The organism is Lysobacter sp. Soil_C_59 (assembly GCF_057656415.1).
Genome location: NZ_JBDGKK010000001.1, coordinates 170,657 through 632,029 on the forward strand (window position 1 = coordinate 170,657; position 461,373 = coordinate 632,029).

Below are 461,373 nucleotides of genomic sequence, written 5' to 3' on the forward strand. Positions count from 1 at the left end.
GATGGCCGCGGTGCGCGCTTGCCGGTGATGATCTCCGGCACGATCACCGATGCCTCCGGCCGCACCCTGTCGGGGCAGACCGCCGAGGCGTTCTGGTACTCGCTGCGGCATTCGCAGCCGATGGCGATCGGACTCAACTGTGCGCTCGGGGCAAAGGACCTTCGGGTGCACGTGGACGTGCTTTCCCAGGTCGCCGACGCCAACGTCAGCACCCACCCGAACGCGGGCCTTCCCAACGCCTTCGGCGGTTACGACGAAACGCCGGAAGACATGGCCGCCGTGCTCGGCGAGTTCGCCCAGGCCGGCCTGCTGAACCTGGTCGGCGGCTGCTGCGGCACCACGCCGGAGCACATCGCCGCGATCGCCGAAGCCGTTTCGGCGTATCCGCCGCGGGTCCTGCCCGCGCTGGTGCGTGCCGACGCCGTTGACACCGACAAGGAACTGGCTGCATGAGCGCACTGCCGCGCCAGACCCGGCTCAGCGGCCTTGAGCCGTTGCAGATCACCCCCGAAAGCAACTTCATCAACGTCGGCGAACGCACCAACGTCACCGGCTCCGCGCAGTTCAAGAAGCTGATCCTGGAAGGCCGCCTGGACGAAGCGGTCGTGGTCGCCCGCCAGCAGGTCGAGAACGGCGCCCAGGTCATCGACGTCAACATGGACGAAGGCATGCTCGACTCCGAGCGGGCCATGGTCGACTTCCTCAACCTGATGGCCGCCGAGCCCGACATCGCGCGCGTGCCGGTGATGGTCGACAGCTCCAAGTTCAGCGTCATCGAGGCCGGACTGAAGTGCCTGCAGGGCAAGGGCATCGTCAACTCGATCTCCATGAAGGAAGGCGAAGCAGAGTTCCTGCGCCAGGCGCGACTGGTGCGTCGCTATGGCGCCGCCGTGGTGGTGATGGCCTTCGACGAGACCGGCCAGGCCGACACGATCGCGCGCAAGGTCGACATCTGCTCGCGCGCCTACCGGCTGCTGACCGAGGAGATCGGCTTCCCGCCGGAAGACATCATCTTCGACCCCAACGTGTTCGCCATCGCCACCGGCATCGACGAGCACAACGATTACGCCGTGGCCTTCATTGAAGCCACGCGCGAACTGAAGCGGCGTTTCCCGTTCAGCCACATCTCCGGCGGCGTCTCCAACGTCAGCTTCTCCTTCCGCGGCAACGAGCCGGTGCGCCAGGCCATCCACGTGGTGTTCCTGTACCACGCGATCCGCGCCGGCATGGACATGGGCATCGTCAACGCCGGCGCCCTGCCCCTCTACGACGACCTCGATGCCGACCTGCGCGAACGCGTCGAGGACGTGGTGCTCAATCGCCGTAGCGACGGCACCGAGCGCCTGCTCGAGATCGCCGACCGCTACAAGGGCAAGAAGGGCGAGAAGCGGGTCGAGGACCTGGCGTGGCGAGAGAAACCCGTGCGCGCGCGCCTGAGCCACTCGCTGGTGCACGGCATCGACCAGTACATCGAGACCGACACCGAGGAAGCACGCGCCCTGTCCACGCGCCCGCTCGACGTGATCGAGGGACCGTTGATGGACGGCATGAACGTGGTCGGCGACCTGTTCGGCGCCGGCAAGATGTTCCTGCCGCAGGTGGTGAAGTCCGCGCGCGTGATGAAGAAGGCCGTGGCCTACCTGCTGCCCTACATCGAAGCCGAGAAGCTGCGCACCGGTGACGTCGGCAAGTCCAATGGCAAGATCGTCATGGCCACGGTCAAGGGCGACGTCCACGACATCGGCAAGAACATCGTCGGCGTGGTCCTGGCCTGCAACAACTTCGAAGTGGTCGACCTGGGCGTGATGGTGCCGGCACAGACCATCCTCGACCGCGCACGCGCCGAGAACGCCGACCTGATCGGCCTGTCCGGACTGATCACGCCATCGCTGGAGGAGATGAGCCACGTCGCCCGCGAGATGCAGCGCCAGGGCTTCCACATGCCGCTGCTGATCGGTGGCGCGACCACCTCACGCGCGCACACGGCGCTCAAGATCGACCCGCACTACAAGTCGCCCACGGTCTGGGTGAAGGACGCATCGCGCGCCGTCGGCGTGGCGCAGTCGCTGATCAGTCCCGACCTGCGCGTGGGCTTCGTAGCCGCCAACGACGCCGACTATGCCGAGATCCGAGAACGCCACAAGCACCGCGGCGACGGCAAGCGCCTGGTGCCGCTGGCGAAGGCACGCGGGCAGCGCTTCGATGGCCGCTGGCAGGACTACGTTCCGCCGACACCGAAGCAGCCCGGACTGCACGTGTTCGACGACTACCCGCTGGCGGAACTGGTCGACTACATCGACTGGACGCCGTTCTTCAATACCTGGGAACTGGCCGGCAAGTATCCGGCGATCCTCGATGACGAGATCGTCGGTGCGCAGGCGCGCGAATTGTTCGGCGATGCCAAGGCGATGCTCAAGCGCATCGTCGACGAGAAGTGGCTCAAGGCCAAGGCCGTGTTCGCGCTGTGGCCGGCCAACAGTGTCGGTGACGACGTCGTCGTCGACACCGGTTCCACGCCGACCACGCTGCACTTCCTGCGCCAGCAGGTCGACAAGCCGGTCGAGCGCCCGGACTTCTGCCTCGCCGATTTCATCGCGCCGCAGGATTCGGGCCGGCAGGACTGGATCGGCGGCTTCGCCGTCACCGCCGGGCTGGGGATCGAGGAGCACGTCGCCCGCTTCGAGGCCGACCACGACGACTACAACGCGATCCTGCTCAAGGCGCTGGCCGACCGCTTCGCCGAAGCGCTCGCCGAACGCCTGCACGAGCGGGTGCGCAAGGAGTTCTGGGGCTTCGCCACCGAAGAAGTGCTGGACAACGATGCGCTGATCCACGAGGCCTATCGCGGCATCCGACCCGCCCCCGGCTACCCCGCGTGCCCGGAGCACAGCGAGAAGGCGACGCTGTTCGCGATGCTCGACGCCCCCGGCAATGCCGGGTTGCAGCTGACCGAGAGCTTCGCCATGTATCCCGCCGCGGCCGTGTCGGGCTACTACTTCAGCCACCCCGACAGCCAGTACTTCGTGGTCGGACGGGTGTCGAAGGAACAGGTCGAGGATTACGCCCGTCGCAAGGGCGTCAGCCTGGCGCAGGCCGAGCGTTGGCTGGCCTCGAACCTGGATTACGACCCGGAGTAGTCATCCCCTCCAGAGAAGGTCATCCCGGCGAAAGCCGGGATCCATTGGCCTTTGGCATTTGCCCGGGCCAGCGAAGAGCAGGATGGGTCCCGGCATTCGCCGGGACGACGGTGATGCGGCGGATGCGTTGTCGGCCTGGGTCCCGGCGTTCGCCGGGACGACGGTGATCACTACCAGACCAGGTCGTCGGGCACCTGGTACTGCGGGTCGGCGTACGGGTCGTCGCCGGCCGGCGCATTCGGATCAACCTTCAGCGCGATCGCGGCGGCGAAAATCACTTCGGCCTGGGCCAGCACTTCAGCGCTGACCAGCACGTAGCGACCGTCCATCTGCAGCACGCCCAGCTCGCCTGCGTTGAGCGCCTTGAGCTGGGCCTCGTTGACGTAGACACGCTTGATCTTGCCGCCATACGGGAAGTGGCGTGCGATCTCCGCTGCCGGATCGTTGAGCGCCTTGTCCTTGACCAGCTCGGTCAATCGGGCGCGCGCTTCGCGCCGCAGGCGTGCTTCTTCCTGCTTGGCCGCTTCGGCCGCAATGCGCTCGTCCTTCTCGCGCTGGGCGCGGATGGCATAGGCCTTGGCCAGGTCGATGTCCTCGCGTGATTGCGGCTTGCCACCCGGACGCGGGCCGCCCTGCTTGCGTGCATCGCCGCGGGGGGCATCGCCCCTGCGCGCATCGCCCCTGCGCTGATCACCCTTGCGCTGTTCGCCACCCTTGTTGGCGCCGGCCGCATGCCCGCCTGGCTTGCCGCCGTGCGGCTTGCCCGGGCCGCGCGAGCCCGGCCTGCCATCGGCCTTGCCGTGCGCCGGACGCTCGGGACGCTCGGGTTTCGGCGCCGGCGTGAAGCCAAGCCCCATCAATTGGTCGCGAAGACTATTGCTCATTGCGTCGTATCAGTAGTGCGGCGGGGGCGGTTCTTGCGAAGCGTCGCCGGTGATCGGGTTGGTCGACATCGCCATGCGCATCTGCTTGAGCTCCTCAAGCACGCGATGCAGCAACAGGGCATTGCGACCCTCTTCCTCGCGCGCGCCTGCCAGCGCATCGCTCAGTTCGGTCAACGCCTGCTCCTGGAATGCAACGCGCATCTCCAGGTCGACCAGGCGCTGTTCGAGTTCGCTTTGATTGGGCATGTCAGTCGATCAGGATCGAGCGACCACGCCCGATGCCGTAGTAAGCCAATCCTGCCGCCTCGACTTCGTCGGGGTGGTAGAGGTTGCGCCCATCGAAGATCACGCGGTCTGCAAGCGACTGGCCCAGCCGCTGGAAATCCGGGCTGCGGAACTGCTTCCACTCGGTCACCACCACCAGTGCGTCGGCATCGGCCAGCGTGGCGCGCGCCGAGTCGCACAACACCAGGTCGTCGCGCTCACCAAAGATCCGCTGCGCCTCTTCGGTCGCTTCCGGATCGTAGGCACGCACCTTGGCGCCGGCATCCCACAGCAACTGCAACAGCCGGCGGCTCGAAGCCTCGCGCATGTCGTCGGTGTTGGGCTTGAACGCCAGGCCCCACACCGCGAACGTCTTGCCTGCAAGCGCGCCGTCATCGGCCGCGCTGTCGTAGTGACGACCGATCAGTTCGAACAGATGTTCCTTCTGGCGGTCGTTGACCGACTCGACCGCGCCCAGCAGCTGTGCGTCATAGCCGTGCTGCTGTGCCGTCTTCGCCAATGCCTGCACGTCCTTGGGGAAGCACGAGCCGCCGTAACCGGCGCCGGGGTAGATGAAGTGCCAGCCGATGCGCGGGTCCGAACCGATGCCCTGGCGCACCATCTCCACGTCGGCGCCGACCTTCTCGGCGATGTTGGCGATCTCGTTCATGAAGCTGATCTTGGTCGCCAGCATCGCGTTGGCGGCGTACTTGGTCAGCTCCGCCGAACGCACGTCCATCACCACGATGCGCTCGTGGTTGCGGTTGAACGGCGCGTACAGGCGCTTGAGCTTGTCCACGGCCGCCGCACTGCTTGCACCGATCACGATCCGGTCCGGACGCATGCAGTCGTTGACCGCATCGCCTTCCTTGAGGAATTCGGGATTGGAGGCCACTTCGAAACCGAACTCGGCGCCGCGGGAAGCCAGCTCGGCCGCGATCGTCGCTCGCACCTTGTCGGCGGTGCCGACCGGCACGGTCGACTTGTTGACCACCACCACCTGCCGCTCGAGATGACGGCCGATCGTGCGCGCCACCGCCAGCACGTACTTGAGGTCGGCGCTGCCGTCCTCGTCCGGCGGCGTGCCCACGGCGATGAAAACCACGTCGCCATGGGCGACCGCGGCTTCGGCGTCGGTGGTGAAACGCAGGCGTCCGGCGGCGTGGTTGGCCTTGACCATCGGCTCCAGCCCCGGCTCGTAGATCGGGATCACGCCGCGGTTGAGCCCGTCGACCTTGGCCTGGTCGATGTCGACGCAGATCACGTCGTGGCCGACGTCGGCCAGGCAGGTGCCGGTGACGAGGCCAACGTATCCGGTTCCGAAGATGGTGACGCGCATAGTTACTCCAACGAGGAACGAATCTGCAGCAGCAGGGAGCGTTCCTCGCTCCCTGTGCCCGGATGGTTACCCGTCAACTCACTTGCCGCCCGGCTTGACGATGTCGAGCAGCTCGACTTCGAACACCAGGGTCTGGTTCGGGCCGATCGGGCCTGCGCCCTGCTCGCCGTAGGCCAGCTTGCTCGGGATCCAGAAACGGTACTTGCTGCCCACCGGCATCAGCGCGATGCCTTCCTGCCAGCCCGGCACCAGCTGGCCGAGCACGAAGGTCGCCGGCTCGCCGCGGTCGTAGGAGCTGTCGAAGGTCTTGCCGTCGAGCAGTGCGCCCTTGTAGTGCGCGCTGACGGCGTCGGTGGCGCTGGGCTTGGGACCCTTGCCTTCGGTCAGGACCTGGTACTGCAGGCCCGAGGCAGTGGTGATCACGCCCGGCTTCTTGCCGTTCTCGGCAAGGAACTTCTCGCCGTCCTCGAGGTTCTTCTTGGCATCGGCCATCATCTTGGCGATGCGCTTGGCCTGCACCTTCTGCGCGAACGTCTCGCGGATCTGCGCCGACTGCTTCTCGTCGAGCAGCAGCTTCCCGCCGGCGAGCGAACTCTTGAGCGCCTTGTTCAGCGTATCCAGGTCGATTTCATCCTTGACCGGCTCCAGCGAACGCGCCATGTCCATGCCGATCATGTAGCTGACCTGTTCCTTCTCGGTCGGCAGGCCCGGGATCGCCTTGTCACCAGCCTTGCCGGCGTCAGCTGCGGCGTCGGGCTTGGCGTCCGCGGCCTTGTCGGCCGGCTTGTTGCAGGCAGCGGTCAGCGCCGCAAGCGAAGCGATGGCCAGGGCGAGAGCGGTGTGGCGCGGGGAAAACTTCATCGGATGGAGGCTCCAGGAATGGGGTTTCGACATCAGGGTCGGATCGGTGTCGATTTCGGGTTTTGGCTTCGGCAGCGTGGCATCGCCACGCCGCCTTCAAGGCCTCACAAACTGCCAGCAGCGAACTGAACGGTAGACGTACCGTTCAATTTCAGAGGATGGCCATCAATTCAACGTCGAACACCAGCGTCGCGTTCGGACCGATCGGGCCGCCCGGCGTGCCCTTGGGGCCATAGGCCAGCTCGCCCGGGATCCAGAAGCGGAACTTGCTGCCGACCGGCATCATCGCCACGCCTTCGGTCCAGCCGGCGATGACCTGGTTCAACGCGAACTCGGCCGGCTGGCCGCGATCGTAGGAGCTGTCGAACACGGTGCCGTCGAGCAGCGTGCCGTGGTAGTTCACGCGGACCTGGTCGGTCGACTTCGGACGCGCGCCCGAGCCCTGGCGCAGGATCATGTACTGCAGGCCCGAGCCGGTCGTGAACACGCCCTTGACCGACTTGTTCTTGGCCAGGAACGCAGCGCCGTCGGCCTTGTTCTTGTCGCCCAGCGCCGAGGCCTGTGCCTGCATCTTGGCCTGGACCTTCTGCTGGAAGGACTGGCGCACTGCGCTCTGCTCGGCTTCGCTCAACAGCGGCGTGCCCTTGGTGAAGCTGGTGCGGATGGCCTGCACGACCACCGGCAACTCGAGCTCGTCCTTGATCGGCGCCAGCGAGCGGCCGACGTCGGCGCCGACCAGATAGGCGACCTTGTCCTTCGCGACGTCAGGCACCTTGGCGCCGGCCGGAGCCTGGCCCTGGCGCGAGGCGATGCGCTGCATCAGCGCCGGACCGACGACCTGCGCCTCATCCTCGGTGATCAGCGGCTTGCCGCCGTCGAATGCGTTCTTGATGGCGCGCTCGAAAGCGGCCAGGTCGATGTCCGGCGCCACCGGGGCGATGGACTGGGCGATATCGCTGCCGACCATGTAGCTGGCCTTGTCGCGTTCGGTAGTAAGCACGGTCTTGTCCTGGGCAGAGGCTGCCGCGCCGATCAGCGTGGCCGCAGTGGTGATCAACACGGCGGCGCCGCGCACAAAAGCCTTCATCGGGTACCTGCTCCGTATGGGTATGGTCGTTGGCCTGAATGGCCAGATTGCGTCTGGACGGCGTCAGCTGCCGCCACCGCCACGCAAGCGGTGCATTGTCGCGGCACAGGATCGCATGGGCAATGACCGTGCGCGCAGTACGGTGAGACCGCTGCCCGGCCCGATTGTTCCGGCGTCTACTTCGTGGCCGCGCGCGGTGCCTTGAGCGCCTGTTCGATGGCGGCCACCACCGCCGGATCGTCCGGCGTGGTCTTGCTGCCATAGCTGGCGATCAGGCGGCCATCGCGGCCGATCAGGTACTTGTGGAAGTTCCACCTCGGCGCCTCGCCCGAGACGCGGCTCAGGTCCTGGTACAGCGGCGTGGCGTCCGCCCCGACCACGTGCACCTTCTGGAACATCGGGAACTTCACGCCATAGGTCAGCGTGCAGAACTCCTGGATCTGCTTCTCGTCCTCGAATTCCTGTGCCTTGAAGTCGCCGGAGGGGAAGCCCAGCACCGCAAATCCCCTGCCCTTGTAGCGTGCGTGCAGCGCTTCGAGCGCTTCGAACTGCGGCGTGTAGCCGCATTTGCTGGCGGTATTGACCACCAGCACCACATCGCCGCCATACGTGGAGGCCAGGTTGACCGGCGCCTTGCCGGCCAATGGCCTGTAGCTGCGATCGAGCAGGCCGCCAGCGGCCGAAGCGAAAGCCGACACCAGCAGCAAGGACAGCCCCAGGGGCACGAACAGATGCTTGCAGCGAGGGGAAACAGGCATGGGCATGGCGTGTTGGGGCCGGTTTGGAGGGATCTGCCCGGGATTATGACCAGTGTTCCCGCGGCCGGGGCCCGGTGGACCGCCTCCCACCCCGTTCATCGGCCTATGCCATCAGTTGGGTAGGCCGGACTTGACCGGAAGTATTTAGGTGTTATAGTTGCCTACAACACCGGTTGACCAAAGAGCAGGACGCCCACCATGAACCGCAGGCTCCACAACTCCTTCCTCGCCCTGCTCGCCTCGGCTTCGACGCTGGCGCTGTGCCTGGCGATGGCGCTCCCCGCGCCGCAGCAACCGCAGGCCCGCCCGATCGCGATGCACATGGGTCCGGTCGACTTCACCTTCACGCCTTCCGATCCGACCGCCAGCCATGGCGAGCAGGTCGAGGCCCTCGCACGCAGCATCGAGCGTCGCGCCGACCAGGTCGACAGCCTGGCCGATGCCGCCGCCCTGACCGCTGAAATCGCAACCGCCGCGGCCCTGGCCGAAGCGGTGACAAGTTCCAGGTCCTTCGAGAGCGCCACCATCGACACCGAAAAGAAGCAGGCAAGGACTGCCGCCCGGCATCGCCGGCAAACCCTAGTCATGCCTTATTTCTCATTCGCACCGCGGGGCTGAACCCATGACCGCAATTCAATGGAGCGACGGCGCTCCGATCTATCGCCAGCTGAAGGAGCGCGTCATTGCGATGATGCTCGACGGGGTGCTCAAGCCCGGAGACGCTCTTCCCTCTGTCCGCCAGGTCGCCGCCGAATATCAGCTCAATCCAATCACTGTCTCGCGCGCCTATCAGGAACTGGCGGACGAGGCTCTCGTCGAAAAACGCAGGGGTCTGGGCATGTACGTGACCGAAGAGGCCGCAAAGAAACTGCTGTTCAATGAACGCGAACGCTTCCTGCGCGAGGAATGGCCGCTGGTGCTGGAACGCATCATGCGCCTGGGCCTCACCGCACAGGAACTGCTGGCCACCGACGTCAAGGCAGGCACGCAATGAACGCCCCCGTCACCACTTCCGCATCCGTGGTCAGCGCCCACGGCCTGCGCAAGGCCTACAAGAACAAGCTGGCGCTGGATGACACCGCGTTCGAGATCCCGGCCGGCCGCATCGTCGGCCTGATCGGTCCCAACGGCGCCGGCAAGACCACGGCGCTCAAGGCCATCCTCGGCCTGATCCCGTTCGAAGGCACGCTGAAAGTGCTGGGCCGCGACCCGCGCACCGAGCGTGACGAGCTCATGCGCGATGTCTGCTTCATCGCCGACGTGGCAGTGCTGCCGCGCTGGATCCGGGTCAAGGAGGCGATCGAGTTCGTCGCCGGAGTGCATCCGCGCTTCGACCGCGCCAAGTGCGAGCGTTTCCTCGCCCACACCAAGCTCACCCCGAAAATGCGGGTACGCGAACTGTCCAAGGGCATGATCGTGCAGTTGCACCTGGCGCTGGTGATGGCGATCGACGCCAAGCTGCTGGTCCTGGACGAGCCGACCCTGGGCCTGGACATCCTTTATCGCAAGCAGTTCTACCAGCGCCTGCTGGAAGACTACTTCGACGAGGAGAAGACCATCCTGGTCACGACCCACCAGGTCGAGGAGATCGAGCACATCCTTACCGACGTGATGTTCATCCGCGACGGCAAGATCGTCCTCGACAACGACATGGAATCGCTCGGCGAGCGCTTCATCGAAGTGCTGGTCAACGGCGAGAAGACCGACCAGGCGCGTGCACTCAAGCCGATCGACGAACGCGCCCTGCCCTTCGGCAAGACCGTGATGCTGTTCGATTCCGTGCCGCACGAACACCTGTCCGGCCTCGGTGAAACCCGCACGCCTGGCCTGGCCGACCTGTTCGTCGCCACCATGAAGGGAACCTACGCATGAACGCAATCCAGGAATCCCACGGTGGAGCCCGTGCGGCCGTAGTGGCCGCGCCGCACCCCACCCACACCTACAAGATGCTGCTCAAGCGCGAGTTCTGGGAGCACAAGGGCGGCTTCTTCTGGGCACCGCTGGTGGCCGGCGGCATCCTCCTGCTGCTGACCCTGATGGGTGTCGGCGCCGGTGAAGTGCTGCTGCGCAAGGTTCCCGACCACGCCACGATCAATGTCGAAGGCGGCAGCTTCCAGGTCAATGGCCTCGACCTGGCGCGACTGACCGAGAAGATCAGCCCGGACGAACTTCGCGAGTTCGGCGGCGCGATCGACGCCAGCCTGTACATGGCGGCTACCTGGCCCTTCGTCGTCCTCGCCTTCGTCGTCTTCTTCTACTGCCTGGGCAGCCTGTACGACGACCGCAAGGACCGCAGCGTGCTGTTCTGGAAGTCGTTGCCGATCTCCGACCGCGACACCGTGCTGTCGAAGGTGCTCAGTGCCACGCTCATGGCGCCGGTGATCGCCGCGACCGCGGCCATCCTGACCGTCTTTGGCTCGATGCTGATCTACAGCCTGGTCGTGCTGCTGCACGGCGGCAACCCGTACACCCTGCTTTGGGTGCCGGCGAGCCCGCTGAAGGTCTGCGCACACCTGCTCGCTTCGATCCCGGTGTATGCCCTCTGGGCGCTGCCGACGGTGGGCTGGCTGATGCTGTGCTCGTCCTGGGCCAAGAGCAAGCCGTTCCTGTGGGCACTGATCATCCCGATCTTCGCCGGCATCTTCGTCGGCTGGTTCGACCTGATGCACGCCTTCGACCTGGATACGGCCTGGTTCTGGAAGAACATCGTCGCCCGCAGCCTGACCAGCATCGTGCCCGGCGCCTGGTTCGACGCAGCCAACATCGGCGACATCAGTGTCGATGGTCCGCAGGCGATCCACTCGGTGATCAACCTGCGCACGATGTACTCGGTCCTGCTCACGCCGCAGCTGTGGATTGGCGCGGTGGCCGGTGCGGCGATGCTGTACGGCGCGATCCGCATGCGCCGCTGGCGCGACGACGGCTGACCCCCGATGGGCTCGCGGGACGGTGGCACGCAACCTTCGGCCACTGTCCCGCATCCCAGCCGTACTGACCACGGAGCCTGACCCAATGATTCACAAGTCCGCAATTGCCGTCGCCCTGTCCTTTAGCGCTGCCCTGGTACCGGCCGCCCATGCCGCCACCCCGCAGTGCCAGCACTCCGAAGCGCGCAACCTGCAGCTCGACCTGGCCGGGGTGAAGGCCGTGGTGTTCGACATCGGCCCGCATGACCTGATCGTCACCGCATCGCCCGGCGCCCGCCCGACCATCGACGGCAAGGCCTGCGCCTCCGACGCCGGCCGCCTGAAGGACCTGCGGCTGACCCAGCAGCGTGTCGGCGACAAGCTGGTGGTGACGGCCGAGCGCAATGACGGCATCACCTTCAACTTCGGCGGTAACCATTACGCCTACCTCGATATCAAGGCCTCGATCCCGGACAGCGTGCCGGTGCAACTCAAGGTCGGTTCCGGCGATGCCCGCGTCACCGGTGCCACCTCGCTGAGCATCGACCTGGGTTCGGGTGACGTCGAAGCGCGCGACATCCGCGGCCTTGTCACCGCGGACCTCAACTCGGGCGATATCGAACTCGACACGATCGGCTCGTTGCAGGTGCTGAGCGTCGGCTCCGGTGACTTCAGTGCCCGTCGGGTCGGACGAGGCGCCACGGTCGGCAGCATCGGCTCGGGCGACGTCGAACTGATCGATGTCGGCGGCGACGTCAACGTCGACCGCATCGGTTCGGGCGACCTCGACGTGCGCGGCGTGCGCGGCAACCTGAGCGTGCGCCATGTCGGCAGCGGTTCGGTCGACCATAGCGGCGTGTCCGGTCGCACCGACGTGCCGCAAGACAACTGATCCAACGACAAGCGGGGGGCGCACTCGCGCTCCCTCCACCAGCCAGGAGCTCCACATGATCGCCGCAAGCCGCACCGTACTGTTCGCCGCCGTGCTCGGCGGCATCTCGCTCCTGGCTGCCTGTGGCGCCAACCCCGCTCCGGGCAGCGCGTCGGGCAACACATCATCTGGCAAGAAGCAGGAAACCACGGTCATCTCGTCCGCCATCCAGGAAGCCATCGGCGAGGCGCAGAAGGAGATCGCGGAAGGCAACATCACCGTCTCGAAAGACGAGCACAACGGTGGCAAGAAGGCGGAGATCACGCCCAAGGGCGACCTCCTGATCGACGGCCGGGCCGTCGCGATCACGCCGGCGCAGCGCACGTTGCTGCTTGAATACCGCAGCCATGTCGTCGCCGTCGCCACTGCCGGCATGCACATCGGCATGGAAAGCGCCGACCTGGCCACCAAGGCGGTGGCCGAATCGCTCAAGGGCGTGTTCACCGGCAACACCGACGATGTCGAAAAGCGCGTCCAGGCCGAAGCCGACAAGGTCCGTACCGCCGCCAAGCAGCTGTGCACGCACCTGCCGGCCATGCTGGATTCGCAGCAGAAGCTGGCCGCCGCATTGCCGGAGTTCAAGCCGTACGCGACGATGGATGCTTCCGACGTGGACGACTGCTGGCGCGAGACCAGCGAGCATGCGGAGACTGCCGCGGCAGAAGACAAGGCGTCGAAGCAGTAGCCCTCGCCTCTCCTGTCACGCGCGACCGCCCTGCAAGGGAGGTCGCGGACCTGGCGATCCAGGCTTACCTGTAGTCCATGGTGAATACCATGGACGTATTGGCCGTACCGCCCTTCACCGACGCTCCAGTCTGGTAATAGCGAACGCGCAGCGGCACGGAGTAAAGGCCGGCATCGCCCTTGAAGTCGGCGAATGTCTGCAACGCGCTCAACGGAATCGGGGCGGTGCCCGCATCGTTGAGCACCTGCACTCCGATCCCGCTGGCACTGGAATCCGCGTCAAGCGCAACCACCGACTGCGCCGAATTCAAGACCTTCGTTGCCGGATCGATCCGGTAGCTGATGGCATTGATATAGGCCTCGCAATTTAGCGGGATCTTCAGAGCGGCTGAAGTGCCAGCGCTGCCGGGGCCCTTGAAATCCGTCGCCTGCTGCGTACCCAGCGACACGGCGACATCGGTCGTCGTGCAGGTCGGCGTGACGATGGTCAGCGAGTTGGCCAGGTAGAGGTTGAACAGATCGATCTGGCCGTACCTCAGCTTTGCCACCAGACCTGCCGGAACGACGGTGCCAGAGGGAATCGGACCAATCTTGACCAGGGAAAGCCCGCGCCTGGCGAACGGGAACGGAGCCGAACCGGTGAGGCTCTGTGTGCCGAAGGACGGCACGGACACGTTTCGGTAAAACAGGCGCCACTGGATCGCCACCCCGGTGTTGCCGACCGGGAAATCGACGCTTCCGATTGGCGGCTGGGAACCGGCCTGATTGATGATGCCGTAACCGTCCCCGGTGCAGCTGACCTCGGAGAAGGCCGGGCGAACGATGGTGTCGGAGTATTTCACTTCCCAGCTCTGCGGCACATTGCGCGGGAACGATATGACCGACGGCGTGAGCGTGAAGCTGACGTCCAGTGGCGCGCTACCGTTGGCGGTGCAGACGGCTTTGGCGGTCCCGGGCAGCACGCCAAGCGTGGCGATGAGCGCGACCGCGGCGTAGTTGCGAAGTCCGTCGTTTGCTGTGGTCATTGTCTTTCCTGATGCGGGTGTCTTGATCATCGGCACGTAACATCGTCCGTCGCATACAGCGTGGCGGCGTCAGTTGGCTGCAAGTGATACGACAGCGTGCACGCCGCCATCGAATCGTCGCCCCAGCGCACCGTGAGCTCGCCGGTATCGCTCGACAGACGGCGGGCAATGATGCGTCCGGCCTGCGCCACCGTGCCGATGCTCTGGCCGGCGCCGTCGAAGACCTCCGCGCCGAACGGCACCGGCGCGCCGTTCTCCCTGCGGGCACGCAGGATGGCCGCGCGACCGGCACTGGCGGTCTCGAACTTGACCAGCGAGATGGCACCGGCGGTGGGTGTGGCCTGCTGCAGCGTCGATTTCATCTCGACGTTGAGCGGCAGCCCCTTGGGATCGATCTCGATTGGATTGTTGGCGAACGGCTGCAGGCTCGACGCCACTGCATGCCCCCATCGGTCCACGCGCACACCGGTACCGGTGACCACCCGCGCGCCGCGCGCGCCCGGGGCTTCGACAATGGCCGTTGTGTCGCCCAGGCTCGGCGAGAACACCAGTCCATGGCGGTAGGCCACCATGCCGCCGGAAATGCCGGCGCTGGCCTGGCGGTACTCGCCGCTGCGGCTGGCGCTGGCGCTGGCGCTCACGGTGGCCACTGGCGAGGCATAGGCGGCATTGGCGCCGACCGTGCTGATGCTGTTCTGGCCGCCACCGTGGGTGTGACCGGCGTTGACGCCATAGCTGAAGGCGTGGTCTTCGCCCAAAGAGCCGGTCAGAGACTGCTGAAGGGCGGTCGCGCCGGAGGCCAGGCGCTGCGCGCTGGTGGTCGAGTACGGCGCATGCTCACTCCTGCCAAGCGGGACGCCGACGGTCAGCATGACCTGGTTGTCCCACTTGCCCAGGTTCAACTCGAACTGACGGCTGGCGGAGATGCCCAGATTGACCCGTCGGAAGGTGTTGTTGTAACCGGCCTGGTACTGCGTATCGGTGTCGCGGCGATTCCAGTAGTCCTGGCGGAAACCCGACAGGTAGAACGATCCACCATTGCCCGGCAACTGCTGGCTGAGGTTCAACTGCAGCTTGCCGCGCTGGATCGCCGGATCGCCTACGTTGGAGAATCGGTCGTCCAGTTCGCGCAGGGCAATCGCATCGGGCAGCCCAAGGAAGCCGCGGCTGTTGTAGCGATACGCCGCGACGGTGATGTTGGTATTGGTCGGCGTCAGCAGCTTGCTGAAGCTCACGCGCACGCTCTGGCCTTCGCGGTCTGGCCGGTTGCGCAGGCCGGTGCGGGCATGGGTGATGTCTGCGCCGAACGCACCAAGGGGCGTGTTGAGTGCCGCGCCGAGCGCGGCGGCCGAGTAGTTGTCGGACGCGACCACGCCACCGTAGCCGGTGAGCAGATTGTTGAAGCCGTGCTGCAAGGTGCCCTGGAACACGTAGGGAGTGACCGCCAGTACGGCGTTGCGGTACTGGCCGGCGGTGAAGGCATGGCGGGTTACGCCCGGGCGAAGTGCGTTGACGGCCGAGGCGAAGGGCACCCGCGATACATGCACGCTGCCGTCGGCCTCGGTGACGATCACCTCCAGGTCGCCGCCGTAACCGGTGGGATACAGATCGTCGATGGCGAAGGCACCGGCGGCCACGGTGGTCTCGTAGATGACGTTGCCGTCCTGGCGGATCTGCACGCGCGCATTGCTGTTGGCGATACCGTGCACGGTCGGCGCGTAGCCGCGCTGCGACTCCGGGAACATCCGGTCGTCGCTCGCCAGTTGCATGCCGCGAGAACCGTAACTGTCGAACACGGCGCCGTCCGTGTAAGCGTCGCCGATGGTCAACTGGCTCTTGAGCACGGGGATGCCGCGCTGGGCGTAGGTCCGCACCGACTGGTACCTGGAGCCTGCACCACTGTCGTGGGTCAGGTTGCCGGTGTGGCGCAGTCGCCACGGCCCGGCATTGAAACCGGCGTCCATACCCAGGTAACTCTGCGTCGCGCCGATGCCGTCCATCTCGGAGCGATAGGCATTGGCGTCGTACTGCAGGCGCGCGCCGGTCACCCCATCGTCCCAGAACTGCGGATCGACATAGCCGCGCGGCTGGCGGCTCAGGTTGGCCTGCGGCACGCTCACGTACAGGCGCTGCTCGCCGTTGTCGAAGGACGCGGTCGCGCCTTCGACCAGCTCCGGCAGCGTGGTGCAGCGTCCACCATCGGCCATCAGTATTGCCGCCTGCGGCGTCAGCTTGCCCAGGTCGACGCCGATGCGCGACAGCAGCGCGCGGTCGAAGCACGGCTGCACGTCCCGCAGCCCGGCGTCGACGGCTCGCAGCGTCACATCGACGATGCCGACGAGGTCCTGGTTGATGACCAGGTCGGCACGATAGGTACCCGGCGACGCCTGGTTGCCCCTGCTGAAACGGCTGATATCGGCGTGCGTGCCGCCGCCGGTGGCGTGCAGGAAGGTTTCATTGAACTCGACCGGCCCGCCGGCGTCCATGTCACCGGCCGCCGTGGGATCGGCGCAAGCGGCGCCACTGAGCAACAGAGTCGTGATGGCCAGACTGATCGGACTGATCCGAAGGCCTGAAAATTGATCTTGCGTCATTTGCATTGCGGTTCGACTCCGGACATTGGGCAAGCCTTGCCCCTGCCGCACCGCGCGGCGTCCTGAAAAATTCGTTGAATGGAGAGCGAGGTCGGGCCCGCGCAGGGCGGACCATCCGTCAACCGGATGCCGCTGCGTCCCGACCGCCGTTACAACGGCGCCTTGCCGTCGATCGACCCGCCGAAATCATTGATCGCGTGGTATTGCACCTGTGCAGCACCGCTGGCGATGGGCTCGCCCTTCAAGGGGAAGGCCAAGGTTTCGCCTGGCCCGATCATGCCGCCGTCGACCGTGCTGACACTGCGGCCACCGGCCACCAGTTCCAGCGCACTGAAGGACACGTGATACGGCGTGGGATTGCTTGCCACCAGCGCGGCGTGATCGCCGTCGCGACCGATCCGCCAGGTGATCTGCGCAGGCGCCTGATCGGCACTGCCCTTGAGGCCCTGCGGCCGATAGAACAGCTTGATGCGCGAACGGAATGCCAGCTGCACCTTGTTGGCGGCGGCCATGCCGGCGCCGGGCTTGGGCGGCACTTCCAGCATGTTGAGCCAGAACACCGACTCCTTGTCCTGGGGCAACGGATCGCGGGTATGGATGATGCGCAGGGTCTGGCCCTTGCCTGCATCGATGCGCGACATCGGCGGCGTCACCGTGAAGGGTACGTCGATCGTCGCCGGGTCGGCCGCAGCATCGCCGTCGTCCAGCCAGACCTGCGCGAGCGCCGGCGACTGTCCGACATTGGTGAGCTTGACGGTCACTTCCGGTTCCTGCGCGGGATAGACGACGCGCGTGCCGGCGATGACCACGGAAGCCTGTGCGTGGCCAAGGCCGATCGCCAGCAGCACCGCGGCTGCGATGGCCTTGATTGCATGCTTCATGCGGAGTTTGTCCTGTCGGTGCATTTCGGCGCAGGCAGAAGCGGGTTGCCCCGCTCCTGCCTGGTGCGATTACTGGTAAGCGATGGTGTAGGTGACGCTGGAGTTGGCCTCGCCCGAGGTCGCGGCGCCAGTGGCGTAGTACTCCATGATGTAGTTCAGCTGCGCGACGCCAGCGGCCAGGGCCACCGGCTTGGAGTTCTGCAGCGTGGAATCGGCGCCGGCCTTGATCACCGAACCGTCGACATTCTTGATCTGGATCTGGACGTTGCTCGCACCGCCGGCGTTGAGCGTGAGTCGGCCCGTGTTCGGATCGACCGTTGCACCGGCATCGAAGTGCGTGCGCACGTTGCCGCTGTCAGGCGTGCAGCCGCTGAGCTTGATGCCGAAGCCGGTGGCACCGGCGGTGTTGCCAGCCGCGGCCAGCGTCGTCTTCGAGACGGTCGGCAGGGCGACGGTGAAATCCTTGCCGCCGGCGGTGCTGGCGATCGTGCAGGTCGAATCGGTGACTCGGCCGGTGACGGTAATGGTGCCGTCGGAAGCGAAGGCGGCCTGCGAGGCCAATGCGATACCGGTCAATGCCAAAACGTTGATCAGGTTCTTGCTCATGTTGCTGGATTCCCAAGTCGATGGTTTGAAGGTCGGCCACATCCGGCGGCGTCGAGTGTTTGCTCATCGACAGGCTTGAAGCCTCACGTCGCCCTGCTGTAGACCGGCGGCAACTCTAGGCCGCGAAACCATCTGTTCATATAAGAACGGACTCAGAGAGAAAAATACTTAGCCACGCCTGATGAGTGCGCACGGCGCGCATTGATGCCGTCGACACGAATGCAGTCGTGAACAAGGACGCACGGCCACAGGCGACGTGCGCTACTGCAGTCAGCCTCCCCCGCCCGCTCCCTCGTGGATACCGCCGCGCGTCAACGCCGCCGGGTCCAGCAGTTGGCGCAGGTCTTTTTCGGACAACCCACTCGACTCGAGCGCGACTTCAAGCACCGGCCGTCCTTCCTTGTAGGCCTGCTTGGCAATCGCCGCGGCCTTTTCGTAGCCGATGATCGGATTCAGCGCGGTCACCAGGATCGGATTGCGGTCCAGTGCTTCGCGCACGCGTTCCGGGCGCGCCTTCAAGCCGGCAATCGCGTCGTCGGCCAGCAGCCGCATCACGTTGCCCAGGAGCCGGATCGAATCGAGCAGGTCGTAAGCGATCAGCGGCAGCATCACGTTGAGCTGGAAATTGCCGCTCTGCCCGGCGACCGTAATCGCTGCGTGATGGCCGATCACCTGCGCGCAGACCATGCAGGTCGCTTCCGGGATCACCGGGTTGACCTTGCCCGGCATGATCGAGCTGCCCGGCTGCAGCGCCGGCAGTTCAATTTCGCCCAGCCCTGCCAGCGGGCCGGAGTTCATCCAGCGCAGGTCGTTGGCGATCTTCATCAGTGCTACCGACAACGTGCTCAACTGCCCCGACAGTTCGACCGCATCGTCCTGCGAGGCGATGCCCTCGAACTTGTCCTGCGCCGATTCGAAACGCGTGCCGGCCAACGTCGACAACGCCTTGGCCATTCCCCGGCCGAAACGGGGATCGGCGTTGATGCCGGTGCCAATCGCCGTGCCGCCGATCGGCAGGCGTCGAAGGCGCTTGAGCGCGTCATCGATGCGTTCCTGCGCCGACGCAAGCTGCGACGCCCAGGCACCGAACTCCTGGGCAAACGTCAGCGGCATCGCGTCCATCAGGTGGGTGCGGCCGGTCTTGGTCACGTTGCCCAGTGCCTTGCCGCGGCGCTCGATCGTCCGGCGCAAGTGCTTGAGCGCCGGCAGCAGGTGCTCGACGGTGGCCAGTTGCGCCGACACGCGGATCGCCGTGGGAATCACATCGTTGGAGCTCTGGCCCAGGTTGACGTGATCATTGGGGTGGATCTTCTGCCGGCCGCCGGCAGTAGCCAGGCTGGCGATGACCTCGTTGGCATTCATGTTGCTGGAGGTGCCCGAACCGGTCTGGTAGACGTCGATCGGGAACTGCGCGTCGTGCTCGCCCGCGGCGACTGCCATGGCCGCGGCCTGGATGGCCTGCGTCGCCCCCTTGCCGAGCAGGCCGTAGCCGCCATTGACCTGGGCCGCGGCGGCCTTGATCAGGCCCAGTGCGCGGATGAACTCGCGCGGCATCGGCTGGCCGGAAATGGGGAAGTTCTGCACTGCGCGCTGGGTTTGCGCGCCCCAAAGCGCGGCTGCCGGTACCTGCAGCTCGCCCATGCTGTCGCGTTCGGTGCGGAATTTCGCGCCACTGCCTTGCTGCCTGGCCATTGCCGACTCTCCGGGGGATCGATGTCGTGAGCTTACGCCGCTCGCTGCGACGGCGACGACGCCGGCGCGGCCTGCGCATGGGGGCTGCGGGCCTGGATCCCGGCGTCCGCCGGGATGACGGGTCGGGCTCGGGGCTGGGCAGGAGTAGTAGAATCGCGGTTTTCTCGCCCCCCGGCCCGCCATGTCCGTCGAATCCCAGCTGCTCGCCCTGTCCCCGCTCGATGGCCGCTACGCCGGCAAGGTCGATGCATTGCGCCCGATCTTTTCCGAGTACGGCCTGATCAAGGCGCGGGTCAAGGTCGAAGTGGAATGGCTGCTGGCGCTGGCCGACGAGCCGGGCATCGTCGAGCTGTCGCCGTTCTCCGAAGCTGCCGCGGCGCGCCTGCGCGCGCTCGCCGACAACCTGTCGCCGGCCGATGCGGCCCGGGTGAAGGAGATCGAGCGCACCACCAACCATGACGTCAAGGCGGTCGAGTACTTCATCAAGGAGCGCCTGAAGGACGACGCCGGCCAAGCCTTCGAAGAGCTCGGCCCCGCGCTGGAGTTCGTGCATTTCGCCTGCACCTCCGAGGACATCAACAACCTCAGCTACGCGTTGATGCTCAACCAGGCGCGCCAGTTCGTGCTGCTGCCCAAGCTCGATGAACTGATCCAGACGCTGCGCACGATGGCGCACGAGCACGCTGCACTGCCGATGCTTTCGCGCACGCACGGCCAGACCGCCTCCCCGACCACGGTCGGCAAGGAACTGGCCAACGTGGTCGCGCGCCTGCAGCGCCAGGGCGAGACCCTCGCCGCCGCACGCATGCCCGGCAAGATCAATGGCGCCGTCGGCAACTACAACGCCCACGTCGCGTCCTATCCGGACGTCGATTGGCCGAAGTTCTCCGAGCACTTCGTCCATTCGCTCGGCCTGAACTGGCAGCCCTACACCACCCAGATCGAGCCGCACGACGGCATCGCCGAGGTCTGCGACGCGCAGCGCCGCATCGACACCATCGCCATTGACCTGTGCCGCGACGTGTGGGGCTACATCTCGCTGGGCTACTTCAAGCAGGCCGTCAAGGCCGGCGAAGTCGGCAGCTCGACGATGCCGCACAAGGTCAACCCGATCGACTTCGAGAATGCAGAAGGCAACTTCGGCATCGCCAACGCGCTGTTCGAGCATTTCGCCGCCAAGCTGCCGATCAGCCGCTGGCAGCGCGACCTCACCGACTCCACGGTGCTGCGTGCGCTGGGCACCGCATTTGGCCATGCGCTGATCGGTTTCGATGCGCTGCAGCGCGGCCTGGGCAAGCTCAGCGTCAATCCCGAGCGCCTGGCCGCCGACCTCGATGCCTCGTGGGAAGTGCTGGCCGAAGCCGTGCAGACGGTGATGCGTCGCCATGGCCTGCCCAATCCGTACGAGCAGCTCAAGGCGCTGACCCGCGGCCAGGGCATCAACGAATCCTCGATGCGCGAATTCATCTCCACGCTGGAACTTCCGGCCGCCGACAAGCAGCGTCTGCTCGATATGACGCCCGGCAGCTACACCGGCCTGGCCGAGAAGCTGGCGCGCGAGATCTGACGATCCCGTCGTCCCTGCGAAAGCCGCGGACCCAATTTGATCTTGCCGTTCACGGCAGCTACCAGCAAGCAAAGGCAAGATGGATCCCGGCTTTCGCCGGGATGACGGACATCCGGGTCTGACCATGGAACAGGGCGATGAAGCTGCTGCTCAACATCGACGTCGATGACCTGCCCAAGGCCGAGGCTTTCTACATCGCCGCCTTCGGCCTGAGGCCGGCGCGCCGCTTCGGTGATGCCATGGTCGAGATGCTCGGCGCGGAAGTTTCCTTCTATCTGTTGCACAAGGCCGACGGCAGCACCGGTGCCGGCGGCCATCCACGCACTTACGACCGACACTGGACGCCGCTCCATTGCGACGTGGTGGTCGACGATCTGGATGCCGCACTGGCCCAGGCCGTCGCCGCCGGCGGGCGACAGGAAGGTGCCATCCGCGAAGCCGACTGGGGCCGCATCGTCACCCTCGCCGACCCGTTCGGGCATGGCTGGTGCTTGTTGCAGTTCCGCGGCCGCGGCTACGACGAGATCTCGACATCGAGCAGCACGACTTTGAGCAGCATGACATGACCAGGAAAACCGTGGCAGCGAAGCAGCCGGCCCCGCAGGGACCCCTCATCGAAATCGACGCGTCGGCGATGCCGCCGCTGGGCATGACGCCCGAACGCTTCCTGCGCGACTACTGGCAGAAAAAGCCGCTGCTGATCCGCAACGCCTTCCCCGGTTACCAGTCGCCCCTGCAGCCGGAAGACCTTGCCGGCCTGGCCTGCGAGGAAGCCGCGCTGTCGCGGATCGTCATGCACGATCGCGGCAACGACCGCTGGACCGTGCGTCATGGCCCCTTCGAGGAAGCCGAGTTCCCCGGCATGCCGCACCAGGACTGGACCTTGCTGGTGCAGGACATGGACAAGTGGGACAGCGACATCGCCGCGCTGTTGCCGGCGTTCTCGTTCCTGCCGCGCTGGCGCATCGACGACATCATGGTCTCGTTCGCCGCACCCGGCGGTTCGGTCGGCGCGCACGTCGACCAGTACGACGTGTTCCTGCTGCAGGCGCAGGGCCATCGGCGCTGGCAGATCGATGCGAGCGAGAATCCGCCGCTGGGATTCCGCAACGACGTCGAGCTCAAGCTGCTGAGCGAGTTCAATGCCAGCCACGAGTGGGTGCTCGGCCCGGGCGACATGCTGTACCTGCCGCCGGGCGTGCCGCACAACGGCGTCGCCGAGGATGCCTGCCTGACCTTCTCAGTCGGCATGCGTGCACCGTCGGCGGCGGAACTGCTGGGCGACTTCGTCGACACGCTGGCGGCCGATGCCGACGAGGCGCTGCGCTACGCCGATCCGGACCTGGCGCCAGCCGCCGATCCGGCCGAAATAGATACTGCCGCGATGAACCGCGCCGTCGAAGCGCTGAACATGCTGCGCATGAACGACCCGGATCGCCTCGGCGAGTGGTTCGGTCGCTTCATGACCGTGTATCGCGCAGCCGGTGAGGTCCAGCCCGGCGCCGATCCACGTTCGCGCATCGAGATCGAATGGGACCTGCAGCACGAGGCCGCCCTGCACCGCCACCCGTGGTCGCGCATGGCCTGGCGCCGTGCCCACGGCAAGGGCCAACCCTCGCAGTTGTTCGTCGCCGGGCAGTCGTACGCATTGCCGGCCGACGATGCCTCGGCGATCGCCAATGCCGTCGTACTCGATGGCGCGACCTATGCAGGACTGAGCGAGGCCGGGCGGGACTGCGTGTATGGCCTGCTCCAGGCCGGCCATTACCAGCTGGTCCTGGCGGACGAAGAAGAATGAATGACATGAGTCAGGCCAGCCGCGCGTTCCGGGTCGAGGCCGTCGCATTCCAGCAGGCCATGGCCGAGCTTCGCGTGGTGCGCGACGCGGTATTCGTCCAGGAACAGGGCGTCCCGGTCGAGATCGAGCGCGACGCGCTGGACCCGCTCTGCGTCCATGTCCTGGCCCGCGACGGCCACGGCGAGCCGATCGGCACCGGCCGCCTCACCCCCGACCACCGCATCGGCCGCATGGCGGTGCTGCCCTCCTGGCGCGGACAGGGCGTCGGCGAGGCACTCCTGCGCGCCCTGCTCTCGCAGGCCCGGCAACTGCGCTGGCCGATCGTGAGCCTGCATGCGCAGGTTCCAGCGATCGTTTTCTACGCGCGCCAGGGGTTCCTGCCCTATGGCGATCGTTTCGTCGAGGCCGGCCTGGACCACCAGTCGATGCAGCTGGCACTGGACACGGTCAGTGCCGTGGAGCGCCGCGATGCCGGTATCGCCGCCACGGTCGGGGTGATCGCCAATGCCCGCCGGCGCCTGTGCATCTACAGCCGCGAACTCGACCCCGGCCTGTTCGACCAGCCCGAGGTCCTGGCCGAACTGCGCCGCTTCGCCGTGGCCGGCGGTGAGGTGCGGATCCTGCTGCAGGACCCGGCCGCGCCGCAGCGCGCCATCGCGCCACTGCTCGGGCTGGCGCAGCGCCTGACCAGCGCGTTCGGCCTGCGTGCGATCGAGGAACCGGTGGACCGCGACTATCCCGCTGCCTACGTCGCCAACGACGACGGCGGCTGGTACTACCGGCCGCTCGGTCATCGCTTCGATGGCGAGACCCGCCTCGACGACCCGGCCCGCGGCCGCCAGCTGCGTGCCCACTTCGATCCCGTCTGGGAACGGGCCCGGCCTTGCAGCGAGTACCGTGCGCTGGGCCTGTGATGGCAAGGCGCGAATGGCCCGCTCGCCCTTGAAGCAGCCCGCAGCGACCCAACGCTATGTGACCAGGGCTTGGCTGCTGTGGCTGATTCGACATAAGTGTTAGCCGTTTAGCACCAGCCAAGGGCTATAATTCCGAATCTTGGCGCCTGAATAGCCGCACAAGCGTGCAATCCAGGCCTCTCCGACTTCTCCCACTCGAGTTTCCCGATCACCATCGTGGACAGTCTCCTGAAGCAGTTCTCCCAGTCCTCCCAGCTCGGCGCCAATGCCGCTTTCGTCGAGGACCTGTACGAGCAGTACCTGGTTTCCCCCGACAGTGTCGACCCGAAATGGAAGGCGTACTTCGACGGCTTCAAGGGCCGCGAAGCCGGTGACGTGCCGCATTCGGCCGTCATCGACAACATCGCCCTGGCCGGTCGCATGGCTGCCCGCGGGGTGGTCTCCGTGGCCGCCGGCGCGGGCGACGAGCGCGAGCGCGAAGTCGGCCGCCTGATCACGGCGTACCGGTCGCGTGGCCACCTCGGTGCCGACATCGATCCGCTCGGCCTGCTGGCCAAGCCGGAAGCGCCGGACCTGGAGCTGGGTTTCCACCACCTGACCGCCAACGACCTCAAGGCCGAGTTCAGCACCGGCGGCGTCGGTGGCAACGAGCGCATGAAGCTGGGCGACCTGCTTGCGCTGCTCAAGGCCACCTATACCGGCCCGATCGGCGCCGAGTTCATGCACATCTCCGACTCCGAACAGCGGCGTTGGTTGTATGAGCGTCTGGAAAAGGCCGGCGGCAAGTTCGGCCGCACCGCCGAAGAGAAGAAGCGCATCCTCGAGCGGCTCACCGCCGCCGATGGCCTGGAGCGCTACCTGGGCACCAAGTACGTCGGCCAGAAGCGCTTCTCGCTGGAAGGCGGCGATGCGCTGATTCCGTTGATGGACTCCACCGTTCGCCGCGCCGGCGAACAGGGCGCCAAGGACGTGGTCATCGGCATGGCCCACCGCGGCCGCCTCAACGTGCTGATCAATACGCTGGGCAAGCCGCCGCGCCATCTGTTCGACGAGTTCGAAGGCAAGTTCGAGCACGTCCACAGCGACCTGGCCCACCAGGGCGACGTGAAGTACCACATGGGTTTCTCGGCCGACGTCGCCACCCCGGGCGGCCCGGTCCACCTGGCGCTGGCGTTCAACCCGTCGCACCTGGAAATCGTCGACCCGGTCGTGGTCGGCAGCGTGCGTTCGCGCCAGACCCGCCGCGGCGACAAGGGCCACCACCAGGTGCTGCCGATCCTGATCCACGGCGACGCCGCGTTTGCCGGCCAGGGCGTGGTGATGGAGCTGTTCCAGATGTCGCAGGCACGCGGTTTCCGCGTCGGCGGCACGGTCCACATCGTCATCAACAACCAGGTCGGCTTCACCACCAGCGCCGTCCAGGACGCGCGCTCGACCCTGTACTGCACCGACGTGGCCAAGATGGTCGACGCGCCGGTGCTGCACGTGAACGGTGACGATCCCGAAGCGGTGGTGTTCTGCGCCGAGCTGGCGCTGGACTTCCGCAACCGTTTCGGCAAGGACGTGGTCATCGACCTCGTCTGCTACCGCCGCCACGGCCACAACGAGGCCGATGAGCCGGCAGCAACGCAGCCGGTGATGTACCAGGTCATCCGCAAGCACAAGACCCCGCGCGAGCTTTACGCGACCAAGCTGGTTGCCGAAGGCACGCTCAGCGCCGACGAGGCGCAGGCGCTGGTCGACGGCTATCGCCAGAAGCTCGACGACGGCGCGGTCACCACCGAGGTGGTCGAGGTCAAGCCGGACGAGTTCACCATCGACTGGTCGAAGTACCTGTCGGGCAAGCTGACCGACAAGGTCGACACCACGTTCGATCGCAAGAAGCTCGACAAGCTGGCCGTCACCATCAACGACGTCCCGGCCGACCTCAAGCTGCATCCGCGCGTGGCCAAGATCTACGAAGACCGCCGCAAGATGTCCGCCGGCGAGCTCGGCGGCGACTGGGGCTTCGCCGAGAACCTGGCCTACGCCACCCTCGTCGACGAAGGCTACAAGCTGCGCCTGGTCGGCCAGGACTGCGGTCGCGGCACGTTCTTCCATCGCCACGCGATCCTGCACGAGCAGACCAACGACGAGTACGTCCTGCCGCTGCGCCGCCTGGTCAAGAACCCGTCGGACGTCACCATCATCGACTCGCTGCTCAGCGAGGAAGCGGTGATGGCGTTCGAATACGGCTACGCCACCGCCGATCCCATGACGCTGGACATCTGGGAAGCGCAGTTCGGCGATTTCGCCAACGGCGCGCAGGTCGTGATCGACCAGTTCCTGTCCTCGGGCGAGGCCAAGTGGGGTCGCCTGTGCGGCCTGGCGCTGTTCCTGCCGCACGGCTACGAAGGCCAGGGCCCGGAGCACAGCTCCGCGCGCCTGGAGCGCTTCCTGCAGCTGTGCGCGCTGGAAAACATGATCGTCTGCACGCCGACCACGCCGGCACAGGCCTACCACATGATCCGCCGGCAGATGCGCATGACCACGCGCAAGCCGCTGGTGGTGATGACGCCCAAGTCGCTGCTGCGCCACAAGCTGGCGGTGTCGACGATGGACGAGCTGGCCAAGGGCGAGTTCCAGCAGCTGATCCCCGATGCCGCGGCCGACGCCAAGAAGGTCAAGCGCGTCGTGGTCTGCGGCGGCAAGGTCTACTACGACCTGATCGAGGAACAGGCCAAGCAGGGCCAGACCGACGTCGCCATCGTCCGCATCGAACAGCTGTATCCGTTCCCGCGTCCGCAGCTGGTGGCCGAGCTCAAGCGCTTCGCCAAGGCCACCGACGTGGTCTGGTGCCAGGAAGAGCCGCAGAACCAGGGCGCGTGGTACCAGATCCGCCACCACCTGGCGGCCTGCCTGCAGTCCGGGCAGACGCTGCACTACGCGGGTCGTGCACGTTCGCCGTCGCCGGCAGCCGGCCACCTCGCCGACCACGTCGCCGAGCAGGCCGCGCTGGTCGCCGACGCGCTGCGCAACCCGCTGCGCGGCGAAGTCACCGCCGAGTAACCACCGTGTCGCCCCGGGCCGCACTCGCGGCCCGGGAAAACAGATTCCTCTTACGTTCGGAATGACATTAGGACGCACCCCATGAGCACCGAGATCAAAGTTCCCGTTCTGCCCGAATCCGTCTCCGACGCCACCATCGCGACCTGGCACAAGAAAGTCGGCGACGCGGTCAAGCGCGACGAGAACCTGGTTGACCTGGAAACCGACAAGGTCGTCCTGGAAGTCCCCTCGCCCGTCGACGGCGTGCTGAAGGAAATCAAGTTTCCGGAAGGCACCACGGTCAACAGCGAGCAGCTGATCGCCATCGTCGAAGCCGGCGCCGTCGCCGCTGCGACCGCACCGGCCGCCGCCGAGAAGATCGACGCCAAGAACGTCGCCGCCACCACCGCTGAAGCCCAGCCGGTGCAGCCCAAGGCCGAGGCTGCCAAGCCTGCCGCCGCCGGCACCGAGCAGCTGCCGCCGGGCGCGCGCTTCACCGCCGTCACCCAGGGCATCGATCCGGCGCAGGTCGAAGGCACCGGCCGTCGCGGCGCGGTGACCAAGGAAGACCTGGTCAACTACGCCTCGGGCAAGGGCGTCGGCGCCGCTGGCGGCGCGCGTCCGGAAGAGCGCGTGCCGATGACCCGCATCCGCGCCCGCATCGCCGAGCGGCTGATGCAGTCGAAGAACTCGATCGCCATGCTGACCTCGTTCAACGAGGTCAACCTGGGCAAGGTCATGGCCATGCGCAAGGAACTGGGCGAGCAGTTCGAGAAGGCCAACGGCATCAAGCTGGGCTTCATGAGCTTCTTCGCCAAGGCTGCTGCCAATGCGCTGCAGAAGTACCCGGTGGTCAACGCCTCGGTCGACGGCAACGACGTGATCTATCACGGCTACGCCGACATCTCGATCGCCGTGTCGACCGACAAGGGCCTGGTCACGCCGGTGCTGCGCAATGTCGAGCGCATGGGCTTCGCCGACATCGAGAAGGGCATCGCCGACTACGCCAAGAAGGCGCGCGACGGCAAGCTCGGCCTCGACGACCTGCAGGGCGGCACCTTCACCATCACCAACGGTGGCACCTTCGGTTCGCTGATGTCGACGCCGATCGTCAACCCGCCGCAGTCGGCGATCCTGGGCATGCATGCCATCAAGGAGCGCGCGATCGTCGAGAACGGCCAGGTCATCGCCGCGCCGATGATGTACATCGCGCTGTCGTACGACCACCGCATCATCGACGGCAAGGAAGCGGTGCTGTTCCTGGTCGACATCAAGAACCAGCTCGAGAATCCGCACCGGATGCTGCTGGGCATGTAATGCATTGCTCCTTCCCCTTCAAGGGGAAGGTCGGGATGGGGATGGGTTGCAAGCGCCGTACTGCACGTGCGGCCGCGACCTGGAACCCATCCCCTCCCTAGCCCTCCCCTTGAAGGGGAGGGAACGAAAAGCTAAGGATCAAAGACGTGAGCGAACAGCAGACCTTCGACGTAGTCGTCATCGGCGCCGGCCCGGCCGGCTACCACGCCGCCATCCGCGCCGCCCAGCTCGGCCTGAAGACCGCGTGCATCGACGCCGCGCTCGGCAAGGACGGCAAGCCCGCCCTCGGCGGCACCTGCCTGCGCGTGGGCTGCATTCCGTCCAAGGCGCTGCTCGACAGCTCGCGCCAGTTCTACAACCTGCAGCACCTGTTCGGCGAGCACGGCATCACCACCAAGGACGCCAAGATCGACGTCGGCACCATGATCGCCCGCAAGGACAAGATCGTGAAGCAGTTCACCGGCGGCATCGCGATGCTGTTCAAGGCCAACAAGGTCACGCCGTTCTACGGCTTCGGCCAGCTGCAGCCGGGCAACGTGGTCAAGGTCAAGCAGCACGACGGTTCCGAAGTCGAGCTCAAGGGCACCAACGTGATCCTTGCCGCCGGCTCGGATTCGATCGAGCTGCCGTTCGCCAAGTTCGACAACGACGCCATCGTCGACAACGTCGGCGCGCTCGACTTCACCGCCGTGCCCAAGCGCCTTGGCGTGATCGGCGCCGGCGTGATCGGCCTGGAGCTGGGCAGCGTGTGGAAGCGCCTGGGCGCCGAGGTCACCATCCTCGAAGCCCTGCCCGACTTCCTCGCCGCCGCCGATGCCGAAGTGGCCAAGACCGCTGCCCGCGAGTTCAAGAAGCAGGGCCTGGACATCAAGCTCGGCGCGAAGGTGAGCAAGGCCGAGATCAAGACCAAGGGCAAGGCCAAGGAAGTCGAGGTCACCTACTCCGACGCCGAAGGCGAGAAGACGATCGTCGTCGACAAGCTTCTTGTCTCGGTCGGCCGTCGCGCCGCCAGCAAGGGCCTGCTCGCCGAGGGCACGGGCGTCAAGCTCGATGCGCGCGGCATGATCGAAGTCGACGAGCATTGCCACACCGGCGTCAATGGCGTCTGGGCGGTCGGCGACTGCGTGCGCGGCCCGATGCTGGCGCACAAGGGCTTCGAGGAAGGCATCGCCGTTGCCGAGCTGATCGCCGGCCTGCCGGGCCACGTCAACCTCGACACGGTTCCGTGGGTCATCTACACCGAGCCGGAGATTGCCTGGGTCGGCAAGACCGAGCAGCAGCTCAAGGCCGAAGGCACGCCGTTCAAGACCGGCAACTTCCCGTTCGCCGCCATCGGCCGTGCCGTGGCGATGGGCGAGCCGGCCGGCTTCGTCAAGGTCATCGCGCATGCCGAGACGGACCTGATCCTCGGCCTGCACCTGGTCGGCGTCGGTGTCTCCGAACTGGTGCACGAAGGCGTGCTGGCGATGGAGTTCAAGGGTTCGGCCGACGACCTGGCACGCATCTGCCACGCCCACCCGACCCTGTCGGAGGCGATCCACGACGCCGCCATGGCGGTCGACAAGCGCTCGATCCACAAGGCGAACTGATCGGCCTGCCGATCTCGTCGCAATGAACGAGCCGAAAGGCCGCCATCACGCAGGTGCTGGCGGCCTTTTGCTTTTCCGCACAGGACACGACCATGGCCGACGCAAATCCGATCCGTAACGTCTCCGACACCGCCGCCTGGGTGGCGGTCTACCGGGCGATGGAAAGCGAACGGCCGGACGCGATCTTCCGCGACCCGTATGCACGCCGCCTCGCCGGCGAGCGCGGCCAGGCCATCGTCGATGCGATGCCACAGGGCACCTCGATGAGCTGGCCGATGGTCGTGCGCACGGCCGTGATGGACGAGATCATCCTGCGCTGCGTTCAGGAGGGCGCGACCACTGTCCTCAACCTCGCCGCGGGCCTGGACGCGCGCGCCTATCGACTGCCGCTGCCGGCGTCATTGCGCTGGCTGCATGTCGACCTGCCGGAAATGGTCGACTACTTCCGCCGGCACATGGCGAGCGAAACGCCGCACTGCGAAGTGGAGTTCATCGCCGCGGACCTGCGCGAGCGCGCGGTGCGCCAGCAGGTCCTGGCGCACGCGGCGGGGCAAGGACCGCTGCTGGTGATCACCGAGGGACTGCTGATCTACCTCGAAGCCGAGAATGTCGCCGAGCTGGCCGCCGACCTCCATGACCTCGCGCAGGCACGGTGGTGGCTGACCGACCTGGCTTCGCCACGCCTGCTGAAGTTCCTCGAGAAGCGCTGGTCGCCGAAGCTGCGCGAGGGCAACGCCCCGTTCCGGTTTGGCCCGGCCGAAGGCACTGCATTCTTCGCGCCGTTCGGCTGGGACGAAGCCGAGTTCCGCTCCAGCTGGACCGAATCAATACGCCTCAACCGCACCGCGCCGCATGCATGGCTGTGGAAGCTCCTGCGGCTGCTGCAACCCAAACGGCTGCGCGAGGAGATGGTGCGCATGTCCGGCATCGTCCTGCTGCGCGCGCGATGAGCGCCATTGGGTCAATCATTCACTGCAACCTGGATCGATTTGAATGAAGAACGTCTGCGTCTACTGTGGCTCCAACGCCGGAGCCAAGCCGATCTACACCGAGCGCGCGATCGCACTGGGTACGCAGCTTGCCAAGCGCGGGCTGGGACTCGTCTACGGTGGCGGCAATGTCGGCCTGATGGGCGTGGTCGCCGACGCCGTGCTTGCCGCCGGCGGTGAAGTCATCGGCGTGATTCCCGAGCAGCTGGTCAACTGGGAAGTCGCGCACAAGGGCGTGACCAAACTGGAAGTAGTCGGCTCTATGCACGAGCGCAAGGCGCGCATGTTCGACCTGTCAGACGGGTTCATCGCGATGCCCGGCGGTTTCGGCACGCTCGACGAGATGTTCGAGATGCTCACCTGGCGCCAGCTGGGCATCGGCGACAAGCCCTGCACCTTCCTCGACGTGGACGGCTTCTACGAGCCGCTGATCGCAATGCTGGACCGGATGGTCACCGAACGCTTCCTGCATCCTGACCAGCGCGAGGACCTGTGGCACGGCGACGACATCGACGCGATGCTGACGTGGATGGAGGCATACCAGCCCGCGGCTGCGTCGAAGTGGATGGATGAGAAGCGGCGCAAGGCGCTGAGGTGACGCCCGTCGTCCCGGCCCTCTCCGCATTCCCGCCCTCACCGCATTCCCGCCCTCTCCGCATTCCCGCCCTCACCGTCATCCCGGCGAACGCCGGGATCCAGTGCCGGAGCATCAAGCGGGACGACATCACGAACTGACAGTTTGCGGGCCTGGATCCCGGCGTGCGCCGGGATGACGGGCTGTTTGTTGCTGCTTTAGGATCCAATCTGGACTCATGGAGGAGTCGCAGGTGAAGCAGCCATGCGTTTACATTCTGGCCAGCGCACGAAACGGTACGCTTTACATTGGCGTCACGTCAGATCTGATCAAGCGCATCTTTGAACACCGCACCGACGCGGTTGACGGATTCACCAGGCGCTACAACGTCCATACCCTGGTCTGGTACGAACTCCACGAATCGATGGAATCCGCGATATCCCGCGAGAAGGCCCTGAAAGAATGGCGTCGGGCATGGAAGCTCGACCTGATAGAGAATGCGAACCCGCGATGGCGAGACCTGTTCGCGGATATCATGGGCTGACGCGCCCCACTGGATCCCGGCGCTCGCCGGGATGACGGAATCAAGACGATGACGATGCCCACTTCCTTCAACGCCTTCCGCATCCACAACGACGACGCCGGTTATCGCAGCGGCATCGAGCAGGTTTCGATCGACGACCTGGCAGCTGGCGAAGTCGTCATCAGGACCGCCTACTCCTCGGTCAACTTCAAGGATGCGCTCGCCGGCACCGGGCAGGGCAAGATCCTGCGTCGCTTCCCGCTTGTCGGGGGCATCGACGTCGCTGGTCATGTCGTGGCGTCGACCGATCCGGCATTTCGTGAAGGCGATGAAGTGCTGGTCACCGGCTGCGGGCTCAGCGAGACGCGCGATGGCGGTTATGGCCAGTACGCGCGACTGGAATCGAAGTGGGTGATCCCGCTGCCCAAGGGCCTGAACCTGCGCGAGAGCATGATCCTGGGCACGGCCGGATTCACCGCCGCGCTGGCTCTGTTGCGCATGACCGAGAACCGGCAGACGCCCGAGCTCGGTCCGCTTGCAGTCACCGGTGCCAGTGGCGGCGTCGGTTCGCTGGCGCTGGACATCTTCAGCCGTGCCGGGTTCGAAGTGCATGCGGTCAGCGGCAAGGCCGAGCACGCCGATTACCTCAAGGCCATCGGCGCCAGCCAGGTGCTCGGGCGCGATGCCCTCGCCACCACGCGCCCCATGGAGACGGCGCGATTCGGCGGCGGCCTCGACAACGTCGGCGGACCGATGCTGACCAGCCTGCTGGCGCAGACCATGCCTTACGGCAACGTCGCCAGCGCCGGGCTCGCTGCCTCTGCCGAACTCGACGCAACCGTGATGCCGTTCATCATTCGCGGTGTTTCGCTGCTCGGCGTCGCCTCCGCCGGCACCGCCCGCGACATCCGCGAAGCGGTGTGGCAGCACCTGGCAAGCGACTGGAAGCCGCGCCACCTCGACCGCATCTGCATGCGCGAAGTGCGCCTGGAACAGCTGCCCGAGGTGTTCGCCTCGATGCTGGCGGGCGGCTCGCTCGGCCGGACCTTGGTGGCGGTGGCCTGATCGGGATTTCACTACCGGCACCGGGTTCCCGGTTCCGGATCCTGAAGCCCTCGCGCATTCACCCCGCTATTGCGGCCCCACCGCCGACCGCTACAATCGCGTCAAGTTCAGGGGGAAACATATGGCGCGCATTCTGATCGTCGACGACTCGCCGTCGCAGTTGATGGGCATCCGTCGCATCGTCGAGAAGCTTGGCCACGAAGCATTGACGGCCGAGGACGGCGCCGCAGGGGTGGAAGCGGCCAAGCGCGAGCTTCCGGACATGGTGTTGATGGACGTGGTCATGCCCAACCTCAACGGGTTCCAGGCGACGCGTTCGATCTGCCGCGACCCGAGCACCAAGCACATTCCGGTCGTCCTGGTCACCACCAAGGACCAGGACACCGACCGCGTCTGGGGCATGCGCCAGGGTGCCAAGGCCTACATCACCAAGCCTTTCAGCGAGAGCGACCTGGCCGACATCATCGCCCAGATGATTCCGGCCTGACGGCTGCGGTCTGACTGGCGACCCCGCGCCGCAGGGTCGCCAGCATGCTCAGGCGCGACGCCAGTCGTCGCCGAACGCCTCACGCATCGTTTCATACGCTTGCCGCTGCGCGTCGTCCTGGGCGCGCGGCGCGAGCACTTCCAGCTCGACCAGCTGATCGCCTGCCGCCACCTTGCCCGATGCATCGCCGGGCAATCCGCGTCCGCGCAGGCGCAACTTGCGGCCGGCCTCGGAATTGGCGGGAATCTTCAACTCCACCGCGCCGCCGAGGGTCGGCACGCTGACCGCGGCTCCCAGCGCCGCTTCCCACGGCGCCACCGGCAGCACGTAGATCACGTTGCGGCCGTCGACTTCGAACTGCGGGTGGGCGGCGTACTCGATCTCCAGCAACAGGTCCCCTTGCGCACCCTGCCCGCCCAGGCGGATCACCTGGCCCGGGCGTATGCCCTTGGGGATGCGCACATCAAGCGTGCGATCGTTGACCGAGATGCGCACGCTGCCGCCGTCATGCACGGTTTCCAGCGACACGGCCAGCTTGGCTCGCGTGTCACCGCGCGGCTGTGCACCGCGCTGGCCGAAACCGCCGGCGCGGCCGCGTCCGAACATGCTCTCGAAGAAATCGCTGAAGCCGCCGCCGGCACCGCCGCCGGCGAAGATCTCGTCGAAGTCGACACCGCCACCGTAGCCGCCGCCACCGAAGCCGCCAGGCGGCGGCTGCACTTCGTCGCCGGGGCGATAGCCGCGCGCGCGCAGCTGGTCGTAGGCCGCGCGCTTCTGCGGGTCGCGCAGTGCTTCGTAGGCTTCGTTGATCGCCTTGAACTTCTCCTCGGCGCCGGTTTCCTTGCTGACGTCCGGGTGGAACTTGCGGGCGAGCCGGCGATAGGCCGTCTTGATCTCGGCTTCACCGGCGCTGGGCTCAACGCCCAGGGTCTCGTAATAATCCTTGAACTGCATGCTCTGGCTCCATCATTGCAATGGCCATGGCCTGGGGCCCGACGTGGCGGGTCGAGGCAGACAATGGCAGCCGCGCAGTCGATTTCAAGTGACTTTGACGCGGCATTCCTGGCGCTGCCAGTATGGTGCCCATTCTCACCGGAGTCCCCCATGCCCATCCAGATCGGCGATCACATCCCCGAGGTTACCCTGCAGCGCATTCGCGAAGGCGTCGAGACGCTCGACACCAATGCCCTGTTCGACGGTCGCAACATCGTCCTGTTCGCGGTGCCCGGTGCCTTCACGCCGACGTGCTCTGAGAAGCACCTGCCCGGCTTCGTGCAGCACTTCGACGAGTTCCGCAGCCAGGGCGTCGATGTGGCCTGCATGTCGGTCAACGACCCGTTCGTGATGCAGGCCTGGGGCCAGAGCCAGCACGTGCCCGAGGGGCTGATGATGCTCGCCGACGGCAACGGCGACTTCGCCCGCGCACTCGGCCTGGAGCTGGACGCCAGTGCCTACGGCATGGGCCGCCGCGCCCGTCGCTTCTCGCTGTACGCCGAGGACGGCGTGGTGAAGCTGCTCAACGTCGAAGCACCGGGCGAGTTCCGCGTGTCATCGGCCGAGCACATGCTGTCCCAGCTCAAGCAGGACCTGTGAAAGCTCGCTGCGCACCTAGCGCAGCACACTGAACTGTATTCGCGACCACGCACCGCTGTCGGCCAGGGCCGTCAGCGTGTGCGTGCCAGGCTCGCCGAAGTCGTGCACGAACGCACCCGCGCCGCTGGACTCGCCGATCAGCCGACCGTCGAGCAACCAGCGGATGCGCATGTCGCTGCCGAGTGCACGCAACGACAATCGCACCCGATGCTCGCTTCCTGGCGCACGCGCCAGCGTCGCGCGATCGGCCAGTCCGTCGATTCGCAGTTCTTCGACCGCATTACGCCCATCGGCCACGCAATCGGCCGCCAGCGGCGGCAGCGTCGCTGCCTGGCGGGTCTGCAAAGGCAGCCACGGCGAGGCCAGCACCGGCCAGCGCGCCAGCTGGCGCGTCGCCCGCACATGCGGCGCGGCGCATTCCCCGGACAGGCGAAGGCCACTGCGCGCATCCACTTCGAAGCGCTCGACACCGGTGTTCCACAGCCGTGCATCGCGCTCGGCCATGGTCGGTGGCAATGAACCCTCCAGCGTCCATGCCTGCATGCGGCGCTGGCACAGCTGTGGTGCCTGCGGGTCCGGTGGCAGGCCCAGCGGCCAGCACACTTCCACGTCTTCGACCGTGGGCGGCGGTGTCCGCGGCGATGCATCGCCGCGTTGGCGCGGCAGCGTGTCGATCACTTCGAACAGCAGTGGCAACGCCGTCACCGCACCGTACTGCCCGGGCAACGGCGTTCCGTCCGGTCGACCGACCCAGACGCCCACCGTGTAGCGGCGCGTACTGCCGAGCGCCCAGGCGTCGCGGAAGCCGTAGCTGGTGCCGGTCTTCCAGGCGACCCGCGGCCGGCCGCCGGCGTCGAACGTATCGGCGGCGCTGCCCGGTCGCGGATTGGCCTGGAGAATCTCGCGCACGATCCACGCCGCTCCGGGCGACATGAGGCGCCGCTCCAAGCGCGGGGCATCGGATGTGTAACGCACCTTGCCAGCGACACCGTCGCGGTTGAGCGCGGCGTAGGCGCCGACCAGGTCTTCGAGCTTCGCCCCCGTGCCGCCGAGGATCATCGCCAGGTTGGGCGAGGCGCCACGCGGCCACTGCAGGCGGATGCCCGCGTGCGCCAGGCGCGCGGAAAAGCGCGCCGGCCCGATCCGGTCGAGCAGGTCCACGGCGGGCACGTTCAACGACAGGCGCAGGGCCTGCGCGGCGCTGACCGGGCCATTGAACGCGGCGTCGAAGTTGCCGGGCCGGTAGCCGCCGAACGACTGCGGTGCGTCGACCAGAAGGCTTTCGGAGTGGATCAGGCCATCGTCGAGCGCCAGTCCATACAGGAACGGTTTGAGTGTCGAGCCGGGCGAACGCCAGGCCTTGACCATGTCGACGTGGCCCAACCGGCTTGCGTCGGCGAACTCGGCCGAACCGACGTAGGCACGCGCCTCCAGCGTGGCGTTGTCGACCACGAGCAGCGCTGCGGAGGTACGCGCGGGCAAGTCGGAGAAATAGCGGGTGACACGCTCTTCCAGCGTACGTTGCAGCTCCGGATCGATCGTCGATACCAGCCGCGATGCCTGCGGATGTTCGAAGCGGAGGCGCTGTGCGAGCAACGGTGCGAGCAGCGGCGGTTGCAGCGACCGTGCCACCACCGGTTCGATGCGGGCGTCGGCCACTTGCTCGCGCGACCACACGCCCAGTGCCTGCATGCGCGACAGCACCTTGTCCCGGGCGATGCGGGCGCGTTCGGGCTCGCGGTCCGGTCGCAGGCGGCTGGGTGCTTGCGGCAGCACGGTCAGTAGCGCTGCCTCCGCGTGCGACAGGCGCGACGCCGGCTTGCCGAGGTACGCCCAGCTGGCCGCCTCGACACCTTCGACGGTGCCACCGAATGGCGCGCGCTGCAGGTACAGCGCGAGGATCTCCTGCTTGGACAGGTGCACTTCCAGCTGCATCGCCCGCAACACCTGGCGCAGCTTCGCCCATGGCGTGCGCGTGCCGGTGCGCATCGCCGGATCGAGGATGCGTGCGACCTGCATGGTCAGTGTCGATCCGCCCGAGACCACCCGCCCGCTGCGCAGCCACTGCCCGCCTGCGCGCAGCATCGCGACGGGATTGATTCCGGGATGTTTCCAGAACCAGCGGTCTTCGTAATTCAGCAGTGCTTGCAGGTATAGCGGCGAAACCTGTTCGGCGGTGATGGGATACCGCCAGATTCCTTTGCGATCGGCGAAAGCGCGCAGCGGGGTTCCGTCGGCGGCGACCACGACGGCGCCGTCGTCGTTCTTGTCAGGCAAGGGCAAGGGGAATGCGAGGTCGAGAAGCATGGCGCTGACGAGCACCAGCAGCGCAGCCAGGCACACCACGAGGGCGCGCCGGCGTCGTCGCTGTGGCTTGCTGCTCGATATTGCCCTGCTCACTTCACTGACCACTCAACTAGTCACCGTCGTCCCGGCGAACGCCGGGACCCAGGCCGTCACGGCGTCCTCATCGGCACGCCCCGGTTCCTGACCGGTTGCGGGCCTGGATCCCGGCGTACGCCGGGATGACGTGCTCCGTCGGGATGACGGGAGGCTTTTCATCCGCCTCCCGGCTGCGTCACCGTCACCGTTGCCGGCACCGATTTGCCGACGCCACGCAACTGCGGCCGGTACATGTCCTCCACCAGCGGCGGCGGCACGGTGTAGGTGCCCGGCGTCACCGCCCGCAGCAGGTAGAACACGCGCGCGGTGTTACCGGTTTCGAGCTTGAGCGCGGCGACGTAGCGATCGTCGCGGAACTCCTCGTGTCGTACTTCCGCCGCCTCGTCACGGTCGGCGATCTCGATGCCGTCGATCACCACGCCGGCCCACTGCTTGCCGTCGCCAAGGTTGAAGTTCTCGATCTCCAGGCCGGCCGGCAGCAGGTCGGTCAGCAGTGCGTCGGGCATGTCCCGGCTGGGCGTGATGGCGACCTGCACGATCAGCGCCTCGCCCTCCTCCAGCACGCCACCCTTCCACTGCGTGCCATCGGTGGCGAAGTACTTTCGCGACACCTTGATCAGCGACTCGTCCGGTTCCGGTGCGCGGCGCGGGACGCCGGCCACTTCGAAGCTGGCAAACAGCGGTGGCTCGCCTTTGGCGATGAACGACACGCCGCGCAGCAATGCGGCATGGTCAAAGGTGCGGCCGATGATCCGAGCAGAAGCCGCATCGGTCACGACCTCGCCCACCTTCCACTGGCCCGACACCTGCTTGCCCTTCTCGGCCATCAGCGCCTTGCCCAGCCGCGCCAGCGCCACCTGTTCCTGCGTGCTCAGCCACATCCAGCCGCTGTTGCGGCGTGCGTCGAGTTCGCGACCCAGGTCCACCGCCCGCGCGTCGTACGCCGGCGTCGCCAGGTCGTGCTCGTGGACGAGTGCGATCATCAGTGCATCGTCACGCACGCGGCTGCCGTAGTCGCCAAGGTATTCCGGCCGGTCCACCGGATCGCGCGCGAAACCTTCCGCGATCGCCTTGCCGCCGCGCGCCTTGTCGCCCTGCAGCGTCAACGCCAGGCCCAGGTGCACCAGCGGCAGCCCGGTCAGGCTCTGCTTGCGATCGTTGTCGTAGAGCGCGCGCAGCGTGCCCAGCGGCGCACGATTCACCCGCGCCAGGACGTAACCTGCATGTGCCTGGTAGGCAAACTTCAGGTGCTCGCGCCGGTCGTAGCCGAAGAACGCCTGACCGCCTGACAGCAGGTCTTCATTGAGGACCTTCAGCGCCTTCTGCAACACGGTGTCGGGGACTGCGAAACCGGCCTCGCGCGCGTCCAGCAGGAACTCGACCACGTAAGGCGTGATCAGCGGATTGACGTAGTCGCCACTGCCCCACATCGAGAAGTGACCCGAACCGATCTGCATCGCCGCCAGGCGTCCAAACGCGCCTTCCATCCGCGTGCGGCGCAGCTTCGCATCCAGTCCGGTGACGCCGAGCATGCGCGCGGTCGCATCGTCCAGCTCGAGCGCGGCGAAGCCCTTGCTGGTGGTCTGCTCGGCGCAGCCGTAGGGGTACTCCAGCGCGCCTTTCAGCGCACTCGCGAACGGGATCGGCGGCAATGCGCTGACCGACAGTTGCGCGTTGACGGAGTCGGGCATCAGGCCCTCGGCCAGGTCCGCCGGCAGTGGCACCGCGCCTGCGGCATCGAGGACACGCGTACGGGCGCGCAGCACCGACGGCCACGCCGGCCGCACGGGCACCTCGTAGCGGCGGTCGACCTTGTAGCCGTTGCCCTGCACGCGCACGCGTACCTGGGCGGTGCTGTACCCCTCCCTGGCCTGCAACGGGAAGGTGTAGGTGGTCTTCGCCTCCGTACCAAGGCTGGCAGTGCGCCCGCCATCGGCCAGCGACACCGGACCTTCGCCGTTGACCTCGACCTTGAACTCGCCGGCACGGCCGGTGAAATTCTGCACGTCCAGGGTGACGTTGCTGCGGTCGCCAGGTGCGAGCACGCGCGGCAGGCTGGCTTCGGCAAGGATCGGCGCACGTACGATGGTCTCGCGATCGCGGCTGCCGTATCGGTTGCCCGAGTACACCAGTGCCGACACACGAAGCGTGCCATTGAAGTCGGGAACCGCGAGGTTGATGCGCGCATTGCCGCGCGCATCGAGCTTCACGGGACCGGCGAACAGGTCGACCGTCTGCACGCGCGCAGTCGGACGCCTTGCCTGCGGCAACGCCGCCAATGCCATGTCGCCGCCGAAGCGCAGCTTGGCGATTCCGCCCTCGAAGCTTTCGATCACGCGACCGTAGACGTCATACGCATCGACACCCAGTCGGCGCTGGGCGAAGAATTGCGCGGCCGCATCGGGCACCGGGAAGCGGGTGATGTTGAGGATGCCGACATCGACCGCCGACACCGTCACGAACGCGTCCTGGCCCGCCAGCTGCGGCACGCTCACCGTTACCGGCAGATCGCGCTCGGGCTGCATCAGCGCCGGCGCCGACAGGCCAACGGCGACCTTGCGATCGCGCCGGTCCATGGTCACGTGGGCGACGCCGACAGCGCGTGCGGGTGTGACCTTGCTCGGCGCGCTGCCACCGCGGAACACCAGCGCAGTGACATACACGTCATGTCGTTCCCAGTCCTTCGTCACCGGGATCTCGAACGTGCTGCCGGCCTTCACTTCGATGTCCTGCACGTAGAGCATGCGATCGCTCTCGACCATCAGCAGTCCCTTGCCCTCGTGCGGTGGCGTCAACGTCACCTTGAGCGTGTCGCCGGCGCGGTAGGCCGTCTTGTCGAGGGCGAGCTTGACCTTGTCGGGGCGCGCGTCGAGGCCGCGGTTGTCGTCGTCCCAGCTCCAGCCGGCGGTGAACGGGTAGCGCGTGGTCAGTTTCGTCGCCGGATCGAAAACGTCGACGCGGTAGTCGCCCCACTCGACCGGGAAGTCGATCCGCTGTGGCACGTCGCCGACATCTAGCGTGCGTGTCTGGATGTCCTCATGGCGGCGGGTGAAGTCGTAGTCCCAGCCGCCATCGTCCTGGTAGTTCCAGTGGTAATCGCGATGCTCGCGGACCAGCGTCACGCGCAGGCCCTTGCCCGCCCGCGGCTTGCCGTCGCTGCCGACGCGGGCCAGTTCGAAGCCCGCAGTTGCGTTGGCGTCGCTGCCTTCCTTGTCGTCGAACAGCGGACGCACGCCGACGATCGCTTCGGCCGGCCACAGCACGCGCTTGACGCTGCGGTTGACGCTGCGACCGCCGCTCTCGAACACACTGCCGGTCACGATCGCGGCAATCGTGCTGACCGGTTTTGCCTCGGCCGGCAAGGCGATGTCCTGCTGCAGCCGGCCGTTGGCATCGAGTTTCGCATCGACGACGTCCTTGGCCTCCTTCGGCAGCGACAGTGTCGGATCACCGAAGAAGTACCCCGGCATCTGCTCCAGCGGGTGCTGTTCCACCGCCACCGCCAGCTTCGCGGTGAAGCGGTTGCCCGCGGCCGGCGCGCCATAGAGATAAGCGCCTTCCACGGCCAGGTGCACCGGTTCGCCCGGCTTGAGCACCGGCTGCGCCTGCAGATCGAGCTTGAGCCGTTCCGGCAGGAACTCCTCCACACGAAGGGTCATGCCCTGCACCGCCTCCTTGCTGCCCGGATCGGTGCGGAACTCGATGCGCCAGCGACCGGTGGCCGCGTCCACCGGGATTACCTGCGCGTGCCGCACATAACCCTGCGGATCGGGTTGCAGGCGGGTCTCCAGAAAGGTCTTGCCGTCTGGCTGCACGTAGCGCAGGAACAGCGGCTGCAACGGCTTGCCCTTGGTCGCGACCGGCTGTCCATCCTGGTCGCGCAGCAGCGCCGAAACGCGCACGGTTTCGCCAGGACGGTAGAGGTCGCGTCCCGACCAGGCGAACACGTCGAACCAGGCCTGCTCGCGACCACTGACCGCGAACTCCGACAGGTCCAGTGCCGGCTGGTTGAACGGCAGCATCGACACGTCCTTGCCGTGCGACGCCACAAGCACGTGTCCGGAATCGAGCGTGTAGCCCAGCATCACGTTGCCGTTGCCGTCGGTCTCGCCCTTCATCACCGTCTCGCCCTTGCCGTCGAGCACCTTCAGCTCAACGCCGCCGACGGCCGACCCCTTGTGCAGCGAAGCGGCGTGGACGAACAGCTTGTCCTTGTAGGCGCGTGCGTGCAGGCCCAGGTCACTGACGGTGAAGAACGCGGTCTCGTAGCGATCCTGGAACTCGCCCGCGCGCTTCATCACCGCGAAGTACAGGCCGGGCTGCTGCAGCTCCTTGATGTCCTGCAATGGCAGGTAGGTCAGCACGCGTTCGTTGGTCTTCCCGCCGAGCACGAAGCGATTGACGTAAACCGGCTCGGCAAGACGCTCCATCGGCGTCTTGTCGCTGTATTCGCTGCCCAGCTCCCAGCTGCCACGACGGCCGCCGCGCTGGTACTGGGCGAAGAACCGCGGCAACTCCTTGTCGCGCACGCGCAGGAACTCGACATCGACCTCGGAGACATTCACCGATACCACCGGCAGGCCGCGGCTTTCGCGCGCCGGCAGGACGCTGCCCTGCGAGGCGAATCCGACCACCGGATCCAGCGGCCCGGTATGCACCTGCTTGCGCATCGGCTGACCCAGACGATCACCGGCGGCCGCGGTCAGCCCGCCCTTGATCGCGACCACATAATCACGACTGGCATCGACATGCGGGAAACGCAGCACCTTGGCATCGTCCGAAAGTACCCAGCTGCCCTTGATCACCGCGCCGTTGGCATCGGTAACGGAAATCAGCTGGTCGAAGTCCTGGCTGCCCACCAGCGGCCGGCTGAATTCGAGCGCGATCGCCATCTGCTCGTCAGCCTTCTGGTCGGGATAGGCCGCGACCAGCGCGAACCCCTGCACGGCTTCGCGCTTGCCCTGAACCGCTTCGCCGCTGACCGCGGGCAGCTGGCCATCGGCATCGCGCTTGCAGCCTGCACACAGCAATGTCGCCGCCATGACGACGGCGACCAGGCTGCGCAACAAGCGGCCTCGCAACCGTCGGCTCGACGACGACGCTACGCGCCGTGGGGGGGCATGCGGCGAGACATGGACGGTTCCTTCCGTTACGGATACGCGCTTCATGCGACCTCCCCTGATTTTCGCGAAGTATAGGAGGATCGCGACTGGAACCGTTCACGCCTTCTGCGCGTCAGCTACCGTTGGTGTCGCCGCTGCCCTGCATGGGCAGACACACGGAATTGCGATCGTCTATGCGATCATCCACGCGCCGGGCCGTGGCCCGCCCGCCTTTCCCCGGACCGCGATGCTGCACGAACACATGCCCTCCTTGGCCAGTGAACCAGGCGCCGGCATGCCGGTTCCGGGTAACGGGCCGCGCCGTTCCCTCCTCGTGATCCGCCAGGGTGCGTTCGGCGACCTGGTCCAGGCCGACGGCGCCCTGCGCGATATCCGCGCGCACCACCCGGATGCGCACATCACCCTGCTGGTCGCGCCACAGTTCCGCCAGTTGATGGCCCGGTGCCCGCACGTGGACGCGCTGATCGTCGACCCGCGCGCGCCGTGGCTCCGCATCGACCACAACCTGGAGTTGGTGCGGGAGTTGCGCGGGCGTCGATTCGACCGCGTCTACGACCTCCAGGGTAGCCAGCGCACGCGCCTGTACCGGCGCCTGCTGAGCCCTGGCCTGCCCTGGCACGGAAGGGATAACCCCGGTTCCAGCGCGGTGCCGGACCGGATCGCGTATGCCCGCCTCCTCGCAGAGGCCGGCGTGCCCGCGACGCAAACGGGCGCGCCTGACGTGGGCTGGATGGCCGACGATGTGTCCGCCCTGCTCACCGCGGCCGGCGTCGAAGCAGGCTACGTCGCGCTGATTCCCGGAAGTGCAGCCCGTCATCCGCAAAAGCGCTGGCCCCACTACGCGGAGCTTGCCCGGCGCCTGGTCGCCGCTGGCCGGCAGGTCGTGGTCGCGCCCGGTCCGGACGAGCTCGACCTTGCCCGGACCCTGCCCTGCCAGGTGTTGCTGGGGCCCTCGGGTTTCCTGGACTGGTTCGCCCTCGCCGGCGTGCTGGCCAACGCCGCCTTCGTCGTCGGCAACGACACCGGGCCCACCCACCTCGCCGCCTGCCTGGGGACACCGGGCCTGGCGCTGTTCGGGCAGCACACCAGCGTGCAACGAACCGGAATCCGCGTGCGCTCGTTCGATGCGATCGAGGTGGCGGAGCTGCAGAAGCTGTCGGTGGATGAAGTGATGGCGCGCGTCCCTCCGCTTCCGTAGCCGCGGATGCCGGAAACGAAAACGCCGCCTTTCGGCGGCGTTTTCGTTACTGCGTCCGATCAACCCGCAATCGGGGTGGTCTCGACGGCGCCGTCGCCGGCACCCGGGTCGATCACCGCTTCGCCGCCTTCCTCGTCCTCGTCCAGCGAGGCATCGACGCGCTCGATGGTCTGCAGGCTTTCATCGGCGGCCAGGCGCATCAGGGTCACGCCCTGCGTGTTGCGGCCGACCTGCGAGATCTCCGCCGCGCGCGTACGCACCAGCGTGCCGCCGTCGGAGATCAACAGCACGTCGTGGTGATCCGACAGCTGCACCGCACCGACCAGCATGCCGTTGCGCTCGGTGGTCTTGAGCGCGATCACGCCCTGGGTGCCACGACCCTTGCGCGGGTATTCCTCCAGCGAGGTGCGCTTGCCGAAGCCGCGTTCGCTGGCGGTGAGGATGTCGCCGTCGCCTTCGACCACGATCAGGCTGACCACGTGCGCGCCGCTGGTGTCCGCGGCGCCGTCCTCGCCTTCCTCGCCCTCGGCCAGGCGGATGCCGCGCACGCCGGTGGCGGTACGGCCCATCGAGCGCACCGCGTCCTCGGCGAAGCGCACGGCCTTGCCGTTGCTCGCGAACAGCATGATGTCGCGGGTGCCGTCGGTCAGCGAGACATCGACCAGGGCGTCACCGTCGTCGAGGTTGATCGCGATCTTGCCGCGCTGCAGGCGGAAGGCGAACTCGGTGAGCGGGGTCTTCTTGACCGTACCATTGCGCGTGGCGAAGAAGACGAACTGGTCTTCGACGTACTCGCGCACCGGCAGCACCGCCTGCACCTGCTCGCCGGCTTCCAGCGGGATCCAGTTGATGATCGGGCGACCGCGCGCGTTCGGACCGGCATCGGGCAACTGGTGCACCGGCAGCCAGAACACGCGGCCGGCGCTGGTGAAGGTCAGCAGCGTGTCATGCGTGTTGACCAGCCACAGGTGGTCGATGAAATCCTCGTCCTTGGTCGCTGCCGCATTGCGGCCCTTGCCGCCGCGCTTCTGCGCGCGGTAGGTGCTGACCGGCTGGCGCTTGGCGTAACCCGAGTGCGACAGGGTGACGACCACGTCTTCCGGCGCGATCAGGTCGAGGATGTCGAGGTCTTCCTCGCTGGCACGGATCTCGCTGCGGCGTGCATCGCCGAACTCTTCCTTGACGTTGCGCAGCTCGGTGCGGATCACTTCCAGCAGCACGTTCGGATCCTCGAGGATCTCGATCAGGCCGCGGATGGTTTCCAGCAGCAGCTTGTACTCTTCGGTCAGCTTGTCCTGCTCCAGCCCGGTCAGGCGGTGCAGGCGCATCTCGAGGATCTGCTGGGCCTGGGTTTCGGTGAGCTGGTAGAAGCCATCGACCAGGCCGACGCCGGCCGGCAGGTCTTCCGGACGCGAGGCATCGGAACCGGCCGCCGACAGCAGCGCGCCGACCAGGCCGGCTTCCCACTTGCGGGCGAGCATGCGGTCGCGCGCTTCGTTGGGATTCGCCGACGTCTTGATCAGCTCGATCATCTCGTCGATGTTGGCCAGCGCAACCGTCAGGCCTTCGAGGATGTGGGCGCGCTGGCGGGCCTTGCGCAGCTCGAAGATCGTGCGACGGGTCACCACCTCGCGGCGGTGGCGCACGAACACTTCCAGCAGGTCCTTCAGGTTCAGCAGCTTCGGTCGGCCGTCGACGATGGCGACCATGTTGATGCCGAACACCGACTCCATCTGCGTCTGCTGATAGAGGTTGTTGAGCACGACTTCCGCCGACTCGCCGCGCTTGACCTCGATGAAGATGCGCATGCCGTCCTTGTCGGACTCGTCGCGCAGCTCGCTGATGCCCTCGAGCTTCTTTTCCTTGACCAGCTCGGCGATCTTCTCGATCAGCCGCGCCTTGTTGACCTGGTACGGGATCTCGGTGACGACGATCGCTTCGCGGCCGTTGTCGGCCACTTCGACCTCGGCGCGCGCGCGCATGCGCACGCGGCCACGGCCGGTGCGGTAGGCGTTCACGATGCCGGCGGTGCCGTTGATGATGCCCGCGGTCGGGAAGTCCGGACCCGGTATGTACTGGATCAGGCCGTCGACATCGATGGTCGGGTCGTCGATCAGGGCGATCGTGGCGTCGATCACTTCCGACAGGTTGTGCGGCGGGATGTTGGTCGCCATGCCGACGGCGATGCCGGCGGAACCGTTGACCAGCAGGTTCGGCACACGGGTCGGCATGACCGTGGGCTCGAGTTCCTTCTCGTCGTAGTTGGGCTGGAAGTCGACGGTTTCCTTGTCGATGTCGGCCATCAGCTCATGGGCGATGCGCGACATGCGTGCTTCGGTGTATCGCATCGCCGCGGCGTTGTCGCCGTCGATCGAGCCGAAGTTACCCTGGCCGTCGACGAGCATGTAGCGCAGCGAGAACGGCTGGGCCATGCGCACCAGGGTGTCGTACACCGCGGTGTCGCCGTGCGGGTGGTACTTACCGATGACGTCACCGACGATACGCGCCGACTTGTAGTACGGCTTGTTGCTGTGGGCACCGAGCTCGTTCATCGCGTAGAGCACGCGGCGGTGGACTGGCTTGAGTCCGTCGCGCGCGTCCGGGAGCGCGCGCCCGACGATGACGCTCATGGCGTAATCGAGGTAGCTGCGGCGCATCTCGTCTTCGAGATTGACCGGGATGATTTCCTTGGCGAGTTCGGCCATCAGGTTTCCGTTCGTTGGTTGTCCGCAGCGACGACTGCGGTCGGGCATCACGTCTTGAAGAACCGTCGCGGCAACTGCCCGCCAGGCCTGCGTCGCGGACCCCGTCAGGGGCCCTTTGACAGCCCGTCGTCGACGGCTTCAAAAGGACACGAAATCATAGCACGGAACGGGGTCCCGCTGCTGCCTGATTCCCACGCAGAAACAAGCAGTTGCGGGGGTTTTTAAAGAGGGTTTATGGGCATGGCGCTCATCCCGGCGAACGCCGGGATCCAGGCCCTCGGCGGATGTGTGGCCAGCCTGGGTCCCGGCGTTCGCCGGGATGACGGCGCGCTCAGCCGAAGGCGACCTTCATGGCCGCCGCATCCGGCCGCTCGATCACCCCGCGCTCGGTCACGATCGCGTCGATCAGTTCGTGCGGGGTCACGTCGAACACCGGGTTCCAGGCGCCCACGTCCTCGGCCGCGGTACGCACGCCGCCGACGCCGAACAACTCGCCCGGGTCGCGTTCCTCGATGTGGATGGCGTCGCCGGACGGGGTCTCCATGTCGACCGTCGAGGACGGGGCCACGACCATGAACTTCAGGCCGTGGTGGCGTGCCGCGATCGCCAGCTGGTAGGTGCCGATCTTGTTGGCCGTGTCGCCGTTGGCGCAGATGCGGTCGGCACCGACCACGACCCACTGCACGTCGCCGGTCTTCATCAGGTGCGATGCGGCGGAGTCGGCGATCAGGGTCGGGGCGATGCCGTCCTGCTGCAGCTCCCACACCGTCAGGCGCGCGCCCTGCAGCCACGGCCGCGTCTCGCCGGCGAACACCTTTTCGATGCGGCCTTCGGCCACGCCGGCGCGGATCACGCCCAGGGCGGTGCCGAAGCCTGCGGTCGCCAGCGAACCGGTATTGCAGTGGGTCAGCACGCCGCTGCCCGGCGCGATCAGGGCGGCGCCCAGCGCGCCCATGCGGCGGTTCGCGGCGAGGTCTTCGTCGGCGATCGCGTGCGCTTCGCGCTCGAGCACTTCGCGCCAGTCGGCGCCGGCGGCGGCAAGGGTGCGGCGCATTCGCGCCAGTGCCCAGGCCAGGTTGACCGCGGTCGGCCGTGCGGCGTTGAGATGCTGCATGGCCGGCTCGAGCTTGCCTGCGGCCTGCGCGCCATCGGCGGCGTCGACTTCACGCGCGGCCAGCACCACACCCCAGGCGGCGGCGATGCCGATGGCCGGAGCGCCGCGCACGGTGAGGGCATGGATGGCTTCAGCCACGGCAGCGCTGTCGTTGCAGGTCACGTACTCGACCACGAACGGCAGCTTGCGCTGGTCGAGCAGTTCCAGGGCCTGCCCGGTCCAGCGGATCGGGCGGATGCGGTCGTAACGGTCGAAATCGATGGTGGTGTTCATGCGTGCAGTTTAGCGAACTGCACGCTTGCCCTCCCCTCCGCCGCCGGCGAAAGGGAGGGCGGACGGCGCGATTGCCTTACAGGACGCTGAAGTCGCCGCGGCAGCCGTTGCTCACCCAGACGCCGTTGCGGTCCCAGCCCCAGCTCTGGCCTTCGATGCACGGCGCCTTGGACGCCTGGCGGACCAGTCGGGCATCGCGACGGATCGTCACGTTGCAGCGGCGCTCGCGGCGATCGTCGGAGCCGCAGTACAGCTTCTGCGCCTGCGCACCGTTCCAGCCACCGCCGTTGCCGCCGCCGTTCCAGCCACCGCCATTGCCGCCTCCGTGGCCGCCGCCGTAACCACTGGCGAACTCGGCGCGACAGCCTTCGTCGACCCAGACGAAGCCGCGGCCGGTGCCCCAGGTACGGCCCTCGATGCATGGCGACTTCGAGTACTGGCGCACGATATAGGCGCTGCGGCCGTCGATCTGGCACTGCACGTAGCGGTTGTCGTTGGAATCGCAGCGCACGCTGCGGCCGCCGCCGTTGTTGCCTCCGTTGCCGCCGCCCCATCCCCCACCCTGGCCGCCACCCTGGCCACCGCCGTGGCCGCCACCCTGCCCGGCACGGACCAGCGCGAACTCGGCGCGGCAGCCGCCATTGACCCACACGCCGTTGCGGTCGTACCCCCAGGTACGTCCCTCCACGCATGCGTTCTTGGAGTACTGCCGCAGCAACAGCACGCCATTACGTGTGTCGGCGGCGCACTGGCGGTGTTTGTTGTCGTTGGAGTCGCAGCGGACGGTCGGCGTGGTGCCGCCGTTGTATTGCGCCGCGGCCGGCACGGCCACGGATGAAGCTGCAAGCACAATCAGAATCCCGAGGCCCCTCGGCAAGAAATTGGGCAAGTACGGGGTCATGAAACAGCTCCTCGTTGAGTTGGTTCTCACTCTAGCGAGGACAGCTTAACGAATGCTTCACCGATTGGCCGCCGCTGACGGCCATTCAGCCGCCGCTGAGGTCTTCCTTGTGACGGACCTCGAATTCCGCCCGGCAGCCGTCTTCGACCCAGATTCCGTTCTTGTCGACACCCCAGCTGCGCCCCTCGATGCAGGCCGCGCGTGACAGTTGCCGGAACAGGCGCACCACCCCGCCTTCCGTGACGGCCGGGCAATGCCGCGGCAGCTTGTCGGTCGAATCGCATCGCACGATCTTTCCAGGCGTCGTCTCGGGCGAGACCACCGCCATCATCCGGAATTCGGCGCGACAGCCACCGGACACCCAGACGCCACGATTGTCGATGCCCCAGTTGTCACCGCGGATGCAGGGATTCTTCGACAGTTGCCGTACCAGCTCCGCGCCGGCACTGATGTCGGCGTCGCAGTGCTGCCAGCGGTTGCCGCGCGATTCGCAGCGAATGGTGCGGCTGCCAAGGCCACTGCCGACGCTGCCGCCATAGCCCAGGACAAACTCCGCACGGCATCCGTCCCTTACCCAGATGCCGGCATCGATCAGGCCCCAGGTCCGGCCTTCGTCACAATTGGACTTCGACAGCGATCGCAACAGGCGCACGCCGCCACGGATGTCCACGGGACAAAGGTGCGCCTGTCCGCCTTTGGATTCGCAGCGCACGACGCGGTCGCCGAAGAAACGGCCGCCCGTGTCCTGTGCCTTCGTTTCAGGCCCGGCCAGCAGTACCAATAGTGCGAGTAAGCAAGTCGAAGGCGACCAGCCGCGCATCGTGCACCCCTGAGTTCACGCAGCCACTCTAAACCGTCCGGATGAAAACCGACATCCGGAACTTCCTTAATTTTTCGTAGCGTGCAAACAATCAGGCACGACCGAAGTCGAAGGCGACCACATCGGAAATGCGTGGACTGCCCAGCATGGCCATCAGCAGCCGGTCGATGCCCATCGCCACGCCCGCGCAATGCGGGAACCCCGCGTGCAGGGCCTCCAGCAGGCGCTCGTCACGCGGTGGCAACACATCGCCTCGCTCGCGGCGCAGGGCGAGGTCGCGATCGAAGCGCTGCCCCTGTTCGTGCGCGTCGGCCAGCTCGTGGTAGCCGTTGGCCAGTTCCAGCGGCCCCAGGTAGAGCTCGAAGCGCTCGGCCACGCAGATGCCGTCGCGTTGCCCCAACCGCGCCAATGCGCACTGCGAGGCCGGATAGTCGTGCACAGCCAGCAACTGGTCAGGGGCGAACGCAGGTTGCAGGCGATGGGTCATCAACAGGTCCAGCCAGTCGTCGCGGGTCAGCCCTTCCGGATCGATGACTACATCGCCCAGCGCGGCCTGCACGTGTTCCAGTGGTGCGCTGTGCGGATCGATGTCGAGCTGCTGGCGATACAGGTCGTGATAGGCGACACGCTTCAACGTGGCGCTGCGCCCCACCAGCTCCAGTGCCGCCAGCACCAGCTGCGCGGTTTCGTCGATCAGGCGCTGATGGTCCCAACCCAGGCGATACCACTCGAGCATGGTGAACTCGGGGTTGTGGCGACCGCCGGCCTCGCCGTCACGGAACACCCGACCGAGTTCGTAGCAGTCACCGAAGCCCGCCGCCAGCAGTCGCTTGAGCGGGTACTCCGGCGACGTGCGAAGCCAGCGCGTCCGCGGCGCGCCGTCGGTGCGGCCACTGAACTGGAGCTGGAACGAGGCGATGTTGGCGTCGGTGTTGCCCGCCATCGACATCACCGGGGTTTCCACTTCCGTCACGTCGCGCCCGGCGAAGAATGCGCGGATGAGCGCATTGAGCCGTGCGCGCAGACGCAGCGTTTCGAAGCTCGCCGAAGGACGCCAGTCGGTCACGGTTCGTGGCCGGCCAGGAACGACAACAGCTTTTCTTCGTCCCAGATCTCGACACCCAGTTCCTGCGCCTTGTCGAGCTTGGAGCCGGCAGCCTCGCCGGCAACGACGAAACTGGTCTTCTTTGAAACGCTGCCGGAAACCTTGGCGCCGAGCGCCTCGAGTTTCGCCTTGGCCTCATCGCGACTCAGCGAGGACAACGTTCCGGTCAGCACGGCCGTCTGGCCATCGAGCGGGCCCTGCGCGACTTCGGCCGCGGCGGGCGTGATTGCATCCAGGCGCGCCAGTGCATTGCCACCGGCAACCAGTTGGCCTGCCTGCGTTTCGTCCTCGAGCCAGTCCGCCAGCGCCTGCGCGGTGTCCGCCGGCAAGCCGGCACTGACGTAGTTGTGCTTCGGCGCGTCGAGCAGTGCCTGCACGCTCGGGAAGGCACTGGCCAACTGCTCTGCACGCACGCGGGTGACCTTGGGGATCTCGAGGTCCACCAGCAGCGTGGCGAGGTTGAGTCCGTCACGCAGTTTCGGCGTGGGCGGATGCGTATCGGTGATGGTGACGCCGCGCGCGAGCAGGTCGTCGATGACCTGCTGGTTGCCGGCCTGGTCGAGGAAATGACCGATCGAACGCGCGACTTCGCCGCCGACGTCCGGCACGCGCTTGAACAGCGGCCACGGCAGGTGGCGGATCAGTTCGAGATCGCCGAACCAGGTCGCCAGCGCCTTGGCGGTGCTCTCGCCGACGTGCTGGATGCCGAGCGCGTAGAGGAATCGTTCCAGCGTCGTGTTGCGGCTGTGGTCGATGGCCTCGAGCAGGTTCTCGGCCCAGCGCGTGGCAACCTTGCCGGACTTCACGGTCTCCGGCGTGGTGTCGTCACGTTCGTCGGCACGACGCTTCATTTCCAGAAGGTCGTCGAGCGTGAGCTTGTACAGGTCGGCGACCGACTGCACGTAGCCAAGGTCGGACAGGCTCTCGATGAAACGCTCGCCCAGACCCTCAATGTCCATTGCGCGGCGCGAGGCGAAGTGGCCGATGGCTTCCTTGCGTTGCGCCGCGCAGGTCAGCTCGCCCGAGCAGCGCCAGACCGCTTCGCCTTCCTCGCGCACCAGTTCCGAGCCGCACACCGGGCAATGACTGGGCATCGACCAGGGTTTGGTCCCCGCCGGCCGCTTCTCGACGACGACGCGCACCACTTCCGGGATGACGTCGCCGGCGCGACGGATGATCACCGTGTCGCCGTTGCGCACGTCCAGACGCGCGACCTGGTCGGCGTTGTGCAGCGTCGCACGGGTGACGGTGACGCCACCGACCTGCACCGGCTGCATCAGCACCCACGGCGTGACCGCGCCGGTGCGGCCGACGTTGACTTCGATCGACTCGACCACGGTCATCTGTTCCTGCGCGGGGAACTTGTGCGCAATGGCCCAGCGCGGCGCGCGCGAGACGAAACCCATCTCCGCCTGGCCTTCGTAGTCGTCGAGCTTGTAGACGACGCCGTCGATGTCGAACGGCAGGCGGTCGCGCTTGTCGCCGATCGCGCGGTAGTAGTCGAGCAGGCCTTGCAGGCCTTCGACGACGTCGCTTTCGCCACTGACCGGAAAGCCCCACTCGCGCAGGCGGGCCAGTGTCTGCGAATGGGTCTCGGGCAGTTCGATGCCTTCGACCAGGCCGATGCCGTAGGCGTAGAACGCCAGCGGCCGCTGCGCGGTCATGCGTGGATCGAGCTGGCGCAGCGATCCGGCCGCGCCGTTGCGCGGATTTGCCAGGACCTTGCCGCCCTCTGCCAGCGCGCGCTCGTTGTAGGCCTTGAAGGCGGCCAGCGGCATGTAGACCTCGCCGCGCACTTCCAGCACGCGCGGCCAGCCCTTGCCGCGCAGCTGCAGCGGAATCGCATTGATCGTGCGCAGGTTGGCGGTGACGTCCTCGCCGGTGGCGCCGTCGCCGCGCGTGGCGCCCTGGACGAAGCGGCCGTCCTCGTAGCGCAGGCTGATGGCCAGTCCGTCGAGCTTGGGTTCGACCGAGAACGCCAGCGAATCGCGGCCCAGGCGCTCTTCGATCTTGCGCACGAACACCGCCACTTCGTCGTCGCTGAAGGCATTGCCCAGCGACAGCATCGGGATGGCGTGGCGCACCGGGGCGAAACTTCCGCTGGGCACTGCGCCCACGCGTTGGGTCGGCGAGTCGGGCGTGATCAGTTCCGGGTGCGCGGCCTCGAGCTCGTCGAGCTCGCGCAGCATGCGGTCGTAGTCGACGTCCGGAATCGCGGGATCGTCGAGGACGTGGTAGCGGTAGTTGGCGTCATCGAGCTGGGCGCGCAGCTCGGCGATGCGGGAGGACGGATTGCTGGAGGATTTGGCCACTGAATCGATCCCACCTTCTCGTCATCCCCGCGCAGGCGGGGATCCAGGGACGTTGCGTTCTGCTCACACCGGCCGGAGAAAGCACTCGCGCTGCGCGCGTCCCTCTCCCGGCGCTTCGCGCCACCCTCTCCCATCGGGAGAGGGCTTCAAATTACCAGCGCGCCGGCTTGGTCAGCGGCGGCGCTTCGCGCTGGCGGTCGTAGGCGCGCAGCTCGTCGCGGATATGGGCGATGCGCTGGCGACCGAGCGCGTTTCGCTGCTCGTCCAGGACCACGCCGTCGAGCAGTTCGGCCATCCGCTGCGCGGTCGGCAGCATGGTTTCCCAGGCGTCGAGCGCGTTGACCGGCGCCGGCAGAGTCAGGAAGAAGGCGATGGCCGGTGTCTCCAGCGCCTGGATCTGCGCCATGTCGAAACTGCCGGGCTTCATGATGTTGGCGACGCTGAACACCGGGCCGCGCTCGGGATGGTTCTCGACCAGGCGATGGAACACGCCCATGTGGCCATAGACCAGGCCGGCCTTCTCGGCGGCGACGACGATGTCGGGACCGTGCAGCTTCTGCCCCGCGCGCGCGGCCAGGTAGAGCGTGACGATCTTGTCGAATTCTTCGGTGGCACGACGGCCCAGTTCACTGCTGGCCGCGCCCTCGAGCGTGCGGTCGAACAGTTCCAGTTCGGCCTGGGCCGTGGACTCGCCGGCCGCGGGGCCCTCGCCTCCAAGCTCACGTTCCAGTTGCTCGCCCAGGGACGGTTCGCGACGGCTGCCGTCGGCGGCGGCCGCTTCGCGCGGCACGCGCTTGCCCTGGCCCGGCTTGCGCGGACGACCAAAGAACACGATCGCGGCGATCAGGATCAGGCCGGCGATCAGGATGCCGATACGCAGCAGGGTCACGTCTGACATTGAGGGGCTTCCTTACGGCAGGCGGATTTACAGGGAATGACGTACGGGGGAATGACGTACGGGGGAATGTCGACGGGCGAAAACCGCTGTGGCCTGGACTCAGGCCACACCAGCCAGGCGCGAAGCCTCCGCCAGGTCGACCGAGACCAGTCGGCTGACGCCGGGTTCGCGCATGGTGACGCCGGACAGCTGTTGCGCCGCTTCCATCGTCGCCTTGTTGTGGGTCACGAACAGGAACTGTACCTGTTCACTCATCTCGCTGACCATCGCAGCCAGTCGGCCGACGTTGGCTTCGTCGAGCGGAGCGTCGACTTCGTCGAGCAGGCAGAACGGTGCCGGGTTGAGGCGGAAGATCGCGAACACCAGCGCCACCGCGGTCATCGCCTTCTCGCCACCGGACAGCAGCGAGATGTTCGACACGCGCTTGCCGGGCGGACGCGCCATGATCGACACGCCCGTATCGAGCAGGTCTTCACCGGTCAGTTCCAGATAGGCATGGCCGCCGCCGAACAGGCGCGGGTACAGCTCCTGCACGCCGCTGTTGACGCGGTCGAAGGTGTCCTTGAAGCGGCCGCGGGTTTCGCGGTCGATCTTCTTGATCGCATCCTCGAGCGTTTCCAGGGCGGTGGTGAGGTCGGCGTCCTGCGCGTCCAGGTATTCCTTGCGCTGCGCGGCCTCGGCGTGCTCGGCGATCGCAGCCAGGTTGACCGGTTCGAGCCGGCGCAGCTTGCCGTCGAGCTCGCTGACCGTGCGCTCCCACACCTGCGGCTGCATGTCGTCGGTCAGGGTGTTGACCACGTCCTCGAGCACGAAGCCGGCTTCGACGATCGCCGCCGACAGCTGCTCGGCCTTGAGCACCAGTGCCTGCTGTTCGAGGCGACGCTGGCCGATGGCCTCGCGCTGCTGGATGGCCTGTTCGTCGCGCTGGTGGCGGACCTGTTCGAAGCGGCGCAGGTCATGGTCGATGCCGTCGACCGTGGTGCGCGCGGCGGTCAGTGCCTGCTCGGTGATCACGCGCTGCTCGAGCGCGACCTGGCGCTGTTCTTCCAGCGTGTTGACCGGCTCGTCGCCGTCTGCCAGCTGCGCCGACAGTTCGCCCAGTCGCGAATCGAGCTGGCCACGCTGGCCGCCCATGCGATCGAGCGCCTGCGCCAGTGCGGTGATCTGCGTGCGCTGGGATTCCAGCGTCAGTGCCAGCGCATGCGCGGTGTCGCGCGATTCGCGGGCGATGTTGCGGGCCTGGTCGCGGGCATCGCCCAGGGCACGGCGCTCGGACTCCAGCGCCTGGCGCGTGTCCTCCAGCTCGCCCATGCGCATGACCGCTTCTTCCTGCAGCGTGCGCGAATCGCGCGACTGCTCGCGGGCGCTTTCCAGGGTTTCGGCCAGTTGCGCAAGTTCGGCATCGATCTTCTCGATGCGACCGCGCGCCGAATCCAGGCGACCCTGCTGGCTCTGCAGCTGGCCGGCCAGTTCGGAAACGCTGCGGTGCGCCATGTACAACGTGCGCTGCGCGTCCTCGCGATGCTGCTCGGCGGCGAGCAGGCGGTCGCGCAGTTGCACCAGCAATGACTCAAGCTCGCGCTCGCGTGCCTGCAGCGTGTCGATCTCCGCGCGCAGCGACTGGATCTCGCGCTCGCGCAGCAGTGCGCCCTGCTTGGCCGCGCCCGAGCGCAGGATCCGCACCCAGCCGGCGCCGAGGCGCTCGCCGTTGCGGGTGATGATCGATTCGCCCTCGCCCAGCATCGGCAGCATCGAGCGCGCCTGCGCGAGGTCTTCGGCGGCGTGCAGCTTGGCGAGGACGCGGCGGATCGCGATCGGCCCGCGCACCTTGGAGGCCAGCGAGGTCGGCGCGAAGTCGACGGAGTCGTTCTGCGGGTCGACCAGGACCAGGCGGCCCTCGCCGAGTTCGCCGAGCGCATCGACCAGCACTTCCGGCGATTCCACCAGCACGCCCTCGATCATCTGGCCGAGCGCGCCTTCGACGGCATTCTCCCAGCCGGCTTCAACCTGCAGCGCTTCGCCGACGCGCGTGGCCGAGTCGAGACCACGGGCTTTGAGCCAGCTCAGTGCGGCGCCCTGCTCCTGGCCCAGCGCGGCATGCTGCAGCGTTTCCAGCGACGACAGTCGGCCGCGTGCGGCCTGCACCTGCTTGCGCGCCTCGGCCAGTTCGGTCTGCGTGCCACGCTGCTGGTCCTGCAGTTCGCCCAGCGCGCCCTTGCGGGTCTCCAGCTCCTCGCTGAGGCTGTCGATCGAGAACTTCTGGGTTTCGTGCTGCTCCTGCAGGGCAGCGAACGATTCCGACAGCGCCGCCAGGTCGAGCCCGGCGCGTTCGTTGTTGAGTGCTTCGCGACGACGATCGGCGTCGAGCACCTGGCGATCGAGGTGCTCGATGCGCGTGCGCTCGACGTCGGCAGCGCGCGCGGCTTCGGACTGGGCGCGGCTGTGTTCGTCCCAGCGCTGCTGCCATTCGGTCAGGCGCGTTTCGGCATCGCGCAGTGCTTCCTGGCGCATGCCGTCTTCGTCGCGCAACTGCTCCAGGCGCGGCTCGGATTCGGCGACGGCTGCGCGCAGCACGTCCAGGCGGGCCTGGTCGCTGCCGATGTGCTGGCCCAGTTCGGCCAACGCCGACAGTGCTTCGTCGCGCGCCTTCTGCAGGCGCGTGGACATCTCGCGCTGGTGCTGGATCTGCTGTTCGATGCGGGCCAGCGTGCCGCCGACTTCGTAGCTGGCGGCCTGGGCCTTGTTCAAGGCCTCGGCGGATTCCTCGCGACGCACGCGGCCGACTTCGATCTCGCGCTCGGCTTCGCGCTGCTCGGCGATCAACTGCTGCAGGCGGGTTTCCTGCTGGCTCAGCTTCTCGCGCTGGCCCTGCAGTTTCTGGTCGAGGGCGCGGTGTTCCAGCGCCTTCCACTCGGCGTCCTTGACCCGGCGTTCGGCCTGGATCGTCTGGTACTGCTCGGCCTGCCGGGCCTGGCGCTTGAGGTGCTCGAGCTGCTTGCCGACTTCCTCGCGCAGATCGCTGAGGCGATCGAGGTTTTCGCGGGTGTGGCGGATGCGGGTCTCGGTTTCCTTGCGGCGCTCCTTGTACTTGGAGATGCCGGCGGCTTCTTCGAGGTAGACGCGCAACTCTTCGGGCTTGGCCTCGATGATGTTGCTGATCATGCCCTGCTCGATGATCGAGTAGCTGCGCGGGCCCAGGCCGGTGCCGAGGAACAGGTCGGTGATGTCGCGGCGGCGGCACTTGGCGCCGTTGAGGTAGTACTGGCTGCTGCCGTCGCGGTTGACGGTGCGCTTGACCGAGATCTCGTTGAACGCCGCGTACTCACCGGTGATGGTGTGGTCGGAGTTGTCGAAGATCAGCTCGACCATCGCCTGCGACACCGGCTTGCGCGCCGAGGAACCGGCGAAGATAACGTCGGTCAGCGAATCGCCGCGCAGGCGGCTGGCCGAGCTTTCGCCCATCACCCAGCGCACGGCGTCGATGATGTTGGACTTGCCGCAGCCGTTGGGACCGACGATGCCGGTCATGTTGTTCGGCAGGTGCAGCGTGGTCGGATCGACGAAGGATTTGAAACCGGACAGCTTGATCGTGGACAGACGCATGCGGCTGGGTTGCCTCTTGGCGGCGTGGCGGAACGCGGCCGTGATTACCGACTAGGGTTAAACATATGAATAAATTCCGCCTCCCAAGCCATTGATTCTCATGGGAGGCGCACGGCTCGTGAGCCATGTCTTCACAAGGAGTATAGCGGCCCTCAAGCCCGCAGGCTGGCCCCGCTGTCCGGGTCGAAGTAGTGCATTTGCTCGGCCACATACCCCAGGTGCACCGTATCGCCCACCTTGGGCAGGTCCCGGGGCGGGACGCGCAGGATCAGGTCGCTGCCGCCGCAGTCCAGGTCGAGGAAGGCCTCGTTGCCGACGGGCTCGACCGCCTCGACCAGCGCGGCCAGGTGCCCGGGACCGGCCTGCGCCAGGGACATGTCCTCCGGACGCAGCCCGACCGTCAGTTGCCTGCCCTGGTAGCCGCGCACGCGCTCGACCATGCCGGCCTCCGGCCGCAACGGCAGTTCCACGTTGCCCACGCGCAGCTTCAGGCCGTCGTCCTCGACGACCTCGCCCCGCAACAGGTTCATCTTCGGGCTGCCCAGGAACGTCGCCACGAACAGGTTCGCCGGCCGGCTGTACAGCCCCATCGGCGTATCGATCTGCTGGATGCGCCCCTTGTCGAGCACGACGATGCGCTGGCCCAGGGTCATCGCCTCGATCTGGTCGTGGGTGACATAGACCATGGTGGTGCCCAGCTGCCGGTGCAGTCGCGAGATCTCCACGCGCGTGGAAGCTCGCAGCTTGGCATCGAGGTTCGACAGCGGCTCATCGAGCAGGAACACCTGCGGTTGCCGCACCAGTGCGCGCCCCAGCGCGACACGCTGGCGCTGGCCGCCCGACAGTGCGGCGGGTTTACGATCCAGCAGGGATTCGAGCTCGAGCATGCCCGCGGCCTCGCGCACGCGACGTTCGATCTCGGCCTTGCCGGTGCCGCGCAGCTTCAGGCCGAAGCCCAGGTTCTCGGCCACGCTCATGTGCGGATACAGCGCGTAGCTCTGGAACACCATCGCGATATCGCGATCCTTCGGCGCCACTTCGTTGACCAGGCGCTCGCCGATGCGCAGTTCGCCACTGCTGATCTGCTCCAGGCCGGCGATCATCCGCAACAGCGTTGACTTGCCGCAGCCGGATGGACCGACCAGCACCAGCAACTCGCCGTCTGCAATCTCGAAGCTGGCATCGTCCACACCGACAAAGCCGTTCGGATAGACCTTGCGCAGACGATCCAGCGTGACCTTCGCCATGAATTCTCCAGAGCCGTCCCCGTGGCACGAGGCTCGTTTCACTTTGATCGTTTCACTATCGCCCGTCGCCTGGAAACACTTGTTCGAAGGCGACCGATGGTTCCCAATGGGCACCGCCGTCGGCTATCCTGCCATGTAACCGTTTTCACGCATATCCACCGTCACCATCTCCCCCGAGACCGAGCCGATGAGCCGAGCACCAGGCGCCGACCAGTTCGTATTCCCCGAAGGCTTCCTCTGGGGTGCCGCCACCGCCGCCCACCAGATCGAAGGCTCGCCGATGGCCGACGGTGCCGGCCCCAGCATCTGGACGCGCTTCGCCCATACCCCGGGGATGATGCTCAACGGTGACACCGGCGATGTGGCGTGCGACCACTACAACCGCTGGCGCGACGACGTGAAGCTGATGCGCAAACTCGGCCTGAAGGCTTACCGCTTCAGTGTGTCGTGGTCGCGGATCCTTCCCGAGGGCACCGGCCGGGTGAACCAGAAGGGCCTGGATTTCTATTCCAACCTGGTCGACGAACTGCTCGCCAACGATATCGAACCGCTGCTGACGCTGTTCCATTGGGACCTGCCGGCGGCGCTCGACGATCGCGGCGGCTGGCTCAACCGCGAGATCGCCGACTGGTTCGCCGAGTACGCATCGGTCATGTACCGCGCGCTCGACGGCCGGGTGAAGAAGTGGGTCACGCACAACGAGCCATGGGTGGTCACCGATGGCGGCTACCTGCACGGCGCGCTCGCACCGGGCCACCGCAGCAAGTTCGAAGCCCCGATCGCCTCGCACAACCTGATGCGCGCGCACGGCGCGGCGGTGAAGGCGTACCGCGAGATCGGCAAGCACGAGATCGGCCTGGTGGTGAACATCGAACCCAAGTACGCCGCCAGCGATTCGGCGGAAGACCAGGCCGCGGTGCGCCGCGCCCATGCCTACATGAACGAGCAGTACCTCCACCCTGCCCTGCTCGGCCACTACCCGCCCGAGCTCAAGGAGATCTTCGGCGAGGCGTGGCCGGACTGGCCGGCCGAGGACTTCGAACTGATTCAGCAGCCGCTCGATTTCGTCGGCATCAACTACTACACCCGCAGCGTCACCAAGGACGCGCCGAGCTACCCGCTCAACACCGGCGTGGTCAGGCAGCCGCTGGGCACCTACACCGAGACCGGCTGGGAAGTGTTCCCACAGGGACTGACCGACCTGCTGCTGTGGTTCAAGCAGACCTATGGCGACCTGCCGGTCTACATCACCGAGAACGGCGCGGCGTTCTTCGATCCGCCCACGGCCGATGTCGATCCGGTGTCGGGCGAGCGTCGCGTGCGCGACCCGCTGCGCATGGATTACCTGCGCAAGCACATCAGCGCCATCCACGATGCGATCCAGGCCGGCGTCGACATCCGCGGCTACATGCTGTGGTCGCTGATGGACAACCTGGAATGGTCGCTGGGCTACTCCAAGCGATTCGGCATGATCCATGTCAACTACGGCACCCAGGAGCGCACGCCGAAGGACAGTGCGCTGTGGTACTCGCAGGTGATCGCCTCGCACGGACGCAAGCTCGCCGAGCCGCTACCCTACTGACAGGTACTGTGCTGCACTGGTTGGCGCTGATTTCGTTTACATCCGGACAAATCATTCGCCGCCGGCCCCACGCGCAAGACATCGCCCCGGGACTGCATTACGCTGCCGGCAGCCCGGGCTCGGCGTTGCGCCGTTCGCCTGCAATCTCGTCTGCAATCCGATCGTGCGGTGGTGATCCTTGAGTGTTCCCCAGTCTGCGGCAGCAATTGACCCGGCGGCCGATGCCCTTCTTGCCGATATCGGCGGAACCAATGCCCGCTTCGCCCTGGCCCGCCAGGACAGCCGCACGCCGCTGCTCATCGACAGCGTGCGCGAGTTCTCCGTCACGCAGTTCCCGTCGCTGGCCGATGCCGCCCGCCACTACCTCGACACCACCGGCGCAAAGCCGCGCACCGGCGTGTTCGCCGTGGCCGGCCGGGTCGACGGCGACGAAGCCCGCATCACCAACCACCCGTGGGTGATCTCGGCGGCACGCACGCGCGATGCGCTGGGCCTGGAGTCGGTCGAACTGGTCAATGATTTCGCCGCGCAGGCGATGGGTGCATCCCTGCTCCAGCCCGAGGACGTGGTTGCCCTGGGCGCGGCGGGCTGGGACGGCCATGACAATTCCGACCGCACCTTCGCCGTGATCGGCGCCGGCACCGGCCTGGGCGTGGGTGGCCTGTTGCGCCGCGACGGCCGCTACTACCCGCTGCAGACCGAAGGCGGCCACGTCAGCTTCGCGCCGAACACGCCGGAAGAAATCGAGATCCTGCAGCACCTGTCGGGCGAATTCGGACGGGTCTCCAACGAGCGCCTGGTCAGTGGCATGGGCCTGGTCAACCTGCATCGGGCGCTGAGCGCGATCGCCGGCGAAGACCCCGGCCCGCTCAAGCCGGCCGACATCACCGCCCGTGCCCGTGAAGGCGACCCGCGCAGCCTGCGCACCATCGACATCTTCTGCGCCGTGTTCGGCGCCGCTGCCGGCGACCTGGTGCTGACGCTGGGGGCATGGGACGGCGTCTTCCTGACCGGCGGCCTGGTGCCGAAGTTGCTGTCGGCGATCGCGCATTCGGGCTTCCGCCAGCGCTTCGAGCACAAGGGCCGGTTCTCGGCCGTGATGGCGCGCATCCCGACCCTGGCGGTGATCCATCCGCAACCTGGCCTGCTTGGTGCCGCGGCCCTGGCGCAGCACACGCGACCTTGAAGCCGGCTGTGCCAGTATCGAGCGATGGCTGCCGAACGCTCGCACGAACCCGCCACGGCGACGCACCTGCTACCGCACCACGACCTGCACGTCCATGCCAACAAGGACGTCTGGACCTGGGCGGTCGCGGTGTCCATCGCGGCTGAACTGCGGCGTGAGCTGACCACGCATCCACGGGCGCGCCTGTTGCTGTCGGGCGGCACCACGCCTGCTCCGGTTTACCGCGCCTTGTCGAAAGCGCCGCTGGACTGGGACCGGGTCAACGTCGGACTGGTCGACGAACGCTGGCTGCAGCCGCAGGACCTCGACAGCAATGCCCACCTGGTGCGCACGAACCTGCTGCAGCAGCAGGCCGCGGCCACGCATTTCGAGCCGATGACCCGGCCTGGAAAGTCGATCGAGGAAGTGGTTGCCGGCGCCAACGCCTTTGCCAAGGTCCAGGCCTGCGTTGCGGTGCTGGGCATGGGCGAAGACGGCCACGTCGCATCGCTGTTCCCCGGCATGGGCGACCTCGACCGGGTATTCGCCAGTCGCAACGACTACATGGCCGTGGACGCCACCGGTTGCCCGGGTGCGCGGCGCTGGACGCGGCGGATCAGCCTGACCCCACGCGGCATGACACGGGTGCCCTCGCGCCTGCTGCTGATCCAGGGCGCCCGCAAGCGGGAGGTTTTCATGCAGGCACTGGCCGATGGCAATCACGCCCGCTGGCCGGTGCTGACCGCATTGGACAGCATCCACGGCACCCCGCTGCAGGTGCACTGGTGCGCATGATCGCGTGCCGGCAAACCATCGACCTCATGACGCGCGGGCGTAGCTGACCGTCAGCATCTCCCACTGGTGGCCATCGGGCTCGTTCCAGTAGACGATGCGGCCGCCGTGTGCGGTATCGATCTGATGATCAACCGGCCCGTGGACGGCGCTGCGATAGTCGATGCCCGCAGCGCGGATGCGCTGCAGGATCGCGTCGAACTCGCCCTCGCCGACGCGGAAGCAATAGTGGATCAGCGGGAACGGCTCGCTCCACTGGTCGAAGTCGAAGGTCAGCCCGTCGTTGACATACACCGGCGCGAACGGGCCGATGCCGGTCGGCGACCATGGCACGTCGAGCAGATGCGCCAGCAGCTTCGCCGACGCAACGCGATCACGAGACGGCACCAGGATGTGATCGAGTTCGATGGCCATTTCGCCTCCCTGGCAATGGCCGGGAAGCTACAACAAACGGCGTCGACTTCGCGTCATGCGCGACACCGGCGCCGCGCTCAGCGGCGCGGTTCGTCGATCAGTGCCAGCGGAATCGCCTGGGCCTGCATCTCGCGGTAGGCCGCGCGCTCGGAGCGGCAGTAGGCACTGCCCATGGCGAACTTGCGGCAGACCCCTGGACGCTGGTCGTAGATGCTGCAGCACATGCGGCTATGGTCGACTGCGACGCACCAGCCTTCCTCGTCGCGCGCCATCACCTCGGGGCCATCGGCAAGGCGCTCGACCATGTGCCGGGGCACGTCGTCTTCTGGCATCAGCACCACCGTCAGGCGACAGCACACTGCGTCGCAACGGCTGCACGAAACTTCCGAGCGCTTCTCGCCCATCAGGCACGACCCGTGGCGACGGCGGCCTGTTGCGAGCTGTCGGGCAACGAGCGCAGGCGGCCATTGCGCCAGTGCACTCCGGCCGCGAGCACGTCGGCCGTGAGATTGCGGGTAAAGAAGGACAATGAGGAACTCTCGGCGGGCGCCGGCCGTCGTGTCGGCGGGCGGTGTCGCATGGCGGGAGCGCAGCGGGCGACTGGAGAGCGGTCGAGCGGGACGCGTGAGGGGAACGGTGTGCAGCGACATGGTACGCCGCTTCAGCAGCTGGCGCTTGAATGGCGACGAACCCGCGATTGCCGCCGGGATTCGTTTCTCGGGACAAATCGACGAAGTTCACGCCCAAGCTTCGTCATACGGCGCATACTCAGCCAACCCCCATCGAGGCGGACACCATGAAGCATCAGGTTGCAATCTTCCGCTTCACCCTCGGTAACGGGCAGAGCATCAGCCCCACGGCCCTGCAGTCGATCTGGGTCAGGGCGTGCCAGTCGCCGGATGTAAGTGTGGGTCGCAAGGCCGGCGGTTATCCCGACAACAACCGCCCGATCTACTCGCTGTATGCACAACCGGGACTGGAGGATCTGTCCCAGGTAGAGCGTCGCCTGCGGCGCCTGTTCGACGAAACCGGATTGCGCGCCTCGCTGGTCTCGATGCACGTGTAAGCCGGTCGTATGAGTTCAACGCAGGTGATCAGACCTGCGGCACCGCCCTCGCCCGTCCGGCCTCGAAGCGCGGCGGCGCACCGAACAGTCGCTTGTACTCACGACTGAACTGCGACGGGCTTTCGTAGCCCACGTGCCTCGCAGCACTCATCGCCTCCATGCCTCCGGCCATCATCAGGCGGCGGGCCTCGTGCAGGCGCAGGTGCTTCTGGAACTGCAACGGCGACATCGTCGTCACCGCCTTGAACTGGTGGTGGAACGACGACGTGCTCATGTGCACGCTGCTGGCCAGCTCGTCGATGCTCAACGGCTGCAGGTAGCGTTGCCGCAGCGTCGCCACGGCGCGGGCGATGCGGCTCGAACGACCATCGGTGGCGGCGATCGCGCGCAGGCGATGGCCGAGGTCGCCGGTCAACACGCGGTAAAGAATCTCGCGTTGCGCCATCGGCGCCAGCACCGGCAGGTCCTGCGGCGTGTCGAGCAGGTTCATCAGTCGCAGCACCGCATCCATCAGCGGCGTGTTGACGCGAGCGGCGTACAGCCCCGGATCGACGCCCGCATGCGTCGACTCATGGTCGGCGGTGTCGGCGATCAGCGCGGCCACTTCGTCCGGGTCGATGTCCAGGCGCAGGCACAGGTACGGATGCTCGGGCGTGGCCTCCACCACCTGTCCGAACACCGGCAACGTCACTGACACCACCAGGTAATTGAGCGGGTTGTAGTGATAGGTCTGGCCGTCCAGCGTGGCCACCTTGCTGCCTTGGGCAACGATGCACAGGCGCGGCTCGTACACGACCGGCGTGCAAGCGGTGGGCGTGCTGATCCGGACCAGGCTCAGGGCGTCGATGGCGGTGGCGTGGATGCCGTCGTCCGGTGTCAATCGGGCAATCCGGTCCGCCAGCTCGGCCAGCTTCGGGCACCCTGCCCGGGGCGTGACTTCTGACATGGAAGCAATGAGATTCATGGGTTTCCCGCCTTCCAGCCTGACCGGGGAATTATCGGCGTAATCGGGGCCGGGAATGTGCCGATCTGGTCGATTTGCAGGATCAGGCAATTTTCAAGCAGCAATGTACTACCACTGGAAAGGCATGAACCCGTAACTTGATCACACGGATCTGGTGGGCGTCGGACGAGGCCTGCAGGCCCGTCGGCGTGGAAGCCGGAGCCAGCCCCCACCCCCAGCGGACCGCACGCGATGTGGATTGTCCAATACGCCCTGAGTCGCCGGTACACCATCGGCGTGCTCGCGATCCTGATCCTGCTGTTCGGCACGCTGGCGACCCGGCGCATGCCGACCGACATCCTGCCTGAAGTCGGGATCCCCTCGGTCAACCTGGTGTGGACGTACAACGGCCTGCCGGCGGCGGACATGGCGGCCAAGCTGACCTCGTTCTCCGAGGCGGCGATCATGAACACCGTCGACGACCTCAAGGAAGTGCGTTCGGAGTCCCTGACCGGCGCCAGCATCGTGCGCATCGACTTCCAGCCGACGGTGAGCCTTGACCGTGCACTGGGCCAGATCACCGCGGTCTCGCAGACGATCCTGCGGCGCATGCCGCCTGGCACGTCGCCGCCGCTGGTAATCCGCAACAACGTCTCCAGCACGCCGGTGCTGATGCTGGTGCTGTCGTCGGACTCGCTGACCGAAGCCCAGCTCTACGATTACGCGCGCCTGCAACTGCGCTCGCAGATCCAGACCATCCCCGGCATCCGCATGACGCTGCCCTACGGCGGCGCCGCGCGGCAGATCATGGTCGACCTCAACCCGGCGGCACTGCAGACCTACGGACTGACACCTGCTGACGTGACGACCGCGCTTGAGCGCGGCAGTCCCACCCTGCCCTCCGGCTCGATCCGCGAGAACGCGCGCGAGATGCAGATCTCGCTGGACACCAGCCCGGCCAGCGCGGCCGAGTTCCTGGAAATCCCGGTGGCCGCGCGCAACGGCACGGTCATCTATATCCGCGACATCGCCTCGGTCCGCGACGGCGGCGCGCTGCAGACCAACGTCGCGCGCATGGACGGTTCCAGTGCGGTCGCGGTGGCGCTGATCAAGCTGGGCGGCGCGTCGGCGGTGGAGATCGTGCGCGCGGTGCGCGAGCGCCTGCCGGAGATCGAGGCTTCGGCGCCGACCGGCACGCGCATCCAGCCGATCTTCGACCAGTCGGTGTTCGTCGACCACGCCATCGACTCGATCCGCCATGAGGTGCTGCTGGTCGGCCTGCTGGTGGCGCTGGTGGTGCTGGTGTTCATCGGTTCCTGGCGCTCGAGCCTGATCGTGCTGTCGGCGATCCCGCTGGCCCTGCTGGCGTCGGTGACGATGCTCAGCCTGCTCGGCTACACCTTCAACGTGATGACGCTCGGCGGCCTGGCGCTGGCGATCGGCATCCTGGTCGACAACGCGGTGGTCGACGTCGAGAACACCAACCGCAACATCGCCATGGGCAAGGACGTGCGCACGGCGATCCTCGACAGCGCCCGCGAGGTGGTGTTCCCGGAGATGGTCTCGACCATCTCGATCTGCATCGTGCTCACGCCCATCCTGCTGATGACGGGCTTGTCGGCGTGGGTGTTCACGCCGCTGGCGCTGGCGGTGATCTTCGCCATGCTCGCCTCGTTCCTGTTGTCGCGCACGCTCATTCCGGTGCTGTGCTACCTGCTGCTGCCGGCCGACATCCGCAGCCGCGAGAATCCGCGCTGGCAGGCGGAGCGCGCTCTGCTCAAGGTCAACCACAAGGTTGAGCACACGCTCGATTCACTGCGCGACCGCCACCACGCCCTGCTGGTGCGGCTGGGTCACCACGGTGGCGTGCTGGCGCTGACCGCGCTGGCGGTGATCGCGATCGGCGCGGTGTCGGCGCTCTCGCTCGGTCGCGAGTACTTCCCCCAGGTCGACGCCGGCCAGTTGCGCCTGCAGGTGCGGCTGCCCAGCGGCACGCGCCTGGAGGAAACCGCGGCGCGCCTGACCGAGATCCAGCGTGAGATCCGCAAGATCATCCCGGCTTCGGAACTGCAGACCGTCTACGAACAGATCGGCATGCCCGACGCGGTCAACCTGTCGCTGGTCGACAGCGCCGTGGTCGGCTCGTTCGAGGCCGAGGTGATGCTGCAGCTGCGCACGCCGCATCACTCCAGCCACGACTACCTGGTGCAGATCCGTCGCCGCATCGCCGAGCGCTTCCCCGACGTGAAGGTGTTCGAGCGACCGCCCGACGCCACCAGCCGCACGCTCGCCGGCTCTGCGGCCGCTGCATTTGAGGTTCGCGTGATCGGTCGTGACGCGGCCGGCAACCTCGCCCTCGCCCGCGAGATCGAGCAGCGCCTAAAGCAGGTGCCCGGCGCGGCCGACGTCGCCCTGCGCCAGGTGCTCGACCTGCCCGAATACCAGGTGCGCATCGATCGCACCCGCGCCGCCCAGCTCGGCCTGGACGCGCAACAGGCCAGCCGCGCGGTGCTGGCGGTGCTCGGCTCCTCAGGCACCGTCACTCCGGTTTACTGGACCGACACGGTCAACGCGATCGCGTACACGGTGCAGGTGCAGGCACCGCCGGTGAACATGACCAGCATCGATGCGCTCCTCAACGCGCCGCTGCGCATCGGCAGCGACGGCCAGGCCGTCCTGCTGCGCAACATCGCCACGGTCACGCCGCGCAGCGTGCCGGCGAGCCTGGCGCGCACGACGCTGGCGCCGACCATCAGCGTGCTGGCCAATGTCGAAGGCACCGACCTGGGCTCGGTGCAGGACCGCCTCACCGCGATCACCACCGAACTGCAGGGCAAGCTCAAGCCCGGCAACCGCATCGAGGTCGCCGGCCAGGCCGGCGAGATGAGCAGCGCCTATAGCGAACTCGCGGCCGGACTGTTGATGTCGGCGGCGCTGGTATTCCTGGTGCTCGTGGTCAACTTCCAGTCGTGGATCCAGCCGCTGGTGGCGATGTCGGGCCTGCCGTTGGCCATCGCCGGCGCCGCGTTCGGCCTGTTCGTCACCGGCACGCCGTTGAGCGTGCCGGCACTGATGGGCGTGATGATGGTCATCGGCGTATCCACCGCCAACAGCGTGCTCGTCACCAGCTTCGCGCGCGGTCTCGTCGCGGCGGGCCACGACCCAGAACTGGCTGCGTACGAATCGGCGGCGGTGCGACTGCGGCCGGTGCTGATGACCGCCAGCGCGATGATCCTGGGCATCATCCCGATGGCCATTGGCCTGGGCGAAGGCGGTGAACAGAACGCGCCGCTCGGGCGCGCGGTGATCGGCGGCCTGCTGTTCGGCACGCCGGCGACGCTGATCCTGGTTCCTTCCATTCTCGCAGTACTGGGACGGCGCATGCCGGCAGCGGCGCGACGCGCCGCGATGCCCGACATTGACGATTCCCCCAGCACTGCCAACCCTGACGGCGCCGAAGCAGGAGCCACTCCATGATCATTTCCCATCGCCTCGCGCACGGGGCTGTCGCTACTGCACTCATCACCGCGTTGGCCGCCTGCAGCAACGGCGCTGCGGAACCCACGCCCGCGACCGTGGTGCCGGAAGTGCTGACCGTCCGGGCCAAGGCCGCCGACAGCGCCTACGACCTGACCCTGCCCGCACGCGCGGTGGCCGGGGAATCGGCGCAGATCTATGCGCGCGCCACCGGCTTCATCAGCGAACGCCGCGCCGACCTTGGCGACAAGGTCGTGGCCGGCCAGATGCTGGCGGTGATCGCCGCGCCGGAAGCCGACCAGGCCGTGCGCGAGGCACAGGCCGAACTGGCACGCGCGCGCGCCGACGAGACGCTGGCCAAGGTCAACTTCGATCGCGCCAATGTGCTGGTCGGTTCCGGCGCGATCTCGAAAGAGTTGTACAGCGACCGCAAGGCCAACCATGACGTCGCCGTCGCCGCCGAAGCGGCTGCCGAAGCTCGCCTGACCTCGGCGCGCGAGCGACAGGGATTCCAGACGGTGCGCGCGCCGTTCTCCGGTGTGGTGGTCGCGCGCAACATCGAACGCGGTGACCGCGTCGTCGGCGATTCCACCACCGCCACGCCGCTGTTCGAAGTCAGCTCGCTCGATCCACTGCGCGTGGTGATCGACGTGCCGCAGAACGTGGCGCTGCAGATCCAGCCCGGCGTGGAAGCCGATGTCGGTTTCCCGGAACTGCCGGGGCAGACGTTCAAGGCCCAGGTCGTTCGCAGCGCGCAGTCGCTGTCGCGCGATTCGGGCGTGATGCGCACCGAGCTGCGCCTGCCCAACCCCGACAGCCGCATTCCCGCCGGCATGGTCGGCAGCGTGCGATTGCACCTGTCACGACCCGCACCGGCCACGATCCTGCCGCTGTCGGCGGTGATCCAGCGCGGCAGCGGCGCGCAGGTCGCGACACTGCGCGACTCGGCATTGGATTACCGTGACGTCACCCTCGGCCGAAATCTCGGCAACGAGATCGAAGTGCTATCCGGCGTCGCCGAGAACGATGTCGTGGTGGTGGCACCGAACGCGCTGCTGACGCCGGGCACGCGGGTCAAGGCACGCGAGATGGCGGCGGCGGAAAAGAAGTAACGCCGCAGCCACGTCCGCTGCAGTCCGCCCGCCGCGACGGCGGCGGGCGTCGGAGAATCAGAACGTCACCTTGACCGACGGAGCGCTGCGCGTGGCCTCGCCGTGGTAGACCGCCTCGATGTTGTTTCCGTCCGGATCCAGCACGAAAGCGCCGTAGTAACCCGGATGGTAGAAGCGTTCGCCGGGAGCGCCGTTGTCCTTGCCACCGTTGGCAATCGCGGCCTCGTGGAAGGCATCGACCATGGCCCGGTCCTGGGCCTGGAACGCGAGGTGATGTCGCCCGGTCAGCTCTCCCTGTGCCGCCTCGCTGTCGCGGGTGGAGACGAACAGCTCGTCAGCCCAGAAGTAGTCATCACCTGATCCCGCCATCGGGATCTTGAGGACATCGAATACGGCCGTGTAGAACTTCCGGCTGGCGTCGAGATTGCGCACGACCAGCTGGATGTGATCGATCAGGCGACCGCGATGAAGCTCCGTCGTTTCCATGGATTCTCCTTGAGTATGGTGATACCGCGCCCTGGGGCACCGCGCCTACATACCGCACCACGCAGCGTCACGCCGTCACGTGGCGTTGATGCCGCCCTCAGCGCTGGCTGCTGGCAATCTGGATTTCAACGCTGGCGCCGGCCCGGTCGATTCGCAGCTCGTTGCCTTGCCAGCTTGCCGGCCGGCCATCGATACGCGTGCGCCCGGGCGGCTGCGGATACGGCCAGGTCAGGACGACGCCACCAGGGGGTGGCGTGAACCCTGGCGCGAGCCTGAACACGACGCGATCACCGCTTCGCTTCATCGAGTAACCCAAAGGTCCCTGGGGCGTGCGCAGGTTCGCCACGCTGACGCCCTCGCCCGCCAGCCAGTCGGCCGGGATGCCGGCGGCGACTACCAGCGAATCGTCGTCACGGCTGTAGGCGAACATGTCGAGCGCGGAGCGCACGTAGTCCGAAGCCACCCAGGCGTGCGGCAGGTCGCCGAGGAAGAACGGCTTGCGCGGCGTGCGCGAGACGACTTCGGCCCATTGGTTCCACGCGCGCGGCTGCTGGTCGGCAAAGAAGAATGCCAATGCCTCATGCGCACGATCGCGCCAGCCCAGCCGGACGAAACTGCCGATCGTGCGCAGCTCGTAGGGCGTGTAGTCCTTCCATTCGCGTGTGCCGTCGCGACGGGCGACGAACTCGCGCCAGTAGCGTTCGAAGGTGTTGTGCAGCTGGTCCTGCGGCAGGTTGGCCTGCTCGCCGCCTGGCGCCAGCGCGATGGTGGTCGAGGTCGCATCGAAATCGCCCAGCTCGGCGGCACCGGGCAGGAAGTCGATGCCGTGCTCCGACTTGGCCGCGCGCAGCGAGGCGTACAGGTCGTCGCGGAACTGGTCGCGCGAGGCGGCGAAGCGCGCGGCATCCTCGTCGTGACCGAGCCATTGCGCGATCTCGACCGCATCCTTGTAGCCGCGCAGCGTCCAGAAGTTGTCCCAGTACGAGTGCATCGGCTTGGCCGAGTAGCCCTCGTGGCTGATCGAGGCCGGCATCATTCCGTAGAAGGCGGCATTGCGGTTGCGGTTGGCTTCGGTTCGTTCGCTCTGACGCAGCTGGTCCATGTAGCGCACCGCGCCCTGCACGTGCGGCCACATCGACGCCAGCAGTTCTCGATCGCGGGTGTAGCGGAAGACTTCGGCCACGGTGAAGACCAGCTCGCCATGGCTGTCGTTCTCCGGCACCGGATCGCTGCCGCGGTCGTCGACACAGCACGGCACCTTGCCGTTGTCGAACTGGTACGGCGCGTACCAGCGCAGGAACTCCTCGGCCACGTCCTCGCGCCCCATCCGCAGCAGGCCTTCGCCGATCATGGCGCCGTCGCGGATCCACGCCCGCGAGTACGAACGAGTGCCCGGCTGCAAGCGTGGCCCGATGCGGCTGATCAGCATGTGCGCCAGCCCGGTGCGCAACGTATCGACGACATGCTGGCCCTGGGGCGGCACGTGCAACTGGACGCGGTCGAGCTTGTCGCGCCATTGCGCCGCGGCCTGCTGCTGCATCGCTTCTGCTTCGGCACTTGCCAGCGACGCGGCAAGCTGCCCGGTCAACGGCGCGATCCAGTCGATCTGCCAGGATTCGCCTGGCGCCAGATGCACGGCATGCCCGAGCACGCCGCTGCCCAGTCCGGTGGGGTCATCGACCCGGGTCGGTGAGGCGAGTGCTGCGGGCGCGTCCTGTGCATCGAACGTCGTGGCGCGCACCTGTGTCGCCGGCAGCGACAGCCTGAGTCGGGGCCGGCCATCCACCATCACCAGGTCGTTATCGAGTGCCAGCGCATGGATCGCACTGACGCCGCCGACGGTATTGAGGAACTGCGTCGGCGGGTTGACCTGCAACGGCCGTACGCGCAGGCCCAGTACGTAGTCCTGCGCAACCTTCGAGGTGTTGGTCAGGCGATAACGACCAACCAGCTGCGACTGCGATTGCGTGCCCTGTGCGAAGCCGGTGATATCGAGGCGAAAATCGGCGTGCCGCCATTGCACGGTCGGGATGGGCAGGTAGCCGTCCTGCAACGACTGCGTGATCTCCGCGCCAGCCCAGTCGACGACGCCCCGTGCCGTCGTGACTTGCGGTTCGATGCTGAAGCCGCCCTTGCCGATCTCGATCGCACCGTCCTCGCCGATCAGTCCCTGCTCGAGGCCTCCGTCGATGCCGAGGATCGTCCAGTACGTCTGCTCACCGCTGAAACCGCGAGGCCACGTGCCTCGTGGTGCCTGCGCGGCCACCGATCGCACGAAGTCATTGGGCGTGGCGGCGAATGCCAGCGGCTGCAAATCGAATTCCGCCAGCGCGAACTCCGTGGTCGGCGCCTTGAGCGGTGTCAGCCGCAGGTAGCGCGCCTCGGACTCCGGCAATGCCAGGTAATCGCTGCCACCGTCGGCCCCGCTGACCGCACGCGCGAGACGCCAATGGCGGTCGTCGTCGGAGAGTTCGACACGGTAGTCCGATGCCTGCAGACCCGGCAGCCAGCGCAGGACCAGGCCACCGAATTCGCGGATGCGCTCAAGATCGACCGTGAACTGCGGTGGCCGTGCCGTATCGATCGCTGTCCGCCATGCGGTGTCGGGCTTGCCGTCGACAGCATCGCCGGCTCGTCCACCCCCGGTCGCACTGGCATGGCCACGCAACGGCGAATCGTCCTGCGGCGGCAGGTTCCGCATCGCCAGGTCGTCGAAACAGACCGAGCCCTTGCCGCCGACGCTGTTGTAGATGGTGAACTCGATCCGGCGGCTGTGGCGCAGGGTCGGATCCGGCGCCGGCCCCCAGGCACGGCTGATGTGCCGGCGCTTGTACTGCACCTGCGTCCACTGCGCCGGGAAGGCATAGCGCGGACGATTCACCCACCAGACGTTGTCACCGCTGTCGTCGACCAGCTTGAACTGCAGGTCGTTGGCCGGCGAGTCGCCGCGCAGCTGGAACGAGAAGGCGTAGTTGTCCGGATAGTCCAGCGGCAGCTCACGCGTGATGCCGGCGTAGCCAGAGACTCCATTGAAGTCGTAGTCCAGGCACAGCGCCTTGCCGTGCGTGCCGGCGACGCTGCGCAGCTTGCCGCTGACCTGGTCGGAGGTGACCACGGTCCACGGTTTCGCTGATTCGAAGCCATCGAGCTGCCTGGTGGCACCCTGCGCCACGGGCGCGATGCCGATGCTCGCGAACAGGCCTGCAATCGCGACTGCGACCAGCCGCCCCCTCATCCCTTCACGCTCCCCACCAGCAGCCCCTGCAGGTAGTAGCGCTGCAACGCCAGGAACAGCAACAGCACCGGCAGCACGGTCACCACCGAGCCGGCCATCATCATCTCGTTGTCCTGCACATGCTCACGCGAAAGCGTCGCCAGTGCGACCGGCAGCGTCTGCAGGCTCTTGTCGCTGAGCACGATCAGCGGCCACATGAAGTCATTCCACGACGCCAGGAACACGAAGATCGCCAGCGTCACCAGGATCGGCTTGAGTACCGGCAGCACGATCTGGAAGAAGATCCGCACCTCGCCTGCCCCGTCGATCCGCGCCGCCTCGAGCAGTTCGTCCGGAATCGAACGCGCGTACTGGCGCACCAGGAAGATGCCGAACACCGTCGCCAGCGACGGCACGATCGCGCCGGCATAGCTGTTGACCAGCCCCAGCTGCTTGAGCATCAGGAACAGCGGCATCATCGTCACCTGCGCCGGGATCACCAGGGCGGCCAGCAGCACCTGGAAGATGCGATCGCGCCCGGCGAAACGAAGCTTGGCGAAAGCGTAGCCGGCCATGGTGTTGAGCAGCACGCCGATCAGCGTGGCCATGATCGCGATGAGGAAGCTGTTGAGCAGGTAGCGGCCCATGCCGGCGCGCGCGAACAGCTCGTGGTAGTTGTGCAGCGTCGCGCTGGCAGGCAGCAGCGGCGGCGGGAACTGGCTGGCTTCGCCGGGCTGCATGAACGACACCGAGAGCATCCACAGCAGCGGCGCCAGGCTGATCACGCCGAGCGCGATCAGCAGGCCGTTGATGATGGCCTTGGCCAGGCGCGGGGTCATCACTCCGCCCCCTTGCGCCGCGCGAACCAGAACAGGCCGCTGGTCACCGCCGTCATCAGCGCGAACAGCATGAACGCCACCGCCGACGCGTTGCCCAGGTTCCACCACTTGAAGCCTTCGTCATACATCAGATACAGCACGCTTACCGTGCTCTGCAGTGGCCCGCCCTGGGTCATCACGTAGGGCTCGGCGAACAGCTGGAAATAACCCGACAGGGTCAGGATCGATACCAGCAGCAGCACCGGGCCGAGCAGCGGCAGGGTGACATGGCGGAACTGGCGCAGCGGCGAGGCACCGTCGATGCGCGCCGCCTCGTACAGGTCTTCCGGGATCGACTGCAGCCCTGCCAGGAAGATGATCATGTTGTAGCCGAAGTTCTTCCACACCGCGAACAGGATGATCGTCGGCATCGCCCACTTCGGATCGCCGAGCCAGTCGACGGCATCGATGCCGACCCACGACAGCGCCCAGTTCACCAGGCCGTAGCCGGTATGGAATAGATAGCGCCAGATCACCGCCATCGCCACCACGGTGGTCACCACTGGCGCGAAATACGCCGTGCGGAACAGCGGCTTGAACCGCGCCAGTTTCGAATGCAGCAGCAAGGCGGCAGCGAGCGACACCGCGATCGACAGCGGCACGCCGACGACGACGAAGTACAGCGTGTTGCCCAGCGCCTTCCAGAACAGCGGGTTCTGCAGCAGGCCCAGGTAGTTGCCCAGGCCGACGAAGCGCAGGTTGGCGATGTCGGACAGCGAGTAGATGTCGAAGTCGGTCAGGCTCAGCGCGAGCGCGGCCAGCACCGGCAGGCCGAAGAACACCGCGATCACCGCCAGTGCCGGCCCGGCGAAGATCCAGCCGGCGGTGGTCGCGCGCATCATGGCGCCGCTCCAATAGTGCGGTGGTCGAGCATCCAGCGGCGCTTCTCGAGGATGTTGTCGGCGCGGCGGTCGAGCTCGGCCGCGGCCTCGTCGACGCTGAGGCGGCCGTTGGCCAGCTGCTCGCCGACCAGCTTGATCTCGTTGGCGATGCGCTCCCACTCCGGCACCTTCGGCGTCGGCCGCGCGCGTTCGAGCTGGTCGCGGAATGCGCGGGCGTAGACATCGTCCCTCAAGGTCGGCGCTTCCCAGGCGCTGCGTCGCGGCGGCAGGTTGCCGGTCAGTGCATGGAAGCGCACCTGCATCTCCGGCTGCGACAGATAGGCGACCAGCTTCCACGCCGCATCCTGGTGCGTGGACTTGCGGAACACGACGAAGCTGGCGCCACCGGCGACCGAGGCGCCCGGACCGTTCTCACCCGGCAGCGGCATCGTCATCCAGGTCGACTGCAACCGTGGCGGCAGGCGGTTGCGGAACTCGGCGATATTCCACGGGCCGTTGACGTAGAAACTGAAATAGCCGCGACCGAACTCGTTCCAGACATTGGCGATCTGGGTGTTGCTGGCCACCGGCGCCCACTTGTTGACGAACACGTCGCGGTAGAAGCCCAGCGCCCGCTTGAAGCCGGGACTGCGGAAGTTGCCGTAGCGCCCGTCGTCGCGCAGCAGCGGTTCCGGCGACTGGATGCCCAGGTTCAGCAGCGGCTCGGCTTCGTTCAACGGGAACAACGCGGCGTAGCGGTTTGGGCCGACCTCGCGCTTGATCGCCGCCATCGCCACTTTCCATTCCGCCCACGTGCGCGGTGGCTGGGCGATGCCGGCCTTTTCGAGCAGGTCGCGCCGGTAGAACGGCAAGCGGGTCTCGACGTACCACGGCACGGCGTAAACCGTGGTTCCGATGACGCCGGTATCCCACGCGCCCTGGAAGTAGTCGCGGGCCTGCAGGCCCGGTGTGTCGGCCAGGCGCGCATCGAGCGGCGTCAGCGCGTTGAGCAGCGAGAACTCCGATACCCAGGTGTTGCCGATCGCACCGACATCGGGCAAGGCATCGCCCGCGAAGGCGGTCAGCAGCTTCTCGTGCGCGGAAATGATCGGAAGCTGCTGCAGCTCGACACGGATCCCGGGGTTGCGACGCTCGAACTCCGGTATCAGCTGGGCGACGACCTCACCCTCGTAGCCCATCGCCCAGAAGCGGACCACTTCGCGCCGGTCGTCATCGCCCGAGCAGGCCGATACGAGGGCGGCAACCGCCAGCACTGCGATCGCCGCGCCCCATCGCAGGTGGTTGCACACTTCCTGGCGCAGGCGCGCGATCACGTCGGGCTCACTGCTGCGGCTGCTTCGACGGCGCGGTGGGCTTGGATGGCTTCGGCGCCTCGGCAGCGGCCTTCGGCGCAGGCTGCGCATCATTGGCCTGGGCTGCACGCGATTCGGCCTCGCCCAGCGCACGCGCGTTCGCGGCGTCCTTCTCGCTCTTGGTCTGCGGCAACGGCGGGGTGCTGACAGTGTCGCCCTGCGGCTGCAGCCAGCCGCCCTTGAACCCGGCCTTTTCAAGTCCTGCGCGGATGTAGGCGTTGCGCTTCATCACGTTCCAGACGAACTCGTTGCGGTAGTTGGAGATCATCGCGAGGATCGGCCCCTGGTCGATGCCGATGTAGTCGCTGGCCACCCAGCCCTTGTCCGGCACCAGGCGGCCGGTCTTGAGCGGGATGTCGAAGTCGAAGCTCGGGTTGAACGAATCGAGGAAGCCATAGCTGGAATACAGGTAATCGCCGTAGCGCTCGTGCAGCGCGACCGTGGTCGGGATGACGATCTCCGGCGCGAACGGCAGTGAGCCTATCACCGCCGTCGGCGCCAGCGTGCCGTCGTCGAAGGTGTCGCGCAGGCCGGCGCCACGCGCGGAATAGTGGCGGAACTGGCGCTGCTCGCCGCGGTATTCCTGCAGGGTCTGCTGCGGGCCGTCACTTGCGGTCAGGCCCCAGGTCTCGTGCCCGTAGTCCTCCCACTTCATCGGATTGGCGATGGCGTAGGCGCGCTGGGCGTAGGCGGCGCGGCGACTGTTCTCGAAGTAGTCGATGCCGCGCTCGCGCATGTAATCGTCCTGGATGCCGCGGAAGTCGATCCAGACATGGCTGTACTGGTGGCCGAACATCGGGCCGAAGGCGAGGAACTCCTCACCCTGGTAGACGCCCCAGACATCGTTGTAGGTGCGCGTCCACACCGTCCAGGCGTCGGCGTCCACCGGATGCGTCGGCGAGGCCATCGCCAGCACGTACAGCATCATCGCCTCGTTGTAGCCGGTCCAGTCGTGCTTGATGAAGCCGCTCTCCGGGAACCAGCCCATCGAGATCAGCGGCTTGTTCTGCTGCAGCCAGGTCCAGTCAACCTTGCGATACAGCTGGTCGGCGATGTCGCGGATCTGCTTCTCGCGCTCGTCGTCGCGATCGTAGTAGCTCTGCGCGAACAGCACCCCCATCATAAGCAATGCCGTGTCGACGCTGGAGAGCTCGACCCAGCTCTGGTAGCGATGGCCGGTGTCCATGTCGAGGAAGTGGTAATAGAAACCCTGGTACGCGCCCTTGCCCGTGTCCTGCGGGCCGGACTGCATGTCGCGGAAGAACTTCAGCGTAACCAGGGTGCGATCGACCGCCTGGTTGCGGTTGATCCAGCCGTTCTCGACGCCGATCGGATACGCGGTCAGGGCGAAGCCGACCGAGGCGATGCTGGCGAACGGGCGCGACGGGTAGCGGTCGGGCGTCAGCCCGTTTTTCTCGTTGGTGGTGTCCCAGAAGAACTGGAACGTGCGCTTCTCGATGTCGGCGAACAGCGGCGGCAGTTCGAGCTTGGCCGCCTTCAGCGGCTCCACCTCCACCGGCGGCGCCGAGGCTACGGGATACGTCTGGGATGTCGGCGTGTCCTTTCCGCACCCTGAGACAAAAGCCAGCAGGGCCAGCGTCAATACCAGCTTCCAGTTTTGCTGCATCACGTTGCCACTTATCGAAAATATGTGAATCCGACCCCGCGCTGCCGGCCGCACGCATGCGGCGGGCACCAGGGGATTACCAGGAAATCCCGAACGACAGCTTGAACGAACGCGTCGGCAACGTGATCTCGTCGGTATGGTCGCCGTACACCGGGTTGATGATGCCGTCGGTGCCCTTGAAATTCTGGAACGCCGACCAGTTCCTGGCGTTGGTGATGTTGAAGATGTCACCGCGGACCATGTACTTCAACCCTGCACCGGTATCGAACTCCTTCTGCACGGCGACGTCCCACTGGAAGAAGTTGGCATCGGCGAAGTACACCGAATCGACGCGACCGAATGCGCAGTTGTCGAGGCCAGCGGGCGTGGGCGTCATGCAGTCCAGCGTGTCCTTGGCGATCGCGCTGCTCCAGGTGAGCTTGGTGGAGAACGTGAATCCATGGGCCTGGTAGATGCCGGTGCCGACGAAGCGATGCTCGGGCACGCCGACCGACGCGACCCACGGATGGTCATGCAGATTCTCGTAGTCGAAGACGTAATGCTCATCGCTGTTGGCGGCGTTGGCGCGATTCTCCTCGCCCTTGGAATAGGTGTAGGCGAGCGTCATGCCCCAGGGCGATTCGGCGGTCAGCGGCTTCTCTGCCCACAGCAGCAACTGGTTGAGCTTGGTCTCGACACCGTTGTCGGCCTTGATAAGCGTGCCGAAGCCCGGGATCGGCTCGCCGAACGGCGCGCCACCGAAGGTCCGGCCCGGCCCATAGAACGTGCCGTCGTCGTAGCGGTTGCCCAAGGTGAAGATGATGCCGTCGTGGCTCTCGATGTGGACAAGTGTTGCCGAAGTGTTCCAGTCCACGCCGACGAAGTTCAGCGTATTGCGCATGCCGAGGCTGAACTGGTCGGAGTACGGAACCTTCAGGTCGTTGTTCATCAGGTTCACTTCCGCACCCCGGTCAGGGTCGGCGGCGACCAGGGCGTACAGCTCCTGCTGGTTGAGGAAGCGCGGATCCCAGTTGAAGCAGTTGACGTTGTCGACCGTGCAGGGGTTTCCAGGCGTGTTGAACAGCAGTGTGTACGACGGGAACGTGCTCTTGGACTGTTCCAGCGCCAGGTAGTCGAACAGATTGCGATCGTAGGCCCGGCCGGCGCCGCCGAAGATCACGTGCCGCTGGTCGGCGAACAGGTCATAGGAGAAGCCCAGGCGCGGCTGCCATGCATCCTTGAAGGCATCGCGGTTGTTGCCGGTGCTGATGTAATTCTCGATGTCGTAGCCGGCGCCGGGCTGGTGGATGTTGCTCCAGCCACGCAGTGCGGTGACCAGTTCCGGCGGCGTCACGTAGTTCTCGTAGCTGGGCGTCTTCTCGTAGTCGTAGCGCAGGCCGAGGTTGATGATCAGCTTGTCGTTGACCTCCCAGTCGTCCTGGAAGTAGATGCCGTACTGCTTGTTGCTTGACGTGATGTTGCGGTCGCCCACGCCGGGCAGCGGCGCGCCGAACCGCACCTGGTAGGGCTGGAAGGTCGCCAGCGAGGAGTTACCCAGGAAGAAAACGTTGGCCGGGTAGTTGATCGAGTACTGCGCGTTGATCGGCTGCTGTTCGAAGGCATTGATGTCGACCGCCTTGTACTTGAAGCCGGCTTTGAACGTATGCCCTTCCAGACCGGTATAGGTCAGGTCATCCTGGAAGCCCCAGCCATCCTGGCCCTTGTCCTGGAAGTCCTGGCCGCCGCCGACGTTAAGCACGGTGCCGCGCTGCGAGTTCTGGATGATGTAGCCCGGGGCCAGCACGATCGCGCGCGGATTGAACTTCTCGTCCTCGTGCGTGAGGTGCATGTCGTTGAGCCACTCGGCATTGCTCCACTGGTAGCGCAGGTCGATGCGGGTGCTGTCGTTATTGTTGGACTTGCCGTAGGTGTTGGTATTGAGCCCGCCCAGGTCGGTGATCTCCGATTCCTTGCGGTCCTTGCCGCTGAGTTCGACGAGATTGTTGTCGTTGACCTGCCAGGTCAGCTTTCCGAACCACAGGTCCTCGTCGAACGGCTCCGACGTCGGCCCGGTCAGGGCCTGCAGTTCCGGGGTCAGCGTGAAGCCCGGATCGAGCGAACCGGCGGCAATGGTGTCGGGCGTTTCAAACTCCTTCGCCTCGTAGGTGATGAAGAAGAACAGCCGGTCGCGAATGATCGGCCCGCCGAAGGCGGCGCCGTACTCGGTTTCACCCGAGGGACTCTTGCCGTTGCCTGCACGCTCTTCAGCCGGCGTCTGCTCGCGCCATTCGGGGATGTTGGCCTTGTCCCAGAAGAAGTTGCCGTGGAAATCGTTGGTGCCCGACTTGGTTACCGCGGTGACCGCGGCACTGCTGATCTGGTCGTACTCGGCCTTGTAGTTGGAGGTGATGACCTTGTACTCGCCGATCGCCAGCTGCGGGAACGGGTTGCCCTTGCTCTGGTCCTGGCCGCCGATGCCGCCCTTGAGCACATAGTTCTTCTGGCCGACGCCGTCGATGAACACATTGATGCCGTTGGAACTCTGCGCGCCGCTGCGCAGCTGCGTGGTGCCGTTGCCACGGCGGTCGAAGATCATGCCCGGCACGATGTCGGCAAAGGCCAGGAAGTTGCGCGAGGCTTGCGGCAGCGATTCGATCTGCAGCTGCGACACGTAGGTCGCGACTTCCGGGGTCTTGGTCTCGACCATCGTCGACGCCGTCACTGTCACCGTGTCGACCGTGGTTGCAGGGCCGGCCGGGGCAGTCTCGGCGACACCTCCGGTGGACAGGTTCAGCGTGGCAACCTGCCCAACCTGGACGATGATCGTGCGCGATGTCGTCTGCCCGTTGGCGACCGCGTCGATGCGATACGTGCCCGGCGGCAAGCCGCCGATGCTGTAGCCGCCATTGCTCACCTGGACCTTCCGGGTCAGGCCGGTGGCGGTGTTGGTCGCAGTGACTTCGCCCTGGCTGGCAGGCGCCGCGTCGACAGTCAGCTGGCCGCGCACGGTTGCCGAGGTGCTCTGCGCCAGCACGGTCGGTGCTGACATCGCCAGGCAGCTGGCGAGAGCGCATGCGAGCAACCGGGGCATGGGCATGCGGCGGTGGTTGTGTTGAAGCTTCATATGCTTTCCCTCTCCAAAAAGCATGGAAACGGTTGCCGCGGAGATCACGCCCGGTTACCGGCGCGCATTGCTCTCAGGCATTGGTCTGGCTCGACTCACGAACGATCAGTTCTGTCGGCAGTGCGATGGCGTTCGAATCCGGGATGGCTTCCCCCGCAACGCGCGCCAACAGCTGCCGAGCGGCACGCGCGCCGAGTTCGGCGATGTTTACCCGCATCGTCGTCAGGCTCGGATGAACGTAACGGGCCAACGGGATGTCATCGAACCCCGACAATGCGATGTCCTGCGGAACGCGCACGCCGGACTGGGCGAACGCGAACAGGCAACCCAGCGCCATCATGTCGTTGGCGGCGAAGACGGCATCGGGTCGCGGCGACGCGGCCAGCAGTTCGCGACCGGCACGATGCCCGGATGCTTCGTCGAACCCGCCCTGCACCACCCACGGCCTGGCGTCGGGCAACAGCTCCGCAAGCGCGTCGCAATATCCACGCAGTCGCTCGTGCGCATCGAAGTTGTCTTCCGGCCCGGCAATGAAAGCGATGCGGCGATGGCCGCTGTCGAACAGATGCCGGACCATCGCGACCGCACCGCCGTGGTTGTCGACGCCGATCACCGCAGCACCATCCAGCCCGGACTGGCTGTTGATCAGTACCGCCGGCAGCGACGGCTCCAGGTGCTCGCTCAGCACGGTCGGGGTGGCGACATAGGGCGACATCACCAGCAGGCCATCGACGCGACCGCGCATCGCGCGCAGTGCCGCGCCCTGCTCTTCCGGATTGCCGTGGTAGCTCGAGACCAGGAGGTGCAGGCGCGATGCGCGGGCCACCTGGTCGATGCCGCGCATCAGTTCGGAGAAGAATTCGCCGTGCAGGTCCGGCAGGACCACGCCCAGGGTCTGGGTGCGGCGACTGCTCAGGCTGCGGGCGGCGGCGTGCGGCGTGTAGCGCAGCTCATTGGCCGCAGCCAGCACCCGGTTGCGGACCTCTTCGGCAACGTTGCCGTGGCCGTTGAGTGCCCGGGAGACGGTGGCCACCGATACCTGGGCCACGCGTGCGACATCTTTGATGGTTACGCTGGCCAAGGCTGGTCGGCTCCGCGGCTTGATGCGGGCCGACTGTAATCGTTTACAAGCGCAAGTGTAAAGCGATTGTTATGCGACTTGAGACGTGGCCTGAGAACACCACGCCACAGGACTCTCAGGACTCAGGAATATGCTGCGGCGCGACATGCGCCCATGCCAACCCGCCGCCTCAGCCGACCTCGCCGGGCGCCCTGGCGCGGATCGCCAGGGCATGGATGTCGGTGTCCATCAAAGGCCCGACGGCCGCGTACACCGCCCGATGCCGGGCAATGGGACTCAGCCCGGCGAAGGCCTGGCTGACGATGTCCACGCTGAAGTGGCCGCGGCCATCGGCGGCGCCGGCATGGCCGGCGTGGCGGTGGCTGTCGTCCTGGACCTCAAGCGACTGTGGGGCCAGCGCCAATTCCAACGCGGCGCGAATGGCCGCGACCCGCTGCTCGCGGGGCAGCGGGCCGGCGCTCACGGCAGGACCTTGCGGAAGGGTCGAACTTCGACCCGCTGGTAGACCCCGGCCGCGACATAGGGGTCTGCGTCGGCCCAGGCGCGGGCGGCGACCAGCGATTCGAACTCGGCGATGACGACGCTGCCACTGAAGCCGGCCGGACCCGGGTCCTCGGCGTCGATGGCCGGGCACGGCCCCGCCAGCAGGAGCCGGCCCTGGTCGCGCAGCGCGGTCAGGCGGGCCAGGTGCTCCGGGCGGGCCTGCAGGCGCTGGGCGAGTACTTCGTTGCCGTCATATCCTTCGATCACGTACCACATGCGTTCTGTGCATCCTGTCGGGTCTGGATGAATTGTAGCCATTGCCCGCGAAGCCGCCGCTGGACAGGGCCAGAACGAGGCCGTAACCTAGCTTCCACAGCCCAAGGCCGGATGCAGCGGCCGTCGCGACTGGCTCCCCACACCGTCGCCATGCACGCACCCAGGTGGTGCGCCGCTGCCCCCAACGGCCTGCGCCCGTAACCCGGATCGACTTTCGCCGCCACGCCCCCGCTTGGTGTACAGGTCGTAGCCGTTCGGGCTCAGCACCGACTTAAGCAGTCCGTTGCACCCATATGGTGGCCTCATCAGGCCTCCAGCACCGAAGCGATAGCAGTGCCCACGGCCCGGAGGGGCCGGTTCCGAATGACCGAAGAACGCGCAGCCGACGCGAGCGACCCGCAGATCGTGGTCGCCCAGTCCCAGGCTCCCACGCACCCGCAGCAGCAGGAAATGCCGCTGGCGGTAGTGCATGGCCAGCCGGTGCTGCAGATACCGCAGGACCTGTACATCCCGCCGGACGCCCTGGAGATCATCCTGGACGCGTTCGAAGGACCGCTGGACCTGCTGCTCTACCTGATCCGCCGGCAGAACCTGGACATCCTCGACATACCCGTGGCGGACATCACCCGCCAGTACGTCGCCTACATCCAGGCCATGCACGAGATGCGCTTCGAGCTGGCCGCCGACTACCTGGTCATGGCCGCGATGCTGGCCGAGATCAAGTCGCGCATGCTGCTGCCGCGCTCGGCCGCCGAGGAAGGCGAGGAAGACGACCCGCGCGCCGAGCTGGTGCGCAGGCTGCAGGAGTACGAACGCTTCAAGAAGGCCGCCGAAGACATCGACACCCTGCCCCGGCAGGATCGCGACACGGCACCGGTGCAGGCCTTCGTGCCCGACCGCGCCTCGGTCCGCCTGCCGCCGCCGGTGGAGCTCAAGGAGATGCTGCTGGCGCTGCACGACGTGTTCAAGCGCGCCGAGCTGTTCACCCAGCACGCGATCAAGCGCGATGCACTGAGCGTCCGCCAGCGCATGGGCGAGCTGCTGGAGCGACTCAAGGACGGCAGCTTCTACCGCTTCGAATCGCTGTTCACCGCCGAGGAAGGGAAGCTCGGCGTGGTGGTGACCTTCCTGGGCCTGCTGACGCTGGCCAAGGAGCAACTGGTCGAGATCGTGCAGGACGCGCCGTTCGCGCCGATCTACGTCAAGTCGCTGGCACTGCTGAAGGAAGGGGAAGAGATCGAGCTGAGCAGCGAGTTCGACGAACCGGCTGCGAATGACGACTGAGTCTTGTGACATCGCGTCGTCACCGCGTCATCCCGGCGGAAGCCGGGACCCATTTTGATATTCGCTGCAGCTCAAGGTGGATCCCGGCTTTCGCCGGGATGACGAACACATAACACTGCCAGGCACAAACGAACCCATCCATGGATCAACAGCTAGTCATCCGCATCGTCGAAGCCGCCCTGCTGGCCTCCAACCAGCCGTTGACGCTGGCCCAGTTGCAGGCGCTGTTTCCCGACGACCAGCCGGCGCCGGCCGACAGCGTCGAACAGGCGATCGAAGCACTGCGCGCGGGCGATGAGAACCGCGGCGTGGAACTGGTCGAGGTCGCCTCGGGTTTCCGCTTCCAGGTCAAGGCCGACGTCCACCCCTGGGTGGCCAGGCTTTGGACCGAACGGCAGACCCGCTACACCCGCGCCACCCTCGAGACCCTGGCGCTGATCGCCTACCGCCAGCCGATCACGCGCGGCGAGATCGAGCAGGTCCGCGGCGTAGCGGTCAACAGCAACATCATCAAGGCACTGGAAGAGCGCGAGTGGATCCGCGTGGTCGGCCATCGCGACGTACCCGGCAAGCCGGCCCTCTTCGGCACCACCCGCGGCTTCCTCGACTACTTCGGCCTCAAGCGCCTGGACGAGCTGCCGCCGCTGTCGGAACTCAAGGACATCGGCGAGTTGGAACCGCAGCTGCAGTTCGACGGCGCGCCGCCGATCGCAGCCGGCGGAATCGCCGAGGGCGTGGGTGCCGACGAGGCCTCGAACTCCGACCTCGACATCGAGGCCGAAAACGAAGCCACCGCCGAAGCCAGCATCGAAGTCGTGGACGACATGACGGCCTTCGGCGACACGGAAGACCTGGAAGCCGGCGACGAGCAGATCGACGCCGACTTCGACGGGTCCGACGAACAAGACACCGCCCCACAGGGCACACCCGATGCCGCGCCGGGAATGCGCGCGGCGGACGTGAACGATCCCGAGCAAGACATACACGCCGTCGAGACGACGACCGTTCCGGAAGACACAGACGAGGCCGAACTGGCCGAGTCGGAGCAATACAAAAATGACTGAAGAAAAGAGCCGCAAGCTCACCCTCAAGCGCATCACCGACACCACGGGCGAAGCGCCGCGGCTGGAAGAGCGCCTGCACAAGGTCCTGGCCCAGGCCGGCCTTGGCTCGCGCCGTGCGCTGGAACAGCGGATCGCCGACGGCCTGGTCAAGGTCAACGGTGAGGTCGCGCAGGTCGGCATGAGCGTCAAGAGTGGCGACAAGGTCGAGCTCGACGGACGCCAGTTCGTCGCCAGCGCGCTGACCGATCCCTCGCGCGTGCTGATGTACAACAAGCCCGAAGGCGAAGTGACCACGCGCGAAGACCCCGAAGGTCGCCCGACCGTGTTCGAGTCCCTGCCCGCCCTCAAGGGTGCGCGCTGGATCGCGATCGGCCGCCTCGACATCAACACCACCGGCCTGCTGCTGCTGAGCACCGACGGTGAACTGGCCAACGCGCTGATGCACCCGTCGTTCGAAGTCGAACGCGAGTACGTCTGCCGCGTGCGCGCACCGGAAGGCCAGGACGTGGTCCCCGAGAACATCGTCGACCGCCTCGCCCGCGGTGTCGCGCTCGAAGACGGCCCGGCCAAGTTCGACGAGATCGAACGCATCGGCGGCACCGATTCGCACGACTGGTTCCGCGTCGTGGTCAAGGAAGGCCGCAACCGCGAAGTGCGCCGCCTGTGGGAATCGCAGGGTTGCCAGGTCAGCCGCCTCAAGCGCGTGCGCTACGGCGACGTCGCGCTGCCGCGCGAGCTGCTGCGTGGCCAATCGCGTGAGCTGGCGTCCGATGCGGTCGAAGCACTGCGCAACAAGCTCGGCCTCGAGGACGGTGCACCGTCGTCGCTGACGCTGCAGCCGGTGATCGGCCAGCGCAAGGCGACCAAGGCCACCATCGACCTCACTGGTCGCGCCCGTTCCAATGGTTACGTCGGTGGCCACAACACTGCCGATGAAGGCCGTGAGCTGCGCCGCTTCGACCACGTGCGCGAAGACCGTGGCGGCCGTGGCCGTGGCGGTCCGCGCAAGCACGGCGGCCTGACGGTGAGCGGCGAAGCCGCCGCCAACCAGTCGCAGAAGCCGTTCAAGCAGCGCAAGGAAAAAGGTCCCAAGCCGTTGCCGGATGGCAATCCGGCGGCGTTCCGCACCTGGTACGTGCCCGACGGTGTCAGCACCGGTCCCAGCGGCCACCGCAATCCGGATGGTCGCGGCAAGGGTCCGGGCCAGGGTCGTCCGCAGGGCGGCAAGGGTCCGCGTCCGGGTGGCGGCGGTGGTCGTCCCGGTGGTGGCGGCTACGGCGGCGAGCGTTCCGGTGGCTTCGGCGGCGAAGGCCGCGGCGGCTTCGGCGAGCGCGGTCCGCGTCGTGAAGGCGGCGGTGGCGGCGGTCAGGGTCAGGGACAGCGCAGCTCGCGTCCTTACGGGCATCCGGGCAACGCGCCGAGCTTCCCGTCCGATCACGCCAATCCGGGTGCCTTCAATCCTTACGGCGACAAGCCGCGCGCCCCGCGTCCGGCGGGTGGTCGCCCCGGTGGCGGCGGTCGTCCGGGTGGCGGCGGCCCCGGTGGTCACGGTGGTCCCGGTGGTCGTCCCGGCGGCGGTGCACGTCCGGGCGGCGCTGGCCGTCCGGCCGGCGGCCCGCGTCCGGGCGGTCCGCGCGGTGGCGGTCGCCCCGGTGGCGGTCGCGGTCCGCGCGGCGGCGCTTGATCGCCATCTGAAATGACGGAATGACAAAGGGCGCTTCGGCGCCCTTTGTTTTTCTGCACGTCATTCCCGCGAAGGCGGGAACCCAGGGTCGTTGCTCCTGCCCCTGTCCACCCACAGCTGGATCAGCTCCATCGGCAGCGGGAACACGATCGTCGAACTCTTCTCGCCGGCGATCTCGGTCAGCGTCTGCAGGTAGCGCAACTGGATCGCGCGCGGATCGCCGCCCAGCAGGCGTCCCGCCTCGACCAGCATCGCCGCCGCCTGGCGTTCGCCTTCGGCGTGGATCACCTTGGCGCGACGCACGCGTTCGGCCTCGGCCTGGCGCGCAATGGCGCGGACCATCGTCTCGTTGAGGTCGACACGCTTGATCTCGACGTTGGCGACCTTGATGCCCCAGGCGTCGGTCTGGCTGTCGAGGATGTTGCGGATGTCGTCGTTGAGCTTCTCGCGTTCGGCCAGCATCTCGTCGAGTTCGTGCTGCCCCAGCACCGAACGCAGCGTGGTCTGCGCCAGCTGGCTGGTGGCTTCGTAGAAATGCTCGACGTTGATGATCGCCTTCTGCGGGTCGACCACGCGGAAGTACACCACCGCATTGACCTGCACCGAGACGTTGTCGCGCGAGATCACGTCCTGCGGCGGCACGTCCATCACCACGGTGCGCAGGTCCACCCGCACCATCTGCTGCACGACCGGTATCAGCAGGATCAGGCCCGGCCCCTTCACCTTCCAGAAGCGGCCAAGCTGGAACACGACACCGCGTTCGTACTCGCGCAGCACCTTGATCGCTGTGATCAGGATCACCGCCAGCAGCACGATCGCCGGGAAGTACATCGCCAGGTACATGGAAGCTCTCCTTCAGTGGAACGCGTTCAGTGAGGCTGCGTCGTTTCCTCGTCGGGCACCACGCGCAGCACCAGTCCGTCCAGGGCCAGCACGCGCACCGCCTGCCCACGTCGCACCCGCACAGTCGAACTGGCCTGCCAGTGCTCGCCGCGGATATGCACCTGGCCTGCGCCGTCGAAGTCGCGCGTGGCCACGGCCAGTTGCCCGATCAGTTCTTCCTGGCCGCTGACCACCGGTTGCCGCCGTGCGCGCGAGGCCAGCCAGATCATGCCCATGAACACCAGCGCGGTGGCCGCACCAATGCCGGCGATCAATCCACCCGGCACGCCGAACCCGGGCACCTGCGTGTCGAACAGGATCAGCGAACCGGCCACCAGCGCGACCACGCCGCCGACGCCGGCCGCACCCACGCTCGGCATCGCGAACTCGATCGCGATCAGCGCCACGCCCAGCACGATCAACGCGACACCGGCGTAGTTCACCGGCAGCACCTGCAGTCCGTAGGCCGCCAGCAGCAGGCAGATCGCGCCGACCATGCCGGGCAGGATCGCGCCGGGGCTGTAGCCTTCGAACACCAGTCCATACAAGCCGATCAGCAACAGCAGGTACGCCACCGTCGGCTCGGTGAGCACGGCCAGCAGGCGCGCGCGCCAGTCTGGCGTCAACACCGTCACCGGTTGGCCGACCAGATCGAGCGTCACTTCGCGCTGGGCGAGCCGCACCTTGCGGCCGTGCGCATGGCGAAGCAGCTGGTCGGTGTTGCCTGCGATGATCTCGATCACGCCCTGCGACAACGCCTGTGTCGCCGTCAGCGTCGCCGCGTCGCGCACGGCGGCTTCGGCGAATTCGCCGTTGCGTCCGCGCAGTTCGGCCAGGCTGCGCAGGTAGCCAACGGCATCGTTGACCGACTTGCGCGACATCGCATCGCGTGGTTCGTGGCTCGGCGGCGGCGTGGTGGCCGGCGCATTCCCTGCTGGAGGCTCGCGTTGCCCGCGTGGTTCATCCGGCGCCCGCTCCGGCCCCGCACCGGGCCCGCCCATCGACACGGGCGTGGCGGCACCGAGCGAGGTCGCCGGCGACATCGCCGCCAGGTGGCAGGCATACAGGATGTAGGTTCCGGCGCTGGCGGCACGCGCGCCTTCCGGCGCGACCCAGGCAATGACCGGAACGGGCGATGCGAGGATCGCCTGGTTGATGTCGCGCGTGGCCGCATCGAGGCCACCGGGGGTGTCGATACGCAGCACCACCGCGCGGGCACCTTCATCGCTGGCGCGCTTGAGCCCGCTGCGCAGGTAATCGCGCGTGGCCGGCCCGATCCCGCCCTTGATGTCGAGCAGCAGGACCGCACCCGACGGCGCCTGCGCGGTTGGTGTCTGCGCACTCATGGGCAACGCCGCCACCAGCAGCGCGCAGGCAACCACCCACGATCGGAAGTGCACGTTCATCGGTGCGCCGGCGAGCGCGCAGAGCGCCCGCCACGGTACGAGTTAACTCCACCCTCCGTTAAGGAAACGGAAGCGGGGAATTCAGCGCAGCAGGTTGGGCTGCGACTCGTACCACTGCTTGGCCTTGATCATGTGGAAGTCGCGCTGGCCGTTGTTGACCGCCACCGCGCAACTGAGCACGCCCCAGTTCGCATACAGGCTGCCGACGCGGCTCTTGCCCTTCAGGCGCAGGCGCGCCTTGAGGTCATAGCGCTGGTTGCTGGCCTGCACCCGGTCGAGCACCAGCACGTCGTCCCGCCACTGCACGTTGGCGCTGACCTGGGCCTGGCCGGAGTCGATCATCTTGTAGACCCACTTGGGGTAGTCGCGCTTGCGCGAGAACAGCGCGAGCAGGAAGCCGACATCCTTCATGGCGATGTTGGCGCGACCGTTGACCGTGGCCGGCTTGTCCCAGTCCATCCGCGCCCGCTGCAGCTCGATCCGCGCCCACCAGCCACTGCGTGACTCGCCGCCGGGCTCGGTGAAGCTCATGTTGGTCAGCGCCACCCGGGTGCCATCGATGTTGAAGTTGTGGCCGGTCAGGTCCGCACGCCGCAGCTGCGTGTTGACGTCGACGTTGCCGCGCAGGGAAATGCCGGCGAAGTGGATCTGCGTGCCGTTGCCCTTGACCCGCATCACGCCGGTACCGACCGTGCCTGCACCATCGAGCACCACGTCGCCACTGACCGTTCCGGCGCCACCTTCGAAGCGCATCTGCGCCACCGGCAGGTAGCGGTTGTAGGCGCGCAGGTCGGGGACGCGCGCGTCGGCGAAGACCAGGTGCGCCCGCAGCGCGTCGCGGACTTCCTTCACCGCGCCGGGTTGCCTGAGCTTCGCACGCTCCAGCCCGGAGACCGTCTGCAGGTCCAGACGCAGGTTCTGGCCTTCCACGTACGGCCGATTGGGCGCGTCCTCCGCGGCGATGTTGAAGCGGTCCATCACCAGCTCGAGATACGGCAGCAGTTCGTCGTTGGGGCCTGCATCAAGCCGGCCCGAGGCGCGCGCGCGGCCCTGGATGCGGCTGCCCATGACATGCGCCACGGCATCGACCTCGGGTATGCCGAAGCGGCTGCCGGCGGCGATCTTGCCGTTGACGACCTGCACGTCGGCATCGACTGCGCCGGAGCCATCCAGCGCCAGCCAGGGCGCATTGAACAGGTTGCCCAGCCAGCGCAGCGACGAGAACTCCCAACGGCCCACTACGTGGCCGGAGGTGCGTGGCACGACCGTCTTGAAGTCCTGCAACGGGATGTCGGTTCCGCGAAGTCGCAGGTCGGCATCGAGGAACAGCGGTTTGCCTTCCTGCGCAGGTGCCTTCGCCTTGAACACGATGTCGCGATCGACATCGAGCAGGAAGTCCAGCGCGCCCTCGCGAGGCTTGCCGGCGATGTCGGTGCCGGTCACGGGCATGTGCCAGCGCAGCTCGCTGCCGGGTTTGAGCGAGCCGCGTGCGAAGGCCAGCCTGGCGTGCGCCTTGCCCTGGCCGGGCACGGTCGAGATCGTGACCTTGCCCTGCTTGTCGGTGACGGTCTTCACTGCGGCCGACAGCCCATCCAGGCTGAGTTCGGCATCGGTCATCAGCAGCTTGCGGACGCCCGGCGCCTGCGCTCGGGTATGGCGGGCGATCGCGAAGCGCGCATCGATGCGCGCATCGTGCAGCATCGTGTCGCCCTTGTACGCCAGCCGAGCCTTGTCGAAATGCGCGGTCGAGGGCATCAGCTCGAGCGCGCCGCCACGCAGTTGCTTGTAGAAACCGACTTCCGCGCTACCCGGGCCCTGCAATTGCAGACCGGCGAAATGCCCGCTGCGGATCGAGTCGGTGTGGATACGGTCGAATCGCAGCACCCAGCCCCCGGGTCGTGGCTGCGGCGGCGGCTTGCGAACCTCGAGCAGGTCCGCGCCGCCGCTCACGTCGAAGGCCTCCACGTCCGGCACGCGGACTTCCTTGTGCAGCAGCGGCAGGATCGCCACGCTCCCTTTCGCCTTGCCGGCCTGCACCGACCAGCGGGTGCGGCCGACCTGCCCTTTCATGTCCACGTCCCAGACGGTCACGCGGCCGGGCCAAAGGGTGATGCCCGGCCCCCACTGGATCTGGAACTTCTCCGGCTTGCGGTTGGCGACCCAAGGTCCCAGCGGCGTGTTGAGGAACAGGTTGCCGAGCAGGAAGTAGGCCGCGTAGAGGATCAGCAACCCCAGCACGATGCGCCTGAGCCACGGGCGCACGTTCGGCGGAAGGCGATTCCAGTACGACCGGAGCTGGCTGTTCCACTGGGCGCTGTTCATGCGCGCAGCTTAGCCAACGGATTGTGAGAACCGGCATCACACCCGAACCCCGGCGGAAGGGGCCTGGAAGCCCCTTCCGTTACAAGGCTAGTGACGGGTGAGATGGACCACGCGCGGGTGTACCAGCCGCTCGAAATCGCCCCAGCCCATGCGCATCAGCTCGCGATGGTTGCCGGCGTTGAAGGCGATGCGATCGTCTTCGGAAAGGGTGTCAGCGGCATACACCTCCATTCCATAGAGGTTGCCAAAAGGTGGCATCGCACCGACCTCGCATTCGGGGAAGCGATCCTTGAAATCGGATTCGCTGGCAAGCGAGACCTCGCGCGCCCCGCTGACCTGGCGCAGGCTGGCAAGGTCCAGCCACTCGCTCGACGGGATCACGGCCATCGCCAGTTTTCCGTCGAGACGGACCATGACCGTCTTGGCCATCTCGTGCTCGTCGATGTGGGCGCTGGCCGCGGTGGCCTGTGCGGTGAACGCATGCGGATGCGTCATCGTGTCGTAGACGACGCGATTGGAATGAAGGAACTCTTCAAGGCGTGGGGATGACATGGCCTGGACTCCCTGATTGCGGAGCCGGCGCGGCAGGTCCGGTGACAGCGGGCGCGTCGCGCCGGCGTCCTTGTCGATCGAAATTCGCCGCGATCGCGCGGCCAGGCCAGTGTAGTACACCCACCGGCCTCGCCGATGGCCCGTTCATTTCAGCTCGAAGGCATCACCGTCGAGCATGGCCGGGAAGCGTTCCCGGTGTGCCGCAAGTTCGGCGGCCAGCAGGGTCGTGGTGACCACCACTTCCTCGTCGGCGCATTCACTGACGGCGTGACCCACGAAGTCGATTACGGCGCTGTCGCCGGCGTAGTGCAGGCCGTTGCCGTCGGTGCCGACGCGATTGACCGCGGCGACATAGCTCAGGTTCTCGATCGCGCGTGCACGCAGCAGCGTCTTCCACGGGTAGCTGCGCGCCGACGGCCAGTTGGCGACGAAGACCAGCAGGTCGTAGTCGAGCTGGCCGGGACGCTCGACATCGAAACGGTTGCGCGAGAACACCGGGAAGCGCAGGTCGTAGCAGACCAGCGGGCAGATCCGCCAGCCGCGCCATTCCAGAACCAGCCGGTCGCGGCCGGCGGCGTAACGCTCGTGCTCGCGGGCATAGCGGAAGAGATGGCGCTTGTCGTAGGTGTGGAGTACGCCGTCGGGCGTGGCGAACAGCAGGCGGTTGAAGACGCCCTCGTCGGTGCGCAGCTGCACGCTGCCCATCACCGCCGCGTCGAGCTTGCGCGCCTGTTCGCCGATCCATGCCACGGTCGGGCCATCCATGCCTTCGGCGTTGCCGATCGCATCGTTGGAGAAGCCGCTGGTGAAGGTCTCCGGCAGGATCACCAGGTCGGTCGTGCCGTGCAGCGGCGCGATCAGTCGACCGTAGTACTCGCGGTTGCCGGCCGGATCGTGCCAGCGGGTTTCGCCCTGGACCAGCGAGACGCGCAAGTTGGTCGTCGGTGCTGAAGGCGTGGAATCAGACGTCATAGCTTCTGCAGCCTCTCGATGGCGGCGTCCAGTGTGGCCTCGTTCTTGGCGAAGCACAGGCGCGCCAGGCGCTGTCCCTGCGGAGGCGTTTCGTAGAACGGCGAAAGCGGGATCGCGGCGACGCCCTTCTCGATCGTCAGCCAGCGGCAGAACGCGGCATCGTCGAGGTCGCTGACCGCCGAGTAGTCGACCAGCTGGAAATAACCGCCCGGCACCGGCAGCGGCTTGAGGCGCGTGGTCAGCAGCTGCTCGCGGAAACGGTCGCGCTTGGCCTGATAGAACGCGCCGAGCTGCTCGTAGTGCTCGGGTTCGGCTTCGATCATCTCGGCGAATGCCCATTGCGCCGGGGCGAACGTGCAGAAGGTGTTGTACTGGTGCACCTTGCGCAGTTCGGCCGACAGGGCCGGCGGCGCGATGCAGTAGCCGACCTTCCAACCGGTGCAGTGGTAGGTCTTGCCGAAGCTCGAAACGACGAAGGCGCGATCGCGCAGCTCTGGATGGCGCAACACCGACTCGTGGATGCGGCCATCGAACACGATGTGTTCGTAGACCTCGTCCGACAGCAGCAGGATGTCGGTGCCGCGCAACAACGCGGTCAGCTGCTCGATGTCGTCGGCGTCGAACATCGCGCCGGACGGGTTGTGCGGCGAGTTGACCATCAGCAGCCGCGTCTTGTCGGTGATCGCGGCGCGCACCAGGCTCCAGTCCGGGGCAAAGGTCGCCGGGTCGAGCGGGACATGCACCGCGCGGCCGCCGGCCAGGTCGATTGCCGGCTCGTAGCAGTCGTAGCAGGGGTCGAGCACGATCACTTCATCCCCCGGCCGGACCACGGCGGCGATCGCATCGAAGATCGCCTCGCTGGCGCCCGAGGCAACGGTGACCTTGGCGTCGGCATCGGGTCGATAGCCATAGCAGCGCTCGGTCTTGGCCGCGATCGCCTGGCGCAGCGCCGGGATGCCGGTCATCGGCGCGTACTGGTTGTGGCCATCGCGCATGGCGCGGTCCAGCGCCTCGATCAGGCGGTTGGGCACGGCGAAGTCGGGGAAGCCCTGGCCGAGGTTCACGGCCTTGTGCTCGACCGCGAGCTGCGACATCACGGTGAAGATGGTGGTGCCGACCTTCGGCAGTTTGGTTTGCAGGGTCATCTCAAGGGGTGCTTGGAGGCCGGAGCCGTCGAGGCGGACAAGTGTAAGGATGCGCGCGCCACGGTGTCATGACGGGGCGTCATGACGAGTGGTCATCACCTCATCGGCCGGGTGGACTTGACCGGCACGTTTGCACTACCCGACGCCCGCAATCACACTCCGCGCCATGCGCGAGCTGCAGATCGTCAATGCCCTCGAACTGGCCACCGCTTATGCCGCCGCGGAGTACGTGGTCGTGCTCGACGGCGACGCCCTGCCGCTTCGGGTCGGCCTGCCGGCGAGCGACCTGGAAGCCTATTGGCCGGCATCGCGCTATGCCTTCATCACCGCCTGGAACCCGGCCTCGCAGCCGCGTTCGGACTCGGCCAACCAGGCCGCCGATGCCTTGCTGGTGGCCCAGCTCGACGCCGTCGGCGCTACCCGCCATCCCGCCTGGGCGCAGGACCCGGGCGGCCAGTGGCGCGAACCGGGCTGGCTGTTGGCGGGCCTCGAGGAGACCGACCTGCTGCGGCTGGCGATCGAGTTCGGCCAGGCCGCCGTCCTGGCCTGGCACCCCGGCGAACCGGTCCGGCTGCGGATGCTGATGCCCCGCCCGTCTGCCATACCGACCGTTCCGACGGTGGAACACACCGACTGGGTCGCCGGCTGACGGTCGTCAGAGCCAGTTCTGGCGGGAATTTCCGGGCCGCCTCGGGCGGCGGCCGTCCGGGCGCGACACGCCTGGACAAGCCGGTTCCCCGGCTACTCGCATAAACTGGCGCCTACGCGGCCACCGGGCCGCAGCCCTCCAGCCGATGACGCCAGACGACCGACCTGCCCCGCCGCTGCTCGCAGCCCGCGGTTTACGCTTTGCGCGCAACGACGAGCCCGTGTTCGGCCCGCTCGACTTCAGTGTCGATGCTGGCGAGGCGCTGCTGGTCCAGGGCGACAATGGCGCCGGCAAGACCACCCTGCTGCGCGTATTGGCCGGACTGTTGCGGGCCGACGAGGGCGACATCGACCTCGACGGCCAGCCCGCCGGCACCGCCCGCCGCGCCCGCGCCATCGCCTACCTCAGCCACCTGCCCGGCCTGAAGGCGGACCTGACCGCGATCGAGAACCTCGACTTCCTCTGCGGCCTGCACGGCCGCCGGCGCGCGCAGCTGCCGCAGAACGCACTGGCCATCGTCGGCCTGGCCGGGTACGAGGACACCCTCGCCCGCCAGCTCTCGGCCGGACAGAAAAAGCGCCTGACCCTGGCCCGCCTGTGGATGTCGCCGGCGCCGCTGTGGCTGCTGGACGAGCCCTACGCCAACCTCGACCTGGAAGGTATCGAGCTGGTCAATCGCATGGTCCAGGCGCACCTGCGCGAGGGCGGTGCCGCCCTGGTCACCACCCACGGCGCCTATGCCGCACCGCCGGTGCGGACGCGGATGCTGGTGATGGCCAAGGGGGGCACGCAATGAGCGCCACTCAGACCGCCACCCTCGCCGGCGCCGCCCGCGCCCTGCTCACCCGCGACCTGCGCCTGCTCTGGCGCCGTCGCGGCGACGCGCTGCAGCCGGCGCTGTTCGCGCTGCTGGTCGTGGTGCTGTTCGCGCTCGGCCTGGGGGGCGAGAAGCAGGCCCTGTCCAAGGTCGCCGGCGCGGTGCTATGGCTGGCGGTGCTGCTGGCCGGATTGCTCGCACTCGACACCCTGTTCCGCGGGGACGCCGAGGACGGTTCGCTGGAGCAATGGATGCTCGCACCGGTGCCGCTGGCATGGCTGGTGGCGGTGCGCACGTTCATGCACTGGGCCACCAGCGCGCTGCCGCTGCTGATCGCGACCCCGTTCCTGGCCGAGCTGCTGTACCTGCCACGCGAACAGCTGCCGGTGCTGCTGGCATCGCTGGCGCTGGGCACGCCGCTGCTGAGCCTGCTGGGCGCGGTCGTGGCTGCGCTGACGGTCGGAATGCGGCGCTCCGGTATACTTGTCGCGTTGTTGGCACTGCCGCTTTACGTGCCCGTGCTGGTGTTCGGTGCGGGCAGCGTGGCCGCCGCCGCGCAGCATCTCGATCCCACTGGCGCGCTGTTGTTGCTGGGCGCCGGACTGGTGGTTTCGCTGGTGCTGGCACCCCTGGCCGCCGCCGCCGCGATCCGTATTGCGCTCAGCTAGCTTGCTGATGCCTGTCGCTTGAGCCCGATCAAATGCCGCCCTGGCCCCATCCACTAATGTCCGTCGCAACCGCCGAGTCACCCCACCCCGAACTCGGGCCCGGACGGCAGGACGGACGTAGTCAGAAGCACGCAGGCCCGAACAGGCCGAGAGAACGATGAATCCGATCATCCGCTGGTTCCACAAACTCGGTTCACCGCCCTACTTCGACCGCTTCGCCGCGCGCTGGGCCCCGTGGGGCTACGGCCTGGGCCTGCTGGTCATGGCCTGGGGCCTGTACGGCGCCCTGTTCCAGGTGCCGGCCGATTACCAGCAGGGCGACAGCTTCCGCATCCTCTACATCCACGTGCCCAGCGCCTGGATGAGCATGGCGGTGTTCGCGCTGATGGCCATCTATGCCGCGATCGCGCTGATCTGGCGCATCAAGCTGTGCGAGATCCTGGCGATGGCCTGCGCGCCGATCGGCGCCGCGTTCACCCTGATCACGCTGTTGACCGGCTCGATCTGGGGCAAGCCGATGTGGGGCACGTGGTGGGACTGGGACCCGCGCCTGACCACCGAACTGATCCTTCTGTTCCTGTACCTGGGCGTGATCGGCCTGTACAACGCGATCGACGACCGCCGTGCCGCCGCGCGCGCCGCCGGCCTGCTGGCCATCGTCGGCGTGGTGCTGCTGCCGGTGATCCGCTACTCGGTGGTGTGGTGGAACTCGCTGCACCAGGGCCAGACCATCCGCCTGCTCGGTGAGTCGAGCATGGACTCGAGCATGATCCCGCCGCTGGTCTGGATGATCGTCGGCACCAAGCTGTGGTTCATCGGTGCGCTGCTGACGCGTGCGCGCGCCGACAACCTGCGTCGCGAGAGCGGCAAGGGCTGGGTGGCCGCACTGGCGCGGGGGAACGCGCAATGAGCTACCTCAACTACGTGATTGCCGCCTACGCGGTGTTCGTGATCGTGCTGGGCTGGGACTTCGTCGCCACCCATCTGCAGATCCGCCGCGAACTGCGTGGCGCGCGCCTGCGCGCCGAACGCGAAGCCGCTCGCCCTGGCAAGGGCGCGGCCGCAAATGAATTGATCAGATGAGAGCGTGCCAATGAATCCTGTACGTCGCCGCCGCCTGCTGTGGGTCATCGCCCTGGTCGTGGCCGCCGGCATCGCCGCATCCCTGGTGGCCATGGCCCTGCAACGCAACATCGCCTACCTGTACACGCCCAGCGAAGTGCTTCGCGGCGAAGCAGGCGGGCATGCCCGCTTCCGCCTCGGCGGCATGGTCGCGGCCGATTCCTTCACCCGCGCACCGGGTTCGCTGGAAGCACACTTCAAGGTCAGCGACGGCGACGCACTGATGCCGGTGGTCTATACCGGCATCCTGCCCGACCTGTTCCGCGAGAAGCAGGCGGTGGTCGCCACCGGCCGCATGCGCGGCGACACCTTCGTCGCCGAGGAAATCCTCGCCAAGCACGACGAGACCTACATGCCCAAGGAAGTCGCCGACAAGATGGGCATGGCGCACAAGAAGCACGACGTTCCGGCTCCGGCGGCAGGCTCGGCGCAATGAAGCATCAACGCCCGCGTGCCCGCATCTTCCGGAAGGTGAACCATGCTCGGTGAAATCGGCCAGGTCACCCTGATCCTCGCCCTGCTGGTGTCGCTGCTGCAGGCGGCATTGCCGCTGGCCGGCGCACAGCGCGGCATCGGCGGCTGGATGGCGGTGGCGCGCCCTGCGGCATACGCGCAGCTGGCGCTGGTCGCCTTCGCGTTCGTGATCCTCAGCCACGGCTTCGTCACCCAGGACTTCTCGCTGCGTTACGTCGCCGAGAACAGCAACTCGTTGCTGCCGCTGATGTACCGCTATACCGCGGTATGGGGCGCGCACGAAGGTTCGCTGCTGCTGTGGGCGCTGATCCTGGCATTGTGGACCGGCGCGGTCGCGCGCTTCTCGCAGCGCCTGCCGGAGGAAGTCATCTCCCGCGTGCTCGGCGTGATGGGCCTGGTCAGCACCGGTTTCCTCGCGTTCCTGATCTTCACCAGCAATCCGTTCCAGCGCCTGTTGCCGGCCGCCGCCGAAGGCCGCGACCTCAATCCGCTGCTGCAGGATCCGGGCATGATCATCCACCCGCCGATGCTGTACGTCGGCTACGTGGGTTTCGCCGTGCCGTTCGCGTTCGCGATCGCGGCGCTGCTCGACGGCCGCATCGATGCGCGTTGGCTGCGCTGGACGCGTCCGTGGACCAATGTCGCCTGGGCGTTCCTGACCTTCGGCATCGCGCTGGGTTCGTGGTGGGCTTACTACGAGCTCGGCTGGGGCGGCTGGTGGTTCTGGGATCCGGTCGAGAACGCCAGCTTCATGCCGTGGCTGGCCGGCGCGGCGCTGCTGCACTCGCAGGCGGTGACGGAGAAGCGCGGAAGCTTCCGCGGCTGGACGCTGCTGCTGGCAATCGCGACGTTCTCGCTGTCGCTGCTGGGCACCTTCCTGGTCCGCTCGGGCGTGCTCACCAGCGTGCACGCATTCGCGGCCGATCCGGCGCGCGGCTTGTTCATCCTGATTTTCCTCGGCATCGTCATAGGCGGCTCGCTGCTGCTGTATGCATTGCGGGCACCGTCGTCCGAAGACGGTGGCAAGCCGTTCGACATCAGCTCGCGCGAAACGCTGCTGCTGGCCAACAACCTGCTGCTGTCCACCGCCTGCGCGATGGTCCTGCTCGGCACGCTGTACCCGCTGCTGGCCGACGCACTGGAGCTGGGCAAGATCTCGGTCGGCCCGCCCTACTTCGCCCTGATGTTCGTGCTGCTGATGTCGCCGCTGGTGGCACTGCTGCCGTTCGGCCCGATCACCCGCTGGCAGCGTGAGCAGGTATCCAAGCCGCTGGCGATGCTGCTGCCGTGGGCCGCACTGGCGCTGGTGCTGGCCGTGCTTGCCTACTTCTTCGCCCCGCAGGGACCGTGGAAGGTCGCCGCCGGTGTGCTGGGCGCGGCGTGGGTGCTGTTCGGAACGATCCGCTTCGTCGTCGCGCGCCTGCGCAGCCAGAGCAGCGGATCGCGGTTCACCGCCGAGATGCTCGGCATGATCCTCGCCCACACCGGCGTCGCCGTGTTCCTGGTCGGCGCCCTGCTGGTCGAAGGCCTGAGCCAGCAGCGCGAACTGGCGGTCGCGCCGGGCCAGACCGTCGAGCTGGGACGCTATGCCTTCCGCTTCGACGGCGTGGCCCATTCGCAGGGTCCCAACTACGAAGCCGATCGCGGCACCGTCACCGTGTTCGCCAACGAGCGACCGCTGACCGTGATGCATCCGGAGAAGCGCACCTACGCCAGCGGCGGCCAGGTCATGACCGAAGCCGCGATCGACGGCGGCGCCACGCGTGACCTTTACGTTGCCCTGGGCGAGCCGCTCGGTGGCGGCTCGTGGGCGTTGCGCGTGCACGTGAAGCCGTTCGTGCGCTGGATCTGGGCGGGCGCGCTGCTGATGATGTTCGGTGGCCTGGTCGCGGCGATGGACAGGCGTTTCCGCCGCACGGCCACTGTCGCCAGCGCCGTTGTCCCCGAGCCGGTTGCCGCAGGCGCGGTTGCCTCGAGCACGGTCTCCAGTCCGGTGGTCGCCGCTGTCAGCCAGGAGCCCGCACGATGAGCGATCCGTCGCCGCAGCCGCGCCAGTCGTCGATGCGCTGGGTGCCCCTGCTGATCGTCGCCGCGCTGGGTGTGCTGTTGTTTGCCGGCGTGATGCTCAGCCGCAATCCCAATCGCGAGGCACTGCCGTCGCCGCTCATCGGCAAGGCCGCGCCGGCGTTCCGCCTGCCGGTGCTGCATGAGCCAGGCCGCATGGTGACGTCCGACGACCTGCGCGGCGCACCGTACCTGCTCAACGTCTGGGGCAGCTGGTGCCCGGCCTGCCGCGACGAGCACCCGGTGCTGACGCGTTTCGCCGAGAGCAAGCGCCTGCGCGTGATCGGCTTCAACTGGAAGGACGAGCACGCCGACGCCATGCGCTGGCTCGAGCAGTTCGGCAACCCGTACTTCATGGTCATTGCCGACTACGACGGCAAGGTCGCGATCGACTGGGGCATCTATGGCGCGCCGGAAACGTTCCTCGTCGACGGCAAGGGCATCGTGCGCTGGAAGTACGTCGGGCCGCTGACGGATGAAGTGATCCGGGATGAGCTGCTGCCGAAGATTGATGCGATGCAGAGGGGCTCGTGATGAGCGGGGCAGTCCAACAACCACCCGTCATTCCCGCGAAGGCGGGAACCCAGCGTCTTCGCTTCTTCAACGGCCGCAAGTCGCTGGGTTCCCGCCTTCGCGGGAATGACGGTTTGGGGGCGTATTCGTTGTTGCTGTTCGTCGCGATGATGACCGCCTCCTTCCTCGCATTCGCCCAGCCCGCGAGCGACCCCACCCCGCTCCAGTTCCAGTCCCCGATCGAAGAGCAGCGCTTCCACGACCTCGTCGCCGAGCTGCGCTGCGTGATGTGCCAGAACCAGTCGCTGGCCGAATCCAACGCACAGATCGCCGTCGACCTGCGCCGCGAGGTGCTGGAGCTGATGCGCCAGGGCAAGGACAACCGCGAGATCAAGCAGTTCCTGGTCGAGCGCTACGGCGAGTTCGTGCTGTACCGCCCGCAGGTTGAATCCAAGACGTGGTTGCTGTGGTTCGGCCCGGCGCTGGTGCTGCTGGCCGGCGGGGTGGTAGTAGCCGGCGCGGTGCGCAAGCGCCGCCAGGCACCGGCCGCAACAAAGACCAGCGACAGCAACGAAGAGCAGGAGTGGTAATGGTTGGTTTCGTGATTGCCGGCCTCGTGCTGGCCGTGCTGGTGCTGGCCTACGTGCTGCGTCCGTTGTGGCGGACCCGTCCGATTGCAGGGATCGCCGTGATTGTCGGCCTGACCCTGGCCACCGGACTGACCTACTTCGCCATCGGCACGCCCGCCGCGCTGGATTCGGCGCAGCGGCGCGCACCGGAAACGCTCGACGACGCCATCACCCAGCTGGAGGCCGAGCTCAAGCGCGACCCCAACCAGGTCGAAGGCTGGCGCCTGCTCGCCCGTGCCCGCGTTGCCGAAGGCGAACCAGTCAAGGCGCGCGATGCGCTGATGCGCGCGCTCAAGCTGATGCCCGACGACCCGGACCTGCTGGCCGAGGCCGCGGAGATGCGCGCCATCGCAGCGCCGGGTCGCCAGTTCGATGCCGAAGGCATCTCGATGCTGCGCCACGCGCTCGACCAGGAATCGATGCACCAGCGTGCCCGCTGGTTCCTCGGCATCGCCCAGCGCCAGGCCAAGCAGCCGGCGGAAGCGGCGCGCACGTGGGAACCGTTGCTGGCCGTCGTCGACGGTCGCACCGCCGAAAGCCTGCGTGAGCAGATCAACGCCGCGCGCGGCGAGGCCGGCATGGCACCGCTGGCGGCGGCCGTCGCATCGGCAGCACCTGCCGCTGGCCCGGGCCTGAAGGTCAAGGTCGCCCTGTCGCCGACGCTTGCCGCGAGACTGCCGGCCAACGCCACCCTGTTCGTGATCGCACGCCAACCCGGCGGCCCGCCGATGCCGGTGGCGGTCGAGAAGCTGGCGGCCGCGAATTTCCCGGTCGAAGTCACGCTTGACGATGGCGACAGCCCGATGCCGACGATGAAGCTGTCGCAGCTGGAGCAGGTCGAAGTGCTGGCTCGCGTATCTGCCAGTGGCGACGCGACTCCGCAGGCCGGCGACTTCGAAGCCACGGCGAAACCGACGGGCAAGGACGCGGGCACGATCGAATTGCTGATCGACCAGGTCCGGCCATAAGGCCCGTTCCGCCCGTTAAGCTTGCCCCATGACCGAATTCATCCCGCCCGGTACCCGCTGGTTCGACCTGCCCTCGCCGTTCCCGATGAAGCGGGGCGGCGCGCTCAACAACGCCCGCGTCGCCTACGAAACCTGGGGCACGCTCAACGCCGCCCGCGATAACGCCGTGCTGATCGTCACCGGCCTGTCGCCCGATGCGCACGCGGCCAGCAACGAGGGCAATCCGGAACCGGGCTGGTGGGAACAGATGCTCGGTCCGGGTAAACCCATAGACAGCGATCGCTGGTTCGTCGTCTGCGTCAATTCGCTCGGCAGCTGCAAGGGCTCCACCGGGCCGGCCTCGATCAATCCCGACACCGGCGCGCCGTACCGGCTGAGCTTCCCCGACCTGTCGATCGAGGACGGCGCGCAGGCCGCCGCGCATGTCGTGCGCGAGCTGGGCATCGCCAGCCTGGCCTGCATCATCGGCAACTCGATGGGCGGCATGACCGCGCTGGCGTTCCTGCAACTGCATCCGGGCCTGGCGCGCAGCCACATCAACATTTCCGGCGCGGCCAAGGCGCTGCCGTTCTCGATCGCGATCCGCTCGCTGCAGCGCGAGGCAATCCGGCTGGACCCGAACTGGAACCACGGCCAGTACGACGACGAGCGCTACCCCGAGGCGGGCATGCGCATGGCGCGCAAGCTGGGCGTGATCACCTACCGCTCCGCGCTGGAATGGGACGGCCGCTTCGGTCGCGTGCGCCTCGATTCGGACCGCACCGACGACGAGCCGTTCGGCCTGGAGTTCGAGGTCGAAAGCTACCTGGAAGGCCACGCCCGTCGTTTCGTGCGCCGCTTCGACCCCAACTGCTACCTCTACCTGAGCCGTTCGATGGACTGGTTCGACCTGGGCGAGTACTGCAGCGACCGCCAGGGCAACGGCGAAGCCGACACACGTGCCGGCCTGGCCGGCCTGCGCGTCGACAAGGCGCTGGCCATAGGTGTCCACACCGACATCCTGTTCCCGCTGCAGCAGCAGGAAGAGATCGCCGAAGGCCTGCGTGCCGGCGGCGCCAACTCGCGGTTCCTGCCGCTGCCGTCGCCGCAGGGACACGACGCGTTCCTGGTCGATATCGCCCGCTTCGGCCCGGCCGTCGGCGACTTCCTGAACAGCCTTCGCTGAACCGCACGTCGAGGGTCCGTACCGCCGTAGATTGATGCGGCGCAAGATTCGCTGCGCCGGGCGCACGATAGAATTGCGCCATGACGATCAACGACGCACTGCCCGACCTCGATTTCCCCGGCCACGACAAGCTGGTCGCCGCCATCGACGCCGCGGTTGCGTCCGGCGACGAACACGCCGTCACCGCGGCACTGCGCACCACGCTGTGCGGCATGATCCGCGACCGCGAAGTGCAACTGCCCTCGTGCGTGCACGACCCGATCGAAGACCACTACGCCCGCCGCGAGATCTACCGCAGCCCGGGCCTGGGCTACAGCGTCGTCGCGATGACCTGGGGACCGGGCCAGGGCACGCCGGTGCACGACCACTGCGGCCTGTGGTGCGTGGAAGGCGTCTGGGACGGCGAGCTGGAGATCACGCAGTACGAACTGCTCGAGCGCGATGGCGAGCGTTTCCGCTTCCGCGCCGCCGGCGGCATGCATGCCGGTCCCGGCAGCGCCGGCAGCCTGATTCCGCCGCACGAGTACCACACCATCCGCAACGCCAGCCGCGAATCGGTCGCCGTCTCGCTGCACATCTACAAGGCACCGATGGAAGCGTGCTCGATGTTCGTCCCGAATGAAGGCGAATGGTTCGCCCGCGTCGCCAAGACGCTGCAGACCGACGAAGCGGCGTAAGGCAGCGGACAATTCCTGACCTCTGGCACTACAACGCCAGAGGCGATCGCCTAGGGTGAGCGTTTTCCGCCGGAGCCTCCCCCGATGCTGACCGACTTCACCCTCGCCTCCCTGCACCACCTGCTCGTTTACGCCCTGGTTGCGATGCTCGTCGCCGAAGCCGTGCTCCTGCGCGGCGGCGTCGATCGCTCGACACTGCAGCGCCTGGCCGGTATTGACCGCGGCTACGGCATCTGCGCGATGCTGCTGATCGTGGTCGGCATTTGCCGGATCATCTACGGGGTAAAGGGCCACGACTTCTACCTGCACAACCCGTGGTTCCACGCCAAGATGGGCGCGTTCGTGCTGGTCGGCCTGCTCTCGATCTTGCCGACCGTGCGCTTCCTGCGCTGGCGCAAGGCGCTGGCCGCCAATCCGTCCTACCTGCCCGATTCCGCCGAGGTGGGCCGCTTGCGCGGTGTCGTCCGCTTCGAGCTGATCCTGGTCGCGGCGATCTTCGTCTTCGCCGCCGCGATGGCCCGCTACGGCGGCCTCTGAAACAACCCCCTGCTTCCGGGCGGCCGCGTCGGCTATACTGCGCGACCGCGCCGGAATGGCGGAATCGGTAGACGCAGCGGACTCAAAATCCGCCGCCCTTAAAAGCGTGTGGGTTCGAGTCCCACTTCCGGCACCAATCTGCATTAAGCCTTTTAATTCAATGGCTTAAGTTATCCAACAAGGTGTCATCTAGTACACCCTACTAGTACACCAACTGAAAGCCCTAAGGGAGACCTTAGGGCTTTTTCGTTAGCATCGTTGCAAGCGCCTTGCACTCGGTAATCTCCTATGGGGGTTTACCGATCCGCTGTAGCAGATCACGCCGGCTGGTCCTTGAACTAGGGGAACGCATGAGATTCCTTGTCGCACTGATCCTTATTGCTATTAGTGAACCAGCAGCGGCGGCCGACGTACTGAAGTCGGTGCCCCATCAGTTCCGTGGTGAATGGAACCAGGTGATCGATGCGTGTGGCAAAGGCGAACACGAATCCGCGCTACGAATCGACGCGAACCGGATCATCTTCTACGAGAGCGACGGGCCGCTTGAAGCCGTCGTAATCCAAGGGCGGTATGAATTGGCGCTAATCGCCGAACTCTCGGGAGAAGGCCAAACATGGCTTTCCACGAACACTTTCCGATTGTCGCCTGGGGAAGACATGCTGATTGATACGACCGGCGGGACTGAGTATGTCCGCTACCGCTGCCCGAGTCGGACGGCGAAATGACGCGCGAGGAGGTCGAAGCATTGCTCGACCGGGCGTTGGAGCTTTTGGTCGAACGCGATTCTGACTTGATTCGTCTGAATGTGTGCGAACGGGCACTCATGTTCCGCTTAGCCCACTACATGGCGTGCTCCGAGAGCATCCCGGCGGGTGTAACCGTGGATTGTGAATACAACCGGCACCTCACCGGTGAAAAGACGCTCGGCATCCCACCGCGGAGAAACCCGGGCAACCGAACGCGCTCCGGCGTAATCCCGGACATTCTCATTCACGCACGGGGAAACGACGATCAAAATGTGCTGGTGGCGGAGATCAAGCGCCCCACACAACCCAGGGCAAGGGACCGACAGAAGCTCGCGCAGTTCAGAACTGAGTACGGTTACGGGCACGCCGCTCAGATCATCATTGGCCATGGGCGGAACGGCGAGCTAGTGCGAGAGATCGAGTGGATCGACCCTGCGAACCATAGGTAATTGCGAACTGTTAGCGCGCCGCCTCATCAGAAGCCTTTTCAGCCTTGGCTTGGCGCTTTCTGGCTTCCTGGTAGTTCCCTGCAAATATTCCGAAGGCCTGAACCACCACCAGTATTCCAACGCCTAAGACATAGGCCTTGAAGGTCGGAACGACCGCTGGCGCAAGCTGTGATCCACCAAGCACCACGGCCTGAACCAACAAAGATAAGGCCGAGCCAAAGCCAAGAGACCTAGCCCCAATCTTCTTCATTTGGCTGGTCGCCGCTTGCGGTTCTGATACCCCGAGAAAGATAGAGGCAATCGTCCCAGCAGTAGCCATAAGGCCTACGCTCGCTGCGATCAGTACGCCCGCAAGAAGATTCGACCCAATCAACTCAGGGCGGAGGAAAGCGACCGCCAAGAAAGAGGGTGCAAAGATCGAGGTTAAAAGCATCATATAACCGATGCCTCGATGACTCTCCATGCCACCTAAAGATTTAAGGTCGATATTGAGCATTGATCTCCCCTGGAAAGAAAAACAACAGCCTGCGGCAGCTGTCGCCCACGACTCGCTAGTCGCAATATACCCCTAACAATCTCAGAGCCTAAGACTGTACGACAATGCCGCCGCAGACAACGTTTGGCTTTCCGTCGGAGTCTATTGATGCCTTGGCCGACTGCAATACCCAACTGCCGGATCACGCGACCGAACCGCTTCCCGAGGTACCAGGACCGCTTCTTATCCGGACCTCCCCGAAGTAATCCCGGAATAAGGAAGCCATCTGTCGAACTCTTCGCAAGCTGCTTCACCAACGGCGCGATGGCCGGGTGGATGGGAACCTTTCGATTCGCAGCCTTGGTCTTGCCCCTTTCGATCTTCAAGATGGCTCCCTCTACCGAGCCCACCTCTAGCTCTCCGACCTCCTCCCGCCTCATGCCGGTGTAAGCGGCAATCGCAGTCAGGGACCAAAGAGGGTCATTCGGATCAACCCCATGGAGGACCTTGGAGAGCTCGGACGGCTTCCACGCCCGGCGCACATTGGGCTCGGCCCTGCTCGATTCCTTGATGGTTCGAACCATGCGGAAGAATGGGTTCTCCTCGACAAGCCCTCGCCCGACCATCCATTCGAAAAACGCCCGCAGGTCGCTTGTCTCTTTCACCCGGGTCTTGGCTGAAAGCGGCACCGAGTTTCCGTCGGCATCCTTCTGGGTGCGTCTCTGGATAACCTCGGTGACGTATGTGCCCGCAACCCTCCTGGTTACCTCCCCGCACTCGCGGTCAGCCCCGAACCATTCGAAAAACGCCTCCAGCCTGCGTCGTTTATCGCCAATGGTCTGGGCGGTAAGGCGCTTCTCCTGCTCCTTCAGGTACACACCAAACAGGTGGGACAACGTGAGCTCCTGACGCCCCGCCAAGGCGTTGTAGGAGCGCTTGAGCAGCGCCACCGAACTGGCTGGGATCTTCGGATGACCCTGCGCGTCCAGGCCGTTGACGCGCCCCTGAGCCTCAAGGAAATCATCCACCGCCACTTCATGGGCGAGTTCGGCATCGCGCCGGTTGCCCTGCCCAGCCTCAAGCGCTCGACGCGCAACAAGGGCTGACTGGAGGATTGCTTCAGCAGTGACCTCCGAGCTGACGGGCGCTCTCGCCGCCGCCTGCTCGAACTCAGACAAGATAGCTGCGACCACCTCGTGCTTTCGGCGGTTTGCCTCTTTCTCGTCGCGGGTCTTGAGGGACCGAAGGACAGGACTGACACCAAGCATCGACTGCAGCTCACGCGGCACAGCCACTTGAACGTACCAGCCCAGCTTTCGCTTCTTCAGGTATGAAGGTGAACGCATCGAGACGGCCTATATCGGGTTCGAGTCCCACTTCCGGCACCAGTTTGAAAGCCAAGGGCTTGCGATGATTCGCAGGCCCTTGGTTTTTTATATCGCTACGTTGTTCGCACTGGTTCGCTGCATCGCTCGGATGGCCGCCGGTTGAACCTGGCGCCGTTGCCCTAAGGAGACCACACCATCGGCCTGTTCCAGGTTTGGTTAGGTGTGCCTGCGATCCGGGTGAGGTTGGCCCGATCACGTCCTGGCCACAGGAGCGACGCCGCCCATGGACGCCCCCCTCGCTGACCGTAGTCGTCGAACGACACATCGCCGGATAACCAGGGCGATGGCGACAGTAACCGTTGCAGCCATCCTGGTTCTCACCGGCTACTCGCACATGTGGGCTCTGAGCCGCGGCATGCCCGATGTGGCCTCCATCGCGACAGCAATCGGTTGTCTCGCCCTGACCTGCCTGACACTGCTGGCAGCGTCGCTTCGGCTTTGGGCGTGGACATTCGCCCTCGCGTCACTGTGCATCTCGCTTCTGCTGCTCTTCTCGTTTACGGCCCTGCTCTACTAAGCAGCCTGAGCGCCACCGGCCCACCACGCGACTGGAGGTATATTCCGGCCAAGGTCACGGCAACAAGGGCCACCGCCATGTGCTACTCCGCCCAGATCTGGGCCGACTACCGGAAATTCGCCAAGGTCTTCGGCGCCACCATCAGCATCCAGGATTTCGTGCGCCTGTACTGGGAGCGCGGCAAGGGTGGCAAGGCCAGGATTCCCAAGGCAATGGACGCCGCCTTCGCCGAGCCGCTGACCGACCTGCAGCACGAGATCAAGGGCCTGATCGACGAGTTCAACCGCGCCCAGACCGGGCGATACGAGCAGGAGCTGTTCAAGCAACGCAAGCGTCTGTTCGACGCCGAGCGCATCCTGCTCGACAAGACCACCAAGAAAGCGCTCGAGGAAAAGCGCATCGCCACCGACAAGATCGAGTGGACGCGCGGCAAGCTGGCCGACCTGCATCGCAGCGCGCTGGTCGCCGACGATTCGCGGATCTTCCCCGGCCATTACGCGCCGGTGATGGTCTGGGAGAACGGCCAGCGCGTGATCAAGCCGATGCGCTACCAGTGCCGACCCGAAGGCAAGCCGGCCAACTTCGACCAGCGCTTCCCGGGCACCTACAACGCCCGTCGCGACAACCTCGAAGGGTTCTGGAAGGAGCAGTTCGGCCACACGCACGGGATAGTGGTAGTCAATGCGTTCTACGAGAACGTCAGCCGCCACGCCGTCGAGCATCGCGAGCTCGGGCCGGACGAGAAGGACGAGAACGTAGTGCTCGAGTTCCGCCCGGAACCGGAGCAGGACATGTTGATCGCCTGCGTCTGGTCGAAGTGGAAAGGCTCGCACGGTGCCGAGCTGCTTTCCTTCGCTGCCATCACCGACGAGCCACCGGCCGAGATCGCAGCAGTGGGCCATGATCGCTGCATCATCCCGATCAAGCGCCGCAACATCGACGCCTGGCTAAACCCGGACCCCAACAACCTGTCTGCCATGTACGCCATTCTCGATGACCGTGAACGGCCGTACTTCGAGCACAGACTGGCGGCTTGATTGCCGGCGGCGGCCATTCGGACTAACGCCGCCTTAACAACCACGTTGGCATCGTTGCGCGAATGGGCGCCCGCCCCGTCACAAACGACCACTCACGGGGAAATCGATGACGACCGCGGACACCTTGATGCCGCTGCAGGCCGAGCCTCCCTCGAACAAGCAGCGGCTGTTCGTGCGCTACTACAGCGCTATCCTCATCGACCTGGTGGTGCTGAACCTTTTCGACGAGTTCTCCGATAGGGTCCACATCGAGTCGTTCACCGTGTCGCTGATGGCAGCGCTGCTGCTGCAGATCCTGCTCAAGCTGACCATCGCCCTCGAGCATTACGTCGCGGCGTTCTTCAAGGCACGCCCGGGCGGTTTCATGACCTTCATGCGCTGGTTCTCGGCGTGGCTGATCCTGTTCGGCTCGAAGTTCGTGATCCTCGAAGCGATCTCGTTCGCGTTCGGTACCGACGTCCGCTTTGATGGGCGCTGGCATGGCCTGCTGGTGCTGATCACCGTGATCGTCGTGATGCTGATCGCCGAAGAGGTGGTCGTCAGGATCTACCGGCGCCTCAGCTGAGGTCCCGCCGGCGCAAGCGATCAACCGGGGACGGATGGATCCATCCCCCACATCACCACAGGCGTCCGAACCCATGCGAGGGGGCGGCCGACGTCAAGGAGGATTTCCACGTGAACGTAGATCAAGAAACGCTGCGCAAGCTCGTCACCTCCGATCTGGCCGAAACCCTCGTCAAGGTCGGCCTGATCGCGTTCCTGGCAATCGTCTGCGTGCGCATATTCGCGCCGTTCGCGAACCTGGTGATCCTCGGCGTGATCCTGGCCATCGCCATCTACCCGCTCTACCAGGGTCTGGTGCGCCGACTGGGCGGCCGTCGCGGTTTGTCCGCCACGGTCCTGGTTCTGGCACTGCTGCTCCTGCTGGGCGTGCCGATGGTGATCCTGGGCAGTTCGTTCGCCAGCCAGATCAGCGAAGTCCACCAGTCGTTCGAGAAAGGCACCTTCACGGTGCCGGCGCCGGACCCCAAGGTGGCGCAGTGGCCCCTGGTCGGTGAACGCGTGCACGCGGCGTGGGCCGAGGCGGCCGACAACCTGCCGGCCTACATCCACAAGAACTCCGAGATCATCCGCGGTTACCTGCGCAAGGCGCTGGTGATGGCGGCCAATGCCGCCGGCGCGATCCTGATGTTCCTGGCGGCGATAGTCGTCGCCGGCGTGTTGATGGTTTACGCCGACGCCAGCAAACGCGCCGCCGAACGCATCCTGGTGCGGCTGACCAATCCGGCCGAAGGTGCGGGCATCCTGAAGCTTGCGGTCGCCACGGTACGCTCGGTGGCTGCCGGCGTGGTCGGCGTCGCCTTCATCCAGGCGCTGCTGCTGGGCATGGGCTTCCTGTTTGCAGGCATACCGGCGGCCGGCGTGTGGGCGGCAATCACGATGCTGCTCGGCATCCTGCAGTTGCCCGCGCTGATCATCTCGTTGCCCGCGATCGGTTACCTGTGGTGGGCCGACGACGGCTCCTCCACTGTGATGAAGGTGATCTTCACCATCTACTTCCTCATTGCCGGCATGGCCGACAACGTGCTCAAGCCGCTGCTGCTAGGACGCGGCGTGGATGCACCGATGCTGGTCATCCTGATCGGCGCCATCGGCGGCATGGTGACCGGGGGCATCCTCGGCCTGTTCGTCGGCGCCGTGTTGCTGGCCGTGGCGTACAAGCTGTTCATGGAATGGGTCGATTCGCGAGTGCCGGCCCCGATCGTGCCGGTGGCACCGGCCGACTCCATCGATCTGGACAACGCCCATTAGTCGCAGGAGCGCACGGCCAATGATGCGGGCCATCATGTGGGCCACCGGGGGCAAACACGCGACCCGGCAGGTTGCCGGCGCCGCAGTCCTTGCCTCGGGATTGCTGCTCGGCGCCTGCACCACGCTGGGGCCCGACTACGAAGAGCCCGACATCGCCTGGCTCAACGAATGGCAGACCGACCTGTATGGCCAGGCGGTCGGCCCGGGGCAGCAGCGCGATCTCGACCTGCAGTTCTGGTGGCATGCCTTCAACGATCCGGTGCTGAACTCGCTGGTCGATACCGCGCGCAAGGAGAATCCATCCTTGCGTATCGCCGGCCTGCGGATCATGGAAAGCCGCGCCGTCCTGGGCATCGCCAGCGCCAACCTGTACCCGCAACTGCAGCAGCTCAAAGGCTCGGCGACCTACATCGACAGTCGCAGCAGCGGCGGCGCGGGCCCCGACGTCCACGACAACTACGGTGCCTTCAGCGCCGGCTTCGACCTGGCCTGGGAACTGGATTTCTGGGGACGCTTCCGCCGCGGCATCGAATCGGCCGAAGCGGGATTCTTCGCCTCGGTCACCAACCAGCAGGACGTGCAGGTGTTGCTGGCCGCGCAGGTCGCCGATCTCTACTTCGCCTACCGCACGACGCTGCTCAGGATCGACATCGCCCGCAAGAACACCGCGATCCAGAAGCGCAGCCTGGAGATCACCGAGCAGTTGTTCAGCAGCGGACAGGAATCGGAACTCGACCTGCAACAGGCCAAGGCGCAATACCTGGGCACGCTGGCAACCATCCCGGACCTCGAAGGCCAACTCGTGCGCGTACGAAATGCGCTCGCAGCCGTGCTCGGCCGCAAACCCGGCGACGTCCCCGAACTGGAGATGGTGGCGCGTCCCCTGCCGATCGTCGACGGCGCCGTGCTGCGCGAATTGCCTGCCAACCTGCTGCTGCGCCGGCGCGACCTGCGCACCGCGGCATGGCAGGTTGCAGCGCAATCGGCGCAGATCGGCATCGCCAAGGCCGATTACTTCCCTGCGATCACGCTGCTCGGCAGCGTCGGATGGTCGACCACGTCGCTGGGCGGCAGCCCGCAGGTCCGCAGCATCGCCGCAGGCCCTGCCATCACCTGGAACATCCTCGACTACGGCCGCATCGCCAGCAATGTGCGCCTGCAGGACGCGCGGTTGCAACAGACCATCGAACTGTTCCAGAGCACGGCGCTGCTGGCGGCACGCGAAATGGACGATGCCGCCATCACCGTGGTCAAGACCGCCGAACAGAAGGCGCCGCTGGGCGGCGCCGCGCGCGCCGCGGAACGCTCGCTCGAACTGGCCAACTCCCAGTACCAGGAAGGCTATGCCGATTTCGAGCGCGTGCTCGATGCGCAGCGCGTGATGTTCACCCAGACCGAGCGCGAACTGCTCAATGACAGCGCACACATCAGCGCGGTCATCACGCTGTACAAGGCCGCCGGCGGCGGCTGGACCGAGATGCCGGCGCACGATCTGTTACCGGAATCGACGCGCGACACCATGAAGACCAGGACCAACTGGGGCGGCCTGCTCGAGGCGCCCCTCCCTGCCCGCCCCGAGGGGCCGGCCAGCGACAGTGACAGCGGGAACCGGAAATGAGCGCAGGCAACGACGACAAGAAGACAGACGGCCCCGCGCCAGCACCCGCCGGCCAGGACCAGGCCGGCAAGACCGTGCGCAAAGGCGGGCGCTGGGTCGCGGCAGCCATCGTGCTGACCCTGCTGCTGTACCTGTTCGCCGACCGCTTCACGCCTTACACCTCACAGGCGCGGATCGAAGGCTACATCGTCGGTGTCGCGCCGAAGGTGGCCGGTGAAGTGACCAAGGTCGCGGTCGCCAACAACCAGACCGTGAAATACGGGCAGACGTTGTTCGAGATCGACCAGTCGCAGTACCGGATCGCCCTGGCCAAGGCGCGCTCGGATCTGGAGAACGCGCGCAAGCAGGTCGGCGCAGGCGGCGCCACCGTCGATGCGGCGCGTGCCAACCTGGAAGCCGCGCGCGCCAACGAAGTGAAGGCGCGGCAGGACGCATCACGCCTGCGGCGCCTGCGCGAAACCGATCCGGGCACCATCTCCGTGCGTCGCCAGGAAATCGCCGACGCCAGCCTGGAACAGGCCAAGGCCATGGTCGTGGCCGCCCAGGCCGACATCCGCCGGGCCATCGAATCGATGGGTGGCGACGACATCGAGCAGAACACGTTGCTGGCGACGGCCCTGACCGCCGTCGACAAGGCCGAGCTGGACATGTCCAACACGGTCGTCCAGGCCTCCACCGACGGCGTCATCACCGACCTGCGCACCGAGGTCGGCCAGTTCGCAGGCACCGGCAGCCCGGTGCTGACCCTGATCGGCGTGCGCGACATCTGGATCAGTGCCGAATACACCGAGAACAACCTCGGCCACATGAAGGTCGGCACGCCGGTCGACATCGTCTTCGATGTGCTGCCCGGCCATGTGTTCAAGGGCAAGGTGCGCAGCGTCGGCCTGGGCGTCAGCGCCGGCCGCACGCCGAGCGCGGGCAACCTGCCATCGGTCGACAACGATCGCGACTGGCTGCGGCAGTCGCAACGCTTCCCGGTAATCATCGGCATCGACCCCGGCCTGGATCCGGAAGACCGCGCCAGGCTGCGCATCGGCGGCCAGGCTTCGGTGATCGCCTACGGCGAAGGCGCCGGCGTGCTCAAGCTGCTCGGCAAGATCTACATCCGCATCGCCAGCTGGCTCACCTATGCGTACTGACCGGACCTGACGCGATGATCGCGCCTGCCGCCAGGCGTACCTTCCGGCTCGCCTCCGTGGTGGCGCTGTCGGTCGCGCTCGCTTACGGCCTGGCGATGCCGTTGCCGTTCATGGCGCCGCTGTTCGCGGTGCTTCTGACCGCCACGCCGGCGCCGCCGCCGGGGCCAAAAGCCCTCTTCATGTTGCTGCTGCTGGTCGCCGTCACCCTCGGCATCGGACTGGTGCTGAACCCCTTGCTGCGCAACTACCCGGTGTCGGCGGTGCTGATGATCGCGGCGGGTCTCTACGTCAGCACCTACCTCAGCGTCGGCAAGGGCAAGGGCCTGGTCGGCACGTTGCTCGCGGTCGGCCTGACGATGATCCCGGCCGCCGGACTGATGGACTTCGCGCTGGCGAGCGCGGTGGTCAACGCGTTGCTCGTCGGCATCGCCGTGACGGTGGTCTGCCAGTGGCTGGTGCAGCCACTGTTTCCCGAGTCTGCACCGGCCTCGCCCGCGGCCAAGCCGGTCCCGGATGGCAACGAGCGTGCGACATGGCTCGCACTGCGTACCGTCCTGATCGTGCTGCCGCCGGTGATGCTGGCCTTCACCAACCCGGGCATGTACATGCCGACGATCATGAAATCGGTGATGCTGGCCCAGCAGGGCTCGACCATCAGTGCTCGCGCGGCCGGGCGTGAGCTGATCGGGTCGACGTTCCTGGCCGGCATCTATGCGATGGCCTTCTGGTTCGCACTGAAGCTGCTGCCGAACCTGTGGATGTTCTTCCTGTGGATGCTGCTGTTCGGGATCCACATAGGCAGCCGCCTGTATGGCGTGGTCGCCAATCGCCACCCGCCGTCGTTCTGGGTCAACGTGTTCGTGACGATGCTGATCCTGGTCGGCCCGGCCGTGCAGGACAGCACCGGCGATGACGTCTACCGCGAGTTCCTGGCGCGCTTCACGCTGTTCGTGCTGGTCACGCTCTACGCCTGGGGCGCGATCGTCGCACTGGAGTGGCTGCGCGAGGGCCGCGGTCGTGGCCGGACCAGTCCGCCGATGGCCTCACCTGCCATCTGAGCGGCGCCGGTCACTGCGTCGGCGCTCGCCCACGACTTCCGTCGCGAATACACCGGTGCGCCGCGCCACCGCCACGGCCTCGCTGCGCGAGCGCACGTCGAGTTTGCGCAGGATCGCCGAGATGTGGTGGTCAACGGTCTTCTCCGAGCGCACCAGTCGCCGGGCGATATCGGCATTGCTCAGGCCGTCGGCAAGCAGGCCCAGGATCTGCAACTCGCGTGCGGTCAGTCCGGCCGGGTTGGCGCTGGTGGTGGCGCGCGGTCCACGGGCGAGGCCGCGAACGCCGGCTTCGCGCATGTGCTCGCGGCATCGATTGGCCGCAGCGGCAGCGCCGAGTCCTTCCAGCAGCGCCAGCGCCTCGCGCATCGCCGATTCGTCGCCCTCAAGCAACGCCAGTGCCTGTTCGTAGGGGCATCCCAACTGCGCCCAGGCCGCGGCAGCCTCCTTCCAGTGCCCGCCGATCTGCAGCGCGTAAGGCGCCTCGGCACCGTCGGGGCCGCCATCGGCGACACCCAGGCGCAGGCACCAGTAACGCAACTCGCCCAGCGAGCGCTCGTCGCCGCGCTGCTCGGCCATGGCATGGGCCAGGGCCACCAGTTCATCGACACCGGCACCGTCGTTGCGCAGCCACGCTTCTTCGGCATGCGCCGCCGCGACCGGCGCCAGCCGCTGCAGTTCGCCGGACTGCCGTGACAGCACCGTGGCTTCTTCCAGCAGTTCGCGCGCGCCCGGATCGCCGCGACGCTGTCGCAAGCGCGCCAGCACGGCCAGGGCGCAGATGCGCGTGATCGGCGCCACGCCCTGCGCACGGACCAGGCGCAAGGCCTCGCTCGCGGCGGCGTCCCAGTTGCCGCGCTCGAAATCGAGCCGTGCCTGCCACGAGCGGATGTAGTTCGTCCACGAATCCAGGTCGCGCGGGGCAAAGTAGGCGGAGGAATCCTCGATCTGGCGGATGGCCTCGGCGTAATCGCGCAACTTCACTGCCGTGCTGATCAGATTGACGTAACTGCGCGCGACGTGTTCCTCGTAATCGTTGGCCAGCGAGATCCGCAGGCTCTGCTCGACCATCGCCTTGCCGGGCTCCTCGCCCTCGGCATAGCGGGCCGTGCCGACGTTGTTGAGGGCGTGCGCGAGCACTTCGTTGCTGCCGATCCTGGTGGCCAGCTCGATCGCGCGCGTGCCCCACTCCACCGATTCGGCGGTGTGCCCGGACAGCATGTACAGCTGCGAGCGATTGCTCAGCGCCCAGGCGTACGCTTCGTCGTCGGGCAGGTCGCGCAGCAGGTTCACCGCCTGGTTGGCGTAATCCTCGGCCTCCTGGCGGCGGCCGCCGAACCAGTTCAGGCGCGACAACCAGCGCAGGGCTCGCCCCTCCTGGCTGACGTCGCCCAGCTCGCGCCAGATCGCCAGCGCTTCCAACCGCCTGGCAATGGCGTCGTCGTTCTGTTCGACGAGGTAGCACTGGTACGACAGATCCCCGAGCAACTGCGCACGGTCGACGGGCGCAAGCGTACCGGCATGCACGAGAGCGGTTCCGTAGAGTGCGGCAGCCTGGCAGTGCGCGCCATGCGCAGCGGCCTCGTTTCCGGCCTGCAACGCGTACTTGAGCACCGCTTGCGCATCGCCGGCGCCGGAGGCGTGGTGCACCAGGCGTGACATCGCCGCACCCTGCCCGCGCTGTTCGAGGAAGGCCAGCACCCTGGCATGCAGCGCCGCTGCCATCGGCGCCGGCAATGCCTGCTCGACTGCGATGCGCGCCAGCTCATGGCGGAATGCATAGGTGCGGCCGTCCGCGATCAGCAGGCCGGACGCGAGCGCCGCCGCTATGTCCTCGGGCGCGGGCGCCAGTACCGCCTCGACGATCTCGATCTCGATGCGCGCCGGAACGATCGCCGCCAGGTCGAGCAGCGCGCGCACCGCGGGCGGTTGCCGGGCCGCGCGCGCGAGCACGGCATCGCGAACCGACACGGGCAGCCCTTCGGCGCGCAGGGCTTCGGTGACGAAGAAGGGATTGCCACCGGTCGTGGCGTAGATGCCTTCGGCGGAATGGCTCGACTGTCGCGCCAGTTCCGCCACACCCGCCTCCGACAGCGGCAACAGCGGCACGCGCACTACCGCGTCCGCGGGCAGGTCGCCCAGCACCAGTTGCAGCGGATGGCGGTCGCCGAGTTCGTCGTCGCGATACGTCAGCACCAGCAGCGCGCGAACACGCTGTATGCGCCGCGCCAGGAACTTCACCAGGTCCAGTGTCGCCGCGTCGGCCCAGTGCAAATCCTCGAGCACGACGATGGTGGGATCGCTCGACTCCTGCAACTCCGAGAGGAAGCAGCTGAACAACTCCGTCCGATGCCCTTCCCTGCCCAGCAGCGCCTGCAACTTGCTGCCCATCGCACTGGCCATGTCGTACAGCGGCCCCAGTGGACGCGGCGAGAACAACGCTTCGCAGCCACCCCACAGCACACGTCCCACGCCATCGCCCCCGACCAGTTGCGTCAGCAGCGAGGTCTTGCCGATTCCGGCTTCGCCGCAAACCAGCGCCGTGCGGCCGGCGCCCTGGCCGGCAACATCAAGTGCACCCTGCAACAAATGCAGTGCGTGGCCTCGCTCGATCAGCTCCACCTTGCCGGCTCCGGGGTATCGCTACCCGATTATCCCCCCAGGAAACGAATGGGGGCAGCGCTCCCGGTCGAGTCAGTGCGCCTGCAAGGCACACGCGCATTCAGAAGTAGAAGAACGGTGAAAGGTCGGAAATCTCGATGATGCTGGCCACCGGCAGGCCGTTGCGGCGCGCCGCCTGCCGGATCGCCTCCGGCGACGGCGCGTCGTAGATGCAGAACGTCCTGCGCCGATCGGCAGTCACATAGGAGTGCAGCCAGCTCACGCCACTGTCGCCATTGATGCTGGCTATCCGCGCGCAATCCCTGGCCCCTTCCTCGCTGGCGGGGATGGCGAGGTCGGCGGCGAAGGCGCGTTCGATCAGGTATCTGGGCATGTCCGGTTCCTCGACGTGGCGATGCGGATTCAGACAAAGCCGAAGCGGTCGGGCATCCAGTCGCTGGTGTAGTGGCGGTCGCTGGCGTAGCCGGAGCTGTTGCCATAGCCGACGCCGAAGTCGCGCTCTCGGTGGACGTGCTGGACGGGTTCGGTGGTCTCGAATTCCACGTCTTGCCAGTCGCGCAGGCTGAAGGTGAGGGAGGGGGCCGTCGCACGCGCGTTCAGGGGCGCGAACAGGCCGCTGGAGGAGACGAGTTCCATCAGGAAGGTAGTCATGGCCGGTGCCTCGGTGATTGGCTCAGTCCGCGATCCGGACTGCGATGCCAGCGTAGGAAAAGCGCCGCCCGGCCACATCGGGAACGCTCCCCAGATTGCACGCGCGACCTCCCCATATTCCGCACTCACGCGGCATCGACGCCTCCCATGGCACAGATATTGCCGCCGCCGAACGTCGCAGCCTGCGAGACCGCTGCGCTTCACCCTTCCGGCCGGCCCAAGGGGAGCATTGCCATGACGACTGATACGTTCCACGCCTATGACGATGCAGGAAACCGCTACACCATCCACGTGCGGCGTACATACATCGACACGCGCGGCGCCGACGGGCTCGGACGCCGCGTTGAAAGCCTGCGCACCTACTACCTCAACGATGGCGGACCGGTCGACCGGCTCGACGACGACACCTTTGCGATCGTCGATACCGGCGTGGGCCTGCGGCTGACGCGAAGCGCTGCCTGAGAGCTGCGACGTGGGATCAGCGAAGGGCCTGCCGATTAAGGGCAGGCCCGTCACTCGGATGACGGTTACTTCGGCGCGGCCAGGATCTTGCCGGTGCCATACGGCGGCGCGACGAACCTGCCGCTGCCGATCCAGTCGTTGACGACCCGGAAGTAGCCATCGGCATACCGCGTCGGGGTGCGCTCGCCATCGCCTGCGGTTTCGAACTCGAGGATGCCGTGGTCGGTCGACGGGAACTCGATGACGCTGACCGCGCGCCCCTCGTGGGCAAGTTGCAGCAGGCGTTCGCGGGTCTGTTGCGGCGGCGCTTCGCGATCTTCCCCGGCCAGCACCCACAGCAGCGGAACCCGCAGGCTGCGCAGCGTCGGCATCGGCTCGAACTCCCAGCTGGTTTCCTGTTCCAGCACCGGCGCCAGTTCGGCGGCCCTGTCGCGCGTGAGCGACACCACCAGCCCGGTGAACTCGCCCTTCATCGCCGGCCACCACGGCTGGGCGCCGTACTTCTTGCGCACGACGTCCAGCTTCTCCCAGCCCTTGGTGCCGCGAGAGGCGACGATGTCGCCGGTGATGTCGGTCACTTCACGCGCCTGCTTCATGACATCGTCGCCGAAGCCGGCATTGCGCAGGTCGAGCACCACCTGTTCGCGGTCCTCGGCCAGCGGGCTGTCGGCCAGGCCGAAGCGCACGACGACGAAGTCCGGATTGCTCTGGCTCGCCGCCAGCGGGGCCACCCAGCCGCCCTGGCTGCCACCGTCGTAACCGATGCGCTGCACGCGCTTGCCGGCGAGACGTCGCGCTTCCGCGAGCGCAGCCTTGGCGTCGTCGGCGAGCAGGTGGAAGTTCTGCGTGTATGTACCGGTCGATTCGCCGGTGCCACGCTTGTCGTACACGAACACGCCAATGCCATGCGCGGGATACAGGTACTGGGTGTACAGGCCCTGCACCGCCGAGTTGTTCTCCGAGCCGTGCACCTCGATGGCGATCGGCACCGGCTGGTCGCCACGCGGCAGCACCAGGCGACCGCGCAGCTTCACGCCGTTGCCCTGGAATGTCGTCTCGGTGATGTCGAACTGCCGGCGCTGGCCAGCATGTCCGTCGAAGGTGATCCTGCCATCGCTGCAATCGCCGAAGCGGGCCTTGAGGCCATCGGCGCGACCGGTCCAGCCGACGCTGCTGTTCCATTGCCCGTCCGCGTCGCGCTTGAGCAATCCGCTGCGACCGTCGAGCGTGCGCCAGCGCAGGTCGGCCGGTTCGCTGACGGTCGCGATGACGACGATGCGGCCATCATCGAGCGCATAAGCGCCGGCGTGGCAGCCTGCGCCGTCGTCAGCGGCGACGGCGGCAGTGGTGAATCCGGAAGAGATCAGCAATAACGAGGCAGCTAGCTTCATATCGTGGTCCTGTCGAGGGGGAACGCCTCGGCAACTCGTCGCTGCCTGGCGCATGCGTCCTTGGATGCATGCCTGCGCGTGCAGGTTGAAATCATCCCGTCCGCTGCGCATCGCGCGCAAACCCGGCAAATCTGCATCGGCGTCGCCACGTCCCGACGCACGCCGGAGGCGCGCTGGCCGGACAACGGGGCTATCAGTCGGAAGCGGCGTTCAGTCGCGCGTTCAAGCGACATGCCGGGTCATCGCCCGGCGCGGTTCGCCGTCAGGCGAAGGATGAGGCGGACGTCGCCTGAAAGGCTCGTCGCCGGACGCCACAAGTCAGAGCAGGAGGGTGCCGAAGACGACCCGGGCGCGCTCGTCGTAGATGCGCAGCCACAGCGCCTGGCTCATGGTTTCGGCGCAGCGCTTGGCCTGCGGCAGCACGGCGGCCAGCGCGGCTTCGGCACTGGCATAGTCCACCGACGCTTCGGCGACCTGCTGAGGCAGGACGCTTCCATCCTGTCGAGAGAGTTCTACTCGGTACATGGGTCACCTCCGGCGCCGGGAGCGGGCGGTTGGAGCGGGCGGCCGTCCTGCGAGCAGGCGGTTCCTGTGTCATCGTCATAGCCTCCACAAACCAGGCGCTGTTCGCAGTCGGGCGGCATCGCTCTGGTATGTAGGACTTTCCCTACACCCCTGCCCGAGCCGAAGCCCTCCGCATGTGCCTGATTGCCGTCGCCTGGCGTGCCCACCCCCGTTACCGTCTTGCGCTCATCGCCAACCGCGACGAGGCCCATGACCGGCCGGCGTCGCCGGCGGGGTTCGATCCGGGCGAGCCCACGGTCTACGGCGGCCGCGACCTGCGCGCCGGTGGCAGCTGGCTGATGGCCTCGACGCGGGGACGCCTGGCGGCAGTGACCAACGTCCGCGCCGGACTCGCCGAAGGGGCGATGCCGCGCTCACGCGGCGCACTGGTGCACGGGTTCGTCGCGGGCGACCACGACAACCGGGCCTTTGTCGACGGCCTGTCCGGCCATGCAGCTGAATACGGCCGGTTCAACCTCCTGACCTGGGATGGCGCCGACCTCGCCTTCGCCAGCAACTACCCCGCTTTCGAGCAGCGCGCGGTGTCGCCCGGCCTCCACGCCATGTCCAACGGCGCCTTCGACGCACGCTGGCCCAAGAGCGGCCACGCCGTGGCTGCGCTCGAATCCTGGCTGCAATCGCCGGACTCGCAATCCAGCGACGACGCGGCGCTGGCCCCGCTGTTCGAGGCACTGGCAGACACCACCCCGGCGCCCGACGCCGCCCTGCCCGACACAGGCGTCGGCCTGGAGCTGGAGCGCCGGCTGTCGCCGCCGTTTGTGCGCGGCCCGAACTACGGCACCCGCTGCAGCACCGTGGTGCTGGTCGAGGACGACGGCATCACTTTCGTCGAGCAGAGCTTCGGGCCGGACGGCCTGCGCCTGGGCCGGACACGGGCACGCTTCGCCATCGACTGAGTCCGGCACCGGCACCATTGCGATCACGGCAACGCACCGGTGCACCGGCTGCGCTATCGCCAGCGCGATGTCGCGCCTACCATGTCGATACTGCCCCCCGGCCCTTCCCCCATGGAAACGCTGCTGCACCTGATTGCCGTCTACGGCCTGCTGGTCGTATTCGTCAGCGTGTTCCTGGACCAGGGCGGCATTCCGGTCCCGGCCTATCCGCCGATCATCTTGACCGCGGCACTGGCGGTGGATCGCGGCGACAGCGTGTGGCCGATCCTGATCGTGGCGACGCTCGCCGCCGTGATGGCGGACTGGTTGTGGTTCGTCGGTGGCAGGCGCCTGGGCGCGAAGCTGTTGCGGCTGATGTGCCGGTTGTCGCTGTCGCCCGACTCGTGCGTGCTGATGACGCGCGGTGTGTATTCGCGCTGGGGCGCGCCATCACTGATCGTGGCCAAGTTCATTCCCGGTTTCGCCGCGGTGGCGACGACGCTGGCCGGCGAGACTGGTACGCGCACGGGCCGTTTCCTGTTCTACGACGGCATCGGCGCGCTGCTCTGGTCCGGACTGGCCGTCGCGCTTGGCGCGATCTTCCATGAAGCGGTCAACAGTGTCCTGGCGCAGCTGGAGGACCTCGGTCGCTTCGCGTTGCCGGCCATCCTCATCCTGATCGCGGCGTTCGTGCTGTGGAAGCTGTGGCGGCGGCAGATGTTCCTGCGCCAGTTGCGCATGGCGCGGATCACGCCGATGGAGCTGCGCCAGCTGATCGACGAGGGCACTTCACCGCTGATCCTCGACGTGCGCCCGGAACCGCTTCGCAATGCCTCCGGCTGGATCCCTGGTGCGGTGTTCGTGCGCACGCTGGGCGAGGCGAATCTGCTGCCTCGCGACGAAGTCGTCGTGTACTGCGACTGCCCCAATGAAGCCTCCGCGGCGGTGCTCGCACGCGAGCTCAACAAACATGGCTTCAAGCGCGTGCGACCGCTGGCCGGTGGCTTCGAAGGCTGGCGCAGCGAAGGCAACCAGGTGGCGTTCGAATAAGCGTCAGCGCGCCCACGGCCACCAGCCGTGGCCGGTGCGCGCATAGCGATCGGCCGCGCGTTCGAAGCGGTTGCGCACGCTGATGCCGCCGAATACCAGGTACAACGGCAGGAACAACGGGCCCAGCGCCAGGTACTGGTAGACGTGCGCCCGCTCGTGATCTGCCAGGACGATCGCCGGTTCGTCGCCGTGGCCGGCACGGTGCGCATAGGTGACGCACGGCGAGTCCAGGCTGTCGCCGGTGTGCAGGATGACGTTGCCAAACGTGATCGCCCCGCCCGGCCCCCACGGCCAGCGATGGAATACCAGCGCCAGCTCGCGACGACGCCAGTGCACGTGCGCGCCGAAGGCCAGCCCGGCCGCACCAAGGGCGAGTCCGATCAGGGTGTTGGGCAAGGTCCACAGCGCGCCGAGCGCGACCAGTCCGCGGGTGAGGAACGTCGACATCGGTGAAGCCTAGCGCAGCTCGCCCCAATGCCGAGTCACCGCGGCTCAATCTCCGATCAGTCGCCTTCGGGAACCAGCAGCCACAGGATCAGGTAGACCAGGATGCCCGGGAACGCCGCCGAGGCAATGGAGATCAGCACGTAGGCGACGCGCAGCAGCGTCGAGCTCCAGCCGAACCTGCGTGCGATGCCGCCCAGCACGCCGGCGATCATCCGGTCGTGGCGAGAGCGGGACAGTGAGCGGGTGGCATTCATGGCGGCGCACTCCCTGGCGGCGACGGCGGCAGTCTAGCGCCGGCGCTCAGGGCCGGGCGTGACGAATCTCGCCCAATTGCTTCGTCAGCCAGGTCGAGGACGCCACCGCGGGCTGGCCCGGGCAGCGAACCTGGTAAGCCTTGCCGCTCATGCTGCTCTGGCTGCCGGCGCGCTCGATGAACTGCTCGGCGCTGGCGACCATGTCACGCTTGCGCAGGTAGTCGTACTTCCGGCGCAAATGCGACTGCGCCTCGCTGGCGGGGTACCAGCTGCCGTTGCGCTGGAACTGGCAGCCGGAACTTCCGAGGGCGGTGATCAGCTGGTCGATTTCCTGCTGCGCCTTCGCCGGCAAGGGCGCCTGCGCCTGCGCAGCGGCGCAGGCGAACAGGAATCCGATCAGCAGCGGGCCGATCAGCAACGAGCGAGGGCGGCGACTCATGGCGCCTTTACAGCGCATCCAGCCACTTGCCGACGACGCCGGTCCAGATGGCATAGCCGTTCGGGTTCATGTGCAGGCGATCGCCCAGGAACAGTTCCTCGCGCGGCTGGCCATCGGCGGCCAGCATCGGCGTGGCGACATCGAGGTAGGCGACGCCCTGCTGGCGGCGCGCATACTCGCGCACCAGCTCGTTGGCTTCACGCATCTGTCCCAGCAAGGCCTGACGCGCCGGGCTGGGCTTGATCGAGATGAAGGCGATGCGCGCCTGCGGCAGCTGGGCGCGCAGCTGCGTCACCAGCGCGGCGAAATCGTCGCGCACCTGCTGCGGCGTGCGGCCTTCGGCCAGGTCGTTGTCGCCGGCATACACCACCACCGCGCGCGGCTGGTACGGGACGACGATGCGCTGCGCGTAATAGGTCGTGTCGCGCAGGCGCGAGCCGCCGAAACCGCGGTTGATCGGGGCTGCACCGGGGAAATCGTCGCCAAGGGTGTCCCACAGGCGGATCGAGGAACTGCCGACGAACACCACGCCACCGGGCCGGCGACGGACGACGCTGTCGGCCTGTTCGAAGGCGACGATGTCCGGCTCGAACCGGGTGGAATCGGGCAGCTGCGCCGCGGGCGGCGCGCTGGCCGGCGGGGTCGGAGCGGAAGCGCAGGCAGTGAGCAGCGCGAGGCAGAGCAGCAGTACGGACTTGGGCATTGATGCAGTGTCAGGTGGGGTCGCTGACTGTGCCATGACGCCGCTGTCGCGATCTGTCGATTGGTCCGCCTTTCTACAAAAACCGAAGCCGTCGATGAGGCTCAGCGCGAACGCGCGCCGAGCCACTCGTGGATCGCCGCCGGCACTTCGCGCTGCGCGCGGCTGGAGACGTAGATGCCGATATGGCCGCCCTTGAACGACAGCTCGCTGTAGTCGTCGCTGCCGACCAGGTCGGCCAGCACCCTGGACGACGACGGCGGCACCAGGTGGTCCTGCTCGGCGTAGATGTTGAGCACCGGCATGTCGACGTTGCGCAGGTCGACCGGGCGTCCGCCGATGTCGATGCCACCCTTGACGAATCCATTGCCCTGGTAGAACTGCTTGACGAACTGGCGGAACGCTTCGCCGGCCTGGTCGGGCGAATCGAAGATCCACTTCTCCATGCGCAGGAAGTCTTCCAGCGCCTTGCGGTCGTCGAGCACGTCGACCAGGCCGACGTACTTCTGCACGAACAGGCGCCATGGCTTGAGCGTGAGGTAGCACCAGTTCATCACGTCGGCCGGGACGTTGCCGAGCGTATCGACGAACAGGTCGATGTCGAGCCCGCGCGTCCAGTTGCCCAGCATGTTGTCGCTGGTGTGGAAATCCACCGGCGTGACCATCGTGATCAGGTTGTGGACCTTGTGCGGATTGAGCGCGGCATGGCACAGCGAGAACGCGCCGCCCTGGCAGATGCCGAGCAGGTTGACGGCATCGAGGCGGTATTCGCCGCACAGGTGGTCGATGGCGCCGCCGATGTAGCGCTGGATATAGTCCTCCAGCTCGAGGTAGCGGTCTGAGCGGTCGGGGTAGCCCCAATCCAGCACGTAGACATCCTCGCCGCGCTCGAGCAGGCCGCGCACGAGCGATTTGTCTTCCTGCAGGTCGACCATGTAGGGGCGGTTGACCAGGGCGTAGACGATCAGCAAAGGCACCCGCGCAGTGGGCGCGCGCTCACCGCGGAAGCGGTACAGCACGACCTTGCCGTCGCGCCAGACTTCCTCGCGTGCGGTCGCACCGTAGTCGACGTCATGGACCTGATGCAGCGTCTCCAGGCCGGCGCGGAGCTTGGCCTGGAAGCGCAGCGATTCTTCTGCCAGGGACTGCGGCGTGAAGCCGAGCGGGCCGTTACCGAATCCATCCATCTTCAGCGCTTCCTCGTGCTCGGTTTCGCCGCGCCGCGCGCGGGCTTGGCTGCGCTGCTGGCCGGTGCCGCCTTGCGCGCTTTCGGCTCGGGCCTTGGCGCGTCCTCCGGTGCCGGTTCGGCCGCCTGCCTGGGCGCTTCGCTTCGTCCGCCGCGCGCGGCATTGGCCTGCACGGCATCACGCAGGCGCCGCAGTTCGCGCTCGAGCTGGACGATCTTGCGATGCGCCGAATCCAGTTCGGTCCGGGTCGGCATGCCCATCTGCGCGCTGGCCTGCTCGACGATCGTCTGCTGGCGACCGCGCAGGGTCATCTGTGCATTGACCAGCGCCGCATAGGCGTCGCGGAAGCGAGGCGACAGCGCGATGTCGGCGTAGGCCTCCTCGGCGGCATCGATCCACAGGTCGAACAACGCGCGCACCGACTCCAGCTGGCGACCCGGTGCGCTGCGCTCGCCGAGCTTGCGCTCGAAGCGGACGAAAGCGTCCTGGCCGGCTTCGGCCAGCAGGGTCTGGTAGGCCTGGCTTTGCTGCTGCAGGTCGACCTGCGCCTGCATCAGGTGCTGCCAGCGCTCCTGGTGCTCGCGGGCGAATCCGAACGCGGGCAGGCCCAGCAACGAACGGCCATCGCGCTGCATCTTCTGCAGCCACGGTGCAGCCTGGTCGAACCACTGCGAGGGATCGCTGCTGTAAGGATCGGTGCTGTCACTGCCCGGCATCGTGCCGAACATCTGCGCGAACGGATTGGCGCCATCGCCGCCGAGTGCCTTCTTCCAGGCGGCGGTGATGTCGGTGGGGCTGGCGCTGCGACCGGCAAACTGTGCCGCCAGTTGCTGCATCTGCCCGAACCAGCCCTGCGCCTGCGAACTGAAGCGCGACACGGCCTCGTCGCCCTGCGGCATGCCGCCCTTGGCCAGTTGCGACCACCAGTTCATCGCTTCGTTCCAGCCGGGCACACCCGGCGTTTCAGGCGTCGTCGCCGAACGCAGGCTGTCGCCCCAGGCCTTCCAGTACTGCCGCGTCCACGCTTCGAAATCGTCCTGCTTCATCGCTGCCTCCGCATCAACCCGGCCATGTTAGCAACCGTCATGTTGCGCGACTGCGACGGGGACGCTCGAAAGCCTCATGGCCACGCCTTTCACGGCTTGGGAATGTGCAAGGTCTTGCTGATCATCAGCGACCCCGACAGGGCGAACATCAGCACCAGCGGATGGAACTGCCATGGCCCCAGCTTGATCATGCCCAGCCACAGGTCGGGACCGATCGCGCCCTGCCAGGCGGCCACGGCCAGCACCACCACCAGCGCCAGGCTGGTCGGGATCGGCGTGCCTTCGAAGAACTTGACCTTGTCGCCGCCGCCGGACAACTGCTCGGCGGTGACGTTGTAGCGCGCCAGGCGGCTCACGCCACAGCCGACGAAGTAGCTCAGCACGACCCAGTCCCAACCGCCCTGCAGGCCGCAGGCATAGGCCAGTGCGGCCGGGGCGACGCCGAAGGAGATCACGTCGGCCAGCGAGTCGAGTTCACGGCCCAGGGTCGAGGCGGAATTGCGCCAGCGCGCCACGCGGCCGTCGAGCGCGTCGAAGATGAAAGCCAGCGGGATCAGCGCCATGCCGATCAGCAGGTCGCGTACCCCGCCCTCCTGCAGGAAGCGCATCGCGGCGAAGATCGCGCCGGTGCCGCAGAAGGCATTGGCGAGCGTGAACCAGTCGGCGAGATGGAACTCGCGCAGCATCGAAAAGTGGCGCGGCATGCGGCGCTCCCAACCCATCAAGGTCATCAAGGCCTGTCAGCGTGCCAAATACGACGTTAAGGGGGCAAGAGCTCCGTGTTCGGCCCCCTCTCGCGCTTGCCGGAGAAGGGCCTCAGCGCGGCATCGCCAGGTTCGCCGCCTCCAGCGGCTTGCCCGCGCGCGGCGTGGTCGCGATCACCGCATCGGCCGGCAGCGTGGCTTTGCCGTCCAGCGTCGCGCTGACCCGGTCGAGCGCTGCGTAGACGTACGGCAGCAACGGCAGGTAGCGCGCGCCGTAGTCGGGCAGCCCGAGGAAGGCATCGAAGTGCTGGGCGTTGCGCACCTGCCAGTAGCGCACGTCACGACCAGCCGCCTGCGCCTGCTTCACGTACGGCGCGCTGGTGAACGCTGCCGGGACCAGGCCGTCGTCGCTGCCGTGGATGACCACCACTGGCAGACCCTTTCGCGGCAATGCGGCGCGCGTTTCGGCGATGCCCTTGCGCACGCGCTGGGCATTGGCGTCGTCGCCGGTCCACAACGCACGCAGGCACTGCAGCGTCGTCAGCGGCGAGGTCGGATGCTCTTCGAGGATGTTGACGCCGGCACCGGGCGGGATGCCGCTGGCGTCGGACCACCAGGCGGCGCGCTCGGCTGCGGTGGCATCGCGCGGGCTGAAGTCCGGGCCCAGCGCGGTGAAGCGGTTGCCGCACGGCATGGCGCCAAAGGCATAGCGTCCATAGGACGATGCGTAGGTCACCGCCACTGCGCGCCACAGGTCGAAACCAACCGACAGCGCACCCGCGCGCAGGGCCTCGTCGCTCCAGCCGTGGGCCTTGAGCGAGTCGTACGCGGACTTCGCCTGGGCCTGGGTATCACTGCCCTCGATCAGGCCAGTCGCCTTCAGTGCGGCGCAGCGCTGCGTCCACAACGGCGCGGCCTGCGCCGTCAGCGGCGGCTGCGGCAGGTTCTGCATGTGCAGCAAGGCGCACGGCATCAGCAGCGCGGCCTCGGTCGTGAAGTCGTACAGCGGACGACTGCCCTCGCCTTCCGAGTAGATGTTGGGTTCGCCGGCGACGACCGCGTCGAGCCAGTCGCCGTCGAGTTCGGCAGCACGCAGCACCGCGCCACCGCCATTGGAGATGCCCACCGCGATCACGCGCGTGTTGTCGAAGGTGAAGGGCGCGGCCTGCGGGAAGGCACTGTCGAGCGACCGCAGTGCGAACTGCGCTGCCTGCTTCACGTGCCGGCCCCAGTCGGCCTCGGGGTTGTCGCCCGAGTGCGCGTGCTTGAACGCCACGCCGGACGATGCCGACGTCAATTTCTCGAACGCCAGGTCCTCGCCGCGAGAGCCCGGCGTGCCATCGGCGCGAACACCCAGGCCGGCATCGAGATCGAAATAGTCGGTGCCCGCGCCCTTGTCGGTGTAGGCCACCGCGCAGCCCTTGGGCAGGCCCCAGGCACCGGCGACCGCGATCGCACCGTAGATGCCGCGCGAACCGGAGGAGGCCGTCACCACCAGGCAGCGCTTGCCGATGTCGAAGCCATCGGGCACCTGCACCAGCACGCGGTGCGGCTGGCTGGCGCCGGGTACCGTGGCGAACGCGCTGTACTCGCGCCCTGGAACGCTGGCGGTGCTGCCGTAGAGCTCTCCGTAACCACCGCCCGGGGCGAGGTCGGCGATGCCGCGCCAGTTGCTCCACAGCGCACGGCGGCGCAGTTCGGAAGGCGTCGGATGCCCGGCGTCGGCGAATGCCGGCGGGGTCATCGCGCGCAGCCCGGTCAGGCCGAGGCCGGCGCTGAGCAGGTCGTCGCTGCCTCGATGCTCTGTCTGGCGCATTGCGGAGAACATCGGCGCGGCCTCCGTGGTGCTGCGCGGCGTGGAGGTGGAGCAGCTCGCCAGTGAAAGCGTGGCCAGGGCGAGCGCTGCGAGGACGAGTCGATCGGGACGGATGGTCATCGTCGCAGCCTAGCAAGGCCAGCGGCGGCGCCCATCGTACTTTCGTACCAAGCCCGTTCCGACACGCCGGTGCGCGCACTTGCTAGGCTAGCGACGATGCCGACCCTGCTGATCGCCGACGACCATCCGCTGTTCCGTGCTGCCCTGCGGCAGGCGGCGATGGAGGCCGTGGCCGGCGCGGAGATCCTCGAAGCCGGTCACCTCGATGGCGTGCTTGCCGCGCTCGATGCCGATTCCGGCGTCGACCTGGTCCTGCTCGACCTGCACATGCCCGGCAACCATGGCCTGGCCGGACTGGCCGCAATCCGCGCCCAGCACCCGGGCGTGGCGGTCGTGGTGGTCTCGGCGAACGACGACCCGCGCGTGGTGCGGCGGGCCCTGGATCATGGCGCCGCCGGGTACCTGCCCAAGAGCGCCGGCCTGGACGAACTGCGCGATGCCATCCGCGCCGTACTCGCCTGCGAACAATGGCTGCCCAGTGCATTGCGCGCGGCGGTGGCGCGCACGCAGAGCGACAGTGGCGACGCCGACCTGGCCGCGCGCCTGGCGAGCCTGTCGCCGCAACAGTTCCGCGTGTTGACACTGGTCGCGCAAGGCTTGCTCAACAAGCAGATCGCCGACCGCCTGGTCGTGCAGGAGCGGACCGTGAAGGCGCACCTGTCGGCGATCTTCGAGCGACTGGGCGTGCGCAATCGCACCCAGGCCAGCGTGGTATTGCGCGAACTGGAACTCTCCGACCCGGCGCGACAGATCGCCTGAACGTCGTTCCCGCGCAGGCGGGAATCCATGGACGTTGCGCCATGTACCGATGCAGTCGCTACGGCAACGCCACTTCCCGCGCCGCCAATGCGCGGTCGAGCACCGACTTCAACGCCAGCGGTTTCACCGGCTTGGCCAGCAGCGACAGACCCGCCTCCTCGACGGCACGACGCACTGCCTCACCGCGATCCGCGCTGAGGATCAGTGTCGGTCGTGCACCGAACTGCGCCTCGAGGCGTTCCGCCAGCGCGACGCCGGTGTCGCCGTCATCGAGGTGGTAGTCGAACAACCACAACGAGGCCGGCATCAGTTCCAGTGCCGCCTCGGCCTCGGCGGCGTTGCCCGCGGTGGCTACGTCGAAGCCCCAGCCGCGCAGCACGGCAGCCAGTGCCGACATCGCCTGCGGGTCGTTGTCCACGGCCAATACCCGCAGCGCGGAGTCCTCAATCGACGCCAACGGCGGCAAGGCGGGCCTCGGCGCATTACCAACGCGCACCGCGAAGACCGTGCCGCGACCGAGCTGGCTGCGCAGGCTCAGCGGCGCGTCCAGCAACTGGCCGATGCGTTCGGCGATCGACAATCCCAGCCCGAGCCCCTGCCCCGGCGCGTCCTCACCGCGACGGAATTCCTCGAAGATTGCCGACTGCTGGCTCGCCTCGATGCCCGGGCCGCTGTCGTGCACCTCGATGCGCAGGTGCTCACCATCGCGGCGCACACCGAGCACGACTCCACCGCTGTGCGTGTAACGCACGGCGTTGGCGAGGAAGTTCTGCAGGACCCGGCGCAGCAGCTGCGGATCGGTATGCACCCACGCGCGGCTTTGCACGAAGCCGAAGCCGAGCCCGCGCGCGGCTGAGATCGCGCGGAACTCCGAGGCCAGCGGTTCGAGCACTTCCGACAGCGGGAACGGACGCGGCTGCGGCACCAGTCCGCCCGCCTCCAGCCGCGACATGTCGAGCAGGCCGGTGAGCAGGTCGCTCGTGGAATCCAGCGCGCCACCGATCTGCGCCACGGTCTCGCGCTGGCGCGGCTCGTGCAACTGCTGCGAGAGCGCATCGGTGAACAACTGCGCCGCATGCAGCGGCTGCATCAGGTCATGGCCGATCGCGGCGAGGAATCGGCTCTTGGCCTCGTTGGCGCGCTCGGCTTCACGCTTGGCCACTTCCAGATCGGTGGTGCGCTCGGCGACGCGTTGTTCCAGCGTCTCGTTGGCCATGATCAGGCCGGCCTCGGCGCGACGGAACGCGGTGACGTCGGTGAAGGTCGCGACGAAGCCGCCGCCGGGCATCGGGTTGCCGCGGATCTCGATGATGCTGCCATCTGGCAGCACGCGCTCGGACAGATGCGCTGTACCGGCGCGCATGAAGCCCAGGCGCCGCTCGAGGGCGCGCTCGAGATCGCCCTGCGGCGGCATGCGCTGCAAGGCCCAGCGCGACAGCTCGGCGATCGGCCGGCCGACCTGCAGCAATTCGGGCGGAAAGCCGAACAGTTCGACATAGCGCCGGTTCCACGCCACCAGCCGCAACTGCGCGTCGACCACGCTGATGCCCTGGCTCATGTTCTGCAGCGCCGCCTCGAGCACGCGCTGGTTGAAACGCAGGTCGGCCGAGGCCTCGCCGACGATCGCCGCGACGGTATCGAGTTCGTGTCCGCTTGCTGACCGTCGTGCCGCATCCAGCAGCACCCGCGCAGACGCCGAGCCGAGCACGGCCGCCAGTTCACGCTCGATCCTCTCTTCGATAGGGGCAGCCACCGGCTCGCCGGCAGGCACGCCCTGCAGCAACTGCGTCACGCGTTCGCGCGGAAGGAAGCGCAGGCCGGCGTTGCGCAGCGTCCTGACATCGAGGCCACGATGAGCGCGGTGCGGCGTCTCGCGGCGCCACAGCGCCGCCAGCACCGTGGCCAGCGTGCCGACGAACAGACTGGCACCGACGGCGCGGCCCAGGCGGCTCCAACCGGTGAGGCCGAACAGCGCATCCGGGGCCAGCCAGTGCAGGCCGAACGGACCGCTGTCGAGCCAGGGCGCGGTGATTCCGCGCACTTGCATCGTCATCGGCAGCAGCAGCACCCAGGCCCAGGCGGCGAAACCCGCGGCTATTCCAATCACTGCCGCGCGCGCCGGCGTCTGCGGCCGCCACACGGCGAAGCACAGCGCGGGCGCCAGCGTCGCCAGCGCCGAGAATGACACCGCACCGACATCGGCCAGCGCGTCGTTGCCGGCGATCAGGCGGCTATAGGCCCAGGCCAGCAGCATGATCACCACGATGCCGGCACGGCGCAGCGCCAGCACGCTGCCACGCAGGTCGCTGCCGTCGTTGCGCGACCAGGAACCGCGCAGCAGGCCCGGCGCGAACCAGTGGTTGCCGATCATCAGGCTGAGCGTGAGCGTGCTGACCACGACCATGCCGGTCGCCGCGCTCAGCCCGCCGAGGAAGGCGAACAGCGCCAGCCCTTCGTGCCCCTGCGCCAGCGGCAGCGCCAGCACGTACAGGTCCGAGGGCACGCCACTGCCGCCGAGCAGCGACTGTCCGGCCTTCGCCAGCGGCAGAACCGGCAGCGCGATCAGCACCAGGTACAACGGGAACTGCCAGCGCGCCGTGCGCACGTCGCGCTCGTCGCGGCACTCGACCACGCCGACATGGAACTGGTGCGGCAGGATGAACATCGCCAGTGCGCCGAGCAGCACCAGTGGCGCGAAGCCATCGGCCGATCGCGGCGGCGGTGCCATCGCCGGCGCCGCCGGCAGATCGCCAAGGCCCCACCAGACGAACAGGCCCAGCGCCAGCATCGCCGCCAGCTTGAACACCGACTCGAACGCCATCGCCAGCACCAGGCCGCGGTTGTGCTCGGCGGCACTGGCGCGACGGGTGCCAAACAGCATCGCGAACAGGGCCATCGCCAGTGCGACGTACAGCGCGCTGTCCTGCCACGCCGGCGTCGGCGCGACTTCGCCGCTGTGCGTGGTAAGCATGGCGAAACTCATCGCCACGGCCTTGAGCTGCAGGGCGATGTAGGGAATCAGTCCAAGCGCGGCGACCAGCGTGACGGTGGCCGCAAGCCACGCGTCCTTGCCCAGGCGCGTGGCGATGAGGTCGGCCAGTGAAGTGGCGTTGGTCTCGCGCGCCAGCTGCACCAGCCGGATCATGAAGGCGATGGCAACGGCGTACAGCACGATCGCGCCAAGGAAAGTCGGCGGCAGCGGCCAGCCGTAGCGCGCGGCCTGGGTGACGGTGCCGTAGAAGGTCCACGAGGTGCAGTGCACCGCCAGCGACAGCGCGTAGACATGTCCCCAGTGCCGTGCCAGCACGGTCGGCCGGCGCTCGGCGTAGAGCGCCGTGCCGAACATCAGCGCCAGCCAGGCCAGGCTGGCCAGGGCGACCGCGGTGAAGCTCAGCATGGCGTCGTGGCGGGGTGCATCACTGGAGGATAGCCGAGGCCCGGAACGTCAGGGCGTCCTGGAGGCTGACGCTTCGACACTGGATCCCGGCCTTCGCCGGGATGACGGTGACAGTGTGGATGGCAGTGCCCGGGTTTGTCCGCCAACCGAAGACCGGGCAAGCAGGCGCCGGAGCGTCGTCCGCTGCGCCGGGGATTGCGGAGCAGCGGGCCATGGATGGCCCGCGCCCCGCGTAAAGCCAGGATGGCGTCCGCGGGGCGGAGCAATCCCCGGCGTAGCGGACGACGCCACGCCGGAGACCGCAACCTCAGCAACCCATCAGAAGTCGTACCGCGCCGACAGCGTGTACTGGCGGGGCGCGCCGTAGAAGCCGGTCAACACGCCCAACGCGGCGTTGAGGTTGTAACCGGTGGTGCGGTACTCCTTGTCGGCCAGGTTGGTGCCTTGCAGCGACAGCGACCAGGCATCGTCGATGCGCCAGATCACGCCGGCATTGACCAGTCCGTACCCGTCCTGCGTGATCGGCAGCGCGCCGGTGCGGACGATCTCGGTGGTGGCGACCACCTCGCTCTGGTAGCTGTAGCCCAGGCGAGCCGACAGGTTGCCACCGTTCGACAGATCGGTGCGGTACTCCAGGTTGATCGCACCGGAGAAGTCTGGAGCGTTGGTGAACTCCTGCTCGTCGGCAATGTTGACGCCGGCGTAGATGAACTCGTCGTACTTCGCGTCGAGCCAGGCCAGGTTGCCGCTGATCAGCCAGTTTGGCGTCGGCAACCACTGGTACTCGACCTCCACACCCTCCACCGTGCCCTTGCCGGCGTTGGTGAAGTCGCCGAAGAACGCATCGTTGGTGCCGTCGCCATTGCTGTCGTAGGAGGTGAACACCGACAGCTGGATGTCTTCGTACTTGTTGTGGAACGCGGCCAGGTTCAGGAACAGCGTCTGGTTGAGGAACGCCATCTTGCTGCCGATCTCGTAGCTGTCGACCGACTCGTCATCGAACGGCTCGGCCGAACGCGGCACCGCGGTGGCCTGCGCACGGATGTTGAAGCCACCGGACTTGAAGCCGCGCGACGCCAGGCCGTAGACCATGATGTCCGGCGTGACCTGGTAGTCGAGCGAGATCTTCGGCGAGGTGTTCTCGAAACCGATGCGCTTGTCGAAGTTGGCCGCGATCGGCGTCGGATTGTTGGCCGCGCAGCGCACCGCCAGCGTCGAGAACGTCGCGTCCGTGTAGCAGCGATTGAGCACCACCGCGTGCTTCTTCTCGTCGGTGTAGCGCGCGCCAAGGTCGAGCTTGAGCTTCTCGGTCAGGTCGAACGTCCAGTCGGCATACAGCGCCAGCGCGTCGGTGTAGACCGTGCCCTGGGTGTCGCCGAAGGACAGGTTGAAGAAGTTGTTGAGGACCTGGCCGCCGGCCTCGCCGTCGAAGGAGTACAGACCGACCACGCCGCGCGAACGGCCGCCGGCATCGTAGTTGACCTGCAGCTCGTTGGTGATCTGCTCGTCGGCGTAGAACGCCTTCACGTCGGCGACCTTGTTGGGCAAGGTGTCGAAGTCGATGTTGGTCTCGGTGTCGGACTCGCGCTTGGCCAGGATGTACTTGAAGCCCCAATCCTCGTTGATGCGCCAGTTGACCGTGGCCGAGGCGCCCTTCATCGAGGTGTCGTTGACGTTCGGCATGCCGCTACGGATATCGTAGCGGCTGTCGAGCGGCAGGAAGCCCGGGGCGAAGCGGTTGGGTGCCAGCATCTTGGCGCCGCGCACGCCGGACTGGTCGTCCATCCAGTCGTAGGCGAACTGCACGTTGAGGTCGTCGCTGATGTAGGCGCCGAGCTGGCCGCGCAGCGCGAGGATCTCCTTGTCGCTGACTTCCTGGCCACTGAACAGGTTGTCGCCGTAGCCGTCGCGGTTGAAGCTGCCCACCGCGATGCGGCCGCGCAACGCGCCGTCGCCGACCGAGGATCCCAGCGAGGCCTTCACGTCGAGCTGGTTGTAGTTGCCGACGGTGACCGAAACCTGGCCTTCCGGCGCGACCGGCAGGCCGCGCGAGATGTACTTGATCGCACCGCCAATCGTGTTCTTTCCGTACAGCGTGCCCTGCGGGCCGCGCAGCACTTCGATGCGCTCGACGTCGAACACGTCCAGCAGCGCGCCCTGCGGGCGTGCGATGTAGACGTCGTCCATGTACATGCCCACGCCCGGATCGACGCCCCACAGCGGATCGGACTGGCCGACGCCGCGGATGTAGGCGGTGATCGTGCTGCTGGAACCGCGTGCGGCGTAGATGGTCAGGTTCGGCACCTGGCCGTCGAGGTCGCTGAGGTCCTCGATGTTGAGCTTGTCGAGGGCGTCGGCGGTGAATGCGGTGACCGCGACCGGCACCTCCTGCAGCGTCTCCTCGCGCTTGCGCGCGGTGACGGTGACGCCGCTGAGCGTGGTCGCCTGCGCGTCGCCTGTCGGAGCGGCTGTAGTGGTTTCCTGGGCGAAGGCGGCCGGCGCCAGCAAGGCGAAGGCAATGGCGATGCTCAGGCTGCTTCTGTTGCTGCGATTCATGGTGACGCTCTCTCCCCAGTCCCAAATCGTTGGCCGCGGCCCGGCGGATGCCGGAAGCGAAATGACCGACGGGCCCTCCCCCGTCATGCTGGCAAGCCTAGGACCGCGCGCCTGCCGGCGCTGCTGTACCTTCGGACAATGCCGGCCAGGGCTGCCGATGCGGAGACTGCACGCCTACACGGGCTGCCGGCACTCCGTCATCCCCGCGTAGGCGGGGACCCAGCGACTTCACGTTGTTGCACCTAACGACACTGGGTTCCCGCCTGCGCGGGAATGACGACATACAGCCGCCCGACACGCTTCGACAAGGACCGGGGAATGGCATTTCTGATCGTGCTGGCCGCACTGTGCTTTCTGATGTTCGTGGCGTACCGCGGCTACAGCGTGATCCTGTTCGCGCCAGTGGCAGCGCTGGGCGCGGTGCTGCTGACCGATCCCTCGCTGGTCGCGCCGATGTTCACCGGCTTGTTCATGGACAAGATGGTCGGCTTCCTGAAGCTGTACTTCCCGGTGTTCCTGCTCGGCGCGGTCTTCGGCAAGCTGATCGAGCTGTCGGGGTTCTCCAAGGCGATAGTCGCCGCGACCATCCGCCTGTTCGGCGCCGGCCGGGCGATGCTGTCGATCGTGGTCGTGTGCGCGCTGCTGACCTACGGCGGCGTGTCGCTGTTCGTGGTGGTGTTCGCGGTGTACCCGTTCGCCGCGGAACTGTTCCGCCAGAGCGACATCCCCAAGCGCCTGATTCCCGGCACGATCGCGCTTGGCGCCTTCACCTTCACCATGGATGCGCTGCCCGGCACGCCGCAGATCCAGAACATCATCCCGACCACGTTCTTCGGCACCAACACCTGGGCGGCGCCGTGGCTGGGCACGATCGGTGGTGTGTTCATCCTGGCCGTCGGCCTGCTCTACCTGGACTGGCGTCGCCGCGCGGCACTGAGCGCCGGTGAAGGCTACGGCGACAAGTTGCTCAACGAGCCGGCACCGTTCGCCGGCGGCACGCTCGCGCACCCGCTGGTCGCGATCCTGCCGCTGGTGCTGGTCGGCGTGGTCAACAAGCTGCTGACGGTGGCCATCCCGCGCTACTACGGCGAGGCCCACAGCTTCGACCCGGCGGTGATCGGCAGCGCCGCGCCGGTGGTGCAGGAAGTCTCCAAAGTGGCGGCGATCTGGGCCGTGCAGGGTGCGCTGCTGGTCGGCATCCTCGCCGTCCTCGCCTTCGCCTGGAAGCCGGTGATGGCCAGCTTCGCCGAAGGCAGCAAGTCGGCGATCGGCGGCGCCTTGCTGGCGGCGATGAACACCGCATCGGAATATGGCTTCGGCGCGGTGATCGCCGCCCTGCCCGGCTTCCTGGTCGTGGCCAATGCGCTGGCCGCAATCCCCAACCCGCTGGTCAACGAAGCCATCACCGTGACGGCGCTGGCCGGCATCACCGGCTCGGCGTCGGGCGGCATGAGCATCGCCCTGGCGGCCATGGCAGAGACTTTCATCGCCAACGCCAATGCCGCCGGCATTCCGATGGAGGTCCTGCATCGGGTTGCCGCGATGGCATCCGGCGGCATGGACACGCTGCCGCACAACGGCGCGGTGATCACGCTGCTGGCGGTCACCGGCCTGAGCCATCGCCAGGCCTACAAGGACATCTTCGCGATCACGCTGATCAAGACCGCGGCGGTGTTCGTGGTGATCGGGACCTTCTACGCGACCGGACTGGTCTGATCGCGAGCAAGCTCGCTCCTACGAAGCCGGGTGTTCGATCGGCAGCGACACCGTCACCACCGTCGGGTCGTCGGGATTGGTGGTCAGGGTGAAGCCCAGTCGGCGGCACATCTCGAGCATGGTGCGGTTCTCCTGCAGCACCTCGCCCTCGATCGAGCGCAGGCCGAGCCAGCGTGCGTACTCGATGATGGTCTGCATCAGCCGCCAGCCCAGTCCGTGCCCCTTGAGATCGGAGCGCACCAGGATCCCGTACTCGCCGTGGTCGTAGTTGGCGTCGGCGTGCAGGCGCACCGCGCCGAGCATCTCGCCGTCGTCCGGATCGATCGCCACCAGCGCGATCGAGCGCGCGTAGTCCAGCTGGGTCAGCTGGGCGATGAACTCGTGGCTGAAGTGCCGGATGGTCTGGAAAAAGCGCAGACGCAGATCCTCGTCGGTGACCTTGGTGAAGAAGCGGCGGAACAGTTCTTCGTCCTCGGGCCGGACCGGCCGCAGGAAGGCGGTACTTCCGTCGGACAGCTCGAGCGTTCGCTCCCACTCTTTGGGATACGGTCGGATCGCAAAGCGCGGATGGCCCGGGCCCTTGTGCAGCGTGCGCGACGTTGACACGCCGATCCGCGCATCAACCGCGATGATGCCGTCGCGGTCGGCCAGCAGCGGGTTGATGTCGACTTCGCGGATCTCGGGAATGTCGGCCACCAGCTGCGCCAGCTTGACCAGCGCCATCGCAACCGCACGCTCGTCGGCGGCGGGCACGTCGCGGTAGGCATTGAGGATCCGCGACACGCGCGTGCGGCCGATCATCTCGTGGGCCAGGCGCAGGTCCAGCGGCGGCAGCGCCAGTGCCTTGTCGTCGATCACTTCGACCGCGGTGCCGCCGCGACCGAAGACGATCACCGGGCCGAACGTGTCGTCGTCGACCATGCCCATGATCAGCTCGCGTGCCTGCGGCCGCATGACCATCGGCTGGACCGTGACCCCGTCGATTCGCGCATCCGGCCGGCAATCCCGTGCACGCTGCACGATCGAATCGACAGCCTCGCGTACCGCCTGCGGGGTGAACAGGTTCAGGCGCACGCCGTCGACGTCGGACTTGTGGCTGATGTCGGGCGACAGGATCTTGACCGCAACCGGCGTGCCGTCCGCCAGCATCGGCGTTGCGATCCGCACGGCTTCGTCGGCGTCGCGCGCGGACAGGGTGGGTGTGATGTCGATCCCGTAGGCGCCCAGCACGCGCGCGACCTCGATCGGATCGAGCCAGCCCCGGCCCGATTGCAGCGCCGCATCGACGACCGCGCGCGCGGCTGCGGTATCGACCACCAGGTCGTCGGGCATGCTCGGTGGCGTCTCCATCAACGCCTGCTGCGCCTCGCGATGGCGTACCAGGTACATGAAGCCGCGCACGGCATCGGCCTCGGTCGCGTAGGTCGGGATCCGTGCGGCATTGAGGCGGGCGCTGGCGCTTTCGTCCTTGCCAAGCCAGACGGCGAACACCGGCTTGCGGCCGCCAGCCTTCATCGCCTGCGCCTTGGCATCGGCCAAGGCCTGCGCGCGGCTGTCGGCGCCGATCAGCGCGGTGGGGACGTTCAATGCCAGCACCGCATCGTTGCCCGGATCGGCAAGCACCGCGTTGACGGCCTGCGTGTAGGCGGCGTTGTCGGCATCGCCGTTGATGTCGACCGGGTTGGTGCGTGGCCATGCCGACGCGGCCACGGCGTCGAGTTGCTGCACAGTCTGGTCGGACAACTGCGCGAGCGTGCCGCCCATGTCGACCAGCCGGTCGGCGGCGAGCATGCCGGTGCCGCGGCCATTGGCGAAGATCGCCAGGCGCCGGCCGGGAAACGCATGCGTGCGGCCCAGCGTCTCGGCAGCGGCGAACAACTCGTCCAGCGCGCTCACGCGCAGCATGCCGGCGCGGTGGAAGGCCGCGGCATACACCGCGTCGGGCGTCGCCAGCGCCGCGCAATGCGTGCGTACATCCTCCGCTCGCCGTGCGTGCCGGTCCGACTTCACCACGACCACCGGCTTCAATCGCGCCGCCGCGCGCGCCGCCGACAGGAACTTGCGCGCGTCGCGGATCGATTCGACGTAGAGCAGGATCGCCCGCGTGTACCGGTCGCGGGCGAAGTAATCGAGCAGGTCGGCGAAGTCGACATCGAGCGCGTCGCCGAGCGAGGCAACCGCGGAGAATCCCAGCGACCGGCGCGCGCCCCATTCCACCAGCGCCGCGGCTATCGCCGCCGACTGCGAGATCACCGCAAGGTCGCCGGGCAGCGCGGCATGCGCGGCGAAGCTGGCGTTGAGGCGCGCATGCGGTGCCAGGATGCCCAGTGAGTTGGGGCCGACGATGCGCAGGCCGTGTGCGCGGGCGACGCTGGCCAGTTCCGCCGCCGGCGACTGCGCGCCCTGGCCCATGCCGGTATTGAGCACGACCGCCGCCGAAGCCCCCTTTTCGGCGGCGGCGCTGGCGAACCTGGGCACGAGCGAGTGCGGTGCGGCGATCACCACCAGTTCCGGCGTCCAGTCCAGGTCACCGATCCGCGATACCGCCGCGACGCCTTCGATCTCGTCGAAGTTCGGATTGACCAGCCCGATCCGGCCGGTGAACCCGCCATCGACCAGGCTGCGCAGCACCGCCCTCCCCGCCGACTGCTCGCGGGTACTGCCACCGACGACCACGACCGAGGCGGGGCTGAAAACCGATTGGAGTTTGTAGGTGCTCATCTGCAGCGCAATGCCTTCCTGGACCCGCTGTGGCCGCAGCGTGCTGGCGACCGTGCGCCTACGATAGCCGGGCGGCTGTTCAAGGACGCTGTGCGGCGTTAGTATTTTCACTAACAGGCCGACCAACCGCGGCCGCTCGCCCGCCGCATTGTCCGCCCCCGCCCGCAAAATCCTCCACGTCGACATGGACGCCTTCTACGCGTCGGTGGAGCAGCGCGACGACCCCTCGCTGCGCGGGCGGCCGGTGGTGGTGGCCTGGCGCGGCGCGCGCTCGGTGGTCTGTGCGGCCAGCTACGAGGCGCGCAAGTTCGGGGTGCGCTCGGCCATGCCGGCGGTGCGCGCCGAGCGCCTGTGCCCGCAGGCGGTGTTCGTGCCGCCGGACTTCGTGCGCTACAAGGCCGTCTCGCGGCAGGTGCGCGAGATCTTCGCCCGCCATACCGACCTGATCGAGCCGCTGTCGCTGGACGAGGCCTACCTCGATGTCACCAGCACCCGCAGCGGCTTGGCCACGGCCACCGAGACAGCCGAAGCGATCCGCACGGCCATCCGCGAGGAGACCCACCTCACCGCCTCGGCCGGTGTCGCGCCCAACAAGTTCGTGGCCAAGATCGCCTCCGACTGGCGCAAGCCCGACGGGCTGTTCGTGGTTCGCCCGCACCAGGTCGAGAGCTTCCTGGCGCCCTTGCCGGTCGGGCGCCTTCCGGGCGTGGGCAAGGTCAGCGAGCAGCGCCTGGCCGAACTCGGCATCGCCACCGTCGCCGACCTGCGCACGCTCGATGTCGCCGTGCTGGAGCAGCACTTCGGCCGCTGGGGCCGGCGCCTGCATGAGCTTTCATTCGGCATCGACGACAACCCGGTGCAACCCGAGCGGCCGACGCTGCAGATCTCGTCGGAGGACACGTTCGAACGCGACCTGCCGATCGAGGAACTGGAGCCGCACATCGAACGCCTGGCGAGCAAGACCTGGGAGGGCTACCAGCGCGAACTGGCGCGCGACGACTCGCGTATCGCGCGCACGGTGGTGCTCAAGCTCAAGACGTCGGACTTCCGCATCCTCACGCGCAGCCTGACGCCGGCAGAACCGCCGTCGTCGCTGCAGGAACTGGCGCGCATCGCCTGCGACCTGCGCGCGCGCGTCGCGCTGCCGGCTCGAACGAAGTACCGGCTGGTCGGCGTCGGTCTTTCCGGCTTCGCCGACCGCGACGAAGCCGACGCTCAGATCGACCTGTTCGAAGGACAGCAGGCCTAGATCCGGTCGTAAGGCCCGGCCTTGCGTGCGGCCTCCGCCGCCTGCCTCAACTTCTGAGCGGTGCCGGCGTCCGCACCCGCTCGGCGGACGAAGTCCTCGAGGTCGGCAAACACGCCGTCCTTGCGACGACTCGCAAGCGCACGTTCGGCAGCGGCGCGGTCGATACCGGGCAGGAGCATCAGCGATTCCAGTTCGGCGGTATTGAGATTGACCGCGACCACGTCGCTCTCCGCGCGCCATCCCAGATGCTGGCCCGCTACCAGCAGCCACAGGTCCGGGCCGAGCCCGGCCCGCAGCTTCGCCGGCTCCTTCGCCACCCGCTCCTGCAATTGCGCCATCTGCGTGCGCGCCTGCTTGAGCCCACCGACGTAGGACTCCATGTCGCCCAGCCGTCCCGTCGCGGCCAGAGACTCGGTCAGCGCCGGCAGCTCGCGACCGGTCGTCGCGCCGTACGTGGTATCGAGCACCACGGCCTGCACGCGCTTGCAGTCGTCGGCGGCGTCGCCGCAGTAACGGTCCACCAGGTCGAGCAGCACGGGCGAGTCGTGGCGCAACCGTCGGCCATCGCGATGCGCGAACGACGCGAACAGGCGCGAGTAGCGCTGCACGACCGCTTCGCGGTCCTCTGCACCGGGCACCATCCAGCGGTAGAAGATCGTGGCGATCACCCCTTCGGACGAGAGCATCTGCTGGCCCTCGCGCAGGCGTGCGTTATCAAACGCCGTGCTCAGGTCGCGACGCGCCAGCGCGGTGGCCTCGTCGCCCGGTGGCAGCAGCTGCGACTGCACGAACCAGTTGCGGCGCACGCCTTCGATGCGTCCGGCGCGGTCGAGATTGCTCATCCAGTAACCCAGGAACGGCTTGGACGACAGCCCCAGTTCCTGCTCGCGCAATTTCGGGTTGCTTGTCAGTCGTCGCGCCAGGCCCTGGAAGTGCGTGGCGAAGCCTTCGTCGAACGCGGTGGAGTAGTCGGTGATGCTCATGCTCGCGTGCGGCGTATGCGAGTAGCCCGGTGGCAGGTCCGGCAGCAGCCTGCGCAGGTACACGTGGCCCATTTCGTGGGCGAAGATCTCCTCGAAGTCGCCATTGCCGACGCTGCCTTCGTCGACTACCAGATCGACGTACGGCTCATCGACGAAGCGCTGCTTGCCGTTCTCCTGCAACCAGAAGCCCTGGCGCGCGAAGCCGCCGTCCTCGGCCGACATGTACAGCCACGTGGGCCGGACCTCGCGCGCTCCCGCAGCACGCTGGGCGTTCTCATCGAGTGCCAGCACGGTTGCCACGAAGCCGTCCCGAGCCTCGCGCTGCAACTGCGCGTACAGCTCGCCATCGACCACGCGGGTGACCACGGGCGCGGGCCTGCCCTGTCCGTGCGTCCTGAATTGGGGTTTGTCGCCGACCATCACCGGCGCCAGCACGCCGAGTTCGGCGGCATGGGTGGGCATCAGCACGGCCGCCAGAAGGCAGCCGGCGAGAATGTTCGTGTATCGCATCGCAGCACTCCTCAATCGCTGAAGAGGATGCCGTCCGCGCTGCCCACAGGCACCTGCCAAGGGGTCGCCCACTGGCGACACTTGCCACGCTCCGCCAATTGCGGTTGTCGCCGCGGCCGACTTTGCTTTGAACGCAGCGCGCAGGCGGCACCGGCAATCGCCGGCCGCGGCCCTGAAACGATGACGGCGTGTCAGCCGCTGCTGGTGCAGCTGCGGAACAGGTCGAGCGCCGGATCGTACTCGGGCGTGACCACCTGCATCAGTCCGAGCACCGAGTGAAACAGGTTGTCCTGGCTCACCGGCTCGGCACTCTCGCGCTTCATGCAAGCCTGATCGATACCGCGCGACGACGCCATGCCCGGCGACAGCCAAATCACCATCGGCACCCGGGTCTGCGTGTCGGGGGCGATCGCATAGGGGACACCGTGCAGGTACAGGCCGTTCTCGCCGAGCGACTCGCCATGGTCTGACAGGTAGATCATCGCGGTGTCGCGACCGCTCTGCTCGGCCAGCAGGCGGATCGTGCGCGCCAGGAAGTCGTCCGTGTGGAGCACGGCGTTGTCGTAGGCATTGACGATCTCGTCGCGACTGCACTTGCCCAGTTCCGCGGTCTCGCAGGTCGGGGTGAAGCGCCGCAGCGACGGCGGGTAGCGCTTGTAGTAGCTCGGACCATGGTTGCCCAGCTGGTGCAGCACCACGACCATGTCGCCGGTCTTGCTGGCAACCGCCTCGCTGAGGCCCTTGAGCATCACCTCGTCCATGCAGCCCTCGGCGGTGCAGCTCTGCGGGTCGGTGGCATGCTCGAACGATTCGAACGCCAGGCCCTCGCAGACGCCCTTGCAGCCTGTCTGGTTGTCGCGCCACAACGTGCCGATACCGGCGTGCTCGAGCACGTGCAGCAGGCTCTGCGAGTGCTCGATCTTGTACTTGTCGTAGTGCGCCCGCCCATACGGCGAGAACATGCACGGCACCGAAACTTCGGTGGCCGAACCGCAGGACGTCATGTTGCTGAAATTGATCGGGGCGATGTGGCGCAGCTGCGGCGTGGTGTCGCGGGCATAGCCATTGAGGCCCCAGTTCTGGGCGCGCACGGTTTCGCCCACTACCAGAACCAGCAGCCGCGGCCTGGCACCGACCGGGCGACCGATCACCTTCGCGTTCGTGCCAATGGGCGTGCGCGGCCGATCGCGACCGGCCTGGTCATCGCGCATCACCCGCACCAGCGAGACAATGTAGTTGCCCGGCGTGATCAGGTGGCGCACCTCGCGGTGGTTGCGCATCAGCGCCGACAGGTCCTGGAACGATGCCAGTGCGGCACCCGATGCGACCACGCCCGCCAGCACGATCACACCCACGCGCACCAGCACGGCGCGACCGAGCGGGCGCCGGCGCAGGCGCACGCGCCACAGCAACAGCGACGGCAACACCCCCAGCACCACCAGGCTCGGCACCATGCCCAGCGTGATCAGCTCGCCCGACTCCTTGCCATCGGTGTGCAGGATGTTGCGCAGCATGTCGGCATCGAGATACACCGTGTACTGGCTCATGAAGTGCGATGCGGCCGCCGTCACCAGCAACAGCACGGTCAGCACCGGCTTGGCGGTCCAGCGATTGAGCAGCACGCACAGCAGCAGCATGTTCAGCGCGCCGATCATCACCACCAGGCTGGCACCGGTGCCGATGCCGCGTGCGCCATGCAGCGCGCCCAGCGCGATCACTTCGCGGAAGAACGCGGTATTGCAGAACACGGTGAAGAACGACGCTGCGACCAGTGCCAGTGTCTCCACCGAGATCTCGGGACCTACGGCGAAGAACTGCCGGAACTGTTGCGCGACGACGGCGAGGAACTGCGGACGACTGCGGACTACCGAACTCATCGCGCAGCCTCCGCCGGGATGCGGGCAGGCACGGACGTGGATTCGGTGACGACCAGGCGCCGACGGAACCACAGGAACAGCCCGAGCGCCGTTGCCCAGCAGATCGCCAGCGTCCACAGGTCATGCGAGAGGAAGTGGGCGCCGCGAAGCTGCTGCGAGAACCCGAACACCAGCCCCGTCCCGCCGCCGACGGCCAGACCCAGCCAGCGCAAGCGCGGGCGCACCGACCACAGGAAGAAGTACAGCGCCAGCCAGGCGTAGCCACCGCTGGCGTGGCCCGCCGGGAAGCAGGCACCGCGCGACATGCCCAGAGGACGCATCGCGAACAGCCCGACGTACTCGCGCGCGCCGCCATAGCGCACCAGGTCCCACGGGCAGTCCATGTTCGACCAGGACTTCACCCAGGCGACCAGTGCGGTCGACACCGCGACCGACACCAGCAGATACGCCAGTGGCCGCCGCAGCGAGCCCCAACCCGGACGCGTGCGCGCAACGATCCACGCCGCCAGCACGGCCAGCCAGGCCATGGTGCTGATGTCGCGCCCCAGTCGGTGGATAAGCTGTTCGGTGACGAAGCCGTGGCGCAGCTGCCAGTGATTGCCTTGCCAGGCGTACAAGCGGTCGGCCAGCCACTGGTCGCCACCAAGCACCATCGTCCACAGCACCAGCGCCGCGAACGCGATCAACGGCAGCCAGGCGTGAAGCAGAAGAAAGCGCGGACCGGGCCCGCTGTAGAGAAGCGACGGGCGCAGCGACAGCCACCGGGGCGAGCCGCTGGCGGCGCTGGACTTCATCGAAGGTGCGTTGTTCATCAGGCTGGGATCGATCGACAGGACGCGTTCCGGGAAAGGAACGGCGGCGATGATCAGCAGCGGGTTGTCGGAAAGCGGTGGGAGTTGCCGCCACGAGCCGGAAATCTGTTTGCGTTCGTTCAGCGTCGGCCCAACTCGGTGCCGTGCCAGCCGACCAACACCGGCAACAAAGACGCCACGTCGACGTGCGCGCGGAGTATCGTCTTGCCGTTCCGACGTTATTCCGACGGGTGCAAGCCCAGACTGCACGGCTGGGTGCGGCATGCCGCCACCCGTTGGTGAACGAACCGCGAACCTTGTGTCCAGAAGAGCGATTGCCAATGCGCGTGCTGGTGGTGGAAGACAATCGCAACCTGGTCGCCAACCTCTTCGATTATTTCGAAGCGCGCGGCTACACGCTCGACGCAGCGCCTGACGGCCCCACCGGCCTGCACCTGGCCATCACCCAGGACTTCGACGCAATCGTCCTCGACTGGGGGTTGCCGCGCATGGACGGCCGCGAAGTGCTGAGCCGGCTGCGCGATGCCGGCCGCGACATGCCGGTGCTGATGCTGACCGCCCGCGATGAGCTGCCCGACAAGATCGCAGGATTCCGCGCCGGTGCGGATGACTACCTGACCAAACCCTTCGACCTGCCCGAACTCGAAGTGCGCCTCGAAGCACTTGTCGCGCGGGCCACCGGGCGCGGACGCGGCCGCGTGCTGAAGGTCGCCGACCTGCGCCTGGACCTCACCACGCTCGAGGTGACCCGCGCAGGCAAGACGCTTCACCTGTATCCGGCGTGTCGCAAGCTGCTGGAAGTGCTGATGCAGGCCAGCCCTGCCGCGGTCACGCGCGATCGCCTCGAGCACGCACTGTGGGGTGACGAACCGCCCGACGGCGACATGCTGCGTTCGCATATCTACGAACTGCGCCGCAGCGTCGATGGCCCGTTCGACGTGAAGCTGATCCAGACGCTTCCGCGCGTGGGCTATCGCATCGCCGACAAGGGCGCGGCCGCCGAATCCCATCCCGGCTCGGACGAGCACCAATGAGCACGCCACGTTCGGGTCTGCGCCGACGCATCCTGCTGGGATTGCTGGGCTACGTGGTCGTGCTGACCGTCGCGGTGATCCTGCATGGATTCCTGGTCAACGAGCATGCCGAGCAACTGGTGTGGCAGGGGCTGCTCGATGCCGAGCTCGATCACATCGTCGAACTCAGCCAGAAGGACCCCGACTACCACTGGGTCGACACATCGAACATCGCCCTGTTCGACGGCCGCAATCCGGCCGATATCCCGCCGGCACTGCGCTCGCTCGGCGCGGGCGTGTATGACGAGGTGATGCTCGACGGCGTCGAGCGCGTGGTGCTGGTGCGCGAAGTGGAAGGCCGGCCGATCATGCTGGCACTGGACATCACCGCCCTGGAGCGACGCGAGTTCGACATGGGCCTGACCGTCGTGGGTTCGGCTGTCACCATGGTCGTGCTGCTCGGCATCGCCATTGCCTGGAGCGTCAACCGCCTGGTCCGCCCGCTGAGCAACGTCGCCCAGGACATCGCCCGTCTGCAACCGGACCAGCCGGGTCAGCGCATCGTGGTGCCCGAGTCGGCCAGCGCCGAACTGGTGGTGATCGCCGATGCACTCAACGACTACCTGCAGCGAAACGACCGCTTCGTCGAGCGCGAGCGCACCTTCATCGACAGCGCCAGCCATGAGCTGCGCACGCCCATCGCAGTGATCGCCGGCGCCAGCGAGATCGCATTGCAACAGGCAGATGTACCGGCTGGCGCGCGCGGCCAGCTGAACCGCATCCAGCGCACGGCCCGCGACGTCGAACAGCTGATATCGCTGCTGCTGGTCCTGGCCAAGGATCCGGCACGCCTTGCCCGCATCAGCGACCACGTCGAGCTGGACCAGTTGTTGCCCGAGATCGTCGACGACCACCGCCACCTGACCCAGGACAAGGACCTCACCCTGACGGTGTCGGCGCTGCAGCCCAGCCAGATCCTGGCACCGTTGCCGATCGTGCAGGCGGCCATCGGCAACCTGCTGCGCAACGCGATCGAGCACAGCGATCGCGGCGAGATCTCCATCCGCCTCGAAGCACCGGCAACTGTCGTCATCGACGACCCGGGCCACGGCATGACGCCCGAGGAGATCAGCGAGATCTATGCCAAGGTCGCGCGCGGCGGCGGCGAGCGACACGGCGGCGGCATCGGCCTGGACCTGATATCGCGCCTGTGCGAGCACCTGGGCTGGAAGCTCGACATTGCTTCCGACGCCGGGCATGGGACGACGACTACGCTGCGGTTCGTGGCCTGAGCTCGTTAGCTTGGGTGGTGCAGTGGGGAGGGGGTGGGGTGTATTCCGCGAACCTCCGCTTCGCTCCGTTTATTGTTCGCGAAATGCACCCCACCCCCTCCTTCCGGAAGCCGTCACTGTTTTATTGACTTGGGCTGTTAGCGAGAGCGCAGTGCGCGCGTGATGCAGCTGCTCCGGTCGGACTCGCGCTGTGCCGGCCCTAGGCGGTGTCCGTGCCCTCGCTCATTCGCACGTCTGCTCGGTGAGCTAGGCCCCGGACGCCCGCGAGAGGATGAGGTGGTTTCAAAGGCGGAGAGCAACGTCCTTGGTTTCCCGCCTTCGCGGGAAAGACGGGCCAAGGGCAACGTCGCTGGGTCCCCGCCTTCGCGGGGATGACGGGTTGAAGGGCGTTATCGAAGACCTGGCAATGAAGTGCCGAGCGTCGTTCGACGGGCCGGGGATTGATCCGCAGCGGGACATGGATGTCCCGCGCCTCGCATCAGACAGGATGTCTGACTAAGGGGCGGAGCAATCCCCGGCCCGGCGGACGACGCACTCCGCAGACGCAGACCCAAAGCGCCCCGACTCCGTTCGGCACGACAAGTCACAAGTTGCCCCAAAGAAAAAGCGGGCCGAAGCCCGCTTTTCCAGATTCCAGCGATTACGGCAGCGGCTTACTCAGCCGGCACGCCCTCGCCTTCCTCGACGGCCTTGATCGACAGGCGGATACGGCCCTGCTTGTCGACTTCCAGCACCTTGACCTTCACGACATCGCCTTCCTTGAGCTTGTCGGAGACCTTCTCGACGCGCTCGCTGGAGATCTGCGAGACGTGGACCAGACCGTCCTTGCCCGGCAGGATCGTGACGAATGCACCGAAGTCCATGATCTTGGCGACCTTGCCCTCGTAGATGCGGCCCGGCTCGACGTCGGAGGTGATCTGCTCGATGCGTGCCTTCGCAGCCTGGGCGGCGGCGGCATTGACCGAAGCGATGACGATGGTGCCGTCGTCCTGGATGTCGATCTGCGTACCGGTTTCCTTGGTGATGGCCTGGATGGTCGAACCACCCTTGCCGATCACTTCGCGGATCTTGTCCGGGTGGATCTTCATCGTCAGCAGGCGCGGCGCGAACTCGCTCAGCTCACCGCGCGGCGTGGTGATGGCGTTGGCCATCTCGCCGAGGATGTGCAGGCGACCGGCCTTGGCCTGGGCCAGGGCGGCCTTCATGATCTCTTCGGTGATGCCCTGGATCTTGATGTCCATCTGCAGCGCCGAGATACCTTCCGAGGTACCGGCCACCTTGAAGTCCATGTCGCCCAGGTGATCTTCGTCACCCAGGATGTCGCTCAGGACGACGAAGTTGTCGCCTTCCTTCACCAGGCCCATCGCGATGCCGGCGACCGGTGCCTTGATCGGCACGCCCGCGTCCATCAGCGCCAGCGACGAACCGCAGACCGATGCCATCGACGAGGAACCGTTCGACTCGGTGATTTCCGAGACGACGCGGATCGTGTACGGGAACTCTTCCATCGTCGGCATGACAGCGAGCACGCCGCGCTTGGCGAGGCGGCCGTGGCCGATTTCGCGACGCTTCGGGCCCATCATGCGGCCGGCTTCACCCACCGAGAACGGGGGGAAGTTGTAATGGAACAGGAAGTGTTCCTTGTACTCGCCCGAGACGGCGTCGATGATCTGGCCATCGCGCGCGGTGCCCAGCGTGGCAACCACGATCGCCTGGGTCTCGCCGCGGGTGAACAGCGAGGAGCCGTGGGTACGCGGCAGCACGCTCACCTTCGAGGCGATCGGACGGACGGTGTCGAGGGCGCGACCGTCGATGCGGACCTTGGTGCTGAGCACCGAGTTGCGCATGGTCTGGTACTCCAGCTCGCCGAATTCCTTCGACAGCTCACCGGTGCTCCAGCCATCGGCTTCGGCGCGGCCGGCCAGCGACTGCAGCACGTCCTTCTTGATCGCGCTGATGGCGTCGCGGCGCTGCAGCTTGTCGCGGACCTGGAAGGCCTGCTCGAGCTGGCTGCCAACGGCTTCCTTGAGCGCGCCGATCAGGGCGTCGTTCTTGGCCGGAGCCTTCCAGTCCCACGACTTGGTGCCGGCTTCGACGACCAGTTCGTTGATGATGTTGATGACCTTCTGCATCTCGCGATGACCGAACATCACCGCGCCCAGCATCACGTCTTCCGACAGCACCTTGGCTTCGGACTCGACCATCAGCACCGCGTTCGAGGTACCGGCGACGACGAGCTCCAGCTCGGAGTCGGCCAGCTCGGACACGGTCGGGTTCAGCAGGTACTGGCCGTTCTTGTAGCCGACCTTGGCAGCGCCGATCGGGCCGTCGAACGGCGCACCGGTCAGGGCCATGGCAGCCGAAGCGCCGATCAGTGCCGGGATGTCACCGTCGATTTCCGGGTTCATCGACATCACGGTGGCGATGATCTGGACTTCGTTGCGGAAGTCTTCCGGGAACAGCGGACGGATCGGGCGGTCGATGAGGCGGGAGATCAGCGTCTCCTTCTCGGTCGCACGGCCCTCACGCTTGAAGAAGCCACCCGGGATGCGGCCACCAGCGTAGAACTTCTCCTGGTAGTCCACGGTCAGCGGGAAGAAGTCCTGGCCTTCGCGCGCGCTCTTGGCAGCCACGGCGGTGACCAGCAGTACGGTGTCGTCCATCTTGACGAGGACGGCGCCGCCAGCCTGGCGGGCGATCTCGCCGGTTTCCAGCGTTACCTGATGGTTGCCGTACTGAAAGGTCTTGGTGATTTTTGCCACGTTGGGTTCCTATCGTTTCGATGCGGTCCGGTCGGGGCCCCTGCCCCGCTCCGGTCGGCCGACATTTGCGGCCTTTAAAAACAAACCGCGGCGCATCGCTGCGCCGCGGTGGGTAGTGCGTTTAGCGACGCAGGCCGAGTTTCTCGATCAGTGCCTTGTAGCGCTCGTTGTCCTTGCGCTTGAGGTAGTCGAGCAGGCTGCGGCGGCGGTTGACCATCTGGAGCAGACCGCGGCGGCTGTGGTGGTCCTGCTTGTGGACCTTGAAGTGGCCGGTGAGCTGCTCGATGCGTGCGGTCAGCAGGGCGACCTGGACTTCCGGCGAACCGGTGTCGTTGGCGCCGCGCTTGTTGTCTTCAATAACCTTGCTGGTGTCGATGGACATCTTTGAATTGCCTCGTAGATGCGTGGCCTGCAGAAGCGAATCGGTCGCGGGGAATCCGCGCCAAAGCACCGCTTGGCCCGCCGTTTTCTGGAATGGTGCTGAAGGGAATGCTGAAGTGCTTGAAAAGCGGCGAAATTGTATCAGCCCGCCCCGGCGATTGCGACCTGAATTGTGACAACCGACAAGCGTTTGGCCGTTCAGGCCGACGGCGCCACCGGCTGTTCAGGCTCGCGGGTAGCCGCGGCCGCCCAGCGGAACAGGCGCTGCGGTGAAAGCTTGCCGCCTTCGCGCTGGGCCAGGCCCAGACAGCGACCGGTGAGCGAGTAGACCGCGACCAGCCCGTCCTCGCCCGCCTCGCAGTCGATGGTCTGGCCGTGGCCGAAACGCAGCTCGGCCTCGGGGTCGATCGCTACGTGCGGGAAGGCGCTCAGGCCGGCCTCGATCGGCAGCAGGCAGCCGTCGAGCACGGCCTCGCCCTGGACGGCGATCTCGCGCAAGGCATCCAGCGTGACCATGCGCGGCTGGCTGAACGGATCGACCCAGAGCCGGCGCAGGCTGGCGACGTGTGCACCGCAGCCCAGCGCCTCGCCGAGGTCGCGGACCAGGCTGCGGACATACGTGCCGGAGCCGCATTCGACATGTAGGCGCAGGCGCACGCCATCGGGTCCCTGCTCGCGCCCCAGGAGGTCGAAGCGGTGCACGACGACATCGCGCTCGGGGGCCTCGATGACTTCGCCGCGGCGTGCCTTGGCATACAACGGCTCACCGCCCTGCTTCAGCGCCGAGTAAATCGGTGCGCGCTGGCGGATGGCACCGCGCAGCGGGGCCAGTGCCGCTTCGATGTTGGCATCGTCGAGTTCGGGGACGGGGCGCTGCAGCAACGGCGCGCCATCCGCGTCGTCGCTGTCGGTGGTCAGGCCGAGCACGGCGGTGGTCTCGTAAGCCTTGCTCGACCCCAACAACAGGCCGGCGATCTTGGTCGCCTCGCCGAAACAGATCGGCAGCAGGCCGGTGGCCAGAGGATCGAGGCTGCCGGTGTGGCCGCCTTTCTCGGCGCGGAACAGGTGTCGCACCTGTTGCAGGGCCTGGTTCGAGCTGAGGCCCTGCGGCTTGTCCAGCAGGACGATGCCGTCGAGTGCACGAAACACGGTACGGGGCTTCTTTCTCATCAGGTCCGGGAATCGTGCGGCTGCGCCGCTGGGATGCGCATACGTTCCCGCGGATGCGGGACGGCTGCAACTGGGGGGCCATCGGCCCCCTCAACCCTCTCAGCTTTCGCTGTCGTCGTCTGTGCTGTCGACATCCGCGCCGTCATGAGCTGCCGGCGTCGGGCCGGCCTCGTCGCGCAGCAGGTTGTCGATGCGCTCACCACGATCGACCGAGTCGTCGTAGTGGAAATGCAGCTCGGGCACGTGCCGCATCTTCACCGCGCGGCCCAGCTGGAATCGCAACTGCGGGGCGAGCTCCTTGAGCGCCTTGACGGCCTCGCGCGAACGCTCCTGCTGCAACGCGGTGACGAAGACCTTGGCGTGGGCCAGGTCGCGGGTGATTTCGACATCGGACACGCTGACCGACGGCAGGCCGTGCTCGCGCACGGCCTGGTGCACGATCGTACCCAGCTCCCTGCGGAGCTGGGCGGAAACGCGATCGGTGCGGTGGAACGACTTGGTCGGCATGGTCTTCTACTTTCGGATCAGAGCGTGCGCTGGACTTCGATGCGCTCGAAGCACTCGATCTGGTCGCCCGGCTTGACGTCGTTGTACGCCTTCACGCCGATGCCGCACTCGGTGCCGTTGCGCACCTCGTCGACGTTCTCCTTGAAGCGGCGCAGCGATTCCAGCTCGCCCTCGAAGACCACGGCGTTGTCGCGCAGCACGCGGATCGGCTTGTGGCGCTTGACCACGCCCTCGACCACCATGCAGCCGGCAACCGCGCCGAACTTCGAGCTGCGGAACACGTCGCGGACTTCGGCGGTGCCGATGATCTCTTCGCGGATCTCGACACCGAGGATGCCCGAGGCCACCTGCTTCACCTGGTCGATCACGTCATAGATGATCGAGAAGTAACGCAGGTCGACGCCGTAGGAGTCGATCACCTTGCGTGCCGACGCATCGGCGCGCACGTTGAAGCCGATCACGGTGGCCTTGGCGGTGGCGGCGGCGTTGGCGTCGGACTCGGTGATGCCGCCCACGCCGGAACTGATCACGTTGATGCGGATCTGGTCGTTGGACAGCGCCGTCAGCGACTGGCGCAGTGCTTCGACCGAGCCCTGCACGTCGGCCTTGATGACCAGGTTGAGGCTCAGCTGGCCCTCGCCCTTGCCCATCTGCGCCATGATGTCTTCCATGCGATTGCCCGCGGCGGCGACCAGGCGCGACTCGCGACGCTTGGCATCACGCTGCTGGGCGACGTCCTTGGCCAGGCGCTCGTCCTCGACCACGACGAAGTCGTCGCCGGCATCGGGCACGCCCGACAGACCGAGCACCTGCACCGGGATCGACGGACCGGCCGACGGAACCTGCGAACCGGTTTCGTCGAACAGCGCACGCACGCGGCCGTACTGCACGCCGCAGACGAGGTAGTCGCCTTTCTTCAGTTCGCCCTGCTGGACCAGCACGGTCGCAACCGGGCCGCGGCCCTTGTCGAGCGACGATTCGATCACCACGCCGGTCGCGCGACCGGTGGCGACCGCACGCAGTTCGAGCACTTCGGCCTGGATCGAAATGGCATCGAGCAGGTTGTCGACGCCCAAGCCGGTCTTCGCGGACAGCTCGACCATCTGGGTCTCGCCACCGAAGTCTTCGGCGACGACGTCTTCGCTGAGCAGTTCGTTCTTGACGCGCAGCGGATCGGCGTCGGACTTGTCGATCTTGTTGATCGCCACGATCAGCGGCACGCCGGCAGCCTTGGCGTGCTGCACCGCTTCCTTGGTCTGCGGCATGACGCCGTCGTCGGCGGCAACCACCAGCACGACGATGTCGGTCAGCTTGGCGCCGCGTGCGCGCATCGAGGTGAACGCTGCGTGGCCCGGGGTGTCGAGGAAGCTGATGACGCCCTTGTCGGTTTCGACGTGGTAGGCACCGATGTGCTGGGTGATGCCACCGGCTTCGCCGGAGGCGACCTTGGTGCGGCGGATGTAATCCAGCAGCGAGGTCTTGCCGTGGTCGACGTGGCCCATGATGGTGACCACCGGCGGACGCGCGATCTTGTCGCCCTGCGTCTCTTCGACGTGGGCCAGCAGTGCGTCCTCGGCGGAACCGGCATCGGCCTTGACCACGTTGTGGCCGAGTTCCTCGGTCACCAGCGCGGCGGTGTCATGGTCGATCGACATGTTGATCGTCGCCATCACGCCCATCTTGAACAGCGCCTTGACCACGTCGCCGCCCTTGAGCGCCATCTTCTGCGCGAGGTCGGCAACGGTGATCGTCTCGCCGATGGCGACGTCGCGCACGATCGGGGCCGTCGGGCGGGTGAAACCGCTGCCGGACCGGCTCTGCTCGTTCTGGCGACGCTGCGGCTTGGACTTGCCGCGCACGTTGGTGGTGCGGCGCGCGCGGTCGGATGCACTCAGGTGCATCTGGCCGGCGAAGCGGTTGGTGCGGTCGTCGTCCTCGACGCCTGCGACCATCGCGTGCGAACCGCGGGTCTTGTGCGCCGGAGCGCCACGGGCCGGTTCGGCGGCGCGCGGTGCGGCCGGCTTGGCCGGCGGATGGCCGTGACCGTGCGTGCTCGGCGGCTTGCGCACGACCGGCGCATCCTCGTCGGCAACGAGGACGCTGGCGTCGGCGAGCTTCGCCTTTTCCTCTTCCTCGGCCTTCAGGCGCGCGATTTCCTCCGCCTCGCGACGGGTCGCGGCGATGGCGTCGGCACGACGCTTGTCGTCGGCAGCCAGCTTTTCCTGCTCGGCAAGGTTGCGCTGCTTGGATTCCTCCAGCTTGCGCAGGATCTCGGCGCGCTCGTCGCCTGGCGACTGGCCTTCGCTGGGCTTGACCAGCGTGACCTTCTTTCGCACGACGACGTCGACCGTGGTCTTGTTCTTGCCGCCGCCGACAGTGATTTCCTGCTTGCGGCTGCGATTGAGAGTGATCTTCTTCGCAGCGTCGTCGCTGGCTTCGACCTTTTCAGTCTTGCCATGGGCGCGCTTGAGGAAGCCGAGCAGCTTGACTTTTTCGATACTGGTCACGACCTGGTCGGGGCCGCTGAAAGTCATGCCGGCCTCGGCCAGCTGCTCCAGCAACTTCTCGACCGGCGTGTTCACCAGTTCGGCCAGCTTGCGGATGGTGGTTTGCTGCGACATTCGGATTCCGTGTCCTCGTTGCGCGGGACGAGTCCCGCGCGTGTGGGCGTCATTCTAGACCTGCGGCCATTGGCCGGTCAGAACTCGGCGGTATTCATTCAAACCAGTGCTTGCGCGCTTCCATGATCAGGGCGGCAGCACGGGCTTCGTCGATACCTTCGATATCGGTCAGCTCGTCCGTCGCCATATCGGCCAGATCGTCACGGGTCACCACGCCACGCGCGGCAAGCGCGTAGGCGGTGGCTTCGTCCATTCCTTCCAGCTCGAGCAGGTCGGCCGCCGGCTGGTGCTCGTCGAGCTCCTCTTCCGCGGCCAGGGCCTCGTTGAGCAGCGCGTCGCGGGCACGCGAACGCAGCTCCTCGACGATGTCCTCGTCGAAGCCCTCGACGGCGAGCAGCTCGCCGACCGGGACGTAAGCAATTTCCTCGACCGTGCTGAAGCCTTCCGAGACCAGGATGCCGGCGATTTCCTCGTCGACTTCGAGCTTTTCCTGGAACAGCGACTTGGCGGCGGTCTGCTCGGCCTCGGACTTGGCGGTGACCTGGTCCTGGGTCATCACGTTGAGCTGCCAGCCCGACAGGCGGCTGGCCAGGCGCACGTTCTGGCCGCCCTTGCCGATCGCCTGGGCCAGACGATCCTCGGCCACGGCCAGGTCCATCGAATGCTTTTCTTCATCGACGATGATCGACTGCACTTCGGCCGGCGCCATCGCGTTGATGACGAACTGGGCCGGGTTGTCCGACCACAGCACGATGTCGACGCGCTCGCCGTTGAGCTCGTTGCTCACGGCCTGCACGCGCGAACCGCGCATGCCGATGCAGGCGCCGATCGGATCGGTGCGGTTGTCGTGGGCAAGCACGGCGATCTTGGCGCGGTCGCCCGGATCGCGTGCGCAGGCCTTGATCGACACCAGGCCCTGACCGACTTCCGGCACTTCGAGCTTGAACAGTTCAATCATGAATTCCGGGGCGGCGCGGCTGATGAACAGCTGCGGGCCGCGCGGCTCGCTGCGCACGTCGAACAGGTAACCGCGGACGCGGTCGCCGGTACGCAGGACGTCGCGCGGGATGCCCTTGTCCTTGGGGATGATCGCTTCGGCGTTGCCGCCGAGGTCGACGTAGATGTTGCCGCGCTCGACGCGCTTGACCACGCCGGTGACCAGCTCGCCAACGCGATCCTTCCAGCCGTCGACGACCTGCTGGCGCTCGGCCTCGCGCACGCGCTGGACGATGACCTGCTTGGCGGCCTGGGCGGCGATGCGGCCGAACTCCGGGTTCTCGATCTGCTCTTCGATGTAGTCGCCGACTTCGACGCCTTCGACTTCGTCGATCGCGTCCATCATGCGGATCTGGCGGTCCGGCGACTCCATGACGACGTCGTCGGCAACGACTTCCATGCGGCGGAAGGTTTCGTAGCTGCCGTCCTTCTGGTCGATCGCGACGCGCACGAGCACGTCTTCGTCGTGATAGCGCTTCTTCGCGGCCGAAGCCAACGCGGCCTCGATGGCCTCGAAGATGACTTCACGCGGTACGCCCTTCTCGTTGGCGACTGCATCCACGACCAGCAACAGTTCCTTGCTCATCTCGTTACTCCGCACGTTGGCGCTGGTGCGCCGCCGGCAATTGGGTGGTTACCAAGGTTGATTTACTTCTTGCCTTTCGCAGGACGGCGCTTCTTTTCAGGCGCGCCCTGTGCAGGCTTGTCTTTTCCGGGCTTGACCGGAGCGAATCCCAGCGCGGCCCAATCCGGGACCAGGCGCGCCTTGTCGATGTTGCCGACGGCGACGGCGAACTCGTTCGCCTCGACGCCATCAATGTGGAACACGACCGTCTCGCCATCGACGCGGGCGATCTTCCCGGTCAGGCGACGACGCCCGTCCTGCGGCAACTTCAGGCCGACCTTCGCGGTCTCGCCGAGGAAGCGCTGGTAATGCTCGAGCGTGAACAGCGGCCGATCGATACCCGGCGACGACACTTCCAGCGTGTACATACCGCTGATCGGATCCTCGACGTCGAGCTGCGCGGACACCTCGCGGCTGACTGCCTCGCAATCCTCGATCGTGACCGAGCGCGGCTGCCCGTCGGCGTCCGTCTCCTGACCCGCGGGCACGTCGATGTACAGACGCAGCACCGCGCTGCCGGGAGCCGGCAGGTATTCGGCGCCAAGCAGCTCGACCCCCAGCGACTGGACGGTCGGGGTGAGCAGCCTGGCAATTTCGACAGCTTTATCAGACACGCCTACGACTCCCGCGATAAATGCTCCAGGGACCGGCCAAAACGACTGCCAGCCGATCCAGGGACTGAATTACATGCAACCTTTGACCCGGTCTTGCGACAAGCACGTGCGACCACGAACCAAGCCACGAACAACGAAAAAGGGCCCTTGCGGGCCCCTTGTCCGTACAGCTGGATGTCGGCGTGGTCGCGCTGGGCGCGGCCACAAAGCCCGGCCTTTGGCCTTGGGACCGCCCGGATTCCGGGTGATCCGAGGGCACGGGGCCCTGGCCGAAGCTGGTAGCGGGGTTGGGCCAGCGTCCCGAAGGACCGGTCACCAAACCGCTAGGCCGCACATGATACCGGGTTGCCCCGGGATGGTGCAAACCCTATGCGCACTGGCGGCAACTTCCGGGCGGCCTCCAGCCGTAAGCCGTGGCGGCTTTCTCTGGACGCCGGCATTATCCAGTTACTTGTATAGGCATCCAACTACTTATATCGTTCCCGTGAAGACCCTCTATTGGCTTGGAAGCTCACTGGATGACCTGAAGGAATTCCCGGAAGACGCCCGCCGCGAAGCGGGCTATGACCTTCGCCGCATCCAGGCCGGGCTCGATCCCCGCGACTGGAGGCCAATGAAAACGATTGGTACCGGTGTCAGGGAAATTCGCCTCGCTGAACCTGCGGGAGCCTTTCGGGTCTTCTACGTGATCGTTCAGGTCGACGCCGTCTACGTTCTTCACGCCTTCCAGAAGAAGTCGCAGAAGACCGAAAAGAAGGATATCGACAAGGGCAAAGCCCGATACCAACTTATCTGTTGAGCAAGACAGCCATGGCAACCAGGACACCAAAACGCAGCCCGGCAATCGTCGCTTCCAGCGGCAACGTCTTCGCTGATCTCGGATTCGGCAGTGCCGAAGCACAGGTACTGGCGATGCGTGCCGATCTGATGATCGAGCTGGAAAAGCAGCTGAAGGCCCAAGGACTCACCCAGACCGCCGCCGCGAAGATACTCGGCGTCAGTCAGTCGCGCGTTTCCGACCTGGTCAACGGGAAGGCCGAGAATTTCAGCCTGGACATGCTCGTCCTGTTCGCAGCACGCATGGGAAAGCCTGCGCGCATAGTGCTTTCGCCGTAACGACCACGTTCACCGAAACCGGAAAACAAAAAAGCCGATGGCTCATCGCTGAGGCATCGGCTTGATCGTTGTTCCCGGGATTGCTCGTCAATCTTCCCGGAAGAATGTGGTAGCGGGGGCAGGATTTGAACCTGCGACCTTCGGGTTATGAGCCCGACGAGCTGCCAGACTGCTCCACCCCGCACCAGAACGACAATGTTAACGTGTGACGCGAATCTTCGCAAGCCCGATTCAGAGTTTTCTGTTCAGGGCCTGCGAAATCATCTTTCGATCAACCTGCGAATGCGCGCTGGCACCACGCCATGATCGGGCTCCACGCCAGGCCCAGCGCGAGCAGCGCCAGTGCATTCACGCCGAACACGATGCGCAGCGGACGATCGCTGCTGGGTTCCATCGGCGGGCCTTCCGGCTCGTCGAAGTACATCACCTTGATCACGCGCAGGTAGTAGAACGCGCCGACGACCGCGAACACCACGCCGACCAGGGTCAGCCACAGCATGTCGCCCTGCAGCGCTGCGCGCAGCACGGCCAGCTTCGACCAGAAGCCCAGAAACGGCGGCACGCCGGCCAGCGAGGCCATCACGCACAGCACCAGGCCGGCCATCCACGGGCTGCGGGCGTTGAGGCCCTTGTAGTCGTCGATGCGATCGGCTTCGAAGCCGCGACGCGACAGCACCACGATCGCGCCGAAGGCTGCCGCCGACATGATCGCGTAGCTGATCGCGTAGAACAGCGCCGCGGCAAATCCTTCGCGACCGCCACCGGCCAGGCCGACAAACAGGAAGCCAACGTGCGACACGGTCGAATACGCCAGCAGTCGCTTGAGGTTGCTCTGCACCATCGCGCTGAGGTTGCCGATCGCCAGCGAAAGCACCGCGATGCCAGCCAGCAGCAGGCGCCACTGGTCCTCGAACGGGGCCGCGCCCACTTCGAGCAGGCGGTAGGTCATGCCGAACGCAGCCAGCTTGGGGGCCGAACCGATGAACAGCGTGATCGGCGTCGGCGCGCCGTGGTAGACGTCCGGCAGCCACATGTGGAACGGCGCCGCGCCGAACTTGAAGGCGATGCCGGCGACGACGAACACCACGCCGGTGATCAGCATCAGCGACGAACCGTCGGCGATCTTCGCCTGTGCCGCGATGGCGATCTGGTCGAGCTGCAGCGAACCGGTGGCGCCGTAGATCAACGACAGGCCGTACAGCAGCAGGCCCGAAGCCAGCGCACCGAGGACGAAGTACTTGATCGCCGCTTCCGACGCCAGCGGGCTGTCGCGATCGATCGCGACCAGTGCGTAGGAGCACAGCGCCAGCATTTCCAGGCCGAGGTAGACCATCACCAGGCTGCCCGACGACACAAGGAACATCATGCCGGCGGTGGCGAACAGCATCAGCACCGAGACCTCGCCCTTGTACAGCTCGCGGGCGCGCAGGTACGGCCAGGTGTAGATCATCGCCAGGATCGAGACGACGCCTATGGTGATCTTCATCACGTCGGCCGCCGTGTCGCGCACGAACATGCCGCCGAGGAAGGTGCCGTGCTCGCCGACACCACAGGCGATCAGCGTCGTCGCAACCGCCAGCACGGCGATGGCGAAGACGTGGCTGATGACGCGGCGGCGCTCGTCGATGAACAGGTCGAGCATCAGCAGCGCGAACGCGCCCAGGATCACCACCAGCTCCGGGAGCAGCGGCATCAGGTCGGCGGCGGTGCGTACAGGCATGATCATGCGCTACAACCTCAAAGCTTCGACGAGGCGATCTGCGTCGCCAGATTCGCAATCGCGGGTTCCATCAGGTCCGTCAGCGGCTTCGGCCACAGGCCCAGGATCAGCACGCCGGCAGCGAACACCCCCAGCACGAAGGCTTCGCGTGCATTGATGTCTTCGAGTTCTGCGACGTGGGCATTGCCGACCTCGCCCCAGATGGTGCGCTTGACCAGCCACAGCGTGTAAGCCGCACCAATGATGAGCGTGGTCGCCGCGACGAAACCAATCAGCGGGTGCTGCTGGAACGACGCCAGGATGACCATGAATTCACCGACGAAACCCGACGTGCCCGGCAGGCCCGAGTTGGCCATGGCGAACAGCACGATGAAAGCGGCGAACCACGGCATCACGTTGGCGACGCCGCCGTAGTCCTTGATCATTCGGGTGTGCATGCGGTCGTAAAGCACGCCGACGCAGCTGAACATCGCGCCAGAGACGAAGCCGTGGCTGATCATCTGCACCATGGCGCCCTGCAGGCCCAGGCGTGCGCCTTCGGTGTTGCCCGCTTCGCGGACCAGGGCGAAGGCGATGAAGATGCCCAGGGTGACGAAGCCCATGTGCGAGACCGACGAATAGGCGATCAGCTTCTTCATGTCGTCCTGCGCCAGCGCGACCAGGCCGACGTAGACCACCGCGATCAGGCTCAGTGCGATCACCAGCCAGGCCCACTCGGCACCGGCGTCCGGAACGATCGGCAGGACGAAACGGATGAAACCGTAGCCACCGATCTTCAGCATGATCGCCGCCAGGATCACCGAACCAGCGGTCGGCGCCTCGACGTGCGCATCCGGCAACCACGTGTGGACCGGGAACATCGGCACCTTGACCGCGAAGGCGATCAGGAAACCGAAGAACAGCCACATCTGCTCCGTCGCCGTCAGCGACAGCGAGTACATGTCCGACAGCTGCCAGCTACCGCCCTTGAGGTACAGGTAGATCAGGCCCAGCAGCATGAACAGCGAGCCGAGGAACGTGTACAGGAAGAACTTGATCGAGGCGTAGACGCGACGCGGGCCGCCCCAGACACCGATGATGATGAACATCGGGATCAGCATGCCTTCGAAGAAGACATAGAACAGCATCGAGTCCAGCGCCGAGAACACGCCGATCATCAGGCCTTCCAGGATGAGGAAGGCGGCGTAGTACTGGCTGACGCGCTTGTCGATCGAAGTCCAGGCACCGACCATCGCCAGCAGCGTGGTCAGCGTGGTCAGGCCGATCAGCGCGGCCGAGATGCCGTCCACGCCGAGGTGGTAGCGGATGTCGTAGGCCGGGATCCAGGCCTTGTTCTCGACGAACTGCATGGCCGCAGTGGTCATGTCGAACGCGGTGAACATGGGGATGTTCACGGCCATCGTCACCAGCGCCACGGCGGTGGCGAACCAGCGTGCGGCACTGGCGCGCTCGTTGCCGAACGCGAGGGTGGCGAAGCCGCCAAGGATCGGCAGCCAGATCAGAAGGCTGAGCAGGAAAGAGGTGCTCTGCAAGGGCTCGGAGCTCACGTCGGGTCCTTGTCGGGTTAGCGCCAGTAACGGATGAGGATGGCCAGGAGTGCAATCAGGCCGATGATCATCGCGAAGGCGTAGTGGTAGAGGTAACCGGACTGCATCCGGCGTGTCAGGCGTGCAACCAGGTCGACGACGCGGGCGCTGCCGTTCACGGCGGCACCGTCAATGACGTAGGTGTCGACCGCGCGCGAAGCCTTGCCCAGGCCGAGGCCGCCACCGGCGAAGCCGTCGATCCACAGGTTGTCCATGCCGTACTTGTTCTCGAGCACGCGCACCGGCCATGCAAACAGCTTGCGCGCCTTGGCCGGCAGTTCCGGCTTCCACCAGTACATCACCGTGGCCAGGGCGAAGCCTGCGAAGGCAAGCCAGAACGCCGGGGCGGTGAAGCCGTGCAGCGCGAACTTGACCGGACCGTGGAACTCTTCGGCCAGCTTGCCGATGACGTCGTGCGCTTCGGGCACGTCGATGGCGCCGAGGAAGAACGGCAACTGCTTGGCGTGGCCCATCACGTCGGTGCCGAACAGCATCGGGCCGACGCTGAAGAAACCGATCAGGATCGACGGGATCGCCAGCAGGATCAGCGGCACCGTCACCACCCACGGCGACTCGTGCGGGGTGTGGGCGTGGTCGTCGTGACCGTGGCCGTCATCATCGTGGGCGTCGTGCTTTGCGTGGCCGCCGTGACCATGCTCTTCGGCCAGCGCGGTCTCATGCTCGCTCGAGTCCGCTTCCGGGGCCACGTAATGGTCGGGAATCGGATCGTGGAAGCGTTCCTTGCCGTGGAAGGTCAGGTACAGCAGGCGGAAGCTGTAGAACGCGGTCACGAACGCACCCAGCAGCACCGCCCAGTAGGCGTAGGTGGCGATCCAGTTGTGCGCTTCGTGGGCGTTGTGCGCGGCGGCCTCGATGATGGTGTCCTTCGAGTAGAAGCCGCTGAAGAACGGCGTGCCGACCAGGGCCAGCGTGCCGATCAGCATCGTCCAGTAGGTGATCGGCATGTACTTCTTCAGGCCACCCATGCGACGCATGTCCTGCTCGTGGTGCATGCCGATGATCACCGAACCGGCACCGAGGAACAGCAGCGCCTTGAAGAAGGCGTGCGTCATCAGGTGGTAGACGCCGGCGCTGTAGGCAGACACGCCCAGGGCGACCGTCATGTAGCCCAGCTGCGACAGCGTCGAGTACGCGACCACGCGCTTGATGTCGTTCTGGACGATGCCGATCAGGCCGGTCCAGAAGGCGGTCGTGGCGCCGATGAACAGCACGAAGTTCAGTGCCGTCTGCGAATGCTCGAACAGCGGTGACATGCGCGCGACCATGAAGATGCCGGCGGTGACCATCGTCGCGGCATGGATCAGCGCGGAGATCGGGGTCGGGCCTTCCATCGAGTCCGGCAGCCACACGTGCAGCGGCACCTGTGCCGACTTGCCCATGGCACCGATGAACAGGCACACGCAGATCAGCGTGAACATCGACCAGCCGGCCATGCCGGCGGTCCAGCCGCTCTCGGTCAGCGCCGGCCAGAAGTGCTGCATCTGCGCGCCGACGAAGCGCGGCGCGTTGGCGAACACTTCCGAGTAGTCGAGCGTGCCGAACATCACCAGCACGCCGGCGATGCCGAGCAGGAAGCCGAAGTCGCCGACGCGGTTGACCAGGAACGCCTTGAGGTTGGCGAACACCGCGGTCGGGCGCTTGAACCAGAAGCCGATCAGCAGGTACGAGACCAGGCCCACCGCTTCCCAGCCGAAGAACAGCTGCAGGAAGTTGTTGCTCATTACGAGCATCAACATCGAGAAGGTGAACAGCGAGATGTAGCTGAAGAAGCGCTGATAGCCATCATCTTCGGCCATGTAGCCGATGGTGTAGATGTGCACCAGCAGCGAGACGAAGGTGACCACCACCATCATCATCGCGGTCAGCTTGTCGACCATGAAGCCGACGTGCGCCTCGAAGCCGCCGACCTGGAACCAGGTGTAGACGTTCTCGTTGAACGGAGCGGCGCCCTGCCCGACCAGCTGCCACAGCACCTGGATCGACAGCAGGCAGCTCACGGCCACGCCGATGATCGTCACCCAGTGGGCGCCGGCTCGGCCGACCTGGCGGCGGAACAGACCGGCGATGATCGCGCCGAGCAGCGGCGCGAGGACGATCGCCAGCAGGACCGTCCTGGAGAGTGCGTGCTGCTCTGCGAGTGCGTGACCCACGATTGCGTTGTCCACCGCGTCAGCCCTTCATCGAATCGATTTCGGCGACGTTGATCGTGCGCCGGTTGCGGAACAGCGTGACCAGGATGGCCAGGCCGATGGCGGCCTCGGCCGCGGCCACGGTCAGGATGAAGAACACGAACACCTGGCCGGCCGGATCGGAAAGCTCGCGCGAGAAGGCGACGAAGTTGATGTTCACCGCGAGCAGCAGCAGCTCCAGCGACATCAGCAACATGATCACGTTCTTGCGGTTGAGGAAGATGCCGGCGACGCTGATGCAGAACAGCACCGCGCCGAGGGCGAGATAGTGGCCGAGCGCAAGGCCGGCGCCGAAGAATTCGCTCACGGCTTGCTCTCCTCTGCGGATGCTTCGATCGAGGCTGGCGCCGGCCGAGTTGCATCCATCTTGACCATGCGCAGGCGGTCGCTGGCGCGGACGCGGGCCTGGGCCGACGGGCTCTGGTGCTTGGCACCCGGGCGGCGACGAAGGGTCAGCGTGACCGCCGCGATCACCGCCACGGTCAGGATCACCGCGGCCAGCTCGAACGGCAGCAGGAACTGGGTGAACAGTGCGCGCGCCAGCCAGGCGGTGTTGCCACCGGTCGCGGCGTCGGCGGTGAATGCCGTGGCGACCTTGGCCTTGACCCCGATCAGGGTCAGCATCTCGACCAGCATCACCACCGCGACCACCAGGCCGACGGGCAGATAGCGCACGTAGCCCTCGCGCAGCGGGGCGACGTCGATGTCGAGCATCATCACCACGAACAGCAGCAGCACCATCACCGCGCCGACGTAGACCAGGATCAGGGCCACGCCGAGGAACTCGGCGCCGGCGATGATCCAGGTGCAGGCGACCGAGAAGAAGGTCAGTACCAGCAGCAGCACCGCGTGCACGGGGTTGCGCACGCTGATGACTCCGACCGCGGCAGCGGTGGCTACGGCGGCGAATACGAAGAAGGAGAACTGGGCGAGATCCATGCTTCAGGCCTCAGCGGAAAGGTGCGTCGGCAGCGCGGCGCTCGGCGATCTCGGCTTCGAGACGGTCGCCAATGGCCAACAGCTGCGGCTTGGTGACGATGTTCTGTCCGCGCTTGTCGAAGTGGTATTCGTGGATGTGCGTCTCCACGATCGAGTCGACCGGACAGGACTCTTCGCAGAACCCGCAGAAGATGCACTTGAACAGGTCGATGTCGTAGCGCGTGGTGCGGCGGGTGCCGTCCTCGCGCTTCTCCGAGTCGATGGTGATCGCCAGCGCCGGGCACACCGCCTCGCACAGCTTGCAGGCGATGCAGCGCTCTTCGCCGTTGGGGTAACGACGCAGCGCGTGCACGCCGCGGAAGCGCGGCGACTGCGGCGTCTTTTCCATCGGGTACATCAGCGTGTACTTCGGCTTGAACAGGTACTTGCCGGTGAGGGCAAGTCCCTGCGCAAGCTCGATCAGCAGCAGGCTCTTGAAATAGGAAACGATGCGATTCATGCCTTTCCCTTACACGCCCGGCTCGAAGATTTTGAAGTACGCCATCAACGCGACCACGCAGATCCAGGCGATCGTGAGCGGGATGAAGACCTTCCAGCCCAGGCGCATGATCTGGTCGTAGCGGTAGCGCGGGAACGACGCACGGAACCAGATGAAGCAGCTGGCGAAGAAGAACACCTTGGCCAGCAACCACCACCAGCCGTTGACCGACAGGAACGGGATACCCAGGCCCTGCAGCGGGCTCAGCCAGCCGCCGACGAAGAAGATCGAGACCAGGAAGCTGATCAGGATCATGTTCGCGTACTCGGCCAGGAAGAACAGCGCGAACGCCGAGCCCGAGTATTCGACCATGTGGCCAGCCACGATCTCCGACTCGCCTTCCACCACGTCGAACGGCGCGCGGTTGGTTTCAGCAACGCCCGAGATGAAGTAGATGACGAACAGCGGCAGCATCGGCAGCCAGAACCATTCCAGCGCGCCGGCGTTGCCGGCCTGCGCCATCACGATGTCGGTGAGGTTGAGGCTGCCGGCGCCGACCATCACGCCGACCATGGCGAAGCCCATGGCGATTTCGTACGAGACCACCTGCGCCGCGGCGCGCATGGCACCAAGGAAGGCGTACTTCGAGTTCGACGCCCAGCCGGCGAGGATGATGCCGTACACGCCCAGCGAGGTCATCGCCAGCAGGTACAGCAGGCCGGCGTTGGCGTTCGACAGCACCACCTGGTAGTCGAACGGCACCACCGCCCACGCCGCGAAGGCCGGGGCCAGCGCGATCAGCGGTGCGAACTTGAACAGGAAGGGCTCGGCCTTGGTCGGCTGGATGACTTCCTTGAACAGCAGCTTGAAGACGTCGGCGAAGGCCTGGAGGATGCCGCGGCCGACGTACATCGGTCCGTGGCGGACGTGCATCCAGCCGATGAGCTTGCGCTCCCAGACCACGTAGAACGCGACCGTGATGATCACCGGCATGGCGATCAGCAGGATCTTCAGCACGATCCACAGCAGCGCGCCGATGTTGCCGAATGACAGCATCCAGTCGCGGAACGGATCGATCACATGAGTCGAAAGCATGCTTATGCCCTCCCCGCCTGCACGCGACCGGACATCGGCGCGGTCGCGCCGTGCCCGCTCTCGACCCACACGGTGCCGCGCGCGACCTTGTCGCTGACGGCGACCGGCAGCGTGGCCGTACCTGCGGCAGTGTTGAACTTCGCGACCACGCCGTCAGCCAGGCCGAGGGCGGACGCGTCATGCGGATTGAGCACGGCCTTGGGCTCGACGTTGAGCGGATGCGACTGCAGCGCCGGGGCGCGACGCACCACCGCATCGCTGCGGTAGATGCCGATGCTGGCGGCGACTTCGAGGCCTTCGCCCGCAGTGGACGGCGCCTTGCCGGCGACGACCTGGGTGTCGCGCATCTTCATGCTCGCGCGCAGGCCGACCAGATCGGTGAAGCCAAAGCCCTTGGCCTCGAGCTCGCCGCCGAGTGCGCGCAGCACGCGCCAGCCCGGACGGGCCTGGCCGGGCAGCTTGCCACCGGCAACGGCCACCTGCTGGCGACCGTCGAGGTTGGTCAGCGTGGCGTCGATTTCCGGCAGCAGACCGATCGGCAGGATCACGTCGGCGACGGCACGGGTCGAGCGGCACGCAAAGGTGCTGAACGCCACGACCTGAGCCGGGTTGAGTGCCTTCAGCGCGGTCGCGGTGTCGGCGAAATCCAGGCCCGGCTCGATGCCGTACAGGATGTAGGCGGTACGCGCGTCGGCCAGCATCGCCTGCGCATCGTGGGCGATCGGCAGCACGCCGTAGTCGGACAGGCCGACGGCATTGGCGCCCTGCGGGATGCGGTTGAGCGCGGCACCGGTGCTGGCGGCGAAGGCGACGGCGGCCTTGCGGATGGCGGCAGCGTGGGCACCGTTCTCTGCCAGCGCGCCGACGATCACCACGGCGCGAGTGGCGCTCTTGGCAACGTCGTTGAGCGCGGTGTCGGACAGTGCCGCGGCGATCTGCGACGGAGCCACGATCTGCTTGCCGGCGATGTCGAAGGTGAAGTCGAAATCGACCGGGTTGACCACGTGCACCTTGGCGCCGCGGTTCCAGGCTTTGCGCACGCGCTGGTGCACCAGCGGCAACTCGTGGCGCAGGTTGGAACCGACGATGACGATCAGGTCGGCATGGTCGAAGTCGTTGACCGGCGTGGCGAACGGCGTGGCGATGGCGGCATCGCTCAGGTCGTGCTGGCCGATGCGGTGGTCGATGTTGCCGGTGCCCAGCGCTTCGGCCAGGCGGGCCAGCAAAACGCCCTCTTCGTTCGAGGTCGACGGATGGGCCAGGATGCCGAGGTTGTCGGCACCGTTGTCACGCAGGATCTTCGCGGCCTTGGCCAGCGCTTCTTCCCAGGAAGCGTCGCGCCACTCGCCGTTCTCTTTCACCATCGGCGAGGTCGCGCGGTCCTGCGCGTACAGGCCCTGGTGCGAATAACGGTCGCGGTCCGACAGCCAGCACTCGTTGACCGCTTCGTTGTCGCGCGGCACGGTGCGCAGCACTTCGCCGCGGCGCACGTGCAGGAACAGGTTGCTGCCCAGCGCGTCGTGGTAGCCCAGCGACTCGCGCGCGGTCAGTTCCCACGGGCGTGCCTTGAACTGGAACACCTTGTTGGTCAGCGCGCCGACCGGGCAGACGTCGATGACGTTGCCCGACAGCTCGGTGGTCAGCGGCTTGCCGTCGTAGGTGCCGATCTGCAGGTTTTCGCCGCGGTACATGCCACCCAGCTCGTAGGTGCCGGCGATTTCCGCGGTGAAGCGCACGCAGCGCGTGCACTGGATGCAGCGCGTCATCTCGGTGGCGACCAGCGGACCGATGTCTTCGTCGGGCACCACGCGCTTGCGCTCGGAGAAGCGGCTGACCGAACGGCCGTAGCCCAGAGAGAGGTCCTGCAGCTCGCACTCGCCGCCCTGATCGCAGATCGGGCAGTCGAGCGGATGGTTGATCAGCAGGAACTCCATCACGTTGCGCTGCGACTTGAGTGCCTTCTCGCTGCGCGTGACGACCTTCATGCCTTCCATCACCGGCGTGGCGCAGGCCGGCGCCGGCTTGGGCATCTTCTCGACCTCGACCAGGCACATGCGGCAGTTTGCCGCGACGGCCAGCTTGTCGTGGTAGCAGAAGCGCGGGATCGGAATGCCGGCCTTGTCGGCGGCATGGATGATCATCGAGCCCTTGGGCGCGACCATCGCGATGCCGTCGATCTCGATCGAGACATGGTCCGGCGGTACGTTCGGATTCACGGGCTGCGCGCTCATGCGGCCACCTTCTCGACCACGGTGCCTGCGAGCTGGTCATCGACCAGGAAACGCTTGTTCACGATCGCGTACTCGAACTCGTTCCAGTAGTGGCGCAGGAAGCCCTGCACCGGCCACGCCGCGGCTTCGCCGAAGGCGCAGATGGTGTGGCCCTCGATCTGGCCGGCAGCGGCGCGCAGCATCTGCAGGTCTTCCAGCGTGGCCTGCTTCTCGACGATGCGGGTCAGCATGCGGTACATCCAGCCGGTGCCTTCGCGGCACGGCGTGCACTGGCCGCAACTTTCCTTGAAGTAGAAACGGGCGATGCGCTGGCAGGCGCGGACCATGCAGGCGGTCTCGTCCATCACGATCACCGCGCCCGAACCCAGGCCGGAACCGGCCTTCTGGATCGAGTCGTAGTCCATCGTCAGGCCCATCATGGTCTCGCCCGGCAGCACCGGCATCGAGGAACCACCCGGGATCACGGCCTTCAGCCGGCGGCCGGCACGCATGCCACCGGCCATCTGCAGCAGGTCGGCGAACGACGTGCCCAGGCGGATTTCATAGTTGCCCGGGCGGGCAACATGGCCCGACACCGAGAACACCTTCGGCCCGCCGTTGTTCGGCTTGCCCAGGTTGAGGAACCACTCGGCGCCGTTGCGGATGATCGCCGGCACCGAGGCGTAGGTCTCGGTGTTGTTGATCGTCGTCGGCTTGCCGAACAGACCGAAGTTGGCCGGGAACGGCGGCTTGTAGCGCGGCTGGCCCTTCTTGCCTTCCAGCGATTCCATCAGCGCGGTTTCTTCGCCGCAGATGTACGCACCGGCGCCGAGCGCGCCGTAGATGTCGATGTCGACGCCACTGCCGAGCACGTTCTTGCCCAGCCAGCCGTTCTCGTAGGCTTCCTTCAGTGCCTGCTCGAAATGCTCGAACGGCTCGTGATGGAACTCGCCACGCAGGTAGTTGTAGGCCACCGTCGAGCCGGTCGCGTAGCAGGCGATCGCCATGCCCTCGACCACCGAATGCGGGTTGTAGCGCAGGATGTCGCGATCCTTCGCCGTGCCTGGCTCGGACTCGTCCGAGTTGCACAGGATGTACTTCTGGGTGCCACTGCCCTTGGGCATGAAGCTCCACTTCAGGCCGGTCGGGAAGCCGGCGCCGCCACGGCCACGAAGGCCCGAGGCCTTGACCATGTCGATCACCGCGGCCGGATCCATCTTCTCGGTCAGGATCTTGCGCAGCGCGGCGTAGCCGCCGGTCTTGAGGTAGTTCTCATACGACCACGGGGTGTCGTAGTGCAGCGTCGTGTAAACGACGTTGTGCTCCTGCGGAACCGGGCCGACCGGACCGTAGCCCTGCGAGTAGTCGTGGTGCGAGTGCGCCATGGGTCGTCCTAAGCCTCACTTCAGACCGTCGAGCAGCTCGTCCACCTGAGCGGTGTCCAGCTTCTCGTGGTAATGCCCGTTGATGACCACCACCGGCGCGCCGCAGCACGCGGCCAGGCACTCTTCCTCGCGCTTGAGGAAGATGCGGCCGTCGGCGGTCGACTCGCCCAGCTTGCAGCCCAGCTTCTTCTCGGCGTGGCGCACGAGATCCTCGGCGCCGTTGAGCCAGCAGCTGATGTTGGTGCAGAAAGCGACGTTGTTGTGGCCGACCTTCTCGGTCTCGAACATCGAATAGAAGCTGGCGACCTCGTAAGCCCACACCGGCGGCAGGCCGAGGTACTTGGCCACGGCGGCAATGAGTTCATCGCTGAGCCAGCCGTTGTTCTGTTCCTGTGCCGCGTGCAGGCCCTGCAGCACCGCCGAACGCTTGCGGTCCGGCGGGAACTTGGTCAGCCAGTGGTCGATATGGGCGCGGGTCTTGTCCGACAACGCGACCATCGGGTCGACGTGCTGGGTGGCCTCGAAGTTTCCGGTTGCCTTCATCTGTTCAGATCCTCAACGGCCGCCGCGATCAGCGGTCGACCTCGCCGAACACGAGATCGTAGGTACCGATCATCGCCACGACGTCGGCCAGCATGTGGCCCTTCACGATTTCGTCCATCGAAGACAGGTGCGCGAAACCCGGCGCACGCAGCTTCACTCGGAACGGCTTGTTGGCACCGTCCGACACCAGGTAGCAGCCGAACTCGCCCTTGGGCGCTTCGACCGCGCAGTAGGTCTCGCCGGCCGGCACGCAATAGCCTTCGGAGAACAGCTTGAAGTGGTGGATCAGCGCTTCCATGTCGTCCTTCATCTCCTCGCGGGAGGGAGGCGCGACCTTGAAGTTGTCGACGATGACCGGGCCGGGGTTGGCCTTGAGCCACTTCACGCACTGCTGGATGATGCGGTTGGACTGGCGCATCTCGGCCACGCGCACCAGGTAGCGGTCGTAGCAGTCGCCGTTGGTGCCGACCGGGATGTCGAAATCCACCGCGTCGTACTTGGCGTACGGCTGCTTCTTGCGCAGGTCCCAGGCGACGCCCGAGCCGCGGATCATCGCGCCGGTCATGCCCCAGGCCAGGGCCTGCTCGGGCGAAACCACGCCGATGCCGACGGTGCGCTGCTTCCAGATGCGGTTCTCGGTCAGCAGCGTCTCGTACTCGTCGACGCGCGCCGGGAAATCCTTGGTGAACGCTTCCAGGTAATCCAGGAGCGAGCCTTCACGCCATTCGTTGAAACGCTTGAGCTTGCCGCCCTTGCGCCACGGCGATTCCTTGTACTTGGGCATGCGGTCCGGCAGGTCGCGGTAGACGCCGCCCGGACGGTAGTAGGTCGCATGCATGCGCGCGCCGGAGACCGCTTCGTAGCAGTCCATCAGCTCTTCGCGCTCGCGGAATGCGTACAGGAACACCGCCATCGCGCCCAGGTCGAGCGCGTTGGATCCGATCCACATCAGGTGGTTCAGGATGCGGGTGATCTCGTCGAACATCGTGCGGATGTACTGCGCACGCTCGGGCGCCTCGATCCCCATCAGGGTCTCGATCGCGCGCACGTAGGCGTGCTCGTTGCACATCATCGACACGTAGTCGAGGCGATCCATGTAGCCGATCGACTGGTTGAACGGCTTGGACTCGGCCAGCTTCTCGGTGCCGCGATGGAGCAGGCCGACGTGCGGGTCGGCGCGCTGGATCACTTCGCCGTCCATTTCCAGGATCAGGCGAAGCACGCCGTGCGCGGCCGGGTGCTGCGGGCCGAAGTTCAGCGTGTAGTTGCGGATCTCGGCGTTGTTGAGGCCGGAGGTATTCGTGCTGGACACAATGGCGCTCACTTCTTCACCTCCGCGCCCTGCGCGGCTTCGCCGGCAGCGGTCTGGTAGCGCGCGTCATCGCGGATCACGCGCGGCACGCCGACACGCGGCTCGATCGACACGGGCTCGTAGACCACGCGCTTCTTGTCGGCGTCGTAGCGCACTTCGACGTTGCCGATCAGCGGGAAGTCCTTGCGGAACGGATGACCGACGAAACCGTAGTCGGTGAGGATCCGGCGCAGGTCCGGATGGCCTTCGAAGATGATGCCGAACAGGTCGAACGCCTCGCGCTCGAACCAGTTGCTGCCCGGCCACACCGAGGTCAGCGAGTCAACGACCGGCAGGTCGTCGTTCTCGGCGAAGGTGCGCAGGCGCACGCGACGGTTGTGCTGGTACGACAGCAGGTGCGCGACCGCGGCGAAGCGGCGCTCCGGCGAAGCCGCGGCACCGTTGACCTGCTCGCCCCAGGCGAAGCGGCCGGCGCTCTTGCCTTCCACGCCACGCGAGAAACCCTCGGAGGACACGTCGGTGTCCCACTCGTCGCTGCCGTAGCTGAGGTAATCGACGCCACTGACGTCGACGAGCTGCTCGAAGCCGAACTCGTCGCGCAGCGCGAGCGCGGTGGACAGCCATTGCGCGGCGGCGACGTCGATGGTGACTTCGCCACGCGGTTCCGCAACGACCACCAGCGCACCGTCAAAACGGGCAGCCAGGCGATCTACAAACGCTTGCACGGTCTCGACCATCTCAGCGCACGCCCTGGATGTTTTCGCCGAAGTTGGTGCCACGGCGGATCTTCTTCTGCAGCTGCAGGATGCCGTAGATCAGCGCTTCGGCCGTCGGCGGGCAGCCCGGCACGTAGACGTCGACCGGCACGATGCGGTCACAGCCGCGCACGACCGAGTACGAGTAATGGTAGTAACCACCGCCGTTGGCGCAGCTGCCCATCGAGATCACCCACTTCGGGCCGGGCATCTGGTCGTAGACCTTGCGCAGCGCGGGAGCCATCTTGTTGACCAGGGTGCCGGCGACGATCATCACGTCGGACTGGCGCGGCGACGGGCGGAACACCACGCCGTAACGGTCCAGGTCCAGGCGCGCGGCGCCCGCGTGCATCATCTCGACGGCGCAGCAGGCCAGGCCGAACGTCATCGGCCACATCGAGCCGGTGCGTGCCCAGTTCCACAACGCATCGAACGAGGTGAGGGCGAAGCCCTGCTGCAGCAGCGGGTTGTCACCTTCCGGGCGCAGGATGTCGTCCAGCCGCCCTTCGGGCAGCGGGTTGTGCATCAGCTCGGAAACATTCTGGATCACTCCCATTCGAGTGCTCCCTTCTTCCAGACGTAGACGAAGCCGAGCAAGAGCATGCCGGCGAAGATGCCCATCTCGATCAGGCCGATCACACCGAGTTCGCGGAACACGGTGGCCCAGGGCACGATGAAGATGATTTCCAGGTCAAAGATGATGAACTGGATCGCGATCAGGTAGTAGCGCACGTCGAACTGCATGCGCGCACTTTCGAACGCCTCGAATCCGCACTCGTACGGCGAGAGTTTTTCAAGGGTCGGGCGCTGGGGGCCGAGCAGTTGGCCCACCACCAGCAGGGCGACGCCGATACCTCCGGCGACGATCAGGAACAGCAGGGTCGGCAGGTATTCGGCCAGCACTAGTTGTTCTCTCGCTTCGTTTAGCTCGGCCGCCATTGCGACCTTGGCTCGGCGTGTTGCCGCCTGGTCATCCCCGCGCGAGTTTCCGGCACGCCGTGCGCGCCGCACCCGCGTCGGTGGTGCTGTTTGCTGCAGTACGTTTTTGCGTGTTTGTTATTAGGTGTGGTGCCCAAGGGGGGACTCGAACCCCCACGACTTACGTCGCTACCACCTCAAGGTAGTGCGTCTACCAATTCCGCCACCTGGGCAATCAAACCTTGTGTCGTCCTGACGCGACCGGACCGATGCAGGCCTGGTCGTTGCCGGTCATCGCTGACCGTACCCGGCAATCCGTGCCGGGCCGATGAAAACCAATGGTACCCCTTCGCTCAGCCGCCAGCCGGGGGCTGCGGCTTTGCCGGCTCGGGCGACTGGGTCGCGGCCGGAGCCTGCGTTGCCGGGGCCGTAGCCGGAGCCGGCGCAGCGTCGGTCGCGGCCGGAGCCTGAGGAACGCTGCTGGCGGGCGCCGGCTGGGCCACGGGGGCCGCCGGCACTGCCGAATTGTTGCCGCCCGTAGCCGGAGCCGCCGGAGCTGCCGGAACCTGGTCGGCCATCACGCCGGCCGCCGGGGCCGTCGCGCTGGTGTCGCCGGTTGCACGGTGCATCGCCTGCCAGGCCATGAACAGGCTGATCGCGAAGAACGAGATCGCCAGCCACTTGGTGGCCTTGGTGAGGAAGTTGGCCGAGCCACGCGCGCCGAACACGGTCGCCGAGGCGCCGCCACCGAAACCGGAGCCGGCCTGCGCACCCGCGCCGCGCTGCATCAGGATCAGCGCAACCATCGCGATCGCGATCAGCACGTAGATGACGTTGAGTAACAACAGCATCGTTGGATTCTGCTAGTTCACTGAAGCTCGTGGAACGAACCGGGACTGGCCCAAGGGACCGGGTCCGCGACTCGTCAGGGTGCCGCCGCTACCGCGATGGCGTGGAAATCGGACGCGACCAGGGAGGCCCCGCCGACCAGGCCGCCATCGACGTCCGGCTGCGAAAACAGCGCGGCGGCATTGTCGGCCTTTACGCTTCCGCCGTACAGGATCGGTAGCGAGCCAGCGATTCTAGCATCGTGTGCGGAGATTTCGCTACGGATGAATGCGTGTACGGCCTGTGCCTGTTCGGGCGTGGCGGTCTTGCCGGTACCAATCGCCCAGACCGGCTCGTACGCGAGGATCGCGCCGTCCAGCGCCTGCGCGCCAGCAAGCTTGAAAACGGGCTCGAGCTGCTCCTGGATGCGCCATTCGGTCTGGCCGTCCTCGCGCTCACGCAGGCTCTCGCCCACGCACAGGATCGGGGTCAGCCCCGCGGCCTTGCAGGCCAGGAACTTGCGCGCGACCAGCTCGCTGTTTTCGCCGTGGTACTGGCGGCGCTCGGAGTGGCCGACCAGGCCGTAGCCGGCGCCGACGTCCTTGAGCATCTCGGCCGAGACTTCGCCGGTGTAGGCACCCTTCTGGTTGACGCTGACGTCCTGCGCGCCGAAGGTCAGGCCCTTCTCGCCATAACGGGCGATCAGGCCGGCCAGGTAAGGCAGCGGCGGCAGGATCAGCTGCTCGACCCCGGCCGGGGCCGGCATCGCGACCAGCGCATCGAGCAGTTCCAGGGCGAAATGGCGATCGCCATGCAGCTTCCAGTTTCCGGCGACGATTCTGCGGCGCATGGCCACTCCTTGATTCCTGGCTGGGTCCAGGTGCCGCGGCACGCTGAACGAAGGGCGCAAAGTTTACCTCACGTCGGCGAGAATCGATCCATGGCAACGACCTCTTCCGCCAGCTCGCGACTGTTGAAAGGCTTTCCGCCGGTCAGCGCAAAGGATGCGCGCGTGCTGATCCTCGGCAGCATGCCCGGGGCCGCGTCATTGCAGGCGCATCAGTACTACGCACATCCGCAAAACCGCTTCTGGCCGATCATGGGCGAGCTGGTGGGCGCCCTGCCCGCCCTGCCCTATGCGCAGCGATTGTTGCGCCTGAAGCAATCCGGCATTGCCCTGTGGGACGTGCTCGATCGATGCGAGCGCGATGGCAGCCTGGATTCGGCGATACGCGACGTCACAGCTCAGGCCAATGATTTCGCCAGGTTCTTTGCCGATCACCCCGGCATTGCCACCGTGCTGTTCAACGGCGCCAAAGCCGAAAGCGCATTCCGACGCATGGTGCCGGCGTTCGCCGATGGATCCCGCCTGCGCCTGCAGCGACTGCCTTCGACCAGTCCGGCGCACGCCGGCATGTCCGCCGACGCCAAACTCGCCGCCTGGCGTGCCGCCTTGTCGGCTGGCCTCGATCCGACTGCAGGCATCCGCTAGCGGCATTCAATCGCCGAGGCCGCGATACCACGCCTGGAACATCAGGATGCTCCACAGGTGGGTATGCCACTTGCGCTGCCCTGCATTGAACTCCCGCCAAAGCCTGGCCACCTTCTCGGCATCGAAGAACCCCTCTTGCCGCAGCCTGGATTCGTCGAGCAGGTCGTACGCCCACTCCCGCATCGGCCCGCGCAGCCAATCACCGACCGGCGCCCCGAATCCGCTCGTGGGCCGGTAAACCAGATGGGCGGGAAGGTAGCGCTCGAGAAGGCGCTTGAGCACCGGCTTGCCCTCGCCGTCGATCTGCTTGAGCGCTGGCGGCAGCGACCACGCGAACTGGACGATGGCCGGATCGAGGAATGGCGAGCAGGTCCGCAAACCTGCCGAGCGCCCGGCCTGGTCGATCTTGGCGAGGATGCCATTGGGCAGATCCATCTGGAAATCCAGCAACAGGATCTGATCGACAGCTTCGCCGGCACACAACTGCCTGCGCGGATCGGTAAAGACGGTGATCGGCTCGCAGGCACCGCGGACCACGGCGGCAGGATCGCGCCAACGCGAGACCCGTTGCAGGTAATGCCCGCTCACTCCCTCGGCACCGAGCTCGGACAGCAACGCCGGGACGCCGCCCAGTCGCGCCCGTTCGGGGCGACGCGATGCCAGTCGCCGCGCCAGGCTGCGGGCAAAGGTCGGCACGTGGCCGAGCACGCGCGCATTGCGGATCGCCCGCTGGTAGGCCTGGTGGCCGAAGAACAGCTCGTCGCCGCCGTCACCGGTGAACGCCAGCGCGTTGTGCCGTGCAACCAGGCGACTGGCGATCAGCGTCGGAATCTGCGACGAGTCGGCGAACGGCTCGCAATACGCCGACACCAGCGAGGGCAACAGGGCTGCCGCCTGGATGCCGTCGACGCGATGTTCGACGTGGTCGGCCCCCAGCCTGCAGGCCACTGCACGCGCCCAGGGGGTTTCATCGTGCTCGAAGTTGTCGAAGCCGAGCGAGCAGGTGCGCACAGGCCTTCCGGTAACGGCATGCAAGGTCGCCACGACCAGCGATGAATCGGTCCCGCCGGACAGGAATGCCGCGGCACTGCCCTCTTCGCCAAGACGGCACGTCACCGACTCGCGCAGCAGCCTGTCCAGGCGGTCGACGGCTTCGTCGATGGACGGGTTGTGACGCCTGGAAATAGCCGTTTCCATCGCCTCCTGGGCGCGCCAGTAGCACACGCTCCTGTCCTCGAGGGCATTGTCGTCGCGACGCCGGACGGTGGCGACGTCAATCGACAGCAGCGTCGCCGGCAGTAGCTTGCGGATCCCCATGAAGATCGAATGCGGCGCCGGGATGTAGTCGTAGCGCAGCAGCGCGCTGAGCGCGTTGCGGTCGATCCGCGCGGAAAAACCCGGCGCCCGTTGCAGGGCCTTGAGTTGCGAGGCGAATACCAGTGCCCCGCCGCACCAGCCGTAGTACAGGGGGCGCTTGCCTATGCGGTCGCGCGCAAGGGTCAACGTCCGCGTGCGGCGATCCCACAGGGCGAGCGCGAATGCGCCATTGCAACGCCGCAGCGCGCCCTCCAGCCCCCAGCACGCGATGGCCGCCAACAGCATCGGGGCATCACCGACAGCCGGATCCGGGGCGTCGTCGCGCAGTTGCGCAGCCAGCTCGCGACAGTTGTAGAGCGCGCCGTCGAGCATCAGCACATGGCGTTCGTCGGCGGCATATCCCTGTGCGCCGGACTTCGGACAGGCAGCCATCGTGATCATGGCCAGGCCGGTATCGGCATCTACCCAGACCCTTGGCGCGTCGGCGTGCGGAGCCAGGTCGAACGCCATGGCATGCATCGACTCGATCAGGCCGGTCGCGTTATGCGCGAGGCCATGCCAGATGCCCGCCAGGTTCTGCATCGATACTTCCGTTGGTTCGAGGGGCGAGCCGTCGTACCTGCGTACCGATGGATACTGCTGCTCTGCCTACGGATTATTCGTGGGCCGTCGGGTAGCGAATATGAGAATTGTCTGACATTGAGTCACACCTGCCGCCGTTGACGAACTGCCCGCGGGCGAGCGAGGTCAGAGGTCAAGGTGGATCCCGGCTTTCGCCGGGATGACGAGATGTTGCTGGCGGGGTGCGGGCCTGGATCCCGGCGTTCGCCGGGATGACGAGATGTTGCTGACGGGGTGCGGGCCTGGATCCCCTCGTTCGCCGGGATGACGTTTCGGCAAAGCCGCGCGCCAGGGCGCGCGGGCCGAAACGTCACTTCAACTTGATTTCGCGCAGGCGCTCTTCGAGGTAGCCGTGGGCTGTGATCGCTTCCGGGTAGCGGCTCGGGTTTTCCGCACTCACGCACGACGGCAGCACGTCGATCAGGAAATCGGGATTGGGGTGCAGGAAGAACGGCGTCGAGTAGCGCGGCTGGCGCGCCTTCTCACCCGGCGGGTTGACCACGCGGTGCGTCGTCGACGGGTACACGTGGTTGGTCAGGCGCTGCAGCATGTCACCGATGTTCACGACAATCGTGTCGGCGTCGGCCGTGAAAGGCACCCATTCGCCCTTGTGCGAACGCACTTCCAGGCCCTCGGCGCTGGCACCGACCAGCAGCGTGATCAGGTTGATGTCCTCGTGCGCGCCGGCGCGCTCGTTGGGAATGTCGTCGGACGTGATCGGCGGGTAATGGATCGGACGCAGGATCGAGTTGCCCGAATTGGTCTTGTCGGCGAAATACGACTCCGGCAGGCCGATGTGCAGGGCCAGCGCGCTGAGCACGCGCGAACCGAGCTGGTCGAGCGATTCGTACAGGCCATAGGCCTGCTCGCGGAACTCCGGGATCTCCGTCGGCCACAGGTTCGGCGGCATCACGTCGGCGTACTTCGAGTCGCGCGGGATCTCGCGGCCAACGTGCCAGAACTCCTTCAGGTCGAAATGCTTGGAGTCCTTCGCCGTCTCCACGCCGAATGGCGTGTAGCCGCGGGCACCACCGCTGCCGGCAACGTGATACTTCAGCTTCACCGCCTCGGGCAGGTCGAAGAAGCGCTTGAACACGTCGTAGGATGCGTCGATCTGCCCGCTCGGAATGCCGTGGCCGCGGATGCCGGCGAAGCCCCACTCGCGATACGCCGCGCCCAGTTCGGCCACGAAGGCGTCACGGTCGCCGGCGCTGGAAGGCTGGCTGAAGCGGCGGATGTCGAGGGTCGGAATGCGGTTCACGGGCGCGCCTGTGTGGGTCGATGTTCGAGTGGAAATGATAGGCCTGTCACGTGGCGGCCGAGGTGCGACTTTCTCCCAATCGGCGCATCGGCGCGCGATCGCGACAAGTTCGCTCCTACGGGTGGCGCAGCGGCGTTCAGGCCGCGGCGCGCACTGCCTCGGCGAGGCGGTCGAGCGTGTCCTGCATCAGCGTCGCGTCGTCGGCTTCCACCGTCACGCGCACGACCGGCTCGGTGCCGGAAGGACGCAGGAAGGCACGGCCACGACCGGCCACGGCCGCCTGCGCCTGTGCCAGCGCATCCTGCACCGCCGGCGCCTCGGCCGGCCTGGAGCCGCCCTGGAAGCGTACGTTCACCGTCTTCTGCGGCAGCTTGTTGAAGCCATCGAGCGCCTGGGCCAGGCTCATGCCGCGGCGCTTGAGCACCTCGAGCACCTGCAGCGCGCTGACGATGCCGTCACCGGTGCTGGCACGATCCAGGCACAGCAGGTGGCCCGACGCCTCGCCACCGAGCACGGCGTTGTTGGCGTGCAACTGCTGGTGGACGTAGCGGTCGCCGACCTTGGCGCGGACGAAGCCGATGCCTCGTTCGGCCAGCGCGCGCTCGAGCGCGTAGTTGGTCATCAGCGTGCCGACCACCGGCCCCTGCAGGCGACCGGTCTGCTGCCAGTCGCAGGCCAGCACGTAGATCAGGTCGTCGCCGTCGCGGACGACGCCGTCGCCGTCGACAAACAGCACGCGGTCACCGTCGCCGTCGAAGGCGATGCCGAGGTCGGCATCGGTGGCCTTGACGTGCGCGGCCAGCGTTTCCGGATGGGTCGAGCCGACGCCGTCGTTGATGTTGATGCCGTTGGGGTCGATGCCGATCGGATCGACACGGGCGCCCAGCTCGCGCAGCACGAGCGGTCCGAGCTGGTAGGTGGCACCGTTGGCGCAGTCCATGGCGATGCGCATGCCGCCCAGGTCGAAGCCCTTGGGCACCGAGCCCTTGCACGCTTCGATGTAGCGGCCGAGCGCGTCGCGGGTGCGCACGGCCTTGCCCAGCTGCTCGGACGGAACGGTGCGGAACGGCTGTTCCAGCGCGGCCTCGATCGCCAGCTCGGTGGCGTCGTCGAGCTTCTCGCCTTCGGCGGAGAAGAACTTGATGCCGTTGTCGTGGTGCGGGTTGTGCGAGGCCGAGATCACGATGCCGCCGTCGGCGCGCATCGAGTGGGTCAGGTGGGCCACGGCCGGGGTCGGCATCGGGCCCATCAGCTGCACGTCGACGCCGGCGGCGACCAGGCCGGCTTCGAGCGCGGCCTCGAACATGTAGTTCGAGATGCGCGTGTCCTTGCCGATGATGACTACCGGGTTGCGCCAGTCGCGGCGCGGCAGCGCGTGGCCGTAGGCGTTGCCCAGGCGCATCACGAAGTCGGCCGAGATCGGACCCTCACCGACGCGTCCGCGGATGCCGTCGGTGCCGAAGTACTTGCGGCTCAAACTCCCACCTCTTCGTCCACCGGTTGCGGTTGCTTCATCATCAACGCAAACAGCGTGGCGAGGCGGTCGCGCATCTCGCGGCGATCGCAGATCTGGTCGATGGCCCCGTGCTCGAGCAGGAACTCCGAGCGCTGGAAGCCTTCCGGCAGCGTTTCGCGCACGGTCTGCTCGATCACGCGCGGGCCGGCGAAGCCGATCAGGGCCTCGGGTTCGGCGAGGTTGAGGTCGCCCAGCATCGCGAACGAGGCCGACACGCCACCGGTGGTCGGATGGGTCATCACCGAGATGAAGGGCAGGCCCTTGGCGCGCATGCGTCCCAGCGCGGCCGAGGTCTTGGCCATCTGCATCAGCGAGAACAGGCTTTCCTGCATGCGCGCGCCGCCGGTGGCGGTGAAGCAGACCATCGGGCAGCCCAGCTCGACCGCGGTTTCGGCGGCGCGGGCAAAGCGCTCGCCGACCACCGAGCCCATCGAGCCGCCCATGAAGGCGAAGTCGAAGGCGCAGGCGACCAGCGGCCGCTGCTTGAGGGTGCCGCTCATGGCGACCAGGGCGTCACGCTCGCCGGTGGACTTCTGCGCGGCCTTGATGCGGTCGGAGTACTTCTTCTGGTCCTTGAACTTGAGCACGTCGACCGGGCCGAGCTCGGCGGCGATCTCGGTGGTGCTGCCGGCATCCAGCAATGCGGTCAGGCGCACGCGCGCCCGGATCGCCATGTGGAAGCCGCACTTCGGGCAGACCTCGAGGTTTTCCTCGAGTTCGGGGCGGTAAAGCACGGCGCCGCAGCGGTCGCACTTCTCCCACAGGCCTTCCGGCACGCTGCGGCGCTTGGAAGCGCCCGTCTCTGTGCGGATGCCCGAAGGCATGAGTTTCTTGAGCCAGGACATGCGTTGGGTGTTCCCCGTTCAGGCTTGGTGAGTGCCGGATCAGGGTCCGGCCGAGCGGGCCAGTTTAGCGCAGTGGCGTGCTCAGGCCGGCAGGGCGTCGAGGGCAGCCCGTAGCGGTTCGAGAAAGTCCCTGGCGCGGCCGGCCGGATCGACCGCCTCGGCCAGCGCCGACACCAGGGCGCTGCCTACGACGACGCCTTCGGCCTCGGCGGCCATTGCCGCCGCGCTGGACGCGTCCTTGATGCCGAACCCGGCCACGACCGGGACGCGGCTGCGGCTGCGGATTTCGTGCAGGCGGGCGTTGGCGGCGCCGGTGTCGAGCCGGTCGGCGCCGGTGACGCCGGCAAAGCTGACGTAGTAGAGATAGCCCTGCGCCTGCTCGCACAGCACCTGCATGCGGGCATCGGTGGTGGTTGGCGAGGCCAGCAGGATCAGCGCCAGGCCATGCGCCGAGAAGGCCACGCGGAACTCGGCGGACTCTTCCGGCGGCAGGTCGACCAGCAGCACACCGTCGACGCCGGCCGCGACCGCCTCGGCAGCGAAGCGCTCGGCGCCGGGAATCTCGACCGGATTGAGGTAACCCATCAGCACCACCGGCGTGTCGGCGTCGCGTTCGCGGAAGCGGCGCACGCAGTCGAACACGAACGAGCGCCCTGCCCCGCGCGCCAGTGCGCGTTCGGAGCTGCGCTGGATGGTCGGGCCATCGGCCATCGGGTCGGAGAACGGCACGCCCAGTTCGATCACGTCGGCGCCGGCTTCGACCAGCGCGTGCATCACCGGCACGGTGGCGTCGAGCGACGGATCACCGGCCGTGATGAAGGGGATCAGCGCCTTGCGGCCCTGTGCCTTGAGATCGGCGAAGCGGGTATCGATGCGGTTCATGGGCTCATCCTCAAGGCGTCAGCCAATCGAGAGGCCTTCGCGCGCGGCAATCGTGTGCACGTCCTTGTCGCCGCGCCCGGACAGGTTGCACAGCACGATCGCGTCCTTCGGCAGCTCCCGCGCCAGCTTCGTCGCCTGCGCGATCGCATGGCTGGATTCCAGCGCCGGCAGGATGCCTTCGCAGCGCGCGAGCTGGTGGAATGCGGCCAGCGCTTCGTCGTCGCTCACGCCGACGTATTGCGCGCGGCCGGCATCCTTGAGGAATGCGTGCTCGGGCCCGACGCCGGGATAGTCGAGGCCGGCCGAGACCGAATGCGTCTCGATGATCTGGCCGTCGTCGTCGCACAGCACGTAAGTGCGGTTGCCGTGCAGCACGCCGGGGCGGCCGGCGGCCAGCGATGCGGCGTGATGGCCGGTGGCGATGCCCTCGCCCGCCGCCTCGGCGCCGACCAGGCGCACGTCGCGGTCGTTGAGGAAGGCATGGAAGATGCCGATCGCATTGCTGCCGCCGCCGACGCAGGCGGTGACGGCATCAGGCAGGCGGCCGTACTCGGCCAGCATCTGCGCGCGCGCCTCGCGGCCGACGATCGCGTTGAAGTCGCGGACCATGCGCGGATACGGGTCCGGGCCGGCGACGGTGCCGATGATGTAGAACGTGTCGCGCACGTTGGTGACCCAGTCGCGCATGGCCTCGTTGAGCGCGTCCTTGAGCGTGGCCGAACCGCTGGTCACCGGCACCACGGTCGCACCGAGCAGGCGCATGCGGTAGACGTTGATCTTCTGCCGCTCGATGTCGGTGGCGCCCATGTAGACCACGCACTCCAGGCCCAGGCGCGCGGCGACGGTGGCGCTGGCGACGCCGTGCTGGCCGGCGCCGGTCTCGGCAATGATCCGGGTCTTGCCCATGCGGCTGGCGAGAAGCGCCTGGCCGATGGTGTTGTTGATCTTGTGCGCGCCGGTGTGGTTGAGGTCCTCGCGCTTGAGCACGATGCGCGCACCGCCGACTTCCTCGCTCAGCCGCTGGGCGTGGTAGATCGGGCTGGGGCGGCCGACGTAATGGGCCAGGTCGCGGTCGAACTCGGCGACGAAGGCCGGCTCGACCCGTGCGGCGTCATAGGCCGCAGCCAGTTCCTCGAGGGGACCGATCAGGGTCTCGGCGACGAAGCGGCCGCCATAGCGACCAAAGTGACCGGAGGCGTCCGGGTAGGCGTGGTAGTCCACTTGGGTGAAGTCCACGGCGCTCATGTCACTCCTTCGAAGGCGGCAGCAAGGCAGGAGTCCAGCTTGCTGGCGACTGGGGAGGGGGCGCCACCAGCAAGCTGGGCCTGCAACAACGGATCCCACCTTATCGCACGGCACCGACCACAAAAACCTATAAAATCGGCCAGACCTGTCAGGAAAACTCACACTTTATGAGCCGTGACCTGCCCCCGCTCAATGCCCTGCGCGCATTCGAGGCGGTCGCCCGGCTGGAAAGCGTCAGCCGCGCGGCCGACGAACTCCATGTCACCCATGGCGCGGTCAGCCGGCATTTGCGCGCACTGGAGGAGACCCTTGGGACGGCGCTGTTCGTGCGCCAGGGGCGCGGCCTGGCCCTGACGCCCGCAGGCCTGCGCTTGCACGAAGCGGCCGAAGCAGCGTTCGAACCGCTGCGTGGCGCCTGGGCGGAGCTGCGCCGACGGCCCCAGCAGGCACCGCTGGTGCTCGGCTGTCCGGGCAGCGTGCTGGCGCGCTGGATGATTCCGCGCCTGGAACGGCTGGCGCGCGAGCTGCCCGATCTCAAGCTGCACCTGTCGGCGAGCGAAACCGCGCCCGATGCGCAGCTGAGCGGACTCGACGCGGCGCTGCTGATCTCGCAGGCGCCATGGCCGGCCGACTGGCAGGTGCGCGAGCTGGCACCCGAACGCATCGGGCCGGTCCTTAGCCCGCGCCTGGAAGGTCACGAACGTCTGCTGTCGTCGCCTGCAACCGCGCTGCTGGGCGAACCGCTGCTGCACACGACCTCGCGGCCGCAAGCGTGGCAGGACTGGGCCATTCGCATGGGGCTGGATCCCGCCGCGCTTCGACTTGGCACCGGTTTCGAGCACCTGTACTACCTGCTCGAAGCCGCGCAGGCGGGACTGGGCGTGGCGATCAGCCCGGAGCCATTGGTGGCCGAAGACATCGCCGCCGGTCGCTTGCTTGCGCCATGGGGATTCGTGGCGACGGATGGATGCTGGGCCCTGTGCGCGCCGAAACGAAGCAGCGATCCGCGCGTGCCACGGCTGGCAAAGTGGCTGCGCGCCGAATTGGCCACCACGTCACCTGTGTAGGAGCGGGCTTGCTCGCGAACGGGCTACGAACACACCACCGGCGCACGATCGCGAGCAAGCCCGCTCCTACAGCAGGGCGTCAGCGCGGCGCACTTCCTCGACGAAGCGCCGCATGCGCGCGGCATCCTTGATACCCGGCGCGCTTTCGATCCCGCTCGATACGTCCACGCCCCACGGGCGCACGCCACTGACGGCCTCGAACACGTTGTCGGGGACGATGCCCCCGGCCAGCAGGAAGGGCTTGCCCAGTTTCGCCGGGATGCGCGACCAGTCGAACGTGCGTCCGCTGCCGCCGGCGCCGCCGACGGAATGGCTGTCGAGCAGCAGCGCCGTCGCATCGGGATAGCGGGCAGCCCAGTCGATGCCCTGCCCGCCTTCATCGCCCATGGCGATCGCCTTCATGTAGGGCAGCCCGAAGCTGCGACAGAAGGCCTCGTCCTCGACGCCATGGAACTGCAACAGCGTCGGGCGCATTTGCGCGATGACGTCATTCACTTCGTCGGCCGTGTTGTCCATGAACAACGCAACGGCTTCGATGCCGGCGGCAACTTCCGTTCTCAACTCCGCGGCCTGCGCGCTGTCGAGTCGACGCGGGCTGCGCTGCGCGAACACCATTCCGATCGCGTCCACGCCCAGATGGCAGGCCAGGCGGATGTCGTCGGCACGGGTCATGCCGCAGAACTTGATGCGGGTGTGGCTCAAAGGGTGACCTCGGACGGCAAGCCCCACTGCGCCGGATAGCGAGGACCGAGGAACACCAGCCCTGCCGACGGCGCGGTCGGACCGGCCACCGTGCGATCGCGACCGGCAAGCAACTGCGCGATCCACGCCTCGGGCTGCTCGCCGCTGCCGACCATCAACAGGCTGCCGACGATGTTGCGGACCATGTGGTGCAGGAACGCATTGGCCTGCACCTCGACCTCGACGACTTCGCCATCGCGGCGTACGCGGATCGCCTGCATCTCGCGCATCGCGTGCGGGGCCTGGCAATGCACGGTGCGGAAGGCGGAAAAGTCGTTCTCGCCGAGCAGCGCCTGTGCGGCGCGGTCCATGGCATCGGCATCGAGCGGACGCCGCTCCCAGCTCAGGTACTGGCGGCCCAGGGCCGGACGCACCGGACGATTGAGGATGCGGTAGCGATACCGGCGTGCGCGTGCCGAGAAACGGGCATGGAAGTCGTCCGGCACCGGCTGGCACCAGCGCACGCACAGCTGCGGCGGCAGGCGGCTGGTGACGCCGAGCATCCACCCGCGCGGATCACGTATCGCGGTGCTGTCGAAATGGACGACCTGGCAAGCGGCATGCACGCCGGCATCGGTGCGACCGGCGCAGACCACCTCGACCGGATGCCCGGCGACGAAGGTCAGCGCCTGCTCGAGCGCGGCCTGCAGGGTTTGTTCGCCCTCCCGCTCCGGTTCGCCATGCTTGCTCAGGCGTTGCCAGCCCGAGAACCCGCTGCCGTCGTATTCGACGCCGAGGGCATGGCGCCGCGACGGGGGGGCGTCGACGGCGGTTGCGGTTTCGAGCACGCTTCAGTCCAGTTGGGTCAGACCGGCAATATCAGTCCAGCCGGGTCAGTCCGGCAAGGGCAAGCCGGCTCGGTCAATCAAGTTCCTGCAGCATCCGCGAAGCGCGCTGGCGTGCCGACAGGTCGCCGTTGATCACCACTTCGGCGAGCAGCTGGCGAGCGCTTTCGCGGTCGCCCAGGTCGAGGTAGGCGCGGGCGAGCTCGAGACGCTCCTGGCCCGGCTGCGTCGCCATCGAAGGTTCGACGCGGCCCTTGGTGTCGGCCGATGCGACGTGCCACGCCGGCGCGACGGTGCTGGGAGCCGGTGCGGCGGCGGCGGCCGGAACAGTCGACTGCAGTTCGAATGCCGGCGCTGCGGGCGCTTCCTCGACAGGCAGTTCCGCTTCGGCCTGGACCGGAGCGCGCTGCTGTGCCGGGAAGGAAGATTCGGCGAACGAATCGGCGATCGATGTCGTGGCGACGGCATCGCCCGGCAGCGGCGCGCGGAACACCGGCTTGACCGGGCGGCGACGCATGAACCAGCCACCAACCACGGCCAGCAGCAACACGCCGGCGCCGATCAGCCAGGGCATCGCCGAAGCGGCCTGCATCGCCTGGTCCTTCTGGTTGCTCTGCGCCAGGCGCTGCTGGGCGGCAGCCAGCTCGCTGTCCTTCATGGCAATCAGCTGCTGCTGCTTGTTCTGCAGTTGCTCGAGTTCGGCGACGCGGCCCTTGAGCTCCTGCAGTTCGGCTTCGCGCGCGGCGAGGGTTTCGGTGTTCTGTTGCAGTTCCTGACGCAGCATGTCGCCCTCACCACCGGCGTTGATGCCGGATTGTGTACCCGCCTGGGTAGCGCTGCTGGCGCCAGGCGGAACGATTTCCAGACGTGCATCGGCGCTGCGCGGGTTGGCCGCCGCGGTCGATGCACCTGCCGACACCGGCGCCGTCGCCGCGGCTGCGGCGATGCCGGCTTCGAGCGCCGGCTGCGGTACCGCGCGACGTGCATCGCGCCACTGCCGCACCTGGCTGCTGACCAGCTGGCGCGCCTGCGCGGCATCGACGCTGGCGACCTGATCGCTGGCCGGTACCGCCAGCACCGCCCCGGCCTTGAGCCGGTTGACGTTGCCGCCGATGAACGCCTCGGGGTTGGCACGCAGCAGCGCGATCATCGCCTGGTCGAGGGTGAAGCCCTCGCCCTGCACGCGACCGGCAATCTCCGAAAGGGTGTCGCCACGACGCACCGAGTACTCGCCGGCAAGGTCGCCCGCGGGCGCTGCGACAGGTTCGGCACTGGCCACCTGCGCCGGCGCGCTCGCCGGTTCTGCCGCCGGCGTCGGAGTCGGCGCAATGGCGTTGGCGTCTTCGTTGCTGTCGCCATCCGGACCGGCAGCGACGGATTCTTCAGCCGAAGCGGCTTCAGCGGGCGCTTCCGCCGGAGCGGCGGCCACTTCCGGTTCGAGCGGACGCTCGACGATGTTGGGTGCGGAGACCACGGTCTCCTCGATCTGCGGCTGCAACGGTGCCGAGACCGTGCGCGGGGTGTCCAGCAGCGCCGAGTACTCACGCACCAGCCGCCCCTGGCCCCAGTCGACCGAGACCAGGAAGGTCAGCAGCGAGTCGTTCACCGGCTGGTCGCTGGTGACGCGGATCACTGGCCGGCCGGCCGAATCGAGCGCGGACGAGAAGCGCAGCTCGGCGACGACGCCGGTGGGCGGCTGCAGGCCGATGCGGGCGAAGACCAGCGGCGAGGCGAGCTCGGCCTGCAGGTTCTCCAGCTCCGACGGATCGTTGGACACGATCGGGATCTCAGCCAGGAATGGCTGCCCGATTCGCGACTTGACCTCGATCTGGCCCAGGCCCAACGCCGATGCGGCGCCGCTGGCAAGGGCCAGCGCCAATGCCAGCACCGTGCGCGAGCCGCGCCTGGCCGGCTGTTTCACTTGACGTTGTTTCACTTCGGATCCCGATGCCGTCCCCCGGCGGCGACTCTAGCCTTCGCCGAGGCAAGGGGCAATTGAAACCGTCGCCAATTGCCATCGCGGCGACGGATTGAGGGCCGCGGGCAGTCCGGGAGCGGCCTTTGCCGCCCCCGGCCACGCTCAGTCGCGCATGCTCAGCCGCGCTCTGCCCAGACCAGCTCGGCCAGCTGGACGGCGTTCAGCGCCGCACCCTTGCGGATGTTGTCCGAGACGATCCACAGGTTGACCGCGCGCGGGTGCGACAAGTCGTCACGGATGCGGCCGACGTACACCGGATCGTTGCCCGAGGCATGGGTCACCGGCGTCGGGTAGCCGCCGGCCCTGGGCTCGTCGACCACTTCCACGCCCGGCGCGGTCAGCAGCATTTCGCGCACCTGCGCGGCGGTGATCTTCTCGCGGGTCTCGACGTTGACCGCCTCGGAGTGGCCGTAGAACACCGGCACGCGCACCGCAGTCGGGTTCACCTGGATCGAGTCGTCGCCGAGGATCTTGCGCGTCTCCCAGACCAGCTTCATCTCTTCCTTGGTGTAGCCGTTGTCCTGGAAGTCGTCGATGTGCGGGATCAGGTTGAAGGCGATCTGCACCGGGAAACGTTCCGGCTGCGGATCCTGGAAGTTCAGCAGCGCGCCGGTCTGGCGGCCCAGTTCCTCCAGCGCCGAACGGCCACCGCCGGACACCGACTGGTAGGTCGCCACGTTGATGCGCTCGATGCCGACCTTGCGGTGGATCGGCGCCAGCGCGACCAGCATCTGCATGGTCGAGCAGTTCGGGTTGGCGATGATGCCGCGCGGGCGGTTGGCCACCTGCTCGGGATTGACCTCCGACACCACCAGCGGCACGTCGTCGTCGTAACGGAACGCCGAGGAGTTGTCGATCACCACCGCACCGGCAGCGGCGAACTTCGGCGCGTACTCCTTGGAAATGCTGCCACCGGCGGAGAACAGCGCGATGTCGACGCCACTCGGATCGAACTTGGCCAGGTCTTCCACCACCAGTTTCTTCGCGCCGAACTCGATCTTCTCGCCGGCCGAGCGTTCGCTGGCGAGTACGTGCAATTTGCCGATGGGGAACTGGCGCTCGGCGAGGATCTTGAGCATGGTCTCGCCGACCGCGCCGGTGGCACCGACGATGGCAACGTTGCAGGAGTTCTTGGCGTTCATTGGTTCCTTGTGGTCCTGGTTGGTGGGGCGGCCGGATCCGATCCGGCGGGTGGGGTGACGGCATTATCCGCCAACAACGGTCGATCTCCCGCCGGCGCAGCGGGATTCGATGCAGCGTGATTCAGCGTTTGAGCTGATCGGCGTTGACGGGTGTCGGCGGATGTCCGGCGTCGGGGCCGAAGCCCATCGCGGCGATCAGGTTGTCGACGGCCAGGCTGACCATCGCCCGGCGCGTGGCCAGGCTGGCGCTGGCGATATGCGGGGTCAGCACGACATTGCGCAGCGTCAGCAGGCGCGGATTCACCGCCGGCTCGCCTTCGAACACGTCGAGGCCTGCGGCGGCCAGGCGGCCGGCGGACAGCGCGTCGGCCAGCGCATCTTCGTCGACTAGGCCGCCGCGGGCGATGTTGGTCAGCGTCGCGGTTGGCTTCATCTTGGCCAGCGCCGCGGAGTTGATCAGATGGCGCACCTGCGGCGAGTACGGCACCACCAGCACCAGGTGATCGGCCTGTGCCAGCAGCGTGTCGAAATCCACGTACTGCGCGCGGCATTCGCGCTCGACCGCTTCCGGCAGGCGGCTGCGGTTGTGATACAGCACGCGCATGTCGAAGCCGGCGGCACGGCGCGCGATGCCCTGCCCGATCCGCCCCATGCCGAGGATGGCCAGTGTCGCGCCGTGCAGGTCGCCGCCGAGCAGGGTTTCGAAACTCCACTGGCGCCACTGGCCTTCGCGCAGCCAGCGCTCGCCTTCGGTGATGCGGCGCGCGGCGGCCATCATCAGGGCGAAGCCGAAGTCGGCGGTGGTTTCGGTGAGGACGTCGGGCGTGTTGGTGACGACGACGCCAGCACGGCTCAGCGCCGGCACGTCGAGGTTGTTGTAGCCGACGCCGACGTTGGCAATCGCGCGCAGACGGCCGGCGCCTGCGAGTTCGGCCGCGCCGATCGGATCGTTGAGCGTGACCAGCGCGCCATCGCTTGCGGATAGCGCTGCCGCGATTGCCGCCGGTCCGTGCTGTGTGACCTGCGCGGTCTCGACGACTTCGAAATGCTCTCGCAGGCGTCCGACGATATCGGCGAACAGGGGTTGCGACACCCACACCCGCGGCCGCGCTTCAGCCATCGAGCGAACCTGCGATGCGCGGCGTCGGCAGTTCGACATCACCGCACTGGGCGCGATGGCGCAGCGCCTGGTCCATCAGCACCAGCGCCACCATCGCTTCGCAGATCGGCGTGGCGCGGATGCCGACGCAGGGGTCATGGCGACCGGTCGTGACCACCTCGACGACGTTGCCGTGGACATCGAGGCTGTCGACCGGCAGGCGCAGGCTGGAGGTCGGCTTGAAGGCGACCGAGCAGCGCAGCGGCTGGCCACTGCTGATGCCGCCGAGGATGCCGCCGGCGTGGTTGGAGGCAAAACCGTCGGGCGTCATGTGGTCGCGGTGTTCGCTGCCCTTCTGCGCGACCACGCCGAAACCGTCGCCGATCTCCACGCCCTTGACCGCGTTGATGCTCATCAGCGCGCTGGCCAGTTCGCCGTCGAGCTTGCCGTAGATCGGCTCGCCCCAGCCCGGCGGCACGCCGGTGGCGATCACGTCGACGCGCGCGCCGACCGAATCGCCGGACTTGCGCAACGCGTCCATGTACAGCTCCAGCTCGGTGACCTGGCGGGTGTCGGGCCAGAAGAACGGGTTGTCCTCCACCGCCGCCAGGTCGAAACCGTCCGGCACGATCTCGCCGATCTGCGACAGGTAGCCGCGAACGACGACGCCGTGGCGGTCGGCCAGCCACTTCTTGGCGATGACCGCGGCGGCGACGCGCATCGTGGTCTCGCGCGCAGACGAACGGCCGCCGCCGCGCGGATCGCGGATGCCGTACTTCTGCCAGTAGGTGTAGTCGGCGTGACCGGGGCGGAACTGCTCGGAAATCTTCGCGTAGTCCTTGCTGCGCTGGTCGGTGTTGCGGATCAGCAGCGCGATGGGAGTACCTGTGGTGACGCCTTCGTAGACGCCGCTGAGGATCTCGACCTCATCGGCCTCGTGGCGTTGCGAGGTATGGCGCGTGCGGCCGGTGGCGCGACGTTCGAGATCGTGGCGGAAATCTTCCGGCGCGATCGCGATGCCGGGAGGACAGCCGTCGACGACGCAGCCGATCGCCGGACCGTGGCTTTCACCGAAGGTGGTTACCGAGAGCAGCTTGCCGAAGGTATTGCTGGACACGGGGGATCCTGTTGTCTGGACCGGTGCACTCTAGCAATCGGAAATGGTTGCTGCCGGAACGAGCCATAGTCCGTCGTTCCCGCGAAGGCGGGAGCCCATGGACGCGGCCTTTTGCCGTCATCCCCGCGAAGGCGGGGACCCAGTGTCCTACATGCAGCCCAACGGCAACGTCCCTGGATTCCCGCCTTCGCGGGAATGACGGGCTGAAGCAACGTCCCTGGGGTCCCGCCTTCGCGGGAATGACGGGACAGGTCAGCCGCGCGCGTCCGCCAGTTCCTTGATCCGGGCGTGGTGCTCGACCATGTCGCTGCGCTCCACCACGAAGATGCCCATCTGCCCGACCTTGAACTCCACCCACGCCATCGGCAGTTCCGGCAGCAGTGCCACCAGCGCCTGCTCGGCTTCGCCGACTTCGCAGATCAGCAGGCCGTTCTCGCTGAGGTGATCGGGGGCGTCGCGCAGGATCTTCAGGGCCAGGTCGAGGCCGTCGTCGCCAGCACGCAGGCCCAGGTCGGGCTCGTACGAGTACTCCTTCGGCAGCGCATCGGTCTCGTCGTTGGTCACGTACGGCGGGTTGGTCACGATCAGGTCGTAGACCTCGCCCTGCAGGCCCTTGAACAGGTCCGACTTGCGCAGCGTGACGTTGTCGGCATGCAGGCGCGCCTTGTTCTCGTGCGCCAGCGACAGTGCGTCGTCGTTGATGTCGGCGCCGTCGACCTGCCAGTACGGATGGTAATGGCCGGTGGCAATGGCGATGCAGCCCGAACCGGTGCACAGGTCGAGCACGCGCTCGACTTCGCGACCGCCCAGCCAGGGCTCGAAGCCGCTGGTGATCAGTTCGGCAATCGGCGAGCGCGGCACCAGGGCGCGGCGGTCGCTCTTGAAACTCAGCCCGGCGAACCAGGCTTCACCGGTCAGGTAGGCAGCCGGGACGCGTTCGCCGATGCGGCGCTCGAACAGCGCCAGCACCTTGGCCTTTTCGTCGGCGGTGACGCGCGAGGTCCCGTAGACCGGGCTCAGGTCGTGCGGCAGGTGCAGCGCATGCAGCACCAGCTGGGTGGCCTCATCCAGGGCGTTGTCATAGCTGTGGCCGAAGGTCAGGCCCGACTCGTTGAAGCGGCTGCCGCCGTAGCGGATCAGGTCGATGATCGAGACCTGTTCGAACTGAACGGCCGTGAGGTTGGCGGAGCCGGACATGGCGAGGCCTTGCATTGGGGGTCGGCGATTATACCGGGCGACCGGTATCATGCCCGCGCGCCCAGCCGGGGCGGCCGTTCAAGAGACATCATGTTCAATCGCACCACCGTGCTCATCCTGATCGCCGCCCTCGCCGCCGCCCTGGGGCTGTGGGCCGCGCAACGCCATTTCGGCCCGGTCACCGCCTCCAAGTGGCCGCAGACGCAGGTCGTGCGCCTGTTCGAGCCCGCCCGCGAGCTGCCCTCCTACTCGCTGCGCCAGTCCGACGGCACGGCGCTGGTGCCGGGAGAGCTCAAGGGCCACTGGACGCTGGTGTTCCTGGGCTTCACCCATTGCCCGGACGTGTGCCCGACCACCCTGGCGGAGATGGCACGCGCCCAGAAGCAGTGGGCCGCCCTGCCCGAAGCCACGCGTCCTCGCGTGCTGTTCGTGTCGGTCGATCCCGAGCGCGACACCCCGGACCTCGTCGGCGAGTACGCCCACGCCTTCCACCGCGACACCCTGGCCGCCACCGCCGACATCCCGGCGCTGGAAGGCTTCGCCAAGTCGCTGAGCATGGTCTTCGCCAAGGTGCCTGCACCCGACGGCGCACCGGCCGACCAGTACAGCGTCGATCACAGTGCCTCGATGGCAGTCCTCGACCCGCAGGGGCGCATGGCCGGCATCATCCAGCCGCCGCTGGACCCCAAGGCGATCGCCGCCGACATGACCGCGCTGACCCAGGCGGCTGCAGGAGCGCGCGCCGAATGAGCCTGGTCACCGCCCTCACCTATGTACTGCCGCATCGCCTGCTGTCGTCGATGGCGCGCTCGCTGGCCTACTCGGACTCGCCGTGGCTCAAGCAATGGCTGATCGACACGGTCACGCGCAAGTTCGGCGTCAACCTCGCCGAAGCGGCCCAACCCGATCCGACTGCGTACCCGACGTTCAATGCCTTCTTCACCCGCGCGCTCAAGCCCGGCGCCCGCGTCGCCGACGCCGATCCGCGCTCGCTGCTGATGCCCGCCGACGGTCGCATCAGCCAGTGCGGCCCGATCGAGAACGGCCGCATTTTCCAGGCCAAGGGCCAGTCGTTCACCGCCGCCGAGCTGCTCGGTGACGACGAGGCCGCAGAGCCGTTCAACAACGGTCTGTTCGCGACCGTGTACCTGTCGCCCAAGGATTACCACCGCGTGCACATGCCGTGGGGCGGCAAGTTGCGCGAAACCGTGCATGTCCCCGGTCGTCTCTTCAGCGTCGGCCCGGCCGCGGTGCAGAACGTGCCGCGCCTGTTCGCCCGCAACGAACGCCTGGTCTGCCATTTCGACACCGACTTCGGGCCGATGGCGATGGTGATGGTCGGCGCGTTGCTGGTCTCGGGCGTGGAGACGGTGTGGAGCGGCGTGGAGATTCCGCGCTACGGCGACACCGTGACCGTCAAGGACTACCGCGGTGCCGACATCACGCTGGAGCGCTTCGCCGAGATGGCGCGCTTCAACTACGGCTCGACCGTGATCGTGCTGCTGCCGCCGGGCGTGGCGGCGCTGGATCCTTCGCTGAAGGGTGAATCGCCGGTGCGGCTGGGCGAAGCGCTGGCGCGTCGAACCGACGTTGGCTGACACACAAGCTGCAAAGCTACCCGTCATTCCCGCGAAGGCGGGAACCCAGGGGCGTGGCTTCTGCACGCCCCTGGAAGACGCTGGGTCCCCGCCTTCGCGGGGATGACGGCACGGTTCGCGAGAACGACGACCGAAGCCGTCAGCCCTCGCAGCCGTCCAGCTTGATCTTCTGCCCCGGCTTGATCGCGTAACGCGGCGCCTTGAGCTTGTTGGCCTTGGCCAGGTCGCCGGTGTCGCACTGGAACTTCTGCGCGATCGCGGTCAGCGTTTCGCCGCGCTTGACGGTATAGGACGACGGCTTGGACGCCTTCTTCGGGGCCGCCCTGGTAACCGCCACCGCGCCGGCCGAACCGGTGCCCGCGCTCTCGGCTTCGTACACCACGTCACTCGAATTCACCGGCGTGACGGGTCCGGTCCGCACGATCGCGGAGTTGGCATTGCTCATCACCAGCGTATGCGCCAGGTCGGCGCGCTGGCCCTGCATGCAGTAGCGGTTGTACAGGCCGACGATCTTGGTGGTGGCGTTGAGCATGGTGCCGGTTGGCAGGTAGCGGTCGGCCTCGTAACGCGGGTTGAGGTTGCGCAGCGCGCGCATGTAACCGTCACGGGAGCCACTGCTGCCAAGGCAGATGGTCAGCTCGTAGATCGAGCTGGGCTTGCCCAGGCGCAGGCTGGCCGCGCGCGCGTCGACCTTGGGAAAGCTCAGGCCGTATTCCTTGGGGTGCAGGAACAGCCACGCCGCGGCGATCACCATCGGCACGTAGTCGCGGGTTTCCGCCGGGAACTGGTTGTAGACCGACTCGTCCCAGAAGTTGCGCCCGCCCGAGCTGTTGTAGACGCGCAGCGCGCGGCCCTCGCCGCCGTTGTAGGCGGCCAGCGACAGCTCGATGCTGCGGTTGAGCTGGCCCAGGCGCTCGTTGAAATAGGACGCCGCCGCCTGCGCCGATGCGCGGGCGTCGTAGCGGGTATCGAAACCGGTGCCGTCCTCGCCCAGGCCGAAGCGCAGGCCGGTGCCGTACATGAACTGCATCGGCCCGGCGGCACCGGCGCGGGAGGTCGAATGGACGCGGCCGTTGGATTCCTTGGCCATCACGCCGAACAGCAGCGCCTCCGGCAGGCCGGCGCGCTCGAACTGCGGCCACATCGACTGGCGCAGGTACTGGTAGTTCTCGTGGGTGTCGATCAACGCCGGGCGCATGTCGGTCAGCCAGCGGCGGATGCCGGCCTGCACGGCCGGGTTGTACTGCACCATCTTGACGAAGCGCTGGCCGTCGGCACTGAGCAGTGCCGCGGCACGGGCGGCCTCGGGCACGTCGCCGGTGATGCTGCCGGCGCCCTCGTCCTCGCTGTCTTCGGGCACGTCGTCGCCAGCTGCAACGTCGGCGTTCTGCTTCAGCAGGCGCTTGTAGGCGGTCAGCATGGTCGTGGGCGAGCAGCCCTTCTGCTTCACGCAGGCGGCCATCACGTCTTCCATGTCCTCCAGCGAGGCATCCACCTCGGTGCGCCCGGCCGGATCGGCGTTGCCGACCTTGACGATGCCCTGGCGATAGCGGGCCTCGGCGGCCTGCATGCGCTGGTCGAGTGCCTCCACGGCTGCCTGGTCGCGCTTGGAGAGGGCATGCGCGCTCGGCGCAAGTGTGGCGAAACCGAGCGCGAGCAGCGCGACGGAAGGACGAACCAGTGCGGGCATGGACGACAACTGAAAGCGGGGGACTGGGAGGGTAGCGTTGCCTTGCGAACGCGGGCAAGCACTGTTGCAGCCAAAGTGCGTGAATGGGGATATGCGTGGCAAATGCGGCCCGCATCGGCGCCGGCATGGTCCCGCCGGGAAACTTTCCCGGTGTCCCTGCGCGCCCGAGCAGCATCCGGCGACGCCGCATAGAATCGTCCGCACTCCCCCACTGACCCGAGCACGGACCCGGACATGGACCCAAGCGCAGGCACGACAGGCACTATTCTCATCGGCAAGGCTGTCACCACGCCGACTTCCCTGCCCGACAGCCACGGCCAGGTGTACCTGCTGTCCAAGTTCGGAAACCGCCATGGCCTGGTCGCCGGCGCCACCGGCACCGGCAAGACCGTGACCCTGATGACCCTGGCTGAAGGCTTCACGCGCCAGGGCGTGCCGGTGTTCCTGGCCGACGTGAAGGGCGACGTCGCCGGCCTGGCGATGGCCGGCACCAGCAACGACAAGCTGCAGGCCCGTGTCGCCGAGATCGGCATCGGCGACTACGCCAGCCAGGCCAGCCCGGTCGTGTTCTGGGACCTGTTCGGCAAGCTCGGCCACCCGGTGCGCACCACCGTCAGCGAGATGGGCCCGACCCTGCTGTCGCGGGTGCTCGAACTCAACGACACCCAGTCGGGCGTGCTCGACATCGTCTTCAAGCTCGCCGATGACCGCGGCCTGCTGCTGCTCGACCTGGAGGACCTGCGTGCCCTGCTCGGCCTGGTCGCGGCCGAGCGCAAGGACATCTCCACCAGCTACGGCCTGGTCAGCGCGCAGTCGATCGGCGCCATCCAGCGCTCGCTCCTGCGCCTGGAGCAGGAAGGCGGCGAGATGTTCTTCGGCGAGCCGGCGCTGGAACTGTCCGACCTGATGCGCACCCACACCGACGGGCGCGGCGTGGTCAACATCCTTGCTTCCGACCAGCTGGTGCTGAAGCCGCGGTTGTACTCGAGCTTCCTGCTGTGGCTGCTGTCGGAGCTGTTCGAGAACCTGCCCGAGGTCGGCGACCTCGACAAGCCCAAGCTGGTGTTCGTCTTCGACGAGGCCCACCTGCTGTTCGACGATGCGCCGCCGGCGCTGCAGCAGCGTGTCGAGCAGGTGGTGCGCCTGATCCGCTCCAAGGGCGTGGGCGTCTATTTCTGTTCGCAGTTCCCCGACGACGTGCCCGACAACATCCTCGGCCAGCTCGGCAACCGCGTGCAGCATGCGTTGCGCGCGTTCACGCCGCGCGACCAGAAGGCGGTGAAGACCGCGGCGCAGACCTTCGTCGCCAACCCGGCGCTGGATGTGGCGCAGACCATCTCGCAGCTCGGCACCGGTGAAGCACTGGTCTCGACGCTGCAGGAAAAAGGCGTGCCGATGCCCGTCGAAAAGACCCTGGTGGCGCCGCCGCGTTGCCGCATGGGCGCGATCACCGAAGCCGAACGCGCGCAGGTTCGCGCCGGCAGTCCGGTCGGGCACAAGTACGACACCGGCATCGACCGCGACTCGGCCGCCGAAGTGCTGGCGCAGAAGGCGACCGCCGCGGCCGAACAGGCCAAGGCACCGCCGGCACGCACGCGCGAACAGGACGATGCCGACGAAGGCGGTTTCAGCCAGTCGGTGAAGGACGCCGTGTTCGGCACGAAGCGCCGCCAGGGCATGGTCGAGACCATGGCCAAGCAGACCGCGCGAACCGTCGGCAACCAGATCGGCCAGCAGATCCTGCGCGGCCTGCTGGGCGGGATCTTCGGGGGCAAGGGTCGGCGCTGATGTCGCGCTGGCGTCCACCTGCCGAGAAGAGCACCGCCCTGATCACCCGCGGCGGTCACGATCGCCTCAAGTCCGAGCTCGACGAGCTGTGGCGCGTCAAGCGTCCGGAGGTGGTCAAGGCGCTGGCCGCGGCCGCCGCCGAGGGCGACCGCTCCGAGAACGCCGAGTACACGTATCGCAAGAAGCAGCTCGGCGAGATCGACCGGCGCGTGCGTTACCTCAGCAAGCGCCTGCCCTCGCTGCGCATCGTCGACACCGTGCCGACTGATCCGGAAGCGGTGTTCTTCGGTGCGCGCGTGGAAGTCGAGAACATCGCCAGTGGCGAAAGCCAGCGGTACCGGATTGTCGGCCCGGACGAGACCGACGCGCGCGCGGGCTGGATCAGCATCGATTCGCCGTTGGCGCGGGCGATGCTCAAGAAACGCCTCGACGATGAGTTCGAAGCGATGCTGCCCGGCGGCGCCGCGCGCTTCGTGATCGTCGACGTCAGTTACGCCGATGCCGGTGCCTGAGCACGCTGTCGGACCACGTGTCGACCTGCGCGAGGCCACGGTTGCCGACGCGCCCGCCATGAGCGCGCTCGTGTGCGAACTGACGCGGCGCTGGATAGCACCGGATTGCACGCCCGATGGCGCGGCGCGATTGCTCGAGATGCTCGCGCCCGGGGCCACGGCCAGGCGCCTGGATGACGGCTTCCGCTACCTGGTGGCGCAGCGCGGCGACGTCCTGGTCGGCATTGCGGCATTGCGTCCGCCCGCCCACCTGTTCCATTTGTTCGTTGCCGAAGCCGCGCAGCGGCAAGGGCTGGCACGTCGCATGTGGCAAACGGTGCAGGCGTGGGTGGAACCGCCCGCACCGATCACGGTCAACGCTTCGCGCCATGCGCTGGCGGTCTATCGCCAGCTGGGATTCGAAGCGACCGGCCCGGAACTGTGCGAGCACGGCATCGTGTTCACACCGATGCTGTGGCGCCCGCCGGCCTGAAGCCGCGCCTCAGTCGTCGAACGCGACTTCGCCGAACAGGTCGTGCTCGTCGCTGCCCATGATCTCGACGTCGACGAACTCGCCCGGCTTGAGGCCGGCCATGAAGCCGTTCTGGATCTGCACCAGGCCGTCGATCTCGGGCGCGTCGGCCATCGAGCGGGCGATCGCCAGCTCGCCGTCGAGCGCGTCGACCAGGCAGCGCTGCGTCGTGCCGACCTTGGCCTCGAGCTTGGCCGCGGAAATTTCCGCCTGCCGCTCCATGAAGCGCGCAAGGCGCTCGGCCTTGACCTCTTCCGGCACCGGATCGGGCAGCGCATTGGCGCTGGCGCCGTCGACCGGCGAATAGGCGAAGGCACCGACGCGGTCGAGCTGTGCTTCATCGAGGAAGTCGAGCAGCTCTTCGAACTCGGCCTCGGTCTCGCCGGGGAAACCGACGATGAAGGTCGAGCGGATGGTGATGTCCGGAGCGATCGAGCGCCAGCGCTGGATCCGCTCGAGCGTCTTGTCGACCGCGCCCGGGCGCTTCATCAGCTTGAGCACGCGCGGGCTGGCGTGCTGGAACGGGATGTCCAGGTACGGCAGCAGCTTGCGCATGCCGTTGGCGCCGGCTTCGGCCATCAGCGGAATGATGTCGTCGACGTGCGGATACGGGTAGACGTAGTGCAGGCGGGTCCAGATGCCCAGCTCGCTCAGTCCCTCGCACAGCGCCTTCATCCGCGTCTGGTAGGACTTGCCGCGCCATTCGTGCTGCGCGTACTTGACGTCGACGCCGTAGGCCGAGGTGTCCTGCGAGATCACCAGCAGTTCCTTGACGCCGCCCATGGCCAGCTTCTCGGCCTCGCGCAGCACCTGGTCGACCGGACGGCTGACCAGATCGCCGCGCATCGACGGGATGATGCAGAAGCTGCAGCGGTGATTGCAGCCTTCGGATATCTTCAGGTAGGCATAGTGCTTGGGCGTCAGCTTGATGCCCGTGTCGGGCACCAGGTTGAGGAACGGATCGTGCTTGGGCGGGAGCGCCGCATGCACCGCGCTCATCACGCTGCCGTAGTCCTGCGGGCCGCTGATCGACAGCACGCCCGGATGCGCCTCGCGGATCTGCTCGGGCTTCTTGCCGAGACAACCGGTGACGATGACCTTGCCGTTCTCGGCAATCGCCTCGCCGATCGCGTCCAGCGATTCGGTCACGGCCGAGTCGATGAAGCCGCAGGTGTTGACCACGACCACGTCGGCATCGTCGTAGGTCTGGACGATGTCGTAGCCCTCCACGCGCAACTGGGTGAGGATGCGTTCGGAATCGACCAGCGCCTTGGGGCAACCAAGGCTGACGAAACCGACTTTGGGATTGGCTAGGGACATTGAGGGAACCGGGCTGGGCACGTTGATGCAGGTGCGATGTTGCAGTCGCGCCAAGTGCAGCGAGCGACCTGCTGGCCACGCGCTTGGCGGCTACAGCAGGTCCCTCGCTGCGCTCGGGACGACAGGATGGCTGCGGATTATAGCGCCGGCGCTAGAATCAACCGGGCAGGAGGTGCCGCGAAGCTGAACACCGCGGTCACCAGCGCCCACAGACAACTGAATGGACCTCTCCCCCATGGCCCACTGGATCGATCTGGACACCCCGCATGGCCCGGTCAGGGCCTGGCGCGCCGAGCCGACCGGCCCCTCGAAGGGCGCCGTGATCGTGTTGCAGGAGATTTTCGGCGCCAACGCCCACATCCGCAGCGTCGCCGAGCGCTTCGCCGCGGCCGGTTTCGTCGCCCTGGCGCCGGCGCTGTACGACCCGGTGGCACCCGGCGTCGAGCTGGGCTATGACGAGGCAGGCACGCAACGCGGCGCTGCCCTGCGCAACGAACTGGGATTCGAGCGCGCGGTCGACATCATCAGCGAGGCGGCCGACGAGCTGCACCGCGAGGGGCTGCGCGTGGGCGTGGTCGGCTTCTGCTGGGGCGGCAGCCTGGCTTTCCTGGCCAATACGCGCCTGGGATTGCCGGCCGTGTCCTGGTACGGCGCGCGCACCGTGCCCTTCCTGGATGAACCGTTGCGCGCGCGGATGATGTTCCACTTCGGCGAAAACGACAGCAGCATCCCGGCCGAGGTGATCGAACAGCACCGCAGCAAGCATCCGGGTGCGGCCGTGTACGTGTATGCCGGCGCCGGCCATGCCTTCAATCGCGATGTCGACAACCATGCCTACCATCCGGCCAGCGCCGAACTGGCCTGGCACCGCACCATCGATTTCCTGGCGGAGAACCTGCGATGAATCGCTCCGGCAACACGGGCGCCTGGCAACTGCATGCACAGCTGGCCGAGGACACGCACCCGGTCGCACACCTCGCGCTGAGCGAGCTGCGACTCATGGACGATGCCAACCACCCCTGGCTGATCCTGATCCCGCGCGTGGCCGACGCGGTCGAACTGGTCGACCTCGACGAGGCGCAGCAGGCCACGCTGATGCGCGAGATCAGTGCAGCCAGCCGCGCACTGCAGGTCGAGTTCAAGCCGCAGAAGATCAACGTCGCCGCGCTCGGCAACGTCGTGCCGCAACTGCACATCCATGTCATCGCACGCTTCCACGACGACATCGCCTGGCCGCGACCGGTCTGGGGCACCGCCAGCGCGCAGGCCTATACGCCTGAAGCGCTGGTGACGCGGATCCAGCAACTGCAGGGCGCCCTTCCGCAGTGAACCGTTCGTTCGTCTGCGACATCGAAGCGCTCGCAGACGACGCCTGGCTGCTGCGCTTCGGCGACCAGATCGACCCGCAGCTCAACGCCCGCGTGCATGCGATGGCGCGCCGGCTGGGCGAACATAAACCGCACTGGCTGCGCGGCCTGGTGCCCGCCTTCGCCAGCCTGGGCGTGTTCTTCGATCCGGCCGCGGATCCGGCGCACGTCCACGAAGAGCTGCTGGCATTGCTCGCGATGGACGAGGCACCCATGGCCGACACGAGCGCGCAGGCGGCGCGGACGGTGGAGATTCCGGTGGTCTACGGCGGCGAATTCGGCCCGGACCTGGAGTCCGCGGCGGCGGAGCTGCAGTTGTCGCCGCAGCAACTGATCACGCGCCACACTGGCGGCGTCTACACGGTGGCGATGATCGGCTTCGCACCGGGCTTTCCTTACCTGGCCGGACTGGATCCGGCACTGGCACTGCCGCGCCTGGCGACTCCGCGTGCACGCGTGGCAGCCGGCAGCGTCGCCATTGGTGGCGCGCAGACCGGCATCTACCCGCGCGAAAGCCCCGGCGGCTGGCGCCTGCTCGGGCGCACGCCGAAAGTACTGTTCGACCCGGCGAGACCGACACCGTCGCTGCTGCTGCCGGGTGATCGCGTGCGCTTCGTCGCCATCGAGGCGGACCGCTTCGCGGACGCCGACCCATGAGCCGTGCCCGTTACGGCCTGCGCGTGCTGCGCCCCGGCTTGCTTACGACCGTGCAGGACCTGGGCCGCAGGAACTGGCGTCACCTTGGCGTCGCCCATGCCGGCGCGCTCGACAGCGATGCGGCGCGACTGGGCAATCGCCTGGTCGGCAACCGCGGCGATGCCGCAGTCCTGGAAGTAACCCTGCACGGCCCGACGCTGCAACTGGACGTGCCGATGCGCATAGCCCTGACCGGCGCGGCGGTCGTGGCGCGCTTCGACGGCGAACCGGTTCACGGCGGCCGCCCGGTGCTGCTGCCGGCCGGCACGCTCGAACTCGGCGCGGTCCGCGGCGGTGCCCGCGCCTGGCTTGCCATCACCGGCGGCATCGACGTGCCCGAAATCCTCGGTAGTCGCAGCACCGACCTGCGTGGCGGTTTCGGCGGGCTCGACGGACGCGCCCTGCGCACCGGCGACAGACTGGCGCTGGGCAACGCACCACCGACCGACACCGCGCGACTGCAAAGCGTGCGCTGGTGGATCGATCCCGGCCACGACGAAGACCCGCGCGCACCGATCCGCTATCTGCCGTCGACGCATGCCTGGTCGGCGCCGCTGGCGCGACGCGCCTGGAAAGTCAGCGCCAGCAGCAACCGACAGGGTTTGCGGCTGCAGGGCGATGCCCTGCCGACGCCCAAGGCCGACAGCATCTCCGAACCGGTCGCGCCGGGCACGATCCAGCTGCCGCCCGACGGCCAGCCGATCATCCTGTTGGCCGATGCCCAGACCGTCGGCGGCTACCCGCGCCTGGGCCACGTCATCGCCGCCGACCAGCCGCGTCTGGCGCAGTGCATTCCGGGACAGACCCTGCACTTCGCCGCAGTCGATGCCACCACGGCCTACCGGCTGGCTTGCGCGGCGCGGGCGCGGGTCGCCAGAATCGGCGTGATGATCGACGCGCGCGTGCCGGCGGTCTGACCCCATCCACTCCTTACCTTCCGGAATCCCATGAAATCCAATGTCATCGGCGCGCTGGTGCTGGTCGTGATCGGCACCCTTTTCCTGCTCAACAACCTTGGCTACACCGACATGAGCCTGGGTCGGATGCTGATGACCTGGTGGCCCGCGATCCTGATCGTGGTCGGCCTCGGAATGCTCTTCAAGCGCGGCTGAGGCCGCATCCGGCCATGACGTGAGCGGACGCATCGACTTCAACTGCGATCTCGGCGAAGGCTGCGGCGACGATGCGGCGATCCTGCCGCTGGTCAGTTCGGCCAGCATCGCCTGCGGCGGCCATGCCGGCGACGAGGCAACGATGCGCGCGACGCTGCGGCTGTGCCGCGCGCACGGCGTGGCGGCAGGCGCGCATCCCTCGTTCGACGATCGCGAGCATTTCGGCCGGCGCGCACTGACGCTGCCGCCGGCCGACATCGCGCGGACGGTACGCGCGCAGATCGAGCGCCTTGCGGCGATCGCCAGCGAGGAAGGCGTGCGGCTGACCCACGTCAAACCGCACGGTGCTCTCTACAACGTCGCCGCCGACGACCGCGTCGTTGCCGACGCGATCGCGGCAACGGTCAAGGCATTCGACCCGTCGCTGGTGCTGTTCGGCCTGTCCGGCTCGGCGCTGACCGATGCCGGCAGCGCGCACGGGCTGCAGGTCGCCCACGAAGTGTTCGCCGAGCGCTGCTACGACCGCCGCGGCCGCCTGCTGCCCCGCGGCAGCGAAGGCGCGGTGATCGAATCGCTCGACATCGCCATCGCGCAGGTGCGACGACTGGCCACGCGTGGCGAAGTGGTCGCCGATGACGGCAGCATCGTGGCGCTGCGCGCCGATACGCTTTGCCTGCACGGTGACCGCAGTGATGCGGCGGTGTTCGCGCGGGCGGTTCGCGAGGCGTTGTTGGCCGATGGGATAGTCATTTCGTCTGTCGGGAGTAGCGTGTGACCGATACCACCCGCAGCAACGCCTCGTCATTCCCGCGCAGGCGGGAATCCAGGGACGTTGCTCTTCCCGGCTTTACGTCCTTGGATTCCCGCCTTCGCGGGAATGACGGGATGGATGGGACCGCATGGCGATGAATTACTGGCCCCTGCTGGGCGTCGCCTGGGTCGTCATCGGTTTCGTCCTGCGTGCCAACCCGGTGATCGTGGTCGTCAGTGCCGGGCTGGTGAGCGGCCTGGCCGCGGGCAAGTCGATGCCGGAGCTGCTCGCCGTGATCGGCGACAGTTTCATTTCCAATCGCGCCCTGCTGATGTTCGCGATGACGCTGCCGACCATCGGCCTGCTCGAACGCGCCGGTCTGCGCGAGCACGCCCTGCAATGGATCGCGCGCTGGCGTGGACTGACCCTGGCACGACTGCTCATCGTCTACCTCGCCGCGCGCCAGGGGCTGAGCACGCTCGGCCTGATCGACATCGCCGGTCACGCCCAGACCGTGCGTCCGCTGCTGGCGCCGATGTCGGAATCGGCAGCCAACCGCACGCCGGGCCTGCAGGAGCATGGCCCGCTGCCACGCGAAGAAATCCAGCGCGTGCACGCCCTGGCCGCGGCGACCGACAACGTCGGCCGCTTCTTCGGCGAGGACGTGTTCCTCGCCTTCGGCGCGGTGCTGCTGATCCAGGGCTTCTACGCCGAACACGGCATCACCCTGGAACCGCTGCAGATCGCGCTGTGGGCGATCCCGACCGCGATCGCCGCGTTCGTGATCCACGCCGTGCGCATCGTCTTCTTCCAGCGCGGACTTGCCCGCCGGATGAGTTCGTCGACCGACGGCACGGAGCGCCACGATGCTGTCGATTGAACATTTCTACATCGTGCTTGCGCTGTTCCTGTTCTTCGCAGGCGGCAGCAACCTGCGCGAGGGTCGCCATGCCCATGCCGCGTTCTGGTCGTTGCTTGGCGTGCTGTTCGCCACCGGCAAGATCGTGCTGACGGCCAGCAAGGCCGGCAATCCGTTGCCGTCGCAGCTGGCTGGTGCGGCCGTCATCGCGCTGGCGCTGCTGGCCACGCGCATGCGCCGGGAACATATTGCCGAAGCACCTGAAGACCAGCGCCAGGCATCGGCCGCACGCCTGGGCCATCGCCTGTTCGTGCCGGCGCTGCTGATCCCGGCGATCACGGTGCTGATCGTGCTGTTCGGCAAGTACATCGTCATCTTCGGCACGCCGTTGTTCGGCGATGGCAGCATCACCCTGATCGGGCTGGCGCTGGCGTGCGTGCTGGCGGCGCTGGCCGCGGTCGTGGTGACGCGCGAGCGGCCGATCCGCGCCGCCAGCGAAGGCCGGCGCCTGCTCGACACGATGGGCTGGGCGGCGCTGCTGCCGCTGGTGCTGGCCACGCTCGGCGGCGTGTTCGCCGCCAGCGGCGTCGGCGATGCGGTGGCGTCCATAGTGTCCGCGGTGATTCCCGCCGACAGCCGCGTGGCCTGCGTGCTGGCCTATGGTCTGGGCATGGTGGTGTTCACGATGATCATGGGCAATGCCTTTGCCGCATTCCCGGTGATGACCGCCGGCATCGGCCTGCCGCTGCTGATCCAGCAGCATGGCGCGGAACCGGCGATCCTCGGCGCGCTTGGCATGCTGACCGGTTATTGCGGGACGCTGATGACGCCGATGGCGGCCAACTTCAACCTGGTGCCGGCAGCGCTGCTGGAACTCGATGACCCCAATGCGGTGATCCGCGTGCAGATCGCCACCGCGGTGCCGCTGCTGGCGGTGAACCTGCTGCTGATGTACTGGCTGGCGTTCCGGTGAGCCCGTCCGTCATTCCCGCGAAGGCGGGAACCCAGCGTCGTCGCTTGTTGCAGGCTTGGCGCAAACCGAAAGACACTGGGTTCCCGCTTTCGCGGGAATGACGGCTTCCCATGAATCAACCACTCCCCACCGTCCTGCTCACAGGCTTCGCCCCGTTCGGCGGGGAGGACAGCAATCCGAGCTGGGACGCCGTGTCCGCGCTCGATGGCGAGCAGATCCTCGGCCACCGCATCGCCACGCGCTGCCTGCCGGTCGAGTTCGGCGCTTCGCTGCAATCGCTGCGCCGCGCGCTCGACGAGACCGCGCCGGTGCTGGCGATCTGCGTCGGCCAGGCCGGCGGCCGCGCGCAGATCGCACTCGAACGGGTGGCCATCAACGTCGACGATGCGCGCATTGCCGACAACGCCGGCGCCCAGCCGATCGACGAGGCGGTCATCGCTGGCGGCCCGGCTGCGTACTTCAGCGACCTGCCGATCAAGGCGATGCTGTCGGCGCTGCGCGATGCCGGCATCCCGGCCGAGATCTCGCAGACGGCCGGCACCTACGTCTGCAACCACGTCTTCTACGGGCTGATGCACGCATTGCGAACTGTGCACGGCGTCCGTGGCGGCTTCATCCACATTCCGTATGCTCCCGCGCAGGCCGCGCGACACCCGGGCGCGCCCAGTCTGCCGCCGTCGGTGGTGAGCCAGGCCCTGCGCCTGGCGGTCGCCACCGCGTTGACTGTCGAACACGATGTCCGCCTGGCGGCGGGCACCACCCACTGAAGGACACCCTGATGCGCAAGACCGTAATCGCTGCCCTGCTGGCCGCGTGCCTGATCACCCCTGCCCTGGCGCTGGCCGCCACGCAGGCCCAGTACGACAAGAAGGCGGCCGAGTTTGCCCAGACCGGCCAACAGACCGTGAGCCTGTATGTCGACGTCGACCTGGGCGCGCGCAAGAACGGCTCGGCCAGCGAGCTCAACCAGGCCCATCGCGCGTTCAACAGCAATGGCTACCAGGTGCAGAGCGTGGTCGGCTACACCGAGAACGGCGACCTGCAGGGCTTCTTCGTCACCTACGTGCGTCGCTGAGGGATCGCCCTCTCACAGGCCGCCGCTGGCGGCCTGTGGATCGCTGACGGTCAGGTGCGCGGCAGCGTGACGCCGACCTGGCCCTGGTACTTGCCGCCGCGGTCCTTGTACGAGGTCTCGCAGACTTCGTCGGACTGGAAGAACAGCATCTGCGCAACGCCTTCGTTGGCGTAGATGCGCGCCGGCAGCGGCGTGGTGTTGCTGAACTCCAGGGTCACGTGGCCTTCCCATTCCGGCTCCAGCGGCGTGACGTTGACGATGATGCCGCAGCGCGCGTACGTGCTCTTGCCCAGGCACACCACCAGGGTGTCGCGCGGGATGCGGAAGTACTCGACCGTGCGCGCCAGCGCGAACGAATTGGGCGGGATGATGCACACGTCGCTTTCGATGTCGACGAAGCTGCCGCTGTCGAAATGCTTCGGGTCGACAATCGTCGAGTTGATGTTGGTGAAGACCTTGAACTCGCGCGAGCAGCGCACGTCGTAGCCGTAGCTGGACGTGCCGTAGCTGACGATGCGGTGGCCGTCGGCGGCGGTCTTGACCTGGCCCGGCTCGAACGGCTCGATCATGCCGTGCTGCTCGGCCATGCGACGGATCCAACGGTCGGACTTGATGCTCATGCTTGTACGGGGGCCTTGGGCAACGGAAAGGGGATTGTGTCAGCCGAAGCGGCTACGGGGAACTGGCGGCAGGCGCCTTTAGAGCAGCGACACCGACAGCGGCGTGGCCACCTGCGGGCGCTTTGCCAGTTCGACCGCGATGCGACGGGCGGTGATGCGGTAAGCGTGGGCCGCGGCGCTGGCAGGGGCGGCAACGACGACCGGCACGCCGGCGTCGCCCTGCTCGCGGATCGAGATCTCCAGCGGCAGGCTGCCCAGCAGCGGCACGCCGTACTGCGCCGCCATGCGCTGGCCGCCGCCTTCGCCGAACACGTGCTCGGCGTGGCCGCAGTTGGAGCACACGTGCACGGCCATGTTCTCGACCAGGCCCAGCACCGGCACCTGCACCTTCTCGAACATCTTCAGCGCCTTGCGCGCGTCCAGCGTGGCCACGTCCTGCGGCGTGGTGACGATGACCGCGCCGGCAACCGGAATCTTCTGCGCCAGGGTCAGCTGGATGTCGCCGGTGCCCGGCGGCAGGTCGACGATCAGGTAATCGAGCTCGCCCCAGCGGGTTTCGTTGAGCAGCTGCGTCAGCGCCGAGGTCGCCATCGGGCCGCGCCAGATCATCGGCGTGTCCTGCTCGACCAGCAGGCCGATCGACATCGCTTCCACGCCGTGCGCGCGCATCGGTTCGATGGACTTGCCGTCGGGGCTGTCCGGGCGCCCCGACAGGCCGAGCATGGTCGGGATGCTGGGGCCATAGATGTCGGCATCAAGCACGCCCACGCGGGCGCCCTCCGCGGCCAGGGCCAGCGCCAGGTTGACCGCGGTGGTCGACTTGCCGACCCCGCCCTTGCCCGAGCCGATCGCGATCAGGTTGCGCACGCTGGGCATCGGGGTGACGTTAGGCTGCACGGCATGCGAGACGATGCGCGAGTGCAGCTCCAGCCGTGCCAGCTGGCGGCCGGTCGCGGCTACGGCGGCGGCGGCCTCGGCTTCCAGCCACGGCCGCAGCGCAAGGCAGGGGAATCCGGCGACGATCTCGACCACGACCCGGCCTTCGGCCTCGACGGCGCGGATGCGGGCGCCGGTTTCGCCCAGCGTGACCTCGGTGTCGGGCAGGCGGAGGGCGGCGAGAACGGGAACAACGGCTTGCAGGGACTCACTCACGACAGCGACCTTGATCCTTCTTCGATGCGGCATTGCTCAGGGCCGCCATGTTACGTGCTATTGCGCGCCAGCCCCGGAATTGCAGCGCCCTGAACGCCGGAACCCGATCACGACCGCCGCGATGCCGCCACATCGGGTCATTGCCAAACCGCTCCGCATGCCCGATCCGTACGCCTGCGGATGCGGTATAAAGGTCCGCAACCGCACCCCGGTGCGGGCCTTGCCGAATACATCCCTGGGAGGGGACCCATGCGTACGAAGTTGCTTGCCCTGCTGTTCCTCACTGCACTGCCGTTGAGCCTGCTGTCGACTGCCGCGTCCGCGCAGACGCCGGCGCCGGTCGGTCACTGGACCACCATCGACGACAAGACCCAGAAGCCCAAGTCCGTGGTGGAGATCTACCAGGCCAAGGACGGCAGCCTTGCCGGCCGCGTCACCGAGATCCTGCAGTCCGACCGCGGCCCGAACCCGGTCTGCGACAAGTGCTCGGGCGACCGCAAGGACAAGCCGGTCAAGGGCATGGTGATCCTGTGGGGCATCAAGCAGGACGGCGCGACCTGGGAAGGCGGCCAGATCCTCGACCCGGCCAGCGGCAAGATCTACTCGGTGAAGGTCACGCCGATCGACGGCGGCAAGAAGCTGGAAGTCCGCGGTTTCATGGGCTTCTCGCTGCTGGGTCGCACGCAGACCTGGGTGCGCCAGTAAGAGCACCCCTCTTCCGCCCTTCGGGCACCTCGCTCCGCGCCCCGGCCCTCGCGCCAGCGCGAGGGCGCTGCAGCTCACGCGAGCCAATGGCTCGCAAGCGTGAGCTTCCGCCCCACAAGGGGAGAAGGAAGAGCTGACAAACCCTCTCCCCTTGTGGGAGAGGGACAGGTCGCGCAGCGACCAGGGAGAGGGGGAAGTCGCCATGCGATAATCTCCCGCTCTTTACGCGTCCCGGCCCCCCATGTCCCGCGAGTTCGTCGTTTCCTGCGCCCTGCCCTACGCCAACGGGCACCTGCACCTTGGTCATCTGGTCGGCTACACACAGGCCGACATCTGGTGCCGCGCGCAGCGAATGGCCGGCCACAAGGCCTGGTATGTCTGCGCCGACGACACCCACGGCACCCCGATCATGCTCGCCGCCGAAAAGGCCGGGCAGTCGCCGGAAGCGTTCATCGCCGGCATGCAGGCCAGCCACGAGCGCGATTTCGCCGAGTTCGGCGTGGCCTTTGATCACTACGACTCGACCAATTCGCCGCGCAACCGCGCGTTGACCGAGGCGATCTACGCCAAGCTCGACAACAACGGCCACATCAGCCGGCGCTCGGTCGAGCAGCTGTATGACCCGGTCAAGGGCATGTTCCTGCCCGACCGCTACGTGAAGGGCATCTGCCCCAACTGCGGCACGCCCGACCAGTACGGCGACAACTGCGAGAACTGCGGCGCCACCTACTCGCCGAGCGAGCTGAAGGAGCCGCGTTCGGTGGTCAGCGGCGCCACGCCGGAACTGCGCGAGTCCGAGCACTTCTTCTTCGAGGTCGGCCAGTTCGACGCCTTCCTGCGCGAGTGGCTGTCGGGCGATGTCGCCATGCCCGGCGTCAAGGCCAAGCTGCAGGAATGGCTGGACGCCGAGGGTGGCCTGCGCGCCTGGGACATTTCCCGTGACGCGCCCTACTTCGGCTTCCAGATTCCCGGCCACCCGGGCAAGTTCCTTTACGTCTGGCTCGACGCGCCGATCGGTTACCTGTCGAGTTTCCAGGCGCTGTGCGAGCGCGAGGGCCTGGATTTCTGGTCGTACCTCACTCGCGACAGCAAGGCCGAGCTGCACCACTTCATCGGCAAGGACATCGTCAACTTCCACGGCCTGTTCTGGCCGGCGGTGCTGCACGGTGCCGGTTTCCGCGCGCCGACGCGCCTGCACGTCAACGGCTACCTGATGGTCGACGGCGCCAAGATGTCGAAGTCGCGTGGCACGTTCGTGATGGCGCGCACCTACCTCGATGCCGGCCTGGATCCGGAGGCGCTGCGCTACTACTACGCGACCAAGACCAGCGGCGGCGTCGACGACCTCGACCTCAACCTGGCCGACTTCACTGCGCGCGTGAATGCCGATGTCGTCGGCAAGTTCGTCAACCTCGCCAGCCGTTGCGCAGGTTTCATCGAGAAGCGGTTCGAAGGCCGCCTTGCCGATGCCCTGCCCGATCCGGCGATGTACGCGCATTTCGTCGCGCAGCTGGCGCCGATCGCCGAGGCCTACGCGCGCAACGAGGCCGCGACCGCCGTGCGCCTGACCATGGCCCTGGCCGATGAAGCCAACAAGTACATCGACGAGCACAAGCCGTGGGTGCTGGCCAAGCAGGAAGGCGCAGAAGCGCAGCTGCAGTCGGTGTGCACGCAGGGCCTGAACCTGTTCCGCGTCCTCAACGCCGCGCTCAAGCCGGTGCTGCCGCGCGTGACCGCGCAGGCCGAGACCTTCCTCGCAGCGCCCGTCGCGCAGTGGAACGATCTCGAATCGCCGCTGCTCGCCCACCGCATCGGCAACTACACGCCGCTGTTCACCCGAATCGACCCCAAGCACATCGAACACATGATCGACGCCTCGAAAGAATCGCTGAACCCCGACAACGGCAATGCCACCGCGGACACTGCCACGAAGACCGTCGCAGCCCCGGCGAAGGCCGAGAAGGCCGCGGCAGCGGCGCCGGCCGCAACGGCAGCAGCGACGATCGGCATCGATGACTTCGCCAGGCTCGACCTGCGCATCGGCAAGGTGCTGGCGTGCGAGTTCGTCGACGGTTCCGACAAGCTGCTGCGCTTCGAACTCGATGCCGGCGAGCTGGGCAAGCGCCAGATCTTCTCCGGCATCCGCGGTTCCTACGGCGAACCGGAGAAGCTGGTCGGCCGCAGCGTGGTGTTCATCGCCAACCTGGCCCCGCGCAAGATGCGCTTCGGCATCAGCGAGGGCATGATCCTGTCGGCCGGCTTCGACGGCGGTAATTCGCTATTTCTGCTCGATGCCGACGGCGGTGCCGAACCCGGCATGCCGGTCCGGTAACCCCCATCGCGCAGGAGCGAGCTTGCTCGCGAACAGCGTGTCACCTCGCGAGCAAGCTCGCTCCTACACCACTTTATGAACGTCGTCGACCTGACCGAGCGTCTCGACCGCATCCTGCCGCAGACCCAATGCGGTCAGTGCGGGTTCGCCGGTTGCCGCCCGTACGCCGAAGCGATGGCCGCGGGCGAGGCCGATGTCGATCGCTGCCCACCTGGTGGTGACGCCGGTGCGCGCGCGCTGGCGCGGCTACTCGGCGTCGAAGCGCGGCCCTATGACCGCACACGCGGCGAACACAAGCCGGCGCTGGTCGCGGTGGTCGTCGAGGCCGACTGCATCGGCTGCACCAAGTGCATCCAGGCCTGCCCGGTGGACGCGATCATCGGCGCGTCCAAGCACATGCATACCGTCATCGAGCCGCTGTGCACCGGCTGCGAGCTGTGCGTGCCGGCCTGCCCGGTGGACTGCATCGAACTGGTGCCGGCAACGCGGTAGGCGCGAGCTTGCTCGCGATCGGCGTGTCAGAAGCTGCAAAGCGTCTTCGCGAGCAAGCTCGCTCCTACCAACAGGGTTACTGCGCCTGCAGTTGCTGCTGGTTGCACGCCGAGCACACGCGCTCGACCTTGTACCCCTTCTCGCGCAGCTTGCCGACGATGCCATCGTCGCCGAGCAGGTGCAGCGCGCCGACCACGACCAGGGTGTCGCCCTTCTTCGCGTTGTCGAGCATGGCCTGGATCTGTGGCAACCAGGCCTGGTTGCGTTCGACGTTGACCATCCGGTAGGTCTGCGGGGTCTTCTCGCGCATCTCGTCGCGGGTGAGCTTGTCGAGGCGGGCGACGTCGCCGTCGCGCCAGGCCGAATGCACGTCGCCGAGCATGCCCGGCATCTCCAGAGGCTTGTCGAGGAATTCCTTCAGCGACACGATCTGCTCGTCCATCGGCGAAGCGTCGAGGACCTGCAACTGCAGATCGATCGACTCCAGGCCCGAGGTCGGCTTGTTGGCCGCCGCCGCGCGCTGCATCAGGTACTGGTCCATGCCCTTCTCGGGACTGAAACCGAGCTGCTGCGACATCCCCAGCATCAGCGACAGGTTGATGAACCAAGGCTCGTAGGCATCGAACTGGGCGATCGAGGCGCCGCGCTGGGCGAGGATGCGGGCGAACTTCTCGCGCAGCGCCGCCGGCAGCACCTGGGTGAGCGTGCGGCCATCGCTGTAGCCGGCGGCGGTCAGGAACTTCTGCGCCATCGCCGGATCGAGCATCTGCTCGGGCGGGACTTCGAACACGACCTTGTCGGACGCGGCGAAGGCGCTGTCGATGTCGGGCGACAGCGGATAGTCATCGCCCCTGAGCAGATGGAACGAACCGAGCAGGTACACCGAATTGTCGGCGTCGGAGACCTTCCACAGCAGCGGCACCGGCGGCGCCTTCACTGCTCCTGCCGGCGGCTGTGGCGCGCGCTGAGGCACGGCCACGCGTTCCACGGCGAGCGCTACCGAAGCCAGTCCGGCAACAGCCAGCAGGGTCAGGCAGAACATCTTCAGGCGACGCATCGGAACGGTTTCCTTCGGCTTTCGGGCGCGAGGCAGAGGGTCTGAGGGGTTTGGTGAACGTCAGGGTGCAGCGTGAGCGTAGGTCTTCTCGCCGGCATCGACGCGCAGGTCGAGTCGATTTTCCGCCGGCGGCAGCGGACAGGTCGCGAACGCGGTGAACGCGCACGGGGGGTTGTAGGCCTGGTTGAAATCGAGGGTCACGTTCGCATCGGTGCCCGGCTTGGGGGCGTCGAGGAAGCGGCCGGCCGGATAACTGCCATGGCCGCTGGTGCGGTCGGCGAACACGAGGAACAGTGTTTCTTCGCCTTCGTCGAGCGCTTCCAGCCGGTATTGCTTGCCGTCGCGCTCGAACTCGAGCGCGCCGGGGTTGGGCACTTCTTCGGTGGTGCCGATGATGTTGGCGATCGGCAGCGTCTTGCCCGGCGGATGCGGCACGTAGCGCGCCTGGACCTTCCAGTTGGTGCTGGCCGGCCAGTACTCCAGGCCACGGAAGCCGGTGCGGCTGGCGGCATCGGCATGCTTGACGCGCAGTGCGTAGCGGTCACCGCGCTTGATCACCGTCACCAGGCCCTTGCCCTCGTCGAACGAGATCACGCTCGGTCCGGTCGGAGAATCATCGGCGCGCAATTCGGTGGCGCCCGTCAGCGGCTGGCCGTCGAGCGTCATCGCCAGGCCCTTCTCCGGGACGAAGCGCAGGCGACCGTTGCTGAAGTCGATCATGCCCAGGTGCGAGGGTCCGACCGTCAGCGTGATGCCGTTGCCCGCGGACGAGCCGATGTAATGCGCACCCGGATCGATCCAGTGCAGGCCGACCACGCTGGTCCAGCCGTCGGGCCGGGTCAGGTCGGCCACGCGCTGGCTGCGCCACAGTTCCAGGTCGCGGGCGAACGCCACCTGGGTGGCCTGGTCACTGGCTGCCTTGCCGGTGTCTTCGGACGGCTTGCTGCAGGCGGCGACGGCCACAAGCACGGCCACGACGAGCACGCTTCTCAACAGTGCGCTTCTCAACACCACGCCTTTCGCAAATGCCGACATTCAACGTCCTCGCAGGAACCAGCGATCGATTTCGGGAAGGGTGAAGCGCGCCCAGGTCGGGCGGCCATGATTGCACTGGCCCGAACGCTCGGTGGCTTCCATCTCGCGCAGCAGGGCATTCATTTCCGGCAGGCTCAGGCGCCGGTTGGCGCGCACCGCGCCGTGGCAGGCCATTGTCGCCAGCAGTTCGTCGCGGGCGGCGGCCACGCGCCTGGATTCGCCGTGCTCGCGCAGGTCGGCCAGGACGTCGCGCAACAGGGCTTCGACATCGCCATGGGCCAGCAATGCCGGAACACTGCGCAGCGTCAGCGACTGCGGCCCGCTGCGGGTCACTTCGAAACCCAGCGCGGCCAGCGTTTCTCCTTCGCGCTCGGCCACCTCGGCCTCGCGCTCGGACACCGCCAGCGTCGCCGGCACCAGCAGCGGCTGCGTGCGCAGGCCTTCGCCGTCGTGCGCGCTCTTGAGTTTTTCGTAGCCGATGCGCTCGTGGGCGGCATGCATGTCGACGACGATCAGGCCTTCGGCGGTTTCGGCCAGGACGTAGATGCCGTGCAACTGCGCGACGGCATAGCCCAGGGGCGGCAACGTGGCGTCGCCGCTCTGCGGCATCGGCATCGGTGCGGACGAGGTCATCGCCGGCTGCGCCGTGCCGTAGAGCGCGGCATAGCCCGAGCGCACCTCGGCGACCTGCATCGGCAGCGGCGACTGTTCCTGGCGCCAGAAGGCGGGCGACACGCCGGTGGGAGAGGCGCCCGTCCCGATCGGCATCGACGCACCCCAGTCCGGAGCCGGAGCCCCGGCCACCGGCGCCCCGGATCCGATCGCGGTCATGCCGGCCCGGGTCTCGGCCAGCGCGCTTTGCAGCGTGCGATAGACGAAATCGTGGATCAGGCGCGCATCGCGGAATCGCACTTCGTGCTTGGCCGGATGCACGTTGACGTCGACGCGGCGCGGGTCGAGTTCGAGGAACAGCACGTACGCCGGCTGGCGGCCATGGAACAGCACGTCGGCATACGCCTGCTTGATCGCATGGGCGATGCTGCGGTCGCGCACGGCGCGGCCGTTGACGTACAGGTACTGCTGGTCGGCGCTGGCGCGGTTGTACGCCGGCTGGGCGATCCAGCCGTGCAGGCGCAAGCCCTGGCCGGAGCCCTCGGTGTGCGCACCGCCGGCGTGGTCGACGCGCAGCACGTTGCGCGCGAACTCCTCGCCCAGCGCTTCGTGCAGGCGAACTTCCGAGAGCAGGTCGCCCTCGCCCTTCCAGCGCCGCGACGGCTTGCCGTTGTGCGAGACGCGCAGTTCGACATCCGGGCGCGCCAGCGCCAGCTGCCGCAGCCACTCTTCGATGTGGCCCAGCTCGGTACGCTCGGCCTTGAGGAACTTGCGGCGCGCCGGCACGTTGAAGAACAGGTCGCGGACCTCGACCGTGGTGCCCTGCGGATGCGGCTTGGGCACGATCGCGCCGATGCGCCCGCCTTCGACATCCAGTGTGGCCGCGTGGTCGTTGCCGATGCGGCGCGAGGTCAGGGCGAAGCGGCTCACCGACGCGATCGACGGCAACGCCTCGCCACGGAAGCCGAGCGTGGCCACGCCTTCGAGGTCGTCGAGCGAGGCGATCTTGCTGGTGGCATGGCGCTGGATCGCCAGCGGCAACTCGTCGGCGGCAATGCCGCCGCCGTCGTCGCGGATGCGGATCAGGCGTACGCCGCCCTCTTCCAGGTCGATGTCGATGCGGCGCGCGCCGGCATCGAGCGCGTTCTCCACCAGTTCCTTGACCACGGACGCCGGGCGCTCGATGACCTCGCCGGCCGCGATCTGGTTGATGAGGGTGTCGGGGAGTTGGCGGATCGTCACGGCCTGGGCGACGCAGTCCTGCGTCGTCGGAATAGTCGGGTGTGATGATAGCCGACGCAGCGACGTTTCCGGGGATGCCGCAGGAGCGAGCTTGCTCTCGATGAGCGCCGCCGGCAGCCAATCGCGAGCAAGCTCGCTCCTACGGGCTGCCGCCACCGGCGCCCGCGTCTGCAGTCACGTAGGTGGCATCGGCGCGCGCGGCGTACAGCGTTCCCGGCGGCGGCTGGCGGGTGAAGTAGGTATTGACGCCATCGAGCACCGCGCGGGCCAGGTTGCGCTGGTGGGCGGGGTCGGTCAGCCGGCGCTCTTCGTCGGGGTTGGAAATGAAGGCGGTCTCGACCAGCATCGCCGGCATGTCGGACGTGCGAAGCACGGCGAAGTTGGCGCGCTCGATATGCGGCTTGTGGTTGTTGCCGACGCGCTTGAGCCCGTCCAGGACGTGCGCCGCGGCATCTTCGGACGCCTTCATGTGGCCACTCTGGGTCAGGTCGAGCAGCACCGAAGCCAGGGTGTTGCTGGTCTGCTCCAGGCGCACGCCGCCGATCAGGTCGGAGGAGTTTTCCTTGTCGGCCAGCCAGCGCGCACGCTGCGAGGACGCACCCTTGAGCGAGAGCACGTACACCGACGAGCCCTTGGCCGAGCGGTTCTCGGCGGCGTCGGCGTGGATCGAGATGAACATGTCGGCCTTGGCCTGGCGCGCCAGCTGCGCGCGTCGCGGCAGCGGGATGAACACGTCGGTGTCGCGCACCAGGTGCGCCTTCAGGCCCGGCGTGGCGTTGATCTGGCGGGCAAGCTCACGGGCGATGGCCAGGGTGACGTCCTTCTCGCGCTTGCCCGACGGGCCGAGCGCGCCAGGATCCTGGCCGCCGTGCCCGGCGTCGATGGCAATGACCAGCGGCCGCATGCCGCGGCCACGCATCACGTCCTTCATGGTCTTGACCGGTGCCTGGCCAGGCGCCGGCGCGACCGTCGATGCCGGCGGCGCATTGACGGCAGCGGCCGACGCTCCGGGCATCAGGGTCGATTGGCCGGTGGCGATCCGGGTGGGCACGCCGGTGGCGACCGTGGTCGGCTGCGTCGACGGCGGCGCCGGAGTGACTGCTGCCGGCTCAGGGTTCTTTGCGACAGTGACCGCGGACGTCGGTGCGGTGGTCGTTGCGGCGGCCGGCGCATCGCCGGCACCGCTGCGGCCGGCAACGATGGCCGAGATCAGACGGGTGGTCGCCTCGGACGACGCGGCGCTGACTTCGCCAGGGGCCTGCGCGACCGCGGAGGCTGCGGCAGGCGCCGTGGTCACGACGCCGGACGGCGCGCTGACCGTGGCCGCCGGCAGCGACGGCGAGGTAGGTACTGAAGAGGTGGGTACCGAAGCAGTGGACGCAGGCGGCAGCACCGGTGCGACCGGCGCGGCGACCGTTGCGATGCCTTCGATCGGCTCGGCGCCATCGCCCGGCCACTCCAGCACCAGGCGCGGACCGTTGCTGCCCTGCTCGATGCGCGGCTTGAGCACCGTCACCGGCTGCGACAGGTCGAAGACGATGCGCGAGGTGCCCGGGGCCGGCTCGCCAGTACGAACAGACTTGACCACGCCCGCGCTGGCGGGGAGTCGGAAATTGCGGGACAGGCTCGATGCCGGCAGGTCCACGACCAGGCGGTCGGGTCCTTTCAGGCTGATCACCTTGAATTCGCCGGCGCCATCGAGGGCGATCTCGGCTCGGGTGCCGGTGGCTCCGGCGCTCAGCTCCAAACCTTTGATTTCGCTGGCATGGGCGAGATTCCAGGCGAGGGCAGCCAGCAGCGCTATGCCGAGCAGAAACTTCTGGACGGTGGCGGCCTTTACGCGCATGGACGGTAGTCAACCACCGAGCCAAGGAATTTGCAAGCACTTTTCCCTTACGAATCCGAGGCCTGCCGGACTTTCCTGTTAAACCGTTCAGGAGTCCGACGCAACCTCATGGCCCTTGGCCACCCGACCCAGCCAGGCCTCCCCGACCGTGGACCCCGGCCGCAGGCGGGCCCGGCGTCCGCTGCCGTGCATGGCCAGGTCGACGGTGAGGTCCGGCGCCGGCAACGCGCCGGCGCCACGCTCGGGCCATTCGACCAGCCACAGGCGCACTTCCGCGCCATCGAGACCGAGGAACTCCAGTTCGCCTGCATCGGCAATGCGATACAGATCCAGATGCCACGCCTCACCACCATCTGCGAGCGGATAGCGTTCGACGAGCGTGTACGTCGGACTGCGAATGGCACCGCGCACGCCCAACGCGCGCAGCAATGCGCGCGCAAGCGTCGACTTGCCCGCGCCAAGATCGCCGTGCAGGTGCACGACGGCATCGGCTGGCCGCGTGTGCGCAAGTTGCGCGCCGAGTGCATCGGTCGCATCGGCATCGGCCAGGAAAAACTCATTCATCGCAGCAACGCTCCCCTGCACCATGCATCAACGTTCCGGATTGACGAAGTGGCGAAGCCACGGCATCAGATCGCTTGGCAGCAATCCGCGTTCGCCACCTTCATGCGCGGCCGCATCGCCTGCCGCCGCATGCAACAACGCACCGGTGCTTGCCGCATCGAATGCGGAAAGTCCCTGCGCACGCAACGCAGCGATGACGCCACTGAGCACGTCGCCCATGCCGCCGACCGCCATGCCGGGATTGCCCGCGGCAATCACGCGAGGCGTTTCATGCGCGGCAGCGACGATGCTACCTGCACCCTTGAGCACGACCACGCATGAGTAGCGTTCGCACAACGACCTGGCCGCGGCAAAACGGTCGCGCTGCACTTCTGCGGTGCTGATGCCGAGCAGCCGCGCGGCTTCGCCCGGATGTGGCGTCATCACTGCATCGGCAGGCAGTGCGAACGGATGCGTCGCCAGCAGGTTCAATGCATCGGCATCGAGCAGCAATGGCTTGCCGCTGGCAACTGCGCGCTCGTACAAGCCGCGTCCCCACTCGTGCTGGCCAAGCCCTGGCCCCAGCGCGATGGAATCGGCACGATCGAGCGCGAACTGCAACGATTGTGCGTCGGTGACTTCATGCACCATCGCTTCTGGCAGGCGGGCCAGCAACGGCGCGACGTGCTGTGCGCGCGTCGCCACTTCGACCAGTCCGGCACCGGTTCGCAACGCGGCGTGTGCGCACAGCATGATCGCGCCGCCGCTGCCGACCTCGCCGCCCACGCACAGCACGCGGCCGTTGCTGCCCTTGTGGCTGTCGCGACGGCGTGGCGCAAGCGAGCGCGCGAGCGCGATCGGTGTCAGTCGTTGCGCATGCGCTGCGACGCCGTCGAACCAATCGGCCGGCATGTCGAGCGTCGCCAGCGACAGCGTGCCGACGTGGTCCAGCGCGGCACCGGTGCGAAGCCCCGCCTTGCCTGCCATGAACTCGACGGTGCGCGTCGCGATGACCGCGCTGCCGACCACGCAACCGCGGTCGGCATCGATGCCGCTGGGAACATCCAGCGCCAGCACCGGTGCGGTGTGCGCGTTGATCGCGGCGATCAGCGCCTGCGTTGCCTCATCGGGTTCACGCGACAGGCCGATGCCGAACAGCGCGTCGACCACGACGTCCGCCGGCGGCAACGCGCCTTCGAACCGCTCGACCGCGCCGCCGACAGCGAAGTAATCCTGCGCGGCACGGCGCGCCAGCTCGCCGCCCGGCGAGTGGCCGGGCAGATGCACCACCAGCACCTGGCGACCGGACTGGCGCGCGTGCCGTGCCAGGACGTAGCCATCGCCGCCGTTGTTCCCTGGTCCGCAGGCGATCAGCACCCGCTGCGCCTGTGGCCAGTGCGTGAGCAGTTCGCGCCAGGCGGCCCGGCCGGCCCGCTGCATCAGCTCGAAGGGATCGCCCAGCGCCCTGGCAGAACGCGCCTCGACCGCGCGTAGCGCAGCGGCGGCGTAAAGCGCGTCGGCGAAGGGCACGTTATCCAATGGCGCGTCATCGTGCGGCATCACGGGATTCTATACTTGTGCATCGTGAACCCCCTCGTTCCCCTGCCGACCACCCCGCCGCCCGCGACGCCTGACTACGTCGCGCTGGCGCAGCGCGTGCGTTCGCTGGCGCGCGAGTTCGGCTTCCAGCGTTGCGGCATCACCGATATCGAGCTTGGCCAGGACGAGGCGCACCTGCGCGACTGGCTGGCCAAGGGCCTGTACGGCTCGATGGACTGGATGGCCCGCCACGTAGAGCTGCGCGCGCGCCCGGGCGAGCTGCACCCCGGCACGGTCCGGGTGATCTCGGTCGGACTGGACTACGGCCGCGACAGCGATGAAGCATGGGCGACGCTGGATGACAGCGAGCGCGCCTACGTCGCCCGCTACGCGCTCGGCCGCGACTACCACAAGCTGATGCGGCAACGGCTGCAGCGCCTGGCCGACCGCATCGCCGAGGAGGTCGGTCCGTTCGGGCATCGCGTCTTCGTCGATTCGGCACCGGTGCTCGAACGCGCGCTCGCGCGCAATGCCGGACTGGGGTGGATCGGCAAGCACACCTGCCTGATCGACAAGGACGGCGGTTCGTTCTTCTTCATCGGCGAGATCTACGTCGACCTGCCGTTCCCGATCGACACGCCGGCCAGCGCGCACTGCGGCACCTGCCGCAAGTGCATCGACATCTGCCCGACCCAGGCGATCATTGCCCCCTACCGGCTCGATGCGCGCCGCTGCATCGCCTACCTCACCATCGAGCACGAAGGCGCGATTCCGGAAGATCTGCGCGCGCCGATCGGCAACCGCATCTTCGGCTGCGACGACTGCCAGCTGATCTGCCCCTGGAACAAGTTCGCCAAGCGCACCGATGAAGCGGACTTCCGCGCCCGCAACGACCTCGACAAGGCCACGCTGGTGCAGCTGTTTGCCTGGAGCGAGGAAGAGTTCCTGCAGCGCACCGAAGGCACGGCAATCCGGCGCAGCGGGCATGAGCGCTGGCTGCGCAACATTGCGATTGCGCTGGGGAATGCGCGTGGCAGTGCGGAGGTGATCTCGGCGCTGGAGTCCCGCCGGGAATCAGCCAGCCCGATGGTGCGTGAACACATCGAGTGGGCGCTGCGGCGGCATCAGGCGGGTTGAGCCGACTTACCCGTCATTCCCGCGAAGGCGGGAACCCATGGACGTGGCTTTTGTGTACGTGGAAGCAACAGCAAATGGATCCCGGCGTTCGCCGGGATGACGTGATGGAGCGGACGGGCGGCCGGCCTGGATCCCGGCGTTCACCGGGATGACGGTGACGGGGCGGATGCCGGGTTGCTTCAGCGCAGCTGCGCCAGCAGCTCCCGCGTCACCGGATCGTCAGCTTGCGCGTCGCCGGCCAGTGCCGGCAGCAACCGGCTCGCCACCTGCTTGCCCAGCTCCACGCCGAACTGATCGAAGGCGTTGATGCCCCAGATCACCGACTGCAGGTAGACGCTGTGCTCGTACAGGGCCAACAGCGCGCCGAACGCCTGCGGCGTCAGTGCGTCGAGCAGGATCATCGTGCTCGGCCGTCCGCCGGCGTAGGCACGCGCGGGATCGTCGCTGCCCTGGCCATTGGCGAAGGCTTCGGTCTGCGCCAGCAGGTTGGCCTGCAGCGCGCGGTGGTTGTCCGGGTACGGCGCATCGGAACGGACCACGCCGATGAAGTCGGCCGGTACGATCGACGTGCCCTGGTGCAGCGCCTGGAAGAAACTGTGCTGCGTGTCGGTGCCGGCACCGCCCCACCACACCGGCACGGTGTCGACGGTGACCGCCGAGCCATCGGTGCGCACCGACTTGCCCAGGCTTTCCATGACCAGCTGCTGCAGGTAGTTCGACAGCAGCTTCAGGCGCTCGTCGTAGGCGAGCACGGCCTGCGTGGCGTAGCCCAGGCCATTGCGGTTCCAGATCGAAGTCAACGCGTGCCACGCGGCAAGGTTCTGCGGCAGCGGCGTGTCGAGGACGTGCACGTCCATCTGCGAGGCGCCATCGAGCATCGCCTCGAACGCGTCCATGCCGATCGCCAGCGCGATCGGGAAACCCACTGCCGACCACAGCGAATAACGGCCACCGACCCAGTCCCACATCGGCAGGATGCGCTCGGGCGGAATGGCGAAGGCTTCGGCGGCGCGCTCGACGTTCGCCGACACGGCATACAGCCGTTCGGTTCCGCCGAGCCAGTCGCGCAGGATCGCGCCGTTGAGCAGCGTCTCCTGCGTGCCGAAGGTCTTGGAGATCAGTACCGCGGCGGTGCGACGCGGATCGAGGCCGGCCAGCACGCGCTGCGCGGCGTGGCCGTCGACGTTGGACAGGAAGTGGACGCGGAAGCGTCCCGGTGCGGCACCCGTGAGCGCATCCACCGCCAGGCGCGGACCGAGGTCTGAACCGCCGATGCCGACGCTGACGATGTCGGTGACATCGCTGGCTGCCAGCGCATCGACCAGCGCACGCATGCGTGCACGCGCTTCCAGCGCCTGCGCGTGCGCGGCGCGCGCCACCGGCGCGGTGGAGACGTCGCCGCGCAGCGCGGTGTGCAGCACGCTGCGATCTTCGGTGACGTTGATCTTCTCGCCGTCGAACTGCGCCTGCAGCTTCTGCCGCACGCCGGCCTGCTCGGCCAGTTCGAACAGCGACGCCAGCGCGTCAGCGTCGTAATGCTGGCGGGCGAAGTTGGCGTAGACCGGACCGACGCGCACGGCGAACTGCTTCGCGCGTGCCGGGTCTGCGGCTACCAGGTCCTTCAGCGGGGTCTGGATGACGCGCCCTGCCTGGGCGCGAAGACGGCTCAGACGGGCATCGGCATCCATGGGCAGGTCAGGCTGCCTGTGCCGGCATCGAACGGTTGGTATGCGTCAGCGCATTGTGGCGGTCGACGTAGACCAGGGTCGGCTTGTACTTGGCCGCCTCGGCTTCGTCGCACACGCCGTAGGCGCAGATGATCACCAGGTCGCCGGGCTGCGCGCAGTGGGCGGCGGCACCGTTGACCGAGATCACCCCGCTGCCCTCTTCGCCGCGGATGGCGTAGGTGACGAAGCGCTGGCCGTTGTTGACGTTGTAGATGTGGATCTGCTCGTACTCGCGGATACCCGAGATGTCGAGCAGGCGCCCGTCGATCGCGCACGAGCCTTCGTAGTGCAGCTCGGCGTGGGTCACGGTGGCGCGGTGGATCTTGGCCTTGAGTACGTTCAGTTGCATGTGTGTGGCTCCGGCCGCGGGCATGCGGACGCGTCAGAGCGCAAGTCTAGCAGCGCATGGCGCAGTGCAACATATGGTGGGAAACGGGAAGGGGGAGTAATGGGGCGGGAATGGGGAACGGAGCGTTCCGGCGACGGCTCGGCCCCATGGATCCCTAACGGTTCAGTAACACGCGACAAGCGAGCGGCACCGCTGGAGTACCGCCTCCCGCTTCACCACTCCCCATTCCCGCTCCATCATCCCCGCTTCACCACTCGACGTTGTCGATCAGCCTTGTCCGCCCCAGCCGGGCCGCGATCAGCGCCACCCGGGTGCCGCCCTCGCCGTCCGCGGGCTCGGTCAGGTCCGGGCGCCGCACCACGGCGTAGTCAGGAACGAAGCCGTCCGCTTCCAGGCGCTTGACCGCCTCGGCCTCGACCGCTGCACGCGGCGTGCCGGCCGCAATGGCATCGCGCATGGCCAGCAGGCAGCGGTGGATTGCCGCCGCGGTGCCGCGCTCGTCCGCCGACAGGTACTGGTTGCGCGAACTCATCGCCAGGCCGTTGTCCTCGCGAACGATGTCGGCACCGACCAGCTCGATCGCGAACGCCAGGTCGCGGACCATGTAGCGGATGACCGCGAGCTGCTGGTAATCCTTGCGCCCGAACACGGCCACGTCCGGCTGGACCTGGTTGAACAGGCGCGACACCACGGTGGCGACGCCGTCGAAATGCCCGGGGCGATGAGCGCCTTCGAGCGTCGTGCTGACGCCCGGCACCTGCACGCGAACGGTCGCTTCCACGCCGTAGGGATACATCGTCTCGACCGTCGGCAACCACATGACGTCGCAACCGGCCGCGCCCAGCCCGAGCGCATCGGCTTCGGGGGTGCGCGGGTAGCGGGAGAAGTCTTCGTTCGGGCCGAACTGGGTCGGGTTGACGAACACGCTGGTGATGACGCGATCGGCGTGCTGGCGCGCCAGTCGCACCAGCGAGTAATGACCATCGTGCAGGTTGCCCATGGTCGGCACCAGGGCGACGCGCAATCCTTCGCGTCGCCACTGCGCCACGCGCGCGCGCAGCGCGGCAAGGTCGGTGATGGTTTCGATCATGGCTTGCTTGCGAAGGTTTGCGGAGTGCGCGCCAGCGGTAACAGGAGTGCGGCGGTCAGGCATAGGAGTGTTCGGCATCCGGGAAGCTGCCGTCGCGAACGGCCTGGGCGAATGATTGGACAGCGCCCGCTACCGAGCCGCCCTCGGCGAGGAAATCCTTGACGAAGCGCGGCCGGCGATGGCCGGAGTTGAGGCCAAGCAGATCGTGCAGCACCAGCACCTGGCCATCGCATTGCGGGCCGGCGCCAATGCCGATGGTGGGAATAGCCAGGTCGGCGGTGATCGCCGCGGCCACCGGGGTCGGCACGCATTCGAGCACCAGCAAGGTGGCGCCGGCCTCGGCCACGGCGCGCGCGTCGGCGCGCAGGCGTGCTGCCGCGGCCTCGTCGCGACCCTGGACCTTGTAGCCGCCCAGACGCAGCACCGACTGCGGCGTCAGCCCCAGGTGCGCGCAGACCGGGATCTCGCGTTCGACCAGGAAACGGATGACATCGAGCTTGTGCCCGGCGCCCTCGAGCTTGACCATCGCCGCGCCGGCCTGCAGCAGCTGCACCGAGGCATCGAGCGCGCGCTCGGGCGTGGCGTCGGCCTGGAATGGCAGGTCGGAAACCAGCAGCGCCCTCGACAGGCCGCGGGCAACGCAGGCCGTGTGATAGGCGACGTCCGCGGTGGTCACCGGCAGCGTGCTGTCGTGGCCCTGCACGACCATGCCGAGGGAATCGCCGACCAGCACCAGGTCGACGCCGGCAGCGTCCATGGTGCGGGCGAATCCGGCGTCGTAGCAGGTCAGCATGACCAGTCGGCGGCCGTCGCGCTTGGCGTCGGCCAGGGCCGGCACGGTCCAGGGCTTGTCGTTCGGGGTTCCGCTGTACATGGCGTGGGGTACCAGTTGTCGGCGCGGGTCAGGCGGAGCCGGAGCCGGCCAAGGGGCGGCTACGGGCGATCGTCCGGAGAATCCGCATACGTTACCGCCTCGACCTCCCCCGGTTCCATCTTCGCCAGCGCCTGTTGCGCCGGGCCGATGCCGGGGATGACCGCGCCGGGCGCGATTTCGAGCAGCGGCACCAGCGCGAAGGCACGCTCGTGCAGGTGCGGGTGCGGGACATGCAGGCCCGTTTCGCTGATCACCGCATCGCCGTACAGCAGCAGGTCGAGGTCGAGCGTGCGCGGCCCCCAGCGATCGCTGCCGTCGGCCAGGCGGTCGCGGCCGGCGACGCGCTCGATCGCGAGCAGGTCGGCCAGCAGCTGCTGTGGCGAGCGCCGGGTTTCCAGCATCGCCACGGCATTGATGAAATCGGGTTGTTCGGTGACGCCCCACGCCGGGGTGCGGTACAGGCGAGAGGCCTGCACGAGGCGCGTGCCGTCGATCGCCGCCAGGGCGACGAAGGCCGAGCGCAGGGCGGCGGTGCTGTCACCCAGGTTGCTGCCCAGGCCGACGAACGCGGTGACTGTCATTGCCGGAGGATCCGCCCTGCCCGCCTCATTCCTGGCTGGTGGCGGGCTTGCGGCGGCGGCGGCGGCGCTTGCGCGGCTCTTCATCGTCGGCCTGCGCGGCGCGCTCGGTCTCGAGCTCGGCGATGGCAACGGCATCGCCGGGGTTCGCCTGCGCCTCGCGCCAGAATGCGACGTCCTCGGCGTGCTCGTCCGACGCCGTCAGGCGCAGGCCGAGGAAATCGAATGCGGCGCGGAAGCGCGGATGGGCAAGCGTGCGGAACACGCGCTTGCGCTGGCGCAGCGAGAATCGCGATTGCAGCAGCCAGATCTCCTGCATCGGCAGCGAGAACCGGCGCGGCAACGCGATGGTCTCGAGCTGGTGCACGGTGACGCGGTCGGCGGCGCGTCGCTGCGCCTCGGCCGTGTGCATGCCCTGCGCCTGCAGCGCCATCAGTGCGCGGCAATACGCCGGCCACAGCAGCAGCGCGAACAGGAACGCGGGCGAGACCGGCTCGTCGTTGGCGACGCGCGCGTCGGTGTTCTTCAGCCCTTCCAGCAGCATGTTGCGCAGCGCGCCGCTGCGGTTGGACTTCAGTGCGGCGGCGGTTTCCGGCAGCAGCGCCGGCAGCAGGCCATGACGCTCCAGGCCGAGGAAACTCTTCACCGCATTGCCCGACAGGAACATCTTCAGGCATTCCTCGAACAGGCGCGCCGGCGCGGATTCGCGCAGCAGCGGTGCCAGCACCGGAATGGGTGCCGCGGTTGCCGGTTCGATCTCGAAATCGAGCTTGGCCGCCAGGCGCACGGCGCGCAGCATCCGCACCGGATCCTCACGGTAGCGCGTCTCCGGGTCGCCGATCAGGCGCATCAGCCGGTTGCGCACGTCCTCGAAACCACCGACGTAGTCGCGCACCGAGAAGTCCTCGATCGCGTAGTACAGCGCGTTGGCGGTGAAGTCGCGGCGGACAGCATCGTCCTCGATGGTGCCGTAGACGTTGTCGCGCAGCAGGCGACCACCCTCGTGCAACTCGCGGTCGCCGCTGCCATCGTCGGTGTTGGCGCGGAACGTCGCCACCTCGATGATCTCGCGGCCATAGACCACGTGGGCAAGCCGGAAGCGACGGCCGATCAGCCGGCAGTTGCGGAACAGGCCCTTGACCTCCTCCGGCGTGGCGTTGGTGGCCACGTCGAAATCCTTGGGGTGGCCGCCGATCAGCAGGTCACGGACCGCGCCGCCGACCAGGAAGGCGTCGAAACCACCCTCGCGCAGTCGATACAGCACGCGCAGGGCATTGGGGCTGATATCCCGGCGCGACACGTTGTGCTGGTCGCGAGGAATGGTTTGCAGCCTGAGTTGGATTTGGTTGTCGGATTCCATCGAGCGGGCGTTGCCGCAGTCCATTTTTAGTGTGGGAGGCCATTGCCCGGGGCAGCGGCGCCGCATATACTAGCAAGCCGCGCTGGGTTGAGAGCCTTGCGCCGGGGGCTTCTCGCTACACAGCCCGTTCCATGCTCCATCTGCACCCTTCGTCTAGAGGCCTAGGACGGTGCCCTCTCAAGGCATCAACACGGGTTCGAATCCCGTAGGGTGTACCAATTCCGAAGCCCGCGCAGCGATGCGCGGGCTTTTTCTTTGCGGGCACGCCGTCCGTCATCCCGGCGAACGCCGGGACCCAGGCTGGCAGCCCATCAGAGCCGCCGGACCGCCGCCTGCCGATCCGCGCAGGCATCACTTCAGCAGTGAGCCTTCGATCTGGATCCCGGCGTACGCCGGGATGACGGACACTCCGTTGGAATCGCTACAATACGCAATGCCCGCCAGGGCCCTTCATTTCACGGAACCAACGCCATGCCCTTCGTCGTCACCGAGAACTGCATCAAGTGCAAGTACACCGACTGCGTCGAGGTGTGCCCGGTCGACTGCTTCCATGAAGGCCCGAACTTCCTGGTGATCGACCCGGACGAGTGCATCGACTGCACGCTGTGCGAACCGGAGTGCCCGATCAACGCCATCTACCCCGAGGACGACGTGCCGGCCGGACAGGAGGCGTTCGTCGCCCTCAATGCCGAGCTGTCCAAGGCCTGGCCGGTCATCACCACTCGCAAGGACGGCCTGGCCGATGCCAAGGAATGGGAAGGCAAGCCGGGCAAGCTGGATCTGCTGGAGCGCTGAGCCCGCTCCTGCAAGCAGGCAAAAAAACGGGCGCCAGTGGCGCCCGTTTTCATTTGCGGCGATGACCGCTCAGCGACCGACGAGCGCCGTACGCAGCGTTTCGATCAGCTTCTTCGGGGCGTCGCCGGTCGCCGGCACGCCACGCGGGTCGACCGCGGCGACGTAGGCACCGACATCGGCACCGGCCACGCGCACGAGGAAGTTGCTGCCCTCGTAGTTGACGTCGTACACGCCCATCGCCTGGGCGCTGCTGGTGACCTTCACGCCTTCGACCGCCTCCAGTGCGGCGCCGACCTTGGCAAACACCTCGTCACGCGTGCCGGTGACGGTGAAGCCAGTGCCGACCAGGGCCGGGTTGCCCAGCGCGGTGGCCGGGGTCGGCACGTTGACCGCCGTGTCGGTGCGCGGCGCGTCCAGATCGGGCGGGACTTCCAGCGGGCGCATTTCCGGGGCCTGCGAGTACAGGTCATTGCCCTTGCGGAACCAGCTGCAGCCAGAACCGGCGGCGACACCGGCCAGCACCAGGGCGGCGACGGCGACGCGGGACATCGAAACGTTGGAACTCATGTATCTCTCCTGCAGGGTCAGGCCGCGAGGGAATCGCGGCAGGCGTGTTCGAGTTCGCGGACGAGCGTTTCGATCGTCGCGACGGCATCAGTATGGGCCGACGACAGCGGCAGCAGCGGCAGGCGCAGACCGTGGCCGATGCCCTGGCGCTCCAGCAGCGCTTTCACGGGAATCGGGTTGGGCTCCACGCCGAGGAAGTCGTAGGCCGCCTGCATGCGCGCATCCAGTGCCTGCGCCTCGTCGCGGCGGCCGCCGCGTGCCAGGTCCGCCAGGCGCCGGAACGCGTGCGGCAATACGTTGGAGGCCACCGAGATCACGCCGTCGGCGCCGGCCAGCATCGCGCGGCATGCGGTCGGGTCGTCGCCGCTGAGCACGGCAAAGCCCTCGCCCTTCAACGCCAGCAGCGCCTGCATGCGCTCGGCTTCGGCGCGCGCTTCCTTGATGCCGATGATGTTCTCGTGCGGAGCCAGTTCGGCAACGGTTTCCGGCAGCAGGTCGCCACCCGTTCGGCCGGGCACGTTATAGAGCACGATCGGCAGTGCAACGTCGTCGGCGATTGCGCGGTAGTGGGCCAGCAGGCCGGCCTGCGTCGGGCGCACATAGGGCGGGGTCACGACCAGCGCGGCATCGGCGCCGAGGGCAGCGACGCGACGCGTCAGCTCGATGGTTTTTGCGGTGTTCGACAAGCCGGTCCCGGCAAGCACCGGGATCGCACCGGCGACGCGTTCGACCGCGCTGCGCAGCAATGCGTCGTACTCGCCGTCGAACAGCGCGGCCGCCTCGCCGGTCGAACCGGCGACAACGATGGCCTGGGTGCCGGCCGCAAGCTGCTGGTCGAGCAGTCGCTGCCAGGCGTCGAAGTCGATTTCGCCGGACGCGGTGAAAGGCGTCGCCAGCGCGGTGATGCTGCCGGAAAGTCGCAAGTTGGGGGTACTCGGTGCACTTGTTGCATTGAACCCCGCACATCACGTGCGGGCCCTGGATCCCTGGCCTGGCTGCCGGCCAGGAGGGCCAATCGGCAGGCCGATCAATGGGTCCAACAGTTGGTCTGTGGCCGGGATGATCGCACGGGATGTTACTTGCGGGCCGAAAGCGCGGGCAAGTATGCTGCCCGGCAACCACAGCCCGCTCACGGGCCGCCATTCAGTATCTGAGCACGTTGCTCCCCAAGCAGGCGCCGCCTTGACCGATTCCGCTGCCCGGCCGTCGCCGAACGAAAACCACCTCCTGATCAACGCCTACACGACGCATCCGGAGACGCCGCTATTGTCGGTGACTCGCCGGATTGCCGATTCCGGCTGCAACCTGGTCGATGCACGCCTGGCCACGGTCGGTCGCGACGTCTCCGTGACCGTGCTCGCCGTCGGCTCCTGGGACGCGGTGGCCAAGCTGGAAGCCATGCTGACGCGGCTGGAGCGCGAGGAAGGCCTCAAGCTCGTGTGGTACCGCACCGGTGCCAAGCAGGTGCAATCCAACCTTCTGCCTTACGTGGTCGAGGTCGTGGCCGCCGACAAGGCCGGGATCCTGTTCCAGCTGGCCGATTTCTTCGACCGCCAGGGCATCACCATCGAAAGCCTGCACAGCTCGCGCTACCGCGCCATGCAGACCGGGGCGGAGATGTTCTCGGCCCAGATCACCATTGGCGTGCCTTCGAGCATGCACATCGCCGCCCTGCGCGACGACTTCCTCGAGTTCTGCGACCACCTCAATCTCGACGCGATCATGGACCCGATGAAGTTCTAGGAATTCCGTGGTAGCGTCACGACAAAGCACGGCGACCCTCCTTGCGGAGGCGCCATCCGGACACAGTGAGGGGCTGTACTCCGGGTTGCAGTAAACGCAGAGCAGGTCCCTCACTGCGCTCGGAAGCACAAGGCGAAATGCCCGACACCGGCGAACGTATTTCGAAGGACGTCTCCGAATTGCCCCTGGCGCTGTCCAGCGGCCAGACCGCGCAGCTCAAGGACTTCGCCGGCCAATGGCTGGTGCTGTACTTCTATCCCAAGGACAGCACGCCCGGCTGCACCACCGAGGGCATCGACTTCAATGCCCTGCTGCCCAGTTTCAAGAAGCTTGGCGCCACGGTCCTGGGCGTTTCGCGCGATTCGATCCGCTCGCACCAGAACTTCTGCGCCAAGCAGGGTTTCAAGTTCGACCTGGTCAGCGATCCGGACGAGGCCCTGTGCAACGCCTTTGGCGTGATCCGGGAAAAGAACATGTACGGGCGCAAGGTGCTGGGCATCGTGCGCAGCACGTTCCTCATTGATCCCAAGGGCGTCATCGCCCAGTCATGGAGTCCGGTGAAAGTTCCCGGCCATGCCCAGGCCGTCTTCGACGCACTCAAGGCTGCCGCAACGCAGTGACCCCCTCCGCCCGCCACCCACGCTGCCGTCCCGCCCCGCGGGCCACGGCAGCGTCGCCGTGTCCGCACCTCGTTCCAGCGTTCAACCGCTCCACGCTGCATCAGTTCACCCGGCCGTTCACCATGTACAACCCGCATCGGAGCATTCGATGACCAGAAGCAAGCGGATCTACGTGCTCGACACCAATGTGCTCATGCACGACCCGACCGCGCTGTTCAAGTTCGAGGAACACGATGTCTTCCTGCCGATGCAGGTCATCGAGGAACTCGACAACGCCAAAAAAGGCACCTCCGAAGCCAGCCGCAATGCGCGCCAGGTCAGCCGCTTCCTCAACGAGCTGATCCAGGCCGAAGGCACCGACAAGATCTCGTCCGGCATCACCCTCAGCCGCCCGCAGGGTTTGCAGCTGCGCGGCGAGCAGAGCATCGGCAAGCTGCGTTTCCAGACCCGCGACTTCGACTCGGGCAAGCGCTTTGGCGCGGTGATCCCGGACAACCACATCCTCGGTTCGATCCTGTCGCTGAAAGAGAGCGACCCGGGCGTGCCGGTGGTGTTCGTGTCCAAGGACATCAACCTGCGCATCAAGGCGTCCATCGCCGGGATCGTGTCGGAGGATTACGAGAACGACCGCGCCCTCGACGATTTCAGCCTGCTCTACACCGGCGCCACCGCACTGCCGGAAGACTTCTGGCAGCGCTTCGGCAAGGACCTGCGCTCGTGGACCGAGAAGGGCCGCACCTTCTACGAGATCTCGCGCAACCGCGACAGCGCCGAGGATGACAACTGGCATCCGAACCAGTTTCTGTACCTGCCCGGCGACGACGAGTCGCAAATGAAGGTCGCGCGCCTGACCGACACCAAGGTCGTGCTGCAGATCGTCGACGACTTCCGCCACAGCCAACATGCAGTGTGGGGCATCACCGCGCGCAACCGCGAACAGAACTTCGCGTTGAATGCGCTGATGGACCCGGAGATCGACTTCGTCACCCTGCTCGGCACCGCCGGCACCGGCAAGACGCTGCTGGCGCTCGCGGCGGGCCTGGCGCAGACGATGGACCAGCAGCGCTACCGCGAGATCATCATGACCCGCGCCACGGTCAGCGTCGGCGAGGACATCGGCTTCCTCCCGGGCACCGAAGAGGAAAAGATGACGCCGTGGATGGGCGCGCTGACCGACAACCTGGAAGTGCTCACCCACAACCAGGACGGCGGCAGCTGGGGCCGCGCGGCGACCAACGACCTGCTCGCCAGCCGCATCAAGATACGTTCGCTGAATTTCATGCGCGGCCGCACGTTCCTCAACCGCTGGCTGATCCTCGACGAGGCGCAGAACCTCACGCCCAAGCAGATGAAGACGCTGATCACGCGTGCCGGCCCGGGCACGAAGATCGTCTGCCTGGGCAACGTCGAACAGATCGACACCCCCTACCTCACCGAGACCACCTCGGGCCTGACCTACGCAGTGGACCGCTTCAAGAACTGGGACCACAGCGCGCACATCACCCTGCGTCGCGGCGAGCGTTCGCGCCTGGCGGATTACGCTTCGGAAGTGCTCTAAGCAGCACACTGCGAACGAGGAACGCAAAAACCCTCCCCCCTTGTGGGGGAGGGACAGGCCGCACCGCGGCCAGGGAGAGGGGAAGCTATCGCCTCCTGCACGGTCGCGCAGGCAAACTGTCGCCATGACCGACCGTCCCCACTCCCGCCCCTCCAGCGCCCTCACCATCGCCGGCTCCGACTCCGGCGGCGGCGCCGGCATCCAGGCCGACCTGAAGACGTTCGCCGCCCATCGCGTCCACGGGCTGAGCGCGATCGCCGCACTGACGGCGCAGCACACGCGCGGAGTCACCGCCGTCAACGTGCCTGACACAGGTTTCCTGCGCGCACAGATCGATGCCTGCTTCGACGACTTCGATGTGGCAGCCGTCAAGCTCGGCATGCTCGCCAACGCAGCGGTGATCGAAGCAGTCGCCGACGCGCTGGAGCACTACCGGCCCGCGCATGTCGTGCTCGACCCGGTGATGGTGTCGACCTCCGGCGCACGCCTGCTGGAAGCAAGCGCGCTCGATGCACTGCGCACGCGGCTGATCCCGCTGGCGACGCTGATCACGCCCAATCTTCCCGAAGCCGAACTGCTGCTCGGCCAGCCGATCGCGGACCTGCGCGCGATGCACGAAGCGATCGCACGATTGCGCGACCTGGGCGCCCGCGCCGTGCTGCTCAAGGGCGGCCATTTGCCGGGCGATGGCGACGTCGTCGACCTGTTCGCCGATGCCGACGGCAACATCGATGCGATTGCCCATCGGCGCCTGCAACTGGAAGCCCATGGCACCGGCTGCACGCTGGCCTCGGCGGTTGCGGCCAACCTGTGCCTCGGTCGTGACCTCGGCGCGAGTTGCGCGGCGGCGGCCGATTACGTCCATGCAGCGCTGCAGCGTGGCTATCGCCCCGGCAACAGCGACATCCTCGTCCTCGACCACTTCGGCGCCGCCCCCCATGAATGAGTCCGTCGCGGTGCAACCGATCGAACTCGATACCCAGTCCGACGGCCATCGCTGGACGTTGCTGGCGCGCATTCCCGCCAACCCGCAGGCAAGCCTGTTGTGGCTGCCTGCGCTGGGCATCGCGGCCAAGCACTACCTGCCCTTCGCCGACGCGCTCGCGGCACGCGGGATTGCCGTGTTCGTGCACGAATGGCGCGGCGGTGGCTCGAGCAACCTGCGCGCCGATCGCGGCACCGACTGGGGTTACCGCGAGCTGCTGATGGAAGACATCGCCGCGAGCGAAGCGCTGGTGGTGCAGCACACACCGGAGGTTGCGCGCATCATCGGTGGCCACAGCCTCGGCGGGCAGCTCGCCTGTTGCCGGCTGGGCCTGTCGCCGGCTACTGCACAGCGACTGTGGCTGGTGGCCAGCGGTGCGCCTTACTGGCGTGCGTTTCCATTGCGAACGAAGTGGTTCCTGCCGTTCGTCTATCGCTTCCTGGCATGGCTGGCCGACCGCCATGGCGCCCTGCCCGGCCGGCGGATCGGCTTTGGCGGACAAGAGGCTCGCGGGCTGATACGCGACTGGAGTCGCAGCGGCTTGAGCGGGCGTTATGCAGCCCACGGGCTCGACATCGACCTGGATGCCGCGATGGCCGCCGTCGAAGTCGAAGCGCATGCAGTGGCATTCGATCGCGACTGGCTGGGGCCGGAGTCTTCCGCCCGGTTCCTGCTGTCGAAGCTGCGCCACTCGCCAAATCGTGTCGATGTGCTCGACGCTGCCGCGCTGGGGACGCGCGCGGACCACTATGCGTGGATGAAGCAGCCGCGGGCGGTGGTGGAGAAGCTGCTGGGCTGAGCGGCTGGCGACAAGGATTGTTTACGGGGAATTTACGCCCCGGGCATGACCGCGGAATAGAGGCTTTACGGGCCCGATACCAACAATGACGCCGTGGCCAAACGGGCCTCGAACGTCATTCCTGGATATCCGCAATGTCCCTCCATTTCGTCCGCGCGCGCGAAGCTTCCGTGCCGTTGCTGCTCGCCGCCTGCGCGGGTATCGGCCTGCTTGCCATCGGCAGCCAGGCCAGCGCCGCAACTCTTTCCGGCAACGCCGCACTGACCAGCGACTACGTCTGGCGCGGCACCACCCAGACCCAGGGCGATGCCGCCGTGCAGGCCGGCTTCAAGCTGGCCAGTGACTCCGGCTTCTACGGTTCGGTGTGGGGCTCCAACGTCGAGTTCGCCCCCGACACGCACGCCAGCAGCGAGCTCGACTTCACCGTCGGTTGGGGCGGCGCCCTGTCCGACAAGGTGGCGCTGGACGTGAACCTGCTTCGCTACCAGTACCCCTCGACCACCGTCGACCTCAACTGGACCGAGCTCAACGGCACGCTGACCTACGACAGCAACTACTGGCTGTCTGTGGGTTACTCGACCGAAGCGCTGGGTGGCGAAGAGGACGGCCTGTACACGCAGGTCGGTGCCCGTTTCCCCATCAACGACGTGTTCCGTCTCGAGGGCGCGGTCGGCTACTACTACCTCGACGGTTACAGCGCCGCCGCAGACAGCTACCTGCACGGTCAGCTCAGTGCCGTGTGGGCCGTGAAGGCCCCGCTGGAGCTGCGCGTGACCGCGCACGCGACCGATTCCAACGCCGAAGACATCTTCGGTGACGAGTTTGCAGGCAACCGCATCGAAGCGGCGCTGCAGGCTTCTTTCTGAAGGAGAGACGACATGCCTGGCTGGCTTGCCCTTGTATGCGGCGTCGCGGTGATCGTCGCCTCGGCGTACCTGCTGTACGTGGTCCTTCGACCTGAAGATTTCTAAGGCAGTACGACAATGACCGAGACACTACTTGTACTGGTGCTTGCGATCGGCCTCGGCTGGCCGCTCGGACACTACCTCGCCCGCGTCATGCGCGGCGATCGCTCCTGGGTGGACCGCGTCGCCGGACCGGTCGAGCGCCTGGTCTACAAGGCGCTGGGCACCGATCCGCAACGCGGCATGAGCTGGCGCGGCTATGCCAAGGCTCTCGCGATCAGCAACCTGGCCGTGGGCCTGGTGGTCTGGGTGCAGTTCATGACCCAGGCCTGGCTGCCGCTCAATCCCGACGACATCCCCAACATGCGCTGGGATACCGCGCTGCACACGATGGTGTCGTTCCTCACCAACACCAACCAGCAGCACTACTCCGGCCAGTCGCAGCTGAGCTACCTGTCGCAGATGATCGGCATCGTCGGCCTGCAGGTCGCAACCCCTGTCATGGGCCTGGCGATCGTGGTGGCAACGCTGCGCGGCCTGTTCGGTGGCCGTGCGGCCATGGCCCAACAGAGCGAGGCGCAGACGGCCGGCAAGACGGCCATCGAAGGCCACACCGCGCAGGAAGGCACCGAGCGTGACGTCGGCAACTACTGGGCCGACGTGACGCGCGCAACGCTGCGCTTCATGTTGCCGCTGTGCCTGCTGTGGTCGGTCCTGCTGACCTGGCAGGGCGTGCCTTCGACACTGCGGGCCGGCCCGAGCATCACGCCGGTCGACGCCAGCGTCGAGATGAAGGAGCAGAAGATCCCGCTCGGCCCGGTCTCGCCGATGGTCGCCATCAAGCAGCTCGGTTCCAACGGTGGCGGCTGGTACGGCCCCAACAGCACGGTGGCCCTGGAGAATCCCACGCCGCTGTCGAACCTGATCGAAGTGCTGGGAATCCTGCTGATCCCGATGGCGGTCACGTTCATGGTCGGGCCGTTCACGCGCCGCAAGCGACTGACCGCGATGGTGTTCGGCACGATGCTGCTGATGTCGCTGGCCTCCACCGGCCTGTCGATGTGGTCCGAGGTTTACTCGTCCACCGCGGCTGATCCGGCGCTGATGGAAGGCAAGGAAGTGCGCCTTGGCGTGGAGTCTTCGACGCTGTGGTCGGCCATGACCACGCAGGTCAACAACGGCTCGGTCAATGCGATGCACGACTCGCTGGCGCCGCTTACCGGCGGCATGGCGATGGTCAACATGCTGATCAATGCCATCTGGGGCGGCGTGGGCTGCGGCCTGCAGCAGTTCCTGGTGTACCTAATGCTCGCCGTGTTCCTGGCTGGCCTGATGACCGGGCGAACGCCGGAGCTGTTCGGACGCAAGATCGAAGCGCCTGAAGTGAAGCTGCTGGCGCTGCTGATCCTGCTGCAGCCGCTGGTTGTGCTTGGCTTCTCGGCGGTCACGCTGGTGTTCCCGTCGATCACCGGCAATTCCAATCCTGGCTTCCACGGCATCAGTCAGGTGTTCTACGAGTACACCTCGGCGTTCGCCAACAACGGCTCGGGTTTCGAGGGGCTGGGCGATGCGACCTGGTGGTGGAACCTGAGTTGTTCGGTGGTGCTCGCGCTGGGCCGCTATCCCGCACTGATCATCCCGCTCGCCGTGGCCGGCCTGATGGCGCGCAAGCGCGTGGCTCCGGAAAGCGGCGGCACGCTGCACGTGGAGACGCCGACCTTCGCACTGACGCTGGTCGCGGTCATCGTGATCCTGACCGTCCTGCAATTCATGCCCGCCCTGGTGATGGGTCCCATTGCGGATCACCTGACACTCGTCGTTCCCGCGCAGGCGGTAACCCAGTGACTACCTGCGCAACCGCCGACCAAAGACGCTGGGTCCCCGCCTTCGCGGGGATGACGAGCGGCAACATTGGACATTCACGATGACTCACACAACACAAACACATCTGGGCACGGCCCGCCGCCAATCGCTGGCGGGCCTCGACGGCGCCGCCTTGCGCACGTCGCTGCTCGATTCCTTTCGCAAGCTGTCGCCCCGCCAGGCGGTGAAGAGCCCGGTGATGGCCATCGTGCTGCTCGGCACGATCCTGTCGGCGCTCATCACAGCGGCCTCAATTGGCGATGCAGTGCCGGGCAATCCCGCCTTCGGCATCGCGGTGACGCTGATCCTGTTCGTGACGGTGCTGTTCGCCAACTTCGCCGAAGCGGTGGCCGAAGCGCGCGGCCGTGGCCAGGCGGCCTCGCTGCGTGCGGCGCGACGCGACCTGGTCGCACGCCGCCTCAATGGCAGGACCCGCGCAGGCGGCGAAGCCCGCGTCGCTGCGGCAACGCTGCGACCGGGCGATCGCGTCATCGTCTCGGCCGGTGAACTGGTGCCGGCCGATGGCGAGATCGTCGAAGGCGTGGCCACCATCAACGAGGCGGCCGTCACCGGCGAGTCCGCACCGGTGTTGCGTGAAGCAGGCACCGACCGCTCCGGCGTGATCGGCGGCACCAAGGTGCTGTCCGACGAAATAGTGATTGAGGTCAGCGCCGAGCCCGGCCACAGCTTCCTCGACCGCATGATCGCGCTGGTCGAAGGCGCCAACCGGCAGAAGACGCCGAACGAGATTGCACTGACCATGCTGCTGGCGGCGATGACGCTGACGTTCCTGATCGTCGTCACCACGCTGCCCGCATTGGCCGGTTTCGTCGGCGCCAGGCTCGATCCGCTGCTGTTGATCGCACTGCTGGTGTGCCTGATACCGACCACCATCGGCGGCCTGTTGCCGGCCATTGGCATCGCCGGCATGAACCGCGCACTGCAGGCCAACGTGCTGGCGAAGTCGGGCAAGGCAGTGGAAGTCGCCGGCGACGTCGACGTGCTGCTGCTCGACAAGACCGGCACGATCACCCATGGCGATCGCCAGGCCACGGCGTTCCATCCGCTTGCCGGCGTCGACATGAGCCAGCTGCGCGATGCGGCGCTGCTGTCGTCGCTGGCCGACCCCACGCCGGAAGGAAAGTCGATCGTGCGACTGGCGCGCGAGCTCAAGAGCACCGTGCCGGAGCCGGAGAAGGCCCACTACGTGCAGTTCACCGCGCAGACGCGCATGTCGGGGGTAGACCTTGACGGCCGCGTCATCCGCAAGGGCGCCGGCGATTCGATTGCCCAGCACGTGCAGGCACTGGGTGGCCAGGTCGTGCCGGAGCTGGCCGCGCGCATCGAGCAGGTCGCACGCGGCGGCGCCACGCCGCTGGTGGTCGCCGAAGACCGCCACATCCTGGGCGTGATCGAGCTGTCGGACGTGGTCAAGCATGGCGTCAAGGAACGCTTCGCCCGTTTGCGTGCGATGGGCGTGCGCACGGTGATGATCACCGGCGACAACCCGCTCACTGCAGCAGCGATTGCCGCAGAGGCCGGTGTCGACGACTACATCGCCGAGGCACGGCCCGAGGACAAGCTCGCCCGCATCCGCGCCGAGCAGGCCGGTGGCCGCATGGTGGCGATGGTCGGCGACGGCACCAACGACGCACCGGCGCTGGCCCAGGCCGACGTCGGCCTGGCGATGAACTCGGGTACGCAGGCGGCCAAGGAAGCCGGCAACATGGTTGACCTGGATTCCGATCCGGCCAAATTGCTGGCGGTGGTCGAGGTCGGCAAGCAACAGCTGATCACCCGCGGCGCGCTGACCACGTTCTCGCTGGCCAACGACGTGTCGAAGTACTTCGCGATCCTGCCGGCGCTGTTTGCAGCCGCCATTCCGCAGATGGCCGCGCTCAACGTGATGCACCTGTCGAGTCCGACCAACGCCGTGCTGGCGGCGCTGGTTTTCAACGCGATCATCATCCCTGCGCTGATTCCGCTCGCGCTTGCCGGCGTGCGTTTCAAGCCTGCCAGCGCGGTTTCGCTGCTGCGCCGGAACATGCTCGTGTACGGCGTCGGCGGCGTGCTGTTGCCGTTCGCCGCCATCAAGCTGATCGATCTTGCCCTCGTGGCAGTGGGGTTCTGAGATGACTACCGTTATTCCTGTTTCGTACGTTCCGCCGACCGCGCACGCGGCCGTGCTGGAGGACCGCACGTCGCTGCGTGCGTCGCTGGTGTTCACCGTGGTGATACTGCTCGGATTCGGCCTGCTCTACTCGCTGGCCGGCGCCGCACTGGGACGGGTGCTGTTCCCGCACCAGGCCACCGGCAGCATCGTGATGGTCGACGGTAAGGCACGCGGCTCGACCCTGGTGGCCCAGCCGTTCGCCGATGCCCGCTACTTCCAGCCGCGCCCGTCGGCCGCCAACTACGACCCGATGGCCGCCGCCGGCAGCAACATGGCCCGCAGCAATCCGGACCTGCGCAAGCGCATCGCGGAGTTGACCCAGGAGGTCGCCATGCGCGAAGGCATCGCCCCTGCGCACGTGCCGGGCGAACTGGTTACGCAATCGGGTGGCGGGCTGGATCCGCACCTGTCGCCGCCTGGCGCGCAGGTACAGATCGCGCGGGTTGCCAGGGCGCGGGGGCTGGCCAATGAGGAGGTTGCGACTCTGGTCGCCGCGCATACCGAGGCGAAGCAGTTCGGCGTGCTGGGCGAACCGCGGGTCAACGTGCTGGAACTCAACCTGGCGCTGGACGCACTCGGGCACGCACCCGCAACAACCGGCGCAGGCACAATAGCCCCATGACCGACACCCGGAGCGCCCAGGCAGACGCACTCATCGGCGAACTGCAACGCCAGGGCGCCGGTCGCCTGACGATCTTCCTCGGCGCCGCACCGGGCGTCGGCAAGACCTACACCATGCTCAGCCGCGGTCGTGAACTGCAGCGCCGTGGCCTCGATGTCGTCGTCGGCCTGGTCGAAACCCATGGCCGCGCCGAAACCGCCACCCTGATCGAAGGCCTGGAGGTAGTGCCACGCAAGCGCGTGGACTACGCGCCCGCGACGGGCACGGGACGGGCCATGGAGGAACTCGACCTCGATGCCCTCCTCGCCCGCAAGCCAAAGCTCGCCCTGGTCGACGAACTCGCCCACCGCAACGTCCCCGGCAGCCGCCACGAACGCCGCTGGCAGGACGTGATCGAACTGCTCGATGCCGGCATCGACGTCTTCACCACGATCAACATCCAGCACCTGGAAAGCCTCAACGACGTCGTCCACCGCATCACCGGCGTGCGCGTCAGCGAAACCGTGCCCGATGCCGTGTTCGACCGGCTGCGCGACATCGTCCTGGTCGACCTGCCGCCACGCGAACTGATCGAGCGCCTGCAACAGGGCAAGGTCTACGTGCCCGACCAGGCCGCGCACGCGCTGCAGGCGTTCTTCTCGCCGAGCAACCTGACCGCCCTGCGCGAACTTGCGATGCAGACTGCCGCCGACCGCGTCGACAGCGACCTGCGCGAAGCACAGACCGCGCGCGGCCTGCCCGGCGTCCCATTGCGTCGCGGCGTGATGGTGGCGATCGACGGCCGTGGCCAGTCCGAATACCTGGTGCGCGTGGCCCGCCGCATTGCCGAGCGTCGGGACTCGCCATGGACGGTGGTGACCGTGCAGGGCGCGCAAGCCGCCGGCGAGGCGCAACAGCTGGAACTCGATCGCGCCTTCGCCCTCGCCCGGCGCCTGGGCGGCGACGCGCTGGTGCTGCACGGCAACAGCATCGTCGACGCCCTGCTCGACCAGGCGGCGCGCTCCGGCGCCAGCACGATTGTCCTGGGCCGCACCCGTGAACGACCGGTCGCACGCATGTTCAACCGGACGTTGACGCAGCAGCTGATCCAGCGCGGCGCGCACTACGAGCTGACCATCGTCAGCACGCCGGAGGCACGCGCGCGGGCGCGGCGCTCCTGGCGCCAGCCCGGTGGTTACCTCAACCGCAGCGATACCGCGCTGGCAATCACCTCGGCCGCGCTGGCCACGGCGCTGGCCTGGATCGCCGAGCGCTGGATCGCGCTGGACGACCTGTCGCTGATCTTCATCGTCGCGGTGGTGCTGGTGGCCGCGCGCACGCGAATGACCGCGGCCGTGATCTCGGCCGTGCTGTGCTTTTTGGCCTACAACTTCTTCTTCATCGAACCGCGCTACACGCTGATGATCGGCGCGCGCCAGGGCGTGACGACGGTGGTGCTGTTCCTGATCGCGGCGCTGGTGGCCGGCCGCCTGGCCTCGAAGCTGCGCATGCAGGTGGTGGCGCTGCGCGCCGCCAACGCACAGGCGACCGCGCTGCAGACGCTGGGTCGGCAACTGGCCAGCGCCGCCGACCTCGGCCAGGTGCTGCAGGCCGGGCGCGATGCGCTGCGGCGCGCGCTCGATGCCGAGGTGGTACTGCAGGCGGGCGATCACCAGGTGCACGCCGAGCTGCTGAACGAAAAGGACCGCGCCGCCGCCGACTGGGCCGTGCGCCACCGGCAAGCATCTGGACGCTACACCGACACGCTGGCCGGCTCGGAATGGTGGTTCCAGCCGCTGCCGCTGGGCGAGCGCGAGACCGGTCTGCTCGGCCTGCGCTTTCCGCCGCAGTTGCATCGCCTCGGCATCGAACAGCGCCGCCTCGCCGAAGCGATGGCAGAGGACATCGCCCAGGCCGTGGTGCGCACGCGACTTGTCGCGGACCTGGAGAATGCGCGCGTCAGCAACGAGACCGAACGTTTGCGCTCGGCGCTGCTGTCGTCGGTCTCGCACGACCTGCGCTCGCCGCTGGCCTCGATCATCGGCTCGGCCAGCAGCCTGGACCACTACGCCGACGCCATGAACTCGCAGGACCGGCACAGCCTGCTGGAGACCATCCGCATCGAAGGCGAACGCCTCGACCGCTACATCCAGAACCTGCTCGACATGACCCGGCTCGGCCACGGCGGCCTCACCCTCAACCGCGACTGGATAGGAGTGGACGAGCTGATCGGCTCGGCCGTGACGCGATTGCAGCGTTACGAACCCGGGGCGAGTTTCGAGGTCTCGGTCGAAACCGGCCTGGGTCCGATCTGGGTGCACCCGGCCCTGGTCGAGCAGGCACTGTTCAACGTGCTCGAGAATGCCGCCAAGTTCTCGCCGCCCGGCGCGGCCATCACCATCCGCGCCCAGGACACGGCCGACGGGCAACTGCGCATCGACGTGCGCGACCGCGGCCCGGGCATCCCCGAAGAGGAGCGCAAGCGCATCTTCGACATGTTCTACAGCGTCGAGCGCGGCGACCGTGGCCGCCAGGGCACGGGCCTGGGCCTGGCGATCTGCCAGGGCATGATCGGCGCGCACGGCGGCAGCGTCGAAGCGCTGCCCGGTCCGGACGGGCGCGGCACGACGATCCGGATTACGCTGCCGCGATTGCAGCCGCAGTGAAGAAGGAGCCGTCATTCCCGCGAAGGCGGGAACCCAGCGACGTTGCACTGCGTTCACTTCACCGCCGCAGGAGCCAGCGACACTGGGTCCCCGCCTTCGCGGGGATGACGACTGAGAGGTCATGAGCGAAGCCAAACCCGACACCACCACCCCACCCGCGCGCATCCTCGTCATCGACGACGAGCCGCAGATCCGCAAGTTCCTCGACATCAGCCTGCGCGCGCAGGGCTATGCGGTGGAAAGCGCGGAGACCGGCCAGGGCGGGGTGGAGGCGCTGGCCACCCACGGTGCCGACCTGGTCATCCTCGACCTGGGACTGCCCGACCGCGACGGCCACGAGGTGCTGCGAGAACTGCGGCAGTGGTCGAACGTGCCGGTGATCGTGCTGACGGTGCGCGCCAGCGAGACCGAGAAGGTCGCCGCGCTCGACGCCGGCGGCAACGACTACGTGACCAAACCCTTCGGCGTGCAGGAGCTGATGGCGCGCGTGCGTGCACTGTTGCGTTCGCATGCCGCGCCCGCGGGCTCGCAGCCGCTGTACGACGACGGTCGCCTGCACGTCGACCTGGCGCGGCGCGAAGTGCTCCTGCAAGGCGATCCGGTGGCGCTGACGCGCAAGGAATACGCCCTGCTCGCCCTGCTGATCCAGCATGCCGGCCGCGTCGTCACCCAGCCGCAGCTGCTGCGCGAACTTTGGGGTCCCACCCACCAGCACGACACCCATTACCTGCGCATCCTGGTCGGCAAGTTGCGCCACAAGCTCGGCGACGATGCTGCAGCGCCGCAATGGATCGCGACCGAACCGGGCGTCGGATTGCGTTTCATCAGTCGGGACCCGACACACTCCGGTCATTGACCTGTGCTGGGGCCGGACCCGGTCGACTGACCGGGCGGGCGGGCCGAGCGAGGGGCGGTGCATGTCCAAGTGGGCGCAATCGAAGGCGGCAACGGTGACGTTGGTCATCGTCAAGCTGGTGCTGATCGGGATCTACCTGCTGGGCACCAATCGCCTGCTGGCCGAACGCGTGGCGCATATCGGGCTGAAACCGGGGCTGGTGGTGTTTGCCGCCGTCTGGCTGGTCTGCCTGGTATCGCTGCTGGCACTGGCGTTCCACTCGCGGCCGGCCACGCGCGCGGCCTGGAGCGTCGCCTTTTTCCTCAGCAGCACCTTCAGCCTCGGCCACGCGCTGATCACGTCCCGTCACCTCGGCCTGGCCGACTTCGAACAGCTGCTGGGCCTGATCGGGTTCGCCGGCAACCTGGCCGGCTTCCACGACGCGCAGCTGGCCCAGGCCGTGCTGTGGTCGTTGCTGGGCGTGGTGGCGCTGAACCTGCCGCCCTGGTTTCCGCCGCCGGCCTGGCTGCCGGCGCCGCTGGCATGGCCGCTGCGCCACGCCGGCTGGCTCCAGGCCGTCCCGATCGTGCTGATTGCCGCGATCCTGTACCTGCGCGGCGGCGAAGGATCCAACGGCTTCCCCGGGCAGTACAACCCGGCGGCGTTCGCTTTCGTGCTCGGTGCCGAGAAGGCGCTCGCGCCGGCCACGCCGCCTCGCCAGGACGTCGCGCTGGAACACCCCGGCCAGCGCCCCTTCCGCCATGTCGTGCTGGTGATGGACGAAAGCGTGCGCGGCGACTATGTCGACATCAACGTCGACGACGGTGTCGAGACCGGCTTGCGACCACTCGGACCGGCGCTGTTCAATTTCGGTATCGCCGCATCGGCTGCCAACTGCTCCTCCACGTCCAACGCCAGCGTGCGCTATGGCGTCACCCGCGACAGCTACCAGCGCGACCTCGACGTCAATCCGTCGTTCTGGCGCTACGCCGGCCGCGCCGGCTACCGCACGATCTACATCGACGCCCAGCGACACGGCGGCAAGCTGCACAATTTCATGGACGAGCGCGAGCGCGCGGAGATCGACGAGTTCGTGCAGATCGACGCCTCGGTGCCGCTGGAAAGCAAGGACGTCCAGGCCGGCCGGCTGCTGGGCGAGATGCTGAAGCGACCCCGTCCCAGCTTCATCTACGTCAACAAGGTCGGCTGCCACTTCCCGTACGAGGGCAAGTATCCGGCCAGCAAGACGTTGTATTCGCCGACGATGGAACGGACCTACTTCAGCAACGAGGCCGATCCCGACGTCGCCCCGCAGCCGCGCGCTTCGGGCATGGCGAGCTCCGAGGATCGCTGGCGCCAGGTGAACAGCTATCGCAACTGCGTGGCCTGGAATACCCGCGAGTTCTTCCGCGAGGCCCTGGCGGACGCATCGCTGGACGATACGCTGATCCTCTACACCGCCGACCATGGCCAGAACTTCCACGAGGACGGCTCGCCCGGCGCGCAGACCCACTGCACGACCGGCCAGGCCGCCGCCGGCGAAGGCCGCGTGCCACTGGTCGCCATCACCCGCAATGCCGTCATGGCGCCGATGTTGCGCGAGGCCGCCAACGACAACCGCGACAAGGCCAGCCACTTCAATCTCTATCCGACCGTGCTGCGCATGATGGGCTACGGCATGCCGACGACGGGCGACGGGCGTAAGTCGGACCTGTTCGAGCAGGACCTGTTCGCCAGCCTGTCCGGCGACAACCAGCACTTCCTGTCGACGTACTTCGTACGCTTCGGTCGCGAGCCGGTGTGGAATCCGATCGGCAAGCCGGCACACCTCCGCGACGGCCTGCAGCGGGCGCTGGCCGGGGAATCCAACGCCACGGAAGGCACCGCCAGCGGCTCACGCTGAGGTCTGGCAGGCACCCGGGGGAGCGGCCCCAGCCCGCTCCCGGCTCAGGCCCCGGCGAGCCGCGCGACAACCCGACGCGGACGCTCCACGCGAGGGGCAGCGGCGCGGCGCAGCGGCGAGCGATAGCCCTGCGGGTTCATCGCCTGCCAATGCCAGGCATCGCGGCACATCGCATCGACGTCGTACTGGGCGCGCCAGCCCAGCAGTTGCCGCGCGAGTGCGGGGTCGGCGAATACTTCGGCCGAATCGCCCGGTCGGCGTTCGACGATCTCGTAGGGAATCCGCCGGCCGCTGGCGCGTTCGAAGGCATGCACCAGTTCCAGCACGCTGATGCCGTGCCCCGTGCCGAGGTTGACGGTGAACCCGCAATCGGCGGCGACCATGTACTCGAGCGCGTCGGCATGCGCCTGGGCCAGGTCGACCACGTGGATGTAGTCGCGCACGCCGGTGCCATCGACGGTCGGATAGTCGCCGCCGAACACGCGCAGGTGGTCGCGTTGCCCGACCGCGACCTGGCAGATGTAGGGCATCAGGTTGTTGGGTTCGCCACACGGGTCTTCGCCGATCAGGCCCGAGGGATGCGCGCCGACCGGATTGAAGTAGCGCAGGTTGACCGCGCGGAAGCGATCGTCCGCCCGGCACAGGTCCTCGATCAGCTGCTCGGCGACGAGCTTGGTGCGACCGTATGGATTGAGCGCCTGCAGGCCGGCATCCTCGCGCACCGGCACCTGGCTGGGATCGCCGTAGACCGTCGCCGACGAGCTGAACACCAGCCGCCGCACGCCGGCTTCCTGCATGGTCTGCAGCAGTGCGATGGTGCCGCCGATGTTGTTGTCGAAGTAGTCCAGCGGCTTGCGGCAGGACTCCCCCACCGCCTTGAGCGCGGCGAAGTGCAGCACGGCGTCGAACTGGTAGGTGGCAAACAGCGCCGCCATCGCCCGCCGGTCACGGATGTCGACCCGATGCAGTGACACCGGTGCACCGACCAGCCGCTGCAACCGTTGCAGCACGCGCGGCGAGCTGTTCACGCCGCTGTCGGCGATGACGACGTGGTGGCCGCGGCCACACAGCGTCACGCAGGCATGGCTGCCGATATAGCCTGCACCGCCGCAAACAAGAATTCGCATTGGATGTCCTGGCCGGGCCTCGACGGTGATGTCCCGACGGTGTTGGTTTGCACCAGCACCCTGCTCCGCGATCCCGGCAGGCTGCTCCCCAGACGTCGGGCAATCCTCCGTCCTGATCTTTGCAACGCAAAACACCGGCATTTCCGGCACCGGCAACGACCGTGCGAATGCGGGCACGCATCGCTCGCACTGGATCCGGCAAAAGGGCTCCGGGTAAGGACAACCACCTCCTTGCCCGGGTCGGGCGATGGCCGGATTGGGCACTTCACGCCGTTGGAATGACACGAATGCAAGGGGGGCTTGATGCCATGCGCTTGATCCAGATCTTCCAGACCGTAGGCCTGTTGCTGTTGATTTCCGCGTGCGCCTCCTCCGGCAATACCGCCGGCGCGCCGCCTCCGAGCAGCGAACACTCGGTCGACTCCTACCAGATCGGCATCGACGACATCGTCCAGGTGTCGGTCTGGCGCAACCCGGAATTGGGCATCACCGTCCCGGTGCGCCCGGACGGCAAGATCTCGGTGCCGTTGATCGGCGATGTCGCCGCTGGCGGCCGCACCCCCGACGAAGTCGCCAAGGACATCCAGACCCGGCTGGCCACGTTCGTGCGTGATCCGCAGGTTGCGGTGATCCTCACCGACCTGCGCAGCCACGAGTACCTGTCACGCGTGCGCGTGACCGGGGCGGTGCGCCAGCCGATCTCGATTCCCTATCGCCAGGGCATGACCGTGCTCGATGCCGTCCTCGCTGCCGGCGGCGTCACCGAGTTCGCCGCCCCGGCGCGCTCGGACCTGTACCGCAAGACAGGTGACAGCACGCGCAGCTACGCGGTTCGCCTCGATCACATCCTCGAGGACGGCGACCTGTCCACCAACTTCAAGGTCGCCCCCGGCGACGTCATCACCGTCCCGGAACGCACGCTATGAACGGATCTTCCATGGACCTGGTGGTGGCCGAGGCACGGCCGTCGGCCGTGGCGGCGATGGTCCCGGTGGCGTTCGAGGAGAGCCGCCGCCATCCGGTGCTGCTGGCTTCGATCTTCGCCGTCATCGCGCTGGCCGCCCTGCTGTTCGGCCTGCTGCTGCCGAAGAAGTACAACTCGGCCACGACGATCCTCATCGAGGAAAGCAACATCATCAAACCGCTGATGGAGGGTCGTGCGGTGCCGACCGGTGTGGTCAGCCGCGCCGGCATCACGCGCGAGGTCGCCTTCAGCGCCAAGGTGATGAACGAGATCCTCAAGACCGGCGGCTGGCTGAAGGCCAATCCGAGCCCGCTGCAGCGGGAGCAGCTGATCGAGCAGATCACCAGCCGCACCATCATCTCCAATCCCCGCGAGAACCTGATCCGGATCTCCTACACCGACACCAGTGCCGAACGCGCGCACGACGTCACCAAGCGCTTCGCCGAGATGATCATCCAGGAAAGCCTGGCCACCAAGGAGCGCGAAAGCCGCGACGCCTACGAGTTCATCGACTCCCAGGTGCGCCAGTACCACACCAAGCTCACCGACGCCGAAGCCAAGCTCGAGGCCTACCGCAAGTCCAACCCCGATGCGCGTCCCGGCATCGACGGCGACGTCAACTCCCGCATCGGCGAGTTGCGGCGCATGGTCGACACCTCGCGCATGGAGCTCATGGACCTGGACTCGCAGGGCAACGCGCTGCAGTCGCAGTTGTCCGGCGAGAATGAAATCAACGTCGTGCAGACCCGTTCCGGCCAGGTGATGGCTCAGATGGCCGAGCTCGAGAACGAGCGCGCCAAGCTGCTGATGAACTACACCGACCAGCACCCCGACGTTGTTCGCGTGCAGCACCAGCTGCGCGACCTGGAAGAGCAACTTCGCCAGGACGAGCTGCGCCAGGACGCGCGCAAGATCGGCGCGCCGACCTCGCTCGATGGCGTCGCCTCGTTCAACCCGCTCTATGGCGAACTCAAGAGCAAACTGGCGGAGAACCGCCGGCAAAGCGCGGCAGTGTCCTCGCGCATCTCCACCAGTCAGCGACTGCTCGACCAGGAACTGAGCCGCAGCCGCCATATCGCCGCGTCCGAAAGCACGCTGGCCGAACTGTCGCGCGACTACGAAGTCAACCGCGACCTCTACCAGGACCTGCTCAAGCGCCGTGAGAATGCCCGCGTCTCGATGAGCCTGGATTCCGAACAGCGCGGCCTGAGCTTCCGCATCCAGGAGCCGGCCAGCTTCCCGCTGCGTGGCACCGGCCTGCGCCTGATCCACGTCGCCGGCGCCGGCCTTGGCGCCGCCGCCCTGGCGCCGCTGGTGCTGCTGATCGGTTTCGTCCGCCTCGATCCGCGCGTGCGCTCGCCGCACCAGATCGAGACGATCGCCGCCCTGCCCGTGATTGGTTCGGTGCCGCGCTACCAGACCGCCCCGGCACGCCGCCTGGGCAACCGGCGCTTCGTGATCGCCGCGATGATCGCCTTGTTGGTCCCGCTGGTCTTCGGACTGGCCCTCGCCCTGAAACTGGTGTACGCCCAATGAGCGCGAACCCGATCTTCGAACGCGAAAGCGCCGTGTCAGACGAACGCAGCAGCCAGCGCTCGATCGCGCCGGCCCCCGAGCCCGTGATGCTGACCTCGTCGCAGCTGGAGGAACGCGCGATCATCCATCGCACCGCGGTTTCGCGTCCGGAGGTCGACGCCTTCCGCGAGCTGCGCACACGCCTGCTCGCCGCTGTCGAAGGCAGCTTCGTGGCACTGGTCGCGCCCGTCAGCAGCGGCAGCGGCGGCAGCTTCGTCGCCAGGAACCTGGCAACCGCCCTCGCCTTCGATGACACCAAGAGTGCGTTGCTGGTCGATTGCGACCTGCGCCACCCCTCCCAGCACGTGACGATGAAGATCGACACGCCGACCGGACTGGTCGAGTACCTGGAGGATCCCGAAGGCGATCTGTCCGATGTGATCTACGAGACCGGCGTCCAGGGCCTGCGACTGATCCCGGCGGGCACCTCGCGCGAGATCGGCGCCGAGTACTTCTCGTCAGCGCGCATGCGCCTGCTGCTCGACTCTATCCGCAGCCGTCATCCCAACTGCTACGTGTTCCTCGACGGCCCGCCGGTACGCGGAACGCCAGACGCGCGGATCCTCGCCGACATCGCCGACGTGGTGATCCTGGTGGCCGGGTATGGGCGCGACACCGCCGCATCGATCGCCCAGGCGGCCGCCAACTTCGATCCGAACAAGTTCGCCGGCGTGGTCTTCAATGAAGGCGTATGAGGGAGCGCGAATGGCCAGGGAACGACGTCACCCGATGGGCACGGCCCGGCGGTCCGCATTGTGCCTTGCGCTGCTGGCGGCCATCCCCGTCGGCGCCGATGCGGCAAAGATCAACTACTCCGTCGGCGGCTACGTCGAGCACAGCGACAACATCGGCCTTACCGAATCCAATCCGGAGAAGGCCGAAACGCTTGGCGCGCTGTTCGATTTCGACCTGAACCAGACCGGCAAGAACACCAACGTCACCGCGCGCGGCGGCTTCGAGTATCTGTACTACACCGGCGACACCTTCGACGACGACATCCGCGCGACCCTGGTCGGCCACCTCGACTGGAACACGATGCAGGACCGCCTGCAGTTCCTCATCGAGGACTATCTCAACTACGAGCCGATCGACGTGCTCGCCGCCAACGCGCCCGACAACCAGCAGCAGGTCAATGTCTTCCTGGCCGGCGCCACGCTTAACCTGCGGCCGGGCGCCGCCACGCGCACGCGCCTGGACGTCCGCTACAACAACTACTACGCCGAGGAAACCGAAGAGTTCAACGGCGACCGCTACAACGCCGCCTTCACCCTGTGGCAGGACACCAGCGCGACCACGCGGATGGCCGGCACCATCGAGGCCAGCCAGGTCGAGTACGACCAGCCCAACCTGGGCGCCGACTATCGTCGTCTCGATACCTACGCGACGCTGAATCGCAACCTGGCCAACTTCGACCTGAACCTGCGCCTGGGCTATTCGTGGGTGGAACTGCTCAGCTTCGACGGCGAACAGTCCTCGCCGCTCGTCCGCGGCGTCCTGACCTGGCGCGCCAGCCCGCGCAGCACGATCAACGGCGCGCTCTACTACCAGTTCTCGGATGCCGCGCAGGAGCTGATCACCCGCTCCGACGACATCGGTTCGCCGACGGTCGTGGCACCGCCACCGAGCGACCAGGCCGCCAACGACCTGCTTATCGGCCCGGACATCTACAAGCAGCGGCGCGTGGAATTCGACTATCGCTTCAGCGGTGAGCGCTACGACTTCGCCATCGGCCCCTACTACGAGAACAACGAGTACCTCGACCCGACCGTCGAAAGCGAAGGCAGCTACGGGCTGGGCCTTGGTGCGACATGGCGCATCCAGCCCATGCTGCACCTGACCTGCCTGCTCTCGCGCAGCTACCGCGATTTCGACACCTTCGATCGCGACGACGACGATTTCGCCGCGTACCTGAGCCTGATCAAGATCTTCACCCGCAACTGGAGCGCGTCGATCGACCTGCGCCACCAGGAACGCAACAGCAACGTACCCGAAGCCAGCTATGACGAGAATGCCGCCATCTTCAGCGTTCGCTATACCCGCTGATGCGGCGGTTGCCGGCAGCGAGGACAGGCGCATCCGGCTGTTGCTGCTGACCGACACGGCGGTGTTGGCGCCGGGCGGCAGCGAGCGGTTCCTGCTGAACCTGGCTTCGCGGCTGCCTCGGGACCGCTACCGGATCACCCTGGTCCAGCTCCACGGCAGCAGCATGCCGGCGAACGGCCAACCGGCCCGCCAGCTGCCGCACGTGCAACTGCGCGCGCTGCCGGTGCATGCGGTCTACGACGCGAGCGGACTGCGCGCATGGAAGGCGTTGCGGTCGATGCTGCGCGAGGAACATTTCGACATCGTCCAGTCCCAGCACGAGAAGGCCGACCTGCTCAACGCGCTGCTTCCGCGGCGCGCTGGCGGCGTGCGCATCTCCAACCGCCGCGACATGGGCTTCAAGAAGAGCGCCCGGCTGGGCCGGGTGTTCCGGCTGCTCAATCCGCGCTTCGACCGCGTGGTGGCGCCTGCAAGGCAGATCCTGACGGGCCTGGCCGAATGCGAGCAACTCGACGCATTGCGCATGGTCTGGATACCCAACGGCGTCGATACCCGACGCTATTGCCCGTCCACCTACCAGTCCCGGCTCGACAGCCGCCGCGCACTGGGACTGGATGAGGACGCCATCGTGTTCGGCTGCGTTGCCCGGCTGACCGAGGTCAAGCGCCATGCCGACCTGATCGAGGCGTTCGCCCGGGTGCATCAATCGCTGCCGCAGGCACGGCTGGTCATCATCGGCGACGGCCCACTGCTGGGCGAGATCCGTTCGCACATTGCCGCCCTGAACATCACCGGAGCGGTGACCCTGCTCAACTTCCGCGATGATGTCGACACGCTGCTGCCGGCGCTCGATGCAGTGGTGCTCGCCTCGTCCAGCGAGGGCATGTCCAATGCCCTCCTCGAAGCCATGGCTTGCGCACTGCCGGTGATCGCCACCGCCGTCGGCGGCAACCTGCACCTGGTCCAGCATGAAACCACCGGGCTGCTGGTGCCTCCGCGTGATCCCCTGTCGCTGGCGGCGGCAATGCAGACCATCGGGCGTTCGCAGCACATGGCCAGGCGCATGGGCATGGCCGGGCGCGCGCGCGTCGAGCGCGAATTCTCGCTGGACGCGATGGTCCACGCCTTCGACCAGCTCTACCGTCACCTGCTGGCCCGGCCATGAACGCGCCGGCCACGCACGCACCGGTGCTGTCCGCGCTCCAGCTTCGCTCCAGCGCCGGGCTCTACGGCGCCGATCGGATGGTGCTCGCGCTGGATCGGCAACTGGCCCGCGCCGGCGTGCGCAGCCGCCTGCTCAGCATCAACAACTACCGCATGCACGGCCAGGCGCTGCATGAGACCGCCAGCGCCGCCGGTCACGACGCGCTGCTGCTGCCCTGCCGCGGTCGCATCGATGCAGGCACCGTCGCCGCGCTGGCCGGGCAGATCTCCGCCGGGGGAACGCGCGCGATCGTCCACAGCCATGACTACAAGAGTGCGTTCTATGCCTGGCTGGCCACGCGCGCGCAACCGGCGCGCCTGGTGGCCACGCTGCACGGCTGGGTCGAGGGCACGTCGTCGCTGCGCCTGTACGCTCGCCTGGAGCTGGCCCTGCTGCGTCGCTTCGATGCGCTGGTAGCGGTGTCGGCCGACCAGGTCGCTCGCCTCGTGGACGCCGGCGTGCCGCGCTCGCGAATCCATTGCATCGACAACGGTATCGACTTCCCGGTCGCCGATGCCGACGGCGCGGCCATGCTGCGCGACGAACTCGGTATCGCCGGCGACGCACGCGTGTTCGCCGCCGTGGCGCGGCTGTCGGCGGAGAAGAACCTGGCGATGCTCCTGCAGGCGTTCGCACCCGTGGCACGGCAGGCACCGGGTGCGGTCCTGCTGCTGGTCGGCGACGGCCCGGAGCGTGGAGCGCTGCAACGACTGTCAGACGAACTGGGCCTGGGCACGCAGGTGCGCTTTCTGGGCAGCCGCGACGACATGGGCGCGATCTACGCGCTGATCGATTGCCTGGTCCTGCCATCCCTGACCGAGGGCATGCCGCTGGTGGTGCTCGAAGCGATGGCCTGCGGCCTTCCGGTGCTGGCCAGCGCCGTCGGCGACATCCCGCGCCTGCTGGCCCACGCCGAGCATGGAAGGCTGGTGCCGGCCGGAGACCGCGACGCCCTGCAGGCGGCGCTGGCCGAGGCGACGGTGCTGCCACGCCGGCTCGACCTTCCGGCGCGCCGGTATGCGCGCGAACACCATGGCGCCCAGGTGATGGCCTCGCGTTACCTCGACCTCTACCTGCGCCTGCAGGAGAAGACGCATGACCGCCGTGCGTCCTAGCTCCGCGCGTCCAGGCCTGCCGCGTGGCGCGAGCGATGCCGCCGCGGGCGAGGCCGCGGCGCAGCCACGTTTCCCGTTGGCCGCGCGGGCACTGAACAGGTCCATGCCGGCAGCACGCGGCCAGGTCCGCGGCGCGGCAACCGCAGCGCCCGCCGCGACCGGGGTGCGCCTGCCTGCCGTGCAGCAGGCGCCCCGGAACTGGCCCCTGTTTGCATTCCTCGTCCTGTTGCCGCTGCAGAACATCACCGCCGGTTACCTGCCCAACGTCGGCGGCGGCTTCAACTTCCTCAACATCATGTTCCTGCTGTCGCTGGCAACCGCCATCGCCCAGCAGGGGCGCCTGGCCAGGGGCGAAGCGGTCAACAGCTGGGTGATGGCGTACAGCGTCTACGCGATCATCTCGATGTGCATCGGCTACCAGTACGTCAGCGCCGCCGAGAACCACCTGAACCAGCTGAAGGACCACCTGGTCGGCCTGTTCGTCCTCTACGTCGTGCAGATGAGCGTCCGCGACTGGAAGGGCGTGCGGCTGGTGGTGCTGGCCACGCTGGTGCCGCTGCCGTACATCGCCAAGGTGGTGTGGGTGCAGCATTTCAGCGTGGCGCGCACGCACTACACCGACGACCTGCGCATCAGCGGCACCTTCGCCCTGCTCGGCGCCAACGAGTTCGCCGCCTTCTGCGTCACCGTCACCATCGTGCTGTTCTCGCTGCTGCTGGCGTGCCGGCTGTCGCGGCGCTGGCGCATGGTGCTGGCCGGCGGAGTCGCCTGCATGGTGCTGGGCGTGCTCTACGCCTACTCGCGCACCGCCTACGTCAGCCTGATCGTCGGCCTGGTGGCGGTGATCCTGGTCTGGCGTGGACGCTGGAAACTGATCCTGCCACTGGTGCTGGCCGCGGCACTGCTGCCGGCGATCCTGCCGGCGTCGGTGGTGGAGCGGTTCGACAGCACCACGGTGGAGGAAGGCCAGCGCGACGAAAGCACCGAATTGCGCATCGAGTACTGGAAGGTGGCCTGGGCCAACTTCCTGCGCCATCCGGTCACCGGCACCGGATACCACACCTTCCATCATCGCGAGATCAACCCCTACGGCAAGGACACCCACAACCTCTACATCCGCACGCTCAGCGAAGGCGGCGTGATCGGCGCGGTGGTGCTGCTGGGGGTGTTGCTGTCGGTGCTGTCGCTGGCGTTGCGGGAGTTGCGACATTCGCGCTCGGGAACCTGGCACTACGCGCTGGCGCTGGGCCTGCTCGGGGCATGGCTGGCGATGGTGATCGCCAACCTGTTCGGCGACCGTTTCACGTATTACCCGGTAGTCGCCTATTTCTGGGCCTACGTGGCACTGGTGATGAAGGCGCGCCACCTGCCACCGGAGGACGTCCCGCGATGACCGCACAGTTGCGATCCTGGCTGCGCTACCTGCTTGCGCTGTGCAGCCACTACAGCGGACTGGATTGGCTGTACCGCCAGGTCAGCGGCGCTGGCCTGGTGATCCTGATGCTGCATCGCCTGCGCGACGAACCGGATCCGTATCCGCTGAGCATGTCGCGCGGCAACCTGCGCCAGATCATCCGCTGGCTGCGTGGCCAGCAGGCACTGGTCGGCCTGGGCGAGGGCCTGCGCGACCTGTCGCCGGCGGCGCCGCAGCGCGTGCGCTATGCGCTCACCTTCGACGACGGCTATCACGACAACCTCGGCCTGATCGATGCCAGCCTCGGCCACGTGCCGGCGGTGGTCTACATCGCCACCGGACACATCGGTGGCGAACCCATCTGGGCCTACCGGCTTGCCCATGCGATCGAGTCGCGCAGCCGCGACCAGATCGACTTGGGCGGCCTGGGCCTGGGCCATTTCGACCTGGCCGAAGCCGACGACCGTTATCGCCTCTACACACTGTTGCCGCCTCGACTGAAGGAACTGGAGCCGGCCGAGCTGGAGGCATGGGTCGACCTGGTGTGCGAGCAGGCGCGGCCGCGCCCGATCCCGCACGAGAGCCGCGAGATGCTGGACTGGGATGACGTGCGCAAGCTGTACGTCAATGGCATCGAGATCGGCGGCCACACCTGCAGCCACGCCATCCTCAGTCGCCTCGACGAAACCGCCGCGCGCGAGGAGATCGGCCTGGCGCACGCCTGCATCACCACCGAACTGGGCATGCCGCCGCGACATTTCGCCTATCCCAACGGCGGCAGTGAAGACTTCGGCGATCGCGACGCGCGGCTGGTGCGCGAAGCCGGATTCGAAACCGCGACCACTTCCATCGAAGGCATCAACCGCCCTGGCGCCGACCCGTACCGGCTGATGCGTTTCAACGTCCACGAAGAGCGTTTCCGGGCGCCCTCCGGACGTCTGTCCAGGGCCCTGTTCTTCAGCGAAACCAGCGGTCTGCTCGGTTGGCTGCGCGGTTGCCGCGCCGCAACCAGCCAGCTCGGCGACAACACCGTGCGGGCGGGGTGATGCCGTGACCACGGACGCCGCAGTGAAAGGACCGTCGAGACTTCCGATCCTGATGTACCACGGCCTGCACGCCGACGCCGATTCGCGCGGGCGATTCGATCCGGTGTACAGCGTGGCGCCGGATGCTTTCGCCCGCCAGCTCGACTGGATCCAGGCACAGGGCTACCGATGTCTCCTGCTCGACCAGGCGATGCAGCAACGCGGCGACCGCGCCGTGGTGATCAGCTTCGACGACGGCGACGTGTCCAACATCGAGGTCGCGCTGCCCCTGTTGCTCGAGCGCGGCATGAAGGCCGAGTTCTTCATCACCACCGGATTCATTGGCGCGAGGGGAATGCTGTCCGCCGACGAGGTGCGCCAGTTGGCAGCGGCCGGCATGGGCATCGGCTCGCACGGCTGCAGCCATGCTTTCCTCGAGGATCTGGACACGACCGCGCTGATGTCGGAACTGGACGACAGCCGCTGCCGGCTGCAGGCGCTCAGCCGCCGCCCGGTCGAGGCGATCGCGCTGCCGGGTGGCCGCGGCGGCGAGCGAGAGCTCCGCGCCGCACAGGCGCTGGGGTACCACCACCTGCTCGGCTCGGTGCCCGGCCCCAACCTGAACGCTCGTGGCGACCGCTTCCTGCAGCGACTGCCCGTCACCCGCAACCTGGGAATGGATGACTTTGCCGCGATGGTGCGCTGGCGCGGCCTGTCGCCGCGACTGCTCAAGGCGCGCCATGCCGCCCTCTCGCTGCCCAAGCGCGTGCTTGGCAACAAGGGTTACGAACGCCTGCGCGAGCGTCTGCTATGACGGCCATGACCATCAGCGCCGAGAGTGTGTTCTGGCTGTGCATCGGCCTGGTTGCCTATGCTTATGCCGGCTATCCGTTGCTGGTCGCGATGTTCTCGCACCGCTACGGACAGTTACCGTTCGAATCGCGGATATGCCCCGCCCTGACGGTCGTCGTTGCCGCCTACGACGAGGAACTGCGGATTGCCGCGCGCATCGACGACATCCTCGCCCAGGACTACCCGCCGCAACGCCTGCAGGTACTGGTGGTCAGCGACGGCAGCCGCGACGGCACCGCCGACGCAGCCGCCATCGGTGATCCACGCGTGCGCGTGCTCGCGCTGCCCCGCAACGTCGGCAAGGCGGCGGCGATCAACGCGGCGATGCGCCATGTCGAAACCGAACTGGTGGCGTTCACCGATGTTCGCCAGCGCTTCGCCCCGCGGGCGCTTCGTGCCCTGGTCGCGCCGTTTGCCGATCCCGCCATCGGCGCGGTCACTGGGGAACTGGTCATTGCTGCCGGCAGCAGCGGCGCGGCGACCGAAGGCGTGGGCCTGTACTGGCGCATGGAAAAACGCCTTCGCGCCGATGAGGCACGACTGGGCTGGCTGCACGGGGTCACCGGCGCGATCCACGCGATGCGCCGGCACCTGTTCCGGCCGATTCCGCCGGGAACCGTGCTCGACGACATGTGGATGCCACTGAAGGTGCTGTGGTCCGGGCACCAGGTGTGGATGGCGCGTGGCTCGATCGCGCACGACCATGCCAGCACCAGCGCCGATGAGGAGTTCCATCGCAAGTTGCGCACGCTCGCCGGCAACTGGCAGTTGCTTGCACGCATGCCGGCGCTGATGAACCCCTTCGCCAACCCGGTGTTCTTCGCCTGGTTCTCGCACAAGTTCCTGCGCCTGCTGGTGCCGTGGGCGCTGCTGCTGGCGCTGGCTGCATCGGCGCTGGCGAGCGGTCCGTTCTACCGGTGGGCGTTCTACGCGCAACTGCTCGGCTACGCCGGCGCCATGATCGGCCTGGGCCTGCCGAAATTCGCCTCGCGCCTGCCGCTGCTGCCGGCCGCCAGTGGCTTCGTGATGCTCAACCTGGCAGCGCTGCTGTCGCTCCCGGCATCGCTGGCCGGGCCATCGCGGTTGTGGCGGAAGCACTGATGGCGCGCATCCTCGCCCTGACCAGTCGCCTGCCCTTCCCGCCGCGCGAAGGACACCAGTTGCGCGCCTGGCACGTGCTCAAGGCGCTCGCCATGCGCCACGAGGTCACCCTGCTCAGTTTCCTTCGCCGCGATGACACGCTCGACGAGGCCGGCCCGCTGCGCGCAATTCTGGCCCGACTGGAGACGTTTCCGATTGCCGGCGAGCATTCCCGCCTTGCGCTTGCGACCGCGCTCCTGCGCGGGACACTGACAACAACACCCTTCCTTGCCGCCAAGTACGACTCGGGCGCCTTGCGCGCGCGCCTGGTCGAACTGGCGAGAGACGCCGACCTGGTCCACTTCGACATGCTGCCGCTGATGGCGCACGCCGATTGCGTTCCGGCGGGAGTTCCGGTCACGCTCAATGCCCACAACGTCGAGCATCACCTGCTCGCCAAGCGGGCGCAGATCGAACCGCGGCTGGCCGCGCGCACGTTCCTGGCCAGCCAGGTGGGGCGCCTGCACGCGTTCGAGCAACTTTCCTGCCGACGCGCCGACGCGATCCTGGCCTGCTCCGACCCCGATGCGGCTTCGCTGCGCGAGCTTGCGCCCGGCCGCGAGGTGGACGTGATTGCCAACGGCGTCGACCTCGACGGCAACCGGCCATCGCCGGCCGCACCGGATCAGTCTCGCCTGGTGTTCGTCGGCCAGATGGGCTGGTTCCCGAACCGCGACGGTGTCGACTGGTTCCTGCAGGCGGTGTTCCCGCGCATCCTCGCCGCCCGGCCGCAGGCGCGGTTCGTGCTGGTCGGAAAGGCCGATGGCTATGAGGTGCCCGCAGCAGTGGCCGGCAACGTACGCCTGGCCGGCTTCGTCGACGACCTCCGCCCGGACGTGCATGCAGCCGCAGTCTATGTGGTGCCGCTGCGCGCCGGCAGCGGAACACGACTGAAGGTGCTTGAGGCGATGGCGCTGGGCAAGGCCATCGTCACCACCACCATCGGCAGCGAAGGAATCGAACTGGAGCACGGCGAGAACGCTCTGTTCGCAGACGATGCGGAAGGTTTCGCCCGCGCCACGGTCGCCCTGATGGACTCACCGGAGCGCGTGGCCCGGATGGGTGCGGCAGCACGGCGGCTGGCGGAAGCGCGCTATGGCTGGGACGCGATCGGGGCGCAGTTGCTCCGTCGCTATGACCGTTTGCTCGACGCGAACACGCCCCGCCACACATCTGCAATCGACGCAAGCTTGGCGTTGGCATCGTCAAGCCGGTCATCTTGACGCCAGTCCGTCGTTGGCTTGCCCCCATGCGACGCACGCGTCTGCGTCATCAAGCCCAAAATTTTGGACACGCTCGGCGCACTGCCGAGAATCAGACAAATCTGATGTGACAGGTAGCACGTGGCTGATGGAATCACGCCGCCGCCTCGGGTGGCCGGATCCACGAAGATCCGTTGATTCCACCAACCTGGATGCCCCTGCTGATGAAGAAGACTTGGCTTTTCATTGCACTTTCTTGCGTTTCCATTGCCGCCAACGCTGCCGAAACCAATGGCATCGGCTATTCCCACGTGGAGCTTGAGTACCGCGACAGCAACCCGCGCCGGGCGGAATACAAGGGGCCCGGTGTCAACGCATCCATCGAACTCGGCAACGGCTTCTTCGCCACCGGCAGCTACGGCCACCAAAAGATCGGCGGCTTCGCCGGGAACAGCCACGTGTCCACATGGTCTCTGGGCGGCGGCTATGCCATGGAACTGGGTAAAAACCTCGACTGGGTCAACCAGGCAGACTATGTCGAACACGATGCCAGCCTGACCCTCGGCAAACTCCCGAACGGCCACAACGTGCGGACCAAGGAAGACCTCTCGGGCTTCCGCGTCAGCAGTGGCTTGCGCGGCCGCCTCACGGACAACCTGCTGGGCCATGCCTACCTTGGCTACCAGGAGCTGGGAAAGGTCCGCAACCAGCTCACCGAATACAGGACCAAGGGCGGCGCGTTTGCCGACCTCGGACTGGAGTACCACTTCAACGACAGCTGGGCCGCCACCACGGGCATCAATGTCTCCGGGGATTTCACCGAGTACACCGCAGGCGTGCGCCTGTCGTTCTGACGCGTGCAAGCGCTGCATTGGCAACGAGCCCGGCCATCGCCGGGCTCGTTCACTGGTCTAGCGCGTCGCCGTTGCCTGCACGGCCCCGCGTGCACGCATGCGGTACTGGATCGTGCCGGCAATTTCATACAGGGCGGTCTGCGTCTTCTCCACTGCCGAAACCTGCGGGAGGAAATAGCCGATGCTGCCCATGGGCACGTAGGCCGAATCGCTGGCGTGCGCGCAGGGCTGGAAGCCGGCGCTGCGGAACGACAGCAGCGCTCGCGGAAGGTGCGCAGCAGACGTGACCAGGCGCATCTGCGCAGGCAAGGTGCCGCGCAGGGCGAACGCGCTTTCCCAGGTGGTGGTCGAGGCGGCTTCGGTGCGCAGTGACGACGCCGGCACGCCCCAGTCTTGCGCCAGTCGGGCCAGCAGCGACGCTTCCTTGATCGCGAACGGTCCACCGCCGGCGATCACCAACGGCGAGCGCGGGTCGGTGCGCCACAGTTCGACCGCGCCATGCAGGCGCCGCCAGCTGGCCTGGGTCAGCGCGGCGTAGTCGTCATCGGCGCGCGGCTCCCCCTCCAGGCCGCCGGCCAGGACCACGATCGGCGTGCCCGGGGCCGTGCAGTGCGCACTGGCAGGAATCCTCGATTCCAGGTCGCCGATCAGCGCATTGGCCGCCAGTGGCGTGCACAGCACCAGCACCGCGAACATCAGCACGATGCCGAGCACGCGCACGGGCGCCCACAGCCGGGACCAGGTCAGCCACAGCAAGGCGGCCAGCAACAGGCCCCAGGTCATCGGCGAGAGCAGGAGGTGGTACATCGCGCCGAAGTCTTGCATGAACGCGGCGCGGGTGCGAGGTGGCTGCGACAGTGTCTAGGCCGAACCGCGACGGCCTCCGCGTTCTACAGGGTGTACCGGGTGAATGACCGCGGGTACACCCTGCCTCCTCTTCGGGATCCCTCATGCGCGCCCTCCCCCGTCGTCACACGCGTCGCCTCGAAACAGCGATGCCAGCCCTGCTGCTCCTGTTGGCGCTACTGACACTCGGTGCCTGGCGCGATGCGTCGGCGGCAGCCACCTATTACGTGCGCACCGACGGCGGCGACGAGAAGCAATGCAATGGCCGCGCCGACGCGCCCTACCCTGGCAGTGGCAACGACGTGGACTGCGCCTGGAAGCACCCGTACTACGCGTTGCCGACCAACGACCGTCCGCGCATCGACGGTGGCGATACCCTGATCATCGGCCCGGGTGACTACATGATCGGCTGGGGCGCGCCGGGGCTGTCGGAGAACAGCATCCGCTGCGACCGCAGCGCCACCTACGACTGTTACCCCGCCGCGCCGCCGAGCGGACCCGACCCCGCCCACAGGACCCGCATCCTTGGCCAAGGCTTCGACAGCGGCTGCAAGGCGCCGCCGAAACTGTGGGGTACCGAGCGGGTGGAGCTGGTGATGAACCTGCAGGACAGCGACAACGTCGAAGTCGGCTGCCTGGAGATCACCGACCGCAGCGACTGCGTCGAATTCCACACCGACAGCGACCTGCGCTGCGAGCGCGACAGTTTCCCGCACGGCAACTGGGCCTCCATCGGCATCGGCGCCAAGCGCTCGCGCAACGTCTGGTTGCACGACCTCAACATCCACGGACTTTCCGGTCGCGGCATCATGGCCGGTGGCCTGACCAACTGGACCATCGAACGGGTCAGGATCATCGCCAACGGCTGGGCCGGCTGGGACGGGGACGTCGGCGAAGGCGAGAGCTCCAATGAGGGCGACATCATTTTCCGCAACGTCGAGATCGCCTGGAACGGCTGCGCAGAGCGCTGGCAGACCGGCGAACCCGTCGGCTGCTGGGCGCAGGAAGAAGGCGGTTACGGCGACGGCCTGGGCACCGGCAAGACCAACGGCCATTGGCTCGTCGAAGACTCGCGCATCCACCACAACACCTCCGACGGCCTCGACCTGCTGTACATGGACGAGTCCAGGACCGGGACTACGGTGGTGCGCCGGGTCTACGCCGCCGCCAATGCCGGCAACCAGATCAAGACCGCGGGCAATGCCTTGATCGAGAACTCGGTGGTGATCGGCCAGTGCGCCTATTTCCACGGCAAGTTCAACATGACCGACGGCGACATGTGCCGCGCCTATGGCAATGCGATCTCGGTCGGGATCGACCGCAAGCACACCGCCACCATCCGCCACAACACCATCACCGGCGAAGGCGACTGCCTGATCCTGACCGCCGGCGGCGACGCGTCCTCGCGCGTCGACATCCAGAACAACGCCCTGGTCGGCCAGCGCGACCTCACCTCCGGCGACAAGGGCGAGATGAGCTGCGGCCACTACGCCGACCAGAGCAAGGCCGTCGTCAACTTCTCCGGCAACGCGTTCTGGAACGTCAAGGACGATCAATGCCCGTCCGGCAACCTGTGCGGCCGCGATCCCAAGCTCAAGGGAATGGACATGGCCGACTTCGACGCCGTCCCGCTGGAAGGCAGCCCGCTGATCGACCACGCCTCGCAACTGTCGGAAGTGACGTCGGACTATCTGAAGCACTCACGCCCGGTCGGCGCGGCGCCCGACATCGGCGCGATCGAAGTCCAGGGCGGACAGGCGGCCGCCCCGGCGGCAGGCGCGGTCGACAGTGGCAGCGAGCCGCAGAAATCGACGGGGGCCGGTGCCGGCGCGACGGGCAAGGACGCACCCGCCGCCAAACAGACGTCGACGATGACCATCGGCGCGATCGTGATCGCGTCGCTGCTCGCAGGCGGGGTTGCCGCGGTGGCGCGCAAGCAGCGACCGCGTCGCGCTGCGTGAGGCTTGTCCGGGCCAGCAACGGGGATGACGCTTTGCAGAGGCTATCGATGACCAGCGCCCCGCATCCGGACGCGAGGTTCGATTAAGGGGCGGAGCAATCCCGGGCCCGGCGGACGACGCCGCTCCACAGCCCGTGCCTATGCCAGGGTTTCGCCGACAGCCGCAGCAGCCTTGCGCTTGAGGGGCAGCATCGCGCGCAGGCGCGAGTCCAGTACCAGCACGGTCAGCAGGTACGGCACGCCGATCAGCAGCCCGCCGAAGATCAACCGCTCCCAACCCGGTCGCAGCTGCAGGTACGACGCCAGCCAGGCACCGGCCAGGCCCGCCGCGAGCGCCGTGGCCGTGGTGGCCAGCGTGCGCCGGTCCGGGAACTGCCGCAGCGACGGCGACACCACCAGGCAATGCGTGACGGCCGCCGCAAGCGAGCTGGCCAGGGTCGCATAGACCGCACCCATCACCCCGTAGGCGGGGATCATCACGAAGTTCAGCGCCGTGTTGAGCAGCACCGAACCGCACATCATCACCAGCACGACCTTGGTGCGCCGCTCCAGCACCAGCCCGTAGCCGCATACCAGCGCCACCGGCAGCAACGCGTTCATCGCGCCCATCCAGGCGAACACCGGCCCGGATGCGGCCTTGCCGTGACCGCTCAGCGCGATGATCGTGTCGGTGCCCAGGCACCACAGCAACAGCGCCACCGCGACCGCGGCGTAGGTCATCGGCATCAGCATCCGCAGCTTGAGCGCGCGGACCGCTGCGGCGTCCTGGGTCACGTAAAGGCGGTTGGCCACCGGCGCGAACGATTCGAACACCGTCAGGTTCATGAACATGTGCACCTGCATCGCCAGCGACGCGCCGACGCTGTAGATGCCGACCACGGCGAAATCGCCGGACAAGCCCTTCAACATCAACCGGTCGATCGAGACCAGAGCCACCGCCAGGATCTCGGTGGCCACCAGCGGCATGCCGTAGCCCATCGACTGCTTGACCGATGCGGTGTCCACGGCATCGCGCGAGAAGCCCAGGTTGCGGTACGCCCAGGCGATGTAGAACACGCTGCCGATGGCCACCGCCAGCAGCTTGCCGCCGTAGGCCGCGGTCGCGCTCTGCTGCACGGCGAGCACCGCCACCAGCATCAGCAGCAACTGCAGCCAGCGCCAGCCGACCCGGGTGAGCATGACGATGCGCGACCGCTCGGTCACCCGCAGCACCGTCTCCACCAGGCTGCCGTAGACCAGCATCGGCGTCATCACCAGCGCCATCCAGAACACCGGCGAGTGGCCGATGCCGTTGGCTTTTCCGTAGCCGATGACGCCCAACGCAACGATCACCCACAACAGCAACGAACCTGCCAGCGGCAGGTAGAACAGGTTGGTCGAGAAGGCGCGCTGGCTGGCGCCGTCGCCGTTGTGCGGATAGAAGCGCTGGATCGAATGCTGCGCGCCCAGCTTGGCGACGGCGACCGCCATCAGCACCCACGTGTCGTAGTAACCGAGGATGCCGAACTGGGTGTTGTCCAGCAGGCGCGTCAGCACCGGGAACGAGACCAGCCCGGCCATGATCACCAGGATGTTGGCGGTCGAATAGCGCAGGTAATGCGTGCCAATGCCAGCCGAACCAGGCGATCCATTGCTCATGTCGATGCAATCTCGTTTGGCGTGCAGGCCGGTTGCCCCGAGATCGACGCCATCCAGTGGCTGATCCGGGCAAACAGCATCTCCCGATGCTTGCGCAGGTAGAAGGTGTGGTCGTACTCGCGCCAGTATTCCAGGCTCACCTGCGGTGAGCGGGCGGCGCGGCCGAGGCAGGCCGCCAGCTGCGAACGATGGTTGAAGTAGGTGTAGGCGCCGCCGGTGAAGACGAACAGCAGTCGGGTATCGCGCGCGACCATGTCGGACAGCATCCTTGCTGCGTCGGCTTTGGCCGGGAAGTCGCGGAAGTCGGCGAGCGAGGGACCGGCATTTCGGCGTGAACGCAGGTAGGCGATGACCTTGGACGGATTGAGGAGCCGCGGCAGCGCGTGGCGCAACCAGAAGCCCTGGGTCGGGTACGCCAGACCGTCGAGCAGGATCGCGCCGGCAACCCGGTGATCGGCCGCCGCGACGTGGAATGCGTCGTCCGCGCCCGAGCACAGGCCGCACAGTACGAAACGTTCGGCGCCGGCATGCTCAGCCAGCAGCGACATGGCCGCGTCGATCTCGCGGCTGCGATGGTTTGCGGCAGCCTGGTCCGACAGCGCGCTGTCGCCCAGGCCCGACTGGTCGAAGCGCATTACCGGATAGCCCTCGCGCGCCAACCTTCGTGCCAGTTCGGCATAGGCGCGATAGGGGCCGATGTGTCGGGTCAGGCCGGCGTTGAGCAACACAACGCCGACACGGGACGGGTTGCGCCCTGCGGGAGTGTCCGCGTGGCCATGACTGATCACACCGACCAGGCCATCGCCGAAACGATGTGCGGTCTCGTCGACGCCGTCTTCTGCACCCGGCAAGGGCATCGCGGTGTCCGCCGCAACGGTCTGGGCGCTTTCCTGCTTGCGGAGGTAGTCGACCTGCAGATTCATCGCGCAGACTCCCATTGCTGCGAAATCCGGGCGACGCTGCGTCGCGGATAAGCCTGGCTGCCGAACTGGGTGGGTTCCTCCCAGCCGGGACGGTCCAGGTCCTCGAGGAGGACCGTCTCCACGGTCACCCCGTGCATGCGCTGGGAATGACTGAAACGCACGATGTCGTCGTCTGCCTGCCACAGCAGCAGGCGCACATGGCTGCCGCGCGGCAGTTGCAACCGGGTGGCATCCAGCGCGCGCAGCGCGCCGAGCAGGGAGGCATCGACGGCGAAGCCAAGCAGTTCATCGGGTTCCGGCTCGTGGCGCGCGTGCGGGTAACGGCCGTTGCCGTAGATCTGCGCGCGATGCTGCTCGTACCATGACTCGACCAGCGCCGTCCCCGACAGTTGCGGGTCCCACAGCACCACTTCGACCGGCTGCGATTTCGCCGCCAGGTGCACCAGCAACGGCAGGGCTGCACTGCGCAGCGCCAGCCACTCGATGCGGTCCGTGCCGGCGCGCAACGCCAGCGTCTGCCGTGCCTGGTCCAGGTCGGCGAGCATGCCGGCCAGGCTCAGTGCGGTGTCCTCGCCTGCCGAGTCGCCGGTCCCGTACCAGTCGAAGCACAGGCTGGCGACGCCGCTGTCGGCCGCCGACTCGGCCAGCACCCACAAGGCACGATGGCTGCGGATCCCTTCCTGCAGCAGCGGCGCGCACAGCACCATCGCGCGACGCTGCGGCCCGGGTTGCGAATGCAGCAGCCCGAACAGCCTCCGCTCGCGAGCGCCGAAGAACAACGGTTCGTGCAGCGGCGCCCGGTTCGTGCCTCCGCGGTTCATGACTCGACCGTCCCGGCGGCACGCAACAGCCGCTTCATCTTTCGCGCCATCTTCGCGCCGACGCCGTCGTTGCCCTCGCTGGCGAACGACGCCGGCAGTTCGGCGGCGATCTGCGCCAGGCTCTGCGTCGCCAGGCGCATCAGCTGGATGCGCACGCCGGTATCCTTGGCCACGCGACTGGACATCTGCACGGCGAGCATCGAATTGCCACCGAGGTCGAAGAAGTTGTCGCCGTCGCCCACCTCCACGCCGAGCAGCTCTTTCCACAGAGTGCGCAGGTAGGCGGCGCGCGCGTCGTCGCGGCCGACGCACACGACGTCGCCGGCAGCGGTCGCAACCGGCTGGACCGGCACGATCGCGGAGTCGATCTGCTCGTCCTGTCCGTGCTGGGCGCGGCGAATCACCTGGCTGAGTGTCTGCACCAGCACCGGCGCCTCGATCATCCCGCGATGGTCGCCCGGAATGGCAATCACCTCGACCGCGCCGACCAGGGCCTCCCAGCCCAGCGCGGGCTTGTCGTGCAGTTGCGGCGGCTGCTCACTGGCGCGGAACAGCACCATCGCAGCCGGGTACGGGCGAACGACATAATCGATGTACGCCCGCATGTGGGTGGCTTCGATCTCGGCATAGCGCACGTTGTGCGGAAGCTCGGCACCGCTCGCTCGCGCCTGCTGCGCCTGCTGCCGCAACTGCCGCGCCTGGATGCGGCCGTTGACCATGCCGCTGATGGTCGCCAGGCGCTGGCCGAACGTTTGCCCCTGCAGGCGCTGCTGCAGACGCTGTACGCGTGCACCAAGCCCGCTCCGGGCCTGCTCGCGATAACCCAGGCCGAACTCGGCGGAGGTATCGATCAGTCCCAGCAGGCCGACACGCTCACCGGCAGCAACCAGTTGCTGCGCGATCTCGTAGGCGATGATGCCGCCCATCGAACCACCGGCCAGGTGATACGGCCCCTGTGGCTGCACGCTGCGGATCTCGCGGACGTAGCGCTCGGCCATCTTCTCCACGCTGGTCAGCGGCGACGTCTTGCCATCCAGTCCCAGCGCCTGCAGGCCGTAGACCGGAATGCCCTGCGGCATCGCGTCGGCCAGCGAACGATAGTTGAGCACGTTGCCACCCACCGCATGGATCAGGAACAACGGCAGCTGGTCGCCCTGCGGACGGATCGGAACCAGCGGCGACCACGGGTCGTGGCCCGACGTCGACGCCGTCGCATCGGCCCGGTGCGCGCCGGCGCGCCGATACTCCTCGGCGAGCGCACGCACGGTGCGTGCCGTCAGCAGCGTCGCCAGCGGCAGGTTGATGTCGGTTTCGCGATTGAAGCGGTGGAACATCTGCACGGCCTGCAGCGAATGGCCGCCGAGCGCGAAGAAATCATCGTCGGGCGTGATCCTCGGATTCCTCAGCAGGTCGCGCCAGATGGCAAGCAGCTGCTGGCCGAGCGGATCGAGCTCGACCGCGACTGCGGCTTCGGGCACTTCGCCGCCCGTCCCGGCGGCGTCGACCGCGGGCGTGGTCTCCACCGGCGCCTTGCCGAACAGCAGCGGCTGGCCGTCGTCGAAGGCGGTCAGCTCCGCCAACGTCCTGGTCGGATCGTTGCCAAGCGCTTCGAGCACCGCGACGTAGCGGTCGCGCAGCAACGCCGTGGTGTCGTCGAGGAATATGTCGGCGTTGTAGATGAAGCCACCCGACAAGCCGGTGTCCTGTTCGACGAACCACAGGCCCAGGTCCTGGGTCGATGCGGTCTGGAACACGGGATAGCGCTCATGCCGCAGGGGACCCCAATCGCACATGCGCTGGCGGATGTCCTGGAACGAGAACAGCGCGTGATAGAGCACCGCCCCGCCCTCGCGACTGCGCACGCTCAACTCGCGGACCAGGTCCTCCAGGCGGATGTCGGGATGAGCAAAGCTGTCGAGCACCACATCCTTGACCTGCTTCACCGCCTGGGCAAACGTCAGGTCGTGGTCCATCTCCATGCGCAGCGGCAGCAGGCTGGTGAAGTAGCCCATGAGGTTCTCCACCTCGGCCGTGTTGCGGCCCCGCACGGGCGTGCCGACGATCAGCTCGCGCAGGCCCGAGGTGCGGCTGATGAGCGTGAAGTACGCCGTCAGCAGCACCATGTAGAGCGTCGCATCGACCTTGAGAGCGGTGTCATGCAGCTTCTGCGTGGTCGCTTCCGACACGACGATGCGATGGGTGACGCCACGCCCGGACATGCCCGGGCGACGCGGCAGGTCGGTGGGCAGCGCGGCCATGCCCGGTCCGGCGGCGCCTTGCCCGGCATTCCCCAGGCGCTCGCGCCAGAATGCCAGTTGCCGGGCGTATTCCGGTCCCTGCAGCCACTGCCGGTGCCAGACGGAGAAGTCCAGGTACGACACCGGCAGTTCCGGCAGCGACGGCTCGCGCTGCTCCAGCTGGGCGGCATAGAGCTCGGCCATGTCGGTGTACATCAGGTCGAACGACCAGCCGTCCCAGATCAGGTGGTGGGTCATGAAGAACCACACATGTTCGTCCGGACCGAGGCGGAACAGGCGCGAACGGATCAGCGGCGAGCGGTCGAGCTCGAACGGTGTCTGGATCAGCACGTCCATGCGCCGCGACACTTCCTTGTCACGCTGCTCGGCGGCGACGCTGCCGACGTCCTCGACGTCGGTGATGTCCAGCTCGACGCGGTCGTGGATGACCTGCACCGGCTCACCGTCGACGATGCCGATGGTCGTGCGCAGCGCGCTCTGGCGCCGGATCATCGCGTTGACGGCGCGCTGGAAGGCAGCCACGTCCAGCGGTCCGCGCAGGCGGTGGGCGGACGGCGTGTTGTAGGTGATCTGGCCGGGATTGAACTGCTCCAGCAGGTACAGACGCTCCTGCATCACCGACATCGGCCCGTGCGACTGGTCGGCCAGGGCGACGATCGGTTCGCGCGGAGGCGCCGCTTCACCGTCGTGCTCGCTGACCAGGCGCGCCAGGCGCGCCACGGTCGGACCGTCGAACAGAGCGCGCAGCGACAGCGAGATGCCCAGCTCCTTGTTGATGCGCGACGTCAGCTGCGCCGCCAGCAGCGAGTGTCCGCCGAGCGAGAAGAAGTCGTCGTCCACACCCACTTCGGCGACGCCAAGGACCTGCGCCATGGCCTGGGCGATGGACCGCTCCAGCGCGTTGCGTGGAGCCACGCGCTCGCCGGCCAGCTTGACGGCCATGTCCGGCACCGGCAGCGAACTGCGGTCGATCTTGCCGTTGGGCAGCAGCGGGATCGATTCGAGGAACATGATGTGCTGCGGGATCATGTAGTCCGGCAGCGAGGACTTCAGGTACGACGCCAGTTCCGCGTCCGCCAGCGCCGCGCCTGGCTGCACCACCGCGTACGCCACCAGGCGGACGTCGCCCGGCCGGTCCTCGCGCGCGACCACGACCGTGCGCGCGACCTGTGGATGCGCGGCGAGCAGCGCTTCGATCTCGCCCAGTTCGATCCGGTAACCGCGCACCTTGACCTGGAAGTCGAGTCGACCCATGTGCTCAAGCACACCGTCGGCGCGCCAGCGGCCACGGTCGCCCGTGCGATAGAGCAGCGGCGACGGCACAGTCGCCGTCGCAGGGGCGAAGGGATCGGCAACGAATCGTTCGCCGGTCAGCTCGGGGCGATTGAGATAGCCCTGGGTGACGCCATCGCCACCGATCCAGATTTCGCCTGGCACGCCCAGCGGGCACAGCTCGCCGCGAGGATCGAGGATCCAGACCTGGGTGTTGGCAATCGGCCGACCGATGTGGATGTCGATCGACTGACCAGCGAGCGACTGCCCCGGCGCGGGCGCGACGATGCGCGCGCAGGTCGACCACACGGTGGTCTCGGTCGGTCCATAGACATTCCAGAGCGATCCGCAGCGCTGCAGCAGCTGCGCCGCCAGATCGACCGGCAGGGCTTCACCACCGCACAGGATCTTGAACGAGGCATCGCCCTTCCATTCGGCGTCGAGCAGCAGTCGCCACGATGCAGGCGTGGCCTGCATCACCGTGGCCCCGCTCTGCTTCAGCAGCGCAGCAAGGGCAACGCCGTCGGCAGCGGTGACGCGATCGGCGAGGATCACCTCGGCACCGACGCTCAGCGGCAGCAGCAACTCCAGCACGGCGATGTCGAACGACAGCGTGGTCACGGCGACCAGTCGGTCATCGATGCCCAGGCCGGGTTCCTCGCGCATGCTGGTGAGGAAGTTGCTGACCGCGCGATGCGGCACCTGCACGCCCTTGGGACGCCCGGTCGAGCCGGAGGTGTAGATCACGTACGCGATCGATTCGGCCTGTGCCGCGGCGTCGTCACGGCCAATGGGCGTGGCCGGCATCGCGTCCAGCTCGGCGTGCAGGCGGTCGAGCGCCAGCACCGGACGGCCGCGAAGGTCGAAGTTGCCCGCGTGCGACTGGGTGGTCAGCAACGCGGCGAGGCCGGCATCGCCGGCCATGTAGGCCAGTCGCTCGGCCGGGAAGTTCGGGTCCAGCGGCACGTAGCCAGCGCCGCACTTGAGCACGCCGAGCAGCCCGGCAAGCATGTCGACGCCGCGGTCGAGCACCAGGCCGACCAGGGCACCACGATGCACACCGCGCGCGCGCAGCAGATGGGCGATGCGGTTGGCGCGCGCCTCCAGTCCGGCGTAGCTGACCGCCTCGCCGTTGAAGCGCACGGCGACGCGATCAGGCGTGCGCGCGCACTGCCGTTCGAAGAACTCGTGCATGCGGCATTCGCGGTCGAATGGCGTGGCCGCAGGCTGCAAGGCCAGCAGTTCCTCGCGCGCGCTCTCCGACACCAGCGGAAGCTTGCCGTAGGCCACGTCCGGTCGCGCCACCGCCGACCGCAGCAGGGTCTCATAGGCGCGCAGCCAACGCCGCACCGTCTCGTTGTCGAACAGGTCGGTGTTGTACTGGCACTCCAGGCGCATGCCGCCGCGCACCTGCACCGCATTGACGAACAACTCGAAGTTATCGTAACTGCGCCGGTTGGTGATCAGCTGCATCGACAGGCCATGGAAGCCCGTGTGCTCCTGGTCGAGCGCCTGGTCGATGTTGAACATCACGCTGACCAGCGGCAGGCGCGCCGGATCGCGCTGCAACGGCAGCTTGCGCAGCAGTGTGCCGAAGGTATAGCGCTGGTGCTCGATGGAATCGAGCAACGTCTCCTGCGCCTGCGCCAGGGCCTGCTCGAAGGGCTGGGACAGGTCCAGTTCGAAGCGCAGTGGCAGCAGGTTGACGCAATGGCCGACCAGGTGATCGTGGCCATCGAGCGACTGCGCCGCCGCGGGGATACCGACGACCACATCCGACTGCGCCGTCAGTCGCGTCAGCAGCCCGGCGAATCCAGCCAGCAGGGTCGCGAACAGGCTGGCACCGTGACGGGCACCGAGGCGGCGGATGGCAACGACGAGTTCGTCGTCGAGGACATGATCCTCGCGGATCGAGGCGAACGTCCGGCGCGGCGGACGCGGCCGATCGGTCGGCAGGTCCAGTATCGGGCCGCCATCGGCGAAGCGCTGGCACCAGTAGGCCTCATCGTCGCGGTAAAGGCTGCACGAGGGATGCTCGGCCTCAGCCAGCGCATAGTCGGCGAACGACTCCGCCGCTGGCAGCGGCTCCGTGGCATGCCCCAAGGCCTGGGTGTACAGCGTGCCAAGCTCGCGCACGATCACCCACCACGACCAGCCGTCGCAGACCAGGTGATGGGCGGTCAGCACCAGCAGGTGCTCTTCGTCCGACAGCTTGAGCAGTTCGGCGCGCAGCAGCAGCCCGTGGTCGAGCACGAACGGCGTTTCGACGACTTCACGCGCGTGCCCGGCAACGCGCGCTTCGCGCTGGTCGGGCGTCAGCCCGGACAGATCGATCGACACAAGGTCGAAGTCCACGCTCTCGGCCACGCACAGCGTCTTGCCATCCGGGCCGAAGTTCGAGCGCAGCACGTCATGGCGGGCGACCAGTTGGCGCAAAGCGGTCCGAATCGCGTCCGCATCCAGGCGGCCGTGGAAGTGCAGCGAGATCGATTCGTTGTAGGCCAGCGATGCATCGCGGCCAAGGCGGTCGGCCAGCCAGACCTCGCGCTGCGGCTCGGTGGTCGGAGCAACGCGGGCCAGTCCACCTTCGGCAAACGGGTCGTAGTCGACGCCTGCGTCGGCCGGACTCGTCCTGTCCAGACTGCCGTAATCAATCCCTGCCGCATTCATGCACTCACCTTCATGTACTTCCCGGGCTGCTCGGGATTGGGAACGAACCACGCTGGCGTGCCATCGGGCTCACGGCCGATGCGCGCACCCGGCACGACCGGCTTGCTCGCATCCATCACCGTGCGCGGAGTTGCGCTGTTGCGCGGCAGGAACTCCATGTCCTGCATCTCGGCCACTGATTCCTTGAAGGCGGTGGCGATCTTCGCGATGTCCTCGTCGCTGTGGGCGGTGGTCAGGAAGCACGGGAAGTTGTCGAGGATGTGGATGCCCCGGCTGCGCATCAGCGCGAACAGCAGGTCCTGCAACGGATGGTTCTCGTGGAAGTGGGTCTTCCAGACCGAAGCGAACTGCTTGACCGACACTGGCGCACCGGCATCGGCGCAGAACGCATTGATGTCGGCGACCATGGCCTCGGTGCGGGCATTGAGGTCCTGCTGCAACGCCCCGCCCTCGCGCTTGAAGTGCTCCAGCACCGCCTTGGCCGCCACCAGCGCCAGCGGATGACGGACGAACGTGCCGGCGAAGTACGTCACGCCAACGGTTGGCACCGAGTCGTCGCCGTACTGCCAGTGGCCGCCATCGAGCGCATCCATGTACTCGCGCTTGCCGGCGATCACGCCGATCGGGAAGCCGCCGCCGATGACCTTGCCGTAGGTCGCCAGGTCGGCCTTGATGCCGAATATCGACTGCACGCCACCGGGGTTGGCGCGGAAGCCGGTGACGACCTCGTCGAAGATCAGCAGCGCGCCATTGTCGCGGGTGATCTGGCGCAGGTCCTTGAGGAACTCGACCGGACGGAAGTCCAGGCGGCGGCTCTGCACCGGCTCGATCAGGATCGCCGCGATTTCGTTGGCGCGCGAACGGATGATCTCCAGCGACTCCGGCGTGCCGTAGTCGAGCACCAGGACGTTTTCGGACGTGTTGCGCAGGATCCCGGGCGCGGCCGGCACCGCACGCAGCGACTTGGTGCCGCGCACGATCACTTCATCGACGATGCCGTGGTAGGAACCGGTGAAAAGCACCACGGTGCTGCGGGCGGTGACGGTACGGGCGATGCGCAGCGCGCCCAGCACGGCTTCCGAACCGGTGTTGCACAGCGCGGCGCGCTCGTGCCCGGTGACCTCGCAGATCAGCTGCGCGACTTCGCCTGCGACCGGATGCTGCGGACCGATCTCATAGCCCTGGTCGAGCTGCCTGCGCACTGCATCAAGCACGAAGTCCGGCTGCCAGCCGAACAGGCTCATGCCGAAGCCGTTGAGCGCATCGACATAATCGTTTCCGTCCAGGTCCTGCACGTGCGAACCCTTTGAGCGCTCGACCACGATCTGGTAGACGATTTCCTTGACCAGCGGGCGGAACCCGTTGACCACGCGCGGGTCGGCCAGGTGGCCGCGATGCGCCTGGGTGTAGTCCTTGGACTTGCGGGTGCGGGCGATGTAGCGCTCGATGAAGGCATCGAGCTTGCGCCGCTGCTGCGGGTTGAGCTCGAACTGGGCGTTGTTGTCGATGCGGGCGATCGCGCCGAAGGCCTTCTTGATGTCGTACTTGATCTGCGGCGCGGCCACGTCCTCGTCGGCCGCATCGGTGGCGGCGGCGGGCCGGGCGGCGGCGGCCGGGGTGGCGGCCGGGGTGGCGGCCGGGGTGGCGGCCACGGGTGCTGCCACGACCGGTGCCGGCGACGTCGCCTGCGCCTGCGCCGGAACGGCCACGGGAGCAGCCACCGCTCCACCCGACAGCAGCGCCAGCTGCTGGGACATCAGCTGCATCTGCTGGGCAATCACCTGGCGGGTGAAGTCGTTGCCACCGTCGAGGGCCGGCATCGCCACTGGCACGGCGGCAGCGACCGCAGGTCCCTGCATCACCGGCGCCGCGGCCTGCACGGGTGCCTGGGGCGGCGCCACGGGCGCTGCCACTTCGTCCGGCGGCAGCTGGGCGTCGATCGCGCTGGCCAGCCGGTCCAGGCTGGAGCAATCACCCATCAGCTGGCGGAAGCCAATCGCCACGGGGAACGTCTTCTGCAGCTGCAACGCCACCTGGGTCAGCATCAGGCTGTCCAGGCCCAGCTCGATGAAGTTGGTATCCGTGTCGGCATCGGCCATGTCGAAGCCGGCGACGTTCTCGAACAGACCGCGCAGCTGGCCGATCAGACGGTCGCGGCGAGCGGAGCCTGCCTCGGGCTGTGCGGGCGCGGGGGCGGCTGGCAAGGCGGACTGCGGCATGACGGGCTCCAGTTTCGGGGTTGTCGCAATAGCGGGATGGGGGATGACGTTGGATGTGGCGTGAGTGACCGCCTCCACCCAATAACGTTGCCGCTCGAACGGATAGGTCGGCAGTCGCAGACGAAGTCGACGCTCGCGCCGGTCGAAGCTGGCCGGATCGATCGCCACGCCCTGGCTCCACAGGCGTCCGCTGGCCGCGCGCAGGTCGCGCAGCTCGTTGTCGGGACTGTCCGAGAGGGTGGAAACCGTGGCCATGCGCTGCTTCTGCACCGCCGGCTGCTGCCGGGCCAGGGCGTTGAGCGTGGCCCGCGGCCCGACCTCCAGCAGCACCCGCGTCGGAACGTCCAGCAGGGTCTGCAGCGCGGGAGAAAAACTGACGGGCTCGCGCAGGTGACGGGCCCAGTAGTCGGGCGAGGTTGCCGTGCCGGCATCGAGCCAGGCGCCGGTAACGGTCGACACCACCGGCAGCGAAGGCGCATTCATCGGCACCGCCGCGACGGCTTCGCGGAACGGCGCCACCACGGCTTCCATCATCGCCGAATGGAACGCGTGCGATGTCCGCAACGCGCGGCAGGCGACACCTTCGGCTTCGAGCTGGGCCTGGAACCGGGCGACGGCTTCGCCTGGGCCGGCAACCACACTGGCCAACGGCGAGTTCTCCGCCGCCAGCGAGACCCCCTCGGGGAGGCGCGCGCGCAGCGAATCGGCCGGCAGCCGCACCGACAGCATCGCGCCTTGCGGCTGCGCCTGCATCAGTGCACCGCGCCTGGCGACCAGTTGCAGCGCATCGGACAGGGTGAACACGCCGGCAAGCGTCGCAGCGACGAACTCGCCGACACTGTGGCCGATCATCGCCGAGGGCATCACACCCTGGCTCATCCACATCCGCGCCAGCGAATACTCGATTGCAAACGTGGCCGGCTGCATGACCGAGGTCGGCAACAGGCGCTGCGCATCTGCATCGAACATCGCCTCGCGCAGGTCGAAGCCCAATGCATCGCGCGCAGTCACGGCGCACTCGTCGAGCGCATCACGGAATGCCGGTTCATGCTCGTACAGGCTGCGGCCCATGCCCGGGTAGGTCGCACCCTGCCCCGGGAACATGAAGACGACTTCGCTCGCCCGCGCCGGGCGGCTGCGCGCCGCCTCGGCCTGCGTGTCCGGATCGCGCAGGGCGCGGATCGCACCTTCGATGTCGTCGGCGACCACGGCGATGCGATGGGAGAACGACTTCCTGCCCACCGCCAGCGTCCAGGCGACATCGGCCAGGTTCTCGTACGCATTGGCCTGCAGGTGATCGGCCAGGCGCGTCGCCGCCGCGCCGAGTGCGGCCGGAGTGCGCGCCGACAGCACCAGCAACTGCGGGCCCCGCGCTGCTGACGACGGCTCCTGCGCCGGCGCCTCCTCCATCACCACATGCGCATTGGTACCGCCCAGCCCGAACGAACTGACACCGGCGCGGCGCGGGCCGCTCTCGCTGTGCCACGGGCTCAACTGCGCATTGACCACGAACGGCGTCGCGGCGAAGTCGATGGTCGGGTTGGCGGAGTCGAAATGGATACTGGCCGGGATGCGCTTCCCGTCCAACGCCAGCGCGGTCTTGATCACGCCGGCCGCGCCGGCGGCAGTCACCAGATGGCCGACGTTGCTCTTGAGCGAGCCGATCCGGCAGAAGCCGGTATCGGCGGTCCCCCGACGGAACGCCCGGGTCAGGCCTTCGATTTCGATCGGGTCCCCCAGCGGTGTCGCCGTGCCATGCGCTTCGACATAGCTGATGCTGCGCGGATCGATCCCGGCGCGATCGTGCGCCATCGCGATCACCGCTGCCTGGCCCTCGCTGCTGGGTGCAGTGAAGCTGGCCCGGTTGCTGCCGTCGTTGTTGAGCGCGGCGCCGCGAATCACCGCGAACACGTGGTTGCCGTCGGCGATCGCGTCCGACAACCGCTTGAGCAGCACCACCGCGGCGCCGTCACCGAACACGGTGCCCTTGGCATTGGCGTCGAAGGTGCGCGTGTGCCCGTCCGGGGACAGCATCGAACCTTCCTGATAAAGGTAACCACTGCGCGGCGGACAGGTCACCGCGATGCCGCCGGCCAGGGCCATGTCGCACAGGCCGGACTGCAGGCTGTCGACCGCCTGGCAGATCGCAACGAGCGAGGTCGAGCACGCCGTATTGAGGCTGATCGCCGGGCCGTTGAGGTTGAGCTTGTGGGCGACCCGGGTCGCGATGTAGTCCTTCTCGTTGCCGAGCATCACCTGCAAGGCACCCACGCGGTTGATCAGCTCCGGATGGGAGGACGCGTGGCGCTGGAAGTAGGTCGCGTTGTTCATGCCGGCGAACACGCCGACCGGCACGGTCGTCGCGTCGGGCGCATGACCGCCGCGCTCCAGGCATTCCCAGCACAACTCCAGGAAGATGCGCTGCTGCGGATCCATCAGTTCGGCTTCACGCGGGCCGATCCCGAAGAACGCGGCGTCGAACATCTCCACGCCGTCGATCACGCCGCGCGCGGCGACGTAAGCCGGATCGCTGCGTTCGGCGACGCTGACCGCCGGATCGAGTTCGTCGATGCGGAACTTGGTGATCGAATCGCGGCCTTGCAGCAGGTTGTCCCAGAAGCCCTCGACGTCGTCGGCGCCGGGGAAGCGCCCGGCCATCGCGATCACGGCGATCGGTTCGCTTCTTTCTAGGGCGCTGCGGTCCAGGGCGCGCGCTTTCACGGCCGGCTGGCGCCGCGCACCTGCGCTGCCATCGATGGCAGCGGCGAGTGCCGCGACGGTTGGATGCTGGAAGATCGTGGTCGCGGCAACGCGGGTGATGGCGGCCGATGCGGCGTCCTGCCAGCCCTCGTTGCGGATCTGTTCGGCCAGGCGTACCGCCAGCAGCGAGCTGCCGCCGAGTTCGAAGAAGTTGTCGAGCCGGCCGACGCCCTCGATGTCGAGCAGGGCGCCGTACGCCTCGCAGATCCGTGTCTCCAGCGGCGTCGCAGGTGGCGCGTAGTCGCAGGTCAGTTCCGGGCGGCGACGGTCCGGTGCCGGCAGCGCGCGCCGGTCGACCTTGGCGTTGGCGGTCAGCGGAAGTTCGTCGAGGCAGACGTAGCGGGTCGGCACCATGAAGTGCGGCAAGCTTGCGGCCAGGTGCGCACGTAGTTGCTGCGGCGTCGCGCCATCGCCGGTCGGGGCGGCGACGAAATAGGCCACCAGGCGCTTCTCGCCGGGAAAATCGGCACGCGCCTCGACCACGCAGGACGCCACCGACGGGTGACGCGCCAGCACGGCCTCGATTTCCGTCAGCTCGATCCGGTAGCCGCGGATCTTCACCTGTGCATCGGTGCGACCGACGAACTCGAGCAGGCCATCGGCGCGATAGCGGACATGGTCACCGGTGCGGTACAGCACCTCGCCCGCAGCGCCGAAGGGATCGGGCACGAAACGCTCGGCATTGAGCTCGGGGCGGTTGAGGTAGCCACGGGCCACACCGGCTCCGCCGACGCACAGCTCGCCGATCACGCCGACAGGCACCAGCTGCCGGCGCGGATTGAGCACGTAGACGCTGGTGTCCTCGACCGGGCGGCCGATCGGGATCGAAGACACCTCCGCCGTCAACGCCGGAATGGGATACTGCGTGCACAGGATGGTGCACTCGGTCGGCCCATAGCCGTTGCCGATGCGAAGCGACGGTGCCAGCGGCTGCATGCGCCGCACGTGGTCGGCGGACAGCGATTCCCCGCCGATGAGCAGGTCGCGGAAGCCGACGAACAGTTCCGGTGACTCGTCGACGACCGCGTTGAACAACGCCACGGCCATCACGCCTGCGTTGGGCGCGTGCTGGCTGATTATGCGGGCCAGGCCGGCAATGCTCGGCACCGCTTCCTCGTTGACGACGACGACACCGCCGTTGAGCAGTGCGCCCCAGATTTCCAGGCCGGAGATGTCGAAGCCCAGCGGCGCCGCATGCAGCAGCCGCGTCTGTGCATCCAGTGCCATGTAATCGACGCCGTGGGCGCGTCGCAGCAGCGAGCGGTGGCGAACCTCGACTCCCTTGGGCGTGCCGGTCGAGCCGGAGGTGAACAGCACGTACGCCAGCGAATCGGCATCGGTGCCGCAGTCGCCGTCCCATGCCGGCTCATCACCGTCCACGGGCACGCGGGCCACGCCGTCAGGCAGCGGCAACGCGGTGCTGTCGGCAACGACGACGGCATCGACCCTGGCATCGGCCAGCATGAACGCCACGCGCTCGGCCGGCAGCGACAGCTCCAGCGGAAGGTAGGCGGCACCGCACTTGAGCACGCCGAGCAGGGCAACGATCGAATCGACCGAACGCGGCACGGCCATGCCCACGACCTGCCCGGTCGTGATGCCGGCGCTGCGCAACCGGCTCGCCAGCGAGCCGGCGCGACGATCGAGTTCTGCGTAGGTCAACGACGAACGCGAGTCGACGACCGCCATCGCATCCGGCGTCTGCGCGCGGACCTCGGAGAAGCGGTCGTGGACGGTACCGTCCCGGGTCCGTGCAGCCGGGGCGGTACTCCACACGCGCAGCTGTCGCTCGCGCTCGTCGGGATCGACCACTTCGACGGCGTCGCAGGACAGCTCGGGAGAGGCCACGACGGCCTCCAGCGCCCGCAGTACGCAACCGGCCAGCAGCGTCGCCGCGGCGAGCGAGAGCGGAGACTGGAACACGACTTCGAGGATGGGTTCGGAACCCGGCCGCAGGCACCAGGTCGAAGCGGCGCCGTCATGCGCCTGCCCTTCGGCGACACTGGCCCACACTACCGGCGCGGCCTGTCCGTCGACGAGACCGGCCTGCCCGATGCGCGAGCTCAGTGACGACAGTGGGCCGGCAACGCCGATGCGCGCCTGGCGTGCGCCATCAGCGCCGACCACGCGCACCGTTACCTCTTCAGCGCCGCTCAAGCGCGACTCGACCAGCGCCAGTGCCGCCGCGAGCCGGCACGGCGTGTCTGCCGCGTCCGCGACCTGCGCGTTGCGCAGTGCCTGCGCCAGCGACGCGTCGACGGCAAACTCCAGCGTGCCCTGTTGCTGCCCGGCCAGGCTGGCCACCGATTGCGGCAGCACATCCAGAAGCGATGAGTCGAAGGCATCGGGGAAACCGCCCGTGCGAACCTGCGACGCGACAATCGTTCCAGCCTGCGTGCTCATGCAACTTCGCTCCCAAGTTTCGTCAAGCAACGAACGCTTCCTGCGCCGCCGATAGCCATCACGGAAAAATCCAGCACGAGCGGCCGACGGCTTGCTTGCGTCATCCGCACCTGCGCCATATCGATTCGGATCAGCTGGTGGGAGGAAGGGCCGAGGCCACGCATCGTGGGCGGTTTACTGCCACGGCTGGCGCATCGGCGCGTAACTCCGCCCCCGGACGACACCCGCTCCGGCTCCCTGTCCCGCAAGACGCGTTCTGGTGGAAACGCAGACACCCACCGGTCCTTCCGCCCCAATCATCTGTACCAACGGTTCGCGCCGCTTTCAGCGGCCATGCAACCGGCGACGATGCAAGGGAAGAAAACACAGGCTAGGATTAGCCTGACCCGGGGGGCTTCCATGAGTCAGGACTTCGCGCTCTTGTACTACCAGCTCGGCCTGGAGCCGGGCTGCAGTCTCGAAGACCTCAAGCGCGCCTACCGCGTGCGTGTCGGCGAACTTCATCCCGACCGGCACCTGGACAAGCCAGCATCGAGCGACGCGCACCTGGCGCTGACCGAGCTCACCGCCCTCTACTCCAAGGCCATCCGCTTCCATCGCATCCACGGACGCCTGCCCGGCGCCGCGCCCAAGGTCACGGTCCATGCCGCACGCGGCTACGAAGCTGCTGCGCCTGCCGTCGGCCCACGAACCGCAAGCCCTGCCGTCCACGTGTCGCAAAACCGCAACACACCGGCGCTGGCGACGATCACGGTGCTGGCGCTGATCGTGATCATGGTCGCCCTGCACTGGTCGGAGACCCAGGTGGCCAAGAAGGCCGAAGAAGACCTCCAGGCCCAGCAGCAGACCGTGCGCACCGCCGGCACCGACCAACCAACCCTCGAACTGGGGATGGAAGAGGCCGCGGTCATCTCCATCCAGGGCGCGCCGGTGCTGGTCCAGGACAACGTGTGGAATTACGGCTCGTCCTGGGTGCGCTTCGAGGAAGGGCACCTGGTGGACTGGAGCAGCGTGCCGCCGAACCGGCTGATGACGCTGACGCCCAGGCCGGCGCGCGAGGAAGCCGAAGAATAGGCCCGCTGGCCGTCTGCCGCCGTCAGCGGGCTCCGCGCTGGAACAACACCACCTCGACCGTCTGCAGCAGGATGATCAGGTCGAATGCCAGGCCGTGGTTCTTGACGTAGAACAGGTCGAACTTGAGCTTCTCTTCGGCGTCGCGCACCGACGCCCCATAGGGGTAGCGCAGCTGCGCCCAGCCGGTCAGGCCCGGTTTCACGCAGTGGCGCACGGCGTAGTAGCGGATCTCGCGGCTGAGCATGTCGACGAACTGCGGACGCTCGGGCCTGGGGCCGACGATGCTCATCTCGCCGCGCAGGATGTTGAACAGCTGCGGCAGCTCATCGAGCCGTACCAGCCGGATGAAACGTCCGACACGCGTGGTGCGGTCATCGCCGGTCTGCGCCCAGCGCGCGACCCCGTCGGTCTCGGCATCCACGCGCATGCTGCGGAACTTGATCAGTTCGAACGGCCGGCCACCTTCGCCGATCCGCGTCTGCTGGTACAGGATCGGGCCGGGCGACTCCAGGCGGATGCACAGCGCCACCAGCGCCATCAGCGGCCAGGTGACCATCAGCAGCGCGCTGGCAGCGAGCACATCGAAGAAGCGCTTGTTCATGCAGCGCGACGTCGAATGGTCGAAGCCGCCGGAAAACACCAGCCAGGACGGATCGACGAGGTTGGTGGTGACGATGCCGGCTTCGCGTTCGAAGAACGTCGACAGGTCGGTCATGGTCACGCCGCGTTGCACGCAGGACAGCATCTCGTCCATCGGCAGGCCGCCGCGTCGCTCGTCCGGAGCCACCACCACCTCGCTGATCTGCAGGCGATGCGTCAGTTCGGCCAGTCCGTCGACAGGGGACACCAGCAGGTTGGCGGGTACCGCGGCTTCCTGACCCGGAATCGGCACATAACCGACCAGGGTGAAGGCACGGCGGTCACTGTTGCGGCGCAGCCGGTTGTTGATCAGGTTGGCGTTATGGCCGGCACCAAGCACCAGCACGCGGCGCCGGAACAGGTCGCCGGCAAACACCTGCAGCACGCCCAGGCGCAACAGCGACATCCCTGCCAATGCCAGGACCAGGGCGATCACGATCACGCCGCGACCGATGTACGCCGCAGGCACCAGGTAATACAGCACCATCAGCCCGATGCCACCGATGGCGAACGAGACAAGCATCCGCAACGCGAACTCGAAACGGTTCAGGCGCACGTGCACTTCGTACAGGCCCAGCGCCGCCATCGAGGTGGTCACGAACAACGCCACCATGAAGGCCCTGACGGCGAGGTTCTGGGAAAATATTTCGTGGCCTTCCGGATCGTTCATGAAACGCAGCCACGCCGCGCCAGCCACCGCCGCCATCACCAGCAACAGTTCCAGCACCCAGATGAGCGTCAGCGCCCGGTTCTTGAGACTTGCCTTGCCGAAGACCATGAAACCGCACTCCCGCGGGGGGCATGCAAGACCCGATCATTGCGGGCTGCATGCGGTTGACGCACACGCTGCGTGGGGGCTCCAGGGCATCGGGTGCCGAGGGAACCGTGCATTGCGTCGGGGGTGTGGGCCGATGCCGCGGGACGGCGATTGCCATCGAGCCGCCAGTCGTTGCCTATCCCCCCAACGACGAACTCACGACACGTACAACGCCGGCTCGGCGACCACCCGGCCACCGACCGGTCGCAACCAGACGCCTTCGATCACCGCATCCACCGGCGCCGCCACGGCGGCGGTCCAGCGCGCACCGATCTCCAACATCGACAGGCGCACCGGACCGGCGTTGTCGGCGGTCGACGCGGTCAACGGCAGGACCGCGCCGTCGGCCGCGACAAAAGCAGTCATTTCCCGTTCCAGGCCGATGCCTTCGGCCTTGAGCAACGCTTCCTTGCGCACCCACAACGCCAACAGCTCACGGCTGTAGAGCGGCTCGCGCAGTCCGGCGAGCTGGCTCGCCTCGACGGCGTGGCAGACGCTGGTCGATACCTGCGGCAGTTCGCCCGCGCGCAGCGACGGTTCGATGTCGATGCCCACCGGCCCCATCGCGCAGACGGCGAAGGCCGCCACGCCGTCGGCGTGGCTGAGGCTGGTGTGCAATGCCATTCCGGGCAGGCACGGGCCTCCGCGCTCGTCGCGCGACAGCGGCACGTCGGCCGCAGGAATTCCAAGCACGCCCGACAGCACCATCCGGTGCAGGGCGTAGGCGATGGTCAATGCCTCGCGGTCGGCGGGCACGCGCCGATGCAGCACGCGCGTGCGCTCAGCCGGGTCGAGCAGGTACCAGGCTTCGTCCAGCCATGACTGCCAAGCCTCGAGTTCGGCGAACGCAACCACGCACGAGCGCGCCCGCGAGGGCCGCAAGTCCGGCGCTTCGGGCATGGCACCAGGCACGCCGAGCGGACGTACGGGGACGATGAGTGTCATTTGAAAGCCCGCGTCATCTGACGGCCCCTGTCATTCCAGCAACCCCTGCCATCACTTCCCCCTGCCCGGCCTTGCGCCAGCTGCTTGTCGCTACGACTACCCTCAACGCGGGAGCGCACGCGCTCAGGCCATGGCGCCGAGAACGGGCAGTCCGGGGTCCCCGCGTGTCCCTTCCGCGTCCTGTTTGGGCCCCGCCGCGCGTTATCTGCTGCGAGGCCGGATATCACCACCGTGATGTCGCCTCCCCCAGGGGCCAACATGCGCGAACGCCAGCACACCCATCCGTCCATGCCATCGCGCGGCGCGTGCCGCGGCGACGCCTGAGCACCCGGGACGTCATCGATATGGACACCACCGAATTCGAGGGTGCGCAGGTTCTCGGAGCGCGCCGTGAAGGACGCGGCGCCGATGGCCGCGCGGCCGCGCACGGCGCGAGCGCGGCATCTTCTCCGGCGACATCGGCGCCGACGTCGCTGCAGACCGTCAAGGTCGGCGTGGTTGGCCTTGGCTATGTCGGTTTGCCGCTGGCGGTCGCGTTCGCGAAGTATTTCGACACGGTCGGCTTCGACATCAACGCCGACCGCGTCGAGGAACTGCGCCAGGGCAAGGACAGCACGCTGGAAGTCGATCCGGCCGAGCTGGCCGGCGCGCCCCGCCTGCGTTGCAGCTGCGACCTGTCGGAGCTTCGCGAGTGCAATGTCTACATCGTCACCGTGCCTACACCCATCGACGCCGCCAAGCGCCCGAATCTTGGCCCGCTCGCGCGCGCCAGCGAAACCCTCGGCAAGGTGCTCAAGCACGGCGACGTGGTCGTCTACGAATCCACTGTCTATCCCGGGTGCACCGAAGAAGTGTGCGTGCCGATTTTGGAGCGATCGTCGGGTCTGGTGTTCAACCGCGATTTCTTCGTCGGCTACAGCCCGGAGCGGATCAACCCAGGCGACAAGGACCATCGCCTGACCTCGATCCTCAAGATCACCTCCGGTTCGACGCCGCAGGTCGCCGACTTCGTCGACCAGCTCTACGGCTCGATCATCGAGGCCGGCACGCACAAGGCGAGTTCGCTGAAGGTCGCCGAAGCGGCCAAGGTGATCGAGAACACCCAGCGCGATCTCAACATCGCGCTCATCAACGACCTGGCGATCCTGTTCAACAAGCTCGGCATCGACACGCTTGAAGTGCTGCAGGCGGCCGGCACCAAGTGGAACTTCCTGCCGTTCCGGCCGGGCCTGGTCGGTGGCCACTGCATCGGCGTGGATCCCTACTACCTGACCCACAAGGCGCAGGAGATCGGCCACCACCCGGACGTGATCCTCGCCGGTCGCCGCACCAACGACGGCATGGGCGCCTACATCGCCAGCGAAGTCGTGCGGCTGATGGTGCGCAAGGGCATCAATCCGGTGCAGGCGCGGATCCTGATCCTGGGCCTGGCGTTCAAGGAGAACTGCCCGGACCTGCGCAACACCCGCGTGGTCGACATCGTCCACGCGCTGCGCGGCTACAACGCCAACGTCGACGTGCACGACCCCTGGGTCGAAGCCGGCGAAGCCAATGCCGAGTACGGCATCACTCCGATCGAAGCTCCCGCGAACGGCGAGTACGACGCGGTGATCGTCGCCGTCGCCCATCGCCAGTTCGCCGAACTCGGCGCGCAGGGTGTAAGGGCGCTCGGCAAGCCGGTATCGGTGCTCTACGACGTCAAGTACGTGCTGCCGCGCGACGCCGTCGACGGCCGGCTGTGATTTCGCTTTCCACCTTTGATCATTTCCCTTTCGGAGATCCACTGCGATGAAGGTCCTCGTTACCGGCACGGCTGGATTCATCGGCTCGCATGTCGCATTGGAACTGCTGCGGCGCGGTGACGAAGTGGTGGGGTTCGACAACCTCAACAACTACTACGACGTCGGCCTGAAGAAGGCGCGACTGGGGCGCTTCCTCAGCCATCCCCGCTACACGCACCTGCACGCCGACCTGGCCGATCGCGACGCCGTCGAGGCCGCGTTCGAGCGCCACCGCCCGCAGCGCGTGGTGCACCTGGCCGCGCAGGCCGGCGTGCGTTATGCCGCGGAGAACCCGCACGTCTACGTCAGCAGCAACGTCACCGGTTTCCTGCACGTGCTGGAGGGCTGTCGTCGCCATGGCAGCGAGCACCTGGTGTTCGCCTCGACCAGTTCCGTGTACGGCGCAAACACGGCGATGCCGTTTTCCGAGCACCAGCCCAGCGAGCATCCGCTGACGCTGTACGCGGCGACGAAGAAAGCCAACGAGCAGATGGCGCACAGCTACGCGCACCTGTACGGAATCCCGAGCACGGGCCTGCGCTTCTTCACCGTTTACGGCCCGTGGGGTCGTCCGGACATGGCGCTGTTCCTGTTTACCAAGGCCATCCTCGCCGGCGAGCCGGTGCCGGTGTTCAACCATGGCCGGCACAAGCGCAGCTTCACCTACATCGACGACATCGTCGCCGGCGTGGTGCGTGCACTCGATCGGGTCCCGACAAGAGATGATGCCTGGCGCGGTGAATCGCCGGACCCGGCCAGCAGCGGCGTCGCCCCATATCGGCTGTACAACATCGGCAGCCGCGAAAGTGTGGAGCTGCTGCGCTACATCGAAGTACTGGAGCAATGCCTGGGCCGCAAGGCAACACTGCAGATGCTTCCGCTGCAGGCAGGCGACGTGCCGTCGACCGAAGCGGACTGCAGCGACCTCGCCCACGACATGGGCTACAGCCCGCAGTTCACCGTCGAGGAAGGCGTGGAGAATTTCGTGCGCTGGTATCGCGACTACTACCACCTCGGCGCAGCAGTGCCGGCAAGGCAGTACGCGTAACCGCCCTAACCGTCATCCCGGCGAACGCCGGGATCCAGGCCCGCACCGCATCAGCACAGTCACCGTCATCCCGGCGAACGCCGGGATCCATTCGCTGTTGATCGCGAATGACCCAAAGCAAAAGGGCCGATGGTTTCCCATCGGCCGCATCTGACCCAAAGCAAAAGGGCCGATGGTTTCCCATCGGCCCTTCGCTTTCTTGTGTGGCGCGCCCGGAGAGATTCGAACTCCCGACCACCAAGTTCGTAGCCTGGTGCTCTATCCAGCTGAGCTACGGGCGCTGAGTTGAAAAATTATGACGGCTCGTTTTCGATTCGTCAAACATTTTTCGAACATTTCCCTGTCGATTCATTCGCCGTAATGGCGAAGATCTTCAGGTTCCGCAAAACCCCCGAAGGTGTCTTGCGGCTGGCGAAATCCGCGGCTCCGCGCATCGCATGGAAGCAACCATGTCGACGCGTTCTCAGGGGTGCATTGCACGTCCTGCGGAACCCGGGTCTCGCCGGTGGAACTGGCGGAGACTGAGGGATTCGAACCCTCGATGGAGCTTTTGACCCCATACTCCCTTAGCAGGGGAGCCCCTTCGGCCTCTCGGGCAAGTCTCCGCGAAAAACTCCGATCCGATACAGCTCGGTTCGGCGCGGGCGCAAAGCATAACGGCTCGCCCCGCGCACGGCAAACAATTTGTGTCAGCCGTCGGTCAGGCGTCGGTATTCTTGCCCGCATCGTCAGCGGGCTCTTCGCCGCGCTGGATTCGCTGGTAGATCTCTTCGCGGTGCACAGCGACATCTTTCGGTGCAGTAATTCCGATACGCACCTGGTTGCCCTTGACGCCGAGCACGGTGACAGTCACCGAGTCGCCGATCATCAGGGTCTCACCGACGCGACGCGTCAGGATCAGCATCTAACATCTCCTATGACCGGCAGATCCACCGCCGGCAAATGGGCGCTCCCGGGAGCGCCTCCAGTTCTGTACACAAACGTGAACCATCTTAGCGGCCGGTCAAACGTGACCGCAACCGCAGAAGGTCACTATTCTCGTTCAGCTAAGCTTGCCTTCGACCCAACCTGCAACGCCTGCCAGCGCCTGGACCAGCGCCGGGCCATCATCGCCGCCGCCCTGGGCCATGTCGGCACGACCACCGCCCTTGCCGTTGATCTGACTGGCCACATGCGCCAGTAGTTCCCCGGCCTTGACCTTGCCGGCCGCGGCACCGTTGACGCCGGCGACCAGGGCCGCCTTGCCGTCGTTTGTGCCGGCCAGCACGATCACGCTGTCGCCGAGCTGCTGCTTGAGGCGATCGACCGCATCGCGCAGTGCCTTGGCGTCGAAGCCCTCCAACCGCGTGGCCACGACCTTGATCGCGCCGACCTGCGCCGCCGAAGCGCCCAGGTCGGAGGTCGCGCCGGACGCGGCCTTGGCCTTGATCGACTCGAGCTCGCGCTCGAGCTTCTTCTGCCGCTCGAGCAGGCTGCGCAGCTTGTCGGCGACATCCGCCGCGTTGCCGCCCAGCAGGCTGGCCGCTTCGTCGAGGCGACGCTCTTCCTCGGCGACGAAGTCCAGCGCGCCCTGCCCGGTCAGTGCCTCGATGCGGCGCACACCGGCGGACACACCGCCCTCGGAAACGATCTTGAACAACCCGATGTCACCGGTGCGTGACACGTGCGTGCCACCGCACAGCTCGGTGGAGGTATCGCCCATGCGCAGCACGCGAACTTCATCGCCGTACTTTTCGCCGAACAGCGCCATCGCGCCGAAATCCAGCGCTTCCTGCATGCCCATGTGGTGCACTTCGGCAGCATGGTTGCGGCGCACTTCTGCATTCACGCGACGCTCGATCTCGGCCAGGTCGCCGGCACTGACCGGTGCGAAGTGGGCGAAGTCGAAACGCAGGCGATCGGGTGCCACCAGCGAACCCTTCTGGGTGACATGGTCGCCCAGCACGCTGCGCAGTGCCGAATGCAGCAGGTGCGTCGCCGAATGGTTGAGCACGGTAGCAGCGCGACGCACGTCATCGACGCTGGCACGCACGCGATCACCGCGCTTGAGCGAGCCACTGGCAAGGTTGCCAACGTGGCCATGGAACTGGCCGGCGAACTTCTGCGTATCGCGGACGGCAAAGCGTGCCGCGCCGGCTTCAAGGTCGCCGGTGTCGCCGACCTGGCCGCCGCTTTCGGCGTAGAACGGCGTGCGATCGAGGATCACCACCGCATCGTCGCCGGCGTCGATCTGGTCGACCGGGCGACCATCCTTGAGCAGCGCCAGCACTTGCAGGTCGTCCGCACGCAGTTCGTCGTAACCCAGGAAGCGGGTCGGCGACAGCTGCGCAGCCAGCTCGGCCGGCATCGTGGTGGCGTTGCCGAACTTTCCGGCCTCGCGCGCCTTGCGGCGCTGCTCTTCCATCGACTGGTCGAAGCCGGCCATGTCGACCGACAGGCCGCGCTCGCGCGCGATGTCGGCGGTCAGGTCGACCGGGAAACCGTAGGTGTCATAGAGGCGGAACGCGTCGGCACCCGGAATCACACCAGTCGAGCGCGAAGCCACGTCATCAAAAATGCGCATGCCCGAGTCGAGCGTTTCAGCGAAGCGCTCTTCCTCGGCCAGCAACGCGCGCTCGACGAACTCGCGCTTGGCGGTCAGTTCCGGATAGGCGTCGCCCATCACCTCGACCAGCGGCGCGACCATGCGGCTGAAGAACGGACCCTTCTGGCCCAGCATCCAGCCGTGGCGCAGGGCGCGACGAATGATCCGGCGCAGGACGTAGCCACGGCCTTCATTGCTCGGCAGCACGCCGTCGACGATCAGGAACGAACACGCGCGGATGTGATCGGCGATCACGCGCAGCGACTTGTTGTCCAGGTCGGCGGTCGAGGTGAACTCGCCGGCCTTGGCGATCAGGTGGCGGAACAGGTCGATCTCGTAGTTGCCATGCACGCCCTGCAACACGGCGGCCAGGCGCTCCAGGCCCATGCCGGTGTCGACGCACGGTGCCGGCAACGGCACCAGGGTGCCGTCGGGCTGGCGGTCGAACTGCATGAACACCAGGTTCCAGATTTCGATGAAACGGTCACCGTCCTCGTCCGGCGAACCCGGCGGGCCACCGGCGATGTGGTCGCCATGGTCGAAGAAGATCTCCGTGCACGGACCGCAGGGGCCGGTGTCGGCCATCTGCCAGAAATTGTCCGAAGCGTACGGCGCGCCCTTGTTGTCGCCGATGCGGACGATGCGCTCGGCCGGGATGCCCATCTTCTGGTTCCAGATGGCATAGGCCTCGTCATCGGTGTGGTAGACCGTGACCAGCAGGCGCTCGGCCGGCAGCTTCCAGACCTTGGTCAGCAGCTCCCAGGCCCACGCGATCGCGTCTTCCTTGAAGTAGTCGCCGAACGACCAGTTGCCCAGCATCTCGAAGAAGGTGTGGTGACGCGCGGTGTAGCCGACCTGGTCGAGATCGTTGTGCTTGCCGCCGGCGCGCAGGCAGCGCTGCACGTCGGCCGCGCGCACGTAGCCGGGCTTCTCGCTGCCGAGGAAGACGTTCTTGAACTGGACCATGCCCGAGTTCGTGAACAGCAACGTCGGATCGTTGGCCGGCACCAGCGGCGCCGACGGCACGATCGTGTGGCCCTTGCCACGGAAGAATTCGAGGAAATCGCTGCGGATTTCGCTGGTGCTGATGTGATGCGGGTTCTTCATGCCTGGGCGCGGAGTCTGTGACGGGACCGGACTGGGCGGACCGGCCCATGCCCCTCACGATGGGGACGTCGACAGGAGCAGGCAACCCAGGACCCGAAAGCCGGTTAGGTTAACAGGACCGCGCCAGCTCTGCGCGAAGGCCAGCGCCGCCCCCGGCCCCGTAGGAGCGAGCTTGCTCGCGATAGCTCGCCAGTGTGCCCCAGGATCGCGAGCAAGCTCGCTCCAACGTCAGTCGTCCGGGTCGTAGCGGGTGGCGGCGCGCACGCTGGCGCCGTCGAAACCCCGCCGCATCAGGAAATCCGCGGCCTTGCGCCGCAGGTTCAACTCTTCGGTGACCCCGGGTCCAAACCGGCGCTGGACCAGCTCGCGGGCGTTCTCGGCCCAGTCGCCTTCGTAGGTCTCCATCGCCCGGGCGACGGCCTCGCGGTCGAGCCCATGGGTGGCCAGCTCGGCGCGGATCCGGACCGGCCCGTAGCCACTGCCGGCACGGCTGCGGACCAGGCTTTCGGCGAAACGCTTGTCGTCCTGCCAGCCCTCGCCCGCCAGGCGGCCCACGGCCGCCTCCACGTCGCCGGCATCCAGGCCGCGCAAGGTCAGTTTTCGGCTCAGTTCCTTGCGGGAATGCTCGCGCCGGGCCAGCAGGCCCAGCGCTCGCTGCAACGGTGTCTGCTCCGGGCGTCCACGACGCCGGGCCGGGCGGGCACCAGCACCAGCACCGCCGCGGTCGTCGCTTCCGGAACCGCTGCCCGGCGGGTTCTCGTCTGGCATGCCTTCCTCTGGCGCGCCCTCATCCAGCAAGTCGCCATGCATCGCCGCCTACCCTTCCCTCGCCGTCCGCTCAGTCGTCGGCGACGGCATCGTCGCCGTCTTCGTCACGCTTGGCATCGGTGGCCACGAACTTCTCGCGCAGCGCCGCTTCCAGGCGCTTGGCGACCTCGGGGTTGTCCTTGAGGTACTGGCGGGCGTTTTCCTTGCCCTGGCCGATGCGCTCGTCGTACGCGCTGTACCAGGCGCCGGACTTCTCGACCAGCTTGGCGTCCACGCCCATGTCGATCAGCTCGCCTTCGCGCGAGATGCCCTCGCCGTACAGGATCTCGGTGACGACCTGCTTGAACGGCGGCGCCAGCTTGTTCTTGACCACCTTGATGCGGGTCTGGTTGCCGATGATCTCGTCGCCCTTCTTGATCGCGCCGATGCGGCGGATGTCCAGGCGCACGGAGGCGTAGAACTTCAGCGCATTGCCGCCGGTGGTGGTTTCCGGACTCTGGCCCGGCATCATCACGCCGATCTTCATGCGCAGCTGGTTGATGAAGATCACCATGCAGTTGGAGCGCTTGATGTTGCCGGTCAGCTTGCGCAGCGCCTGGCTCATCAGGCGGGCCTGCAGGCCCGGCAGCTGGTCGCCCATCTCGCCTTCGATTTCGGCGCGCGGGGTCAGCGCGGCGACCGAGTCGACCACGACCATGTCGACCGCGCCCGAACGCACCAGCATGTCGGCGATTTCCAGGGCCTGCTCGCCGGTGTCGGGCTGGCTGACCAGCAGGTCGTCGACGTTGACGCCGAGCTTGGAGGCGTAGGTCGGGTCGAGCGCATGCTCGGCGTCGACGAAGGCCGCGGTGCCGCCCAGCTTCTGGCATTCGGCAATCGTCTGCAGGGTCAGCGTGGTCTTGCCAGAGGACTCCGGACCGTAGATCTCGACGACGCGCCCCTTGGGCAGGCCGCCGATGCCGAGAGCGATGTCGAGCATCAGCGAACCGGTGCCGATGACCTCGGCCGGCTCCGCCACGCGGTCACCCATGCGCATCACCGAGCCCTTGCCGAACTGCTTCTCGATCTGGCCCAGGGCGGCCGAAAGGGCGCGCTTCTTGTTCTCGTCCATCGTGGAGTCCTTGAGGTCGTGTTGGTCGTATTGCCGTGATGACGGCATTCGTGTCGGGGGCAATTTAGGCTTGGCAGGTCGCACGGACTGAGACTCCCGTGCGTGCAACGCAAATTTGTCTGATCAGGGAAGCGGTGGCCATTGGCGCACTCCGAGGGGGATGGTGGGGAAAGGCCTTGGAGGCGCTCATCGATTCGGCCTCACCAGGCCGCAGTAAAGCCCTTCGATGGCGAAATCCTGGTCGGGCTCGACCTCGATCGGCGCGTAATCGGGATTGCGCGGCAGCAGGCGGATGCGGTCCTTGCCGATCTTGAGCAGCTTGACGGTGATCTCGTCGTCGATGCGCGCGACCACGATCTGGCCCGAGCGGGCGTCGCGGGTGCGGTGCACGCCGATCAGGTCGCCGTTGAAGATGCCCTCGTCGCGCATCGAGTCGCCCTTGACCTTGAGCAGGTAGTCGGGCGTCGGCGAGAAGAACACGCGATCGAGCAGGACGAAATCGTCCGAACCGATGTCCGCGCCGATCGGCCGGCCGGCAGCGACCTGCCCCAGCACCGGCAGGCGCAGGGCATCGTCGGAGATGGCGTCGGCAGCTGCATCGGCTGCCTGGACAGCGACGGTGTCTGCCACGTCCCCCGGCGGCGCCACCAGGCGGATGCCGCGGGCCCGGCCCGGCACGCGCTGGATGGCGCCTGCCTGCTCGAGCGCCTCGAGGTGGTACTGGGCCGCACGAACGCTGCTGAAACCCATGGCGCGGGCGATCTCGGTCTGCGAGGGCGGCACGCCCTCGGCTTCGATCCGCTCGGCGATCAGGGCGAGGATGGCGCGCTGGGTGTCGGTGATATCCATTAGTAGCAATACTACTAACGGCACATTGCTGCCGTCAAGCCCTGCCACACCGCGAGCTTGCTCGCGATCAACGCCAGGGTTATGGGTGGATCGCGAGCAAGCTCGCTCCTACGCCATCAGCTCGGCCAGCCCGTGCAGGGCGGCGGCCACGGTCTGCCGGCGGACGTCATCGCGGTCGCCGTCGAAATGGAAGGTCACCGCGGTCGGGTAACCGCCGCGCCGCTTCCAGGCGATCCAGACCGTGCCGACCGGCTTGTCCTCGGTGCCGCCACCAGGTCCGGCGATGCCGGTCACGGCGACGGCCAGCGTCGCGCCCGAATGCACCAGCGCGCCGGACACCATCTCGATGACGGTGTCGCGGCTGACCGCGCCATGCTGTTCCAGTGTCTGCGGACGCACGCCAAGCAGCGCCTGCTTGGCCTCGTAGCTGTACGCCGCCATGCCCGCCTCGAACCAGGTCGAGGAGCCGGGAATGTCGGTGAGCATCTTGGCGATCCAGCCGCCGGTGCAGCTTTCGGCGGTCACCAGGGTCTGGCGGTGGTTGCGGGCCGCTTCGCCGACCACTTCGGCGAGGCGATGCAGGGCGGCATCGGAGACGTCGTTCTTCATGCCGGCATGATAGCCGCAAGCGCAGCGGGCCTCACCTCAGCCCCTCCCCCGCCTGCGGGAGAGGGGCATTGAAGTGCCGCGTATCAGTACAGGATCCGCAACGTCATGCCGTACGTGCGCGGCGCGCCGAGGAATCCGTTGAACGAGTTGAACGGATTGTTCGGCGCCGGCGACACGTTCTGCAACGGCGCGTCGAAGCCGACCTGGACGTAGTCCTCGTCGGTGAGGTTCAGCGCCCACAGCTCGACCATCCAGTTGCGGTTCTGCTTGCCGATGCCGATGCGCGCATTGACCACGGTGAAGCCTTCCTGGACCTTCTCCACGTCCAGGTCCGAGCCGGTGTTGTACTCCGACATGTACTTGGCGCCGAGGTTGAAGCGCGCCAGCAGGTCACCGGCGAACGGATAGTCGTAGGTCACCGAGGCCGACGTCGACCAGTACGGCGCGAAGCTCACCCGGCTGCCCGGCAGCTTGTACAGCGCGCCGGTGGGTGCGACGAAATCGCCGCCGGGAATGCTGTCGCCGTAACGGGTATCGGCGTAGGTCACGCCGCCCTGCACCATCAGCCCGCGCGTGGCCTGCCACAGCACCTCGGTGTCGATACCCTTGGACACGACCTCGGGGATCGAGCGCACCACGAAGCTGGTGCCGAGGAAGCTGTTGAGCTGGAAGTCCTCGTAGGTCTGGTGGAACAGCGTGGCGTTGAGCAGCAGGTTGCCTTCGTCCCAGGTCGTCTTGGCACCGAGCTCGTAGCTGTCGACGAACTCGCCCGGGAACGATGTGTCGTTCACCGGCAGGATGCCCGAGCCACCGCTGGACAGACCGGTATTGGACTGCACGCGGTCGAGGTTGAAGCCGCCGGCCTTGTAGCCGCGCGCCGCCGAGGCGTAGCCCATCCAGTGCTCATTCCAACGGTAAGCGGCCTTGAGCGTGCCGGACCACTCCTTCTCTTCGCTCTCCTGGTGCGTCACGCGGCCGTTGTGCAGCGGATTGGCCCAGGGCAGGCAGGAGAAGCCGATCACCTGCGGAATCACCGTCGGCAGCGCCGCCTGCGGCACGCCGCGCGCGAGCAGCGCCGCCGCCACTCGTTGCTGCCCGCCAGGTCCGAGCATCGCAGAGCAGCCTGGGCTGCCATTGGGATTGCTGTAGGCCGAGTCGAGTTCCTTCTCCTCGCGGGTGTAGCGCAGGCCCAGGGTCAGGTCGAGCGCATCGGTCGCGTGCCAGGTGTTGTTGGTGAAGATGGCCGCGCTCTTGGCGTTCTGCTTGTAGACGTCATCGGCACCGAAGCCCGCGAACGCCGTGCCGAAGGGACGGCCACTGGCCTGCGACAGGAACAGCGGCGCGGTCGGGCTGCGGCCCAGCGCCGGGTTGATCATCGACAGCAGTGCCACCGACAGGTACGGCTCGTAGGCATTGCCGATGCGGTAGGTCTCGTTGCGATCGAGGTCTTCGTCGGAATAGAACAGGCCGACCATCCAGTCGATGCTGTCGCTGGCGCCGGTCAGGCGGAACTCCTGGGTGAAGGTCTCGAAGCCGGTCAGCGATTCGTCTTCTTCGCCATTGCGGTAAAGGATGTCGGCGCTGCTGAAGTCGAAGTCCAGGCCGTTGATCGAATCCCACTCGCGCCAGGCCGTGATCGAGGTCAGGGTCGCGCCGCTGAACCACGGCGTGATCCAGTTGACTTCCGCGGCAACACCCTTGTCCTTGATGTCCTGCTTGGTGCTGCGGTTGCTCCAGGCGACGCGTGCGAACGGATCGGCCACCGGCGCAACACCCTCATCCGGCGACAGGGCGTTGACGATGTCGCCCGTGGCACCGCGCACCGTGGTCACGCCTACGCAGCAGTTCTCCTCGCGACTGGTGAAGTCGGTGATGAAATTGATGTCGAGGTTGTCGGTAGGCTCCAGCAACAGCTGGCCGCGCAGGGTGTGGAAGTTCTGGTCGCCGTCTTCGGTCTCCACGCGCGGGCCGGCGCCGGTGTGCACGTCGGTGAAGCCGTCGCGCTTGCGCTTGGCGGCGTAGACGCGGAACGCCGACATGTCGTTGAGCGGCACGTTGAGCGAGCCGGCCAGGCCGACCGCGTTGTAGTTGCCGACCGTCAGCTCGCCTTCGACCTGGGTCAGGTAATGCGGGCGCTTGGTGATCACGTTGATCACGCCGGCGGACGTGTTCTTGCCGAACACGGTGCCCTGCGGGCCCTTCAGCACTTCGATGCGCTCGATCTCGCCGAGGTCGCCGAAGCCCACGCCGTTGCGGGGCCGGTACACGCCGTCGATGACCACGCCGACCGACGATTCCAGGCCGGCGTTGTCGCCGACCGTGCCGATGCCGCGGATGCGCGCAGTGGTCTGGGCCTCGCTCTGGGTGCTGGTCACGGTCAGGCCGGGCACCAGCACCTGCAAATCCTTGACGTCACGTACGCCGGTGTCCTGCAGCAACTGCTCGGGCAAGGCGGTGATCGAAATCGGCACGTCCTGCAGCGCTTCCTCGCGCTTCTGCGCGGTGACCGTCATGGCGGCCAGCGTCGTCGGTTCGTCGTCATTCTTCGACTCGTCCTTCTTCAGCTGGCCGCTCTGCAGTACCGGGGCCGCTGCGGCCTCCTGTGCCTGGACCGACCAGACTGGCGTCGCGAGCGTCGTCGCGATCGCGAGCGCAAGCAGCTTCCTGGTCACGTTCGTTGTGGTGCCCACTGAAATCACTGGCTTGCACGAAACCATCGCGTCCCCTCCCCTCGAGTTATTGGATGTACGGCGTCCGACCCACAACCAATGCACGCGCCCCCTTTTGGCGCGACCGGCGACACCCCCATCCAAACTCGACACGTGTCCCGATGGGCATACGGCAGCGAACGGCAACGGAAACGTAACATGTCCGCTGGACTGGCAATGTGGCAGTGCAGCAGGGAGGTGGCCCGGCCACGAGCGCGGCCCGCCACCGAGCACGGATTCGCCCCTCGGGCAACGGGGTCCGTAATCCGCCCCCGGCTGATAGCCTAGCGACCTCCCTCGCCGGCCCCTGCGCCGGACCTCCCGCACGCATACGAAGATCCACGATCCATGAGTTCAGCCGAACGGCCGCCCGAGCACACGCCCCTGATGAAGCAGTTTTTCGCCGCCAAGGCGGAGCATCCGGACGTGCTGATGTTTTTCCGCATGGGCGACTTCTACGAGCTGTTCTTCGACGACGCGCGCAAGGCCGCGCGCCTGCTCGACATCACCCTGACCCAGCGCGGCCAGTCCGGCGGCCAGCCGATCCCGATGGCCGGCGTGCCGCACCACTCGGCCGAGGGCTATCTGGCACGGCTGGTGGCCCTGGGCGAATCGGTGGCGATCTGCGAGCAGATCGGCGACCCGGCCCTGGCCAAGGGCATCGTCGAGCGCAAGGTGGTGCGGATCGTCACCCCGGGCACGGTCACCGACGAAGCGCTGCTCAACGAGCGCCGCGACACCCTGCTGCTGACCATCGCCCGCGGCAAGAGCGGCTACGGCCTGGCCTGGGCCGACCTCGCCGGCGGCCGCTTCCTGGTCAACGAAGTCGCCAATGAGGATGCGCTTGAAGCCGAGCTGGCCCGGCTGGAGCCGGCCGAGACCCTGATCGCCGACGAGGACGGCTGGGCGCCGTTCGTGGCCGAACGCACCGGACTGCGCCGGCGCGCGCCGTGGCTGTTCGACGCCGACAGCGGCCGTCGCCAGCTGCTGCGCTTCTTCAACCTGCACGACCTGTCCGGCTTCGGCCTGGAAGACAAGCCGCTGTCGATCGCCGCCGCCGCGGCCCTGCTCGGCTACGTCGAAGAAACCCAGAAGCAGCGCCTGCCGCACCTGACCTCGATCGCGGTCGAGTCCGGCGACGGGGCGATCGCGATGAATGCCGCGACCCGGCGCCACCTGGAAATCGACAGCCGCCTCGACGGCGACCACCGCCACACCCTGCTCGGCGTGCTCGATTCGACCATCACCCCGATGGGTGGCCGCCTCCTGCGCCGCTGGCTGCATCGCCCACTGCGCGAGCGCACGCCGCTGCGCCTGCGCCAGCAGGCGGTGGCAACGCTGCTCGATTCGCGTGCCGCTGATGCACTTCGCGAGCGCTTCCGTGCGCTGGGCGACCTCGAGCGCATCCTCTCGCGCATCGCCCTGCGCAGCGCCCGTCCGCGCGACCTGTCGACGCTGCGCGACGGCCTGGGGATGCTGCCGGACGTGCGCTCCGGACTGGCCCCGCTGGATTCGCCGCACCTGGCCGCGCTGGCGGCGGAACTGGGCGAGCACGACGAGCACGCGCACCTGCTGCAGTCGGCGATCGTCACGCAGCCGCCGGTGCTCGCGCGCGACGGCGGCGTCTTCGCCGAAGGCTACGACGCCGAGCTCGACGAACTGCGCACGCTGTCGACGCACGCCGACCAGTTCCTGATCGACCTGGAAGCACGCGAGCGCGCCAGCAGCGGCATCGCCACGCTCAAGGTCGGCTACAACCGCGTCCACGGCTACTACATCGAGATCAGCAAGGGCCAGGCCGACAAGGCGCCGACCCACTACACCCGCCGCCAGACGCTGACCGGCGCCGAGCGTTACATCACCGAGGAGCTCAAGCAATTCGAGGACAAGGTGTTGTCGGCGCGGGAGCGTTCGCTCAGCCGCGAGCGCCTGCTCTACGAACAAATGCTCGATGTGCTCAACGAACGCCTGGAGCCGCTCAAGCGCTGCGCCGGCGCGCTGGCCGAGCTCGACGTGCTGTGCTGCTTCGCCGAACGCGCGCAGTCGCTGGACTGGGTCGCACCGACCCTGGGCGACGAACCCGGGCTGCACATCGAACGCGGCCGCCATCCCGTGGTGGAGGCCGTGCGCAGCGATCCGTTCGAGCCCAACGACCTGGTCCTGGGTGAAGACCGCCGCATGCTGGTCATCACCGGCCCGAACATGGGCGGTAAATCGACCTACATGCGGCAGAACGCGCTGATCGTGCTGCTCGCCCACACCGGCAGCTTCGTGCCGGCCTCACGCGCGACCATCGGCCCGATCGACCGCATCCTCACCCGTATAGGGGCTGGCGATGACCTGGCGCGCGGGCAGTCGACCTTCATGGTCGAGATGAGCGAGACCAGCTACATCCTGCATCACGCCACTTCGCAGTCACTGGTGCTGATGGACGAGATCGGCCGCGGCACGTCGACCTACGACGGCCTGGCGTTGGCGGAAGCCTGTGCGCGCCACCTGGCCCACCACAATCGTGCCTACACGCTGTTCGCCACGCACTACTTCGAACTGACCACGCTGGCCGAGCCCGGCAGCGGCATCGCCAATGTCCATCTCGATGCGGTCGAGCATGGCGACCAGCTGGTGTTCATGCATGCGGTCAAGGACGGCCCGGCCGATCGCAGTTTCGGCCTGCAGGTAGCGGCGCTGGCGGGATTGCCGAAGGCAGTCGTACAACAGGCGCGTGGACGACTTGCCGAACTTGAACAGCAAAGTCGCGATGCACCGGTTCCGTCGCTGGCACCTGCCGCACTGGATGCGCCGCAGCAGTTCGGCCTGTTCTCGCCGTCGTCGGCCGCACTCGATGCACTGGCATCGCTGGAACCCGACGAGCTGACGCCGAAGCAGGCACTGGAAGCGCTGTACAGGCTCAAGTCGCTGTCCTGACCGCGCCATGCGGCCGCGTCGTGTAGACGCGGCGTGAACGCCTGAACGTTTAAAACTGCCCGTAGCGGACCGCGACGCGGACGTCTGCGCGTCATGCGCTGCGCGTCGATAGCCGCCCCCTATCGCGTCATTCGCCAGAAACGATTTTCATTGATCGTTAGTCCTGCCTACCTTGTAGCCACACAGCCACGAAGGAACGCGCCATGAGCAACCCCAACGACAAGCCCGAGAAGACCCCGCTGACCACCGCCTTTGGCGCACCGGTAGTCGACAACCAGAACAGCATGACCGCCGGCCCGCGCGGCCCGGTGCTGATGCAGGACGTATGGCTGATCGAGAAGCTCGCCAACCTCAACCGCGAGATCATTCCCGAGCGCCGCATGCACGCCAAGGGCTCCGGCGCCTTCGGCACCTTCACCGTCACCAATGACATCAGCAAGTACACGCGCGCGAAGATCTTCAGCGCCGTGGGCAAGAAGACCGAGATGTTCGCCCGCTTCACCACCGTCGCCGGCGAACGTGGCGCCGCCGACGCCGAGCGCGACATCCGCGGTTTCGCCCTGAAGTTCTACACCGAGGAAGGCAACTGGGACCTGGTCGGCAACAACACGCCGGTGTTCTTCCTGCGCGATCCGCGCAAGTTCCCCGACCTCAACAAGGCGGTCAAGCGCGACCCGAAGACCAACCTGCGCAGCGCGCGCAACAACTGGGATTTCTGGACCAGCCTGCCCGAGGCGCTGCACCAGGTCACCATCGTCATGAGCGACCGCGGCATCCCGGCCAGCTACCGCCACATGCACGGCTTCGGCTCGCACACCTACAGCTTCATCAATGCCGCCAACGAGCGTTACTGGGTCAAGTTCCACATCAAGACCCAGCAGGGCATCAAGAACCTGACCGACGCCGAGGCCGCCCAACTCGTCGGCGGCGACCGCGAGAGCCACCAGCGCGACCTGTTCGATGCGATCGAACGTGGCGAATTCCCGAAATGGACGATGTATATCCAGGTCATGCCGGAAGCAGACGCCGAAAAGGTGCCCTACCACCCCTTCGACCTGACCAAGGTCTGGCCGAAGAAGGACTACCCGCTGATCGAAGTGGGCGTGATGGAGCTCAACCGCAATCCGGAGAACTTCTTCGCCGACGTCGAGCAGAGCGCATTCGCTCCGAACAACCTGGTGCCCGGCATCAGCGTCTCGCCGGACAAGATGCTGCAGGCACGCCTGTTCGCCTATTCCGATGCGCAGCGTTACCGCCTCGGCGTCAACCACCACCAGATACCGGTCAACGCCGCACGCTGCCCGGTGCACAGCAACCACCGCGACGGCGCGATGCGCGTTGACGGCAACTACGGCGGCACGCTGCACTACGAGCCCAACAGCTACCAGCAGTGGCAGGAGCAGCCCGAATATCGCGAGCCACCGCTGAAGATCAATGGCAACGCCGACTTCTGGAATTTCCGCGAGGACGATGCCGACTACTACAAGCAGCCCGGCGACCTGTTCCGACTGATGTCACGGGAACAGCAGCAGGTGTTGTTCGAGAACACCGCGCGCGCCATGGGCGATGCACCGGAGTTCATCAAGCTGCGCCACATAGGTAACTGCACCAAGGCCGACCCGGCATACGGCGCCGGCGTGGCGAAGGCGCTGGGGCTGGAAGCGGCGGTTGCTTCGCAGCGCAGCAATGAGCCCATCGAAGCGGGTTAGAAGCGCAATCAGCCCTCATGTCATTCCCGCGAAGGCGGGAATCCATGGACGTTGTTCGAAGGCAAGGCAAATGGATCCCGGCGTTCGCCGGGATGACGGGCACTGTGTTCGCCGGGATGACGGACACCGTCACGGCCACTGAACGGCGCAGCGCTAGCATCACAGTCCCCACCCAAAGGACTGACTGCAATGACCACTTCGTTGACCGATGATCTTCTCAACCAGCTGCAGGGACAGCCGCTGGCGCAGATCGGACAACAACTCGGCCTCTCACCGTCGCAGGCCAGCGGAGCCGTGTCCGCGGCTCTGCCGCTGCTGCTGGGTGCGCTCGGCCGCAATGCCACGCAACCTCAGGGTGCGCAGGCGCTGTACGGTGCGCTGGAACGCGATCACGCCAGCCTCGATATCGGCAGCGTGCTCGGTTCGGTGATGGGCGGCGGCGGCGGCGGCGCGGGTGGCCAGATCCTCGGCCACATCTTCGGCGCCCGCCAGCAAGGCGCTGCCCAGGGCCTGGGTGCCGCGACCGGTCTGGGCAGCAACCAGGCTGGCACGCTGCTGCAGGTGCTCGCGCCGATCGTGATGGCCTATCTCGCCAAGCAGGTGTTCTCCAGCGGTGGCAACACGCTGGCGAGCCAGTTGCCGGCATCACCGCAATCGCTGGAGCAGGCCCTGGGCCAGGAACAGCAGACGATCACCCAGCAGGGCGGCATCGGTGGCGGCCTGCTCGGCGCCGTCCTCGATCGCGATGGTGATGGCGATACCGACTTCTCCGATCTGATCGGGCTGGCCGGCTCGATGATGGGCGGCAACGCACCACGGCGTTGATCGCGACGTCGAGCCTCGCCCAAACTGAAGTCTGGCCGCACATCGGCGGCCAGACTCCCGGACTACGATCCGCAGCGTTCGTCAACTGATGGCGGATGCATGCACGCTGATCTTCTCCGCCTGTGGCTTGGCGGGCGGGTAGTCCGCCATCGCCGGGATCTTGTCCAGGTCGACGTGGATCGAGTCGTACATCGTGCCGATGCGTTCGGCGTGGCGGTACTGACCGAAGTTCAGCCACGCCGGCCCGCGCTGGAACAACTTCCAGTTCCAAACCAGAGCGCACAGCACCAGGTTGATCCCGAAGCTCGCGCTGGCGACCAGCAGCGCCGACGTATCGTTGATCGGAATCGGCACGAAGCCCTTCTCCATCACGAACACGCTGAAGGTGAACAGGTAGATGTAGAAGAACCCGAGCGTGGTACCGCGGGCCGCGACCCAGACGCCCGGGATCCACAGCGCGATCAGCGTCGGAACCAGGTTCAGCGCCATGCTGTTGGACGTGTACTCGTTGAAGTTGAGATACGAGAACGTCACGTTCCAGATGTCGTAGGCGATGATCCACAGCACTGCCTGGCCGGGCCACACCAGGTCGCGGACGTCGGTTCGGTTGGGGCCGATGGCGTTCCAGCGCGTCATCGCCAGGATGTTGAGGATGCCGGCCGCGCCGTTGAGCAGGTTGGGCATGTAACCGGACTTGAAGTCCACTTCGACCGCTTCGATGATGTTCAACGCCAGGATCGCGGCCACCAGGAAGCGCATCCACTTGTACTTGTGCAGCGGCGTATAGCGCACGAACCAGAAGAACCAGATCGACACCACCAGCGTGTAGAGCTTGACCCAGCGGAACACGGCGGTGACGCCGGATTCGTTGATCCAGTAGAAGCTCATCACCACGATACCCAGGCCGCACACGATCGGCGTGAACCACTTCCACTGGCGCCACATCATGAAGGCAGCGGCGAGGCCGGCGAAGATCAGCAGCCAGTGGACATACGGCCAACTGATGCTGCGGTGGGTGAAGGACAGGTTGTCGCCGCCGCCCTTGCCCGGAAAGCTGGCAACCAGCCGCCCGTCCGCGCCGAGCCGGAATGGCACGCCGTTGACCTGAGGTGCTTCAAGCGCACCGCGAAGCGTGACGACATCACCGACCTGCGAATATCCGACCCGTTCGCGGGCGTAGTGACCGGGCGTGACCCATAGCAGCTTGGCCGTGCTGTCGTCGCGGAACCGCAACAGGTACCACGAGCTGGCGACCTTCTCGCCGTTGCGGCCGTTGCCGGTGGTGATGACGACCCATTCGCCGCCCATTCGTGAAATCCCCGGCGCTGGCGATGCTGTTTCCGCGCTGATTGCCGGTGCCTGGTCGATGTCGACGCTGCGCCACTCGCAGCCGGCAAGCAGCAACAAGGCTGACAGAACGAGCAGGCAGCCAGCGAGCCCGGAATTGACTTTCGTGATTTGCATGTGGACCTCTGGTCACGGAGCGTTGCTCCAGGGAGGGTCCAGGTCCGGCGGTTCAGACCGTGCGCTGACTGGCACGCAGTCGACGGACGAACCTCACTCATGCAGGTTGAACAATGCGACCGAAGCGCAAGAATGCGGCGCAACGGGCCGATCCTCACCGAACGACTGGAGCCTCCAGTGGAGCCGCTGCGGCCCACGGGCTCCATAAGAAATTTCTTAAACTTGGAAACATTCTCGGCTGAGGCGTCAGGCTGGCTCTCGCCGACTCGCCGCCGACTCCAGTGCGACGTAGCCGACTACGGCCAGCATCAGTGGAGCCAGGTAATAGCAGGCACGATAGGCAAGCAACGCGGCCAGCAACTGCGGCGACGGCACCGTCCGCGCGAACAACGCCAGGAACACCGCCTCGATCACACCGAAGCCTGCAGGAATGTGCGCGATCGCAGTCGCGACCGCGGCCAGCAGCAACGCACCCAGCACGGCCGGATAACCCAGCGTCGGCGGCATCAGCAGGTGAAGCAGCCAACCCATCAGTGCCCAGTTGCCGGCGGCGAGCAACAACTGCAGCAGCGCCAGGGGCAGCGATGGCAGGCGCACCTGGTGGCCACGCAGCCGGAACACGCGATCGTGCGCGAACAGGCAGGCAACCAGGTAAGCAGCCACGGCCGCCAGCATCGCCAGGCCCAACCATCGCAACGCGATGCCGCTCCAGCCCCAGGTGGGCGGCATCGACACCTGTCCCGCAGCGAACAACGCGCCGGTCAGCAGCAGGTAACCGAGCCAGTTGGTCGCGATGGCGAACCCGGCTATGCGGCCGATGGTGCCCAGCGCCAGTCCGGCGTGCGAGTACAGCCGCAGACGCAGCCCGGCACCGCCCACCAGCGCGCCGACATTGAGGCTGAAGGCATAGACCACGCCGGCAATGGCCATTACCCGCGCAACCGGCAGCCCGTGACGGCTGTAGCGTCGCGCTGCCAGTTCGAATCCGCAGTAGAGCAGGTAGCTGGCCGCGGTCAGCGCCAGCGCTGCGGCAATAGTGGAAGCACGGTAATTCTCCAGCGCGTGCACGACTTGCGCCCAGTCCACGGACGATGCGTAGCGGATCAGCAGCCACGCCACGATCGCAAGGAATACGAAGAATCCGACCCTCCGGGCACGCCGCCAGCGCTCACGCCCGGATGTCGTCATTGCGCCGTTTCCGTGGGCGGCCGAACCAGCGAAGTACGCGGCGTATGCGCCGGGAGCCATCCCGCCCAGGCCGGAAACCGTCGCAGCACATGGAACAGCACAGGGCGCGTGAACGGTTGCCAGAAGCGGCCGCGCGGCACGCTGGCCGGATCGACGGACTGGCAGTCGTGCTCCAGCAACCGATCCAGCCGGCCACGCAGGTCAGCGGCGAACTCGCGATCGCGAACGAACACATTCGCCTCGAAATTGAGCGAAAGGCTGAGCGGATCGAGATTGCTCGAGCCGACCGTGCTCCATTCCCCGTCAATCACCGCGACCTTGCCGTGGAAAGGCCGCGCGCAGTACTCGTGGATGCAGACGCCGGCATCGACCAGATAGCGGTAGAGGGAACGTGCAGCGACCAGCGCCAGTTGCGTGTCCGGCTCGCCCTGGAAGATCAGGTGCACCTTGACCCCGCGTCTTGCGGCGTCGCGCAGGTCGCGCAGCAATCCGTAGCCGGGGAAGAAATAGGCGTTGGCAATCACGACTTCATGCTGCGCGGCGCGCAAGGCCTGCCGGTATTCGCGCTCGATGCTGCGGGTGTTGCGGGTGTTGTCGCGAGAAACGAAAACCACTTCGGCGCTTCCGGCGCCGTCTCCCCCGGCACTGGCCGGTGGTTTCCAGCGGTCGCCGGTGCCGCGGGTGGCGATCGCCGTGCGCATGAATCCGGCGATGTCGGCCACCGCCGGCCCTTCGATCTCGACCGCATAGTCCTGCTTTGCCGTCGGGCCGAAGTCGGCCAGGTGGTCGGCGGAAAAGTTGATGCCGCCTACGAACGCGATGTCGTCATCGATCACCACCAGCTTGCGGTGGAGCCGCCGGAACACGTTCAGCCGCACACCCAGCACGGTCGGCTTCTGGTCGAATATTCGCAGCTTGGCGCCAGCGCTGCTGAGGCCCTCCTGGAACTCCTTCGACAGATCCGGGGACCCGTAGCCGTCGATCAGCATCTGCACGTTGACGCCGCGCTGGGCCGCGGCAACCAGGCGCCGCTGCAATTCCTGGCCAACCTTGTCCTCGAACAGGATGAACGTCTCCAGCAGGATCTCGCTGCGGGCGCCGTCGATCGCCTCGAACACCCCGGCGAAATACTCCTCGCCGTTTTCCAGCAGGCGCACGCGATTGCCGCTGCGCCAGGCGCTCGCCGCGCTGGCACGCGACCACCTCACAGTTCGATCCTCGCCAGCAGCGGCGCGTGGTCGGAGAGCTTTGACCAGGGCTGCGAGGACAACACCGCCGGCACGCTGGCGCGGACGTTGCGGACATAAATGCGATCCACCGCCAGCAGCGGCCAGTGCGACGGGAAGGTCCGCCTGAGTCTTCCGTGCGCCTGCTCGAACACCTCCCTCAGCCCGCAGCGCTTGAGCACTGCATGGCCGCGATGGCGCCAGTCGTTGAAATCACCGGCAACCACGAGCGGCGCATCGGCGGGGATCACTTCGGCGATGATCGCGCACAGCAACCCGATCTGGCGCTGGCGGTGCGATTCGCGCAGCCCAAGGTGAACGCAGATCGTGTGCAGCGGTTGCGCAAGCTCTGGCACCTTTACCACCGCGTGCAGCAGACCGCGCTGCTCGTGGCCATGGACCGAGACGTCGCGGTTGATATGCGAGACGATCGGGAACCGGGACAGCAGCGCGTTGCCGTGGTGGCCATGCGGGTAGACGGCATTGCGGCCGTACGCGAACTGGGTCCACAGGCTGTCGGCGAGGAATTCGTACTGCGGCCCCTGTGGCCAGTTGGCATGGCGCTGCGCATGGCGGGCGTGCTCGCCGAGAACTTCCTGCAGGAACACCATGTCGGCCGACACTTCGCGGATCGCCTCGCGCAGCTCCGGCAGCACGAAGCGACGGTTCAGCAGGTTGAAACCCATGTGCACATTGACGGTCAGGACATTGATCGAGGGCATGCAGCGCAGTGGGCGCGAACGTGTGGACTTGCCCGATTCTGTCCCGTGGTGGTGATGTGCTGCGTGAGGACGGCGCCGAGTGCGGCCGCAGCGTTCAGGCTTGGATAACGGATGCTTCACAGCTGCCGGCTGCAGGCCAGGGCATTGGCCGGCCGGTTGCGGCCCGAGCGGCCAGGATGGCCAACCTCCTGTGATTCCCGCCATGCGCCCGTGCCCCCTGGATCGGCCTTCCGTCCGTCGACCCCGGCCCGCACGCCCATGGAAATCGCGGCAAAGCCCCCGGGTTCGCTACACTTTGCGCCATGAGCACCCCACTGCCCTACGACCCCCAGCGCCTGGCGCATTGCGCCGGGGAGATCATCGTCAACGTGCGCGAGCTGTCGGAGCTGGGCTGGACGCCGGCGACCAGCAGCAACTTCTCGCGCCGCATGGACGACCAGCACATCGCCATTACCGTCTCCGGACGCGACAAGGGCCGCCTGACCGAGACCGACATCATGGTCGTCGACCTCGACGGCAATCCGGTCGCGACCAGCAACAAGTCCTCGGCCGAAACCCTGCTGCACACCCAGCTGTACAAGCGCTTCCCAGAGATCGGCTGCGTCCTGCACACGCACTCCAAGGTGCAGACGGTGGCGTCGCGCCTGTACTCCGGCCAGGGTCACGTGCACCTGGAGGGCTACGAGCTCTTGAAAGCCTTCAGCGGCAACACCACTCACGAGATGAGCGTCGAGCTGCCGGTGCTGCCCAACAGCCAGGACATGCACACGCTGGCCGCGCAGGTCGACTGCCTGCTCGACCGCAAGGCGATGTGGGGCTACCTGATCGACGGCCACGGACTGTACGCCTGGGGCAAGGACATGCCGGAAGCCCGGCGCCACCTGGAAGCATTCGAATTCCTGCTCGGCTGCGAGCTTGAAATCAGGAGACTGCAGCGATGAGCCGCCTGCGCATTTTCAGTGAAACCGACACCACCTCGCCGAGCCTGGCGACCAGCGACCAGGCCGAGATCGCACGCGAACTGCAGCGCATTGGCGTTGCCTTCGAGCAGTGGCAGGCCAGCGCGCCGGTCGCCCCGGGCGATCCGCCGGAAAAGATCATGGAGGCCTATCGCGCCGACATCGATCGCCTCGTCAGCGAGCGCGGCTTCAAGACCGTCGACGTGGTCAGCATTGCCCCGGACAACCCGCAGCGTGAAACCATGCGCGCGAAGTTCCTCGACGAGCACTTCCACAAGGAAGACGAGGTGCGTTTCTTCGTCGCCGGGTCCGGGCTGTTCACCCTGCATGTCGGCGAACAGGTCTACGAGATCAAGTGCGAGCAGGGCGATCTGATCGCCGTGCCCGACAGCACCCGACACTGGTTCGACATGGGCCCGGAGCCGAGCTTCATCGCGATCCGCTTCTTCACCGAGCCCGACGGCTGGGTCGGCCACTTCACCGGCACCGACATCGCCCAGCGCTTTCCGCGCTACGAGAAGGGGCAGGCGGGATGACGATCCGCGCCATCCTCACCGACATCGAAGGCACCACCAGCAGCATCTCCTTCGTCAAGGACGTGCTGTTCCCGTACGCCCGCCGCGCCCTGCCCCGCTTCGTCGCCGCGCGCGGCAAGGAACCGGCGGTGCGCAAATGGCTCGATGCCGTCGCCACCGAGAACGGCGGCATGTGCGATGACGCCATGATCGTCGAAGTGCTGCAGGGCTGGATCGACGAAGACCGCAAGCACACCGCGCTCAAGGCCCTGCAGGGCATGATCTGGGCCGACGGCTACAAGAGCGCCGACTTCACCGCGCACATCTACCCGGATGCCGCACCGGCGCTGCGCAGCTGGCATGCCGCCGGGCTGCCGCTGTTCGTGTACTCCTCGGGCAGCGTGCCGGCGCAGCGACTGTTCTTCGGCCATAGCGACGCAGGTGACCTAACGGCGTTGTTCTCGGGCTGGTTCGATACCGAGATGGGCGGCAAGCGCGATGCGCAGAGCTACCGCAACATCGTCGAGTCGATCCGCATCCCGGCCAGCGAGATCGTGTTCCTGTCCGACGTGGTCGAGGAGCTCGATGCCGCACGCGACGCTGGCCTGCAGACCGTGCTGATCGATCGACTCGAGGATTACCCGAAGCCTCGCCAGGGCGACGCGGCGCATGGTCATCGGCGAGTCGAACGCTTCGACCAGATCGAACTGACCTGAATTCCACCAGCCTTGTCACCGTCATCCCGGCGAATGCCAGGATCCAGGTTGACTTTCAGCTTCCCCAAAAGCTGCAGAGCAAAATGGGTCCCGGCTTTCGCCGGGACGACGTGGCGATCTAGGCGTGGATCTTCTCGCCCCTGGCGAGCATCTCCACGAACTTCGCAGCACGCGCATTACGCGTTTCCGGCTTCTTTGCCGTATGCACGCGCCAGCAGAAGGCGTAACGGTTGGTGCCGTCGAGTTGTTCGAAGAACCGCCGCGCCTTCGCGTTCTTCGCCAGCGCCGCTGCCAGCTCCGGCGGAACTTCCATGCCGCTGGCCGCGTGATAGGCCGCCTGCCAGCGCCCGTCGGCGCGCGCCGCCTCGACCTCGCGCAGTCCACCGGCCTGCATGCGCCCTTCGGCAATCAGCCGCTCGACCTTGGCGACGTTGATCTTCGACCACAGGCTCTTCGGGCGACGCGGCGTGAAGCGCTGCAGGAAGTACTGGTCATCGCACGCACGCTTGAGGCCGTCGATCCAACCGTGGCACAGCGCCACATCGAGCGCCTCGGCATAGGTCACCGAGACCACGCCCTTGTCCTTCTTGGCGATCTTCAGCCACAGCCCGGGAGCACTGCCGTGGGCCGACAGCCACTTCTCCCAGGCGGCGGGATTGGCAAACAGCTGGATCGGCAGGTCGCTGGGCAGTGTCACCACCATCGCCTCACTCCCTGGCCTGGTCGAGGCGGTAACTGGTCTGGTCGACCAGTTCGCCGCGCCAGCGATCAAAGACCCGCACCTGGATGCGATGCTCGCCGGCGCCGACATCGGTCGGCAGCACGCCACGCCACAGATGGGTCGAAGGAACGGCTTCCGGCGAACGGTCGTAGCCACGCAGCTGCCCGGCCTTGTCGTCGGCGAGGTTCTCCGCGACCAGGGTCGGGTCCGGCTGCGACACGCGCCGCATCGGCTTCCACTGGCCCTCGTCGATCCGGTACTCAACGCGGCTGTCGGCGTCGCCCATGAACACGTTGGCGTAGATGCCGTTGGCCGCCCATGCGCCCAGTCGCAGTACCTTCGGCGCGTAGAGCGCCATCGCGCGGTCGGCCGGTGCACGCGCGACCTGGTAGCGCAGCGAGTACTCGCCGTCCGGCTTGAAGGTCAGCCAGGCGTAGCCGTTTGGCGTGCCGTCGCTCATGGTCGTGTCGGGAATGCCCTGCGCATCCTTGACGCCGGACCAGAACGCGCCGCAGGTCGCGCCGACGTTGTACTCGTGCAGCGGCCGCGCGCCGTGCCAGCCGGTCGCAGCATCGTGACGGTAGTGGCGCTGGTTGTGCGTGTGGGCGCTCAGCAGAAGTACCTGGCTGTGGTCCTCGAGCATCGCGAACAGGCGATCGCGGTCGACGCGCCGGAAACTCTCCACGCCCGGATACGGCTCGAAGAACGGGATGTGCACGGAGATCACCACGCGCCGGTCCTTCGGCAAGGTTGCCAGGTACGCCTGCAGGAACGCGAACTGGTCCTCGCGCAGTCCGCCGACGTAGGCGGGGTTCCTGCCCGGCAGGTAGACCACGTCGTCAAGCACGATGAAGCTCGCCTGCGGCTCTTCCCAGGCATAGCTGTCAGGGCCGAACACGTTGCGGAACGAAAGCAGCGCGTCCTCGTCGCGGGCAGCATCGAAATCGAGGTCGTGGTTGCCGGGCACGTGCATCCACGGCACGCCAAACTGCGAAGTGACGCGGTTCATCGCCGGGTACAGGCTGAGGTCGTCGTTGACGATGTCGCCCAGGCTCAGGCCCAGCCGCACGTCGTGCTTGCCGACCAGCGGAGCGACGATGTCGCGTTCGTAGTAGCCGACGTCGGTGAGGCTCTTGGGCTGCGGATCACCGAACACGAGCATCTTCAGGTCGCCGCCGGTTCGGGGCTGCTTGCGCAAGGCAAAGTCCAGCTCGCCCGCGCCGGTGGCGGCGATGCCGCCGTAGCGAAGCTGCGGCGAACCGGCAGGGAAGACGTGATGCCAGAACAGCGGCAATCCGTTAGCGCCCGTGGCAGTGGCGTAACCGGCAGGCTTGATCACGAACACCGTGCTGCCATCGAGTGCGGGCAGCCGATAGCGGCCCTGTGCATCGGTGATTGCCAGGTCGCGGCCGTTGGACACCTTGATGCCGGCGATCCCGCGCTCGGAGGCATCGCGTCGCTGGTTGCCGTTGCTGTCCTGGTAGACCGTGCCGGTGATCGATGCCGGTTGCGCCTGTGCATGCGCCGCGGAGCTGAAGACCAGGCACAGGGCAATGAGCAGATGGAATCGCGGCATGTGTCGGTACCGGGGAGCCTTGGCTGAGGGGGCCATTTTGCCGCAAGCGCCGGCACCCTGCCCCACGCCGGCACGATCAGGCGCGATGTCTCGTTTTCAGCAAAGTCTCCACGTCGCCCAGCCCGAGGCCCCGCGCGCGCAGCAACACCAGCAGGTGGTACATCAGGTCGGCCGCTTCGCCGATCAGCTCCTCGTCCGGCTGTGCCACTGCGGCCAGCGCCGTTTCCACGCCCTCCTCGCCGACCTTCTGGGCTATGCGGCGCATTCCGTCCTCGAACAGCGAGGTGGTATAGCTGCCGGCCGGACGCTCGCGCTCACGTGTGGCGATCAGCGCATCGAGTTCGCCCAGGAATGAGGCATGCGCCGGCGCCTGCGCGAAGCAACTGGTCCGGCCGAGATGACAGGTCGGGCCCTGCGGGCGCGCCAGCACGAGCAAGGTGTCGGCGTCGCAGTCGGCCTCCAGCGCCACCAGCTCGAGGAAATGGCCGGAGCTTTCGCCCTTGGTCCACTGACGCTGGCGACTGCGGCTGAAGAACGTAACGCGGCCGCTGTCGACGGTGGCCTTCAAGGCGTCGCGGTCCATGTAGCCGAGCATCAGCACGGCCAGCGTGTCGGCATCCTGCACTATCGCCGGCAGCAGGCCGCCCTGCTTGTCCCAGGCCAGCTCGTCGAAGGGGGCCGTCAGCGTGATGGCTTCAGGCGACATCGCGCACCTCGATGCCCTGCCCGCGCAGGTGCCGTTTGAGTTCGGGGATGGGAACCGCGCCGGAATGGAACACGCTGGCCGCCAGCGCCGCATCGACGTCGGCCTGGCGGAACACATCGGCGAAATGGGCGATCGCGCCGGCACCGCCCGAGGCCACCAGCGGCACCTGGCAGTGCTGGCGCACCGCCTGCAACTGCTCGATGTCGTACCCCTCGCGCACGCCGTCGCTGCCCATGCAATTGAGCACGATCTCGCCGGCGCCGCGCTGCTGCGCTTCGTCGACCCAGTCGAGCGTGCGCTGCGGCAGTGCCCGCGTGCGCGACGGGTCACCGCTGTACTGGCGCACCCGCCACTGCCCGTCCGCATCGCGCAGGCTGTCGATGCCCACCACCACGCATTGCTGGCCGAAGGCGTCGGCGATCTCGCCGATCAGCTGCGGACGCTCGAGCGCCGGGGTATTGATCGACACCTTGTCGGCGCCGGCGTGGAGCACCGTGCGTGCATCCTCGACCGAACGGATGCCGCCGGCGACGCAGAACGGGATGTCGATCTCGCGCGCCACGCGCTCGACCCAGGCGCGGTCGACGCTGCGACCCTCGGGGCTGGCGGTGATGTCGTAGAAGACCAGTTCGTCGGCGCCTTCGTCACGGTAGCGCAGCGCCAGCGCGACGATGTCGCCCATGTCGACGTGGTCGCGGAAGCGCACGCCCTTGACGACGCGGCCATCGCGGACGTCCAGGCACGGAACGATGCGCCGGCTCAGCATTGGCGCACCTTGTCGAGCGCTTCGTCCAGGGCGAAGCGACCCTCGATCAGCGCCTTGCCGAGCACCGCGCCGCTGCAACCGGCGGCACGTGCGGCAAGGATGTCGGCGATGTCGCGGATGCCGCCCGACGCCTGCACGTACAGCTCCGGCGCGAGCTTGACGATCAGCCGGTACAAGTCGAGGTTGGGCCCGCCCAGCGTGCCATCACGGGAGATGTCGGTGCACAGCAGGTGGCGCACGCCGCCATCGGCGAAGCGCCGCACCAGCGTCTGCAGACTGGCCGAACTGCTTTGGGTCCAGCCCGATACCGGCAACTGCCACTCGCCGCTGTCGTCCTGGCGCGCGTCCAGGGCAATGGTGATGCGCTCGGCGCCGAAGCGTTCGACCCAGCCCAGCACCCGCTCCGGCTCACGCACGGAGAGCGAGCCGATCACCACGCGGTCGGCGCCGGCTTCGAGGATCCTCGCCACGTCCTCTTCGCCGCGCACGCCACCGCCGGTCTGCACGCGCAGCCAGCTCGTGCGGGCCAGCACGCGCAATAGCGGCAGCAGGGTGTAGCCGCCATTGCGGGCAGCATCCAGGTCGACCAGGTGCAGCCAGCGAGCACCTTGCCGCGCGTGGCGCATCGCCATCTCGAGCGGCGGTTCCTCGTAGCGGGTCTCGCGGTCGTAATCGCCCTGGTGCAGCCGCACCATGTGGCCTTCGCGCACGTCGATCGCGGGGTACAGATCGAATTCCATGGCCGGTACCGGTGACAGCAATGGTTCGGCGCTCATGCCGCCTCCATCGCCAGGAAGTTCGCCAGCAATCGCTGGCCCACGGCCGCCGAACGCTCCGGGTGGAACTGCGCGCCAAAGCAGTTGCTGCGTCCGGCCACCGCCGTGAATGCAGTGCCGTGATCGCAGCTGGCCAGCGTGTCACCGCTCGGCGGCGCGGCATAGCCGTGCACGAAGTAGGCGTGCGCGCCGGCATCGATGCCATCGAGAAGTGCCGTCGCCTGCGACGGCTGCAACTGGTTCCAACCCATGTGCGGCACACGTACTCCCGGTGCTGATGTCATGCGGACGATGCGGCCGGGCAGCAAGCCAAGGCATTCGACGTCGCCCTCCTCCGAGGACTCGTACAGCAGTTGCATGCCCAGGCAGATCCCCAGCAGCGGCTGCCGCAGCCGACGGATCGGCTCGACCAGCCCGAGTTCGCGCAGCCGCGCCATCGCCGGCGGCGCCGCGCCGACCCCGGGCAGGATCACGCGTTGCGCGGCAGTGATGGTGTCGGCATCGGCACTGAGTACCGCGCGCACTCCCAACCTCTCAAGCGCGTAACGCACCGAGCCGATGTTCCCCCCACCCCAGTCGATCAGCACGACCTGCGTCATAGGCTGCCCTTTGTGCTCGGCAGCTCATTGCCTTCACGGCGGATCGCCTGGCGCAGCGAACGCGCCACCGCCTTGAAGCAGGCTTCGACCTTGTGGTGGTCGTTGTCGCCCTGCACGCGCAGATTGAGGTTCATCCCGGCGCCCTCGCACAGGGAGCGGAAGAAGTGCGGCACAAGCTCCGTCGGCAGGCCACCGACGCGCTCGCGGCTGAAGGTACCGTCAAAGACGAAGTACGGCCGCCCGGAGAAATCCAGCGCGGCGCTGGCCAGGCTTTCGTCCATGGGCAGCGTGAAGCCGTAACGCCCGATGCCGCGCTTGTCGCCGAGCGCCTCGCGCAGGGCCTGGCCCAGCGCCAGCGCACTGTCCTCGACCGTGTGGTGCTCGTCGATGTGCAGGTCACCCTCGCAGCGCAGCTCCAGGGCAAAGCCACCGTGCTTGCCGATCTGCTCCAGCATGTGATCGAAGAAGCCCAGGCCGGTGGCGACCACCGGCTCGGCGCCACGATCCAGGTCGAGGCCGACTTCGATCCGGGTCTCGCGGGTCGTGCGGTTGACGCGCGCGGTCCGCGGCGCGTCCGCGAGGGCGTGGGCGATGCCGCTCCAGTCCCACTCGCCGCCGAACTGCGCGGTGCGCAGCTGGAACGCGCGGATGCCGAGGTTGCGGGCAAAGGCGTTGTCGGTCTCGCGGTCGCCGACCATCGCCGAGCGCGTCCAGTCGATGCCGCGGTCCTGCAAGAACGGCAGCGCCAGGCCGATCCCGGGCTTGCGCGTGGGTGCGTTGTCGGCCGGCAGGCTGGTGTCGATCAGCACGTCGCGGAAGGCGATTCCCTGGCTCTCGAACACCTGCATCATCAGGCCGTGCGGGCCATCGAAGTCCGCACGCGGGAACGATGCGCTGCCGAGGCCATCCTGGTTGGTGACCATCACGAACTGGTAGCCGGCATCGCGCAGGCGCAGCATCGCCGGGATCACGCCAGCGACGAAGCGGAGCTTGTCGAAGCGATCGATCTGGAAGTCGGACGGCTCCTCGATCAGCGTGCCGTCGCGGTCCACGAACAGGATCGGCGTGGTACTCATCGCAGGACCTCCTTCAGCACCTTCAGCACCCTCCGGTTCTGTTCGGGCGTCCCGAGACTGATGCGCAGCGCGTCGCCGAGTCCGGGGGCCGATCGCATGTCGCGGACCACGACGCCGGCCGCAAGCAGGGCGTCGAACGCCGCCTGTGCATCGTCGAAGCGTGCGAGCACGAAGTTGGCACGCGAGTCGTGGACGCGGCGCACGCCAGGCAATGCGGCCAACGCCGAGCGCAGTTGCTCGCGCTCCTCGCGCACGGCGGCGACATGTTCGGCGGTGACCGATCGCACCTGCGGTGACAGTGCCTGCAGTGCCTGCGCGGTGCAGGCGGCCGGCAATGGATAGGGCGCCTGGCAGCGCCGCAGCACGTCGATCAGGTCGGCATCGGCGATCACGCTGCCGATGCGCGCCGCGGCCAATGCGTGCGCCTTCGACAAGGTCCGCAGCACGACGACGTTGCGCTGCGCCGGAAGCAACGTGATCGCGGACGCGGCATCGGCGAACTCGAGGTAGGCCTCGTCGACGACGACCAGCGCCTGGCCATCAAGCTCGCGCGCCAGTCGCGAAATGTCTTGGAGCGGCAGCAAGGCCCCGGTCGGATTGCCGGGGGAACACAGGAATACGAGTTTGACCCCGTCACGCCGCACCGCGGCCGCGACCGCGGCGAAGTCACACCCCCATCCTTGTGGATCCTCCAGCAGCGGCACGTCGACCACGCGCGTACCGTGCAGGCGCGCACTTACCGCGTACATGCCGAAGGTGGGGGTGGTGACCAGCACCGCATCTCCGCCCGGCCGGCACACCGCCCGCACCAGCAGGTCGATGCCTTCGTCACTGCCGCGCCCCGCCAGCAGTTGCCCGGGAACGCAGCCGTACAACCCGGCCAGCGCTTCGCGCAGTGCCTGCGGCTGCGGATCCGGATATCGGCGCAGCGATCCGTCGCCATCGGCGTCGTTGCGCCACGGCGATTCGTTGGCGTTGAGCCAGACGCTGCCCTGCAGCCGCTGGCTGCGCGCCGACTGGTAACCGGCGAAGTCGCGCAGGTCCTCGCGCACCAGCAACAACGGGCTGCTGGCGATGGTCAACGCATCGGCGGCCGCGCTCATGCCGCCACCGCCTGCAGACGCAGGGCGACGGCCTGGAGGTGCGCGTCGAGGCCTTCGGCGCGCGCCAGCTCGACCGCGCACGGACCGATCGCCTCGATCCCCTGCGGCTGCACTTCCTGCACGGTGATGGCGATCTGGAAGCTGGCGACATTGAGGCCGCCGCTGAAGCGCGCCGCACCATTGGTCGGCAACACGTGATTGGTGCCGCTGCAGTAATCGCCCAGCGCTTCCGGTGCCCAGTCGCCGAGGAACACCGATCCGGCCGCCTGCACCTGCGGCAGCCAGCGTCGCGCTTCGCGCACGGCCAGGATCAGGTGCTCGGGTGCGTAGTCGTTGCTGACCTGCAGCGCCTGCTCGATGGACTCGACCCGGATCGCGCACGAGGCCTCCAGCGCCTGGAGGGCGATGGCGGCGCGGGGCAAAGTTTCGACCTGCCGCGACAGTTCGACGGCAACCGCATCGAGCAGTGCATCGTCGTCGCTGAGCAGCACCACCTGCGAATCCGGACCGTGCTCGGCCTGCGACAACAGGTCGGCGGCGACGAAGGCCGCGTTGGCGCCGCCATCGGCGATCACCAGCACTTCAGAGGGGCCGGCCGGCATGTCGATGGCCGGGCCGTCCTGGCTCATCGCGACCTGGCGCTTGGCCTCGGTGACGTAGGCATTGCCCGGGCCGAAGAGCTTGTCGCAACGCGGCACGCTATCGGTTCCGAAGGCCATCGCGGCGATCGCCTGCGCGCCACCAATCTTGAAGATGCGATCGATGCCGCAACGCTGCGCCGCATACAGCACTGCCGGGTCAGCCGTGCCGTCGCGGCGAGGCGGCGTGCACAGCACCACCTCGGGGCAACCGGCCAGGTGCGCCGGCACGCCCAGCATCAACGCAGTAGATGGCAGCGGCGCCGAGCCGGCCGGCACGTACAGGCCGACGCGGCGGATCGGCCGCAGCACGCGCTCGCAACGCACGCCCGGCGCGGTATCGATGGCGTAGGCACTGCTCATGCCCGCCTCGTGGAACAGGGCGATGCGCGCGGCCGCTTCGTCGATGGCCTGGCGCAAGGCTGGGGGCAAGCTGTCGCCAGCTGCGCGCAGTTCGTCGGCACCGACGCGCAGGTCGTCCAGAGCGACACCGTCGAAGCGGAGCGCGAAGGCACGCAGTGCGGCATCGCCGTTGTCGCGGACTTCGTCGATGATCGCGGCGACGGCGGTCGTCGTCACGGCCGACGTGCGTTGCGAGGGGCGCCGGAGCAGCTGCGTACGCTCGGCTGCGTCGAGCCGGTTCCAGTCGGCGCGGCGCATCAGCGGCGAAGTGGCGATCGCGCTCATGCCAGCATGCCCTCCACCGGCAGCACCATCAGTCCGCGTGCGCCGGCGCGCTTGAGTTCCTCCAGCCGCTGCCAGGTGACGGCGCCGTGGCAGAGCGCCTGCAGCGCGAGGTCGTCGCCATCGTCCAGGCGCATCACGGTTGGCGCCTCGGCATCCGGGAGCAGCGGCAACAGGCTGGGCAGCAGGTTTCGCGGCGCCTGGAACATCAGCAGCTTGCTGTGGCGGATTCGCAGCGCACCATCGAGGCGCCGCAGCAGCAGGTCGGCGAGTTCGCCGCGCACCGGATCGAATTCCGCGGACGGGCCTGCGAGCACCGCCTCGCTCTCCAGCAACGTCATCACCGGCTTGAGCTGGTTGGCAGTGAGCGTCGCGCCGCTGGAGACGAGGTCGCAGATCGCTTCGGCCTGCCCCAGGCGCGGGGCGATCTCCACCGAACCCGACAGCAGCACGACATCGGCGGCGATGCCCTGCTCTTCCAGCCAGCGCGACAGCAACGCCGGGTAGCTGGTGGCGATGCGCTTGCCTGCCAACTGTTCCGGCCCCTGCCAATCCCAGGCATCGGGCACGGCCAGCGCCAAACGGCAACCGCCAAACCCCAGTGCCCGCCACTCGCGGTACACCGACGGCCGGCCATTGCCGGAACGGCCGCCATCCTGCTCGAGCAGGACGTTGCGGCCGACGATACCCAGGTCGCAGACACCGTCGGCGATCAGTCCGGGAATGTCGTCGTCGCGAACCAGCAACAGGTCGATCGGCAGGCTTTCGCCATAGCAGAACAGGCGATCGCGGCTCTCGCGCCAGCTCAGGCCGCACGAGGCCAGCAGCGCGCGCGCCGGCTCGGCCAGGCGGCCGGATTTCTGGATGGCGATGCGCAGGCGGTCGCGCACCGGGGTGTTGGCTGGGGGACTCATGGACTGGAACTCGACTAGTCGCTGTTGCGGGCGGACGCCGAGCCGGTCTCGCCGGTCCCGGAAGGTTTGTTGTCGGCTTCGCCGACCTGGCGCTGGTAGGCGATTGCGTAACCGCCGGCGCCGCGTTCGAGGCTGCGGGCGACGCGCCCGATGGTGGTCACGCTGACCTGGGTGCGGTCGTGGATCTCGCGATAGGGGACGTTGTCGATCAGCAGCGGCACCACCCGCCAGCGGTCGGTCATCGCCTCAAGCTCGGCCGGGGTGCACAGGTCCTCGAGGAAGGCGCGGACCTCCTGTGGGCTGCGCAGCGCCAGCAGCGCCGCGGCGAGCCCGGCTAGGTCGTCGTCACCGCGTTCCAGCTCAGGGGGGCGTCGCTTCATGGGTGCGTACTAATGTATTAACGTGCTAATACATTAATCCGTCGCTCGGACCGCCGTCAACCAGGCCTTGACCGGGGCACGGACCTTGGCGAAGGCCTGTTCACGGCGTTCACGCCGTTTGACTTGCGATACGGATATAGGAGTCAGCCGGACCCCAGGGGGCGGATGGCGCAATCGATTGCAGCGCGCATAAGCTGCGCGCACGCCACCCCGCCGCCTTCGCGACGGGGCCGGCGACCGGGCAAGGGGGATACATGGGACGTGGCTCGAGGTTCATGTGTTGGCTATGGCTGGCAGGCCTTTGCCTGCTGCTGGCTGCGCCGGCACAGGCCACGACCGCCGCCGGTACGACCCTGCGACTGGGTGCCGACACCGAACAGGCATCGCTGTCGCCCTATCTGGGCTACTACCACGACGTCGGCGCACGCGACGACGTCGACGCCGCCGCAACGCACCTGGCCCAGGGCAAGTTCGCGCCGCTGCCGGGCGGTCGCAGTGCATTTGGCTTCCGCCCCGGCGCCTTCTGGTTCCACGCTCGCATCGTCAACAACGGCAATCCGGAACAACGCTGGTTGCTGGTGCAGAGTTACGCGCTCAGCGACAGCATCGACGTGTACGCGCGTTATCCCGACGGCCGGACCACGTTCCAGGCCGGCGGCGACCACCTGCCCTTCAGCGAGCGCAGCGTTCGCTACCGGCATCCGAACTTCTGGCTGAACCTGCCGCCCGGCCAGCCCGTGGACGTCTTCGTGCGCGTGCAGAGCGAAAGCTCGATGCAGGTGCCGCTGGACATCTACACCACGGTCGCCTTCGCCGAGCTCTCGCGCGATTCGCAGCTGGTGATCGGTCTGTACTACGGCATCCTGCTGGCGTTGTTCTTCTACAACCTGGCGCTATGGCTGAGCCTGCGCGATGCCAGCTACTTCTGGTACCTGTTCCATCTGTCGGCGTTCGGGCTGGTGCTGTTCACGCTCAACGGCTTTGGCTTCGAGTACCTGTGGCCGCAATCGTCATGGCTCAGCGACCGGATGGTGCCGCTGTCGATCTGCCTGGCACAGATCGGCATGCAGCAGTTCGCGCGCATCTTCCTCGGCCTGCGTGAGCGCTGGCGGCTCGGTGACAGGATCGGCCTGGGCCTGATCAGCTTCTTTGCTCTGCTCGGCATTGCGTCGACGTGGTTGCCGTATCACATCTCCACGCCGATCGCGTCGGCGGCGGTGCTGGTCAGCATTGCCTGGATCGCGGTGGTGTCGATCGCGATCGTGCGTCGCGGCTATGCGCCGGCGCAGTTGTTCCTGCTGGCGTGGGCGATGTTCCTGCTCGGCACCGGCCTGTTCGTCGCCATCGCGTTCGGCATGATGCCCAAGACCTTCATCACCGAGTATGGCGTGCAGATTGGTTCGGCGCTGGAGATGCTGCTGCTGTCGATCGCGCTGGGGCACCGCTACGCGGCGTTGCGCAACGAGAACGAGCGCATTGTCCGCGAGGCCAAGGACCAGCTCGAACACAAGGTCGAGCAGCGCACCGTCGAGCTGCGCAGCGCGCTGGGGCAACTCGAGGACGCGCACGCGCGGTTGCGCGAAACCAGCCAGCGCGACGCACTGACCGGTCTGCACAACCGTACCCATTTCCGCGACCGTTTCGAGGCACTGCTTCGGCAAACGCGCGAGCACCGGCGACCGCTGTCGCTGTTGATGATCGACCTGGACAACTTCAAGCTGATCAACGATCAGCATGGGCACCTGATCGGCGACGATTGCCTGCGCTGGGCGGCGCGGACGCTAGGCCACGGGCTGCGGCCGCATCACGATGCGCTGCTGGCGCGATTCGGCGGCGAGGAGTTCGTGGTCGTGCTGCCGGGCCTGAACCTGTCGGCCGCAAGGCAGGTCGCCGAGGACCTGCGCCAGCATCTGCGCGACCAGCCGTTCCGCAGCGAGGACAGCCAGATCACAGTCACCGCCAGCATCGGCGTGCATGCGATCGAGACGGTCTCCTTCGGCGGCATCGACCCGCTGCTGCAGCTGGCCGACCAGGCGCTGTACCGGGCCAAGGCCGACGGGCGCGACTGCGTGCGGACGTCGCAGGTGGAAACGGTCTAGCTTCGGCAACAGGACCGTCATCCCCGCGAAGGCGGGGACCCAGTGGCTTGGTACAGGGCGTCAGGCGCGTGCAGCCGCCAGAACGGTGCCTTCCTTCACCAGCCGCACCGCGGTGGCCACTTCGCCGTCCATCGCGCGGTCGCGATCCAGGAACGGAATCGCCTCGCGGATCGCCGCGTGTGCCGCAGCGACCGCGCGTCCGGGGTGGAACTCTTCGGCCTCGGCCAGTTCGACGCGCAAGCCCTCGACTTCGGCCAGGAAGGCTTCGTACTCGGGGCTGTCGGCCGCCGGTGCGCCCTGCACCTTCGCCGCCAGTGCGCGCGCGTCGGCACGATCGGCCAGGTCGCGAGCGGCGTTGATCATGTCGCGGCGCAGGTCCAGTGCCTGCGCGGCGGTATAGAGCTCCAGCGCCAGCACCTTGCCCAGGTCATCGGCCATCGCCAGCACGTGGCGCGCCTCGTTGGCGCCCATCGAGACGTGGTCTTCGGCGTTGGCGCTGGTCGGGATCGAATAGACCGACGCCGGATGTGCGCGGCTGGCCAGGTCGTTGACGATGGCCGCGGCGGTGTACTGCACGATCATGTGGCCGGACTCGGTCGAGTCCTCATTGCCGATGAGGAAACCCGGCAGGCCGTCGTTCGTCGCCGGATCGACCAGCTTGTTGAGGCGGCGCTCGGAAATGCTCGCGAGCACCGGGATGGCGGCCTTGACGTAACTCATCGCCAGCGCCAGCGGCATGCCGTGGAAATGGCCGGCGGAAATCACCTGCTGCTCGACGAACTCGGCCTTGGCATCGGGGAACACGATCGGGTTGTCGGTCAGCGCATTGAGCTCGACCTCGAGCACGCGCGCGGCCTGGGCCACGGCATCGCGCACGGCGCCATGCACCTGCGGGATGCAGCGCAGCGAATAGCTGTCCTGCGGCTGGTGCTTCTTGCCGCCGCGGAACGGACGGAAACGCAGGTAGAACTTCTCGCGACCGTGGCGCTGGCTGAAAGGCACCCAGTCCCAGCCGATGTCGAAACGCAGTGCCTGCGATTCCGGCGTGTCCCAGCTGCGCGGCTGCCAGGCACGGAACTTGGGCACCAGGTGGTACGGGATGTCGGCCAGCGTCGAGCCGCCGAGCAGGTCGCGCAGGTGGGCGGCGCTGTGCACCTGGCCCGGATGCGGGCGCAGCGCGTGCACTTCTTCGGCGAACGCGCCCAGGCGGCCGGCGAAGGCATCGATGGTCATCGCGGCGGCGAGGTCGGCGGTGTCGAGCAGGTCTTCCAGCTGCGCCAGCGCGAGCACGCCGCAGGCGAGCATCTGCGCGGTGCCATTGTTCAGCGCCAGGCCTTCCTTGTACGACAGCGTCACCGGCGACAGGCCGGCGCGCTTGAGCGCTTCGCCGCCCGGGATGCGCTCGCCTCCGAAGAAGGCTTCGCCACCGCCGAGCAGCACGATGGCCAGGTGCGACAGCGGTGCGAGGTCGCCGCTGGCGCCGACCGAACCCAGCTGCGGCACCACCGGCACGATGCCGGCGTTGAGCATCGCGGTCAGTGCCTGCAGGGTCTCGACGCGGATGCCGGAATGGCCGCGCATCAGCGTGTTGATGCGGATGCACAGCATCGCGCGGACGATCTCCGGCGCGAAGGCTTCACCGACGCAGACGGCGTGGGTGACGATGAGGTTGCGCTGCAGCTCTTCGTGCAGGGTGATGTCGGAGCGCGCTGCGCCCGGCAACTCGTCACGCAGGTGGTGGTTGCCGAGCAGGCGGTCGGCGTTGCTGCCGAAGCCGGTCGACACGCCGTAGATGGGTTCCTCGCGGCGGACCTGTTCGGCCAGGAACTCGGCCGCGCGCGCCACCGCCGGCAGTTGCTCCGGGGCCAGCTGCACGTGCGCGCCGTAGGCCACGTCCACCAGCTGCGCGCGGGTCAGCGAGCGGCCATCGAGTCGGATCGGTTTCATCGTTTCACCTTGCAGCTGACTGCCATCTGCGCCGGCCTCGCGTTTGCGCGCGCCGGCGTCCCCTGTCCTGAACGGCATGGGCGGACGAGGTCGTCCACCCTGCCTGCGATTTCCTGGCCCTAGCGGCCGGCGAGTGCGCGGTACTGTTCCAGCTCCACGCGCAGCGTGCTCGCCAGTTCCTCCAGCGGCACTTCGAACTGCTCCTCGCGCAGCAGGTCCTTGACCGCAACCACGCCGCGCGCCTTCTCGTCGTCACCGGCCAGCGCAACGAAACGGATGCCGGCGCGCGAGGCGTACTGGAACTGTTTGCCGATCTTGCGCGCTTCCATCTGCACTTCGGTGTTGATGCCGGCCGCGCGCAGGCGACGGGCGATCTCCAGTGCATCGGTCAGCGACTGGCCATCCATCAGCGCGACCATCGCCTGCACGGTGCTGCCGGAGGCATTGCCGAGCAGGCCGGCCTCGCGCAGCTGCCAGAACAGGCGGGTCAGGCCAATCGAGATGCCCACGCCGGGCAGCTTCGACTTGGTGTAGTGGCTGGCGAGATTCTCGTAGCGGCCGCCAGAGCAGATCGAGCCGATCTGCGGGTAGTCGTTGAGCGTGGTCTCGTAGACCGTGCCGGTGTAGTAATCGAGGCCGCGCGCGATCGAGAAGTTCAGCGCATAGGCGCTTTCCGGCACGCCCAGGGCGCGCACGAGTTCAAGTACTTCGCGCAGTTCGGTTACGCCCTCGCGCAGGGCATCGTTGCCCTCGCCCAGCGCGTCGAGCTTGGCCAGCGCGTCGACGTGCGAGGTCGAGCGCACCTTGACGAACTCGAGGATGCGCGCGACTGCATCGGCGGACAGGTTGAAACCTTCGCCGGTCAGGGTCTCGCGGACGTGGTCCTCGCCGCGCTTGTCGAGCTTGTCGACCTCGCGCAGCACCAGCGCCTGCAGTTCGCCGTCGGCGATGCCCTGGGCCTCGAAGAAGCCGCGCATCAGCTTGCGGTTGTTGAGCTGGATGGTGAAGGCGCCGATGTCGAGCTCGGAGAACACGGCGTGGATCACCGCCGGCAGCTCGGCGTCGAAACGCACGCTGAGCGCGTCCTTGCCGATGACGTCGATGTCGCACTGGTAGAACTCGCGGAAGCGACCGCGCTGGGCACGCTCGCCGCGATAGACGCGCTGCATCTGGTAGCGGCGGAAGGGGAACGCCAGCTCGTGTTCGTGCTCGGCGACGTAACGCGCCAGCGGAACGGTCAGGTCGAAGCGCAGCGCCACCTCGGGCATGCCCTCGCCGGCCGCGCCTTCGGACGCCTTGCCCAGCGCACCCGTGGACTGAACGAAATACACCTGCCGCTCGGTTTCGCCGCCGGACTTGGTCAGCAACACCTCCGACAGTTCCATGACCGGCGTTTCCACCGGCAGGAAGCCGAATCGTTCGAAATTGCGGCGGATCGTGTCCAGCATGCGCTGGAAGGCGATCTGGTCAGGGGGCAGCAGCTCCATGACCCCGGGCGGGGTGCGCGGCTTGATCAAGCAAGGCTCCAGTGACGACAGGCCGCGATCGCGGCCCGATGCCGTACAGGCTTGGCGGGCACACGGTGGATTCGCGGTGTAGAGGGGGAAATCGACGACAGTTTAGCTGTTGCGACCGCTTTTCCCCCAACGGCCGCCCACGGATTGCACCCGGATTGCCATTGGATTGAAGGAATTTGCATCCAACCCCTTGCCTCGACCCCGCCCGACTGACTAGAATTTGCGGCTCAGCAGTCGGGGTGTAGCTCAGCCTGGTAGAGCGCTACGTTCGGGACGTAGAAGTCGCAGGTTCAAATCCTGTCTCCCCGACCAACTCCGCATGATGCATGTGTGCATCATGATGTGGAGCCACGCTGAAATGACGAACGCCGGCCCTGCCGGCGTTTTTCGTTTGTGCCGCAGGCAGCGAACTGGACCAGGTTGCGATCTGCCGAGCCGCGCCGCGATGATGCCGGGTCGCTTTCGCATTGATGGCCCGATGGATCTCACCTGCACACCTTTCCAGCGCGATGGCAGCGCCTGCCTGCGCCTGAACGCCGCTGACGGCGCCGTCGCCGAGATCAGCCTGCATGGCGCCCACGTGCTGTCCTGGCAGCCCTCGCCGGGCCGCGAGCGCCTCTATATGAGCCCGCGCGCGAGTTTTGCCGAGGGCGCAGCCATCCGTGGCGGCATTCCGGTGATCTTTCCGCAGTTCGGCGGGCGTGGATCGATGCTCAAGCATGGCTTCGCGCGACTGCTCGACTGGCGCTACGTGGGCATCGAGGTCGAGTCCGGAGCGCCGGCAGTGGTTCTGGAGCTGGTAGACAACGAGGACACCCGCCGCCAGTGGCCGACGAGTTTTCGCGCGCGGGTCCACGTGGCGCTGGCCCCAGCCGCGCTGACGGTGCGGCTCGCGGTCCGCAACCAGGGCGCGGCGCCCTTCAGCTTCACCGCGGCACTGCATACGTACCTGCGCGTGGACGATCTGGACGCGACGACGGTGCAGGGCCTGGAAGCGGCCGGCTTCGAGGATTCGCGCGATGGCCAGACCAGCGCGGCCGAAGGCGAACCGGTGCGTTTCCATACCGAGGTCGACCGTCTCTATCCCGATTGCGCCCATGACCTGCTGCTTGCGCAGGGCGACGAAGCGATGCGCATCAGCGCAGATGGCTTCCGCGATACTGTCGTGTGGAATCCCGGGGCGGAACTGGCGGCGAAGATGGCCGACCTTGGCGCCGGTGAGCACCGGCACTTCGTCTGCGTCGAGTCGGGCACGATTGCTGAGCCGGTGACGCTGGCACCGGGAGCGGAATGGAGCGGAGCACAACGCCTGCAGGCGTAGGAGCGAGCTTGCTCGCGAACGCCTTCCGGCAAGCCTGTCGCGAGCAAGCTCGCTCCTGCGTGCGGAGGTCAGTGGTTGCGCGATTCCTCGTGCCGCACCTGCCCTTCCCCGCGCACGACGAAGCGCTCGATGGTCAGTGATTCCGCGCCCATCGGCCCATAGGCATGCAGGCGCGTGGTCGATATGCCGATCTCGGCGCCCAGCCCGAGCTGGCCACCGTCGTTGAAGCGCGATGAGGCGTTCACCATCACCGCCGAGCTGCGCGTGCCGCGCACGAACGCTTCGGCCGCCGCGGCATCTTCGGTCGCGATGACTTCGGTGTGGTCCGAGCCGTAGCGGGCGATGTGCGCCAGTGCGTCCCCGATGCCGTCGACGACGCGTACCGCCAGGATCAGGTCCAGGTACTCGGCGGCATAGTCGGCGTCTTCGACCTGCCCCACCTGGTCGGAGTACGCGCGCGTGCGCTCACAGCCGCGCACTTCGACCTCGCGCGCCGCCAGCCGCTCGAGCGCCGCGGGCAGGAATGCCGCGGCGATGTCGCGATGGACCAGCAATGTCTCCAGCGCATTGCACACGCCGGGTCGCGAGGCCTTGCCGTCGACCATCAGATCCAGAGCCTTGCCGACATCGGCGGCACGGTCGACGTACAGATGGCACACGCCCTTGTAGTGCTTGATCACCGGCACGCGCGCGTGCTCGGCGACGAAGCGGATCAGGCTCTCGCCGCCGCGCGGGATCGCCAGGTCGATCAGGTCCGACAGCTGCAGCAGTTCCAGTACATGCTCGCGCGCAGGATCGGCCACCAGCGACACGGCCGCCTCCGGCAGCCCTTCCTCGCGCAATGCCTGGTGCAGGCACGCAGCGATGGCGGCATTGCTCGCGCGCGCCTCCGAGCCACCGCGCAGCAGCACCGCGTTGCCGGCCTTCAGGCACAGCGCCGCGGCATCGGCGGTGACGTTGGGGCGGGCTTCGTAGATCATGGCGATCAGGCCCAGCGGTACGCGCTGGCGCTCGATCACGATCCCGTTGGGGCGCACGTCGCTGCGTGTCACGTGCCCTAGAGGATCAGCCTGCGCGGCCACTTCCCGCACGCCTGCAGCCATCGCCGCGACGCGGGCCTCATCCAGCTTCAGCCTGTCGAGCAGCGCCGCGCCGAGGCCGGCGGCACGGCCGCGCTCCATGTCCTCGGCATTGGCCGCCAGCACCGCGGCGCCGTGATGCTCCAGCAAACGCGCCATGCGCTCGATCAGTCGCCGGCGCTCGTCGCCATCCAGCGTCGCCAGCACCAGCGATGCTTCACGCGCGCGCTCGGCAAGATTGCGTACGTAACCGCTCATGCCTTCACCTCGGGAGTCTCGTCGTGAGCGTTGACCAGCAGCACCAGATCGTCGCGGTGGATCACCGATTCGCCATAGCGGAAGCCGAGCACGGCTTCGATGTCGTTGCTGTGCCTGCGCGCGATCCGGCCGATTTCCATTGCGCTGTACTGTGCCAGGCCGCGCGCGAACGGTTCGGCGCCGGCCGTGGTGGCCACGATCTCGATCACGTCGCCGCGGCGGAAGTCGCCTTCGACACCGGCCACGCCACCGGGCAGCAGCGAGGCGCCCTGGCGATGCAGCGCCGCGACCGCGCCGTCGTCGACCAGCAGCCGTCCCGACGAGGGTGCATGTCGCAGCCATTGCTTGCGTGCGCGCAGGCGGTCGCCCTGTGCGAGCACCAGCGTGCCGTGCAGCTGCCCCTCGCCGAGCGCGCGCACCACCGCATCGTTGCGACCGCAGAACAGGGCCGTGGGAATCCCGGCGGCGGTCGCCTTCGCGGCGGCCTCCAGCTTGGTGCGCATGCCACCGGTACCGAGCTTGCCGGCGCCACCGCTGGCGGCCAGCAGCAGTTCGGGCGTGATCCGTTCGACACGGTCGATTGCGCGCGCAGTGGGGTCGCGCTGCGGATGGGCGCTGTAGAGCCCGCCGATGTCGGTGGCGATCAGCAACAGGTCGGCATCGACCAGCGATGCCACGGCCGCGGCAAGGTTGTCGTTGTCGCCGAGCTTGAGTTCATCGACGGCGACGGCATCGTTCTCGTTGATGATCGGCAGCGCGCCAAGCTTCAACAGCTCGCGCAGCGTGGCTCGCGCATTGAGGTAACGGCGGCGGTTGCGCAGGTCGTCGTGGGTCAGCAGGACCTGGGCGACGGGCCGGTCCGACAACTGCTGCCAGAAGCCCATCAGCGATGCCTGGCCGAGCGAGGCCAGCGCCTGCCGAAGCACCAGGCTGTCGCCACCGGTATCGATGCGTCCGCGCCCGGCAGCGACCGCGCCGGACGATACCAGGACCACTTCGCGCTGCTGCGCGCGGGCCTGCGCAATAAATCGCGCCAGGCCAGCGGCGTAACGCGGATCGAGTCCGTCGGGTTGATCGGAGAAGCCGGCCAGCAGGCTGCTGCCAACCTTCAGTACGGCGCGCTGCCAGCGTGGCAGCGGTTGTGCCTGGAAGTCCCGGACGGCGGTGTCGGCGGCACTTCCAGGCGTGTTCATCGCAGTGTTTCCAGTCGGCTTCGCAGCTCGTCCAGCCGCAGTTGCGAGCCCGCACCGGGTGACACCCGTGCTGCCAGGCTCGCCTCGGGATCGCCCTGCTCCCAGCGCGCCGGATCGGCGGCCTGCTTGTAGGCCTCGCGGAACGGCAGGCCCTGTCGCGCCAGATCGACCGCCAGGTCAGTGGCGTACATGGAAGGATCGAGCGCCTCGCGCATGCGGTCGGTCTTCCACTCAAGGTTGCGCAGCAGGTCCGGCAGCAGCTCCAACGCGCCCAAGCCGCGGCCGAACGCGTGGAAGATGGCGCCCTTGGAGAACTGCAGGTCGCGGTGGTAGCCCGACGGCAGCGACAGCAGCTGTTCGATCTCCGTGCGCGCGGCGGCAGCGGCCGAGTAGCTCGCGCGCATCAGTTCGATGACGTCGGGGTTGCGCTTGTTGGGCATGATCGAGCTGCCGGTGGTGTACTGCGACGGCAACGCGACGAAGCCGAACTCGGCGCTGGTGAACAGGCTCAGGTCCCAGGCCAGGCGGCGCAGGTCGAGCAGCGCCGAGGACAGCGCCTCGATCGCGGCCATCTCGAACTTGCCGCGCGAGATCTGCGCGTAGGTCGCCGCGACCTGCATGCGGCCGAAGCCCAGTGCCGTCGTGGTGTGATCGCGCGCCAGCGGCAGGTTGACGCCGTAGCCCGCCGCACTGCCGAGCGGATTGGCATCGACCCAGTGCAAGGTCTGCACGGCACGCTGCGCGTTGTCGATGAAGCCTTCGGCCCAGGCCGCCCACCACATGCCCAGCGAGGACACCATGGCGCGCTGCAGGTGGGTGTAGCCCGGCAGCGGCACGCCCTGCTCTGCCTCGGCACGGGCGAGCGCGACTTCCGCGCTTTCACGGCACGTGGCCGCCACGCGTGCCAGGCGGTCTTTCAGCCACAGGCGCGTGGCCACCAGGATCTGGTCGTTGCGGCTGCGGCCGGTGTGGATCTTCTTGCCGGGATCGCCGAGGCGTTCGACCAGGCGCGATTCGATCGCCGAATGGCAGTCCTCGAAGCGCTCGTCGAGGATGAAGCGGCCGGCACGGAAGTCCTCGGCCAGAACTTCCAGTTCGCGCTTCAGTCCGGCCAGTTCGTCGCCATCGAGGATGCCGATCTGCTGCAGGCCTTCGGCGTGCGCACGACTGGCTTGGATGTCGAACAGGAAGAACTCGCGATCCAGGATCACGTCCTCGCCGGCGAGGAACTGCTGGATGCGCGCGTCGACCTTGACGCCGGGTTTTTGCCACAACAGATCGGACATCGTCGAATTCCTTTGGATGATTCAGCGCGGAATGCCGGCCATCTCGTCCAGGCCAAACGCCAGGTTGAGATTCTGCAGCGCCTGCGTCGCCGCGCCCTTGAGCAGGTTGTCCTCGGTGGCCACCACCACCAGCCGCCTGCCATCGGGTGTCAGGGTGAAACCGCCGAGTTCGACGTGATGGCGTCCCGCGATCGCACTGACCCACGGGGCTTCGTCACCGACATCGACCAGTGGTTCGCCGGCATAGCGGTCAACATACCGCGACACCACTTCATCGCGCGCGAAGGCCCTGGACAGCGGCAGGTTGGCGGTGATGGTCAGGCCGCGGAAGTGCGGCGCAACGTGCGGCAGGAACTGCACCTCGTGGCCGAGTTGCCGCGTGACTTCGCGCTCGTGCACGTGGTTGGTCAGTGCGTACGGCATCAGGTTGTCGCGCAGCTTCTCGGGGTCGTTCTTGTCCGAAGGCGACGTGCCAGCCCCGGAATAGCCCGAAACGCCGAAGCACTGCACCGGACCGGCCAGCGCGTCGAGCATCGGCGCGACCGCCAGCTGCATCGCCGTGGCGTAGCAGCCCGGATTGCTGATGCGGCGCTGGCCGCTGTACTGCGCGCGGGTCAACTCCGGCAGGCCGTAGTACCAGCCGTCGTCGAAGCGGTAATCGGCAGAGAGATCGACGATGACCGGGTCGGCGCCCACGGCATCGAAGGCGGCCACGCAGGCGGCGGCCTTGCCGTTCGGCAGCGCCAGCACGACGGCATCGGCGCCAAGCGCCGGTAGCTCCTCGTGCGAGGGAGAGTTGTAGCGAAGCTCGCCCTGGTACTCGGCGATGTGGTCCGCGACGCGCTGCCCGACCAGCTCGCGCGAGGACACGAACGCCAGCTCGAAATCCGGGTGCGCTGCGATCAGGCGGATGAGTTCGGCGCCGACGTAACCGCGCGCGCCGACGATGCCAACGGACTTAGTCACGTCCGGATGCTCCATGGTTCTGCAACTTGTGCTGCTCCAATCTATGATTCAGATTGCGCTTAACCGCCGGCCACTCCGATTCGATGATCGAAAAGGCCACGGTGTCGCGCACGCTGCCGTCGGCATGGCGCCGGTGGCTGCGCAGGATGCCGTCCTGTTTCGCGCCGAGGCGGGCGATGGCGTTGCGTGAGGCCAGGTTGAACCAGCTGGTCTCGAAGCCGACGCAGATGCTGCCCATGGCCTCGAAGGCATGGCCGAGCAACAGCAGCTTGGCCTCGGTGTTGAGGCCGGTGCGCTGCACGCTCGGGGCGTACCAGGTGTAGCCGATCTGCACGCGTGGAACCGTTGCATCCAGGTCGTAGTAGCGCGTACAGCCGACGATGTCGCCGCCGGCGTCGCGCACCGCGAACGGCATCGCCTTGCCCTGCGCCTGCATGTCCAGCGCCGCCGAGATGTAGGACTCGACCTGCTCCGGCGCCGGCACGTTGGTGTACCACAGGCGCGACAACTCGCCCGCGCCAAGCGCCGCGCGCAGGCCGTCGCAGTGCCCCGACTGCAGCGGCTCCAGCGTGACGTGCTGGCCGCGCAGGGTCGGGGCGACGCTCCAGTGGTCGGTGGTTACTGACATGTCAGTCCTTCAGCGTCGCCGTCCGCCCCGAGCAGTGCTCGACGCAGCGCTCGATCTCGTCGAACCCGTCGATGCCGTACCAGAACACCTTCCACTTCTCCTGCTTGATGCAGCCGTCGGATTCAGCGTAGTAGAACGGGTTGACCGGATTGCCGTGGCGCGAACGCCAGAACAGGCGCGGGTTCTGCTCGCGCATCACATGCCACACCGCACGGCCAAGGCCTTCGCCCTGCGCTTCGTCGAGCACGGCAAACTTGTCGAGGTAGATGCCGGCATCTTCCTGGGTGAGGATCACGGCGGCGCGGTAGTTCTCGCTGACGTAGGCTCGGTGCAGCGTGGTTCGCTCGAAGTAGTCCGGCATCAGGCGACGGCCGAACGCCGATTCGATCAGGCCGCGCAGGCGCTCCAGGTCGAGCTCGTCCCAGCGGCTGACCTGCAGCACGCGCTCACCTCGGCGCACCAGCGTGCCCGAGCCCTTGTGGGTGAACAGTTCCTTCGCCAGCTCGGCCGGCTTGGTGATCGAGACCGACGAGGTCAGCGGCAGCTTGTCGAGCAGAGCCTTGATCTGTTCGATCTTGACCCGCATGCCGCCGTTGATCCACGGCTGCGACATCAGGTGCTCGTACTCGGTCGACAGGTTGATCGAGTCGATGACCCGGCCGGTGTCATCGAGCAGGCCACCGGTGCCGGTCAGGAACACGATCTTGTACGGCTGCAGCTTCTGCACCAGCTCGTTGGCGGCGAAGTCGGCATTGACGTTGAGGATCTGTCCGCCGGCGGTCTCGCCGAGGCTGGCGATCACCGGAATGGAACCGGCACGCAGGCTGGCCTCGATCGGCGCCAGGTTGACGCGCTTGACCTCGCCGACCAGGCCGTAGGTGTCGCGGTCCAGGTACTCGGACTCGAACACGCCCGAAACAATCGACGTCGCCCGCGCGTCGAACGCCTGCAGCGCCTCGACCAGCTTGAGGTTCTGCGACTGGAACACGCGGCGCACGATCGCAAGGGCTTCCGGCGAGGTCACGCGCAGGCCGTTGACAGTCTGCTTGGTGATGCCGGCCGCGGCCATCTCGTCGTCGAGCTGCGGGCCGGCGCCGTGGATCACGATCGGCGTCAGGCCGACGTCCTGCAGGAAGGCGAGCGAGGACGTCAGCGCTTCCAGGTCGTCGCGCAGGACGGCGCCGCCCACCTTGACCACGGCGAAGCGCTTGGCATCGAGCTGGGAGAAACGCTTGAGGTACTGCGAGATCTCCTTCGCGCTGGCCATGCTCGAGAGCAGGCGCACGATGGTCTGGCGGGTCTGGATGTCGCGGGTGTCGTTCATTGCGATGACGTTCAATTCAGTATCCGAATGATCGAATCGGTGTAGCGCTGCAGTTGCTCCAGCGCCACCCATTCGTCGGCGGTATGGGCCTGGGCGATGTCGCCCGGGCCATAGACAAGCGCGGTCATGCCCGCGGCGGAGAACAGCGAGGCCTCGGTCCAGAAGTCGACTGCGTTGCCGATCGGCAGCTGCAGCGCGTCGGCCAGGTCGCGCGCTTCCAGACGCTGCTGCTCGGCATCGGCGACGTCGCCCGACGGCAATGACGGACCTCGGAAGGTTTCCTCATAGCGCTCGATCGCACCGGCCTCGACCAGCGTGCCGAAGCGCTCGTGCAGCCCGTCGATCGACATCGACGGCAGCGGACGGAAGCCGAAGCGCAGCTCCGCGCTCGGCGCGATCATGTTGGCCTTGATCCCGCCTTCGACGCGGCCGATGTTGAAGCGCAAACCGGTCAGGCCGCCGAAGCGCTGGTGCGCCTGGCTCTCGACGTAGTCCAGCGCATGCCCGCCCCAGCGGATCGCCTGGTGCAGCGCGCTGGCCTGCATCGCGTTGGCACCGGAGGCGTGCCCGGCAACGCCGCGGAAGCGCAACAGCACCGAGCTGATGCCGCGATGGGCCAGCACGGCCTCACACTGCGTCGGCTCGGCAACGATCACCTCGTTGAAGCCGTGCATGCCGCCCAGGAAGGCTGCGATGCAGCGCGCGTCGTTGGCCTCCTCGTCGGTGGAGAACAGGAACGCGGCGTCGCCCTGCGTCACCGACGCAGCAGTGACCAGTCCGGCCGCGGCGCCCTTGATGTCGCAGGCGCCCAGTCCGATCGCGCGGTCGGCGGTGACGCGCAGCTTGTGCGGGTCGGCGCTCCACGCTTCCGACGACGGCACCGTGTCCAGGTGCACGTTGAACAATCGCTTGGGATTGCCGCGCACGGCCAGCATCGACACCGCACCGTCACCGTGGTCGGTGACCTCGATGCGGAAACCGGTCAGCTGCGAACGCAGGTAATCGAAGATGCCCCCGGTGCCGATGTCCCGCGGTGGATTGCGGGTGTCATACGACACCAGGGCTTCGAGGTGCTTGAGGGTTTTAGCGAGCATGTTTCCTGCAGCCAATTACTTGCGGTTGATCTCGGCCCACAGCGTGCTGCTCATGCCGAACAGCTTGATGAAGCCTTCGGCCTCGGCCACGCCCCAGTCCGCTGCCTGCGCATAGGTCGCGCCCTTGGCATTGAGGATGTGCCTGGACTCGATCGCCACCGCGCTGACCAGCCCGCCCTGCGTTTCGATCACCACGTCGCCGTTGACGGTCGACTGGCTCGACTGCAGGAACGCCTCCAGGTCGGTCTTGAGCGGATCGTGGAAGAAGCCCTCGTACACCAGCTCCACCCACTTGCGCGCCACGTCCGGCTTGAAGCGGTTCTGCTGCTTGCTCAGCACCGCTTCTTCCAGCGCGCGGTGCGCGGTCAGCAGCGCAGTCAGGCCCGGCGCCTCGAAAATGATGCGGCCCTTCAGCCCGATCGTGGTGTCGCCTGTGTACAGGCCGCGGCCGACGCCGTACTGCGCGAACAGGCCGTTGAGCTTGGCCAGCATCTTGTGGCCGTCCATCTTCTCGCCGTCGAGCGCGACCGCTTCGCCGTTGACGAAGCTGACCTTCACCCGCAGCGGCTGCGCCGGCCACTCGCTGCGCGGCTTGCACCAGCCCACCGCGCCTTCGCCCGGCGCCTGCCAGCGATCGATCTCGCCGCCGGACATGGTCAGGCCGAGCAGGTTCTCATTGATCGTGTAGGCCTTCTGCTTGGCGCGCACGCCGAAGCCGCGCTCCTCCAGGTACTTCTGCTCGTAGGCGCGGACCTCGGTGTGTTCCTTCTGGATCTCGCGGATCGGCGCCACGATCTCGTAGTCGCCCAGCGCCTTCACCGCCAGGTCGAAACGCACCTGGTCGTTGCCCATGCCGGTGCAGCCGTGCGCGATCGCCTTGGTGCCCAGCTCTTCACAGCGCTTGAGCGCGGCTTCGACAATGAGGTAACGGTCGGAAACCAGCAGCGGGTACTGGCCCTGGTAGCCCTCGCCGGCCCAGACGAACGGCTTGACGAAGCCTTCCCAGATCGCCGGGCCGCCGTCGACGGTGACATGCGAGGCGACGCCCAGTTCGGCGGCGCGTTCCTCGATGAAGGCGCGCTCCTCGGCATCGACGCCGCCGGTGTCGGCGAACACGGTGTGCACGTTCCAGCCGCGCTCCTTCAGGTAGGGCACGCAGAAGCTGGTGTCGAGGCCGCCGGAGAAGGCGAGGACGATGTCTTTGCTCATTTCAGTCTCTCTCTTATGTTGTTTCTTACTTGCCGACCAGCGCGGCCATGATGGCCTTCTGCACGTGCAGGCGGTTCTCGGCTTCGTCGATGGCGATGCACTGCGGCGAGTCCATCACCGCATCGGTGGCCTTCACGTTCCGGCGCAGGGGCAGGCAGTGGCTGAAGACGCCGTTGTTGGTCAGCGCCATCTTCGCCTCGTCGACGATGAAGTGCTTGTACTGGTCGCGGATCGGCTTTTCGGGGCCCCAGTTGCCGAAGAACGGCAACGCGCCCCAGCTCTTGGCGTAGACCACGTCGGCACCGGTGTAGGCACTTTCGATGTCATGGCTGACAGCCAGCGAACCGCCGCTCTCGGCGACGTTCTGCGCGGCCCAGTCCATGTAGCGCTGGTCGAGGATGTAATCCGGCGTCGGGCACAGCAGGGTCACGTCCATGCCCATGCGCGTGGCGATCGTCAGCGCGGAATTGGCCACCGCCGTGTTGAGCGGCTTGGGGTGGTAGGTCCAGGTCAGCACGTACTTCTTGCCGCGCAGGTCGGTGGTGCCGAAGTGCTCCTGCAGCGCGAGGATGTGCGCCAGCTCCTGGCACGGATGGGTGATCGTCTCCATGTTGATCACCGGCACCGGCGAATACCTGGCGAAGCTCTTGAGGACGATGTCCTCGCGGTCGTACTGCCAGTCGACGAACTTCGGGAACGCGCGCACGCCGATCAGGTCGACGTAGCGGCCCAGCACCCTGGCCACTTCGGCGATGTGCTCCTCGGTGTCGCCGTCCATGACCGTGCCGAGGTTGAACTCGATCGGCCACGCATCCTTGCCCGGCTGCAGCACCACCGCATGGCCGCCAAGCTGGAACGCGCCCAGCTCGAAGCTCGTGCGCGTGCGCATCGACGGATTGAAGAACACCAGGGCGATCGACTTGCCCTTGAGCTGCTCGCCGGCCTTGCTGCGCTTGAACGCGGCGGCCTGCGCCAGCAGCGCGTCAAGGTCGGCGCGCGACCAGTCCTGGGTGTTGAGGAAGTGCCTGTTGCCAAGAGCGGTCATCGAGTGCGGTTCCGGTGATCGAATGGGGAGGAAGGTGGGGAGCGGGTCCTGGAGCAAACCCTGAAAGCAAAAAAGCCCAGCGCGTAGGCTGGGCTTTTCGTGTGTCACTTCGTCTGTTTCAAGACGCGCTAGTGACCGTTACCCAGCTGGATGGCAGGTATGCGGTCGGCGAGCGCGCGAGGTCATCCCCGCCGCCATGTAGGCGGAGGTCAGGACGTCGGCGTCGGCGTAGTGGGCGTTCATTGAGGCGCGCATGCTCGCATGCACCCGCGGCGGGTGCAAGCTTTGGGGTCGGAGTGTGACCGGATCGGCGCTCAGCGGTCGCCGGCCGGCGCCACGACCGGCGTCACCGACACCCGGATGCGCAGGCGATTGCCCGGATCCTCGGCCAGGCGCGAGCGGAACTTGGCGCCCTTGTAGGTGTAGTCGACGTCGTAGGCGATCGGACGGCGGTACTCGCGCTCGACTGTCACCGGCTTGCACTTGTCCTGCTGTTCCTTCTCTTCGCGGGTCAGCGCGTCCTTGACCGCACCGACCACCCGCGACAGGCGCGAGTCGCCTTCGCACTTCTGCTCGATCGAGTTGGCCTTGAGGGTCTGGTAGACCGGTGTCACCCGCAGCACCTGGGCGTAGTCGAAGCGGACGTTCTCGGCCTGGATGACCGTGTTCTGCGCCCTCGCCTCGACCGCCGGCCAGGCAGCCAGCACCAGTCCGAGCAGGACAGACCAGGTCACGGCAGCAGGAAGCGGAACTGGACGGTCCATCACGCTCGCGGAGTCATAATTGTTTAGAAATTGTAAGCGCAGACCGGGGGCGAGGTCTGAACCCCGCCTTTAGACTACCGGCCCAAGCCGCCAGGCGGACCCGCCTTGCAGTCGAAGTCCGGACGACCGGCACGGCGCAGGCCGACTCGATCAGCCGCTAGAATGGCCGCAACTCCGGCGGTACCCCCCATGAGCCTGCACCTTTTCAACAGCCTGACGCGACGGGTCGAGCCGTTCGTGCCCCTCGACCCCGCCCGCCCGACCATGTACGTGTGCGGGCCCACGGTCTACAACTTCGTTCACATCGGCAATGCCCGCGGCCCGGTCGTGTTCGGGGTGCTGGCCGAGTTGCTGCGCCGCCGGTTCGGCGCGCTGGCCTACGCCCGCAACATCACCGACGTCGACGACAAGATCAACAATGCCGCCCGCGAACAGGGCGTGCCGATCTCGGCGATCACCAGCCGCTTCGCCACCGCCTACCGCGAGGACATGGCGGCGCTGGGCGTGAAGGCGCCGGACCTGGAGCCGGAAGCCACCGCCCATATCGGCCAGATCATCGCCATGATCGAGCGCCTGATCGAGGTCGGCCACGCCTACGCGGCCGAAGGCCACGCGCTGTTCTCGGTCGCCAGCTACCCCGACTACGGCAAGCTTTCGCGCCGCGACCCCGAGGAAATGCTCGCCGGCGCCCGCGTCGACGTGGCTCCTTACAAGCGCGACCCGGGCGACTTCGTATTGTGGAAGCCGTCCACCGACGACCTCCCCGGCTGGGAGTCGCCCTGGGGCCGTGGCCGCCCGGGCTGGCACATCGAGTGCTCGGCGATGGCCGCCGCCCATCTGGGCGAGACCATCGACATCCACGCCGGCGGCGTCGACCTGCAGTTCCCGCACCACGAGAACGAGATCGCCCAGAGCGAGTGCGCGCACGGCGGCAGGATCTTCGCCCGGCACTGGCTGCACAACGGCATGCTCAACTTCGGCGGCGCCAAGATGGCCAAGTCGGTGGGCAACATCCAGCGCGTGCATGACCTGGTCCGCGAATACCCACCCGAGGCCCTGCGGTTGGCGCTGCTCTCGGCCCACTACCGGCAGCCGCTGGAATGGTCGGATGCATTGATCGACCAGAGCGTGCGCACGCTCGACCGGCTCTACGGGACTTTGCGTGATCTGGCCGATTGCACGGTGGCCACGCCGCTGGCGATCCCGGCCGGCATCGAATCGGCGCTCGACGACGACCTCAACACGCCGCAGGTGCTGGCCGAGATCGCCCGTATCGCCGGTGATGCGCGCAAGGCCGAGTCGGCAGACGAGCGCGCGCGCCTCAAGGGCGAGCTGCTCGGCGCCGGTTTCGCCCTGGGACTGCTGCAGCAGGATCCGGCGCAGTGGTTCTCGCGCGGTGCTGGCAATGAGGATGACGACCGCATCCAGGCGTTGATCGACGAGCGCATCGCGGCCAAGAAGGCCCGCGATTTCGCCCGCGCCGACGCCATCCGCGACCAGCTCGCGGGCGAAGGCATCCTGCTCGAGGACACCGCGCAGGGCGTGCGCTGGAAGCGGGCCTAGTCCAGTCAGGTCATCTCCTTCCCGTCATCCCCGCGAAGGCGGGGACCCAGCGCCTTCGAGGCTTCGCCGAAGAGGACTGCAAGACACTGGGTTCCCGCCTTCGCGGGAATGACGATTCCCAGTTCGCACGGCCCGCGCCAGCAAGAGCGTAAAATTCCCCGTAATGAACACCATTGCCGCCCCCGCCAGTCCCTTCCCGATTGAAGCCTCGCCGAGCGAGGCGCAGGAAGCGATCCGCGAAGAGTTCGCCTTCTTCGGCGACTGGTCCGAGCGCTACCAGTACCTGATCGACCTCGGCCGCAAGCTGCCCGATCTGCCGGGCGAATGGAAAACCGAAGCCCATCGCCTGCACGGTTGCCAGTCGATGGTGTGGATCGTCGCCGAGGGCGACGCCGACCGCCTCGACTTCCATGCCATCAGCGATTCGGCGATCGTCTCGGGCCTGATCTACCTGGCGCTGCGCGTGTACTCCGGCCGCAGCGCTGCGCAGATCGCCGCCACCGATGCCGACTACATCGCCGACATCGGACTTGCCAAGCACCTTTCGCCCACGCGCAGCAACGGCCTGACCGCGCTGCTCGGCTTCATCCGCGACCAGGCACGGTCGCGGCTGTGATCGCCTGTCGTCCCGAGCGCCGCGAGGGACCTGCTGACACACGGTTGATCCGCGATGTCTTCTGACGCCGACGCCCTGCCCGCCGCGGGCGTCTCGGAACTGCTGCGCAACCGCGGCTTCACCGGCCTGCTCACCTATCGCCTGCTGGCGATGCTGTCCTACCAGATCGTCGCGGTGACGGTCGGCTGGCACGTCTACGAACTCACCCGTGATGCCTTTGCCCTGGGCCTGATCGGCCTGGCCGAGGTGATCCCGTATTTCTGCTTCGCCCTGTTCGCCGGTTACGCGGTCGACCACCTGCCGCGGCGCAAGCTGGGCATGGCCGCCTGCCTGGGGTTGCTGGTCACGACGTTGACGCTGGCCGCCGTCGCCGCCGGCGTTCTGCCGGCCGGCATCTCCGGTTTTGGCACGCTCACGATCTACGTGGCCATCGCCGTCAACGGCGTGGTTCGCGCGTTCCTGGCACCGGTCTACATGTCGCTGTTCGCGCGTGTGCTCAAGCGCGAGCAGTTCGCACGCGGCGCCGGTGTCAGCAGCGTGGTGATGCAGACGGGCCTGGTGATGGGCCCGGCGATGGGTGGCCTGCTGGTGGCCTGGGGCGGCAAGACCTCCGCCTACCTGGTCGCCGCCGGCTTTGCGCTTGCCGCGGCGATCGCGGTGATCGCCGTACGCGTGACGGAGCCGCCGATGCCGGCCGAACGGGCGCCGGTGTTCAAGAGCATCGGCGAGGGCCTGCAGTTCGTCTTCAAGACCCAGGTCGTGCTCGGTGCGCAGGCGCTGGACATGTTCTCGGTGCTGTTTGGCGGCGCGGTGGCGCTGCTGCCTGCGTTCATCAACGAGATCCTCCATTACGGGCCGGAAGCGCTTGGCCTGCTGCGCGCGTCACCGGCCGTTGGCGCGGTGCTGGTAGGCATCGTTCTCGCGCGCCGGCCGCTGCAGCGCCATGCCGGTCGCGTGCTGCTGATGGCGGTGGCCGGTTTCGGCCTGTGCATCATCGGTTTCGCGCTGTCGCGCCACCTGTGGTTGTCGGCGTTGATGCTGATGTTGTCGGGCATGTGCGACGGCGTGTCGGTGGTGGTGCGCTCGACCATCCTGCAGTTGTCCACGCCCGACCACATGCGCGGACGGGTGTCGTCGATCAACGGCATCTTCATCGGCTCGTCGAACGAACTGGGCGCATTCGAATCCGGCGTGGCCGCGCGCCTGCTCGGGCTGGTGCCTTCGGTGATCTTCGGCGGCTGCATGACGCTGGCCGTGGTCGGCGCGACGGCGAAGCTGGCGCCGAAGCTGCGTCGGCTTGATCTGCGCGATCTTCACTGAGCCGAAGCAACGTCCATGGGTTCCCGCCTTCGCGGGAATGACGGGTTCCAAGAACGAAAAAAGCCCGGCAAAGGCCGGGCTTTTTCGTCTGCTGGAAGCGCCAGGCTCAGTCGCCCATCTGCTTCTGCATGTGCTCCCAGCGCTCCTGCGCATCGATCGTGCGCTCGGCGGTGAGGCGCGCTTCGAGGCGCTCCAGGCCGATTTCCTCGCCGGTGTCGACGCAGTAACCGTAGTCGCCCGAATCAACACGCTTGAGCGTGCTGTCGATTTTGCTGATCAGCTTTCGGTAACGATCGCGGGTACGCAGCTCCAGCGAGTTCTCGGTCTCGCGGGTGGCGCGCTCTGCTTCGTCACCGACATCGCGGACTTCGTCCTTGAGGTTCTCGATGGTCTGCTTGGATTCCTCGACCAGATCCGTGCGCCAACGCAGCAGGCGCTGACGGAAATATTCGAGCTGGAGCGGATTCATGTACTCCTCGTCGGTCGCCGGGCGATAGCCCGCCGGGACGATGGGGCGTCCGCTGGATTCATCGGTGGAGTACGGCACGACCTTGACCTTGCCTTTCGGCGCAGGGGCCTGCGGCTTGGCGACGACGGCGACGGCAACCTTGCCGGTCGGACGTGGAGCGGTTTTGGTCGCTGGGATACTGGCGGCCGCCGCTTTCGCAGGCGCCTTGTTGGATGCGGATTGCGTCACTGGATTCTTGGCAACTTGAGGCTTGCTTACGGCCGGTTCCACCGATGCAGACTTGGTGACCGGACGCGGTGCGGGTTTCTTGACGACGACGGGCTTGCTCTCCGGCTTGGCGGCGGGCTTGACCTCGTTACGGGGGAGGGCCTTGCTCGGCGCGGGCTTGGCCGGTGCGGCCTGCTTCGCGGGAGCTTGCTTTGCTACTGCCGGCTTGACGGCTGCCGGCTTGGCAGCCGGCTTCACGGGCGCCGCCTTTTTGGCGACCGGCTTCTTGGCCGGTACCGCCTTTTTGGCGACGGGTTTCTTGGCGACGGCCGCCTTCTTGACCGGCGCCTTCTTGGCGACCGCGGCCTTCTTGGCGGCAGGCTTTTTGACCGGAGCCGCCTTCTTGGCGACCGGCTTCTTGCTGGCGACCTTCTTGGCGGCCGGCTTCTTGGCGACCGCCTTCTTCGCTGCGGGTTTACTGGACACGGCCTTCTTCGCGGCCGGCTTTACGGTCTTCTTGACGGCCTTGGCGGCCTTCTTCGCGGTTTTTTTCACTGCCACGAGCGACTTGTCCTTCTGTTCCCCTGAGGACCTCCGAACCGGGGTTCGAAGGCTGAATTAAGGCCAGCGTGCATAGGCCACAGCATGCCCGACTTTGCATCACGGCGTACAAGTGCCGGAATGCCGGTGCGGAGCCATACATCGTGCCGGTTCCGCACGGTTCAAGCGAGCCGGTCTGGATCGTCCGAACCTGAAGCCTTGTGACGGGAAAGCGCGCTGTTATACCCTGCCCCGGCACCTGCGGCAACCGCACATTCAAGTGCTTGACCGCATTAAGGAATCGTGATCGACCGCCTTCTCATTGCCATGCTCCGCGGCTACAAGCGCTGGATCAGTCCACTGCTTGGGCCGCGCTGTCGTTTTCATCCCACCTGCTCGGAATACGCCATGCAGGCGGTCGCCCGTTTTGGTGCCCTCAAGGGCAGCTGGCTGGCCGTCCGGCGGATCCTGCGCTGCCATCCCCTGCACCCCGGCGGGCACGATCCGGTGCCAGAGCCCCTCCATGGAAAGCACACATGTCGACACTGATCGTCAACGCCCGCCTGGTCAATGAAGGCCGCGAATTCGACGGCGACCTGCGCGTCGAAGCCGGCCGCATCGCCCAGATTGGCAGCGGACTGTCCGCCCGCGACGGCGAAACGGTGGTCGACGCCGGCGGGCGCCGCCTGCTGCCTGGCATGATCGATGACCAGGTGCATTTCCGCGAACCGGGAATGGAGTACAAGGCCGACATCGCGACCGAGTCGGCCGCGGCCGTGGCCGGTGGCCTGACCACCTTCATGGACATGCCCAACACCAACCCGCCCACGCTCGACGCGGCGGCATTGGAGAACAAGTACCAGCGCGCCACTGGCCGCGCCTGGGGCAACTTCGGCTTCTACATGGGCGCCAGCAACGACAACCTCGCCGCGATCCAGTCGCTCGACCCGCGCACCGCACCGGGCATCAAGGTGTTCATGGGCGCCTCCACCGGCAACATGCTGGTCGACAATCCCGACATCCTCGACGGCATCTTCCGCGACGCGCCGACGCCGATCATCACGCACTGCGAAGACACGCCGATGATCGACGCCGAGATGGCCCGCTACAAGGCCAAGTACGGCGACGACATCCCGGCCGCCTGCCACCCCGACATCCGCTCGCGCGAAGCGTGCATCAAGTCGACCCGGCTGGCGCTGTCGCTGGCGAAGAAGCACAACTCGCGCCTGCACGTGCTGCACATCAGCACCGCCGACGAGCTGGCGCTGTTCGAACGCGGCCCGCTGCTGCGCGGCGACGGCACCCGCAAGCGCATCACCGCCGAGACCTGCATCCATTTCACCCGCTTCGACCGCGCCGACTACGAGCGCCTTGGCAACCTGATCAAGTGCAACCCTGCGATCAAGGATGCCAGCGACCGCGAGGCGATCATCCAGGCGCTGGCCGACGATGTCATCGACGTGCTCGCCACCGACCACGCACCGCACACTCTGGAGGAGAAGGCGCGTCCGTACGCCTCCGCGCCGAGCGGCCTGCCGCTGGTGCAGTACGCGCTCAATGCCGCGCTGGAGCTTGTCCACGAAGGCCGCCTGAGCACCGCCCAGGTCGTGCAGAAGTTCGCCCACGCGCCGGCGCAGCTGTTCGACGTCCAGGGCCGCGGCTTCCTGCGCGAGGGCTACGCCGCCGACCTGGTGCTGATCGACGACACGCCGTTCACCGTGCAGCGCGAGGACGTGCTGTCCAAGTGCGGCTGGTCGCCGTTCGAGGGCACCACCTTCCGTTCGCGCATCGCTTCGACCTGGGTCAACGGCGAGCTGGTCTGGGACGGCCGGCGCCTGATCGGCACGCCGCAGGGCCAGCGCCTGGCCTTCGATCGATGAGATTGCGAGTTGCGGTGGTGATGGCGGTGCTGGCCTTGTCCGGCGCCGCGACGGCGCAGCAGTCGCAGAAGTTCCACGCCGCGTTCCTCCCCACCAGCGTGCCGCAGGGCTCGCTGGTGATCGGCCTCGCCGCGCCCGACGCCATCGTCGAGTACGACGGCCGGCGATTGCGTGTTTCGCCCGACGGCACCTTCGCGTTCGGCGTTGGCCGCGACGCAAAGGGCCCGCTCTCGGTGAAGATCACCGATGCCAGCGGCGACACCGTGATGAACACCATCGCGGTTTCCGCGCGCGACTGGCCGGTGGAAAACATCAACGGCGTACCGCCAAAAACGGTCGATCCGCCGCCGGAAATCGCCGCGCGCATCGAGCGCGAACAGGCGCGGGTCACCGCCGCGCGCGTGCGCGACGACGACCGCGACGACTACGCTCAAACATTCATCTGGCCCTTGCAGGGCCGCATCAGCGGTCGCTTCGGCAACCAGCGCGTCTACAACGGCACGCCCAAGTCACCGCACTCGGGCATGGACATCGCCGCGCCGACCGGCACGCCGATCAAGGCACCCGCCGCGGGCGTGGTGACGTTCGCCGCGCCGGACCTGTACCTCACCGGTGGCACGCTGCTGATCGACCACGGCCACGGCGTCAGCTCGAACTTCCTGCACCTGTCGCGGATCGACGTGAAGGTCGGCGATCGCGTGCAGCAGGGCCAGGTGATCGGCAAGGTCGGTGCCACCGGCCGCGCCACCGGGCCGCATCTGCACTGGGGCATGAACTGGTTCGACGTGCGCATGGATCCGCTGCTGGTGCTCGAGCACGGCAACGGCTCGACCGCCGCGTCGAAGTAACTGTGCGGACAGGGCATCGCGAGCAAGCTCGCTCCTGCATACCTCGTCAGACTGTGGCGGCGGTCGCGCGCAGCCGCGAGGCGGTGTAGCCGGTGACGCGATCGCGACCGGTTTCCTTGCTCGCATAAAGCGCCGCGTCGGCGCGCTCGAGCAGTTTCTCCACGCTCTCGCCGTGATGCAGCTCGGCGACGCCGAGGCTGAGCGTGGCCGGGAACAGGCGGCCGTCGATCGACAGCGGCCGGCAATTGACCGAAACACGAAGGTTCTCGGCCACGCCAAGCGCCTCGCGCAGCTGCGTATCGGGCAGCACCACCAGGATCTCGTCGCCGCCGAAGCGGCCGACCATGTCGTAGGTGCGCAGGCGGTTGCGCGTGCGCAACGAGATGATGCGCAGGGTCTGGTCGCCGATGCGGTGGCCGTGCTCGTCGTTGATCTTCTTGAAATGGTCAACGTCGAAGAACACCACCGACAGCGGGCGACGGCCGCGCTGCGCCGACTCGACCAGCGCCTCGAGCCGTTCCTCGATAGCCGAGCGCGTCAGCGCGCCGGTCAGCACGTCGTATGTGGCCAGGCGGCTGGCATGGTCGCGGTCGCGACGCAGCTGGTGCATGTGGTCGGTCAGGCCGATGGTCAGCACCAGTCCGCCCAGTGCAAAACCAATCGGCAACGCGTACTCCAGCCACTCCGGATTGCGCCAGCCGCCGAGCAGCTCGCCCATGCGCAGGATCACCAGCACCACCATCGGCGACCACGACAGCAGCATGAAATAGGCTTCGCGCTGGCGCTGGAAGCTGCCGACGACGCTGGCCACGAACATGATCGCCGCCGACACCAGCAGGACCAGATTTCCGGTCAGCGCGATCGCGCTGGCGGCACTGGCGACGGTCGCCAGCATCAGCAACAGCAGCACTGCATTGCAGCCGTGCAGGACCTTCATGAGACGCGGCTGCCGTTCCGGCAGGCTCAGGTAGAAGGCCAGGAAGCTGTTGCTGGCCAGTACCGTCAGCATGCCGAACATGCGGCCCACGCGCGGGTCGTAGCCAATCAGGTCTGCCAGCCACGGCAGCAGGCGAAGTTCGCCGCCGATCGAGGCCTGGTACAGCGCCTGGGCGAGCATCGCCATGAACAGATAGACGTAGCTGCGCTCGCCGATGCCGATCCAGAAACCGAAGGCGAGCATCGCCAGCACCAGCAACGTGCCCAGCACCAGCGTGCGCAGGGCGACATGGCGCAGGTCGTGGCGATGCACTTCCTCCATCGACTCGACCGCCACCGGCATCGGTGACGGGCTGAGCATGTGCAAGCGCAGGTAGATCTGCTCGCCGGTGGCCAGCCCCTGCGGCAGGGGTATCACCAGCGCCCGCGTCGACACCGAGCGGTCTGCGACGTCGCCTATCAGGCCCCGGCGTACCGGCATGGCTTCGCCGGGACGCCAGACCTCTACCTGGTTGAGGTGCGGGAAGCGCAGGACCAGGTTGGGCGCATCGGCCGGCGCCACTGCTTCGCGGGCGGTCAGCCGCCACCAGCGCGGCTGCGACGAGGTCTCGAATACCGACTGGCCGTCGACCTGGGCGAACTCACCGTCAAGCTCGCCGGCCAGCACCTGCACCGGGAGCGGATCGCCGTCGAGGCGGGCCACGTTGAAAAGCTGCGCCGACACCGAGGTCGCCACCAGCATTCCAAACGCGGCAACTGCTGCCTGCCACCACCGACGCGCGGGTTTCCCCATGATCCGGACCGGCCCCCTGATTACGCCTTGAGCATATCCCAAGTGAGACGGGCGTCGCGAAACCGCCCGGCGGAGCGGGCGTGCCTACTGTCGAGTAACGGGCTGCCGGAGGGGTGCAGTGCGAGGGCCGTGACCGGCCCTCGACGGCGGGAAATCAGGCCTGGGCGCCCTGCCCGCTGACGCGGGCCACGGCGTCGTGCGCGTGCAGGCTCTCGAAATGGGCCACTTCGGCGTCGAAGCGCTCGATCCGCGGATCGGCCGACAGGGCGGCGGCGACACGGCGGGCGGCGTCCTCGCAGAACATCAGGTTCTCGGCGTTGAGGCGGGCGAAGGCCTGCTCGTCTTCACGCTTGACCGCGGTCTGCACCGGGGTGCCGAGGGCCTGCTCCAGGGCGTCGATCAGCGCCGCCAGCGGCAGCTCGTCGAAGGCCGGGCGCAGCTCCACGCGCACGTCGGCGCGGCTGCGCTGCGCATGCGGAGTCGCGGCCAGGCCACGCTCCGATGCCAGCCACTCGCCGACGACCGCGTTCGACAGCGGTCGCGCACCGGCGAAGTCCTCGGCGAAACGTTCGGCATTGAGCTGGCGCGACAGGGCCGCCGAGGCCGGGCACGTGCTGGAGTACTCGACCGCGAAGCGCAACGCCAGGTGCAGGTGGCCCTCGCGCAGGCTGGCGTCGATCTCGACCGGGTAGCGCTTCCAGCCGGCGTTGTCGCTGGCCAGGGCCTTGCGCAACAGCAGCTGGTCGTAGCGGACGACCAGGCGCGCGGCGCTGGAGATGCCGCCCTGATTGTCGATCAGCGTCTGCAGCACGCGGCGCAGGCCGGCCGGGGTCACCGTCTCGCTGGCGAAGGCGTTCTGCAGCTGCAGGTACATGCGCGACATGTGGATGCCGCGGGCGTTGGCGTCCTTGAGGTCGACGGACACATCGACCGATGCGGCGACCGTCATGGTCTCGCCGTCAGCCGATGCCACGCGCAGCGGCAGGGCGATGTTGGACATGCCGACCCAGTCGAGCGTCCGCGCCGCGGCAGCGGCGTCGAAGGCGACATCAGGGAGACGGCGCGGGGTTTGCGAGGTCGTGGTCACGGCAAAGGGTATGGGGGTTGGCGCGGGGGAGCGCAAGCCGGGCCATTGTAGCGGCCGGCCGTGACCGCCCTGCGGCGTCGCCTGCAACAGTCAGTTGCGAGGCCACCTCTGGGATGGCCGCGCAGCCGGCCTCAGCTGCGGGCGCCGCGCCAGGCACCCATCAGGGCGCTCCACGGCGGCAACGGCAATGCCGCGTCGCCCCGGCGCAGGCGCTGGCGGGCAAGTGCCGACCACACCCGGCGCGGCCGCGTGGCGGTTCCCGCCGCGGGCCAGCCTTCCAGAAGTTCGGCCGCCCACGCACTGGCCACCGGCTGGCTGCCGGCACGGGCCAGCGTTGTCAGCGGTGCGGCAGTCTCGCCAACGTGCGCGAGGCGTGAGTACAACAGACCTGCGGAGATGATCGGTTCGGCCTGGCCTTCCACGCCCTGCTCCGCGCCGGCAAACAACGCCGACTCGATGACGGCGACGGCGTGCGCGAACGGTTTCAGCGAAGAGTAGGCGTCGTCGCGATCGCGCGGGCGCTCACGGCTTTCGCGCAGATACGGCAGCGCGGTGGCCAGAGTCAGCCACGGCGCCGGCAATTTTTGCAGGGCAATGCCGAGCGGATGGCGCCGCGCGCCCAATGTCCAGCCGCGCAGTTCCTCGGCCCACCACGCCAGCTTGGCCTCGCCGGGACGCGGATCGCTGCCACCCCAGGCTGCGTCGGTCAGTTCCTGCAGCAGCGTTGCCCAGGCCAGCGCGACTTCGCGCTGTTCCTGCGGCACGAACACCTGCACCACGGCCCACTCGGGCCAGCGCGCGCGGAACTTGTCGAGGAAACTGGCGAGCGCTTCGTTGCTGTCGCCAGCGCCGCCACTTTGCACCGGCTCGCTCATCGCGCTGCCGGCCAGGTCGCCGCGTCGATCAGCTCGGCCGCGGTTTCGATCATGACATCGCCCTGCCATGTCACCGGATCGTCGCCATCGAGGCGATAGCCCCACAGCGCCACCACCGACGGCATGCCGGCGGCGCGTGCCGCCTGGATGTCGCGTTCGTCGTCGCCAACATAGATGCACTGCGACGGTTCGATGCCGATGCGTTCGGCAGCGACGGTCAGCGGCAACGGGTCGGGCTTGCGCCGCGCCAGCGTGTCGCCACCGATCAGCACCGCGCAACGCTGTTCCCAGCCCAGTACGGGCATCAGCTGGCGGGCCAGGTATTCGGGTTTGTTGGTGACGATGCCCCAGGTGCTGCCGGCCGCTTCCAGCGCTTCCAGCATTGCCTCGACACCGTCGAACAGACGGCCGTGGCGACCAAGCTCGCGCTCGTAGTGGCCGAGGAACTCCGGGATCCAGCTTTCGCGCTGCGGCTCGTCTACTTCCGGGAATGCCGCCGCGACCATCGCCCGCGCGCCCTTGGACACATGCGGGCGCAGCTCGTCGAGCGGCATCGGCGGCTGGCCGCGCGCGGCGCGCATGGCATCGATCGCCGCGACCATGTCCGGCGCGCTGTCGAGCAGCGTGCCGTCGAGATCGAACAGGACGGCGCGGGGAAAAACAGGTGATGCCGGCATGGTCAGGCGTCCGGCTTGCGCGCGCAGGCGAGGTAATTGACGTCGGTGCGCCCGATCACGCGTGCGCTGTTGCGCCACGGCTCGTACATCAGGCCGCTGACGTCTTCCAGCTGCATGCCGGCCGCGCGCAGCCACGCTCCCAGCTCCGACGGCTTGATGAAGTCGCGGTACTGGTGGGTGCCACGCGGCAGCACGCGGGCGACGTACTCGGCACCGACGATGGCCAGGGCGAAGGCCGCCGGCGTGCGGTTGAGCGTGGACAGGAACAGGCGTCCGCCCGGACGCAGCAACGTCGTGCAGGCGCGGATGATCGAACCCGGATCAGGCACGTGCTCGAGCATTTCCATGCAGGTGATCGCATCGAACTGGCCCGGCATTTCCTCGGCCAGCGACTCCACCGACTGCAGCCGGTAATCGACCTTCACGCCGGTCTCAAGCCCATGCAGGCGCGCGACCTTGACCAGCTCCGGGGCCAGATCGAGTGCGGTGACCTGTGCGCCCTCGCCCGCCATCGCCTCGCTGAGCAGGCCGGCGCCGCAGCCGACGTCGAGCACGCGCGCGCCCTGCAGCGTGGTGCGCTGGGCGACGTAGCCCAGGCGGGCCGGATTGAGCGCGTGCAGCGCCTTCTGCGGACCCTGCGGGTCCCACCAGCGCTGCGCGAGCGCGCCGAACTTGTCGAGCTCGGCCTGGCTGAAGTTGCTGTCGTTGGGAGCGGGCGTATTCATGCGAAATCTCTATCCGATCGTCACGACAGTCTGATCGCCGCGATCCGCGTGCGCCACTGCTTGGCATTGGCCACCAGCGCCCGCTCGTCCATGTCGACCAGCACGCGCCCGCGCAGTCTGGCCTGCCCGGCGATCCATACATCGCTCACCTGCTGGCGGCCGGTCGCGTAGATCAGCTGCGAGATCACATGGTGCAGCGGCTGGGTCTCGATCTGGTCCAGGTCGACGCAGACCAGGTCGGCCTGCTTGCCGACCTCGATCGAACCGACCTTTGTCTCGTAACCCAGCGCGCGTGCGCTGCCCAGCGTCGCCGCGTGCAGCGCGCTGGCCGCATCGAGCGCCGAGGCGTCGGAGGCAACCGCCTTGGCCAGCAGCGCGGCGGTGCGGGTCTCGCCGAACATGTCCAGGTCGTTGTTGCTGGCGCAGCCGTCGGTGCCGATGGCAATGTTGACGCCAGCCTTCTGCAGCTTGCCGACCGGGCAGAACCCGGACGCCAGCTTGAGGTTGGACTCGGGGCAATGGGCGACGCTGACACCGCGCTGTGCGCACAGCTCGATCTCGGCGTCGGTGAGCTGGGTCATGTGCACCGCGATCAGGCGATCGTTGACCAGGCCCAGGCGATCGAGTCGCGCCAGCGGGCGCTGGCCGTGCTTCTCGTGCGACTCGGCCACTTCGTGGGCGGTCTCGTGCGTGTGCAGGTGCACCGGTACGTCGAGCTGATCGGACAGCATGCGGATGCGTTCGAAGTTCGCGTCCGACACGGTGTACGGCGCGTGCGGTGCGAAGGTGGTGCTGACCAGCGCGTCGTCGCGCCATTGGTCGTGCACTTCGCCGGCGCGGTCGAAATATTCGTCGGACGACTTGGCCCAGGCGGTCGGGAAGTCGATCACCGGCAATCCGACGCGGGCGCGGAATCCATGGCGCTTGTAGACCGCGGCCTGCACGTCGGGGAAGAAGTAGTTTTCGTTGGCGCAGGTGGTGCCGCCGCGGAGCATCTCGGCGATGGCCAGGGCGATGCCGTCGGCAACGAACTCCGGCCCGATCACCGCGCCCTCGACCGGCCAGATGTGGCCTTGCAGCCATTCCATCAGCGGCAGGTCGTCGGCGATGCCGCGCAGCAGCGTCATCGGGTTGTGGGTGTGGGCGTTGATCAGGCCCGGGATCAATGCAGCGTCCGGCCGCGACACGGTCTCGGCGGCGATGAAGCGCGTGCGCGCTTCGCGGGTCGGCAACAGCGCGACGATGGCACCATCGCGGACGGCGACCGCATGGTCTTCCAGGACCACCCCGTGCGGTTCGACCGGCACCACCCATCCGGCTTCGATCAACAGGTCGCAGGCTTCGGGGCGGGTATCGGGATGCATGGGGGTCCTTTTGTCCTTCATCCCGCATTGGCGGGAATCCGGAGTCTTCGCACTTCGTCATTCCCGCGAAGGCGGGAACCCAGTGTCTTCGTGCTTCGTGACAGCAAGGCTAAGTCACTGGGTCCCCGCCTTCGCGGGGATGACGATCCACTGCCCGCCCGCGGCGCGGGCGGGCCAATGGGTCACTTGACCCGGCTGACGTACTCGCCCGAGCGGGTGTCGACCTTGATGATCTCGTCCTGGCCGACGAACAGCGGCACGCGGACCACGGCGCCGGTTTCCAGCGTCGCCGGCTTGCCGCCGCCGCCCGAGGTGTCGCCGCGGACGCCCGGATCGGTCTCGACGATCTTCAGCTCGACGAAATTCGGCGGCTGCACTGCGATCGGGGTGCCGTTCCACAGCGTCACCACGCAGTCTTCCTCGCCCTTGAGGTACTTCTCGGCGCCGCCCATGCCGGCCTTGTCGGCCTGGACCTGCTCGAACGACTCCTGGTTCATGAAGTGCCAGTACTCGCCGTCGGAGTACAGGTACTGCATGTCGGTGTCGACGACGTCGGCCTGCTCCACGTTGTCGGTCGCCTTCATGGTCATTTCGACCACGCGGCCCGACTTGATGCTGCGGTACTTCACGCGGGTGAAGGCCTGGCCCTTGCCCGGCTTGACGTACTCGGTGTCGGTGATGATGCACGGGTCGTTGTTGACCAGGATCTTCTGGCCGTTCTTGACGTCGTTCATGCCCAAGGTGGCCATGGGTGCAACTCCTGCTAGATGAATAAGTGTCTTGGCGCCGGCCCGTCGCAATCGCGGCGGAGGCTAGAATGGCGGGTTGTTGCGCCCGGCCCGAAGCCACGGCGCAAGGAAAACCGGTCCGCCATGATACCCGCAGCCCCCATCCCATTGCAGCCTGCCGCCCTACCGCACACACCCGCCGCACAACGCTGGCAACAGCTTTGGCGCGAGGCCGTGCGTGATCCGCGCGAGCTGCTGGCGATGCTGGGCCTGGAGGACGCCGGACTGGGCATCTCCGACGAGGCCGCCGCCCAGTTTCCGCTGCGGGTCCCGCGCGGGTTCATCGCCCGCATGCGCCACGGCGACCCGAACGATCCGCTGCTCCGCCAGGTCCTGCCGCTGGATGCGGAAATGCAGCCGATGCCGGGATTCAGCCTGGACGCGGTCGGCGACGCCGCGGCCAAGGCCGGGCATGGCGTCATCCGCAAATACCGTGGCCGCGCCCTGCTGGTCACCACCGGCAGCTGCGCGATCCACTGCCGTTACTGCTTCCGCCGCCATTTCCCCTACGCCGAGGAAACCGCGGCCGCGGCCGGCTGGCGCGAAGCGGTCGCGCTGATCGCGGCCGACAGCGGCATCGACGAGGTCATCCTCTCCGGCGGCGACCCCTGGTCGCTGGCCACGCCGAAGCTGGCCGAGCTGACCGACGCCCTCGCCGGCATTCCCCACCTCAAGCGGCTGCGTGTGCACACCCGCCTGCCCGTGGTGCTGCCCGAACGGGTCGACGAGCCGTTGCTGGCCTGGCTGCGCGCCCTGCCCTGGCCGGTCACGGTGGTGCTGCACGCCAACCACGCCAATGAATTCGATGCCCACGTCGACGAAGCCCTGGCGCGACTGCGCGGCGCCGGCGCGACCCTGCTCAACCAGGCCGTCCTGCTGCGGGGCGTGAACGATTCCGTCGATGACCTGGCGGCGCTGAGCGAACGCGGCCTCGCCGCCGGTGTCCTGCCCTACTACCTGCACCAGCTCGACCGCGTGCAGGGCTCGGCCCACTTCGAGGTCAGCGACGAGACCGCGCTGCGCCTGCACCGCGAACTGGCGGCACGCGTCTCGGGCTACCTGGTGCCACGGCTGGTGCGCGAAGTCGCCGGCGACCCGGGCAAGCGCCCGCTGTAACTTGCCGGTCGTGCTCCGGTCGCAAGCTGCCCGGTGCTGCCGGCGCCAATGTGCCGGTGACGTCAACGGATCGAGCCCTCGGACGTTGCTGCGTGCTCTGTTCGAAATGCCCCGTCAGAACGCCCCCGGACCAGCCCGACTGATGACCCCGCCAGCAAAACCCCGTTGCCAATCCCGATTCCGCCCCGACCGCGTGGACTCATCTCCCGGTTCGTGTCATAAAACCGGCTTGGGGAGGTGACGCAATGCAATTTGGCAAAGATACGGCGCTGCGCCTGCTGATCGTCGACGACAGTGTCGAGGCAGCCGAGGCCATCGTCAGCGGGCTGCGCAACAGCGGAATCGCGGTGCGCCCGTCACGACCGGAAAACGAGGCCGAACTGGCCGGCATGATCGCCCAGCACCCGCTGCCGGACCTCGTGCTGGCCGCCCGCGAAGCGCGTGCCGTGCCCATCACCAAGGTGATGCAGGCGGTCGACGCCAGCGGCAAGGACCTGCCCGTGTTGATGCTGATCGACAGCATCGACGACACGCGCCTGCTCGAGATGTTCACCCTCGGCGCCCGCGGCGTGATCCTGCGCGGCCACGCCGACCACGTGCAGAGCCGGGTCCGTCGCGAATGGGCCGACCTGGAGGCACGCCGTGCGCTGCGAAGGCTGGAAGCCCAGGTGCGCGAGACCGAGCGCCGCTGCGATGCGCTGATCGACTCCTCGCGCGAGCCGATCGCCTACATCCACGAAGGCATGCACATCCGCGCCAACCCGGCGTACCTGGAAATCTTCGGCTTCGAGACCTTCGAGGACATCGAAGGCATGTCGCTGCTGGACCTGATCGCGCCGTCGCGGGTCGACGGGTTCAAGCAGCTGCTCAAGCAGATCGGCAAGGGCGACGCCCCGCCCCGGCACGAGACCGAGGCGCGTGCGCTCGACGGCAGCAATTTCCCGGCGGTGATGGAATTCACCCAGGCCAGCTACGAAGGCGAGGCCTGCCTGCAGGTGATCCTGCGCCGGCAGGAAATCGACCCCGAGCTTGCCCGCGAGGTCGAGGCACTGCGCCAGCGCGACCAGGTCACCGGCCTGCTCAATCGCGCCACGTTCCTGCGTTCGCTCGAGGACGCCGTCGCCGATGCCGCGCAGAACGCCACGCATCATGGCCTGCTGCTGATCGAGCCGGACCACTTCAACCGCCTGCTCCAGGACATCGGCCTGGACGCGGCCGACTCGCTGGTCGCGGCGATGGCCGAGCGCCTGCGCGCGGCCCTGGGCCCGGACGACATCGCGGCGCGCTTCGGCGAGCACCAGTTCGCCGTGCTCACCAACAACAGCGACCACAAGCGCAGCATGGGCCTGGCCGAAAGCCTGCGCACCGCGTTCGCCGACCACGTGCTGGAGACGGCCGACCGTTCGCTCAGCACCACCGTCAGCATCGGTGGCGTGCTCATCGGCGAGAAGATCGCCAGCGTCACCGCCGTGCTCGGCAAGGCCAGCCAGTGCGTGCAGTCGGCCAGTGGCGTCGGCGGCAACCGCACCGACCTGTTCGACCCGGGCGCAGCCGACCGCGCCGAGGAAGAGCGCGTGGAGGCGTGGGTCACGCGCATCCGCGATGCGCTCGACGCCGACCGCTTCGTCATGGACTACCAGCCGCTGATCGGCCTGCATGGCGAGCCGATCGAGATGTACGAGGCGTACCTGCGCCTGCGCGGCGAGCATGGCGAGCTGGTTCCGCCGCTGACCTTCCTGCAGATCGCCGAGGAACACGGGCTGCTTTGGGAGATCGACCGCTGGGTCGTGGGCAAGGCGATCTCGGTGATCGGCGAGCGGATGCGCGCCGGCAAGCAGACCACGATGCTGGTCAAGATCACCCAGGCGTCGCTGCAGGACACCACCTTGCAGCAGTTCATCCAGGAACAGCTGGCCCACCACGGCGCCGACGGCAAGTTGCTGGTGCTGCAGCTGCCGGAGTCGAAGGTGTTCACGCACCTGCGTGCGGCCCAGGAGTTCCAGGCCACGGTGGCCAGGTTCGGGGTGCGCGTTGGGCTGGAGCAGTTCGGCGTGGGCCTCAACTCGTTCCAGCTGTTGACCCACTTCGACGCGGCACTGCTGAAGATCGACCGCAGTTACATGGAAGAGCTGACCGGCAATCCCGACCACCAGCAGCGAGTGCGCGAGATCGCCGACAAGGCGCGCGAGCTGGGCAAGATCACCATCGCCGAGTTCGTCCAGGACGCGGGCAGCATGAGCATCCTGTTCGGCGCGGGCATCGACTACGCGCAGGGCAACTTCCTGGCGCCGCCGGGACCGGTGATGGATTACGAGTTCTAGCCGCCCGCTCCACGGTCAAGAAAAAGCCCGCCATACGGCGGGCTTTTTCGTTGCAGCCCGTTGAGCCTTGGTCAGCTCACCACGGTTCCGCGCACCTGCTCGAGCGGCGCGTTGCGCAGCGTCTGGATGCGCTCTTCCAGCGGCGGGTGGCTCATCAGCAAGCGACGCAGGCCATGGCCGACGGCACCGCTGATGCCGAACGCCTGGACGGTCTTGGGCAGCGTGCTCTCGCCGTAGGTCTGCGACAGGCGCTGCAGCGCGGCGATCATCTTGTCGCGGCCGGCCAGGCGGGCGCCGCCGGCGTCGGCGCGGAACTCGCGGTGACGCGAGAACCACATCGCGATCATGCTGGCGAACAGGCCGAAGATCATGTCGAGGATGAACACGATCACGAAGTAGCCGATGCCCACACCGCCCTCGCGGTTGCCGCTGATGAAGCTGTCGATGACGCGGCCAACCACGCGCGACAGCACGATCACGAACGTGTTGAGCACGCCCTGGATCAGCGCCATGGTCACCATGTCGCCGTTGGCAACGTGGCTGACCTCATGGCCCAGTACGGCCTCCGCCTCGTCGCGGTTCATTGCGCGAAGCAGACCGGTGGAAACCGCGACCAGCGAGTTGTTGCGGCTCGGACCGGTGGCGAAGGCGTTGATTTCCGGGCCGTCGTAGATGGCCACTTCCGGCATCTTGATGCCGGCGGCCTCGGCCTGGCGGCGAACCGTGTTGACCAGCCACTGTTCGGACTCGTTGCGCGGCTGATCGATCACATGCGCGCCGGTGGAGCGCTTGGCCATCCACTTGGAGGTCATCAGCGAGATAAACGATCCGCCGAAGCCGAACACGGTGGCCATCACCAGCAGGCCGCCGGTGTTGCCGAGGGTGACGCCGAAGTAGTTCTGCAACACCGCCATGACGATGCTGAGCAGGGCCAGGACCGCCAGGTTGGTGGCGAGGAACAGGGCGATGCGTTTGAACATGACAGGAACCTTTCGCGCACCATGCGCGTTACCAATGGAAAATGTGGCACGCTGGCGTTGAATTCAAGTGAAACCACGTACGCCCGCTTTGCCAGACGAGCCCGCAGTGTCCCCGACGCCTGCCCCCTACCGCGGCCGCTTTGCACCCTCGCCCACCGGCGACCTGCATTTCGGCTCGCTGCTGGCGGCATTTGGCAGCTGGCTGCTGGCACGCCAGGCCGGTGGTCGCTGGCTGGTCCGGGTCGAGGACCTGGACCCGCCGCGCGAGGTGGCCGGGGCCGCCCGGCGGCAACTCGAGACGCTGTCCGCATTCGGTCTGCACGCCGACGAGGACGTGGTCTGGCAAAGCCGGCGTGGCTCTCTCTACCAGGCCGCACTCAGCCGCCTGCTCGAGCGCGATCGTGCCTTCCACTGCCATTGCAGCCGCACCGACCTGGCCGTCGCCGCGGGCGTGCACCGCGCCTGCGTGGCGCGGCCGCCGCGCCCCGACCCGGCAGTTCGCCTGCGCGTCCCCGACGGCAGTGTCGTGGCCTTCGACGACCTCGTCGTTGGCCACTACCGCCAGGACGTGGCGCGCAGCGTCGGCGACTTCGTGCTGCGTCGCGCCGACGGCTACTGGGCCTACCAGCTGGCCGTGGTGGTCGACGATGCCGACCAGGGCATCACCGACATCGTCCGCGGCGCCGACCTGCTCGACTCGACCCCGCGGCAGATCCTGCTGCAAAAAGCGCTCGGCCTGTCGACGCCGCGGTACGCGCACCTGCCACTGGTGCTCGGGCCGGACGGACGCAAGCTGTCCAAATCCGACGCTTCCCAGCCGGTGGATCGCGAGCGCCCGCTGGCGGGCCTTCGCGCGGCCTGGCAGCGGCTGGGCCAGGATCCGTCCGTGCTCGCCGATTGCGACCACCTCCCCGACCTGCTCGCGCGCTCGGTCGCCGCCTTCGTGCCCGCCGCGATCCCGGCACAGACGGTCGATGCGCGCGAGTTGTCATTTGCCTCGGTCACCATGGCCGGACTGGACGCGGAGAACGGCGATTGACCTGGATATCGCCCGATTCGCGAGCGCACATTGCCGTCGCAATCAAACCCCTAGAATCCAATCGACCGGCCGCACCCCGGCGCCGGCAACCCAAGGAGACGACCCCATGCAGTCACGCGTAGCCCTGGTCACCGGCGGTACCGGTGGCATCGGCAGTTCGATCATCCAGCGCCTGGCGCAGACGGGTCATCGGGTCGCCACCAACTACCGTGACGAAGAGCGCGCGCGCGCCTGGCAGGAGAAGATGCGCGCCGCCGGCGTCGAGGTCGCGCTCGCCCCCGGCGACGTGTCCTCGCCCGAGCAGGCACAGGCCCTGATCGAACAGATCGAACGCGACCTCGGCCCGATCGAGGTGCTGGTCAACAACGCCGGCATCACCCGCGACTCGACCTTCCACCGCATGACGCCGATGCAATGGAACGAGGTGATTGGCACCAACCTCAACTCCTGCTTCAACGTCACCCGTCCGGTGATCGAAGGCATGCGCGAGCGCAAATGGGGCCGGATCGTGCAGATCAGCTCGATCAACGGCCTCAAGGGCCAGTACGGCCAGGCCAACTACGCCGCGGCCAAGGCCGGCATGCACGGCTTCACCATTTCGCTGGCGCGCGAGAACGCCCGCTTCGGCATCACCGTCAACACGGTGTCGCCGGGTTACGTGGCGACCGACATGGTGATGTCGGTGCCGGAAGAAGTTCGCGCCAAGATCGTCGCCGAGATCCCGACCGGGCGCCTGGGCACGCCGAACGAGATCGCCTACGCGGTGTCGTTCCTGGTCGCCGAAGAGGCGGCCTGGATCACCGGCTCCAACCTCGACATCAACGGCGGCCACCACATGGGCTGGTGACGCCCCGGCCCCCTTGTAGGAGCGAGCTTGCTCGCGACCGCCCGGTCCGGTTGCCGCGCGCAGACCGGCGATCGCGAGCAAGCTCGCTCCTACCACGACGCCCCCCATTCATGCCGCTGACCGCATGACACCTGTTGCAAGCCCTGCCGGCGTGCGCCATGCTGCGAAGCACCACGATTTAGAGCCAATGCTCCATGGCATCGATGCGCGTCATCAAGAAGTATCCGAACCGCCGGCTCTACGACACCGAGATTTCCAGTTACATCACCATTGAGGACGTGCGCCAGCTCATCGTCGACGGCGAGGAGTTCGAGGTGCGCGACGCTCGCAGCGGCGACGACCTCACCCGCCAGGTGCTGCTGCAGATCATTGCCGAGCACGAGCAGGACGGCGAACCGGTCCTGTCGACGCAGCTGCTGAGCCAGATCATCCGCTTCTATGGGGACTCGCTGCAGGGGTTCATGGGCAGCTACCTGGAACGCTCTATGCAGGTCTTCCTCGACCAGCAGCAGCAGTTCCGCAACCAGATGGGCGGCATCCTCGGCCAGACGCCGTGGGCGCTGATGAACCAGCTCACCGAGCGCAACCTGGCGATGTGGAACGAGTTCCAGCGCAACCTGTCGAGCACGGTTGGCCAGACTCCGAATCCGCCGGGCGCTGCCAACAGCAGCAGCAAGCCCAAGGCCGACACCAAGCGCTGATGCCTTTGCCGTTGTAGGAGCGAGCTTGCTCGCGAGAAGCCCGCCGGATGCGTTTCCGGGCAGAGCTTTCGCGAGCAAGCTCGCTCCTACTTGCAGTATTGCGCGCGGAACTGCTCCGCCTGCGGCATCAGCGACTGCAACACCTGGATACGATTGGCCGGGTCCGGATGCGTCGAGGCGAACTCCGGCGGACGCGCGCCACCCTCCAGCTCGGACATGCGCTGCCACAGCGGGATCGCTTCCTGCGGGTTGTAGCAGGCCGCCGCCGCCAGCATCAGCCCGACCTTGTCGGCCTGGGTCTCGTGATTACGACCGTAGGGCAGGATCAGGCCGTACTGCGCGCCGGCGCCCAGCGCCGCCATGATCGCCTGCTGCTGGCCCGGGTCCATTCCGCCCATCGCCATGCCGGCGGCCATCTGCCCCATCTGCACCAGCTTCTGCTGCGCCATGCGCTGCGAGCCGTGGCGCAACAGCGCGTGGGCGATCTCGTGGCCCATCACCACCGCCATCGCGTCGGCGTTCTTCGCCACCGGCAGCAAGCCGGTGTAGACCGCCATCTTGCCGCCCGGCAGGCAAAACGCGTTGACCTGGTCGGACTGGATCACCGCGACGTCCCACTGGAAGGCCTGGTGGTCGACCGGCACTTCCTGCTTGTTCTGCGCGGCCAGTGCCGCGGTCACCTGCGGCACGCGCGCGATCAGCCGCTGCGCGATCTCGCGGATCTGCTGACTGACCTGGGCATTGGCGGGCAACAGTGCGCCCTGCGCATTGGCATCGCCCAGCACTTGCTGGAAGGCCTGCGCACCTAGCTGCACTTCTTCTTCGGCGGTGGTGCCGTAGTGCGCGGTCTCGCCGGTGTAGGGGTCGACCTTGGCGCTGCCGAACCACTGCCAGGCGGCGTAACCCGCAAACAGGATCAGGATCCACCAGCGCATGCCGCCGAAGCCGCGCCGCGGGCGGCCCTGCTGTCGCGCACCACCCATGGGATCTATCCTCATCGCTGCCTCCTGGTCCGTCCTGGATCCGTGCATTTTAAGTCGACAGACGTGAGGTCCCCGTTCAGATTTCGCGCACCACCCGGAATCCGACGCGCCCGCTTGTCACATTGCCGTCGTTGCCCTGCCGCCATGCCGAACGCGTCTGCGCCGGCGAACTCGCCCAGGAACCGCCGCGCACCACTCTTGAACGGCATCCGGGGTTGAGCCAGGCCGCGCCGTCGCGCGGTGCGCGCCGGTAGGTGTCGTGCCAGCAGTCGGCGACCCACTCGCTGACGTTACCGCCCAGGTCCTGCACACCGAATGCATTGGCGCGGTAGCTGCCTACGGGCGCCGGCCCCCAGGCGCCATCGCCGTAGCCGGCGAACGCGTTGTTCCAGCGGCGACCGCTCGGCGACACGTCCAGGGCGCCGGTGAAGTTGCCCGTGCGCACCGGCGGCGTGCCATCGCCCCACGGATAGCGCCGGGCGTTGCCGGCGCGCACCGCGTATTCGAACTCGGCCTCGCTCGGCAGCCGGTAACGCTGCCCGGTCTGCGCCGACAACCACTCGGCGTAGGCGATCGCATCCTTGGCGCTGATGTGGACCACCGGCAGGTCGTCGCGGGCCGGATTGCCGGCGTAGTCGGACTGCCAGTCGACGTTGCCGCGGCGCACGAAGTTGCCGCTGCGCTCGTCGTAGGCGTTGGAATAGCCGCGCCGGGTGGCGCGCGCACGGTGCTTGCTCGCGGCCATGAAACGGCGGAACTCGCCAACGGTAATCTCCGTGCGCGACATGGCAAGGCCACGCTCGAAACGGATGTTGCGCAGAGGCCGTTCGGCATCGCTGGAATCGATCTCGCCCTCCGGCGCGCCCATGCGGAAGGCGCCGTGCGGGATCACCACCAGTTGCGGCCCGCGGCCACCGCCCTGCATCGCGTCGGTGAAGGTCTGCCCGGGGCGGAACAGGCCGTAATGCGTGGCCAGGTCGATTCGTTCGCGCAGCTCGCGCGCGGCCGGGTCGCCGGCCGGGGCGATCCGCAGCATCACGGCCAGCAGTCGCCGCGCTTCATCGACGCTGGCATTGCGGGTCAGCACGGTGATGCCGGCATCGCGCAACGCGTTGACGCGGACGATGCGCTGCATCGCCACGCGAGCGCGGGCATCGTCGACGCTGGAAAAGCCGGGGCGCACCTTCGCCGCGATGTCGAGTTCGCGCTGGGCGCCTTCGTAGTCGTCATGGTCGGCGGCGACCTCGGCGCGTCGAATCAACGCGCTCTCGACCGCGGCGATGCCCTGGTTGGCGCGCTGGTCGCCCGGGCGCAATTCCAGCGCCTCGTGGAAATACGCCAGCGCCGTGTCGTCGCCACCATCGACGCCGAGGCGACCGGCATTGAGCGCTTCCTCGCCGAGGCGATTGGCTTCCTGCGCCTGGTCGGACTTGTCCAGGCGCGCCAGGTAGGCAACCACCTTGGCATCGTCCGGCGCGACGGCACGCGCGACCGCGGCAACCTCGTGCGCGCGGCGCAGCGACAGCGGATCGCGGTCGATCGCCGCGAGCGCTTCGTTGCCCTTGCCGAGCAGACTGGTCATGGCGCGGCGCATCCCCGCCTGTACCGCGGCATCGTCCGGCGCAAACCGGCCCAGGGCGAGGTACAGCGGGATCGCATCGGCGGCGCTGCCGAACAGGCGCTCTTCCTTCAGGGCCTCGGCGGCGTCGGCCTTGAGCTCCTTGAAGTTGGTTTCATTGACCTCGACCGCCGGCGCGCGCCACGGCGGCACCGGCGACACCGCCTGGTCGGCACTGATGGTCACGATCGGCGCGCGTGCGCCGGCGGCTTCGCGGGACGAGCCGGACGGCTCGCGCGAACAGCCCGACATCACAGCCAGCATGGCGGCGAAAGCCAACAACGGTGCGCGCAATCGTCCTCCTCGCCTCATGCCGGGACACTTGGGTGCGTCGAAAGTAGGCTATTGTCGCCCGCCCCGGCAACCTCGCCACCCCCTTCCCCGCTTACCATCCCCACATGCCTGCCGCCTGGATCACCGACCCCGCCGCCCTGCGCGCCCACTTTGCTACGCCGCCGGCGCGGATCGGACTGGACACCGAGTTCATCCGCGAACGCACCTTCTGGCCGCAACTGGCGCTGGTGCAGATCTCGATCGAGCGCGGCGACGACGAGCCCGAGATCCTGCTGGTGGACCCGCTCGCGCCCGGCATCCTCGCCGCGCTGACGCCGATCCTCGCCGACGAATCCATCGTCAAGGTGATGCACAGCCCCAGCGAAGACCTGGTGGCCTTCCGTCATTCCTGCGGCGTGGTGCCCAAGCCGCTGTTCGACACGCAGCTGGCGGCCGCGCTGGCCGGCATCGGCGCCGGCCTGGGTTACCAGAAACTGGTGGAACAGTTGACCGGCGTCACCCTGGCCAAGGGCGAGACACGCTCGGACTGGTTGCGCCGCCCACTGTCGCCGGCCCAGCTCGAGTACGCCGCCGACGACGTGCGTCACCTGTTCGAGATGCACGACCAGCTACAGCATCGTCTGCAGGAGCTGGGTCGCAGCGAATGGCTGGCCGAAGACGCCGCACGCACGGTGATCAACGCCGAGAACGAAGGTCCGGAACGCTGGCCTCACGCGACCATGCGCAGCGCCCAGTTCCTCGAGCGCGACGCACAGCTGCGCCTGTTGCGCCTGCTGCGCTGGCGCGACACCTACGCGCGCGACAACGACCGCCCGCGCACCTGGATCCTCGACAACGAACTGGCCGTCAACCTTGCCCGCAACCCGCCGATGGACCGCGCCGGCTTGCAGCGCGATCTCGACGCGCACCCGAAGGCACCGCGCAAGCTGGGCGATGCGGTGTGGGCTGCCTTGAATACGCCGCTGCCGGATGAAGCCGACGCACCCGACGCCAACCAGGGCGACAACCGCGACAAGCAGCGGTTGCGCAAGTTGCAGGATGCGGTGGCCGCACGCAGTGCCGAGCTTGGATTGCCGGATGGCGTGCTCGCCTCGCGGCGGTGGCTGGAGGCGCTGCTGGATCGCGGTGAGTGGCCGGATGCGCTGTCGGGCTGGCGCCGTGAGGCGCTGGAGGCGGGGATTGGGCCGCTGCTAGCGGGGCAGGACTGAGGCCTGGGCGCCAAATGGGGACACCCGGGACCCGGTTGGCACGAGCACAATCCCTCGCTAGACTTCGGACGTACGTGGGGCGGTAGCTCAGCTGGGAGAGCGTCGCGTTCGCAATGCCTCTTTTGGACAGATTGATCGAAGCGAATTCGCCTATCGGAACAAGGACATTCTGAAACACCCGCCACGCGCGGGTGTTTTCGTAAGTGGCATGCCTGCCGGGACGACACGATCGCCGCGCGGCTCGATCCGAAACCTTGGACCTTACTTGGTAGCCGGCCCTCGCCTTCGCAATGCCTCTTCGGGGCTGCTTGATCGAAGCGAAGTCGCCTCTCGGGCAAAGGACATCCTCAAACACCCGCCATGTGCGGGTGTTTTCGTAAGTGGCAGGCCTTCCGGGATGACGTTCGCAACACATGACACCCACCTGCACACATCAGCAGCGCGCTGGGGCAGCGAGCGCTTCCTGAAGCACTGACCCAACACACACCGGAAGAGCCCAGGGGCCGGCCAAAATCAACGGGTAAATTTCTCCCCTCGACCCCTCGCCCCCTCATCTAGGGCCCCTGAATCACCAGCACTGACACAAACAGTGCAAACAGCAGGAACTCCACAAGCGATTGAACAACCGGAGTCGTCTTGGACCAAGCATTCACTGCCCTACTCATTCCGAACACCACCGCTGCAATTACCTTTGGCCGAACAGCGTCGGGCGGATCATTTATATCCGACACCTCTTGTGGAATCAGGAGAATCAACGAACAACCAAACAAAATCAGCCCCAGAATCTTCCAACCAAGCTTAGATCCCTTCATCACTCAGACCTCGCTTCGCGGCTCAGCTCCATCGAGCATATCTTTCCGCTGTCGTTATAGACCTTAACCTCGTGCGTATCTATTGTTTGCTCTTCCTTCTCGGAAAACAGGGGTCAGGTTCGTTTTCTAAGTCGCGTCCGACTTACCGCTACGCACCCAACAGCAGGGCGCCTGGGGCAGTGAGTGCTGACTACAGGCCCAGGCGCCTACCCTCCATGAGTTCACCGACACAGAGATAACCACAAGCAGGGCTTCAGATCGCGCCAGGAGCCCTTGCGGGCGCTCGCTGCTTCCGGCCTACGTGCGGTGACCCACGGTGCAGTTTGCAAGATCCTCGCGCCGTTGCGGACTGCGTTCTCCGATATCGACGCTGGGCTCAACAGTAAGAAGCCCATACTTGGCGCCCTCAATCACAGCGTCGTCCGCACCTACTGTGCAGCATTTGACGCCCAGATGGTCAAGGCGACCGTCGAGGAAGTCTTCTTCAATTTGAAGAATGTCCAGGCAACAGGCCCGTCGTTGCTCAATGACATTGAGGCGTGCAAGGCGGCCATAGATCGTGGTTGGAAGGCCGCAAAGGAGAATGGAACGTTCCTTGCTCTAGACTACCTTGGGCCATTCCTGAGCTCGGTCACGGCGGCCCTCGACTGTTTTGTGCAGGCGAGTAAGGGGCGATTCACTACGGCATTGCGTGCAGGATTTAACTCCGCATTGCAGAAGAAGTATCCGCTTCACGAATCATCTCGAGATCTTCAGATCCTGGTTCCGTTTTCCAATCTTGGGCCGGGATTGGCGACCTCCGTGAGGGTTACGACAGCTTCGGACGCGGACGTTGTCGACGTGTCGAACAAGGTGATCCACCTCGGAAATATTCCTCCGGGGGAGTTCGCGGTGGCAATCGATCTCCGCATGGTCAAACCAGCGACATCGGTTTGCCTAACAATGCTGTTGGAGTGGGGTGAGATAGGCGAATCAGCGGAGCGCTCAATCGCTTTTGAGGCTGAAATATTGGGGCAAGCCTCAGATGTTGATTGGGCCTCGAAGGAGTATTGGCAGCCCTACAGCAGCGACCCGGTGGAGGGGGAGAATTTTGTAGGTCGTCACGAGAAGGTTAGGTCTCTAGCCGCCAAGCTCCTCCGCTTTCCGATGGAGTCCTTCTACATCACGGGCCAGAAACGCGTAGGCAAGACTTCACTTGCGCTCGCATGCATTGAATTCGCCAAAAGTCACTCACCTGGCCTCACGATTGTGTCCTCCTATAACCTATGGGGAAGTTTCGCGCATGAGGATCCGCGAAGCTCCCTGGAGGCGCTTGGACGTGAGATCGAGGAATTGGTGAGGTCTTCGATCCCATTGCTGCGCGATGGCCCGCGCATTGAATTGACAGGCTCCCTATCTGGCCTATCTAAGCTCTTCGATACCGCTCACCAAATCGACTCAGCACGCCGATTTGTCATCGTGGTCGATGAGTTTGATGAGATTCACCAAGAGCTGTATCTCCAAGGCAACCTGGCCGAAACATTCTTTGCAAACTTGCGGGCGCTATCACGCTGTAAGAACGTTAGCATCGTACTCGTAGGCGGCGAAAACATGCCGTTTGTGATGGAGCGACAGGGCCAAAAGCTCAACAACTTTTCACGGATAAATTTGAGTTACTACGACCGAGAAAGGGAGTGGGTTGATTTCCGACTGATGGTAGAAGCACCGACTGGAGACGTCCTTAGCTGGCATGAGGACTCCATTGGTGCAATTTTCAACATCTCCAACGGCAATCCCTACTTCGCTAAGATCGTCTGCTCGCAGACATTAGAGGCCGCCGTCCACACGCGCGACACTGATGTTACGGCGCGCGAGATCGAACGTGTAGCACAGACGCATATTTCGACGCTTGGCGCCAACTCGTTTGCCCATCTTTGGCAGGACGGGATTCCAAAGCCAATGGCCGAGAGAGAACCCGACATTCTCCTCAGAATTAGGGGTCTAGTAGCTCTCGCCAGATGCACCCAACTGGGATTACCGACCACGCTTTCAAACATCTTCGAAAGCCGGAGCTCCAGCGATCTTTCGGAGTCGGACACAGCGACGGTGCTCCGCGACTTCGTTAGGCGAGATGTGCTCTCAGAGAGTGGAGGGCTCTTTCTCTTCAGGTTACCAATCTTCGAGCAATGGCTTGTCGACGTCGGAGCGAATCAACTTGCAGCGAATTCGCTCACTGCGGAGCTTGCCAGCATGGCAGTGCGCGAGGAGATGGAAGCATCGGTTCGCTCTGAGGAGATCGCTCGCCTCGTGCAATCCTGGCCCACCTACCGCGGCCGTCACGTGGGGAGCGAAGAAGTAAAGGCCTGGCTTCAGCAGGTGAGTAGCTTGAAGGATCAGCGCCTACTATTCGAACTAATCAAGCGGGTTCGCCTTTTCACGGATAGCCGGATGCGCGAGATGCTGGAACAGGCGTTTAGCTTTCTGCAGCCCTTGCCGGAGTTTGTGATCAGGAAGCGGTCGGACCGTCGCCAGAACGTAATCGTGACTTATGTTGACGGCGAAGGTAAGAGCGGACCAAGTTGCGCATCAATATTCGCAGAGGCGAACATGATCTCGGGCGAATGCATCTTCCCGCCGGGCGAGTTTGATAGGCGAATGAAACGCCATATGTCAGGCGGTGGGGCTGCGGATGTAATTGTAATTGTCGATGATCTGGTCGGGACGGGAAAATCACTTCTCGCGAACACCGAGAAGTTCTTGGCCGAGAACCAGGGCAGTGTAAGCCTGCAAACTCCGGTGCGGATTATCTCACTAGTTGCCACTCGATCAGGCCAGAAGTACGTGCTCGATGGCCTTCAGAAGTTGCGGCATGACAACATTGATTTCCGCCCTTGTGAGGTGCTTTCTGAGGACAGTTACGCGTTTTCCGAAGATCGCCGCGGGTGGGCCTCGGTGGATGACTTTGATCGCGCAAAGTCGCTTTGCGTCGACATAGGGAAGCGCATCTACAAGCAGAGCCCGCTCGGTTACGGCGGAATGGGGCTGATGGTTGTGTTTCCCACAAACTGTCCGAACAACACGCTTCCCATGCTCCATAGTCCGTCACGGGCTGGCGCCGCCGCCTGGAAACCATTGTTCCCTCGGGTCACGCATTAGCTCCACCAGACGTGGAGCGCCGCGAGGCGTCCGCGCCCGACCCCACCATGATGAACACCGCCCGCACTAGCGGGCGCGAGCAATCCCGACTTCTGCGAGCACCCTATGCCGCTTCGCAATGCGACCCGCAGCGCTTACTCGTCACCCTGTCCACGACGCGCGCTGCAGAACCTAACAGCACGCAACCTTTCGCGCCAGGGCAAGCGTCGAGTCGATCAGTAACATCAATGCCCAACCACACAGACAGGCGTGTTGCTGGCTCGGTGCAGCTATACCCATCGCGGCGACTGTCACCTCATGCAGCGAGCTTCGCCACTGCCGCAGCCAACCCATCGGGAGCCAGGTGCGAATACCGCAGTGTCATAGCGATGTCTGCGTGACCTAGTAGTTCACGCACGGTGTTCAGATCGACGCCAGCGCGCACTAGCTTGCTTGCGAAGTGATGTCGTAGGTCATGGAAGCGGAACGCTGTGATGCATGCTGCCTCTAGCAGTCCGCCCCACGCAGTCTTGACGTCTGCCACGTCGAACACCCGCCCCGCCCTGCCCGTCTGTGCGCCCCACTGCGCAAGTACAGCTTGCGCCTCGGTATTCAACGGGACGTGACGCTGGCGACCGCTCTTCGCGTTCTCAGCGCGGATGGTGAGCATGCGCGCTTCCAGGTCGACGTCTGCCCAGGCCAACGACAGCAGTTCGCCCCTGCGCAACCCGGTGTTCATTGCCAGCAGCACTACCGGAGTCAGGTGGTCGCCATAGCTGCCGGCGGACAGATCCGGATACAGCGTCTCGCCGCGGATAGCCCGCCAGTGATTGCCCGAAGCGCGGGCGGCGACCATGTAACCGTCCCGACGCTGCAGGGCTGCCCGCAGTCGAGTTTCCTCGTCGGGCGAGAGGTAGCGAATGACCTTCCGGGACTGAACCGACTTCTGACGCAGCCCAAGCAGCGGGTTCCGCTCCAGCAATCCCCAGTCCACGGCCTTAGTCAGAGCGGATCGCAGGCATGCCAGATCGCGCGCTGCAGTTGCCTTGGTCGGGGGCAATGAGGTCTTGGCAGTCTTCGTGGTCAGTCGATCCCGCCACCAGCTGTCGATCAGGGCGGCGTTGAAGTCTGTGAGGGGCGTTTCGAGCATCCCAGCAAACACGACTTGGATGCGCTCGACGTAGCACTGGCCGCGTTTCAACTCGACCCGGGCCCAGGGGGCGTAGCGATCAGTCAGGAACGCGTCCAGCGTGCAGCTGATGGGCTTGGTCTTGGCGATGCTGGGCAGCCCCTGCTGGATGTACTCAGCTGCTGTCTGCTGGGCATGGGCCCGGGCTTGATCGAGGGTCAGATGCCCGAACGCCCCAAGGGTTCGACGCTTACCCCGCGTCCATTCGATGATCCAGGCTTTATATCCCGACGGCTGGACGCGAAGGATCAGACCCCGCACTAGGGTGTCACGGAGCTCGTAGGGTCGCGTCTGGGGCTGGGCGGCTGCGACGATGCGCTTAGTGAGGGCGGTTCTCATTGGGGCGTGGTCCCGTAAGTGGCTGTAAGTGCCACGTTAGGACGGGACCGAAAACCGTGTTCGGGTGAGGATCATCCGCATCGAAGGCTTGGAGCCGCTCGAACCCAGGCCAGGCTTACGTTTCCCATCTCAGACGCCCCGCCTTGGCAGCCGCCCTTTCCTGCCGCTAGAATCCGGCTCATGGGGCGGTAGCTCAGCTGGGAGAGCGTCGCGTTCGCAATGCGAAGGTCGGGAGTTCGATCCTCCTCCGCTCCACCACGAAATCAAAGACTTACGAGAAGCCGGCCTAGTGCCGGCTTTTTCGTGCCAGCAATGTGCCAGCAGCTGAGGACCATACTTCGCTGCTGAAGAGGCAGGGTCAGACTTCCGCAGGGGGCGAAATTAGGTCCCCGAGCAAACTCAATAAGCGAGTGTGATCGGCCTCACAATGGAGGCGCAGCATTCGAAACACCGCACTCTTCAGGAAGGCTCGATCCTGCATTCCGGCGTCTAGAAACCCGTTCTCAAGACGGCCGAGCACGGAGATCACTGCCTCGTTTGAGTCTGCCTGGACGCCATCCCGTCGCGCGGTCTTCGCGAACAGACTCAACCAGCTCCGGAATGACGGGTTCAAGTGATCACGTGCATATCGCTCGCGCACCGAGAAAACCTCGTCCCAGGTCGACACTTCTGGCGAGTCCGGCGTGAACTGGATATCCCATCGCGGTGTGTGCGGCAGATCGCCGTCAAAAGGATCGCTAGCATCGAGCGAAACACTGATGCTCGCGTGATCATACGGATTGAACGCGACTCGCCGAGAACCATCCGCCCGACGCAACAGATCAGACGCGAGCTTATAACCGGAGTTGCACTTGTGCCCCATGGGCACGAGATTGCGTAGATTCGTGGCGGCGAAACCGTATCGGCTTTCCGCCAAATAGTGATCTAGCGCTTCGCGAACCGCACCAGGAGCGTCGAAATACTCGGTTCCACAGAACGGGCAAAGGTGCTCAACTGCACCAAAATAGATCTTTTCGTACTGTTTATCCCGCACTCCAAGATCTGTGAGGAGCGTGAACGCAAAACGAAACAGCTCCAGCACGGGATCACGGGCTGCCTCGGGAAGCTCATCTAAGGTTTTCGTCTGACACGCACCGCAAAGCAAGCCGGCAATATCGTTCTGACTCTCCAGCGCATCAAGCAGTTCGCTGCGCTCTTCCGCTGACAATCCGAGCACTGCAGTGTGATACGCCTCGAGCCGATCGCGGAGACCATGCCGCCTCTTCAAAACGGCGCGATGCGGTTTTGGTATGACAGCCGGCCAACTAGGGTAGTCGTCACCGTCCTCGATGACCCGGTGGATCTCCCTTACCGCATCACACAAGCACTCATGCAACCAATTATCTTCAGTGGCTGACGCAGGATACCCGAAGAGCACTTTTACGCGCCCTCCTGTTCCGGGAGATTTCGAAGGTGATCCATCAAGAACACCTTTTCCACGGAATCACCAAGGCGCGCGATTCCCGTTCGTATCTCTTCAGCATTGTTACTCTTCATCAACTCTTCAATTTCTCGCCTTGGCACATCAGACATCGGCGGATAAATTCCGAAGCACTCCTCAAGTATCGTGTCGAAAGTAGTTCCGAAAGTTTCAATCTGCGGCCGACGGACTTCGACACCCTTCTCCGCCGTTTTTTTGAAAATCAGCACCTTTTCCCGCGACATATCTGAAGGAACGAACGGAGAGTGTGTCGTTAGTAGACAGTCTTGCTGACTGACCTTGTCGTCCACGCTACTGCGCTTACCGTTAGCCGTTGGGAGATCCATCAAGCGCGAAATGAACTTGACGCGCCACTGCGGATTGAAATGGGATTCGGGCTCGTCCAACAGGAAAAGAGCATTGGCGGACGATGCCATGCACATGGTTCCCAGGATCTGCGCGAGCTGGTGCTCTCCATCAGATAGTGAAACGTAGTCAACGACACCCTGGCCCATTTGCGGAACAAACCGCACCTGCTCGAAACGGAATACACGGTCTTCGTCCTGAGGCTCCGGCAAACGAGAAGCAAACCTCCGCGTCTTGATGTCTCGAAGTAGGCGCTCTCGGGCCACCTTCGGAATCGTCAGATCATTCAACATCGAGAGTTTGTGAAGCGTTGAGTACAAATCAATTGTGGTCTTCCAAAAGAAACCAAAGGCTTCTCGAGTTTGCTCGTCCACTAAGAAATCGAATATGTATGTCTCAGTCTTCTCATCGTATGAGTGACACGTCGAGCATCTCTTCATCTGGTCGATGTAGCGCTCGAGTTCATCCGTAAGCTGCACTCCCTTGCGCTTCCTGCTTGGCGCCCCGCGCGCTGAAAACTTGGGAGCCGCGCCGTGATTCAACTGGATGACGCACCGAAACGAGTGAACCTCCTTGAGCCTGGCATCTCGTAACAGCGCAGCACGTTCCAAACCTGACCCCAAGAGTAGATTCGCCACGAGAACTTCGAGGTGCGTCCCGTAGTCAACGAGCATGAGACGTGTGTCTGGGACAGACTTCTCCTTTGCGTCCGGGACCATCTCAAGGGCCTGCTTGCCGACAGCGTCAGCGTAGCCCGTCCGGCTCACCAAGAATGGGAGGCTCAATGTTTCATTGTCGCCGGATGTGTATCCGATGACGCGAGACGGCAGTAGCTCCCGAGTAGCAGGCTCAGCGATTGAACACTCAACCCAGTCGAGGCCGACCTTTCGATGGACCTTGAGCACGGGTCGTCGCTTTCCCTCCGCAAGGCGCGACAGACGAACCATCACGTAATCGTCAGTTGCGTCGGGACGGATGGCGTACTCAAGCTCAAACTGGAGTTCCTCGTTTCCCTTCGCACGCTCCTCATCTTCCACGCACGCGTGGAAGACCGCCTGGAACGCCTCGGCGACGACCTGCAGAAACTGCGACTTCCCGGCGCCATTGGGCCCCACAAGACAAAGGGGATCAAACGACTCGAAACCCGTCGGCGCCCCCCTCAAGCCAACATCGAGTCCGTCTAGAAGGCCGCCGCAAGTAGCCGCCTTGACGATGTGTACACGCGTAAGTTTCACGACCCCGCTCTCACAAGCTGCATGACCTGGGTCTTCTTATTGAATACCTGACGCGCGACCGGGGCAGGTTCCTGAAGAAGCTCCAAGAGCGCGTCCTTTAGTGACTCGTAGTCACCACCGAATTGGGCCCATAGATCCTCAAAAGTAAAAGCGTCGGTTGTCATTTTCATGATGACCGCCTTGACCGTTTCTCTGTTCGCGCTGCTCATAGGTGATCGCTTCCGGAGTACTTTCTGCCGTGTTCGTGTTGTCTCTACAGTTGACACTTCCCGCTGCGCCTTCAGCGTTGCTAGCAGCTCCGACGCGGGTTCATCGTTAGGATCCTGCGGGACAAGCTCGCCGCGGAAGGCCTTCGCGAGAATGCTCGGGATCAAACGCTCTACCTGTTTGCTCGCAATAGAAACGCGACCCTCAAGCCTGCTTATGAACTCAAACAGCTCCGCAACGCGCCTGACGACTTCACCTTGTTCATCCAAAGGTGGCACTAAGAGCGGCACAGCCGACACCTTGGAGAGGCTCAGGGTGTGCAGACCTGCACTGGACTTTGCGAATTCGACCAGCGAAGCGCGACCTGAAGGCGACAGTAGCCAGTAGAGGGCAAATTCGGGAATGACTGCGCCTTTGGCGCGCCAGCGAATGAGGTGATTCTGATGGGCACACTCGTCAATCTCGCCACGCCAAAGCGCCGCTCGACCGATCTGTTCGACGCTCCCATTGCCCTCTACGATAAGGACATCCCCAGCGCATAGCCGAGTTCTTGCAAATTCATCCGGATTCGTTCCTATCTCCGCGATGTCATCGAGTTCGAAGCGATTCGCGTAGACGTTTGCGACACGCAGGTACTTTCGCATTAGTGGCGCGTTCGCACGGCGAGCGTTCTTCGTGATCCCACCAGTGACGTGGCCAACATCCCCCAGCTTTGCTGTTTCCCATTCGAAATTCCGTCCCTGCTCCTCTCGCCACTCCCGAGTGAGCTCCCCACTGGTAGCAGACGCAAGAACGGACTGGCGTAGGCGCTTGAGGATGGCGGGGACGCGTTCGAGCCGCTCTCTGCTGGCGTCCACTCGCGCGAGAAGAGCATCTAGCCTATCGGCAATACGTTGCTGCTCGCGGAATGGCGCGACAGGAACCGAGATACTGCCGAGAGTACCAACAGAGATATTAGCGATATTCGTCGTCTGACTTGAGCCCTCACGGAGGGTTCTTTGCGCGTATTCCGTCCGCAAAAAGTGGAACAAGTATTGACCGACGAGCGCACCTCTTGGTCGGACCGCACTAAGAAATGCGCCAAAAGCCGTTTCGTGGGGAACTGCCCGCGCGACAGCGACCTTGCCGACTAGCTCGTAGCTATTTGCCATTGACATGAGGATGTCACCGACTTGGACGAGCTGATCCTCACGCTTCACATACTCCTTGGGAACAAAGTAGACATCCTGCCAGTCGACTTCCCGTTGGATATTCGTAGTCCTAAGGCAGCAGACGTTTTCGCCCGTCTTCTCTCGCTCTTTTGCGGCTGCTGGAAACGTGATTCCGCGAATGACGTCGCTAACGTCGCCAAGTGATGCGGTTTCCCATCCGGGAGGAAGCTCACTCACGCATCCACCTCGTCAAGCTCATCATCAAACTCGGCCAGGATTCCGCGCAGCTCCTCGAATGCCCCCTCTAGCTCAGCAATCGCCTCCCTCGCCAGCACCGCCGGTTCGGGCAGGTCGCCATTTGCGCTGTCGCTCGCGTCCTTAAGCCAGGTGATGTCCAGGCTCTCGCCACGCTCAGCGATCCACTCCCTGGTGAACTTTCGGAAGCGACCCTCTTCCCCCGTATCTTTCCGCTTCTCGAGGCTTTTTGGCTTTCCAAGCGCATCAGTGCCGAAAGCTGCCTCGAACTCTGCGAAATGTTCGCGCGGCAGGAGGGTACGCTTGCCGTATTGCGGCATATTGGTCCGCAAGTCGTAAACCCAAACCTCCTTCGTGTTGCCCTTGTCCTTCTCTCCACGCGTAAAGAACAAGACGTTTGTCGTCACGCCCTGCGCGTAGAAGATTCCGGTCGGCAGGCGCAGGATCGTGTGCAGGTTGCATTTGTCCATGAGATCCGTGCGGATCTGCTTAGCGACATTTCCCTCGAAGAGCACGTTGTCCGGCAACACTACAGCTGCGCGCCCGCCAGGACTCAGCCCCCGATAGATATGCTGAAGGAAACAGAGCTGCTTGTTGCTCGTGGGGAAAGTGAAATCCGTGCGCGTCGGCAATCCACCACCCTTTTTTGTACCGAACGGTGGATTTGTAAGCATCAGTGTCGCTTTGGGTAGCGCCTGCCCTTCGGGCGAGAGCGTGTCTCCGTAGCGAATACCAGCCGCCAGAGGGTCCGAATCGAGGCCATGGAGCATCAAATTCATCAACGCGAGCCTATGCGTATCCTGCACGTGCTCCATGCCATAGAACGTGCCCCGGCGGTACTTCCGCTGTTGGCCTTCTGTCCAGCTATCCGGATCGCCGTGCTCGCGAATATAGTGGTTCGCAGCGATAAGGAAGCCGCCAGTACCCGCTGCAGGGTCCTGGATTAAGTCCTCAAGGGTGGGCTGCATCAAGGCCACCATCGAGTCGATCAACTGCCGCGGCGTGAAATACTGACCTGCTCCCGATTTCTTCTCGTTCGCGTTCTTCTCCAACAGCCCCTCGTAGAGATCGCCGAGGCCTTCTTGACGCGCGCTGTACCAATCGAGCTTGTCGATCTCGGCAACCAGCGTAGACAGTGTCGCGGGCTTTTTGATGAAGGAACTGGCGTTTCCAAATATTTCCTTCACCAAGGTTGACCCATGAGTGCCCAGGTGAACCAAAGCAATCTTGTAATGCTCGAGTCTGTCTGGGGCGGGCTTCTTCTCTAGATCATCCCAGCGGTATCCAGCGGGTATCTGGTCCTCAGCACCCGTTTCTTTCGCCATCTTGAGGAAGAGGAGATACGTGAGCTCGGTTACATACTGGTGATACGTGACCCCATCATCCTTGAGGACGTTGCAGAGGTTCCAGAGCTTCTGGACTATGTCGTTAGTTACGGTACTCATGTATTCCTATCGGTCAGGCCGCAGGCGGCCAAATTGAATCGTTGAAGCTGTCGAGCACGTTCGTGAGCTCACCCGAAAATATGCGATCCAGTCGCGCGAAACCGCCACCTTCGCGTTTGAATACGAGGTCAGGGTCGTCGAGCGCGGCGCGGTCAACGATCAGATTCGCCTTCGTCTGCGAGGCGATCCTCTGGAGCCACTGTCGCTGCGGCGTGGTCCAGCTCTTTGAAGAGAGGATGGACTGGAGCGCATGGTCGACGCGCTGCTCGTAGGGCACCAGGGCGTCGCCAATGGCCACCTTGCGGATGTAGCCGATGATGCGCGCGGCAACGTCCTGGTTCGTCATCTCCCGCCAGGCCGTGGATAGGTTTGCCTCCGTGAACCCGGCTCGGTCCAACTCAAGCGCCAGCTCCCGTAGCTGCTTGCGCGTGAGCTCCCGAGGACGCGTGAGCACCGTGACAAGGGCAGGAATAGCGTTGCTCCGGCTCTTAATGAAGTCAGTAAATTCCTCGAGGTAGTCTTCTGGCTTCTTCGCATTACCGTAGCCGTGCTCTGCGCCGATCAGCGCGTCCTCATGCGCTGAGACGTAGGTTGGTTGCCTCTGACCGGACGCCTTGCGATCGAGAATTTCTCCAAGGTCAGGATTCTGAGTGAACCAAGCAGCGATATCAGGGAATGCCAACGTACGGAGCCGTCGGATGAAGTCGTCGGGCGGCATGCCGGCACAGACTTCGAAGTCACGCACCTGTGAGTCGTCAAGGTGGCGCTTCTTTCGCTGCAACTTGGCGATAAATTGATCGCGTACGACACTACGGCCCTCATCCGTCGACACGCTGCCAAGCTCGGCGCTGAGCTGCTTAAAGGTGATGGACGGGTTTACCACAACCGGTTGCATCGCCGTTACGTTCTGTAGCGCCTCGTAGATCTTTACAGCGTCAAAGACTTGGAAGGTCTCCTTTCCAATCTCGTCGCATAACCGGGTAGCGCGGCCAAGCATCTGGTCGAAAAGGATGCGGCTATTAACTCTTCGCATGAACACAAGGTTGCAGATTTCTGGCACGTCAATGCCCGTTGTGAGCAGGTCAACCGTCACCGCCACGTTTGGAGAGCGTTCATTCTTGAAGCGGCGGATGAGTTGCAGCGGCTTATCTGCAGCCCCGGTGACCTTGAGCACCGCATCGTCCTCCACGCCTCCGTACTGCTTCGCAAAGGCCTTTTTGAGTAGGTCGACGACCATGTCTGCGTGAGCATCATTCACGCAAAAGATGAGGGTCTTCTGGCGTGACGATGGATCAAGCTCCCCAGCGAGATACTCACAGACGACGCGATTGAACGATTCGGTGATGACCTTCCTGTTGAAGCCATCGACGTCAATGCGGATCTCGTCGGGCGTGGTGAACAGTTCGACGTGATTTTGGCTCGGGTTGTAGACCGTCACCTCCTCACCTGGACTCCATACGATGCCGCCGCTCGAAAGTTGCGTACTGATCTGCACAGGAGGCTCATGATCAACTAGGTACCCATCGATGACAGCCTCGCGGTAGCCATAGTTGAAGATCGGCACGCCAAAGATCTGGGTTGTGTGTAGCGCAGGCGTAGCCGTGAGACCGATCTTCACCGCGTCGAAATAATCGAGCACGCGACGGTACTTTGAGATGTAGTCGTCGAAGCTGCGAAACTCGAGCTCGACATCAGAGAGCTCTCGGTCCAGCAGATAGCCGCGATGGCACTCGTCGACAACGATGCAATCGTACTGATCGACCGACGGCGGCGGCGCCCCTTCAGCGGGGTATAGCACACGCTGCACGAGCCCCTGCACCGTGGCGACGTGTACCGCGGTATCGGTGTCGGGTCGCTGGTCGTCCAACTCTTTGATACCGAAGACGTCAGCGAACGTCTGAAGACTCTCCATTCGCGTGTCTTTAAATGCGTTCGCTGCTTGCTCCCCCAGGGCTGAGCGATCGACGAGGAACAGCACCCGACGGAAGCGCTGCGCCTTCAACAGGCGGTAAATGAGGGCGATACAGGTCTTTGTCTTGCCGGTGCCCGTCGCCATCGCGAGGAGCATTTCGCGCTGGCCTTTGCCGATTGTGGCTTCGGCAGCCTGGATGGCGGCCTGCTGATAGTGGCGAAGAGGGAAGCCATAGTTAAATGGTTCATTTCTAAGCTGCTCGTGAGACCGCTCCTCGTCGCGTTTAAGCAGGGAGAGAAGGCCATCGGGCGTGTACCAACCATCGAGCGCATGCCCGAGATTCTCGGGGTTACGCACGTCGCAGAACCAGGTTCCGCTGCGGGTGGCAAGCTGACGCAAGTAGGGTCGACCGTTGGAAGAGAACACGAACGGAATCTGGAATTCGCGCCAAGGTCCGCCTGCCGATGCGAGTCCATCGCTGGGCCTGAAGCTCCGGCTGTAGCGCTTCGCCTGCTGGAGAGAACCCGAGACGTCAATGTTCTTCCGCTTCGCTTCGACGGCTGCCACAGGCGTTAAGCCTACGAAGAGGACGTAGTCGACGGGACCGCTCGACGTTGGCCACTCGCTAATCGCGAGATTCTTCCCTTTCTCCGGACGCGTTCCCTTGCCGAAAGTCAGTCGAGCGGAGTCGACAGTCCACCCTACCTCGCGGAGCTGCTGGTCGATCAGCTTGCGTGTATCGGCTTCGTCAAGCTCGACCGCACTTGCTGCGGTTGTAGCGGCCGTAACGAGCGCCGCCACCGCCCCTTTGGGTTGTGCCGAGCCGTGCACCTGTTCCGCCGAGAGCTTCTGCTCGAGTGCGGCTTTGGCTTGCTCGGCCTCGGCGGCCATCTGCTCCCAGAAGCTCTGCTCGTCCTTTGCCTCGCGCAACTTGGCTTCTGCCGACGCCAGGCGTTCTGCCGCCATGTGATGGGCGGCCTGATGGTCGGCGAGCGCTCGATTAAGTGCTACGAGTTCGGCCCGGAGTTCTTCACTTTCGTCTTTCGGCGCGATTGGCGGAACGAAAGGCCCTGATCGAAAAGCAGGGTTGGCAAAAGTGCGATGGAACCAGACCCCAAGTTGCCAGGTGATCTTGAGGACTGCAAGCGCTGTGCGATGGTCGCCAGTGATTGCATGATTCGCGGCATTACCAGCGCGTCGAACCTCTCCGAAGAGTTGCGCGATCTCGCGAGGGAGGATGCCCTGATCCTGCAATCGACGGAGGAGCTCGTACTGAGCTTCGTCTTGAGAGGTATAGAGTCCGACCTTGGTGGCGACAAGCTGAGCAAGCAACTCGGCAAGCTGCCTTAGCTTCAGCAGGGTGGTATTCGGATCCCCAGCAAAGTAGCGCTCAGCCAGCATTCCCAAGCGAACGAGTTGCTCGTCGTGTACTTCGAGGCAAGCAAAGTTTGTGCGGGCAGCGCCGCTTTCACGTCCGTCCATCCCCGCCCCCCCTGGGCTGCTCCTCCATCCAACGCTCAAGCTGCGCGCCACGGATCCGCCATTGACCGCGGACTTTAAAGGCCGGCAACTCTCCGGTGTTCGCCATCGAGTACACGGTCTTCTCCGCAAGCTTCAGCAGCGCGGCTACTTCCTTGATTGTGAAGACCTCTTCGGTCATCAGCTTATCTCGGCACGGGCGGGGGCGCTGAAATCTACCAGATTCCATCCAGGACCATCGTACTCCAGCTGCGGCCGGGGGTAGAGGTGGCCCCTACAGGCCTCCTAGCAGGGGTTAGCAGCTCGCAGCGACACGAACAACAAATCGAGTTTTGGAAGGCACCCACACAGCGGTCTGAGCGGTGTCGGCGACCCCACAAGGGTGCCGGGTCAAGGAAGGACCCGCGCCAAAGTGGCGTGGCAAGACCGGCCTAGCCCGCGCCCTGGTTTGGTCAGGGTGGTCAGAGTGGTCAAGGACGAAAGTGAAGTCAGTGAAATGATTTGCACGGGGCCTCCATATCACCCCCGTGTATTTCCCTAGTGCCGCCTTTCGCGGCGACCAGTCCGACCACCGCGTCCACCCTGACCACGAGTAGTAACGACGCGGTACTCCAGCGGTCAGCGGAAATGGCAATCGGGCTGCGTCACGGACAAAATCAAAATGGGCCTTCGTCCAGCTGAACCTCGGTTTCGGCCAGTGCCTTGACGTCCACGCGATATCGAACCTCGAAGCTGGCGGCGGCGTCCCCCCAGGCCGGAAGCTCCCAGGAACATACACGAGCCCCCTCAGCGCGCGGGCGTGTGGCCTTCGCCCCCGTAGCGGCAATGAACTGCTTTGCAAATACGCTTGGGGCCATGAGATGGGACTTGCCGCGTTTCTTGGAGATGTCGCAATAGGCTTCGTAAACGGCGTCCTTGCTGACAAGCGCGCCCCAGCACCAGTTGACCCCAGCAATGCGGCGGTCCAACAGCGAATCGAGTATGAACTGTGCGTGCGGTTCCAAGCTCAACGCCCGCTGTGAGCGCAGAGCCAGAGTTTCCGGAACACGCCGCAAGTTGTAGCGTCCTATGGGGAACTTCAGTAGGAACGCCAGGAGCGCGCGCAGCCCTTCGCGGTCATTTCCGTTGAGCTGCCCGTGGATAGCTGCGAAATAGGCGTGATCCTGGCGGCGGCCACTCCCGACGTCCAACACGAAGTAACGACGCTCATCGCCCGTGGCGGGCACCGCCCACTCCGAGTTCGTCACCATGATGATGCGACACAGCGAGCGGATCTCCACTGCATCGATCCCTTTTGCCTCAACCGTCAACGTGTCGCTTGTAATCATGTCTTTCAGCGGGCCTTCGTCGTTCTTATCTCCGGCCCAGAACGATTCCTCCGCCACAATCAACAGCTTGTCGGACAAATGACGATTGAAATTGCCCGTAAGATGGCGCATGTGCGACACCTTGATCGAATGTTCTCCGAGCAGATTGCGAATCACATCCGAGAACGTCGACTTCCCGACACCTTTCTCGCCCCGCAGCACCAAGGCCACGCCTTTTTTCTCGTCCGGCGCCTGCATCATGTCGGCTGTCCATGCCAGCAAATAGCGGAAGTGCTCGCGATTCCTTCCGCACACGTTGGTCTTCAGGTGTGACAACAGCCGGCGGCATTTGAGAGCCGCACTCAACAAGCCGCACTCCAAAGGAGCGACGGAGAAACCACCCCACAGGTTGTAGTAGCCTTCCGGCGCATTGTTTCCAGGCGCGAACGTCACGCCCGCATAGCTGCGACGGCCAGGCGATCGCATCCAGTCGTCGAAGACAGGAACTTTTTTGCTTCGCACGCGGCCGTACCCGTCGATAGTCTCAACGACTACCGTTCTGTTGGCAAAGAAGGTCTTCATCGCCGTGGTCGCCAGAAATTGCACATATCGTGCCCCGCGTTCGTTCTTCGTTTCGCGGAGAATGAGCGCTTTATCCGCCATCAGCACCACTGCATGCTCGCGATTCAGCTCTACGATGTGGTCGGTAGCCTCGAGTGCATTGACCTCCGCATTGGCAGCTTGAACAGTCATGCCGACACCTGAGGCCTAAAGTGGACATGGTCACGGAGCACAGTGCGTGCGTTCGCCACCCTTCGCACGGCCGTGGCCAGTCGTGCTGAGTCACCCGTGCACAGAGGAGTTCCACTCGCGATTTGCCTACCCGCAATAACGATGACGCGCGCTTCCGCGTCCAGGACGTCAAGCGCTGCTCCCCATTGAGCCTCCCTTGCCGCCCTCCGAACCTTACGACGGGCGTCAGGAGTGTCGTCGCGGAGGCGCTCCGGGAAGAGGTCAGCTGCAGCCAAGCCGAGCGATTGCAGAACCGAGAGCACATCGCACCCACCGAAACAGTGGATCAGGATCTTGCCGTCGTCGCCTTCCGCCACGCTCACCTTGTGCCCGCTTCCGCCACATGACGGACACTTTGCACGCCATCCATTCCCACTCCGCTTGACGGCATCGAGGCGCCCCAGGATCGCTTCAATGGTCATCACTTCGACCAACCCTGACGACGGAGCAGCATCAGCTCCCGATCGACCACCTCCCGCGCAAACGCGGGGGTGAGGCGGAATTCAGGCACATCCTTCTCTGTGGTGATCTGGGAGATCAAGGCCACTACGGCCTCGTAGGGATACCCGTCGCGCAGCGCGGCCCGAGAGACGCGTTCCGCCCCCGTCCACCGCTGCTTCTCCAGCGTGTGGTGCCGACTGTAGAAGAGATGCCGATTCGGTTTCAGCATCAATGCCCGGAATACCGCCACCTCGAACTCGAGGGTTTGCAGCAGCGGAAGGGGGAAGTGAAACGGCGCAAACCGGCTGGGGCGCCGCCTCAGCCCCTTCCAGGGCCGATCCGGCAGAGTGAACTCCAGCGCAATTGAATTCATTTCAGGGCGACTCATGCCGCCCCCTTGTCAGTTCCGGACCGGGCCCGATACGTGACAGGCGTGCCAGCCTTGCTGCGCCGTTCCAGGAAGTCCACCCAGGCTCGGACAGCTTCCGGCCTGGCGAACCGCCGACGCCCGACAAGGAAGGTATCCAGATGACCGGCATTGATCGCGTCGTGGATCAGCGGCAGAGACTCCGCCGTCATTTCAGCGATCGCTTTGAGACCAAGTTTCAGTGGTTCCGAATCGTTTTTCATGCCTAACGCCTACTCTGTTGTGTCGCTTCGCTAAGCGACGGTAGGCGAATGGTCGACTTGGCCTGAAAGGCAAACCAGGGAGAAAAAGAAACAAATTCCGGGATTACTCTCCCGCGCTCTTGATCAGCTTTGCCAGATCATTGGGATCGTCAGTAACCCTGATGCCGGCAGCCCTAAGGCATTGTCCGGCCACTTCAGCGGCCATGCCCTTGCGGACACCAGTCGCTACCAGCTTCTCTGATACGCACTTGAGGAGGCGATTTCGTCGGACCTCACGCGGCCTGCCCCTCTCATCACTATCTGGACGCTGCAGTAGCACTGCCTCGACATCAGCAAGTGCAAAGCCAATATCCTCAAGATCTACGTCAAGTCGATCGATAAGGTCATGGATACTTTTTCGGGTCCTCGCGCCATGCGCTTCTGAAAGATGAACCTTTACGCCGCGAGGCATTTTCCCCAACTTTTCCCGCAGCTTTAGCACACGCTTCTTCAAATCCCGAGCGCGGGCAACGTCCTCTTTGCCACTCTTGTCACTTTTGTCCGCGCCATCGAGGAGGAGGAATAGATTGACCTCGCGCCAAAAGAAGGACTCGAAGTCATCAACCTCTCGCGATGACATTACGGGCGACAGTGCCTCCCTTATCTCCTCTGAAGGAGACCGTCTGCCCTTATTTGAGCGCGACTTCTTCGTCACTTTCATTCGATGCATCACCTAAAGTCTTATCGGTGCTTTCACGACTGTCGCGCCATTCGCGCGATCACAGAGACTGGAGGAATCACTTCGACCTCCCATTCTTCTTGGGTTTCGCCCTCATGGGCTGCGGTCCGCTTATAAGAGCGACGGCGTCAGCCAAATCTTCCGTTGCAAGGTGCGCATATCGCAAGGTCATCTTTAGGTCGGCGTGCCCCATCAATTCACGAATCTTGTTTAGGCTCACATTGGCCTGTGCAAGCCGGCTCGCGAACGTATGGCGCAGGTCGTGCCAACGAAACCCCTCAATTTCCGCCTCCGTCAGCAAGGTCGACCATGCCGTCTTGAAGTCGTGCACAGGAAAGAGGCGGCCAGCACCACCTGCCTGGCGCTGCCAGCGCCGCAGCACCGCCACGGCCTCCGCGTTGAGGTTTACCCGGCGCATGGAGCCCGACTTCGCTGCGGCGGCACGTACGGTCAAGAGATTGGCGCGGAGATCGATATCGGACCATTCCAACGCGGTCAATTCTCCGCGCCGCAGCCCAGTATTCAGGGACAGCAAGACTGCCGGCGCGAGGTGATCGCCAAAGTCCTCACGCCCCAGGGCTGGCAGCGGCTCACGGCCACGTGCAGCCCGCCAGGCATTGTTACTGTCGCGGGCTCGGCGCGCGGCTTCATCGCGGTCAGCCAGCGCCTGGCGGAGCCGCTTGTCTTCGTCGGGACTCAGGTATCGCACTCGGGTGGAGTCCACCTTTGCCTGCTTCACGGCCCCGAGCCTGTCGACGTCGATCAGTCCCCATTCCAGCGCGCGTTTAAGGGCTGACTTCAGCGTCGCCAAATCGCGGTTGCAGGTGTTCTGACTGATGCCGGACTTGACGCGCCTCGACCGCCACTTCTCAAGCGTCAGGGCGTTTAGCTCTGAAAGTGGGCTGTCCGCGTAGTCGCCGAATACGGAGAGGATGCGATCCGCCGCCCCTTCGCCCCATTTTCGGTTGACAGACGCCCATGGCCTGAACTCATGCTCGACGAATTCCCGCAGCGTGAACGCCTTGGGCTTCTTGGCCTCAATGACGGCCAAGGGCGCGCCATGCTGATCGGCCTCGGCCAGCTTTGCTCGCGCCCGAGTGCGGGCGGCCTCGACGGTGACCCCTGGCCACTTGCCGATGGCTAGATCGCGGTTTCGTGCCCAAGTTACGTTCCAGGACTTCACTCCAGAGGGCAGCACTCGAAGAGACAGGCCTGGCACCTTGGCGTCGTGGAGGCGATAGGCCGCTGTTTTTGGCTTGGCGCTTTCGACTTCTCTGGCCGTCAGCGTAGTGCGGTGCTTTGTTGCCATCTCTTCTCCATGCCAGCATGGTGCCAGCAGGAGTCATCATATCGCGAAGTATCGCGAGATGAATGATTCTTATAAAACAATGACTTGAAATGCAAGGTACTGGCCGGAAAGGAGTATTTTTCGCATTCGCAATGCGAAGGTCGGGAGTTCGATCCTCCTCCGCTCCACCACTTCATCCAGCCAAAACAGCGCGTTACGCCCCTCGGCGTCACGCGCTGTTTTGTTTTGCGACCTCCCCCGCCACTTCACTGATCAACGCCCGCAACCACTGATGCGCCGGGTCATGTCGATACCGCACATGCCAGGCCATCTCCGTCGGGAACGTGCCCAGGTCGACCGGTGCCGGTAGCACCTTCAGCCGTGCGTCGCCGGCAAGGTGCCGGCAGATCTGCATCGGCAGCGTGGTGCAGTAGTCAGTCACCGCGAGCATCTCCGGGATCGCCAGGAAGTGCGTCACCGAGACGGCCACGTCGCGTCGTAGTCCCTGCCGCTCAAGCGCCTGGAACAGGCCGGCCCGCAGTCGGCCGGCCGGCAGCACGTTGACGTGCTTGAGCTGTTCGTACTGCTTCCTCGAAAGGCGCTTGTTGACCTGCGGGTGATCAGCGCGCACGACGCAGGCCAGGCCGTCGTCCATCAGGTGCTGCACGACCAGGTTGTCCGGTGGGTCGACGATGCGGCCCAGGACCATGGCCGTTTCGCCCGAGATCGCGCCGGTTTCAGCGAGGTCGGTGCCGTACGGCGTGAGGCGCAGGCGGATGCCCGGTGCGCGTTCGCGCAGTCGCGCCACGATTGCCGGCACCAGCACGAACTCGACGTAGCTGTTCGGCGCGATGGTGAACAGTCGCTCGGCCTTCGCCGGGTCGAACCCCTGCTGGCCCAGGATCAGTTCGTCGAGGCTGGCCACCGCCGCGGCGATGCCGGGCGCCAGTGACTCGGCCTTCTGCGTTGGCTGCATGCCGTAGCGCTCGCGGATGAAGAGCGGGTCCTGGAGCATGTCGCGCAGCCGGACCAGCGCATTCGATAACGCCGGCTGGGTGATGCCCAGGCGGGCGGCGGCGCGCGTGACGTTGCGCTCCTCCATCAGGGCCAGGAAGACCGGCAGCAGGTTCAGGTCGTATCGCATCCAGACATGATGCTCCTGAATATCTGAAATTCAACAAATAAATTGGATGAATTAGTCGGCAGGTCGCATTGTTCTTTCCAACGCACCACGGTGCATCCACTGGAAAAACGCCATGTCTACCGACCTCCTCTTCTCCCCCACCCGCATTGGAGCCATCGACGTCGCCAACCGGATCGCCATGGCGCCACTCACCCGCTCGCGCGCCGACATGGACGGCGTGCAGACGCCGCTCGCGGTCGAGTACTACCGCCAGCGCGCATCGGCGGGCCTCATCATCACCGAGGCCACCAACATCTCTCAGCAGGGTCGTGGCTACGCCTACACCCCGGGCATCTACACCGATGCGCACGTCGATGCCTGGGCGCCCGTGACCAAGGCGGTCCACGATGCGGGCGGCAAGATCGTAGTGCAGTTGTGGCACGTCGGCCGCATGTCGCACGTCAGCATGCAGGCTGACGGCGCTGCGCCGGTGGCACCTTCGGCGCTCCAGGCCGGTGGCAACGTGTTCACCGAAGCCGGCTTCGAATCGCCCTCCCTGCCGCGCGCACTGGAAACCGACGAGATCGCCGGCATCATCGAGGACTACCGCAATGCCGCGCGCAAGGCCAAGGAAGCAGGCTTCGATGGCGTCGAGGTTCACGCCGCCAACGGTTACCTGCTGGAGCAGTTCCTGCGCGACAGCACCAACCAGCGCCAGGATCGCTACGGCGGCTCCATCGAGAACCGCGCAAGGCTGACGCTCGAAGTCGTCGAGGCCGTCGCTGAAATCTGGGGCGCCGATCGAGTCGGCCTGCGGCTGTCACCGCTGTCCACGGCGATTGGCGACACCGCGCTCGACAGCACGCCGATGGAAACCCATGAGTACCTGATCCGCCGCCTCGGTGAAATTGGCCTGGCCTATCTGCATGTGGTCGAGGGGCAGTTGCACGGCGATAACGGTGCTTTCGACGTCAAGGCGTTGCGCGCGGCATTCAAGGGTCAGTACATCGCCAACAACGGCTACGACAGGCAGCGCGCCATCGAGGCGACGGCATCGGGTCACGCTGACATGGTCTCGTTCGGCAAGCCGTTCATCGGGAATCCGGACCTGGTGGAACGCCTGCGCGGGAATGCGCTACTGCGTGAGGCGCCGGCCACTTCGTACTTCGGCGGTGGAGCCGCCGGTTACACCGAGCTCGCTGCCGCATGAAGCATGACGCCCCGGGACCGCAAGGTTCCGGGGCTTGGGTCGCTATCGACCGCTCAGCAGCAACGCCGCTTCCAGCAGCGGCTTCGCCCATTCCGGCGTGCGCCCGAGCGACTCCACGTCATCCGGCCAGACCAGCCTGCCCGCTTCCATCTCCGCGACCAGCACTGGATTGGGAACCGTCTTGCCGCGCGCAACGTCGACGCTGTTGTCGTACACCTGCAGATGCGCCAGATCCGGCATCAGCGCGATCAGGTTCTCCAGTGCGGCCGGGTAGCGCTCGCGGATCTTCGCTTCGGGGATATCGTGCCCGCCCGTGGCCACGCGGGCTTTGACGCGGGCGATGTGCTGCTCGGGCGACGAGAGTCCGCAGAACCACATCAATACGTCATGCGTGCGTGTCGCCGCCTTGATCCTGGCCGACACGGTACGCCCGCCCAGCGTGGTTTCGAATGCGTAGTTGCTGCCGTGTCCGATCGCCTCGTCCAGGCGTCGCATGCCTTCCTGCCACGCGGCGGCGTTGGCTTGTGTCTGCTCGCAACCGCTTTGCGCGATCAGTTCGCGCGCGAAGGTGTCGGGGTTGAACCAGCCCAGTCCGGCGCGTTCGAGCAGGTGGCCGCCGACCGAACTCTTGCCCGCGCCGTTGACCCCGGCGAGGACATAGAGCACGGGACGACGCTTCAATGGCTCACCCTCAATGACTCGCCCCGGCCTTGACCTTCCCGCGCAGCCTGGCCGGTCCGTGCATCAGCGCACGCAGGCGGTCACCGGCGTCGGCGGCCTGCAGCGAGGCAAGGCGTTCATCGAAGCGGTGGCGCAGCTCGTCGAGGGCGGAATCGTTCTTCGCTTCGGCTTCGTGCAGGGCGCGGATCATTGCGTCGTATTCCTCGGCCGGGATGATCACCGCCTCGGGCTCGTTGTGGTTAGTCACCACGACCTTGCCCATGCGGCCGATCGCTTTCATCACGCCGCGCCAGCCGAGCTTCTTGACGTCCGAGGCGGGCGTCCTGGGCAGGTCTTCGATTGCATCGAGCTTGAGAGGGAGCGCCATGGGGCGGTCCTCGGGATGGGCCTGAGGTAAATATACCCTTTTTACCCTTTTTGGCCAGTGCACCCCGTGCCTGGAGGCGCTGCCGGGCGCCCGGACACGCAAAAGGCGCCACGGCGATGCCGCGGCGCCCTCGGGATGTCAGCAAGGATCACGCGTCACCAGGCACCAGGCCTGGCGTTGCGGCCACCCTATTTGTGCTTCGCGCTCTCGGCGCGATCGACCGCGCCGTCGGAATTGGCGTCCATCACCGCGAAATCGTTGTCGGTGAAGACATCGATCTCTTCGATGGTCAGGAAGCCATCCTTGTTGCTGTCGATCTTGTCTAACTTGCTCGGGTCCGGTGCCGACGCCAGCTCGGCGCGCGACAACTTGCCATCGCCATCGCCGTTGCCGTCGTAGAGCAGCACCAGCTCCTGCACGAAGCCGCCGTATTCGTTGCGATCGACTTTGCCGTCATGGTTCGCATCGGCCGCGTCGAAGCGCGCGGGCGCGGCATCGGCCTTGACCTGCGCGAACGCCGGCGTGGCAGCCGCAACAATGAGGAGGAGGATCAGCTTGGTCATCATGATGGTGCCGCCCTGTTCTTTAGCCCGAGTGGAGTCAGCCCACATCCCATTGCCCGTTGGATTTCTTGCAGGCAGTGCCGGTCGTCTCGTCGACCGATTCGCCGCCGATGCTCAGGCCACGGCGGAAGTCGCGGCAAACGCGTCCGTCCGTCATCCGCTTGGTATTGAGGGCGACGAAGTAGCCAGCCTCGTTGGTGCGCGGATCGGACCATGTGATCTTCTGGCCCGAGGCGCCCTGGTTGAGTGCGCGCTGCGCGGCGTCCTTCTCGTACTCGGACTTGGCGTGCTTCTTGTACAGATGGTCGCCGAGGAAGCCGCCTGCCACTGCACCGGCCGCGGTCATCAGTGCCCTGCCCGTGCCGCCGCCGAACATGTTGCCGACCAGGCCGCCCACCACCGCGCCGGCGACTACCGAGCCGGACTGCTTCTGGGTTTCGCGAGTGCCCGGATCTGTGGCGCAGGCTGCGAGCGTAAGCGTGAGTGCCACTACGAAGACGTGCCTTTCGAAGACGTGTTTCATCGCCGTCCTTCTCCCTTAGCCACGCCACCACCACGGCGCTGTGACGGGGCAATCATCCTCGGTGCCCGTGAACTGGCCGTGATAGCCATCACGAGGCTGAGTAGGCTTCTGGCAGCCCCAAGCGGCCTGAAGTCGTCACAAAACCATTGCATCGACTCTGCTGCTATCGCCGCAGGCGCACGGGTGAACCCGCCCAGCTCGTACCGGACGGGCGCGGAACAAGGCTGCGGGCACAGCGGGACCCGGTTTCGCCACGTCGACTTCAGGGTGGAAATCATGACCATCGCCGCTGCGGACGTACCCCTGCACGTATCCGACGTCGATGGCCCGGTGATCCGGTCGGCAGGTCTTGCGTTTGCCCTGGCAATGGCAAGCCTTGTGGTGATGGCAGGCTGCGGAAAGAAGGAGCCTCCGCCGCCGGCTGCAGTGCCCGTCAAGGTCATGACCGTCCTGCAGCAGGACACACCGCTTTTCGAGGAATTCGTCGGCGAGGTCACCGGTTCGCGCGAGGTGTCGCTGCGCGCGCAGATTACCGGCGTGCTGATGAGCAAGCACTTCGATGACGGCTCGCTGGTCACCGAAGGCCAGAAACTTTTCAGCATCGATCCGCGCGCGCCGTTGGCCGAGCAGGCCAACGCCCGTGCCGGCCTCGCGGCCGCCCGCGCCGACCTCGCCCGCGCCCGCCAGGACGTCGACCGCTACGGGCCACTGGTCAAAGAGAACGCGATTTCCAAGCAGATCTACGACAACGCCGTTGCCGCGATGCAGGCCGCGCAGGCGCAGGTATCGGCCAACCAGGCGGTGGTCGACCAGGCGTCGCTGGGCGTCGAGTACGCCACCGTGACCGCACCGCTGACCGGCCGCATCGGTGCCGCCCAGGTGTTCGCCGGCGACCTGATCACCGCAGGCACCACGGTCCTTGCCGAAGTGTCTGAAGACGATCCGGTGTGGGTGTACTTCAGCATCAGCGAATCGAAGCTGCTCGACTACGAACGACGCTACCGCGGCGGCACGCCGAAAGCCGACGATCCGATCCGGCAGGTCAGGATGACCCTCAGCGATGGCACCGAGTACAAGCTGCCCGGCATGATCATCTTCGCCGACCGTGCGCTGGACCCGCGCACCGGCACGTACCGGCTGCGTGCCGAGTTTCCCAATCCCCAGCACCAGCTCTACCCCGGCCTGTTCGCCCGCATCCAGGTGCGCGCCGACCAGCGCAAGGGCGCCCTGCTCGTGCCCGATCGCGCCGTGGTGCAGACACTGGGCAAGTACTTCGTCACCACGGTCGACGCCGATAGCAAGGCGCAACAGGTGCCGGTCGTCCCCGGCCCGCGTTACGGTGGCTTGTGGGTCATCGACAAGGGCCTGAAGCCGGGCGACACCGTGGTGGTGGAAGGCGTGCAGAAGGCGCGCCCGGGCGTGCCGCTGAAGGTGACCAAGGTGACGTACGAGCAACTCCAGGCGCCTGCCCCCGTGGCACAGCCGCCCGGCGGCGCGACCAAGGGCTGAGGGGCGCACACCATGGCGCGCTTCTTCATCGACCGCCCGGTATTTGCGATCGTGATATCGCTGTTCCTGGTGCTGGCCGGGACGCTGGTGATGATCGGCCTGCCGATCTCGCAGTTCCCCGACATCGCCCTGCCCAACGTCAAGGTCACCACGCTCTATCCGGGCGCGAGTGCGGACGTGGTCGAGGATGCGGTCACCGCGCCGCTCGATACCCAGATCAACGGTGTCACCGACATGAAGTACATCAAGTCGGTGTCCGGTGACGACGGCTCGACGTCGATATCAGTCACGTTCGACCTGGAACGCGATGTCGACATCGCCTCGGTGGAAACCCAGAACCGCGTTGCCCAGATCCAGCCCCGCCTGCCCAGCGAGGTCAACGACATCGGCGTGACGGTGGCCAAGAGCTCGCCCGACACGCTGATGTTCATTTCGTTCTATTCGCCCAAGGGCAGCTACGACCAGCTGTTCCTCAACAACTACCTCTACAACTACATCCTCGACACGCTCAAGCGCGTCAGGGGCGTCGGCGAGGCCAAGGTCTACGGTTCCGAATTCGGCATGCGCCTGTGGCTGCGGCCGGACAAGATGGCCACCCTCGGCCTGACCGCCACCGACGTGGTCAACGCGATCCAGGAACAGAACAAGCAGGCCGCGGCCGGCCAGGTCGGCCAGCCGCCGGCCGATTCGCCCAGCGGTTTCCAGTACTCGCTGCGCTTGCAAGGCCGACTGGTCGAGCAGTCCGAGTTCGAAGACATCATCCTGCGCTCCCTGCCGGACGGCTCGTACATCCGCGTGCGTGACATCGCCCGGGTCGAGCTTGGCGCCAAGGACTACAGCACGGTCGCCAAGTTCAACGGCCAGCCGGCGGCGGCGATGAGCATCGCCCTGGCACCGGGCGCGAACGCGCTGGAGACGGCCGAACTGATCAATGCCGAGGTCAAGCGGCTGGCGGAGAGCTTCCCGCAGGACCTGGCCTACGACGTTACCTATGACACCTCGCTGTTCGTGGTGGCGTCGATTGAGGAGGTCGTGCATACCTTCGTCGAGGCACTGATCCTGGTGCTGATCGTGGTGTTCCTGTTCCTGCAGAGCTGGCGTGCCACGTTGATCCCGATGCTGGCGGTGCCGGTGTCGCTGATCGCCACGTTCATCGCGTACCAGTTCCTGGGTTTCTCGATCAACACGTTGTCGCTGTTCGGCATGGTGCTGGCGATCGGCATAGTCGTGGATGACGCGATCGTGGTGGTCGAGGCGGTCGAGCACATCATGGAGCACGACAAGCTTCCGCCGAAGGAAGCCACGCGCAAGGCCATGGACGAAGTGTCCGGCCCTGTGGTGGCGATCGCGCTGGTGCTGTCGGCGGTGTTCATCCCGATGGCGTTCGTCCCGGGCGTGACTGGCCAGTTGTACAAGCAGTTCGCGCTGACCGTGGCCGTGTCGACGCTGTTCTCGGCCCTGGTCGCGCTGACCCTGACGCCGGCGCTGTGCACGCTGCTGCTGAAGCCCAAGCAGCCCGGCCCGCCGAAGGGACTGATGGGACGGTTCTTCGCCCGCTTCAACCACTACTTCGAACGGCTCACGTTCCATTACACCGGCGTGGCCAAGCGCGGCACGGGGGCGCTGAAGCACATCGTGGTGATGATGCTGGTGCTGCTGGTCGCCCTGTTCCTGCTGTTCCGCATCACCCCCACGGGCTTCGTCCCGGACGAGGACGTCGGCGCGTTCTTCATGCAGGCGATCCTGCCCGATGCATCCTCGACCAAGCGCACCGACAACGTGGTCAACGAGATCAGCGCGAAGCTGCGCGGACTCGACGGTGTCGATGCGGTGCTCGGCATCACCGGCTACGACATCATCTCCGGCACCGCCGCGCCCAACGCCGCGATGATGGTGGTCAAGCTCAAGCCCTGGGAAGACCGCAAGGAGAAGGAGCAGCAGGTCAACGCGCTGATCCAGAAGGCGATGGGCATCGGCGCGCAGACGCCGGAGTCGGTGGCGATCGCGTTCAACCCGCCTGCCCTGCCCGGCTTCGGCTCGGTGTCGGGCTTTTCGATGATGCTGCAGGCGCGCGATGGCCAGAGCGCGGAGGAACTGGCCGAAACGGCGGCGCAGTTCGTCCAGGCAGCGCAGAAGCGACCGGAGATCGGCCGCATCACCACGACGTACTCGGCATCGACGCCCAATTACCGCATCACTGTCGACCGGGAGAAGGTGAAGAAGCTTGGCATTCCGATCTCGGATGTGTTCGGCACCTTGCAGGTCTTCCTCGGCAGCCTGCAGGTCAACGACTTCACCCGCTTCGGCAAGAACTACCGCGTGTCGGTGCAGGCCGACGCCGAGTTCCGCCGCGACATCTCGACCCTGTCAACGCTGTTCGTGCGCAACGGCAATGGCGAGATGGTGCCGCTGGACACGGTGGTCACCGCCACGCCCGGCATCGGCCCGCGTTTCACCATGCGCTACAACCTGTACCGCAGCGCCGAGATGACCGGCTCGCAGGCGCCGGGCTACAGCTCCGGCGACGCGTTGCAGGCGCTGCGCGAGGTCGCCGCCGAATCGCTGCCGGCAGGTTATGGCTACGAGTGGTCGGGCCAGACCGCGGAGGAAGTGGAGGCCGGCAATGCGGCCGCGATGGTGATGGCGTTGTCGGTGGTGGTGGTGTTCCTGTTCCTGGCCGCGCTGTATGAAAGCTGGGCGGTGCCGTTCGCGGTGCTGCTGGCAACGCCCTTCGGCGTGCTGGGCGCACTGATCGCGATCCTGCTGGCGAAACTGGACTTCAACGTGTACGGGCAGATCGGCCTGGTGACACTCATAGGCCTGGCGGCGAAGAACGCGATCCTGATCGTGGAGTTCGCCAAGCTCTACCGCGAGAGCGGCATGTCGATCCACGATGCGGCGATGGAGGCGGCCAAGCTGCGCCTGCGGCCGATCCTTATGACGTCCTTCGCCTTCATCCTCGGCGTGGTGCCGCTGGTGCTCGCCTCCGGCGCCGGTGCCGCATCCAAGTTCTCGGTCGGCACCGTGGTGTTCGGCGGCATGCTCACCGCGACCCTGCTGGCGGTGCTGGTCGTGCCTGCGCTTTACGTGCTGATCCAGAGCCTGGCCGAGCGCTTCGGCGGACCGCCGAAGTTCAAGGAAGGCGCGGCGACGCCACACCCGCCGCAGGCGCCGTCGGAGGGAGGAGCGCACTGATGCGTGCTGCCGCCCTGCTCATCGGTGTGTCGATCGCGCTCACCGGCTGCATGCTCGGCCCGAACTACTCGCGGCCCGACCTGGAGCTGCCGGTGCAGTACCGCGCGCCGTTGACCCAGGCCGAGGCGCAATCGATCGCCGATGTCGCCTGGTTCGACCTGTTCCGCGATCCGCAGCTGTCGGCGCTGATCCGCGAGGCGATCGACAACAACCTCGACCTGCGCCAGGCGTTGTCGCGCGTCGAACAGGCGCGGGCCAACGCCAGGTTCGCGCGCGGTTCGCTGGCACCCGACATCCGCGGCACGCTCAGTTCAAGCCCATCGCCCGGCAGTGGTGACAACGACACGGTCTATTCGGCCGGTTTGTCGCTGGTCTGGGAGATCGATCTGTTCGGCAAGCTGCGCCGCGGCAGCGAAGCCTCGCGCGCCAACCTGTTGGCCACCGAGGATGCGGCGCGTGGCGTGCTGGCCACGCTGGTGACGCAGGTCGCGGCCACCTGGCTGTCTTTGCGTGAGCTGGACGAGGAGCGCGCGATCATCGAGCGCACCATCACCAGCCAGGAAGAGTCGCTGCGCCTGATTCGCGCGCAGCTGCGCAGCGGCGTTGCCTCCGGCGCCGAGGAGCAGCAGGCCATCGCGCAGCTGGCGACCACGCGCGCGCAGTTGCCGTCCACCGAGCAGCAGATACTCGCCACCGAGAACGCGCTGGCGCAGCTGCTCGGCCGTTACCCGCAGCCCATCGACCGCGGCAGCCAGATGGCCAATGGCGGAATGCCCGACTCGCCCGACATCCCCACCGGGCTGCCCACCGAACTGCTCGAACGCCGTCCCGATGTTCGCCTGGCCGAGAACCAGCTGCATGCCGCGACCGCACGCGTCGGTGTAGCCGTCGCCAACCGTTTCCCGTTCCCCACCATCGGCCTGAGCGCGCTGTTCGGCCGTACCGCAGTCGACCTGAGCGACCTGGGTTCGAGCAGCCGCTCGCTCGGCGTCAACTCCTGGGGCCCGTACGTCGACCTGCCGATCATCGACTTCGGCCGCGCCGGCGCCAATGTCGACCTCGCCCGCGCGCAGACCGACGAGGCCGCGCACATCTACCGGCAGACCGTGCTGCAGGCGCTGGTCGAAGTCTCCAGCAACGTCAGCGCCTACGAGAAGTCGGCGAGCATCATCAGCGCCAACGAGGAAAGCACCACCGCCAACCGCGAGAACCTGCGCCTGCAGCGGCTGCGCTACAAGGCCGGCGTCAGCAGTTACCTGGAGGTGCTCGATGCCGAGCGGCAGCTGCTGAGCTCCGAACTCAGCCTGGCGCGCGCCCGGCTCTCGCGGCTGACTTCCTACATCGACGTCTACCGCGCACTCGGTGGCGGCTGGTCGGACGAGGAACTGCTTCGCATCGCGCAGTGACCGCGGCCTCGCCGTTGCCTCACTCGCTCTTGCGACGTCGCTGCCTGGTTTTGGCCGCTTCCGTCAGGTAGCGATTGTGGCGGTCCAGAAGGAGCCGTCCCGGCCCGCTTGCATCGCCCATGGCTGCGGCGACTCGCGGCCAGATCCCTGCGCTGGACCAGCGCAGGAACCGGACGTATACGCTGCGCCACGAACCACGGTTACGCGGCAGGTCGCTCCAGACGCAGTCGACGCACGCGACCCACAGCACCGACTCGATGAAGCGGCGGACACCCTGTGGCCGGTACTTGCGGCGATCGCCGCGTTGCGGAAAGACCGCCTGCAGCACGGCCACCCATTGCGCTTCGGTGAGGAACGGCTGTTCCGCGGAGGCGCCGGAACTGCCGACATCGCCCCAGATCGAATCGGGGTGAACCACGATCCGGGTCGCACCACGCTCTATCTGCTCATGGATGCGATCGGCGAAGGTGTCGACACGCGCTGCCGCCTGGGCCAGTAGTGCCTGCACGACGGTTGTGGCGATGCCGGGAGCGACGTCCACCACTACTTCTACCCGGGAGCTGCCGGTGACGCGATCGTCGCGGTTGATGCGCAGCACGACTTCCTGCAGTGACAGGCCTTCGGCGCCGGTCTGCGACGAACATGGCGACGCTGGATCCGGCTGCGGCCCCTCCGTCGCGGCAGTCGTATCCGCCGATGCCCGCATCGGTCGCACCGTGTTCTCGCGGGCACCCGGTCCGACGTTACCCAAAATGCATTGCAATGCTGATTCCATGGCTGCCTCGCTTGTCCTGGACCGCATTCGCGATCGAGGTACCGGAATGGCACCCCATCGATGAATCGCTAATCGCGTGACAAACACGACATTGACAGCAGCCTCAACGCTCCGTGTGCCTGATGGCACGTCGCGCGTACACATGGGCCAAGCGGAAGTTACCGGCCCGGCGTTCGACGTCCGCCAGTGCGAGGTAGGCATCCGATATTCCGTGCATGCGGGCGGCATGCGCCTGCCCATGCAGCTGCGCGACGAGGGCCAGCAGGGTTGTGCGCGCCGCACCGACGTCGCCGCGCGCGAGCAAGGCGCGCCCCAGGTGCACGGTGGCGGCCACAGTCCGTGGGTGGAACTGGCCGTGTTCGCGCATCAGCTCGTCGCGAGCGGTGCGCAGCGTCGCAATGCCTTCGCCCAGGCGCCCGGACCGGTACAGCGCGATGCCGAGGATCTGGCGCGGATGGCCGGCCGGGCGATGGTCCGTGTCCAGCGCCATGATGGCCTTGCGCGCGAACTCGGCCGCCTCGAAATGCCGTCCCAGGCCCTCTTCCGCCTCCGCGATCAACGCGTCCATCGCCGGCACCGTGAAGCCGCGTTCGCCCATGATCGCCACCACCGCCAGACGGGCCCGCACCGCGCCGTCCAGACACTGCTGGTAGCGCCCGTCGGCGCACCGTGCACGACTCAGGCCGACGAGTGCGGTCACCGCCAGGTTGCTGCCGGACTGGCCGAACACTTCCACTATCCGGATCACTTCCAGGAAGTCGCGCTCGGCACTGGCGTGCTCGCCAAGCTCCAGCTTCAACAACCCGCGATGGATCAGTGGCTGCGCCATGCCCATGCTGCGCTCGCCATAGACACCCATGCGGAACGCCAGCGCGCCCTCGATGAGATGGGCCGCCAGTGCCAGATCGCCGGTCTCGATGAGGAACTCGATCCGGAACCGGCGGCGCAGGTCGGCCTCACGCGGATCGACGCGCATGGCCACCGTTTCGCTGCGACGGAATGTCGCAGTCGCACGCTCCGGCCTGCCCAGGATCTTCCATTGCACGTAGGCCTGGCGGACCAGGACGTCGAGCAATGGCAGCGCGTTTCCGGTGGCGATGCGCTCGGCCAGGGATCTGGCCGCCTCGTGATCCTGGAAACCCTGCGAGTAGCGACCGGTGATGATCTCGATGTCACCGCGCAAGCGCAGCAGACTTGAACGCAGCGCGAGGGCGCGCGGATGGCCATCATCGCCGACCCCGGTCAACGCTTGCGCGACCAGCGGCTCGTCCATCCTGCCCAGCAGGAAGGATGATGTCGCCAGCTGGTAAGCGGTCGTCGCGCGCGTCACCGGGCCGATCTCGGCTGATTCTATCGACAGCGCCTCGCGGAACAGTTCGACCGCGGTGCTGTCCTCGCCCATCGTCGCGTAGTTCTGACCGATGGTCGTCAGCAGGCGGAAGCGCAGCTCCGGATCGTTTTCGAACTCGATGCGGGCGCGTTGCGCGCCACGTTTCAGCAGCTCCCGCGCGGTCATGCCAGCGTCGCCGCCGTCCAGCGGCAACGCCGAGGAGAACAGGCGTTCCAGGAAGCGCGTCGCGGCCTCGGCCGTTACCGCCTCGCGGCGTGCGCGCTCAGCTTCGATGGCAGCCTGCCGGGCATGCCATAGCGTCGAACCGGCGCCGGCCAGCATCACCACCACAAGCGCAGACAGCGCGAACGTACCAAAGCAATGGCGCGACACGAACTTGCCGAGGCGGTAACACGACGTCGACGGCTGGACGCTCACGGGGCGGCCGGCCAGCCAGTTGCGAAGGTCCTCGGCGAGTGCCGCTGCCGAGCCATAGCGGCCTTCGGGTTCGTAGCGCAGGCAGGCAGCGACTATCGCGCCGAGGTCGCCAGACAGCGCCTGTGCCAGCGAGCGCGGATCGTGATCGCGGCGCGCCGCGATTTCCTCCGATGCAGCCGCCCCCGCTTGCGCGAGGGTCGGCATCCCAGCGAGATGCTGTCGAATCGTCGCGGCGCAGGCATCCGCGGCCGACAGCCGGTACGGCAGCGCGCCCGACAGCAACTGGTACAGCAGCAGGCCCAGCTGGTAGATGTCGGTCGCGGCGGTGGCGGCATGGCCGTCGAGCTGTTCCGGCGCGGCGAACTGCGGCGTCATCACCCGCGATTCCGGTGGCTGCTCGCCCGTGTTGCCATCGACCACCAACTCGGCGATGCCGAAGTCAAGCAGCTTGACCCGGCCTTCCTCGGTCACCATCAGGTTCGACGGCTTGAGGTCGCGGTGCACGACGCGTTGTCCGTGGGCATGACTGACCGCATCGACGGCCTGGCAGAACAGTTCCACGCGCCGACGCAGTCCCAACCTGCGCGCATCGCACCACGCGCTCATCGGCTGCCCGTTGACCAGCTCCATCACGTAGTACGGCGCGCCGCACTCGCTCATTCCGCCATCGAGAACCACCGCGATTCCGGAATGGCGCAATTGCGCCAGGATCTGCCGCTCGCGACGGAAGCGCTCGCGCGTGGCGGGCGTGTCCAGGCCGAAGCGGATCAGCTTCAGCGCGGCATCCTGTTCGAATGCGCCGTCGGCGCGGGTAGCGTGGTAGACCACGCCCATGCCACCGCGCCCAATGACCGAGCGAACCAGCCAGGCACCGATGCGGTTGCCGACGGGATCGGCACTGCGATCGTCCTGCGCGTCAGCCGGCCCCAGCCCTGCCAGCAGCGACTCGGGATGGCGATCGAGGATCGTTACGCCAGAAGCATGGTCGCCGTCGAGCAGCCGGTCGACCAGGGCGCGCAGCTGGTCATCGCCGGCACACGCTTGATTGAGGTAGGCGGCCCGCGCAGGCGGCGGGAGATCCATCGCCGCGTCGAGGAGGTCGAGCGCGCGTCGCTGAAGTTCCACCTGCAGTTTCATGACGGCGTTGTCACGCTACGGGCTCCCGCCATCGCCGGCGGCGAGCGCCGCCCGCAGGAAGGCACGCGCCTTCCTCCAGTCGCGCTGCACCGTGCGGACCGTGACGCCGAGGTTGCCGGCGATCTGCGCCTCGCTGTAGCCGCCGAAGTAGCGCAACTCCACCACCTGCGCCAGGCGCGAATCGACGTCGGCGAGCAGGCGCAACGCGTCGTCCAGCGCAAGCACGCTGGCTGCGTCCTGCCTGGCGTCGGGAAGGTCTCCGGTCAACGTGACCTGGATCAACTGGGCACCGCGCTTGCCGGTGGCGGCACGACGGGCGTGGTCGATGACGATGTGGCGCATCGCCCTGGCCGAGAGCGCGAACAGGTGGTTGCGGTCGCGCGGGTCGATGCTGGCGCTGCTGAGCTTGAGGTAGACCTCGTTGACCAGGGCCGTCGGTGTCAGCGTCGTGTTGCGACTGGCAAGCTGGCGGCGGGCGTGTCGTCGCAATTCTTCGTAGATCGCGGCGTAGACGCGATCCAGGGCGACCGTGTCGCCGTTGCGGGCGGTCCGCAACAAGTTTTCGAGTGTCTGTTCCGGCAACGGACACGACGACGTGTTCTCGCCGCCCACGGCGGCCCCATCCTTGCGCTCATCCATGAGCATTGCCTCGAATCCAGACCCGACAAGACCAGACGATTGTGGTCGCGGGGCATCGGCGCTGCAAGCAGGCCGGCGTTGCCATGGACGGCACGCAGGAACATCCATTCGCATCGTAGTACCGCTACCATCTGCCGATGCGCATCCCCGCCTGGCTACTCGGATCCGTCCTCCTTCTCGCGGGCTGCGCGACCGGGGATCACACCATGACGCAGCACCCGACACTCCAGGAAGGGATCGACGCATTGATGCGCGACTACGACGGGCAGGTGCCCGGAGCGTCCGTGCTGGTGCTGCGCGATGGCCAGGCCCTGGTGCAGCGCAGTTACGGGCTGGCCGACCTCGAATCGAACATCTCCGCCAGCCCGGACAGCAACTACCGCCTGGCATCGGTGAGCAAGCAGTTCACCGCGGCTGCGATCCTGTTGCTCGCGCAGGACGGTCGCCTGAGCCTGGACGATTGCGCACGGCGCTGGCTGCCGGACCTGCCGGCTGCCGCCGATGCGGTGACGATCCGCCATCTGCTCACCCACACCTCCGGGATGATCGATTACGAGGACGTGATGGACCCGGCCAGCGAGGTGCAGGTGCACGATGCCGATGTCCTGCGCCTGCTGGCGTCACAGGATCGGACTTATTTCGCACCGGGCAGCGACTATCGCTATAGCAACAGCGGCTATGCGCTGCTGGCGCTGATCGTCGAGCGTGCGTCGGGTAAGCGCTACGCGACCTTCCTGCACGACCGCATATTCCAGCCGCTCGGGATGACGGGCACCGTCGCGTTCGAGGCCGGCATTTCCGAAGTCGCCCGGCGCGCCTACGGCTACAGTTTCGAGCAGGGACGCTGGCAGCGGACCGACCAGAGCAGCACCAGCGCGGTACTCGGCGACGGTGGCATCTATTCCTCGATCGTCGACCTGGCCAGGTGGGACGCCGCGTTGTATGACCAGCGCCTGCTGCCAGGCAGGTTGCTGGCCGAGGCCTTCACTCCTGCCACGGCGACCGACGATCCCGACGTGCGTTATGGCTATGGCTGGCGCATCACCGGCGAGACGCTATGGCATTCGGGCGAGACGATCGGTTTTCGCAACGTGATCGTGCGCTACCCGCAGCGTCACCTGACCGTCGTCGTGCTGACCAATCGCGACGATCCGGAACCTTATGGCCTGGCCAAGCGGATCGCCGGGTTGGCGATGGCTCCCTGAGACACCCTCACTCGATGGGGACGTCGTAGAAGACCTTCGGCGCCGGCTCGGGATCGAGGGTGAAGTGCCACCACTCCATCGGGTAGTTGCGGAAGCCGGCACGCTCCATCGCCGACAGCAGGCGCTGGCGGTTCTCGCGCTGGCGCGCATCGACCTGCGTTGAATCGGTGTTGGCGCGCGTATCGAAGAAGTCGAACGGCGTGCCCATGTCCAGCGGTTCGCACCGCGTGCCGTCTGCCTGGCACTGCATGAGCGTCAGGTCCATGGTCGCACCGCGACTGTGACCGGAGGTCGGCGAGATGTAGTCGCCGAGCAACTGGCGCTTGTCCAGGCGCGGGTAGTACTCCGGCCTGGTGCGCTGGTCATCCAGGTCACCGGCCCAGGCAACGAAGTGCCGCACCGCGCGCGCCGGACGATAGCAGTCGTAAAGGCGAAAACGCATGCCGTCGCGACGCAGGTCAAGCTCGGCCTGCTGCAGCGCCTTGGCTGCATCGGCCAGCAGATAGCACCGGGCCGCGCCGTAGCCATCGATCCGGGTTCCGACGAAGTTGTCGGTGCCGGCGTAGCGGATGTCCAGGTCGATGTCCGGGACCAGCGTGCGGATGTCGACCAGGCCGGCGGCCTCGGGCGTTGTGGCGTCTGAGACCGTCATCGGTCGCGTCGAGGCGCATGCAGCAACGACCAGCGCGATCACCAGCACCATGATGGTAGGAGCGAGCTTGCTCGCGAACGAACGCGTCCGACCCGTGGACGCCCGATCGCGAGCAAGCTCGCTCCCACATGCATTCATTCGCAGCCACGCTCCCACGCGAATGCCAGGTCTTCATAGTCGTAGCTGAAGTCCGCCTGCGGATCGACCTTGGCCATCCGCATCTGCCTGGCCTGCGGAAAGTCCAGCCAGGCTTCGGCATCGACGCTGTCGTCGTCCCAGTTGACCAGCCAGCGCTTGCCGGTGCGCTGCACGACGCCGGTCAGCATCGGTGACTTGCTCGCGTGCAGGCGCACCGAGTCGCCATCGCGGCACAGCGAGACTTCGCCGAACCACGGATCGCGATAGACGCCCAGGTGCGATGCCAGTTCCTTTGCCGTGACCTTGTGCCGCTTCGACGTGTCCGGTGCCTTTTCTGTCGCCGGACGCTTGGCATCCTCCTGCTCGAGCAGGCCGGCGTAATGGGCAACCGTCAGGCTGGGGTCGGGGCGCGTGTAGCGCTTGACCAGCACCTGCCCCAGCACCGTGCGGGCCTGTTCACCCTCACCGTTGATCAGGATGACGAAGCCGACGCCCTTGTCGGGCAGCAGCGTCACCATCGAGTACATCCCCATCAGCGTGCCGGTGTGGGAAACCTTGAACGTGCCATCGACATCGGCCAGGCGCCAGCCGTAGCCGTACGCGGAGAAATGGCTGTTGTCCCACTCGCGCATGCGCCGCGACAGCGGCATCGGCATCTGCGGCGCCCACAGCGCTTCGCGCTGCTCGCGCGAGAGCCAGTTCGCGGTCGTGCCGGTCGGCTTCAGCCACGCGCCGATCCAGCCCAGCATGTCGTCGAGGCTGCAACGCACGCCGCCGGCAGGGTCCATGGTGGTGGCGGCTATCACGTCGCCGTCGCTGCGCACCGGAATGTTGCGCTCGCCCTGGCGCATGTGCGGCTGGGCGACGTTGCCGACGATGTCGCGGCGCCACTGACCCACCTGGCAGCGCTTCATGCCCAGCGGTTCGAACACTTCGCGCCGCACCAGTTGCTCGTACGGTGCGCCGCCCGCCGCGGCAGCGACTTCGCCGGCGACGATATAGAGAAGGTTGTCGTAGTCGTAACCGGCGCGGAAGCTGCGCTGCGGTTTCAGGTAAGCCAGGCCGTGGATGATGTCGGCACGGGTGAAGGTGTTCGGCTCCGGCCACAGCATCAGGTCGCCGGCACCGGCGCGCAGGCCGCTGTTGTGGATCAGCAGGTCGCGCACCTGCATCTGCTGACCGACCCAGGGGTCGTGCATGCGGAAATCCGGCAACCATCGCGTCACCGGATCGTCCCAGCGCAGATTGCCGGCGTCGACCAGCCGCGCCAGCGTGGCCGTGGTCATCGACTTGGTGTTGGAGGCGACCTTGAACAGGGTTGCCGAGTCGATCTTCCGGCCTTCGCCTTCGACCAGCTCGCCTGTCGTGCGCGAGTAAACGACCTTGCCATCTTCGACGATGCCCAGCGCGAGGCCGGGCAGCCGGTAGCGGGCGACCACCTGGTCGAACACCGCGTCGACTTCAGCCTTGGCGTCGCGACCCTGTTCCGCCTGCGCGCCTGCCGTCGCAGCCAGAAGCAGTGCCATCACCCCGCAGCGCAAGACGATCATCTCAAGTCTCATTCCACACCTGTGGCAATTGTTCCCCGGCGATCATTTCCGCCATTGTCTGCCGGCGCCGGATCACCGCATAGCGACCGTCATCGAGCAGGACTTCGGCCGCTAGCGGACGCGAGTTGTAGGTAGAGGCCATCGACGCACCGTACGCGCCGGTGCTGCCTATCGACAACAGGTCACCGGCCTCGCAGCGCGCCATGGCGCGGCCGCGGGCGAAGGTGTCACCGGTCTCGCAGACCGGCCCGACCACGTCGTAGCGCGTCGCCTCGCGGTCGCTACCGACCAGCGGCACGATCTCGTGCCAGGCCTCGTACAGCGATGGGCGCAGCAGGTCGTTCATCGCCGCATCTACCACCACGAAGCTGCGGTCCACGCCCGGCTTGACACGGATCACGCGCGTCAGCAGCACACCCGCCTCGGCGACCAGATAGCGGCCTGGCTCCAGCACCAGCGTGCCCTGGAACTCGGCGAACACCGCGCGAACAAGCGCCGCGTATTCCGCAGCCGCGATCGGATGGTCGACGCCCTTGCGGTAACACACGCCCAGCCCGCCGCCGATGTCGACGCTGGCGATCGGATGGCCCGCGTCGACCAGCTCGCGGCGGAACGCTTCCACCCGGGTCAGCGCCTCGCGGAACGGCTCCAGGCTCAGGATCTGCGAACCGATGTGGGCATGCAGGCCGTCGAGCAGGACGTTGCTCATCGAGCCGGCGTTGGCGAACCAGCGGCGGGCTTCGTCGATGGAGACGCCGAACTTGTTCTCGGACTTGCCGGTGGAGATCTTCTCGTGCGTTCGCGCGTCGACGTCGGGATTGATGCGGGCGGCAGCGCGCGCACATACGCCGTGCCGCTGCGCCACTTCCTGCAGGAGCTGCAGTTCGTCCAGCGACTCGACATTGAACCGCCACACGCCGACCGCCAAGGCCGAGGCGATCTCCTCGGTGGTCTTGCCGACTCCGGAGAAGACGATGTGCTCGGCCGGGATGCCTGCGAGCAGGGCGCGATTGAGCTCGCCCAGCGAAACGATGTCGGCACCGACACCGTGGTGTGCCATCAATTGCAGGATGGCAACGTTGGAATTGGCCTTGACCGCGTAGCAGATGCGGTGGTCCAGGCCTTGGAAAGCCGACTGCAGCCCGGCGATGCGCTGGCGGATCGCATTGGCCGAATAGGCGTGGCACGGAGTCGATACCTGCGCGGCAAGGGCATGCAGGTCCACGCCATCGAACAGCGAGGGACCCTCACGTCCAATACCCATCGATGCACCCGACTGCCCCACGACACCCTCCACCCGCTTCGCCTTCGCAATGACCTGCATGCTGCTTCCTGAAAAAAAAAGAAGGGCGGCCCGCTGGCAGCGGGCCGCCCTTGAGGGCCATCAGAAGTCGACGGTGACCGACAGCTGGGCGTAGCGCGGTGCCTGGAAGCCGTAGCCGACGCCGAAGAACTCGTTGAGTTCCGGCTCGGTCGGCGTGGCCATGCCGACGCTGGGCTGCAGTTCCTGGTCCACGCGCACGGTCTTCTGCTGGTTGAACAGGTTGAAGACTGCGAACTTGACGCGCAGGCGGGAGTCGCCGAAGGACTGCAGATAGGTCACGCTCGCGCCCACCTCCCAGGTCCACGGCATCTCGCCGTAGGCACCGCGGGCGGAGTGCTCGTACACCGGCGTGGCGCTGTCGCACTGGGCCACGCAGATGTAGTAGCTGTGGTACTTGGCGGCATCGAACGGGTTGCCGGTACCGAAGCCGGTGATCGGGCCGCCGGAGCTGGCATCGAGCGTACCGCCGACCTGCCAGTTGTCGTTGAAGGCATAGGTGCCGCGTGCCTTCAGCTGGTGGCGACGGTCGTTCGCAAGCGGACCGTAGCCGCCGTAGTTGACCCACGGATCATCGAAGTTCTCGGTACGGCCGGTGTCGGAGAAGTTCGTGTCGGAGTTGACCGGACCTTCGGCGTTGCCCTCGCTCTTGGACCAGGTGTAGGACATGTTCAACGCCCACTTGTCGTCCCAGGCGCGATCGAGCTGGAACTCCAACGCCTTGTAGGTGCGCTTGGGCTTCACCCAGCCGCGCTGGCCCTGGTAGTTGCCGTCCTCGTCGTAAAGCGCCCAGCCTTCCTTCGCGGTATCGACGGTGACCCAGCCCATGTTGCCGTTGCAATCGGTGTCGCCCCAGACGGTGACCTTCTCACCCGGGTTGGCCATCACCCAACCGATGTAGCCATCTTCGCCGCACTGGCCGGTGGCGCTGATCTCCATGTCGTCGATCGCGTTGGTGAGCTTGCGGTAGATGCCGCGCACGCCCCACGACCACTTCTCGTCCAGCATCTGCTGGAAGCCAAGGATCGCCTCGTCCTGGTAGACCGAGTCGAGGTCGCGATCGACCTCCGAACGCAGGTCGCCGACGGTGCCATCACCCTGCGAGACATCGACAGTGCCGATCTGCGGCCCGAGGCGCGGCACGGCGTACTGCACGCCGTTGAGGCTGCGCACGTCCCAGCCGTCAAATGCGTAATAGGTGCGCTGGTCGAGCAGGCCGCCGGCCTGCTTGATGTTGATGACGTTGGCCACCGGCAGGAAGTAGCGGCCGACGTTGCCGAACAGCTTCATCGTCGAGTCGCCGTTGATGTCCCAGGCGAAGCCCACGCGCGGCGCCCACATCTCGTCCATCTCGATGTAGGACTTGCCGTCGCCGTCCTTGTTGTCGAAGGACTCGTTGCGAATGCCCAGGTTCAGCAGGAAGTTGTCGGTGATCGACCAGTTGTCCTCGAGGTAGAACGCGGTGTTGGTGCTCTCGAAGTTGCCGGCGATCTCGTTACGGCGGGCGCGGACATAGCCGGTGTAGCCCGGCGGAATCACGCCACCGGGCGGGTTCGGGATCGAGCTGCCCGGGCTGCCGGCATTGACGTTGTAGAAGAGCGCACCGGGACCGGCGTAGTACTGCTTGTGGTCGGACGTGTTGACTTCGTGGTCGACGCCGAAGCGCAGCAAGTGGTCGCCGAGTGACCACTCGAAATCGGCGCGGGTCTGCTCGCGCACGTCGTCACGGTTGAACACCGTCGAGTTGGTGCTGCAGCCCAGCTGCACGCCCGGAGGTGCCGGCCGCGAGCTGACCGTCTGCACGCGGTTGCACTCCAGGTCCAGCAACGAGCGATTGAACGACTGGCGATGGTTCTCGCCGTACATCAGTTTCATCGAGAAATTGGAGGTGAAGTACGACGACCACGACAGCGCCCAGTTGTCGCCACCGGTATCGTTGTAGATCTCGTTCGTCTTGTTGCCGATCTCGTTGTTGTCGTAATCGTAGGTGTAGACGTCGCCGGTGTTCTCGTTCTTGTTGGAGAACGCCATCAGGCTCAGGATGTTGTTGTCGGTGACGTACCAGTCGAGCGTGCCGCCCCAGAAGCCGTTGCTGGAGTTGTTCTTGGTGAGGTTGGTGCCTTCGTCGTTGGTGTTGGTCGGCTCGTAGTCACGCAGCTCGTACAACGCGAAGAAGAACAGCCGATCCTTGATCAGCGGACCCGACGCCCACAGGTCGAGCGTGGTGTCGGAATAGTCGTCCTGGCTGAACGTCAGGTAGCGCTCGCCGTTGAAGTAGCGATCGTTGGCCTTCGACTGCCATGCACGCGGCTCGAACACCAGCTCGGCGCCCGACTCGAACTCGTTGGTACCGGACTTGGCGACGGTGTTGATGACGCCACCGGTGGTACGGCCGAACTCCACCGAGTAGCCGCCGGTCTTGACCTGGAACTCCTTGTAGAACGCGAACGGCGCCTCGGAGAAACCATTGCGGTTGTAGAAGTCGGTGACGTTGAGGCCGTTGATGTAGAACGAGTTCTCTGCAACCGAGGAACCGCCGAAGGAGATGCCGCCGAACGACGATTCGCCCTTGGTCACGCCCGGGGCCAGCAGTGCCACCGAAGCCAGGTCGCGGTCGACCGGCAGGCGGTCGACGTCGGCGGCCGTCAGCGTCATTGCCGATTCTGTCGAAGTCACATCGACCAGCGGCACGACGCGCGAGCCGACGACCTGCACCGAGGCCAGGTTGACTGCGCCGTCGCCGCCGAGGTTGATGTTGGTGGAACTGCCCATCGAGACCGTGACCTCAACGGCCTGCCCGACGGCTTGGCCATCGCGCTTCACCTGCAGCGAGTAGTTGCCGACCGGCAGCTGGGCGATACGGTAGTTGCCCTTCGCATCGGCCGTGGTCGTGCGCGAAAGGCCGGTCTCGGTGTTGGTCACCGTGATCTGGTCGCCCTGCGTGGCGTTGCCCGCCACCGCGCCGCTGACCGTCTGCGCCGACGCCAGCATCGGAACCATCGTTGCAATGCATGCTCCCAACGCCATGCTCAGCGTTGCCCTGCGAAGTGCCTTGCCGTTCATCCCACTCTCCCCTTACTGGATTTGTCTTGTTTTGAAGCTGGAATTGAAGCCTCGGAATTGCTGGACCTAACTGGCAGCCGTTTCCAGTGGCAGAACCTTCGCCTCGAACTGGTAGTCCCACTGGTCGAAGTAGAGGTTTCCCCCTTTCCACTCCACTTCGCCGCGTTGTGAGTCCACCGTTTCCGATCGGAAATGCTGCTTGCGCGGCACCAGGTCGGTGCCGTAGTCGTCGTTGAATGCGATGCGGTAGGCATCCAGCCCGCCGAGGTAGTACCACTCGACGCCCGGATCGCTGGCGCCCTTGAACTGGCCGGTGGTGACGTCCATCGGCACCCAGCCGTACGGCGCCAGGTACATGAACCCCCAGTCGTGCAGGTTGTCGTACTTGCCGTCGGAATAGACCATGCCCGACTGCCAGCGCGCCGGGATGCCGTTGAGGCGCAGCAGCGTCATCAGCAGCAGCGTCTGCTGGCCGCAGTCGGCGTGGTCGGAATGCAGGGCGTAGTGGCTTATGTTGGTGATCGTCGAGTACTCGCGCGCGCCGCCCCACGGAATGCTGTCGACCGCCGAAAAGAGCTTCTGCGCGATGCGGTACGGGTTCTTTTCGTCGCCGACGACCTTCTTCGAGAACGCACGGATGTCGTCGCTGAAGACGATGTGCGGCGGACGCTCTTCCAGGTACGGCGCCAGTTCCGCGCTCTTGCCTGCAGTGACGACCTTGGCCGGATCGATCTGGTGGACCTGGCCGAAGATGGTCAGCTCATAAGTGACCGAGAACTTCGTCGGCGTCGCCTTGACCGCCGGCTGTTCCATGTAGACGGTGCGCTGCATCGTCGATTCCGGCGCCGTGGCGTGCTTTGCCGGCGCACTGGAGATCAGCTTGATGTTTTCCTGCTGGCCGGCGATCGCGCGCGGGAACGGAATCCAGGCGCGCACGACTTCCCCGGCCGGAACCGCATCGGCATTGACGATGATCGACTGGGTGACGCGGACGCGGCGAGGCGCGACGCTGCTCTTGCCCGTCGCCCGGGCCTGCGCCAGGGCTTCCTCGTGGTAGGCGTTGGCCGATTCCATCGGCCCGTCGTTGCGCGTCGCCGGCGTTGCCCGCCGGGCCGTCGCCTCCGGGCTTACGCGGAACAGGTTGGAGACCGAGCGGCTGAAGTAATAAGGAACCCCGTCGATCACCATGTGCTCGAGCTGGTTCGAGGCCTTCCAGCCTGCGAACTCGGCGTCGGTCATGTCCGGGATCAGCTCGCGCAGCTTCGCTTTCGCTTCCGGCTCGGTGATCGGGAAGTCCAGGCGGATGCGGCGCATGCGTTCGCGCTGGAATTGCAGGGCCTGGCGGGCGTCGGCACTCAATCCCGGTTGCGCCAGCGCGCTGTCTATCGAGGCGTTGGCCTGCTTGAAATCGCCGGCATCGATGCTCGCGGTGACTTCATCGACGGTGTCGCCGGCTCGGCTTGCCAAGGCCGCGGTAGCCATCAGCGAAAGCCACAGGACGGAGACAGCCAGCGCGCGCAGCTTGCGCTTCCGAGGGGTCTTCAGTTCGAAAGAAGGCGAAAGACTGTCCACGTGCAGTCGACCCGGGGTGGCGTTTCACGACTGTGTAACATGAGTGGAGTACCCGGTCAATAATTTATTCTTGACTAAAACAAGAAATGAAGTATCTATTCTGACCCAGTCGGCCACCGCCTTCCGTCGGTGGTCCAGAGGGGACAAATCAAGATGATCGAAACGGTCTGGCCTTACGCCGCGGTTTTGCTGGTTTCGGCGGGGCTGTTTCCGTCCCTCGAGAAGCGGTACGGCTGGCGCCTGTTCTCGGTGCTGCCGCCGATCGTCCTTACCTATCTGTTCGTCACCGCCCTGGCGGTGGCCGGTCTGTGGCGGGCCACGCCAGAGATCGCCGCGGCGCAACGCTCGCTCACCGCCCAGTTGCTGCCGGCCCTGCTGTTCCTGCTGATGGTCGGCTGCGACCTGCGCGCGATCGTCAAACTGGGGCCGCGCATGCTGGCGGTGTTCGCCTGCGCGATGCTCAGCATCCTGGCGGCGATAGTCATTGCCTACCTGATCTTCCGTAATGCCCTGCCCGCCGACGGCTGGAAGATGCTGGCGGCGCTGAGCGCGACCTGGACCGGCGGCTCGGCCAACCTGGTCGCGGTGAAGCAGTCGATCGGGCTTCCCGACAACCTGTTGCCGTCGGTGCTGCTGGCCGATGCGGTCTGCTACTCGGTGTGGGTGATCGTGTTGTTCTCGATCAACCGCTTCGCCCCGGCCTTCAACCATTGGACCGGTGCCGATGCTCGCGCGCCGCTGCCACAGCTGGAGCCCGGGACAACCGGCGAGGCTGGGCCGGGCAGTGTGCTGCTGTGGCTGGGCCTGGCTCTGCTGGTTGGCAACCTCTCGTCCTGGGTGGCGGCGCTGCTCCCGGTCGGCGGCTTCCTGACCACCACCGCGTGGACGGTGCTGATCGCCACCGTCATCGGCCTGGTGCTGGCGCGCACCAGCCTCGCCCATTCACCCGTGCCGGCACCACTGGCCAGTGCCATGCTGGCCTGCCTGGTGGCGGTACTGGCATCGCAAAGCAACTTCCAGGGCCTGGATACCGCACCTTTGTTCGTCGTCGTCGGCTTCACGGTGCTGATCCTGCATGTCGGGTTGTTGCTGCTGGCCGCAAAGCTGTTCCGCTTCGACCTGCACCTGTGCGGCATTTCCTCGCTCGCCCAGATCGGCGGCATGGCGACTGCGCCGGTATTGGCCGCGACCTATGCCCGCGCACTCGTGCCGGTGGCGGTGCTTCTGGCGATGCTCGGCCTGGTGCTGGGCACCGGTATTGGATTGGCGATGGCCGGACTGCTGTCCGGCCTCGCCCCCGTTGCAAACATTGCGAGCTGATCGCTGGCACTCACAAGAGCCCGAACGATGCGCCTGACACTGACTCCCGCCCTAGCCCTGAGTCTCGCCCTCTGCCTGGCCGGCACCGCGCTGCAACCGCTGGCCGCACGCGAACGGACATGGACCGTCCCCGCCAGCACTGGCGTGATCGGCATCGACGAGGCCCAGCTCGACCCCGCCTTTTGGGTCAGGCAACTCGCCGACCCCGACCGCGTCATCCTCGACAGCAATGCGATCGCCGCGCAGAACACGCGTCTGCATCAGCTCGACAAGAGCATCCATGACCTGTCGGCACTGCAGGGCACGCTCGATCGCGCGCAGGTCAGCGGCTGGATCGAATCGCTGTCGCGGCGCCCGTCGAAGCCGCTGTTCGAACAACACGGCAAGCCGGTGGCGAAGGCGACGCTTGACGGGGTGGTCGACTCGATAAACCTCGGCGCAGTCCCGGAACGCCAGGACACGCGCTATGGCCTGGTAGTGCATCGTGCCGCGCTGCGCACCTTCCCGACCTCGCTGCGCGTGTTCTCGTCGGACGACGACCACGACATCGACCGCTTCCAGGAGAGCGCGCTGTTTCCGGGCGATCCGGTGGTGGTCGCCAATGAAAGCCGCGACGGCCAGTGGTGGTTCGTGGTGAGCCCGCGTTACGCCGCCTGGGTCGAGAAGCGCTTCGTCGCCCTCGGCAGCCAGGACCAGGTCCTTGGCTACGGTCGCAAGTCGCCGTATCGCGTGGTCACCGGCGCTCGCGCCACCACCGTCTTCACCCAGGAAGAGCCGGGCGTGTCGGAGCTGCAGCTCGACATGGGCGTGCGCGTGCCGGTGCTGGCGGACTGGCCGGTCGGCAAGCCGGTCAACGGCCAGGATGGCTACACCTCGTACGTGATCGAACTGCCGGTGCGCAACGACGACGGCAGCCTGCGCTTCGCCCCGGCCCTGCTGCCGCGACGCGAACCCAGCCAGGACCATTACCTGCCGCTGAGCGGACGCAACCTGATCGAACAGGGATTCAAGTTCCTCGGTGAACGCTACGGCTGGGGCCACAGCTACAACGGCCGCGACTGCAGCGGCTTCGTGTCCGAGATCTATCGCAGCATGGGCGTGGAGCTGCCGCGCAACACCAGCGACCAGGCGGTCAGCCCTGCGCTCAACCGCATTGCCCTGAGCGACAAGGACAGCCGTGAGCGCCGGTTGCAGATCGCACACGAGCTGCAGGTTGGTGACCTGGTCTACATCCCCGGCCACGTGATGATGGTGATCGGCCAGCTCGACGGCGAGCCCTACGTGATCCACGACACCACCGGCCTGAGTTTCGCCGGCGCCGACGGCAAGACCGTCCGCGCCAAGACCAACGGCGTGACCGTGTCGCCGCTGACGCCGCTGCTGTTCAACGGCAAGCAGACCTATGTCGACCGCATGACCAATGTGCAGCGGGTGAGGCCTTGATATGAGGCGGGAGTGAGAAACGGGAATGGGGAATTGGGAACGATGGTTTCCCGCCCCTGAGTTCCGCGACCCTTCGGACACGCATCACACAGTCGACATCGCCACAGCCACCTCTCCCCGTCGTTCCCCCTTCCCTATTCCCCATTCCCGCTGTCGAACAAAGAGCCCCATGAAAATCACCGACATCCGCTTCGGCATGCTCCGCGTCCCGTTGAAAACGCCCTTCAAGACCGCATTGCGCACGGTCGAGGCGGTGGAGGACATCGTCGTCTCGGTGCACACCGACACCGGCCAGGTCGGCTACGGCGAGGCACCGGCGACCGCGGTCATCACCGGCGACACCCACGGCTCGATCATCGAGGCGATCCGCAAGTTCATCGCCCCGCGCGTGATCGGCCAGGAAATCGCCAACCTCAACCACATCACCGCGCTGATCCAGTCGGCGCTGGAGAAGAACACCAGCGCCAAGGCCGCCGTCGAGATCGCGGTCTACGACCTGTTCGGCCAGCTCTATGGCGTGCCGCTGTACAAGATGCTCGGCGGCGGCGACCCGGTGATCACCACCGACATCACCATCAGCGTCGACTACATCGACAAGATGGTGGCCGACTCGATCAGCGCGGTGGATCGCGGCTTCGAGTCACTGAAGATCAAGGTCGGCAAGGACATAGGTGTAGACATCGAACGGGTCAAGGCGATCTACGCCGCAGTCGAGGGCCGCGCCCTGCTGCGCCTGGACGCCAACCAGGGCTGGAGCGCCAAGCAGGCGGTGTACGCGATCAGCATGCTCGAGGATGCCGGCGTGCGGCTGGAGCTGGTCGAGCAGCCCGTCAAGGCCAAGGACCTTGACGGCATGAAGTACGTCACCGAGCGCGTCCACACGCCGATCATGGCCGACGAGAGCGTGTTTGGCCCGACCGAGGTCATCGACCTGATCCGCATGCGTGCGGCCGACATCATCAACATCAAGCTGATGAAGACCGGCGGCTTGTCCAACGCGATCCGCATTGCCGACATCGCCGAACTCTACGGCGTGGAATGCATGATCGGCTGCATGCTCGAAAGCAGCATCAGCGTCGCCGCCGCGGTCCACCTGGCGGTGGCCAAGTCGAGCGCGATCACCAAGGTCGACCTCGACGGACCATCGCTGTGCGCGTTCAACCCGGTCGACGGCGGCGTCAACTTCAACGAGTCCGAGATCTCGGTCACCGATGCGCCAGGCCTGGGCATCCGCGAGATCCGCGGGCTGGTGCCGATCGAGGCCTGACAGGCATCATGAGGCCTGACGAGGACCTGCCATGTCGCCCCTGCTGAAGATCCGCTCCGAACGCGACCAGATGTCCGCCATCGAACGCCGCATCGCCGATTTCCTGCTCGACAACGCCCACCTGCTGCGCGACTACTCCTCGCAGCAGCTGGCCAATGCGCTCGGCATCAGCCAGTCGAGCGTGGTCAAGTTCAGCCAGAAGCTGGGCTACAAGGGTTATCCGGACCTCAAGTACTCGATCGGCCAGGCGGTCGCGCGTGGCGACGGCGGCGACGAAACCGTCGCCAGCGAAGTACGTCGGGACGACCCGCACGCCGCGCTGGCCGAAGACCTGTGGCACCTCAAGGCCCAGGCAGAAGCCGAGACGCGGCTGATCAACCCGCCCGAACGCATCGACGCCATCGCGGCGGCGATCCAGCAAGCCGGCAAGGTATTCATCATCGGCCTGGGCGAGGACGGCATCCCGGCGCGCGCGTTCGCCACGCGGCTGTCGATGCTCGGCATCCTCACCGTCCATTACGTCGATGCGATCCTGATGCAGGCAGGCGTCTCGAGTGCCACCCCCGGTGACGTGCTGCTGGTGTTCTCCGAGCACGGCAGGCAGCCGGCGCTGTGCCAGATCAGCCGCCTGTTCCGCGAGCGTTTCGGCAAGGTGATCTCTGTCAGCCGGCACACGCCCAATCCGCTGCGCGCGCATGCCGACGCGGCCCTGCTGGTATCGGCCCACGACGAGCGCCGGCACATCGAGCCGCTGCTGTACCAGTGCGCCCTGCAGCACCTGCTAGACCTCATCTTCATCCTGCTGTGCGATGGCAGCGAAGACCGCCGCAGCCAGCTCGATTTCAATTTCGAACGCATGCAGGACCTGCTGGACAGCTGAGATGACCCATCCGATGCGCCGATACTCCGCACGTGCCCTGCTCTGCCTCGCCGCCCTGGCGCTTGCCGGCTGCGCAGGCATGAAGGGCAAGCCGCCCACGCAGCCCTCGCAGGCATGGGACGACGCCCGGCAGATGGTCGTGGTGACGACCGCGGACTGGAACGCCAACACCGGCACGCTGCGGCGCTACGAGCGCGATGGCAGCGGTTGGCGTGCGCTCGGAGACGCGGCGCCGATCACGGTCGGTCGCAGCGGTTCGGGCTGGGGTGTCGGCCTGCACGCGCCCCAGTCCAGCGAACCACAAAAGGTCGAAGGCGACGGCCGTGCGCCGGCGGGCGTGTTCCGCATCGGCACCGCGTTCGGCTATGCCGACAGCACGGCCAGCGCCTGGCCCTACCAGGCGATGACGGCCTCGGACTACTGCATCGACGTCAACGCATCGCCGCTGTACAACCGCATCGTCGACGCGCGCCAGGTCGGCGCCGATGCCGTCGCCGGCTCGACTGAACCGATGCGTCGCGACCTGCATGCCAACGGCGACCAGCGTTACAAGCTCGGCTTCGTGATCGAGCACAACCCCGACAACCACAGCGGCACCGGCAGCTGCATCTTCGCCCACCTGTGGAAAGCGCCGGGCGAGACCACCGCCGGCTGCACGGCGATGGCCGAGCCGGTGATGCAACAGCTGCTGGCGTGGCTGGACCCGAAGCGCAAGCCGGTGTTCGTGCTGCTGCCGATGGCGGAGTACGCAGGGCTGCAACAAGCCTGGAATTTGCCCACACTGTAGGAGCGACCTTGGTCGCGACCAGGCGTCCGGCGGCCGGTCGCGACCAAGGTCGCTCCTACATTCCCTTCTTTTGCCAGGATTTCCCGTGTCGACCACCGCCCGCGTACTGCTCGGACTCTTTCTTGGCGCCCTCATCGGCCTGCTGCTGGCCTGGTGGGACGTGTCCGCCGCGACACGCGTCGCCGACTTCATCCAGCCGATCGGCCGGCTCTGGCTCAACGCGCTGCAGATGACGGTGGTGCCGCTGGTCGCGGCACTGGTGGTGATCGGCGTCAACACCGCCACCGACGCCGCCGCCTCCGGGCGCACCGCGCGCAAGGCGATCATCACCTTCGTGATCATCCTCAGCGTCTGCGCCGCGTTCGCCGCGATCGTGGCGCCGCTGCTGTTCTCGCTGGTGCCGCGCCAGGAAGGCCTGGCCGAATCCCTGCGTGCGGCCACCGCCGGCACCGCCCAGCTGAGCCTGCCCAACTCGCTGGCCGACTGGTTCGTCGGCATCATTCCCAGCAACGCGATAGCAGCAGCCGCGCAGAGCGCGATGATGCCGCTGGTGGTGTTCGCGCTGTTCTTCGGCTTCGCCCTGACACGCATCGAGACCGGCCGCCGCGCGCGCCTGCTCGAACTGGTCCAGTCGATCGCCGACGTGATGGTGGTGATCGTGCGCTGGGTGCTGTGGGCGGCGCCGGTGGGCGTGTTCGCGCTGGTGCTGGCAGTGTGCGCGCGGGTCGGCCACGGCATGATCGGCGCGTTCGGCTGGTACATCGCGATCCTGTCGGCGATGTACCTGTGCGCGACCGCGCTGATGTACCCGATCGCGGTGATTGCCGGCGGCGAACGCGTCCGCCGGTTCGCCATGGCTATCGTGCCTGCGCAGGCCGTGGCAGCCAGCACGCAGTCGTCGCTGGCCTCGCTGCCGGCGATGATCGAAAGCTCGCGCGTTCGCCTGGGCCATCCGCTCAGCGTGACCTCGCTGGTGCTGCCGATGGCGGTGTCGCTGTTCCGCATCACCAGCCCGATGCAGTACATCGGCGTGGCGTCCTTCGTCGCCTGGGCCTACGGGATCGATCTCAGCGCCACGCAGATGGCGGCCGGCGCGGCCCTGGCGGTGGTGATCAGCATGGGTTCGGTCGGCCTGCCCGGCCAGGTCAGCTTCATGGCGACCAACATGCCGGTGACCCAGGCGATGGGCCTGCCGGTGGAGCCGCTGGGCCTGCTGCTGGCGCTGGACACCATCCCGGACGTGTTCGCCACCCTGGGCAACGTGACCGGCGATCTCACCGCCACGGCGGTGGTGGCCAAGGGCCAGACCGAGCCCGAGGCCGCGGCCGAAACGTCTCCCTTGTAGGAGCGAGCTTGCTCGCGACCGGGCAAGCCGGGCCGTCCGACGTGGGTTCGCGAGCAAGCTCGCTCCTGCGGGCCCCCTGGCCAATCCGGACCAACCCGAATCCAGCGCAATCATGCGAAAATGCCGCGCTGCGTTTCCCAAACCATTGATCCAGAAGCTTGGCCCCGTAGCTCAGTTGGATAGAGCGGTCCCCTCCTAAGGGACAGGTCGCACGTTCGAATCGTGTCGGGGCCGCCATTGCGGCGAGCCGGAGGTTGCGGCTGGAACCTGCTTCCAGCGCCATCCCGCCTCGCCCTCAAGTCCCCCAGGAGCACGTCCGATGACCCACCCCGTCCTCACCGCCCTCGGCCTGACCGATACCGAATCCGGCACCTACCTCGGCAGCGGCGAATGGTCGCCGACCCGTGACGCCGGCGTTCTGGAGTCGATCAACCCGACCAACGGCGAGGTTCTGGCCAAGGTCCAGGCCTCCTCGCAGGCCGACTACGACGCCATCGTCGAGCGCGCCCAGGCCGCCTTCAAGGTGTGGCGCACCACTCCGGCCCCGCGCCGCGGCGAAGCCGTGCGCCTGTGCGCCGATGCGCTGCGCAAGCACAAGGACGCGCTGGGCTCGCTGGTCGCGCTGGAGATGGGCAAGTCCAAGCCCGAAGGCGACGGCGAAGTGCAGGAGATGATCGACATCGGCGACTTCGCCGTCGGTCTGTCGCGCCAGCTCTACGGCCTGACCATGCATTCCGAGCGCCCCGGCCACCGCATGTACGAGCAGTGGCACCCGATCGGCATCGTCGGCGTGATCTCGGCGTTCAACTTCCCGGTCGCGGTCTGGGCCTGGAACAGCTTCATCGCTGCCATCTGCGGCAACATCACGCTGTGGAAGCCCTCGCCGAAGACGCCGCTGTCGGCGGTCGCCTCGATGAAGATCTGCAACGCCGCGCTCAAGGCCGGCGGTTTCCCGGACATCTTCTTCCTGTTCAACGATGCCGGCACCGAGCTGGCTTCCAGCTTCGTCGACGACAAGCGCATCGGCCTGATCAGCTTCACCGGTTCGACCAAGGTCGGCCGCATCGTCGGCGAGCGCGTCGCGCGCCGCATGGGCCGTTCGCTGCTGGAACTGGGTGGCAACAACGCGATCATCGTCGACCCCAGCGCCGACCTGAAGCTGGCCATTCCGGCGATTGCCTTCGGCGCCGTCGGCACCGCCGGCCAGCGCTGCACCACCACGCGCCGCCTGTTCGTGCAGGAGTCGATCTACGATGACGTGCTGGCCAAGCTGATCACCGCCTACAAGCAGGTCGAGAAGAAGATCGGCGACCCGACCGACCCGAACAACCTGATGGGCCCGCTCAACAGCCGTGACGCGGTGCAGGCCTACCTGGATGCCGTCGAGAAGGCCAAGGCCAGCGGCGGCAAGGTCGAGACCGGCGGTGCCGCCATCGACGGCCCGGGCAACTTCGTCCTGCCGACGATCGTCACCGGCCTGACCAACGACGCCGAAGTCGTGCAGACCGAGACCTTCGCGCCCATCCTGTACGTGATGAAGTACGGCCAACTCGACGAAGCCATCGAGCTGCAGAACGACGTGCCGCAGGGCCTGTCGTCGTCGATCTTCACCCAGAACCTGAAGGCGGCCGAGGCGTTCCTGGCGGCATCGGGTTCGGACTGCGGCATCGCCAACGTCAACATCGGCACCAGCGGCGCCGAGATTGGCGGTGCGTTCGGTGGCGAGAAGGAAACCGGCGGCGGTCGCGAGTCGGGTTCGGATGCATGGCGCGCCTACATGCGCCGGCAGACGAATACCATCAACTACTCCGACGCGCTGCCGCTGGCACAGGGCATCAAGTTCGACCTCTGACCGCTCCGCCACCGGAACCAGGACCCCGCCGCATGCAAGCAGTCGTCCGTCGCGACAACAGCACGCTCGCCATCGTCAGCCTGGTGTTCGGTGTGCTGGGCTGGACCGCACTCCCGATCGTCGCCAGCATGGTGGCGATCGTCACCGGCCACCTGGCCAAGGCCGAGCTGCGCCGGACGCCCGAACGCGAAGGCAAGGTACTGGCCGTGATCGGGCTGGTGCTGGGGTGGTCTTCGCTGCTGGTGATTGTCTCGGTCGTCACGTTCCTGCTGATCTGGACCGGCTTGATCTTCTCGGACGGTGTGCGCGAAGTCACGCTGCCGAGAGCGCACTGACATGTACTCCATCGTCCGCCCCTTCCTGTTCGGACTGGACGCAGAGACGGCGCACGGCGCCACGCTCGCTGCGATGGAAGCGGCGTATCGCAGCGGGCTGAGCCCGCTGCTGGGCCGCCGCCCGGCGCCGCTGCCCACGCGCGCGTTCGGCCTGACCTTCCCAAATCCGGTCGGCCTGGCCGCCGGCCTGGACAAGAACGGCGCGCACATCGATGCACTGCTTGCGTTGGGCTTCGGCTTCGTCGAAGTCGGCACGGTCACGCCGCGTGCGCAGGAAGGCAATCCGAAGCCGCGCATGTTCCGCCTGCCGGAACAGCAGGCGGTGATCAATCGCCTGGGCTTCAACAACGGTGGCGTCGACGAACTGGTGCGCAATGTCGGCAAGGCCCGCCGTCGCGGCGGCCTGCTCGGCATCAACATCGGCAAGAACAAGGACACGCCGAACGAATCGGCGGAAACCGACTACCTGCACTGCCTCGAGCGCGTCTACCCGCTCGCCGACTACGTCACCGTCAACATCTCCTCGCCCAACACCGCCGGCCTGCGCGAGTTGCAGGAAGAGCAGTCGTTGCGGCGGCTGGTGTCGATCCTGCGCGAAGCGCAGGAGCGCCTGGGCGCTTTGCACGGCAAGCGCGTGCCGATGCTGGTCAAGATCGCCCCGGACCTCAGCGACGACGATGTCCAGGCCGCCGCGCGCGTGCTTGGCGACCTCAATGTCGACGGCGTCATCGCCACCAACACCACCGTCTCGCGCATCGGCATCGAAGGCGCGCCGCACGCGTCCGAAACCGGCGGGCTGTCGGGCCGTCCGCTGATGGGCCAGGCCACGGCGGTGCTGCGGATGATGCGCACCCGCCTGCCCGAATCGATCCCGATGATCGGTGTCGGCGGCATCCTCTCCGGTGCCGACGCCGCCACCAAGATGGCCGCCGGCGCGACCCTGGTGCAGTGCTACACCGGTCTGGTCTACCGTGGCCCGGGCCTGGTGCACGAATGCGTCGAAGCCATGCGCCGTCGCAAGGAAGCCCCGAGCCGGGGCAACATGCCCCCGATCGTATGAGCGAGGCCGTCCGCATCCTGCGCGATGCCCCGCTCGATCATCGCAACACCTTCGGCGTCGCGGCACGCGCGCCATGGCTGGCGGAACTGGGCGATGCGAGTGCCCTGCCGGAATTGTTCACCCGCGCGGAATTCCGCGAACGTCCGCCGCTGGTGCTCGGCGGCGGCAGCAACCTGCTGTTTGCCGGCGATCCCGAAGCGGCGGTGCTGGCGCTGACCGGCCAGGACGTGCGCGTGCTGCACGACGACGCCGTCGCCATCGTCCGCGCCGATGCAGGCGTCCAATGGCACGGGTTCGTGATGCGCACGCTGGAGATGGGCCTGGCGGGGCTCGAGAACCTCGCCTTGATTCCTGGCACCGTGGGCGCCGCGCCGATCCAGAACATCGGCGCGTATGGCGTCGAAGTGCGTGATTTCATCCACGCCGTCGAGGCCTTCGAGCCGGCCACAGGCCAGCTCCATCGCCTCGACGCGGACGCCTGCGCGTTCGCCTACCGCGACAGCGTGTTCAAGCACGAACCCGATCGCTACATCGTCACCGCCGTCGAATTCGCGCTGCCGCGCACGCCGTCGCTGAAACTCGACTACGCCGGCATCGGCGACGAGATCGTGGCGATGGGCATCACCGCGCCGACGCCGCGCGATGTCGCCGATGCGGTGATTGCGATCCGCCGCCGCAAACTGCCCGACCCCGCCGTGCTCGGCAACGCCGGCAGCTTCTTCAAGAATCCGATCGTGGCGCTGGCCCAGGCCGAAGCGCTGCAGGCGCAATACCCGGCGATGCCGGTGTTCCGTGGCAACGATGCGGCCACGCGCAAGCTGTCGGCCGCGTGGTTCATCGACGCCTGCGGCTGGAAGGGCCACCGCGACGGCGATGCCGGCGTCGCCGCGACGCATGCGCTGGTGCTGGTCAACCACGGCCACGCCAGCGGCCAGCAACTGCTCGACCTGGCGCGGCGCATTGCCGACTCGGTGCGCACGCGCTTCGAGGTGGCGATCGAACCAGAACCGCGGGTCATCGGCGCCACCTGGTGAACGCAACGGCAACTTCAACTCCGATGCGCGCCGCGGGCTTCATGCTCGCCAGCACGCTGTGCTTCGGCGCGATGGCCATCACCATCCGCCTGGCATCGGCGACGCTGCACACGTTCGAGATCGCGTTCTTCCGCAACCTGTTCGGCCTGATGGCGGTGCTGCCGCTGATCGCCGGCGTCGACCGCGCATCGCTGCGCACGCGCCAGCTGCCGCGCTACTTCGTGCGCTGCGCGATCGGCATCGGCTCGATGCTGGCCGGCTTCTGGGCGATCGGGCATTTGCCGCTGGCGCAGGCGATCTCGCTGTCCTACTCCACGCCGGTGTTCGTGACGATCGCCGCGGCAATCTTCCTCGGCGAGCACGTACGCGCCCGTCGCTGGGCGGCGGTGGCGATCGGTTTCATCGGCGTGCTGGTGATCGTGCGACCGGGCTCGGCGGATTTCAGCACGGGCACGCTGATCGCGCTGCTGGCCGCGGTGCTCAGCGGTGTAGTCGCGATCCAGATCAAGCAGCTCTCGCGCGTGGACGCGGCCAACACCATCGTCCTCTACACCTATCTGTTCTGGGTGCCGATGTCGCTGCTGCCGGCGCTATGGGTGTGGGAATGGCCGCAGGGCATCGCCTGGCTGTGGGTGATCGGCGCTGGCATCTTCGGTACCGGTGGCCAGGTGTTGTGGACCCATGCGCTCAAGCTCGGCGAAGTCTCGGCGCTGACCCCGATCAGCTTCATGCAGTTGCCACTCGTGGCCACGGCTGGCTGGTTGTGGTTTGGAGAGAGCGTGGACGGATGGACCTGGGCCGGCGCGGCAATCATCCTGTCGGCGAATGCCTATATCGCCCATCGCGAAGCGGTGCTGATGCGGCGCGCGGCGACTGCGGCACCGAGTTCGGCGGCGGTGCCGGGCGAGTGATTCAGCGCCACGGCCGCAAGCCACCCCAGTACACCACCAGGTAAACCGCCACCGCCCACACGCTCGCCGCGGCCCACCCGGCGAGGATGTCCGACGGGTAGTGCACGCCCAGGTACACCCGCGACAATCCCACCAGCAACACGAACGGCAGCATCAGCGCCACCATTGGCCAGCGCCAGCGCGTGCGCCACGTCAGCAGCACCAGCACCCAGGCCAGTGTCATCGAGCCCATCGCGTGTCCGCTGGGAAAACTGAAGTTGTGCTCCGGCGCGATCGAATCCCACAACGATGGCCGCTCGCGCGCGAACGCCGCCTTGGCCGCGATGTTGAGCAATGCCGAACCGCCCAGCGCGATCGCAGCGAACGTGGCCTCGCGGTATCGGCGCAACAGCGTCAGCACCAATACCAGCGCAATGTCGACCGGCACCACGCCCCACAGGTAACCGATCCGCGAGATCAGCACGAAGAAGCGGTCGAAGCCCTCGCGGGCCAGGTCATGGGCGAAGTGCAGGATCGGTTCGTCGAACGCGATCACTTCCTGCTCGTGGATCTCGTCGGCCAGCTCGGCGAAGCCCCACAGCGGCAGCAGCAGGCCGATGAACACCAGCAGCAACCGGCCGCCGTAACGGCGCAGCACGCCTGCGCCGTAGCGCAGTTCCTGGGTTAGTGCGTCGCCGCCTTCAGCCGGCACGCGCTGCGTCGTCTGCCGCGCCGTACTTGCGCTCGACGTAGCGGTCGATCAGCTCGACGAACTCGTGGGCGATGTTCTCGCCACGCAGCGTCACGGTCTTCTCGCCGTCCTCGAACACCGGTGCCGAGGGTGCCTCGCCCGTGCCCGGCAGCGAGATGCCGATGTTGGCGTGGCGCGACTCGCCCGGGCCATTGACCACGCAGCCCATCACCGCCAGGGTCAGGTTCTCCGCGCCGGGGTGGCTGATCTTCCACACCGGCATCTTCGCGCGCACGTGTTCCTGCACCTTCTGCGCCAGTTCCTGGAAGAAGGTGCTGGTGGTGCGGCCGCAACCCGGGCAGGCGGTGACCATCGGTGTGAACGCGCGCAGGCCCATGGTCTGCAGCAGTTCCTGGGCGACGATGACTTCGTTGGTGCGCGACTGGCCCGGCTCGGGCGTCAGCGAGATGCGGATGGTGTCGCCGATGCCTTCCTGCAGCAGCACGGCCAGTGCGGCGCTGGAGGCGACGATGCCCTTGCTGCCGATGCCGGCCTCGGTCAGGCCCAGGTGCAGGGCGAAATCGCTGCGGCGGGCCATTTCGCGGTACACGGCGATCAATTCCTGCACGCCGCTGACCTTGGCGCTGAGGATGATGCGGTCGGCCGACAGGCCCAGCTCGACTGCGCGCGCGGCCGAATCCAGCGCCGAGCGGATCAACGCCTCGCGCAGCACTTCGGCGGCTTCGCGCGGTTCGGCCAGCTTGTGGTTCTCGTCCATCAGCTGCGCGGCCAGCGCCTGGTCGAGCGAGCCCCAGTTGGCGCCGATGCGGACCGGCTTGCCGTGCTTGATCGCCAGCTCGATGAGGGTAGCGAACTGGCTGTCCTTCTTCTTGCCGAAGCCGACGTTGCCGGGGTTGATCCGGTACTTGGCCAGCACCTCGGCGCAGGCCGGCTCGGCGGTCAGCAGCTGGTGGCCGTTGTAGTGGAAGTCGCCGATGATCGGCACTTCCACGCCCATCATCGCCAGCTTGTCGACGATGCGCGGCACGGCGGCGGCCGCTTCGACGGTGTTGACCGTCACCCGCACCATTTCCGACCCGGCGCGCCACAGCTCGGCGACCTGCCTGGTGGTCGAGGCCACGTCGGCGGTGTCGGTATTGGTCATCGACTGCACGACGACCGGCTGGCCGCCGCCGACCTCGACGCCGCCGATGCGCACGGTGCGCGTCAGGCGTCGCGGGAGCGGGCCGAAGCCGGGGTGTGCGCAGGGCGCGGAAGCATGTGAATTCATGGTCGCCATTGTAACGTGACCTGCACCCCGCCCTGCGCTACCTTGGCCGGCCGTGCCCTGCCGCTCTCCATGAACGATTACCCCACCGAACCGACCTCCGGCGCCGGCCGCGCCGACCAGGTGCTGACGCCCAGCCAGCTGAACACGCTGGCGCGCGACCTGCTGGAGGGAGCGTTCCCGCAGGTGTGGATCGAGGGCGAGCTGGGCAATGTCTCGAAGCCCTCGTCGGGCCACCTTTACTTCACCCTGAAGGACGCGCGCGCGCAGGTGCGCTGCGCGATGTTCCGCCCCAAGAGCAGCTGGCTGAAGTTCGTCCCGCGCGAAGGCCTGCGCGTGCTCGGCCGCGGCCGCCTCACGCTGTACGAGGCACGTGGCGAGTACCAGCTGGTGTTCGACCACCTGGAAGAGGCCGGCGAAGGCGCGCTGCGGCGTGCGTTCGAGGAACTGCGCGCGCGCCTGGCCGCCGAAGGCCTGTTCGATGTCGAACGCAAGCGAGCGCTGCCGCGCTTCGCCCGCCGCATCGGCGTGATCACCTCGCCCAGCGGGGCGGCCGTGCGCGACGTGCTCAGCGTGCTGGCGCGGCGCTTTCCGCTGGTGGAGGCCGACGTGCTTCCGGTCCAGGTCCAGGGCGAAGGCGCGGCGGCGCAGATAGTGGCCATGCTGCAACGGGCCATCGCCTCGGCACGCTACGACGTGCTGGTGCTGGCGCGCGGCGGCGGCTCGCTGGAGGACCTGTGGGCCTTCAACGACGAGCGCCTGGCGCGCACGATCGCGGCCTCGCCGGTGCCGATCGTGTCGGCGGTCGGCCACGAGACCGACTTCAGCCTCAGCGATTTCGCCGCCGACGTGCGCGCACCGACGCCGTCGGTCGCGGCAGAACTGCTCGCGCCCAATCGCGAGGACCTGCTGCATCGCCTGCGCATTCTGGAATCGCGCCTGCGCAACCTGCACATGCAACGCCTGCGCCAGGCGATGCAGCGCGCCGACCGCGCCTCGCTGCGCCTCAATGCAGTGCGCCCGCAGGCGCGCCTGGAGGCGCTCGGCCGCCGCCAACGCGAAGCCCTCCGTCGCCTCAATGCCGCCTGGCGCCAGCAACTGGAGCGCGAACGCGCACGCCTGCGCCATGCCGATGCCGTGCTGCGTGCCGCCCACCCGCAACGCCGCATCGCCCGCCTGCGCGAGCGCCTGGCGGTGCTGAGCCCGCGTCCGCAGGCCGCCATCGTCCGCCGGCTGGCCAAGGACGCGATGCACCTGCGCGGCCTGGCCCGCTCACTCGAAGCGGTGAGCCCGCTGGCGACCGTCGCGCGTGGCTACTCGATCCTGCAGCATCCCGACGGGCGGGTCGTGCGCAGCGTGCTCGATGCGGCGCCGGGTGACCGGCTGGCCGCGCGCCTGAGCGATGGGCAATTGCAGGTGCGGGTCGAACCCAAGGACGACTGAGACCATCACGCATCGCACCACACGGCCCCCGCTACGATGCGCGGACCGTGCCCGAGGAAGCGTTGCATGACCAAGGCCTCCGATCTGTTCGTCGCCGCGCTTGAAGCCGAGGGCGTGGAGTACGTCTTCGGCATTCCGGGCGAAGAGAACCTCGACCTGCTCGAATCGCTGCGCACTTCGCGCATCCGCCTGGTGCTGACCCGTCACGAACAAGGCGCCGGTTTCATGGCCGCCACCTACGGTCGCCTGACCGGGAAAGCCGGCGTATGCCTGTCGACGCTTGGTCCCGGCGCCACGAACCTGGTCACGCCGGCGGCCTACGCCCAGCTCGGCGCGATGCCGATGCTGATGATCACCGGCCAGAAACCGATCAAGTCCAGCCGCCAGGGCCACTTCCAGATCGTCGACGTGGTCGACACGATGCGGCCGCTGACCAAGTACACGCGCCAGATCGTTTCCGCCGACGCCATCCCGGCGCGCGTGCGTGAAGCCTTTCGCCGGGCCGAGGAAGAACGTCCTGGCGCCACCCACCTGGAGCTGCCGCAGGACATCGCCGGCGATGAAACCAGTGCGCGCGTGATTCCAGGCTCCTTCTCGCGCCGCCCCATCGCCGACGACAAGGCCATCGCCCACGCCGCCGCCGCGATCAGCCAGGCGCGCCATCCGCTGCTGATGATTGGCGCCGGCGCGAACCGCAAGACCACCGCGCGGCAGCTGCGATCGTTCATCGACAAGCTCGGCATCCCGTTCTTCACCACGCAGATGGGCAAGGGCGTGATCGACGAACTGCACCCGCTGTGGCTCGGCAATGCCGCGCTGTCGGATCACGACTTCGTCCACCGCGCGATCGATGCCGCCGACTGCATCGTCAACATCGGCCATGACGTGATCGAGAAGCCGCCGTTCTTCATGCGCGAAGGACGCCGCACCGTCATCCACGTCAACTACGAGTCCGCCGAGGTCGACGCGGTGTACTTCCCCCAGATCGAAGTCGTCGGCGACATCGCCAACACCGTCTGGCAACTCGGCGAGGTGCTGTCGGCGCAGCCGCACTGGGACTTCGGCTTCTTCGACCGGGTGCGCGCCGCGCTGCTGGCCAACCTGGTCGACCGCAGCGATGCCGACCGCTTCCCGATGGCACCGCAGCGGCTGGTTGCCGACGTCCGCAAGGTCATGGGTCCGCGCGACGTGGTCTGCCTCGACAATGGTCTGTACAAGCTATGGTTCGCCCGTTGCTACCGTTGCCGCGAACCGAACACGCTGCTGCTCGACAACGCCCTGGCGACCATGGGTGCCGGCCTGCCCTCGGCGATCGCCGCGCGCATCGTCTGCCCGGACCGGCGCGTGCTCGCGGTGTGCGGCGACGGCGGCTTCATGATGAACTCGCAGGAACTCGAAACCGCCGTTCGCCTGGGCCTGGACATCACCGTGCTGGTCCTGCGTGACGATGCCTACGGCATGATCAAGTGGAAACAGGCGCACGAGCACTATCCGAGCTTCGGCATGGACCTTGGAAATCCGGACTTCGTCCACTATGCGCAAAGCTACGGCGCGCGCGGTCATCGCCCCGCCTCCGCCGACGAGTTCGCACCGATGCTGCAGCGTGCACTGGACACCCCGGGCATCGACCTGATCGAAGTGCCCATCGACTACAGCGACGACGACCGCCTGCTCAACGAAGAGATCCCGAAGTTGAGCGCCGCCCTGCAGTAGTCACCCCCCTTTCTTCTTCGGAGAACGACATGGCCAAGCCCAAGCGCGCCGCCTCCGGCCTGATGGCCAGCTATCCCTATTACCTCGCCAATCGCCCGGTCGCGGCCAATACCGACCTGGACGTGCTGGACAAGTTCAGCGGCAAACGCGCGACCCGCGTTGCCCTGGCCGACGCGACGGCGGTACGCAAGGCGATCGTGGCGGCCTGCCAGGCACGCGAGGCGGTCGCTGCCTTCCCGCCCGACGCCCGACGCGACGTGCTCGAACATTGCGTCATGCGTTTCCAGGAGCGCTTCGACGAACTCGCCCTGGCGCTGTGCATCGAGGCCGGAAAGCCCATCGCCGACGCGCGCGGCGAGGTCACCCGGCTGATCGACACCTTCCGCATCGCCGCCGGCGAGGCGACGCGCATCGATGGCGAGGTGATCGAGCTGCAGATCTCCAAGCGCACGCGCGGTTACCGCGGCATGGTCAAGCGCGTGCCGATCGGCGTGTGCAGTTTCATCACGCCATTCAATTTCCCGCTGAACCTGGTCGCGCACAAGGTCGCACCGGCGCTGGCTGCCGGTTGCCCGTTCGTACTCAAGCCCTCGGAGAAGACACCGATCGGCGCGCTGATCATTGCCGAGATCCTGGCCGAGACCGACCTGCCCCGTGGCGCGTTTTCCGTGCTGGCCTGTTCGACCCAGGATGCAGCGCAGCTGGTCGAGGACGAACGCATCGCCCTGCTGAGTTTCACCGGCGGCCTGATCGGCTGGGACCTCAAGGCCCGAGCCGGTCGCAAGAAGGTCACGCTGGAACTGGGTGGCAACGCCGCCTGCATCATCGACGACGACCCGGGCATGCCGCTCGACCGCGTGGTCGAACGCCTGGTATTCGGTGCCTACTACCAGAGCGGCCAGAGCTGCATCAGCGTGCAGCGCATCTACGCGCACGCGGCCATCTACGACAAGCTGCGCAAGAAACTCAAGGCGGCGGTGGCGAAGTTGCCGATGGGCGATCCGCGCGACGAGAAGACCTTCATCGGCCCGATGATCGACGAAGCCGCGGCCAAGCGCGTCGACAGCTGGATCGAGGCCGCACGCAAGGGCGGCGCAAGACGCCTGGCCGGTGGCAACCGCAGCGGCAACATGGTGCCGGCGACGCTGCTCGAGGGCGTGCCCCATGACAGCGACCTGTACCGCAAGGAGGCCTTCGCCCCGGTCGCGCTGATGGAACCCTTCGACGATTTCGACCAGGCCATCGACCAGGTCAACGACAGCGACTTCGGCCTGCAGGCCGGTGTTTTCACCGGGCGCCTGGACCATGCCATGCGCGCCTGGGATCGCCTCGAGGTCGGTGGTGTCATCGTCGGCGACGTGCCGAGCTTTCGCGTCGACAACATGCCCTACGGTGGCGTGAAGCACTCGGGCCTCGGTCGCGAGGGCGTTCGTTACGCGATCGAAGACATGACCGAGCAACGCCTGCTGGTGATTCGCGACGCTGCAGGCTGATCAAGACCGCGCATGCCGGCACGACAAACCTTCTCCCGACTGAGGGAGAAGGCGTGTCGAGGCCTGCCAGACCGTTGACCAGGTACTACTTGCGTGGCGACGGCGCCGGCTCGTCGACCTTGCCGATGCTGGTCTCGCCGATGCTGACTTCGCCGCCCGTGGCCCACTCGGTCACCGGCTGCAGCCACTCCGTCCTGGGCTCGTGGAACAGCGCCGCACCATGGCCGCTGTTGAGCACGAGTTCCTGGCGCTCGCTGACCTTGGGCGAGTCACCCCACAGCGACCGGCACGACAGCGACGTGCTGTCGTTGGCATCGTGGATACCGAGCACGCGGCCGCTCATGCGGAAGTTGTAGTTGGCCTTCATCACCGGATCGCACTGGCCCAGCAGCGCATAGTTGACGTGTCGGTTGCCGACGAGCGCGGATGTCAGAGTGGCAATCTTGGAGCCGGTGCCTGCGCCCACTACGTTGATCTCCTCCGGAGCAACGCCCTTGGCCATCAGACCTCGTACTTCGTCGGCGATGCGTTGCGCATAAGCAAGACGCTTTTCGCCCGCATAGGCGAACGTGCTGACTTCGAATCCCTGGTCCTCGAACGCCTGCACGATGGCTGCGTGGTCAACGCCTGCCTCGGTGGACGGCAGATAGACAAGGTGTGGTGAACCTGCGACCGCTGCCGACGACGCGGCGAGGAATACGGCCGTTGCCAACGCGCAACGGGGCAGGACGTGCTTCAGGGGGGAAGGCATGAAACGGGTCATGGCAGGTACCTCCAGCAAAAGCGTCGAAGACGCGGGGGGAGCTGATGAGAGGGAGCTGTGAGACGTAACCGGCGGTTTCAATCCTGCGCGTGACCGTCGCGTCTCCACCAGTTCGAAAGGTCATACCAACTTCTGGGATACGTGGGATTGGATGCGCGATTGCGTCTGCGCGTTTATGCACAACGCGGGCAAATGCGATTGCTGCATCGGGTGAATGGGAGGTGTTGCCCCTCCGCCATTGGTCACCGTCACTTCCGGCCCATGGGGGCGCGCGGAAGAATTCCGTGAAGGCTTAACCCCATTCGATCACTCCGCTCGTTGGCCACTGCAACCCAACCGGAGACAGCAACATGAAGCGCACTCCCGTCGTCCGCCCCACCCTGCTCATGGCCGTCACGCTGGCGCTGTCCGCCTGTCACACAACCAGGGATTCGGCGCAGGTCGAACGTGTCGATGCGGCCGCGGAGCCGGCAGCAGTTGCTGCCGAAATGGCAGCCGACGCCGCCATCGCCGGCAATGCCCAAGCCGTCGCGGCCAAGGACGCTGGCACGACCGATGCCAGGCGCCAGCGCCAGCAGGCAGCGATGAAGTCATTGGCACCGCCACCGGCACCCGCTCCCGGTGCGACGCTCGACGCGATCCAGGTCACCGGCTCGAGGATCGCTTACGCACCTTCGATGCCCATGGCGATGCCGGCGCAACAGCAACCGGTGAACACCGAACGCTATGCCGAGATCACCGACAATCCCGTGCGTCGCGCCGCGGAAGATCCGGTGTCGACCTTCTCGGTCGACGTAGACACCGGCAGCTACGCAAACGTGCGCCGCATGCTCAACGAAGGCGAACGGCCGCCGGCGGACGCAGTTCGCGCGGAAGAGTTCATCAACTACTTCGACTACGGCCACCCTGCCCCGGCAACGCGCGAAGTGCCGTTCCGCGTAACCACCGAACTGGCGGTGGCACCGTGGAATTCGCAGCGTCAGCTGCTGATGGTCGGCATCAAGGGTTATGACGTGCCCAAGGCGACGCTGGCGCCGTCCAACCTGGTGTTCCTGATCGATACCTCCGGCTCCATGGATTCGCCCGACAAGCTGCCGCTGGTCAAGGCCGCACTTCGGCAGCTGGTGCCGCAGCTGCGCAGCCAGGACCGCGTCTCGATCGTTGTCTACGCCGGCAGCGCCGGACTCGTACTCCCGCCCACGCCGGGCGATCGCCATGGCGAGATCCTGGCGGCCCTGGACCGCCTCGATGCCGGCGGCAGCACCAATGGTGGCGACGGCATCCGCCTCGCCTACGCGATGGCGCGGCAGGCGTACATCGACAAGGGCGTGAACCGGGTCATCCTCGCCACCGATGGCGACTTCAACGTCGGCACGGTCGACCAGAACGCGCTGGAGACGCTGGTCGGCGACCAGCGCAAGCACGGCATCGCGCTGAGCACGCTCGGCTTCGGCAGTGGCAACTACAACGACGAGATGGCCGAGCAGCTGGCCGATGTGGGCGACGGCAACCACGCCTACATCGACAGCCTGCGCGAGGCACGCAAGGTGCTGGTCGATCAGATGAGCTCGACGCTGATGACCATCGCACGCGACGTCAAGATCCAGATCGAGTTCAATCCGGCGCAGGTCGCCGAGTACCGCCTGATCGGCTACGAGAACCGCGTGCTGCAGCGGGAAGACTTCAACAACGACAAGGTCGATGCCGGCGACATCGGTGCCGGCCACCAGGTGACCGCGCTGTACGAGATCACGCCGGTCTCCTCATCGGCCCAGCGCGTGCGCTCGCTGCGCTATGGCGCGTCGGAGCAGACGGCGAAGGCGGACCTTGGCAGCGAGATCGCCCACCTGCGCCTGCGCTACAAGCTGCCGGGCCAGGATCGCAGCCGACTCATCGAAACGCCGGTACTGGCCTCGCAAGTGACCGGCAGTCCGAGCGAATCATTGCGCCTGGCCAGCGCCGTCGCCGGCTTCGCCGATGCGCTGCGCGGCGGCAGCCGCATGGACGGCTGGAGCCTGGACGCCATGATCAAGTCGGCAACCGCGGCGAAGGGGCGGGATCCGAATGGCGAACGCGCCGAACTGGTGGCACTGATGAAGCTGGCGCAGGCGCAGATCGACCCGAACCAGGAGACCCGCATCGGCCTGGGCCGGTAACCCCCGCGTAGGAGCGAGCTTGCTCGCGATCGGGCGTATCAACCGCGGCAAGGCCCGATCGCGAGCAAGCTCGCTCCTACGACATCGGATCAGGCGCGCAAACGCTCGGCCATCGGTTGCAGCCATTGCGCGTATGGCGCCCACTTCGGACGCTCACGCACCTGGATGCTGTCACGCACCTGCACCGCGCTCGCGGTCACCACCGCGCGCCTTCGCGAACCGATCTCGAGCATGGCCGGATCGAACGCCAGCCCGCAGAAATCGGCAACACGCCGCAGCTCGGCCTCCGGGTCGGAGACCAGCTTCGCGTACTGCACATCGAGGATCCGGCCCGGGAAGCGCTCGTGCCACCGTGCCATCAGGCGCTTGTAATGGCGGTGGTAGTCGGCCAGCTCGATCGGGTCGTAGCTGTACGCGTTGGCCTCGGAGAACAGCTCGCGCAGGTTCGAGAAACAGGTCTCGACCGGGTCGCGGACCATGTGCAGGATTTTCGCCTGCGGCAGGGCATGGGCGATGAAGCCGATGTTGAGGAAGTTCGATGGCAGCTTGTCCGTGAAGCAACGCCGACCCTCGGCTCGCCACTTCACGCTGTCCAGGTAGCGTGACCCGGCGGCGGCAAGGTCTGCCGAAGATGCGCGCTCGACCAGCGTGCGATCGATCACGCCACGGCAGTGGTGGTCGGTGGCATGGCGCATCGCGCTGGTGAAGTCGTAAAGCTCCCCAAGGCCGCGCACCTCGGGATGGCCGTCCAGAAGCTGCTCCAGCAGCGTAGTGCCCGACCGGTGCATGCCGACGATGAAGATCGGCTGCGCGCTCTCGCCCTGCCCCGGATCCGCGACCGGAGCCGCAGGCTCGAACTTCGCCAGCGCATCGAACAGGCTGGCCGTGGTCGCGGTGTCGTAGTTCAGTCGCGAGCGCTTGGCCCCGCATCCGCGCATCAATGCGTGCCAGGCCCCTTCGTGCCGGCCGAGGTCGTCGAGCTCCTTGTGCAGTGCGAACGACAGCAGCGCAATGTCTTCGGCAGATCGCCCCGGCCGCTGCAGCTCCCGCTCGATGGCCGCAACGTGATTGCTCTCGTCCGTCTGCTTGCGCACCCATGCCGCCAGCCAGTAGCCCTGGGCGATCTCGGGCGCGCGGCGCTGGCTGCGCTCGATGTCCTGCCCGGCCTCGGCGAAGCGGCCCAGGTAGGTCAGCACCTGGGCCCGCGCCAGCAGCGTTGGCGGATAATCCGGGTCGGCACGTTTGGCTTCGTCCAGGAAGGCGATCGCGCGACCGGGAAGATTGACGTAACTCAGTTGCGCGGCCGCGGCGATCAGCAGCGGGATCGGCATGCGCGACATGGGCTTGGCGCGATCGATCGCGGCCTGCAGCGCCGGCACCTGGTTGAAGGTACGCAGTCGCGGTAACAGTTCGGCAAGCAGCCTGGGGTCGGTGGTGCCGCTGGCCGCTGCCGCCATCGCACAGGTCTCTGCACGCCGATAGCGGCCACGCAGCGAATTCAGGTAGGACAGCTGTATCAGCGAGTATGGCTCGTTGGGCCGCAGCGCCTGCACCTGCTCGAACGCGGCGATGGCGCCGTCGAGGTCTTCGCTCTCGGCCAGCGATTCGGCCTTCGCTATGAGCGCCTGCAGCGCGGAGGGTGCAACATTCGACATCTCAGCCCCCCAGCCTTTCGCGCAGCGGTTGCAGCTGACGCTCATAGCGCTTCCACGCACCGACCCCGCGGCCGTGAATGCCTTCACGCACCTGGCTGCTGCTCGCAGTCGCGACGGGCGCCTGGTTGCGGGTGATGTCGGACAGACCGGCCTGCGCCGGCAATCCGATGAACTCGATCAGCTGCGCTGCGACGGCCTCCGGGTCGGCCACCAGTGCTTCGTAGTCGACCACGCGCACTGCGTGCGGAGCCGCATCCTGCCAGTGTTGCATCCATTGCTGCGCATGGCGGCTGTGCTCGGCCAGGTCGTCCAGGCTGTAGCTGTACGCATAGGCGTCGCCCTGGAACAACTCCTTGAGGTTGGAGAAGCAGGCATCCATCGGATCGCGACGCAGGCACAGGATGCGCGCATGCGGCAGCGCCCGCAGGATCAACGGAATGTTCAGCAAATTCTGCGGATTCTTGTCGAGCACGCACGGACGTCCCGGCGCGAGCAATCGCATCCGCTGCTGGAAAAGATGGCCGGCTGCCCGCGCATCCACCTGCGTCACCCGCTCCAGGCTGGCCGGCGTCCGGTGGAAGAAGTGGTCGGATGCCTGGCTCATCGCCATCTGGAAATCGTTGCGCTCGCCGAGCGAATCGACCCAGCCGTGGTTGCCGAGGATGCGATCGAGCAACGTAGTGCCGCTGCGCGGCATGCCGACGATGAAAACCGGCAACGGGCGTTCGCTCGACGCCAGTGCCTGCGCCGCCACCGCCTCGGAGGCCGGCGGCACTGGCAGGCGCATCAACGCCTGCAGGTAGGCCGCTTCGGCGGAGGCGTCATAGGCCAGGCGCTTGCGCATGACCGCCGCGCCCTGCTCCAGTGCCTGCCAGGCCTCGTCGACCTCGCCCGCAGCATCCAGTTCGTGGAACAGCGCGTACAGAAGGTGGGCCTGTTCGATACCGCCGGCGGGGCTGCGCGAGAGCGCCTGGCGAATGCGCGGGACACGCTGCATCGGCACTCTCGCACGGGAGTGGGTGGCGAGCGCCCAGTGCGCATCGGCAAAACCGGGGGACAGCGCAAGCGCCGCCTCGTACGCCTGCTCGGCACCGGCCATGTCGCCCAGGAAGCGCAGAACGTTGCCACGCGTGAACGACAGCAGCGGGTGGGCCGGCACGTGACGAGCGATGGCATCGAGGAAGCGCAGCGCGTCCTCATAGCGCCCCGCCAGCCACAGATGCTGGGCCAGCACCGCCGACTGCTGGAGGATGTTTGGATCGGACCAGTCGGCCGACAGAATCACCGAGGCCACTTCCGCCTCCTCGGCGAACTCCAGCAAGCGCCCGGTGACATAACCTGCATTGCGCGTGCTGGCCTTCAGGCGCACCGCGTCGGCTGCGCGCAGTGCATGCTCCCGCGCCGCGCAGTAGCGGTCGCCGAACTGCGCCAGCCGCGACATGCGCAACTGCGCCGGCACGTGGTGCGGCTCCCTGGCCAGCATGTCCTCGTACACGCGCCCTGCCCGATCCCAGGCACCTTCGGCTTCGAGCCGCTGCGCCTGGCCCCACATTTCTGAAAGAACAGCCTGCATAGATCCGCCATCGGAAGAACGCTTCAAGCATAGCGGCAACCGTTGCGCACACAACGCTCCATGGACCGGAAAATGCGGCTTTCCGCAAAAAAAACGGCCGCCTTGCGGCGGCCGTGAGAGAGAAATAATGGAACTTGAATCTTAGAAGTCGTACTGCACCATGAAGCGGAACTGGCGCGGTGCCTGGAAGGTACGCGGCAGCAGGTAGGTGTTCAGCGGTGCGCCCGTGGTCGCGTCCTCTGCCACTTCCGTCACCGAGGTGACCTTCTGGTTGTTGAACACGTTGAAGATGTCCATCTTGAACTGCAGGCCCGTCGCCCAGCTCGGGAAGTAGGCCACGTTCAAGTCGATCGAGTTGGTCCACGGCAGGCGACCTGCGGTACCGCGCGGCATGGCCTCGGCCGGACCGTTGACGCCACCGGCTTCGGTGGTGCCGCAACGGAAGAACGAGGAACCGTACGGGTGGACACCGCCGTGATACGGATACAGCACGCCGAGGCAGTTGATCGGACGACCCGACTGCACCAGCACGTTGGCACCGACCGACCACTCATCGTTGAACTGATAGTTGCCGAACACCTTCAGGCTGTGGCGACGATCGTTCGGCAGGTAGCCGTAGGAGTCGACCGCCAGTTCCTTGTAGTCGAAGTCCTGGGTCACGCTGGTATCGGCCTGGCCGATGTCCGACTTGACGCCACCTTCGGTGTTGCCCTTGTTCCATGCCAGCGTGTACGAAGCCTGGAAGAAGAACTTCTCCCAGCCACCATCCCAGAACAGTTCCAGCGACTTGTAGCTGCGCTTGGCTTCCGGCGACAGCAGGTCACCCTGGACGGTGTACTCGGTGAGCGTGCCGTTGTCTTCCAGGTCGGTCAGGAACACCGAATCAGCACCCGGGTTGAACATGCGGCAGTACGGGAAGCCGCTGCTCGGCAGGACCGGGTCGAAGCCATCGGCGATGGCCTGCTCGACGATCGGGTTGTAATCGCAGTTGTCGTCGATGGCCGCCTTCAGCTTGCGGTAGATACCGCGCGCGCCGATGCTCTGGTGCTCGGTGATCTGCTTCTGGAAGCCGAGGATGAACTCGTCCTGGTACATCGGGTCGAGGTTGGTGGCGGCAATCGTCGCCGGGTTCTTCGGCTCGCCGAACTCACCGTTGACGTACTGCAACGCGCCGCGCGGGGTCAGCCCGATCGGTGCGCCGGTCGCCGGATCCACGCCGGTGAAGTTGAAGTTGCGACGGGTGAACAGCGAGGCGCTGGCGCCACGAACGGCCACGCTCGGGGTCAGCGGCAGCGCGTAGCGGCCGGCGTTACCGTACAGCTTCAGCGTGGAGTCGCCGTTGACGTCCCAGGAGAAGCCCAGGCGCGGACCGAACTGGTCCTCGATCTTGACGTAGCTCTGGCCGAAGCCGTTGAGGTTCTCGAACGTATCCCAACGCGCGCCGATGTAGGCGAGGAAGTTGTCGGTGATGTTCCAGTTGTCCTCGACGTAGATCGCGTGCTGCTTGACCTTGACCGTGGAACCCTGGGTCACGATCTGCTCGCGGACGATGTCGAAGTCGTCGGCGGTGTTCGCCACGCCGTCCGGACCGACGCTGGTCGAATAGCGCCACAAGCGGCCGCCTTCGATCGACTGGCCGGCGATGGACTCGTAATCGTCCGCGTCGTAGCCGAAACCGATCTGGTGGTCGCCGATCTGCCAGTCGCCGTCGATACGCCATGCGTCACGCGTGTCGCCCGAGTCGACGCGGTCGATCGAGCCGCCGGTGATGTTGCACGAGCTGGCGTAGACGCCGGTGCGGGCGGTGCGGTAGCCCGGACGCGCGTCGGTGATGACCGGGCAGCCCGTGGCGGGCACATTGAGGTCGCCGCCGTACTGCACGTTGGTGCCGTTGGCCGTGACCAGGTGGCGCGAACGCGAGAACTCGCTGTGGCCATACAGCGCCGACAGCGTGAAGGAGTCGGTCAGGTAGCCGGTGTAGCGGGCGATGTAGTTCTCGCCACCGGTTTCCAGGTACGACGTACCGATCAGCGCACCGCGGTCAAGCGAAGCCAGCGGGTTCAGGTACTGGGCGCTGGTGGTGTCCTGCTCGTCCGAGAACGCGGTGAACTCGACCTTGTTGCTGTCGTTGATGTTCCAGTCCACCTTCAACAACCAGGTCGGACCGTCGATCTTGTCGGTCGAGTTCTGGCGGGAGACGACGCTGTTGTAGATGTCCTGTTCCTGGTTGCTGTACGACAGCAGGCCCCAGGCGAACAGCTTGTCCTTGATCAGCGCGCCGCCAGCCCAGACGCTGGTGTTGTACGAGCCGTCGCTGTCCTTGGAGTTGTCCTGGCGCAGCTTGCCGATGTCGCCCGGAACCAGCGGGTTGGAGTAGTAGGTGTTCTCGACGTCTTCACGCAGGCCTTCCGGCAGCCAGAACACGTTCGCGCCGGCTTCGAACTCGTTGGTACCGCGCTTGGTGACCTGGTTGATCACGCCGCCCAGCGAACGACCGAACTCGGCGCCGTAGCCACCGGTCTTGATCTGCTGCTCTGCCACTGCCTCGAAGGGAATCTTCGAGAAGTTCAGGCCGCGGAACGAGTTGGTGACGTTGAAGCCGTTGACGTAGTACTGGTTCTCGGCGACCGAGGAACCACCGAACGATGCCAGGTTGCCGAAGGCGTTGTCGCCGCGGACGGTACCCGGAGCCAGCAGGGCGACCGAGGTGGCGTCACGCAGCACCGGGATCTTGGCGATCTGGGCGGCGGTCAGGATGGTGGTGGACTCGACCGACGAGACGTCGATCGGGTTCACCGCCTGGGCACCGACCACGACGACGCTGTCGAGGGTGGTGGCCGAGCCGCCGGCAGCCGAGGCGAAGTTGACCGGGGTACCGGTACCAACGTTGACTGCGACGCCTTCGCGGACGGCGGTCGTGCCGTCGGCACGCTGCAGGGTGATGCGGTACTGGCCCGGCGACAGAGCCGGCACGCGATAGGTGCCATCGCCTGTCACGGTGATCTCGCGACGGAAGCCCGTTGCCGGGTTCTCGACGACGACGGTCTCCCCAGCCGTCGCCTGACCGAACACGGCACCAGCGGTGGACTGGGCGTGGACGCCGGAAGAGGCGAAGCACACGCCGAGCGCCACGGTAAGCGCGCTGCGCCGCAAATTGCGGTTCATGGATGAACGTTTAGACACATTTCCCCCAAATTCAGCAAATGGAATTGCCCCGTAGGGCCTGGCGACCATGACTTCAGGCACATGGCCGGGTCAACGGTTAACGCAGCGTTCACCTTCATTAATTCTGCGTTTTGTGACGTACCTCACATTTTTAATGCAACTTTCACGCGAGTTTTACGAAACCGCCATTTTTCGATTGACAAAACGGAACAATCGGCGGCCACGCTCCCCATTCATGGAATGCGTCGTTTGTCTTTGCTTTCTTTGGCGGCATGAAAATTGCCGGCCATGGCGAAGCCGCCCTGCCCGACCGGGATGGGTCGGGGGCGGTCACAGGCTGGGAATGGCGGCTGTCGTCAGCCGCTGACGGCGCGCAGCAGGGCCTGGGTATGGACGCGTTCGGCTGGATAGCCGAAGAGATAGCCCTGGCCGTACGTACAACCGAGCTCGCGCAGGGCCGCGCGTTGGGCTTCGGTCTCGACACCCTCACCGATGGTGTGGATGCCCAGGGTGCCGGCCAGCGCCTGGATCGCGCGGACCACCGCAACGCTCTCGGGCTGGGCGTCGCCGATCAGCCCGGAAACGAAGCTCTGGTCGATCTTCAGGCACTCGATCGGGAACCGGTGCAGGTACGACAGCGCCGAGAAGCCGGTGCCGAAGTCGTCGAGCTGGGCGAGCACGCCGTGGCTGCGCAGGGTACGCAGCATGCGCAGCGCGCGCGGCACGTCGTCGAGCAGGGCGACCTCGGTGATCTCGATGCGCAGGCGGTGCGGGTCGGCGCCGGCCTGGTCGATCATCCGCAGCAGGCGGTCGGCGAAATCGCCGGAACGGAAATGGCGCGGCGACACGTTGACCGAGATGTAGCCCTCGCCGCCACGGGCGAGCTCTTCCATCACCTGGCCGTAGAGGATCCAGTCGACTTCCTCGATCAGGCCGCTGTCCTCGCCCACGCCGATGAACTCGCTCGGCGTCAGCAGGCCGCGGCGCTCATGGCGCCAGCGCAGCAGCGCTTCGTGGCCGATCACGCGGTGGTCGTCCAGGCGCACGATCGGCTGGTAGAAGGCGACGAAGCCGTCGCCGTTGATGGCACGGCGCAGATCGGCCTCGAGGTCGAGGATGCGCACGGCCTCCTCGCGCATCGCCTCGTCGAACACCGCGCAGCGGTCGCGTCCGGCGGCCTTGGCCCGGTACATGGCGGCATCGGCGTCGCGCAGCAGCTCGGCGCCGGTGCGGTAGCGCGGATGCCACAGGGCGATGCCGAGGCTGGCCGACGGGAACACTTCGCGTCCGGCGATCCAGCACGGTTCGCCCAATGCGCGCAGCACGCGCTGGGCCAGTTCCTCGGCGACTTCGGGGCCGTCGATATCCTCGATCAGGATCGCGTACTCGTCGCCGCCCAGGCGCGCGACGGTGTCGTCCTCGCGGACGGCCTCCACGATCCGGCGCCCGGCCTCGACCAGCAGCTCGTCGCCGGCGGAATGGCCGACGCTGTCGTTGACCAGCTTGAAACGGTCCAGGTCGAGGAACAGCACCGCGAACGTGGTCTGCTGCTCGCCGCGTGCCCGCGCGATGGCCTGGGCCAGACGGTCGAGCAGCTGGCTGCGGTTGGGCAGCCCGGTCAGCGCGTCGTGCATCGCCTGGTGGGTCAGCTGCTGCTCCACGCGCAGGCGCTCGCCGATCTGCGCCAGCAGCTCGGTGTTGGCCTGGGCCAGCTCGCGCGTGCGCGAATCGACCCGCTGCTCCAGCTCGGCGTGGGCCGAGACGAGGCGGTCCTGCGCCTGCTTGCGGGCCAGGCCGATGCTGATGTGGTGGGCGACGAAGGTCAGCAGTTCCTGGTCGCGGACGCTGAAGTTGATCGCCGGCGAGTAGCTCTGCACGGTGATCACGCCCACCACCGACTCATTGTGGAACAGCGGCACGCCAAGCCAGCAATGCGCGAGCGAGCCGCGGCTGCGCACCAGCCCCTGCGATTCCAGCGCGGCGATGCGCTTGCGGTCGGCCAGCAGCGCGCGGCCCCGGGCAATCACGTACTCGGTCAGGCCGGAGGCGAGCTTGCGCGCCACGCGGTTGGCGTCGCGTTCGTCGATCGAGTACGGGAACTCGAGACCCTCGCCGTCATCGGAGACCAGCGCGATGTAGAAGTTGCGCGCGTACAGCAGGTCGCTGACTACGTCATGGACCTGGGTGTAGAAGCGCTCCAGCGTTTCGGAGGTGATCGACAGTTCGGCGATGCGGAACAACGCCCGCTGCAGGCGCTCGGCGCGCTGGCGCTCGATGATCTCGGCCTGCAGGTCGCGGTTGCTCAGCTGCAGCGCCTGGGTGCGTTCCTCGACGCGGCGTTCAAGCTCCTCGCGGGCGTGGAAGCGGTCGAGCGCGGTGAGGATGTGCTGGGCGACGAACGACAGCAGTGCCCGCTCCTCTTCGCCGTAGACGTCCGGCCGGTCGTAGCTCTGCACCACGATCGCGCCGCAGATGCGGTCTTCGCGGCGCATCGGCACGCCCAGCCAGTCCTCGCTGTCGGGGCCGTGGCGGGCGTCGCGGGCGACGCCGAGGCGGTCGCGGATCAGTTCCGACGGACCCTGCAGCGGCTCGCCATGGCGCAGCAGCGCCACGGTCACGCTGTTGGGCATGTCGTCGATGGCGATGTCGCGCTCGGGTTCGGCGACGTAGGTGTCGACCTGGTCGGCGAAGTACAGGAAGCGCAGGCTGTCGCGGACATCGTCGTACAGCACGATGTAGAGATTGGCCGCGTACATCAGCCCGGCGACGACGGTGTGGATCCGGCGCAGCATGTCGGCCAGTTCCAGGTCGGAACCGGCCAGGTCGGCGATCTCGAACAGCGCCTGCTGCAGCCGTTCGGACTTCTCCAGCGACTCGGCGCGAGCCAGCGTGCGCAATGCGACCAGGTGCGAGACGACCACGCGCTGGGCCATCCCCAGCCAGATCTCGCGCACTTCGGCCGCAATCGGCCCGGGCAACTGCGCGGCAATCGCCACGCGGACGCCCTCGGCCGTGGTCCAGGCAATCTCGATGCGGTGCGAGTGGTGGCCGACCGGGCTGCGCTGCAGCAGCACCTCGGCGCGACTGGCCAGTGCGCTGGTGGCACCCGGCGAGGCGGACCCTGCGGAAATTCCCGTGTTCGGATCGCGCCAGAGCACGGCGACTTCGGCGCCGGGCGGCAGGGCCTCCTGCAGGGTGTCAGCCAGCGAATCGCGACCGTAGCCGGCATCGACGATTCGAACGGCCTTTGGCCTGCTGCGATTGGACACTGCGGATGGGGCCCCTGGTCGGACGCCGAAGGATAGCGCGCCGCCGGCCATGCGTGGATCAACCCCGTCGCGAACTGCGATCCGTTCATCCGATATGGACCTGGCCCAGCAACTTTCTTTTGTGCCCTGCCGCTTCCCGCCGGCGCCTCCAGCCCGTACGCTGCCGCGCATGAATGCGGGCGAGGATCCGAGCGACGACCTGTTGATGCTGGCCTGGACCGGCGGGGACACGGCTGCGTTCGAAACCCTCTATGCCCGCCACCGCGGCCCGCTGTACCGGTTCCTGCTGCGCCAGCTGCGCGACGGCGCCCTCGCCGACGAGTTCTTCCAGGACGTCTGGCAGCGGGTCATCGCCGCCCGACAGGGCTGGAAGCCCGACGCCGCGTTCAGGACCTGGCTGTTCCGCATCGCCCACAATCGCCTCAACGACCACTGGCGCGGTCTCAAGCACCGCCCGGCGGCTCCGGAGGACGGCGACGAGCGCGCCGCACGCGTGCCCGACCCGACCACCCCGGAGCGGGAACTGTCCGAATTCGAACAACGCCGGCGCCTGCAGCTGGCGATCGCGGCGCTGCCCGAGGAGCAACGCGAGGTGGTGCTGCTGCGCCTGGAGCAGGAACTGAGCCTGGAGGACATCGGCGAGATCACCGGCGTCGGCCGGGAAACCGTCAAATCGCGCCTGCGCTATGCAATGGACAAGCTGCGCGCCGGACTGAGCGATGACGCCGGCGAGCTGAGCGACTGACCCATGAGCCATCCTTTCGACGAACCGCTGACCCCTGAAGAGCGCGCCATGGCCGACCGGCTGGCGCGACTGGGGCCGCGCGACGGTCCCTCGCCGGCGCTCGATGCGAAGATCCTCGCCGCCGCGCACGCGGCAGTGGCACCCCGACGCAACCGCCGCTGGTTGGCGCTGACCGGCGTGCCGGCGACCCTGGTCACCGGTGCCGGCATGGCGGCGGTGCTGGCCCTGGCCGTCGGCGTGGTCTGGCAGCTGCGGCCCTCGGCCCCGGCACCGCGGGCGCCGCGCGATGAAGCTGGCGATTTTGGTTTTGTTACCGCTGAAGTGATCGAGCGGCCCGAGCCGGCAGCCGCCCCAGCGCCACCGCCGCCGGCCGCCGACGCGCCGGCACCCGCGCGCGCCCTGCAGGCGCCGGCGATGGCCAAGCGGGAGGCCGCGCCGGCGCGCGCGGAAGCCGTCGCAGCGAAGGAGGCACCGGCTGCGACAGCGGCGCCGGCACCAGGTCAGGCACCAGAACACTTCCTCGACGAGGCGGTCGATCCGGCAACCCATTCCGTGCCGGAGACCGCGGCGTCTGGCGCGCGCGGCGATTCGATGCCCTACTCCGCGGCGCCGGCGCCGGCTGCGCCCGCCGCCGCCGCGGTATTCGAAGGCGAGCAGCGGCAGCGCGCCGCGGCCTCCGCGATGCAGCGCAAGACCGCGGCAAACGAGGCAGCCAAGCAGGTCGACGAAAATCGCGAACTGCGCTCACAGGCAGCTTCGGTTGTCGCGGCGGACCGCGCAGCGGCCGCCCCGGCGGATGCCATGGCGGCGGAAGACACGGCATCCGGCAGCACGCTCGACCGCATCGAAGTCACCGGCAGCCGCATCAGGATGGCCGACATGCCGGTGCGCGACGACCGCGAACTGGCGCCGGCGCAATGGCTGCAACGCATCCGCGACCGCCGCGACGACGGCGACCTCGATGGCGCCCGCCAGAGCCTGCAGCAGTTCCGCAAGTCGTATCCGCGCGTGCGCCTGCCCGACGACCTGCGCGCGCTCGCCGAACCGACGCGATGACTTCGGCAACACTGGCGGCACCGACCTCCTTCGAACTGGAGGTCAAGCACAGCCGCTTCATAGTCCACGCCGCACCGGTCACGACGCCGCAGGCCGCGCTCGACTTCATTGCACAGGTTGGCGATCCCGCCGCCACGCACAACTGCTGGGCCTACAGGATCGGCAGCGAGTATCGCTTCAACGACGATGGCGAACCGGCAGGCACCGCGGGACGTCCGATCCTGGCCGCCATCGACGGCCAGGGCCTGGACCAGGTCGTGGGTGTCGTCACGCGCTGGTTCGGCGGGATCAAGCTTGGCGCCGGCGGGCTGGTCCGCGCCTATGGCGGCAGCGCGGCCGAGTGCCTGCGGCTGGCGCCCCGGCGGATCCTGGTCGTCCATGTCGTCGTCGAACTCGACTATTCCTTCGACGACACCGGCGCGGTCCACGCCGCCATCGCCGCCCACGCCGCGGAAAAGCTCGACGAGCGCTTCGATGCGAACGGCGCCCAGCTGCGCCTGCGGTTACCCTCGGAGCAACTGTCGCCCTTGAAAGTCAGGCTCCGCGACGCCACTCGTGACCGGGTGCGCTTCGGCGACGAACTCCCTGACATGTGAGTGACCCGATCGCCATGAATGCCCGCGTTGACGCTACCCAAAGCAAGGCCCCCATCGGCAACCTGCGCACGCTGTGGCCGTTCGTGCGCCAGCACCGCGCCCTGTTCGTTGCCTGGCTGGTCTCACTGGCGGCATCGAGCACCGCGACGCTGACCTTCCCCAAGGCCTTCGGCACGATGATCGACCAGGCCTTCACCCAGGGCGGCGGCGCCATCGATCGCGCCTTCCTGCTGCTGTTCGCCGTCGCTGTCGCGCTGGCGCTGGCCACGGCCGCGCGCTTCTACTTCGTGTCGCTGCTGGGCGAACGCGTCGTCGCCGACCTGCGCCAGCGACTGTTCGCCCACCTGATCGGCCTCGATGCCGGCTTCCACGACCGCAACCGCAGCGGCGAACTGGTGTCGCGCCTGACCGCCGACGCCGAACTTCTGCGCAGCGTCGTCGGCTCGAGCATGTCGGTGGCATTGCGTAGCTCGGTGACCGTGCTGGGCAGCATCGCCATGCTGTTCGTCACCAGCCCGCGCCTGGCGGCGTTCGCGCTGGTCGGCATCCCGCTGGCCGTATTGCCGATCGTGGTCGGCGGCCGTCGCCTGAAGAAGATTTCGCGCACCAGCCAGGACCGCATCGCCGACGCCAATGCGCTGGCCAACGAAACCCTCGGCGCGGTCCGCACGGTGCAGGCACACGCACGCGAACCCTACGAACAGGGACGCTTCGGTGTCGCAGTGAAAACCTCCGTCGACACCGCCCGGCGCCGCATCCAGGCCCAGGCCTGGGTCACCGCGATCGCAATCATGCTGGTGTTCGGTGCGATCACGCTGGTGCTCTGGTCGGGCGCGCACGACGTGCTGGCCGGTCGCATGAGCGCCGGTACGCTCGGACAGTTCGTGCTGTATGCCCTGCTCTGCGGCGGCTCCGTCGGCGCCCTGGCCGAAGTGTGGAACGAGCTGCAGCGTGCCGCCGGCGGCATGGGCCGCATCAGCGAACTGCTGGTCGAGGAGACCGCGGTCGCCTCGGCGTCGCAACCGACCGCATTGCCGGTGCCGCTGCAAGGCAGCATCGACTTCGACGATGTCACTTTCCATTACCCGCAACGCCCCAACACGGCGGCGCTCGAGGGCTTCAGCCTGCGCGTGCGCCCGGGCGAGACCGTGGCCCTGGTCGGGCCTTCGGGCGCTGGCAAGAGCACCGTGTTCTCGATGCTGCTGCGCTTCCACGACCCGCAATCGGGCCGCGTCAGCATCGATGGCATCGACATCCGCCAGCTGGCCTTGCCGGACCTGCGCGAGGCCATCGCACTGGTGCCGCAGCAGCCGACGATCTTCGCCAGCAGCGCGCGCGAGAACATCCGCTACGGCCGCCTCGATGCCGACGACGCGCAGGTGGAACACGCGGTCGCCGCGGCGCACGCCTCGGACTTCGTCGCCGCCATGCCCAACGGCCTCAACACCGAACTGGGCGAACGCGGCGCGCGCCTGTCGGGCGGCCAGCAGCAGCGCATCGCCATCGCCCGCGCACTGCTCAAGGACGCCCCGATCCTGCTGCTCGACGAGGCCACCAGCGCACTCGACGCGCAGAGCGAACGTGCGGTGCAGAAGGCACTGGAAACGCTGATGGAAGGGCGCACGACGCTGGTCATCGCGCACCGCCTGGCGACGGTGCTGAAAGCCGATCGCATCGTCGTGATGGACCACGGCCGCATCGTCGCCGAAGGCACGCACGCGCAGCTGCTGGAACAGGACGGCCTGTACGCGGAGCTGGCCAGGCTGCAGTTCCTGGACTGAGCCCCGCTTTGCCCGGACGACGCGCTGGCGTCGTCACGTTTGAGACGATTCTTATTCGTTTCCCGATGGCACGGATGCACCCTGACCTCGGTCTCGAACCGCGCGGAGGTGCTCATGAAGTTCACTTCGAACGCCATCGAACCGGCGACCGGCATCGTCAAGGGCATTGCCACGGGCATTGCGATGCCGCGCCGCACAGCGAGAACCGCGGCGGACTATTCGCACGTCAGCTCACTTGAGATCGCGCGGGCGCTGGTCCGGCAGGGGATGCTGTTCGAGATCACCCTGTTCCCCGAGGAGTTCGGCGGTACGCGTGAGGCGTACAACCTCATCTACGTGCCGCCGGGCATCCCGGAAATGATGGACCTGGTGATCGAAACCCTGCTTTCCCTGCGCAACGACGGCCTCGTCGACCAGCTCAGCATGGACGTCGACTACAAGGGCAAGAGTTTCGTCCCCGGCAGCATCAGCGTACGAGCGACGCACAACAGCAAGAGCCGCAGCTTCGAACCGCGAATCGGAATTTGGTAGTGTTTTGCAGCGCACTTTCGCGCGCGCGAAAACCAGGGACTGAATGACGACGACCGACTGTCCGTTCTGCGCCATCGCCGCCTACCAGGCACCGGCCAGCATCGTCTTCGAGGACGAGCTGACGATGGCCTTCATTGGTCTTCGCCAGTTCCATGCCGGCCATACGCTGGTGATTCCGCGCCGACACCTGAATGATGTCCGCGAGCTCGACCCGGCCACTGGTGCGGCATTGATGGCCACGGTGTCACTGGTGACGCGCGCGGTCGGCGAGACATTCCCTAACAAGGGACTGAGCCTGTGGCACTCCATCGGCGAAGCCGCTTTCCAGGAGGTCGCGCACATGCATATCCATATCCATCCGCGCATGCCCGACGACGATTTCCTGCGCGTCTACCCGACGGCGCCGGCAACGCCCGACCGCGCCGCGCTCGATGCCCATGCAGACTTGCTGCGTGCGCAGCTGCAACGCATCCGAGGCGAACGCTAGGTATCAGCCTGTCGGCCAGGCACGCGTGATCAGCGGCGCGAAGTCGAAATCGCGCGGCAAGGTTCCCAGTGCATTGCCATGGTCACCGCCGATGCGGCTGCAGCAGAACGGCTCCGCCATGGGGCTGCCATCGCGCAGCAGCAGGCTGGCCTGCAGGGCCAATGCCAGCGCTTCGACCCAGCGCCGTGCCTCGACCTCCGGCACTTCGGCCTCGCCGACCAGGACCGGACGCAGCTCCTTCAACTCGGCGTCGAAGTCCGGATCCAGGTGCGCGGCCGCCTCGAGCTCGGCCAGCAGGGCCTGTCCGGTCTGCGGCTCGCGCTGCAGCGCGCGCATCACGTCCAGGCACTGGATGTTGCCGCTGCCTTCCCAGATCGAGTTGAGCGGTGCCTGCCGGTACAGGCGCGGCATGATCGATTCCTCGACGTAACCGGCACCGCCCAGGCACTCCTGGGCCTCGTTGACGAAAGCCGGCGCGCGCTTGCAGATCCAGTACTTGCCGATAGCGGTGGCGATGCGCGCGAACGCGGCCTCCTTCGGGTCGTGCGCGGAGCGGTCGACCGCGCGGGCGACCCGCATCGACAGCGTGATCGCCGCCTCGGCCTCGATGGCCAGGTCGGCGAGCACGTTGCGCATCAGCGCATGCTCGACCAGGCGCTTGCCGAAGGTGCGACGGTGGTGGGTGTGATGCATCGCCTGCGCCAGCGCCATGCGCATTTCCGCGGCAGCGCCGAGCATGCAGTCCAGGCGCGTCAGCATCACCATCTCGATGATGGTCGCCACGCCGCGCCCCTCGTCACCGATCCGCCAGGCCCAGGCGTCGGCGAACTCCACTTCAGATGACGCGTTGGACCAGTCGCCGAGCTTGTCCTTGAGCCGCATCAGGCGGAATGCGTTCTTGCGACCGTCCGGGCGCCATCGCGGCAACAGGAAACAACTCAACCCGGCCGGCGCCTGCGCCAGCACGAGGAAACCGTCTGACATCGGCGCCGAGAAGAACCACTTGTGCCCGACCAGCAGGTACTCGCCTTCCGCGGCCAGCGGCGTGGCACTGGTGGTGTTTGCGCGGACATCGCTGCCGCCCTGCTTCTCGGTCATGCCCATGCCCAGCGTCACCCCGAGCTTGTGCTCGATGCCGACATCGCGCGGGTCGTAGTAGGGAGAAGCCGCCTTGCCGGCCCACTCGTGCAATGCCGGCGCATGCCGCAGCACCGGAATGGCGGCATGGGTCATGGTCAGCGGGCAACTGCTGCCCGGTTCGACCTGGTGGTGCAGGTAGCTCAGCGCGGCGCGGGCGACATGCGCGCCGGGACGCGGTTGCGACCACGACAGCCCGGCGACACCGTGCTCGATCCCGGCCTGCATGATGCGGTGGTAGTTGGGATGGAACTCGACCAGGTCGATGCGCTGGCCGAAGCGATCGTGCGTGCGCAGGCGCGGGCGGTCGCGATGGGCATCGAAGCTGAGCCGGTACAACTCATCGCCGGCCAGAGCGCCGTAGGTCGCCAGCGTATCGGTGAAATCGCCGCCGCCCTCGCGCACCACCGCCTCGCACAGCGCGCTGTCGTCACGCCACAGGTCGCGCGGTCCGAATTCCGGCGGCTGGTTCTCGACAACATGCGTGGCATACGGCGGCAGCGGGGGCATCTTCGACTCCGGCGCGGGCATGGGGGGATTCTAGGCCCCATGATCCCCGGCCCGGCGGACGCCATCCCTCGGCAGTCAGACGCCCATAAAAAAAGGCCCCGCAATGCGGGGCCTTCCAAGCCGATATTGCCGGGCTTGCGTCAGATCACGCCACCGGCGTGATGTTCGACGCTTGCGCGCCCTTCGGACCCTGCGTCAGCTCGTAGCTGACGCGCTGGCCTTCCTGCAGGCTGCGGAAGCCCTTGGCGTTGATCGCAGAGAAATGCGCGAACACATCTGCGCTGCCGTCCTCGGGCGAAATGAACCCGAAGCCCTTGGCGTCGTTGAACCATTTCACGGTGCCGTACTGCATGTCCTTATCAACCTCATGCTGGATGCGTTGTCGCGCAGGGTCCGACAGCCGGGCCCACGCGCCGGTCGAGTATGCAAACTGAACGCCGGCTTGACAATCACCCCCGCCCAGAACGATCGAGCAGGGCCGCCAGCAGCGCCGGCAAACCGGCCGAGGCGACGGCTACATTGTCGAGCACGTCCTGCAGGGTGATGACCTCGTCCGGGTCCGGACCGGCCCCCGCCGCCCAGTTGGCGACAATGGCCAAACAGGCGTAATCCAGGCCCAATTCGCGCGCCAGGCCGGCCTCGGGCATGCCCGTCATGCCGACCAGGTCGCAGCCGTCCCGGCGCATCCGCGCGATCTCGGCACGGGTTTCCAGGCGCGGCCCCTGGGTCGCCCCGTAGCAACCCTCGGCGACCAGATCGACGCCCGCCTTGGCCGCCGCGGCGATCACGTCCTGCCGCAGCGCGCGCGTGTACGGCTCACCGAAGTCGACATGCAGGACCTCGGAGCCTTCTTCTTCACAAATCGTTGACACCCGTCCCCAGGTGTAATCGATCAACTGGTCCGGACACGCCAGCACGCACGGCCCGAACCGATCGCCGATGCCGCCGACGGTATTGAGCGCGAGCACCCGCTGCGCGCCGAGCGACTGCAGCGCGGCGAGATTGGCGCGGTAGTTGATCTTGTGCGGCGGCAGCGAATGGCCTTCGCCATGGCGGGCGAGGAAGGCCACGCGATGTCCGTCGAGCGTGCCGAGCCGGATCGGCCCGGACGGTGCGCCGAAGCGCGTCGACGGCTGCAGCGTTTCCACATCTTTCAGCGCGGCCAGCTTGTACAGGCCCGTGCCGCCGATGACGGCCAGTGCGATCCCACTCATCAGCTTTCCTTCAATGCGTAGATCGCCGGCAGGTTGCGGCCCTGCTCGTGGTAGTCCATGCCATAGCCGAAGACGTAACGGTCCGGCACTTCGACGCCGACATAGTCGGCATGCAGGCCCGGCACGCAGCGATCGTGCACCTTCACCGCCAGCGCGGCGATGCGCACGTCGCTGGCGCCCTGCTCCAGGCACCAGGCGCGGATCGCGGCCAGCGTGTGGCCCTCGTCGAGGATGTCGTCGGCCAGCAACACGCGGCGGCCCCGCAGCGGCGTCGCCGGACGATGCTTCCAGGTCAGCTCGCCGCCGGAGGTGGCGCCGCGATAGCGCGTGGCATGCAGGTAGTCGAACTCCAGGTCGAGCCCGAGCGCGCCGACTTCCATCGCCAGCTGCGCGGCGAACGGCAGGCCGCCGTGCATGATCGTCAGGTACACCGGCACATCGTCGTCGCCGTAGTCGGCGCGGATCGGCGCGGCCATGTCCCGGATCGCCTGTTCGAGCGTGGCCCGATCGATCAGCATGTCGGAATTGGCCAGTGCGGCGGCCAGGTCGTTGCTCTTGGCAGCAGTCGTGCTCATCAGGCCAGGCCCTCCAGGCGGCTGCGCGCGGAACCGTAGCGGCTGTCGGCCAACAGGCCGTCCCAGCCCATCGCCCCGCGGCCAATCAGGCCGGTCAGCGCCATCGTGTTGAGCGTGCGCCCCTTCACCGCTTCCAGCGATTCCTCGACCAGTTGCGGGTGGCACACCAGCACCACGTCGCAACCGGCATCGTAGTGGGCGTCGATGCGCGCCTTGACGCCGCCCACCGAGAACGCCGCCTTCATGCCGATGTCGTCGCTGAAGACGACGCCGCGAAAGCCCATCTCGCTGCGCAGGACATCGTTGATCCAGAACTTCGAATAGCCCGCCGGCTCCGGCGCAACGGCCGGGTACTTCACGTGCGCCATCATCACCGCGTCGGCCTTGGCCTCGATGCCGGCGACGAAGGGAACCAGGTCGGTGGCGCGCAATTCGTCGAGCGGACGCGGGTCGACCGCATCGTCGAAATGGGTATCTGCCTGCACCGAGCCGTGTCCCGGGAAATGCTTGAGCGTGGCGGCCATGCCGGCAGCGTGCATGCCGCGCACGTAGGCGCGGGTGAATTCGGCGACCACGGCCGGATCCTCGGAGAACGCGCGGTTGCCGATCGCCAGGTTGCCGCGGCCGAGGTCGACCACCGGCGCGAAGCTCAGGTCGACACCGCTGGCCTGCACTTCGGTCGCCATCAACCAGGCGTGTTCCTCGGCCAGTTTCAGTGCCGCCTCGCGGTCTTCGGCGTAGAGCTTGCCGAAACCCTGCAACGGCGGCAGTGCGCTGTAGCCTTCGCGGAAGCGCTGCACGCGGCCGCCTTCCTGATCGACGCAGATCAATTGCGGACGCGTGGCCGCGGCGCGGATCGCCGCCGACAGCTCGGCGACCTGGTCACGCGAAGCGAAGTTGCGGGTAAACAGGATCACGCCGGCGCAAGCGTCGTGCTGCAGCCAGTCGCGCTCCTGCGCGGTAAGTTCGGTGCCGGCGACGCCGATCACGAGCATGCGGAAAACTCCAGGCAGTGGGGGCCACGCCAGGGGCGCGGCCCCGCATTGTCGCGCAGATGGCCGGCCGCGGCAGCCCCGCGAACTGGCTGATTCAGCTGTGAACGGTCAGGCGATCAGACGGCGCAGCCGTCCGGTCCGCAGGCGGCGTCCTTCTTGCTCGCGTCGGACGCGGCCACGGCCGGCACGATGCCGATCTTGGCAAAGGCCTCGCGGAACACGTCCGGCGTCTGCGCGCCCTGCACCGCCAGGCGGCCATCGAGGACGAACGTCGGCACGGCCTGGATTCCCAGCGCGCGTGCCTGGCCCAGCTGGGCACGCACTTCGGCCAGGCCCTCGTCGGAGTCGAGCATCGCGCGCACGCGTTGCTCCGACAGGCCACCCGCGGCGCCGGCATCGACCAGCGTCTGCGTGTCGGCCAGGTTGCGGCCTTCGGCGAAATGGGCGCGGAACAGCGCCTCGCCGACCTTGTCGGCGTCGCCCTCCTGTCCTGCCAACCAGGCCAGTCGATGCGCCTTGAGCGTGTTGACCCGCACCTGGCCGCGGTCGAAGTCGAACGGCAGGCCTTCGGCGCGACCGGCCGCCTGGGTCTGCGCGAGGATCTGCTCGGTACGCTGTGCGCCACCGAACTTGCGCTCGTAGGCTTCACGCAGCGGGACCGGGGTCTCGTCGGACTCGGGGTCGAGCTGGAATGCGTGCCAGTGGATATCGGCGTTCTGCCCGGCTTCGCCCAGTTGCGCCAGCGCCGTGCGCAGGCGTTGCTTGCCGATCCAGCACCAGGGGCAGACCACGTCGGACCAGATATCGATGCGCAGGGGTTTGTTGTTCATGGTGCCAACATGGGGACTCAGTGGGTCGATGCAACCGCGCCGGAACGCTCGCTCTCGTTCCACTGCGAATAAGGCCGCGTGGCGAGAGCGAGGTTGTAATAGCGCACCGCTTCGGTGACTTCCGCGCCGATCCATTCCGGCCGGGCAAACGCCTCGTCAGCCGATGACAGCTCGATCTCTGCCACCACCAGCCCGGCGTTCTCGCCGAGGAACTCGTCGACCTCCCACAGGTGGCCTTCGTGCTCGACGTAGTGGCGACGCTTGTCGACCAGGCCACCGACGCACAGCGCCAGCAGGCCGCGCGCATCCTCGACCGGAATTGGGTAGTCGAACTCCTGGCGGGTGTGGCCCAGTTCGCGCGACTTGAGGTTGAGGAAGGCCTCTTTGCCGGCGATGCGCACACGCACCGAAGCCTTCATCGCGCCGCTGTCCATCGCGGCCTGGTCGTTGATGTAACCCTGCGCCATCGGCACGACTTCGCGCGCGGCCGCACGCCAGCCGTCACCGGTGACCAGGAACTTGCGTTCGATTTCGATACCCATGGAAGTCTCCGTACGTCCTGATCAGCCCGGCTCGAACATCGCGATCGATTCCACGTGCGCGGTGTGCGGGAACATGTCCATCACGCCCGCCGCGCGCAGTTTCCAGCCGCGCTCGTTGACCAGGTAGCCGGCGTCGCGCGCCAGCGAAGCCGGATGGCAGCTGACGTAGACGATGCGCCCGAACTGTTTCAGCGGAAGCTGCGCCAGCACCACGTCCGCACCCGAGCGCGGCGGGTCGAGCAGCAGCTTGTCGAAGCCCTGCTTCATCCACGACTCGCCGCTGAGGTCCTTGGCCAGGTCGGCGGCATGGAAGTCGGCGTTGGCGATGCCGTTGTGCGCGGCGTTCTCGCGCGCGCGGCGCACCAGGCCCGCCTCGCCTTCCACGCCGACCACTTCGCGCACCTGGCGCGCCAGCGGCAGGGTGAAGTTGCCCAGGCCGGCGAACAGGTCGAGCACGCGGTCGCCCGGCTGCGGCTGCAGCAGGTCGATCGCATGCTGGATCATCTTGCCGTTGAGGCCGGCGTTGACCTGGATGAAGTCGAGCGGTCGGAACAGGAATTCGAGATTCCACTGTTCCAGGCTGAAGGCGAGTTTCGGTTCGGCCGGCCACAGTGCATGCACGCTGTCGACGCCGGCCGGTTGCAGGAAGATCGCGAAACCGTGCGCCTTGCCGAAGGCGACGAGGGCGTCCTTGTCGGTATCAGTCAGCGGCACCAGGTGGCGGATCGTCAATGCGATGCCGCTGAACTCCGGCGTCGGATCGCCGGCAATGAACTCGATCTGCGGAATCTCGCGGCGTGCCTGCAGGCCGTCGACCAGCGCGGCGAGCGCGCCGATGCTTTCGCCGATCTGCGGGATCACCGTGTGGCATTCGCGCAGGTCGGCGACGAAACGCGGATCGGTTTCGCGGAAGCCGACCAGGGTCTTGTCCTTCTTCTCGACGCGGCGCACCGAGAACCGGCCCTTGCGGCGGTAGCCCCAGGACGCGTCAGTCAATGGCGCGAGAATGCGCTCGGGCGTGACGTGGCCGATGCGCTCGAAGTTCTCCATCAGCACGTTCTGCTTGGCGAGGATCTGCTTGTCCTCGGCGTAGTGCTGCAGGGCGCAGCCGCTGCAGGTGCCGAAATGCGGGCAGCGCGGTTCGACGCGCTCGGGGGCGGCCTCCAGCACGTCGACGGTGCGGGCTTCATCGAAACTGCGGTGGCGGCCGGTCTGCGAGGCCATGACGCGCTCGCCCGGCAACGCACCGGCGACGAACACGGCCTTGCCATCGGGCCGGCGGGCTACGCCGCGGCCGTCGTGGGTGAGTCCGGTGATTTGTACTTCGAAGGGGGTCTGATCTATGCGGGCCACAGCGGCTGGCGTGAAACTGGGGGCCGGCTATTGTCGCAGATAGCGCCGCCCTGCCCCTCTCCCTGGCTGCTGCGCAGCCTGTCCCTCTCCCACAAGGGGAGAGGGCTACCTCTCCCCTTGCGGGAGAAGGTGCCCGAAGGGCGGAAGAGGGGCGCTTTTGCTTCTTTTGCTTCTTACTTCTGCTTCCAGCCGCCGCCCGCGTCCTGCACCCACCAACCCGAGCGTGCGCTGTCCATCCACTGGCGCGCGAACACGGCGCGGATCTGCTGCTCCCATTCGGGATGGTTGTTGGCCACCGCGATCTCGCGGTAGACGGCCTTGGCGTCACGGCCCTGCTCGGCGACCGCCTGGTTCACGCCCACGCGCTCGGGCAGCGGGATCTTGGACGCGTCACGGACACTGATCGTGCCGTCATTGGCGAAGCCCAGCGCGCCCGAATCGAAATGCGCGCGCAGCTGGCTGTCGAAGCGCGAGGCCATGCGCGACTGGATCGCCTGGATCGCCGGCGTCTTGATGTTGATGTCCGGCTGGTCCTGCGCCTGGGCCGTTCCGATGCCGACGATCGACAGCCAGTCGATGCGCAGCGCCAGCGAATCGGACCGGTGCGGAGCCAGCGATGCGCTCTGCCCGCCGGGCTTGTCCTGCGGCTTGGGCTGCGGCTGCTGGGCTTCGTCGCCGATGACCTTCTCGACGAATTCCTTGGCCGCTTCCTTGGCTTCGGCAGCCGGGAAGTAGACGTTGATCGTGACGCAGGCAGTCAGCATCACGGCGGCGACCGGTACCCCCATCCAACGGCGCATGTCTTTTCTCCTTTTGAGCGTGGGCTAACCTTACTCGAAGACCGGTTTGACGTCGCCGCTGCTGGCCGCGACCAGGCGCTCGAGCAACGTCGGCCAATCGACGCGACGGTTGAAACCGACCACGCTCAGGCGCGGCAGGCCGGAACCTTCGACGATAATAAATCCCGGGCCGGCTGAACCCAGCCCTTCCATTTCGCAGACCTCGTCGACCAGCCGACAGGCGATGCCGATCTGGCGATAGCCGAAGTCGTCGAAGAACCCGATCAGCTGCGCCTGCAGGCCACTGACGAACGAGGCATCACTGACGCTCGACAGGTCCTGCACGGCGCGCTGGCTGACGCGCTGTCGCACGCCGGCGGCCTTGGCGGCAGCGGCATCGGTTTGCAGGTAGGACGTGAATGCCACGGGTTGCCAGTCGACCAGGCGCAGGTCGGCGATGCGGCCGTCGAGCTTGCCGGTGATCTCGCCGAAACCCAGTACGCCGGTCAGCGATTCCAGGTCGATGTCTTCGAAGGCGATGTCCGACGACAACGTTGGTGCGACGCCGAATGGACGCTCCATCGCAAGCGACGACACCTGCACGGTGCCGCCGAACAATTGCATCGCCAGCCCGCCCTCGAAATCCAGGCGATCGTCGGCGTAGCGCGCCTCGGGGATGTGGCCGGTGAGCTGGCCGGTAAAGGCCGGCCAGCCCAGTGCCGTGGAAAGCTGGGCGACATCGAGCTGCTCCAGTTCCAGGCCGAAGCGTATTTCCAGGCCCTTGTCCGCCGCCGGCGGCTTGATCTGGAAGTGATCGAAGCCGGCGCGTCCGCCCAGCAACGGCATCGACACCGGCTGGGTCAGCTGCAGTACGCCGTCGCTGCTGCGCAACGGCAGGCGTGCCGCGCCGAATGCCAGGCCATGCAGCGCGCCTCCGCTCCAATGCAGCTCACTTTCCCGCGTTGCACTGGAGGAATAGCGCACATCGCCTTCCAGTCCGTCGAAGCGGAAGCGTCCGCGCGGGTCATCGACGACCACTGATTCGAGATTGAAATCGGCCTCGCGCAGTTCGCCGCGTTCGATCCGCACGCGACCGTCGGCGGCACCGCCGAGTTGCAGCTCACCCAGTCCGGCCATGCCGAGGAAACCGGTGAGGTAGCCGTCGCGCAACGGCGCCAGGTTGCCGCTGTGCGCACGCAGGTCGAGCGTGCGCAATTGCATCTGCGGATCGAGTGCCGCGCGGGCATCGATGCGCAGGACGCCCCGATCATTCCAGGCCAGCCTCGGCAGCTCCCAGCCGCCGCCTTCGTGCTGTTCGGCCTGCACCGCCAGGTCGACATGGCGCTGCTGCAGCGCCAGGTAGGCATTGCCGAACAGCATCTCGCCGCCGTGCAGCTGGCCTTCGATGCCAACGCGCGTGGTCGCGGCGAGCTCGCCGTCGATATCGAGCTGGGCGCCGATGTTCTCGCCGGCAACGGTGCCGTCGGCCGTGTCGAAGGCAACGCCCTGCAGGTTCAGCGGACCGCTGACACGCAGCGGTGCCTTCGCCGGCGCGAGCACGTCGAGCCGGCCCGTGGCGGTGCCGGCCTTGAGCCGGCCCTGCGGCCAGGCCTGTGCCAGCAACGCCTGCGCCCAGGCCACGGGCACGCGGGTCAGGTCGATCCGGGTCAGGTCGGGCGTGGCGGCAAGGCGCTGCATCGCGAGCGTTCCGCCGCCCTGGCTGAGGCGACCGTCGATGCGCGCCGGGTCGAGGTCCAATGCCAGGCGCAAAGGCCGGCTGTTCCCGCTGCGGACGTCGCCTTCGCAACGCCAGCGGTCGCGATCGCGCGACAACGGGCAGCGCCAGGTGACGTTGCTGTAGCTGTAGCCAAGATCCGGTGCTTCGACCCGTCCCGCCCGCAATTCCAGCGCGCCCTTCGGCGAGCCGGCCGGCCATTCCAGGCGGACCTGCACGTCGCTCATCGTCGCCACCGCCAGCGTCACCCGGGCGATGCGCGCCTGCGCCGTGCGCGCGTGCGCCACGCCCGCGGCCAGCAAGGGCACGGACAGCAGGCAAACCAGCAGCAGGCGTAATATCGCTCGCGACATCCGCGCAGCATACCTACAGGACGCGAACCGGCGATGACGCCGCACCAGCAACCCCCTCGGACCGCACCGCCTCGCGCCGCCCCTCCGCGCGTATTGCTGGTCGAGGATGATCCGATCAGCCGCAGCTTCCTCGCTGCCGCCCTGGCCGCCGTCCCGGCCGAGGTCGATGCCGCCGACAGCGTTTCCGCCGCGGTGGCACTGGCGTCCTCGCAGGGCTACGCACTGTGGATGATCGATGCCCGCCTGCCCGACGGCAGTGGCAGCGAACTGCTGGCACGACTGCGCGACAAGCACCCGCACACGCCGGCGCTGGCGCATACCGCCGCGCACGAGTCGACCATTCTCGATGCATTGCTCGCGGCCGGGTTCGGCGAAGTGCTGGTCAAGCCGATGCCGGCGGCAACGGTGCAGGCGGCCGTGCGTCGGTTGCTGGGCTTGCCAGCAGGATCGGCGCGCACCGATGCGGTTGCCGATGGTGGCCCATTGCCGCTGTGGGATTACGAGGCGGCCGCGCGCGCCCTCAACGGCAACCGCACCCATGTCGACACGCTGCGCGGGTTGTTCGCGCAGGAGCTGCCCAAGTCACTGCAGGCGATCACCGAGGCTGGTGCACGTGGCGACAGCGATGCCATGCGCGCCGACCTGCATCGGCTGCGCGCCAGTTGCGGATTCGTCGGCGCATTGCGCCTTGGCTCGGCGGTGGAAGCGCTGCATCGGGAACCTGCATCGCCCGGATTGCGGGAAGCCTTCGTCCAGGCCGCTCGCGAAACCATGGACTCGTTGCAGGTGTAGGAGCGAGCTTGCTCGCGATGCCGCAGCATCAAGCCCGTTCGCGAGCAAGCTCGCTCCTACGACGAGCCTGCCGGATCCGGTGATTCGCGCTTTGCAGTGACGCGCCCGAGTTCGGCCAGCATCTCCCAGGACTTCAGTCCGCGCGATCCCAGGTAATGGGACAGCACGCCCCGCATCGCCCGTCGCAGGCCCTGCTGGTCTTCCGGATCGGGCACGCTGTCGTCGGCCAGCGCCAGCAGCGCGCGGCCGGTGGCGGCCGTGCTGCGATCGCCATGACCGCGATCGCTGAGCAGCCGTCGCGGTCCGTACTCCGGATCCAGCCGGTAGCGCGCGGCGGGGTCGATTGGCGCGCCGTCGCCGTCGTGGTGCCAGTCGAATCCGAAGCCGAGCGCGTCGAGCAGATCGCGTTCGTACCGGCGTAGCGTCCAGCCCAGTGCGTCGCCCGCGCCGATGCGCGCGCGAGCCAGGGCGTAGGCGTCGTAGAGATCCGGCGCAGGATCCTGGCGCGGTGCCAGGCGCAAAGTCAGTTCGTTGAGATAGAAGCCGGCGAGCATCGCCTCGCCGCCCAGTCGCGGCGCGACGTCAGTGGCCTCTGCCGAAACCAGGCGCGCCAGTTCGCCGACCTGCACCGCGTCGAAGCGGATCGACTGCAGCGGCTGCAACGCCGCGCGCAGCACCTGCCGCTTGGGGCCCTGCACGCCACGCGCCACCAGGCCCATGCGGCCGTGATTGGCGCTGAGCACTTCGACCAGCAGGCTGGTTTCGCGCCACGGTCGCGCGTGCAGGACGAACGCGGGTTCGTTACTCAGGCGCACTAATCGTGATAGCCGAACGCCCGCAGCGCCGCTTCGTCGTCGGACCAGCCTTCGCGCACGCGAACCCAGGTTTCCAGGAACACCTTGCTGCCGAACAGACGCTCCATCTGCTGGCGCGACCGCGAACCGATCTCGCGCAGGCGCTCGCCGCCCTTGCCGATCACGATCGCCTTCTGGCCATCGCGCTCGACCCAGATCACCGCGCCGATGCGCAGCAGGTTGCCGTCGACCTCGAACTTCTCGATCTCGACCGTCGTCGCATACGGCAGTTCTTCGCCGAGCTGGCGCATCAGCTGTTCGCGCACCATTTCGCCGGCGAGGAAGCGCTGGCTCTTGTCGGTGATCTCGTCCTCGCCGTACGGCGCTTCCTGTTCCGGCAGCTGCGCGAGGATGGTCTTGACCAGTGCTTCCAGGCCGCTGCGCTTGAGTGCCGAGATCGGGTGCACGCCGGCGAAATCGCGGCCTTCGTTGACCTTGGCCAGGTAGGGCAACAGCGTGGTCTTGTCCTTGAGGCGGTCGACCTGGTTCACCACCAGCACCACCGGAACGCCGGCGTTCTTCAGGGCGTCGTACGCCAGCGCGTCGTCGTCCTCCCACTGACCGGCGCGCACCACCAGCAGGGCGGTATCGACGCCTTCGAGGGCGCCGCGCGCGGCGCGGTTCATCCAGCGGTTCATCGCGCGCTTCTGTTCGCGATGGATGCCGGGGGTGTCGACCAGCAGCAGCTGGCCTTCCGGGAAGGTGGCGATGCCGAGCAGCTGGTGGCGGGTGGTCTGGGGGCGGCTGGAGGTGATGCTGACCTTGGCGCCGACCAGCGCGTTGACCAGGGTGGATTTGCCGACGTTGGGACGGCCGATGACGGCGACGTGGCCGGCGCGATGCGTGGGGGTGTTCATTGGGGAGATTGTCGGCTTGCGGCGGGTTCAGGGCAAACGATTGCTGTCGCGTGGCCCCCGGGTTTTCGCCTGCGGTACGGCGACGAACCCGCTCAGTCGTCGATCTTCAGGCGTTCCAGCGCGACTTCCGCCGCGATCTGCTCGGCGGCGCGGCGGGATCCGGCCTCACCCTGGGTGGTCAAGGGCGGCTGGACGAGGGTGCAGGTGACCACGAATGACTTGGCGTGGTCCTCCCCGCTCTCGCTGAGCAGGGCGTACACCGGCAACGGCTTCTGCCGCCCCTGCAGCCATTCCTGCAGGCGCGTCTTGGCGTCCTTGCCGACCTTGTGCGGTGGCGGCAGGGCGGCGATGGCCGCCTCGAACCACGGCAGGACCGCGGCGCGGCAGGTCTGGAAGTCGGAATCGAGGTAGATCGCGCCGATCACCGCTTCCAGGGCGTCGGCCAGGATCGAGTCGCGGCGATGGCCGCCGGACTTCATTTCACCGGGGCCCAGGGTCAGGCGGGCGCCGAGTTCCAGTTCGCGGGCGATCGGCGCCAGGGCCGACTCGCGCACCAGCTCGGCGCGGGCGCGGGTCAGCGCGCCTTCGTCGGCGCGCGGCCAATGCGTGTACAGCGCTTCGGCGACGATCAGGTTGACCAGCGCATCGCCGAGGAATTCCAGCCGCTCGTTATGCGGCGCACCGGCGCTGCGGTGGGTCAGGGCCTGGTCGAGCAGGCCCTGGGTGTTGAAGCGGTAGCCGATCCGGTCATTCATCCAGCGCGGTGCGGCTGAGCAGCTGATCGGCCGTGAAATGGCCGACGACGTCGATGTTGGCGATCAGCGGGCGACGCACTTCGTAGTCGACCGTCATCGTGTAACCGGCGTCCTTGCGGGCGATCTTGACGTTTTCCGGCTTCACGTTCTCGGCGTAGCTGATGTACAGGCGGCGGAAGAACAGGTCCTTGATCGAGGACGGGTCCTTCTGGGCGATGCCCGCCTCCTTCGACAGCTCCTTGAGTGCTTCCTTCACGGCGAAGTACTCCGAGTACATCGGAACGAGCTTCATGCCCATGTAGATGAACACGCCGGCCACCGCCAGCACGATGACGAACCCGATCAGGGTCATGCCGCTCTGCGTACGCTTCATTTGAACGATCCCCAGGTTTTGGTGTTGTCACCCCGGGTCGTCGCAGTCCCCTTCGACGGCCCGGGCGGTGTTGCCAGCGCAGTATTGCGCGACAAGTATTACTTGATCCGACTGCCGATGCGTGAACGGTCGATGCCGCCGTCGAAGTTCATCCAGATCAGGAACGCCTTGCCGCGCAGGTTCTGCTCCGGCAGGAAGCCCCAGTATCGGCTGTCCTCGCTGTTGTCGCGGTTGTCGCCCATCACGAAATAGTGACCCGGCGGAACGACCCAGTCGCCCTCGCCCTGGTCGAGGAACGGCAGGTTGGTGCGCTCCAGGACGTTGTGCTCGCGGCCGAGCAGGTTCTCGCGCAGTTCCTCGGCCCCGGTCATCTCGGTGCCGTTGCCGACGCCCTGGTAGACGCCGACCGGTGCGTAGCTCAGCACCTGCCCGTTCACGGTGACCTGGTTGTCGTGGTAGCCGACGCGGTCGCCCGGCAGGCCGACCACGCGCTTGATCCAGTCCTGGTCGGGGTGGTGCGGCGGGCGGAACACGACCACGTCGCCACGCACCGGCTCGCCCAGGGCGATGAACTTGTGGTTGTTGATCGGCAGCCGCAGGCCGTAGGTGAACTTGTTGACCAGGATGAAATCGCCGGTCAGCAGGGTCGGCATCATCGAGTTGGACGGAATGCGGAAGGGCTCTGCGACAAAGCTGCGCAGGATCAGCACCACCGCCAGCACCGGGAAGAACGCCTTGGAGTAGTCGATGACGACCGGTTCCTTGCCGTCGTCGAGCAGGCCCTCGCGCGCGGCACGGCGCTTGGCCAGCCAAAGCTTGTCGAGGAGCCAGACCAGGCCGGTGAACAGGGTCAGGACGACCAGGATGATTTCAAACCAACGCATGCGTGCTCCTCGGGAGAGCCGGAAATGGGTAATCGGGATTGGACGAGCGGAAAAGCATGGACTGGCGAGGGGTCGCCCCCCGGCAACCTCTCATCCCGAGCATAGCGAGGGATCTGCTGTTCGTCATGGGCAGCATGAGGCGGCTGGCGTGGCCGTTTGCGTACAGCTGCCCGGCGGCGGCGACGCCCTGCTGCGATGCGAACTGCCGCGGCATTACTTGTTGTCGACCTGCAGCACGGCGAGGAAGGCCTCCTGCGGGATCTCGACGCGGCCGACCTGCTTCATGCGCTTCTTGCCCTCTTTCTGTTTCTCGAGGAGCTTCTTCTTGCGGCTGATATCGCCGCCGTAGCACTTGGCCAGGACGTTCTTGCGCATGGCCTTGACCGTCGAGCGGGCGATGATCTGCGAACCGACGGCGGCCTGGATGGCGACGTCGAACATCTGCCGCGGGATCAGTTCCTTCATCCGCTCGCACAGGTCGCGACCGCGGCGGTCGGCATGGCTGCGGTGGGTGATGATCGACAGCGCGTCGACCTTGTCACCGTTGATCAGCGTGTCCACGCGCACGAACGGGCCGGCCTGGAAACGCAGGAAGTGGTAGTCCAGCGAGGCGTAGCCGCGGCTGACCGACTTGAGCCGGTCGAAGAAGTCGAGCACGACTTCGGCCATCGGCAGCTCGTAGCTGATCTGCACCTGGCCGCCCATGTACTGGATGCCGATCTGCACGCCGCGCTTCTCTTCGCACAGCGTGATCACGTTGCCGACGTAGTCCGGCGGCGTGAGGATGTTGGCGCGGATGATCGGCTCGCGGACCTCTTCGATCATGTTCACCGGCGGCAGCTTGGCCGGGTTGTCCATCGACACGATCGAGCCGTCGGTCTTGAGCACCTCGTAGACCACCGTCGGCGCGGTGCTGATGAGGTTGAGGTTGTACTCGCGCTCCAGGCGCTCCTGCACGATCTCCATGTGCAGCATGCCGAGGAAGCCGCAGCGGAAACCGAAGCCCATCGCCTCGGAGCTTTCCGGCTCGAAGCGCAGCGCGGCGTCGTTGAGGCGCAGCTTGTCGAGCGCTTCTCGCAGGTCCGGGTAGTCCTCGGCGTCGACCGGGAACAGACCCGCGAACACGCGCGGCTGCATTTCCTGGAAGCCCGGCAGCGGCTTGCTTGCCGGGTCGGCCGCCGAGGTCAGCGTGTCGCCGACCGGCGCGCCGTGCACGTCCTTGATTGCGGCATGGATCCAGCCCACCTCGCCGGCGCCCAGCTTGGGCAGGTCCTTGCGCTTGGGGGTGAACACGCCGACCTTGTCGACCTGGTGGGTGCGGCCGGTCGACATGACCAGCAGCTTGTCGCCGGGCTTGATCTCGCCCTGCATCACGCGCACCAGCGAGACCACGCCCAGGTAGTTATCGAACCACGAGTCGATGATCAGCGCCTGCAGCTTGTCGGTGTCGCGCGGCTTCGGCGGCGGGATGCGGTGGACGATCGCCTCGAGCACGTCGACGACGTTCAGGCCGGTCTTGGCGCTGATCGCCACGGCGTCCTCGGCGTCGATGCCGATTACCGCCTCGATCTCGGCCTTGGCGCGCTCGATGTCGGCCGTGGGCAGATCGATCTTGTTGAGCACCGGCACCACTTCCAGGCCCTGCTCCACCGCGGTGTAGCAGTTGGCGACCGACTGCGCTTCCACGCCCTGGGCGGCGTCGACCACCAGCAGCGCGCCTTCGCAGGCGGCCAGCGAGCGGCTGACTTCATAGCTGAAGTCGACGTGGCCGGGGGTGTCGATGAAGTTCAGGAAATAGGTCAGCCCGTCCTTGGCCTTGTACGGCAGGGACACGGACTGCGCCTTGATCGTGATGCCGCGCTCGCGCTCGATCGGATTGGAGTCCAGGACCTGCGCTTCCATCTCGCGGGCTTCGAGGCCGCCACAGAGCTGGATGATGCGGTCGGCCAGGGTCGATTTGCCGTGGTCGACGTGGGCAATGATGGAAAAGTTTCTGATCTGCTGCATGCGGGGCCGCGCGAGGCTAGCCGGTTCCTGGAAAATCAACGCGCGATTATCGCATACGCCCCGCTTGCGCCGGTCCTGCCCTCCCCAGACGCGCCGGCCGGGCGGCAGGCGCGCGGGATCTGGCAGGACAAGCGCAGGTCAGGCCGGCTCAGCCCGCCTTGGCGGCGGCGTCGGCGGTCACGGCAATGAACTGGGTACCGCCCTGGCGGCGCACCAGCAGCATCACCGTCTGGCCCGGCTTGACCGAAGCCAGCTCGCGGTCCAGCGCCGAGGCACTGGCGACCGAATTGCGCCCCACCGACAGCACCACGTCACCCGGGCGCAGCCCGGCCTCGGCCGCGGCGTCGCCGGGGTTTCGCACCAGCACGCCTTCGTTGCCGCGCAGGCCAAGGCGCTGGCGATCGCTGCTGCTCAGGTCCTGGCCGACCAGGCCCAGGGTATTGCCCGCCGACGGGCGCGACTCGCCGCCGCCAACTGACGGCCGCGGCGCACCGGAGCCGCCGGCCACGGTGGCGTCGAGCTCGTTGACCACGACCGACAGGTCGACGTTGCGGCCGTTGCGGAACACGCTGACCCTGGCCTTGGTGCCGGGCGCCATCGAACCGATGATCGGCGGCAGGTCGCTGGATTCGTTGATGTCGCGGCCATCGACGGCACGGATCACGTCGCCACGCTCGATGCCGGCCTTCTCGGCCGGGCTGCCGGGCAGCACGTCGGCGATCAGGGCGCCGCGACTGTCGGGCAGGCCCAGGCCCTTGGCCGACTCGCTGGTGATCTGCTGCACCTGCACGCCGAGCTGGCCGCGGCTGACCTTGCCGGTCGCGCGCAACTGCTCGGCCGCGCCCATCGCGACATCGATCGGGATGGCGAAGCTCACGCCCATGTAGCCGCCGGAGTTGCTGAAGATCTGCGAATTGATGCCGACCACTTCACCGCTGGTGTTGAGCAGCGGGCCACCGGAGTTGCCCTGGTTGATGGCGACGTCGGTCTGGATGAAGGGCACGTAGCGCTGGTTGGCGTACGGATTGCTGCGGCCGACCGCGCTGACAATGCCGGCGGTGACCGAGTGATCCAGGCCGAACGGCGAACCGATCGCGATCACCCACTGGCCGGCCTTGGTCGAGTTGGCATTGGCCATGCGCAGGAACGGCAGGCCCTTGGCGTCGATCTTCAGCAGCGCGACGTCGGACTGCTCGTCGCTGCCGATCACCTTGGCGGTGAACTCGCGACGGTCGGACAGCTTGACCGTGACCGTGTCGGCGCCTTCCACGACATGGTGGTTGGTCATCACGTAGCCATCGGCCGACATCAGGAAGCCGCTGCCCATCGAGGTGCCGCCGCCACGCGGGCCGCGCGGACCACCGGGACCGCCCGGGAAGGGCATGTCGTCACCGAAGAAGCGGCGGAAGATCTCTGGGATCTGTTCGTCGTCCGGCGCGCCGCGCACGTTGCGCTGCGGCGCCACTTCGGCCTGGATGTTGACCACGGCCGGCCCGACCCGCTGGACCAGGTTGGTGAAGTCCGGCAGACCGCTGACCAGCGGCGCGGCCGGCGTCGCCGCGGGCGGCGGCGCGATCGGCGTGGCGGGCGGCTGCGCGGTGCAGGCGACCGGCAGCGAAGCGGCGATGGCGGCAACCAGCGCGAGGGAACGAAGCGCAGGGGAACGGAGCGGGCGGTTCATCGAATTCGGCCTCGGGAGAGATCGGATTGCAGTCGGGAGGGTTGCGGTGGATCGCACCGGCGAGACTGTGCGACAGCAGGTGTGCGCGCCGTCGAGACGGCGCGAGGAAGGCTCAGCGTTGCGGGGCGGTCGACTCGACCTCGGCCGCGGCCGGGTTGTTGGTCGCCGGAGTCGCCAGGCTCGGTTCAAACGGATAGAACGAAGGCGAGGATGCGCTGCTGCCATAGCTGGCGGTGAGTCCGGCGTTGCCGGAGTACTGCGGCAGGACGGCGCGCGGCCAAGGACGGGCCGTGACTTCGGCGTGTTCGGGCTGGAACGGTTTCGCCGCGACCGCAGTGCCGTCGTTCGAGGCGATCGCGGCATGCGTGACAAGCGGAGCCGCCGATGCCACGGCCGTGGCCGGGGTCGACATGCGGGCCTGGCGACTGGTGCGCAGGGCCGCACGCTGGCTCTGGCTGCGCGTGGAACGACGCTCGGCCACGCGACGCGGCACTTCCACCGCCGCCACCGCAGCAACACCCAGGCCGGCCTCATGGTCAGGGGCTGAGGGGATGGCCGGTTCCGGGACCG

The 461,373-nt window shown here is 66.9% G+C and carries 384 protein-coding genes, 9 tRNA genes and 2 pseudogenes (2 of these 395 only partly in view); 167 read left to right on the forward strand and 228 right to left on the reverse strand.

Going from position 1 to position 461,373, the window contains the following annotated elements:
• Nucleotides 1–453 carry the 3' end of a homocysteine S-methyltransferase family protein gene (locus tag AC3A3Q_RS00750; protein WP_487584445.1) on the forward strand. Its footprint begins 675 nt before the window's first position, so 453 of the gene's 1,128 nt are visible here — the last part of the coding sequence; the start codon falls outside the window, past its left edge; its stop codon occupies nt 451–453.
• Nucleotides 450–3,137: a methionine synthase gene (gene metH / locus AC3A3Q_RS00755; protein ID WP_487584446.1), complete on the forward strand. Its 2,688-nt coding sequence runs from the start codon at nt 450–452 to the stop codon at nt 3,135–3,137. Before AC3A3Q_RS00750 ends, metH begins: the two co-directional genes overlap by 4 nt.
• 170 nt (nt 3,138–3,307) lie before the next feature.
• Here the strand turns inward: metH and AC3A3Q_RS00760 are convergent, their stop codons facing one another.
• The 6 genes from AC3A3Q_RS00760 to AC3A3Q_RS00785 form a co-directional block, all read right to left on the reverse strand.
• Nucleotides 3,308–4,021 (reverse strand): DUF2058 family protein, encoded by a 714-nt coding sequence (locus tag AC3A3Q_RS00760; protein WP_487584447.1) that lies wholly within the window; start codon nt 4,019–4,021, stop codon nt 3,308–3,310.
• Between the two features lie 9 nt (nt 4,022–4,030).
• Nucleotides 4,031–4,267 (reverse strand): SlyX family protein, encoded by a 237-nt coding sequence (locus AC3A3Q_RS00765; protein WP_487584448.1) that lies wholly within the window; start codon nt 4,265–4,267, stop codon nt 4,031–4,033.
• 1 nt (nt 4,268) lies between these two features.
• A complete protein-coding gene (locus tag AC3A3Q_RS00770) occupies nt 4,269–5,624 on the reverse strand; it encodes a UDP-glucose dehydrogenase family protein (RefSeq protein ID WP_487584449.1) in 1,356 nt (451 codons plus the stop codon).
• Nucleotides 5,625–5,702: 78 nt separating this feature from the next.
• Complete coding sequence (locus AC3A3Q_RS00775; protein ID WP_487584450.1) at nt 5,703–6,485, reverse strand: FKBP-type peptidyl-prolyl cis-trans isomerase; 783 nt, start codon at nt 6,483–6,485, stop codon at nt 5,703–5,705.
• Between the two features lie 151 nt (nt 6,486–6,636).
• Nucleotides 6,637–7,572, reverse strand: coding sequence for an FKBP-type peptidyl-prolyl cis-trans isomerase N-terminal domain-containing protein (locus AC3A3Q_RS00780; RefSeq protein ID WP_487584451.1), 936 nt, complete (start codon nt 7,570–7,572; stop codon nt 6,637–6,639).
• A gap of 176 nt (nt 7,573–7,748) precedes the next feature.
• Complete coding sequence (locus AC3A3Q_RS00785) at nt 7,749–8,330, reverse strand: glutathione peroxidase (protein WP_487584452.1); 582 nt, start codon at nt 8,328–8,330, stop codon at nt 7,749–7,751.
• Between the two features lie 198 nt (nt 8,331–8,528).
• On the opposite strand from AC3A3Q_RS00785, the gene AC3A3Q_RS00790 reads away from it, so the two are divergent.
• The 6 genes from AC3A3Q_RS00790 to AC3A3Q_RS00815 all read left to right on the forward strand — a co-directional run bounded on the left by AC3A3Q_RS00790 (nt 8,529) and on the right by AC3A3Q_RS00815 (nt 12,852).
• Complete coding sequence (locus AC3A3Q_RS00790) at nt 8,529–8,948, forward strand: hypothetical protein (protein WP_487584453.1); 420 nt, start codon at nt 8,529–8,531, stop codon at nt 8,946–8,948.
• 4 nt (nt 8,949–8,952) lie between these two features.
• The gene (locus AC3A3Q_RS00795) at nt 8,953–9,324 is read left to right on the forward strand and encodes a GntR family transcriptional regulator (RefSeq protein WP_200605034.1); all 372 of its coding nucleotides are present in this window, start codon (nt 8,953–8,955) and stop codon (nt 9,322–9,324) included.
• Nucleotides 9,321–10,202 carry an ABC transporter ATP-binding protein gene (locus AC3A3Q_RS00800; protein WP_487584454.1) on the forward strand — a complete coding sequence of 294 codons (882 nt, stop codon included), beginning with the start codon at nt 9,321–9,323 and terminating at the stop codon, nt 10,200–10,202. The genes AC3A3Q_RS00795 and AC3A3Q_RS00800 overlap by 4 nt, the downstream gene beginning before the upstream one ends.
• Nucleotides 10,199–11,257, forward strand: coding sequence for a hypothetical protein (locus tag AC3A3Q_RS00805; protein WP_487584455.1), 1,059 nt, complete (start codon nt 10,199–10,201; stop codon nt 11,255–11,257). The genes AC3A3Q_RS00800 and AC3A3Q_RS00805 overlap by 4 nt, the downstream gene beginning before the upstream one ends.
• An 85-nt stretch (nt 11,258–11,342) precedes the next feature.
• On the forward strand, nt 11,343–12,128 hold the full coding sequence (locus tag AC3A3Q_RS00810; protein ID WP_487584456.1) for a DUF4097 family beta strand repeat-containing protein: 786 nt from the start codon (nt 11,343–11,345) through the stop codon (nt 12,126–12,128).
• 55 nt (nt 12,129–12,183) lie between these two features.
• On the forward strand, nt 12,184–12,852 hold the full coding sequence (locus tag AC3A3Q_RS00815; protein ID WP_487584457.1) for a YggN family protein: 669 nt from the start codon (nt 12,184–12,186) through the stop codon (nt 12,850–12,852).
• A gap of 64 nt (nt 12,853–12,916) precedes the next feature.
• On the opposite strand, the gene AC3A3Q_RS00820 is transcribed toward AC3A3Q_RS00815, so the two are convergent.
• The 5 genes from AC3A3Q_RS00820 to AC3A3Q_RS00840 all read right to left on the reverse strand — a co-directional run bounded on the left by AC3A3Q_RS00820 (nt 12,917) and on the right by AC3A3Q_RS00840 (nt 19,649).
• Nucleotides 12,917–13,876 carry a fimbrial protein gene (locus AC3A3Q_RS00820; protein ID WP_487584458.1) on the reverse strand — a complete coding sequence of 320 codons (960 nt, stop codon included), beginning with the start codon at nt 13,874–13,876 and terminating at the stop codon, nt 12,917–12,919.
• Between the two features lie 26 nt (nt 13,877–13,902).
• Nucleotides 13,903–16,362 carry a fimbria/pilus outer membrane usher protein gene (locus AC3A3Q_RS00825; protein WP_487584459.1) on the reverse strand — a complete coding sequence of 820 codons (2,460 nt, stop codon included), beginning with the start codon at nt 16,360–16,362 and terminating at the stop codon, nt 13,903–13,905.
• Nucleotides 16,363–16,619: 257 nt separating this feature from the next.
• The gene (locus tag AC3A3Q_RS00830) at nt 16,620–17,351 is read right to left on the reverse strand and encodes a fimbria/pilus periplasmic chaperone (RefSeq protein WP_487584460.1); all 732 of its coding nucleotides are present in this window, start codon (nt 17,349–17,351) and stop codon (nt 16,620–16,622) included.
• 69 nt (nt 17,352–17,420) lie between these two features.
• Complete coding sequence (locus AC3A3Q_RS00835; RefSeq protein ID WP_487584461.1) at nt 17,421–17,957, reverse strand: fimbrial protein; 537 nt, start codon at nt 17,955–17,957, stop codon at nt 17,421–17,423.
• Between the two features lie 270 nt (nt 17,958–18,227).
• Entirely contained in the window at nt 18,228–19,649 is a 1,422-nt protein-coding gene (locus AC3A3Q_RS00840) for a class II fumarate hydratase (RefSeq protein WP_487584462.1), read from the reverse strand.
• A gap of 181 nt (nt 19,650–19,830) precedes the next feature.
• Here AC3A3Q_RS00840 and purB point away from each other — a divergent pair, with 181 nt between their 5' ends.
• The 12 genes from purB (at nt 19,831) to pilH (ending at nt 33,499) form a co-directional block, all read left to right on the forward strand.
• The gene (gene purB, locus AC3A3Q_RS00845; protein ID WP_487584463.1) at nt 19,831–21,216 is read left to right on the forward strand and encodes an adenylosuccinate lyase; all 1,386 of its coding nucleotides are present in this window, start codon (nt 19,831–19,833) and stop codon (nt 21,214–21,216) included.
• 137 nt (nt 21,217–21,353) lie between these two features.
• Nucleotides 21,354–21,782 (forward strand): VOC family protein, encoded by a 429-nt coding sequence (locus tag AC3A3Q_RS00850; RefSeq protein WP_487584464.1) that lies wholly within the window; start codon nt 21,354–21,356, stop codon nt 21,780–21,782.
• Nucleotides 21,779–23,014, forward strand: a complete 1,236-nt coding sequence (locus AC3A3Q_RS00855) for a ribosomal protein uL16 3-hydroxylase (RefSeq protein WP_487584465.1) — start codon at nt 21,779–21,781, stop codon at nt 23,012–23,014. The genes AC3A3Q_RS00850 and AC3A3Q_RS00855 overlap by 4 nt, the downstream gene beginning before the upstream one ends.
• 5 nt (nt 23,015–23,019) lie before the next feature.
• Complete coding sequence (locus AC3A3Q_RS00860; protein ID WP_487584466.1) at nt 23,020–23,928, forward strand: GNAT family N-acetyltransferase; 909 nt, start codon at nt 23,020–23,022, stop codon at nt 23,926–23,928.
• A gap of 216 nt (nt 23,929–24,144) precedes the next feature.
• On the forward strand, nt 24,145–26,976 hold the full coding sequence (locus AC3A3Q_RS00865; RefSeq protein ID WP_487584467.1) for a 2-oxoglutarate dehydrogenase E1 component: 2,832 nt from the start codon (nt 24,145–24,147) through the stop codon (nt 26,974–26,976).
• 81 nt (nt 26,977–27,057) lie between these two features.
• Complete coding sequence (gene sucB / locus AC3A3Q_RS00870) at nt 27,058–28,272, forward strand: dihydrolipoyllysine-residue succinyltransferase (protein WP_487584468.1); 1,215 nt, start codon at nt 27,058–27,060, stop codon at nt 28,270–28,272.
• 146 nt (nt 28,273–28,418) lie between these two features.
• A complete protein-coding gene (gene lpdA / locus AC3A3Q_RS00875; protein WP_487584469.1) occupies nt 28,419–29,861 on the forward strand; it encodes a dihydrolipoyl dehydrogenase in 1,443 nt (480 codons plus the stop codon).
• Nucleotides 29,862–29,953: 92 nt separating this feature from the next.
• Nucleotides 29,954–30,811 (forward strand): class I SAM-dependent methyltransferase, encoded by an 858-nt coding sequence (locus tag AC3A3Q_RS00880; RefSeq protein ID WP_487584470.1) that lies wholly within the window; start codon nt 29,954–29,956, stop codon nt 30,809–30,811.
• Between the two features lie 43 nt (nt 30,812–30,854).
• Nucleotides 30,855–31,448, forward strand: a complete 594-nt coding sequence (locus AC3A3Q_RS00885; protein ID WP_487584471.1) for an LOG family protein — start codon at nt 30,855–30,857, stop codon at nt 31,446–31,448.
• Nucleotides 31,449–31,662: 214 nt separating this feature from the next.
• The gene (locus AC3A3Q_RS00890; protein ID WP_487584472.1) at nt 31,663–31,968 is read left to right on the forward strand and encodes a GIY-YIG nuclease family protein; all 306 of its coding nucleotides are present in this window, start codon (nt 31,663–31,665) and stop codon (nt 31,966–31,968) included.
• Nucleotides 31,969–32,016: 48 nt separating this feature from the next.
• Entirely contained in the window at nt 32,017–33,012 is a 996-nt protein-coding gene (locus tag AC3A3Q_RS00895) for a YhdH/YhfP family quinone oxidoreductase (protein ID WP_487584473.1), read from the forward strand.
• 121 nt (nt 33,013–33,133) lie between these two features.
• Complete coding sequence (pilH, locus tag AC3A3Q_RS00900; RefSeq protein WP_241919565.1) at nt 33,134–33,499, forward strand: twitching motility response regulator PilH; 366 nt, start codon at nt 33,134–33,136, stop codon at nt 33,497–33,499.
• Between the two features lie 48 nt (nt 33,500–33,547).
• On the opposite strand, the gene AC3A3Q_RS00905 is transcribed toward pilH, so the two are convergent.
• Nucleotides 33,548–34,453: a DnaJ C-terminal domain-containing protein gene (locus AC3A3Q_RS00905; RefSeq protein ID WP_487584474.1), complete on the reverse strand. Its 906-nt coding sequence runs from the start codon at nt 34,451–34,453 to the stop codon at nt 33,548–33,550.
• A gap of 150 nt (nt 34,454–34,603) precedes the next feature.
• On the opposite strand from AC3A3Q_RS00905, the gene AC3A3Q_RS00910 reads away from it, so the two are divergent.
• A complete protein-coding gene (locus tag AC3A3Q_RS00910; protein ID WP_487584475.1) occupies nt 34,604–35,092 on the forward strand; it encodes a redoxin family protein in 489 nt (162 codons plus the stop codon).
• Nucleotides 35,093–35,107: 15 nt separating this feature from the next.
• Here the strand turns inward: AC3A3Q_RS00910 and pbpC are convergent, their stop codons facing one another.
• Together pbpC and AC3A3Q_RS00920 are read right to left on the reverse strand one after the other, a co-directional pair.
• Nucleotides 35,108–37,504, reverse strand: a complete 2,397-nt coding sequence (gene pbpC / locus AC3A3Q_RS00915; RefSeq protein WP_487584476.1) for a penicillin-binding protein 1C — start codon at nt 37,502–37,504, stop codon at nt 35,108–35,110.
• 146 nt (nt 37,505–37,650) lie between these two features.
• Nucleotides 37,651–42,537, reverse strand: coding sequence for an alpha-2-macroglobulin family protein (locus tag AC3A3Q_RS00920; RefSeq protein ID WP_487584901.1), 4,887 nt, complete (start codon nt 42,535–42,537; stop codon nt 37,651–37,653).
• 124 nt (nt 42,538–42,661) lie between these two features.
• Here AC3A3Q_RS00920 and AC3A3Q_RS00925 point away from each other — a divergent pair, with 124 nt between their 5' ends.
• Nucleotides 42,662–43,816 carry a glycosyltransferase family 9 protein gene (locus AC3A3Q_RS00925; protein WP_487584477.1) on the forward strand — a complete coding sequence of 385 codons (1,155 nt, stop codon included), beginning with the start codon at nt 42,662–42,664 and terminating at the stop codon, nt 43,814–43,816.
• 59 nt (nt 43,817–43,875) lie between these two features.
• Here the strand turns inward: AC3A3Q_RS00925 and gyrA are convergent, their stop codons facing one another.
• The 10 genes and pseudogenes from gyrA to AC3A3Q_RS00975 all read right to left on the reverse strand — a co-directional run bounded on the left by gyrA (nt 43,876) and on the right by AC3A3Q_RS00975 (nt 58,794).
• Nucleotides 43,876–46,521, reverse strand: a complete 2,646-nt coding sequence (gyrA, locus tag AC3A3Q_RS00930) for a DNA gyrase subunit A (RefSeq protein ID WP_487584478.1) — start codon at nt 46,519–46,521, stop codon at nt 43,876–43,878.
• 331 nt (nt 46,522–46,852) lie between these two features.
• Nucleotides 46,853–47,908 carry an S-methyl-5-thioribose-1-phosphate isomerase gene (gene mtnA, locus AC3A3Q_RS00935; RefSeq protein WP_487584479.1) on the reverse strand — a complete coding sequence of 352 codons (1,056 nt, stop codon included), beginning with the start codon at nt 47,906–47,908 and terminating at the stop codon, nt 46,853–46,855.
• A 76-nt stretch (nt 47,909–47,984) separates the two neighbouring features.
• Nucleotides 47,985–48,740: a DUF3011 domain-containing protein gene (locus AC3A3Q_RS00940; protein ID WP_487584480.1), complete on the reverse strand. Its 756-nt coding sequence runs from the start codon at nt 48,738–48,740 to the stop codon at nt 47,985–47,987.
• A gap of 154 nt (nt 48,741–48,894) precedes the next feature.
• Nucleotides 48,895–49,629, reverse strand: coding sequence for a DUF3011 domain-containing protein (locus AC3A3Q_RS00945; RefSeq protein WP_487584481.1), 735 nt, complete (start codon nt 49,627–49,629; stop codon nt 48,895–48,897).
• Nucleotides 49,630–49,720: 91 nt separating this feature from the next.
• Nucleotides 49,721–50,695, reverse strand: a complete 975-nt coding sequence (gene epmA, locus AC3A3Q_RS00950; RefSeq protein WP_487584482.1) for an EF-P lysine aminoacylase EpmA — start codon at nt 50,693–50,695, stop codon at nt 49,721–49,723.
• A pseudogene (locus AC3A3Q_RS00955) lies at nt 50,692–50,940 on the reverse strand (BRCT domain-containing protein); the annotation flags it as partial. The pseudogene AC3A3Q_RS00955 and the gene epmA, both read right to left, overlap by 4 nt.
• Before the next feature lie 176 nt (nt 50,941–51,116).
• A pseudogene (gene ligA, locus AC3A3Q_RS00960) lies at nt 51,117–53,046 on the reverse strand (NAD-dependent DNA ligase LigA); the annotation flags it as partial.
• 151 nt (nt 53,047–53,197) lie between these two features.
• Nucleotides 53,198–53,944 carry a cell division protein ZipA gene (zipA, locus tag AC3A3Q_RS00965; protein ID WP_487584483.1) on the reverse strand — a complete coding sequence of 249 codons (747 nt, stop codon included), beginning with the start codon at nt 53,942–53,944 and terminating at the stop codon, nt 53,198–53,200.
• A 99-nt stretch (nt 53,945–54,043) separates the two neighbouring features.
• The gene (gene smc / locus AC3A3Q_RS00970) at nt 54,044–57,547 is read right to left on the reverse strand and encodes a chromosome segregation protein SMC (RefSeq protein ID WP_487584484.1); all 3,504 of its coding nucleotides are present in this window, start codon (nt 57,545–57,547) and stop codon (nt 54,044–54,046) included.
• A gap of 152 nt (nt 57,548–57,699) precedes the next feature.
• Nucleotides 57,700–58,794 (reverse strand): ABC transporter ATP-binding protein, encoded by a 1,095-nt coding sequence (locus tag AC3A3Q_RS00975; protein ID WP_487584485.1) that lies wholly within the window; start codon nt 58,792–58,794, stop codon nt 57,700–57,702.
• 187 nt (nt 58,795–58,981) lie between these two features.
• Between AC3A3Q_RS00975 and AC3A3Q_RS00980 the strand changes: the two genes are divergently transcribed.
• The 3 genes from AC3A3Q_RS00980 to pgl all read left to right on the forward strand — a co-directional run bounded on the left by AC3A3Q_RS00980 (nt 58,982) and on the right by pgl (nt 62,336).
• Nucleotides 58,982–60,376, forward strand: a complete 1,395-nt coding sequence (locus AC3A3Q_RS00980; protein ID WP_487584486.1) for a GH1 family beta-glucosidase — start codon at nt 58,982–58,984, stop codon at nt 60,374–60,376.
• Nucleotides 60,377–60,581: 205 nt separating this feature from the next.
• A complete protein-coding gene (gene glk / locus AC3A3Q_RS00985; RefSeq protein WP_487584902.1) occupies nt 60,582–61,562 on the forward strand; it encodes a glucokinase in 981 nt (326 codons plus the stop codon).
• A gap of 24 nt (nt 61,563–61,586) precedes the next feature.
• Nucleotides 61,587–62,336, forward strand: a complete 750-nt coding sequence (gene pgl / locus AC3A3Q_RS00990) for a 6-phosphogluconolactonase (protein ID WP_487584487.1) — start codon at nt 61,587–61,589, stop codon at nt 62,334–62,336.
• 24 nt (nt 62,337–62,360) lie between these two features.
• On the opposite strand, the gene AC3A3Q_RS00995 is transcribed toward pgl, so the two are convergent.
• The 3 genes from AC3A3Q_RS00995 to AC3A3Q_RS01005 all read right to left on the reverse strand — a co-directional run bounded on the left by AC3A3Q_RS00995 (nt 62,361) and on the right by AC3A3Q_RS01005 (nt 63,276).
• Nucleotides 62,361–62,747 (reverse strand): VOC family protein, encoded by a 387-nt coding sequence (locus AC3A3Q_RS00995; RefSeq protein WP_487584488.1) that lies wholly within the window; start codon nt 62,745–62,747, stop codon nt 62,361–62,363.
• Between the two features lie 77 nt (nt 62,748–62,824).
• A complete protein-coding gene (locus AC3A3Q_RS01000) occupies nt 62,825–63,151 on the reverse strand; it encodes a YkgJ family cysteine cluster protein (protein WP_158730750.1) in 327 nt (108 codons plus the stop codon).
• Complete coding sequence (locus AC3A3Q_RS01005) at nt 63,151–63,276, reverse strand: hypothetical protein (protein WP_487584489.1); 126 nt, start codon at nt 63,274–63,276, stop codon at nt 63,151–63,153. Before AC3A3Q_RS01005 ends, AC3A3Q_RS01000 begins: the two co-directional genes overlap by 1 nt.
• A 267-nt stretch (nt 63,277–63,543) precedes the next feature.
• Between AC3A3Q_RS01005 and AC3A3Q_RS01010 the strand changes: the two genes are divergently transcribed.
• On the forward strand, nt 63,544–63,813 hold the full coding sequence (locus AC3A3Q_RS01010) for a hypothetical protein (RefSeq protein ID WP_158730749.1): 270 nt from the start codon (nt 63,544–63,546) through the stop codon (nt 63,811–63,813).
• Between the two features lie 28 nt (nt 63,814–63,841).
• Here AC3A3Q_RS01010 and AC3A3Q_RS01015 read toward each other — a convergent pair whose 3' ends face one another.
• Nucleotides 63,842–64,777, reverse strand: a complete 936-nt coding sequence (locus tag AC3A3Q_RS01015; protein WP_487584490.1) for an AraC family transcriptional regulator — start codon at nt 64,775–64,777, stop codon at nt 63,842–63,844.
• 231 nt (nt 64,778–65,008) lie between these two features.
• On the opposite strand from AC3A3Q_RS01015, the gene AC3A3Q_RS01020 reads away from it, so the two are divergent.
• On the forward strand, nt 65,009–68,233 hold the full coding sequence (locus AC3A3Q_RS01020; RefSeq protein WP_487584491.1) for an efflux RND transporter permease subunit: 3,225 nt from the start codon (nt 65,009–65,011) through the stop codon (nt 68,231–68,233).
• On the forward strand, nt 68,230–69,345 hold the full coding sequence (locus AC3A3Q_RS01025; RefSeq protein ID WP_487584492.1) for an efflux RND transporter periplasmic adaptor subunit: 1,116 nt from the start codon (nt 68,230–68,232) through the stop codon (nt 69,343–69,345). The genes AC3A3Q_RS01020 and AC3A3Q_RS01025 overlap by 4 nt, the downstream gene beginning before the upstream one ends.
• A 57-nt stretch (nt 69,346–69,402) precedes the next feature.
• On the opposite strand, the gene AC3A3Q_RS01030 is transcribed toward AC3A3Q_RS01025, so the two are convergent.
• The 10 genes from AC3A3Q_RS01030 to AC3A3Q_RS01075 form a co-directional block, all read right to left on the reverse strand.
• Nucleotides 69,403–69,831 carry a VOC family protein gene (locus AC3A3Q_RS01030; RefSeq protein WP_487584493.1) on the reverse strand — a complete coding sequence of 143 codons (429 nt, stop codon included), beginning with the start codon at nt 69,829–69,831 and terminating at the stop codon, nt 69,403–69,405.
• Between the two features lie 97 nt (nt 69,832–69,928).
• Entirely contained in the window at nt 69,929–73,066 is a 3,138-nt protein-coding gene (locus AC3A3Q_RS01035; protein ID WP_487584494.1) for a discoidin domain-containing protein, read from the reverse strand.
• The gene (locus AC3A3Q_RS01040; protein WP_487584495.1) at nt 73,063–73,884 is read right to left on the reverse strand and encodes a carbohydrate ABC transporter permease; all 822 of its coding nucleotides are present in this window, start codon (nt 73,882–73,884) and stop codon (nt 73,063–73,065) included. Before AC3A3Q_RS01040 ends, AC3A3Q_RS01035 begins: the two co-directional genes overlap by 4 nt.
• Nucleotides 73,884–74,765 carry a carbohydrate ABC transporter permease gene (locus AC3A3Q_RS01045; protein WP_487584496.1) on the reverse strand — a complete coding sequence of 294 codons (882 nt, stop codon included), beginning with the start codon at nt 74,763–74,765 and terminating at the stop codon, nt 73,884–73,886. Before AC3A3Q_RS01045 ends, AC3A3Q_RS01040 begins: the two co-directional genes overlap by 1 nt.
• Nucleotides 74,762–76,075, reverse strand: a complete 1,314-nt coding sequence (locus AC3A3Q_RS01050) for a sugar ABC transporter substrate-binding protein (RefSeq protein WP_487584903.1) — start codon at nt 76,073–76,075, stop codon at nt 74,762–74,764. The genes AC3A3Q_RS01045 and AC3A3Q_RS01050 overlap by 4 nt, the downstream gene beginning before the upstream one ends.
• 10 nt (nt 76,076–76,085) lie before the next feature.
• A complete protein-coding gene (locus AC3A3Q_RS01055; protein WP_487584497.1) occupies nt 76,086–77,744 on the reverse strand; it encodes a glucoamylase family protein in 1,659 nt (552 codons plus the stop codon).
• Between the two features lie 76 nt (nt 77,745–77,820).
• Nucleotides 77,821–80,847, reverse strand: coding sequence for a TonB-dependent receptor (locus tag AC3A3Q_RS01060; RefSeq protein ID WP_487584498.1), 3,027 nt, complete (start codon nt 80,845–80,847; stop codon nt 77,821–77,823).
• 73 nt (nt 80,848–80,920) lie between these two features.
• The gene (locus tag AC3A3Q_RS01065; RefSeq protein WP_487584499.1) at nt 80,921–81,928 is read right to left on the reverse strand and encodes a LacI family DNA-binding transcriptional regulator; all 1,008 of its coding nucleotides are present in this window, start codon (nt 81,926–81,928) and stop codon (nt 80,921–80,923) included.
• A 169-nt stretch (nt 81,929–82,097) separates the two neighbouring features.
• On the reverse strand, nt 82,098–82,391 hold the full coding sequence (locus tag AC3A3Q_RS01070; RefSeq protein ID WP_487584500.1) for a BolA family protein: 294 nt from the start codon (nt 82,389–82,391) through the stop codon (nt 82,098–82,100).
• Nucleotides 82,388–82,687, reverse strand: a complete 300-nt coding sequence (locus AC3A3Q_RS01075) for a YciI family protein (protein ID WP_487584501.1) — start codon at nt 82,685–82,687, stop codon at nt 82,388–82,390. Before AC3A3Q_RS01075 ends, AC3A3Q_RS01070 begins: the two co-directional genes overlap by 4 nt.
• Before the next feature lie 363 nt (nt 82,688–83,050).
• On the opposite strand from AC3A3Q_RS01075, the gene AC3A3Q_RS01080 reads away from it, so the two are divergent.
• From AC3A3Q_RS01080 to AC3A3Q_RS01090, 3 genes are all read left to right on the forward strand, one after another.
• On the forward strand, nt 83,051–83,971 hold the full coding sequence (locus AC3A3Q_RS01080) for a segregation and condensation protein A (RefSeq protein ID WP_200604990.1): 921 nt from the start codon (nt 83,051–83,053) through the stop codon (nt 83,969–83,971).
• A gap of 140 nt (nt 83,972–84,111) precedes the next feature.
• The gene (gene scpB / locus AC3A3Q_RS01085; RefSeq protein ID WP_487584502.1) at nt 84,112–85,035 is read left to right on the forward strand and encodes an SMC-Scp complex subunit ScpB; all 924 of its coding nucleotides are present in this window, start codon (nt 84,112–84,114) and stop codon (nt 85,033–85,035) included.
• A complete protein-coding gene (locus tag AC3A3Q_RS01090; protein ID WP_487584503.1) occupies nt 85,028–86,719 on the forward strand; it encodes a pseudouridine synthase in 1,692 nt (563 codons plus the stop codon). Before scpB ends, AC3A3Q_RS01090 begins: the two co-directional genes overlap by 8 nt.
• A gap of 60 nt (nt 86,720–86,779) precedes the next feature.
• Here AC3A3Q_RS01090 and AC3A3Q_RS01095 read toward each other — a convergent pair whose 3' ends face one another.
• The 6 genes from AC3A3Q_RS01095 to AC3A3Q_RS01120 all read right to left on the reverse strand — a co-directional run bounded on the left by AC3A3Q_RS01095 (nt 86,780) and on the right by AC3A3Q_RS01120 (nt 93,998).
• Nucleotides 86,780–87,562, reverse strand: coding sequence for a slipin family protein (locus tag AC3A3Q_RS01095; RefSeq protein ID WP_487584504.1), 783 nt, complete (start codon nt 87,560–87,562; stop codon nt 86,780–86,782).
• A gap of 26 nt (nt 87,563–87,588) precedes the next feature.
• On the reverse strand, nt 87,589–89,007 hold the full coding sequence (locus AC3A3Q_RS01100; RefSeq protein ID WP_487584505.1) for an NfeD family protein: 1,419 nt from the start codon (nt 89,005–89,007) through the stop codon (nt 87,589–87,591).
• Between the two features lie 81 nt (nt 89,008–89,088).
• Nucleotides 89,089–91,329, reverse strand: a complete 2,241-nt coding sequence (locus tag AC3A3Q_RS01105) for an AsmA family protein (protein ID WP_487584506.1) — start codon at nt 91,327–91,329, stop codon at nt 89,089–89,091.
• Nucleotides 91,330–91,416: 87 nt separating this feature from the next.
• Nucleotides 91,417–91,881 carry an aminoacyl-tRNA deacylase gene (locus AC3A3Q_RS01110; RefSeq protein WP_487584507.1) on the reverse strand — a complete coding sequence of 155 codons (465 nt, stop codon included), beginning with the start codon at nt 91,879–91,881 and terminating at the stop codon, nt 91,417–91,419.
• Nucleotides 91,882–92,025: 144 nt separating this feature from the next.
• Entirely contained in the window at nt 92,026–92,853 is an 828-nt protein-coding gene (locus AC3A3Q_RS01115; protein ID WP_487584508.1) for an amidohydrolase, read from the reverse strand.
• A complete protein-coding gene (locus tag AC3A3Q_RS01120) occupies nt 92,850–93,998 on the reverse strand; it encodes a pyridoxal phosphate-dependent aminotransferase (RefSeq protein WP_487584509.1) in 1,149 nt (382 codons plus the stop codon). The genes AC3A3Q_RS01115 and AC3A3Q_RS01120 overlap by 4 nt, the downstream gene beginning before the upstream one ends.
• Before the next feature lie 166 nt (nt 93,999–94,164).
• Here AC3A3Q_RS01120 and AC3A3Q_RS01125 point away from each other — a divergent pair, with 166 nt between their 5' ends.
• The 16 genes from AC3A3Q_RS01125 to AC3A3Q_RS01200 all read left to right on the forward strand — a co-directional run bounded on the left by AC3A3Q_RS01125 (nt 94,165) and on the right by AC3A3Q_RS01200 (nt 105,476).
• The gene (locus AC3A3Q_RS01125) at nt 94,165–94,647 is read left to right on the forward strand and encodes a DUF3293 domain-containing protein (protein WP_487584510.1); all 483 of its coding nucleotides are present in this window, start codon (nt 94,165–94,167) and stop codon (nt 94,645–94,647) included.
• 145 nt (nt 94,648–94,792) lie between these two features.
• Entirely contained in the window at nt 94,793–95,443 is a 651-nt protein-coding gene (gene ccmA / locus AC3A3Q_RS01130; protein ID WP_487584511.1) for a heme ABC exporter ATP-binding protein CcmA, read from the forward strand.
• Nucleotides 95,440–96,132 (forward strand): heme exporter protein CcmB, encoded by a 693-nt coding sequence (gene ccmB / locus AC3A3Q_RS01135; protein WP_487584512.1) that lies wholly within the window; start codon nt 95,440–95,442, stop codon nt 96,130–96,132. Before ccmA ends, ccmB begins: the two co-directional genes overlap by 4 nt.
• A gap of 157 nt (nt 96,133–96,289) precedes the next feature.
• Nucleotides 96,290–97,042: a heme ABC transporter permease CcmC gene (gene ccmC / locus AC3A3Q_RS01140; protein WP_200604977.1), complete on the forward strand. Its 753-nt coding sequence runs from the start codon at nt 96,290–96,292 to the stop codon at nt 97,040–97,042.
• The gene (locus tag AC3A3Q_RS01145) at nt 97,039–97,215 is read left to right on the forward strand and encodes a heme exporter protein CcmD (protein ID WP_158730724.1); all 177 of its coding nucleotides are present in this window, start codon (nt 97,039–97,041) and stop codon (nt 97,213–97,215) included. The genes ccmC and AC3A3Q_RS01145 overlap by 4 nt, the downstream gene beginning before the upstream one ends.
• Nucleotides 97,216–97,225: 10 nt before the next feature.
• On the forward strand, nt 97,226–97,690 hold the full coding sequence (gene ccmE, locus AC3A3Q_RS01150) for a cytochrome c maturation protein CcmE (protein ID WP_200604976.1): 465 nt from the start codon (nt 97,226–97,228) through the stop codon (nt 97,688–97,690).
• A 42-nt stretch (nt 97,691–97,732) separates the two neighbouring features.
• Nucleotides 97,733–99,757, forward strand: a complete 2,025-nt coding sequence (locus AC3A3Q_RS01155; RefSeq protein ID WP_487584513.1) for a heme lyase CcmF/NrfE family subunit — start codon at nt 97,733–97,735, stop codon at nt 99,755–99,757.
• Entirely contained in the window at nt 99,754–100,326 is a 573-nt protein-coding gene (locus tag AC3A3Q_RS01160; protein ID WP_487584514.1) for a DsbE family thiol:disulfide interchange protein, read from the forward strand. Before AC3A3Q_RS01155 ends, AC3A3Q_RS01160 begins: the two co-directional genes overlap by 4 nt.
• A 146-nt stretch (nt 100,327–100,472) precedes the next feature.
• Nucleotides 100,473–100,895 (forward strand): cytochrome c-type biogenesis protein, encoded by a 423-nt coding sequence (locus AC3A3Q_RS01165; RefSeq protein WP_487584904.1) that lies wholly within the window; start codon nt 100,473–100,475, stop codon nt 100,893–100,895.
• Nucleotides 100,895–101,902, forward strand: coding sequence for a tetratricopeptide repeat protein (locus AC3A3Q_RS01170; RefSeq protein ID WP_487584515.1), 1,008 nt, complete (start codon nt 100,895–100,897; stop codon nt 101,900–101,902). Before AC3A3Q_RS01165 ends, AC3A3Q_RS01170 begins: the two co-directional genes overlap by 1 nt.
• Nucleotides 101,903–101,930: 28 nt before the next feature.
• Complete coding sequence (gene metX / locus AC3A3Q_RS01175; protein ID WP_487584516.1) at nt 101,931–103,067, forward strand: homoserine O-acetyltransferase MetX; 1,137 nt, start codon at nt 101,931–101,933, stop codon at nt 103,065–103,067.
• A gap of 80 nt (nt 103,068–103,147) precedes the next feature.
• Nucleotides 103,148–103,744 (forward strand): cysteine dioxygenase family protein, encoded by a 597-nt coding sequence (locus AC3A3Q_RS01180; RefSeq protein WP_487584517.1) that lies wholly within the window; start codon nt 103,148–103,150, stop codon nt 103,742–103,744.
• Between the two features lie 84 nt (nt 103,745–103,828).
• Nucleotides 103,829–104,281, forward strand: coding sequence for a DUF2214 family protein (locus AC3A3Q_RS01185; RefSeq protein ID WP_487584518.1), 453 nt, complete (start codon nt 103,829–103,831; stop codon nt 104,279–104,281).
• A gap of 49 nt (nt 104,282–104,330) precedes the next feature.
• Nucleotides 104,331–104,417 (forward strand) — tRNA-Leu (locus AC3A3Q_RS01190).
• 214 nt (nt 104,418–104,631) lie between these two features.
• A complete protein-coding gene (locus tag AC3A3Q_RS01195) occupies nt 104,632–105,006 on the forward strand; it encodes a hypothetical protein (protein ID WP_487584519.1) in 375 nt (124 codons plus the stop codon).
• The gene (locus AC3A3Q_RS01200) at nt 105,003–105,476 is read left to right on the forward strand and encodes a hypothetical protein (RefSeq protein ID WP_487584520.1); all 474 of its coding nucleotides are present in this window, start codon (nt 105,003–105,005) and stop codon (nt 105,474–105,476) included. The genes AC3A3Q_RS01195 and AC3A3Q_RS01200 overlap by 4 nt, the downstream gene beginning before the upstream one ends.
• Before the next feature lie 10 nt (nt 105,477–105,486).
• Here AC3A3Q_RS01200 and AC3A3Q_RS01205 read toward each other — a convergent pair whose 3' ends face one another.
• Both AC3A3Q_RS01205 and AC3A3Q_RS01210 read right to left on the reverse strand, forming a co-directional pair.
• On the reverse strand, nt 105,487–105,972 hold the full coding sequence (locus tag AC3A3Q_RS01205) for a hypothetical protein (protein ID WP_487584521.1): 486 nt from the start codon (nt 105,970–105,972) through the stop codon (nt 105,487–105,489).
• Entirely contained in the window at nt 105,945–107,297 is a 1,353-nt protein-coding gene (locus AC3A3Q_RS01210; RefSeq protein WP_487584522.1) for a DUF6538 domain-containing protein, read from the reverse strand. The genes AC3A3Q_RS01205 and AC3A3Q_RS01210 overlap by 28 nt, the downstream gene beginning before the upstream one ends.
• Before the next feature lie 325 nt (nt 107,298–107,622).
• On the opposite strand from AC3A3Q_RS01210, the gene AC3A3Q_RS01215 reads away from it, so the two are divergent.
• From AC3A3Q_RS01215 to AC3A3Q_RS01245, 7 genes are all read left to right on the forward strand, one after another.
• Nucleotides 107,623–107,856, forward strand: coding sequence for a hypothetical protein (locus AC3A3Q_RS01215; protein WP_487584523.1), 234 nt, complete (start codon nt 107,623–107,625; stop codon nt 107,854–107,856).
• Nucleotides 107,857–107,933: 77 nt separating this feature from the next.
• Nucleotides 107,934–108,893 (forward strand): SOS response-associated peptidase family protein, encoded by a 960-nt coding sequence (locus tag AC3A3Q_RS01220; protein ID WP_487584524.1) that lies wholly within the window; start codon nt 107,934–107,936, stop codon nt 108,891–108,893.
• Nucleotides 108,894–108,999: 106 nt separating this feature from the next.
• On the forward strand, nt 109,000–109,458 hold the full coding sequence (locus AC3A3Q_RS01225; protein ID WP_487584525.1) for a hypothetical protein: 459 nt from the start codon (nt 109,000–109,002) through the stop codon (nt 109,456–109,458).
• Between the two features lie 110 nt (nt 109,459–109,568).
• Nucleotides 109,569–110,705, forward strand: a complete 1,137-nt coding sequence (locus AC3A3Q_RS01230) for an AI-2E family transporter (RefSeq protein WP_487584526.1) — start codon at nt 109,569–109,571, stop codon at nt 110,703–110,705.
• A 19-nt stretch (nt 110,706–110,724) separates the two neighbouring features.
• Nucleotides 110,725–112,323 carry an efflux transporter outer membrane subunit gene (locus AC3A3Q_RS01235; protein WP_487584527.1) on the forward strand — a complete coding sequence of 533 codons (1,599 nt, stop codon included), beginning with the start codon at nt 110,725–110,727 and terminating at the stop codon, nt 112,321–112,323.
• Nucleotides 112,320–113,465 (forward strand): HlyD family secretion protein, encoded by a 1,146-nt coding sequence (locus tag AC3A3Q_RS01240; RefSeq protein ID WP_487584528.1) that lies wholly within the window; start codon nt 112,320–112,322, stop codon nt 113,463–113,465. The genes AC3A3Q_RS01235 and AC3A3Q_RS01240 overlap by 4 nt, the downstream gene beginning before the upstream one ends.
• A 14-nt stretch (nt 113,466–113,479) precedes the next feature.
• Complete coding sequence (locus tag AC3A3Q_RS01245) at nt 113,480–114,523, forward strand: DUF2955 domain-containing protein (RefSeq protein WP_487584529.1); 1,044 nt, start codon at nt 113,480–113,482, stop codon at nt 114,521–114,523.
• Here AC3A3Q_RS01245 and AC3A3Q_RS01250 read toward each other — a convergent pair.
• From AC3A3Q_RS01250 to AC3A3Q_RS01260, 3 genes are all read right to left on the reverse strand, one after another.
• Nucleotides 114,509–117,142 (reverse strand): ATP-binding protein, encoded by a 2,634-nt coding sequence (locus tag AC3A3Q_RS01250; protein WP_487584530.1) that lies wholly within the window; start codon nt 117,140–117,142, stop codon nt 114,509–114,511. The genes AC3A3Q_RS01245 and AC3A3Q_RS01250 overlap by 15 nt on opposite strands.
• A gap of 100 nt (nt 117,143–117,242) precedes the next feature.
• Nucleotides 117,243–117,515, reverse strand: coding sequence for a DUF4242 domain-containing protein (locus tag AC3A3Q_RS01255; protein WP_487584531.1), 273 nt, complete (start codon nt 117,513–117,515; stop codon nt 117,243–117,245).
• Between the two features lie 29 nt (nt 117,516–117,544).
• Entirely contained in the window at nt 117,545–117,793 is a 249-nt protein-coding gene (locus tag AC3A3Q_RS01260) for a hypothetical protein (RefSeq protein ID WP_487584532.1), read from the reverse strand.
• Nucleotides 117,794–118,027: 234 nt separating this feature from the next.
• Here AC3A3Q_RS01260 and AC3A3Q_RS01265 point away from each other — a divergent pair, with 234 nt between their 5' ends.
• Nucleotides 118,028–118,255 carry a hypothetical protein gene (locus AC3A3Q_RS01265; protein ID WP_487584533.1) on the forward strand — a complete coding sequence of 76 codons (228 nt, stop codon included), beginning with the start codon at nt 118,028–118,030 and terminating at the stop codon, nt 118,253–118,255.
• Nucleotides 118,256–118,320: 65 nt separating this feature from the next.
• Here the strand turns inward: AC3A3Q_RS01265 and AC3A3Q_RS01270 are convergent, their stop codons facing one another.
• Together AC3A3Q_RS01270 and AC3A3Q_RS01275 are read right to left on the reverse strand one after the other, a co-directional pair.
• Nucleotides 118,321–119,646, reverse strand: a complete 1,326-nt coding sequence (locus AC3A3Q_RS01270) for an alpha/beta hydrolase family protein (protein ID WP_487584534.1) — start codon at nt 119,644–119,646, stop codon at nt 118,321–118,323.
• A gap of 318 nt (nt 119,647–119,964) precedes the next feature.
• On the reverse strand, nt 119,965–120,171 hold the full coding sequence (locus tag AC3A3Q_RS01275; RefSeq protein ID WP_200604943.1) for a hypothetical protein: 207 nt from the start codon (nt 120,169–120,171) through the stop codon (nt 119,965–119,967).
• Between the two features lie 173 nt (nt 120,172–120,344).
• Between AC3A3Q_RS01275 and AC3A3Q_RS01280 the strand changes: the two genes are divergently transcribed.
• Nucleotides 120,345–121,127 carry an NRDE family protein gene (locus tag AC3A3Q_RS01280; RefSeq protein ID WP_487584535.1) on the forward strand — a complete coding sequence of 261 codons (783 nt, stop codon included), beginning with the start codon at nt 120,345–120,347 and terminating at the stop codon, nt 121,125–121,127.
• 111 nt (nt 121,128–121,238) lie between these two features.
• Complete coding sequence (locus tag AC3A3Q_RS01285; RefSeq protein WP_487584536.1) at nt 121,239–122,156, forward strand: DedA family protein/thiosulfate sulfurtransferase GlpE; 918 nt, start codon at nt 121,239–121,241, stop codon at nt 122,154–122,156.
• A gap of 3 nt (nt 122,157–122,159) precedes the next feature.
• On the opposite strand, the gene AC3A3Q_RS01290 is transcribed toward AC3A3Q_RS01285, so the two are convergent.
• The 8 genes from AC3A3Q_RS01290 to AC3A3Q_RS01325 all read right to left on the reverse strand — a co-directional run bounded on the left by AC3A3Q_RS01290 (nt 122,160) and on the right by AC3A3Q_RS01325 (nt 128,869).
• Complete coding sequence (locus AC3A3Q_RS01290) at nt 122,160–122,603, reverse strand: hypothetical protein (RefSeq protein ID WP_487584537.1); 444 nt, start codon at nt 122,601–122,603, stop codon at nt 122,160–122,162.
• 56 nt (nt 122,604–122,659) lie between these two features.
• The gene (locus AC3A3Q_RS01295) at nt 122,660–122,857 is read right to left on the reverse strand and encodes a PspC domain-containing protein (protein ID WP_487584538.1); all 198 of its coding nucleotides are present in this window, start codon (nt 122,855–122,857) and stop codon (nt 122,660–122,662) included.
• Nucleotides 122,858–122,903: 46 nt separating this feature from the next.
• Nucleotides 122,904–123,296, reverse strand: a complete 393-nt coding sequence (locus AC3A3Q_RS01300) for a YfeK family protein (RefSeq protein ID WP_487584539.1) — start codon at nt 123,294–123,296, stop codon at nt 122,904–122,906.
• A 7-nt stretch (nt 123,297–123,303) separates the two neighbouring features.
• Nucleotides 123,304–123,999, reverse strand: a complete 696-nt coding sequence (locus AC3A3Q_RS01305; RefSeq protein ID WP_487584540.1) for an SGNH/GDSL hydrolase family protein — start codon at nt 123,997–123,999, stop codon at nt 123,304–123,306.
• A gap of 101 nt (nt 124,000–124,100) precedes the next feature.
• Nucleotides 124,101–125,183 carry a class III poly(R)-hydroxyalkanoic acid synthase subunit PhaC gene (locus AC3A3Q_RS01310; protein WP_487584541.1) on the reverse strand — a complete coding sequence of 361 codons (1,083 nt, stop codon included), beginning with the start codon at nt 125,181–125,183 and terminating at the stop codon, nt 124,101–124,103.
• A 2-nt stretch (nt 125,184–125,185) separates the two neighbouring features.
• The gene (gene phaE / locus AC3A3Q_RS01315) at nt 125,186–126,229 is read right to left on the reverse strand and encodes a class III poly(R)-hydroxyalkanoic acid synthase subunit PhaE (protein ID WP_487584542.1); all 1,044 of its coding nucleotides are present in this window, start codon (nt 126,227–126,229) and stop codon (nt 125,186–125,188) included.
• Nucleotides 126,230–126,318: 89 nt separating this feature from the next.
• Nucleotides 126,319–126,933: a CDP-alcohol phosphatidyltransferase family protein gene (locus AC3A3Q_RS01320; RefSeq protein ID WP_487584543.1), complete on the reverse strand. Its 615-nt coding sequence runs from the start codon at nt 126,931–126,933 to the stop codon at nt 126,319–126,321.
• 112 nt (nt 126,934–127,045) lie between these two features.
• The gene (locus AC3A3Q_RS01325) at nt 127,046–128,869 is read right to left on the reverse strand and encodes a 3-hydroxybutyrate oligomer hydrolase family protein (RefSeq protein ID WP_487584544.1); all 1,824 of its coding nucleotides are present in this window, start codon (nt 128,867–128,869) and stop codon (nt 127,046–127,048) included.
• A 96-nt stretch (nt 128,870–128,965) separates the two neighbouring features.
• Here AC3A3Q_RS01325 and AC3A3Q_RS01330 point away from each other — a divergent pair, with 96 nt between their 5' ends.
• Nucleotides 128,966–129,628, forward strand: coding sequence for a response regulator transcription factor (locus tag AC3A3Q_RS01330; RefSeq protein ID WP_200604932.1), 663 nt, complete (start codon nt 128,966–128,968; stop codon nt 129,626–129,628).
• Nucleotides 129,629–129,686: 58 nt separating this feature from the next.
• Here the strand turns inward: AC3A3Q_RS01330 and AC3A3Q_RS01335 are convergent, their stop codons facing one another.
• The gene (locus AC3A3Q_RS01335; RefSeq protein ID WP_487584545.1) at nt 129,687–133,025 is read right to left on the reverse strand and encodes a hybrid sensor histidine kinase/response regulator; all 3,339 of its coding nucleotides are present in this window, start codon (nt 133,023–133,025) and stop codon (nt 129,687–129,689) included.
• Between the two features lie 318 nt (nt 133,026–133,343).
• Entirely contained in the window at nt 133,344–135,581 is a 2,238-nt protein-coding gene (locus AC3A3Q_RS01340) for a TonB-dependent receptor (protein ID WP_487584546.1), read from the reverse strand.
• Nucleotides 135,582–135,899: 318 nt separating this feature from the next.
• Between AC3A3Q_RS01340 and AC3A3Q_RS01345 the strand changes: the two genes are divergently transcribed.
• Nucleotides 135,900–137,297 (forward strand): GntP family permease, encoded by a 1,398-nt coding sequence (locus AC3A3Q_RS01345; protein WP_487584547.1) that lies wholly within the window; start codon nt 135,900–135,902, stop codon nt 137,295–137,297.
• A gap of 18 nt (nt 137,298–137,315) precedes the next feature.
• Here the strand turns inward: AC3A3Q_RS01345 and AC3A3Q_RS01350 are convergent, their stop codons facing one another.
• Nucleotides 137,316–140,018, reverse strand: a complete 2,703-nt coding sequence (locus AC3A3Q_RS01350; protein WP_487584548.1) for a bifunctional acetate--CoA ligase family protein/GNAT family N-acetyltransferase — start codon at nt 140,016–140,018, stop codon at nt 137,316–137,318.
• A gap of 148 nt (nt 140,019–140,166) precedes the next feature.
• On the opposite strand from AC3A3Q_RS01350, the gene dinB reads away from it, so the two are divergent.
• Nucleotides 140,167–141,267, forward strand: coding sequence for a DNA polymerase IV (dinB, locus tag AC3A3Q_RS01355; RefSeq protein WP_487584549.1), 1,101 nt, complete (start codon nt 140,167–140,169; stop codon nt 141,265–141,267).
• Here the strand turns inward: dinB and AC3A3Q_RS01360 are convergent.
• From AC3A3Q_RS01360 to AC3A3Q_RS01370, 3 genes are all read right to left on the reverse strand, one after another.
• A complete protein-coding gene (locus AC3A3Q_RS01360) occupies nt 141,264–142,760 on the reverse strand; it encodes a ComEA family DNA-binding protein (protein ID WP_487584550.1) in 1,497 nt (498 codons plus the stop codon). The genes dinB and AC3A3Q_RS01360 overlap by 4 nt on opposite strands.
• A gap of 191 nt (nt 142,761–142,951) precedes the next feature.
• Nucleotides 142,952–144,637: a phosphoethanolamine transferase gene (locus tag AC3A3Q_RS01365; protein WP_487584551.1), complete on the reverse strand. Its 1,686-nt coding sequence runs from the start codon at nt 144,635–144,637 to the stop codon at nt 142,952–142,954.
• Nucleotides 144,634–145,449 carry a phosphatase PAP2 family protein gene (locus tag AC3A3Q_RS01370; RefSeq protein ID WP_487584552.1) on the reverse strand — a complete coding sequence of 272 codons (816 nt, stop codon included), beginning with the start codon at nt 145,447–145,449 and terminating at the stop codon, nt 144,634–144,636. The genes AC3A3Q_RS01365 and AC3A3Q_RS01370 overlap by 4 nt, the downstream gene beginning before the upstream one ends.
• 320 nt (nt 145,450–145,769) lie before the next feature.
• Between AC3A3Q_RS01370 and AC3A3Q_RS01375 the strand changes: the two genes are divergently transcribed.
• Nucleotides 145,770–146,483, forward strand: coding sequence for a response regulator transcription factor (locus tag AC3A3Q_RS01375; protein WP_487584553.1), 714 nt, complete (start codon nt 145,770–145,772; stop codon nt 146,481–146,483).
• On the forward strand, nt 146,453–147,754 hold the full coding sequence (locus tag AC3A3Q_RS01380; protein WP_487584905.1) for a sensor histidine kinase: 1,302 nt from the start codon (nt 146,453–146,455) through the stop codon (nt 147,752–147,754). The genes AC3A3Q_RS01375 and AC3A3Q_RS01380 overlap by 31 nt, the downstream gene beginning before the upstream one ends.
• Before the next feature lie 653 nt (nt 147,755–148,407).
• On the opposite strand, the gene pnp is transcribed toward AC3A3Q_RS01380, so the two are convergent.
• The 7 genes from pnp to rimP all read right to left on the reverse strand — a co-directional run bounded on the left by pnp (nt 148,408) and on the right by rimP (nt 157,430).
• A complete protein-coding gene (gene pnp / locus AC3A3Q_RS01385; RefSeq protein WP_200604922.1) occupies nt 148,408–150,516 on the reverse strand; it encodes a polyribonucleotide nucleotidyltransferase in 2,109 nt (702 codons plus the stop codon).
• A 121-nt stretch (nt 150,517–150,637) separates the two neighbouring features.
• Entirely contained in the window at nt 150,638–150,898 is a 261-nt protein-coding gene (rpsO, locus tag AC3A3Q_RS01390; protein WP_115858221.1) for a 30S ribosomal protein S15, read from the reverse strand.
• A 197-nt stretch (nt 150,899–151,095) separates the two neighbouring features.
• The gene (truB, locus tag AC3A3Q_RS01395) at nt 151,096–152,067 is read right to left on the reverse strand and encodes a tRNA pseudouridine(55) synthase TruB (RefSeq protein ID WP_487584554.1); all 972 of its coding nucleotides are present in this window, start codon (nt 152,065–152,067) and stop codon (nt 151,096–151,098) included.
• A gap of 99 nt (nt 152,068–152,166) precedes the next feature.
• Nucleotides 152,167–152,574, reverse strand: a complete 408-nt coding sequence (rbfA, locus tag AC3A3Q_RS01400) for a 30S ribosome-binding factor RbfA (RefSeq protein ID WP_487584555.1) — start codon at nt 152,572–152,574, stop codon at nt 152,167–152,169.
• Between the two features lie 17 nt (nt 152,575–152,591).
• Nucleotides 152,592–155,195: a translation initiation factor IF-2 gene (gene infB / locus AC3A3Q_RS01405; RefSeq protein WP_487584556.1), complete on the reverse strand. Its 2,604-nt coding sequence runs from the start codon at nt 155,193–155,195 to the stop codon at nt 152,592–152,594.
• A gap of 94 nt (nt 155,196–155,289) precedes the next feature.
• A complete protein-coding gene (gene nusA / locus AC3A3Q_RS01410; protein ID WP_200604918.1) occupies nt 155,290–156,777 on the reverse strand; it encodes a transcription termination factor NusA in 1,488 nt (495 codons plus the stop codon).
• Between the two features lie 62 nt (nt 156,778–156,839).
• Nucleotides 156,840–157,430: a ribosome maturation factor RimP gene (rimP, locus tag AC3A3Q_RS01415; RefSeq protein WP_487584557.1), complete on the reverse strand. Its 591-nt coding sequence runs from the start codon at nt 157,428–157,430 to the stop codon at nt 156,840–156,842.
• Nucleotides 157,431–157,905: 475 nt separating this feature from the next.
• Between rimP and AC3A3Q_RS01420 the strand changes: the two genes are divergently transcribed.
• Both AC3A3Q_RS01420 and AC3A3Q_RS01425 read left to right on the forward strand, forming a co-directional pair.
• Nucleotides 157,906–158,229 (forward strand): type II toxin-antitoxin system RelE/ParE family toxin, encoded by a 324-nt coding sequence (locus AC3A3Q_RS01420; RefSeq protein ID WP_487584906.1) that lies wholly within the window; start codon nt 157,906–157,908, stop codon nt 158,227–158,229.
• Nucleotides 158,226–158,546: a helix-turn-helix domain-containing protein gene (locus AC3A3Q_RS01425; RefSeq protein ID WP_487584558.1), complete on the forward strand. Its 321-nt coding sequence runs from the start codon at nt 158,226–158,228 to the stop codon at nt 158,544–158,546. Before AC3A3Q_RS01420 ends, AC3A3Q_RS01425 begins: the two co-directional genes overlap by 4 nt.
• 107 nt (nt 158,547–158,653) lie before the next feature.
• Here the strand turns inward: AC3A3Q_RS01425 and AC3A3Q_RS01430 are convergent.
• The 18 genes from AC3A3Q_RS01430 to tpiA all read right to left on the reverse strand — a co-directional run bounded on the left by AC3A3Q_RS01430 (nt 158,654) and on the right by tpiA (nt 175,375).
• Nucleotides 158,654–158,730 (reverse strand) — tRNA-Met (locus AC3A3Q_RS01430).
• An 87-nt stretch (nt 158,731–158,817) separates the two neighbouring features.
• The gene (gene nuoN, locus AC3A3Q_RS01435; RefSeq protein WP_487584559.1) at nt 158,818–160,272 is read right to left on the reverse strand and encodes an NADH-quinone oxidoreductase subunit NuoN; all 1,455 of its coding nucleotides are present in this window, start codon (nt 160,270–160,272) and stop codon (nt 158,818–158,820) included.
• Nucleotides 160,273–160,283: 11 nt separating this feature from the next.
• Complete coding sequence (locus AC3A3Q_RS01440; protein WP_487584907.1) at nt 160,284–161,780, reverse strand: NADH-quinone oxidoreductase subunit M; 1,497 nt, start codon at nt 161,778–161,780, stop codon at nt 160,284–160,286.
• A 50-nt stretch (nt 161,781–161,830) separates the two neighbouring features.
• Complete coding sequence (nuoL, locus tag AC3A3Q_RS01445) at nt 161,831–164,023, reverse strand: NADH-quinone oxidoreductase subunit L (protein WP_487584560.1); 2,193 nt, start codon at nt 164,021–164,023, stop codon at nt 161,831–161,833.
• 19 nt (nt 164,024–164,042) lie between these two features.
• Nucleotides 164,043–164,369, reverse strand: a complete 327-nt coding sequence (gene nuoK / locus AC3A3Q_RS01450) for an NADH-quinone oxidoreductase subunit NuoK (protein WP_200604915.1) — start codon at nt 164,367–164,369, stop codon at nt 164,043–164,045.
• A complete protein-coding gene (locus AC3A3Q_RS01455) occupies nt 164,366–165,001 on the reverse strand; it encodes an NADH-quinone oxidoreductase subunit J (protein WP_487584561.1) in 636 nt (211 codons plus the stop codon). Before AC3A3Q_RS01455 ends, nuoK begins: the two co-directional genes overlap by 4 nt.
• A 10-nt stretch (nt 165,002–165,011) precedes the next feature.
• On the reverse strand, nt 165,012–165,500 hold the full coding sequence (nuoI, locus tag AC3A3Q_RS01460; protein ID WP_200604913.1) for an NADH-quinone oxidoreductase subunit NuoI: 489 nt from the start codon (nt 165,498–165,500) through the stop codon (nt 165,012–165,014).
• Nucleotides 165,501–165,509: 9 nt separating this feature from the next.
• Nucleotides 165,510–166,580 carry an NADH-quinone oxidoreductase subunit NuoH gene (gene nuoH / locus AC3A3Q_RS01465; RefSeq protein ID WP_487584908.1) on the reverse strand — a complete coding sequence of 357 codons (1,071 nt, stop codon included), beginning with the start codon at nt 166,578–166,580 and terminating at the stop codon, nt 165,510–165,512.
• On the reverse strand, nt 166,577–168,805 hold the full coding sequence (gene nuoG, locus AC3A3Q_RS01470; RefSeq protein WP_487584562.1) for an NADH-quinone oxidoreductase subunit NuoG: 2,229 nt from the start codon (nt 168,803–168,805) through the stop codon (nt 166,577–166,579). The genes nuoH and nuoG overlap by 4 nt, the downstream gene beginning before the upstream one ends.
• Nucleotides 168,802–170,169, reverse strand: coding sequence for an NADH-quinone oxidoreductase subunit NuoF (nuoF, locus tag AC3A3Q_RS01475; protein WP_487584563.1), 1,368 nt, complete (start codon nt 170,167–170,169; stop codon nt 168,802–168,804). Before nuoF ends, nuoG begins: the two co-directional genes overlap by 4 nt.
• A 15-nt stretch (nt 170,170–170,184) precedes the next feature.
• The gene (gene nuoE, locus AC3A3Q_RS01480) at nt 170,185–170,712 is read right to left on the reverse strand and encodes an NADH-quinone oxidoreductase subunit NuoE (protein ID WP_487584564.1); all 528 of its coding nucleotides are present in this window, start codon (nt 170,710–170,712) and stop codon (nt 170,185–170,187) included.
• A 28-nt stretch (nt 170,713–170,740) separates the two neighbouring features.
• Entirely contained in the window at nt 170,741–172,036 is a 1,296-nt protein-coding gene (locus tag AC3A3Q_RS01485) for an NADH-quinone oxidoreductase subunit D (RefSeq protein ID WP_487584565.1), read from the reverse strand.
• Nucleotides 172,033–172,761, reverse strand: coding sequence for an NADH-quinone oxidoreductase subunit C (locus tag AC3A3Q_RS01490; RefSeq protein WP_386703445.1), 729 nt, complete (start codon nt 172,759–172,761; stop codon nt 172,033–172,035). The genes AC3A3Q_RS01485 and AC3A3Q_RS01490 overlap by 4 nt, the downstream gene beginning before the upstream one ends.
• A gap of 1 nt (nt 172,762) precedes the next feature.
• Nucleotides 172,763–173,335: a NuoB/complex I 20 kDa subunit family protein gene (locus tag AC3A3Q_RS01495; RefSeq protein WP_200604907.1), complete on the reverse strand. Its 573-nt coding sequence runs from the start codon at nt 173,333–173,335 to the stop codon at nt 172,763–172,765.
• Complete coding sequence (locus AC3A3Q_RS01500; protein WP_200606334.1) at nt 173,326–173,682, reverse strand: NADH-quinone oxidoreductase subunit A; 357 nt, start codon at nt 173,680–173,682, stop codon at nt 173,326–173,328. Before AC3A3Q_RS01500 ends, AC3A3Q_RS01495 begins: the two co-directional genes overlap by 10 nt.
• Before the next feature lie 163 nt (nt 173,683–173,845).
• Nucleotides 173,846–173,930: transfer RNA gene (locus tag AC3A3Q_RS01505), tRNA-Leu, on the reverse strand.
• A 120-nt stretch (nt 173,931–174,050) separates the two neighbouring features.
• On the reverse strand, nt 174,051–174,548 hold the full coding sequence (gene secG, locus AC3A3Q_RS01510; protein WP_487584566.1) for a preprotein translocase subunit SecG: 498 nt from the start codon (nt 174,546–174,548) through the stop codon (nt 174,051–174,053).
• A 74-nt stretch (nt 174,549–174,622) separates the two neighbouring features.
• Entirely contained in the window at nt 174,623–175,375 is a 753-nt protein-coding gene (tpiA, locus tag AC3A3Q_RS01515) for a triose-phosphate isomerase (protein ID WP_487584567.1), read from the reverse strand.
• A 90-nt stretch (nt 175,376–175,465) separates the two neighbouring features.
• Here tpiA and AC3A3Q_RS01520 point away from each other — a divergent pair, with 90 nt between their 5' ends.
• Nucleotides 175,466–176,017: a DNA-deoxyinosine glycosylase gene (locus AC3A3Q_RS01520; RefSeq protein ID WP_487584568.1), complete on the forward strand. Its 552-nt coding sequence runs from the start codon at nt 175,466–175,468 to the stop codon at nt 176,015–176,017.
• Nucleotides 176,018–176,023: 6 nt separating this feature from the next.
• Here the strand turns inward: AC3A3Q_RS01520 and AC3A3Q_RS01525 are convergent, their stop codons facing one another.
• From AC3A3Q_RS01525 to trpB, 6 genes are all read right to left on the reverse strand, one after another.
• Nucleotides 176,024–177,916 (reverse strand): asparagine synthetase B family protein, encoded by a 1,893-nt coding sequence (locus AC3A3Q_RS01525; RefSeq protein ID WP_487584569.1) that lies wholly within the window; start codon nt 177,914–177,916, stop codon nt 176,024–176,026.
• A 349-nt stretch (nt 177,917–178,265) separates the two neighbouring features.
• Nucleotides 178,266–179,216 (reverse strand): isopenicillin N synthase family dioxygenase, encoded by a 951-nt coding sequence (locus AC3A3Q_RS01530; protein ID WP_487584570.1) that lies wholly within the window; start codon nt 179,214–179,216, stop codon nt 178,266–178,268.
• Between the two features lie 136 nt (nt 179,217–179,352).
• Nucleotides 179,353–180,693: a phosphoglucosamine mutase gene (gene glmM, locus AC3A3Q_RS01535; RefSeq protein WP_487584571.1), complete on the reverse strand. Its 1,341-nt coding sequence runs from the start codon at nt 180,691–180,693 to the stop codon at nt 179,353–179,355.
• Nucleotides 180,690–181,577, reverse strand: a complete 888-nt coding sequence (accD, locus tag AC3A3Q_RS01540; RefSeq protein WP_158730661.1) for an acetyl-CoA carboxylase, carboxyltransferase subunit beta — start codon at nt 181,575–181,577, stop codon at nt 180,690–180,692. The genes glmM and accD overlap by 4 nt, the downstream gene beginning before the upstream one ends.
• An 81-nt stretch (nt 181,578–181,658) precedes the next feature.
• Nucleotides 181,659–182,459: a tryptophan synthase subunit alpha gene (trpA, locus tag AC3A3Q_RS01545; protein ID WP_487584572.1), complete on the reverse strand. Its 801-nt coding sequence runs from the start codon at nt 182,457–182,459 to the stop codon at nt 181,659–181,661.
• Nucleotides 182,460–182,477: 18 nt separating this feature from the next.
• Complete coding sequence (gene trpB / locus AC3A3Q_RS01550; RefSeq protein ID WP_487584573.1) at nt 182,478–183,704, reverse strand: tryptophan synthase subunit beta; 1,227 nt, start codon at nt 183,702–183,704, stop codon at nt 182,478–182,480.
• Between the two features lie 167 nt (nt 183,705–183,871).
• Here trpB and AC3A3Q_RS01555 point away from each other — a divergent pair, with 167 nt between their 5' ends.
• Nucleotides 183,872–184,771: a LysR family transcriptional regulator gene (locus AC3A3Q_RS01555; RefSeq protein ID WP_487584574.1), complete on the forward strand. Its 900-nt coding sequence runs from the start codon at nt 183,872–183,874 to the stop codon at nt 184,769–184,771.
• Nucleotides 184,772–184,837: 66 nt separating this feature from the next.
• Here the strand turns inward: AC3A3Q_RS01555 and AC3A3Q_RS01560 are convergent, their stop codons facing one another.
• The 7 genes from AC3A3Q_RS01560 to prmB form a co-directional block, all read right to left on the reverse strand.
• Complete coding sequence (locus AC3A3Q_RS01560) at nt 184,838–185,473, reverse strand: phosphoribosylanthranilate isomerase (protein ID WP_487584575.1); 636 nt, start codon at nt 185,471–185,473, stop codon at nt 184,838–184,840.
• Entirely contained in the window at nt 185,470–186,300 is an 831-nt protein-coding gene (gene truA / locus AC3A3Q_RS01565) for a tRNA pseudouridine(38-40) synthase TruA (protein ID WP_487584576.1), read from the reverse strand. The genes AC3A3Q_RS01560 and truA overlap by 4 nt, the downstream gene beginning before the upstream one ends.
• A 73-nt stretch (nt 186,301–186,373) precedes the next feature.
• Nucleotides 186,374–188,233: a type IV pilus assembly protein FimV gene (locus AC3A3Q_RS01570; RefSeq protein ID WP_487584577.1), complete on the reverse strand. Its 1,860-nt coding sequence runs from the start codon at nt 188,231–188,233 to the stop codon at nt 186,374–186,376.
• A 158-nt stretch (nt 188,234–188,391) separates the two neighbouring features.
• Nucleotides 188,392–189,417: an aspartate-semialdehyde dehydrogenase gene (locus tag AC3A3Q_RS01575; RefSeq protein ID WP_487584578.1), complete on the reverse strand. Its 1,026-nt coding sequence runs from the start codon at nt 189,415–189,417 to the stop codon at nt 188,392–188,394.
• Between the two features lie 121 nt (nt 189,418–189,538).
• Complete coding sequence (locus AC3A3Q_RS01580) at nt 189,539–190,537, reverse strand: 2-hydroxyacid dehydrogenase (protein WP_487584579.1); 999 nt, start codon at nt 190,535–190,537, stop codon at nt 189,539–189,541.
• Nucleotides 190,530–191,633, reverse strand: coding sequence for a chorismate synthase (gene aroC, locus AC3A3Q_RS01585; RefSeq protein WP_487584580.1), 1,104 nt, complete (start codon nt 191,631–191,633; stop codon nt 190,530–190,532). Before aroC ends, AC3A3Q_RS01580 begins: the two co-directional genes overlap by 8 nt.
• A gap of 252 nt (nt 191,634–191,885) precedes the next feature.
• Entirely contained in the window at nt 191,886–192,830 is a 945-nt protein-coding gene (prmB, locus tag AC3A3Q_RS01590; protein WP_487584581.1) for a 50S ribosomal protein L3 N(5)-glutamine methyltransferase, read from the reverse strand.
• 90 nt (nt 192,831–192,920) lie between these two features.
• Between prmB and AC3A3Q_RS01595 the strand changes: the two genes are divergently transcribed.
• Nucleotides 192,921–193,580: an SCO family protein gene (locus tag AC3A3Q_RS01595; RefSeq protein ID WP_487584582.1), complete on the forward strand. Its 660-nt coding sequence runs from the start codon at nt 192,921–192,923 to the stop codon at nt 193,578–193,580.
• Nucleotides 193,577–194,428, forward strand: coding sequence for an archaetidylserine decarboxylase (gene asd / locus AC3A3Q_RS01600; protein ID WP_487584583.1), 852 nt, complete (start codon nt 193,577–193,579; stop codon nt 194,426–194,428). The genes AC3A3Q_RS01595 and asd overlap by 4 nt, the downstream gene beginning before the upstream one ends.
• Before the next feature lie 139 nt (nt 194,429–194,567).
• Here the strand turns inward: asd and AC3A3Q_RS01605 are convergent, their stop codons facing one another.
• Complete coding sequence (locus AC3A3Q_RS01605; RefSeq protein WP_487584584.1) at nt 194,568–196,118, reverse strand: transglycosylase SLT domain-containing protein; 1,551 nt, start codon at nt 196,116–196,118, stop codon at nt 194,568–194,570.
• Nucleotides 196,119–196,352: 234 nt separating this feature from the next.
• Here AC3A3Q_RS01605 and AC3A3Q_RS01610 point away from each other — a divergent pair, with 234 nt between their 5' ends.
• Genes AC3A3Q_RS01610 through AC3A3Q_RS01620 form a run of 3 tightly spaced genes read left to right on the forward strand, consistent with a single transcriptional unit; the run spans nt 196,353 to nt 198,890 of the window.
• A complete protein-coding gene (locus tag AC3A3Q_RS01610; protein ID WP_487584585.1) occupies nt 196,353–197,906 on the forward strand; it encodes a helicase HerA-like domain-containing protein in 1,554 nt (517 codons plus the stop codon).
• Complete coding sequence (gene greB, locus AC3A3Q_RS01615; protein ID WP_487584586.1) at nt 197,906–198,418, forward strand: transcription elongation factor GreB; 513 nt, start codon at nt 197,906–197,908, stop codon at nt 198,416–198,418. Before AC3A3Q_RS01610 ends, greB begins: the two co-directional genes overlap by 1 nt.
• Entirely contained in the window at nt 198,411–198,890 is a 480-nt protein-coding gene (locus tag AC3A3Q_RS01620; protein ID WP_487584587.1) for a GNAT family N-acetyltransferase, read from the forward strand. Before greB ends, AC3A3Q_RS01620 begins: the two co-directional genes overlap by 8 nt.
• Before the next feature lie 9 nt (nt 198,891–198,899).
• Here the strand turns inward: AC3A3Q_RS01620 and rimO are convergent, their stop codons facing one another.
• Nucleotides 198,900–200,249 (reverse strand): 30S ribosomal protein S12 methylthiotransferase RimO, encoded by a 1,350-nt coding sequence (gene rimO, locus AC3A3Q_RS01625; protein ID WP_487584588.1) that lies wholly within the window; start codon nt 200,247–200,249, stop codon nt 198,900–198,902.
• A 235-nt stretch (nt 200,250–200,484) separates the two neighbouring features.
• On the opposite strand from rimO, the gene AC3A3Q_RS01630 reads away from it, so the two are divergent.
• The 10 genes from AC3A3Q_RS01630 (at nt 200,485) to AC3A3Q_RS01675 (ending at nt 207,082) form a co-directional block, all read left to right on the forward strand.
• Nucleotides 200,485–201,153: a dienelactone hydrolase family protein gene (locus AC3A3Q_RS01630; RefSeq protein ID WP_487584589.1), complete on the forward strand. Its 669-nt coding sequence runs from the start codon at nt 200,485–200,487 to the stop codon at nt 201,151–201,153.
• Complete coding sequence (locus AC3A3Q_RS01635; RefSeq protein ID WP_487584590.1) at nt 201,150–201,578, forward strand: HIT domain-containing protein; 429 nt, start codon at nt 201,150–201,152, stop codon at nt 201,576–201,578. Before AC3A3Q_RS01630 ends, AC3A3Q_RS01635 begins: the two co-directional genes overlap by 4 nt.
• Complete coding sequence (gene pxpB, locus AC3A3Q_RS01640; RefSeq protein WP_487584591.1) at nt 201,575–202,273, forward strand: 5-oxoprolinase subunit PxpB; 699 nt, start codon at nt 201,575–201,577, stop codon at nt 202,271–202,273. Before AC3A3Q_RS01635 ends, pxpB begins: the two co-directional genes overlap by 4 nt.
• Nucleotides 202,270–203,229, forward strand: coding sequence for a 5-oxoprolinase subunit C family protein (locus tag AC3A3Q_RS01645; protein WP_487584592.1), 960 nt, complete (start codon nt 202,270–202,272; stop codon nt 203,227–203,229). The genes pxpB and AC3A3Q_RS01645 overlap by 4 nt, the downstream gene beginning before the upstream one ends.
• A 30-nt stretch (nt 203,230–203,259) precedes the next feature.
• On the forward strand, nt 203,260–203,424 hold the full coding sequence (locus AC3A3Q_RS01650; RefSeq protein ID WP_200604882.1) for a LiaI-LiaF-like domain-containing protein: 165 nt from the start codon (nt 203,260–203,262) through the stop codon (nt 203,422–203,424).
• A 19-nt stretch (nt 203,425–203,443) separates the two neighbouring features.
• Nucleotides 203,444–204,199 carry a 5-oxoprolinase subunit PxpA gene (locus AC3A3Q_RS01655; protein WP_487584593.1) on the forward strand — a complete coding sequence of 252 codons (756 nt, stop codon included), beginning with the start codon at nt 203,444–203,446 and terminating at the stop codon, nt 204,197–204,199.
• A gap of 130 nt (nt 204,200–204,329) precedes the next feature.
• Nucleotides 204,330–205,055, forward strand: coding sequence for a DUF969 domain-containing protein (locus tag AC3A3Q_RS01660; protein ID WP_487584594.1), 726 nt, complete (start codon nt 204,330–204,332; stop codon nt 205,053–205,055).
• The gene (locus AC3A3Q_RS01665) at nt 205,042–206,007 is read left to right on the forward strand and encodes a DUF979 domain-containing protein (protein WP_487584595.1); all 966 of its coding nucleotides are present in this window, start codon (nt 205,042–205,044) and stop codon (nt 206,005–206,007) included. Before AC3A3Q_RS01660 ends, AC3A3Q_RS01665 begins: the two co-directional genes overlap by 14 nt.
• A 110-nt stretch (nt 206,008–206,117) precedes the next feature.
• Nucleotides 206,118–206,774, forward strand: coding sequence for a pyroglutamyl-peptidase I (pcp, locus tag AC3A3Q_RS01670; RefSeq protein ID WP_487584596.1), 657 nt, complete (start codon nt 206,118–206,120; stop codon nt 206,772–206,774).
• Nucleotides 206,775–206,785: 11 nt separating this feature from the next.
• The gene (locus AC3A3Q_RS01675) at nt 206,786–207,082 is read left to right on the forward strand and encodes a hypothetical protein (RefSeq protein WP_487584597.1); all 297 of its coding nucleotides are present in this window, start codon (nt 206,786–206,788) and stop codon (nt 207,080–207,082) included.
• Between the two features lie 50 nt (nt 207,083–207,132).
• On the opposite strand, the gene dcd is transcribed toward AC3A3Q_RS01675, so the two are convergent.
• Nucleotides 207,133–207,702 (reverse strand): dCTP deaminase, encoded by a 570-nt coding sequence (gene dcd, locus AC3A3Q_RS01680; RefSeq protein ID WP_158730638.1) that lies wholly within the window; start codon nt 207,700–207,702, stop codon nt 207,133–207,135.
• A 78-nt stretch (nt 207,703–207,780) separates the two neighbouring features.
• On the reverse strand, nt 207,781–208,854 hold the full coding sequence (gene apbC / locus AC3A3Q_RS01685; protein WP_487584598.1) for an iron-sulfur cluster carrier protein ApbC: 1,074 nt from the start codon (nt 208,852–208,854) through the stop codon (nt 207,781–207,783).
• A gap of 249 nt (nt 208,855–209,103) precedes the next feature.
• On the opposite strand from apbC, the gene AC3A3Q_RS01690 reads away from it, so the two are divergent.
• The 3 genes from AC3A3Q_RS01690 to rnfB all read left to right on the forward strand — a co-directional run bounded on the left by AC3A3Q_RS01690 (nt 209,104) and on the right by rnfB (nt 212,383).
• The gene (locus AC3A3Q_RS01690; RefSeq protein WP_487584599.1) at nt 209,104–209,559 is read left to right on the forward strand and encodes a DUF2147 domain-containing protein; all 456 of its coding nucleotides are present in this window, start codon (nt 209,104–209,106) and stop codon (nt 209,557–209,559) included.
• A gap of 241 nt (nt 209,560–209,800) precedes the next feature.
• A complete protein-coding gene (metG, locus tag AC3A3Q_RS01695; RefSeq protein WP_487584600.1) occupies nt 209,801–211,891 on the forward strand; it encodes a methionine--tRNA ligase in 2,091 nt (696 codons plus the stop codon).
• Nucleotides 211,892–211,966: 75 nt separating this feature from the next.
• Nucleotides 211,967–212,383 carry an Rnf electron transport complex subunit RnfB gene (gene rnfB, locus AC3A3Q_RS01700; protein WP_487584601.1) on the forward strand — a complete coding sequence of 139 codons (417 nt, stop codon included), beginning with the start codon at nt 211,967–211,969 and terminating at the stop codon, nt 212,381–212,383.
• A 76-nt stretch (nt 212,384–212,459) separates the two neighbouring features.
• Here rnfB and AC3A3Q_RS01705 read toward each other — a convergent pair whose 3' ends face one another.
• The 6 genes from AC3A3Q_RS01705 to AC3A3Q_RS01730 all read right to left on the reverse strand — a co-directional run bounded on the left by AC3A3Q_RS01705 (nt 212,460) and on the right by AC3A3Q_RS01730 (nt 220,278).
• A complete protein-coding gene (locus AC3A3Q_RS01705; protein ID WP_487584602.1) occupies nt 212,460–213,440 on the reverse strand; it encodes a TraB/GumN family protein in 981 nt (326 codons plus the stop codon).
• Between the two features lie 60 nt (nt 213,441–213,500).
• Nucleotides 213,501–214,475 carry a DUF1684 domain-containing protein gene (locus tag AC3A3Q_RS01710; protein ID WP_487584603.1) on the reverse strand — a complete coding sequence of 325 codons (975 nt, stop codon included), beginning with the start codon at nt 214,473–214,475 and terminating at the stop codon, nt 213,501–213,503.
• Nucleotides 214,476–216,485, reverse strand: coding sequence for a DNA mismatch repair endonuclease MutL (gene mutL / locus AC3A3Q_RS01715; protein ID WP_487584604.1), 2,010 nt, complete (start codon nt 216,483–216,485; stop codon nt 214,476–214,478). It lies immediately after the preceding gene.
• Nucleotides 216,469–218,175: an N-acetylmuramoyl-L-alanine amidase gene (locus AC3A3Q_RS01720; RefSeq protein WP_487584605.1), complete on the reverse strand. Its 1,707-nt coding sequence runs from the start codon at nt 218,173–218,175 to the stop codon at nt 216,469–216,471. The genes mutL and AC3A3Q_RS01720 overlap by 17 nt, the downstream gene beginning before the upstream one ends.
• A gap of 87 nt (nt 218,176–218,262) precedes the next feature.
• On the reverse strand, nt 218,263–218,739 hold the full coding sequence (gene tsaE, locus AC3A3Q_RS01725; RefSeq protein WP_487584606.1) for a tRNA (adenosine(37)-N6)-threonylcarbamoyltransferase complex ATPase subunit type 1 TsaE: 477 nt from the start codon (nt 218,737–218,739) through the stop codon (nt 218,263–218,265).
• Nucleotides 218,740–218,766: 27 nt separating this feature from the next.
• Nucleotides 218,767–220,278 carry an NAD(P)H-hydrate dehydratase gene (locus AC3A3Q_RS01730; RefSeq protein WP_487584607.1) on the reverse strand — a complete coding sequence of 504 codons (1,512 nt, stop codon included), beginning with the start codon at nt 220,276–220,278 and terminating at the stop codon, nt 218,767–218,769.
• A gap of 84 nt (nt 220,279–220,362) precedes the next feature.
• Here AC3A3Q_RS01730 and queG point away from each other — a divergent pair, with 84 nt between their 5' ends.
• Nucleotides 220,363–221,394 (forward strand): tRNA epoxyqueuosine(34) reductase QueG, encoded by a 1,032-nt coding sequence (gene queG, locus AC3A3Q_RS01735; RefSeq protein WP_487584909.1) that lies wholly within the window; start codon nt 220,363–220,365, stop codon nt 221,392–221,394.
• A gap of 179 nt (nt 221,395–221,573) precedes the next feature.
• On the opposite strand, the gene pgi is transcribed toward queG, so the two are convergent.
• The 6 genes from pgi to pcnB form a co-directional block, all read right to left on the reverse strand.
• The gene (gene pgi, locus AC3A3Q_RS01740; protein WP_487584608.1) at nt 221,574–223,082 is read right to left on the reverse strand and encodes a glucose-6-phosphate isomerase; all 1,509 of its coding nucleotides are present in this window, start codon (nt 223,080–223,082) and stop codon (nt 221,574–221,576) included.
• 7 nt (nt 223,083–223,089) lie between these two features.
• Entirely contained in the window at nt 223,090–223,470 is a 381-nt protein-coding gene (gene panD / locus AC3A3Q_RS01745) for an aspartate 1-decarboxylase (RefSeq protein ID WP_158730628.1), read from the reverse strand.
• 247 nt (nt 223,471–223,717) lie between these two features.
• Nucleotides 223,718–224,560, reverse strand: a complete 843-nt coding sequence (gene panC / locus AC3A3Q_RS01750; protein ID WP_487584609.1) for a pantoate--beta-alanine ligase — start codon at nt 224,558–224,560, stop codon at nt 223,718–223,720.
• 55 nt (nt 224,561–224,615) lie between these two features.
• Nucleotides 224,616–225,434 (reverse strand): 3-methyl-2-oxobutanoate hydroxymethyltransferase, encoded by an 819-nt coding sequence (gene panB, locus AC3A3Q_RS01755; protein ID WP_487584610.1) that lies wholly within the window; start codon nt 225,432–225,434, stop codon nt 224,616–224,618.
• Between the two features lie 59 nt (nt 225,435–225,493).
• On the reverse strand, nt 225,494–226,015 hold the full coding sequence (folK, locus tag AC3A3Q_RS01760) for a 2-amino-4-hydroxy-6-hydroxymethyldihydropteridine diphosphokinase (protein ID WP_487584611.1): 522 nt from the start codon (nt 226,013–226,015) through the stop codon (nt 225,494–225,496).
• A gap of 25 nt (nt 226,016–226,040) precedes the next feature.
• A complete protein-coding gene (gene pcnB / locus AC3A3Q_RS01765; protein ID WP_487584612.1) occupies nt 226,041–227,396 on the reverse strand; it encodes a polynucleotide adenylyltransferase PcnB in 1,356 nt (451 codons plus the stop codon).
• A 118-nt stretch (nt 227,397–227,514) separates the two neighbouring features.
• Here pcnB and AC3A3Q_RS01770 point away from each other — a divergent pair.
• Together AC3A3Q_RS01770 and fdxA are read left to right on the forward strand one after the other, a co-directional pair.
• A tRNA-Glu gene (locus tag AC3A3Q_RS01770) sits at nt 227,515–227,590 on the forward strand.
• A gap of 253 nt (nt 227,591–227,843) precedes the next feature.
• Nucleotides 227,844–228,167: a ferredoxin FdxA gene (gene fdxA, locus AC3A3Q_RS01775; RefSeq protein ID WP_158730624.1), complete on the forward strand. Its 324-nt coding sequence runs from the start codon at nt 227,844–227,846 to the stop codon at nt 228,165–228,167.
• Between the two features lie 69 nt (nt 228,168–228,236).
• Here the strand turns inward: fdxA and AC3A3Q_RS01780 are convergent, their stop codons facing one another.
• Nucleotides 228,237–228,734 carry a hypothetical protein gene (locus tag AC3A3Q_RS01780; RefSeq protein ID WP_487584613.1) on the reverse strand — a complete coding sequence of 166 codons (498 nt, stop codon included), beginning with the start codon at nt 228,732–228,734 and terminating at the stop codon, nt 228,237–228,239.
• Between the two features lie 17 nt (nt 228,735–228,751).
• Nucleotides 228,752–229,657, reverse strand: coding sequence for a 4-hydroxy-tetrahydrodipicolinate synthase (dapA, locus tag AC3A3Q_RS01785; protein WP_487584614.1), 906 nt, complete (start codon nt 229,655–229,657; stop codon nt 228,752–228,754).
• 259 nt (nt 229,658–229,916) lie between these two features.
• Here dapA and AC3A3Q_RS01790 point away from each other — a divergent pair, with 259 nt between their 5' ends.
• From AC3A3Q_RS01790 to AC3A3Q_RS01850, 13 genes are all read left to right on the forward strand, one after another.
• A complete protein-coding gene (locus AC3A3Q_RS01790) occupies nt 229,917–230,477 on the forward strand; it encodes a glycine cleavage system transcriptional repressor (protein ID WP_158730621.1) in 561 nt (186 codons plus the stop codon).
• A 137-nt stretch (nt 230,478–230,614) separates the two neighbouring features.
• Nucleotides 230,615–231,097, forward strand: a complete 483-nt coding sequence (locus AC3A3Q_RS01795; protein WP_487584615.1) for a peroxiredoxin — start codon at nt 230,615–230,617, stop codon at nt 231,095–231,097.
• 148 nt (nt 231,098–231,245) lie between these two features.
• On the forward strand, nt 231,246–232,655 hold the full coding sequence (locus AC3A3Q_RS01800; protein WP_386703496.1) for a PhoH family protein: 1,410 nt from the start codon (nt 231,246–231,248) through the stop codon (nt 232,653–232,655).
• A 124-nt stretch (nt 232,656–232,779) separates the two neighbouring features.
• Complete coding sequence (thiD, locus tag AC3A3Q_RS01805) at nt 232,780–233,601, forward strand: bifunctional hydroxymethylpyrimidine kinase/phosphomethylpyrimidine kinase (RefSeq protein WP_487584616.1); 822 nt, start codon at nt 232,780–232,782, stop codon at nt 233,599–233,601.
• Nucleotides 233,594–234,439, forward strand: a complete 846-nt coding sequence (locus AC3A3Q_RS01810; protein WP_487584617.1) for an alpha/beta hydrolase family protein — start codon at nt 233,594–233,596, stop codon at nt 234,437–234,439. The genes thiD and AC3A3Q_RS01810 overlap by 8 nt, the downstream gene beginning before the upstream one ends.
• Before the next feature lie 134 nt (nt 234,440–234,573).
• A complete protein-coding gene (locus AC3A3Q_RS01815; protein WP_487584618.1) occupies nt 234,574–235,305 on the forward strand; it encodes a TorF family putative porin in 732 nt (243 codons plus the stop codon).
• 12 nt (nt 235,306–235,317) lie between these two features.
• Nucleotides 235,318–235,410 carry a potassium-transporting ATPase subunit F gene (locus tag AC3A3Q_RS01820; protein ID WP_158732366.1) on the forward strand — a complete coding sequence of 31 codons (93 nt, stop codon included), beginning with the start codon at nt 235,318–235,320 and terminating at the stop codon, nt 235,408–235,410.
• Nucleotides 235,411–235,422: 12 nt separating this feature from the next.
• Entirely contained in the window at nt 235,423–237,189 is a 1,767-nt protein-coding gene (kdpA, locus tag AC3A3Q_RS01825) for a potassium-transporting ATPase subunit KdpA (RefSeq protein WP_487584619.1), read from the forward strand.
• A gap of 79 nt (nt 237,190–237,268) precedes the next feature.
• A complete protein-coding gene (gene kdpB, locus AC3A3Q_RS01830; protein ID WP_487584620.1) occupies nt 237,269–239,338 on the forward strand; it encodes a potassium-transporting ATPase subunit KdpB in 2,070 nt (689 codons plus the stop codon).
• Between the two features lies 1 nt (nt 239,339).
• Nucleotides 239,340–240,002 carry a potassium-transporting ATPase subunit KdpC gene (gene kdpC, locus AC3A3Q_RS01835; RefSeq protein WP_487584621.1) on the forward strand — a complete coding sequence of 221 codons (663 nt, stop codon included), beginning with the start codon at nt 239,340–239,342 and terminating at the stop codon, nt 240,000–240,002.
• A complete protein-coding gene (locus AC3A3Q_RS01840) occupies nt 239,999–242,647 on the forward strand; it encodes an ATP-binding protein (protein WP_487584622.1) in 2,649 nt (882 codons plus the stop codon). Before kdpC ends, AC3A3Q_RS01840 begins: the two co-directional genes overlap by 4 nt.
• A gap of 121 nt (nt 242,648–242,768) precedes the next feature.
• Nucleotides 242,769–243,503: a response regulator gene (locus AC3A3Q_RS01845; protein WP_487584623.1), complete on the forward strand. Its 735-nt coding sequence runs from the start codon at nt 242,769–242,771 to the stop codon at nt 243,501–243,503.
• Between the two features lie 61 nt (nt 243,504–243,564).
• Nucleotides 243,565–245,385: a sulfatase-like hydrolase/transferase gene (locus AC3A3Q_RS01850; RefSeq protein ID WP_487584624.1), complete on the forward strand. Its 1,821-nt coding sequence runs from the start codon at nt 243,565–243,567 to the stop codon at nt 245,383–245,385.
• A 44-nt stretch (nt 245,386–245,429) separates the two neighbouring features.
• Here AC3A3Q_RS01850 and galE read toward each other — a convergent pair whose 3' ends face one another.
• Nucleotides 245,430–246,512: a UDP-glucose 4-epimerase GalE gene (gene galE, locus AC3A3Q_RS01855; protein ID WP_487584625.1), complete on the reverse strand. Its 1,083-nt coding sequence runs from the start codon at nt 246,510–246,512 to the stop codon at nt 245,430–245,432.
• Between the two features lie 308 nt (nt 246,513–246,820).
• Here galE and AC3A3Q_RS01860 point away from each other — a divergent pair, with 308 nt between their 5' ends.
• The 12 genes from AC3A3Q_RS01860 (at nt 246,821) to AC3A3Q_RS01915 (ending at nt 259,900) form a co-directional block, all read left to right on the forward strand.
• On the forward strand, nt 246,821–247,438 hold the full coding sequence (locus AC3A3Q_RS01860) for an XrtA/PEP-CTERM system exopolysaccharide export protein (protein WP_487584626.1): 618 nt from the start codon (nt 246,821–246,823) through the stop codon (nt 247,436–247,438).
• A complete protein-coding gene (locus tag AC3A3Q_RS01865; protein ID WP_487584627.1) occupies nt 247,435–249,012 on the forward strand; it encodes an XrtA system polysaccharide chain length determinant in 1,578 nt (525 codons plus the stop codon). The genes AC3A3Q_RS01860 and AC3A3Q_RS01865 overlap by 4 nt, the downstream gene beginning before the upstream one ends.
• Nucleotides 249,009–249,746, forward strand: a complete 738-nt coding sequence (locus AC3A3Q_RS01870) for a P-loop NTPase family protein (RefSeq protein WP_487584628.1) — start codon at nt 249,009–249,011, stop codon at nt 249,744–249,746. Before AC3A3Q_RS01865 ends, AC3A3Q_RS01870 begins: the two co-directional genes overlap by 4 nt.
• A 10-nt stretch (nt 249,747–249,756) precedes the next feature.
• Entirely contained in the window at nt 249,757–251,094 is a 1,338-nt protein-coding gene (locus AC3A3Q_RS01875) for an outer membrane beta-barrel protein (RefSeq protein WP_487584629.1), read from the forward strand.
• Entirely contained in the window at nt 251,060–252,259 is a 1,200-nt protein-coding gene (locus AC3A3Q_RS01880) for a glycosyltransferase (protein WP_487584630.1), read from the forward strand. The genes AC3A3Q_RS01875 and AC3A3Q_RS01880 overlap by 35 nt, the downstream gene beginning before the upstream one ends.
• Entirely contained in the window at nt 252,256–253,413 is a 1,158-nt protein-coding gene (locus AC3A3Q_RS01885) for a glycosyltransferase (RefSeq protein WP_487584631.1), read from the forward strand. Before AC3A3Q_RS01880 ends, AC3A3Q_RS01885 begins: the two co-directional genes overlap by 4 nt.
• A gap of 103 nt (nt 253,414–253,516) precedes the next feature.
• A complete protein-coding gene (locus AC3A3Q_RS01890) occupies nt 253,517–254,806 on the forward strand; it encodes an O-antigen ligase family protein (RefSeq protein WP_487584632.1) in 1,290 nt (429 codons plus the stop codon).
• A complete protein-coding gene (locus AC3A3Q_RS01895) occupies nt 254,803–255,873 on the forward strand; it encodes a polysaccharide deacetylase family protein (protein ID WP_487584633.1) in 1,071 nt (356 codons plus the stop codon). The genes AC3A3Q_RS01890 and AC3A3Q_RS01895 overlap by 4 nt, the downstream gene beginning before the upstream one ends.
• Before the next feature lie 22 nt (nt 255,874–255,895).
• Nucleotides 255,896–256,666 (forward strand): polysaccharide deacetylase family protein, encoded by a 771-nt coding sequence (locus AC3A3Q_RS01900; protein ID WP_487584634.1) that lies wholly within the window; start codon nt 255,896–255,898, stop codon nt 256,664–256,666.
• A 5-nt stretch (nt 256,667–256,671) separates the two neighbouring features.
• Nucleotides 256,672–257,805, forward strand: a complete 1,134-nt coding sequence (locus AC3A3Q_RS01905; protein ID WP_487584635.1) for a glycosyltransferase family 2 protein — start codon at nt 256,672–256,674, stop codon at nt 257,803–257,805.
• Entirely contained in the window at nt 257,805–259,067 is a 1,263-nt protein-coding gene (locus AC3A3Q_RS01910) for a glycosyltransferase family 4 protein (protein ID WP_487584636.1), read from the forward strand. The genes AC3A3Q_RS01905 and AC3A3Q_RS01910 overlap by 1 nt, the downstream gene beginning before the upstream one ends.
• Nucleotides 259,068–259,258: 191 nt before the next feature.
• Complete coding sequence (locus tag AC3A3Q_RS01915) at nt 259,259–259,900, forward strand: hypothetical protein (RefSeq protein WP_487584637.1); 642 nt, start codon at nt 259,259–259,261, stop codon at nt 259,898–259,900.
• A 57-nt stretch (nt 259,901–259,957) separates the two neighbouring features.
• Here AC3A3Q_RS01915 and AC3A3Q_RS01920 read toward each other — a convergent pair whose 3' ends face one another.
• A complete protein-coding gene (locus tag AC3A3Q_RS01920; protein WP_487584638.1) occupies nt 259,958–260,707 on the reverse strand; it encodes a YdcF family protein in 750 nt (249 codons plus the stop codon).
• Between the two features lie 143 nt (nt 260,708–260,850).
• Here AC3A3Q_RS01920 and AC3A3Q_RS01925 point away from each other — a divergent pair, with 143 nt between their 5' ends.
• On the forward strand, nt 260,851–262,707 hold the full coding sequence (locus tag AC3A3Q_RS01925; protein WP_487584639.1) for a choice-of-anchor Q domain-containing protein: 1,857 nt from the start codon (nt 260,851–260,853) through the stop codon (nt 262,705–262,707).
• Between the two features lie 137 nt (nt 262,708–262,844).
• On the opposite strand, the gene AC3A3Q_RS01930 is transcribed toward AC3A3Q_RS01925, so the two are convergent.
• From AC3A3Q_RS01930 to AC3A3Q_RS01950, 5 genes are read right to left on the reverse strand one after another with little or no spacing between them, the layout of a single operon-like run.
• Nucleotides 262,845–264,344 (reverse strand): lipopolysaccharide biosynthesis protein, encoded by a 1,500-nt coding sequence (locus tag AC3A3Q_RS01930; RefSeq protein ID WP_487584640.1) that lies wholly within the window; start codon nt 264,342–264,344, stop codon nt 262,845–262,847.
• On the reverse strand, nt 264,341–265,267 hold the full coding sequence (locus AC3A3Q_RS01935; protein WP_487584641.1) for a serine aminopeptidase domain-containing protein: 927 nt from the start codon (nt 265,265–265,267) through the stop codon (nt 264,341–264,343). Before AC3A3Q_RS01935 ends, AC3A3Q_RS01930 begins: the two co-directional genes overlap by 4 nt.
• Nucleotides 265,264–266,088: an alpha/beta hydrolase family protein gene (locus AC3A3Q_RS01940; protein WP_487584642.1), complete on the reverse strand. Its 825-nt coding sequence runs from the start codon at nt 266,086–266,088 to the stop codon at nt 265,264–265,266. The genes AC3A3Q_RS01935 and AC3A3Q_RS01940 overlap by 4 nt, the downstream gene beginning before the upstream one ends.
• Complete coding sequence (locus AC3A3Q_RS01945; protein WP_487584643.1) at nt 266,085–272,288, reverse strand: amino acid adenylation domain-containing protein; 6,204 nt, start codon at nt 272,286–272,288, stop codon at nt 266,085–266,087. Before AC3A3Q_RS01945 ends, AC3A3Q_RS01940 begins: the two co-directional genes overlap by 4 nt.
• On the reverse strand, nt 272,285–279,670 hold the full coding sequence (locus AC3A3Q_RS01950; protein WP_487584644.1) for an amino acid adenylation domain-containing protein: 7,386 nt from the start codon (nt 279,668–279,670) through the stop codon (nt 272,285–272,287). The genes AC3A3Q_RS01945 and AC3A3Q_RS01950 overlap by 4 nt, the downstream gene beginning before the upstream one ends.
• 399 nt (nt 279,671–280,069) lie before the next feature.
• On the opposite strand from AC3A3Q_RS01950, the gene AC3A3Q_RS01955 reads away from it, so the two are divergent.
• Entirely contained in the window at nt 280,070–280,744 is a 675-nt protein-coding gene (locus AC3A3Q_RS01955; protein WP_487584645.1) for a J domain-containing protein, read from the forward strand.
• A gap of 22 nt (nt 280,745–280,766) precedes the next feature.
• Here the strand turns inward: AC3A3Q_RS01955 and AC3A3Q_RS01960 are convergent, their stop codons facing one another.
• Together AC3A3Q_RS01960 and AC3A3Q_RS01965 are read right to left on the reverse strand one after the other, a co-directional pair.
• On the reverse strand, nt 280,767–282,161 hold the full coding sequence (locus tag AC3A3Q_RS01960) for a TIGR03013 family XrtA/PEP-CTERM system glycosyltransferase (RefSeq protein ID WP_487584646.1): 1,395 nt from the start codon (nt 282,159–282,161) through the stop codon (nt 280,767–280,769).
• A gap of 195 nt (nt 282,162–282,356) precedes the next feature.
• Nucleotides 282,357–283,145, reverse strand: coding sequence for a 4'-phosphopantetheinyl transferase family protein (locus tag AC3A3Q_RS01965; protein ID WP_487584647.1), 789 nt, complete (start codon nt 283,143–283,145; stop codon nt 282,357–282,359).
• A gap of 473 nt (nt 283,146–283,618) precedes the next feature.
• On the opposite strand from AC3A3Q_RS01965, the gene tviB reads away from it, so the two are divergent.
• Together tviB and AC3A3Q_RS01975 are read left to right on the forward strand one after the other, a co-directional pair.
• Complete coding sequence (gene tviB, locus AC3A3Q_RS01970; RefSeq protein WP_487584910.1) at nt 283,619–284,887, forward strand: Vi polysaccharide biosynthesis UDP-N-acetylglucosamine C-6 dehydrogenase TviB; 1,269 nt, start codon at nt 283,619–283,621, stop codon at nt 284,885–284,887.
• 46 nt (nt 284,888–284,933) lie between these two features.
• Nucleotides 284,934–285,974 carry an NAD-dependent epimerase gene (locus AC3A3Q_RS01975; RefSeq protein ID WP_487584648.1) on the forward strand — a complete coding sequence of 347 codons (1,041 nt, stop codon included), beginning with the start codon at nt 284,934–284,936 and terminating at the stop codon, nt 285,972–285,974.
• A 204-nt stretch (nt 285,975–286,178) separates the two neighbouring features.
• Here the strand turns inward: AC3A3Q_RS01975 and AC3A3Q_RS01980 are convergent.
• The 9 genes from AC3A3Q_RS01980 to AC3A3Q_RS02020 form a co-directional block, all read right to left on the reverse strand.
• Nucleotides 286,179–286,255 (reverse strand) — tRNA-Arg (locus tag AC3A3Q_RS01980).
• 231 nt (nt 286,256–286,486) lie between these two features.
• Nucleotides 286,487–286,579 (reverse strand) — tRNA-Ser (locus tag AC3A3Q_RS01985).
• Nucleotides 286,580–286,674: 95 nt separating this feature from the next.
• Nucleotides 286,675–286,878: a carbon storage regulator CsrA gene (gene csrA / locus AC3A3Q_RS01990; RefSeq protein ID WP_441814850.1), complete on the reverse strand. Its 204-nt coding sequence runs from the start codon at nt 286,876–286,878 to the stop codon at nt 286,675–286,677.
• A gap of 138 nt (nt 286,879–287,016) precedes the next feature.
• The gene (gene alaS, locus AC3A3Q_RS01995) at nt 287,017–289,665 is read right to left on the reverse strand and encodes an alanine--tRNA ligase (RefSeq protein WP_487584649.1); all 2,649 of its coding nucleotides are present in this window, start codon (nt 289,663–289,665) and stop codon (nt 287,017–287,019) included.
• 228 nt (nt 289,666–289,893) lie between these two features.
• Nucleotides 289,894–290,433, reverse strand: coding sequence for a recombination regulator RecX (gene recX, locus AC3A3Q_RS02000; protein WP_487584650.1), 540 nt, complete (start codon nt 290,431–290,433; stop codon nt 289,894–289,896).
• A 70-nt stretch (nt 290,434–290,503) separates the two neighbouring features.
• Nucleotides 290,504–291,544, reverse strand: coding sequence for a recombinase RecA (recA, locus tag AC3A3Q_RS02005; RefSeq protein WP_200604811.1), 1,041 nt, complete (start codon nt 291,542–291,544; stop codon nt 290,504–290,506).
• Nucleotides 291,545–291,730: 186 nt separating this feature from the next.
• The gene (gene lexA / locus AC3A3Q_RS02010; RefSeq protein WP_487584651.1) at nt 291,731–292,393 is read right to left on the reverse strand and encodes a transcriptional repressor LexA; all 663 of its coding nucleotides are present in this window, start codon (nt 292,391–292,393) and stop codon (nt 291,731–291,733) included.
• A 108-nt stretch (nt 292,394–292,501) separates the two neighbouring features.
• Nucleotides 292,502–293,002, reverse strand: coding sequence for a CinA family protein (locus AC3A3Q_RS02015; protein WP_200604800.1), 501 nt, complete (start codon nt 293,000–293,002; stop codon nt 292,502–292,504).
• Between the two features lie 83 nt (nt 293,003–293,085).
• Nucleotides 293,086–295,674 carry a TonB-dependent receptor gene (locus AC3A3Q_RS02020; protein ID WP_487584652.1) on the reverse strand — a complete coding sequence of 863 codons (2,589 nt, stop codon included), beginning with the start codon at nt 295,672–295,674 and terminating at the stop codon, nt 293,086–293,088.
• 384 nt (nt 295,675–296,058) lie between these two features.
• On the opposite strand from AC3A3Q_RS02020, the gene mutS reads away from it, so the two are divergent.
• The 3 genes from mutS (at nt 296,059) to AC3A3Q_RS02035 (ending at nt 301,169) form a co-directional block, all read left to right on the forward strand.
• Complete coding sequence (mutS, locus tag AC3A3Q_RS02025; RefSeq protein WP_487584653.1) at nt 296,059–298,635, forward strand: DNA mismatch repair protein MutS; 2,577 nt, start codon at nt 296,059–296,061, stop codon at nt 298,633–298,635.
• Between the two features lie 203 nt (nt 298,636–298,838).
• Entirely contained in the window at nt 298,839–300,344 is a 1,506-nt protein-coding gene (locus AC3A3Q_RS02030) for a catalase (protein WP_487584654.1), read from the forward strand.
• Between the two features lie 189 nt (nt 300,345–300,533).
• Nucleotides 300,534–301,169 carry a DUF937 domain-containing protein gene (locus tag AC3A3Q_RS02035; RefSeq protein ID WP_487584655.1) on the forward strand — a complete coding sequence of 212 codons (636 nt, stop codon included), beginning with the start codon at nt 300,534–300,536 and terminating at the stop codon, nt 301,167–301,169.
• 81 nt (nt 301,170–301,250) lie between these two features.
• On the opposite strand, the gene AC3A3Q_RS02040 is transcribed toward AC3A3Q_RS02035, so the two are convergent.
• The 4 genes from AC3A3Q_RS02040 to AC3A3Q_RS02055 all read right to left on the reverse strand — a co-directional run bounded on the left by AC3A3Q_RS02040 (nt 301,251) and on the right by AC3A3Q_RS02055 (nt 305,769).
• Nucleotides 301,251–302,633, reverse strand: a complete 1,383-nt coding sequence (locus AC3A3Q_RS02040; RefSeq protein WP_487584656.1) for a DUF5692 family protein — start codon at nt 302,631–302,633, stop codon at nt 301,251–301,253.
• A 246-nt stretch (nt 302,634–302,879) separates the two neighbouring features.
• Nucleotides 302,880–303,821, reverse strand: coding sequence for a putative bifunctional lysylphosphatidylglycerol flippase/synthetase (locus tag AC3A3Q_RS02045; protein WP_487584657.1), 942 nt, complete (start codon nt 303,819–303,821; stop codon nt 302,880–302,882).
• Nucleotides 303,818–305,029: a cardiolipin synthase ClsB gene (clsB, locus tag AC3A3Q_RS02050; RefSeq protein ID WP_487584658.1), complete on the reverse strand. Its 1,212-nt coding sequence runs from the start codon at nt 305,027–305,029 to the stop codon at nt 303,818–303,820. Before clsB ends, AC3A3Q_RS02045 begins: the two co-directional genes overlap by 4 nt.
• Nucleotides 305,026–305,769 carry an endonuclease/exonuclease/phosphatase family protein gene (locus AC3A3Q_RS02055; protein WP_487584659.1) on the reverse strand — a complete coding sequence of 248 codons (744 nt, stop codon included), beginning with the start codon at nt 305,767–305,769 and terminating at the stop codon, nt 305,026–305,028. Before AC3A3Q_RS02055 ends, clsB begins: the two co-directional genes overlap by 4 nt.
• 302 nt (nt 305,770–306,071) lie before the next feature.
• Between AC3A3Q_RS02055 and AC3A3Q_RS02060 the strand changes: the two genes are divergently transcribed.
• From AC3A3Q_RS02060 to mtnC, 3 genes are read left to right on the forward strand one after another with little or no spacing between them, the layout of a single operon-like run.
• Entirely contained in the window at nt 306,072–306,710 is a 639-nt protein-coding gene (locus tag AC3A3Q_RS02060; protein WP_487584660.1) for a methylthioribulose 1-phosphate dehydratase, read from the forward strand.
• Nucleotides 306,707–307,264: a 1,2-dihydroxy-3-keto-5-methylthiopentene dioxygenase gene (locus tag AC3A3Q_RS02065; protein WP_487584661.1), complete on the forward strand. Its 558-nt coding sequence runs from the start codon at nt 306,707–306,709 to the stop codon at nt 307,262–307,264. Before AC3A3Q_RS02060 ends, AC3A3Q_RS02065 begins: the two co-directional genes overlap by 4 nt.
• Nucleotides 307,261–307,959, forward strand: coding sequence for an acireductone synthase (mtnC, locus tag AC3A3Q_RS02070; RefSeq protein WP_487584662.1), 699 nt, complete (start codon nt 307,261–307,263; stop codon nt 307,957–307,959). The genes AC3A3Q_RS02065 and mtnC overlap by 4 nt, the downstream gene beginning before the upstream one ends.
• A 118-nt stretch (nt 307,960–308,077) precedes the next feature.
• Here the strand turns inward: mtnC and AC3A3Q_RS02075 are convergent, their stop codons facing one another.
• From AC3A3Q_RS02075 to AC3A3Q_RS02125, 11 genes are all read right to left on the reverse strand, one after another.
• Nucleotides 308,078–308,662, reverse strand: coding sequence for a YdeI/OmpD-associated family protein (locus tag AC3A3Q_RS02075; RefSeq protein WP_487584663.1), 585 nt, complete (start codon nt 308,660–308,662; stop codon nt 308,078–308,080).
• 4 nt (nt 308,663–308,666) lie between these two features.
• Entirely contained in the window at nt 308,667–310,256 is a 1,590-nt protein-coding gene (locus AC3A3Q_RS02080; RefSeq protein ID WP_487584664.1) for a calcineurin-like phosphoesterase C-terminal domain-containing protein, read from the reverse strand.
• Between the two features lie 76 nt (nt 310,257–310,332).
• The gene (gene hisIE / locus AC3A3Q_RS02085) at nt 310,333–310,962 is read right to left on the reverse strand and encodes a bifunctional phosphoribosyl-AMP cyclohydrolase/phosphoribosyl-ATP diphosphatase HisIE (protein ID WP_487584665.1); all 630 of its coding nucleotides are present in this window, start codon (nt 310,960–310,962) and stop codon (nt 310,333–310,335) included.
• Complete coding sequence (hisF, locus tag AC3A3Q_RS02090; protein ID WP_487584666.1) at nt 310,952–311,728, reverse strand: imidazole glycerol phosphate synthase subunit HisF; 777 nt, start codon at nt 311,726–311,728, stop codon at nt 310,952–310,954. The genes hisIE and hisF overlap by 11 nt, the downstream gene beginning before the upstream one ends.
• Nucleotides 311,722–312,468 (reverse strand): 1-(5-phosphoribosyl)-5-[(5-phosphoribosylamino)methylideneamino]imidazole-4-carboxamide isomerase, encoded by a 747-nt coding sequence (gene hisA / locus AC3A3Q_RS02095; protein ID WP_487584911.1) that lies wholly within the window; start codon nt 312,466–312,468, stop codon nt 311,722–311,724. The genes hisF and hisA overlap by 7 nt, the downstream gene beginning before the upstream one ends.
• A gap of 32 nt (nt 312,469–312,500) precedes the next feature.
• Nucleotides 312,501–313,103 (reverse strand): imidazole glycerol phosphate synthase subunit HisH, encoded by a 603-nt coding sequence (gene hisH, locus AC3A3Q_RS02100; RefSeq protein WP_487584667.1) that lies wholly within the window; start codon nt 313,101–313,103, stop codon nt 312,501–312,503.
• The gene (gene hisB / locus AC3A3Q_RS02105) at nt 313,100–314,179 is read right to left on the reverse strand and encodes a bifunctional histidinol-phosphatase/imidazoleglycerol-phosphate dehydratase HisB (RefSeq protein ID WP_487584668.1); all 1,080 of its coding nucleotides are present in this window, start codon (nt 314,177–314,179) and stop codon (nt 313,100–313,102) included. Before hisB ends, hisH begins: the two co-directional genes overlap by 4 nt.
• A complete protein-coding gene (gene hisC, locus AC3A3Q_RS02110) occupies nt 314,176–315,282 on the reverse strand; it encodes a histidinol-phosphate transaminase (protein ID WP_487584669.1) in 1,107 nt (368 codons plus the stop codon). Before hisC ends, hisB begins: the two co-directional genes overlap by 4 nt.
• Nucleotides 315,279–316,580 (reverse strand): histidinol dehydrogenase, encoded by a 1,302-nt coding sequence (hisD, locus tag AC3A3Q_RS02115; protein ID WP_487584912.1) that lies wholly within the window; start codon nt 316,578–316,580, stop codon nt 315,279–315,281. Before hisD ends, hisC begins: the two co-directional genes overlap by 4 nt.
• Nucleotides 316,581–316,603: 23 nt before the next feature.
• Nucleotides 316,604–317,518: an ATP phosphoribosyltransferase gene (hisG, locus tag AC3A3Q_RS02120; protein ID WP_487584670.1), complete on the reverse strand. Its 915-nt coding sequence runs from the start codon at nt 317,516–317,518 to the stop codon at nt 316,604–316,606.
• Between the two features lie 14 nt (nt 317,519–317,532).
• Complete coding sequence (locus tag AC3A3Q_RS02125; protein ID WP_487584671.1) at nt 317,533–317,898, reverse strand: YerC/YecD family TrpR-related protein; 366 nt, start codon at nt 317,896–317,898, stop codon at nt 317,533–317,535.
• 275 nt (nt 317,899–318,173) lie between these two features.
• On the opposite strand from AC3A3Q_RS02125, the gene AC3A3Q_RS02130 reads away from it, so the two are divergent.
• Nucleotides 318,174–319,997: a sensor domain-containing diguanylate cyclase gene (locus AC3A3Q_RS02130; RefSeq protein ID WP_487584672.1), complete on the forward strand. Its 1,824-nt coding sequence runs from the start codon at nt 318,174–318,176 to the stop codon at nt 319,995–319,997.
• 60 nt (nt 319,998–320,057) lie between these two features.
• On the opposite strand, the gene AC3A3Q_RS02135 is transcribed toward AC3A3Q_RS02130, so the two are convergent.
• Nucleotides 320,058–321,944, reverse strand: coding sequence for an HAL/PAL/TAL family ammonia-lyase (locus AC3A3Q_RS02135; protein WP_487584673.1), 1,887 nt, complete (start codon nt 321,942–321,944; stop codon nt 320,058–320,060).
• Nucleotides 321,945–322,063: 119 nt separating this feature from the next.
• On the reverse strand, nt 322,064–323,461 hold the full coding sequence (hisS, locus tag AC3A3Q_RS02140; protein WP_487584674.1) for a histidine--tRNA ligase: 1,398 nt from the start codon (nt 323,459–323,461) through the stop codon (nt 322,064–322,066).
• Between the two features lie 235 nt (nt 323,462–323,696).
• Here hisS and AC3A3Q_RS02145 point away from each other — a divergent pair.
• Nucleotides 323,697–323,773, forward strand: a tRNA-Pro gene (locus AC3A3Q_RS02145).
• Nucleotides 323,774–323,939: 166 nt separating this feature from the next.
• On the forward strand, nt 323,940–324,782 hold the full coding sequence (locus AC3A3Q_RS02150; RefSeq protein ID WP_487584675.1) for a D-hexose-6-phosphate mutarotase: 843 nt from the start codon (nt 323,940–323,942) through the stop codon (nt 324,780–324,782).
• Nucleotides 324,783–324,850: 68 nt separating this feature from the next.
• Here AC3A3Q_RS02150 and AC3A3Q_RS02155 read toward each other — a convergent pair whose 3' ends face one another.
• From AC3A3Q_RS02155 to AC3A3Q_RS02200, 10 genes are all read right to left on the reverse strand, one after another.
• On the reverse strand, nt 324,851–326,119 hold the full coding sequence (locus AC3A3Q_RS02155; protein WP_487584676.1) for a glutamate-5-semialdehyde dehydrogenase: 1,269 nt from the start codon (nt 326,117–326,119) through the stop codon (nt 324,851–324,853).
• Nucleotides 326,116–327,312, reverse strand: a complete 1,197-nt coding sequence (proB, locus tag AC3A3Q_RS02160; RefSeq protein WP_487584677.1) for a glutamate 5-kinase — start codon at nt 327,310–327,312, stop codon at nt 326,116–326,118. Before proB ends, AC3A3Q_RS02155 begins: the two co-directional genes overlap by 4 nt.
• Nucleotides 327,309–328,598 (reverse strand): argininosuccinate lyase, encoded by a 1,290-nt coding sequence (gene argH, locus AC3A3Q_RS02165; RefSeq protein WP_487584678.1) that lies wholly within the window; start codon nt 328,596–328,598, stop codon nt 327,309–327,311. The genes proB and argH overlap by 4 nt, the downstream gene beginning before the upstream one ends.
• Before the next feature lie 21 nt (nt 328,599–328,619).
• Nucleotides 328,620–329,579, reverse strand: coding sequence for an N-acetyl-gamma-glutamyl-phosphate reductase (argC, locus tag AC3A3Q_RS02170; RefSeq protein ID WP_487584679.1), 960 nt, complete (start codon nt 329,577–329,579; stop codon nt 328,620–328,622).
• The gene (locus AC3A3Q_RS02175) at nt 329,557–330,192 is read right to left on the reverse strand and encodes a GNAT family N-acetyltransferase (RefSeq protein ID WP_487584680.1); all 636 of its coding nucleotides are present in this window, start codon (nt 330,190–330,192) and stop codon (nt 329,557–329,559) included. Before AC3A3Q_RS02175 ends, argC begins: the two co-directional genes overlap by 23 nt.
• A gap of 1 nt (nt 330,193) precedes the next feature.
• Nucleotides 330,194–331,516 carry an acetylglutamate kinase gene (locus AC3A3Q_RS02180; RefSeq protein WP_487584681.1) on the reverse strand — a complete coding sequence of 441 codons (1,323 nt, stop codon included), beginning with the start codon at nt 331,514–331,516 and terminating at the stop codon, nt 330,194–330,196.
• A gap of 11 nt (nt 331,517–331,527) precedes the next feature.
• Nucleotides 331,528–332,610 (reverse strand): acetylornithine deacetylase, encoded by a 1,083-nt coding sequence (locus AC3A3Q_RS02185; RefSeq protein WP_487584682.1) that lies wholly within the window; start codon nt 332,608–332,610, stop codon nt 331,528–331,530.
• Between the two features lie 15 nt (nt 332,611–332,625).
• Nucleotides 332,626–333,819, reverse strand: coding sequence for an argininosuccinate synthase (locus AC3A3Q_RS02190; RefSeq protein ID WP_487584683.1), 1,194 nt, complete (start codon nt 333,817–333,819; stop codon nt 332,626–332,628).
• Nucleotides 333,820–333,844: 25 nt separating this feature from the next.
• Nucleotides 333,845–334,864 carry an N-acetylornithine carbamoyltransferase gene (locus tag AC3A3Q_RS02195; RefSeq protein WP_487584684.1) on the reverse strand — a complete coding sequence of 340 codons (1,020 nt, stop codon included), beginning with the start codon at nt 334,862–334,864 and terminating at the stop codon, nt 333,845–333,847.
• Between the two features lie 314 nt (nt 334,865–335,178).
• Nucleotides 335,179–335,628 (reverse strand): hypothetical protein, encoded by a 450-nt coding sequence (locus AC3A3Q_RS02200; protein WP_487584685.1) that lies wholly within the window; start codon nt 335,626–335,628, stop codon nt 335,179–335,181.
• A gap of 189 nt (nt 335,629–335,817) precedes the next feature.
• Here AC3A3Q_RS02200 and cysS point away from each other — a divergent pair, with 189 nt between their 5' ends.
• The 3 genes from cysS (at nt 335,818) to AC3A3Q_RS02215 (ending at nt 339,127) form a co-directional block, all read left to right on the forward strand.
• Nucleotides 335,818–337,191 (forward strand): cysteine--tRNA ligase, encoded by a 1,374-nt coding sequence (gene cysS, locus AC3A3Q_RS02205; RefSeq protein ID WP_487584686.1) that lies wholly within the window; start codon nt 335,818–335,820, stop codon nt 337,189–337,191.
• Nucleotides 337,192–337,354: 163 nt separating this feature from the next.
• Nucleotides 337,355–337,807 carry a SufE family protein gene (locus AC3A3Q_RS02210; protein WP_487584687.1) on the forward strand — a complete coding sequence of 151 codons (453 nt, stop codon included), beginning with the start codon at nt 337,355–337,357 and terminating at the stop codon, nt 337,805–337,807.
• 54 nt (nt 337,808–337,861) lie between these two features.
• On the forward strand, nt 337,862–339,127 hold the full coding sequence (locus AC3A3Q_RS02215; protein ID WP_487584688.1) for an MFS transporter: 1,266 nt from the start codon (nt 337,862–337,864) through the stop codon (nt 339,125–339,127).
• Between the two features lie 106 nt (nt 339,128–339,233).
• Here the strand turns inward: AC3A3Q_RS02215 and dksA are convergent, their stop codons facing one another.
• Complete coding sequence (gene dksA, locus AC3A3Q_RS02220; protein WP_487584689.1) at nt 339,234–340,364, reverse strand: RNA polymerase-binding protein DksA; 1,131 nt, start codon at nt 340,362–340,364, stop codon at nt 339,234–339,236.
• Nucleotides 340,365–340,670: 306 nt separating this feature from the next.
• On the opposite strand from dksA, the gene yidD reads away from it, so the two are divergent.
• From yidD to AC3A3Q_RS02235, 3 genes are read left to right on the forward strand one after another with little or no spacing between them, the layout of a single operon-like run.
• Nucleotides 340,671–340,892 (forward strand): membrane protein insertion efficiency factor YidD, encoded by a 222-nt coding sequence (gene yidD / locus AC3A3Q_RS02225; RefSeq protein ID WP_207527161.1) that lies wholly within the window; start codon nt 340,671–340,673, stop codon nt 340,890–340,892.
• Nucleotides 340,880–342,223, forward strand: coding sequence for a dihydroorotase (locus tag AC3A3Q_RS02230; protein WP_487584690.1), 1,344 nt, complete (start codon nt 340,880–340,882; stop codon nt 342,221–342,223). The genes yidD and AC3A3Q_RS02230 overlap by 13 nt, the downstream gene beginning before the upstream one ends.
• Nucleotides 342,220–343,071 carry a M23 family metallopeptidase gene (locus AC3A3Q_RS02235; protein WP_487584691.1) on the forward strand — a complete coding sequence of 284 codons (852 nt, stop codon included), beginning with the start codon at nt 342,220–342,222 and terminating at the stop codon, nt 343,069–343,071. The genes AC3A3Q_RS02230 and AC3A3Q_RS02235 overlap by 4 nt, the downstream gene beginning before the upstream one ends.
• 46 nt (nt 343,072–343,117) lie before the next feature.
• Here AC3A3Q_RS02235 and AC3A3Q_RS02240 read toward each other — a convergent pair whose 3' ends face one another.
• The 7 genes from AC3A3Q_RS02240 to efp form a co-directional block, all read right to left on the reverse strand.
• A complete protein-coding gene (locus AC3A3Q_RS02240; protein WP_487584692.1) occupies nt 343,118–344,749 on the reverse strand; it encodes a diguanylate cyclase in 1,632 nt (543 codons plus the stop codon).
• A gap of 205 nt (nt 344,750–344,954) precedes the next feature.
• The gene (gene folE2, locus AC3A3Q_RS02245; protein ID WP_487584693.1) at nt 344,955–345,887 is read right to left on the reverse strand and encodes a GTP cyclohydrolase FolE2; all 933 of its coding nucleotides are present in this window, start codon (nt 345,885–345,887) and stop codon (nt 344,955–344,957) included.
• A 131-nt stretch (nt 345,888–346,018) separates the two neighbouring features.
• Nucleotides 346,019–346,762 carry a phytoene/squalene synthase family protein gene (locus tag AC3A3Q_RS02250; RefSeq protein WP_487584694.1) on the reverse strand — a complete coding sequence of 248 codons (744 nt, stop codon included), beginning with the start codon at nt 346,760–346,762 and terminating at the stop codon, nt 346,019–346,021.
• Entirely contained in the window at nt 346,759–347,439 is a 681-nt protein-coding gene (locus AC3A3Q_RS02255) for a phosphoglycolate phosphatase (RefSeq protein WP_487584695.1), read from the reverse strand. The genes AC3A3Q_RS02250 and AC3A3Q_RS02255 overlap by 4 nt, the downstream gene beginning before the upstream one ends.
• Nucleotides 347,440–347,441: 2 nt before the next feature.
• Nucleotides 347,442–348,164: a bifunctional 2-polyprenyl-6-hydroxyphenol methylase/3-demethylubiquinol 3-O-methyltransferase UbiG gene (gene ubiG, locus AC3A3Q_RS02260; protein WP_487584696.1), complete on the reverse strand. Its 723-nt coding sequence runs from the start codon at nt 348,162–348,164 to the stop codon at nt 347,442–347,444.
• A 20-nt stretch (nt 348,165–348,184) separates the two neighbouring features.
• The gene (locus tag AC3A3Q_RS02265; protein WP_487584697.1) at nt 348,185–349,528 is read right to left on the reverse strand and encodes a TRZ/ATZ family hydrolase; all 1,344 of its coding nucleotides are present in this window, start codon (nt 349,526–349,528) and stop codon (nt 348,185–348,187) included.
• Nucleotides 349,529–349,710: 182 nt separating this feature from the next.
• Complete coding sequence (efp, locus tag AC3A3Q_RS02270) at nt 349,711–350,277, reverse strand: elongation factor P (RefSeq protein ID WP_200604668.1); 567 nt, start codon at nt 350,275–350,277, stop codon at nt 349,711–349,713.
• Between the two features lie 123 nt (nt 350,278–350,400).
• Here efp and epmB point away from each other — a divergent pair, with 123 nt between their 5' ends.
• Both epmB and AC3A3Q_RS02280 read left to right on the forward strand, forming a co-directional pair.
• On the forward strand, nt 350,401–351,432 hold the full coding sequence (gene epmB / locus AC3A3Q_RS02275) for an EF-P beta-lysylation protein EpmB (RefSeq protein ID WP_487584698.1): 1,032 nt from the start codon (nt 350,401–350,403) through the stop codon (nt 351,430–351,432).
• Nucleotides 351,433–351,677: 245 nt separating this feature from the next.
• Nucleotides 351,678–353,753: an EAL domain-containing response regulator gene (locus AC3A3Q_RS02280; RefSeq protein ID WP_487584699.1), complete on the forward strand. Its 2,076-nt coding sequence runs from the start codon at nt 351,678–351,680 to the stop codon at nt 353,751–353,753.
• A gap of 71 nt (nt 353,754–353,824) precedes the next feature.
• Here the strand turns inward: AC3A3Q_RS02280 and htpX are convergent, their stop codons facing one another.
• A complete protein-coding gene (gene htpX / locus AC3A3Q_RS02285) occupies nt 353,825–354,733 on the reverse strand; it encodes a protease HtpX (RefSeq protein ID WP_200604663.1) in 909 nt (302 codons plus the stop codon).
• Between the two features lie 106 nt (nt 354,734–354,839).
• Between htpX and gluQRS the strand changes: the two genes are divergently transcribed.
• The 3 genes from gluQRS (at nt 354,840) to phaR (ending at nt 357,320) form a co-directional block, all read left to right on the forward strand.
• Nucleotides 354,840–355,772, forward strand: a complete 933-nt coding sequence (gluQRS, locus tag AC3A3Q_RS02290) for a tRNA glutamyl-Q(34) synthetase GluQRS (RefSeq protein WP_487584700.1) — start codon at nt 354,840–354,842, stop codon at nt 355,770–355,772.
• Between the two features lie 106 nt (nt 355,773–355,878).
• Nucleotides 355,879–356,619: an acetoacetyl-CoA reductase gene (gene phbB, locus AC3A3Q_RS02295; protein ID WP_487584701.1), complete on the forward strand. Its 741-nt coding sequence runs from the start codon at nt 355,879–355,881 to the stop codon at nt 356,617–356,619.
• Nucleotides 356,620–356,813: 194 nt separating this feature from the next.
• Nucleotides 356,814–357,320, forward strand: coding sequence for a polyhydroxyalkanoate synthesis repressor PhaR (phaR, locus tag AC3A3Q_RS02300; RefSeq protein ID WP_487584702.1), 507 nt, complete (start codon nt 356,814–356,816; stop codon nt 357,318–357,320).
• Between the two features lie 86 nt (nt 357,321–357,406).
• On the opposite strand, the gene AC3A3Q_RS02305 is transcribed toward phaR, so the two are convergent.
• The gene (locus tag AC3A3Q_RS02305) at nt 357,407–358,318 is read right to left on the reverse strand and encodes a M48 family metallopeptidase (RefSeq protein ID WP_200604659.1); all 912 of its coding nucleotides are present in this window, start codon (nt 358,316–358,318) and stop codon (nt 357,407–357,409) included.
• 61 nt (nt 358,319–358,379) lie between these two features.
• A complete protein-coding gene (locus AC3A3Q_RS02310; RefSeq protein WP_487584703.1) occupies nt 358,380–360,233 on the reverse strand; it encodes an SUMF1/EgtB/PvdO family nonheme iron enzyme in 1,854 nt (617 codons plus the stop codon).
• An 86-nt stretch (nt 360,234–360,319) separates the two neighbouring features.
• On the opposite strand from AC3A3Q_RS02310, the gene rnd reads away from it, so the two are divergent.
• Nucleotides 360,320–361,423 carry a ribonuclease D gene (rnd, locus tag AC3A3Q_RS02315; protein ID WP_487584704.1) on the forward strand — a complete coding sequence of 368 codons (1,104 nt, stop codon included), beginning with the start codon at nt 360,320–360,322 and terminating at the stop codon, nt 361,421–361,423.
• A gap of 554 nt (nt 361,424–361,977) precedes the next feature.
• On the opposite strand, the gene AC3A3Q_RS02320 is transcribed toward rnd, so the two are convergent.
• Nucleotides 361,978–362,235: a hypothetical protein gene (locus tag AC3A3Q_RS02320; protein ID WP_487584705.1), complete on the reverse strand. Its 258-nt coding sequence runs from the start codon at nt 362,233–362,235 to the stop codon at nt 361,978–361,980.
• A gap of 273 nt (nt 362,236–362,508) precedes the next feature.
• Here AC3A3Q_RS02320 and AC3A3Q_RS02325 point away from each other — a divergent pair, with 273 nt between their 5' ends.
• Complete coding sequence (locus tag AC3A3Q_RS02325) at nt 362,509–365,370, forward strand: phosphoribosyltransferase-like protein (RefSeq protein WP_487584706.1); 2,862 nt, start codon at nt 362,509–362,511, stop codon at nt 365,368–365,370.
• 295 nt (nt 365,371–365,665) lie between these two features.
• On the opposite strand, the gene AC3A3Q_RS02330 is transcribed toward AC3A3Q_RS02325, so the two are convergent.
• Nucleotides 365,666–366,877 carry a site-specific integrase gene (locus AC3A3Q_RS02330; RefSeq protein ID WP_487584707.1) on the reverse strand — a complete coding sequence of 404 codons (1,212 nt, stop codon included), beginning with the start codon at nt 366,875–366,877 and terminating at the stop codon, nt 365,666–365,668.
• Nucleotides 366,878–367,059: 182 nt separating this feature from the next.
• On the opposite strand from AC3A3Q_RS02330, the gene AC3A3Q_RS02335 reads away from it, so the two are divergent.
• Nucleotides 367,060–367,135 (forward strand) — tRNA-Ala (locus AC3A3Q_RS02335).
• 100 nt (nt 367,136–367,235) lie between these two features.
• Here the strand turns inward: AC3A3Q_RS02335 and AC3A3Q_RS02340 are convergent.
• The 12 genes from AC3A3Q_RS02340 to AC3A3Q_RS02395 form a co-directional block, all read right to left on the reverse strand.
• On the reverse strand, nt 367,236–368,093 hold the full coding sequence (locus AC3A3Q_RS02340) for a hypothetical protein (protein WP_487584708.1): 858 nt from the start codon (nt 368,091–368,093) through the stop codon (nt 367,236–367,238).
• A gap of 203 nt (nt 368,094–368,296) precedes the next feature.
• Nucleotides 368,297–369,937, reverse strand: a complete 1,641-nt coding sequence (locus AC3A3Q_RS02345) for a restriction system-associated AAA family ATPase (RefSeq protein ID WP_487584709.1) — start codon at nt 369,935–369,937, stop codon at nt 368,297–368,299.
• Entirely contained in the window at nt 369,934–371,532 is a 1,599-nt protein-coding gene (locus AC3A3Q_RS02350; protein ID WP_487584710.1) for a restriction endonuclease subunit S, read from the reverse strand. Before AC3A3Q_RS02350 ends, AC3A3Q_RS02345 begins: the two co-directional genes overlap by 4 nt.
• A complete protein-coding gene (locus AC3A3Q_RS02355) occupies nt 371,529–372,995 on the reverse strand; it encodes a class I SAM-dependent DNA methyltransferase (RefSeq protein ID WP_487584711.1) in 1,467 nt (488 codons plus the stop codon). The genes AC3A3Q_RS02350 and AC3A3Q_RS02355 overlap by 4 nt, the downstream gene beginning before the upstream one ends.
• A 13-nt stretch (nt 372,996–373,008) precedes the next feature.
• Complete coding sequence (hsdR, locus tag AC3A3Q_RS02360) at nt 373,009–376,389, reverse strand: type I restriction-modification system endonuclease (RefSeq protein WP_487584712.1); 3,381 nt, start codon at nt 376,387–376,389, stop codon at nt 373,009–373,011.
• Entirely contained in the window at nt 376,376–376,567 is a 192-nt protein-coding gene (locus AC3A3Q_RS02365) for a helix-turn-helix domain-containing protein (RefSeq protein WP_487584713.1), read from the reverse strand. Before AC3A3Q_RS02365 ends, hsdR begins: the two co-directional genes overlap by 14 nt.
• 475 nt (nt 376,568–377,042) lie before the next feature.
• Nucleotides 377,043–378,446 (reverse strand): DUF5906 domain-containing protein, encoded by a 1,404-nt coding sequence (locus tag AC3A3Q_RS02370; RefSeq protein ID WP_487584714.1) that lies wholly within the window; start codon nt 378,444–378,446, stop codon nt 377,043–377,045.
• 460 nt (nt 378,447–378,906) lie between these two features.
• The gene (locus AC3A3Q_RS02375) at nt 378,907–379,314 is read right to left on the reverse strand and encodes a hypothetical protein (RefSeq protein ID WP_487584715.1); all 408 of its coding nucleotides are present in this window, start codon (nt 379,312–379,314) and stop codon (nt 378,907–378,909) included.
• Entirely contained in the window at nt 379,311–379,556 is a 246-nt protein-coding gene (locus tag AC3A3Q_RS02380) for a hypothetical protein (protein WP_487584716.1), read from the reverse strand. The genes AC3A3Q_RS02375 and AC3A3Q_RS02380 overlap by 4 nt, the downstream gene beginning before the upstream one ends.
• A gap of 103 nt (nt 379,557–379,659) precedes the next feature.
• Nucleotides 379,660–380,256: a hypothetical protein gene (locus AC3A3Q_RS02385; RefSeq protein ID WP_487584717.1), complete on the reverse strand. Its 597-nt coding sequence runs from the start codon at nt 380,254–380,256 to the stop codon at nt 379,660–379,662.
• A 76-nt stretch (nt 380,257–380,332) separates the two neighbouring features.
• Nucleotides 380,333–381,583: a site-specific integrase gene (locus AC3A3Q_RS02390; RefSeq protein ID WP_487584718.1), complete on the reverse strand. Its 1,251-nt coding sequence runs from the start codon at nt 381,581–381,583 to the stop codon at nt 380,333–380,335.
• A gap of 208 nt (nt 381,584–381,791) precedes the next feature.
• On the reverse strand, nt 381,792–382,706 hold the full coding sequence (locus tag AC3A3Q_RS02395; RefSeq protein WP_487584719.1) for a LysR family transcriptional regulator: 915 nt from the start codon (nt 382,704–382,706) through the stop codon (nt 381,792–381,794).
• 112 nt (nt 382,707–382,818) lie between these two features.
• Between AC3A3Q_RS02395 and AC3A3Q_RS02400 the strand changes: the two genes are divergently transcribed.
• A complete protein-coding gene (locus tag AC3A3Q_RS02400; protein WP_487584720.1) occupies nt 382,819–383,895 on the forward strand; it encodes an alkene reductase in 1,077 nt (358 codons plus the stop codon).
• A 42-nt stretch (nt 383,896–383,937) separates the two neighbouring features.
• Here the strand turns inward: AC3A3Q_RS02400 and AC3A3Q_RS02405 are convergent, their stop codons facing one another.
• From AC3A3Q_RS02405 to AC3A3Q_RS02420, 4 genes are all read right to left on the reverse strand, one after another.
• Entirely contained in the window at nt 383,938–384,576 is a 639-nt protein-coding gene (locus AC3A3Q_RS02405; RefSeq protein ID WP_487584721.1) for an ATPase, read from the reverse strand.
• Nucleotides 384,577–384,586: 10 nt separating this feature from the next.
• A complete protein-coding gene (locus AC3A3Q_RS02410; RefSeq protein WP_487584722.1) occupies nt 384,587–384,943 on the reverse strand; it encodes a type II toxin-antitoxin system prevent-host-death family antitoxin in 357 nt (118 codons plus the stop codon).
• Nucleotides 384,944–385,131: 188 nt separating this feature from the next.
• Nucleotides 385,132–385,506 carry an EF-hand domain-containing protein gene (locus tag AC3A3Q_RS02415; RefSeq protein WP_487584723.1) on the reverse strand — a complete coding sequence of 125 codons (375 nt, stop codon included), beginning with the start codon at nt 385,504–385,506 and terminating at the stop codon, nt 385,132–385,134.
• Between the two features lie 37 nt (nt 385,507–385,543).
• Nucleotides 385,544–386,029: an RT0821/Lpp0805 family surface protein gene (locus AC3A3Q_RS02420; protein WP_487584724.1), complete on the reverse strand. Its 486-nt coding sequence runs from the start codon at nt 386,027–386,029 to the stop codon at nt 385,544–385,546.
• Between the two features lie 276 nt (nt 386,030–386,305).
• Between AC3A3Q_RS02420 and AC3A3Q_RS02425 the strand changes: the two genes are divergently transcribed.
• Genes AC3A3Q_RS02425 through AC3A3Q_RS02435 form a run of 3 tightly spaced genes read left to right on the forward strand, consistent with a single transcriptional unit; the run spans nt 386,306 to nt 392,139 of the window.
• On the forward strand, nt 386,306–387,538 hold the full coding sequence (locus AC3A3Q_RS02425) for an efflux RND transporter periplasmic adaptor subunit (protein ID WP_487584725.1): 1,233 nt from the start codon (nt 386,306–386,308) through the stop codon (nt 387,536–387,538).
• Nucleotides 387,539–387,550: 12 nt separating this feature from the next.
• Complete coding sequence (locus tag AC3A3Q_RS02430; protein ID WP_487584726.1) at nt 387,551–390,733, forward strand: efflux RND transporter permease subunit; 3,183 nt, start codon at nt 387,551–387,553, stop codon at nt 390,731–390,733.
• Nucleotides 390,733–392,139 carry an efflux transporter outer membrane subunit gene (locus AC3A3Q_RS02435; protein WP_487584727.1) on the forward strand — a complete coding sequence of 469 codons (1,407 nt, stop codon included), beginning with the start codon at nt 390,733–390,735 and terminating at the stop codon, nt 392,137–392,139. Before AC3A3Q_RS02430 ends, AC3A3Q_RS02435 begins: the two co-directional genes overlap by 1 nt.
• Before the next feature lie 19 nt (nt 392,140–392,158).
• On the opposite strand, the gene AC3A3Q_RS02440 is transcribed toward AC3A3Q_RS02435, so the two are convergent.
• The 3 genes from AC3A3Q_RS02440 to AC3A3Q_RS02450 all read right to left on the reverse strand — a co-directional run bounded on the left by AC3A3Q_RS02440 (nt 392,159) and on the right by AC3A3Q_RS02450 (nt 396,458).
• A complete protein-coding gene (locus AC3A3Q_RS02440) occupies nt 392,159–392,914 on the reverse strand; it encodes a transposase (protein ID WP_487584728.1) in 756 nt (251 codons plus the stop codon).
• Between the two features lie 103 nt (nt 392,915–393,017).
• Entirely contained in the window at nt 393,018–395,819 is a 2,802-nt protein-coding gene (locus AC3A3Q_RS02445; RefSeq protein ID WP_487584729.1) for a serine/threonine-protein kinase, read from the reverse strand.
• Between the two features lie 15 nt (nt 395,820–395,834).
• On the reverse strand, nt 395,835–396,458 hold the full coding sequence (locus tag AC3A3Q_RS02450) for an ECF-type sigma factor (RefSeq protein ID WP_487584730.1): 624 nt from the start codon (nt 396,456–396,458) through the stop codon (nt 395,835–395,837).
• 206 nt (nt 396,459–396,664) lie between these two features.
• Between AC3A3Q_RS02450 and AC3A3Q_RS02455 the strand changes: the two genes are divergently transcribed.
• Nucleotides 396,665–397,663: a serine hydrolase domain-containing protein gene (locus AC3A3Q_RS02455; RefSeq protein WP_487584731.1), complete on the forward strand. Its 999-nt coding sequence runs from the start codon at nt 396,665–396,667 to the stop codon at nt 397,661–397,663.
• Nucleotides 397,664–397,670: 7 nt separating this feature from the next.
• On the opposite strand, the gene AC3A3Q_RS02460 is transcribed toward AC3A3Q_RS02455, so the two are convergent.
• From AC3A3Q_RS02460 to AC3A3Q_RS02480, 5 genes are all read right to left on the reverse strand, one after another.
• Nucleotides 397,671–398,315 carry a M15 family metallopeptidase gene (locus tag AC3A3Q_RS02460; RefSeq protein WP_487584732.1) on the reverse strand — a complete coding sequence of 215 codons (645 nt, stop codon included), beginning with the start codon at nt 398,313–398,315 and terminating at the stop codon, nt 397,671–397,673.
• Between the two features lie 134 nt (nt 398,316–398,449).
• Entirely contained in the window at nt 398,450–400,003 is a 1,554-nt protein-coding gene (locus AC3A3Q_RS02465) for a serine hydrolase (protein ID WP_487584733.1), read from the reverse strand.
• Between the two features lies 1 nt (nt 400,004).
• Entirely contained in the window at nt 400,005–401,267 is a 1,263-nt protein-coding gene (lysA, locus tag AC3A3Q_RS02470; RefSeq protein ID WP_487584913.1) for a diaminopimelate decarboxylase, read from the reverse strand.
• 120 nt (nt 401,268–401,387) lie between these two features.
• Nucleotides 401,388–404,387, reverse strand: a complete 3,000-nt coding sequence (locus AC3A3Q_RS02475) for a TonB-dependent receptor (RefSeq protein ID WP_487584734.1) — start codon at nt 404,385–404,387, stop codon at nt 401,388–401,390.
• A 66-nt stretch (nt 404,388–404,453) separates the two neighbouring features.
• A complete protein-coding gene (locus AC3A3Q_RS02480) occupies nt 404,454–405,869 on the reverse strand; it encodes a transglutaminase-like domain-containing protein (protein ID WP_487584735.1) in 1,416 nt (471 codons plus the stop codon).
• A 243-nt stretch (nt 405,870–406,112) separates the two neighbouring features.
• Between AC3A3Q_RS02480 and AC3A3Q_RS02485 the strand changes: the two genes are divergently transcribed.
• The 12 genes from AC3A3Q_RS02485 to AC3A3Q_RS02540 all read left to right on the forward strand — a co-directional run bounded on the left by AC3A3Q_RS02485 (nt 406,113) and on the right by AC3A3Q_RS02540 (nt 418,193).
• Complete coding sequence (locus AC3A3Q_RS02485) at nt 406,113–407,279, forward strand: DUF819 family protein (protein ID WP_487584736.1); 1,167 nt, start codon at nt 406,113–406,115, stop codon at nt 407,277–407,279.
• Between the two features lie 27 nt (nt 407,280–407,306).
• A complete protein-coding gene (locus AC3A3Q_RS02490) occupies nt 407,307–408,722 on the forward strand; it encodes a C40 family peptidase (RefSeq protein ID WP_487584737.1) in 1,416 nt (471 codons plus the stop codon).
• A 169-nt stretch (nt 408,723–408,891) separates the two neighbouring features.
• Nucleotides 408,892–409,989: a dipeptide epimerase gene (locus AC3A3Q_RS02495; RefSeq protein WP_200604636.1), complete on the forward strand. Its 1,098-nt coding sequence runs from the start codon at nt 408,892–408,894 to the stop codon at nt 409,987–409,989.
• Nucleotides 409,990–410,020: 31 nt separating this feature from the next.
• Nucleotides 410,021–410,869 (forward strand): MurR/RpiR family transcriptional regulator, encoded by an 849-nt coding sequence (locus tag AC3A3Q_RS02500; protein WP_487584738.1) that lies wholly within the window; start codon nt 410,021–410,023, stop codon nt 410,867–410,869.
• Nucleotide 410,870: 1 nt separating this feature from the next.
• Nucleotides 410,871–411,656, forward strand: coding sequence for a L,D-transpeptidase family protein (locus tag AC3A3Q_RS02505; protein ID WP_487584739.1), 786 nt, complete (start codon nt 410,871–410,873; stop codon nt 411,654–411,656).
• Nucleotides 411,657–411,741: 85 nt separating this feature from the next.
• On the forward strand, nt 411,742–413,001 hold the full coding sequence (locus AC3A3Q_RS02510) for a dicarboxylate/amino acid:cation symporter (RefSeq protein ID WP_487584740.1): 1,260 nt from the start codon (nt 411,742–411,744) through the stop codon (nt 412,999–413,001).
• Nucleotides 413,002–413,161: 160 nt separating this feature from the next.
• Nucleotides 413,162–413,238, forward strand: a tRNA-Arg gene (locus AC3A3Q_RS02515).
• Nucleotides 413,239–413,320: 82 nt separating this feature from the next.
• Nucleotides 413,321–414,853, forward strand: a complete 1,533-nt coding sequence (gene amaB / locus AC3A3Q_RS02520; RefSeq protein WP_200604633.1) for an L-piperidine-6-carboxylate dehydrogenase — start codon at nt 413,321–413,323, stop codon at nt 414,851–414,853.
• Nucleotides 414,854–414,885: 32 nt separating this feature from the next.
• Nucleotides 414,886–415,188 (forward strand): DUF4190 domain-containing protein, encoded by a 303-nt coding sequence (locus AC3A3Q_RS02525; protein ID WP_487584741.1) that lies wholly within the window; start codon nt 414,886–414,888, stop codon nt 415,186–415,188.
• Nucleotide 415,189: 1 nt separating this feature from the next.
• Nucleotides 415,190–416,248, forward strand: coding sequence for a quinone-dependent dihydroorotate dehydrogenase (locus AC3A3Q_RS02530; protein ID WP_487584742.1), 1,059 nt, complete (start codon nt 415,190–415,192; stop codon nt 416,246–416,248).
• Nucleotides 416,245–417,282, forward strand: coding sequence for a UDP-N-acetylmuramate dehydrogenase (gene murB, locus AC3A3Q_RS02535; RefSeq protein ID WP_487584743.1), 1,038 nt, complete (start codon nt 416,245–416,247; stop codon nt 417,280–417,282). Before AC3A3Q_RS02530 ends, murB begins: the two co-directional genes overlap by 4 nt.
• A gap of 23 nt (nt 417,283–417,305) precedes the next feature.
• On the forward strand, nt 417,306–418,193 hold the full coding sequence (locus AC3A3Q_RS02540) for a DMT family transporter (RefSeq protein ID WP_487584914.1): 888 nt from the start codon (nt 417,306–417,308) through the stop codon (nt 418,191–418,193).
• A 1-nt stretch (nt 418,194) separates the two neighbouring features.
• On the opposite strand, the gene AC3A3Q_RS02545 is transcribed toward AC3A3Q_RS02540, so the two are convergent.
• Together AC3A3Q_RS02545 and ispG are read right to left on the reverse strand one after the other, a co-directional pair.
• Entirely contained in the window at nt 418,195–418,884 is a 690-nt protein-coding gene (locus AC3A3Q_RS02545) for a phosphatase PAP2 family protein (RefSeq protein ID WP_487584744.1), read from the reverse strand.
• Nucleotides 418,874–420,154 carry a flavodoxin-dependent (E)-4-hydroxy-3-methylbut-2-enyl-diphosphate synthase gene (gene ispG, locus AC3A3Q_RS02550; protein ID WP_487584745.1) on the reverse strand — a complete coding sequence of 427 codons (1,281 nt, stop codon included), beginning with the start codon at nt 420,152–420,154 and terminating at the stop codon, nt 418,874–418,876. Before ispG ends, AC3A3Q_RS02545 begins: the two co-directional genes overlap by 11 nt.
• Nucleotides 420,155–420,223: 69 nt before the next feature.
• On the opposite strand from ispG, the gene xseA reads away from it, so the two are divergent.
• The 3 genes from xseA (at nt 420,224) to AC3A3Q_RS02565 (ending at nt 424,800) form a co-directional block, all read left to right on the forward strand.
• A complete protein-coding gene (gene xseA, locus AC3A3Q_RS02555) occupies nt 420,224–421,594 on the forward strand; it encodes an exodeoxyribonuclease VII large subunit (protein WP_487584746.1) in 1,371 nt (456 codons plus the stop codon).
• Nucleotides 421,595–421,660: 66 nt separating this feature from the next.
• Complete coding sequence (locus AC3A3Q_RS02560; RefSeq protein ID WP_487584747.1) at nt 421,661–423,307, forward strand: acetolactate synthase large subunit; 1,647 nt, start codon at nt 421,661–421,663, stop codon at nt 423,305–423,307.
• Between the two features lie 29 nt (nt 423,308–423,336).
• Nucleotides 423,337–424,800: an aldehyde dehydrogenase family protein gene (locus tag AC3A3Q_RS02565; RefSeq protein ID WP_487584748.1), complete on the forward strand. Its 1,464-nt coding sequence runs from the start codon at nt 423,337–423,339 to the stop codon at nt 424,798–424,800.
• A gap of 85 nt (nt 424,801–424,885) precedes the next feature.
• Here AC3A3Q_RS02565 and AC3A3Q_RS02570 read toward each other — a convergent pair whose 3' ends face one another.
• Nucleotides 424,886–425,551, reverse strand: coding sequence for a hypothetical protein (locus AC3A3Q_RS02570; protein WP_487584749.1), 666 nt, complete (start codon nt 425,549–425,551; stop codon nt 424,886–424,888).
• Between the two features lie 362 nt (nt 425,552–425,913).
• Between AC3A3Q_RS02570 and AC3A3Q_RS02575 the strand changes: the two genes are divergently transcribed.
• On the forward strand, nt 425,914–427,719 hold the full coding sequence (locus AC3A3Q_RS02575; RefSeq protein ID WP_487584750.1) for a vWA domain-containing protein: 1,806 nt from the start codon (nt 425,914–425,916) through the stop codon (nt 427,717–427,719).
• An 89-nt stretch (nt 427,720–427,808) separates the two neighbouring features.
• On the opposite strand, the gene AC3A3Q_RS02580 is transcribed toward AC3A3Q_RS02575, so the two are convergent.
• From AC3A3Q_RS02580 to AC3A3Q_RS02595, 4 genes are all read right to left on the reverse strand, one after another.
• Nucleotides 427,809–429,374 carry a tetratricopeptide repeat-containing sulfotransferase family protein gene (locus tag AC3A3Q_RS02580; RefSeq protein WP_487584751.1) on the reverse strand — a complete coding sequence of 522 codons (1,566 nt, stop codon included), beginning with the start codon at nt 429,372–429,374 and terminating at the stop codon, nt 427,809–427,811.
• Nucleotide 429,375: 1 nt separating this feature from the next.
• Nucleotides 429,376–430,926: a tetratricopeptide repeat-containing sulfotransferase family protein gene (locus AC3A3Q_RS02585; protein ID WP_487584752.1), complete on the reverse strand. Its 1,551-nt coding sequence runs from the start codon at nt 430,924–430,926 to the stop codon at nt 429,376–429,378.
• A gap of 162 nt (nt 430,927–431,088) precedes the next feature.
• Nucleotides 431,089–434,112, reverse strand: a complete 3,024-nt coding sequence (locus AC3A3Q_RS02590; protein WP_487584753.1) for a TonB-dependent receptor — start codon at nt 434,110–434,112, stop codon at nt 431,089–431,091.
• Nucleotides 434,113–434,468: 356 nt separating this feature from the next.
• Nucleotides 434,469–437,381, reverse strand: coding sequence for a putative bifunctional diguanylate cyclase/phosphodiesterase (locus AC3A3Q_RS02595; protein WP_487584754.1), 2,913 nt, complete (start codon nt 437,379–437,381; stop codon nt 434,469–434,471).
• 169 nt (nt 437,382–437,550) lie between these two features.
• Here AC3A3Q_RS02595 and AC3A3Q_RS02600 point away from each other — a divergent pair, with 169 nt between their 5' ends.
• The 6 genes from AC3A3Q_RS02600 (at nt 437,551) to AC3A3Q_RS02625 (ending at nt 442,577) form a co-directional block, all read left to right on the forward strand.
• Nucleotides 437,551–438,126 (forward strand): RNA polymerase sigma factor, encoded by a 576-nt coding sequence (locus AC3A3Q_RS02600; RefSeq protein WP_487584755.1) that lies wholly within the window; start codon nt 437,551–437,553, stop codon nt 438,124–438,126.
• A 3-nt stretch (nt 438,127–438,129) separates the two neighbouring features.
• The gene (locus tag AC3A3Q_RS02605; RefSeq protein ID WP_487584756.1) at nt 438,130–439,182 is read left to right on the forward strand and encodes a hypothetical protein; all 1,053 of its coding nucleotides are present in this window, start codon (nt 438,130–438,132) and stop codon (nt 439,180–439,182) included.
• Complete coding sequence (locus AC3A3Q_RS02610) at nt 439,179–439,778, forward strand: IMPACT family protein (RefSeq protein WP_487584757.1); 600 nt, start codon at nt 439,179–439,181, stop codon at nt 439,776–439,778. The genes AC3A3Q_RS02605 and AC3A3Q_RS02610 overlap by 4 nt, the downstream gene beginning before the upstream one ends.
• A gap of 14 nt (nt 439,779–439,792) precedes the next feature.
• Nucleotides 439,793–441,559, forward strand: a complete 1,767-nt coding sequence (locus tag AC3A3Q_RS02615; RefSeq protein ID WP_487584758.1) for an ABC transporter transmembrane domain-containing protein — start codon at nt 439,793–439,795, stop codon at nt 441,557–441,559.
• Between the two features lie 114 nt (nt 441,560–441,673).
• On the forward strand, nt 441,674–442,090 hold the full coding sequence (locus AC3A3Q_RS02620) for a hypothetical protein (RefSeq protein WP_487584759.1): 417 nt from the start codon (nt 441,674–441,676) through the stop codon (nt 442,088–442,090).
• A gap of 43 nt (nt 442,091–442,133) precedes the next feature.
• Nucleotides 442,134–442,577, forward strand: a complete 444-nt coding sequence (locus AC3A3Q_RS02625; RefSeq protein ID WP_487584760.1) for an HIT family protein — start codon at nt 442,134–442,136, stop codon at nt 442,575–442,577.
• A gap of 3 nt (nt 442,578–442,580) precedes the next feature.
• Here the strand turns inward: AC3A3Q_RS02625 and AC3A3Q_RS02630 are convergent, their stop codons facing one another.
• From AC3A3Q_RS02630 to AC3A3Q_RS02675, 10 genes are all read right to left on the reverse strand, one after another.
• Entirely contained in the window at nt 442,581–444,245 is a 1,665-nt protein-coding gene (locus AC3A3Q_RS02630; RefSeq protein ID WP_487584761.1) for an acyl-CoA dehydrogenase family protein, read from the reverse strand.
• Between the two features lie 124 nt (nt 444,246–444,369).
• Nucleotides 444,370–444,576 (reverse strand): cold-shock protein, encoded by a 207-nt coding sequence (locus AC3A3Q_RS02635; RefSeq protein WP_158733706.1) that lies wholly within the window; start codon nt 444,574–444,576, stop codon nt 444,370–444,372.
• A gap of 97 nt (nt 444,577–444,673) precedes the next feature.
• A complete protein-coding gene (locus tag AC3A3Q_RS02640) occupies nt 444,674–445,438 on the reverse strand; it encodes an S-methyl-5'-thioinosine phosphorylase (protein WP_487584762.1) in 765 nt (254 codons plus the stop codon).
• Nucleotides 445,438–446,013: a hypoxanthine-guanine phosphoribosyltransferase gene (locus tag AC3A3Q_RS02645; RefSeq protein WP_487584763.1), complete on the reverse strand. Its 576-nt coding sequence runs from the start codon at nt 446,011–446,013 to the stop codon at nt 445,438–445,440. The genes AC3A3Q_RS02640 and AC3A3Q_RS02645 overlap by 1 nt, the downstream gene beginning before the upstream one ends.
• On the reverse strand, nt 446,013–447,008 hold the full coding sequence (gene nagZ, locus AC3A3Q_RS02650; protein ID WP_487584764.1) for a beta-N-acetylhexosaminidase: 996 nt from the start codon (nt 447,006–447,008) through the stop codon (nt 446,013–446,015). Before nagZ ends, AC3A3Q_RS02645 begins: the two co-directional genes overlap by 1 nt.
• A 116-nt stretch (nt 447,009–447,124) precedes the next feature.
• Entirely contained in the window at nt 447,125–447,823 is a 699-nt protein-coding gene (locus AC3A3Q_RS02655) for a DsbA family oxidoreductase (RefSeq protein ID WP_487584915.1), read from the reverse strand.
• 32 nt (nt 447,824–447,855) lie between these two features.
• The gene (locus tag AC3A3Q_RS02660) at nt 447,856–448,380 is read right to left on the reverse strand and encodes a CYTH domain-containing protein (RefSeq protein ID WP_487584765.1); all 525 of its coding nucleotides are present in this window, start codon (nt 448,378–448,380) and stop codon (nt 447,856–447,858) included.
• 21 nt (nt 448,381–448,401) lie between these two features.
• Nucleotides 448,402–449,733 carry a 23S rRNA (uracil(1939)-C(5))-methyltransferase RlmD gene (gene rlmD / locus AC3A3Q_RS02665; protein WP_487584766.1) on the reverse strand — a complete coding sequence of 444 codons (1,332 nt, stop codon included), beginning with the start codon at nt 449,731–449,733 and terminating at the stop codon, nt 448,402–448,404.
• A gap of 173 nt (nt 449,734–449,906) precedes the next feature.
• Nucleotides 449,907–450,533 carry a DUF1318 domain-containing protein gene (locus tag AC3A3Q_RS02670; protein WP_487584767.1) on the reverse strand — a complete coding sequence of 209 codons (627 nt, stop codon included), beginning with the start codon at nt 450,531–450,533 and terminating at the stop codon, nt 449,907–449,909.
• 30 nt (nt 450,534–450,563) lie between these two features.
• A complete protein-coding gene (locus AC3A3Q_RS02675; protein WP_487584768.1) occupies nt 450,564–452,600 on the reverse strand; it encodes a translocation/assembly module TamB domain-containing protein in 2,037 nt (678 codons plus the stop codon).
• A 33-nt stretch (nt 452,601–452,633) separates the two neighbouring features.
• Here AC3A3Q_RS02675 and AC3A3Q_RS02680 point away from each other — a divergent pair, with 33 nt between their 5' ends.
• Nucleotides 452,634–453,392 carry an Hpt domain-containing protein gene (locus tag AC3A3Q_RS02680; RefSeq protein ID WP_487584769.1) on the forward strand — a complete coding sequence of 253 codons (759 nt, stop codon included), beginning with the start codon at nt 452,634–452,636 and terminating at the stop codon, nt 453,390–453,392.
• Nucleotides 453,393–453,448: 56 nt separating this feature from the next.
• Here AC3A3Q_RS02680 and recO read toward each other — a convergent pair whose 3' ends face one another.
• From recO to AC3A3Q_RS02720, 8 genes are all read right to left on the reverse strand, one after another.
• Nucleotides 453,449–454,207 carry a DNA repair protein RecO gene (recO, locus tag AC3A3Q_RS02685; protein ID WP_487584770.1) on the reverse strand — a complete coding sequence of 253 codons (759 nt, stop codon included), beginning with the start codon at nt 454,205–454,207 and terminating at the stop codon, nt 453,449–453,451.
• Nucleotides 454,207–455,103, reverse strand: a complete 897-nt coding sequence (gene era, locus AC3A3Q_RS02690; RefSeq protein WP_487584771.1) for a GTPase Era — start codon at nt 455,101–455,103, stop codon at nt 454,207–454,209. Before era ends, recO begins: the two co-directional genes overlap by 1 nt.
• Before the next feature lie 92 nt (nt 455,104–455,195).
• Nucleotides 455,196–455,858, reverse strand: a complete 663-nt coding sequence (gene rnc, locus AC3A3Q_RS02695) for a ribonuclease III (RefSeq protein ID WP_487584772.1) — start codon at nt 455,856–455,858, stop codon at nt 455,196–455,198.
• Nucleotides 455,851–456,231: a DUF4845 domain-containing protein gene (locus AC3A3Q_RS02700; RefSeq protein ID WP_487584773.1), complete on the reverse strand. Its 381-nt coding sequence runs from the start codon at nt 456,229–456,231 to the stop codon at nt 455,851–455,853. The genes rnc and AC3A3Q_RS02700 overlap by 8 nt, the downstream gene beginning before the upstream one ends.
• A gap of 98 nt (nt 456,232–456,329) precedes the next feature.
• Nucleotides 456,330–457,115, reverse strand: coding sequence for a signal peptidase I (lepB, locus tag AC3A3Q_RS02705; RefSeq protein ID WP_487584774.1), 786 nt, complete (start codon nt 457,113–457,115; stop codon nt 456,330–456,332).
• Between the two features lie 213 nt (nt 457,116–457,328).
• Nucleotides 457,329–459,122, reverse strand: a complete 1,794-nt coding sequence (gene lepA, locus AC3A3Q_RS02710) for a translation elongation factor 4 (RefSeq protein WP_386703640.1) — start codon at nt 459,120–459,122, stop codon at nt 457,329–457,331.
• 148 nt (nt 459,123–459,270) lie between these two features.
• Complete coding sequence (locus tag AC3A3Q_RS02715) at nt 459,271–460,803, reverse strand: DegQ family serine endoprotease (RefSeq protein ID WP_487584775.1); 1,533 nt, start codon at nt 460,801–460,803, stop codon at nt 459,271–459,273.
• A 112-nt stretch (nt 460,804–460,915) separates the two neighbouring features.
• Nucleotides 460,916–461,373 carry the 3' portion of a sigma-E factor negative regulatory protein gene (locus AC3A3Q_RS02720; protein ID WP_487584776.1) on the reverse strand. It continues 457 nt past the right edge of the window, so 458 of the gene's 915 nt are visible here — the last part of the coding sequence; the start codon falls outside the window, past its right edge; it ends in the stop codon at nt 460,916–460,918.

Bases quoted from the DNA above. Each gene is read 5' to 3' on its own strand.
- metH (WP_487584446.1), top strand. From the start codon at position 450: ATGAGCGCACTGCCGCGCCAGACCCGGCTCAGCGGCCTTGAGCCGTTG.
- AC3A3Q_RS00760 (WP_487584447.1), bottom strand. From the start codon at position 4,021: ATGAGCAATAGTCTTCGCGACCAATTGATGGGGCTTGGCTTCACGCCG.
- AC3A3Q_RS00765 (WP_487584448.1), bottom strand. From the start codon at position 4,267: ATGCCCAATCAAAGCGAACTCGAACAGCGCCTGGTCGACCTGGAGATG.
- AC3A3Q_RS00770 (WP_487584449.1), bottom strand. From the start codon at position 5,624: ATGCGCGTCACCATCTTCGGAACCGGATACGTTGGCCTCGTCACCGGC.
- AC3A3Q_RS00775 (WP_487584450.1), bottom strand. From the start codon at position 6,485: ATGAAGTTTTCCCCGCGCCACACCGCTCTCGCCCTGGCCATCGCTTCG.
- AC3A3Q_RS00780 (WP_487584451.1), bottom strand. From the start codon at position 7,572: ATGAAGGCTTTTGTGCGCGGCGCCGCCGTGTTGATCACCACTGCGGCC.
- AC3A3Q_RS00785 (WP_487584452.1), bottom strand. From the start codon at position 8,330: ATGCCTGTTTCCCCTCGCTGCAAGCATCTGTTCGTGCCCCTGGGGCTG.
- AC3A3Q_RS00790 (WP_487584453.1), top strand. From the start codon at position 8,529: ATGAACCGCAGGCTCCACAACTCCTTCCTCGCCCTGCTCGCCTCGGCT.
- AC3A3Q_RS00795 (WP_200605034.1), top strand. From the start codon at position 8,953: ATGACCGCAATTCAATGGAGCGACGGCGCTCCGATCTATCGCCAGCTG.
- AC3A3Q_RS00800 (WP_487584454.1), top strand. From the start codon at position 9,321: ATGAACGCCCCCGTCACCACTTCCGCATCCGTGGTCAGCGCCCACGGC.
- AC3A3Q_RS00805 (WP_487584455.1), top strand. From the start codon at position 10,199: ATGAACGCAATCCAGGAATCCCACGGTGGAGCCCGTGCGGCCGTAGTG.
- AC3A3Q_RS00810 (WP_487584456.1), top strand. From the start codon at position 11,343: ATGATTCACAAGTCCGCAATTGCCGTCGCCCTGTCCTTTAGCGCTGCC.
- AC3A3Q_RS00815 (WP_487584457.1), top strand. From the start codon at position 12,184: ATGATCGCCGCAAGCCGCACCGTACTGTTCGCCGCCGTGCTCGGCGGC.
- AC3A3Q_RS00820 (WP_487584458.1), bottom strand. From the start codon at position 13,876: ATGACCACAGCAAACGACGGACTTCGCAACTACGCCGCGGTCGCGCTC.
- AC3A3Q_RS00825 (WP_487584459.1), bottom strand. From the start codon at position 16,362: ATGGACGCCGGCGGGCCGGTCGAGTTCAATGAAACCTTCCTGCACGCC.
- AC3A3Q_RS00830 (WP_487584460.1), bottom strand. From the start codon at position 17,351: ATGAAGCATGCAATCAAGGCCATCGCAGCCGCGGTGCTGCTGGCGATC.
- AC3A3Q_RS00835 (WP_487584461.1), bottom strand. From the start codon at position 17,957: ATGAGCAAGAACCTGATCAACGTTTTGGCATTGACCGGTATCGCATTG.
- AC3A3Q_RS00840 (WP_487584462.1), bottom strand. From the start codon at position 19,649: ATGGCCAGGCAGCAAGGCAGTGGCGCGAAATTCCGCACCGAACGCGAC.
- purB (WP_487584463.1), top strand. From the start codon at position 19,831: ATGTCCGTCGAATCCCAGCTGCTCGCCCTGTCCCCGCTCGATGGCCGC.
- AC3A3Q_RS00850 (WP_487584464.1), top strand. From the start codon at position 21,354: ATGAAGCTGCTGCTCAACATCGACGTCGATGACCTGCCCAAGGCCGAG.
- AC3A3Q_RS00855 (WP_487584465.1), top strand. From the start codon at position 21,779: ATGACCAGGAAAACCGTGGCAGCGAAGCAGCCGGCCCCGCAGGGACCC.
- AC3A3Q_RS00860 (WP_487584466.1), top strand. From the start codon at position 23,020: ATGAGTCAGGCCAGCCGCGCGTTCCGGGTCGAGGCCGTCGCATTCCAG.
- sucB (WP_487584468.1), top strand. From the start codon at position 27,058: ATGAGCACCGAGATCAAAGTTCCCGTTCTGCCCGAATCCGTCTCCGAC.
- AC3A3Q_RS00880 (WP_487584470.1), top strand. From the start codon at position 29,954: ATGGCCGACGCAAATCCGATCCGTAACGTCTCCGACACCGCCGCCTGG.
- AC3A3Q_RS00885 (WP_487584471.1), top strand. From the start codon at position 30,855: ATGAAGAACGTCTGCGTCTACTGTGGCTCCAACGCCGGAGCCAAGCCG.
- AC3A3Q_RS00890 (WP_487584472.1), top strand. From the start codon at position 31,663: ATGGAGGAGTCGCAGGTGAAGCAGCCATGCGTTTACATTCTGGCCAGC.
- AC3A3Q_RS00895 (WP_487584473.1), top strand. From the start codon at position 32,017: ATGACGATGCCCACTTCCTTCAACGCCTTCCGCATCCACAACGACGAC.
- pilH (WP_241919565.1), top strand. From the start codon at position 33,134: ATGGCGCGCATTCTGATCGTCGACGACTCGCCGTCGCAGTTGATGGGC.
- AC3A3Q_RS00905 (WP_487584474.1), bottom strand. From the start codon at position 34,453: ATGCAGTTCAAGGATTATTACGAGACCCTGGGCGTTGAGCCCAGCGCC.
- AC3A3Q_RS00910 (WP_487584475.1), top strand. From the start codon at position 34,604: ATGCCCATCCAGATCGGCGATCACATCCCCGAGGTTACCCTGCAGCGC.
- AC3A3Q_RS00920 (WP_487584901.1), bottom strand. From the start codon at position 42,537: ATGGCGGCGACATTGCTGTGTGCAGGCTGCAAGCGCGATGCCGATGGC.
- AC3A3Q_RS00925 (WP_487584477.1), top strand. From the start codon at position 42,662: ATGCGACCTCCCCTGATTTTCGCGAAGTATAGGAGGATCGCGACTGGA.
- gyrA (WP_487584478.1), bottom strand. From the start codon at position 46,521: ATGGCCGAACTCGCCAAGGAAATCATCCCGGTCAATCTCGAAGACGAG.
- mtnA (WP_487584479.1), bottom strand. From the start codon at position 47,908: ATGAACACCACCATCGATTTCGACCGTTACGACCGCATCCGCCCGATC.
- AC3A3Q_RS00945 (WP_487584481.1), bottom strand. From the start codon at position 49,629: ATGCGCGGCTGGTCGCCTTCGACTTGCTTACTCGCACTATTGGTACTG.
- zipA (WP_487584483.1), bottom strand. From the start codon at position 53,944: ATGTCAGACGTGACCCTGCTGCGTATCGGCATCCTGATCGCCGGCCTG.
- smc (WP_487584484.1), bottom strand. From the start codon at position 57,547: ATGCGTCTGTCCACGATCAAGCTGTCCGGTTTCAAATCCTTCGTCGAT.
- AC3A3Q_RS00975 (WP_487584485.1), bottom strand. From the start codon at position 58,794: ATGGCGAAGGTCACGCTGGATCGTCTGCGCAAGGTCTATCCGAACGGC.
- AC3A3Q_RS00980 (WP_487584486.1), top strand. From the start codon at position 58,982: ATGAGCCGAGCACCAGGCGCCGACCAGTTCGTATTCCCCGAAGGCTTC.
- pgl (WP_487584487.1), top strand. From the start codon at position 61,587: ATGGCTGCCGAACGCTCGCACGAACCCGCCACGGCGACGCACCTGCTA.
- AC3A3Q_RS00995 (WP_487584488.1), bottom strand. From the start codon at position 62,747: ATGGCCATCGAACTCGATCACATCCTGGTGCCGTCTCGTGATCGCGTT.
- AC3A3Q_RS01000 (WP_158730750.1), bottom strand. From the start codon at position 63,151: ATGGGCGAGAAGCGCTCGGAAGTTTCGTGCAGCCGTTGCGACGCAGTG.
- AC3A3Q_RS01010 (WP_158730749.1), top strand. From the start codon at position 63,544: ATGAAGCATCAGGTTGCAATCTTCCGCTTCACCCTCGGTAACGGGCAG.
- AC3A3Q_RS01015 (WP_487584490.1), bottom strand. From the start codon at position 64,777: ATGAATCTCATTGCTTCCATGTCAGAAGTCACGCCCCGGGCAGGGTGC.
- AC3A3Q_RS01020 (WP_487584491.1), top strand. From the start codon at position 65,009: ATGTGGATTGTCCAATACGCCCTGAGTCGCCGGTACACCATCGGCGTG.
- AC3A3Q_RS01025 (WP_487584492.1), top strand. From the start codon at position 68,230: ATGATCATTTCCCATCGCCTCGCGCACGGGGCTGTCGCTACTGCACTC.
- AC3A3Q_RS01030 (WP_487584493.1), bottom strand. From the start codon at position 69,831: ATGGAAACGACGGAGCTTCATCGCGGTCGCCTGATCGATCACATCCAG.
- AC3A3Q_RS01035 (WP_487584494.1), bottom strand. From the start codon at position 73,066: ATGAGGGGGCGGCTGGTCGCAGTCGCGATTGCAGGCCTGTTCGCGAGC.
- AC3A3Q_RS01040 (WP_487584495.1), bottom strand. From the start codon at position 73,884: ATGACCCCGCGCCTGGCCAAGGCCATCATCAACGGCCTGCTGATCGCG.
- AC3A3Q_RS01045 (WP_487584496.1), bottom strand. From the start codon at position 74,765: ATGATGCGCGCGACCACCGCCGGCTGGATCTTCGCCGGGCCGGCACTG.
- AC3A3Q_RS01055 (WP_487584497.1), bottom strand. From the start codon at position 77,744: ATGCAGCAAAACTGGAAGCTGGTATTGACGCTGGCCCTGCTGGCTTTT.
- AC3A3Q_RS01060 (WP_487584498.1), bottom strand. From the start codon at position 80,847: ATGAAGCTTCAACACAACCACCGCCGCATGCCCATGCCCCGGTTGCTC.
- AC3A3Q_RS01075 (WP_487584501.1), bottom strand. From the start codon at position 82,687: ATGTGGTACGTGATCGAAGGATATGACGGCAACGAAGTACTCGCCCAG.
- AC3A3Q_RS01080 (WP_200604990.1), top strand. From the start codon at position 83,051: ATGACCGAAGAACGCGCAGCCGACGCGAGCGACCCGCAGATCGTGGTC.
- scpB (WP_487584502.1), top strand. From the start codon at position 84,112: ATGGATCAACAGCTAGTCATCCGCATCGTCGAAGCCGCCCTGCTGGCC.
- AC3A3Q_RS01090 (WP_487584503.1), top strand. From the start codon at position 85,028: ATGACTGAAGAAAAGAGCCGCAAGCTCACCCTCAAGCGCATCACCGAC.
- AC3A3Q_RS01095 (WP_487584504.1), bottom strand. From the start codon at position 87,562: ATGTACCTGGCGATGTACTTCCCGGCGATCGTGCTGCTGGCGGTGATC.
- AC3A3Q_RS01100 (WP_487584505.1), bottom strand. From the start codon at position 89,007: ATGAACGTGCACTTCCGATCGTGGGTGGTTGCCTGCGCGCTGCTGGTG.
- AC3A3Q_RS01105 (WP_487584506.1), bottom strand. From the start codon at position 91,329: ATGAACAGCGCCCAGTGGAACAGCCAGCTCCGGTCGTACTGGAATCGC.
- AC3A3Q_RS01110 (WP_487584507.1), bottom strand. From the start codon at position 91,881: ATGTCATCCCCACGCCTTGAAGAGTTCCTTCATTCCAATCGCGTCGTC.
- AC3A3Q_RS01115 (WP_487584508.1), bottom strand. From the start codon at position 92,853: ATGACGTCTGATTCCACGCCTTCAGCACCGACGACCAACTTGCGCGTC.
- AC3A3Q_RS01120 (WP_487584509.1), bottom strand. From the start codon at position 93,998: ATGACCCTGCAAACCAAACTGCCGAAGGTCGGCACCACCATCTTCACC.
- AC3A3Q_RS01125 (WP_487584510.1), top strand. From the start codon at position 94,165: ATGCGCGAGCTGCAGATCGTCAATGCCCTCGAACTGGCCACCGCTTAT.
- ccmA (WP_487584511.1), top strand. From the start codon at position 94,793: ATGACGCCAGACGACCGACCTGCCCCGCCGCTGCTCGCAGCCCGCGGT.
- ccmB (WP_487584512.1), top strand. From the start codon at position 95,440: ATGAGCGCCACTCAGACCGCCACCCTCGCCGGCGCCGCCCGCGCCCTG.
- ccmC (WP_200604977.1), top strand. From the start codon at position 96,290: ATGAATCCGATCATCCGCTGGTTCCACAAACTCGGTTCACCGCCCTAC.
- AC3A3Q_RS01145 (WP_158730724.1), top strand. From the start codon at position 97,039: ATGAGCTACCTCAACTACGTGATTGCCGCCTACGCGGTGTTCGTGATC.
- ccmE (WP_200604976.1), top strand. From the start codon at position 97,226: ATGAATCCTGTACGTCGCCGCCGCCTGCTGTGGGTCATCGCCCTGGTC.
- AC3A3Q_RS01155 (WP_487584513.1), top strand. From the start codon at position 97,733: ATGCTCGGTGAAATCGGCCAGGTCACCCTGATCCTCGCCCTGCTGGTG.
- AC3A3Q_RS01160 (WP_487584514.1), top strand. From the start codon at position 99,754: ATGAGCGATCCGTCGCCGCAGCCGCGCCAGTCGTCGATGCGCTGGGTG.
- AC3A3Q_RS01165 (WP_487584904.1), top strand. From the start codon at position 100,473: ATGATGACCGCCTCCTTCCTCGCATTCGCCCAGCCCGCGAGCGACCCC.
- AC3A3Q_RS01170 (WP_487584515.1), top strand. From the start codon at position 100,895: ATGGTTGGTTTCGTGATTGCCGGCCTCGTGCTGGCCGTGCTGGTGCTG.
- metX (WP_487584516.1), top strand. From the start codon at position 101,931: ATGACCGAATTCATCCCGCCCGGTACCCGCTGGTTCGACCTGCCCTCG.
- AC3A3Q_RS01180 (WP_487584517.1), top strand. From the start codon at position 103,148: ATGACGATCAACGACGCACTGCCCGACCTCGATTTCCCCGGCCACGAC.
- AC3A3Q_RS01185 (WP_487584518.1), top strand. From the start codon at position 103,829: ATGCTGACCGACTTCACCCTCGCCTCCCTGCACCACCTGCTCGTTTAC.
- AC3A3Q_RS01195 (WP_487584519.1), top strand. From the start codon at position 104,632: ATGAGATTCCTTGTCGCACTGATCCTTATTGCTATTAGTGAACCAGCA.
- AC3A3Q_RS01200 (WP_487584520.1), top strand. From the start codon at position 105,003: ATGACGCGCGAGGAGGTCGAAGCATTGCTCGACCGGGCGTTGGAGCTT.
- AC3A3Q_RS01205 (WP_487584521.1), bottom strand. From the start codon at position 105,972: ATGCTCAATATCGACCTTAAATCTTTAGGTGGCATGGAGAGTCATCGA.
- AC3A3Q_RS01210 (WP_487584522.1), bottom strand. From the start codon at position 107,297: ATGCGTTCACCTTCATACCTGAAGAAGCGAAAGCTGGGCTGGTACGTT.
- AC3A3Q_RS01215 (WP_487584523.1), top strand. From the start codon at position 107,623: ATGGCGACAGTAACCGTTGCAGCCATCCTGGTTCTCACCGGCTACTCG.
- AC3A3Q_RS01220 (WP_487584524.1), top strand. From the start codon at position 107,934: ATGTGCTACTCCGCCCAGATCTGGGCCGACTACCGGAAATTCGCCAAG.
- AC3A3Q_RS01225 (WP_487584525.1), top strand. From the start codon at position 109,000: ATGACGACCGCGGACACCTTGATGCCGCTGCAGGCCGAGCCTCCCTCG.
- AC3A3Q_RS01235 (WP_487584527.1), top strand. From the start codon at position 110,725: ATGATGCGGGCCATCATGTGGGCCACCGGGGGCAAACACGCGACCCGG.
- AC3A3Q_RS01240 (WP_487584528.1), top strand. From the start codon at position 112,320: ATGAGCGCAGGCAACGACGACAAGAAGACAGACGGCCCCGCGCCAGCA.
- AC3A3Q_RS01245 (WP_487584529.1), top strand. From the start codon at position 113,480: ATGATCGCGCCTGCCGCCAGGCGTACCTTCCGGCTCGCCTCCGTGGTG.
- AC3A3Q_RS01255 (WP_487584531.1), bottom strand. From the start codon at position 117,515: ATGCCCAGATACCTGATCGAACGCGCCTTCGCCGCCGACCTCGCCATC.
- AC3A3Q_RS01260 (WP_487584532.1), bottom strand. From the start codon at position 117,793: ATGACTACCTTCCTGATGGAACTCGTCTCCTCCAGCGGCCTGTTCGCG.
- AC3A3Q_RS01265 (WP_487584533.1), top strand. From the start codon at position 118,028: ATGACGACTGATACGTTCCACGCCTATGACGATGCAGGAAACCGCTAC.
- AC3A3Q_RS01270 (WP_487584534.1), bottom strand. From the start codon at position 119,646: ATGAAGCTAGCTGCCTCGTTATTGCTGATCTCTTCCGGATTCACCACT.
- AC3A3Q_RS01275 (WP_200604943.1), bottom strand. From the start codon at position 120,171: ATGTACCGAGTAGAACTCTCTCGACAGGATGGAAGCGTCCTGCCTCAG.
- AC3A3Q_RS01280 (WP_487584535.1), top strand. From the start codon at position 120,345: ATGTGCCTGATTGCCGTCGCCTGGCGTGCCCACCCCCGTTACCGTCTT.
- AC3A3Q_RS01285 (WP_487584536.1), top strand. From the start codon at position 121,239: ATGGAAACGCTGCTGCACCTGATTGCCGTCTACGGCCTGCTGGTCGTA.
- AC3A3Q_RS01290 (WP_487584537.1), bottom strand. From the start codon at position 122,603: ATGTCGACGTTCCTCACCCGCGGACTGGTCGCGCTCGGCGCGCTGTGG.
- AC3A3Q_RS01295 (WP_487584538.1), bottom strand. From the start codon at position 122,857: ATGAATGCCACCCGCTCACTGTCCCGCTCTCGCCACGACCGGATGATC.
- AC3A3Q_RS01300 (WP_487584539.1), bottom strand. From the start codon at position 123,296: ATGAGTCGCCGCCCTCGCTCGTTGCTGATCGGCCCGCTGCTGATCGGA.
- AC3A3Q_RS01305 (WP_487584540.1), bottom strand. From the start codon at position 123,999: ATGCCCAAGTCCGTACTGCTGCTCTGCCTCGCGCTGCTCACTGCCTGC.
- AC3A3Q_RS01310 (WP_487584541.1), bottom strand. From the start codon at position 125,183: ATGGATGGATTCGGTAACGGCCCGCTCGGCTTCACGCCGCAGTCCCTG.
- phaE (WP_487584542.1), bottom strand. From the start codon at position 126,229: ATGAAGCAGGACGATTTCGAAGCGTGGACGCGGCAGTACTGGAAGGCC.
- AC3A3Q_RS01320 (WP_487584543.1), bottom strand. From the start codon at position 126,933: ATGCCGCGCCACTTTTCGATGCTGCGCGAGTTCCATCTCGCCGACTGG.
- AC3A3Q_RS01325 (WP_487584544.1), bottom strand. From the start codon at position 128,869: ATGACCATCCGTCCCGATCGACTCGTCCTCGCAGCGCTCGCCCTGGCC.
- AC3A3Q_RS01330 (WP_200604932.1), top strand. From the start codon at position 128,966: ATGCCGACCCTGCTGATCGCCGACGACCATCCGCTGTTCCGTGCTGCC.
- AC3A3Q_RS01335 (WP_487584545.1), bottom strand. From the start codon at position 133,025: ATGCTGAGCTTCACCGCGGTCGCCCTGGCCAGCCTGGCCTGGCTGGCG.
- AC3A3Q_RS01340 (WP_487584546.1), bottom strand. From the start codon at position 135,581: ATGAATCGCAGCAACAGAAGCAGCCTGAGCATCGCCATTGCCTTCGCC.
- AC3A3Q_RS01345 (WP_487584547.1), top strand. From the start codon at position 135,900: ATGGCATTTCTGATCGTGCTGGCCGCACTGTGCTTTCTGATGTTCGTG.
- AC3A3Q_RS01350 (WP_487584548.1), bottom strand. From the start codon at position 140,018: ATGAGCACCTACAAACTCCAATCGGTTTTCAGCCCCGCCTCGGTCGTG.
- AC3A3Q_RS01360 (WP_487584550.1), bottom strand. From the start codon at position 142,760: ATGCGATACACGAACATTCTCGCCGGCTGCCTTCTGGCGGCCGTGCTG.
- AC3A3Q_RS01365 (WP_487584551.1), bottom strand. From the start codon at position 144,637: ATGAGTTCGGTAGTCCGCAGTCGTCCGCAGTTCCTCGCCGTCGTCGCG.
- AC3A3Q_RS01370 (WP_487584552.1), bottom strand. From the start codon at position 145,449: ATGAACAACGCACCTTCGATGAAGTCCAGCGCCGCCAGCGGCTCGCCC.
- AC3A3Q_RS01375 (WP_487584553.1), top strand. From the start codon at position 145,770: ATGCGCGTGCTGGTGGTGGAAGACAATCGCAACCTGGTCGCCAACCTC.
- rpsO (WP_115858221.1), bottom strand. From the start codon at position 150,898: ATGTCCATCGACACCAGCAAGGTTATTGAAGACAACAAGCGCGGCGCC.
- truB (WP_487584554.1), bottom strand. From the start codon at position 152,067: ATGAGAAAGAAGCCCCGTACCGTGTTTCGTGCACTCGACGGCATCGTC.
- rbfA (WP_487584555.1), bottom strand. From the start codon at position 152,574: ATGCCGACCAAGTCGTTCCACCGCACCGATCGCGTTTCCGCCCAGCTC.
- infB (WP_487584556.1), bottom strand. From the start codon at position 155,195: ATGTCGCAGCAAACCACCATCCGCAAGCTGGCCGAACTGGTGAACACG.
- nusA (WP_200604918.1), bottom strand. From the start codon at position 156,777: ATGAGCAAGGAACTGTTGCTGGTCGTGGATGCAGTCGCCAACGAGAAG.
- nuoN (WP_487584559.1), bottom strand. From the start codon at position 160,272: ATGATCATGCCTGTACGCACCGCCGCCGACCTGATGCCGCTGCTCCCG.
- AC3A3Q_RS01455 (WP_487584561.1), bottom strand. From the start codon at position 165,001: ATGGATCTCGCCCAGTTCTCCTTCTTCGTATTCGCCGCCGTAGCCACC.
- nuoI (WP_200604913.1), bottom strand. From the start codon at position 165,500: ATGAATCGCATCGTTTCCTATTTCAAGAGCCTGCTGCTGATCGAGCTT.
- nuoG (WP_487584562.1), bottom strand. From the start codon at position 168,805: ATGAGCGCGCAGCCCGTGAATCCGAACGTACCGCCGGACCATGTCTCG.
- nuoF (WP_487584563.1), bottom strand. From the start codon at position 170,169: ATGGCGCACTCGCACCACGACTACTCGCAGGGCTACGGTCCGGTCGGC.
- nuoE (WP_487584564.1), bottom strand. From the start codon at position 170,712: ATGAAGGCAACCGGAAACTTCGAGGCCACCCAGCACGTCGACCCGATG.
- AC3A3Q_RS01490 (WP_386703445.1), bottom strand. From the start codon at position 172,761: ATGGTCGAGACCGTGCAAGCGTTTGTAGATCGCCTGGCTGCCCGTTTT.
- AC3A3Q_RS01495 (WP_200604907.1), bottom strand. From the start codon at position 173,335: ATGGGAGTGATCCAGAATGTTTCCGAGCTGATGCACAACCCGCTGCCC.
- secG (WP_487584566.1), bottom strand. From the start codon at position 174,548: ATGCTGTTGTTACTCAACGTCATCTACGTGCTGATCGCGATCGCGATG.
- tpiA (WP_487584567.1), bottom strand. From the start codon at position 175,375: ATGCGCCGCAGAATCGTCGCCGGAAACTGGAAGCTGCATGGCGATCGC.
- AC3A3Q_RS01520 (WP_487584568.1), top strand. From the start codon at position 175,466: ATGGCAACGACCTCTTCCGCCAGCTCGCGACTGTTGAAAGGCTTTCCG.
- AC3A3Q_RS01525 (WP_487584569.1), bottom strand. From the start codon at position 177,916: ATGCAGAACCTGGCGGGCATCTGGCATGGCCTCGCGCATAACGCGACC.
- accD (WP_158730661.1), bottom strand. From the start codon at position 181,577: ATGTCCTGGCTCAAGAAACTCATGCCTTCGGGCATCCGCACAGAGACG.
- trpA (WP_487584572.1), bottom strand. From the start codon at position 182,459: ATGAACCGCATCGATACCCGCTTCGCCGATCTCAAGGCACAGGGCCGC.
- trpB (WP_487584573.1), bottom strand. From the start codon at position 183,704: ATGAGCGCCGTGGACTTCACCCAAGTGGACTACCACGCCTACCCGGAC.
- AC3A3Q_RS01555 (WP_487584574.1), top strand. From the start codon at position 183,872: ATGAGCCGTGACCTGCCCCCGCTCAATGCCCTGCGCGCATTCGAGGCG.
- AC3A3Q_RS01575 (WP_487584578.1), bottom strand. From the start codon at position 189,417: ATGAACGCCAAGAACTCCTGCAACGTTGCCATCGTCGGTGCCACCGGC.
- AC3A3Q_RS01580 (WP_487584579.1), bottom strand. From the start codon at position 190,537: ATGGCTGAAGCGCGGCCGCGGGTGTGGGTGTCGCAACCCCTGTTCGCC.
- prmB (WP_487584581.1), bottom strand. From the start codon at position 192,830: ATGTCCGGCTCCGCCAACCTCACGGCCGTTCAGTTCGAACAGGTCTCG.
- AC3A3Q_RS01595 (WP_487584582.1), top strand. From the start codon at position 192,921: ATGTTCAATCGCACCACCGTGCTCATCCTGATCGCCGCCCTCGCCGCC.
- asd (WP_487584583.1), top strand. From the start codon at position 193,577: ATGAGCCTGGTCACCGCCCTCACCTATGTACTGCCGCATCGCCTGCTG.
- AC3A3Q_RS01605 (WP_487584584.1), bottom strand. From the start codon at position 196,118: ATGCCCGCACTGGTTCGTCCTTCCGTCGCGCTGCTCGCGCTCGGTTTC.
- AC3A3Q_RS01610 (WP_487584585.1), top strand. From the start codon at position 196,353: ATGGACCCAAGCGCAGGCACGACAGGCACTATTCTCATCGGCAAGGCT.
- greB (WP_487584586.1), top strand. From the start codon at position 197,906: ATGTCGCGCTGGCGTCCACCTGCCGAGAAGAGCACCGCCCTGATCACC.
- rimO (WP_487584588.1), bottom strand. From the start codon at position 200,249: ATGTCCCTAGCCAATCCCAAAGTCGGTTTCGTCAGCCTTGGTTGCCCC.
- AC3A3Q_RS01630 (WP_487584589.1), top strand. From the start codon at position 200,485: ATGGCCCACTGGATCGATCTGGACACCCCGCATGGCCCGGTCAGGGCC.
- AC3A3Q_RS01635 (WP_487584590.1), top strand. From the start codon at position 201,150: ATGAATCGCTCCGGCAACACGGGCGCCTGGCAACTGCATGCACAGCTG.
- AC3A3Q_RS01645 (WP_487584592.1), top strand. From the start codon at position 202,270: ATGAGCCGTGCCCGTTACGGCCTGCGCGTGCTGCGCCCCGGCTTGCTT.
- AC3A3Q_RS01650 (WP_200604882.1), top strand. From the start codon at position 203,260: ATGAAATCCAATGTCATCGGCGCGCTGGTGCTGGTCGTGATCGGCACC.
- AC3A3Q_RS01660 (WP_487584594.1), top strand. From the start codon at position 204,330: ATGAATTACTGGCCCCTGCTGGGCGTCGCCTGGGTCGTCATCGGTTTC.
- AC3A3Q_RS01665 (WP_487584595.1), top strand. From the start codon at position 205,042: ATGCTGTCGATTGAACATTTCTACATCGTGCTTGCGCTGTTCCTGTTC.
- pcp (WP_487584596.1), top strand. From the start codon at position 206,118: ATGAATCAACCACTCCCCACCGTCCTGCTCACAGGCTTCGCCCCGTTC.
- AC3A3Q_RS01675 (WP_487584597.1), top strand. From the start codon at position 206,786: ATGCGCAAGACCGTAATCGCTGCCCTGCTGGCCGCGTGCCTGATCACC.
- dcd (WP_158730638.1), bottom strand. From the start codon at position 207,702: ATGAGCATCAAGTCCGACCGTTGGATCCGTCGCATGGCCGAGCAGCAC.
- AC3A3Q_RS01690 (WP_487584599.1), top strand. From the start codon at position 209,104: ATGCGTACGAAGTTGCTTGCCCTGCTGTTCCTCACTGCACTGCCGTTG.
- metG (WP_487584600.1), top strand. From the start codon at position 209,801: ATGTCCCGCGAGTTCGTCGTTTCCTGCGCCCTGCCCTACGCCAACGGG.
- rnfB (WP_487584601.1), top strand. From the start codon at position 211,967: ATGAACGTCGTCGACCTGACCGAGCGTCTCGACCGCATCCTGCCGCAG.
- AC3A3Q_RS01705 (WP_487584602.1), bottom strand. From the start codon at position 213,440: ATGCGTCGCCTGAAGATGTTCTGCCTGACCCTGCTGGCTGTTGCCGGA.
- AC3A3Q_RS01710 (WP_487584603.1), bottom strand. From the start codon at position 214,475: ATGTCGGCATTTGCGAAAGGCGTGGTGTTGAGAAGCGCACTGTTGAGA.
- AC3A3Q_RS01720 (WP_487584605.1), bottom strand. From the start codon at position 218,175: ATGCGCGTAAAGGCCGCCACCGTCCAGAAGTTTCTGCTCGGCATAGCG.
- tsaE (WP_487584606.1), bottom strand. From the start codon at position 218,739: ATGAATGAGTTTTTCCTGGCCGATGCCGATGCGACCGATGCACTCGGC.
- AC3A3Q_RS01730 (WP_487584607.1), bottom strand. From the start codon at position 220,278: ATGCCGCACGATGACGCGCCATTGGATAACGTGCCCTTCGCCGACGCG.
- pgi (WP_487584608.1), bottom strand. From the start codon at position 223,082: ATGGATGCCGATGCCCGTCTGAGCCGTCTTCGCGCCCAGGCAGGGCGC.
- panD (WP_158730628.1), bottom strand. From the start codon at position 223,470: ATGCAACTGAACGTACTCAAGGCCAAGATCCACCGCGCCACCGTGACC.
- panC (WP_487584609.1), bottom strand. From the start codon at position 224,560: ATGATCGAAACCATCACCGACCTTGCCGCGCTGCGCGCGCGCGTGGCG.
- panB (WP_487584610.1), bottom strand. From the start codon at position 225,434: ATGTACAGCGGAACCCCGAACGACAAGCCCTGGACCGTGCCGGCCCTG.
- folK (WP_487584611.1), bottom strand. From the start codon at position 226,015: ATGACAGTCACCGCGTTCGTCGGCCTGGGCAGCAACCTGGGTGACAGC.
- pcnB (WP_487584612.1), bottom strand. From the start codon at position 227,396: ATGGACTGCGGCAACGCCCGCTCGATGGAATCCGACAACCAAATCCAA.
- fdxA (WP_158730624.1), top strand. From the start codon at position 227,844: ATGCCCTTCGTCGTCACCGAGAACTGCATCAAGTGCAAGTACACCGAC.
- AC3A3Q_RS01780 (WP_487584613.1), bottom strand. From the start codon at position 228,734: ATGAGTTCCAACGTTTCGATGTCCCGCGTCGCCGTCGCCGCCCTGGTG.
- AC3A3Q_RS01795 (WP_487584615.1), top strand. From the start codon at position 230,615: ATGCCCGACACCGGCGAACGTATTTCGAAGGACGTCTCCGAATTGCCC.
- AC3A3Q_RS01800 (WP_386703496.1), top strand. From the start codon at position 231,246: ATGACCAGAAGCAAGCGGATCTACGTGCTCGACACCAATGTGCTCATG.
- thiD (WP_487584616.1), top strand. From the start codon at position 232,780: ATGACCGACCGTCCCCACTCCCGCCCCTCCAGCGCCCTCACCATCGCC.
- AC3A3Q_RS01810 (WP_487584617.1), top strand. From the start codon at position 233,594: ATGAATGAGTCCGTCGCGGTGCAACCGATCGAACTCGATACCCAGTCC.
- AC3A3Q_RS01815 (WP_487584618.1), top strand. From the start codon at position 234,574: ATGTCCCTCCATTTCGTCCGCGCGCGCGAAGCTTCCGTGCCGTTGCTG.
- AC3A3Q_RS01820 (WP_158732366.1), top strand. From the start codon at position 235,318: ATGCCTGGCTGGCTTGCCCTTGTATGCGGCGTCGCGGTGATCGTCGCC.
- kdpA (WP_487584619.1), top strand. From the start codon at position 235,423: ATGACCGAGACACTACTTGTACTGGTGCTTGCGATCGGCCTCGGCTGG.
- kdpB (WP_487584620.1), top strand. From the start codon at position 237,269: ATGACTCACACAACACAAACACATCTGGGCACGGCCCGCCGCCAATCG.
- kdpC (WP_487584621.1), top strand. From the start codon at position 239,340: ATGACTACCGTTATTCCTGTTTCGTACGTTCCGCCGACCGCGCACGCG.
- AC3A3Q_RS01840 (WP_487584622.1), top strand. From the start codon at position 239,999: ATGACCGACACCCGGAGCGCCCAGGCAGACGCACTCATCGGCGAACTG.
- AC3A3Q_RS01845 (WP_487584623.1), top strand. From the start codon at position 242,769: ATGAGCGAAGCCAAACCCGACACCACCACCCCACCCGCGCGCATCCTC.
- AC3A3Q_RS01850 (WP_487584624.1), top strand. From the start codon at position 243,565: ATGTCCAAGTGGGCGCAATCGAAGGCGGCAACGGTGACGTTGGTCATC.
- galE (WP_487584625.1), bottom strand. From the start codon at position 246,512: ATGCGAATTCTTGTTTGCGGCGGTGCAGGCTATATCGGCAGCCATGCC.
- AC3A3Q_RS01860 (WP_487584626.1), top strand. From the start codon at position 246,821: ATGCGCTTGATCCAGATCTTCCAGACCGTAGGCCTGTTGCTGTTGATT.
- AC3A3Q_RS01865 (WP_487584627.1), top strand. From the start codon at position 247,435: ATGAACGGATCTTCCATGGACCTGGTGGTGGCCGAGGCACGGCCGTCG.
- AC3A3Q_RS01870 (WP_487584628.1), top strand. From the start codon at position 249,009: ATGAGCGCGAACCCGATCTTCGAACGCGAAAGCGCCGTGTCAGACGAA.
- AC3A3Q_RS01875 (WP_487584629.1), top strand. From the start codon at position 249,757: ATGGCCAGGGAACGACGTCACCCGATGGGCACGGCCCGGCGGTCCGCA.
- AC3A3Q_RS01880 (WP_487584630.1), top strand. From the start codon at position 251,060: ATGCCGCCATCTTCAGCGTTCGCTATACCCGCTGATGCGGCGGTTGCC.
- AC3A3Q_RS01885 (WP_487584631.1), top strand. From the start codon at position 252,256: ATGAACGCGCCGGCCACGCACGCACCGGTGCTGTCCGCGCTCCAGCTT.
- AC3A3Q_RS01890 (WP_487584632.1), top strand. From the start codon at position 253,517: ATGCCGGCAGCACGCGGCCAGGTCCGCGGCGCGGCAACCGCAGCGCCC.
- AC3A3Q_RS01895 (WP_487584633.1), top strand. From the start codon at position 254,803: ATGACCGCACAGTTGCGATCCTGGCTGCGCTACCTGCTTGCGCTGTGC.
- AC3A3Q_RS01905 (WP_487584635.1), top strand. From the start codon at position 256,672: ATGACCATCAGCGCCGAGAGTGTGTTCTGGCTGTGCATCGGCCTGGTT.
- AC3A3Q_RS01910 (WP_487584636.1), top strand. From the start codon at position 257,805: ATGGCGCGCATCCTCGCCCTGACCAGTCGCCTGCCCTTCCCGCCGCGC.
- AC3A3Q_RS01915 (WP_487584637.1), top strand. From the start codon at position 259,259: ATGCCCCTGCTGATGAAGAAGACTTGGCTTTTCATTGCACTTTCTTGC.
- AC3A3Q_RS01920 (WP_487584638.1), bottom strand. From the start codon at position 260,707: ATGTACCACCTCCTGCTCTCGCCGATGACCTGGGGCCTGTTGCTGGCC.
- AC3A3Q_RS01925 (WP_487584639.1), top strand. From the start codon at position 260,851: ATGCGCGCCCTCCCCCGTCGTCACACGCGTCGCCTCGAAACAGCGATG.
- AC3A3Q_RS01930 (WP_487584640.1), bottom strand. From the start codon at position 264,344: ATGAGCAATGGATCGCCTGGTTCGGCTGGCATTGGCACGCATTACCTG.
- AC3A3Q_RS01935 (WP_487584641.1), bottom strand. From the start codon at position 265,267: ATGAATCTGCAGGTCGACTACCTCCGCAAGCAGGAAAGCGCCCAGACC.
- AC3A3Q_RS01940 (WP_487584642.1), bottom strand. From the start codon at position 266,088: ATGAACCGCGGAGGCACGAACCGGGCGCCGCTGCACGAACCGTTGTTC.
- AC3A3Q_RS01945 (WP_487584643.1), bottom strand. From the start codon at position 272,288: ATGAATGCGGCAGGGATTGATTACGGCAGTCTGGACAGGACGAGTCCG.
- AC3A3Q_RS01950 (WP_487584644.1), bottom strand. From the start codon at position 279,670: ATGAGCACGCAGGCTGGAACGATTGTCGCGTCGCAGGTTCGCACGGGC.
- AC3A3Q_RS01955 (WP_487584645.1), top strand. From the start codon at position 280,070: ATGAGTCAGGACTTCGCGCTCTTGTACTACCAGCTCGGCCTGGAGCCG.
- AC3A3Q_RS01960 (WP_487584646.1), bottom strand. From the start codon at position 282,161: ATGGTCTTCGGCAAGGCAAGTCTCAAGAACCGGGCGCTGACGCTCATC.
- AC3A3Q_RS01965 (WP_487584647.1), bottom strand. From the start codon at position 283,145: ATGACACTCATCGTCCCCGTACGTCCGCTCGGCGTGCCTGGTGCCATG.
- AC3A3Q_RS01975 (WP_487584648.1), top strand. From the start codon at position 284,934: ATGAAGGTCCTCGTTACCGGCACGGCTGGATTCATCGGCTCGCATGTC.
- csrA (WP_441814850.1), bottom strand. From the start codon at position 286,878: ATGCTGATCCTGACGCGTCGCGTCGGTGAGACCCTGATGATCGGCGAC.
- alaS (WP_487584649.1), bottom strand. From the start codon at position 289,665: ATGAAGAACCCGCATCACATCAGCACCAGCGAAATCCGCAGCGATTTC.
- recX (WP_487584650.1), bottom strand. From the start codon at position 290,433: ATGCCAGACGAGAACCCGCCGGGCAGCGGTTCCGGAAGCGACGACCGC.
- recA (WP_200604811.1), bottom strand. From the start codon at position 291,544: ATGGACGAGAACAAGAAGCGCGCCCTTTCGGCCGCCCTGGGCCAGATC.
- lexA (WP_487584651.1), bottom strand. From the start codon at position 292,393: ATGGATATCACCGACACCCAGCGCGCCATCCTCGCCCTGATCGCCGAG.
- AC3A3Q_RS02015 (WP_200604800.1), bottom strand. From the start codon at position 293,002: ATGAAGAACGACGTCTCCGATGCCGCCCTGCATCGCCTCGCCGAAGTG.
- mutS (WP_487584653.1), top strand. From the start codon at position 296,059: ATGAGTTCAGCCGAACGGCCGCCCGAGCACACGCCCCTGATGAAGCAG.
- AC3A3Q_RS02030 (WP_487584654.1), top strand. From the start codon at position 298,839: ATGAGCAACCCCAACGACAAGCCCGAGAAGACCCCGCTGACCACCGCC.
- AC3A3Q_RS02035 (WP_487584655.1), top strand. From the start codon at position 300,534: ATGACCACTTCGTTGACCGATGATCTTCTCAACCAGCTGCAGGGACAG.
- AC3A3Q_RS02040 (WP_487584656.1), bottom strand. From the start codon at position 302,633: ATGCAAATCACGAAAGTCAATTCCGGGCTCGCTGGCTGCCTGCTCGTT.
- AC3A3Q_RS02045 (WP_487584657.1), bottom strand. From the start codon at position 303,821: ATGACGACATCCGGGCGTGAGCGCTGGCGGCGTGCCCGGAGGGTCGGA.
- AC3A3Q_RS02055 (WP_487584659.1), bottom strand. From the start codon at position 305,769: ATGCCCTCGATCAATGTCCTGACCGTCAATGTGCACATGGGTTTCAAC.
- AC3A3Q_RS02060 (WP_487584660.1), top strand. From the start codon at position 306,072: ATGAGCACCCCACTGCCCTACGACCCCCAGCGCCTGGCGCATTGCGCC.
- AC3A3Q_RS02065 (WP_487584661.1), top strand. From the start codon at position 306,707: ATGAGCCGCCTGCGCATTTTCAGTGAAACCGACACCACCTCGCCGAGC.
- mtnC (WP_487584662.1), top strand. From the start codon at position 307,261: ATGACGATCCGCGCCATCCTCACCGACATCGAAGGCACCACCAGCAGC.
- AC3A3Q_RS02075 (WP_487584663.1), bottom strand. From the start codon at position 308,662: ATGGTGGTGACACTGCCCAGCGACCTGCCGATCCAGCTGTTTGCCAAT.
- AC3A3Q_RS02080 (WP_487584664.1), bottom strand. From the start codon at position 310,256: ATGCCGCGATTCCATCTGCTCATTGCCCTGTGCCTGGTCTTCAGCTCC.
- hisIE (WP_487584665.1), bottom strand. From the start codon at position 310,962: ATGTCGCCTGAAGCCATCACGCTGACGGCCCCCTTCGACGAGCTGGCC.
- hisF (WP_487584666.1), bottom strand. From the start codon at position 311,728: ATGCTGAGCCGGCGCATCGTTCCGTGCCTGGACGTCCGCGATGGCCGC.
- hisA (WP_487584911.1), bottom strand. From the start codon at position 312,468: ATGGAATTCGATCTGTACCCCGCGATCGACGTGCGCGAAGGCCACATG.
- hisH (WP_487584667.1), bottom strand. From the start codon at position 313,103: ATGACGCAGGTCGTGCTGATCGACTGGGGTGGGGGGAACATCGGCTCG.
- hisB (WP_487584668.1), bottom strand. From the start codon at position 314,179: ATGAGTACCACGCCGATCCTGTTCGTGGACCGCGACGGCACGCTGATC.
- hisC (WP_487584669.1), bottom strand. From the start codon at position 315,282: ATGAGCGCGGCCGCCGATGCGTTGACCATCGCCAGCAGCCCGTTGTTG.
- hisD (WP_487584912.1), bottom strand. From the start codon at position 316,580: ATGCGCCGCGCCGACTGGAACCGGCTCGACGCAGCCGAGCGTACGCAG.
- hisG (WP_487584670.1), bottom strand. From the start codon at position 317,518: ATGAGTCCCCCAGCCAACACCCCGGTGCGCGACCGCCTGCGCATCGCC.
- AC3A3Q_RS02125 (WP_487584671.1), bottom strand. From the start codon at position 317,898: ATGAAGCGACGCCCCCCTGAGCTGGAACGCGGTGACGACGACCTAGCC.
- AC3A3Q_RS02130 (WP_487584672.1), top strand. From the start codon at position 318,174: ATGTGTTGGCTATGGCTGGCAGGCCTTTGCCTGCTGCTGGCTGCGCCG.
- AC3A3Q_RS02135 (WP_487584673.1), bottom strand. From the start codon at position 321,944: ATGAAACCGATCCGACTCGATGGCCGCTCGCTGACCCGCGCGCAGCTG.
- AC3A3Q_RS02150 (WP_487584675.1), top strand. From the start codon at position 323,940: ATGGATCTCACCTGCACACCTTTCCAGCGCGATGGCAGCGCCTGCCTG.
- AC3A3Q_RS02155 (WP_487584676.1), bottom strand. From the start codon at position 326,119: ATGAGCGGTTACGTACGCAATCTTGCCGAGCGCGCGCGTGAAGCATCG.
- proB (WP_487584677.1), bottom strand. From the start codon at position 327,312: ATGAACACGCCTGGAAGTGCCGCCGACACCGCCGTCCGGGACTTCCAG.
- argH (WP_487584678.1), bottom strand. From the start codon at position 328,598: ATGTCCGATCTGTTGTGGCAAAAACCCGGCGTCAAGGTCGACGCGCGC.
- argC (WP_487584679.1), bottom strand. From the start codon at position 329,579: ATGGAGCATCCGGACGTGACTAAGTCCGTTGGCATCGTCGGCGCGCGC.
- AC3A3Q_RS02175 (WP_487584680.1), bottom strand. From the start codon at position 330,192: ATGTCAGTAACCACCGACCACTGGAGCGTCGCCCCGACCCTGCGCGGC.
- AC3A3Q_RS02180 (WP_487584681.1), bottom strand. From the start codon at position 331,516: ATGAACGACACCCGCGACATCCAGACCCGCCAGACCATCGTGCGCCTG.
- AC3A3Q_RS02185 (WP_487584682.1), bottom strand. From the start codon at position 332,610: ATGCTCGCTAAAACCCTCAAGCACCTCGAAGCCCTGGTGTCGTATGAC.
- AC3A3Q_RS02190 (WP_487584683.1), bottom strand. From the start codon at position 333,819: ATGAGCAAAGACATCGTCCTCGCCTTCTCCGGCGGCCTCGACACCAGC.
- AC3A3Q_RS02195 (WP_487584684.1), bottom strand. From the start codon at position 334,864: ATGACCGCTCTTGGCAACAGGCACTTCCTCAACACCCAGGACTGGTCG.
- AC3A3Q_RS02200 (WP_487584685.1), bottom strand. From the start codon at position 335,628: ATGGACCGTCCAGTTCCGCTTCCTGCTGCCGTGACCTGGTCTGTCCTG.
- cysS (WP_487584686.1), top strand. From the start codon at position 335,818: ATGAGCCTGCACCTTTTCAACAGCCTGACGCGACGGGTCGAGCCGTTC.
- AC3A3Q_RS02210 (WP_487584687.1), top strand. From the start codon at position 337,355: ATGAACACCATTGCCGCCCCCGCCAGTCCCTTCCCGATTGAAGCCTCG.
- AC3A3Q_RS02215 (WP_487584688.1), top strand. From the start codon at position 337,862: ATGTCTTCTGACGCCGACGCCCTGCCCGCCGCGGGCGTCTCGGAACTG.
- yidD (WP_207527161.1), top strand. From the start codon at position 340,671: ATGCTCCGCGGCTACAAGCGCTGGATCAGTCCACTGCTTGGGCCGCGC.
- AC3A3Q_RS02230 (WP_487584690.1), top strand. From the start codon at position 340,880: ATGTCGACACTGATCGTCAACGCCCGCCTGGTCAATGAAGGCCGCGAA.
- AC3A3Q_RS02235 (WP_487584691.1), top strand. From the start codon at position 342,220: ATGAGATTGCGAGTTGCGGTGGTGATGGCGGTGCTGGCCTTGTCCGGC.
- AC3A3Q_RS02240 (WP_487584692.1), bottom strand. From the start codon at position 344,749: ATGCTGGTGGCGACCTCGGTGTCGGCGCAGCTTTTCAACGTGGCCCGC.
- AC3A3Q_RS02250 (WP_487584694.1), bottom strand. From the start codon at position 346,762: ATGAGCGAGCCGGTGCAAAGTGGCGGCGCTGGCGACAGCAACGAAGCG.
- AC3A3Q_RS02255 (WP_487584695.1), bottom strand. From the start codon at position 347,439: ATGCCGGCATCACCTGTTTTTCCCCGCGCCGTCCTGTTCGATCTCGAC.
- ubiG (WP_487584696.1), bottom strand. From the start codon at position 348,164: ATGAATACGCCCGCTCCCAACGACAGCAACTTCAGCCAGGCCGAGCTC.
- AC3A3Q_RS02265 (WP_487584697.1), bottom strand. From the start codon at position 349,528: ATGCATCCCGATACCCGCCCCGAAGCCTGCGACCTGTTGATCGAAGCC.
- efp (WP_200604668.1), bottom strand. From the start codon at position 350,277: ATGGCCACCTTGGGCATGAACGACGTCAAGAACGGCCAGAAGATCCTG.
- epmB (WP_487584698.1), top strand. From the start codon at position 350,401: ATGATACCCGCAGCCCCCATCCCATTGCAGCCTGCCGCCCTACCGCAC.
- AC3A3Q_RS02280 (WP_487584699.1), top strand. From the start codon at position 351,678: ATGCAATTTGGCAAAGATACGGCGCTGCGCCTGCTGATCGTCGACGAC.
- htpX (WP_200604663.1), bottom strand. From the start codon at position 354,733: ATGTTCAAACGCATCGCCCTGTTCCTCGCCACCAACCTGGCGGTCCTG.
- phbB (WP_487584701.1), top strand. From the start codon at position 355,879: ATGCAGTCACGCGTAGCCCTGGTCACCGGCGGTACCGGTGGCATCGGC.
- phaR (WP_487584702.1), top strand. From the start codon at position 356,814: ATGGCATCGATGCGCGTCATCAAGAAGTATCCGAACCGCCGGCTCTAC.
- AC3A3Q_RS02305 (WP_200604659.1), bottom strand. From the start codon at position 358,318: ATGAGGATAGATCCCATGGGTGGTGCGCGACAGCAGGGCCGCCCGCGG.
- AC3A3Q_RS02310 (WP_487584703.1), bottom strand. From the start codon at position 360,233: ATGAGGCGAGGAGGACGATTGCGCGCACCGTTGTTGGCTTTCGCCGCC.
- rnd (WP_487584704.1), top strand. From the start codon at position 360,320: ATGCCTGCCGCCTGGATCACCGACCCCGCCGCCCTGCGCGCCCACTTT.
- AC3A3Q_RS02320 (WP_487584705.1), bottom strand. From the start codon at position 362,235: ATGAAGGGATCTAAGCTTGGTTGGAAGATTCTGGGGCTGATTTTGTTT.
- AC3A3Q_RS02330 (WP_487584707.1), bottom strand. From the start codon at position 366,877: ATGAGAACCGCCCTCACTAAGCGCATCGTCGCAGCCGCCCAGCCCCAG.
- AC3A3Q_RS02355 (WP_487584711.1), bottom strand. From the start codon at position 372,995: ATGAGTACCGTAACTAACGACATAGTCCAGAAGCTCTGGAACCTCTGC.
- hsdR (WP_487584712.1), bottom strand. From the start codon at position 376,389: ATGGACGGACGTGAAAGCGGCGCTGCCCGCACAAACTTTGCTTGCCTC.
- AC3A3Q_RS02365 (WP_487584713.1), bottom strand. From the start codon at position 376,567: ATGACCGAAGAGGTCTTCACAATCAAGGAAGTAGCCGCGCTGCTGAAG.
- AC3A3Q_RS02370 (WP_487584714.1), bottom strand. From the start codon at position 378,446: ATGACTGTTCAAGCTGCCAATGCGGAGGTCAATGCACTCGAGGCTACC.
- AC3A3Q_RS02375 (WP_487584715.1), bottom strand. From the start codon at position 379,314: ATGAGTCGCCCTGAAATGAATTCAATTGCGCTGGAGTTCACTCTGCCG.
- AC3A3Q_RS02380 (WP_487584716.1), bottom strand. From the start codon at position 379,556: ATGAAAAACGATTCGGAACCACTGAAACTTGGTCTCAAAGCGATCGCT.
- AC3A3Q_RS02385 (WP_487584717.1), bottom strand. From the start codon at position 380,256: ATGAAAGTGACGAAGAAGTCGCGCTCAAATAAGGGCAGACGGTCTCCT.
- AC3A3Q_RS02390 (WP_487584718.1), bottom strand. From the start codon at position 381,583: ATGGCAACAAAGCACCGCACTACGCTGACGGCCAGAGAAGTCGAAAGC.
- AC3A3Q_RS02395 (WP_487584719.1), bottom strand. From the start codon at position 382,706: ATGCGATACGACCTGAACCTGCTGCCGGTCTTCCTGGCCCTGATGGAG.
- AC3A3Q_RS02400 (WP_487584720.1), top strand. From the start codon at position 382,819: ATGTCTACCGACCTCCTCTTCTCCCCCACCCGCATTGGAGCCATCGAC.
- AC3A3Q_RS02410 (WP_487584722.1), bottom strand. From the start codon at position 384,943: ATGGCGCTCCCTCTCAAGCTCGATGCAATCGAAGACCTGCCCAGGACG.
- AC3A3Q_RS02415 (WP_487584723.1), bottom strand. From the start codon at position 385,506: ATGACCAAGCTGATCCTCCTCCTCATTGTTGCGGCTGCCACGCCGGCG.
- AC3A3Q_RS02420 (WP_487584724.1), bottom strand. From the start codon at position 386,029: ATGAAACACGTCTTCGAAAGGCACGTCTTCGTAGTGGCACTCACGCTT.
- AC3A3Q_RS02425 (WP_487584725.1), top strand. From the start codon at position 386,306: ATGACCATCGCCGCTGCGGACGTACCCCTGCACGTATCCGACGTCGAT.
- AC3A3Q_RS02430 (WP_487584726.1), top strand. From the start codon at position 387,551: ATGGCGCGCTTCTTCATCGACCGCCCGGTATTTGCGATCGTGATATCG.
- AC3A3Q_RS02435 (WP_487584727.1), top strand. From the start codon at position 390,733: ATGCGTGCTGCCGCCCTGCTCATCGGTGTGTCGATCGCGCTCACCGGC.
- AC3A3Q_RS02440 (WP_487584728.1), bottom strand. From the start codon at position 392,914: ATGGAATCAGCATTGCAATGCATTTTGGGTAACGTCGGACCGGGTGCC.
- AC3A3Q_RS02445 (WP_487584729.1), bottom strand. From the start codon at position 395,819: ATGAAACTGCAGGTGGAACTTCAGCGACGCGCGCTCGACCTCCTCGAC.
- AC3A3Q_RS02450 (WP_487584730.1), bottom strand. From the start codon at position 396,458: ATGGATGAGCGCAAGGATGGGGCCGCCGTGGGCGGCGAGAACACGTCG.
- AC3A3Q_RS02455 (WP_487584731.1), top strand. From the start codon at position 396,665: ATGACGCAGCACCCGACACTCCAGGAAGGGATCGACGCATTGATGCGC.
- AC3A3Q_RS02460 (WP_487584732.1), bottom strand. From the start codon at position 398,315: ATGACGGTCTCAGACGCCACAACGCCCGAGGCCGCCGGCCTGGTCGAC.
- AC3A3Q_RS02465 (WP_487584733.1), bottom strand. From the start codon at position 400,003: ATGATCGTCTTGCGCTGCGGGGTGATGGCACTGCTTCTGGCTGCGACG.
- lysA (WP_487584913.1), bottom strand. From the start codon at position 401,267: ATGGGTATTGGACGTGAGGGTCCCTCGCTGTTCGATGGCGTGGACCTG.
- AC3A3Q_RS02475 (WP_487584734.1), bottom strand. From the start codon at position 404,387: ATGAACGGCAAGGCACTTCGCAGGGCAACGCTGAGCATGGCGTTGGGA.
- AC3A3Q_RS02480 (WP_487584735.1), bottom strand. From the start codon at position 405,869: ATGGCTACCGCGGCCTTGGCAAGCCGAGCCGGCGACACCGTCGATGAA.
- AC3A3Q_RS02485 (WP_487584736.1), top strand. From the start codon at position 406,113: ATGATCGAAACGGTCTGGCCTTACGCCGCGGTTTTGCTGGTTTCGGCG.
- AC3A3Q_RS02490 (WP_487584737.1), top strand. From the start codon at position 407,307: ATGCGCCTGACACTGACTCCCGCCCTAGCCCTGAGTCTCGCCCTCTGC.
- AC3A3Q_RS02495 (WP_200604636.1), top strand. From the start codon at position 408,892: ATGAAAATCACCGACATCCGCTTCGGCATGCTCCGCGTCCCGTTGAAA.
- AC3A3Q_RS02500 (WP_487584738.1), top strand. From the start codon at position 410,021: ATGTCGCCCCTGCTGAAGATCCGCTCCGAACGCGACCAGATGTCCGCC.
- AC3A3Q_RS02505 (WP_487584739.1), top strand. From the start codon at position 410,871: ATGACCCATCCGATGCGCCGATACTCCGCACGTGCCCTGCTCTGCCTC.
- amaB (WP_200604633.1), top strand. From the start codon at position 413,321: ATGACCCACCCCGTCCTCACCGCCCTCGGCCTGACCGATACCGAATCC.
- AC3A3Q_RS02525 (WP_487584741.1), top strand. From the start codon at position 414,886: ATGCAAGCAGTCGTCCGTCGCGACAACAGCACGCTCGCCATCGTCAGC.
- AC3A3Q_RS02530 (WP_487584742.1), top strand. From the start codon at position 415,190: ATGTACTCCATCGTCCGCCCCTTCCTGTTCGGACTGGACGCAGAGACG.
- murB (WP_487584743.1), top strand. From the start codon at position 416,245: ATGAGCGAGGCCGTCCGCATCCTGCGCGATGCCCCGCTCGATCATCGC.
- AC3A3Q_RS02540 (WP_487584914.1), top strand. From the start codon at position 417,306: ATGCGCGCCGCGGGCTTCATGCTCGCCAGCACGCTGTGCTTCGGCGCG.
- ispG (WP_487584745.1), bottom strand. From the start codon at position 420,154: ATGAATTCACATGCTTCCGCGCCCTGCGCACACCCCGGCTTCGGCCCG.
- xseA (WP_487584746.1), top strand. From the start codon at position 420,224: ATGAACGATTACCCCACCGAACCGACCTCCGGCGCCGGCCGCGCCGAC.
- AC3A3Q_RS02560 (WP_487584747.1), top strand. From the start codon at position 421,661: ATGACCAAGGCCTCCGATCTGTTCGTCGCCGCGCTTGAAGCCGAGGGC.
- AC3A3Q_RS02565 (WP_487584748.1), top strand. From the start codon at position 423,337: ATGGCCAAGCCCAAGCGCGCCGCCTCCGGCCTGATGGCCAGCTATCCC.
- AC3A3Q_RS02570 (WP_487584749.1), bottom strand. From the start codon at position 425,551: ATGCCTTCCCCCCTGAAGCACGTCCTGCCCCGTTGCGCGTTGGCAACG.
- AC3A3Q_RS02575 (WP_487584750.1), top strand. From the start codon at position 425,914: ATGAAGCGCACTCCCGTCGTCCGCCCCACCCTGCTCATGGCCGTCACG.
- AC3A3Q_RS02580 (WP_487584751.1), bottom strand. From the start codon at position 429,374: ATGTCGAATGTTGCACCCTCCGCGCTGCAGGCGCTCATAGCGAAGGCC.
- AC3A3Q_RS02585 (WP_487584752.1), bottom strand. From the start codon at position 430,926: ATGTGGGGCCAGGCGCAGCGGCTCGAAGCCGAAGGTGCCTGGGATCGG.
- AC3A3Q_RS02590 (WP_487584753.1), bottom strand. From the start codon at position 434,112: ATGAACCGCAATTTGCGGCGCAGCGCGCTTACCGTGGCGCTCGGCGTG.
- AC3A3Q_RS02600 (WP_487584755.1), top strand. From the start codon at position 437,551: ATGAATGCGGGCGAGGATCCGAGCGACGACCTGTTGATGCTGGCCTGG.
- AC3A3Q_RS02605 (WP_487584756.1), top strand. From the start codon at position 438,130: ATGAGCCATCCTTTCGACGAACCGCTGACCCCTGAAGAGCGCGCCATG.
- AC3A3Q_RS02610 (WP_487584757.1), top strand. From the start codon at position 439,179: ATGACTTCGGCAACACTGGCGGCACCGACCTCCTTCGAACTGGAGGTC.
- AC3A3Q_RS02615 (WP_487584758.1), top strand. From the start codon at position 439,793: ATGAATGCCCGCGTTGACGCTACCCAAAGCAAGGCCCCCATCGGCAAC.
- AC3A3Q_RS02620 (WP_487584759.1), top strand. From the start codon at position 441,674: ATGAAGTTCACTTCGAACGCCATCGAACCGGCGACCGGCATCGTCAAG.
- AC3A3Q_RS02625 (WP_487584760.1), top strand. From the start codon at position 442,134: ATGACGACGACCGACTGTCCGTTCTGCGCCATCGCCGCCTACCAGGCA.
- AC3A3Q_RS02630 (WP_487584761.1), bottom strand. From the start codon at position 444,245: ATGCCCGCGCCGGAGTCGAAGATGCCCCCGCTGCCGCCGTATGCCACG.
- AC3A3Q_RS02635 (WP_158733706.1), bottom strand. From the start codon at position 444,576: ATGCAGTACGGCACCGTGAAATGGTTCAACGACGCCAAGGGCTTCGGG.
- AC3A3Q_RS02640 (WP_487584762.1), bottom strand. From the start codon at position 445,438: ATGAGTGGGATCGCACTGGCCGTCATCGGCGGCACGGGCCTGTACAAG.
- AC3A3Q_RS02645 (WP_487584763.1), bottom strand. From the start codon at position 446,013: ATGAGCACGACTGCTGCCAAGAGCAACGACCTGGCCGCCGCACTGGCC.
- nagZ (WP_487584764.1), bottom strand. From the start codon at position 447,008: ATGCTCGTGATCGGCGTCGCCGGCACCGAACTTACCGCGCAGGAGCGC.
- AC3A3Q_RS02660 (WP_487584765.1), bottom strand. From the start codon at position 448,380: ATGGGTATCGAAATCGAACGCAAGTTCCTGGTCACCGGTGACGGCTGG.
- AC3A3Q_RS02670 (WP_487584767.1), bottom strand. From the start codon at position 450,533: ATGCGCCGTTGGATGGGGGTACCGGTCGCCGCCGTGATGCTGACTGCC.
- AC3A3Q_RS02675 (WP_487584768.1), bottom strand. From the start codon at position 452,600: ATGTCGCGAGCGATATTACGCCTGCTGCTGGTTTGCCTGCTGTCCGTG.
- AC3A3Q_RS02680 (WP_487584769.1), top strand. From the start codon at position 452,634: ATGACGCCGCACCAGCAACCCCCTCGGACCGCACCGCCTCGCGCCGCC.
- era (WP_487584771.1), bottom strand. From the start codon at position 455,103: ATGAACACCCCCACGCATCGCGCCGGCCACGTCGCCGTCATCGGCCGT.
- rnc (WP_487584772.1), bottom strand. From the start codon at position 455,858: ATGAATGACCGGATCGGCTACCGCTTCAACACCCAGGGCCTGCTCGAC.
- AC3A3Q_RS02700 (WP_487584773.1), bottom strand. From the start codon at position 456,231: ATGAAGCGTACGCAGAGCGGCATGACCCTGATCGGGTTCGTCATCGTG.
- lepB (WP_487584774.1), bottom strand. From the start codon at position 457,115: ATGCGTTGGTTTGAAATCATCCTGGTCGTCCTGACCCTGTTCACCGGC.
- lepA (WP_386703640.1), bottom strand. From the start codon at position 459,122: ATGCAGCAGATCAGAAACTTTTCCATCATTGCCCACGTCGACCACGGC.
- AC3A3Q_RS02715 (WP_487584775.1), bottom strand. From the start codon at position 460,803: ATGAACCGCCCGCTCCGTTCCCCTGCGCTTCGTTCCCTCGCGCTGGTT.